Annotated in this window: 295 protein-coding genes, 1 tRNA gene, 12 pseudogenes, 1 riboswitch and 1 other annotated feature (1 of these 310 only partly in view); of the genes and pseudogenes, 116 read left to right on the top strand and 192 right to left on the bottom strand. The window is 40.0% G+C overall.

Annotated elements, in window-relative coordinates:
- Nucleotides 1-182: 182 nt before the first annotated feature.
- Entirely contained in the window at nucleotides 183-1,745 is a 1,563-nt protein-coding gene (gene guaA / locus ACT170_RS03770; RefSeq protein WP_002883901.1) for a glutamine-hydrolyzing GMP synthase, read from the bottom strand.
- Nucleotides 1,746-1,909: 164 nt separating this feature from the next.
- On the opposite strand from guaA, the gene ACT170_RS03765 reads away from it, so the two are divergent.
- From ACT170_RS03765 to trmFO, 15 genes are all read left to right on the top strand, one after another.
- Nucleotides 1,910-2,608 (top strand): GntR family transcriptional regulator, encoded by a 699-nt coding sequence (locus ACT170_RS03765; RefSeq protein WP_021144070.1) that lies wholly within the window; start codon nucleotides 1,910-1,912, stop codon nucleotides 2,606-2,608.
- Nucleotides 2,609-2,673: 65 nt separating this feature from the next.
- Nucleotides 2,674-3,006, top strand: coding sequence for a putative DNA-binding protein (locus ACT170_RS03760; protein WP_002883908.1), 333 nt, complete (start codon nucleotides 2,674-2,676; stop codon nucleotides 3,004-3,006).
- A gap of 32 nt (nucleotides 3,007-3,038) precedes the next feature.
- A complete protein-coding gene (ffh, locus tag ACT170_RS03755) occupies nucleotides 3,039-4,601 on the top strand; it encodes a signal recognition particle protein (protein WP_070577339.1) in 1,563 nt (520 codons plus the stop codon).
- Between the two features lie 110 nt (nucleotides 4,602-4,711).
- The gene (locus ACT170_RS03750; RefSeq protein WP_002883896.1) at nucleotides 4,712-5,239 is read left to right on the top strand and encodes an ECF transporter S component; all 528 of its coding nucleotides are present in this window, start codon (nucleotides 4,712-4,714) and stop codon (nucleotides 5,237-5,239) included.
- Nucleotides 5,240-5,261: 22 nt separating this feature from the next.
- On the top strand, nucleotides 5,262-5,774 hold the full coding sequence (locus ACT170_RS03745; RefSeq protein ID WP_070577338.1) for a transcription repressor NadR: 513 nt from the start codon (nucleotides 5,262-5,264) through the stop codon (nucleotides 5,772-5,774).
- A gap of 97 nt (nucleotides 5,775-5,871) precedes the next feature.
- Nucleotides 5,872-6,561: an XRE family transcriptional regulator gene (locus ACT170_RS03740; protein ID WP_049553740.1), complete on the top strand. Its 690-nt coding sequence runs from the start codon at nucleotides 5,872-5,874 to the stop codon at nucleotides 6,559-6,561.
- A 128-nt stretch (nucleotides 6,562-6,689) separates the two neighbouring features.
- Nucleotides 6,690-7,544: a ribosome biogenesis GTPase YlqF gene (gene ylqF / locus ACT170_RS03735; protein WP_014634567.1), complete on the top strand. Its 855-nt coding sequence runs from the start codon at nucleotides 6,690-6,692 to the stop codon at nucleotides 7,542-7,544.
- Nucleotides 7,531-8,301, top strand: coding sequence for a ribonuclease HII (locus ACT170_RS03730; RefSeq protein WP_444818047.1), 771 nt, complete (start codon nucleotides 7,531-7,533; stop codon nucleotides 8,299-8,301). Before ylqF ends, ACT170_RS03730 begins: the two co-directional genes overlap by 14 nt.
- Before the next feature lie 6 nt (nucleotides 8,302-8,307).
- Nucleotides 8,308-9,228: an ROK family protein gene (locus ACT170_RS03725; protein ID WP_021144076.1), complete on the top strand. Its 921-nt coding sequence runs from the start codon at nucleotides 8,308-8,310 to the stop codon at nucleotides 9,226-9,228.
- A gap of 66 nt (nucleotides 9,229-9,294) precedes the next feature.
- Nucleotides 9,295-10,134, top strand: coding sequence for a DNA-processing protein DprA (gene dprA, locus ACT170_RS03720; protein WP_444818046.1), 840 nt, complete (start codon nucleotides 9,295-9,297; stop codon nucleotides 10,132-10,134).
- A gap of 167 nt (nucleotides 10,135-10,301) precedes the next feature.
- Nucleotides 10,302-12,446: a type I DNA topoisomerase gene (topA, locus tag ACT170_RS03715; RefSeq protein WP_371481968.1), complete on the top strand. Its 2,145-nt coding sequence runs from the start codon at nucleotides 10,302-10,304 to the stop codon at nucleotides 12,444-12,446.
- A gap of 113 nt (nucleotides 12,447-12,559) precedes the next feature.
- Nucleotides 12,560-13,384, top strand: a complete 825-nt coding sequence (locus ACT170_RS03710; RefSeq protein WP_048790504.1) for a TraX family protein — start codon at nucleotides 12,560-12,562, stop codon at nucleotides 13,382-13,384.
- Nucleotides 13,385-13,419: 35 nt separating this feature from the next.
- Nucleotides 13,420-14,079, top strand: a complete 660-nt coding sequence (locus ACT170_RS03705) for a response regulator transcription factor (RefSeq protein ID WP_048790503.1) — start codon at nucleotides 13,420-13,422, stop codon at nucleotides 14,077-14,079.
- Nucleotides 14,070-15,446 carry a sensor histidine kinase gene (locus tag ACT170_RS03700; RefSeq protein ID WP_444818045.1) on the top strand — a complete coding sequence of 459 codons (1,377 nt, stop codon included), beginning with the start codon at nucleotides 14,070-14,072 and terminating at the stop codon, nucleotides 15,444-15,446. The genes ACT170_RS03705 and ACT170_RS03700 overlap by 10 nt, the downstream gene beginning before the upstream one ends.
- A 117-nt stretch (nucleotides 15,447-15,563) precedes the next feature.
- Nucleotides 15,564-16,907 carry a methylenetetrahydrofolate--tRNA-(uracil(54)-C(5))-methyltransferase (FADH(2)-oxidizing) TrmFO gene (gene trmFO / locus ACT170_RS03695; protein WP_048790501.1) on the top strand — a complete coding sequence of 448 codons (1,344 nt, stop codon included), beginning with the start codon at nucleotides 15,564-15,566 and terminating at the stop codon, nucleotides 16,905-16,907.
- 59 nt (nucleotides 16,908-16,966) lie between these two features.
- Here the strand turns inward: trmFO and ACT170_RS03690 are convergent, their stop codons facing one another.
- Nucleotides 16,967-18,112 carry a cobalamin-independent methionine synthase II family protein gene (locus tag ACT170_RS03690; protein ID WP_048790500.1) on the bottom strand — a complete coding sequence of 382 codons (1,146 nt, stop codon included), beginning with the start codon at nucleotides 18,110-18,112 and terminating at the stop codon, nucleotides 16,967-16,969.
- Between the two features lie 167 nt (nucleotides 18,113-18,279).
- Between ACT170_RS03690 and ndk the strand changes: the two genes are divergently transcribed.
- The 21 genes and pseudogenes from ndk to ACT170_RS03585 all read left to right on the top strand — a co-directional run bounded on the left by ndk (nucleotide 18,280) and on the right by ACT170_RS03585 (nucleotide 35,624).
- On the top strand, nucleotides 18,280-18,693 hold the full coding sequence (gene ndk / locus ACT170_RS03685) for a nucleoside-diphosphate kinase (protein ID WP_444818044.1): 414 nt from the start codon (nucleotides 18,280-18,282) through the stop codon (nucleotides 18,691-18,693).
- A 1-nt stretch (nucleotide 18,694) separates the two neighbouring features.
- Nucleotides 18,695-18,988 (top strand): rhodanese-like domain-containing protein, encoded by a 294-nt coding sequence (locus tag ACT170_RS03680; protein ID WP_444818043.1) that lies wholly within the window; start codon nucleotides 18,695-18,697, stop codon nucleotides 18,986-18,988.
- Between the two features lie 213 nt (nucleotides 18,989-19,201).
- Complete coding sequence (locus ACT170_RS03675; protein WP_002883902.1) at nucleotides 19,202-19,966, top strand: (S)-acetoin forming diacetyl reductase; 765 nt, start codon at nucleotides 19,202-19,204, stop codon at nucleotides 19,964-19,966.
- Nucleotides 19,967-20,212: 246 nt separating this feature from the next.
- Entirely contained in the window at nucleotides 20,213-20,710 is a 498-nt protein-coding gene (locus ACT170_RS03670) for an NUDIX hydrolase (RefSeq protein WP_444818042.1), read from the top strand.
- A complete protein-coding gene (locus ACT170_RS03665) occupies nucleotides 20,707-21,147 on the top strand; it encodes an ASCH domain-containing protein (protein WP_021151534.1) in 441 nt (146 codons plus the stop codon). The genes ACT170_RS03670 and ACT170_RS03665 overlap by 4 nt, the downstream gene beginning before the upstream one ends.
- A gap of 87 nt (nucleotides 21,148-21,234) precedes the next feature.
- Nucleotides 21,235-21,363 (top strand): annotated as a pseudogene (locus tag ACT170_RS03660) (IS30 family transposase); the annotation flags it as partial.
- A gap of 189 nt (nucleotides 21,364-21,552) precedes the next feature.
- Nucleotides 21,553-21,717 (top strand): hypothetical protein, encoded by a 165-nt coding sequence (locus ACT170_RS03655; protein WP_008534734.1) that lies wholly within the window; start codon nucleotides 21,553-21,555, stop codon nucleotides 21,715-21,717.
- A gap of 121 nt (nucleotides 21,718-21,838) precedes the next feature.
- Nucleotides 21,839-23,671, top strand: coding sequence for a translation elongation factor 4 (gene lepA / locus ACT170_RS03650; RefSeq protein WP_002891049.1), 1,833 nt, complete (start codon nucleotides 21,839-21,841; stop codon nucleotides 23,669-23,671).
- Nucleotides 23,672-23,719: 48 nt separating this feature from the next.
- Nucleotides 23,720-25,099, top strand: a complete 1,380-nt coding sequence (locus ACT170_RS03645; RefSeq protein WP_444818041.1) for a hypothetical protein — start codon at nucleotides 23,720-23,722, stop codon at nucleotides 25,097-25,099.
- Between the two features lie 98 nt (nucleotides 25,100-25,197).
- On the top strand, nucleotides 25,198-25,539 hold the full coding sequence (locus ACT170_RS03640) for a hypothetical protein (RefSeq protein WP_410537155.1): 342 nt from the start codon (nucleotides 25,198-25,200) through the stop codon (nucleotides 25,537-25,539).
- Between the two features lie 213 nt (nucleotides 25,540-25,752).
- Entirely contained in the window at nucleotides 25,753-27,429 is a 1,677-nt protein-coding gene (alsS, locus tag ACT170_RS03635; RefSeq protein WP_410537156.1) for an acetolactate synthase AlsS, read from the top strand.
- A 15-nt stretch (nucleotides 27,430-27,444) separates the two neighbouring features.
- On the top strand, nucleotides 27,445-28,164 hold the full coding sequence (gene budA / locus ACT170_RS03630) for an acetolactate decarboxylase (RefSeq protein ID WP_002883899.1): 720 nt from the start codon (nucleotides 27,445-27,447) through the stop codon (nucleotides 28,162-28,164).
- 179 nt (nucleotides 28,165-28,343) lie between these two features.
- Nucleotides 28,344-28,775: a pyridoxamine 5'-phosphate oxidase family protein gene (locus tag ACT170_RS03625; protein WP_214256668.1), complete on the top strand. Its 432-nt coding sequence runs from the start codon at nucleotides 28,344-28,346 to the stop codon at nucleotides 28,773-28,775.
- A gap of 4 nt (nucleotides 28,776-28,779) precedes the next feature.
- Nucleotides 28,780-29,613, top strand: coding sequence for an SIR2 family NAD-dependent protein deacylase (locus ACT170_RS03620; protein WP_270615136.1), 834 nt, complete (start codon nucleotides 28,780-28,782; stop codon nucleotides 29,611-29,613).
- Complete coding sequence (locus ACT170_RS03615) at nucleotides 29,598-30,383, top strand: protein-ADP-ribose hydrolase (RefSeq protein WP_270615137.1); 786 nt, start codon at nucleotides 29,598-29,600, stop codon at nucleotides 30,381-30,383. The genes ACT170_RS03620 and ACT170_RS03615 overlap by 16 nt, the downstream gene beginning before the upstream one ends.
- Before the next feature lie 63 nt (nucleotides 30,384-30,446).
- Nucleotides 30,447-30,896 (top strand): MarR family winged helix-turn-helix transcriptional regulator, encoded by a 450-nt coding sequence (locus tag ACT170_RS03610; protein WP_201036315.1) that lies wholly within the window; start codon nucleotides 30,447-30,449, stop codon nucleotides 30,894-30,896.
- An 18-nt stretch (nucleotides 30,897-30,914) separates the two neighbouring features.
- Complete coding sequence (locus tag ACT170_RS03605; RefSeq protein WP_410537160.1) at nucleotides 30,915-31,754, top strand: SDR family oxidoreductase; 840 nt, start codon at nucleotides 30,915-30,917, stop codon at nucleotides 31,752-31,754.
- A gap of 48 nt (nucleotides 31,755-31,802) precedes the next feature.
- Complete coding sequence (locus ACT170_RS03600; RefSeq protein WP_270615139.1) at nucleotides 31,803-32,762, top strand: zinc-binding dehydrogenase; 960 nt, start codon at nucleotides 31,803-31,805, stop codon at nucleotides 32,760-32,762.
- Entirely contained in the window at nucleotides 32,763-33,491 is a 729-nt protein-coding gene (locus ACT170_RS03595) for an ATP-binding cassette domain-containing protein (protein WP_444818040.1), read from the top strand.
- Nucleotides 33,484-35,004, top strand: coding sequence for an ABC transporter permease/substrate-binding protein (locus ACT170_RS03590; RefSeq protein WP_410537164.1), 1,521 nt, complete (start codon nucleotides 33,484-33,486; stop codon nucleotides 35,002-35,004). Before ACT170_RS03595 ends, ACT170_RS03590 begins: the two co-directional genes overlap by 8 nt.
- Nucleotides 35,001-35,624: an endonuclease III domain-containing protein gene (locus ACT170_RS03585; RefSeq protein ID WP_129852249.1), complete on the top strand. Its 624-nt coding sequence runs from the start codon at nucleotides 35,001-35,003 to the stop codon at nucleotides 35,622-35,624. Before ACT170_RS03590 ends, ACT170_RS03585 begins: the two co-directional genes overlap by 4 nt.
- A gap of 76 nt (nucleotides 35,625-35,700) precedes the next feature.
- On the opposite strand, the pseudogene ACT170_RS03580 reads toward ACT170_RS03585, so the two are convergent.
- From ACT170_RS03580 to ACT170_RS03570, 3 genes and pseudogenes are all read right to left on the bottom strand, one after another.
- Nucleotides 35,701-35,931: pseudogene (locus tag ACT170_RS03580) on the bottom strand (IS3 family transposase); the annotation flags it as partial.
- Between the two features lie 231 nt (nucleotides 35,932-36,162).
- Nucleotides 36,163-38,826, bottom strand: coding sequence for an FtsX-like permease family protein (locus ACT170_RS03575; protein WP_444818039.1), 2,664 nt, complete (start codon nucleotides 38,824-38,826; stop codon nucleotides 36,163-36,165).
- 12 nt (nucleotides 38,827-38,838) lie between these two features.
- Nucleotides 38,839-39,540 carry an ABC transporter ATP-binding protein gene (locus tag ACT170_RS03570; protein WP_038676094.1) on the bottom strand — a complete coding sequence of 234 codons (702 nt, stop codon included), beginning with the start codon at nucleotides 39,538-39,540 and terminating at the stop codon, nucleotides 38,839-38,841.
- A 229-nt stretch (nucleotides 39,541-39,769) separates the two neighbouring features.
- On the opposite strand from ACT170_RS03570, the gene ACT170_RS03565 reads away from it, so the two are divergent.
- From ACT170_RS03565 to ACT170_RS03540, 6 genes are all read left to right on the top strand, one after another.
- The gene (locus ACT170_RS03565) at nucleotides 39,770-40,315 is read left to right on the top strand and encodes a TetR/AcrR family transcriptional regulator (RefSeq protein WP_201036308.1); all 546 of its coding nucleotides are present in this window, start codon (nucleotides 39,770-39,772) and stop codon (nucleotides 40,313-40,315) included.
- A 105-nt stretch (nucleotides 40,316-40,420) separates the two neighbouring features.
- Nucleotides 40,421-41,215, top strand: coding sequence for a PhzF family phenazine biosynthesis protein (locus tag ACT170_RS03560; protein ID WP_201036307.1), 795 nt, complete (start codon nucleotides 40,421-40,423; stop codon nucleotides 41,213-41,215).
- 318 nt (nucleotides 41,216-41,533) lie between these two features.
- Nucleotides 41,534-42,136: a membrane protein gene (locus ACT170_RS03555; protein WP_002884905.1), complete on the top strand. Its 603-nt coding sequence runs from the start codon at nucleotides 41,534-41,536 to the stop codon at nucleotides 42,134-42,136.
- Nucleotides 42,136-42,927 (top strand): energy-coupling factor transporter transmembrane component T, encoded by a 792-nt coding sequence (locus ACT170_RS03550; RefSeq protein ID WP_173014509.1) that lies wholly within the window; start codon nucleotides 42,136-42,138, stop codon nucleotides 42,925-42,927. Before ACT170_RS03555 ends, ACT170_RS03550 begins: the two co-directional genes overlap by 1 nt.
- Nucleotides 42,903-43,739 (top strand): ABC transporter ATP-binding protein, encoded by an 837-nt coding sequence (locus ACT170_RS03545; RefSeq protein ID WP_022496220.1) that lies wholly within the window; start codon nucleotides 42,903-42,905, stop codon nucleotides 43,737-43,739. The genes ACT170_RS03550 and ACT170_RS03545 overlap by 25 nt, the downstream gene beginning before the upstream one ends.
- On the top strand, nucleotides 43,726-44,526 hold the full coding sequence (locus ACT170_RS03540) for an energy-coupling factor ABC transporter ATP-binding protein (RefSeq protein ID WP_247916075.1): 801 nt from the start codon (nucleotides 43,726-43,728) through the stop codon (nucleotides 44,524-44,526). The genes ACT170_RS03545 and ACT170_RS03540 overlap by 14 nt, the downstream gene beginning before the upstream one ends.
- Nucleotides 44,527-44,653: 127 nt before the next feature.
- Here ACT170_RS03540 and ACT170_RS03535 read toward each other — a convergent pair.
- The 5 genes and pseudogenes from ACT170_RS03535 to ACT170_RS03515 form a co-directional block, all read right to left on the bottom strand.
- Nucleotides 44,654-45,288, bottom strand: a pseudogene (locus ACT170_RS03535) (transposase); the annotation flags it as partial.
- A 75-nt stretch (nucleotides 45,289-45,363) separates the two neighbouring features.
- A complete protein-coding gene (locus tag ACT170_RS03530; protein WP_002884854.1) occupies nucleotides 45,364-46,398 on the bottom strand; it encodes a sensor histidine kinase in 1,035 nt (344 codons plus the stop codon).
- Nucleotides 46,395-47,093 carry a response regulator transcription factor gene (locus tag ACT170_RS03525; protein ID WP_444818038.1) on the bottom strand — a complete coding sequence of 233 codons (699 nt, stop codon included), beginning with the start codon at nucleotides 47,091-47,093 and terminating at the stop codon, nucleotides 46,395-46,397. The genes ACT170_RS03530 and ACT170_RS03525 overlap by 4 nt, the downstream gene beginning before the upstream one ends.
- 80 nt (nucleotides 47,094-47,173) lie before the next feature.
- Nucleotides 47,174-48,814 (bottom strand): SSURE domain-containing protein, encoded by a 1,641-nt coding sequence (locus ACT170_RS03520; protein WP_037611629.1) that lies wholly within the window; start codon nucleotides 48,812-48,814, stop codon nucleotides 47,174-47,176.
- A 225-nt stretch (nucleotides 48,815-49,039) separates the two neighbouring features.
- Nucleotides 49,040-49,600 (bottom strand): annotated as a pseudogene (locus tag ACT170_RS03515) (transposase family protein); the annotation flags it as partial.
- A 215-nt stretch (nucleotides 49,601-49,815) separates the two neighbouring features.
- On the opposite strand from ACT170_RS03515, the gene ACT170_RS03510 reads away from it, so the two are divergent.
- Together ACT170_RS03510 and ACT170_RS03505 are read left to right on the top strand one after the other, a co-directional pair.
- Entirely contained in the window at nucleotides 49,816-49,944 is a 129-nt protein-coding gene (locus tag ACT170_RS03510) for a hypothetical protein (RefSeq protein ID WP_002884994.1), read from the top strand.
- Nucleotides 49,945-50,050: 106 nt separating this feature from the next.
- Nucleotides 50,051-50,194 (top strand): annotated as a pseudogene (locus ACT170_RS03505) (Rrf2 family transcriptional regulator); the annotation flags it as partial.
- Nucleotides 50,195-50,336: 142 nt separating this feature from the next.
- Here the strand turns inward: ACT170_RS03505 and ACT170_RS03500 are convergent.
- Together ACT170_RS03500 and ACT170_RS03495 are read right to left on the bottom strand one after the other, a co-directional pair.
- Nucleotides 50,337-50,669 carry a glucuronide permease gene (locus tag ACT170_RS03500; protein WP_444818037.1) on the bottom strand — a complete coding sequence of 111 codons (333 nt, stop codon included), beginning with the start codon at nucleotides 50,667-50,669 and terminating at the stop codon, nucleotides 50,337-50,339.
- A 39-nt stretch (nucleotides 50,670-50,708) separates the two neighbouring features.
- Nucleotides 50,709-51,248, bottom strand: coding sequence for a TetR/AcrR family transcriptional regulator (locus ACT170_RS03495; RefSeq protein WP_444818036.1), 540 nt, complete (start codon nucleotides 51,246-51,248; stop codon nucleotides 50,709-50,711).
- A gap of 133 nt (nucleotides 51,249-51,381) precedes the next feature.
- Between ACT170_RS03495 and ACT170_RS03490 the strand changes: the two genes are divergently transcribed.
- From ACT170_RS03490 to ACT170_RS03465, 6 genes are all read left to right on the top strand, one after another.
- Nucleotides 51,382-52,284, top strand: coding sequence for a cation diffusion facilitator family transporter (locus ACT170_RS03490; protein ID WP_041826443.1), 903 nt, complete (start codon nucleotides 51,382-51,384; stop codon nucleotides 52,282-52,284).
- A 113-nt stretch (nucleotides 52,285-52,397) separates the two neighbouring features.
- Nucleotides 52,398-53,492 (top strand): ferrochelatase, encoded by a 1,095-nt coding sequence (gene hemH / locus ACT170_RS03485; RefSeq protein ID WP_414381587.1) that lies wholly within the window; start codon nucleotides 52,398-52,400, stop codon nucleotides 53,490-53,492.
- A 96-nt stretch (nucleotides 53,493-53,588) separates the two neighbouring features.
- Entirely contained in the window at nucleotides 53,589-54,626 is a 1,038-nt protein-coding gene (locus tag ACT170_RS03480; RefSeq protein WP_444818035.1) for a zinc-binding dehydrogenase, read from the top strand.
- A 354-nt stretch (nucleotides 54,627-54,980) separates the two neighbouring features.
- Nucleotides 54,981-55,697 carry an ABC transporter ATP-binding protein gene (locus ACT170_RS03475; protein ID WP_444818034.1) on the top strand — a complete coding sequence of 239 codons (717 nt, stop codon included), beginning with the start codon at nucleotides 54,981-54,983 and terminating at the stop codon, nucleotides 55,695-55,697.
- Nucleotide 55,698: 1 nt separating this feature from the next.
- The gene (locus ACT170_RS03470) at nucleotides 55,699-56,781 is read left to right on the top strand and encodes an ABC transporter permease (protein WP_080612008.1); all 1,083 of its coding nucleotides are present in this window, start codon (nucleotides 55,699-55,701) and stop codon (nucleotides 56,779-56,781) included.
- A 23-nt stretch (nucleotides 56,782-56,804) separates the two neighbouring features.
- Entirely contained in the window at nucleotides 56,805-57,428 is a 624-nt protein-coding gene (locus tag ACT170_RS03465; RefSeq protein ID WP_049483780.1) for a TetR/AcrR family transcriptional regulator, read from the top strand.
- Nucleotides 57,429-57,526: 98 nt separating this feature from the next.
- Here the strand turns inward: ACT170_RS03465 and ACT170_RS03460 are convergent, their stop codons facing one another.
- Nucleotides 57,527-58,570, bottom strand: a complete 1,044-nt coding sequence (locus tag ACT170_RS03460; protein WP_444818033.1) for a threonine aldolase family protein — start codon at nucleotides 58,568-58,570, stop codon at nucleotides 57,527-57,529.
- 117 nt (nucleotides 58,571-58,687) lie between these two features.
- On the opposite strand from ACT170_RS03460, the gene ACT170_RS03455 reads away from it, so the two are divergent.
- Together ACT170_RS03455 and ACT170_RS03450 are read left to right on the top strand one after the other, a co-directional pair.
- Nucleotides 58,688-59,569, top strand: a complete 882-nt coding sequence (locus ACT170_RS03455) for a LysR family transcriptional regulator (RefSeq protein WP_070656182.1) — start codon at nucleotides 58,688-58,690, stop codon at nucleotides 59,567-59,569.
- A 27-nt stretch (nucleotides 59,570-59,596) separates the two neighbouring features.
- A complete protein-coding gene (locus tag ACT170_RS03450) occupies nucleotides 59,597-60,361 on the top strand; it encodes a nucleoside phosphorylase (RefSeq protein WP_038676074.1) in 765 nt (254 codons plus the stop codon).
- Between the two features lie 60 nt (nucleotides 60,362-60,421).
- Here ACT170_RS03450 and ACT170_RS03445 read toward each other — a convergent pair whose 3' ends face one another.
- From ACT170_RS03445 to ACT170_RS03435, 3 genes are all read right to left on the bottom strand, one after another.
- A complete protein-coding gene (locus ACT170_RS03445) occupies nucleotides 60,422-61,057 on the bottom strand; it encodes an HAD hydrolase-like protein (RefSeq protein ID WP_270282564.1) in 636 nt (211 codons plus the stop codon).
- 72 nt (nucleotides 61,058-61,129) lie between these two features.
- Nucleotides 61,130-63,844: a DEAD/DEAH box helicase family protein gene (locus ACT170_RS03440; protein ID WP_444818032.1), complete on the bottom strand. Its 2,715-nt coding sequence runs from the start codon at nucleotides 63,842-63,844 to the stop codon at nucleotides 61,130-61,132.
- Nucleotides 63,845-64,032: 188 nt separating this feature from the next.
- A complete protein-coding gene (locus tag ACT170_RS03435) occupies nucleotides 64,033-65,424 on the bottom strand; it encodes a VWA domain-containing protein (protein ID WP_444818031.1) in 1,392 nt (463 codons plus the stop codon).
- 125 nt (nucleotides 65,425-65,549) lie between these two features.
- Between ACT170_RS03435 and ACT170_RS03430 the strand changes: the two genes are divergently transcribed.
- Nucleotides 65,550-66,518: an ABC transporter substrate-binding protein gene (locus ACT170_RS03430; protein WP_247916071.1), complete on the top strand. Its 969-nt coding sequence runs from the start codon at nucleotides 65,550-65,552 to the stop codon at nucleotides 66,516-66,518.
- Nucleotides 66,519-66,564: 46 nt separating this feature from the next.
- Here ACT170_RS03430 and ACT170_RS03425 read toward each other — a convergent pair whose 3' ends face one another.
- The 5 genes from ACT170_RS03425 to ACT170_RS03405 form a co-directional block, all read right to left on the bottom strand.
- Complete coding sequence (locus ACT170_RS03425) at nucleotides 66,565-67,905, bottom strand: MATE family efflux transporter (protein ID WP_444818030.1); 1,341 nt, start codon at nucleotides 67,903-67,905, stop codon at nucleotides 66,565-66,567.
- An 81-nt stretch (nucleotides 67,906-67,986) separates the two neighbouring features.
- Complete coding sequence (locus ACT170_RS03420) at nucleotides 67,987-68,685, bottom strand: ABC transporter permease (RefSeq protein WP_002891007.1); 699 nt, start codon at nucleotides 68,683-68,685, stop codon at nucleotides 67,987-67,989.
- Nucleotides 68,678-69,505 (bottom strand): ABC transporter ATP-binding protein, encoded by an 828-nt coding sequence (locus ACT170_RS03415; protein WP_410537186.1) that lies wholly within the window; start codon nucleotides 69,503-69,505, stop codon nucleotides 68,678-68,680. The genes ACT170_RS03420 and ACT170_RS03415 overlap by 8 nt, the downstream gene beginning before the upstream one ends.
- 291 nt (nucleotides 69,506-69,796) lie before the next feature.
- Nucleotides 69,797-71,341, bottom strand: a complete 1,545-nt coding sequence (locus ACT170_RS03410) for a hypothetical protein (protein ID WP_179968861.1) — start codon at nucleotides 71,339-71,341, stop codon at nucleotides 69,797-69,799.
- A 174-nt stretch (nucleotides 71,342-71,515) separates the two neighbouring features.
- The gene (locus tag ACT170_RS03405; RefSeq protein WP_444818029.1) at nucleotides 71,516-73,174 is read right to left on the bottom strand and encodes an Rqc2 family fibronectin-binding protein; all 1,659 of its coding nucleotides are present in this window, start codon (nucleotides 73,172-73,174) and stop codon (nucleotides 71,516-71,518) included.
- A gap of 516 nt (nucleotides 73,175-73,690) precedes the next feature.
- Here ACT170_RS03405 and ACT170_RS03400 point away from each other — a divergent pair.
- The 4 genes from ACT170_RS03400 to ACT170_RS03385 all read left to right on the top strand — a co-directional run bounded on the left by ACT170_RS03400 (nucleotide 73,691) and on the right by ACT170_RS03385 (nucleotide 77,252).
- Complete coding sequence (locus ACT170_RS03400) at nucleotides 73,691-74,491, top strand: TraX family protein (protein ID WP_444818028.1); 801 nt, start codon at nucleotides 73,691-73,693, stop codon at nucleotides 74,489-74,491.
- A 133-nt stretch (nucleotides 74,492-74,624) separates the two neighbouring features.
- Nucleotides 74,625-75,173 carry a DJ-1 family glyoxalase III gene (locus ACT170_RS03395; protein WP_037603244.1) on the top strand — a complete coding sequence of 183 codons (549 nt, stop codon included), beginning with the start codon at nucleotides 74,625-74,627 and terminating at the stop codon, nucleotides 75,171-75,173.
- Between the two features lie 339 nt (nucleotides 75,174-75,512).
- The gene (locus tag ACT170_RS03390; RefSeq protein ID WP_037603246.1) at nucleotides 75,513-76,286 is read left to right on the top strand and encodes a dihydroorotate dehydrogenase electron transfer subunit; all 774 of its coding nucleotides are present in this window, start codon (nucleotides 75,513-75,515) and stop codon (nucleotides 76,284-76,286) included.
- A 9-nt stretch (nucleotides 76,287-76,295) separates the two neighbouring features.
- On the top strand, nucleotides 76,296-77,252 hold the full coding sequence (locus ACT170_RS03385) for a dihydroorotate dehydrogenase (RefSeq protein ID WP_247915578.1): 957 nt from the start codon (nucleotides 76,296-76,298) through the stop codon (nucleotides 77,250-77,252).
- Nucleotides 77,253-77,306: 54 nt separating this feature from the next.
- Here ACT170_RS03385 and ACT170_RS03380 read toward each other — a convergent pair whose 3' ends face one another.
- Complete coding sequence (locus ACT170_RS03380) at nucleotides 77,307-78,077, bottom strand: helix-turn-helix domain-containing protein (RefSeq protein WP_070656204.1); 771 nt, start codon at nucleotides 78,075-78,077, stop codon at nucleotides 77,307-77,309.
- Nucleotides 78,078-78,233: 156 nt separating this feature from the next.
- Nucleotides 78,234-79,247 carry a hypothetical protein gene (locus ACT170_RS03375; protein ID WP_247915576.1) on the bottom strand — a complete coding sequence of 338 codons (1,014 nt, stop codon included), beginning with the start codon at nucleotides 79,245-79,247 and terminating at the stop codon, nucleotides 78,234-78,236.
- Between the two features lie 329 nt (nucleotides 79,248-79,576).
- Between ACT170_RS03375 and pyrF the strand changes: the two genes are divergently transcribed.
- The 6 genes from pyrF (at nucleotide 79,577) to nt5e (ending at nucleotide 86,545) form a co-directional block, all read left to right on the top strand.
- Complete coding sequence (gene pyrF, locus ACT170_RS03370) at nucleotides 79,577-80,272, top strand: orotidine-5'-phosphate decarboxylase (protein ID WP_444818027.1); 696 nt, start codon at nucleotides 79,577-79,579, stop codon at nucleotides 80,270-80,272.
- 87 nt (nucleotides 80,273-80,359) lie between these two features.
- Complete coding sequence (pyrE, locus tag ACT170_RS03365) at nucleotides 80,360-80,989, top strand: orotate phosphoribosyltransferase (protein WP_004182503.1); 630 nt, start codon at nucleotides 80,360-80,362, stop codon at nucleotides 80,987-80,989.
- An 83-nt stretch (nucleotides 80,990-81,072) separates the two neighbouring features.
- A complete protein-coding gene (locus tag ACT170_RS03360; protein WP_444818051.1) occupies nucleotides 81,073-82,524 on the top strand; it encodes an amidase in 1,452 nt (483 codons plus the stop codon).
- 104 nt (nucleotides 82,525-82,628) lie between these two features.
- Nucleotides 82,629-83,477, top strand: coding sequence for a transporter substrate-binding domain-containing protein (locus ACT170_RS03355; RefSeq protein WP_002884961.1), 849 nt, complete (start codon nucleotides 82,629-82,631; stop codon nucleotides 83,475-83,477).
- A 58-nt stretch (nucleotides 83,478-83,535) separates the two neighbouring features.
- Nucleotides 83,536-84,189, top strand: a complete 654-nt coding sequence (locus ACT170_RS03350; protein WP_021144153.1) for an amino acid ABC transporter permease — start codon at nucleotides 83,536-83,538, stop codon at nucleotides 84,187-84,189.
- Between the two features lie 109 nt (nucleotides 84,190-84,298).
- A complete protein-coding gene (nt5e, locus tag ACT170_RS03345; protein WP_444818026.1) occupies nucleotides 84,299-86,545 on the top strand; it encodes a cell surface ecto-5'-nucleotidase Nt5e in 2,247 nt (748 codons plus the stop codon).
- Nucleotides 86,546-86,580: 35 nt separating this feature from the next.
- On the opposite strand, the gene ACT170_RS03340 is transcribed toward nt5e, so the two are convergent.
- From ACT170_RS03340 to ACT170_RS03330, 3 genes are all read right to left on the bottom strand, one after another.
- Complete coding sequence (locus ACT170_RS03340; RefSeq protein ID WP_083306944.1) at nucleotides 86,581-87,522, bottom strand: AraC family transcriptional regulator; 942 nt, start codon at nucleotides 87,520-87,522, stop codon at nucleotides 86,581-86,583.
- A 142-nt stretch (nucleotides 87,523-87,664) separates the two neighbouring features.
- Nucleotides 87,665-89,035, bottom strand: a complete 1,371-nt coding sequence (gene mnmE / locus ACT170_RS03335) for a tRNA uridine-5-carboxymethylaminomethyl(34) synthesis GTPase MnmE (RefSeq protein WP_444818025.1) — start codon at nucleotides 89,033-89,035, stop codon at nucleotides 87,665-87,667.
- Nucleotides 89,036-89,161: 126 nt separating this feature from the next.
- Entirely contained in the window at nucleotides 89,162-90,505 is a 1,344-nt protein-coding gene (locus tag ACT170_RS03330; protein WP_021146861.1) for an alanine/glycine:cation symporter family protein, read from the bottom strand.
- 96 nt (nucleotides 90,506-90,601) lie between these two features.
- Nucleotides 90,602-90,708: riboswitch (glycine riboswitch) on the bottom strand.
- Nucleotides 90,709-91,012: 304 nt separating this feature from the next.
- Here ACT170_RS03330 and pcrA point away from each other — a divergent pair.
- The 20 genes and pseudogenes from pcrA to ACT170_RS03230 all read left to right on the top strand — a co-directional run bounded on the left by pcrA (nucleotide 91,013) and on the right by ACT170_RS03230 (nucleotide 111,062).
- The gene (gene pcrA, locus ACT170_RS03325) at nucleotides 91,013-93,322 is read left to right on the top strand and encodes a DNA helicase PcrA (RefSeq protein WP_444818024.1); all 2,310 of its coding nucleotides are present in this window, start codon (nucleotides 91,013-91,015) and stop codon (nucleotides 93,320-93,322) included.
- 120 nt (nucleotides 93,323-93,442) lie between these two features.
- Entirely contained in the window at nucleotides 93,443-94,723 is a 1,281-nt protein-coding gene (locus tag ACT170_RS03320) for an O-acetylhomoserine aminocarboxypropyltransferase/cysteine synthase family protein (RefSeq protein WP_004182513.1), read from the top strand.
- A 60-nt stretch (nucleotides 94,724-94,783) separates the two neighbouring features.
- Nucleotides 94,784-95,539, top strand: a pseudogene (locus ACT170_RS03315) (HAD hydrolase family protein).
- Nucleotides 95,540-95,602: 63 nt separating this feature from the next.
- Nucleotides 95,603-96,097, top strand: a complete 495-nt coding sequence (gene tpx, locus ACT170_RS03310) for a thiol peroxidase (RefSeq protein ID WP_410533037.1) — start codon at nucleotides 95,603-95,605, stop codon at nucleotides 96,095-96,097.
- A gap of 126 nt (nucleotides 96,098-96,223) precedes the next feature.
- Nucleotides 96,224-96,844 carry a restriction endonuclease subunit S gene (locus ACT170_RS03305; RefSeq protein ID WP_021144162.1) on the top strand — a complete coding sequence of 207 codons (621 nt, stop codon included), beginning with the start codon at nucleotides 96,224-96,226 and terminating at the stop codon, nucleotides 96,842-96,844.
- A gap of 88 nt (nucleotides 96,845-96,932) precedes the next feature.
- Entirely contained in the window at nucleotides 96,933-97,166 is a 234-nt protein-coding gene (locus tag ACT170_RS03300; RefSeq protein ID WP_004182516.1) for a DUF1858 domain-containing protein, read from the top strand.
- A gap of 1 nt (nucleotide 97,167) precedes the next feature.
- Complete coding sequence (locus tag ACT170_RS03295; protein ID WP_444818023.1) at nucleotides 97,168-98,514, top strand: DUF438 domain-containing protein; 1,347 nt, start codon at nucleotides 97,168-97,170, stop codon at nucleotides 98,512-98,514.
- Between the two features lie 120 nt (nucleotides 98,515-98,634).
- Complete coding sequence (gene truB, locus ACT170_RS03290; protein WP_002884911.1) at nucleotides 98,635-99,516, top strand: tRNA pseudouridine(55) synthase TruB; 882 nt, start codon at nucleotides 98,635-98,637, stop codon at nucleotides 99,514-99,516.
- Complete coding sequence (locus ACT170_RS03285; protein WP_444818022.1) at nucleotides 99,513-100,424, top strand: bifunctional riboflavin kinase/FAD synthetase; 912 nt, start codon at nucleotides 99,513-99,515, stop codon at nucleotides 100,422-100,424. The genes truB and ACT170_RS03285 overlap by 4 nt, the downstream gene beginning before the upstream one ends.
- A 69-nt stretch (nucleotides 100,425-100,493) precedes the next feature.
- A complete protein-coding gene (locus ACT170_RS03280) occupies nucleotides 100,494-100,907 on the top strand; it encodes a Spx/MgsR family RNA polymerase-binding regulatory protein (protein WP_002890965.1) in 414 nt (137 codons plus the stop codon).
- Nucleotides 100,900-101,181 (top strand): UPF0223 family protein, encoded by a 282-nt coding sequence (locus ACT170_RS03275; RefSeq protein WP_004182521.1) that lies wholly within the window; start codon nucleotides 100,900-100,902, stop codon nucleotides 101,179-101,181. The genes ACT170_RS03280 and ACT170_RS03275 overlap by 8 nt, the downstream gene beginning before the upstream one ends.
- On the top strand, nucleotides 101,171-101,938 hold the full coding sequence (locus tag ACT170_RS03270) for an inositol monophosphatase family protein (protein WP_048790298.1): 768 nt from the start codon (nucleotides 101,171-101,173) through the stop codon (nucleotides 101,936-101,938). The genes ACT170_RS03275 and ACT170_RS03270 overlap by 11 nt, the downstream gene beginning before the upstream one ends.
- An 80-nt stretch (nucleotides 101,939-102,018) precedes the next feature.
- Entirely contained in the window at nucleotides 102,019-103,329 is a 1,311-nt protein-coding gene (locus ACT170_RS03265; protein ID WP_070438551.1) for an RsmF rRNA methyltransferase first C-terminal domain-containing protein, read from the top strand.
- Between the two features lie 125 nt (nucleotides 103,330-103,454).
- Nucleotides 103,455-104,330, top strand: a complete 876-nt coding sequence (locus tag ACT170_RS03260) for a phosphate ABC transporter substrate-binding protein PstS family protein (protein WP_048790300.1) — start codon at nucleotides 103,455-103,457, stop codon at nucleotides 104,328-104,330.
- A gap of 2 nt (nucleotides 104,331-104,332) precedes the next feature.
- The gene (gene pstC / locus ACT170_RS03255; protein WP_002885101.1) at nucleotides 104,333-105,247 is read left to right on the top strand and encodes a phosphate ABC transporter permease subunit PstC; all 915 of its coding nucleotides are present in this window, start codon (nucleotides 104,333-104,335) and stop codon (nucleotides 105,245-105,247) included.
- Nucleotides 105,237-106,121, top strand: a complete 885-nt coding sequence (gene pstA / locus ACT170_RS03250) for a phosphate ABC transporter permease PstA (protein ID WP_002885007.1) — start codon at nucleotides 105,237-105,239, stop codon at nucleotides 106,119-106,121. Before pstC ends, pstA begins: the two co-directional genes overlap by 11 nt.
- 10 nt (nucleotides 106,122-106,131) lie before the next feature.
- Entirely contained in the window at nucleotides 106,132-106,935 is an 804-nt protein-coding gene (gene pstB, locus ACT170_RS03245; protein WP_175061263.1) for a phosphate ABC transporter ATP-binding protein PstB, read from the top strand.
- Between the two features lie 12 nt (nucleotides 106,936-106,947).
- Entirely contained in the window at nucleotides 106,948-107,706 is a 759-nt protein-coding gene (gene pstB, locus ACT170_RS03240; protein ID WP_002884992.1) for a phosphate ABC transporter ATP-binding protein PstB, read from the top strand.
- 28 nt (nucleotides 107,707-107,734) lie between these two features.
- The gene (phoU, locus tag ACT170_RS03235) at nucleotides 107,735-108,388 is read left to right on the top strand and encodes a phosphate signaling complex protein PhoU (RefSeq protein ID WP_021146873.1); all 654 of its coding nucleotides are present in this window, start codon (nucleotides 107,735-107,737) and stop codon (nucleotides 108,386-108,388) included.
- Between the two features lie 133 nt (nucleotides 108,389-108,521).
- Nucleotides 108,522-111,062 (top strand): M1 family metallopeptidase, encoded by a 2,541-nt coding sequence (locus ACT170_RS03230; RefSeq protein WP_048790302.1) that lies wholly within the window; start codon nucleotides 108,522-108,524, stop codon nucleotides 111,060-111,062.
- Nucleotides 111,063-111,224: 162 nt separating this feature from the next.
- Here the strand turns inward: ACT170_RS03230 and xerS are convergent, their stop codons facing one another.
- Both xerS and ACT170_RS03220 read right to left on the bottom strand, forming a co-directional pair.
- Nucleotides 111,225-112,295, bottom strand: a complete 1,071-nt coding sequence (xerS, locus tag ACT170_RS03225) for a tyrosine recombinase XerS (RefSeq protein WP_048790303.1) — start codon at nucleotides 112,293-112,295, stop codon at nucleotides 111,225-111,227.
- Between the two features lie 285 nt (nucleotides 112,296-112,580).
- Entirely contained in the window at nucleotides 112,581-113,570 is a 990-nt protein-coding gene (locus tag ACT170_RS03220) for a lipoate--protein ligase (RefSeq protein WP_048675812.1), read from the bottom strand.
- Between the two features lie 108 nt (nucleotides 113,571-113,678).
- On the opposite strand from ACT170_RS03220, the gene ACT170_RS03215 reads away from it, so the two are divergent.
- Nucleotides 113,679-114,818, top strand: coding sequence for a hypothetical protein (locus ACT170_RS03215; protein ID WP_229103920.1), 1,140 nt, complete (start codon nucleotides 113,679-113,681; stop codon nucleotides 114,816-114,818).
- Nucleotides 114,819-114,929: 111 nt separating this feature from the next.
- Here ACT170_RS03215 and glgP read toward each other — a convergent pair whose 3' ends face one another.
- The 3 genes from glgP to ACT170_RS03200 form a co-directional block, all read right to left on the bottom strand.
- Nucleotides 114,930-117,191 carry a glycogen/starch/alpha-glucan family phosphorylase gene (gene glgP, locus ACT170_RS03210; protein WP_022496654.1) on the bottom strand — a complete coding sequence of 754 codons (2,262 nt, stop codon included), beginning with the start codon at nucleotides 117,189-117,191 and terminating at the stop codon, nucleotides 114,930-114,932.
- 1 nt (nucleotide 117,192) lies between these two features.
- Nucleotides 117,193-118,692 (bottom strand): 4-alpha-glucanotransferase, encoded by a 1,500-nt coding sequence (gene malQ, locus ACT170_RS03205; protein WP_410533026.1) that lies wholly within the window; start codon nucleotides 118,690-118,692, stop codon nucleotides 117,193-117,195.
- 254 nt (nucleotides 118,693-118,946) lie between these two features.
- Nucleotides 118,947-119,951 (bottom strand): LacI family DNA-binding transcriptional regulator, encoded by a 1,005-nt coding sequence (locus ACT170_RS03200; RefSeq protein WP_002885097.1) that lies wholly within the window; start codon nucleotides 119,949-119,951, stop codon nucleotides 118,947-118,949.
- 180 nt (nucleotides 119,952-120,131) lie between these two features.
- On the opposite strand from ACT170_RS03200, the gene ACT170_RS03195 reads away from it, so the two are divergent.
- The 5 genes from ACT170_RS03195 (at nucleotide 120,132) to ACT170_RS03175 (ending at nucleotide 125,067) form a co-directional block, all read left to right on the top strand.
- Nucleotides 120,132-121,379 (top strand): extracellular solute-binding protein, encoded by a 1,248-nt coding sequence (locus tag ACT170_RS03195; RefSeq protein WP_002884898.1) that lies wholly within the window; start codon nucleotides 120,132-120,134, stop codon nucleotides 121,377-121,379.
- Between the two features lie 89 nt (nucleotides 121,380-121,468).
- Complete coding sequence (locus ACT170_RS03190) at nucleotides 121,469-122,827, top strand: carbohydrate ABC transporter permease (RefSeq protein WP_444818021.1); 1,359 nt, start codon at nucleotides 121,469-121,471, stop codon at nucleotides 122,825-122,827.
- The gene (locus tag ACT170_RS03185) at nucleotides 122,827-123,663 is read left to right on the top strand and encodes a sugar ABC transporter permease (RefSeq protein WP_004182537.1); all 837 of its coding nucleotides are present in this window, start codon (nucleotides 122,827-122,829) and stop codon (nucleotides 123,661-123,663) included. Before ACT170_RS03190 ends, ACT170_RS03185 begins: the two co-directional genes overlap by 1 nt.
- A gap of 15 nt (nucleotides 123,664-123,678) precedes the next feature.
- Nucleotides 123,679-124,815 (top strand): ABC transporter ATP-binding protein, encoded by a 1,137-nt coding sequence (locus ACT170_RS03180; protein ID WP_002884983.1) that lies wholly within the window; start codon nucleotides 123,679-123,681, stop codon nucleotides 124,813-124,815.
- A 159-nt stretch (nucleotides 124,816-124,974) separates the two neighbouring features.
- The gene (locus tag ACT170_RS03175) at nucleotides 124,975-125,067 is read left to right on the top strand and encodes a type I toxin-antitoxin system Fst family toxin (RefSeq protein ID WP_004182539.1); all 93 of its coding nucleotides are present in this window, start codon (nucleotides 124,975-124,977) and stop codon (nucleotides 125,065-125,067) included.
- 146 nt (nucleotides 125,068-125,213) lie between these two features.
- Here the strand turns inward: ACT170_RS03175 and ACT170_RS03170 are convergent, their stop codons facing one another.
- The 12 genes from ACT170_RS03170 to ACT170_RS03115 form a co-directional block, all read right to left on the bottom strand.
- Complete coding sequence (locus ACT170_RS03170; protein ID WP_002884867.1) at nucleotides 125,214-125,402, bottom strand: twin-arginine translocase TatA/TatE family subunit; 189 nt, start codon at nucleotides 125,400-125,402, stop codon at nucleotides 125,214-125,216.
- Between the two features lie 15 nt (nucleotides 125,403-125,417).
- A complete protein-coding gene (gene tatC, locus ACT170_RS03165) occupies nucleotides 125,418-126,143 on the bottom strand; it encodes a twin-arginine translocase subunit TatC (protein ID WP_444818020.1) in 726 nt (241 codons plus the stop codon).
- Entirely contained in the window at nucleotides 126,130-127,815 is a 1,686-nt protein-coding gene (locus tag ACT170_RS03160; RefSeq protein WP_444818019.1) for an FTR1 family iron permease, read from the bottom strand. Before ACT170_RS03160 ends, tatC begins: the two co-directional genes overlap by 14 nt.
- Nucleotides 127,793-128,998 carry an iron uptake transporter deferrochelatase/peroxidase subunit gene (gene efeB / locus ACT170_RS03155; protein WP_444818018.1) on the bottom strand — a complete coding sequence of 402 codons (1,206 nt, stop codon included), beginning with the start codon at nucleotides 128,996-128,998 and terminating at the stop codon, nucleotides 127,793-127,795. Before efeB ends, ACT170_RS03160 begins: the two co-directional genes overlap by 23 nt.
- Nucleotides 128,999-129,003: 5 nt before the next feature.
- Nucleotides 129,004-129,876, bottom strand: a complete 873-nt coding sequence (gene efeO, locus ACT170_RS03150) for an iron uptake system protein EfeO (RefSeq protein ID WP_064524466.1) — start codon at nucleotides 129,874-129,876, stop codon at nucleotides 129,004-129,006.
- 250 nt (nucleotides 129,877-130,126) lie between these two features.
- Nucleotides 130,127-133,840, bottom strand: coding sequence for a pullulanase (locus ACT170_RS03145; RefSeq protein ID WP_444818017.1), 3,714 nt, complete (start codon nucleotides 133,838-133,840; stop codon nucleotides 130,127-130,129).
- 119 nt (nucleotides 133,841-133,959) lie between these two features.
- Entirely contained in the window at nucleotides 133,960-136,890 is a 2,931-nt protein-coding gene (locus ACT170_RS03140; RefSeq protein WP_444818016.1) for a GBS Bsp-like repeat-containing protein, read from the bottom strand.
- Between the two features lie 294 nt (nucleotides 136,891-137,184).
- On the bottom strand, nucleotides 137,185-140,736 hold the full coding sequence (locus ACT170_RS03135; RefSeq protein ID WP_444818015.1) for a GBS Bsp-like repeat-containing protein: 3,552 nt from the start codon (nucleotides 140,734-140,736) through the stop codon (nucleotides 137,185-137,187).
- A gap of 273 nt (nucleotides 140,737-141,009) precedes the next feature.
- Nucleotides 141,010-142,767 (bottom strand): dihydrolipoyl dehydrogenase, encoded by a 1,758-nt coding sequence (lpdA, locus tag ACT170_RS03130; RefSeq protein WP_175061253.1) that lies wholly within the window; start codon nucleotides 142,765-142,767, stop codon nucleotides 141,010-141,012.
- Between the two features lie 171 nt (nucleotides 142,768-142,938).
- On the bottom strand, nucleotides 142,939-144,327 hold the full coding sequence (locus ACT170_RS03125) for a dihydrolipoamide acetyltransferase (protein WP_021146892.1): 1,389 nt from the start codon (nucleotides 144,325-144,327) through the stop codon (nucleotides 142,939-142,941).
- A 234-nt stretch (nucleotides 144,328-144,561) separates the two neighbouring features.
- On the bottom strand, nucleotides 144,562-145,560 hold the full coding sequence (locus tag ACT170_RS03120) for an alpha-ketoacid dehydrogenase subunit beta (RefSeq protein ID WP_084914543.1): 999 nt from the start codon (nucleotides 145,558-145,560) through the stop codon (nucleotides 144,562-144,564).
- Nucleotides 145,561-145,584: 24 nt separating this feature from the next.
- Entirely contained in the window at nucleotides 145,585-146,556 is a 972-nt protein-coding gene (locus tag ACT170_RS03115; protein WP_444818014.1) for a thiamine pyrophosphate-dependent dehydrogenase E1 component subunit alpha, read from the bottom strand.
- 180 nt (nucleotides 146,557-146,736) lie between these two features.
- Between ACT170_RS03115 and ACT170_RS03110 the strand changes: the two genes are divergently transcribed.
- Nucleotides 146,737-147,999, top strand: coding sequence for a hypothetical protein (locus ACT170_RS03110; protein WP_223297839.1), 1,263 nt, complete (start codon nucleotides 146,737-146,739; stop codon nucleotides 147,997-147,999).
- Complete coding sequence (locus ACT170_RS03105; protein WP_002884888.1) at nucleotides 147,989-149,278, top strand: hypothetical protein; 1,290 nt, start codon at nucleotides 147,989-147,991, stop codon at nucleotides 149,276-149,278. The genes ACT170_RS03110 and ACT170_RS03105 overlap by 11 nt, the downstream gene beginning before the upstream one ends.
- A 166-nt stretch (nucleotides 149,279-149,444) precedes the next feature.
- On the opposite strand, the gene ACT170_RS03100 is transcribed toward ACT170_RS03105, so the two are convergent.
- The 3 genes from ACT170_RS03100 to ACT170_RS03090 form a co-directional block, all read right to left on the bottom strand.
- Complete coding sequence (locus ACT170_RS03100) at nucleotides 149,445-151,382, bottom strand: DUF2207 domain-containing protein (RefSeq protein WP_037600619.1); 1,938 nt, start codon at nucleotides 151,380-151,382, stop codon at nucleotides 149,445-149,447.
- A gap of 75 nt (nucleotides 151,383-151,457) precedes the next feature.
- Nucleotides 151,458-152,726: a dihydroorotase gene (locus ACT170_RS03095; protein WP_070438512.1), complete on the bottom strand. Its 1,269-nt coding sequence runs from the start codon at nucleotides 152,724-152,726 to the stop codon at nucleotides 151,458-151,460.
- 19 nt (nucleotides 152,727-152,745) lie between these two features.
- Complete coding sequence (locus ACT170_RS03090) at nucleotides 152,746-153,399, bottom strand: uracil-DNA glycosylase (RefSeq protein WP_444818013.1); 654 nt, start codon at nucleotides 153,397-153,399, stop codon at nucleotides 152,746-152,748.
- 213 nt (nucleotides 153,400-153,612) lie between these two features.
- Here ACT170_RS03090 and ACT170_RS03085 point away from each other — a divergent pair, with 213 nt between their 5' ends.
- From ACT170_RS03085 to ACT170_RS03075, 3 genes are all read left to right on the top strand, one after another.
- On the top strand, nucleotides 153,613-154,809 hold the full coding sequence (locus tag ACT170_RS03085) for a cation diffusion facilitator family transporter (protein ID WP_048790921.1): 1,197 nt from the start codon (nucleotides 153,613-153,615) through the stop codon (nucleotides 154,807-154,809).
- A 230-nt stretch (nucleotides 154,810-155,039) separates the two neighbouring features.
- Nucleotides 155,040-156,386, top strand: a complete 1,347-nt coding sequence (locus ACT170_RS03080; protein WP_048790922.1) for a D-alanyl-D-alanine carboxypeptidase — start codon at nucleotides 155,040-155,042, stop codon at nucleotides 156,384-156,386.
- A gap of 188 nt (nucleotides 156,387-156,574) precedes the next feature.
- Nucleotides 156,575-157,915, top strand: coding sequence for a D-alanyl-D-alanine carboxypeptidase family protein (locus ACT170_RS03075; protein ID WP_048790923.1), 1,341 nt, complete (start codon nucleotides 156,575-156,577; stop codon nucleotides 157,913-157,915).
- A gap of 26 nt (nucleotides 157,916-157,941) precedes the next feature.
- On the opposite strand, the gene ACT170_RS03070 is transcribed toward ACT170_RS03075, so the two are convergent.
- The 10 genes from ACT170_RS03070 to ACT170_RS03025 all read right to left on the bottom strand — a co-directional run bounded on the left by ACT170_RS03070 (nucleotide 157,942) and on the right by ACT170_RS03025 (nucleotide 166,946).
- Nucleotides 157,942-158,793: a patatin-like phospholipase family protein gene (locus ACT170_RS03070; protein ID WP_444818012.1), complete on the bottom strand. Its 852-nt coding sequence runs from the start codon at nucleotides 158,791-158,793 to the stop codon at nucleotides 157,942-157,944.
- Entirely contained in the window at nucleotides 158,790-159,410 is a 621-nt protein-coding gene (locus tag ACT170_RS03065) for an SGNH/GDSL hydrolase family protein (protein ID WP_048790925.1), read from the bottom strand. Before ACT170_RS03065 ends, ACT170_RS03070 begins: the two co-directional genes overlap by 4 nt.
- A 3-nt stretch (nucleotides 159,411-159,413) precedes the next feature.
- Nucleotides 159,414-160,991, bottom strand: coding sequence for an ABC1 kinase family protein (locus ACT170_RS03060; RefSeq protein ID WP_048790926.1), 1,578 nt, complete (start codon nucleotides 160,989-160,991; stop codon nucleotides 159,414-159,416).
- Between the two features lie 17 nt (nucleotides 160,992-161,008).
- Nucleotides 161,009-161,287 (bottom strand): phasin family protein, encoded by a 279-nt coding sequence (locus tag ACT170_RS03055; protein ID WP_004182567.1) that lies wholly within the window; start codon nucleotides 161,285-161,287, stop codon nucleotides 161,009-161,011.
- 246 nt (nucleotides 161,288-161,533) lie between these two features.
- Nucleotides 161,534-162,970 carry a glycoside hydrolase family 1 protein gene (locus ACT170_RS03050; RefSeq protein ID WP_021144203.1) on the bottom strand — a complete coding sequence of 479 codons (1,437 nt, stop codon included), beginning with the start codon at nucleotides 162,968-162,970 and terminating at the stop codon, nucleotides 161,534-161,536.
- Nucleotides 162,971-163,093: 123 nt separating this feature from the next.
- Nucleotides 163,094-164,230 (bottom strand): AI-2E family transporter, encoded by a 1,137-nt coding sequence (locus ACT170_RS03045; RefSeq protein ID WP_444818011.1) that lies wholly within the window; start codon nucleotides 164,228-164,230, stop codon nucleotides 163,094-163,096.
- A 78-nt stretch (nucleotides 164,231-164,308) separates the two neighbouring features.
- Nucleotides 164,309-164,905: a histidine phosphatase family protein gene (locus ACT170_RS03040; RefSeq protein WP_343086485.1), complete on the bottom strand. Its 597-nt coding sequence runs from the start codon at nucleotides 164,903-164,905 to the stop codon at nucleotides 164,309-164,311.
- A complete protein-coding gene (locus tag ACT170_RS03035; protein WP_272159248.1) occupies nucleotides 164,902-165,510 on the bottom strand; it encodes a histidine phosphatase family protein in 609 nt (202 codons plus the stop codon). Before ACT170_RS03035 ends, ACT170_RS03040 begins: the two co-directional genes overlap by 4 nt.
- Complete coding sequence (locus tag ACT170_RS03030) at nucleotides 165,507-166,109, bottom strand: histidine phosphatase family protein (protein ID WP_343086486.1); 603 nt, start codon at nucleotides 166,107-166,109, stop codon at nucleotides 165,507-165,509. The genes ACT170_RS03035 and ACT170_RS03030 overlap by 4 nt, the downstream gene beginning before the upstream one ends.
- Before the next feature lie 18 nt (nucleotides 166,110-166,127).
- On the bottom strand, nucleotides 166,128-166,946 hold the full coding sequence (locus ACT170_RS03025) for a Cof-type HAD-IIB family hydrolase (protein ID WP_444818010.1): 819 nt from the start codon (nucleotides 166,944-166,946) through the stop codon (nucleotides 166,128-166,130).
- A 187-nt stretch (nucleotides 166,947-167,133) separates the two neighbouring features.
- Between ACT170_RS03025 and ACT170_RS03020 the strand changes: the two genes are divergently transcribed.
- A complete protein-coding gene (locus tag ACT170_RS03020) occupies nucleotides 167,134-168,111 on the top strand; it encodes a phosphodiester glycosidase family protein (protein ID WP_110981303.1) in 978 nt (325 codons plus the stop codon).
- Nucleotides 168,112-168,147: 36 nt separating this feature from the next.
- Here ACT170_RS03020 and ACT170_RS03015 read toward each other — a convergent pair whose 3' ends face one another.
- The 27 genes from ACT170_RS03015 to pepV form a co-directional block, all read right to left on the bottom strand.
- Nucleotides 168,148-169,200 carry a hypothetical protein gene (locus ACT170_RS03015; protein WP_064524750.1) on the bottom strand — a complete coding sequence of 351 codons (1,053 nt, stop codon included), beginning with the start codon at nucleotides 169,198-169,200 and terminating at the stop codon, nucleotides 168,148-168,150.
- 10 nt (nucleotides 169,201-169,210) lie between these two features.
- Nucleotides 169,211-170,203, bottom strand: a complete 993-nt coding sequence (locus tag ACT170_RS03010) for a stealth family protein (RefSeq protein WP_064524752.1) — start codon at nucleotides 170,201-170,203, stop codon at nucleotides 169,211-169,213.
- Nucleotides 170,200-171,300, bottom strand: a complete 1,101-nt coding sequence (glf, locus tag ACT170_RS03005) for a UDP-galactopyranose mutase (RefSeq protein ID WP_198463922.1) — start codon at nucleotides 171,298-171,300, stop codon at nucleotides 170,200-170,202. The genes ACT170_RS03010 and glf overlap by 4 nt, the downstream gene beginning before the upstream one ends.
- Before the next feature lie 10 nt (nucleotides 171,301-171,310).
- A complete protein-coding gene (locus ACT170_RS03000) occupies nucleotides 171,311-172,726 on the bottom strand; it encodes a flippase (protein WP_201042852.1) in 1,416 nt (471 codons plus the stop codon).
- A complete protein-coding gene (locus ACT170_RS02995; protein ID WP_080612042.1) occupies nucleotides 172,723-173,871 on the bottom strand; it encodes a polysaccharide polymerase in 1,149 nt (382 codons plus the stop codon). Before ACT170_RS02995 ends, ACT170_RS03000 begins: the two co-directional genes overlap by 4 nt.
- A 1-nt stretch (nucleotide 173,872) precedes the next feature.
- Nucleotides 173,873-174,865 (bottom strand): glycosyltransferase family 2 protein, encoded by a 993-nt coding sequence (locus tag ACT170_RS02990; protein ID WP_080612043.1) that lies wholly within the window; start codon nucleotides 174,863-174,865, stop codon nucleotides 173,873-173,875.
- Nucleotides 174,866-174,884: 19 nt separating this feature from the next.
- Nucleotides 174,885-175,859 carry a glycosyltransferase gene (locus ACT170_RS02985; protein ID WP_444818009.1) on the bottom strand — a complete coding sequence of 325 codons (975 nt, stop codon included), beginning with the start codon at nucleotides 175,857-175,859 and terminating at the stop codon, nucleotides 174,885-174,887.
- Between the two features lie 24 nt (nucleotides 175,860-175,883).
- On the bottom strand, nucleotides 175,884-176,522 hold the full coding sequence (locus tag ACT170_RS02980; protein WP_414327558.1) for a DUF1919 domain-containing protein: 639 nt from the start codon (nucleotides 176,520-176,522) through the stop codon (nucleotides 175,884-175,886).
- Between the two features lie 64 nt (nucleotides 176,523-176,586).
- Nucleotides 176,587-177,732 (bottom strand): glycosyltransferase family 4 protein, encoded by a 1,146-nt coding sequence (locus ACT170_RS02975; RefSeq protein WP_414327557.1) that lies wholly within the window; start codon nucleotides 177,730-177,732, stop codon nucleotides 176,587-176,589.
- A gap of 2 nt (nucleotides 177,733-177,734) precedes the next feature.
- Nucleotides 177,735-178,907 carry a beta 1-4 rhamnosyltransferase Cps2T gene (cps2T, locus tag ACT170_RS02970; RefSeq protein ID WP_444818008.1) on the bottom strand — a complete coding sequence of 391 codons (1,173 nt, stop codon included), beginning with the start codon at nucleotides 178,905-178,907 and terminating at the stop codon, nucleotides 177,735-177,737.
- A 32-nt stretch (nucleotides 178,908-178,939) separates the two neighbouring features.
- Nucleotides 178,940-180,307: a sugar transferase gene (locus tag ACT170_RS02965; protein ID WP_444818007.1), complete on the bottom strand. Its 1,368-nt coding sequence runs from the start codon at nucleotides 180,305-180,307 to the stop codon at nucleotides 178,940-178,942.
- Between the two features lie 56 nt (nucleotides 180,308-180,363).
- Nucleotides 180,364-181,104 carry a tyrosine-protein kinase gene (locus ACT170_RS02960; RefSeq protein WP_444818006.1) on the bottom strand — a complete coding sequence of 247 codons (741 nt, stop codon included), beginning with the start codon at nucleotides 181,102-181,104 and terminating at the stop codon, nucleotides 180,364-180,366.
- 9 nt (nucleotides 181,105-181,113) lie between these two features.
- Entirely contained in the window at nucleotides 181,114-181,806 is a 693-nt protein-coding gene (locus ACT170_RS02955; RefSeq protein ID WP_002884894.1) for a capsular polysaccharide biosynthesis protein, read from the bottom strand.
- An 8-nt stretch (nucleotides 181,807-181,814) separates the two neighbouring features.
- Entirely contained in the window at nucleotides 181,815-182,546 is a 732-nt protein-coding gene (gene cps4B / locus ACT170_RS02950) for a capsular polysaccharide biosynthesis protein Cps4B (RefSeq protein ID WP_048675937.1), read from the bottom strand.
- Nucleotides 182,547-184,007: an LCP family glycopolymer transferase CpsA gene (gene cpsA, locus ACT170_RS02945; RefSeq protein ID WP_444818005.1), complete on the bottom strand. Its 1,461-nt coding sequence runs from the start codon at nucleotides 184,005-184,007 to the stop codon at nucleotides 182,547-182,549.
- 340 nt (nucleotides 184,008-184,347) lie between these two features.
- The gene (gene deoD, locus ACT170_RS02940; RefSeq protein WP_014634439.1) at nucleotides 184,348-185,058 is read right to left on the bottom strand and encodes a purine-nucleoside phosphorylase; all 711 of its coding nucleotides are present in this window, start codon (nucleotides 185,056-185,058) and stop codon (nucleotides 184,348-184,350) included.
- A 398-nt stretch (nucleotides 185,059-185,456) separates the two neighbouring features.
- Nucleotides 185,457-186,170 (bottom strand): type 1 glutamine amidotransferase, encoded by a 714-nt coding sequence (locus ACT170_RS02935; RefSeq protein WP_037601325.1) that lies wholly within the window; start codon nucleotides 186,168-186,170, stop codon nucleotides 185,457-185,459.
- Nucleotides 186,167-187,414 carry a chloride channel protein gene (locus ACT170_RS02930; RefSeq protein ID WP_060972925.1) on the bottom strand — a complete coding sequence of 416 codons (1,248 nt, stop codon included), beginning with the start codon at nucleotides 187,412-187,414 and terminating at the stop codon, nucleotides 186,167-186,169. Before ACT170_RS02930 ends, ACT170_RS02935 begins: the two co-directional genes overlap by 4 nt.
- A 182-nt stretch (nucleotides 187,415-187,596) precedes the next feature.
- A complete protein-coding gene (locus tag ACT170_RS02925; RefSeq protein ID WP_049545878.1) occupies nucleotides 187,597-188,310 on the bottom strand; it encodes a LemA family protein in 714 nt (237 codons plus the stop codon).
- 13 nt (nucleotides 188,311-188,323) lie between these two features.
- Nucleotides 188,324-189,133: a purine-nucleoside phosphorylase gene (locus tag ACT170_RS02920; protein ID WP_037601228.1), complete on the bottom strand. Its 810-nt coding sequence runs from the start codon at nucleotides 189,131-189,133 to the stop codon at nucleotides 188,324-188,326.
- 18 nt (nucleotides 189,134-189,151) lie between these two features.
- Nucleotides 189,152-189,697, bottom strand: a complete 546-nt coding sequence (locus tag ACT170_RS02915; protein WP_444818004.1) for a DUF1697 domain-containing protein — start codon at nucleotides 189,695-189,697, stop codon at nucleotides 189,152-189,154.
- 1 nt (nucleotide 189,698) lies between these two features.
- Nucleotides 189,699-190,910 carry a phosphopentomutase gene (locus tag ACT170_RS02910; RefSeq protein ID WP_060972929.1) on the bottom strand — a complete coding sequence of 404 codons (1,212 nt, stop codon included), beginning with the start codon at nucleotides 190,908-190,910 and terminating at the stop codon, nucleotides 189,699-189,701.
- Between the two features lie 121 nt (nucleotides 190,911-191,031).
- Nucleotides 191,032-191,712 (bottom strand): ribose-5-phosphate isomerase RpiA, encoded by a 681-nt coding sequence (rpiA, locus tag ACT170_RS02905; protein WP_444818003.1) that lies wholly within the window; start codon nucleotides 191,710-191,712, stop codon nucleotides 191,032-191,034.
- A gap of 159 nt (nucleotides 191,713-191,871) precedes the next feature.
- Nucleotides 191,872-194,985 (bottom strand): GbpC/Spa domain-containing protein, encoded by a 3,114-nt coding sequence (locus tag ACT170_RS02900; RefSeq protein WP_444818002.1) that lies wholly within the window; start codon nucleotides 194,983-194,985, stop codon nucleotides 191,872-191,874.
- A gap of 463 nt (nucleotides 194,986-195,448) precedes the next feature.
- Entirely contained in the window at nucleotides 195,449-199,273 is a 3,825-nt protein-coding gene (locus ACT170_RS02895) for a GbpC/Spa domain-containing protein (RefSeq protein WP_444818001.1), read from the bottom strand.
- 373 nt (nucleotides 199,274-199,646) lie between these two features.
- Nucleotides 199,647-200,231 (bottom strand): uracil-DNA glycosylase family protein, encoded by a 585-nt coding sequence (locus ACT170_RS02890; protein ID WP_049545103.1) that lies wholly within the window; start codon nucleotides 200,229-200,231, stop codon nucleotides 199,647-199,649.
- Nucleotides 200,232-200,271: 40 nt separating this feature from the next.
- Nucleotides 200,272-201,678, bottom strand: a complete 1,407-nt coding sequence (gene pepV, locus ACT170_RS02885; RefSeq protein WP_022496340.1) for a dipeptidase PepV — start codon at nucleotides 201,676-201,678, stop codon at nucleotides 200,272-200,274.
- A gap of 349 nt (nucleotides 201,679-202,027) precedes the next feature.
- Between pepV and ACT170_RS02880 the strand changes: the two genes are divergently transcribed.
- On the top strand, nucleotides 202,028-202,213 hold the full coding sequence (locus ACT170_RS02880; protein WP_002885057.1) for a 4-oxalocrotonate tautomerase: 186 nt from the start codon (nucleotides 202,028-202,030) through the stop codon (nucleotides 202,211-202,213).
- A gap of 72 nt (nucleotides 202,214-202,285) precedes the next feature.
- On the opposite strand, the gene ACT170_RS02875 is transcribed toward ACT170_RS02880, so the two are convergent.
- The 7 genes from ACT170_RS02875 to ACT170_RS02845 all read right to left on the bottom strand — a co-directional run bounded on the left by ACT170_RS02875 (nucleotide 202,286) and on the right by ACT170_RS02845 (nucleotide 206,107).
- Nucleotides 202,286-202,807 (bottom strand): DUF2798 domain-containing protein, encoded by a 522-nt coding sequence (locus ACT170_RS02875; protein WP_444818000.1) that lies wholly within the window; start codon nucleotides 202,805-202,807, stop codon nucleotides 202,286-202,288.
- An 85-nt stretch (nucleotides 202,808-202,892) separates the two neighbouring features.
- Nucleotides 202,893-203,366: a GNAT family N-acetyltransferase gene (locus ACT170_RS02870; protein ID WP_037611239.1), complete on the bottom strand. Its 474-nt coding sequence runs from the start codon at nucleotides 203,364-203,366 to the stop codon at nucleotides 202,893-202,895.
- A gap of 43 nt (nucleotides 203,367-203,409) precedes the next feature.
- Nucleotides 203,410-203,769, bottom strand: coding sequence for a 50S ribosomal protein L20 (rplT, locus tag ACT170_RS02865; RefSeq protein WP_002885090.1), 360 nt, complete (start codon nucleotides 203,767-203,769; stop codon nucleotides 203,410-203,412).
- 56 nt (nucleotides 203,770-203,825) lie between these two features.
- Nucleotides 203,826-204,026, bottom strand: a complete 201-nt coding sequence (gene rpmI, locus ACT170_RS02860; RefSeq protein WP_002885093.1) for a 50S ribosomal protein L35 — start codon at nucleotides 204,024-204,026, stop codon at nucleotides 203,826-203,828.
- 38 nt (nucleotides 204,027-204,064) lie between these two features.
- The gene (gene infC / locus ACT170_RS02855) at nucleotides 204,065-204,595 is read right to left on the bottom strand and encodes a translation initiation factor IF-3 (RefSeq protein WP_002885108.1); all 531 of its coding nucleotides are present in this window, start codon (nucleotides 204,593-204,595) and stop codon (nucleotides 204,065-204,067) included.
- A 13-nt stretch (nucleotides 204,596-204,608) separates the two neighbouring features.
- Nucleotides 204,609-204,731: a sequence feature (ribosomal protein L20 leader region), on the bottom strand.
- Between the two features lie 23 nt (nucleotides 204,732-204,754).
- Nucleotides 204,755-205,435 (bottom strand): (d)CMP kinase, encoded by a 681-nt coding sequence (cmk, locus tag ACT170_RS02850; RefSeq protein WP_022496338.1) that lies wholly within the window; start codon nucleotides 205,433-205,435, stop codon nucleotides 204,755-204,757.
- A gap of 21 nt (nucleotides 205,436-205,456) precedes the next feature.
- Nucleotides 205,457-206,107, bottom strand: coding sequence for an SAG1386/EF1546 family surface-associated protein (locus tag ACT170_RS02845; protein WP_002885112.1), 651 nt, complete (start codon nucleotides 206,105-206,107; stop codon nucleotides 205,457-205,459).
- Nucleotides 206,108-206,152: 45 nt separating this feature from the next.
- Here ACT170_RS02845 and ACT170_RS02840 point away from each other — a divergent pair, with 45 nt between their 5' ends.
- Nucleotides 206,153-206,350 (top strand): ferredoxin, encoded by a 198-nt coding sequence (locus tag ACT170_RS02840; RefSeq protein WP_002884882.1) that lies wholly within the window; start codon nucleotides 206,153-206,155, stop codon nucleotides 206,348-206,350.
- Here the strand turns inward: ACT170_RS02840 and ACT170_RS02835 are convergent.
- The 11 genes from ACT170_RS02835 to queG all read right to left on the bottom strand — a co-directional run bounded on the left by ACT170_RS02835 (nucleotide 206,334) and on the right by queG (nucleotide 218,173).
- The gene (locus ACT170_RS02835) at nucleotides 206,334-206,834 is read right to left on the bottom strand and encodes an EbsA family protein (protein ID WP_002884906.1); all 501 of its coding nucleotides are present in this window, start codon (nucleotides 206,832-206,834) and stop codon (nucleotides 206,334-206,336) included. The two genes, ACT170_RS02840 and ACT170_RS02835, sit on opposite strands and share 17 nt — an antisense overlap.
- 56 nt (nucleotides 206,835-206,890) lie before the next feature.
- On the bottom strand, nucleotides 206,891-208,114 hold the full coding sequence (pepT, locus tag ACT170_RS02830) for a peptidase T (RefSeq protein ID WP_080610480.1): 1,224 nt from the start codon (nucleotides 208,112-208,114) through the stop codon (nucleotides 206,891-206,893).
- Between the two features lie 79 nt (nucleotides 208,115-208,193).
- The gene (locus ACT170_RS02825) at nucleotides 208,194-210,320 is read right to left on the bottom strand and encodes an N-acetylmuramoyl-L-alanine amidase (protein WP_410532964.1); all 2,127 of its coding nucleotides are present in this window, start codon (nucleotides 210,318-210,320) and stop codon (nucleotides 208,194-208,196) included.
- Between the two features lie 157 nt (nucleotides 210,321-210,477).
- The gene (gene lepB, locus ACT170_RS02820; RefSeq protein ID WP_037597744.1) at nucleotides 210,478-211,035 is read right to left on the bottom strand and encodes a signal peptidase I; all 558 of its coding nucleotides are present in this window, start codon (nucleotides 211,033-211,035) and stop codon (nucleotides 210,478-210,480) included.
- Between the two features lie 121 nt (nucleotides 211,036-211,156).
- Nucleotides 211,157-212,386, bottom strand: coding sequence for a tetratricopeptide repeat protein (locus ACT170_RS02815; protein ID WP_059749149.1), 1,230 nt, complete (start codon nucleotides 212,384-212,386; stop codon nucleotides 211,157-211,159).
- Nucleotides 212,376-213,554 carry an AI-2E family transporter gene (locus tag ACT170_RS02810; protein ID WP_021144247.1) on the bottom strand — a complete coding sequence of 393 codons (1,179 nt, stop codon included), beginning with the start codon at nucleotides 213,552-213,554 and terminating at the stop codon, nucleotides 212,376-212,378. The genes ACT170_RS02815 and ACT170_RS02810 overlap by 11 nt, the downstream gene beginning before the upstream one ends.
- A 9-nt stretch (nucleotides 213,555-213,563) precedes the next feature.
- Nucleotides 213,564-214,046, bottom strand: coding sequence for an NUDIX hydrolase (locus tag ACT170_RS02805; protein ID WP_021144248.1), 483 nt, complete (start codon nucleotides 214,044-214,046; stop codon nucleotides 213,564-213,566).
- 155 nt (nucleotides 214,047-214,201) lie between these two features.
- Nucleotides 214,202-215,131 (bottom strand): permease-like cell division protein FtsX, encoded by a 930-nt coding sequence (gene ftsX / locus ACT170_RS02800; RefSeq protein ID WP_003092823.1) that lies wholly within the window; start codon nucleotides 215,129-215,131, stop codon nucleotides 214,202-214,204.
- On the bottom strand, nucleotides 215,124-215,816 hold the full coding sequence (gene ftsE / locus ACT170_RS02795; RefSeq protein WP_002885005.1) for a cell division ATP-binding protein FtsE: 693 nt from the start codon (nucleotides 215,814-215,816) through the stop codon (nucleotides 215,124-215,126). The genes ftsX and ftsE overlap by 8 nt, the downstream gene beginning before the upstream one ends.
- Before the next feature lie 87 nt (nucleotides 215,817-215,903).
- Nucleotides 215,904-217,002, bottom strand: a protein-coding gene (gene prfB, locus ACT170_RS02790) for a peptide chain release factor 2 (RefSeq protein ID WP_096833329.1) whose coding sequence is annotated in 2 segments (ribosomal slippage) — nucleotides 215,904-216,929 and nucleotides 216,931-217,002 — 1,098 coding nt in all. Because the reading frame shifts where the segments join, the coding sequence is not laid out codon by codon here.
- Between the two features lie 52 nt (nucleotides 217,003-217,054).
- On the bottom strand, nucleotides 217,055-218,173 hold the full coding sequence (gene queG, locus ACT170_RS02785) for a tRNA epoxyqueuosine(34) reductase QueG (protein ID WP_002890851.1): 1,119 nt from the start codon (nucleotides 218,171-218,173) through the stop codon (nucleotides 217,055-217,057).
- Nucleotides 218,174-218,266: 93 nt separating this feature from the next.
- Here queG and ACT170_RS02780 point away from each other — a divergent pair, with 93 nt between their 5' ends.
- A complete protein-coding gene (locus tag ACT170_RS02780; protein ID WP_002890850.1) occupies nucleotides 218,267-219,124 on the top strand; it encodes a metallophosphoesterase in 858 nt (285 codons plus the stop codon).
- A gap of 25 nt (nucleotides 219,125-219,149) precedes the next feature.
- Here the strand turns inward: ACT170_RS02780 and ACT170_RS02775 are convergent, their stop codons facing one another.
- From ACT170_RS02775 to ACT170_RS02760, 4 genes are all read right to left on the bottom strand, one after another.
- Nucleotides 219,150-219,896 carry an NADPH-dependent oxidoreductase gene (locus ACT170_RS02775; protein WP_444817999.1) on the bottom strand — a complete coding sequence of 249 codons (747 nt, stop codon included), beginning with the start codon at nucleotides 219,894-219,896 and terminating at the stop codon, nucleotides 219,150-219,152.
- A gap of 109 nt (nucleotides 219,897-220,005) precedes the next feature.
- The gene (locus tag ACT170_RS02770) at nucleotides 220,006-222,690 is read right to left on the bottom strand and encodes a cation-translocating P-type ATPase (protein ID WP_270316858.1); all 2,685 of its coding nucleotides are present in this window, start codon (nucleotides 222,688-222,690) and stop codon (nucleotides 220,006-220,008) included.
- Between the two features lie 264 nt (nucleotides 222,691-222,954).
- Nucleotides 222,955-223,341, bottom strand: coding sequence for a DUF1934 domain-containing protein (locus ACT170_RS02765; RefSeq protein WP_048790817.1), 387 nt, complete (start codon nucleotides 223,339-223,341; stop codon nucleotides 222,955-222,957).
- 82 nt (nucleotides 223,342-223,423) lie between these two features.
- Nucleotides 223,424-224,290 (bottom strand): GNAT family N-acetyltransferase, encoded by an 867-nt coding sequence (locus ACT170_RS02760; protein ID WP_288587243.1) that lies wholly within the window; start codon nucleotides 224,288-224,290, stop codon nucleotides 223,424-223,426.
- A 177-nt stretch (nucleotides 224,291-224,467) separates the two neighbouring features.
- Between ACT170_RS02760 and yidA the strand changes: the two genes are divergently transcribed.
- Both yidA and ACT170_RS02750 read left to right on the top strand, forming a co-directional pair.
- Nucleotides 224,468-225,277: a sugar-phosphatase gene (gene yidA, locus ACT170_RS02755; protein ID WP_002890845.1), complete on the top strand. Its 810-nt coding sequence runs from the start codon at nucleotides 224,468-224,470 to the stop codon at nucleotides 225,275-225,277.
- 1 nt (nucleotide 225,278) lies between these two features.
- Nucleotides 225,279-226,493: an aminoacyltransferase gene (locus ACT170_RS02750; protein WP_444817998.1), complete on the top strand. Its 1,215-nt coding sequence runs from the start codon at nucleotides 225,279-225,281 to the stop codon at nucleotides 226,491-226,493.
- Nucleotides 226,494-226,544: 51 nt separating this feature from the next.
- Here the strand turns inward: ACT170_RS02750 and ACT170_RS02745 are convergent, their stop codons facing one another.
- The 4 genes from ACT170_RS02745 to yycF are packed head-to-tail and all read right to left on the bottom strand — an operon-like array spanning nucleotide 226,545 to nucleotide 229,821.
- Entirely contained in the window at nucleotides 226,545-226,904 is a 360-nt protein-coding gene (locus tag ACT170_RS02745) for a YbaN family protein (RefSeq protein WP_045769141.1), read from the bottom strand.
- Nucleotides 226,905-226,962: 58 nt separating this feature from the next.
- A complete protein-coding gene (locus ACT170_RS02740; RefSeq protein ID WP_048790820.1) occupies nucleotides 226,963-227,775 on the bottom strand; it encodes an MBL fold metallo-hydrolase in 813 nt (270 codons plus the stop codon).
- Between the two features lie 5 nt (nucleotides 227,776-227,780).
- On the bottom strand, nucleotides 227,781-229,121 hold the full coding sequence (gene vicK / locus ACT170_RS02735; protein WP_013990681.1) for a cell wall metabolism sensor histidine kinase VicK: 1,341 nt from the start codon (nucleotides 229,119-229,121) through the stop codon (nucleotides 227,781-227,783).
- Nucleotides 229,114-229,821 carry a response regulator YycF gene (gene yycF / locus ACT170_RS02730; RefSeq protein ID WP_037600497.1) on the bottom strand — a complete coding sequence of 236 codons (708 nt, stop codon included), beginning with the start codon at nucleotides 229,819-229,821 and terminating at the stop codon, nucleotides 229,114-229,116. Before yycF ends, vicK begins: the two co-directional genes overlap by 8 nt.
- 294 nt (nucleotides 229,822-230,115) lie before the next feature.
- Here yycF and ACT170_RS02725 point away from each other — a divergent pair, with 294 nt between their 5' ends.
- The 8 genes from ACT170_RS02725 (at nucleotide 230,116) to ACT170_RS02690 (ending at nucleotide 236,281) form a co-directional block, all read left to right on the top strand.
- Nucleotides 230,116-230,883 carry an amino acid ABC transporter ATP-binding protein gene (locus tag ACT170_RS02725; protein ID WP_002885036.1) on the top strand — a complete coding sequence of 256 codons (768 nt, stop codon included), beginning with the start codon at nucleotides 230,116-230,118 and terminating at the stop codon, nucleotides 230,881-230,883.
- Nucleotides 230,884-230,892: 9 nt separating this feature from the next.
- Entirely contained in the window at nucleotides 230,893-231,726 is an 834-nt protein-coding gene (locus ACT170_RS02720) for a transporter substrate-binding domain-containing protein (protein ID WP_444817997.1), read from the top strand.
- Nucleotides 231,727-231,743: 17 nt separating this feature from the next.
- Complete coding sequence (locus ACT170_RS02715) at nucleotides 231,744-232,442, top strand: amino acid ABC transporter permease (protein ID WP_175061769.1); 699 nt, start codon at nucleotides 231,744-231,746, stop codon at nucleotides 232,440-232,442.
- A gap of 11 nt (nucleotides 232,443-232,453) precedes the next feature.
- Nucleotides 232,454-233,104 carry an amino acid ABC transporter permease gene (locus ACT170_RS02710; RefSeq protein ID WP_444817996.1) on the top strand — a complete coding sequence of 217 codons (651 nt, stop codon included), beginning with the start codon at nucleotides 232,454-232,456 and terminating at the stop codon, nucleotides 233,102-233,104.
- 186 nt (nucleotides 233,105-233,290) lie between these two features.
- Nucleotides 233,291-234,058, top strand: a complete 768-nt coding sequence (locus tag ACT170_RS02705; protein ID WP_070476864.1) for an amino acid ABC transporter ATP-binding protein — start codon at nucleotides 233,291-233,293, stop codon at nucleotides 234,056-234,058.
- Nucleotides 234,059-234,069: 11 nt separating this feature from the next.
- Complete coding sequence (locus ACT170_RS02700) at nucleotides 234,070-234,903, top strand: transporter substrate-binding domain-containing protein (protein ID WP_410532944.1); 834 nt, start codon at nucleotides 234,070-234,072, stop codon at nucleotides 234,901-234,903.
- Nucleotides 234,904-234,920: 17 nt separating this feature from the next.
- Nucleotides 234,921-235,619, top strand: a complete 699-nt coding sequence (locus ACT170_RS02695) for an amino acid ABC transporter permease (protein WP_048790962.1) — start codon at nucleotides 234,921-234,923, stop codon at nucleotides 235,617-235,619.
- A gap of 11 nt (nucleotides 235,620-235,630) precedes the next feature.
- Nucleotides 235,631-236,281: an amino acid ABC transporter permease gene (locus tag ACT170_RS02690; RefSeq protein WP_037601175.1), complete on the top strand. Its 651-nt coding sequence runs from the start codon at nucleotides 235,631-235,633 to the stop codon at nucleotides 236,279-236,281.
- Nucleotides 236,282-236,356: 75 nt separating this feature from the next.
- On the opposite strand, the gene ACT170_RS02685 is transcribed toward ACT170_RS02690, so the two are convergent.
- The 15 genes from ACT170_RS02685 to metK all read right to left on the bottom strand — a co-directional run bounded on the left by ACT170_RS02685 (nucleotide 236,357) and on the right by metK (nucleotide 254,149).
- Nucleotides 236,357-237,238, bottom strand: a complete 882-nt coding sequence (locus ACT170_RS02685; protein WP_048790587.1) for a DNA/RNA non-specific endonuclease — start codon at nucleotides 237,236-237,238, stop codon at nucleotides 236,357-236,359.
- Nucleotides 237,239-237,299: 61 nt separating this feature from the next.
- Complete coding sequence (locus ACT170_RS02680) at nucleotides 237,300-237,488, bottom strand: DNA-directed RNA polymerase subunit beta (protein WP_003097027.1); 189 nt, start codon at nucleotides 237,486-237,488, stop codon at nucleotides 237,300-237,302.
- A gap of 1 nt (nucleotide 237,489) precedes the next feature.
- Complete coding sequence (murA, locus tag ACT170_RS02675) at nucleotides 237,490-238,761, bottom strand: UDP-N-acetylglucosamine 1-carboxyvinyltransferase (protein WP_048790586.1); 1,272 nt, start codon at nucleotides 238,759-238,761, stop codon at nucleotides 237,490-237,492.
- Nucleotides 238,762-238,828: 67 nt separating this feature from the next.
- The gene (locus ACT170_RS02670) at nucleotides 238,829-239,065 is read right to left on the bottom strand and encodes a DUF1146 family protein (RefSeq protein ID WP_002890830.1); all 237 of its coding nucleotides are present in this window, start codon (nucleotides 239,063-239,065) and stop codon (nucleotides 238,829-238,831) included.
- Between the two features lie 191 nt (nucleotides 239,066-239,256).
- Nucleotides 239,257-240,270: a UDP-glucose 4-epimerase GalE gene (gene galE, locus ACT170_RS02665; RefSeq protein ID WP_021144269.1), complete on the bottom strand. Its 1,014-nt coding sequence runs from the start codon at nucleotides 240,268-240,270 to the stop codon at nucleotides 239,257-239,259.
- 14 nt (nucleotides 240,271-240,284) lie between these two features.
- Nucleotides 240,285-241,706, bottom strand: coding sequence for a DUF4832 domain-containing protein (locus tag ACT170_RS02660; protein WP_175057564.1), 1,422 nt, complete (start codon nucleotides 241,704-241,706; stop codon nucleotides 240,285-240,287).
- Nucleotides 241,699-242,370, bottom strand: a complete 672-nt coding sequence (locus ACT170_RS02655) for a DUF4956 domain-containing protein (protein ID WP_002890827.1) — start codon at nucleotides 242,368-242,370, stop codon at nucleotides 241,699-241,701. The genes ACT170_RS02660 and ACT170_RS02655 overlap by 8 nt, the downstream gene beginning before the upstream one ends.
- A 48-nt stretch (nucleotides 242,371-242,418) precedes the next feature.
- Entirely contained in the window at nucleotides 242,419-243,147 is a 729-nt protein-coding gene (locus ACT170_RS02650) for a polyphosphate polymerase domain-containing protein (RefSeq protein ID WP_022496457.1), read from the bottom strand.
- Nucleotides 243,137-244,903 carry a CotH kinase family protein gene (locus ACT170_RS02645; protein WP_444817995.1) on the bottom strand — a complete coding sequence of 589 codons (1,767 nt, stop codon included), beginning with the start codon at nucleotides 244,901-244,903 and terminating at the stop codon, nucleotides 243,137-243,139. Before ACT170_RS02645 ends, ACT170_RS02650 begins: the two co-directional genes overlap by 11 nt.
- Nucleotides 244,900-246,351, bottom strand: coding sequence for an exopolysaccharide Pel transporter PelG (pelG, locus tag ACT170_RS02640; RefSeq protein WP_288587059.1), 1,452 nt, complete (start codon nucleotides 246,349-246,351; stop codon nucleotides 244,900-244,902). The genes ACT170_RS02645 and pelG overlap by 4 nt, the downstream gene beginning before the upstream one ends.
- Nucleotides 246,351-247,757: a GT4 family glycosyltransferase PelF gene (gene pelF, locus ACT170_RS02635; RefSeq protein ID WP_288587057.1), complete on the bottom strand. Its 1,407-nt coding sequence runs from the start codon at nucleotides 247,755-247,757 to the stop codon at nucleotides 246,351-246,353. Before pelF ends, pelG begins: the two co-directional genes overlap by 1 nt.
- A gap of 21 nt (nucleotides 247,758-247,778) precedes the next feature.
- Nucleotides 247,779-249,605 carry a DUF2194 domain-containing protein gene (locus ACT170_RS02630; protein ID WP_288587055.1) on the bottom strand — a complete coding sequence of 609 codons (1,827 nt, stop codon included), beginning with the start codon at nucleotides 249,603-249,605 and terminating at the stop codon, nucleotides 247,779-247,781.
- Nucleotides 249,602-250,519 carry a hypothetical protein gene (locus ACT170_RS02625; RefSeq protein WP_084869579.1) on the bottom strand — a complete coding sequence of 306 codons (918 nt, stop codon included), beginning with the start codon at nucleotides 250,517-250,519 and terminating at the stop codon, nucleotides 249,602-249,604. Before ACT170_RS02625 ends, ACT170_RS02630 begins: the two co-directional genes overlap by 4 nt.
- Nucleotides 250,516-252,288 carry a DUF4118 domain-containing protein gene (locus tag ACT170_RS02620; RefSeq protein ID WP_084869581.1) on the bottom strand — a complete coding sequence of 591 codons (1,773 nt, stop codon included), beginning with the start codon at nucleotides 252,286-252,288 and terminating at the stop codon, nucleotides 250,516-250,518. The genes ACT170_RS02625 and ACT170_RS02620 overlap by 4 nt, the downstream gene beginning before the upstream one ends.
- Nucleotides 252,289-252,955: 667 nt before the next feature.
- Nucleotides 252,956-254,149 carry a methionine adenosyltransferase gene (gene metK / locus ACT170_RS02615; protein ID WP_014634398.1) on the bottom strand — a complete coding sequence of 398 codons (1,194 nt, stop codon included), beginning with the start codon at nucleotides 254,147-254,149 and terminating at the stop codon, nucleotides 252,956-252,958.
- A gap of 279 nt (nucleotides 254,150-254,428) precedes the next feature.
- On the opposite strand from metK, the gene birA reads away from it, so the two are divergent.
- Complete coding sequence (gene birA, locus ACT170_RS02610) at nucleotides 254,429-255,367, top strand: bifunctional biotin--[acetyl-CoA-carboxylase] ligase/biotin operon repressor BirA (protein WP_288587050.1); 939 nt, start codon at nucleotides 254,429-254,431, stop codon at nucleotides 255,365-255,367.
- Here the strand turns inward: birA and ACT170_RS02605 are convergent.
- From ACT170_RS02605 to miaA, 4 genes are all read right to left on the bottom strand, one after another.
- Nucleotides 255,354-255,539 carry a DUF3272 family protein gene (locus tag ACT170_RS02605; RefSeq protein WP_155211906.1) on the bottom strand — a complete coding sequence of 62 codons (186 nt, stop codon included), beginning with the start codon at nucleotides 255,537-255,539 and terminating at the stop codon, nucleotides 255,354-255,356. The genes birA and ACT170_RS02605 overlap by 14 nt on opposite strands.
- A gap of 340 nt (nucleotides 255,540-255,879) precedes the next feature.
- The gene (dnaX, locus tag ACT170_RS02600) at nucleotides 255,880-257,532 is read right to left on the bottom strand and encodes a DNA polymerase III subunit gamma/tau (RefSeq protein WP_014634396.1); all 1,653 of its coding nucleotides are present in this window, start codon (nucleotides 257,530-257,532) and stop codon (nucleotides 255,880-255,882) included.
- Nucleotides 257,532-258,032, bottom strand: coding sequence for a GAF domain-containing protein (locus ACT170_RS02595; protein WP_288587044.1), 501 nt, complete (start codon nucleotides 258,030-258,032; stop codon nucleotides 257,532-257,534). The genes dnaX and ACT170_RS02595 overlap by 1 nt, the downstream gene beginning before the upstream one ends.
- A 33-nt stretch (nucleotides 258,033-258,065) precedes the next feature.
- Entirely contained in the window at nucleotides 258,066-258,977 is a 912-nt protein-coding gene (gene miaA / locus ACT170_RS02590; RefSeq protein WP_444817994.1) for a tRNA (adenosine(37)-N6)-dimethylallyltransferase MiaA, read from the bottom strand.
- Nucleotides 258,978-259,052: 75 nt separating this feature from the next.
- Here miaA and ACT170_RS02585 point away from each other — a divergent pair, with 75 nt between their 5' ends.
- Both ACT170_RS02585 and ACT170_RS02580 read left to right on the top strand, forming a co-directional pair.
- A complete protein-coding gene (locus ACT170_RS02585) occupies nucleotides 259,053-259,229 on the top strand; it encodes a DUF3042 family protein (RefSeq protein WP_002883513.1) in 177 nt (58 codons plus the stop codon).
- A 75-nt stretch (nucleotides 259,230-259,304) separates the two neighbouring features.
- Nucleotides 259,305-259,850, top strand: coding sequence for a hypothetical protein (locus tag ACT170_RS02580; RefSeq protein WP_270333768.1), 546 nt, complete (start codon nucleotides 259,305-259,307; stop codon nucleotides 259,848-259,850).
- A gap of 247 nt (nucleotides 259,851-260,097) precedes the next feature.
- On the opposite strand, the gene ACT170_RS02575 is transcribed toward ACT170_RS02580, so the two are convergent.
- The 24 genes from ACT170_RS02575 to ACT170_RS02460 all read right to left on the bottom strand — a co-directional run bounded on the left by ACT170_RS02575 (nucleotide 260,098) and on the right by ACT170_RS02460 (nucleotide 296,361).
- Nucleotides 260,098-260,169 (bottom strand) — tRNA-Arg (locus tag ACT170_RS02575).
- Nucleotides 260,170-260,219: 50 nt separating this feature from the next.
- A complete protein-coding gene (gene rplS / locus ACT170_RS02570; RefSeq protein ID WP_002883489.1) occupies nucleotides 260,220-260,567 on the bottom strand; it encodes a 50S ribosomal protein L19 in 348 nt (115 codons plus the stop codon).
- Nucleotides 260,568-260,694: 127 nt separating this feature from the next.
- On the bottom strand, nucleotides 260,695-261,921 hold the full coding sequence (locus tag ACT170_RS02565; protein WP_444817993.1) for a voltage-gated chloride channel family protein: 1,227 nt from the start codon (nucleotides 261,919-261,921) through the stop codon (nucleotides 260,695-260,697).
- 9 nt (nucleotides 261,922-261,930) lie between these two features.
- Entirely contained in the window at nucleotides 261,931-262,203 is a 273-nt protein-coding gene (locus tag ACT170_RS02560) for a chorismate mutase (protein ID WP_013990705.1), read from the bottom strand.
- A 73-nt stretch (nucleotides 262,204-262,276) separates the two neighbouring features.
- The gene (locus ACT170_RS02555; RefSeq protein WP_444817992.1) at nucleotides 262,277-263,812 is read right to left on the bottom strand and encodes a chloride channel protein; all 1,536 of its coding nucleotides are present in this window, start codon (nucleotides 263,810-263,812) and stop codon (nucleotides 262,277-262,279) included.
- 51 nt (nucleotides 263,813-263,863) lie between these two features.
- Nucleotides 263,864-264,307, bottom strand: a complete 444-nt coding sequence (locus ACT170_RS02550; RefSeq protein WP_002883520.1) for a flavodoxin — start codon at nucleotides 264,305-264,307, stop codon at nucleotides 263,864-263,866.
- Nucleotides 264,308-264,675: 368 nt separating this feature from the next.
- On the bottom strand, nucleotides 264,676-265,047 hold the full coding sequence (locus ACT170_RS02545) for a hypothetical protein (RefSeq protein ID WP_118189493.1): 372 nt from the start codon (nucleotides 265,045-265,047) through the stop codon (nucleotides 264,676-264,678).
- A gap of 11 nt (nucleotides 265,048-265,058) precedes the next feature.
- Nucleotides 265,059-265,778, bottom strand: coding sequence for a matrixin family metalloprotease (locus tag ACT170_RS02540; protein WP_004182633.1), 720 nt, complete (start codon nucleotides 265,776-265,778; stop codon nucleotides 265,059-265,061).
- Nucleotides 265,779-265,897: 119 nt separating this feature from the next.
- Nucleotides 265,898-266,680, bottom strand: coding sequence for an alpha/beta hydrolase (locus ACT170_RS02535; RefSeq protein ID WP_073687280.1), 783 nt, complete (start codon nucleotides 266,678-266,680; stop codon nucleotides 265,898-265,900).
- Between the two features lie 135 nt (nucleotides 266,681-266,815).
- Nucleotides 266,816-268,477, bottom strand: a complete 1,662-nt coding sequence (locus ACT170_RS02530) for a ribonuclease J (protein ID WP_045768839.1) — start codon at nucleotides 268,475-268,477, stop codon at nucleotides 266,816-266,818.
- 179 nt (nucleotides 268,478-268,656) lie between these two features.
- Nucleotides 268,657-269,415: an ABC transporter ATP-binding protein gene (locus ACT170_RS02525; RefSeq protein ID WP_002883503.1), complete on the bottom strand. Its 759-nt coding sequence runs from the start codon at nucleotides 269,413-269,415 to the stop codon at nucleotides 268,657-268,659.
- The gene (locus ACT170_RS02520; RefSeq protein WP_002883493.1) at nucleotides 269,412-270,281 is read right to left on the bottom strand and encodes an ABC transporter permease; all 870 of its coding nucleotides are present in this window, start codon (nucleotides 270,279-270,281) and stop codon (nucleotides 269,412-269,414) included. The genes ACT170_RS02525 and ACT170_RS02520 overlap by 4 nt, the downstream gene beginning before the upstream one ends.
- Nucleotides 270,282-270,290: 9 nt before the next feature.
- The gene (gene trpX, locus ACT170_RS02515; RefSeq protein ID WP_013990710.1) at nucleotides 270,291-271,292 is read right to left on the bottom strand and encodes a tryptophan ABC transporter substrate-binding protein; all 1,002 of its coding nucleotides are present in this window, start codon (nucleotides 271,290-271,292) and stop codon (nucleotides 270,291-270,293) included.
- A gap of 136 nt (nucleotides 271,293-271,428) precedes the next feature.
- Entirely contained in the window at nucleotides 271,429-271,650 is a 222-nt protein-coding gene (locus tag ACT170_RS02510) for a DUF4649 family protein (RefSeq protein WP_155211895.1), read from the bottom strand.
- Between the two features lie 183 nt (nucleotides 271,651-271,833).
- Nucleotides 271,834-283,650, bottom strand: a complete 11,817-nt coding sequence (locus tag ACT170_RS02505; protein ID WP_444817991.1) for a GEVED domain-containing protein — start codon at nucleotides 283,648-283,650, stop codon at nucleotides 271,834-271,836.
- A gap of 740 nt (nucleotides 283,651-284,390) precedes the next feature.
- A complete protein-coding gene (pyk, locus tag ACT170_RS02500) occupies nucleotides 284,391-285,893 on the bottom strand; it encodes a pyruvate kinase (protein WP_002884118.1) in 1,503 nt (500 codons plus the stop codon).
- 70 nt (nucleotides 285,894-285,963) lie between these two features.
- Nucleotides 285,964-286,983 (bottom strand): 6-phosphofructokinase, encoded by a 1,020-nt coding sequence (gene pfkA / locus ACT170_RS02495; RefSeq protein ID WP_002884051.1) that lies wholly within the window; start codon nucleotides 286,981-286,983, stop codon nucleotides 285,964-285,966.
- Nucleotides 286,984-287,074: 91 nt separating this feature from the next.
- Nucleotides 287,075-290,185, bottom strand: coding sequence for a DNA polymerase III subunit alpha (locus tag ACT170_RS02490; RefSeq protein ID WP_038675841.1), 3,111 nt, complete (start codon nucleotides 290,183-290,185; stop codon nucleotides 287,075-287,077).
- A 214-nt stretch (nucleotides 290,186-290,399) separates the two neighbouring features.
- Complete coding sequence (gene leuD, locus ACT170_RS02485) at nucleotides 290,400-290,990, bottom strand: 3-isopropylmalate dehydratase small subunit (protein WP_002884116.1); 591 nt, start codon at nucleotides 290,988-290,990, stop codon at nucleotides 290,400-290,402.
- 11 nt (nucleotides 290,991-291,001) lie between these two features.
- On the bottom strand, nucleotides 291,002-292,393 hold the full coding sequence (leuC, locus tag ACT170_RS02480; RefSeq protein WP_022496499.1) for a 3-isopropylmalate dehydratase large subunit: 1,392 nt from the start codon (nucleotides 292,391-292,393) through the stop codon (nucleotides 291,002-291,004).
- Nucleotides 292,394-292,423: 30 nt separating this feature from the next.
- Nucleotides 292,424-292,705 (bottom strand): DUF1294 domain-containing protein, encoded by a 282-nt coding sequence (locus tag ACT170_RS02475; protein WP_022496500.1) that lies wholly within the window; start codon nucleotides 292,703-292,705, stop codon nucleotides 292,424-292,426.
- Nucleotides 292,706-292,709: 4 nt separating this feature from the next.
- The gene (gene leuB / locus ACT170_RS02470; protein ID WP_037610968.1) at nucleotides 292,710-293,747 is read right to left on the bottom strand and encodes a 3-isopropylmalate dehydrogenase; all 1,038 of its coding nucleotides are present in this window, start codon (nucleotides 293,745-293,747) and stop codon (nucleotides 292,710-292,712) included.
- Nucleotides 293,748-293,765: 18 nt separating this feature from the next.
- The gene (locus ACT170_RS02465; RefSeq protein WP_004182645.1) at nucleotides 293,766-295,322 is read right to left on the bottom strand and encodes a 2-isopropylmalate synthase; all 1,557 of its coding nucleotides are present in this window, start codon (nucleotides 295,320-295,322) and stop codon (nucleotides 293,766-293,768) included.
- Between the two features lie 346 nt (nucleotides 295,323-295,668).
- Nucleotides 295,669-296,361 carry a phosphoglycerate mutase gene (locus ACT170_RS02460; protein WP_002884137.1) on the bottom strand — a complete coding sequence of 231 codons (693 nt, stop codon included), beginning with the start codon at nucleotides 296,359-296,361 and terminating at the stop codon, nucleotides 295,669-295,671.
- Nucleotides 296,362-296,616: 255 nt separating this feature from the next.
- Here ACT170_RS02460 and ACT170_RS02455 point away from each other — a divergent pair, with 255 nt between their 5' ends.
- Nucleotides 296,617-297,552, top strand: coding sequence for a dihydroorotate oxidase (locus ACT170_RS02455; protein WP_037601112.1), 936 nt, complete (start codon nucleotides 296,617-296,619; stop codon nucleotides 297,550-297,552).
- Between the two features lie 59 nt (nucleotides 297,553-297,611).
- On the opposite strand, the gene ACT170_RS02450 is transcribed toward ACT170_RS02455, so the two are convergent.
- From ACT170_RS02450 to ACT170_RS02320, 27 genes and pseudogenes are all read right to left on the bottom strand, one after another.
- Nucleotides 297,612-297,812 (bottom strand): hypothetical protein, encoded by a 201-nt coding sequence (locus tag ACT170_RS02450; protein WP_002883994.1) that lies wholly within the window; start codon nucleotides 297,810-297,812, stop codon nucleotides 297,612-297,614.
- 59 nt (nucleotides 297,813-297,871) lie between these two features.
- Nucleotides 297,872-298,147, bottom strand: a complete 276-nt coding sequence (locus ACT170_RS02445) for an HU family DNA-binding protein (protein ID WP_002884048.1) — start codon at nucleotides 298,145-298,147, stop codon at nucleotides 297,872-297,874.
- 136 nt (nucleotides 298,148-298,283) lie between these two features.
- A complete protein-coding gene (locus ACT170_RS02440; RefSeq protein WP_048674598.1) occupies nucleotides 298,284-298,856 on the bottom strand; it encodes a YpmS family protein in 573 nt (190 codons plus the stop codon).
- Nucleotides 298,849-299,724 (bottom strand): SGNH/GDSL hydrolase family protein, encoded by an 876-nt coding sequence (locus tag ACT170_RS02435; RefSeq protein ID WP_247922537.1) that lies wholly within the window; start codon nucleotides 299,722-299,724, stop codon nucleotides 298,849-298,851. Before ACT170_RS02435 ends, ACT170_RS02440 begins: the two co-directional genes overlap by 8 nt.
- Nucleotides 299,717-300,553 carry a DegV family protein gene (locus ACT170_RS02430; RefSeq protein ID WP_038675834.1) on the bottom strand — a complete coding sequence of 279 codons (837 nt, stop codon included), beginning with the start codon at nucleotides 300,551-300,553 and terminating at the stop codon, nucleotides 299,717-299,719. The genes ACT170_RS02435 and ACT170_RS02430 overlap by 8 nt, the downstream gene beginning before the upstream one ends.
- 69 nt (nucleotides 300,554-300,622) lie before the next feature.
- Nucleotides 300,623-302,293: a DNA repair protein RecN gene (gene recN / locus ACT170_RS02425; RefSeq protein ID WP_038675832.1), complete on the bottom strand. Its 1,671-nt coding sequence runs from the start codon at nucleotides 302,291-302,293 to the stop codon at nucleotides 300,623-300,625.
- A gap of 8 nt (nucleotides 302,294-302,301) precedes the next feature.
- Complete coding sequence (locus tag ACT170_RS02420) at nucleotides 302,302-302,748, bottom strand: arginine repressor (protein WP_048674586.1); 447 nt, start codon at nucleotides 302,746-302,748, stop codon at nucleotides 302,302-302,304.
- Entirely contained in the window at nucleotides 302,735-303,562 is an 828-nt protein-coding gene (locus ACT170_RS02415; protein ID WP_181671184.1) for a TlyA family RNA methyltransferase, read from the bottom strand. Before ACT170_RS02415 ends, ACT170_RS02420 begins: the two co-directional genes overlap by 14 nt.
- Nucleotides 303,555-304,427 (bottom strand): polyprenyl synthetase family protein, encoded by an 873-nt coding sequence (locus ACT170_RS02410; RefSeq protein WP_070476336.1) that lies wholly within the window; start codon nucleotides 304,425-304,427, stop codon nucleotides 303,555-303,557. Before ACT170_RS02410 ends, ACT170_RS02415 begins: the two co-directional genes overlap by 8 nt.
- Entirely contained in the window at nucleotides 304,427-304,642 is a 216-nt protein-coding gene (locus ACT170_RS02405; RefSeq protein WP_002884058.1) for an exodeoxyribonuclease VII small subunit, read from the bottom strand. Before ACT170_RS02405 ends, ACT170_RS02410 begins: the two co-directional genes overlap by 1 nt.
- Nucleotides 304,632-305,960 carry an exodeoxyribonuclease VII large subunit gene (gene xseA / locus ACT170_RS02400; protein WP_021144302.1) on the bottom strand — a complete coding sequence of 443 codons (1,329 nt, stop codon included), beginning with the start codon at nucleotides 305,958-305,960 and terminating at the stop codon, nucleotides 304,632-304,634. Before xseA ends, ACT170_RS02405 begins: the two co-directional genes overlap by 11 nt.
- A 186-nt stretch (nucleotides 305,961-306,146) precedes the next feature.
- The gene (locus ACT170_RS02395) at nucleotides 306,147-306,908 is read right to left on the bottom strand and encodes a hypothetical protein (protein WP_444817990.1); all 762 of its coding nucleotides are present in this window, start codon (nucleotides 306,906-306,908) and stop codon (nucleotides 306,147-306,149) included.
- A 127-nt stretch (nucleotides 306,909-307,035) separates the two neighbouring features.
- Nucleotides 307,036-307,680 (bottom strand): endonuclease III, encoded by a 645-nt coding sequence (gene nth / locus ACT170_RS02390; protein ID WP_247916048.1) that lies wholly within the window; start codon nucleotides 307,678-307,680, stop codon nucleotides 307,036-307,038.
- The gene (locus tag ACT170_RS02385) at nucleotides 307,680-308,378 is read right to left on the bottom strand and encodes a DnaD domain-containing protein (RefSeq protein ID WP_014634316.1); all 699 of its coding nucleotides are present in this window, start codon (nucleotides 308,376-308,378) and stop codon (nucleotides 307,680-307,682) included. The genes nth and ACT170_RS02385 overlap by 1 nt, the downstream gene beginning before the upstream one ends.
- A 72-nt stretch (nucleotides 308,379-308,450) precedes the next feature.
- Nucleotides 308,451-309,395, bottom strand: coding sequence for a homoserine O-acetyltransferase MetA (metA, locus tag ACT170_RS02380; protein WP_444817989.1), 945 nt, complete (start codon nucleotides 309,393-309,395; stop codon nucleotides 308,451-308,453).
- 172 nt (nucleotides 309,396-309,567) lie between these two features.
- On the bottom strand, nucleotides 309,568-310,086 hold the full coding sequence (locus ACT170_RS02375; RefSeq protein ID WP_048790968.1) for an adenine phosphoribosyltransferase: 519 nt from the start codon (nucleotides 310,084-310,086) through the stop codon (nucleotides 309,568-309,570).
- Between the two features lie 118 nt (nucleotides 310,087-310,204).
- Nucleotides 310,205-312,406 (bottom strand): single-stranded-DNA-specific exonuclease RecJ, encoded by a 2,202-nt coding sequence (recJ, locus tag ACT170_RS02370; protein WP_444817988.1) that lies wholly within the window; start codon nucleotides 312,404-312,406, stop codon nucleotides 310,205-310,207.
- Between the two features lie 310 nt (nucleotides 312,407-312,716).
- On the bottom strand, nucleotides 312,717-313,121 hold the full coding sequence (locus tag ACT170_RS02365; RefSeq protein WP_073690072.1) for a GNAT family N-acetyltransferase: 405 nt from the start codon (nucleotides 313,119-313,121) through the stop codon (nucleotides 312,717-312,719).
- A 34-nt stretch (nucleotides 313,122-313,155) separates the two neighbouring features.
- Nucleotides 313,156-313,380: pseudogene (locus ACT170_RS02360) on the bottom strand (class I SAM-dependent methyltransferase); the annotation flags it as partial.
- An 11-nt stretch (nucleotides 313,381-313,391) separates the two neighbouring features.
- On the bottom strand, nucleotides 313,392-314,159 hold the full coding sequence (locus ACT170_RS02355) for an SDR family NAD(P)-dependent oxidoreductase (RefSeq protein ID WP_060972381.1): 768 nt from the start codon (nucleotides 314,157-314,159) through the stop codon (nucleotides 313,392-313,394).
- Nucleotides 314,159-315,088 (bottom strand): ribonuclease Z, encoded by a 930-nt coding sequence (gene rnz / locus ACT170_RS02350; RefSeq protein ID WP_002884122.1) that lies wholly within the window; start codon nucleotides 315,086-315,088, stop codon nucleotides 314,159-314,161. Before rnz ends, ACT170_RS02355 begins: the two co-directional genes overlap by 1 nt.
- A 31-nt stretch (nucleotides 315,089-315,119) precedes the next feature.
- The gene (locus ACT170_RS02345) at nucleotides 315,120-315,761 is read right to left on the bottom strand and encodes a hypothetical protein (protein WP_021144310.1); all 642 of its coding nucleotides are present in this window, start codon (nucleotides 315,759-315,761) and stop codon (nucleotides 315,120-315,122) included.
- Nucleotides 315,754-316,992: a GTPase HflX gene (gene hflX, locus ACT170_RS02340; protein ID WP_145516161.1), complete on the bottom strand. Its 1,239-nt coding sequence runs from the start codon at nucleotides 316,990-316,992 to the stop codon at nucleotides 315,754-315,756. Before hflX ends, ACT170_RS02345 begins: the two co-directional genes overlap by 8 nt.
- A gap of 377 nt (nucleotides 316,993-317,369) precedes the next feature.
- A pseudogene (locus ACT170_RS02335) lies at nucleotides 317,370-318,539 on the bottom strand (FtsW/RodA/SpoVE family cell cycle protein); the annotation flags it as partial.
- Between the two features lie 142 nt (nucleotides 318,540-318,681).
- Nucleotides 318,682-323,481 (bottom strand): glycoside hydrolase family 70 protein, encoded by a 4,800-nt coding sequence (locus ACT170_RS02330; protein WP_444817987.1) that lies wholly within the window; start codon nucleotides 323,479-323,481, stop codon nucleotides 318,682-318,684.
- Between the two features lie 208 nt (nucleotides 323,482-323,689).
- Nucleotides 323,690-323,828 (bottom strand): annotated as a pseudogene (locus tag ACT170_RS02325) (IS256 family transposase); the annotation flags it as partial.
- A gap of 156 nt (nucleotides 323,829-323,984) precedes the next feature.
- A pseudogene (locus ACT170_RS02320) lies at nucleotides 323,985-324,969 on the bottom strand (IS256 family transposase); the annotation flags it as partial.
- A gap of 102 nt (nucleotides 324,970-325,071) precedes the next feature.
- On the opposite strand from ACT170_RS02320, the gene ACT170_RS02315 reads away from it, so the two are divergent.
- The gene (locus ACT170_RS02315) at nucleotides 325,072-325,611 is read left to right on the top strand and encodes a DNA-3-methyladenine glycosylase I (RefSeq protein WP_051148714.1); all 540 of its coding nucleotides are present in this window, start codon (nucleotides 325,072-325,074) and stop codon (nucleotides 325,609-325,611) included.
- A gap of 233 nt (nucleotides 325,612-325,844) precedes the next feature.
- On the opposite strand, the gene ACT170_RS02310 is transcribed toward ACT170_RS02315, so the two are convergent.
- Together ACT170_RS02310 and ACT170_RS02305 are read right to left on the bottom strand one after the other, a co-directional pair.
- Nucleotides 325,845-326,108: a SemiSWEET family transporter gene (locus ACT170_RS02310; RefSeq protein WP_021144317.1), complete on the bottom strand. Its 264-nt coding sequence runs from the start codon at nucleotides 326,106-326,108 to the stop codon at nucleotides 325,845-325,847.
- 241 nt (nucleotides 326,109-326,349) lie between these two features.
- Nucleotides 326,350-326,559, bottom strand: a pseudogene (locus tag ACT170_RS02305) (DUF1129 family protein); the annotation flags it as partial.
- Between the two features lie 91 nt (nucleotides 326,560-326,650).
- Between ACT170_RS02305 and ACT170_RS02300 the strand changes: the two are divergent.
- Nucleotides 326,651-326,871: pseudogene (locus ACT170_RS02300) on the top strand (transposase); the annotation flags it as partial.
- A gap of 80 nt (nucleotides 326,872-326,951) precedes the next feature.
- Here ACT170_RS02300 and ACT170_RS02295 read toward each other — a convergent pair.
- The 4 genes from ACT170_RS02295 to ACT170_RS02280 form a co-directional block, all read right to left on the bottom strand.
- Entirely contained in the window at nucleotides 326,952-331,508 is a 4,557-nt protein-coding gene (locus ACT170_RS02295) for a glycoside hydrolase family 70 protein (RefSeq protein WP_444817986.1), read from the bottom strand.
- A gap of 425 nt (nucleotides 331,509-331,933) precedes the next feature.
- A complete protein-coding gene (locus ACT170_RS02290) occupies nucleotides 331,934-336,415 on the bottom strand; it encodes a glycoside hydrolase family 70 protein (protein ID WP_444817985.1) in 4,482 nt (1,493 codons plus the stop codon).
- A 273-nt stretch (nucleotides 336,416-336,688) separates the two neighbouring features.
- Nucleotides 336,689-337,711, bottom strand: coding sequence for a glycosyltransferase (locus ACT170_RS02285; RefSeq protein WP_444817984.1), 1,023 nt, complete (start codon nucleotides 337,709-337,711; stop codon nucleotides 336,689-336,691).
- 33 nt (nucleotides 337,712-337,744) lie between these two features.
- Nucleotides 337,745-339,022: a carbohydrate-binding domain-containing protein gene (locus tag ACT170_RS02280; protein ID WP_444817983.1), complete on the bottom strand. Its 1,278-nt coding sequence runs from the start codon at nucleotides 339,020-339,022 to the stop codon at nucleotides 337,745-337,747.
- Between the two features lie 382 nt (nucleotides 339,023-339,404).
- Here ACT170_RS02280 and ACT170_RS02275 point away from each other — a divergent pair, with 382 nt between their 5' ends.
- Entirely contained in the window at nucleotides 339,405-340,184 is a 780-nt protein-coding gene (locus tag ACT170_RS02275; protein ID WP_201041563.1) for a polyphosphate polymerase domain-containing protein, read from the top strand.
- A complete protein-coding gene (locus ACT170_RS02270; protein WP_201041564.1) occupies nucleotides 340,177-340,860 on the top strand; it encodes a DUF4956 domain-containing protein in 684 nt (227 codons plus the stop codon). Before ACT170_RS02275 ends, ACT170_RS02270 begins: the two co-directional genes overlap by 8 nt.
- Nucleotides 340,861-340,962: 102 nt before the next feature.
- Here the strand turns inward: ACT170_RS02270 and ACT170_RS02265 are convergent, their stop codons facing one another.
- The 7 genes from ACT170_RS02265 to hisB form a co-directional block, all read right to left on the bottom strand.
- Nucleotides 340,963-341,952 carry a hypothetical protein gene (locus tag ACT170_RS02265; RefSeq protein ID WP_201041565.1) on the bottom strand — a complete coding sequence of 330 codons (990 nt, stop codon included), beginning with the start codon at nucleotides 341,950-341,952 and terminating at the stop codon, nucleotides 340,963-340,965.
- A 168-nt stretch (nucleotides 341,953-342,120) separates the two neighbouring features.
- Nucleotides 342,121-342,435 (bottom strand): phosphoribosyl-ATP diphosphatase, encoded by a 315-nt coding sequence (gene hisE, locus ACT170_RS02260; protein ID WP_002884043.1) that lies wholly within the window; start codon nucleotides 342,433-342,435, stop codon nucleotides 342,121-342,123.
- 8 nt (nucleotides 342,436-342,443) lie between these two features.
- A complete protein-coding gene (hisI, locus tag ACT170_RS02255) occupies nucleotides 342,444-342,782 on the bottom strand; it encodes a phosphoribosyl-AMP cyclohydrolase (protein ID WP_444817982.1) in 339 nt (112 codons plus the stop codon).
- A complete protein-coding gene (hisF, locus tag ACT170_RS02250; RefSeq protein WP_444817981.1) occupies nucleotides 342,779-343,537 on the bottom strand; it encodes an imidazole glycerol phosphate synthase subunit HisF in 759 nt (252 codons plus the stop codon). The genes hisI and hisF overlap by 4 nt, the downstream gene beginning before the upstream one ends.
- Nucleotide 343,538: 1 nt before the next feature.
- A complete protein-coding gene (gene hisA, locus ACT170_RS02245; protein WP_444817980.1) occupies nucleotides 343,539-344,258 on the bottom strand; it encodes a 1-(5-phosphoribosyl)-5-[(5-phosphoribosylamino)methylideneamino]imidazole-4-carboxamide isomerase in 720 nt (239 codons plus the stop codon).
- 47 nt (nucleotides 344,259-344,305) lie between these two features.
- Nucleotides 344,306-344,914, bottom strand: coding sequence for an imidazole glycerol phosphate synthase subunit HisH (gene hisH / locus ACT170_RS02240; protein ID WP_021144331.1), 609 nt, complete (start codon nucleotides 344,912-344,914; stop codon nucleotides 344,306-344,308).
- Nucleotides 344,911-344,924, bottom strand: the 3' portion of a protein-coding gene (gene hisB, locus ACT170_RS02235) for an imidazoleglycerol-phosphate dehydratase HisB (RefSeq protein WP_008534357.1). 571 nt of this gene lie beyond the right edge of the window; 14 of the gene's 585 nt are visible here — the last part of the coding sequence; its start codon lies beyond the right edge, outside the window — the gene reads right to left on this strand; the stop codon is at nucleotides 344,911-344,913. Before hisB ends, hisH begins: the two co-directional genes overlap by 4 nt.

The raw sequence follows: 344,924 nt of genomic DNA, 5'->3' as shown, positions 1-344,924 counted from the left end.
TCAGGGGTCCTCCTTTTGTATATTAGTTAGTGGTCGGGAAACCTTATCTAATATAACACTTTAGGGGGACTTTTTTGATACATCGCTAAAAGCTTTTCGGAACCACTAGCACAGCTAGTGGTTTTCGAGAGACAACAAAAAGCGCTGAACGTAATCGTTCAACGCTTTTGATGATTTTGGTTTTATTCCCACTCTACAGTTGCAGGTGGTTTACTTGTAATATCGTAGACGATACGGTTAACGTGGTCAACTTCGTTAACGATTCGAACAGAAATCTTTTGAAGAACTTCCCATGGAAGTTTCGCAAAATCAGCTGTCATACCGTCGATTGAGGTGATAGCACGGATAGCGATAGTGTAGTCGTAGGTACGTCCATCACCCATAACACCGACAGAACGAACGCCTGTGTTAACAGTGAAGTATTGCCATACGTCACGGTCAAGACCAGCCTTAGCAATTTCTTCACGAAGGATAGCATCAGACTCACGAACAGTTTCAAGTTTCTCTTCAGTGATTTCACCCATAACACGGATAGCAAGTCCAGGTCCTGGGAATGGTTGACGCCAAACGACTTCGTCAGGCATTCCCATTTCAGTACCAAGGGCACGTACTTCATCTTTAAAGAGGGTATTAAGTGGTTCAATCAATTCAAACTGCATGTCTTCTGGAAGACCACCAACGTTGTGGTGAGATTTGATTGTTTGAGCTGTCTCAGTACCTGATTCAATAATATCAGTGTAGAGTGTTCCTTGAGCTAGGAAATCAACGCCTTTAAGCTTACTTGCTTCGTCATCAAAGACATAAACAAATTCGTTACCGATAATTTTACGTTTTTTCTCAGGATCATCAACTCCAGCCAAGAGGTCTAGGAAGCGTTTAGAGGCATCAACACGGATAATGTTAAGGCCAAATTTTCCTCCGAGCATCTCCATAACTTGATCGCCTTCACCTTTACGGAGAAGACCGTGGTCAACGAAGATACATGTCAATTGATCTCCGATTGCTTTTTGCAAAAGGACACCAACAACAGATGAGTCAACCCCACCTGAGAGTCCAAGAAGGACTTTTCGGTCACCAACTGTTTCACGGATTTGTGCAATTTGCATATCTACGAAGTTAGCCATTGACCAGTCACCTTTGGCACCACAGATACCAAAAGCAAAGTTTTTCAAAATATCGTTACCATATACAGAGTGACGAACTTCTGGGTGGAATTGGATACCGTAGAAGTTTTTCTCAGTATTTTCCATTGCGGCGAATGGGCAATCTACTGAGTCACCAACAAGATGGAAACCTTCTGGAATTTCTGTAACAGCATCACCGTGGCTCATAAGAACGACTTGTTCTTCAGGAGTTCCTGCAAAGAGTTCTGATTGGGCACGAAGGCGAAGTGTTGATTGGCCATACTCACGGTTACCAGCTTCACCAGCAGGAACAACTTTACCACCAAGTTTGTGGGTCAACAGTTGCATTCCGTAACAGATACCAAGAATTGGAATACCAAGTTCAAAAATTTCTTCGTCAATACCAAATGCATCTTCGGCATAAACAGAGTTAGGACCACCTGAAAGTACGATACCGATAGGATCGATGGCACGGACTTCATCAGCGGTAATTTTATGGCTTTTCAATTCAGAGAAAACGCCGAATTCACGAATACGACGTGCAATCAGCTGATTGTATTGGCTACCATAGTCTAGAACAATGATTTTCTGCACATCATTCAAAGTAGAAATGTCAGTCATTATTACCCTTTCTTTTTACGTCACACATGGACTCTTATGCAATCATTGTATCACAATTTTAAGGACTTAGCACCTAGATTTATACGATAAACTGTAAGACTTGTCGTCACCTTTACAATTCTATTAGTTTTTTTGTAAAATAGGGGTAAAGAAGGGGGTATTAGATGCTACCAGCATATATTCGCATACATGATAAGATTAAGGCAGATGTTGATGACGGCACTTGGAAAATCGGGCAACGTCTCCCTAGCGAGCGGGATCTTTGCGAGACTTTTGATGTGAGTCGTATGACTGTGCGTCAGGCTATAACACTTTTAGTAGACGAGGGAATTTTAGAGCGTAAACCAGGTAGCGGTACTTTTGTGGCTAGCAGTCGAGTTAAGGAAAAGATGCGTGGAACCACGAGTTTCACAGAGATTGTTAAATCCCAAGGCAAGAAACCGTCTAGTGAGCTTATTTCATATAAACGTGTGCATCCCAATGAATTTGAAATCAAAAATTTAGGTGTCTTACCACAGTCCTATGTGATTCGTATGGAACGTGTTCGTTTTGCGGACGATCTTCCAGTTGCCTATGAGATTGCCAGTATCCCTGAGAAAATTATCCGAGGTTTTAAGGAGTCAGAAATTACGGAACATTTCTTCAAGACACTGACTGATAACGGTTATGAAATAGGGAAAAGTCAGCAGACCATATCAGCTAGTTTGGCCAATAGTAGTTTAGCCAAGCACCTCAAGGTTAAGACTGGTGATGCTCTCTTGAGTTTGACACAAATTTCCTTCCTCCAAGACGGTCAGGCTTTCGAATATGTACGAAGTTACTATGTTGGTGACCGTTTTGAATTTTATTTGGAGAATAACTAAAAGTCACTGCTTTTTTCTGCACAAGAATCGTGCTAACACCATGATTTTATGGTAAAATGGAGCTTATGGAAATTGAAAAAACCAATCGCATGAATGCCCTTTTTGAGTTCTATGCTGCACTTTTGACAGATAAGCAGATGAACTATATTGAGCTCTATTATGCGGATGATTACAGTTTGGCAGAAATTGCCGAGGAATTTGGTGTAAGTCGTCAGGCAGTATATGATAACATCAAGCGTACTGAGAAGATTTTAGAAGCTTACGAGATGAAATTACATATGTATTCAGATTACATCGTTCGTAGCCAAATTTTTGATGATATCATGGAAAAATATCCAGACGATAGCTATCTTCAGGAACAAATTGCTGTGCTCAGCAGCATTGATAATAGAGATTAGATTCAAGCAGAAAGTAAGAGAGGAAATGATATATGGCTTTTGAAAGCTTAACGGAACGCTTGCAAGGCGTTTTCAAAAATTTAAGACGTAAAGGAAAACTTTCAGAGAAAGAAGTTCAAGAAGTCACTAAAGAGATTCGTTTGGCACTTCTTGAAGCAGACGTAGCGCTACCAGTCGTTAAGACATTTATCAAACGTGTTCGTGAACGTGCTGTAGGTCACGAAATCATTGATACTCTTGATGCTTCACAACAAATTATCAAGATTGTTAATGAAGAATTGACAGAGATTCTTGGGTCTGAAACATCTGAAATTGAAAAATCTCCAAAGATTCCAACAATCATTATGATGGTTGGTCTCCAAGGGGCTGGTAAGACAACCTTTGCTGGTAAATTGGCTAATAAGTTGATAAAGGAACAAGAAGCCCGTCCAATGATGATTGCGGCGGACATCTATCGTCCAGCAGCCATTGATCAATTGAAAACTTTGGGGCAACAAATCAATGTTCCTGTTTTTGATATGGGAACAGAGACACCAGCAGTTGAGATTGTCAAAAATGGTTTGGAACAAGCGCGTGCCAATAAGAATGACTATGTCTTGATTGATACGGCTGGTCGTTTGCAGATTGACGAGACTCTCATGCAAGAATTGCATGATATTAAGGAGTTTGCTCATCCAAATGAAATTCTCTTGGTTGTGGATAGCATGATTGGTCAGGAAGCTGCTAACGTTGCCAAGGAGTTCAACGAACAGCTAGATATCACTGGTGTTGTTCTTACTAAAATTGATGGGGACACACGTGGTGGTGCAGCTCTTTCTATTCGTGAGATTACAGGCAAGCCAATCAAATTTACGGGTACTGGTGAGAAAATTACGGATATCGAGACTTTCCACCCAGACCGTATGTCAAGTCGTATTTTGGGTATGGGTGACCTTCTTACCCTTATCGAAAAAGCTTCTCAAGAGTACGATGAGAAAAAATCTCTTGAGTTGGCTGAAAAGATGCGTGAAAACACCTTTGATTTCAATGACTTCATCGACCAATTAGACCAAGTACAAAATATGGGTCCTATGGAGGATTTGCTTAAGATGTTGCCAGGTATGGCTAACAATCCAGCCTTGGCTAATGTTAAAGTAGATGAAAAGCAAATTGCGCGTAAGCGTGCCATCGTATCATCTATGACACCTGAAGAACGTGAAAATCCAGATCTTTTAACGCCAAGCCGTCGTCGCCGTATTGCCAATGGTTCAGGGAATACCTTCATCGAAGTAAACAAGTTTATTAAAGACTTCAACCAAGCCAAACAAATGATGCAAGGTGTTATGTCTGGCGATATGGAGCAAATGATGCGTCAAATGGGTCTTAACCCAAATAATCTGCCAAAAAACATGCCAAATATGCCTGATATGGGTAATATGGATATGTCTGCTCTCGAAGGCATGATGGGTGGCGCTGGTATGCCAGATTTTGGAAATTTAGATCTTAGCCAAATGCTTGGTGGTGGCCTTAAAGGTAAGGTTGGTTCATTTGCCATGAAACATGCGATGAAGCGTCAAGCTAATAAGATGAAAAAAGCTAAGAAAAAACGTAAATAAGAAACTTAGAACGCTAGACATTTTGCTCTAGTGTTTTTTTTGAAAAATATTGACTTATATAACTATACACTGTAATATACTAATGTATATACAATAAAAAGGAGTAGATTATGAAACCGAAAAAGAGAATTCAAGAAATGACCTTTGCAGCTTTATTAACTGCAATTGCTATCCTTATCCCAAGTATCATGCCAATTAAACTAATCATCCCACCGGCTTCGTATACTTTGGGGAGTCATGTTCCAATATTTCTAGCTATGTTTATATCTCCCTGGGTAACTGCTTTTGTTATCTTAGCTTCTAGTTTGGGATACTTTATGGCTGGCTATCCGATTGTGGTTGTTTTTAGAGCATTCTCTCATATTATATTTGGCTTTTTAGGCGCACTCTATTTGAAAAAATTTCCACAAACGATAGAAAACCATAAATCATCATTACTTTTCAACTTTGTTTTAGGACTTATCCATGCCATAGGTGAAGTTCTTGCTTGCGTGATTTTTTATTCCGTAACAGGAGAGGATTTCCAAAAACTGTTCTATGTTCTCTTTGTTTTAGTTGGTTTTGGCACTATTGTCCATAGTATGATAGACTATGTTATAGCATTAACGATTTTCAAAAGTATTCGAAAAATACGCTAATTGAAAGAGGTATGGTTGGTCTATGGCTTCAAATCGCAAACAAGAATTATTGGCACTCTTAAAGGGAGCTAAAGAGGCAATGAATGGACAGAGTTTGGCGGAGCATTTTGGTGTGACACGTCAAATCATTGTTCAAGATATTGCACTCTTGCGTGCAGATGGTGCCCAGATTATTTCAACTAATAGAGGATATATCTATAAAAGTAGCGATGACAATTCTTATGTACGTCGACTGTTTAAGGTGAATCATAAAGTGTCCGATATGGAGGATGAGCTTTTGGCTATTGTTGATAATGGAGGCCGTATTCAAAATATCATGATAGATCATCCAGTTTATGGAGAAATTCAGACTTTGTTGAAATTGACTTGTCGTCGAGATGTTAGGCATTTTTTAGACCAAGCCTCGTCAAATGACTTTCGCCCCTTATCTGATTTGACAAACGGTGTTCATTATCATCTTGTCGAAGCAGATAGTGAGCAAGATATAGATTATATTGAAGAGGCACTTAACCATCTAGGATTTTTAGTTAAATAATGAGATAAAAGAGAAATGTAAAAGTAGTTAGTTTCACTTGAAAACAACTGCTTTTTTTGATAAACTTATGTTAGTTTATTAACTTACGGAGGTAGCCATGTTTTCAGGACAAAGACTTAAGGAAATTCGAGAAGCACAAGGAATGAGCCAAGCATCAGTAGCTAAGCATCTAGGAATTTCACGCTCCTCTTATTTTAATTGGGAAAATGGTAAGACGAAACCCAATCAAAAGAACCTTTCGGTTTTGGCCGAACTTTTTGGTGTAGCTGAGACTTATTTTCTGTCTGAACATGAGATTGTAGAAGTCTACTTGGAACTAAATGAGGAAAATCGCCAAGAAGCTTTGCGACTCACTAAGGCTCTCCTAGAAGAGCAAGAAACAGAAAAGCAAAAAGCTCCTGTTATTCCCCTTTACTCATACAAAGTTTTCGAGCGTTTATCAGCCGGAACTGGTTACACTTACTTTGGTGATGGCAATTATGATGAAGTTTTCTATGATGAAGAATTGGATCATGATTTTGCATCATGGGTATTTGGAGACTCTATGGAACCTACCTACCTAAATGGTGAAGTAGTGCTAATCAAACAAACAGGTTTTGATTATGATGGAGCTGTTTATGCTGTAGACTGGGATGGTCAAACCTATATTAAAAAAGTTTATCGCGAGGAAGATGGGCTACGTTTAGTTTCTCTCAATAAACGTTATGGTGATAAGTTCGCACCCTATGACGAAGATCCTCGAATTATTGGTAAAATTGTCGGTAACTTTATGCCTGTTGAGGCTTAAGCAGCTTGTATCGATTAGGCATCTCAAACTAAATCTGTTATAATATAAGTAAAGTAAAGCCAATTTTTTGGCTTTTTTTAAAGAATTTAAATCATATTTTATTAAGAAAATAAAGAGGAGAGATATACATGGCTACTATTCAATGGTTTCCTGGTCACATGTCCAAAGCACGCCGACAGGTCCAGGAAAATCTTAAGCATGTTGATTTTGTAACGATTTTAGTGGATGCACGTTTGCCACTGTCAAGTCAAAATCCCATGCTGACTAAAATTGTTGGCGATAAACCAAAGCTTTTAATTCTCAATAAGGCTGACCTTGCTGATAGTAATCGTACAAAAGAGTGGCGTAGCTATTTTGAGAGTCAAGGAATTAAAACCTTGGCCATCAACTCCAAGGAACAATCTACAGTTAAATTGGTGACAGACGCTGCTAAGAGTCTTATGGCTGACAAGATTCAACGACTACGTGAACGCGGTATCCAGAAAGAGACCTTGCGAACCATGATTATTGGGATTCCAAATGCTGGGAAATCTACCTTGATGAATCGTTTGGCTGGTAAAAAAATTGCCGTTGTAGGAAATAAACCTGGTGTGACAAAAGGTCAACAGTGGTTGAAGTCTAATAAGGACTTGGAAATTCTGGATACTCCGGGGATTTTGTGGCCTAAGTTTGAAGATGAATTGGTCGGTTTGAAACTTGCTTTGACAGGTGCCATCAAGGACCAGCTATTGCCAATGGATGAGGTTACAATTTTTGGACTTAACTATTTTAAAACTTACTATCCTGAACGTTTAGAGGAACGCTTTAAAGGGATTGACCTTGAAGAAGAGGCACCAGAAATCATTATGGAAATGACTCGAAAACTTGGCTTCCGTGAAGATTATGACCGTTTCTATAATCTATTTGTCAAAGAAGTTCGTGATGGAAAACTAGGACGTTACACACTTGATATTGTTGGGGTCGATACTGATGGCGACAATTAAAGAAGTCAAAGAGCAATTGGCCACTTTAACAGACCTTGACGATCACCGATGGGCAAGTTTTGAGGAAGATAGTCGAGCTGGTATACAAACTGCCATTAAGCAACGCCGTAAAGCTATACAAGCTGAGATTGCTGAGGAAGAACGCTTAGAAAAGATGCTAAGTTACGAAAAAGCGCTTTATGCTCAGGGAGTTGAACTCATTGCAGGTGTTGATGAAGTTGGACGTGGTCCTTTGGCTGGGCCAGTGGTAGCTGCAGCGGTGATTTTACCAAAGCTTTGCAAAATAAAAGGTCTTAATGATAGTAAAAAAATACCAAAATCAAAACATGAAGCTATTTATAAGCAGGTCATGAAGGAAGCGGTAGCCGTCGGGATTGGTATAAAGGACAATCATGTGATTGACGATGTCAATATTTATGAAGCAACCAAGCTTGCTATGACTGAAGCTATTGAAAAACTTAGTCCCAAACCTGAACATTTGTTAATTGATGCTATGACTTTGGACCTACCAATAGGACAAACATCAATTATAAAAGGGGATGCTAATTCTTTATCAATTGCGGCAGCATCTATCGTAGCAAAGGTAACCCGGGATAAGATGATGGCTGATTATGATCAGGAGTTTCCTGGTTACGCATTTGCCAAAAATGCAGGCTATGGTACCAAGGATCATCTGTCTGGCATAGATAACTTTGGTGTTACTCCAATTCATAGAAGAAGCTTTGAACCCATAAAGTCAATAATAAAAAGTAGGTGAAGTGGCGTGATTTTAGCTATTGATATTGGAGGGACCTTTATCAAGTTTGGGTTAGTTGATGATGATTTTAAGATTAGCAATCAATCTAAAGTGTCAACACCACCAACGTTAGACGACTTTTGGTTGACTTTAGAGCATATTGTCTCGTCTCACAAGGATATCATTTCTGGGATTGCCATTGCGTGCCCAGGAGAAATAAATAGTAAACGTGGCTTCATTTTCAAGGGCGGTCTTATCCCTTATTTAACGGCTATTCCTCTTGGGTCACGATTGACTAAAACATTTCAACTGCCTGTAAAGGTTGTCAATGATGCTGATGCGGCAGCTTTGGCTGAAGCCAGATATGGAAGTCTACAAGACTTAGATTGTGGGGCAGCCTTGGTTTTAGGTACGGGTGTTGGTTTAGGACTTGTTTCACAGAAGGACTTGCTATCACCTCTGTCAGTCACCCAATATCTGAGAGCTCCAAGTCCCCAAAACATGAGTCAAACCTCTCTGCCCTTCCAGTGGGAATTATTTATGCATGGCTTAGTAAGCCTTGTCGATAATAAGGGGTCTGCAGTAGGCTTTGTTCATGAAGCCAGTCAATTACTTGGGTTAGATCAAGACGATGGTCCAGCCGTATTCTCAGCTATAGAGGGAAATCAATCGGAGGATCTAAATCTTTTATTTAAAGACTATTGTCATGAAATTGCTGTTCTTGTGCTAAATTTGCAGAGCTTCTTTAGGCTGGAAAAAGTTGTTATCGGTGGAGGTATCAGTAGGCAGGGTACTTTAATAGAAGGAATAAGTGATGCCTATGAGGAGTTATTTAAGGATAAGCCTGAATTAGGTTTTGAGCCCATAACTATTCAAGCCTGTCATTTCCATAACGATAGTAACTTACTAGGAGCCGCGTCTTATTTTGCTTCTGAAAATGATTTGTAATCACGGAAAGTTCCATAATGGAGCTTTTTTCTTTTCTGTTACGAATAGTGAAAAGGAGGTATCTATATGAATAATTTTGAACTTTTTAAACTTAAAGCCGCTGGGTTGACGAATTTGAATATCTTAAATATTTTGGACTATCAAAAGACTCAAGATAGAAAATTGAGTTTACGTGATATGGCAGTGGTATCCAAGTCTAAAAATGCCGTTCTTTTTATGGAAAAGTATAAGAGTTTAGATATTAAGCAACTCAAAGAACAATTCGACCGTTTTCCTACGTTATCGATTTTTGATAAAGAATATCCCATTGAGCTGAAGCATACCTATAATCCTCCTGTCCTCCTTTATTATCAGGGGAATCTTGATTTACTGAGTAAACCAAAGCTAGCTGTTGTTGGGGCAAGAAAGTGTTCTGAAACAGGCAAACAGTCTGTTCGAAAAATTGTTAGTGAACTTGGGAATCACTTTACTATTGTGAGTGGATTGGCGCGTGGGATTGATACTTGTGCGCATATGGAGGCCTTGAAAAATAGGGGGAACACCATTGCAGTTATCGGGACTGGACTTGATGTTTATTATCCTAAAGAAAATAAAGCCTTGCAGGACTATATGGCCAAAAATCATTTAGTTCTTACTGAATATGGATCGGGTGAACAGCCGCTTAAGTACCACTTTCCTGAACGCAACCGGATTATTTCTGGATTGTGTCAAGGAGTTATGGTCGTAGAAGCAAAACTTCGCTCGGGGAGTCTGATTACTTGTGAGCGTGCCATGGAAGAAGGTAGAGATGTTTTTGCTATTCCAGGAAATATTTTAGATGGCAAGTCAGATGGATGCCATCACCTAATTCAGGAGGGTGCAAAGTGCATCACGACAGGGTTTGACATTCTTTCAGAGTTTTCTTGAAAATCAAAGTTCTCCTATAGAGATAAAGTTTTTTATTGACAGTTAAAGAAAAGGACGGTATCATGTTAGTTGCTCGGTCCAAGATGTTTCATTTTTTAATGTCTTGTGACTAGAATTTAGACAAATTAGTGGCGCAGCCAGTTTATAACAATATAAGGAAATAGTCTATGGCGACAGCAACGACAACAAAAACGAAAACTAAAACAACAAAGAAAACGACAGCCAAAAAGGCGACTAAAAAGAGAGCGACACCAAAGAAAAATTTGGTCATCGTGGAGTCTCCTGCTAAAGCGAAAACGATTGAGAAGTATCTTGGCCGCAACTATAAAGTTGTAGCCTCTGTTGGGCATATCCGTGATTTGAAAAAATCAAGTATGTCTATTGATTTTGAAAACAACTACGAACCTCAGTACATTAATATTCGAGGTAAGGGACCTCTTATCAATGAATTGAAGAAAGAAGCTAAAAAAGCCAAGCAAGTCTTTCTCGCAAGTGACCCGGACCGTGAAGGGGAAGCCATTTCATGGCATTTGTCACATATTCTTGGATTAGAGCCAGATGATAAGAATCGTGTTGTTTTTAACGAAATTACTAAAGACGCAGTAAAAAATGCCTTTGTAGAACCACGCGCCATTGACATGGACTTGGTAGATGCCCAGCAAGCTCGTCGTGTCTTAGACCGTATTGTGGGTTACTCTATTTCACCGCTTCTATGGAAGAAGGTTAAGAAAGGTCTTTCGGCAGGTCGTGTACAATCAGTAGCGCTTAAGCTTATTATTGACCGTGAAAATGAAATTAAGGCCTTTAAACCAGAAGAATACTGGACTATTGATGGTGCTTTTAAGAAGGGTGCTAAGAAGTTTCAGGCTAGCTTCTATGGTTTGGATGGTAAAAAGCTTAAGCTCAACAATAATGACGATGTTCAAGCCGTTCTCTCTCGTATCACAAGTGATGACTTTAACGTAGATAAAGTAGAGAAAAAAGAACGCCGTCGTAATGCGCCATTGCCATATACAACATCATCTCTCCAACAGGATGCTGCCAATAAGATTAACTTCCGTACACGTAAGACCATGATGGTTGCCCAACAGTTGTATGAAGGAATTAATCTGGGTTCAGGCGCTCAAGGTTTGATTACTTATATGCGTACGGACTCAACACGTATCAGTCCAGTGGCACAAAACCAGGCTGCTGAATTTATTACGGAACGCTTTGGTTCTAAGTATTCAAAACATGGCAGCAAGGTGAAAAATAGTTCGGGAGCACAAGATGCCCATGAGGCTATCCGTCCTTCAAATGTTTTCCAAACGCCCGAAAGCATTGCTAAGTATTTGGATAAGGATCAGCTCAAGCTTTATACTCTTATCTGGAATCGTTTTGTGGCGAGTCAAATGACAGCTGCTGTATTTGATACGATGAAGGTGACCTTGTCTCAAAACGGAGTCATTTTCACTGCAAATGGTAGCCAAATCAAGTTCGATGGTTATATGGCCGTTTACAACGACTCTGATAAGAATAAAATGCTTCCTGATATGGCAGAAGGTGATACGGTTAAGAAGGTTGTGACAACGCCTGAACAACACTTCACGCAACCACCAGCCCGCTATTCTGAAGCGACTCTGATTAAGACGCTGGAAGAAAATGGTGTTGGTCGTCCGTCAACTTATGCACCGACACTTGATGTTATTCAACGTCGTTACTATGTCAAATTAGTAGCTAAACGTTTTGAACCAACAGAACTTGGTGAAATCGTTAATAGCTTAATCGTCGAATTCTTCCCAGACATCGTGGATGTTAAATTCACAGCTGAGATGGAAGGGAAACTCGATAAAGTTGAAATCGGTAAGGAACAGTGGCAAAAGGTTATTGATGAGTTCTTCAAACCTTTCCAAAAAGAATTGGAAAAAGCTGAAGAAGGTATTGAAAAAATCCAAATCAAGGATGAGCCTGCCGGTTTTGATTGTGACCTCTGTGGTCACCCAATGGTCATCAAACTTGGTCGATACGGTAAGTTCTACGCATGTAGCAACTTCCCAGATTGTCACAATACTAAGGCCATTACCAAAGAAATTGGCGTTACTTGTCCAACCTGTGGTAAAGGACAGGTTATTGAACGTAAGACCAAACGTAATCGTGTCTTCTATGGTTGTGATCGCTATCCTGACTGTGAATTTACATCGTGGGATATCCCTGTTGGCCGTAACTGTCCTAAATCAGGTGATTATCTCGTTGAGAAGAAAGTCCGTGGTGGCGGCAAGCAAGTTATCTGTAGTAACGAAGAATGTGACTACAAAGAATCTGTTGTTAAATAAAAAGAAAGCTATCTCAAGTTAAAACTTGGGATATTTTTTTTGCATTACATCAAAAACTGATACTTTCCTTAAATTTGTTTTTTATACTAAGGATGAAAGAAAGGAGAGTTACTATGAAACGTTTAAGTCTATCAGGTTTCCAACTCAAATATATAGCCCTAATTACTATGGTATTTGACCATATTCATTACTTTTTTGACTATACAGGGAAAATACCCATTTGGTTTACTATGATTGGGAGATTAGCGGCCCCCTTGTTCCTTTTTACTGTGATTGAAGGTTTCGTTCATACACATAATCGAAAAAAATACTTCCTAAAGATTTATGCTTTAGCAATTTTGATGGGATTGATTCAGTTTGGGTTTTATAATTTTTTACATCCTCTTGTGAGACCAGATGGTTTCTTTCCACAAAATATGATGTTGTCGTCATTTGCTATCTTGCTCGTTGCTCTTCAAGGTATCGCTTGGATTCAAGAAAAGAAATATCTAAAAGGAATCCCAACCTTACTTTTCCCATTATTGCTTCCATGGTTAATGGTACCTTTTTATCTGCTAAGTGTGAACAAACCTACGTTAGGTTTTCTACTAAATTTACTCAATTTTACAGTGCTGCCAGTTCATACATTCATCAGTGACGGAGGAACATGGTTACTTTTGACTGGTATCGCTATGTATCTTTGTCATAAGAATCTTAAGAAAGAAGTGCTTGCTTTTGTGAGTGTTAGTCTTGTTTGGGTACTAATGACGATTGTATTAGGTAGACTTTCTATTCACGACTTAATGTTTAAATACATTGAATGGATGGAAATATTTGCAGCTCCTTTGATGCTTTGCTATAACGGTGAGAGAGGGAAAGGGTCAAAATATTTGTTCTACATCTTTTATCCAAGTCATATTTATCTACTTTACGCCTTGTCAGTTATCTTCTATAGATGATATGATAAGGGTAACTGTGAACGAAAGGAAAGCTTATGGCTCAGATACTTGTTATTGATGATCAGGAAGATATTGTGAAATTGGTTGTAAAGGCCTTAGAGCTTCAAAACCATAAGGTGACAGGATTTACGAGTGTTTTGGACTTGGATAAGAACTCGTTGCCACGGTTTGACCTGATATTACTAGATATCATGATGCCTGATGTTGACGGTCTCCAGTTTTGTCATGAGATTCGTGATCAGGTGGATTGCCCCATACTTTTTATTACAGCCAGAACGCAAGAAGGGGATATCGTTCAGGGATTGAGCTATGGGGCGGATGATTATATTTGCAAACCATTTGGGGTAAAAGAACTCCAAGCGCGTGTTGCGGCTCACTTGAGACGTGAAAGTCGTGAACGTCACCATAAGCTTTCACTTGGTGATTTTCAGTTTGATTTGTCAGCTCAGGAGCTTTATGTTGAGAATCAGTTGTTAGATTTGACTAAGTCGGAGTACGGTATTTGTCAATTTTTGGCTGAAAATAAGGGCCAAGTCTTTTCAAAAGAACAAATCTACACGCATTTGTACGGCTATGAGGATAAAGGAAGTCCAACAGCAGTGGCTGAACATATTAAAAATATCCGTGCAAAGCTCAAAGATGTTGGGCAAAATCCTATTGAAACAGTCTGGGGGATTGGTTACAAGTGGCACTAATTAAAAAACGAGAACACTCTCTAAGAACAATCTTGTTATCTTATGTCGTCAGCCTGACGGTCCTCTCGGCAATCAGCAGTCTTCTTATTTTGTATTTGTTCAGCTTGTCTTATCGTTTTGGCGTTGTGATTCCAGCAAATCAGGTAGAAAGTGATTTGTCTGCTGTCAGGAATGATATTGAAACTTCTAAGGTTTTTAATCCAGATGTCTTGCCCGATGGTACTCGCTATGTCTTTTTGACTAGAGATTTTAAGCTTAAGAAGTCTAACATGCCAGTTAACTTGCAAGAAGAATCCTTACTAAATTACCAATTCAAGAATGCTCACGGTGGGATATACGGCTATTTTCAGTCTTTTGAACGGTCAGATGGCATAGTCATTGTCAACTATCAATTATCACCTAGGTATCATAATGCGTGGATGAATCAGCATTTTCCCAATGCTGATCTATTGATGATTGGCTCAATGATTGTATTCATTCTCCTCATATTTATTATTTTAACTTTTTACTATGCAAATAAATTAAGCCAGCAGCTTAAACCTATATTAAAAGTTACTGAAAAAATTTCCCAACAAGACTTGGATTTTCAAACCTCCCAGTCTACAATTAAGGAATTCAATCAGGTGTTAAGTGGCTTGGATGACATGAGGGGTGCGCTCCGTGAATCTTTGATGGGAAATTGGAAGGCAGAGCAAGATAAGCAAAATCAGATTTCAGCCTTGACACATGATTTAAAGACCCCACTGACAGTTGCTCGTGGGAATGCAGACCTCTTAGCCATGACGCCCTTAGATGTAGAACAGATGGACTTGTTAGAGCATTTTCAAAAGGGGATTACACAGGTTGATGCTTATGTTAAAGAGTTGTCCGAACTCAACAAAACGAGTTTGACGAAAACCTTGACGCTTGAAGATATTTCAGTTAGGGAATTTGTTGAAGACATTTACGATCAAAACTTGTCACTAGCTCAAATCAAACAAATCAATGTAGCAATTGATAAGAAGGATATTAAGAAAGCAATCATAGGCCATTGGGACAGGTCCTTGTTGAATCGAGCTTTTATGAATATTGTTTCAAATGCCGTAGAGCATACACCCAGTGGCAGTCAGTTGCTCCTGACCGCTAGGGTAGAAGAAGATGAATTCAAGTTTATCTGCCTTGATTCTGGCCCTGGATTTTCCCTTGAATCTCTTGAAAAGGCTACTCAGCTCTTTTATCAAGAGGATAAAAGCAGACAGAGCCGCAATCATAGTGGCCTTGGTCTAACTATTGCCAATGATATTATTCGCTTACACCATGGTAGTCTTGCTCTTTCGAATGACGATAGCACGGGTGGTGCTAAAGTGACTATCGTTTTACCACTTTAAATACAGATGACTCCTAGTCGCCAGATGAGGAGTTTTTTGCTATACTACTAAGAGTAAAAATGAAGAAAGATTTGTGGGGGCAGGATTTCATCTTGTTCTCGAAGAGGTATTAGTGTCATGTCTCAATCAAAAGCAGATTATATTAACGTGATTGGAGCTGGATTGGCCGGCTCTGAAGCAGCTTATCAGATTGCTAAACGTGGTATTCCGGTAAAACTATATGAAATGCGTGGGGTTAAAGCAACACCTCAGCATAAGACAACAAACTTTGCAGAATTGGTTTGCTCTAACTCTTTCCGTGGCGATAGCTTGACAAATGCTGTAGGGCTTCTTAAAGAAGAAATGCGTCGCTTGGACTCTATCATTATGCGTAATGGAGAAGCTCACCGTGTGCCAGCTGGTGGTGCCATGGCTGTTGACCGTGAAGGTTATGCAGAAGCAGTGACAGCTGAAATTGAGAACAATCCATTAATTGAAATCATCCGTGAAGAAATCACAGAAATTCCTGATGATGCCATTACAGTTATTGCTTCAGGTCCTTTGACTTCTGATGCTTTAGCTGAAAAAATTCACAAGCTTAACGGTGGAGATGGGTTCTATTTCTATGATGCCGCTGCACCGATTGTTGATAAAGCGACTATCGACATGAACAAAGTCTACCTTAAGTCACGCTATGACAAGGGTGAAGCAGCTTACCTAAACTGTCCAATGACCAAGGAGGAGTTCATGGCCTTCCACGAGGCCTTGACAACAGCTGAAGAAGCTCCTTTGAATTCTTTTGAAAAAGAAAAGTATTTCGAGGGCTGTATGCCTATCGAGGTTATGGCTAAACGTGGTATCAAGACAATGCTCTATGGTCCTATGAAACCAGTTGGTTTAGAGTATCCTGAAGATTATAAGGGTCCTCGTGATGGTGACTTTAAGACACCTTATGCGGTTGTTCAGCTTCGTCAGGACAATGCGGCTGGTAGCCTCTACAATATCGTTGGTTTCCAAACCCACCTCAAATGGGGAGAGCAAAAGCGTGTCTTCCAAATGATTCCAGGTCTTGAAAACGCTGAATTTGTGCGTTATGGGGTTATGCACCGCAACTCGTATATGGATTCACCAAACTTGCTTAAACAGACTTTCCAGTCAAAATCAAACCCTAACTTGTTCTTTGCAGGACAAATGACTGGTGTTGAAGGTTATGTTGAATCGGCTGCTTCAGGTTTGGTTGCTGGAATCAATGCTGCCCGTCTCTTTAAGGGTGAAGATGAGGTTATCTTCCCTCACACAACAGCTATCGGGAGTCTTCCATATTATGTGACCCACGCTGAAAGTAAACATTTTCAACCAATGAATGTTAACTTTGGTATTATCAAAGAGTTGGAAGGGCCACGTATTCGTGACAAGAAAGAGCGCTATGAAAAAATTGCTGAGCGAGCTCTTAAAGATTTACAACCTTTTATTCAAGCTTAGACAACATTAAAATCCCTTACCGAATACGGCAAGGGATTTTCAGATTTAAAAGTATTCAATTAACCAAAGAATTTCTTAGCGATTTCTTGACCTTGTTTGATTTTAGCCCATTGTTGAGGTGTTGCTAACTCATTACCTGAGTCACATGAGGCGAAACCACATTGGTGAGAGAGGAAGAGACGTTCTTTTGGGAGGATTTGACTCGCTTTTTCAAGCAAATCGAGGACACGTTCTTCGTCATCAAGGTCAGTAGTTTTAGAAGACAAAAGTCCTAGTACAACTTCAGCTTTGCTGTCTTTGAGGGCTTCGAGAGCTTTGATATCACCAGCGGTGTCGCTATCCCACTCAAGGAAGAAACGGTCATAGTGTTGCTCTGCCAAGAACTTCTTAGCGATGGCTTCGTAAGTTCCTTCGGCAGCAGAACGGCTTTCATAGTTACCACGACAGTTGTGCGTCCAAACCGTTAAACCAATTTCGTGAGCATAGTCTACAACCTCGTTATTGATAGCTACAAACTCATCAGCCAATTCTGCTAAATCAGAATTACCTTCCGCAAAGAAACTTGCAGGGTTTGATGGGTCAAAAAGTTCCCAGAGACAGTCGTCAAATTGAACGATTTTGCCACCGACAGCCTTGTATTCTTCCAAGAATTCTTTATAGGCATTAATCAAACCTTTTTTGAGGTCTTCATTTGTTTCATAGACTTGTCCAGGACCAGCCAAACGGTCAAAGATAGCAAGTTCAGTGTAGGCATGAGCAGGACCCCAGATAGTTTGTTTGGTATCTTCATCACCAGCTTCAGCCTTAACCAATTTATAGATATCTAGGTAATGGTGTTTTTTACCTGAGAGTGGTTCAGTAATACGAATACCAATATCTTTACGAGTCTCATATTGGCCACCATCATGGTCTTTAAAAGTGTAGCCATGCTCAGCAATGTAGCGTTCAATTCCTTTAAATCCCCAGACAAAGTCTAAATGCCACATAGAACGTCCAAACTCACCATCGGTAAGGATGTCAATACCATTAGCCTTTTGGTCAGCCACAATTTGCTTAATATCTGCAGTTTCAGTTTCTTGATAACCAGGAAGGGCATCATAGAAAGGATACTGGATGTCGTCACGGTGCTCGATTTCGTCCTTATATTTACGGAGATCTGCAGGACGAAGAAGAGAACCGACTAATTGGAATTTAGATTTTGTCATTGTATTTACCTCGAAATGTCTATTTATGTCTATAGTACTTCTTATCTAGACTAATGAAAAATAGTTAATTTTTTGCTGAGGTTATAGTTTTAGGCTATATATACTTTATCTCTGCAAAATGATACTTCCTATGGTAAAATGAAAAGAAAACAATGAAGGTTGGGAACATGCAAAAAACATTTTTTATTATTAAACCAGATGCTGTAAAACGACACTTGATGGGACAAGTGATTGATCGTATTGAACGTCGTAGCTTCATTATTGAACGAATGGAAATGTTGACACTTGACGAAGAACGTCTTAAAGAACATTATGCTCAATTGGTTGATAAACCTTTTTTCCCTAGCATTGCAGAATTTATGATGAGTGGTCCATCAGTGATTGGTATTATTTCTGGTCCAGGTGTTATCAAGTCATGGCGTGATATGATGGGAGCAACCAATCCAGGCGATGCTGCTCCTGGAACGATTCGTGGAGACTTTGCAACCGCACCAGATGGTGACATGATTCCAAATATCGTTCATGGCTCTGATTCAGAAGAATCTGCGGCTCGAGAAATTAAGATTTGGTTTGGTGAGTAGGATGGATTTAGCACAAATTCAGTCAGATCTAGCCAAGGGTGGACTGTTAATTGATGTCAGGAGTCCAGAAGAGTATGCAGAAGGACATGTTAAGGATGCCCTCTTAATACCTCATACCCAGTTTTTCTCTGCTGACATTCCAGCTGAAAAAGACGCTTCCATTTACCTCTATTGTAAAATGGGGCCTCGTGCAGAATTTGCTGCATCGGTCCTTAAAGAGAGAGGCTATACTAAGGTGACTAATCTAGGTGGTTTGGACGATATGGAAGCAATAGGTTTTGAATTTGAAGAATAATAGAAATAAGGTCACCTCAAGGTGGTCTTATTTGTTTTCAGAAAAGTTTGATAATTACTTGACAACGTTTTCATAAAGGGGTAGAATTTTAATTGAGTTAAGACAAAGCCTATGAAAAATGACTTTGCCAGAACTTGACTAACTTAGCGTATTCCAATTGAGATAAGGCTTCTTATTAAGCTAGTGACTCTAATTGGTAGAGGAGGATTTCGTATGTCAAAAGTTGCTATTGTTACAGGTGCAGGTCAAGGTATTGGTTTTGCGATTGCAAAACGTTTGGTTGAAGATGGTTTTAAAGTCGGAGTATTGGACTACAACGCTGAAACTGCAGAAAAAGCGGTTGCTGAATTGTCAGCAGATAAAGCATTTGCAGTTGTAGCTGATGTATCTAAACAAGCTGAAGTAGCAGCTGCTTTCCAAAAAGTTGTTGATCACTTTGGCGATTTGAATGTTGTTGTTAATAATGCCGGTGTGGCTCCAACAACACCTCTTGATACAATTACTGAAGAACAGTTCCAACGTACATTTAACATCAATGTCGGTGGTGTTATTTGGGGTGCTCAAGCTGCACAAGCACAATTTAAAGCACTCGGTCATGGTGGTAAAATCATCAATGCAACATCTCAGGCTGGTGTCGTTGGTAACCCTAACTTAACTGTATATGGTGGTACTAAATTCGCTGTGCGTGGTATTACTCAAACTTTGGCGCGTGATTTGGCTGATTCAGGCATCACTGTCAATGCTTATGCACCAGGTATCGTTAAGACTCCAATGATGTTTGACATTGCCCACGAAGTTGGTAAAAATGCTGGTAAAGATGATGAATGGGGTATGCAAACTTTTGCTAAAGATATTACCCTCAAACGTTTGTCTGAACCTGAAGACGTAGCAGCAGCAGTTAGCTTCCTTGCTGGACCTGACTCAAACTACATCACAGGTCAAACAATCATCGTTGATGGTGGTATGCAATTCCATTAAGATTAAAAGGGAGAGCGAAAGGCTCTCTTTTTTTGCTTGATAAATTGTAAAATATAGTTTAACAAAACTGCTTGTGAAACTTTTGTGGATGGATCGAGTAAGTGTTGCACTTATTCTTGAAATTTATCATGAAAGTCTGTTAAAATTAAATAGACGAAATGTCTTTAATAAAGAGTGCCCTCGACCCAAGGTTAATGTGTGATAATAGTTATGGTAAAAAATAAATTAAGCTAGGAAGTTAAGAATATGGAAATCAAAAATCACTTTGGGGTCTATGGCATTTGCTTTGAAAATGGGAAGTTACTCTGCATTGAGAAAACGAGAGGTCCATATCAACATCGCTATGATCTACCTGGTGGTAGCCAGGAAGTAGGTGAAGGGCTGACAGAAACTCTCAAGAGAGAAGTTCTGGAAGAGACGGGATATATGCTTAGCGATTATTCAAACCCTAGAATCTATGATGTAATGGTTCAAGAAAATGGGCAAGACTTTGCCGTACACCATATCATGGCCTTTTATGATATATTACTTGACTTGGAACACTCTCAAAAATCCCTTCCTCATGAAGTTCTTGATGGAAGCAATGATTCAGCAAATGCAATTTGGTTGAATTTGGAAGAAATTACTGCAGACAATGCTTCGCCTTTAGTATTGAAGGTGAAGGCAGAGTTGCGAGGATTTCCAGAATTAGAACTGACAAGCTATAATAATTGGAAAGTAAAAGAAATAAAGGAGAAGAAATGACACCTCAAGAAATGTGGAATGCCTACAAGCAAATTAACCCCTCAATCGGAGATGAAATCGATGCTTGGGCTTTTGGAGTAGAAGCCGATCTCTTGGCAGATTTGGTGTTAAAAGGTGAAAAGACGGCAACTGCATCAGCCTATGATCTTTATGCAGTTGATAACGACCCCCTGCCACAAGAAGGGACCTTTGATGTTGTTTTAGACAGTCAAGATCAAGCTGTCTGCATTGTCGAAGTCACAAAGGTTTCCGTTCAGCCTTTCCATCAAGTGTCAGCCGACCATGCCTACAAGGAAGGTGAGGGTGATAAATCTCTGGCCTATTGGCGTCAGGTTCATGAGGAGGTTTTCACCGAGTGGATGAGCGAGGCCGGACTGACTTTTACACCTGACAGCAAGGTTGTTTTAGAAGAATTTCGTAAGGTTTATCCATTATAGAACACACTCTCCTTCTTGGAGAGTTTTTTGATCTGGATCTTATTTTCCAAAAGGGTTAAAAAATGATGTAAGCGATATTATACAGAAGCACAGGAGCAGTACGACCGCAGGGCTAAACAAAAAGGTCGGAAGTCTCGTTTGACACCAAAGTTGAAAAAGGAAATTGAGAACGGTTTTAAATCCTCCTGGTCGCCCGAACAGATTTGTAGCCACTATCTCTGATGAGGCTTTGAACAAGGACTTATACGATATCAATCACCGACCACGAAAATGTTTAGATTACAGAAGCTCTAATGGATAAGTTAAAGTAATTGTTGCACTTATTCTTGCAATTTATCACTTGAAACAATATAATTTTTCTGATACTATAATTGTAATTAATTTTGGTTTTAAAGGTGGATTCCTATGTCAGACATTTTACACTATATTGCTGAGCACCCATTTTTCAGTCTTATTCTATTGGGAATTGTTGTACTAGCCTTTGGTTTGGCTCCATTTTCAAGTAGTTCAACAGAAAACAAGCGTTCAGCAATTATTAATAAGCATTACAACGATACTTTTAAGAAATAAGAAGGACTAAATGCAGTCAGAAAGCAGATATTAGAGATAGGCAAAAGCCTGTCTTTTTTGTATAATAGAAGGTAACGATTAGTTTTTTTATAATCACAAGTAAGAACTAGGAAAGATACAAATGCCAAATATTGAAGAATTAAAACAACGACAGGAGAAGATTCGTAACTTCTCTATTATTGCCCATATTGACCACGGTAAATCAACCCTTGCTGACCGTATTTTGGAAAAGACTGAGACAGTATCAAGTCGTGAGATGCAGGCGCAACTCCTTGATAGTATGGACCTCGAGCGTGAACGTGGTATCACTATCAAACTAAATGCCATTGAGCTTAACTATACAGCTAAAGATGGTGAAACATATATTTTCCATCTTATCGACACACCAGGACACGTGGACTTTACTTATGAAGTGTCACGTTCTCTTGCTGCCTGTGAGGGTGCAATTTTGGTAGTGGATGCTGCTCAAGGGATTGAAGCGCAAACACTTGCCAATGTTTACTTGGCCTTAGATAATGACTTGGAAATCTTACCAGTTATCAATAAAATCGACCTTCCAGCTGCAGATCCTGAACGTGTGCGTACAGAGGTTGAAGATGTTATCGGACTAGATGCTTCGGAAGCCGTGCTTGCATCAGCTAAAGCTGGTATCGGTATCGAGGAGATTCTCGAACAAATCGTTGAGAAAGTTCCTGCACCTCAAGGTGAAGTCGAGGCGCCTCTCCAAGCCCTTATCTTTGACTCTGTTTATGATGCCTACCGTGGGGTTATCCTCCAAGTGCGTGTGGTTAACGGAATGGTTAAACCAGGCGATAAGATTCAAATGATGTCTAATGGCAAGACCTTTGATGTTACTGAGGTTGGTATCTTCACGCCTAAAGCTGTTGGCCGTGACTACCTTGCTACAGGTGATGTTGGTTATATCGCGGCCTCAATCAAGACTGTTGCGGATACCCGTGTCGGTGATACAGTAACACTTGCGGATAATCCAGCAGCAGAGCCACTCCATGGCTATAAGCAAATGAATCCAATGGTCTTCGCCGGTCTTTATCCAATTGAGTCTAATAAATACAATGACTTGCGTGAGGCTCTTGAAAAGCTCCAGTTGAACGATGCCAGTCTTCAGTTTGAGCCTGAAACGTCTCAAGCCCTTGGTTTTGGTTTCCGTTGTGGTTTCTTGGGTCTTCTTCACATGGATGTTATCCAAGAACGTTTGGAACGTGAGTTTAACATCGACCTCATCATGACAGCGCCATCGGTAGTTTACCATGTTAATACTACTGACGGTGAGATGCTTGAAGTGTCTAACCCATCTGAGTTCCCAGATCCTACACGCATTGATGCCATCGAAGAGCCTTATGTTAAAGCTCAAATCATGGTTCCTCAAGAATATGTTGGTGCTGTTATGGAGTTGGCACAACGTAAACGTGGTGATTTTGAAACTATGGAATATATCGATGATAATCGTGTGAACGTTATCTATCAAATTCCACTTGCCGAAATCGTTTTTGATTTCTTTGATAAATTGAAATCATCAACACGTGGTTATGCAAGCTTTGACTATGAATTGTCAGAATACCGTCGTTCACAATTGGTGAAAATGGATATTCTCCTTAATGGTGACAAGGTCGATGCCCTTAGCTTCATCGTTCACAAGGAATTTGCCTACGAGCGTGGAAAACTTATCGTTGATAAGCTTAAGAAAATTATTCCACGTCAACAATTCGAAGTACCTATTCAAGCAGCTATCGGTCAAAAAATCGTTGCCCGTACAGATATCAAAGCCCTTCGTAAAAACGTCTTGGCTAAGTGTTACGGTGGTGACGTTTCACGTAAACGTAAACTTCTCGAAAAACAAAAAGCCGGTAAGAAACGTATGAAAGCCATCGGTTCGGTTGAAGTACCACAAGAAGCCTTCTTGTCAGTGCTTTCAATGGACGAAGATGAGAAATAAAAGTAATAGTCAGAATGTGATGTTCTGGCTATTTTTGTAAAAAAAGTTATGATAAAGAAGATTTTAAGATTTCCCTTTTCGAAGAGTGGAAGGATTTATACTGCGACTTTACTGACACTTTTCTTTTTAGGAAATGCTTATGTCAAACATAAATTTCATGAAAAAGCTGTAGAAGAATTACAGACTGCTTTAAAAACGGATAAGGTAACAGACAATGAGATTTTTGGTAGTCGCCATCAGTATATTGCCATTAGTCAGGAAGAACCCACTTACTATAATTCTGAAGATAACGTAGCTACTGAGATGATTGGTAGAAATCATTTTGTAAGGTATTACGATACCATGAGCAGTCTGCATCAAGCTCATTTAGTGGTTTATGATATTAACAAAGATTTCAAAAAGAAAATTATTAATTTGACTCCATATTTGAAGAAAGTCAAAGATTTTAAGGAAATCAAAGAATTGGCTGTGTCTTTAAGAACGATCGATGGTTATGATTATGTTTTCTTGAGGAATACTCGAAGCGACAAGCAATTCGCTTACAATTTGGATACGAATCAATTTTTAACTAGCAATTTACCAGATTATTCTTATAGTAAGGATGAACTGCTTTATTATGGTGATAAGAGTTCTGCTCGAAATCAGATGAATGATAGCACCATGTGGGGATATTTAAAGAGAGAAGGAAACTTGGATGAGCTTTTAAGGAAGTCACCAGCCCCAAAGGACAGCTATTTATCTGCTCAGCTAAACCTTATCATAGAAATTGATAAGGTAGACATTTCCAAAGATGAAAGTCAGATTAATCTATTTAATGACAATCCCGAAGTCAAACATATTTACGAAGAAGCTGTAAATCAGACACCGACAAATAGTAATACAATAAAGAAATTTAAAGTATTGACCCGTCAAGGTAAGGAAGGAGATTTTCCAGCTGGTCCAACTGAGCCAGTGAAAAGGAAAGGACCTGATAAACCAAGTGCACCAAAGAAAGTTTCAGAATTAAATGTTTTTTCTGATTCTATTTTTCCTGTTAAAACTTTAAGTTTTAGTGAGATTCTTAACAAAAAGGCTCAACAAGACTATCAGAAAGACTATCGAGCTTACGAAAAAGCACGTCAAAAAGTTCAAAAGGATTACGATAGGGAATATAATGCCTATAAAAAGCAATTAGCTCAATATGAGTCTTATAGAGATAGAGAGTACGAAACACAATCACAAATCTATTTTTCTCCTGAAGAGCAAACAAATGATATTTTACATTGGTTAGGAACAAATGGTGAAAATGCGATTGTGGTTTCTGTGGAGGACAGTGCTGGTATTAAGAAAGACATTCATTCATTTGCTGATATAAAGGATTGGGTGGATAAACATGATTATGATTCCAGTATTAAGTCAGACTTTAGAGACTTCAAAGGGGGCGACTAAGTATTCTTGAATGTCTATGTGGCTTCTACAAACCCTACACAAGCTTTTTTCTCGGCTTTAGGCTATAATAGATAAAAAGGAATGTTGGGAGGGCCACTATGGATATCACGAGTTTTATTCCTAGTCAGCGACAGACTATTCTGGAACGTTTTCAGCAAGTGGAGGCCTTAGGATTAGGCGCAGTTCGTATTGAGTTGAAGGTTGCGAATCCTGTTGGCATCATCTATGAGTGCTACATTATGGCAGGGGAAAATTATTTTTCTGATCACGCAGTGGTATCCTTCCGTATTCTTTACGAAAAGGACTTGGACCGCATTTCTTTGGATGTCGTTGATATCCCTGGTCGCTCAAGTTTGTCTAATTATCTTCAGTTACTAGAGATTTTTGAAGGCCTGCAAAATTATCTCAATCGAGAATTTGCTAAGGTAAAAAATGCATAAACATCTGATAGCAATCAGGTGTTTCTTTTTGTGCTGGAAGTTCAAAATTTCACAATCTTTTTTTCACAAGATTGTCAGAAAACTGTGCTATAATGATAACAGAATTGTGAAGTGACGAAAGTTTGTGAAAAAACGAGCAGACTTTGACACTTTGTGACTTATACTTGAAAGGAAAGTTGGCTCTATCATTTTAGGGCCAGAAGGACTGTGTTCATGTCAGAAGAAAAGCAATTGTATGGTGCGGATTTAGTGGTTGATAGTTTGATCAACCATGATGTTGATTATGTCTTTGGGATTCCAGGCGCAAAAATCGATAGGGTTTTTGATACCTTGGAAGATAAGGGACCTGAATTGATTGTTGCCCGTCATGAGCAAAATGCTGCTTTTATGGCTCAAGGTGTTGGACGTATTACAGGGAAACCTGGTGTAGTATTGGTAACATCTGGCCCAGGTGTCTCTAATTTGGCTACTGGTTTGGTAACAGCGACAGATGAAGGAGACCCTGTTCTTGCTATTGGTGGTCAGGTTAAGCGTGCAGATCTCTTGAAACGTGCCCACCAATCAATGAATAATGTTGCCATGCTTGAACCAATTACCAAGTATGCTGCTGAAGTACATGATGCTAACACCCTTTCTGAAACGGTAGCAAATGCCTATCGTCACGCTAAGTCAGGGAAACCAGGTGCAAGCTTTATTTCAATTCCTCAAGACGTGACCGATGCTCCAGTCAGTGTTAAGGCTATTAAGCCTATGACAGATCCAAAACTTGGTTCAGCATCTGTTTCTGATATTAACTATCTCGCACAAGCCATTAAAAATGCAGTGTTGCCAGTCTTTCTATTGGGGAATGGTGCCTCATCAGAAGCCGTCACTTACTCTATTCGCCAGATTTTGAAGTATGTCAAATTACCAGTTGTTGAAACTTTCCAAGGTGCTGGTATCGTGTCACGTGACCTTGAAGAAGATACTTTCTTTGGTCGTGTAGGTCTTTTCCGTAACCAACCGGGGGACATGTTGCTTAAGAAGTCTGACTTGATTATTGCCATTGGGTATGACCCAATCGAGTATGAAGCACGTAACTGGAATGCTGAAATTTCAGCCCGTATCATTGTAATTGACGTTGAACCTGCTGAGGTGGATACTTACTTCCAGCCAGAACGTGAATTGATTGGTAATGTTGAAGCAACTTTAGATTTGCTCTTGCCAGCTATTCAAGGTTATAAATTACCTGAAGGATCAGTTGAATACCTTAAAGGATTGAAGAATAACGTTGTTGAGGATGTTAAGTTTGATCGCCGACCTGAAGAAGGAAAGGTACATCCGCTAGATTTGATTGAAGTTTTGCAAGACCAAACCAAAGATGATATGACAGTCACCGTTGACGTTGGTAGTCACTATATTTGGATGGCTCGCTATTTCAAATCTTATGAACCACGTCATTTGCTTTTCTCAAATGGGATGCAAACTTTAGGGGTTGCTCTTCCGTGGGCCATCTCTGCAGCTTTGGTTCGTCCTAAGACAAAAGTCATTTCTGTTTCTGGTGACGGTGGTTTCCTCTTCTCAGCACAAGAATTGGAAACGGCGGTTCGTTTGAAATTGCCAATTGTTCATATTATCTGGAACGATGGCCATTACAATATGGTGGAATTCCAGGAAGAAATGAAGTACGGTCGTTCATCTGGGGTTGACTTTGGTCCTGTAGATTTTGTAAAATATGCTGAGAGCTTTGGAGCGAAAGGTTATCGTGCAACTAGTAAGGAAGAGTTTGCTAGCTTGCTTCAAGAAGCTTTGGCTCAAGCTGTAGATGGACCAGTCCTTATTGATGTTCCAATCGACTATAAAGATAATATTAAACTCGGCGAAACTATTTTGCCAGATGAATTTTACTAAAAAGAGGGTGTAGACATGTCTGAAGCCATAAAATTATTTCAATATAATACTTTGGGAGCCTTGATGGCTGGGCTTTATGGAGGTACTTTAACAGTTGGAGAATTGTTGGAGCATGGAGACTTGGGTCTCGGTACATTAGATTCTATCGATGGTGAATTGATTGTTCTTGACGGTAAAGCCTATCAAGCCAAAGGGTCTGAGGGTAAGGTCGAAGTGGTAGAAGTTTCTCCTGATGAAAAAGTACCTTATGCAGCAGTCGTACCTCACCAAGCTGAAGTTATTTTCCGTCAACGTTATGAAATGACTGATAAAGAGCTTGAGGATCGTATTGAATCTTATTATGATGGGGTTAATCTTTTCCGTTCTATCAAAATTAAGGGTCATTTTAAACATATGCACGTGCGCATGATTCCAAAATCAAATGCCGATATTAAGTTTGCGGATGTTGCCACACGCCAACCTGAGTACGAGGTTGATAATATTTCAGGTACTATCGTTGGTATTTGGACGCCAGAAATGTTCCACGGTGTGAGTGTTGCTGGGTATCATCTCCATTTTATTTCAGACGACTTGACATTTGGTGGTCACGTTATGGACTTTGTTATTGAAAATGGCATTATCGAGGTTGGTCCAGTTGACCAACTCGACCAACGTTTCCCAGTTCAAGACCGTCAGTATCTTTTTGCAAAATTCAATGTTGATGAGATGCGTGAAGATATTACCAAAGCTGAATAACATTTTTTAAGACATCAAAAATCATAGAAAGGACTTTCCTAGATAATTAGGGAAGTTTTTTTGTTTTTTTAAGGTACTTCTATATCGAAGTAGTTGACAGATGTAATTAAAGGTGTTACAATTCGTGCTATAAAGTTCGATATGGAACTAAAACTCAAAGAAAGACATGGTGTTTTATAATGGATTATTTGAAAGTGCTAGTCGAAGAGATTCATTCAGTTGTAGTGGCAACGGTTGATGAAACGGGACATCCGCATACAGCTGTTATGGACATGATGTGGGAGGACGGGAAAACAGTTTATTTTTTGACTGCCGATTTTAAACCCCTCTACAAACGGCTTAAGGAAGATGGACGTGTAGCAGTGACAGGGATGACTCAAGGTGCCGGAACTATGGATCGTAAATCTATTTCCCTAACCGGTCAGGTGGAATGGATTGGAAAAGAACATTTAGAAGAGTTGTTAAAAGCCAATCCATACATGTATGAGATTTATCCGACGGAGGAGGGACGTAGTCACCTACAAGTCTTTCGTTTTAAAAATGCAGTAGGCAATTTTTATGATTTGACGCAATTGCCTCCCTATCAAGCAAGATTTGAAATTGAGGGATGATAAGATGACAAAGATTCAAGATGCAAAGAAAATCATTGAAGAAGCAGATAAAATTGTGATCGGAGCGGGAGCTGGCTTATCTGCAGCGGCTGGTTTAACCTACTCAGGCTCACGTTTTGAGGTTTTCTTTAAAGATTATATTGTTCGTTATGGCATGCAGGATATGTATTCTGCAGCATTTTATCCTTTTGAGACCGCTGAGGAGCGCTGGGGTTATTGGGCTAAGCATATCTATCATAATCGTTACCAGCCAGAGGGACTTTTGCTTTATAGAGATCTTTTCGACTTGGTTAAGGACAAGGATTATTTTGTGATTACGACCAATGTAGATGGGCAGTTTATGAAGACAGGATTTTCTCAGGAGCGTTTCTTTGAAGTGCAGGGCAACTACGGAGAATGGCAGTGCTCCGTCCCTTGTCGTCAGAAAGTCTTTGATAATAGAGGAGCTGTCATGGAGATGCTAAAAGAAATCAAGGACTTGAAAATTCCAACTGACTTGATACCGTATTGTCCTCATTGTGGGGCGCCAATGACCATGCATTTACGTGTAGACCAGGCTTTTGTCCAAGATGAGACTTGGGAGGCTTCTTATGAAGCTTATCTAGGATTTTTAGAAGGGATGGAAAATCAAAAGGTTGTCTTCTTGGAATTGGGTGTCGGATACAATACGCCGTCCATCATTCGCTATCCTTTTGAGAAAATGACAGCAGTATTTCCAAAGGCCCATTTGATTCGCCTCAATCGTGATTATCTTGAATGTTTTGCTGCTTCAAAGGAAAAGACAATTTCTATAAACGATGATATGAGGGAGGTACTCCAACAATGGCTAGCAGACTAGAATATTTGATTGATGTTTTAAAAAGCGAGCAAGGATTGACAGAGCTAGAGATTCCTGAAAAGGTAGAGGAGCAAGAAGTGTTATATCGGGCTCTTCAAAATGTCCGCTATCCGGCACCAATGACAGCCGACTTTCTCTACCAACAAGACCGTTATTTACAAGAAAAACTAGTAGAAAAAGGAGTTGTAGACTTGAAAGACTTGACTCCCATTCTGCCCAATCTCTACCTGTGGCAAGGCGATATCACTCGCCTGGCAGTCGATGCCATTGTCAATGCGGCCAACAGCAAGCTTTTAGGCTGTTTTGTACCTAATCATTCTTGTATTGACAATGCCATTCACACAGCTGCGGGGGTTGAACTACGTTTAGCCTGTCAGGAGCTCATGCAGGAGCAAGGAGAGGATGAAACTACGGGTCAGGCAAAGATGACCAAGGCCTATAACCTACCTTCCCGCTATGTCCTTCACACAGTTGGGCCTATTATCTATGACGAAGTGACAGATTTGGAAAGACAACAGTTGGCCTCTTCGTACGAAGAGTGTTTGAACTTAGCTTATGAAAAAGGTCTGAGAAGCTTGGCCTTTTGTTGTATCTCAACAGGAGAATTTCGTTTTCCAAATGAAGAGGCAGCTAAGATTGCGATAGAGACGGTTCTACAGTTTCAGAAAAAACACCCTGATATGACAGTTGTATTCAATGTTTTTAAAAATTTTGATTATACGATTTATCAAACATTATTAAAAAAAATGTTTCTATATAGAAACAGTTGACGGATGTAACAAACAGTGATACAATAGCTTTAATATTTCGATATAGAACAAAAAGGAGACAAAATGGACAAGATGTTAGGGGGCTACCAAGCTCTACAGATACGCTTATTGAACGGGCGACTTTTTCAAAAACTCTTGAGCAAGGAACCAGATGCCAAATACCGTAGTGAACAAGGAAAAATCTTAACAGTGCTTTGGCAAAAAGAAGATGGTCGAGCAACTGCGACAGATATCGCCCTCGCTTCAGGATTAGCTAACAATACACTGACCAGTATGATTAAGAAATTAGTGGACCAGGGCTTGGTTACGATTAAACAGAGTGACCAAGACAAGCGCAAGAAGTTTGTCGTTTTGACCGATCTCGGTTGGGCGCAAAAAGAAATTGGAGACCGTGTTAGCAAAGAACTGGGAGAGATTTTCTACCAAGGCTTTTCTGATCAAGAAATCCGAGAATTTGAAGCCTATCAAGAGCGTATTATCACAAATTTAAAAGCTAAAGAAAATGATATGTAGGGAAAGGAAGTAACAGTTATGATTGGAATAACAGGTGTAACAGGGAAATTAGGCTCTTATGTGGCTGATCTTGTCGATCAGCAAGGAATTTCTTCTATCCATCTGGCAAGAAGCCCAGAGCGTGCAAAAGTCTACGCGTCAGCGGAAATTCGTAAGATGGTGTATGCCAATACTCCAGAGGTGGTTGAGGCCTTAAAGGGAATCGATGTCTTATTGATGGTCTCTGCTCGGGAAAATCCAGAGCGTGTTGAGGAACACAAGAGTTTTTTAGATGCCGCAAAGCTTGCTGGAGTGCAGTATATCGTCTATACCTCCTTTTACGGAGCAGATGAAAAAGCAACTTTTACCTTGTCTCGTGATCATGCCCAGACAGAAGCCTATATCAAGGAGTTAGGATTCACCTATACATTTTTGAGAGATAATTTTTACTTGGACTTCTTTATTGATATTGCTCTTGAAAATGGAGAAATTCGTGGTCCGGCTGGCAGGGGCCGTGTGTCAGCTGTTGCCCGTAAGGACACTTCTAGGGTCGCAGCAGAGATTCTCTTAAACCCTAAGGAATGGGAAAATCAAACCTTGAATCTAACAGGACCAGAGGATCTTTCTATGGAAGAAATCGTAGAGCTTCTCTCAAAAGAGACCGGTAATGCCATCACGTATGTAGACGAATCGGTAGAAGAGGCCTATGAGTCACGGAAAAAATGGCCACCACAAAACTGGGAGTACGATGCTTGGGTCAGTACCTATACAGCTATCAAAGTTGGGGAACAAGCTGGGGTTTCAACAGATGTCGAAAAAGTCTTAGGACGTCCAGCTATGAGTTTGGAAGAAGTTTTAAAATCTAGTTTATCGCAATAGAAATGTCGAAGAAGCATGACGTTCTGTGTATAGATTGAGGGGGTAGTAATGAAAGCAGTTGTTGTGAGCACTCCAGGTGGACCAGAGGTATTAGAAGTTGTCGAACGACCAAAACCAGTCCTGAAGGCAGGTTGGAACCTGGTTAAAATACAAGGATTCGGTATCAATCACAGTGAAATTTTTACCCGTAAGGGAGAGTCACCATCTGTGAAATTTCCTCGTGTGTTAGGGATTGAGTGTGTCGGTCTTGTGGAAGAAACGACACGACCAGATTTGAAGATTGGCCAGCAAATCATTTCCATTATGGGGGAGATGGAGCGAGCCTTTGATGGAGGCTATGCAGAGTATACCCTGCTCCCAAATGAGCAAATTTATCCAATCAAGACAGAACTTGATTTGGAAAGTTTGATCGCCCTTCCGGAAACCTATTACACTGCTTTTGGCTCTTTTCTTAACCTTAAGATTGAGGAGAACGATAGCGTGTTAGTTCGCGGGGCAACCAGTGGTGTAGGAATTGCCTTTGCTAAACTGCTGAAAGGGAAATTTCCTGAGATTCATCTGGCAGGAACTAGCCGAAATTTAGCTAAGGAAGAACGACTGAAAGCGGTCGGATTTGATCAGGTGATTTTGGAGAAGGATGGTGTCTTGCACACGAAAGAGCAGTTCGATAAGGTTTTGGATCTTGTTGGTCCAAGCGCTATTCTCGATACTTTTGCGCGGACAGCAGAAGGTGGGATTATCTGTTCTTGTGGGCTACTGGGTGGTCAGTGGACTGTTCCAGACTTTGATCCGATCGAGATGCTCTCTCGCAATCTCTACTTGACGACCTTTGCTTCTGGCAATGTGTCTCATGACAAGCTCCAGGCTTTGGTAGATTTTGTCGAGCAGTATCGTGTGGATGTACAGCCTGAAAAAGTTTATCAGATTGACCAAATTCAGGAAGCGCATGCTTATCTAGAAGGAAGCCATTCTTTTGGTAAAGTGATCGTAAAAAATGAGGAAGATTAAATGATTGATTACAAACATGTAGCCTTGCGCTACACGGAAAAGGACATTTTAAAAGATGTCAATCTCCGTATTGAAAATGGAGAATTTATGGTTCTTGTGGGACCTTCAGGATCTGGTAAGACCACCATGATTAAGATGATTAACCGTCTTTTGGAGCCGACAGATGGCAATATCTATATGGATGGGAAACGCATCAAGGACTATGATGAACGGGAGTTACGTCTCAACACCGGCTATGTCCTTCAAGCCATTGCCCTATTTCCTAACCTGACAGTTGCGGAAAATATTGCTCTCATTCCTGAGATGAAGGGCTGGAGCAAGGAGCAAATCGCTTCTAAAACAGAGGAACTCTTGAACAAGGTTGGCCTGCCTGCTGCAGAGTATGCAAATCGCATGCCTAGTGAATTATCTGGTGGAGAGCAACAACGGATTGGCATTGTGAGAGCTATCATTGGGGAACCAAAGATTCTATTGATGGACGAACCTTTTTCAGCCTTGGATGCCATCTCTCGCAAGCAGTTGCAAGAATTGACAAAGGCCTTACATAAAGAATTCGGCATGACGACCATCTTCGTAACACATGATACGGATGAGGCCTTAAAATTAGGGGATCGAATTGCAGTTTTGCAGGATGGAGAAATTCGTCAGGTCGCAGAACCTGAAACAATTTTAGAAGCGCCTGCGACAGACTTTGTAGCAAACTTGTTTGGAGGTAGCCTTCATGTCTAATTTGATTTCAACTTTTCAAGAACGTTTTGGGGACTGGTTAACGGCCCTCGGACAGCACTTACAATTGTCCCTTTTGACCTTAATTATTGCCATTTTCCTCTCAATTCCTTTGGCCATTTATCTTAGCACGCGCGAACGTGCCAGTAACTGGGTCTTGCAACTCGCTGGTGTCTTTCAAACCATCCCTTCCATGGCCCTTCTAGGACTCTTTATCCCTATTATGGGAATTGGAACGCTTCCTGCTTTAACAGCTCTAGTCATTTATGCGATATTCCCAATTTTGCAAAATACTATTACAGGATTGCGTGGGATTGACCCTAGTTTAGAAGAAGCTGGGATTGCCTTTGGGATGACCAAGTGGGAGCGCCTTAAGAAGTTTGAGATTCCACTGGCTATGCCTGTGGTGATGTCAGGGGTAAGAACATCTGCGGTAATGATTATAGGGACAGCGACCTTGGCAGCCTTGATTGGGGCTGGAGGACTTGGTTCCTTTATCCTTCTAGGTATTGATCGAAGAAATTATAGCTTGATTCTGATTGGGGCCATTTCTTCAGCGCTTCTTGCTATTTTATTCAATATTGTTCTAAAATGGATGGAAAAGGCCAAGTTACGCACGATTTTTGCAGCTTTCGCTATCATGGTGCTTGGTTTGGGAGCAAGTTACGCACAAAGCATGATGCCTCAGAAAGAGAAAGAAAATCTAGTCATAGCTGGTAAATTGGGACCTGAGCCAGAGATTCTCATGAATATGTACAAGCTTCTCATTGAGGAAAATAGTGACATGACGGTGACGGTTAAGCCTAACTTTGGGAAGACAGATTTCCTTTATCAAGCGCTTAAAAAGGGTGATATCGATATCTATCCAGAATTTACAGGGACCATTACAAGCTCTCTCTTGCAACCAGCTCCTAAAGTCAGTAACGACTCCAAAGAAGTTTTCGAGGTTGCGCGTGATGGTATAAAGAAACAAGATAATCTAGCTTTACTCAAACCGATGGCTTATCAAAACACCTATGCGATTGCTGTTCCGAAAAGTATTGCGAAAGAGTATAATCTGAAGACGATTTCTGATCTCAAGAAAGTTCAGGACAAGCTCAAAGCTGGTTTCACGTTGGAATTTAACGACCGTGAGGACGGAAACAAAGGACTTCAATCAGTTTATGGACTAAATCTTAATGTGGCTACCATGGAGCCGGCACTTCGCTATGAGGCAATCCAACAAGGCAATATTCAAATAACAGATGCCTATTCAACAGACCCAGAAATTGCTCAATATAATTTAGTTGTTCTAGAGGATGACCAACACCTCTTCCCACCTTACCAAGGAGCACCCCTCATGAAAGAAGCTCTTCTTAAGAAACATCCAGAATTGGAAGGCATTCTGAACAAGTTGACTGGTAAAATCACAGAGAGCCAAATGAGCCAAATGAACTACCAAGTGGGAGTAGAAGGAAAACCTGCTGCTCAAGTAGCGCGTGACTTTTTGGTCAAACAGGGATTATTGAAGAAATGATCAAGCAAGAAAAAATACAAGAAACTCTTCTGCGACTCTGTGAGCACTATGGAGAACAAAATTGGTGGCAATCGGATAATAAGATTGAAGACTTGGTATCGACCATTCTGATCCAGCGAACAACAGAGAAGAATGCTAAGTTGGCTTTAGCTGGTCTTATGGATGTCATGACAGTAGAGAAAATCCTGGCTTTACCGCTAGAAGAGTTACAGGAACGTATTCGACCTGCTGGATTTTTTAAGCAAAAATCTCAAACGATTAGGGGACTTCTGATCTGGTTAAGAGAAGTTGGTGGTTTTGAGGTTCTGTCCAAGATTGGAACAGAAGAGTTACGGAAGCAACTTTTGGAGTTAAAAGGGATTGGACCAGAGACTGCAGATGCACTTTTACTTTATCTTTTTGATCGTCCAGTTTTTATTTCTGATGAATATGCGAGAAGACTCTTTCGACGCTTAGGATTTGGAAACTTTGATACTTATAATGACATGCACGCTGTTTATGGTAACGTTTTGGAAGGCCTCACTCTTAAACAATGCCAAGAGATTCATGCTGTCATTGATGAACATGGGAAAGCTTTTGGCAAAAGTAAAGGCCAGTTAGACGAAAGTTGGTTACGATAAAAAGAGCCTAGGACAGTAGTCCTTTGACTCCACAAAAGAAACGGATTTTGTACTAACCTAAAGTTAGACAATTTATTTAAGCAAAGGATTTAGTTCTGTATTGCACAGGACTAAGTCCTTTTAGTTTTATCTTAATGCGTTTGTTGTTGTAATAATTAATATAGTCTACAATAGCTTGTTCCAAATGCTCAATTGACTTAAACGTCTTCTCATGACCATAAAACATCTCAGACTTCAGAATGCCAAAGAAGGATTCCATCATGCCGTTATCTGGACTATTGTATTTACATGACATAGATGACTGGAGTATAAGAGTCATCCAAAAGTATGTGCCTCCTTGTTAAATATCAAAAGATTGGTGAAATGAATAGCGAATATCCCTTTTTATTTTACTTAAAATCAGATTTTTGGATGGAAATACCAGATGATAAAGTAAATCATTTAAAAAATAAAAAAGACAAACGCCCAAAATGACGTTTGTCTAGAATAAGGAAGTTATCCTTGTACTTTAGCTCTACTTATTAGCTTAGATCGTATGTTACTCAACAGATTTTAGGGCTTCGAGCATATTGACTTTCTTAAGGTGTTGGTTCACAAAGATACCGAGACCTGTCAGAATGATAATGACAACAAGTGTTGGAATGGCATAGATGAGCCAGCTCAGACCTGGATTGAACATAATATTTTCAGGAGGGATAACCTCTACCATGTATTGATGCAATCCCCAACCAAGTCCGAATCCAACCAAGATACCAATGATAGAGAGATAAATGGTTTCTCGATAGATGTAGAGTGTCACTTCTCTATTAAAGAAGCCTAGAACCTTAATGGTTGATAACTCACGGATACGTTCTGCCACATTGATATTTGTCAAATTAAAGAGAACAACTAAAGCAAGAAGAACAGAAATCCCAATCAATACTGCCATAACACGGCTAAGGGAGTTGACGATGGTCTTGATTTGTGCCTTTAGAGTAGTATTTTGAACAACCCCTTTGACACCATCAAGCTCCATAAATTGACTGGCTGTTTGCTCAACGTTTTTGTCTGAGTGATTCTTCAGTGTTAGAATAGTAGCGTTTTGGCTCGCCTCTTTACCAAAAGCATTTCTGTAAGTAGTTTCATTCATAAAGATGAAGTGGCCCATATACATTTCAGAAATACCAGCAACTTTGAGTTTGATATCCTTGTCTTGACTATTTTGAACGGTTAACTCATCTCCTACAGAAACGCCAGCTAGGTCTGCCAATTTCTCAGAAATAATAATCCCTTTGTCGGTCAATTCGAGTTTTTGACCAGTTTCACGATTATTGAGCTTGATGTAATGTTGTAGAGTTTCTTGATCCTTGTCTTTGACCACAAGGGTTGTGATATCTTGATGATCGTTATTAGTTCCTGCCTCTTTTGAAAGCATTTCGTAATGAATAGAAAGATGTTCCTTGACCTTGCTATCGTTAATTAATTTTTGGATATTTTCCTTTTCCTGCTCATCCAGATGATCCTTGTTTGCGACAATCATATCATAGCGAATGATGTTAGGGAATTGGCGTGTGTTAAGGTCTCCAATAGAAGAACGAATACCGAGTCCAGCAAAGAGAAGTGCGATGGAACCGCAGACACCAAAAATAGTCATGAACATCCGTTGCTTGTAGCGGAAAATATTACGGGCAGTGACTTTTTGTGTAAAGTTCATCCGGTTCCAAAGTGGGGTGATGCGCTCCAGAAGAATCTTAGAACCAGATGTTGGAGGTTTTGGAAGAAGAAGTTGGGCTGGCTTTTCTCCTAATTCGCGCTTGGCTACCATGAAAGCAGGAAGAACTGTGGACAAAAGACCAAGTACAATAGCTAGAAGAGTCTTAAACGGATAAAAGTGTAACTCAATCGGTGCGAGGAGGATTCGCTCTTTATAACTATTGTATATGATAGTTGGAAGGAGAATGTGACCTGCAGCAACCCCAATAGCAGTACCAATCATACTTGTCACAAATCCATAAATAATAAATTTACGGATGATGTCCTTGTTTTGGTAACCGAGAGCTTTGAATGTCCCTGCCTTAATCCGTTCTTCTTCGACGAAGCGTCCCATTGTTACAAAGGTAACCAAGGCAGCAATAAAGTAGAGGATAACAGGGAAGATATTACTGAGGTTCTGAAAAACAGAAGCGTTGGTCTCATATGAAACGTACCCTTCTGACCAACGAGCTTCACGACGTGTGTAGACATCGTAGCTTGGTTCAGCAATGCTATCGAGTTTTTCTTGAGCTTCCTTTATTTGCTCCTTCTTTTCAGCGATTTCATCTTGTGCTTGTGTCAATTGTCCCTGGACAAGAGGATTCTTATCCTGACCGCTCGCTTTTGCTTGTTCTAGTTTCTTGTTAAGTTCAGTCTCTGCCGTTTGAAGTTGACTTGTTTGTTGGTCAATCTCAGCCTGTGGATCAGCTTTTAATTCTTTCAAACGGTTAGCAGGCTGATCTTTCACTAATTTTTCGAGCTCATCCTCGTGTTTGGAAACCTTGTCAGTGTAATCCTGGGTATAGGGGTTAACAGTACGGACGTCTTTGTAAGCTAAGCGTGCAATCATGTAGACATCGGAATCAAAACTAGATTCAGGAACAACCGCATAACCTTTGAGTTCCCCACTACCAGCTGTCGATGAACCGAGATCAACACTTGATAAGATTTCAGATGACTGAACAAAGCCAGTGATGGTAAAGGTGTGTTCTTTTAAGACATCCTTACCATTGTCACCTTCTTTTTCAGAAAACGAGATCTTGTCACCAATTTTATATTTGTCTTGATAGACTGAAGAAAGAGCAATTTCACCTTGCTTACTTGGAAGTTTTCCTTTTACAACCTCATAAGTTGAGATATCTTTTGGTTTTGAAAATAATCGAAAGGCATCAGTGGAATCTTTCAGAACTTCATCTTTAAAGTAACCGTACTCAATGTTTGCCTCTGATGAGACTTGATTTAAGAGGTCTTGATCTGACTGGTTCAGTCCATAGCTACCAGTAACTGTGAGGTCAGCTGTTTGGTGTTTAGTAAAATAGCTTGTTCCCGTGTGTTGCATATCAGGTGTCGTCACCTTTAGACCCACAAGAGCGAAAGAACCCAAGGCCATAAGTGAAGCAATAGAAACCACCCGTCCTTTAGAACTAGAGAAAGACTTTCTGACATCTTTCCAATAAGTTTTACGATTCATGAGACATCCTTTCTAGTACTCGAGGCTATCAATATCTTGTGGAGTTGCATTGAGTTCAATACTTTGAACACGCGCATCATGCATACGAATCACACGATCTGCAATCGGTGCAAGCGCCCCATTGTGAGTGACAATAATAACAGTAGCTCCTTCATTGCGAGCCTTATCTTGGAGAATCTTCAAGACCTGTTTTCCAGTATTGTAATCCAGGGCTCCTGTAGGTTCGTCACAGAGGAGAATTTTAGGATTTTTTGCGACGGCGCGAGCAATAGCTACTCGTTGTTGTTCACCACCAGACAATTGTGCAGGAAAGTTGTTGATGCGTTTTCCTAGACCAACATCAATCAAAGTTTGTTCCGCATCTTTAGCATCCGCGACAATTTCAGAAGCCAACTCTACATTTTCTTTGGCCGTTAAGTTTGAGACCAAGTTATAGAATTGAAAGACGAATCCGACATCGTTTCTGCGATAAGCTGTTAATTGTTTCGCATTATAATTGGAGATGTCTTTCCCATCGATAATGACTTTTCCTTCATCGTTGGTATCCATACCACCAAGAATATTGAGAACAGTTGATTTTCCTGCGCCTGAAGAACCGAGTATAATCACTAACTCCCCTTTTTCAATCTCGAATGTGATATCATTGTTTGCGATGATTTCCACATCACCTGTTTTATAACGTTTGTAACTATGTTTCATTTCAATATAAGCCATGTGTATTTGTCTCCTTTAAAAATTATCAGCTGCTAAAACGACAACCTGTTGAATAATTACGAAGGTTATTTTATGTTTTTTTTTATACGATTGCTACAACAAAAAACAACAATGTGTTGAAATAAGGATACGAAAATGGTATTAATAAATGAAAATCCTTGATGATGGTTGACAATTACAAAAATCAAGATATACTTTAATCAACAATATGTAGAAACAAGGGGTTTGTATGCAGCAGAGACAAACGACAACTAAGTCAGATATTAAAGAAGCCTTCATTCAGCTTTTGGCTACAACAAGTTTAGAGGATATTACGATTAGTCAGTTAACTAAAAAAGCGGGTGTTAACCGCTCGACATTTTATCTGCACTACCTAGATAAACAGGATTTTTTAGAGCAGTTAAAGGAAGAAACCTTGACGACGGTTCGTATGATTTTAAGGAAAGAAACCTTTCATCCCAAAGAAGCGTTGCAATCCATCTTGTCTCATTTTCAAGAGAACAGTGCTTTTTTTGTTGAAATTGCAAAAAATCCAAGCTTTCGTTTTGCAGACAACATTCGTTCTTTTATTTTGGGAATGATTGAGTCAACACCACGTTCTCGACCAGTCATTGTGGCAGCTTATCAAATGCCAGAGCGCTATGCTATTACCATGTATGTTTCTGGTTTGACAGGACTTATTGTCGACTGGATTATCAATGGGACTCAAGAAAGCCCACAACAATTGACCAAAATTATACTAGGTTCTCCAGGAATGGAGTGGTTTCAGGGGTAAGGTGTAGATGGACAAGAAATAATTTAATTTGATACTTTACTAAATTTTCTACACTCACTTGTAGTTTTAAAACAAGGTTAACAATTTAAGGAGCTGAACTTATCAATGAATCAATATACCATCCAACAATTTATCGTCGATGCTTTTACAGATACCGTTTTTAAAGGCAACCCGGCTGCTGTTTGCCTTTTGGATAAATGGCTGTCAGATGATACCTTACAGAATATCGCTAAAGAAAATAATCTTTCTGAGACAGCTTTTACGGTTAAAAATGATAATCACTACGAATTACGTTGGTTTACTCCCGGTGGAGAAATCGATTTGTGCGGTCATGCCACCTTGGCAACGGCTTTTGTTCTTTTTAGATTTTTTGAAAAGAATGCTGAAAGTCTAACTTTTGCTACACAGAGTGGGGAACTTTTAGTTACCCAAAAAGATGAGTACTATGAGATGAATTTTCCAGCATACTCCATGCACCAAGTTGCAGTCACAAGTGAGATGGAAGAAGCAATCGGGGTCCGTCCACTTGAAGCATGGCTTGGAAGAGATCTAGTTTGTATCTTGCCACATGAAAATGATGTCATCAATGCAAGTCCAGATTTTGATAAAGTAAAAGCTTTAGATGGGCTCCTCCTGAATATCACTGTAAAAGGAAGCGAGTATGATACTGTGACTCGAAGTTTTGCCCCAAAATTATCAGTCAAGGAAGATCCAGTCTGTGGCTCAGGACACTGTCATGTCATTCCTTTGTGGGCTAATAAGTTGGCACAAGCAGAATTTAGGGCTTACCAAGCCTCTGAAAGGAGTGGCATCCTCCTTTGTCGTATAGAGGGTGATAGGATTTACCTTGCAGGAAAGGCTGCCCTATATAGTCGAGGAGAAATTTATGTCATGGACTAAATTTCTGTCGATTACGAAAACGTAGAAGTATTAGTGACAGTAATGAAAACAAAATCCCAGTCGAAAGATGTCTAGCTCAGCTAGGCATTTTAAATTTCACAACATTTTTTAAAGAATTTTCAGAAAAGACTTGACAATTTTGAAAATAAGCGTATGATAAGATTATGAACTTTTAAAAATAGTAATTTTACTATATTAACTCATGTCGACTACGGATGGTATGGTAAAGTGACTATATGGTTCTAATAACTATTCTATAGAGCGTTGCGTCCGAAAGTCATTCCTGACACGGCTCTTTAAAAACAAAAGGAGAAGATTATGAAAACAGAACCGATTCATCGTACCAGTATGTGGAAATTTAAGTTAAGTGCTGCCACCATGACTTTGATTCCCGCTGCCGTGGGGATTAACTATGTTGCCAAAGCCTTGGCGGAGGGGTTAAAGTTGCCCGTTTGGCTGGGGTCTTTGGGAACCTTTCTTGCCAGCATGTTGGCTGGGCCGGTTGCCGGTGCCATCAGTGGTTTCATCAACAACGTGATCTATGGGCTGACCTTATCGCCAATTTCAACCGTGTATGCGATTACCAGCATCGGAATTGGGATTGCTGTCGGAGTTTTGCACGCCAATGGGTGGTTCTCGTCAGCGCGACGAGTATTTGTTTCTGCTATTATTATTGCCTTCGTTTCAGCTGTCATTTCAACGCCACTCAACGTCATCTTTTGGGGTGGTCAGACCGGTATCGCTTGGGGTGACTCATTGTTTGCGGTAATGGTCGCCAATCATGCACCAGTGTGGCTGGCCTCATTTACCGATGAGTTTGTCTTGGATATTTTGGATAAAGTCTGCGTGGCCTACCTCGCATTCTTCATCTATCGTCAGCTGCCGAAGCGGATGGTGCACTTCTTTAGCGGTGATAAATGATGACTGATCAAACATTGATTTCTGGAGCGCCACGGGTCAAGCTCAAGTGGTACCAGGTGATCGATCCGATTACTAAGCTCTTGTTCATCTTGGACATGACGTTGTTGAGCTTTACCAGTATGAATTTATTGCTTCAGGCCGGATTAATTCTTGTCGCAACACTGCTATTGTTATTTTCCAAATTGAGTTCTACCATCTTTAAGGCGCTGGGATTCAGCCTGTTTCTGATTTGCACCATGCTGATCATCCAAGGGTTATTTTACAGTCGGAATCAAACTGTGCTGTTTTCTGTGCTTGGTGTGTCGTTCTACAAAGAAGGCCTGATTTACGCCACCACTCTGGGTTGTCGAGTATTGGTGATTATTTTGACCAGTGGCTTTTTTATGGTGACCACGAGTATTTCAGAAAACGCGGCCTATTTGGAACTGTCCGGATTGTCTTATAAAACCGTCTACGTTCTGATGTCGGTGTGTTATATTTTACCGGAAATGATGCGCAATATGCGGAAAATCCAGCAGGCACAAAAAGTTCGCGGAACCAATCCGCAAAAAACGTTGATTCAGAAATTAAAGTCAGTCCTGCCGGTTCTAATTCCATTGGTGATTAAGACCTTGGATCAATCGATGGCGCGGTCGATTTCTCTCCAACTGAGAGGTTTTGATAATCTCAACCGGACTGTCAGAACCTCCCAACGCGTGTATCGCCTGTCGCGGACGCTGCACATTGGTCTGACTGGATTGGCAATTTTATTGATTGGGTGGAAGATATGGACGAAGATAAACGGATTGTAATTGAAAATTTGACTACCCGTTATCCGGGTACTGAGCAACCACAACTGCGTCAGATTAACGCGGAGGTTCATACCGGCCAGGTGGTTGGGATTATCGGGAATAGCCACTCCGGCAAATCGACTTTGTGCCATGTGCTAGCAGGGGTCATTCCCAAAATTATGTCTGCTGAGATTGAGGGCGACTGGCACATGTTTGGCCAGCGAGTGTCCGACAATTGGCCCGTTTATAATGCCATGAATGGAGTTGTACTGCAAAATCCAGCTGGCCAACTAAGCGGGTTGGCAGACACGGTTGCCGATGAAATCGCCTTTGACTTGATTAATCAGGGAATGGCTGAAGGACTGATTCAAAAACGGGTTGAAGAAGTTGCCACGCAAATGGGGCTGATTGAACAGCTGAATTTGCGTCCCGAGAGCCTTTCCGGTGGTCAGAGCCAGCGGTTGGCAATTGCCACGGCGATTGCGGCTAACCCGGCTGTTTTGATTATGGATGATCCGACCAGTCAGATGGATCCCCTTGGCCGCCGACAATTTTTCCAATGGCTGGCCCAAGTCAAAGAGACGACTGTCTTCATTGTCACCAGTGAAATTGACGATTTGTGCGAAGTCGCCGACGTTGTGTGGGTGCTGCACGAGGGTCAAATGGTAGCCCAGGGCAGGCCGGGTGAGGTGTTTAATCATTTGGCAGCTGACTGGCAGATTCCAGCCCCGACAATCCAGCAACTTGCTCAAAAAATGGATTGGCACTTGGCTGATGGCCGGTATCCGGTGAATTACGCTGATCTGAAGGAGGTTCGTTATGTCCACAATTGAACTGAACAACCTGACGTTCACTTATCCGGAACGGTCCTTTAGTTTGGATGTTGAAGACAAACACTTCGCCGATCCGATGGTGGCGATTGTCGGCCAAAATGGTGCCGGCAAATCAACGCTCTTCAAATTGTTGACGGGCTTGCTGACACCACAAACCGGTGTGATTAAGATCGATGGAGAAAATTTTAATGATCTTAAACCAGTTGAAAAGTTACTGAAGGTTGGGATTACTTTTCAGAATCCTGACGATCAGCTTTTCAACCCGACCGTTCAACGAGAGGTGGAGTGGAGTGTCGCGCAGGTCATGGATGACCACGACACGATTACGAGGCGGGCTTTAGCGGCTCTAAAAAGAGTTGGCTTGGATGATAAAACAGCTGAAAGTCCATATGACCTGTCATTGTCGGAACGCAAGCTGTTGAGCGTTGCCACAGTTTTGGCAGTGGATCCGGCGATTTATTTATTTGATGAGCCGATGATGTCGCTTGATTGGGAAAGCCGGCGCAAGTTGACCGAAATTTTCCATCAGTTGGCTGATTCGGGCCACCAAGTTGTGACCATCACCCATGACATGGATTGGGTCGCCGCCGAGTTTGAGTCGGTGTATGTTATGGAACACGGGAAGTTTGGCTTCGCCGGCAGTCCACGGGAATTGTTCAGCAATCACGAACTTGTCCAGCGAGTGGGATTACTACCACCGCGGATTATGGACATAGCGGAGTCGATGGGTGATTCACAGACATATTTATCGGTTGATGATTATTGCCAGAAAAATCGAGATGTATAGAAAAAGTCACCTCTGCGGGTTTTCCAGGTTGAAGGATTAACTTCAGCTTCTGGCAAGAACTCACATGGGTGACTTTTGTGTTTAATAGGCTCTATGTCAACTGTAGTGGGTGACGAAAAGCTAACATCTAGAGAGGACCAGATAGGTCTTCTCTTTTTTATGTTCAGAGTGATGAAGACACGCTTCCTAAAGTTAATAAAGTTTCTAAAACCGAAGCCCAAGCGTTTTATGTCTTTGATCAACTTATTAGTCGCTTCAAGTTTTGCGTTTGAATAGTGTGTTTCTAGTGAGTTTTTGATGTATTGTTTGTGTCTAAGAAAAGTCCTAAAGACAGTTTGAAAATAATGATTGACGACGTTTAAGTTTTCTTGAATGAGTTCAAAAAACTCATCTGCTCTTTTCTCCTGAAAGTGAAAAAGCAAAAGAGTCGGTTAGCTCTTCTGAAAAGTCTAGTGTCTTCTCAATGACTTCATGTGGACTAAAGGTTTGACGGAAAGTCTTTGAATAAAAAGAGTTGAGAGATAGTTTACGGCTGTCCTTTTGAAAGAGTCTCCAGTGATTTTTCAAGGCTCGATAGGGTAGTGACTTCTTATCAAACTGGTTCATAATCGCAATTCTTTTCTTTAAAAAGGCTCGACTAAGGTGCTGGATAATGTGGAAACGATCAAGAACGATTTTAGCGTTTGGAAAAAGCCTTTTGGCAAGTGGAATATAAGCCCCAGACATATCCATAGTGATAAACTGCACCTGTTGACGAGCTTCATGCTTTCCTGCTGCAATTTCACACAAAGGCTATTGCACCATGAAAAGCTAGATTTGTAAAGGGATTTTACGGTTTTATTTCAAACTAAGGCTGAATGTAAACTTGCTTCCTAAGCCATACTGACTTTCTACTGTAATTTCGCCACCAAGCTGATAGGCTAGTTCTCGTGCAATCGCAAGACCTAAGCCATGCCCACCTGTTTTCATATTACGCGAAGTTTCTACACGATAAAGTCGTTTAAAGATCTTTTCCAAATATTCAGGAAGGATCCCCTGACCCTCGTCTTTCACACTGATTGTCAGCTCTTGTTCTGTTAATTGGGCAAGAACCTCGATTCTGGTTCCTGGTTCTGAATATTTAAAGGCATTGTTTAACAAATTGACCAGAATGCGAGAAAGTTTGTCAGAATGGCTCTTGATTTTCGCCGACTCAGGTGACACTTGAATGTAAACATCTCGCTCTTCTTGTTCAATCTGGAGCTGGAATTCACTCATTGACTCAATCAACAGCTGATCTAAAAAGATCTCTTCGACTTCTTCATCAGCAGTATCTTGAGGTTGTGTATTAAGAGTCAAAACATCCAATTCCTCCACTAGCTTGTTTAGACGATCAGTTTGCCGACCAATCGTGGATAAGTAGTGGAGCCACTCCTCTTCCTTAATCACTCCATCTAGAATTCCCTCCACAGTAACCTGAATGGAGGTAATGGGAGTTTTAATATCGTGAGAGAGCTGCGCAATCATCATTCTCTTTTCTTGCTCGCTCTCATCAAGTGATTGAAAGGTAGCCTGCAATTTGTGGGACATGTCATTAAAAGCCTGGTCCAGCTCTTGAAATTCTAATGGGCCTTTGGTTTCAATTTCTGTGCTGAAATCCTTGCTTGCTATATTCTGAGCTTGTTTTTTCAAATGTTTCAGAGAGGAAAAAACAGGTGACAAAAGAAAGATGCTCACTGCAGCGCCAATGAAACTAGCAATCAAGGTCATTCCAACTAGAAAGTAAACTTCACTTTTATCAATCAACATTCGTTGGACTGCCCAGAAAACGACCAAAATAGTTAGTATAGTAGACACTAGATAACCCACTAAAATATAGTTTTTTAATTTCATTTTCTACCTTTTGGTTTTTCCATCTTATAGCCCAAACCCCAGACAGTTTTGATAGCAGGAGCATTTGAATTCGTATACTTGGTCAATTTTTGCCTCAAAGCATGAATATGAACATTGAGTGTATTGGTATCATCCACATAGTCCTCTTGCCATACCTTCTCGTAAAGTTCCGTCTTTGAAAAGACTCTCTCAGGATTGCTGGCCAATACCCATAGAAGTTCAAAGGATTTTACTGTCAATTCCAAAGGTTGCTCCCCAAGGCGGACCTCATGAGTCACATGGTTGATTACCAAGTCACCAAACTCGATCTGTTCTGTCTCTCCCCCACGGCTAAGGCGACGCAAGATATTATTCACTCTTAAAACTAATTCGCGTGGGCTAAAGGGTTTGACTATAAAATCATCTGCCCCCAAACTTAATCCATAAATCTTATCCTGTTCGCTTGTCTTAGCAGTTGTAAAGAGGAAGGGTTGATTCGGGGCGATATACTGAACTTCACTGATAAAATCATAACCGTCCATATTGGGCATCATGATATCTGTGATAATAAGGTCGATAGATTTTTTTCTAAAAAGCTCTAATCCCTCTTTACCATCATGGGCGACTAAACCGTCATAACCAGCCTGTATAAGATAGCGGTTTTGAATATCTAGAATATTTATCTCATCATCAACCAGCAAAATTGTCTTTTTCATTTGACACTCCTTCGATAAAAACAGTGTTACACTTGCTTTAGTATAACACTGTTTTCTCTAATGTTTAAGTGATTTGAATCTTAATCTTCTCGTTTGGTTGTCAAACCCAAAAGTCCAACAAGCCCTGCCAAGGTTAGACCAAAGATACCAAGGCCAGCTGTAGCTGTTTTAGCTTCCCCAGTATTTGGTAGCATCGCTTTATCATCTTTTTTCATCATATTAGCCATTGGGCTAGAAGCTGGTTGATCTACTTTCATATCTGACATATAATGATTTGTACCCATCATACCCTCAGTCGTACCTGTAGAGCCTGTTTCAGAAGGCTTCGTATTCATCTGACCTTGTTGAGATGGTATTGTCGCCATTTCTTTTCCACGAAGCTGAATCGTTACTTGACGAGTAGCAATCAGATTGGTCAAATCAGGTTTGCCGTCTTTAGCGCCATAGACTTTAACAGTAGCTAGATACGTATGGGTTCCGTTAGCTCGAACTTGCTCCAGCAAGGCCTGACCATCTTTGCCAACCGTATTGCCATTCAAATCCACTTCGTAGAAATATTGGCCTTTAGCCAAGCCTTCAAGTGGCAATAAAGCAGGATTTTTATCCATTCCATTGTCTGACCAAGGGGCCTTGTCAGATGATTTCAAGATAAGGCGAGTCAACATCCCATCTCCACCAAAAGCTTCGTATGGTATAACTTGGTTGACTCCGGCCAAGAAAGGTCCAGGAACCTTAGCCTTATCAAGGTAGCTAGCCGGAACATCAATCATGTCTTTGACATTGTTAACAATAGACTCTTTAATCTGAGTTGGAGTGGTTGAAGCGTTCAAATTAACAGTCAAATCTTTAGTCGCTACAAGATTTGTTAAGTCAGGTTTGCCATCTTTAGCTCCGTACACTTTAATAGTAGCTTTATAACTTTGAGTACCATTTTGTTTCAAGAGGTCAAGAAGCTCTTTATCTGATTTTCCTTGGGTATCTGCCAAGTCTACTTCATAGAAGTAGAGGCCTTTGCCCAATTTCTCTACTGGTGGAAGGACAGGATTTTTAGCCGAACCGTTGTCTGACCATGGAGCCTTGTCTGATGCTTTCAAGATAAGGCGAGTTAACATACCGTCACCAGCGAAGAATTCATATGGAATGACTTGGTTAACACCGGCTGTGAATGGACCAGGGAAATTGGCCTTGTCCAAGTATGTAGCTGGAACATCAACCGTATCTTTAGTGTTGTCGGCTACACCTTTTTGTACTTCAGCTGGGGTGGTTGCTGGTTGAGCTTCACTTGCATCACGGTCTTGTCCAGAGACGGCAGGCGCAGGATTTGTCGCAGGTTCAACCACATCTTCTGTTTCTTTCTTAGATTCTGATTTTGCTTGCACTTCTTCTTTTGGTGCTACTACTTGGTCTTCAGCAGTCACATCCGATTTTTCTGGAGAGCTTGTAGTATCCAAGCTTGCTTTAGGTGCTGAGTTTACCTGTTCTGAAGGAAGAGCTGTATCGACTGCTTCTTTGAGAAGTTCAGCTGGTAAGTCGCTCTTTTCACTCACCGAAGCAGCGTCTGGTACGACTTGAGCAGGGGTCGGATTGACGACATCGGCACTTGCATAACTTGGTTGCCCAACTAGGACAAAGAAACCACTAGCCACAACAACTGAGGCAACACCGACACTGAGACGGCGAATAGACCAACGAGTATATCTTTGATTTTGATTGAATTTCATAGGATTCTCCTTAGAGTTTTTCTTTATTTGATGGCTCTAGTATAATATCCTAAAATAAAAAAGGCTTAAGTAAAAGTTAAATTTTTCCTTAAATCCCTCTTAAAAATACTTATATTGATTCATTAATCATTGGGGAAGAAAGCAGCCCTTCCTCTCCAACTCACTCAGCTCTGTTAGAGTATCCAAATGTTAGTTATTAATCACCGCCATGATATAGGTATCTGCCTGTAAGAGGTCATAGTGCTTTCTAAGTTCTTGAGAGTATGAAAGCAGCTTTTCTAAAATCTCTTTATTGGTCAAGTGTGAGCGAAAAGTCGGGCGATAAAAACGTCTATCGCTGAGTTTACTACTATCCTGTTGAATGAGTTTCCAGTTACGAATGACTGTCGAAGTAGAGACAGATAGACTGTCTGCGATAGCCGTCATAGGGACTTTCTCGATTAATTTTTGAGTGATTTTCTGGTTGACGATGGTCGCGATTTGGTGATTCTTTTTGACTAAGGAAGTCTCTGAGACAGCCATTTTCCCGCAGACTTTACAACGGAAACGACGTTTTCTTAATCGAATGAGTATCTTATAGCCTGCACACTCTAGGTAGGGGATTTTAGATTCTTTTTGGAAGTCATATTTAGCCATTTGTCCTAAGCAGCGAGGGCACATAGGTGCAGGATAATCATCTAGCTTATCGATGACTTCTTTATGTGTTCCAGCATCAAAATAATCAAAAATCTTGATGTTCTTGTCTTTAATTACGAGTAAGTTTGTGATAAAATTTAATTGTTCCATAAGATTCTTTCTAATGATGGTTTGGTCACTTTTCATTATAGGTCTTATGGGACTTTTTTTCTACAACAAAATAGGCTCCATAATTCCTATGGTGGTTTTACCCACTACAGAAATTATAGAGCCTTTTATTGCAGTTTACAAAGACTTTTTAAGGATTTTAATTGCATTTTCTTCAGTCTTACTTGTATAATGAATAAAAAAGTAAAAATAGTATTATGAAAAAGAAATGGAAGGTAGAGGCCAATTTCTCCAGCAGTGCAACGATTTCTTATATGCATGGAAGAGAAGTTTTCTGGATTGCTAAAGACAACGCCTTGATACTTCGTCAGCTTTTGGTACAATAGTACAAATTTACAAGAGGTGATTTATGATTTAGCAACACACGATTCCCATTTTAGAGTTTGACAACAAGTCACATGGCCTGATCATTTAAAAAAAGTGAAGTAAGGAAGTCTTGCTTTACATATCCTAATGATGATTAGTAAGAGCAAGGAGTCATTGCGTTCTAAAGCACTAGCAACTAGCCTTGGCACCAATGCTAGTCACATTCGAAAGGTAATCGCTTTTTTGAAAAATGCAGTTTTGATTCGTTCCTAGCAAGAAAAAACAGTCCTCACTTTTAAAAAATAGAAAATAGGGGAGTTAAAAAGGATATAAACTGTAAAAGGTATAGCATTTTGGATGATGTATAGAATAATAAAAGAGCTCAAGTTTTTTCTGAAAACTTGAGCTTTTCTTATAACAAGGCTAACAAGATGGTAAGGACCAGAGCGATGCCCACCCGAATCAGGTGGTGGACTGGGTGGAAGTTTCCTTTGTGTTTCCCATTCCAATAGGCCCCGTAGCAAATCAAACCACAGCCGATCAGCCAAAGGACTAGAGCGACAATCGGTAAAAAGAAGTAGAGGATGAGAGATAAGGTCGCAAGGCTACTTCCGATGAGGAGAAATGTATTTCCTAGAGTGCGATTCCCTTTTTTAACTTCAGAAAGAGAAGCCAATAAGTGAAGAAGAGCAAAAGCAAGGGCAAAGAAGACTGTAAAAAAGCCGATAAGAATGTGGAAGAACATAGGGTTTCCTTTCTATGATGAATGATATGAAGTCGGTTCTTAGTTAGAACCCACTTTCAAAATCTCCAAATAAAACTGAATCACTTCTTGTTCGGTGTAGGACTTGCCTTTTTTCAACCACCAGCTGAGGGTTTCGATGAAATGGCTGACGACCAAGTGTTTGAGGTAAGAGTAAGGGAGAGTTGGATGGGCTTTGATGAGTTCGTCGGCTACCATTGGGTAGACATCATGTTCCAGCTCTTTTCGCAGTTGCCGGATAAAATAATCGTTTTTAGAGAGCAAGAGACTGGTCACATGGTCTTGATTTTTCTTGAAATGCTGAAAGATATGGGCCAGATAGTCTTGTGGGGATAGGTGTTCAGCACGCTCAAAGAGATGGTGAAAGAGCTTTTGACAGAGTTCATCTAGCAATAATTCCTTACTTTCGTAATGGCTATAAAAGGTTGATCGCCCCACATCGGCTAAGTCAATGATTTCTTGAACCGTGATGGCCTCGTAGTCTTTTTGGTTGAGTAATTGTAAAAAAGCTTGATAGATAGCTTTTCGAGTTTTGGTTATGCGACGATCCGGTGCTGTCATATGGACACTTTGAACAAACTGTTCAGTAACGGACAGCCTAAACAGTTTGCTTCTATCCTTTCCTTTTAGAGTTAGAGATAATACTAGTGAAAGGGATCATTCTACTACTATTATACCAAAGGAAGGTGGAAAAATGAGTACAAAACATGCGGTCTGGATAGCTTTTTTCTTGAATTTGAGTTATGCCATTGTTGAGTTTATTGCAGGAGGGATTTTTGGGTCCAGTGCAGTTCTTGCTGATTCCGTCCATGATTTGGGAGATGCGATCGCTATTGGGATTTCCGCCTTTCTGGAGAGTATTTCCAATCGTGAAGAAGACAGCCACTATACCTTGGGCTACAAGCGCTTTAGCCTTTTAGGGGCTATGGTAACAGCTGTGATTCTCATGACAGGGTCCGTTCTGGTTATTTTGGAAAATATAACGAAACTCTTTCACCCACAACCTGTCAATGATGAGGGCATCCTCTGGCTTGGAATCATAGCTGTCAGCATCAATGTGCTAGCGAGTCTTGTCATTCGCAAAGGGCAAACCAAGAACGAATCCATTCTCAGCCTGCATTTTCTTGAAGATACCTTAGGTTGGGTGGCTGTCATCTTAATGGCCATTGTTCTCCGATTTACCGACTGGTACATCCTAGATCCACTCTTATCTCTTGCTATTTCCATCTTTATTCTGTCCAAAGCCATTCCACGTTTTTGGAGCACGCTCAGGATTTTCCTGGATGCTGTGCCAGAAGGAGTGGATATCCAGCAAGTCAAGAGTGATTTGGAGCAGTTGGAGCATGTGGCTAGTATCAATCAGCTTAATCTCTGGACCATGGATGGTTTGGAAAAGAACGCCATTGTCCATGTTTGTCTAGAGCATGTCAACCACATGGAGGTCTGTAAAGAGTCTATTCGTACCTTGCTCAAAGATTGTGGCTTTCAAAACGTCACCATTGAGGTCGATGAAGACCTGGCAACCCACCGAGCCCATAAGCGCAATATCGAAGAGTTGGAAGTGAATCAAAGTCATGGACATATTCATCACCATTAAGAATAGTTATTTACACTCTTAGAGTTTATCTCTAGGAGTTTTTTTGATACTAAGCTCACCAAAGTAAGCCTTTTCATGGTAAAATAGTGAAAAGTATATAGTAAGGAGTAGTTATGAGTAAAAGAGCTGTGTTGATGATGACTTTTGGTTCGCCAGAAGAGATTACCTATGAAGGAGTGGCAGAATTTTTCACGAATATACGGCGTGGAGTTCGTCCTGAACCCCATGAAATTCAAACCTTATATGACCATTACGTCCGAATTGGTGGAACGCCGCTCCAAAGGATAACAAAGGAAGAAGTGAACTTGGTTGCCTCCGCTCTTGGAGATCAAGCATCGGTCTACTTTGCTAATAAATTTTCCCGTCCTTTCATCACTGATACGATTAAAGAGATGGAGAATGACGGAATTGAAGAGTGTTTGTGTTTGATTCTAGAGCCCCATTATTCCTACTATTCTGTCATGGGTTATGAAAAATTTTTAGAAAGTGGTCAGATAAAATTCCAAATTATCAAGGACTGGTACCGAGAACCTGACCTACTCCACTATTGGGCTGATGAGATCCAAAAGATTTTAGATCAGATTGGAGACGACAGTTATAAGGTGATTTTTTCAGCCCACAGTGTCCCAGTTTTGGCACTAGATTTTGGTGACCCTTATATCGATCAGATTTATGACAATAGTCGCTTGATTGCGGGGATTTTAGGGCTTGAAGAGGAGCAGTACACCAATACTTGGCAGAGTGAGAGTGATATTGGTATTCCTTGGATTAAGCCGGATGTCTTAGAATACCTTCGTAATGAGAGGGAGCATCCTGACCACTATATTTTTGTTCCGATTGCCTTTATTAGTGAGCATATTGAAGTTCTTTTTGACAATGATGTGGAATGTAAGGAGCTTTGCCAAGAGCTAGGTGTAGCCTATCACAGACCTCCTATGCCAAATAGCGATCCTCGTTTAATCAAGGCACTTCTTTCGACAATTCAGTCTCATATAGACGGTGACTATAGTGACTATCAACCTCAGCTGGAGACCTTTGATGAGTTGGAAGCTCCATCAAGCACGAGTCAGATTTTGGAAGAAGGGAATGATATCCAAATGCCAGATTTTGTGAAGAAGTTAATTGCCAAGAAAGGCCGCGAAAATGTCAAAATGCCCTATTTGATTAAGAAAATGCTAGAAAAGAAGTATGGGAAAAAATATGATTAATTGCTCTTGTTTGAAAATAATTTGGAATGCTTGATTTGAGCCAGAGCTTAATTAAAAGTGTATACTAACAGTAACTAAAGAAAAAGAGGTAAACATATGAAATCTGCAGTTTACACTAAAGCTGGTCAGGTTGGTCTGGCAGAAATTGACCGCCCACAAATTGAGGCTCAGGATGATGCCATTATTCGCATTGTCCGTACCTGCGTTTGTGGTTCCGACCTTTGGAGTTACCGTAATCCAGAAATCGAAGAAGGGCATAGTAATAGTGGTCATGAGGCTATCGGAATCGTCGAAGAAGTTGGCGATGACGTTACTACGGTAAAAGCTGGTGACTTTGTTATTGCACCTTTCACACACGGTTGTGGTCAGTGTGATGCTTGTCGAGCTGGTTTTGATGGTTCTTGTGACAATCACCCAGGTAACAACTGGTCTGGTGGCGTACAGGCTGAGTATATCCGTTTCCACTTTGCTAATTGGGCACTTGTCAAAATTCCTGGTCAACCTTCAGATTACAGCGAAGGCATGCTTAAGTCACTTTTGACTCTTGCTGATGTCATGCCGACTGGTTACCATGCAGCGCGTGTGGCTAATGTGCAAAAGGGTGACAAGGTAGTCGTTATCGGGGACGGTGCCGTGGGTCAATGTGCTGTCATTGCAGCTAAGATGCGTGGTGCATCGCAAATCGTCCTCATGAGTCGCCACGAAGACCGTCAACAGATGGCCTTGGAGTCAGGTGCGACAGCTGTTGTGGCTGAGCGTGGTGAAGAAGGCATTGCCAAGGTCCGTGAAATCCTTGGAGGAGGAGCGGATGCTGCTCTTGAATGTGTGGGTACTGAAGCAGCAGTTGATCAAGCTCTTGGTGTTCTTCACAATGGAGGCCGCATGGGATTTCTCGGTGTTCCTCATTACAATAACCGTGCTCTTGGTTCAACCTTTGCTCAAAATATCTCAGTGGCAGGTGGAGCAGCTTCAGTTACCACCTATGACAAACAAGTTTTGTTAAAAGCAGTTCTTGATGGCGATATCAATCCAGGTCGCGTCTTTACTAATAGCTACAGCTTGGATGAGATTAATCAGGCTTATAAAGACATGGATGAACGCAAGTCTATTAAGTCTATGATTATCATTGACTAAGAAAAAATTCTAGTAGAGGATGTCTACTAGAAATTTTTTTTAATACAAATCCCAATTCGGAGTTGAAAATTTCTTGGTTCGGGTCATATAAAAATGCGTAAAATGAACTTCCATTGCTAAGGTCATTACAGTTGCGATGGAGATGACAATGGTCGGATAGGCAGAAAAAAGAAGGGAAAGAACCGGTCCAATAAGGAAGATTCCTGCTTGGAGTCCGTAAAAAGTCTTGTTATAACGAAGGTAGCTCTTGTTTTTCTGAAAAAAATTTAATTTTCCACTTGACAAGTGAGTGAACACTCACTACAATATCACTTGTAATCGAAAGTGAGTAAATACTCACTAAGGAGGATGCATATGAAAACATTGCTACATTTACAAGATTTACAAAAATCTTTTGGTCAACAACTTGTGTTAAACCACGTAGGTTTTGAATTACAGTCTGGGGAAATCATTGGTCTAATCGGTCCTTCTGGTGCTGGTAAATCAACCATGATTAAAACCATGTTAGGGATGGAAAAGGCAGATAGCGGTAACGCTTTAGTCTTAGACCAGACCATGCCCAATCGTCATATTCTGGGAGATATAGGCTATATGGCCCAGTCAGATGCTTTATATGAAGCTTTGTCAGGACAAGAAAATTTGGAATTTTTCGGTCAGTTAAAAGGTCTTTCAAAAAAAGCTTTAAAGGATGAAATAGCTCATGTGGCTCAAATAGTAGATCTGACTGCCCACTTAAACAAGTCGGTATCTGGTTATTCAGGAGGGATGAAACGACGCTTGTCTCTGGCGATTGCACTTTTAGGAAATCCGCAACTTTTGATTTTGGACGAACCGACAGTTGGAATCGACCCCTCTCTTAGGAAGAAAATCTGGAAGGAATTAATCACGCTTAGAGACAATGGTGTAGGAATTCTGGTAACAACCCATGTCATGGATGAAGCAGAGCTGACAGATAAGGTCGGACTACTATTAGGTGGAAAAATCATTGCCTTTGATACACCATCCAAGCTAAAAGAATCTTATGGTGTTTCAAGTATTGAAGAAGTCTTTTTGAAAGCAGAAGGAGAATGAAATGAGAACAATTGCCATTGCAAAAAAAGTCGTCAAAGAATTGCTTCGTGACAAACGGACACTGGCCCTAATGTTTGTAGCACCAGTCTTTATCATGTGGTTGATGAACCTCATGTTTTCAGCAAGTACAACTGTAAATGTCAAGTTAGCGACACAAGATGTGCCAAGTAGTTTGGTAAGTAAGATGGACGACTTAGAACATGTCAGTGTCAAAACCTACAAAGACTTGGATCAAGCTAAAGAGGCTTTAAACGATGAAAAAGTAGATGCAGTTATCTCTTATAAGGATGGGGAATATCATGTAGCCTATGCCAATACAGATGCCTCTAAAACTTCGGTGACCCGACAAATATTACGCACCAGTATTGCCAGTGAAGGCACCAATCAATTATTAGCACGTGTGAAGCAATCCCTTCCACAATTACAACTAAAGGTAAAATCTCCTGAAATTAAGGAATCTTATGAATATGGTAACGAGGACACCGGCTTCTTTGCTAAAATGATTCCTGTTTTGCTTGGGTTCGTCGTTTTCTTCTTTGTCTTTTTGATTTCAGGGATGGCACTCTTGAAAGAACGTACTAGCGGAACCCTAGATCGTTTGTTGGCAACCCCAGTCAAACGTTCGGAAATTGTTTACGGCTATATGTTGTCTTACGGCCTTATTGCCATACTGCAGACAGGAGTAGTCGTTCTAGCAGCCATCTGGTTGTTGAACATTGAAGTTGTCGGAAGCCTGTTAAATGTTATAATAGTTAATGTGGTACTGGCTCTGGTGGCACTAGCCTTCGGAATTCTCTTGTCTACCTTGGCAAAATCAGAATTTCAGATGATGCAATTTATTCCTCTTGTGATTATGCCGCAACTCTTTTTCTCAGGAATCATTCCACTTGATTCAATGGGAGACTGGGCAAAAACTCTAGGGAAATTCTTGCCTTTGACCTACTCAGGTGATGCGATGAGTCAGATTATTCTTTACGGACGTGGACTTGGAGATATTTTACCAAATATTGGTGTTCTACTAGTCTTCCTTGTCGCTTTGACAGTTCTCAATATTGTCGGCTTGCGTCGTTACCGTAAAGTATAAAATATAAATATACGAGGATGAAAATGAGTGAGAGTGTTTTTGAGTCGTTTGAAGCTTATCTAAAGGGTGCAGACTATCCCAAGGGAAAGAAAAAAATCATGCAGGCGGCGGTCGATTTGATTTCTACTAAGAGTTACAATGGAACCTCCACCTTACAAATTGCCAAACATGCGGGACTTAGCCAAGCAACGCTCTTCAAGTATTTCAAGACCAAAGAAGATTTATTAACGGCTATTTTGCACCCTGTTGTTCCAGGACTTTTCGGTCGTTTTTTTGAAGAACTTTTAGCCTTAGAAACGACTGAAGAAAAGGTGCATTATCTGGTCCAAAATCGTATGGCCTATCTCAAAACGAATCGCGCTTTGATGAAAATTATTCTTCAGGAAATTTTTTCAAATAAGAAACTGAGAAAAGAACAACTTTATATTTGGAATACTCTTCAGGATAAATTATTAGTACTCCATAAGGAATTGATAGCAGATTCACGAGTGAATCCTGAAATCACGGTTCCTCAAATGGTTCGTATTTGTATAGGTCCCTTATTGGCCTACTTTGCCCAACTCTATATCGTTAGCGACAATGGTGACATAAGAGAAGAAGACTTAAATTTGTTGGAAAAACAGATTTTAGGTGGTTTGTGGAAATAAAACCTGACTGCAATCATATTTCTTAAAGTAGCATACAAAAAGACATGTTTCTATCTAAAGCAGATTCATGTCTTTTTTTGTTGGATTTATAATTTTAATTATAATCCTTCAATCACCTGACACAGTGCCTCCACATCTTCCTTTTGAGTGGACCATGAGGTCGCAAAGCGAATGACAGTCAGTTCGTCATCATACTTTTCCCAGAAGGAGTAGACCACTTTCTCAGAGAGTTTTTCCATCTGCTCTTTTGTCACCAAACAAAAGATCTGGTTGGTCGGATTTTCAAAATAGAGAGGAAGTCCTGCTCTTTTACAAGCTTGACGGATCTGATTAGCATAAGTAATCGCATCATGGCCGATAGTGTTATATAGATGGTTTTTGAACAATTCGTCAAATTGGATGCCTAACAGTCTGCCTTTGGCTAAGAGAGCGCCATGTTGCTTGATGATGGTGGTCATATGAGGAAGGAGACGAGGATTAGGAATGACCACCGCCTCTCCAAACATGGCCCCGCACTTGGTGCCACCGATGTAAAAAGCATCACAGAGCTGGGCGAGGTCAGCTAGAGTCACATCATTTTCAGGACAAGCCAGAGTATAGGCTAGACGTGCTCCATCGACAAAAAGCTTAACATCGTGCTTTCTGCAGACTTGAGCAATAGCTTCCAATTCTTCTCTTGAATAAAGTGTTCCAAGCTCAGTCGGTTGTGAGATGTAGACCATGCCTGGCATGACCATGTGTTCGTGATTGCCATCTGCCCAATAATCTTCAATAGTTTCTTTAATTTGTTGGGCGGTCAATTTACCGTCTGCTGTATCGAGTTCTAGAACCTTGTGGCTGCCAAACTCGATGGCCCCAGCCTCGTGCACACTGACATGCCCAGTTTTCGCTGCGATCACTCCTTGATAAGATTGAAGGAGGCTATCGATCATGATTTGATTGGATTGGGTCCCGCCCATAAGAAAGCGAACTTCTGCTTGGAGACAGTCACAGGCCTCTCGAATCTGTTCAATGGCACTCTTGGTAATCGGATCTGTCCCGTAACCTGTCATTTCCACTTGGTTGGTTTCCATCATACGTTTGAGAATGTTAGGGTGTGCTCCTTGTAAATAGTCATTGGCAAAATTCAGTTGTGTCTTCATTTGAATGTTTCTCTTTCTTTGTTGATGATATTAGTTTAAAATACTTATTGATATAACACAAACGGCAAAAACTCATCGCATCTATGATATAATGTAATGGATAGAGAGGAGCAGTTTATGGATGCCAGTAAATGTCAGGCTGTTTTAGTAGCTAGTGAGACCGGTTCTTTTTCAGCAGCAGCAGAACAGCTGAACTATACCCAGTCAGGGATTACGAGAATGATTTCAAGTTTAGAGGAAGAATTAGAATTCCCGATTTTCATACGCAACAAAAAGGGTGTTCGCTTAACGGAAAATGGCAAGTTGATGATTCCCTATTTCAGGGAGATTGTTGATGTCAATCAAGTAGCTACCCAAGTCAGTGAGGAAATTAAAGGGGTAGTCAGAGGTTCCATCACAATTGGTTGCTACTTTAGCGTGTCCTCCATGTGGATGCCTAGCCTCCTAAAGACTTTTTCCGAAACCTATCCATTGATTCAAATTACTCTGTTAGAAGGTGGCAATAAGGAGATTGCCAAGTGGCTAGCCGAAAAATCTGTCGATATTTGTCTGTGCGCTGAGCCTCAGGATAGTGGGGAGTACAGCTGGAAAGAATTGTATCGAGACCCCTTGGTGGCTTGGTTGCCTAAGAATCATCCCAAAGCCAAACAAAAGACTTACAAGATTAAGGATCTGGAAACAGAAGATTTTATCCATACCTTACCTGGTCAAGATACAGACCAGGACCGCTTAATCAAGCAAGAAGGCCTTAATCTGCAGACACGATTCACAACCAAGGACGGCTTTACGACCTATCAGATGGTCAAGGCTGGTCTAGGAGTCAGCTTCAACCAAGCTATGATTGCAAGAGACTGGAAAGAAGAAGTGGTGCAAGTTCCTCTTAGTCCGAAACATTTTGTTTCACTGGGAATTGCTCTTCCTAAAAAAGAAAAAACTTCCCCAGCTGTCCAACGATTTATGGATTGCCTTGATTCTTGGTTGAAAGATTTGTTGAAATAATCTGTTATTAGCATATTAGGAGAGAGTATGATACATAAACATGAAATCCCAATTTTAGAGTTTGATGACAATCCTCAGGCTGTGATTATGCCGACCCATGAGGATTTAGGTTTGGACTTGCCGCCTAGGTGTGTTTACGGCTTTTTAGAGGAAGAAGTCGATCGCTATGCGACTTCTGTTGGCGCTGAAAAAGTTGGTGAATTTGTCTCTGCAACCAAAACCTATCCTGTTTATGTCATGACTTACAACGGGGAGGAGATTTGCTTAGCTCAAGCTCCAGTTGGATCAGCTGCAGCTGCACAATTTCTTGATTGGCTAATTGGTTATGGCGTAAAGCAAATCATATCAACTGGAACTTGTGGCGTCTTGGTAGACATGCCAGAGAATGTTTTTTTGATTCCGACGAGAGCTTTGCGAGATGAAGGTGCAAGTTACCACTATGTTGCGCCATCTCGCTATATAGACATGAATGAAAAAGCTCTTGTAGCCATTGAGAAAACTTTAAAGCAAAAGAAAATCCCCTATGAAGAGGTCATGACCTGGTCGACAGATGGCTTTTATAGGGAGACATCGGACAAGATTTCCTATCGTATTGAAGAGGGCTGTAGTGTTGTAGAGATGGAATGTGCCGCACTAGCAGCAGTTGCTCAATTTCGTGGAGCTATTTGGGGCTTACTTCTCTTTACTGCAGATTCCCTTGCAGATATAGAGAATTACAATCAACGAGATTGGGGTTCAGAGGCTTTTGATAAGGCTTTAGAGCTTTGTCTGGATATCATTGTCCAGATGTAATCCTAATTCAATAGAAAAAGAGCATGACTATATAATCGTGCTCTTTTTAGATTTAAATTATTATTTCAAAATATCACAAAGTTCTTGGGTGGTATCAGCTATAAAATCAGGATTTTCTGCCAAAAGGGTTTCGTTTTTCCCAAATCCCCAGGTCACCGCTATTGTTTTGATGCCAACCGTTTTTCCACCAATCAAGTCGAACTTGGTATCACCAACAATGACCGACTGGTCTTTAGGTGCTTGATTTTCAGTAATGGCACGCTGCAAGACATCAGCCTTATGAAAGGCACTAGGAGTAGATCCATAAATGCCATCAAAATATTCAGTAATTCCAAGGTGTTGGCACATCTCCAGAGCGATAGGTTCATTTTTTGAAGTTGTAATAAAGATTCTCTTGCTAGAAGCTTGACTAAGTTGTTGAAGGATTTCTTTTATGCCATCATAGAGCTGAGCCTCCAATTGCCCTTTAGTCTCATAATAGTCACGATAAATTTTGACAGCTTGGTCAGCACCTTCTTCACTAATCTCTTCTTTAAAGGTTACTTCGAGAGGTGGTCCCATAAAGGTACGAATTTTCTGATCACTAGGAACGGGGAGGCCTAGTCTTTCAAAGGTTTGAACAAAACCATTGTGGATTCCCTCAGAACTATCAACGAGAGTCCCATCAAGGTCGAAAAAAATGTGTGTGAGTGTCATAGAATTCTCCAATATAGTGTCCTTGGTTTATTATATCATGATAAAAACGGTTTAAGTGGTTAGGTCTATTTATCATTCTAAAGTTGACATAACTTTTTTATGTGTAACGGTACGTTCTTGCTTATTTCCAAGTGCTTTGATACGAGCTTCCAGAAGAATAGGACGACCTTGAACACTTCGCGTATAAATGAGGTTATATTTTCCGACACTTTTTTGGATGTGTCGGAGGAAAGACTCTGCATCTGCCTTACGCTTTTCAAACATACTTGGAACGGCAAAAAATTCGGTTTGATCTTTCACCTTGTGACAAGACTTTAAGATATAGCGTTGATTTTCGATAGGAGCGAAAAACTCAGTCAAAGCCTGAGCAAAGATTTCTTTCTCCCTCATGCTAGCACCCTTGAGATAGATAGCGTTATAAATCGCCTGTTTACTATCTTTTACCACTCTAGGAGCAGACTCTTTAGTCTCAATCTGATCTGAATCAAGAAGGGCTTGGTGGATAGCTTTACCAAAAATTTCCAAACGTTTATAGGGACTCTTATAGATAAAATATCTTCCCCAAAAGACAGCCATTACTAGCAGTGCAAGTAGGAGTATCGGTAGACTTTGGGCAAATGGCTTCCCAACAATCAGATATCTTCCCAGATCAATAATAAAATAAGTGACAGCAAGGGCTTGGGAAATAAGTAAGGCCTTCATCCAATCATTAAGGTATGCCAAAGGTAGAAATTGTTTGTCGACCTCAACTTGGGTGACCACTTCCATTTCTTCGTATAACGGGAGAGCTTCTTGCCAACGGTCTTTAAGTTCCTCACGTTTTTGAGAAAGTGTAATGGCTTTTTGATTAAGTTTTTCTAGACCCTTTCGGCTAAAAGTTATTTGATTGAGGTCAAGGCGATCAATGCCAGATTCGATAGTGGGCTCTTGATAATGAAGACCTAAAAACTGTGTCATACGTCTATCTAACAACTCTAAGTCAGGACTAAGTGCATACAACTGTAGTTCTAATGTCTCGTCATATTTTTCTTCGGCATTTTGAATTTCAAACCATTTCTTTGGTGATAAATTAATAGAAACCAAATGCCAGATATTACTCGTTTTATTAGGATTGTCTGGCCAGACACGGATAGCGCGGCCTCGCATCTGATTACTTAGCATAAAGCTTCCAACAAAACTGGCTAATATAAGGGAGTTAACACAAGGTGCATCCCAACCTTCGCCCAATAAAGACTTTGTCCCAATAATCACTTGGATATACCCATCTTGGAAAAGTTGAGTAAGGGCTGTAACCAAATCATGATAGGAACCAGAAATACTTACCTTAAGATAGTCCTCTTGGCTCAACTGTCCAATAACATCATAGGATAAACGAGAATTAGGAATGAGTCGCTCTAGATGTTCTTTAGCTGAAGTTGGAATAACCACTAAACTTCCTGTCAATACAGCCACAGGCACCGTCCAAGACTGTTCAATCATTTCTCTACGAATAGATTCAAAGTAAGAGAGGACACCTAGTTGGGTAAATTGAGCATTTTTATCACCTAAATGAACTTGAAAATCCTTACGTATAAAGTCTGTCAAAACAAGTTGACGAAGATTATTTCCTAGAGACTGGTATTCTGCCTTAAAAATATCTCTAACGGCATTGAGTTTTCCCAATGATTGATTGAGCAGGACATCTTGTTTCTTATTCCGGATAAGTTTAACTTGATTTCTTTCGATAAGACCATTTGCTTTCAGATCACTTTTCAGTTGGTTAAAGGCCTCCTCAGTAAATCCAAACCAATTTGGAACCTGAAAAATAATGCCATTAAGCAAGGTTTCAAACCACTCAAGCGTAAAAGTTGGCAAGGCTTTTGCAGCGAGAAGTTCTTGAAAACGTTGAGGAAAAGGTAATTCTTTAGACCGTAAAAAAATCAGAATAGCAGAAAGATATTTAGGATTAGCCAATAGCTCATCATCGCTAATTTGGTTACTTAGTGCCGGACTAGACTGAATGGTGTTTGAGAAGTTTATATCTGTAGACAGTTTAGTTAGAAAGTTAAGTTTCTGCTTTTCAAACTGATCTAATTGTGTTCGTTCTTCCATAGTTGGAAAGGCGAAGTAGACATAGTCCTGGTGAGGACAGAGCGTCCCTTCCTTAACCAGTTCAGGCACTGTAATTTCTTCATCAATCTCACCACACATGCTGATGTAACGCTCCCAAAGAGCAGGTTCTCCTTCGTATGGAGGGGTCGCTGTCAAGGAAATCATCTTAATTTTAGGAAAGGATTTACGAAAAATCTCTAAACTCTTCCACCATTCATTTCTTAAATGATGGCACTCATCCAAACAAAGAGTCCCTAAATCTTTATCCTCAAATGTTTTTCGGATATCAAAATCTTGAAAATTAAAATGCTCTTGTTGAGCTGTATCATCTGTGTCTTCGATAAGACCATAACCAACGACTTGGTTCATGGCACTATGTAATGCCTGATAAGTCGCAACCGTAATCATTTTAGGCCTCTTTAAGTCTTGTGAAATGAGTTGTTCTGCTTGGTTAGCATCACTTAAAAAAGCTTGTTTGATCCGGTCCACCCATTGTTGGCGGATAGTAACTGTCGGAACTAGAATTAAAGTTGGATTACCAAAACGCCGTATGAATTCAATTCCTAAGGTCGTTTTTCCAGAGCCAGGAGCAGCGACCAAGTGAATCTTTCCATCATCCATAAAACTTTCTGATTTATCAAGAACACGTTGTTGATACTGTCGCCATTGTCCTTTAAATGAAAGCTGATCTAACATAATTTCCCTCCAATGTTACTAACTATTATATCATAGTGAAGATAAATAGAACTGGCCATATGGATGGTATGAAAAGTATAGTTTTTATGGTATACGTGTCACATACCAATCCAAAAACACCCCAAAATTAAGCTTTTGGGGTGTAAATCACGGGGTGTAATAATTAAGTGTTTAACTCAAACGAAGAGTTAGTTACGTTTTGGTTTGACTGCCATGCCTAGGCCGAGGGCCGCACTGATAGGACCAAGTGAAACTAGAGCAGCAGATTGGCTAGAACCTGTTTCTGGGAGTTCTTTATGTGTTGGTTGCAATGGCGTTGGTGCCTCGTAGACCGTACCCTCAACGTAGTATACATTTCCTGGTACAGTTGGAGTTGCTAGTTGCGCCGTTTCAGGCTGGCTAGTTGCTTTAGTAACCAAGTGAGTCGTAGCAATCACTTCGTAAGTATCTGTTTGAATACGATAAACACGTCCTTCTTGAACAGTTTCAATAACGTGGTTTGAGAATTGCTTGTTCAAAAGATCAGCGAAATCTTTATCGATATCGAGGTAAAGACCATTCGTTCCTTTTACCAATGGGTCAAAGTCTTTTTCATCATATTTCTTACCAACTACGGTCAAAGAAATCCCAGCATTTTGAAGGGCTTTTAATGTAGCATCTTTAGTTGGTGTTTTGAGAGTAAGGTCTATATCTTCGTCAGTGACCAATAAGGCGAAGCGACGATTGTTCTTACCAGTTCCCCAAGTATAATCAGGTGAAGTTGCGATATGTGATAATGCTGTTGTTGCTTCCTCGTCTGAACCAGTAGTACGAATGGCTTTTAATTTACCAATAAAAGCGTTCGTATCCGTGGTGAATTTAGAACCTCCGAAATCATGGTAAGTTGTGTTTTTGCTTGATTCATAGTCAACCAAACCAAGACGTGCTTGCACATTTTTAGATTCCAAATCCCGCACTAATTTTTCAATGTTATTAGCTACGTCAGTGATGTGGCTATCCATTGAACCAGATTTATCGACAATAAAGACGATGTCAGTAGTTCCTTTGACTTCTTGGCGATTCACCACATCATCCTCTTTAACAACTTCGACAACAGTCGAATTATTGACAGTTTTAGTCGTTGTTGCCACATATTCATCTGTTTCTTCAGTTGATGTTGCTGTCTCGCTTGATTTGACAGGCTCTGACTTACCAACAGGTGTATTCTTGTCAGCAAGCGTTGTTGTTTTAACGGTTGCTGTCGCAGATGCTGTTGCGATAGCCTCAGTTCCATCAGTGCTTTCTTTTGCTGTTACTGTTGGCTCTGTAGCATTAACATCGACGCCTACAACATCTCCCACTTTTGCATTTTCTACTGGGATTACTGGCGTATTGGCCTTAGCTTTAATCTCTTCAGTTGCTTTGGCAATAGGTGTTTGAGCTGTTGTTGATTGAGTTGCTGCCTCAGTCGTCGTAACAGGAGTTGCTGGCGTTGTTGTTGCTGTTTCATCGGCTGATACAGCAGTCCCTGCAAAGATAGTAGCAAGAGCTACAGAAGACAAGATAAGCGATTGCTTACGAAAACGAATCTGTTTTTCCATTAATACATCTTAGGAATCAAAAACACTCAATTCCTTCCAAAAAATCTTAGTCATAGATTGACATTAAAGAAGTTTTAAGATAACTTTAAAGTAACGATTTAATCCGATTTTATCGAGGAGTTGCCATGAAAAAAATAAATCTTCTTTATTTACTAGCCATTTTGGCCATCATTTCTGGTCTTTTACTGTATTACTTGCCAGACATGACGTCTGGACATAATGCAGAGTCAAATAAAACAAGTCAGACTTTTAAGGAGAAAACGATTGTCCATGATTTTGGTACGACAGAGTTGAAAAAAGCTCCTAAACGTATCGTTATCCTCGACAACCTCTATGGTGAAATCTTGGATCCTCTCGATATCACTCCTGTAGGTGCGACAACTGGTCGAGCTGATAGTCAAGAATTTTCAACCCTCTTTAAGAAACAATACAAGGATGCAAAAGTGGTTTCAGTTGGTTGGCAGGGAAATCCAGATTTGGATAAGATTGCTGAGTTAAAACCAGATTTAATCCTTATGACAGGCGAGCAGGAAGACCTCTACGAGGAGCTGTCTGAAATTGCACCAACTGTTGGCTACCAGATCAACACTGATGAAAACTGGGACTATCACGAAACCTCATTAAAGGTAGCAGAAATCTTCGACAAACGTGATGAGATGAAGAAGGACCTGGATAGAGTGGATGCTAGGGAGGCTGTTTTCGCAGAGAATGTCAAAGCTAAGTTTGGCAATCAAAAACTCATGTACCTGCGCGTGACAGACAATGACATCCGTTATTACGCTTATGGGCATTTTGGTTATCTGTATGATACTTATCATTTCAATCGTGCTGAAACCTTCAATCCAGATGATATGTTCCAAGTTATCGATCCAGATAAACTAAAAGACATTAATCCGGACCTCCTGATTGTTCAAGCAGATTCTCAAGAACTCCTAGATAACAAACTTAAAAATAACCCTGTCTGGAGTAGCTTAAAGGCAGTTCAAAATAACAAGGTAATTTATGCTGATTACTCAACCTACATGCTAGGCTTTGGGATTGTCTCCCAAGAGGCCATAATGAAACAGATATCTGATGAATGGGGATTAAATTAAACTAAAAACGACCTTGATGGTCGTTTTTTCTATGTTCAAAAGTAGTCTAACTGATAAACAAGCGTCGAATATGTTTCCTCAAGGCAAAATAGAGCTGAATGGTCATGGGAATCCAAATCAAGGGCTCGCATAGGATAACGCCAAGGTAGCCCATAGAAGGAATAACCAAAAGAACAAAGAGAATTTTTCCAAAAAGCTCAATGAAACTAGAGGTTAAAGGCGTCAGTTTCTTACCTAGACCTTGTAGGCAATTTCTAAAACTAAAGAGCATCCCCAAAATAGGATAGAAGAGAGAACTGATTCGGAGGTAGCGGCTGGCATTGTCAATAATCACAGCATCATCTGAACCAGAGATAAGACCAGCTAAGAAGGGGCTTGCTACATAGAGGAGGACACAAGCAATGACAGACCAAGTTATAGATACAAGACAAGTTTGCTTTAACCCAGCTACTATGCGCTTAAACTGTTTGGCACCGAAGTTCTGAGAGGTGAAGGTCGTCACCCCGGCAGCAAGTGAAGTCAAAGGGAGAACAGCAAAGGACATAATCCGTCTTGCCGCCACTTGAGCGCTAATGATGAGAGGACCAAAGCCGTTAATGGCATACTGTAAGGTTACAGTCCCAATAGAAACAATGGAATTCATGAGTCCCATGGCCATTCCTTGTCCAAAAAGGTCCAAATAAAGACTTGAATCAAGAACAAAATCTGACTTGCTTGGTAGAAGGAAGGTCACTTTTTTCTTAATATAGTAAAGACAGAGAATTGCGGAAATCCCTTGAGAAATAATAGTTGCTAAACCTGCTGATTGAACACCAAGATGGAGTTGAGTAATAAAGAAAAGGTCTAAAACGATATTGACCAGAGCTGAAAATATCAGAAAATAGAGGGCTGTCAGACTATCACCAACCGCTCTGAGGAGACCTGCACACAGATTATAACCCAAAGTAACCCCAACACAGGAGACAATCATAGAAATATACTGGTAGGACTGCCCAATGATAGAAGCAGGTGTTCCTAAAAATCTTAGTAAAGGATAGAGTCCGAAATGTCCTAGAATCATAACCAAGGCACTTAGGCCCAGACCGATGACAACTGTGGCCGCCACAGACTGACGAAGTTTCCTATAGTCTTGCGCACCATAATAACGTGCGATAACAACCCCCATACCATTTCCAACACCTAAGGCAAATCCGATAACCAAATCAAAAATAGCAGAAGAAGCTCCTACAGCAGCCAAGGCATCTGGACCTAGAAAGCGTCCTACAATCATGACATCCGCAGTATTATAGAGTTGCTGGAAAATATTGGATATCAGAATTGGTAGGGCAAAGATTAAAAGAGACCGCAAAATAGGGCCTCGTAAAAGATCAACTGACGAATTTTTCATAGAACTATTATAACAAGATTGTAATTGTGAAACAATGACAAAAAGCCATCCTAGGATGACTTTCGAAAGAAATGATATAAATCAATGCTCACGGGCATTCCATTTAAATGCAAAATTTGAAATAAAGATAAGTATAACTACCCAACAAATTAAAGCAAACACACTTGACTCAAATATTTGAAATTTTTCAAGTTTTATAAAATATTCTGTGTTAGCTCCTATAAAAGAAAATCTCGTGATGTAGCTCATAATTTTATTGCTCATATCAGATGAAAGCATAGGTAAAAAAGTAGCAATAATCAAGACAATCATACTAAATAATGTTGTGTGAGTTTGAGTCTTAGAAAACAATCCTATTGATAAATTCAACAGAATAAATGCTAACGTGGTCAATACTACTACAACAAAATACGTTAGCCAACTTGGAATAGCTATTCCAAATATTACAGGCATAAACAAAGCCGATAAAACAGAAAAAATAAAAGGAAATGAAATGACAGAAATTATATAATTATACTTTGTAACACCACTCAATATCAATGTTCTTAAATTCTTCTTCTCTTTTTCTTCAGAAATCATCATTGAAGTAAAGGTGCCAGCTGTCATACTATAAATCAAACTAAGTCCCATGTTTAAAAAATACATTTCGCCATGAATCATAGGGATAGCTTGTAAAATAGCAAAATCAACAAACGGTGTAACTACACATACAAACAACAAAACTTTATTACTGATTAAGTATTCCCAACGCAACCATAAAAGTGCCATCAATCTATGCATTTTTTGAATCCTCCGAAATCTTTATAAAAATATCCTCAAGCGTATTTTCTAAAGTATGCACACTAGCTACATCAGAACCACCTAAATATTTAGCCGCCTCTACTTGAGATACCATTATCGAATCTCCATTTTTAAAACGAATAATAGCCTTATCTTGCTGACTATATTTATCTATGATTTCTTGAGGAGAACCATATTCTAATATATGACCTGAATTCAATAATGATATACGGTCACAAATCTTAGTAGCTTCACTCATATCATGAGTTGTTAAAAATATTGTTGTTCCCTCATTTTTTAAATTCAACAGAATATCATGTACTTTATTTGATAAAGCAGGGTCCAACCCCGATGTAGGTTCATCTAAAAAAAGAATTTTAGGATGATGCAAAATTGACCGAATAAGAAGCATACGCTGTTTCATACCAGTTGATAGTTTTTCTGCCTTCTTATCTTTATCTTCAAATAATTCCAGTTCCTTCAACAAAACATCAAGTTCATCTAAACTCACATTGTGATACTTAGCAAAGAATTGCAAGTTCTTATAAACTGTCATCTTTCCATAGAATCCAACAGTATCACTCATTATACCAATATTTAAAAAATCCGAAGGAAGTAACTGATTGGACTCTTTATTTAAAATATAAGCTTTTCCGCTATCCTGTGATAACTGCCCCGTCAAAATATTTATAGTCGTCGTTTTACCAGCTCCAGAAGGACCTAAAAAACCAAAGATTTCTCCTTCCTTAATCTCAAACGAAATATTATCCAAAGCAACTTGATTCCCAAAACGCTTAGAAAGATTGTCGACTTTTATCATTATATTCCTCGTTTCTAATGTAAACACTTGTAATCATTATAAAAATGTTGAACTATACATATATTATAACTGCGAAGGTGAATGACATATTTGCTGCAGCTATCGCTTACAAGGTTACAAAAGTTATTATCATTGCTCATATTACTTGTCATGTGACCACTCACTAATAAAATAATGATATAACAATGAAGCTATACATTAGTTTTTCATTATATCACTTTTCTTATCATTATCTAATAAAGCACTGATATTTTATCATATTTCGAGAATATTTATAGTTAAAAAGCCATCCTAGGATGACTTTCGACTATTTTTTAGATAGCGGCTAAGTATTTGTGTCATATGGTTGTAGCCCGCCGCAATCATTGGAATTTGTAAGTAAATATAAGGTAAAGTGTACTGACTTTTAGTCTCTGAAATGAGGTGAAAGAGGATGCCACCAAAGAGATAGAGGAAGGCATAGAGGCCTAGTGTTGCTCCATCTCCCATTCGTTTATAAGTGAAAGCGTAGTAGAACACACCACCAAGATATAGGACTAGGAGATAGCCTTGCATATAGGTTACGAAAAAGAGATGCAAGGTCCCGTCGTGATAGATGGAAGTCGCAAACCTATTCCACAAAGGCTGAAACTTGTCTTTACTTGGGCCATTCCAGATGGACTGGAAGCTTCCCTCTGTCCAAGAACTGATAAACTTGGTGCTGAAAAACCAACTGGCTTCATCGGGATGTGCTAGGAGATATTGAACACGCTTATCAAAAAGGTGATTGGCACTTTTTTCAATCTTTTCGATATTGCCTTTTTTTTTGGCGTAAATGTCACGGACATAGCCGGTATACCATCCTGGCATGCGTTTAGAATCGGGTTTGTCCTGTAAGCCCATAGCCAGCCAAGCAATCTGAGGCGTTCCAGGAATTTTTTGATGAGTGGTAATCTCATAGTAACTGGTCGTCGCCTTATGCAAACTCATAGGAAAGGCAAAGAAAGCTAAGACTAAAAGCAAATAGCGATACCGTTTTTCTCTCAGAGTCAAGAGTATTAGAATACCAGATAGCGCAATAATGAGAATGATGTTATTGCTCCTTACCCAGTAGGCCAAAGATAGCATGACCACCGAAAGAATCGCATTCCTAGCCTTACCACGTCTTAAGTAACGTAGAAAGAAAAGAATGGCAAAACTAGAAAAGAACAAGCCATACATAAGCCCATAGGCAAACATAATGTTAAAGACTAAGGGCAAGAAACCAAAGCTCATGATGACAGCCAAACGACTAACTAAAGGCCTCGTAAACAATTCATCCGTGATTTTCCAAGTAGCATAGTTCATACCAATGACCATGCCAAGATTCAATACATAGAAAACAGAGATAACTGGTAATGGAATCAGATAGAGAACCAAGCGTTCAAAACTGAGCAACCCCAACTGATGCGGATAGCGGAAGAAGTAGGCTCCTGGTTTTATTAGGGAGAAGTCACCAGCATTAAACTGAACCGCCCCCTTAAAGACAGTACCTGCATCGTCTCGACCAGCAAAACTGGTCAGAAAAATCAACAGTAGGCCAAAACTCACAAAGCAAACGGAAAAAAAGATGAAAATCTGCTTTGTTGTCAGTTCCTTTAAGATCTTGGGCCAGAGAAGGGTCAAAAGCAGAATGGCCCCACCTGAAACATAAACATACCAAGGAACGCTACTAATCTCTGCCCACTCAAAGTATCCCGTCATCATGGTTGTGCGAATGAACAAAGCAGTCACAAATAATAGCCCAAAGACTAAGAGCCCCACATAGCGCCCTAACCATTCTAAAAAAGAACTCGTATATGACATAAGAGCCTTCATGCTGAAAGTCTCCTTTAATATAGGTAATTACCCTTATAGTTTAGCACAGTCGTCGGAAAAATGTAATGAAAACCAGAAGAAAATCCCATTCATCAACGAAAGAAATTGCTCTAATGAAGACATAGAAAAACTCTCTCGTTTCTAAAACAAGAGAGTTTGATTTTATAAAGCAGATTACTTCATCCGCATACTATCAATTTTTTCTTCAGTCGGTGTGACACGTAAGGTCTTTTGTCCCGTATAAGTTACGAATCCAGGTTTACCTGCCGTTGGTTTGTTGAGTTTCTTAACATCAATCATATCCACTTGAACCAAGTTTGATAGACGAGCCTTAGAATAGTAGGCTGCCAATTCAGCCGCATCGGTCTTGACCTCGTCAGTTGGGTTAAGATTGTCCTTGATAACTACGTGACTTCCTGGGATATCCTTGGCGTGGAACCAGAGCTCACCTTTTTTAGCCATCTTGAAGGTCAACTCCTCATTTTGCAGGTTGTTACGACCAACCATGATAATGGTCTTACCATCAGAAGCTAGATACTGTTCAGGTTTCTTACGCTTGTGGCGCTTGTCAGTTGAACGACGCTTCATAAAGCCAGCCTGAACAAGCTCCTCACGAATATCTTCGATTTCATCCATGTTGGCTTGAGAAAGACTGAATTCAACACTTTCCAAATAATCAATAGTTTGCTTGGTTTCCTCAATCAAACCAGTCAAGTGCTTAACAGCTTCCTTGAGTTTCTGGTATTTCTTGAAGTAACGCTGAGCATTTTGGTTAGGTGTTAGAGCTACATTTAGTGGAATTGTAATCTTTTCACCAGTGTAGTAGTTGTCTAGCTCGACACTATCCTTGTCGTTTGGCACCATGCTAAGGTAGGTTGTCAAAAGTTCACCTTTTTGACGGAACTCCTCGGCATTCTCAGTCGCTGCAAGCTCTTTTTCCTGTTTAACAAGTTTTTTCTTGTTTTTTTCCAGCTCATTTTGCACCCGGTGGATCAAATCACTAGCTTGTTGTGCCACACGATCACGCGCGGCCTTGTCCAAGTAGTAGTAGTCCAATAGGGCTGACAAGGTTTCAAACTCAGGTTGGTCCTGACTATCTGAGAATCTTACAGCTGAAAATGCCTTAGCCGTTAAGTTTGGCTCTACTTCACGATTGAAGAAGGCTCGGAAATTCTTGAGCTTATCAGTCTCAAGTAAGGCTGATAATTCATTGGCCGTGTCACGTCCCAAACCTTGGAAATGTTTTTGAAGGTTTCTAGCTGACAAATCCTCAGTCTGTAGGATTTCAAAGAGTTTTTCGTCTGGAATATCAAAAGGATTCTTGGCGTCGGTCTTCGGTGGGGCGATATAAGTTGACCCAGGCAGAATAGTACGGTAACTATTTTGTGAGAAACCAACATGCTTGATAGACTCAATGATTTTGCTCTCGTTCTTGTCAATCAGGATAATGTTGGAATGTTTCCCCATGATTTCCATAACAAGAGTAACCTTAACGCTGTCACCGATTTCGTTTTTGTTAGAGACAGAAATTTCAAGAACACGGTCGTTTTCCAGTTGCTGGATATCCTCGATAACCGCTCCCTGAAGGTATTTCCTCATAATCATGGTATAGGTGTTTGGATTCTGCGGATTTGGCAAGTCAGCCTTGGTCGTCTGAATACGCCCAAAAACAGGGTGAGCCGAAAGCAGAAGCTTGTAATTCTGACGATTGTTACGAATGGTTAGGACCAACTCACGCTCAAAAGGCTGATTAACCTTCTGGATACGCCCGTAGAGCACTTGCTCACGCAACTCAGCCGTCATATGATGAAGAAAAAAGCCGTCAAAAGACATGATGTACTTCCTTTCTTGTTAGTGATAATAATTGTTTTATTTTAAAAATAAAATTTTCTGTAAGACTTTCCTTAGGTGTTGGCGGACGTCAGCGAACTTTTACAAAGTTCCATGACTAATTTTTGAGCCTACCTAACGTCTCAAAAATTCCGAGCGCCTGAAACCTTTTAGTTTCAGGCGCTTTTAACACGGCGGAAAGTCTCGGTTAATTGCTCGCTCTGCTCGCAAAAAAAGATATTTCAAAAACTTGCAGAGTTTATGGGCTTTGTTAGTTTTTTTAATAATTGCATACGTTATAAACGTAAATATTGCCTAACTATTATAGCATAAAGCCTCTAGAAATGCTTGGGATGGGTAGTCGGAATTGAGTTTGTTATTCTTATGGACCATTCTTTATTACAAAAATTGTTCCGCTAAAATAGTTAAAAAGTTATGGCTTTTATTATCCCGAATACCTTTGAATTTACATCTGACTTGTGGTATCATTTAATATGCTGAAAATTAAAGGAGCATTAAATGAACGATATAAAAAAGATATGCAATGCGACTAATTTAAAATACCTAGCTGTTGCACTTATGTTTTTGGACCAAATCTATCAGATGTTCGGGAGTATGGGGGCACCTATATGGTTGACGATGTTGGGACGCCTGGCTTTCCCGATTTTCCTCTTTCTTGCTGCTGATAGTTTTCACTATACACACGATCGTATGGCTTTTCTCAGACGGTTGCTTTACATGAGTTGGTTTATGACCATTGGCAACGCCATCATTGGTAGTATTTTTCATAATGGTAGTATCGGTTTAACCAATAATGCCTTCTCAACCTTCTTTATTACAGGGATTTTTATATGTTCTTGGGATTTGTTGGCTAAGGGGCTTCGCGATAAATCGAACAAGGAGTTAATTCAAGGGATTGGTGTCTTTCTCCTGCCGATTCTTTCATCTATTCCGGTTGTAATCCTTTCAGGCATATTTGAAACGCCACATGCAAACCCAATCGTTGTGCAGATTGTAGCCTTTATCTTGTCACTTGTGCCAAGTATTATCATGGTTGAGGGTGGCTTTGTCATGGTTATTTTGGGGTTGTTATTCTATATTTTCCGTACCAATCGCATGGCTCAAATCATTGTCTTAGCTGTTATTTCAGTGATTGCCCATCTCTTTGATCCGACAGGAGTTCAGTGGATGATGGTTTTTGCTGCGATTCCTATGTATTTCTATAATGGTGAGCGTGGTAGTGGTAACAAGAATTTCTTCTATATTTTCTACCCAGCCCATATTTATCTCTTGTGGATCCTAGCAAGTTTGTTTAGATAAGATGACAAAGACAGTCCTTGTACTGTCTTTTTTTCGTGCTCAAGAGCCATTTTTATGGTTTGTTTCCTGCTTCTAAAACTGCTATAATTTAAGGCGTAATAGAATCTTGTGATAAGCAAATTGGAGGTATATCATGACAAAAGTAGCAGTAGTATTTGCGGAAGGATTTGAAGAAATCGAAGCCTTGAGCCCAGTGGATGTTTTCCGCCGAGCAGGGTTTGACTGTAACATGCTTGGACTTGAAAGTGCGTCAGTAACTGGCTCACATGGGATTCAAGTTGCTATGGATGGTGTATTTGATGGTAATTTTGCGGATTATGACTTGGTGGTCCTTCCTGGAGGTATGCCTGGCTCAACTAATCTACGCGACAACGAAACTTTGATTGCCTCTCTTCAAGAGGCTGCAAAAGCTGGAAAATATGTTGCTGCCATTTGTGCGGCACCAATTGTTCTCGAACGTGCTGGTCTTCTTGAAGGTCGCAAATTCACATGTTTCCCAGGTGTTGAGGAACAAATTGCTTCTGGCGAGCATCAAACTGACTTGGTGGTTGTTGATGGCAATATTGTCACTAGCCGTGGTGCCGGAACTGCATTAGCCTTTGCTTACGCCTTGGTTGATTTGTTGGGTGGCGATGGTCAACAGTTGGCTCATACTATGGTTTACGACAGATTGTTTAAATGATGTTATTTATGACCCTAGCTCAAAAATTCTAACACCTATTGTTAGGAATATTGACAATTTAAGTTACTCTATGAGATGATAGAGAACGTATCAAACAGACGGCCTAGTTATAGGCTGGAGTGACCTTAGCTTAATTTTATGAGCTTTGGTTTTTTCTTTTCTCCTTTGACATCCGTCTTGAAAACGGTTATAATAATCACAAAATAACCTTTAAATGAGTCCAGAGAGGCTTGAAAGGTCGGACAGGTGAAAAAACAGGGTTCTCCTGTGATTTTTTGTGCGACCTTGCCATGTGGCGAGGTTTTTTTGATGACATTTTGCAGTTTAGAAAGGGTTGTCATGATATTAGTTGAAGATTTAACCATTGTGAGTCAGCGTGAGATTGCACCTCGTATTTTCGAGATGGTGCTTAAGGGAGAGATGGTTGCGGATATGAAGGTTGGTCAGTTCGTTCATCTCAAGGTACCAGACCCAAGTAAGCTCCTTCGTCGTCCGATTTCCATTTCAGAGATTGACTATGACAAGAATGAGGCAACCATTGTTTATCGTGTGGAGCGTGAGGGTACAGCTATTCTATCTAAGATGGTAGCTGGTCAAACCATTGATACCATGGGCCCTCAAGGAAATGGTTTTGATATTTCTGTTATTGAGGCAGGGCAGAAAGCCCTCCTTGTTGGTGGTGGTATTGGTGTACCGCCTTTGGTTGAGACGGCCAAGCAGTTGAAGGCTAAGGGAGTTGAAGTTATATCAGTCATTGGTTTTGCCAATAAGGATGCCGTCATCTTGGAGGATAAACTCAGGGCTTGTGGTGATGTCTATGTGACGACCGATGACGGTTCATACGGTATCAAGGGTTACGTTTCGACAGTTATTGATGGTTTCGACTGGACACCAGATGCCGTTTACAGTTGCGGAGCTCCAGGCATGCTTAAATATGTCGATAGCAAGTTTGAAAATCACCCTCACGCCTATGTTTCTATGGAAGCCCGCATGGCTTGTGGTATGGGTGCTTGCTATGCCTGTGTGGTTCACGTTAAAGGAGAGTCGGACGCCAAAAATCTTCGTGTTTGCGAAGAAGGACCAGTCTTCCCTACCGGAAAAGTCATCGTCTAGGAGGTTACCATGTCAAAGATTAAATCAGAAAATCGTTTAGCTATTAGCCTTCCAGGGCTCGACTTGAAAAATCCTATTATCCCAGCCTCAGGTTGCTTTGGTTTTGGTCAAGAGTATGCCAAGTATTATGATTTGGACAAACTAGGGTCAATTATGATTAAGGCAACGACCGCCAACCCTCGTTTTGGTAATCCGACACCCCGTGTGGCTGAGACCCCATCAGGCATGCTTAATGCCATTGGCTTGCAAAACCCTGGTGTTGATGCTGTCTTGTCTGAAAAACTCCCTTGGTTGCAAGAGCATTATCCTGAGCTTCCAATCATTGCCAATGTAGCTGGATTTTCAAACGAAGAGTATGCGGAAGTCTCTCACAAGATTTCCAAAGCCAGCAATGTCAAGGCAATCGAGCTTAATATCTCATGTCCAAACGTGGACCATGGCAATAACGGCCTTCTCATCGGACAAGTCCCAGAGCTTGCCTATGCGGCAGTAAAAGCCAGTGTTTCTCACTCTGATGTGCCTGTCTATGTCAAACTGACACCAAGCGTGGCTGACATCACAAGTGTCGCCAAAGCAGTCGAAGATGCCGGTGCGACAGGTTTCACCATGATTAACACCTTGGTCGGAACACGCTATGACTTGGCTACTCGCAAACCTATCATTGCCAACGGTCAAGGTGGCATGTCGGGGCCAGCCGTATTTCCAGTAGCCCTTAAACTTATCCGACAAGTTGCTCTAGCTTCAGACCTTCCAATCATCGGTATGGGTGGCGTTGACAGTGCCGAAGCGGCTATCGAAATGTTCATCGCTGGTGCCTCAGCCATCGGTGTCGGAACAGCCAACTTCGCAGATCCATATGCCTGCCCTAAAATCATCGACCGACTCCCTGAAGTCATGGACAAGTACGGCATCACAACACTTGAAGACTTACGTGAGGAAGTTCGAACAGACTTGTTGGGGAAATAGAATAATTGATTTAAAAGTAAAAAGATGGAAACTAAAACTTCCATCTTTTTTTGATTATTTTCTTCTTCGAGCTCTGATTCCCTCAATTACAGTGGCAATTGCCTCTAATTCCCCATCTGTTAACTGTTCGCCATCTAGAACTAAGTTAAGTTGAGAGAGTTGTGAAATCTCAATTCCATTTGAATTCTCTTTCTTTATTTCTTCTTCAAGTCCAAATTTTGTAAGTGAATAATATATTTTCTCGTAAGACTTGGGTAACTCATCAAAAGAGTCCTCAATAAGTTTTTTTAGTTCATCTCTGTATTTCTCAAGCCAATACTGCGTAACTTCTGCGTCTATATCTAATGTTTCAATAAGATCAATTTTTTTATTAAGACGATTTGGTGTTGATTTTAATACATCAATATTCAGTTCCTGTTTCAAGTAACTATTTTGATAATCAGCAAAATCACTCCAACTATAACCTATGAAATATACATGCAAATCATAAGGTTCGATGTTCTTTAGATATAAACCTTTAGAATCCACACAAATTTTTCGACCACAGCTATAATATATAGTATCTTTTCCTTTATGTTCAATGGTAAGTTTACTTTTCCATTTCTCAAAACACTCAGTTGTTGTATAGCGATCCCGTAAAGTCTCGTCAAAACCACTAGCTTTAGCAAGAACTAAAAGATAACTCTCTAGGAATTTTTCTGAGGGAAGTCGTTTCCCAGTTTCAACTAGTGAGATAAGTGTTGATGATGTTTTTGTTTCCTGCTTGATATCTTGAGCAGTCAAAGATAGATTTTCACGTTTCTCTTTTAACCATTTTCCAATCATACAGCAACCTCTCTCGTAGTAATATCGATAATGTGTCCATCCGAAATAATGTCTTCACTTATAAACATTTCTATATTTTCTGGCCTCACGAAACTAGAAAATAAGACCTGTTGACCTTTATTTTGTAACCATTTTGTTAGTTTAATAAGTTCTTTTTTAGCCAATAAATTCAGTTTTGAGGGAGTCGACACCCTCAAAAACAAGAAAATCAATTCCTTCAAAAATTTCAGAAACGTTCTGAGAAATTCCATCATCTTTATTTGATGTAATAATATCTTCAAATTCGGAGGCATTGAAGTATTCAACATTTAGTTCTGGGTGTAATTCATTTATTTTCTCGTAAACCGAATTTAGTACTATTTTTGTTGTTTCTAGTTCGTTACAATATAGAATAAGAGGAATAGATTCTTCATCCAAATTAGTGATAACTTTTTCAATAGTTTTATCTAGTAACTTAGTAGATTCATTGTTGAAGTTTTCTTCAAAACTATCTGAATGTTGATTACTGTAATATTGTAGTGTGTCATATAGATTCTGAGCATCAAATCCTTCCCCTAGAAAAGTAACCTTATTTTGTTCACCTGTTGGGTAAGCTTTAATTAATTGGTTTAGTAGAACCCCTAGATCTATACCGTTTTTTAGAATTGCATCATAAATTTCTGAGTCGTTTTGATTTAATATATTTCCTTGATTTTCTATAAAATCAAGGAAACTAATGACAATTTTTTCTTCTTCTGGAGAAAAAATTTCAATAGGAGCCTTAAGTGTTGTTTGTAACTGAACTACAAATGTATCAATTACCTCATTCTTAAGTTTAATTTTCTTTTTCGTCTCATAGCGTTCTTTAATTATATCCCATATGTTATTCCTCTTATCTTCTGAAATACTCATAAAGAAACGATCCAAGTAATAAATTATAAAATCTCCCGAATCAAGTTTTTCGATATGAATATTATCTTTCCATTCCAAATAGTCAGTTTCATCGTCTGTCATATTATCACTTACTGAAAGATCTGCTAGCTTATCTAGTATATCATAAAGCATGGTAGCCGATGGCAAGTGCTTTTCGACTTGATAATTTTCTATCTGTTTCATTACCTTCTGATATTCATCAGAGTTACTGTTAACTCGAATTTTTTCAGCATGCATTTTCAATAGTTGTTCAAGCATGTTAACACCTCTTTCTTATTTTACAAGATTATTTTACAATGTAAAAATATAAAAAGCAATAAATTTTACATTAAATTTTTACAATGTAAAAATGGATATAATCAATAGAAGTAGAGGTTTAAGATTAGGTATTTAGAACAAAATCCCCCTTTGACATTCCCATATAAAAGCGCTATAATAGAACAAATTGAACCGAACCTTTAATCGAGTCCAGAGAGGCGAGAAAGGTGTACTGAGATGCTACGGCATCACTAAAGGGTAGGAACTGCCCTATTTTCGTGCAACCTTCGCTGACTGGCGGAGGTTTTTTGTGTGAAAGGATATAAGAAATGAGAGAAAATCGTCCTGTTATTGCCCTTGATTTCCCGACTTTTGAGGATGTGAAGGCTTTCCTTGCTAAGTTTCCTGCTGATGAAAAGCTCTATGTGAAGATTGGTATGGAGCTCTACTATGCTGCTGGGCCTGAGATTGTGCGCTACGTTAAAGACCTTGGCCATAGTGTTTTCCTTGACCTTAAGCTTCACGATATTCCAAATACTGTGAAATCAGCTATGCGTGTCTTGTCTAACCTTGGCGTTGATATGACTAATGTGCATGCGGCTGGTGGTGTGGAAATGATGAAGGCTGCGCGTGAGGGCTTGGGAGATGGTCCAATCTTGATTGCTGTAACACAGTTGACCTCTACCTCTGAAGAGCAGATGCGTGATTTCCAAAATACCCAAACCACACTTCAAGAATCAGTGGTTCATTATGCTAAGAAGACTGCTGAAGCAGGTCTTGATGGTGTTGTCTGCTCAGCACACGAAGTAGCAAAAATCAAAGAAGCGACAAATGAAGATTTCGTTTGTTTGACACCTGGTATCCGTCCAGCAGGAGCAGCAGTTGGTGACCAAAAACGTGTCATGACACCTGCCGATGCTCGTCAAATTGGTTCAGATTACATTGTTGTAGGTCGTCCAATTACACAAGCTGATGATCCAGTAGCAGCTTATCACGACATTAAGGTCCAATGGAACGGTCAATAAATTTTCAAAAAGACCTTATTTCATAGGAAAATAGATGGAATTAGGTTATAATAAAGAATAGAAAACGCTTTACGGAGGATAATAATTATGACATTAGCATCACAAATCGCATCTGACTTGCTCGATATCAAGGCTGTTTACCTTAAACCTGAAGAACCATTTACATGGGCATCAGGAATTAAATCACCAATCTACACAGACAACCGTATTACTTTGTCTTATCCAGAAACTCGTACACTTATTGAAAATGGTTTCGTGGAAAAGATTAAGGAAGAATTCCCAGAAGTAGAAGTGATTGCAGGTACTGCAACTGCTGGTATTCCTCACGGTGCGATCATCGCTGACAAGATGAATCTTCCATTTGCCTACATCCGTAGCAAACCAAAAGATCACGGTGCTGGTAATCAAATCGAAGGTCGTGTGGTTAAAGGCGAAAAAATGGTTGTTGTTGAAGACTTGATTTCAACTGGTGGTTCAGTACTTGATGCTGTAGCAGCTGCAGAGCGTGAAGGGGCTGATGTTATCGGTGTTGTTGCTATCTTCACTTACGAATTGCCAAAAGCTGAGAAAAACTTTGCGGATGCTGGTGTGAAATTGGTTACTCTTTCAAACTACACTGAGTTGATCAAAGTCGCTAAAGTTCAAGGCTACATCACAGCAGATGGACTTCAACTTTTGAAGAAATTCAAAGAAAATCAAGAGACTTGGCAAGACTAATTATCAAGATTTAAGGCGGAACGTTTTAGGCGTTTCGCTTTTTTTAGTATAATTTAGGAAAAGATAAGCAGGGAGAGTATATGATGACAATTAATGAGTGGTCAGATGCAACGGCAATGGCTCAAGCCGTGAAAAATAAGACGGTCAGTTCCCGAGAACTAGTGGAGGTTACCATTCGTGAAGCGGAGAGGACGAATCCTAAAATAAATGCTATCGTCAGTCAACGCTACGAGAAAGCATTGAAAGAAGCAGAAGCTAGAGACTTCTCAGAGAAACCTTTTGCTGGAGTCCCGATTTTTCTAAAAGATTTAGGTCAAGAGCAAGCTGGTGAGCCGTCAACCGCGGGTTCTCGTCTATTTACAAGTTATCATGCAACGGAAACAGATAATTATGTTAAGAAATTTGAGGAATTGGGCTTTATTATTTTAGGGCGTTCTAGCACTCCTGAGTTTGGCTTCAAAAATATCAGTGATGCTCAGATTCACGGTCCTGTTAATTTGCCTGACGATGTGACACGTAATGCTGGTGGCTCAAGTGGTGGTGCGGCAGCTCTTGTGAGTTCTGGCATTTCTCCCTTGGCACCAGCTAGTGACGGTGGAGGCTCTATCCGTATTCCAGCTTCCTTTAACGGCCTAATTGGTCTTAAGCCTACAAGAGGACGGATTCCTGTCGGTCCTAGTTCTTTCCGTGGCTGGCAGGGAGCCTCTGTCCAGTTTGCCTTGACTAAGACTGTACGAGATACAAAACGTTTACTCTATCACATGCAGACGTGTCAGATGGAAAGTCCCTTTATTATACCGAAGCTTAGCAAAGTGTCTTTAGAAGAACCAGTTAAACCTTTGAAGATTGCTTTTTCGACTCTCTCTCCTATTGGTGGTAAGGTGTCTGAATCTGCTATTGCAGCGACAAAAAAAGCTGCTAGAAAATTGGAAAGTCTAGGACATTATGTGCATGAAATCAGCGACCAGCCCTTGAATGGGGTTGAAGCCATGCAGTCTTACTACATCATGAATAGTGTCGAGACGGCTGCCATGTTTGATTCCATAGAGGCTGGTTTAGGACGGAAGATGACCTTTGAAGATATGGAGTTGATGACTTGGGCTATTTTCCAATCTGGGCAAAAGATTCCTGCTAAAATTTACTCTAAAATTCTAGCCCAGTGGGATCAGTATAGCCATCAGATGGCGAATTTTCATGAGACTTACGATATTCTTCTAACACCAACAGTTGCGGATGTGGCACCTAAGCATGGACAGTTTGCCCTTTCTGAAAACTTACAAAATCAACTCAAACATATGGCTGATTTTGACTGGCCAAAGCAGCAGGAACTTATTTGGGAAATGTTTGCGGACAGCTTAGACTGGACACCTTTCACGCAACAAGCTAACCTGACGGGACAACCATCGATTTCTTTACCTGTCTATCGGGACGAGCAGGGTCTCTCACTCGGTGTTCAACTGACAGCTGCCAAGGGAAGAGAGGACCTCCTCTTACACTTGACCCAACAGATGGAAGAATGTTCGGTTTTTAGCTAGACATTCTCATTTGCAGTTCAATATTTTGTGAAACCCTTTCAAATAGTGTAGGCTAAGATTATAAGTTTTTAACTTAACTTCATTTTTTAAGGAGACACACATAGATGAAAAAGAGATTTTTCGCCGTATTTAGCCTAATTTTGGCTGCGGTCTTTTTGGTTGCCTGCTCGTCACAGAGTACAGGTGAGAAGAACTGGGAAAAGATTGAGAAACGTGGGAGCATCAAGGTTGCGACTGCTGGAACTCTTTACCCACAAAGCTACCACGATGATAAGAACAATTTGACTGGTTATGACGTTGAGATTCTCAAAGAAGTTGGAAAACGTCTTAAGTTGAAAATTGACTTCACGGAGATGGGCGTGGATGGCATGCTTACCGCTGTAAATAGTGGTCAAGTAGATATCGCTAACTACTCACTCGAAGATGACAACAAGAACGTTAAAAAATTCTTGCGTTCTGAACCATACAAGTATTCATTTACATCCATGGTAGTCCGTGAATCAGATAATTCAGGAATTTCTTCATGGAAGGACCTCAAAGGCAAGAAAGCAGCCGGTGCTGCAAGTACCAAGTACATGAAGATTGCCAAAAAAATGGGTGCTGAACTTGTCGTATATGACAATGTTACCAATGACGTTTATATGCAAGACTTGGTAAATGGTCGTACAGACGTTATCGTCAATGATTACTATTTGCAAAAGATGGCAGTAGCCGCTATCAAAGACAAGTACCCTGTTAAGATCAACGATGGTATCTACAGTAACCCTTACTCAACAAGCTTTACTTTCTCATTGAAGAATAAAACTCTTCAAGAAAAAGTTAATAAAGCTATCAAAGACATGAAGAAAGATGGTACCCTTACCAAGATTTCAGAGAAGTTCTTTGCTGGTCAAGACGTTACAAAGAAAACGAAAGTTGACTACACTGAGATTGACATCTCTGATGTTGAATAATATGAGCGATCCAATTGGATCGCTTATTTGCTAAAGAATTGTTTAGAAAGATAGACTTATGATTATTGATTTTTCACTGATTCTAAAGAGCATTCCCTATGTTCTATCAGGTTTGCCCTATACTTTGGGGATTTCCCTTTTAAGCTTTATGGTGGGGAATGTATTTGCCATCATCCTTGCCTTTATGCGGATGTCGCAAAAACCTTGGTTGAAGTATCCTGCCCGTGTTTATATTTCCATCATGCGTGGGGTCCCTATGTTGGTCGTGCTCTTCATTCTTTATTTTGGTTTGCCTTACGTTGGTGTTCAGCTGCCCGCCCTTCTTTGTGCCTTTATTGGTTTCTCCTGTGTTAGTGCCGCTTATATGGCAGAGATTTTTCGTTCATCCATAGCTGCCGTAGATAAGGGGCAGTGGGAAGCCGCTCGCTCTCTTGGTCTTCCTAAGAAGTCTATTATCCGTCGAATTATCTTACCTCAGGCCATGCGTATAGCAGTAGCACCTCTTGGTAATGTCATCATTGACATGGTAAAGAGTTCCTCGTTGGCGGCTATGATTACAGTGCCTGACATTTTCCAAAATGCTAAGATTATCGGTGGGCGTGAGTATGACTACATGTCTATGTATATCCTAATCGCCCTTATTTACTGGACTTTGAGCTTTACTTTTGAACTGCTTCAAGGCTATCTTGAAAAACGTTTAGCTACCTATTGATTATTAAAAAATTGTTTTATTATCTAATAAAACATTGAAATTTATTTAATTCTAATCTTATAAATGTGGTATAATAAAAACGATTTAACAATCAGAAAGGTATTTTGGAATGAAGAAGAAAACAGTCGTTGCAACGACCCTATCAACCCTACTTGTCTCAACTGCCATCTTGGCCAATGCTGTCCAAGCAGACGAGGTAGAAACTCATGCAGCTGTAACAGCACCAAGCACTGAAGTAGTAGCTACAGAGGCAACTACCAATGCGACATCTACTGTAGCAACAACTGCATCTAGCGAGTCTGCAGCACTAGTAGCTAGTTCAACATCAGTTGTTACTGCTTCAACAGCTGAAACAAGCGAAACACCTGCTGCTACAGCAAGTGAAACAGCAACTGCAGCCGCAACTCCTACAACAGAAGTCGTGACAAATGCTAGCACAAGTGCCAGCAACGACACTGTAACTGTCCTTCACACCAACGATGTTCACGGTCGTATGGTTGAAGATGATCGTAACGGAGTTATTGGTGATGCCCTTTTGTCTGGTATCGTAAATGATTCTCGTTCAAAAGGAACAACCCTTGTCTTTGACTCCGGGGACTCATTCCAAGGACTTCCAATCTCAAACAGTTCTAAGGGTGAAGACATGGCAAGCGTCATGAATGCTGTTGGTTTTGATGCCATGACAGTGGGTAACCATGAGTTTGACTTTGGTCTTGACCAATTGCGTCGTTTGAGCAAACAAATCAATTTCCCAATCATCACATCTAACGTATATGTAGATGGCGTCCGTCTTTTCCAACCATCTACAATCGTTGACAAAACACCTGGTGTTGATGGAGATGAAGTAGTTGTTATTGGTGTCACTACACCTGAAACAGCTACTAAGACACACCCACGTAATATCCCTGGTGTCTCTTTCACTGATCCTATTACTGAAGTTAAGGCTGTTGTTGACCAAGTGGAATCAAATGCCCGTGCCGAAGGTAAGGAATACAAGACTTATGTTGTCCTTAGTCACTTGGGTATTGATACAACAACTCCAGTTGAATGGCGTGGATCAACATTGGCAGAAGCTCTTTCAAACTATGCACCTTTGAAAGGAAAACGTGTTCTTGTCCTTGATGGTCACTCACACACTCTTCACACAGCAACATACGGCGATAATGTCACTTACAACCAAACTGGTAGCTACCTTAACAATGTCGGCCGCGTCGTTTATAATTCTGACCGTATCTTGTCACATGGCGTAATCTCACACGACGAAGCTAAGAAGAATTATCAAGTTAACCCAACAGTTAAAGCTATGATTGATGATATCCAAGCTAAATACAAGGCAGATTCTTCGAAAGTCGTTATCGAAAATAGTCCAGTTAAACTTAGCGGTAACCGTATGGACGTTCGTGTTCGCGAAACTAACCTTGGTAATGTTGTCGCTGATTCTCTCTTAGATTATGGACAATCAGCCTTCACACACAAGTCTAACCTTGCCGTAACAAACGGTGGTGGTCTTCGTGAGACAATTGCCAAAGACAAACCAATCACTAAAGGTGATATCATTGCCGTTCTTCCATTTGGTAACTCAGTTGCTCAAATTCAAGTGACAGGTCAAAATATCCATGATATGTTTGTCAAATCTCTTGGTTCTATTCTCCAAGTTGACGAAAGTGGTAAAACTGTTCTAGATGAAAATGGTCAAGCTCTTCTTGAACCATCTGGCGGTTTCCTTCAAGTATCAGGAGCTCGTGTTTATTATGACACAACACTTCCAGCAGAAAAACGTATCTTGTCAATTGACATTTTTAATCCAGAAACTGGTACCTATAAACCACTCAACACTAATGAAACTTACTACCTTGTAACGAATGACTTCTTAGCTGCTGGTGGTGATGGCTACACAATGCTTGGTGGTCCTCGTGAAGAAGGTCCTTCAATGGATACCGTCTTTGCGGATTACTTGACACATGCAGACCTTTCTAAGTATGCCGTTATCAATCCAAATTCACGTACCATTTCAATTTCAAGTGCTGATTTTGCTGCCTTGAACAAAAAAGAAAATGCAGCAGACCCTACACTTAATCCTTTGGAACCTGTTACTCCATCAACTATTGCTAAAGATTTAGAAACTAGCAAACCAGTCGTATCTAAAGTAGTGACGACTCCTAATGGCAAAGTATTCTTCATTTCAACAAGAAGCGAAGCACTTAAAGAAACTGGAAAAGTGACAGAAGCTTCTGCTCAAACTGAAGTTCTTCCTACAACAGGTGACAAGGGCTCACACGCAGGTCTCCTCGGACTTGGCATGTTGCTAACTCTCTTTGGACTTAGTGGTAAACACAAAGGCAAAGAGAAAAACTAAGAAGTTTGCAGATAAAAAAAGAGTTAACCATTTGGCTAACTCTTTTTTGTTTTCTTCTTGTTGCTATGTGTTTTTCGATACTGGCTTGGAGTTTGGTCGTAATAGTGTTTAAATTGGCGGTTGAAATTGGATAGGTTATTAAAACCAACATTAGTAGCAATTTCCAAAACTGGTTTAACGGTATTACGAAGCTCCTCGCAAGCAGCATTGAGTCTTGCTTGAATGATAAATTCTGTACAAGAGGTACCTGTATGTTGCTTAAAAATCGTCATAAAGTGGGTCTTACTATACCCCATAAGCTCTGATAACTTTTCAATAGTGAGATTTTCGGCATAGTGTTGGTTAATGTAATCAATGATTTCCCGAATCTTTTCATTCTTACGATAATGATCATCTGAAGTTTTTCGCTCTACCAAACGATAGAAGTAGAGGAGGTAGATTAATTCTTCCAACTTTGACTTGAGAAGAAGTTCATAGTGACGATCTTTCTGACGAATCATCTTAAAAATCTCAAAGAGGAGAGCTTTGACTTCCCTATACCCCTCGTCTGACGGTCTCAGGCATTGTTTAAACTTGAAATTAGAATTCTGTAAAGGCTGTAGGTAGCGTAGACTAAGCGGGTCCACCAGCGACTGTCCCAGCATATCCAAATGAAAATGTAAGGTGTCCGTATGATGAGGCTGATTATCTACGGGGTGAATCGAATGAAGGCCATTCGGACGAATTAAAAAAATATCTCCAGCCTGACTGTCAAAATAGTCATAATCAATGTGATAACGAGCCGTCCCCTCATAAACGTACTGAATCTCAAGCTCTGGATGCCAATGAAAAAGAATATCAGGGCGTCCATTTTCAACCTTAGTTTCCGTCAATCGAAATGGAAGCAGATTATCGTCGAAGTCTATCAAATGTTTAAAATCTGTATCAGTAGCTGCTTGACTCATGGCAAACCTTTCAAAATCATAGGATAGTACCATAATAGCATTTTCTTTCTTAAAAAGCATGAGTAAATCGTCTTATGGTATTGATAGTTTTTAGTTTACATAACTTTATTTCTGTATTAGCTACAAGCAAAACAAAAAGATGACAGAGCATCTTTTTACATAAATTTAGTTATGTTTATTTCCCTAGACAGAACTGACTAAAGAGTTGCGTAATGAGTTCATCTGGGGCAGCGTCACCAGTAATTTCTCCCAAAATTTCCCAGGTACGTGTCATATCAACTTGTAAGAGGTCAACAGGCATGCCTAATTCAAGACCTTGATTGACTGCTTCAAGACTTTCGAGAGCTTTTTCAATGAGTGAAATGTGACGGGCATTTGAGAGATAAGTAGCATCTTTCTCCACTAGACCAGCATTATCAAAGAAGAGTTGATTGATGCGATCTTCAATTTTGTCGATGTTTTCATTCTTGAGGACTGAAATCGGAATGACATCTTCAGGAAGCTCTTCCATTTGGATTGCTTGTGGAAGGTCTGTCTTATTTAGGAGAAGAATTCGATTACTATTTTGGCTGATTTCGAGTAATGTACGGTCTTGCTCAGTTAACGGTTCAGAGCTATTGAGGACAAGAAGAACCAGGTCAGCCTCTTCGAGAGCTTTTTTAGAACGCTCTACACCAATTTTTTCAACAACATCGTCTGTGTCACGGATACCAGCGGTATCAATTAACTTAAGTGGAACGCCTTTGATATTAACGTATTCTTCAATGACATCACGTGTTGTACCCTCAATATCTGTGACGATAGCTTTCTCTTCACGTAGGAGATTGTTAAGAAGACTAGATTTTCCGACATTTGGACGACCAATGATTGCCGTTGAAAGACCTTCTCGTAGAATTTTTCCTCGTTTAGCAGTAGCCAAAAGATTTTCTAGAAGTGCTTGGAACTCTTGCGTTTTTTCACGGACTAGATTTGTAGTAACTTCTTCAACATCATCATACTCTGGGTAATCAATGTTCACTTCGACTTGAGCCAAAGTATTAAGGATTTCTTGGCGCGTGTTGTTAATGAGATCCTTGAGCGAACCATCAAGTTGAGAAACGGCAACGGCCATAGCCTTATCAGTCTTAGCACGAATCAAATCCATGACAGCTTCGGCCTGGGTCAAGTCCACACGACCATTCAAGAAGGCACGTTTGGTAAATTCTCCAGGTTCGGCCATACGAGCACCAGAACGGATAAGGAGTTGAAGGATTTCATTGGTTACAGCGACACCACCATGTGTGTTGATTTCAACAACATCCTCACGTGTAAAGGTCTTTGGTGCACGCATAACACTGACCATGACTTCATCAATGGTTTCATCATTTTCCACGATATGGCCGTAGTTGATAGTATGTGAAGCGACCGTTTCTAGATTTTTTCCTTTAAAAACCTTATTAGCAATAGCAACAGCATCGCTTCCAGATAGGCGAACAATACCGATAGCACCTTCACCTAAAGGCGTTGATATTGCAGTAATCGTATCAAATTCTTTGGTAATTGACATAGTTATTCCTTTGGATTTTTTCTGTATTAGTTGTAAAATGATTTAATTTCATTGTAACGCAAAAAAACAGTAGTAGCAAGAATTGGTGCTGATAAAGTCAAGAAAAAAGAGCCTAGGCTCTTTAGTTTATTTGTGACGTTCAAAGTATGATTTGGTTTCTTTGAAGATGATTGGTGAGAGGACAAGGAGAGCAATCAAGTTAGGCAATGCCATCAAACCGTTTACGATATCCGCAATTTTCCAAACAACATCAAGAGTGAGGTAACCACCAAGCGCAACCATGACTACAAAAATGAGGCGGTAGAGTGGAAGGAATTTCGTTGATTTGAAAATGAATTCGAAACAACGTTCACCGTAGTAAGACCAACCCAAGATTGTTGTAAAGGCAAAGAGAACCAAAGAAAGTGTTAAGGCAATTTCACCAAATGTACCAAAAACAGAAGAGAAGGCTGCTTGTGTCATTGGGGCACCTTCCAGGTTACCTGACCATTGACCCGTTACAAGGATAGCAAGACCAGTAAGCGTACAGATGATAATCGTATCAATGAAAGTACCTGTCATTGAAATCAAACCTTGTTCAACAGGTTCTTCAGTCTTAGCAGCAGCTGCAGCGATAGGAGCTGATCCAAGACCTGACTCATTAGAGAAGACACCACGCGCAATACCAAGACGCATAGCAACCATGACTGTTGCACCAGCAAAACCACCAACGGCTGCTTTACCAGTAAAGGCAGATTGGAAGACCATTTCAAGGACTGGAAGAAGTTGATTAAAGTTAGTAAAGATAACCACAAGAGCTGCTAGGATATAAAGTCCAGCCATAAATGGTACGACCTTTTCAGAAACTTTAGAGATAGATTGGATACCACCAAAAATGATAGCAGCAGTGATAAGAGCAAGAATGACACTTACGATTTTTGGTGACCAATCAAAGCTATTTTGAAGCGAAGCGGTGATTGAGTTAACTTGAGAGAAGGTACCAATCCCCAACCATGCAACTAGGACACCTGCAAAGGCAAAGAAGTAGGCCAAGGGTTTAGCAATTGTTTGCCATTTCCCAGAAAAACCGTGTGTGATGTAATACATTGGACCACCAGAGACATTACCTTGGTCGTCAAGTGTACGGAATTTAATAGCCAAAAGACCTTCAGAATATTTGGTTGCCATACCAAAGAAAGCAGCAATCCACATCCAGAAAAGGGCACCAGGTCCACCCGTTTTGATGGCAGTAGCTACACCGACAATGTTACCTGTACCAACAGTTGCTGCAAGAGCAGTCGCAAGGGCTGCAAAACTAGAAATATCACCTTCCCCTTTATCTTCAGCAAAGATAAGTTTAAAAGCTTTAGGAAGACGAAGAACTTGCAAAAGACCAAGACGAATTGTCAGGTAAACCCCAGTTCCTACAAGAAGGACTAGAAGGGGGGGACCCCAGACAAAATCATCAATGGTAGTAAAAAAGTCTAACATAAATTTACAATCTCCTTTAACCGAGACGTCAAAAAAGAGGTTTGGCTTAACCAGACCTCTGAGAATACAAAGCTATTTCTACAAGTTTAAAAACTTGCTATGCTTTCTGTCCTTTTACCTGAGAGTTTCGGTTGTTACCCCTTGCCCCTTCGGTGTCTTGTATACAGCTAAGGCTGCTTCAAGATCTCTCCAGAAGTCCGTCAATCACCAGTCATCCTGATGACATCACTCGGTTCTTATTTTATTGTGATTCTATCTTATCGAAAAAACCGAACAGTGTCAACACTAATTTTCATAAAAAGTATAAAAATCCGAATATTATTCTTTAGAATGTCTTCCTCTAAAGCTAGAAAAAGCTAGGAATATGGGCAATCTTAAGCAAAGTACTTCCAAAAAAAACAAACAATTATTTTCTAAAGTTATTTCATATGCATTATGAATAGAGTCTGCATTTTCATCCAAAAAATGATAAAATAGTAGAGCTTATTTTTGAGAATGGAGAATATGATGAACCCATTATTAACTGGTATGAATGACAAACAGGCCGAAGCCGTCCAAACGACTGAAGGGCCTTTATTGATTATGGCTGGTGCAGGATCTGGGAAGACACGTGTGCTTACCCACCGCATTGCCTACCTCATTGACGAGAAAATGATTAACCCCTGGAATATCCTAGCCATTACCTTTACCAATAAGGCAGCTCGTGAGATGCGTGAACGTGCTATGGCTTTAAATCCAGCAACTTCAGAAACCTTGATTGCGACCTTCCATAGTATGTGTGTGCGAATTCTTCGTCGTGAAGCGGACCATATTGGCTACAACCGAAACTTTACTATCGTAGATCCTGGAGAACAACGTACTTTGATGAAACGTATTCTCAAGAATCTGAACCTAGATCCTAAGAAGTGGAATGAACGTGCCATCTTAGGGACAATTTCCAACGCCAAAAACGACCTCTTGGATGAAGTGGCCTATGAGCACCAGGCCAGTGATATGTACACCCAAATCGTTGCTAAATGTTACAAGGCCTATCAGGAAGAGCTCCGTCGTAGTGAGGCCATGGATTTCGACGATTTAATTATGATGACTTTGCGTCTCTTTGACAAAAATCCTGATGTTCTCGCCTATTATCAGCAACGTTATCAGTACATTCACGTGGATGAGTACCAAGATACCAACCATGCTCAATATCAGTTGGTAAAACTCTTGGCTTCTCGCTTCAAGAATATTTGTGTCGTTGGTGATGCGGACCAATCAATCTACGGTTGGCGTGGGGCTGATATGCAGAACATCCTTGACTTTGAAAAGGACTATCCTGAAGCCAAGGTAGTTCTCTTGGAAGAAAACTACCGTTCAACCAAGAAAATTCTCCAGGCGGCCAACGAAGTTATCAAGAATAACCGCAACCGCCGTCCAAAGAAACTTTGGACTCAAAATGACGACGGTGAACAAATCGTTTATTACCGTGCTAATGACGAACGTGATGAAGCTGTTTTTGTTGCTTCAACTATTGATAACATTATTCGCGAAGAAGGTAAAAACTTCAAGGATTTCGCTGTACTTTACCGTACCAATGCTCAGTCTCGTACTATTGAAGAGGCCTTGCTCAAGTCTAATATTCCTTATACCATGGTTGGAGGTACTAAGTTCTATAGCCGTAAAGAAATCCGTGATGTCATTTCTTACTTGAACTTGATTGCCAATCCTGCGGATAATATTAGCTTTGAACGTGTGGTTAATGAACCTAAACGTGGAGTTGGACCTGGTACGCTCGAAAAGATTCGTACCTTTGCCTATGAGCAAAACATGAGTCTCCTAGATGCTTCAGCTAATATTATGTTGTCACCAATTAAGGGGAAAGCAGCTCAGGGCGTTTACGATTTTGCTAACATGATTCTGAATCTACGTGACCAGCTAGACGGGCTAAGTATTACTGAAGCGGTAGAGGCTGTTTTAGATAAGTCTGGTTATCTGGATGCTCTTTCTATGCAACAAACACTTGAAAGTCAAGCACGCATTGAAAATATCGAAGAATTCATGTCTGTTACCAAGAATTTTGATGAAACCAACACCGATGGTACGGAAGACGAGTCTGGTATCGACCGTCTAGGCCGTTTCTTGAATGATTTGGCTTTGATTGCTGATACAGACGATGGTGACATGGAAGCAGCAGAAGTAACCTTGATGACGCTTCATGCTGCTAAAGGACTTGAATTCCCAGTTGTCTTTCTTATCGGTATGGAAGAAGGAGTCTTCCCCTTGTCTCGTGCTTCAGAGGATCCAGAAGAACTCGAAGAAGAGCGTCGCTTAGCTTACGTAGGTATTACCCGTGCGGAAGAGATTCTTTTCCTAACCAACGCTAATACGCGGACGCTTTTTGGTAAGACTAACTATAATCGTCCTAGCCGTTTCCTACGAGAAATTTCAGACGATTTATTACAATATCAAGGCCTAGCTCGTCCAGCCAATTCATCATTTGGTGTTCGTTTTACCAAGGAAGAGCCTACACAATTTGGTCAAGGCATGAGCTTACAAGAAGCCCTTCAGGCCAGAAAAGCCAATGCACAACCTCAAAGACATTCAGGTGCTCAGTCATTTTCAAAAACTACTGGAGGAATACCATTTGGAAAAACTTCAGACTCTGGCAATTCAGCTACTGACTGGGAAATCGGAGATATTGCTCACCACAAGAAGTGGGGAGATGGGACCGTTCTAGAAGTAACTGGAAGTGGCAAGACACAAGAACTTAAGATAAAATTCCCAGAAGTGGGACTTAAAAAGGTTTTGGCAAGCGTAGCACCTATTGAGAAGAAATAGAAAGGGACCGAAAGGTCCTTTTTATAAGCCCTCCCTATCACATTGATAAAAAATTTCTATTAGACAGCTAGCTGTTCTGGGTGTAGAATGAAGGCAACTTTTGTTTTGGAGGACACCCATATGTCACGAGAATTTTCATTTGAAACCTTACAATTACACGCTGGACAAACACCTGACAAGGAAACAAAATCACGTGCTGTTCCAATTTACCAAACGACTTCATATGTTTTTGACGATGCTCAAGAAGGTGAAGATCTCTTTGCCCTTAGAAAACCGGGTAATATTTACACACGTATTACCAATCCAACAGTAGCAGTACTTGAAGAACGTATTGCAGCCCTCGAAGGTGGTGTTGGTGCCCTGGCTACGGCTTCAGGTATGGCTGCAATCACCTATGCAATCCTCGGCTTGGCACATGCTGGCGATCATGTTGTTGCTGCGACAACCCTCTACGGTGGAACATTTAATCTCTTAAAAGAAACTCTTCCACGCTATGGTGTCACAACAACTTTTGTAGATGTTGACAATCCTGAAGAAATTGAAGCTGCTATCAAAGATAATACCAAACTTGTCTTGATTGAGTCTTTGGGTAATCCGCTCATCAACATTCCTGATTTTGAAAAGATTGCTGAAATTGCTCACAGTCATAAAATTCCATTGGTTGCTGACAATACTTTTGGGACTCCATATCTCATCAATGTTATCTCCCATGGTGTAGATATCGTGGTTCATTCTGCGACTAAGTTTATCGGTGGACATGGAACAACTATTGGTGGCCTTATCGTCGATTCTGGTAAATTTGACTGGGAAGCTTCAGGAAAATTCCCACAGCTGGTTGACGAAGACCCATCTTACCACAATATCAGCTATACACGTGATGTTGGTCCAGCAGCATTTATCACTGCCCTTCGTACACAACTCTTGCGTGACACAGGGGCTGCTTTGGCACCTTTCAATGCTTTCTTGCTCTTACAAGGACTTGAAACACTTTCACTTCGTGTAGAACGTCACGTCGAAAATACGAAAAAAATCGTAGACTTTTTGGAAAATCATCCAAAAGTTGAAAAAGTGAACTATCCTGGATTGCCATCAAGTCCTTACTATGACTTGGCACAAAAATACTTCCCTAAAGGACCAGGTTCTATTTTCACTTTCCATGTTAAAGGTGGGCAAGATGAGGCGCGTACGGTAATTGATAACCTTGAGATTTTCTCTGACCTAGCTAATGTAGCTGACGCAAAATCTTTGGTAGTTCACCCTGCAACAACAACTCACCAACAATTGGCAGAAGCAGATTTGCTAGCTTGTGGTGTCACTCCAAATCAAATTCGTATCTCAGTTGGTTTAGAAAATGCAGATGATTTGATTGAAGATTTAAAACTAGCCCTTGATAAAATTTAAGTATTCTGATACTAAATATTTAAACCAGCTCTATAGCTGGTTTTTTGTTATACTATCCCTATGAAATTTGTTTTTGATTTGGATGGAACCCTATGTTTTGATGGTATGACTATGTCAAAAGAACTACAAGAGGTTCTTTTAACAGCACCTAAATTCGGTCATGAGATTATTTTTGCAACAGCACGCTCTTACAGAGACTGTCTTAGTATTTTGGAGGGAGAATTGAAAAAGCTGACAGTAGTTGGCTTAAACGGTGGTGAAGTCTTTCAAGATGAGTGTTTAGTATCGCAATACACAATACCTTCTCATGCTCTCAGAACGATTGTTAGCTACTGTGATACCTATAATCTCCCTTATTTTATTGATGATACCTTTAATTATGCTATTCAAAATCCTAAACAGATTCCTTTTCTCTCAAATGTTGACCCATTAAACAAAGCAAAGATTTTGCCTGTCCAAGAACTTAATAAGCCTATTAAAGCTGTTATTCCACTTGCAGAGCATGAGGATATCCGAGAAGACCTTATCTTTAATCTAAACAAATTGGAATGTTTAGACCTTACTTACCATGATATCTAAAGGTGTCTGTACATTAATCTAAAAGGAGTGACTAAGGCTAGTACTGTTTTAAACCACTTTGGTAGAGACTTTGTAGCTTTTGGAAATGACCAAAATGATATTTCTCTTTTCAAATATGCTATATATAGTGTGCAAGTTGGCGATTATCCCTATCTGAAAGACTTTGCGGATGAAGTCATTCCTGCAATTAATACAGTGATTGCTGAAAAAATTAAACTACTGTTTGAAAAGTTCTAAACAAATGCTTAGGCTTCTTGCTCTATTTGCAGTATAATAGTAAAAAAGTATTGGAGGGCTAACATGCCAACATTTATTGGAAAACCAGTTACAGTAGCAGAAGACAAACAACTTCAAGTTGGAGATACCTTGCGTGACTTTAACTTGACTGCAACAGATTTAACGAAAAAATCACTTTCAGAATTCGATGGAAAGAAAAAAGTTATCTCTATCGTTCCATCAATCGATACTGGTATTTGTTCAACTCAAACACGTACCTTTAACAAGGAATTGTCAGAACTAGATGATACTGTAGTTATTACTATTTCAGTGGACCTACCATTTGCGCAAGCTCGTTGGTGTGGTGCTGAAGGCCTTGAAAATGCCATCATGCTCTCTGACTACTATGATAATAGTTTCGGTAAAGACTATGGTGTCCTTATTGAAGAATGGCACTTGTTAGCGCGTGCCGTTTTAGTGGCAGACGCTGACAACAAGATTACTTATGTCGAATATTTGGACAATATCAATACTGATCCAAACTATGAAGCAGCAGTAGCAGCAACTAAAAGCTTATAAAAAGGGGCCCAGGTCTCTTTTTTATTTTGCCTTTCTTACAGTTTTTACTTGCAAAAGTATTAGCTTCTTGCTATTATTGTATAGCAATACTCAATGTGGATAGTGAAATATAAAAAAGGAGATTCAATGTCTGAAAAAGAAAGACCTCAACTGATTATCGATTACGAAGCTAACACAGACAAACTTGTTCGTTTAGGCGATGTTGTCGATCAATTTAAAGGAAAAGCTGTTCCAGCTAAGGCAGAACCCGGTGAATTTGCTGTCATTAATCTATCGGATATGACACCCAACGGCATTGCCTACGATGACCTAAAAACATTTTCTGAGGAACGCCGCAAACTTTTACGCTTTCTCTTAGAAGATGGAGATGTGCTTATTGCCTCTAAGGGAACTGTTCAAAAAGTTGCTGTTTTCGAAAATCAGGGCAAGCGTGAAGTTGTTGCCTCATCAAATATCACAGTATTACGACCTAAGGAAAAACTCCGTGGTTTCTACATCAAGTTCTTTCTTGAGACCGAAATTGGTCGTGCCTATTTGGACTATGCTGATAAGGGAAAGGCTGTCCTCAATTTATCGACAGCTGACCTCTTGGACATCAAAATTCCTGAGATACCGATTGTTAAGCAAGATTACCAAATTGCGGCCTACCTACGTGGGCGTGCCGATTTCCACCGTAAGATGGTTCGTGCAGAGCAAGAGTGGGAAAATATCCAGCATAATGTTACAGAAGCTCTATTTGGAAATTAATCAAAAGCCAGCAAACTTGGATTTGTTGGTCTTTTTTTATTATTCTCGTGTATAATGGTAGTAGTAAATATGTTATTAGGAGGTCATTATGACTACCAACACCATAGATTTATCACAACCAGTCGCAACAATCATAAAAGAGCATCCAGAGGTTAAGGATTTACTGATTGACCTTGGTTTTAAGCCCTTGTCTAACCCAGCTATGCTAAATACTGTCGGTAAGGTAACCAGTCTAAAAGCTGGTTCTAAGTTAGCTAATATTCCCCTAGATAAAATCAAGCAAACTTTACTGTTCAATGGTTATGATGTCATCGGAGACTAATATGGAAAACAATCGTATTCAAATACTCAAAGAAATTCTCCTAGATTTACATCATGGAGCTAGTCCCGAAAGTGTTCAAGAGCGCTTCAATCAACACTTCAGGGGAGTATCTGCCCTTGAAATCTCTATGATGGAGCATGAATTGATGTCTTCTGAAGATGGAGTTACCTTTGAAGATGTTATGAGCCTTTGTAATGTCCACGCTAACCTCTTTAAAGGAGCTATTGCAGATGTGGAAGTGGCGGACGCTGATCAAGAGGGCCACCCTGTCTATGTGTTTAAACAAGAGAATTTAGCCCTACGTTCAGCTATCCTACGTATTCGACGTATCATCGAAAACATTAGTAAGCCTGAAAATGAAGATTTCAAATCTGACCTAGTCAATGGGCTTAGACATCAGATGTCTTTATTGGGACAATTTCATAACCATTACACACGTAAAGAAAAGCTCTTCTTTCCAATAATGGAGCGTTATGGTCATGATTCTCCTCCAAAGGTTATGTGGGGTGTAGACGATGACATCCGAAAACTTTTTAGAGCGGCAGAAGCTAAACTAAAAGAACTTCCAGATGCTGATTTAGAAGAATTTTCAAAGTCCTTTGAAGCTTTTTCAGAAGAATTTGAAGCTATGATTTTCAAGGAAGAGGCTATCTTACTGATGATTCTGCTTGAAACCTTCACACAAGATGATTGGCTTTCGATTGCCGAGGAAAGTGATGCCTATGGCTATGCAATTATAAAACCTACAGCCGTCTGGAAACCTAAGCGTGAGCGTTTTGAGGAAGACAATACGGAAACATCACAAGAACAGTCTGGTCTGAGCACTGACGCACATACGGGCAATACCCGAATTATTGAAACCCCAGAAGGGCAATTCACCATCAGCTTCACCCCAAAACCAAAAACTGAAACTGTCGTAGATAGAGAAACAACGCAACCTTTTGGCAATGGTTATCTTTCTGTGGAGCAGGCCAATCTTATTCTAAATCATCTCCCTTTGGAAATTACTTTCGTCAATAAAGACGATATTTTCCAATACTATAATGATAATGTTCCTGCCAATGAAATGGTTTTTAAACGAACACCTAGCCAAATTGGACGAAACGTTGAACTTTGCCATCCGCCAAAAGTACTTGATAAGGTCAAGAAAATCTTTGAATTACTAAGAAGTGGAGAGCGTGACCAAGTTCCAATGTGGTTCAAATCTGAACGTTTAGGAAAATTCGTCTATGTTACCTATGCAGCTGTTAGAGATGACAAAGGAGACTTTCAAGGTGTCCTAGAGTATGTACAAGATATTAAACCTTTCTTTGAACTAGAAAGCGATCTTAAAAGAGACATTGATTAAAAAAGCTAGCAGTCTTGCGATTGCTTGTGATTATAATTCTCAAGAGGTTAGAGACTTTGCTCTCTGCCTCTTTATGTTTCTACCTAGCTCTTTAGGATTGCTTTTGATATAATTATAAGTATGATTTCAGGAATTATTAATCTAAAAAAAGAGGCTGGAATGACCAGCCATGATGCTGTATTTAAACTACGCAAAATATTACAAGAGAAAAAAATCGGACATGGTGGTACCCTTGATCCAGATGTTACTGGTGTCCTACCTATAGCAGTTGGAAAAGCGACTCGTGTCATTGAATACATGACTGAAGCAGGGAAAGTCTATGAGGGAGAAATTACCATCGGCTTTTCGACAACTACTGAGGATGCTAGTGGAGAAATCGTCCAAATAACTCCAGTCACAGAGCTTGATGAAGAAGCCGTTGACAAAGCAATGGCTAGTTTTGAGGGAGAAATCACACAAATTCCCCCTATGTACTCAGCAGTTAAGGTCAACGGAAAGAAACTTTATGAGTACGCACGCGCTGGAGAAGAAGTAGAACGTCCACAACGTCAAGTGACCATTACCGAATTTGTCCGTACCTCACCCATCGAGCTAGAAAACGACACTGCGAGATTCACCTTCCGTGTTGCTTGTAGCAAGGGAACTTATGTCCGTACCTTATCTGTTGATTTGGGTGCTAAACTCGGCTACGCGAGTCATATGTCTGCTCTTCGTCGAACAGCCTCAGCTGGTCTAACCTTAGATAAGGCACTAACTCTCTCTCAAATTTCAGAAATGGTAGAAGCAGGGAATACGTCCTTCCTCCTTCCTATCGAATTTGGTGTTCAGGATCTGCCAGCAGTACAAGTCACTGAAGATGATGCTAAAGAAATCTCATTTGGTCGCTTTATTGCTATTGATAGCCAAGAACCCTTGGTTGCGGCCTTTTTAGGAGACAAAGTTCTAGCCATCATGGAAAAGCGAAATCAAGTTTATAAACCTAGAAAAGTATTAAGTCAATGAAAATAACTTCTATTAACGATTATAAAGATATCCATCAGGAAAAGGGTACAGTCCTTGTCTTAGGCTATTTCGATGCTCTTCATCGTGGTCATAAGGTCCTTTTTGATAAGGCGCGCCAGATTGCTGATGACAAACAGCTTGAAGTAGCTGTTCTTACCTTTAATGAAAGTCCTCAACTGACTTTTCAACGATATACAGATGATCTCCTTCTGCATATTACAGCACCTCAAAGGCGTTGTGATCTTTTTGAAGCCTATGGAACAGATCAACTTTATTTAACAGATTTTAATAGTGATTTTGCTCGAACGAGTTCAGATGATTTCATTGCCCGCTATATTAAGCGTTTAAAAGCTCAAGAGGTTGTTGTGGGCTTTGATTACAAGTTTGGACACCATCGAACAGATACGGACTATCTATCCCGTAATTTTTCTGGTAATGTTCATGTTATTGAGGAACAACAAAGCGATGGTGAAAAGATTTCGTCAACACGTGTACGTCAATTGATACAAGAAGGTAAGGTTAAAGAAGCCAATAAACTACTTGGCCACGAATTCTCGACACGTGGCATCGTGGTACATGGTGATGCCCGCGGACGTACCATTGGTTTTCCAACTGCTAATTTAGCACCAATCGACAGAACTTTTCTCCCTGCTGATGGTGTCTATGTTGCCGATGTGGTAATTGATGGTAAACGTTATCGTTCCATGACCAGCCTAGGTAAAAATGTTACCTTTGGGGGAACAGAACTCCGTCTTGAAGCCAATATCTTTGATTTTGAAGGCGATATTTATGGAAAAACAATTGAAGTTTTTTGGCTAGATTATATCCGTGATATGATTAAGTTCAATAATATAGACGAACTATGCGCTCAACTGAAGACCGATAAAAAAATCGCGGAAAAATTTTAAGAAAGCGTAGCCAAAACTAATCAAATAATGTATAATGATTAGGAATGTTAAAGTGAAAGGGGTGTTTGCATGGTAACTTTATTTTTATCACCTAGCTGCACCAGCTGTAGGAAAGCACGAGCCTGGTTGACCAATCATGAAGTTGCTTTTGACGAACACAATATTATCACGAGCCCATTAACTCACGATGAGTTGATGAAGATTTTATCTTACACGGAAAATGGTACTGAAGATATCATTTCAACCCGTTCAAAAGTCTTTCAGAAGCTGAATATCGATGTGGATGATTTGACCATCAAGGAACTCATTCAATTGATTTCTGAATACCCAAATCTTCTTCGTCGACCTATCATTATGGACACCAAACGCATGCAAATTGGTTTCAACGAAGATGAAATTCGTGCCTTTTTGCCTCGTGATTATAGAAAGCAAGAATTGCGCCAAGCGACCATTCGAGCTGAAATTGAGGGTAACAATGACTAAAGGAAATTATTCCTACCCACTCGATCCATCATGGAGCACTGAGGAAATTACCACAGTGCTTCATTTTTTGAGTCAGGTAGAAAAAGCATACGAGAGCAAGGTTGACCGTGACCAACTCTTGCAAGCTTATAAGGCATTTAAAACCGTTGTTCCAGGCAAAGCGCCTGAAAAACAACTAGACAAGGCCTTTGAAGAAGCTAGCGGTTTTTCAACCTATCAAGCTGTCAAAGCTGCTAAAGCAAAAGATAAAGGATTTGTATCACTTGGAAAATAAACTGATTTTCGCCAAAGAAATCATCAAAGAAGCCGGTGCTTTTATTAAAGAAAGTTTAAGTAAAACTATCACGGTCGAAGAAAAGACGGCTTATGATGATTTAGTAACTAATATTGACAAACAAACACAAGATTTACTCGTGGCACGTATTAAATCCTCCTTCCCTTCAGACAATATTTTCGCTGAAGAAAATGGCTTGGTTCATAATATCAAAGATGGAAATGTCTGGGTCTTGGATCCTATTGATGGAACGGTCAATTTTATTGTCCAACAAGATAATTTTTGTGTTATGATTGCCTACTATGAAGAGGGGCAAGGAAAATTTGGCCTCATTTATAACGTCATGGCTGATCAACTTTTCTATGGTGGTGGCCAGTTTGATGTGTATTGTAATGACAAGTTGCTTCCAGCATATAAAAACCGACCTTTAGACCGTTGCCTAGTCGCTAGCAATGGAGCTATGTATGCTAAAAATTTTCACGGCTTAAAAGACCTTATTGATAAGACCTTGGGCGTTCGTGTCTACGGTGGTGCTGGTTTAAGCATGTCAAAAGTCCTATCTGGTCAAATTTTAGCTTACTTTTCAGTAATTTACCCATGGGACTATGCCGCAGCAAGTATTATGGGAGAAAAATTGGGTTATCACCTTGAGACCATTACTGGAGAACCACTGGATTATTCTAGTCGTCAAGCTGTGATGCTTGTCCCTAAAGACAGACTTGAAGAAATCAAGCATATTATGGGCTCAGAAAATTAATTTGAAACATAAAACCATACTGGACAAATCAGAACAGCAAGTTCTCTTGGTTAGTCCAGTTTTTTGATAGAAAGGAAACTATGCAATTTCCATCAGACTTTATAGAAAAATATAATAACCTCCTTAGAGATGAAGCTGAGGACTTCTTTGCATCTTTTGATCAAGAAGCCGTATCCGCCTACCGTACCAACCCTTTGAAAAAGCAACAGAAGGACTTTCCTGATGTTATCCCTGAAACACCTTGGGGCCATTACGGTAAAATTTCCGGAAAATCTGCCGATCATGCAACTGGTTTGGTATATTCTCAGGAACCAGCTGCTCAAATGGTTGCTCAAGTAGCAGCTCCTGCCAAGAGAAGTCGTGTCTTAGACTTGGCAGCTGCTCCAGGCGGAAAGTCTACTCATCTTCTTAGTTACCTAGATAATACAGGACTGTTGGTCAGCAATGAAATCAATCCAAAGCGTAGCAAAATTCTGGTTGAAAACATTGAGCGTTTTGGAGCGAGAAATGTTATTGTGACAAATACGTCAGCTGATAAACTAGCCAAAGTTTTCAAAAATTATTTTGATACGATTGTCTTTGATGGACCATGTTCTGGAGAAGGAATGTTTCGTAAGGATCCTGATGCAATCCAATATTGGCATAAGGAGTATCCTAGTGAACTGGCACAATTGCAGAAGGATATATTGTCAGACGGTTTGAAGATGCTCGCTCCTGGTGGACAATTGGTCTACTCAACTTGTACCTGGTCTCCTGAGGAAAACGAAGGGGTTGTCGCTTGGATTTTAGAAAATTACCCTGATCTTGAATTGGTGGAAATCCCTAAATGGAATGGCATGAGCGATGGGATTGATTTTCCAGAAACAGCTCGAATGTATCCGCATCATTTCAAAGGTGAAGGTCAGTTTGTGGCAAAATTCCAGGATAAGCGCATCCCTGAGCAGATTCGTATCAAAGAAGGAAAATCTAACCTAAACAAGGAGCAGAAGCAACTTTGGGAAGATTTTGCAAAGAAACACCTTAAGACTGATCTAGATGGTTTACTCCAAGTTTTTGGGGACAATCTCTATCTGCTTCCTAAGGGACTTCCAGATCTTTCTAAAGTTAAAATTGCTCGTAATGGTTTGCATCTTGGTGTCTTCAAGAAAAAACGTTTCGAACCAAGTTTTGCGCTTGGAATTGCGTTAACCTCTGATGAAGTTGTTTCAAGTATAGAGCTAACTCAAGACCAGTTTGCCCAATATGTTTCTGGTAATGTGGTCACTCTAGATCAAGCGCAACCAAACGGTTGGTATCAGCTTTTAGTGGATGGCAATGGATTTGGATTTGCCAAAATCGTTGGAAACACGGTTAAAAACTACTATCCTAAGGGATTAAGATTCCATATATAAGAGCCTGTAATCAAACTTTAATATGACTTAATTATCTTATACTTGGTATAATTAGATAGATGTCTTTTTACAGCATATATATGAGACACTATCTTACTTAAGTTACAAAATGTCGGAGGACAAAAATGAAAAAAACAAAAGTCCTTACAGTGATTATGTCACTGGCAATGGCCATGCTAGTCTTAACTGGCTGTGCTTCTTGGATTGACCGTGGCCAGTCCATTACAGCAGTTGGTTCTACGGCCCTTCAACCCTTAGTGGAGGCGGCAGCAGATGGGTTCGCTGAAAAGAACCCTGAGAATATCGTTAACGTCCAAGGTGGCGGTTCTGGTACTGGACTTTCTCAAGTACAATCCGGTGCCGTTCAAATTGGGAACAGTGACCTTTTTGCCGAGGAAAAATCTGGAATTGATGCCAGTAAGCTTGTTGACTATCAAGTTGCCGTTGCTGGAATTGCAGTGATTACAAATAAAGAAGTCTCTGTCGATAACCTGACAACCGAACAACTTCGCAAGATTTTCACTGGGGAAATCACAAACTGGAAACAGCTTGGTGGTAAAGACCTTGAGATCACTATTATTAACCGTGCAGCCAGCTCAGGATCACGCGCAACTTTCGATGCAGTGATTATGGACGGTAAATCACCAATCCGTACCCAAGAGCAAGATTCTAATGGTATGGTTAAGTCAATCGTTGCTCAGACACCAGGTGCTATTTCCTACCTATCATTTGCCTACCTTGATGATTCTGTTAAAACATTGAAGTTAAATGGATTTGAACCAAAAGCTGAAAATGTTGCAACTAACGATTGGCCGATTTGGTCTTACGAGCATATGTATACCAAGGGAAAACCGGATAGCTATACCAAACAATTCTTAGATTACATGATGAGTGACGAAGTCCAAGAAAACGTCGTCGCAAAAATGGGTTACATTTCCATCCATAGCATGAAAGTTACCAAGGATGCTGACGGTAACGTCTCAAAGAAGAGTGAGGAGTAAGCATGAAAAATGAAGAATTGGTGAAACAATTAACATCACCCTCTAAAAATTCACGCCTCGAGAAGTTTGGTAAAACAATCACTTTCCTTTGCCTAGCTTTGATTGTTTTTATCGTAGCCATGATTTTACTTTTCGTTGCTCAAAAAGGGCTGGCGACTTTCTTTGTTAATAAAGTTAGCTTGATCGAGTTTCTCTTTAGTGGCGATTGGTCGCCATCTGAAGGCAAGTTCGGAGCTCTTCCAATGATTTTGGGATCATTCGTAGTTACCTTGCTCTCAGCCTTGGTAGCAACGCCATTTGCCATAGGAGCAGCCATCTTTATGACTGAAATTTCTCCGAAAGGGGCTAAATTCTTACAACCAGCTATTGAACTTTTGGTCGGGATTCCATCTGTTGTTTATGGTTTCATTGGTCTCCAAGTGGTGGTCCCATTTGTTCGCTTAATTTTTGGTGGCACAGGGTTTGGTATTCTTTCAGGTACCTTTGTCTTGTTCGTCATGATTCTACCAACCGTAACCTTTATGACAACAGATACGCTTCGTGCAGTGCCTCGTCACTATCGTGAAGCCAGTCTTGCCATGGGAGCTACACGCTGGCAAACGATTTGGCGTGTGACACTTAACGCGGCAAAACCAGGTATTTTCACGGCCGTTATCTTTGGTATGGCCCGTGCCTTTGGTGAGGCTCTTGCCATCCAAATGGTTGTCGGAAATTCCGCAGTGATTCCAACTTCTTTAACAACACCAGCAGCAACATTGACATCTGTCTTGACTATGGGAATCGGAAATACAGTCATGGGTACTGTTTCAAACAATGTCCTTTGGTCTCTCGCCTTGGTTCTCTTATTAATGAGTCTTGGTTTCAATATGTTGGTGAAATTCATTACCCGTGAGAGAAAGAGAAATTATGAACGCTAAAAAAATTGATAAAATTGCCATCAGCACACTCTATGTGATTGCTGGCATTATTGTAACAATCCTGGCAGCCTTGATTCTCTATATCTTGGTTCGCGGGATACCACATATCAGCTGGTCATTCTTGACTAGTCGATCATCATCTTACAAAGCTGGTGGAGGAATTGGGGTTCAACTCTACAATTCATTCTTCCTTTTGGTTATTACCCTGATTATTTCTGTGCCTCTTTCTATGGGAGCTGGAATTTTCTTATCAGAATATGCAAAAAAAGGACGTCTTACCAACTTTGTTCGTACCTGTATTGAAATCCTTTCTTCACTGCCTTCAGTAGTGGTCGGACTCTTTGGTTATTTGATTTTTGTTGTCCAATTCCAGTATGGATTTTCAATTCTATCTGGTGCCTTGGCTTTAACGGTCTTTAACCTACCACAAATGACTCGTACGGTTGAAGATAGTTTGCGAACAGTCCACCATACCCAACGTGAAGCTGGGCTAGCTCTAGGCTTGTCTCGATGGGAAACGATCTTACACGTTGTTGTTCCAGAGGCATTGCCTGGTATTGTTACTGGGATCGTTCTTGCTTCTGGCCGTATTTTCGGGGAAGCAGCAGCGCTTATCTATACAGCAGGTCAGTCTGCTCCAGCACTAAACTGGAGCGACTGGAATCCGCTTAGTATCTCTAGTCCAATCTCGATTTTCCGCCAAGCAGAAACACTAGCTGTTCACATCTGGAAGGTCAACTCAGAAGGTACGACACCTGACGCCACTGCAGTATCTGCTGGTTCAGCAGCAGTACTCTTGATTTTCATTTTGATTTTCAACTTTGGTGCACGTCGTTTGGGAGCTTACCTCCACAAGAAATTAACATCCGCTTAAAGGAGTTATCATGACAAAATACAATTGGGACGAGCGTCATATTATCACCTTCCCAGAGAAGGAGCTCGCTCTTGAAACAAAGGACTTGCATGTCTATTATGGTCAAAAAGAAGCCATCAAAGGCATCGACATGCAATTCGAGAAAAATAAAATTACGGCTCTTATTGGGCCTTCAGGATGCGGGAAGTCAACCTTTCTTCGTAGCCTAAACCGTATGAATGATACGATTGATATTGCTAAGGTTACTGGACAAATCCTTTATCAAGGCGTCGATGTCAATGCAAGTAATATCAATGTTTATGAAATGCGTAAACATATTGGAATGGTTTTCCAACGTCCAAATCCGTTTGCCAAGTCTATCTACAGAAACATTACCCTTGCTCACGAACGTAAAGGTGTCAGAGATAAGCAAACTTTGGACGAGATTGTTGAGACATCGCTTAAGCAAGCAGGTCTTTGGGATCAGGTTAAAGATGATCTTCATAAATCTGCCTTTACCCTCTCAGGTGGTCAGCAGCAACGTCTTTGTATTGCTAGAGCTATTGCCGTGAAACCGCAGATTCTTCTCATGGATGAACCTGCAGCTTCTTTGGATCCTGTAGCTACTATGCAACTAGAAGAGACCATGTTCGAACTTAAGGAAGATTACTCTATTATCATCGTGACGCACAATATGCAGCAGGCAGCGCGTGCCAGTGATTATACAGCATTCTTCTACCTTGGTGATCTTATCGAATATGATGAGACCAAGAAAATCTTCCAAGATGCTGCCCTACAGTCAACTAATGACTATGTATCAGGACGCTTTGGATAGAAAGGAGCACTTATGACTGAACCTATCATTTCAATCAATGATTTATCGGTGTATTTCAATAAGAAAAAAGCCCTCAATAACGTGACAATGGATTTCTATCCAAATGAAATCACGGCCCTTATCGGACCTTCAGGATCGGGAAAATCAACCTTGCTCCGTTCTATCAACCGAATGGGAGATTTAAATCCCGAGTGGACACTTACTGGTGCTGTTTCCTACAATGGTCACAATGTCTACAGTCCTCGAACAGACACCGTTGAGCTCCGTAAAGAAATCGGAATGGTCTTCCAACAACCCAATCCTTTTCCTATGTCTATCTATGAAAACGTGGTTTATGGGCTTCGTATCAATGGTATCAAAGATAAGGCTGTCCTTGACAAAGCAGTAGAAGAGTCACTAAAAGGTGCTTCAATCTGGGAAGAAGTCAAAGACCGTCTCCATGACTCAGCACTTGGACTTTCAGGAGGGCAACAACAACGTGTCTGTATTGCACGGGTTCTTGCCACGTCTCCAAAGGTTATCCTTCTTGACGAACCAACGTCTGCCCTCGACCCTATCTCCGCTGGTAAGATTGAGGAAACCCTATATAACCTTAAGGACCAATATACCTTGTTGCTCGTCACACGTTCTATGCAACAGGCAAGCCGTATCTCACAACGAACAGCCTTTTTCCTCGATGGAGAACTCATTGAGTATTCATCAACGAAAGACATGTTCCTAAATCCACAACATAAAGAAACAGAAGATTATATTACCGGTAAATTCGGTTAAGAAAGGACAGATTACTAAAACAATTATGATGTTACGAACACCCTTCGAAGAAGAATTAGAAAAACTCCACAACCAATTTTACGCTATGGGTACAGAGGTTGCAGCTCAGCTTAAGAAAGCTGTACGTGCCTTTATCAGCCATGATCGTGATTTGGCTAAGGAAGTCATTGAAAATGACGAAATCGTCAATAACTACGAAACCAAACTTGAGAAAAAATCGCTTGAAATTATCGCTCTTCAGCAACCTGTATCAAGTGATTTGCGAACAGTTATCACAGCGCTCAAAGCATCTAGTGACGTTGAACGCATGGGTGACCATGCCGTTGCTATTGCTCAAGCAACTATCCGCATTAAAGGTGAGGAACGCCTAACTGAAATTGAAGCTGAAATCAAGAAAATGGGGAAAGCAGTTCGCCACATGGTCGAAGATGCTCTAGATGTTTACTTGAACAGTGACGAAAAACGCGCTTATGAAATCGCAGCTTCAGATGAAATCATTGATAACTATTTCCGTGATATTCAAGCCATGACAGTAGAAGGTGTCCGCAAGAATCCAGATGCCGCCTTCGCTGCCAAAGAGTATTTCCAAGTCCTTATGTATTTGGAACGTATTGGTGACTATGCCCGCAATCTCTGTGAGTGGGTTGTCTACCTCAAGTCTGGGAAAATCATAGAACTGTAGGCAAAGCTTCCAATCTATGTTATAATGGGTATGTATTGAATAATTCAGACCCTTTTCTTTTGCAAAAGAGTCTGATATCGAAACATATGTCAGTCTGTTTCGATACGAAAAGTTAGATTAGGAGTATATACGTATGACAGCATCTGTTGCTCGTTTTATCGAAAGTTTCATCCCTGAAAACTACAATCTTTTCTTGGACATTAATCGTTCTGAAAAGACCTTTACAGGGAATGTTGCCATCACAGGTGAAGCCCTTGATAACCATATCTCCCTTCACCAAAAAGACCTTACCATTAGTTCCGTTCTCTTGGATAATGAATCATTGAACTTCCAAATGGATGATGCTAACGAAGCCTTCCATATTGAACTTCCAGAGACCGGTGTTTTGACGCTTGTCATTGAATTCTCTGGTCGTATTACAGATAATATGACAGGGATTTACCCATCATATTACACCTACAATGGTGAGAAGAAAGAGATTATTTCAACGCAGTTTGAATCTCATTTTGCGCGTGAAGCCTTCCCATCTGTTGATGAACCAGAAGCCAAAGCTACTTTTGATTTCTCATTGAAATTTGATGCTGAAGAAGGCGATATCGCTTTGTCAAACATGCCTGAAATCAATAGCCATTTGCGTGAAGAAACTGGGGTTTGGACATTTGAGACAACCCCTCGTATGTCAACATACCTCCTTGCCTTTGGTTTTGGAGCTCTTCAAGGTAAGACAGCGAAAACGCAAAACGGAACTGAAGTTGGTGTCTTCGCTACAGTTGCACAAGCTGAAAACAGCGTTGACTTTGCCCTTGATATTGCCGTTCGTGTCATTGATTTCTACGAAGACTACTTCCAAGTCAAATATCCTATCCCATTGTCATACCATCTGGCTCTTCCTGACTTCTCAGCAGGTGCCATGGAAAACTGGGGACTTGTTACCTATCGTGAAGTTTACCTACTAGTAGACGAAAATAGCTCAGCTGCAAGTCGTCAACAAGTAGCTCTCGTGGTTGCCCACGAATTGGCTCACCAATGGTTCGGTAACCTTGTAACGATGAAATGGTGGGATGATCTCTGGCTTAACGAGAGCTTTGCCAATATGATGGAGTATGTTTCAGTAGATGCCATTGAACCTAGCTGGAACATCTTTGAAGATTTCCAAACAACTGGTGTGCCTCATGCCCTCCAGCGTGATGCTACAGATGGTGTTCAGTCAGTCCACATGGAAGTTAATCACCCAGATGAGATTAATACCCTCTTTGATAGTGCTATCGTTTATGCTAAGGGTAGCCGTCTCATGCATATGCTTCGCCGTTGGTTAGGCGATGAAGCCTTTGCCAAAGGACTTAAAGCTTACTTCGAAAAACACCAGTACAACAACACTATTGGACGTGACCTCTGGAATGCACTCTCTGATGCTTCTGGTAAAGATGTCTCTAGTTTCATGGATACTTGGTTGGAGCAACCAGGTTACCCTGTTGTTAGTGCAGAAGTTGTTGATGACACTCTTATTCTTAGTCAAAAACAATTCTTCATTGGTGAACATGAAGATAAAGGGCGTCTTTGGGAAATTCCATTGAACACAAATTGGAAAGGACTCCCAGACACACTCTCAGAAGAGCGTATTGAGATTCCAAATTATAGCCAGCTTGCTGCTGAAAATAAAGGAGCTCTTCGCCTTAATACAGCAAATACGGCACATTACATCACAGACTACCAAGGACAACTCTTGGACCAACTCTTAGAGGAATTTGCTAACCTTGATACGGTAAGTAAACTTCAAATCTTACAAGAACGTCGTCTTCTTGCTGAAAGTGGCCGTATCTCCTACGCAAGCCTAGTGGCTCTTCTTGATCTTGTCGAAAAAGAAGAAAGCTTCTTGATTGCACAAGCTAAGTCTCAAATTCTAGCTGGTTTGAAACGCTTTATTGATGAAGACACAGAAGCAGAAGTGCATTACAATGCCTTGGTACGCCGTCAATTCCAAAACGACTTTGAACGCCTTGGTTTCGATGCCAAAGATGGTGAGTCTGATGAAGATGAAATGGTTCGCCAAACAGCCCTCAGCTACTTGATCCAAGCAGACTATCAACCAGCGGTCCTAGCAGCTGTAAGTGTTTTCCAAGCTCATAAAGAAAACATCGAAAGCATCCCAGCAAGTGTCCGTGGACTCGTTCTCATTAATCAAATGAAACAAGAAAACAGTCTTACTCTTGTTGAAGATTATGTCAATGCTTACGTAGCAACAAACGATAGTAACTTCCGTCGTCAATTGACTCAAGCAGTTTCATATCTTAAAAACCAAGAAGGCCTCGACTACGTGCTAGGTCAGCTTAAAGACAAACATGTTGTTAAACCTCAAGACTTGTATCTCTGGTATATGAACTTCCTCAACAAATCATTTGCTCAAGAAAGCGTTTGGAACTGGGCAAAAGATAATTGGGATTGGATTAAGGCAGCTCTTGGTGGCGATATGAGCTTTGATAGCTTTGTTAATATCCCAGCAGGAATCTTTAAAACACAAGAACGTCTTGATCAATATATTGCATTCTTTGAGCCACAAACGAGTGATAAAGCCCTGGAACGTAATATCTTGATGGGAATTAAGACCATTGCTGCTCGAGTAAACTTGATTAAAAAAGAAAAAGCAGCTGTCGAATCTGCTCTTAAAGATTATTAATAAGAAAAAAACAAGCTTTCCATGAAGGAGAGTTTGTTTTTGTGTACGATATTTTACATAAATATAGTTATGTATTTAAAAGAATAAGAAAAGGTTTTGGCATAATTAAATTTATGTAAACTAAAAACAACCACTCCAAATAGGAATGGTTGGGATAGCCAATTATAAATTGTCTAGAGCATTTTTTTGTTCATCATTAACAATATGCGTATATAGATCAGTAACCTGAGTGGAAGCATGGCCAAGTTGATGACTCACTAAAACTTGAGACTTGGTAGCATCATAAAGTCGTGTTGCCAGAGTATGTCGAAGCTTGTGAGGAGTCACACGTATCTTGAAATCCTGAGAATATTTGGCAACCATCTTTTCGATACTCGAAGCATCAATACGGTTGGGAACCCCTCGATATTCCGTTAAAAAGAGAGCAACATCTTGCTTTTCAGCCTTATAGCGTTTATCACGTATACTGAGATAAGTTTCAAGATAAGGTTTTGCAAAACTTGCTACATTAACTGAGTCTCGTTTGCCACCTTTTCGAGTAACATCAATGACCATCATTTTTAGATTGATATCTTTAAGGTCTAAATTAACAGCCTCGGAAAGTCGAACACCTGAAGCCAGCAGCAGGGCAATGATAGCCAAATCACGTTCTTTATTCTTATAAAACGAAGATTTTGCGCGATTTGAGAGCTTGACTTCGTATTCATTTTCTACATAATCAAGAAATTCCATGGTTTCATCGCCAAGAAAGAGTTTCTGTTTGATATTCTCAGCACGTGCAGCCAAGGTTTCTTTCTTTTTCTTAGTCGAAACTTTTTTCATGACGTTTCGATAGAAATATGGCTCACCGTCAGGACCCTCGACCTCCTCGGTTAAATACTTATAGAGACTAGATAGAGCTGAAAGTGTACGATTAATGGTCGTTTGAGAGACACCCTGTTTCTTTGAATAGGTATTCAAAGATGGACGTTCACGTAGATAAAGCACAAATGACTCCATATCTTTTTTAGTTAGATTTTCCAAGGTTTTGATGTCAATTGAGGCAATATCATCAGCATCTGAAATACCTGAGTCAATCAACCAGTCAAAAAAGCGTTTATATTCCTTAAGGTATTCGTATAAGGTTGTAAAAGAATACGGTACCGAAAGTTTAGACTGATAATACTCCAAGACAAACCAGGGCATAAGAGCTTTGTATTCTTCAATTTTTTCGAGCAAGAGTTCACGTTTCATTTGTTTTTTCTCCAATGTTACTTAATAGAAGTATATCATACCCTTATTTTTCTTTCAAGAAAATTACAGTTTTTCGGAAAGATGTTATAAGCTGTTTTTCACTTAAAGGCTTTACAGGTTTAATGTCCGAATATATAAAAACCACACTAAATCAATCCTAAACCAACTTTTGAAAATATCTTTATCGTTCTTTGATTTTTAAAAATCTTTATAACGTATTATTTACTTATAGAATTTTTCCCAAGAAAAAACAACCTGGAGTTTTCCAGATTGTTCAAACAATGATTAAGCTACGATAGCTTTTGCAACCTCCTCAGTTGTCATACGTGAGAAATAATGTGTTGTGTCAATGGTTTTAAGTTTAGCCAAGACATCTTCGTACTCGTAAGGTACACCGACCAGCAACTCTTCAATATCAGATACATCCCCGATACCAAAGAAATCTCCGTAAATCTTAACAGATTTAATAATTGAATTCTCAACATTGGCGTAAGTTGAGATCTTACCAGCTGGGTAACGAACGTTACGCTCTACTGTGTATTCTGGTGATTGACCGTATGTCCAGTCCCAAGTATTGAATTGCTTCTCATAAGACTCTTGGATTTTAGCTAATTCATCCTCAGAAAGGACGTATTCAGTCATATCAGGGTAAAATTCCTTCATTTTTTCCAAGATCTTATCTGAGAATTCATTTACAGTGATTTTTTCTGGCAATTCGTCTACGATGTTTGTCACACGAGCACGTACAGATTTAACACCTTTTGATTCAATTTTGTCTTTGCTGACTTTGAGGGCTTGGCCAAGAACTGACATATCAACGTCAAAGAGCAAGCAACCATGGTGCATCATACGACCTTTATAGTATGCTTGAGCATTTCCACAGAACTTTTTACCATCGATTTCAAGGTCATTACGGCCAGTAAACTCAGCCTTAACTCCCAAATCAGCAAGTGTTGCGATTACAGGTTGAGAGAAAGTCTTAAAGTCAAATGCCCCTTCATCTGCCTTATTAGAGATGATAGTATAGTTGAGGTTATTCAAATCGTGATAAACAGCGCCACCACCAGACAAACGACGAACGACCTTAATACCATGAGCATCTGTATATTCTTTGTTAATCTCTTGAATGGTATTTTGGTGTTTACCAACAATGATAGCTGGACGGTTAATCCAAAGAATGAACAGTTCATCTTCATTCACCAATTCACGAAAGGCATAGGCTTCCAAAGCAATATTATAGGCAGGATCATTTGATGTGTTTACAATATATTTCATGAGGTCTCCTCTTGTAATGTGATACTTATATTATAAAGGAAAACGGTGACAAAGTACACGAAGACGCCTTAGGTATAAGGATTTTCATGATATAATAGTAAAAAATATATGGGGAGTTTTGGAATGATACAAAATCCTAGTAAATTAAGTCTCTTTTTCTCGAGGGTAACCAGTAAAATAAATAAAAAGGTCAAAATAGCATTTGCTCTGCTTCTTTTTGTTGCTCTTGGAATGTTTCTCTATAATGCCTACCAAAGAGCTTATAAGCCTTATCTCTACGATAAAAACAATTACTATTACAAAGCCTATAATTACAGCGTCAAGAAGATAATACCTCGAAGAAAAGTTGTCAAAGATATTGAGATTGAGGTCCTACACTTCGGAAAAGACGATTTCCCTGATAATCTGTCTACATATAAGGTCGGCCATTATATTGATAAAGGAATTGATCCCCGCAGACTTTTATTGCATATCACTTTTACTGATAAGACCAAAATCATTTTACCATTTGGACAGGTGACTTCTACTGAAAACTTTTTCGACCGTTATGAACGCTATTTTGACCGTAAAGTTTTTGAGGTTGGTCCGGGTTTTGATGAAGAATGGTTTTCGAATGCAGAGAATTACAGACAAATGATTCGACGTTTCCCTGGATTACATGATAAAACAATGGATGCCGACTTCGAGTTATATCTAAGGGACTTCCTGTTTATGATAGTTCCTGGCGATACCCTTTATCAAACTGGGGCTGTGAAAGATGGTGTCAGTGAATACCACTTTCAGTTGAAAAACCCTAAATCAGGAAAAATGCAAAGCTATATTATCTACGGAAATGAAGGAGACATCCCACTCTGGGATTGGCAGGCTCCCTTTGTTACCTTTGATAAGGATTTTGCTAACAAAGAAAGAATTCAGGAATTCTTCGATGACTACGAAATTAGAGAGTATGGAAATTATTGGAATGGCATCTACCATATACAATTCCCTCACTTAAATTCATTTAGAGGTGACAGGTACAACTTTTATAAAATGGCCTTTTACTCAGATGAATTTACAAATTTCCCGCTAAGCCTTGATCTAACAGGTAAGAGCGAGGATTTTAAGATTACCATTACAGATTCTTACTTACAAGAAGAATCCAGAAATGCAAAAAATGAAATCCATTATCTAAAATACTCAACATCTAAAACTTATGATTCATCAAATAAAGAAGCCTATATGAATGATATACTGAATTATCACTCATAGGTAACATAACATTATTTATGTAAATACAGCTAATTTATCTATTGGCTGTTTTTTTCATACAAAAAAACAAGACCATTTCTGATCTTGTTTTCCTTCTATGCAACTAGAATATTATTTTGTGTGCCAGATGTCTTTGTCATACTGTTCGATTGTACGGTCAGATGAGAAGAATCCTGCTTCAGCAATGTTGTAAACAACTTTTTTGTTCCATGCATCTTGATCTTCGTAAGCTGCGTATACTTCTTCTTTCTTGTCGATGTATTCAGCCAAGTCAATCAACGTCATGAACCAGTCTTTAGAGATAAGTTCTTTGTGGAGACGTTCCAAGCGTTCTTTATCTCCAACTTTAACGAGGTCTTCGCTTACGATAAAGTCAACAGCTGCTTTGATGTTAGCATCTTTTTCGTAGTAATCACGTGGTACATAACCTTCTTTTTCATAAAGGTCGATGATTGTATCAGAATCTTTACCAAATGTGAAGATGTTTTCTGGTCCTACCAATTCAGCAATCTCAACGTTGGCACCGTCCATTGTACCAAGTGTAAGGGCACCGTTAAGCATGAATTTCATGTTACCTGTACCTGAAGCTTCTTTAGAAGCCAATGAGATTTGTTCTGAGATATCTGTTGCTGGGATGAGGTGTTCAGCAACTGTTACGTTGTAGTTTTCAACCAAGTGAACGTTGAGGTATTTGCTTACTTCTGGATCATTGTTGATGAGTTCAGAAAGTGACAAGATCAAGTGGATGATGTCTTGAGCAATAACGTAGGCAGGAGCTGCTTTACCACCAAAGATGATAGTGATTTTACGTTTTGGAAGGTTTCCTTTTTTGATTTCCAAGTATTTGTGGATGACATACAAAGCGTTCATTTGTTGACGTTTGTATTCGTGGAAACGTTTGATTTGTGTATCAACGATTGAGTTTTCATCAAGCTCAATACCTTTGTTGGCTTTAAGATAACGTTTAAGTGACAACTTGTTATCATATTTGATTTCAGCCAAACGTTTGTGAACTGCTGGATCATCAGCAAAGGCAGCTAATTTTTCCAATTGAGTTGCATCAGTAAGGTAACCATCACCAATCAATTCTTTGATGTAGTCAGCAAGTTCTTGGTTTGAGAATTCCAACCAACGACGGAATGTAATACCGTTTGTTTTGTTGTTGAAGCGTTCTGGGTAAAGGTCGTAGAATGGTTTCAACTCAGAAGCTTTAAGGATTTCTGTGTGAAGTGCTGCTACACCGTTAACGCTTGTAGAGAAGTGGATGTCCATGTGAGCCATGTGAACACGGTTGTGTTCGTCAATGATTTGAACACGTGGATCTTCGTATTTTTCACGAATGATAGCATCCAATTTCTTGATGATAACAACAAGGTGTGGAACGACTTCTTCAAGGTAGTCAAGAGGCCATTTTTCAAGGGCTTCAGCCAAGATAGTGTGGTTTGTGTAACCAACCATTTTGCTTACGATAGCTACTGCTTCATCAAATTCAAATCCATGTTTTTCTGTCAAAAGACGGATCAATTCTGGAATTACCATTGATGGGTGAGTATCGTTGATTTGTACATAAGCGTAATCTGGAAGGTCGTGAAGGTTAGAACCACGTTCGATAGCTTCGTCAATCAAAAGTTGAGCAGCGTTTGATACCATGAAGTATTGTTGGTAAATACGCAAGAGCTCACCTTTACGAGTTGAGTCGTCTGGGTAAAGGAAAAGTGTCAAGTTCTTTTGGATTTCGTCTTGATCAAAAGTGATTCCTTTTTCAATCAAATCGTAATCCAAACCGTTGATATCGAAGAGGTTAAGGTAGTTCTTAGTTTCTTTCTTGTAACCCAAGATATCCAAGCGGTCCAAACGTGATTTCAATGTGAAGTTTTTGAATGGAACATCATAAGAGATATCAGTTGGTACCAACCATGATTGATCTTCAATCCAGTAGTTTGGTTCTGCATCTTGTTTGTTATCTTTGAAGACTTGTTTGAAAAGACCACAGTGGTAGTTAAGCCCAACACCTTCACCGTTGATGCCAAGTGTTGCCATAGAGTCGATGAAACATGAAGCCAAACGACCCAAACCACCGTTACCAAGAGATGGTTCTGGTTCAACGTCTTCAACTTCGCTGATTGATTTACCAGCAGCAGCCAATTCAGCTTTAACATCTTTGTAGATGCCAAGGTTGATCAAGTTGTTAGACAAAAGTTTACCAATCAAGAACTCAGCTGAGATGTAGTAAACTTTACGTTTGCTATCGTTTTTAGGTTTTGGAGCAGCTGCTTCTTTTACGAATTCCAACAAAAGATAGTAGATTTCTTCGTTTGAAAGGTCTTTAAGATTTTTGTTTTTTGCTTCAACATATTGTGTAAATGTAGCCATTTTATTTATTACCTCGATTATATCTTTCTGTAATGTCTGTCAAAAATTCTTTCTTGTCTACAGTGATTTCACCTGGGAGCATACGCCATTTCCAGTTTTCACCAACTGTGTTAGGGAAGTTTGTACGGCTATTTTCAGGTTTATCAAGGATATCCTGCATAGTCGCAATAGCTGTGTTGCTTACTGTAGCAAAGAGTGTGCGAAGAAGAGCACGTGTGATTGGTTCACCTTGACGACGGTTGATGTAAGCATCAGTGTAATCACGTTGCTCTTGCGTCAAGTTGTCGTACCAACCGTTGATGACTTCATTATCATGTGTACCTGTGTAAGCAACTGAATGTTGTGTGTATACGTGAGGAATGTCAATGCTGTTTCCAGTAGTATCGTAGAAACCAAATTGAACAATCTTCATTCCAGGGTAACCACAGTCTGCAAGAAGTTTACGTGTCTTATCATCAATGTTACCAAGATCTTCAGCAATGATGTTAAGGTCACCCAATTCTTCTTTAACAACTTTGAAAAGGTCATAACCAGGTCCAGGAACCCATTCACCATTTTCAGCTGTTTCATCTCCGCCAGGAATTTCCCAGAAATCAGAGAAACCTTTGAAATGGTCAATACGCAAGTAATCATAAAGTTTGAATGATTCTTGAATACGGAATACCCACCAAGAATAGTTTTCAGCTTTATGTTTATCCCAAGCGTAGATTGGGTTACCCCAAAGTTGACCAGTAGCTGAGAAGTTATCTGGTGGAACTCCGGCAATGTAACGTGGTTTACATTCGGCATCTAGTTTGAAGAGGTGTGGTTGAGTCCAAACTTCAACACTATCAGCTGAGATGTAAATTGGCATGTCACCAATGATTTGAATACCATTTTTGTTAGCATAGGCTTTAAGTTCTGCCCATTGGCTAAAGAAGAGGTATTGCACTACTTGGTGGTAAGTGATGACATCAGCAAGTTCTTTGCGAAGTTTTTCAAGAGTTGCCTCATCGCGTTTAACTGCTTTTTTGTCATCCCAATCTTGAAGTGCTTTGTTATCAAAGTGTTCTTTGATAGCCATGAAATCAGCATAATCTGCTAACCAGTTAGCATTTTCAGATTTGAAAGCTTCAAACTTCTTAGCTTCTTTTTTGTCAGCCAAGATTGCTTTTACAGCTTTTTCAAGGATTGGACGACGTGCTTCATAAACTTTAGCATAGTCGATAAACTCTGGATCTGATCCAAAGTCAGCGTCTTTAACATCAGCTTTAGTTAGAAACTTGTCACGAATAAGGAAATCCAAATCGATGAAGTGTGTGTTCCCCGCTACCGCAGAGAATGATTGATAAGGTGAGTCCCCATAACTTGTTGTAGTAAGTGGCAAGATCTGCCAGTATGTTTGTTTTGTTTCTTTCAAGAAATCAACAAAGTCATAGGCTGCTTGACCGAAAGATCCGATCCCGTAGTCACCTGGAAGTGATGTGATGTGCATCAATACACCGCTTGCTCGTTTGTTCATAAAGTTTACCTCAAATTATTTTTTACACTTATGATTATAATGCAAACGTTTGCACAAGTCAAGAATTTTTAGCAAAAAAATAGAAATTTTTTTTATTTTTTCTTGAATATTTGTTCGCAAAACAAACGCTTACAATTTGAGAGAGTGTTTTTAAGCCGAGGCTTCTAGTGAATTCCGGAAAATAGTCATCTTACATAAAATAAAAAAGTAGCCGGCTAATTTACTAACCAACTACTTAGATTCTCCTTAAGATATTATGAATGCGTTAAGACGCTTTCTCTTTCTATAAGTTTAAATGGAATGATGACTTTCTGTGACTTGTTCTTAGTTGACTTAAGGAGTCCCATAAGACTTTGTACACTTTCTTTAGCAAGTTCTTGGATATTAATATCAAAAGTGGTCAAGAACGGATGCATGATTTCTGCAAAAGTAGAATTATTGAAGGAAATGATAGCATAATCTTCAGGTACTCTAATCCCTTGATTGTTTAGCCATTGAATGAGACGAAGGGCGATAAGGTCATCCTTGACAATCAAAGCTGTCGGAGAAAATCTATCTAATTCCTTCTTTAGCTTATCGATTGTTTTAGATGAAAATACAAGTTCAGGTAAGATTTCTAATTCTAGTTCATCTGCTGCTTCTTTATAACCTCGATAACGTTCCTGTCCTACTTGACCAAAAAGGTCATCCGTAATAAAACCTATTTTTTTATGACCATGAGATGATAAATAAGTCACTGCTTCCTTACCTAAGGCCTTATTGTCATTATCGATGTAGGTAACCTTATCTTTTGTATCACCTGCAGCTCCAATGACGACAAAAGGAACTTTTTCTTTTAGGAGATAGGATTTAACAGGATCATTCTTCTCAGAGTAGAGAATAATGAAACCATCAGCTCGTTTTTGGCGATGCATGAGTTCGACTTGTTTAACCAATTCATCCAAACTAGCACCTGTGGCAATACTGACGACCTGAGAATTGCGACTTGCTTCTTCATTGATAGCCGTTAGAATTTCCATATAGAAGGGTTGACTGATATTTTCTCTATTCGCCAAAGGAGGAAGAATCACACCTAAACTATGAGTTAAGCCAGTTGCCAACATCTGAGCTGCAAGATTGGGGACATAACCTAATTCATCCATAGCCGCCCGCACCTTGTTTTTTGTTTCTTCAGAAATGGCTGGATTATCTTTTAAGGTCCTACTAACCGTTGAAGGACTTACTCCTGCTTTTTGGGCAACATCCTTAATTGTAGCCATTATTTTCCTCTCATTCTCATAAATATTTATAGTCGTAAAATACAAGAACAATTATAACCGAAACAATTTAGTTTTGCAATCGTTTGCACAAAGTTAAAAATTTTTTTATAAAATACTTGACAGATTGTGGAAACGGTTGCATAATGGTTATCGTAAACTAAATTTCTGGAGGAAATAGAAATGAAAAAATGGCAAAAGGTATTACTTGGTAGTGCTGGACTTCTCGTGGCTGGGTCGCTCTTGGTGGCTTGTGGGTCAAACTCAAGCAAGAGCTCAAGTTCAGATAGCAAGACTTTGAAACTTTGGGTACCAACTGGTGCTAAGAAATCTTACTCAGATACAGTAGCACAGTTTGAAAAGAAATCTGGTTACAAAGTTGATATGGTTGAAATGGAAGATCCAAATGCTCAAGAAAACTTGACTAAGGATGCTTCTACTGCTGCAGATGTCTTCTCACTTCCACATGACCAACTCGGTAAATTGGTAGACGCTGGAGCTATCCAAGAAATCCCAGAGCAATACTCAAAAGAAATTGCTGAGCAAGATACTGAACAAGCTGCTGTAGGTGCTCAATACAAAGGTAAAACTTACGCCTTCCCATACGGTATCGAAACTCAAGTTACATACTACAACAAATCTAAACTTAATGAAGAAGATGTAAAATCATATGAAACAATCACTTCTAAAGCTAAATTTGGTAGCAACTTGAAAGAAGTTAACGCTTATGTAACTGCTCCTCTCTTCCTTTCAGTTGGTGACACACTCTTTGGTCCTAACGGTGAAGATGTGAAAGGTACTAACTGGGGTAACGAAGCTGGTGTGAACGTTCTTAAATTCATCGCAGCTCAAAAAGACAATAAAGGATTTGTTAATGTCGATTCAGCTAACATGATGGCTAAATTCGAAGATGGTTCTGTTGATGCTTTCCAATCAGGACCATGGGACTACGCTGCAGCTGCTAAAGCTGTTGGTAAAGACAATCTTGGTGTTGCTGTTTACCCAACAGTTAATATCGGTGGTCAAGACGTTCAACAAAAAGCCTTCATGGGTGTTAAACTTTACGCAGTTAACCAAACACCATCTAAAGGTAACGCAGAACGTATCGCTGCTTCTTACCAATTGGCACAAGCTTTGACAAGCAAAGACAGTCAAAATAACCAATTCACTAATGAAGACCGTCACATCATCCCAGCTAACAAAGAAGTTCAAGCTTCTGAAGCTGTTCAAAAGGATGCACTTGCACAAGCTGTAATTACTATGGGTTCATCTGATCAGTACACAACTGTTATGCCTAAACTTAGTCAAATGTCAGTCTTCTGGACTGAAAGTGCTGCTCTTATGAGTGATGCATATAACGGTAAAATCAAGGAAGACCAATTCCTTACTAAATTACAACAATTTGATAAAGATTTGGCAGCAGCTAAATAAGAATCCTAACTATGAGAAGGTAAAGAGGCAGGTCAGGTTCCTAGCCTCTTTATCTATCACTAATTAAACATTTATCTGAGGAGATATCTATGTCACAAACAATCTACGACACAACTCCTATGCGCCAGGTCTTCAAAGAAGGTACATGGGATGTCAAATTATCCTTTCTGGTAATGGGATTTGCAAACTTGGTCAACAAACAGTTCACCAAGGGCTTGCTCTTCCTCCTTTCTGAGATTGCCTTCTTAGTAGCCTTCGTTATCCAAATCATCCCTGCACTTAAAGGGATGATTACCCTGGGGACTCAAGAACAGGGTGAAGCTATTAAAGAGGTTAATGGGGTTAAGCTTACTGTTCAGGTCGCTGGAGATAACTCTATGCTCTTGTTGATTTTTGGACTTGCATCATTAATCTTCTGTGCAGTTTTCGCTTATATTTACTGGTGTAATCTTAAGAGTGCTCGTCATCTCATGGCTCTCAAACAGTCTGGACGTAAAGTTCCCAACTTTGTCGAAGACTTCAAGACCTTGGCTGATGGTCGTTTCCACATGGGACTTATGACTGTACCATTGATTGGAGTTTTGCTCTTCACAATCTTGCCTTTGATCTACATGATCTGTTTGGCCTTTACTAACTTTGACCACAATCACCCAGCACCTAAATCACTCTTTGACTGGGTTGGTTTCTCAAGTTTTGGTGAAGTTTTACAAGGTCGTATGGCTGGTACTTTCTTCCCACTTTTGACATGGACCTTGATTTGGGCAGTTGCTGCAACAGCAACAACTTTCTTCTTCGGTATTGTCCTTGCTCTCCTGCTCAACACTAAAGGACTTAAATTCAAGAAAGTTTGGCGTACACTCTTTGTTATCACTATCGCCGTCCCTCAGTTCGTATCCCTTCTTTTGATGCGAAACTTCCTTAACGACCATGGTCCTTTGAATGGTTTGCTTCAAACCTTGCATCTCACTAATGGACCAATTCCATTCTTGACTGACCCTCTCTGGGCTAAGTTCTCTATTATCTTTGTTAATATGTGGATTGGTATTCCGTTCACAATGTTGGTTGCAACTGGTATCATCATGAACTTGCCAACTGAGCAGATTGAAGCAGCTGAAATTGATGGAGCAAGCAAATTCCAAATCTTCAAGAGCATCACTTTCCCACAAATTCTCTTGATCATGGCACCATCGTTGATTCAACAATTCATCGGTAATATCAATAACTTCAACGTTATCTACTTCCTTACTGGTGGTGGACCTACTAACTCTGAATACTATCAAGCGGGTTCAACTGACCTCTTGGTAACTTGGCTCTACAAACTGACTGTTAGCGCTAAAGACTACAACTTGGCATCTGTTATCGGTATCTTGATTTTCGCCATCTCTGCAACATTCAGTCTCTTGGCCTACACAAGATCATCTTCATTCAAGGAAGGGGCTGCTAAATAATGAAACGTAAGAAAAATCTTTACCTAACTGGTACTTATATTCTATTGACAGTTCTAGCTGTCATCTGGTTGATCCCTATTATTTGGATCTTCCTTACAAGTTTCCGTGGTGAAGGAGCTAATGCGGTGCCTTACTTCTTCCCTAAGACTTATACGTTTAATAACTACATTAAACTGTTTACCAGCGATGCTTATCCATTTGGAAAATGGTTCATCAATACCTTCATCGTTGCCACATGTACATGTATCCTCTCAACTTTGATTACCGTAGGGATGGCCTACTCACTTAGCCGTATTAAATTCAAACACAGAAATGGCTTCTTGAAATTGGCACTTGTACTTAACATGTTCCCTGGATTCATGTCAATGATTGCGGTCTACTACATTTTGAAGGCCCTCAATTTGACACAAACCTTGACATCTTTGGTCTTGGTATATTCTGCTGGGGCAGCTCTTGGTTTCTACATTGCGAAAGGTTTCTTTGATACTATACCTTACTCTTTGGATGAATCAGCAATGATTGATGGGGCAACTCGTCTTCAAATCTTCACTAAGATTACCTTGCCACTTTCTAAACCAATCATCGTCTACACTGCCCTCATGGCCTTCATGGGACCTTGGGTAGACTTCATCTTTGCATCTGTTATCCTCGGTGACGTTAAAGATAAATATACGGTTGCCCTTGGACTCTATCAAATGCTTAACCAAGACGCTATCAATGAATGGTTCCTTCCATTTACCGCAGGTGCTATTATCATCGCCATCCCAATCACCCTTCTCTTTATCTTCATGCAGAAATACTATGTTGAAGGTGTAACCGGCGGATCAGTTAAATAATAAAGGATAAATGATATGACAACTCTTAAACTGGATAAAATTTACAAAAAATACCCAAATGCAACTCACTATTCTGTCGAAGATTTCAGTATCGATATCAAAGACAAGGAATTCATCGTTTTCGTAGGTCCTTCAGGATGTGGTAAATCAACAACTCTCCGTATGGTTGCTGGTCTCGAAGAAATCACAGAAGGTAAACTCTATATCGATGGTGAAGTGGTTAATGACAAATCACCAAAAGATCGTGACATTGCCATGGTATTCCAAAACTATGCACTTTACCCTCACATGACTGTTTATGAAAATATGGCCTTTGGTCTTAAACTTCGTAAATATAAAAAAGACGATATCGACAAACGTGTGCGTGAAGCTGCTGCTAGCCTTGGTTTGACTGAGTTCTTAGATCGTAAGCCTGCAGACCTATCTGGTGGTCAACGTCAACGTGTAGCTATGGGACGTGCTATCGTTCGTGATGCTAAAGTCTTCCTTATGGATGAACCTCTCTCAAACTTGGATGCTAAGCTTCGTGTGACCATGCGTGCTGAAATTGCTAAAATTACTCGTAATATTGGTGCAACTACTATCTACGTTACCCACGACCAAACAGAAGCTATGACTCTTGCTGACCGTATCGTTATCATGAGTTCTACTAAAAACCCTGATGGTTCTGGCACTATCGGTCGTATCGAACAAATTGGTACCCCTCAAGAACTTTATAATGAGCCAGCCAATAAATTTGTTGCTGGATTCATCGGAAGTCCTGCTATGAACTTCTTCAATGTTAAGGTTGATGGTAACCGTATCACTAACTCTGAAGGTTTGGATATTGCAATCTCAGAGGGTCAAGCTAAAATCTTGAAAGAAACAGGTTACCAAGGCAAGGAAGTTATCTTTGGTATCCGTCCTGAGGATGTTTCAAGCCGTCCAATTGTTCAAGAAGTTTATCCAGATGCCAATGTAGATGCTGAAGTCGTCGTTTCAGAGCTTCTTGGTGCAGAAACAATGCTTTACCTAAAACTTGGAGAAACTGAGTTTGCTGCCCGTGTCGATGCGCGTGACTTCCATAATCCAGGTGAAAAAGTTAACCTTACTTTCAACGTTGCTAAAGGTCACTTCTTCGACGCTGAAACAGAAAAACGTATCAGTTTGTAAGATAAAAAAATCAGCTCAAAAGGCTGATTTTTTGTTTGGCATGATTAACCTACATTCTAACTAATACTTCCTATCACTCACTAAACATATCTCTTTCAATCTATGATATAATATCCTTTGGCACCTCGACACCGCCTACGAAGGGAGGTGAGTTTGCCTATGATGGATTTACTATTCAAAACTATCATCGGACCTATTGTGGTCGGTGTTATCCTTCGTCTGATCGACAAGTGGTTAAACAAGGATAGATAGTGCTAAAAAAGACCCCGAGCTTATGTGGAAGTTAGCTTGGGGTCTTTTCTTGCCTATGATATAGACTTACTATTCAATACAAGTGTATTATGTCATAAAAGCTTAGAATTGTCAAGAAACTTGAAGATAACCTTTAGATAGAGACCTTAGTCTTTAGTCTTGTCTTCTTCGTCTTTTTTATCATCATCAGTCTTATTTACCGCTGCTTTAAATTCGGCTAGCATTTTACCGATAGATTGACCGAGTTCTGGCAAGCGTTTAGGACCAAAGATGAGGAGGGCTCCTAGGACGATAATAATAAGTCCTGGAGCTCCGATATCACGTAGAATTCCCATGAGATCTCCTTTCTATTAATCTTTATATTTTCTTTGTTTACGTTTATAAATGAGCTTACTAAGAGTTACGCTAACTTCATAGAGTAAGATTAAGGGAGCAGTCATAGCCAAGTCGCTAATAAAGTCTGCTGGTGTCAAAACAACTGCTAAAACCAAGAGAATAAAATAAGCATAGCGTCTATAGCGTGTCAGAAACACTGGTGTTATTATGCCGATAGATGTCAAAAAACTCACAACTACGGGAAGTTCAAAGAGAACAGCCAAAGGCACTGTCGTATGCAGTAAAAAACTAAGGTAGTTTTGTGCTGTAATTTGTGTATCAAAGAGCCCTTCACCTAGTTTTAAAAGCACTTCTAAGATAGCTGGACTCACGAAATAATAACCAAAGGCAAGACCCAATACGAAACAGACAAAAGTTGCTGGAATATAGGCAAAAATGGCACGCGCTTCATTGTCCCTCAAACCAGGTTTCACAAACTGCCAAATCTGGTAGGTAGTAAAAGGCAAGGTGACCGTAAAAGCCATAAGGCTGGCTAAGTTAATGTAAATCCAGAGAATATCGTTAGGTCCTAGAACCAATAAGGGCTTATCAAATCCTCTAGTCAGATAAGCATAGAGCTCTCCGGCAAACAACAGAGTGATACAGAAAACTAGGAAAAAGCAAATCACTACTGCAATAAAACGTCTTCGAAATTCCACCAGATGCTCAACAATGGTCATCTCGTCCTTACTTCTTGCCATGCTGTTTCACCGTTACAAAGGCAATAATAGCAATAAAAATAAGTTGTGGAATTAGGACTTCCCAGCTTGGATAAATACCAGCCCAATCAATGGTTGGGAAACCACTAATCAAATGATTGGACATCATATTAGTCAACTGAAGAGCATGAATGCTGACACCGAGCATCTTGAAGGCCAAGGCATAAATCAACCAAGTCAAAATAAAGAAGATACGATGCGGTTTAATATGGTGACTAGCTTTAGTCATAGCCACAGCAATAATAACAAGAACTGCAATGGCTAAAGCAATACCAATCAAGAAATTAGCTGTCGTGATACGTGGGATAATACCAACATAGAAAAGAATGGTCTCGGCACCTTCACGGAAGACAGCCAAGAAACTAAGGGCAAACATGGATACAAAACTTCCAGTAGCCGTCACTGTCTTCATCTGACGGTCCATAAAGTCATTCCACTGTTTGACTGAAGACTTGCTATGAAGCCAAATACCAATCAAAATCATCATCGCAACTGCAAAGATACCAACGCCACCCTCAATAATTTCACGGTTAGCCCCTGAGGTCACAGCTGGAAAGACAACTTGTAAGATAACAGCTATAAGTGCGCTGGCAAGAACACCAGCAATGGCTCCACCATAAACCCATTTGAGACCCTTACGCATCTTGGCTGCCTTAAGAGTTGTCACAAGGGCCATAACAATGAGGAGGGCTTCGATCCCTTCACGCAAGAGAATCAACATGGCATCAAAGGCATTATAAGAAGCACTGGTATCGATAGCTGATAGGTCTGTAATCAAGGCTTGCAGTTTGTCCTGATAAGCTTTTTCTTTCCCCTTAACCATGATAACCGGTGTTTCACTCTCCACGCGCGTATAGAGGCTTGGGTTAGTCGTGCTCACGTCACCTTCAATGGTTGGCCAGATAGTGATGAACTTCTTCATAGTTGCCGCAGCCGTTTTTTCATCACCTGATTGGAATTGACCGAGAGCTTTTTCCAAGAGCTTAATACCATCTTTTAGGGTTAAACTTGAGCTTGTGCTATCAAGAGGGACGCCCTTGATAAAGTCATCAATCCCACCCTTGAGATCATCATAGGATGACTGGATGCTGGTGAAATCTGTAGGCTCCGTCTCAATGCTGCTGCGCAAAAGTGAAATGGCCGTCTCAATCTTGCCGTAGTAGGCAGTACTATGGTCACGGACAACAGCTTCATTTCGCGTCCAAGCATTATTCAATTCGCCGTAAGTTTTGCGGGTCGCAGTTAGGTCTTTAGCCGTAATGGCATCCTGTAAGTTCTTGAAATAAGGATTGAGACGGGTCTCAAGTTTTTCCTTTTCGGCATCCAAGTCAACAGGATTTTGCTCTTTCTCAAATTTAAGGAGGGCTGACGAGATAGAGGTTAGGTCCTCTTCTGTCACATCACCTTTAATATCAAGAGCCTTGCTGACTTTTTTACCAGCCTTGGAATCGTGATTTTCCTTTGTTTCGAAATCAGTCTTAATCTCACCGACTAATTCCTTAGCTTTTGCTTGATCCTTGTTTTGAACAGCAGTTGTTGCATCTGTGATTTTGATATAGAGATCACTATAGGATTCAGCAGCAACTGGATATGTCAAGAAAAGAGCTAGAAGTCCAAGCAAAACGAGGAGTTTATTCAAAGAGTGCTTGACCAAGGTAGCCTCCTTTCTCCACGCCAGCAAAGCAAGCAAAGAGCCCGCTTCCGATATGAGTGATGTACTCATTCATCTTGTCTACAGCACCAAGGTTGGTCTGTATTTTGACAAAACGGTCTGGATCCTTCTGGTAAGCAATGAAAATCAAGCCTGCATCAAACTGACCAGTTCTCTCATCAATGCCATCAGAATAAGAATAGGAACGACGCAAGATAGGAAGGTCTACTTCTTTAGCCAAACGCACATGCGAATCGACTGGTAGTTTTGAGAGATCTACTTCGTCAAACTCATCTTTCTTACCAAAGGGAGCACCTGATTCCTTATAGCGACCAAAGGTGTTTTCCTGTTCCTGCAAATTGGTACGATCCCAAGTCTCCAAGTGCATCTGTACCAGACGAAGAGCCATATAAGAACCACCCTTCATCCAATCCTTACTATCCGTCCAGACAACCTTGTCGAATTCCTTTTCCGTCGTAACATTGGCAGTACCGTCCTTGAAGCCAAAGAGATTTCGAGGCGTTTCCTTACGGTCTCCAATTGCTGCAAACCCTGATTTGCTCCACTTCATGGTGATTTTATTACGACCTTTACGAATCAGATTGCGGACAGCGTGGAAAGCTACTTGTTCATCGTCCGCACAGGCTTGAATCACGATATCACCACCCGTGTACTTGTCCTGCAACTGCTCCTTTGGAAATGGTGGCAAATCTCGGAAGAGCTTAGGACGTTTGGATTCCAAACCAAGCTTTTTAAGAAAATCAGCCGAAACCCCAAAAGTCAGACTCAGGCGATAGGGATTGAGTCCCACGGTTTCGCCAGTATCACTTGGTGGCAAGAGGGTATTAGAACCATCCTTTTTTACTAGCTCACCTTCTACTAATTTACTACTATAATCTGTCCAGTCTTTAAAAAGCTGGATGACTTCTTTTTTATCGGTTGTATGAAGATCTAGCACCACCAAGTAGCAAGCCTTCTGCATAGGAGTCGTAATCCCAGCCTGGTGCTTGCCAAAGAAGCTAATATCTTCATCACCATCATAAGCCTTTTTACTTGAACTATCCTGATTAGCGAAAAAAGCAGATGCACCAGAAAGACCAAGCGCAAGCCCAGCCCCTCCAATACCTGCTTTTTTAAGAAATTCACGACGGTCCATTTTTTGATCTAAAAATTTTTCGTCAGTCATTTTTCTTATTTCCCTTCTAGGATAACACCCATTTGTGATAATGGTTCACCAAGTTTAGTTACAGCTTCGGCCAATTCCTTAGTATCTGCCTCACTCAAATCTGTATAAGACTTATAGTTTTTCTCATCAGTCATGTGTTTGTCCAAAAGACCATTGACATTCTTGAATTCAGTTTCCAGAGTCTTAACAAGTTTAGCATCTTTCTTCTGAATCAACGGTTTGAAGAGTTCAAAGATTTTTTCCGCTCCCTCAATATTGGCACGGAAGTCGTAAAGATCAGTGTGTGAGAAGACCTCTTCTTCACCTGTAATCTTTTGAGTTGCTACTTCGTTCAGAAGGTCAACAGCACCTGTCAACATGATATCTGGGGTAACTTTAACAGTTGCAATTTTAGCTTTGAGTTCCTTAATATCGTTAACCAATTGATCTACATAGGCAGCTGTACCCTCTGTCGTGTTGTCTTGCCACATGATACGTTCGATACGGTGGAACCCTGACCAACCGTCTTCTGATTTATTTTCGTCCATGTAATCAACCAAACGGTAGTCGATTTTCACGTCAGACTCACCAAAGCTTTCTGCAATCGGCTCTGAACGCTCGTAAGCCATACGAACCAATGGGTATTGTTTCTTAGCTTCTTCAAGATTTCCTGACTTGAGGGTTTCACTGAATCCTTCAGTATCTTTCAAAAGCTGATCAATTTCGCCTTCTACGAAAGTCTTGTAATCACTTGTGGCCTGCTTCAATTGCTTTTGCTCACTGGCTGTGAGTTTTGAGCTAGTTGAACTTGAATGACTTGAATTACCAGATTTGGCACAAGCCGTCAATAAAAGTCCTGATGCCAAAAGAACAACACCAAGTTTGCTAAGTTTTTTCATGAATGTCTCCTATTTTCAAGATAGTGTTCGACATTTGTCGTTATATATGTGAATCGTCGTTTTATCATTAATAAAAAACGAACGATGATAAGTCAATAATGATCTCTCGTATGTAAGAGAACAATATCTAAACTAACAGAAGAAACCAGCACTGTCAACGGTTTTAGGCTATTTAAGAACTATTCTAAAGAGCAGATAAGAATGATTCTAAATAAAAGAAAAACAACAGGAAATAACCTGTTGCTACTTATTATTTTGTACGACGTTTTCGAAGGAATCCTAGACTAAGAATACTTAGCAGACCTGCTACAAAGAGTCCACGATTTGTCTTTTCACCAGTGGATGGCAGTTGTTTATCAGTCTGATGACTAGCTTCAGTCTTAGCCTGACCATTATCACGATTAACAAGTTCAGCATCTCCAACAAGGTCCTCTTTACCTGAAGCCTTGACATTTGTTTTAGTTGCCTCAGTATTTTTACCACCAAATGACCCGGTCTTTTCAGAAGGCTGATCTACTGCCTCAGTTGGTGTTTTAGCATTAGTCAAACGAATAATAGTCGCTGTTAGTGGATCCAAGGTCAAGATGTGATTGTTGATTGCAACACCTGATAACTCACTAATTCCGGATAAATTGACTTGACTGCCATCTGCCAAAACCAGATAGGATAGGCTATTTGTAATCTTGCTCAAATCAAACTGACGAGCCTTGCTATCAGCATTGACATAGACAAGGTAACGGTCTCCATTCGAAGCAATAGTTTGGTATCCCAATACCAAATCTTCTTGAGCGACATTGTCCTGACCAGGAACTGTCAATAGCGTTAGACGTGCATCTACATCTGCTTTTGATTTGAAATTGAAGGCATCTGTCGACTTACGTAAGGCGATCAACCCTTTGGTAAAGGCGCGAGTTTTCGTATTTTCTGGGAATGCCTGACTATCAGTTGCTTTAGTCCAATCAAAATGATTGACAGCATCACTAGAATCATAAGAATCATGGATAAAGTAAGGATAGTCAAATGGATTGCCCTTTTCATCCACTAAGAGATGTGACTTATTCGGCACCTTGTCCTCAGACACAGGATAACGGTAGGCAGGATCACGGAACTGTTTGGTGCGGCCGTATTCCTGACCAGAGTGAATAAATGGTGTTCCCTGAGCAGTCAATACCATGAGGTTTCCTAGACGCAAGCGACGATGAATTTCAGCATTATTCTCAGGCTTGCTTGGATCCTTCTTGATTGATTGGGCAATAATATCAAAAAGGGTCAAATTATCGTGAGCAGCAATATATTGAATCACATCACCTGGAGAATCAGCTTCGAAGTTAGTTGGTTGTGCCTTGATATTGTCAAAGACCTTATTAATATCACGTTTGCCACCTGTGATAAAGGCAGGTGTCCCCTCGTTTGGATAACCTGATTTGAGGGTGTTTCGAATATCGTCTGAAAATACAGCTACGGTATCTGTGTCTTTCATCCAAGACTGATCGGCAGGCTGAACAGGGCTATTTTCATCGCCAGTATAAGTCACCCAGCCCTCACCAAGCATAATGAGGTTTGGATTAAGGGCACGTGCAGCATGATAAGCTTGCTCGATACTTTCAGCATCATGGTCACCCATCATATCAAAACGGAAACCATCCACCTTGTATTCCTTAGTAAGATAAGCAATCGAATCAACCAAGACACGACGACTCATATAGTGAGTCGTGCCTAGACGCCCCCCTCCAAAACTCGAACGAGGAGTGCCATCAGCATCCATAAAGTGATAATAATTTGGCTCAAGGTCTTCAAAAATAGCTGTCTTAGCTGTATGATTATAGACCACATCCAAGATAACGCCCATACCGTGGGCATGAATAGCAGCAACTAAATTCTTGAATTCTTCGATACGTTTAGCTGGTTCACTTGGGTTTTCAGAATACATTCCCGTCAAAGAGAAATAGTTTTGTGGATCATAGCCCCAGTTGTAGTTACTATCGCTTGAAGCATAGGCATCCAAACGCTTGCCATTTTGCAATTCATTAACAAAATAGTAGCTCAATACTGGCAAAAGCTGAATATGGGTAACCCCAAGGTCTTTAAGATAATCCAAACGCTCCGCAAAGGCTGCAAAAGTACCAAACTGGTGCTTCAATTCAGCTGAGATAGCCTTGTCAGAGGTGAAATCACGGACATGAGCCTCATAAATGATAGCATCTTCACGAGACTTAAAGTTAGGAATCTTAGCGTAGTCAAGATCTTTTGGTCCATAATTAGCAGGATCTACAAAGGCAGCCTTGGCAATCTTGTGTTCAGGACCCTTGCTAGCATCGTCACTATTCCAAGCAGCCAGAGATTTCGCATAAGGATCAAGAACAATTACTGACTGATCTCCACGTTTAATGCGGTATTGATAGAAATAGCCTGTTAAGTTTTCAAGGCCAAAATCAGTCGCATGTAGGTCAGCTTGCCAAGTACCTCGAGGGCCTTTGCTTAGAGCGTGTTCAGCAAGTACCTTGTCTTGATTATTCTTATCATAGACAATGATGTCTACTTGATCAGCACTTGGTGACCAAAGTGTCACATGTGCCTTAGTACCATTTTCTTCTAGTCGAGCACCCAATTCGCCATCGTAACTGTAGAGGGCATCCTTTAATTGCCAGCTCTCAGATGTTTTAAAACTATCACTGCCTAAAGTGACCTTGTAAGGTAGATTTTCTGCAGCAAAATCACCTGTTAAAGTAGCTTTTTTAAGTTTAGCATCCAAGTCAAGCTGTTTAAGAGTGACACTGTTACCATCCTTATCCGTCACCTTAAGTTCTTTGAGAATATCTTCAGATGAGACCTCGTCTAAGTTGGTAAAGCTAAGTTCGATTTTGCTTGGACTAAGCTGCTGAGCCCCAGTCAAACGCACATCCTTGACAAAGTAAGGGTTGGTGTAGACTGTCGGATCAGTATCTCGTACGAAAAGCTGACGAGATTTTTTCAAGTCACTAAATTTATAATCATTTGCCTGAATTTTCACATCATCTCCTGTTTTGCTCTCATCTAAGAGTAAAAATCCTATCGATTTTGCGGCTTGTGTTAGTGGAATATCTAAGTAGGCACCATACTTACCATTCGGTTGGAAATTGACACCATCAGGCCAATTGCTTGGAGCATCCTTAACGTCACCCCAATACCAGACAGACTTATTGCTATAGTCACCATCCGTACGGAAATAATTGATACGAACGTGGTCTTGAGGGATAGGTTGATAGCTGTAAACTTGGAAATCCTTGTCAATCCAGGCCTCATTCATTTGAGGGCTAAGAATTTCGACTGCTTTATCCCCTGAAAGGTTCGTTCCAGCAGCATTATTAATCAAGAAGCTAAGTTTTTTAGGTGCTGAAGACAACTTCACATCTAAATAGACACCATAATCATCCTGTTTGGCTTCAGCAAATGAGGTTGCCCCTGTCGGCCAGGCCCCCTTCTGAGATGATGGTGTCTCAACATCATCCCAAGTCCAAAGACCAAGAGACGACTTGTCTTGACTTGGCAACTCTTGGAAATGCAAGCGAATAGTCCCCTCAGCAATAGGATCCTCAGATGCATTCGTAAGAGCTTGACTATTATTAGTACTTACTGTTTTTGGCGTGTTTTCGCTAGTTTCAGTTAGCTTGGTAGTCTCAGTAGGGCCAGTATTTCCTTCTGGAAGAGAAACTGGCTCATTTACCTTGGAAACAGAGGTATTCTCAGCTGTTACAGGAGCTGTTGGCGTTTCAGTTACTAGTCCACTGGTAGTAAGACTAGAATCAGCTGGTTCTACCTGTGTGCTTGATTCGGTCGTTGATACTGCTTCATCTGCCTTGACGACTTGAACAGCAGAAAAGCTCAAAAAAATAGCTCCAATGGTTACAGAAGCCAAACCTAACTTGTACTTGCGAAGGCTATAACGAAGGATTTTTCCATCATTAGCTTGAGTATTTCTTTTCATAGAAACTCCTTTTGTTAACGTTTTCATGTTTTTTAATATACCATTTAGCTTTCATTTATGCAAGCGTTTTCTCTCTTTAAAAATTAAAAAAGAGAGAACCATAAGATTCTCTCAATCTATTAATTATAAATAGAATAGTAACGCTTAATCCCTGCCACGATGGCATTAGCTAAAATCTCCTGATAAGCAGAGGTATTCAAACGAGCTGCTTCTTGTGGATTTGACAAGAAACCTAGTTCAAGGAGAACCGCCGGCGCTGTCGTTTCACGCAAGACCGCAAATGTTTGACGTTTCACGCCTTGGTTTTGAGCGCCAGTCGCATTAATCAGGCTAGACTGGATGGCATTAGCCAAGGTGTCACTCATGCTCAAACGAGTCGGATTAGCATGGTAGGTCGCATTAATACGTGATGGGTATTCTGCATAAGGTTGGTAATAATAAGTCTCGATTCCCTGTGCTGCTGAACTTCCTGAAGCATTGATGTGAATACTTACGAAGATATCTGATTCAGAGGCATTAGCTGCACGTGAACGGTCCGTCAAGTCGACATAGGTATCACTTGTACGTGTGGTTACAACTTGATACCCTTCTGCTTCTAATTTAGCTTTCACACGACTTTGGATAGCCAAGGTCAAGCTCTTTTCAGAGATACCAAAGTAAGAAGCACCTGGATCATAGCCACCATGCCCAGCATCGAGATAGACAACCTTATTTAAAACATCGTAGTTTCCTCTTGATGCCGAACCGATTTTCTTAGGGGCTACCACATCAGCTGAAGTTGCCCCAAAGCCGATATTCTTACCTGAAGCATCAACAATATAGCCATGAACGATGTACTTGCCTGAATTCCACTTGTGTTGGCTTGCTGAAATAGTCACTTTATAAGAACCATCATCCTGTTTTGTGGCATTATGCCAAACAAGATCATCCTGACCATTTTGTTCAGACCAGACTGGGATTACCACACCTGAAATACCACTTGGATTTGTCAGATTGGTGATAAGAACATCAAAGGTTCCACGATTTTTATCATTGTTAGCAATAGTTAAGGTTCCTTGAGTCTTAGTAATATCAAGTGTCACCTGTTTCCCACCTAGGCCAATGTATTTACCATCATTGTCAACCAAATAGACATGGGAATTATACAGACCACTATCACCCTTATGGTTGCTTGAACGAACGGTTACCTTATAGTCTCCATTAGCTTGCTTAGCTGCCTTGTACCAGATAATATCATCTTGGCCGTTCTTTTCTGACCAGGTTGGAACCAAGACTTCTTTAAAACCTCGTGGCGCAACCAAGTTTGAAATGACAAGATCATAGCTACCAGTAGCATTGTTGAGACCAATGATGGCAAGGTCGGCTTTGGGATCTGACAAAGTAACTTTTGTTTGTGTGCCCCCTACACCAATTCGTGAGCCATCATTTTGGATATAGTAAAGATGAACATTGTAAAGACCAGTTACGTTTTTGTGGTTGGCTACTTGAACAGTAACCTTGTAATTGCCATCTGTTTGACGTGTCGCTTCATACCAACGAATATCATCTTGACCATCAGCCTCAGACCAGACTGGGACTTGAACCGTTCGTACACCCTTAGGGCTATAGACATCGCTGATGACCACATCAAAAGTTCCAGCGCCATTGTTATTTAAGATAGAAATACTACCACTTGGCTTAGTTTCATTGACATCAACCACGGTCTCAGTTAAATACTGACGGTTGTCATCCTTATCGACGAGATAAACATCTGCTCTGTATTTACCAGTTGAATGTTTATGATCTGAAGCCTTAATCGTCACACGATAGCTTCCGTCTGCTTGCTTACTTGCCTTATGCCAAACCAAGTCATCCTGTCCATTAACAAGACTCCATGATGGGACCAAGATTTCCTTCAAGCCATACGGTGCAACAATATTACGAACCACAGCATCAAAAGTACCTGTAGTTGCATCATTATTTTCAATCGTTAGGCTTGCGCTTGGACGAGATTGGCTAACTTCCACCACTTTTTCAGTCAAATAGAAACGCTTGTTGAAATTATCTACGATATAGGCATCTGCACGGTATTTACCAGTTGAATTTTTGTGGTCACTTGCCTTAATGGTAGCTCGGTAAGAACCATCTGCTTGCTTCGTCGCCTTATGCCAAATCAAATCATCTTGACCACCAACGAGACTCCATGATGGGACTAAGATTTCTTTCACACCTGTAGGAGCAATGATATTTTTTACCACAGCGTCAAAAGTGCCTGTAGCTGCATTATTATTTTCAATCGTTAGGCTTGCACTTGGACGAGCGTAATTAACAGATACTACTTTCTCAGAAATATAATGTCTCTTATTTGTTCGATCAACAACATAGGCGTCTGCACGGTAATTGCCAGCCTCTCCCTTGTGATCAACCGCCTTAATGGTTACACGATAAGAGCCGTCCATTTGCTTGGCTGCCTTATGCCAAATCAAGTCATCTTGACCATTGGCTAGACTCCAAGATGGAACAAGAACCTCTTTAACACCCAAGGGTGCCACAATATCTCGAACCACAGCATCAAAGGTACCAGTGACCTTGTTGTTGTTCTCAATTGAGAAGCTTGCCTTAGGTTTTAGAACATCAGTATCATGAGAATGAGTCAACTTAGCAGGTTCAGCCACGGTATTGCTTGAAACCTCAGAAGCAGTCGGTACCGTCGCATTTTCTGAACTAGCTACTGTGTTCGCCTGAACTACCGATTCAGAGGCAATGACTCTTGATTCAGATGCTACAATCGTTGTTGAGCTTGCTTGACTGACGTGTGGAGTACTTGAGTTTGCCACCTCACTTGTTGCTGTAGATGCTGCCGCCACAGTTGAACTTGGTCTTGCTGATGGCGTTTCTTGCGTAAGGACTGCTCCACCACCAAAAATTTCTGCTGCGGTCGCAGGCTGATACTGGTTCCCTTCTGTAACCGTAGGCATTTGAGTAGCTACCTCATCAGCACTGGCTACCTGAGTGGTCATCGCCATGAGAACAGCTGCACTGGCATAGTAGATAAAATCTTTTGTTCGCATTTAACTTTCCTTTGACACTTTTTCATACGTCACCCATTTTACCATAGAAAATGTCTTACGAATAGAGCAAAAGTGATAATTATCTAAAAAAACTATAAAAATGATAAAAAAATAAGTAATTTCCATACTAAAAGTATCAACGTTATCCAAATAAAGAACCTAAAAACCTATAAACAAGAGATTACAAATGTATATATAATATTCTGAAAATAGATAAATACAAAATATGGCTATCAAAAATGAACACCAAAAAAGCCCTTAGAAGTTACCTTCCAAAGACCTTTCATTAATAGATTAAGCAAAGATTGAGAAGAATGGTGCACCAAGCTTAGTATCCATTGCATCTCGACTCTGAACACCATGAATGTAATCCAATGAATACCAACCATTGTTATTGGCATTAAATGGATCACGAACATAAGTTTTACCATTATCATAGCCATGAAGTACGATTTCATGCGTGTAAGGATAATTGATAAATTGGCTTGCTCCTACTGCTGCCAGAACATGTTGGCCTGACATCAAAGCTGAAGCAATGTTAGCAATGCTTGAAAGCACGTTGCTCTTGAGACCCCAATTTTTACTTGCTAATACAATACCATCCGCGTCTGTACCAGCAACTGATGTTTTATTGAACGAATTTGTATTGTAGTACAAATAATCCGCAACTGTCGTTGGTGCAATTACAGTTCCCAAGATATCTGTAAAGGTCATAGCAAGTGATGTTGGAACACAGCCTGACTGGTCCATATTGCTGACACCATACCACTTAGAAGCCCAACGAGGATCACGTTGAGAATAATAAGTCGTCTGAGGCTCAACACGACGATTACGTGGAGCAAGAGCTGTCTCACCAAGGTTGAATCCGTCTACAGTATTGTCTACATAGTCTACATAAACATGAGTCGTATAGTTACCAATGAGATTCTTATGATTAACAGTCGATACATTGATTTCAGTATGTGTTCCAGTAGGTGCCGTATTGTACCAAGAAAGGTTTCCTTGGTTGCTTTCTGACCATACAGCTACACGGATATTCTTAATCTGACGTCCTTGTGGCGCTTGATCAACTACAACTGTAAAACTACCTGCTTCTGAGTTAACATTAGTGATATAGGTTTGCGTTTTAGTCTTAGCATTACGGAATTCAAGAGTTGTCGTTGTCCCTCCTACACCAACTTGTGACCCATCATTTAAAATGTAGTACAAATGAATATTGTACAAGCCTGTTGAATTTTTGTGGTTAGTAGCTTGAACATTTACCGCATAAGTGCCATTAGCTTGACGTGTTGCTTCATACCAACGAATATCATCTTGACCATCTTTTTCAGACCAAATAGGTACTTGAACAGTACGAACACCTTTAGGACTATAAACATCACTGATAATGACATCAAAAGTACCAGTATCTTTATTGTTATTAACTACTGAAATGGTACCTACTGGTTTATTATGTTTCACATCCACAATTGTTTCAGTGACATAATGACGTTGGTTGGCATTATCTACGATATAAACGTCAGCACGGTAATTGCCTAGAGAATTCTTATGCTCACTAGCCTTAATAGTAACACGGTAGCTACCATCAGATTGGCGACTAGCTTTGTGCCAAACAAGATCATCTTGTCCGTTAACTAGACTCCATGATGGAACTAAGACTTCCTTAACCCCATTTGGTGCAACGATATTACGGATAACAGCGTCAAAAGTACCTAAATCAGCATTATTATTTTCAATAACGAGACTTGCACTAGGGCGAGTTTGAGTAACTTCTACCACTTTTTCAGTGAGATAGAAACGTTTGTTAGAGTCATCTACAATGTAGGCATCAGCACGGTATTTACCAGTTGAATTCTTATGATCCTTTGCCTTGATAGTCACTCGGTAAGAACCATCGGCTTGACGACTTGCCTTATGCCAGATAAGGTCATCTTGACCACCAGCTAAACTCCATGAAGGAACAAGAACCTCTTTCAAACCTGTAGGAGCAACGATATTACGAACAACGGCATCAAAAGTACCTGCTGCAGTATTATTGTTTTCAATTGTAAGGACACCACTTGGTCGAGCATAATCAACAGACACTACTTTTTCGGCAATATAATGACGATTGTTAGCGTTGTCCACGATGTAGGCATCAGCACGGTAATTCCCTTTATTGCCCTTATGCTCACTTGCCTTAATGGTGACACGATAGCTACCATCATTTTGCTTGGTTGCCTTATGCCAAATAAGGTCGTCTTGACCATTTTCAAGACTCCATGATGGGACTAAAACCTCTTTAACACCTAGTGGTGCTGAGATATTAGTGATAACGGCATCAAAAGTTCCTGCCTTAGCATTATTATTTTCAATAGCAAAACTTGCTTTAGGTTTCAACTGCTCTGGTGTCTTACCAATGAAGACCTGCGTAGTTGTTCCACCAACACCCGTCATTTGACCATCTTTTTGAATATAATAAAGATGAACATTGTAAAGGCCTGTTGAGTTTTTATGAGCTGAAGCCTTAACGTTTACTGTATAAGTTCCATTATTTTGACGGTTAGCCGTATACCAGATAATGTCATCTTGGCCATTAATTTCTGACCAAATTGGAACAGAGACAGTTTCAACACCGTTTGGTGCCTTAACATTAGAGATGACAACATCAAAGCTACCAAGAGTTGGATTGTTATTGACAATAGAAATGGTTCCACTCAAATCGCCTTGAGTGGCATCAACCTCAGCACTGGCATTAGCTGTGAAACGTCCTGTATAGTCCACGCTATGGTCAAAGACATGTTTACCTGGCAAGAGATTAGCCGTAGCTGAAAACTGCCATGCACCAGTTTTGGCATTATAGCGCATGTTCTTAGCACTTGTTGCTGTAAGAGTTGTTGATGGGTACTGGGCAACCCAGAAATTCTCAATCCCAAATTGAGAGGTTGAGACAGGTCCACGGTAGCCTAGATTGTTCTCATCCAACCAGCTGGCACTTGTATAGAACATCAAGTTGTTGTATCCATGCTTACGCATTTCGTTAACCCAAGCTTGGGTGTTACGGTTGATATTTGGAAGCATCTTAGAGTCTTCCAAATCATTAACCATAACAGTACTTTTTGGAAGGTTTAGTTTTTGTGCAGCTTGGATGTAGAAACGAGCTTCTGCACGTGCTTCTTCCTCAGTTGTGTATCGAGAAAAATGATAGGTTGATACTTGAAGACCAGCAATTTGAGCATTGCGAACTTGTGAGGGTGCTTTAGGGTTGTTGTACCAAGTGTCCTCAGTCAACTTTACAACGACACCACCCACACCTTGGCGTGCAAGTGCACGATAGTCATCTACACTGATCTCACCATTATGGCTGCTGACATCGATAAAAGTCTTTGGTTGCACCTTAAGCGTTGGCGAAGGAACATCCGTAGAATTCGTCAATTTAGCAGGTGTTGCTACAGCGCTGTTTGACGTTTCAGAATTTGTCGCACTTGTAGAAGCTGTTGCACTTTCTGAACTAACAACTGAAGATGTTACTGAAGTTGACGCTACAGCAACAGTAGAGTTAGCTACTGAAGTTGATGCCGCAGTTGTTACAGCCTCTGAACTTTGTGCTGCAAGTGACGAAGCTACCGCAGGAGCACTAGGTTTTGCCACCTCACTCGTAGCTACGGGTGCTGAAACAGTTGAACTAGGAGTTGCAGGCAAGACTGCTTCTCCACCAAAAATCTCAGCCGCTGTCGCAGGTTGATACTGATTTCCTTCAGTAACAGAAGGAGTTTGTGTCGCCACTTCATCTGCCTGAGCAACCTGAGTTGTCACAGCCAAGAGAACAGCCGCACTAGCATAGTAGATAAAATCTTTCGTTCGCATTTAACTTTCCTTTTGCATTTTTAATACGTCAACCATTTTACCATAGAAAAACTCTAATGGAAAGGTCATTACTTAAAGTTTTCTAAACAAAATAGAAAGATTATAAAACTCTAAAAACTTATAAACTTACTATTCGTTCAATATGAAAACCCTTTATCTATATATTCGGATTAGTTTTGGAAAAATAGTGACAAACTTAGCACATATCATTAAAGATGAAAATGTGTGACAAAAGAAAAATCCCCGAACATCCGTCCGAGAATTTTATTGGCATTATTTACGTTTTGGTGGGTTATGGATAGCTTCTCCAAGTACGTCAGCAAAGGCTTCATACATGTTTTCAGAGAAGGTTGGGTGACCGTGGATAGATTGCAAGAGTTCATCTACAGTCAATTCATTTTCCATAATTGTTGATGCTTCGTTAATCAATTCAGCTGCGGCTGGACCAATAATGTGAACACCAAGGATTTCATGGTACTTCGCATCTGCAACGACTTTAACAAAACCTTGAGCTTCATTTGAAGCAATGGCACGTCCGTTACCAGCAAAGCTTGATTTACCAATGAGAACATCACCGTATTTAGCGCGTGCATCTTCTTCAGTAAGACCACACATTGCGACTTCTGGGTGAGTGTAGACAGCTGCTGGTGTGTAGTCAAGGTGAGCCTTACGGACATTGCCACGCATAGCATTTTCAGCTGCAACTTCACCCATACGGAAAGCCGCGTGAGCAAGCATCTTAGTTCCGTTAACATCACCTGGTGCGTAAATTCCTGGGATTGATGTTTCTTGATAAGCATTAACTTTGATACGACCACGGTCAAGTTCAAGGTTAAGATTTTCAAGACCATCCAATTGAGGGACACGACCGATTGAAAGAAGGGCACGATCCGCTACAATCTCTTCACCATTATTAAGTTTAAGGGTCAATTGGTTGTTAGCTTCTACAATCTCAGAAACCCCAACAGATGTCATGATCTTCATACCCTTCTTAGTAAGAATTTTTTGAAGTTCAAGTGACACTTCTTTATCCATAGCAGGAATAATGCGGTCAGCCATCTCAACAACAGTCACTTCTACACCGTATGAGGCATAAACAAGACCAAGCTCGATACCAACGACACCACCACCCATAACAGCAAGTGATTTAGGCAATTCACGTAAATCAAGGATATCATCTGATGTCATCACAAGTTGTGACTCAATACCAGGAATATTGATACGAGATACTTTTGATCCAGTCGCAAGGATGATATTACGTCCCTTGATTGTTTCTGAACCAATAGTAACTGTCTTATCTGGATTAACTTGACCAAGACCGTTGAAAATAGTGACCTTGTTAGCCTTCAAAAGACCTTGAACACCACCAGTAAGGGTCTTAACGACAGAGTTCTTAAAGTCAACTGTCTTATCCATATCGATAGTGTAGTTTGTTGACGCTAGGTTGATACCACGACCTGCTGCAATCTTAAGTCCATCAAGGATTTCTGCATTTTTAAGGTAGGTCTTAGTTGGGATACATCCTTTATTCAAACATGTTCCACCAAATTCAGATTTTTCAACGATGGCAACCTTACCACCAAGTTGTGCACCACGAATGGCAGAATAGTAACCAGCAGGACCACCACCGACAACGATAATATCGTACTCATTGTCAGCAAGAGGTGCTTTTTCTGCAGCAGCTGTTGGAGCAGCTTGGACAGGAGCTTTAGGAACTTCAAGACCAGCTGATTCCAACTGAGCAGTTGCTTCTGCAACAGGTGCGCTAGCAGCGTTATCAGCCACAACTTCACCTTCTGCTCCAATATAACCAATAACCTCAGTAACTGGTACAGTTTCACCAGCCTGACGCGTAATCTTCAAAAGAACACCAGAATCTTCTGCTTCAAGTTCCATGTTCGTTTTATCTGACATGATTTCAAGAAGGATATCTCCCTCATTAACCACATCACCCTCTTGTTTTTTCCACTCGATGATTTCGCCTTCCTGCATGTCCACACCAAGCTTAGGCATAATAATCTCAAAAGCCATTTATAAGATACCAAGAGCGACCAGAAAGCGACTGAAAATTAGGCGTCTGACACGTCAGCCTGCTGACGTAGACAGACGGTCTATTTTCCAAGCTTTCCGCTCGGGTTCAGTTATACCCTCTGGTTCGCCCTCTCCTTTCTATTAAAACTTCAGTTTTCAGATATTTTTTTCTTAAATCAACAATTCCATAGGATTTTCAATCAAATGTTTCAAATCAACCATGAATTTGGCACCATTCATACCATCTACAATACGGTGGTCAATTGTCAAGCAGAGACCCATGATTGGACGCACAACAACTTCACCATCAACGACAACCGGTGTCTGAATAGTTGCTGAAACACCAAGGATAGCTGAGTTTGGTTGGTTAATGATTGGATTGAATGACTTGGTTCCAAACATTCCCAAGTTAGTAATAGAGAAGGTTGAACCTGACATTTCAGCAGCCTTCAACTTACCAGCTTGAGCTTTCTTGATGACATCTTTAGATGCCACAACAAACTCAGACAAACTCATCTTATCTGCACCATGTACAACTGGTACAATCAAGCCATCATCGAGACCAACGGCAATACCGAGATTAACAAATTTGTGTAATTCGATATTTTGTGCATCATCAATCAAGGATGCATTGAGGTAACGGTGTTCCTCTTTCATAAGGGTACGCACAACTGCTAAACCAATCAAATCAGTGAAGGTTACCTTCATGCCAGTCTTGTTCATGATTGGGTCAAGGACTTGCTTACGTAGGGCCATAAGGTTAGTCATGTCCACGTCATAGTTAAGGGTGAAGGTTGGTGCAGTCAAGTATGAGTGCGTCATTCCCTTAGAAATAGCCTTACGCATAGCAGACATTGGAATAACTTCCACACCTTCTGGCAAGACTTTTTCAGGTTTAGCTTCAACCACAGGTGCAGCTGCAGCTTCCTTAACTTGCGCTGGAGCACTGATTGCAAGGATATCTTCCTTAGTAATCTTACCACCAAAGCCTGTTCCAGACACGCTAGCTAAATCAATACCAAGGTCCGCAGCAATCTTACGTGCCAATGGTGTTGCCTTAGGTTGAGCACCCTTAAAGTTCTCAACGTCATCCGCGTGAACACGACCTTTTGCTCCAGTTCCTGGAACTTGAGTAAGGTCAATTCCCAACTCACGCGCCACCTTACGCGCCTTAGGCGTTGCACGTACCTTCCCACCTTCATGAACGACAGGGGCTTGTGTTTGCGCTGCTACTACAGGTGTTTCTACAGCGGCAACTTCTTCAACTTTTGGAGCAGCTTCAACTGCAGGTGCACTCGCAGCATTATCAGCCACAACTTCACCTTCTGCTCCAATATAACCGATAACCTCAGTAACTGGAACTGTTTCACCAGCCTGACGTGTAATCTTCAAAAGGACACCTGAATCCTCTGCTTCAAGTTCCATGTTTGTTTTATCAGACATGATTTCAAGAAGGATATCTCCCTCATTAACCACATCACCCTCTTGTTTTTTCCACTCGATGATTTCGCCTTCCTGCATATCAACACCAAGCTTAGGCATAATAATCTCAAAAGCCATATTTTATGATACTAAGAACGCTAAAATGCGACAGAATTTTAGGAGTTTTACGTTAGTGTTCTTGCACACAAGTAAAACTATCTAAATTCCGCAGCATTTCGTTCGAGTTCAAATCGACTCAAACGCTTTAACGCCCTCTCCTTTCTACTTTAAATTATAATTTCCGATACTCCCACAGTTAAAACAAGAAAAGATCTTACTAGCGAGAAATATCACTTAACCGTCGCTAGAAAGTTAGTTCCCTTTATTGGCCATCTTGATGATTTCAGCCTTAATCTTTTCAACATCTGGAAGAACTGCTTGTTCCAAGACACGTGCATAAGGTACTGGAACATCTTCACTCGCCAAACGTACAATTGGGTGGTCAAGGTAATCAAATGCTTCACTTTCAGTAACCATAGCAGCAATCTCTCCGATAAATCCGCCAGTCTTATAAGCGTCATTGACCAACATCAGTTTACCAGTCTTCTTAACTGACTCGAAAATCAATTCCTTATCAAGTGGGATAAGGGTACGTGGGTCAACTACCTCAACATTGATACCTTGTTCAGCCACTTCTTCAGCCGCTTTAAGAACACGTTCCAACATACGACCATAAGTAACGATAGTAAGGTCTGTTCCTTCACGCTTGATTTCACCTTTTCCAAGTGGAATGTAGAAATCAGGATCTTGTGTCACTTCTTCTTTCTTACCGTAAAGAGCTTTTGGTTCCATGAAGATAACAATGTTATTGTCTTGAATAGCAGATTTCAAAAGACCTTTAGCATCGTTAGCATTACCTGGAGCAACTACTTTAATCCCTGGAATGTGAGTCAACCATGACTCAAGAGATTGTGAGTGCTGTGCCGCAGAACCAATCCCTGAACCAGATGCCACACGGAAGGTTACAGGAGTCTTCAAACCACCACCAAACATGTAGTTATTTTTTGCGCCATTATTAACGATAGCGTCAAGGGCAATCGTGATGAAGTCCATGAAAGTCAAGTCAACGATTGGGCGAAGACCTGTGATAGCAGACCCAACAGCTGCACCAGCGATAGCCGCTTCTGAAATTGGCGTATCTTTAACACGTTTTTCACCAAACTCTGCCAACATACCAACTGATGTACCGAAGTCACCACCATAGATACCAACATCTTCACCCATAAGGAAGATGTTTTCGTCTTTACGCATTTCCTCGCTCATAGCAAGGTTTACTGCCTCACGCAAGGCCATCAATTTTGTTTCACTCATACTTGTATTCCTCAACCTTTCTCTTTAGTCTACCCATACATCTTCAAAGGCAACTGAAAGTTCTGGATCTGGGCTATTTTGGGCGAACTCATAAGCTGCATCAACCTCTGCCTTAACTTGGCTTTGGATAGCATCTAACTCTTCAGCGCTTGCGATATTTTCAGAAACGAGAAAGTCACGGTATTTAATGATTGGGTCGTTATTGTTCTTCCACTCGTCAACTTCTTCCTTAGTACGGTAAACACCTGCATCGGCAGTTGAATGACCGAACCAACGGTAAGACTCTACCTCAACGATAGCTGGTCCATTACCACCACGGACATGCTCAACAGCCTTGCCCATTGTTTCATATACAGCCAAAACATCGTTACCATCTTCACAGTAGAAGCCAGGAATACCATAAGCTTCTGCACGAGTATAAAGGTGAGGTGTGTTTGTAGCGTTATGGATATCCATAGAGATACCATAACGGTTGTTGATGATAAAGAAGATAACAGGTAATTTCCACGTAGCTGCCATATTGACTGACTCATGGAATGAACCTTCATTAGTTGCACCATCTCCTGAGAAGGCCACAACAATGTTTCCTGTTTCTTTGTACTGTTGAGTGAGGGCTGCACCTACGGCAAGAGCGTAACCACCACCAACAATACCGTTAGTTCCATAGTTACCTTTTTCAAAGTCAGCCAAGTGCATAGAACCACCACGGCCCTTAGAAACACCAGTAGCCTTACCGGCAAGTTCTGCCATCATTTTATTCAAATCCATGTCTTGGGCGATAGATTGTCCATGGCCACGGTGATTTGAAAAGAAGATATCGTCATAGCTCAAGTGTTGAACAGCACCAACGTTAGCTGCTTCCTCACCTACTGAAAAGTGAGTCATTCCTTGAACAAAGCCACGACGAACCAATTTATTAATACGTGAATCAAATTCACGAATACGTTCCATTTTAGTGAACATCTCAAGATGTGTCTCTTTAGAAAGTTTTACCATATCGATCTCCTCTATCGAAATTTTTCTATACATCTAGGATAGGTTAAAAAAACTTAATGAGCAAGAAATATGCTTGAAAAATGAAAAGCCTTACAACCTTATCACTTATAGGCAATTCGTATGCTCTTTTTTTAAGCGATATGGTATAATTGTATAGATTTTACCCGAATAGGAGAATATTTGATATTGAGTGACGTCATCGTTCACGGACTTACGGCATGTATAGCTTTTATTTTACAAATTGTTATCTTCAAGATGACCACCCAGAGGTCTCTTAGATACTGGATTCTTATTTTAGCAGGAATAGCAATTTTCGCCACTAGTTATTTTGGCATTTCCTTTCCAAAATCAGGCTTTATTGCCCTTGTACTTTTGCTAGCTACTAAATCCTACAAAAATCTAAGGCATACCATTTTGGAGACTTTCTTTATACCTTTCACCTTTGCTTTAATGGTGAGACTGGTCATTTTCCTGATTATTCCAATCTTTTTCCCTTCTGTCCTAGATTACTATTATGCTGGTCCATTCATACTCTTGCTTGCTTTCTTGCTGTGGTTTGCTCAAAGTGCCCTTCTTCAGGTGGACTACTCTCGAATGATGCAAATTGATAAGGCAAGACCTTGGTACAGATCAACATCTGTTGCCCTTTGTACCTTGGCTATTATTTACTTTGCTTCCGAACTCCTTTCGACAAGCATTCACTTTACCGTTGCTTTTCTTATTATTACAGCCTTGATTCTATCTGAGCAGGTTAATTTATATAGAAAAGACCTCAATGCTCAAACACAGGCGGCCCAAGAAGAACATTCTCACCTTCTACAAAAATCAAGCCAGAACATCAATACTTGGTACCAGAAAAAAACTAGTCAAGAGCTCTTTATCAAAGATGAAGCTGAAAATCTCTATGATATCATTCGTTTCCAACAAAACGAAGAGGCTCAGGAGTTAATTGATTACTTGCTGACTCCGAATCCACTAGACAAGAAGATTGATCATTTTTATCGAGATAAACTGGAAAATATTAAACTGCCTGATTTACAAGTACTCTTTGAAGCAAAATTTTTAAAGGCAAAAGAACTGAATGTTTGGGTTAGCATGGAGGTTCCAGAACCCATTACCATCTATCCTATTTATCCTCTAGACTGGGTATATGTCTTATCAACGATCTTGGATCACGTCATTGACCAAGCACAAGATAGTGAACAGAAATACCTTAGCTATGCTTATTTTAAAGACGAGGATAGTCAACACTTTGTCGTTGAAAGTTCAAGCACTAAAGAAGATTCAGCTATTACATCTGATTTCGCTGATCCTGAACTAAAACGTGTCAATAGTATCCTAGCTACTTATCCAAACGTTAACGTTGTTTCAAATACGCGTGCTGGGATCTATCGCTTACAAATTGAGATTGACATGACAAAAGGAGGTTACAATGATTACTAATATTATCAATCCTCTCTTACAAGCTGTTAGTTTCATTTCTATTTGGTACCTCTACCAGACCATGTCTAAAGTTAAGCCACTACGAGGACACATCTTACTTTTATTTCTATCCTATGTAGCTGCTGCATCTTACTTTAACTTAGTCAAAATCGTTATAGATCCACTTTTCTTCCTTGTTGCTGATTTGGCCCTTGTCAAAGAGCGTTCTTTCTATCATCGATTACTTTACGCTTTTTATCCAACTATCCTTTTTGATATGGCTACCCGACTACTTTCACTCGTCATTCTCCCTCACGTCTTCCATATCAAAGGTGATGTTACCCTCAATACTAACTTACATATCCTCACCTACATCTTAGCTCCGTTAATTATTTACCTAACGCTTAAGATCTTCGCAGTAGATCTCAATCAGATGAGTAGTCTTGACGAAGCTTGGGCTAGACGAAACTGGTTGCGAAGTACTGCCTTCCTAGCTATCTACTATGTCTTCTTTACTGTTATCCATGGTCTTAACAGTATCCTTCCAACAGCTAATGACCCTAAAAATTTATTTGAAATGGTTTTTAAGGTTAGTTCTAATAGTTCTGTGATTTTAGTTCTCTATATTGCCCTACTTCTATGGGATTTTTACAATTGGAACCAGGCTATTCACCAACAATCTATCGATAGACTTAACAAAGAACGTCATAAATTGTTGGGTACTATGACTAACTACAGCAAGTCCTTTATCCAGATTATCACCCAAAAGCAGAAATCCTTTGACCTATTCAAAAAAAATCTCAAGGATGTTTCACTGGCTTTGGAAGATGGAGATACTGCCAAAGCTACTAGTCTACTTGAGATTTATAAAACGGATAATGCTAGCATTGGTAATCCAGAGACGCAAGAAAACTTGGATAAGCTCAGCAATCCTATATTAGCTAGTTTTCTTTCAAATCGTATTTTGGAAATGAGAGCAGCACATGTCGACATTTCCATAAATATTAGTCCTCAGTTTGGTGAAGTTCCTTTATCTGATTTAGATTTGTATCAACTTCTCCAAGCTTCAGATAGAGCCATATTTAAACTCCTTCGTCCTGACATCAAGGTCAATAGTAGTTACCTGCAACTGGATCACTCACAACTCCTTGTTGTTGAATTACCTGTTTTGACTGACAAGGTTAGTAAGGATCAAGACCTTAATGAATTGGTAAAGAGCCTACCAAATGTTGACTATCGCATCGGTTTACATGCAGGTTATCTGACTCAAATTATTGAAGTCTTTGAGCCTGGTTATTAAGTGATAATGAAAAAGAGCCACTGGCTCTTTTTTTGTTGCTTTATATCTCTTCACAGTAAAACTTCCTAACATTTTTGAACGAAATAAATTCTTCGACATACAAAAAGACACCCAAAATCATATAGACTGAGTGTCTCTACAAATAGTAAACTCCGACTAGTGTGGATTAGAAGGCACCGCCTCCGCCACCTCCGCCACCACCAGAGAAGCCTCCGCCTCCAAAGCCGCCACTACCACTGTTCGAATTGATAGAGAAACTACTTACGCTATCTGAGGCAGAAACATAAGATTCTAGATAATTGACATTATTCATCATGATAAACGGTGCTGCTGAATAAGTAAACTCATCTAGAGATGGATTGCTGAGGTGGATGTTGTAACGTTTTAGGACATCACTTACTTTTTTCGCCTGTCCATAGAGTGTCGCATAAACCAAGATACGATTCCATAGGATGACAGATTCTAGCTCTGACTCTTTAAAGCTAGGAATACTCTTAATCATATTTTTAAAGCTATGCCACTGGTAATAGGTTGAAATTTGAGTTGCATCAAGACATCTCTGACGACGTCTTTTCACTAAGTACCAGAATAAAATCGTAACTCCTGCTATAGGTAGAAGACCAAGAATATAGTAAAAACCAAGTCCTGATCCAAAGGCAGCAAATAAGAACAAGGTTGAAAGAATACAAAGCACCATTGAAAGTACCAAAGCTGCTACTCCCAATAGGTTAAATGTCTTTTCTTTCGGACTAAAATCTCTATAAATGTTAGGAAGTCCAAGCGCAAATTCCTCTTTTTCTACGCCTTTTGCTACTTGATAGCCGTCATTAGTGAATTGATATTTGACACGTTTTCCTTGGGAACGTATTGCTTCACGCTCATAGCTTGTTCTAGCACTCTTAAATTGTTTTTCTAGAGCATCTTTATCAAGATAATAGCGCGAGAACATTTCCGTATCTCTAATTTCCATGCGACCATCAAACAACATATCCAAGAAAGACACTTCAAATGAAGAGAGACCTTCCTTTTCAATACGTGTCAGAATATTACTATCACCTTCTTGTCTATAGGTGAGATGACTTCTATCAATCAAATCAAGGATGGTTGCTTGCACCATATATTTGAACTTCAAAGGACCTGTTTCTTCTTTCAGTCCTGTTTTATCAAAAGACTGATTATAAACATTCTTAGCTAAGACCAAAGGTGCTAAATCTTGAGGGGCTTCATAAAGACGGGCATCTCGAGGGAAAGAAGGCGTTCTAGTGCTATAAAGAACAATGAGGTAACATAAAATACCAACAAGAACAAAGCTTAAGATTACAAGTGGCAAGGTGACATAAAATAGATGTCGAAACTTTTCTTTAGATTCCTTGATATCTCTTTCTTTTTTTAGAAAGTCTGCCTCATTCGTTTTATTTAATAAATAAGCCGGGTTATTTTCCCGTAAAGTACTGGTCATCGGCCAGTAGGCGTGTAATTCCAATTTACCTGAGGATGGTAAATTGTCTACATGAACCTGATAACCAGTAGAAGTACGCTTAACCTGTGGGTCTTTTCCGAAATAGCCGGTGTGGGCATAAAGCTCTCCCTGACTTGCATCTAGACCATCAACTGTGAAATCAACATGTCCAAATCCTTTATCCCAATCAGAGATAGGAAACCAATTTAAAACTGCAATATCTGAATATAGATTCAACAGGTGTTGGATTTGCCAAGTAACTTTGAGAACTACCCTGTCACCATCTGACCCTGAATTATAAACCTTGAGTTTCACCCCATCATTAGAGTCTGTTTTTTCTACGGTGATATCTGTCTTTTCTTTTCCATTTACGGTTGCCGAAACCTTAGGATCATCCATGATAGAATAGCCACCAATTTTCCCCAGAGTTACATACTGACCTTTATAATCACTATCAAAATCATAAGTCACTTCCTGAGTAAACGTCGCATTACCATCATCATGGATTGAAAGGTGACCTACATAGGAGGGCAGACTATACTCTACCTCATCAGCTCGGACATGTTGCAAAGACAGGGGCATAAAACAGGCTAACAAAAAAGTTAAAGCAAGGTATTTAACGAGACCTTTCAGTACTATTTTCATATTTTTGCTCCTTTTCAGATTAAAAAAGCAGGTGCACCACCAAATGACTCGATGTGCCCTGCTCTAATCTACTACTTAGGCTTGATAAACAATCTCACCGTCACAGATAGTGTATTTAACACTGCCCGTAAGCTCTTCGCCTACAAATGGTGAATTAGCTGCCTTAGACTTAAAGTCTGCTGTGACCTGACGTTTTTCTTTGTCTGCAAAGATTACGAGGTCAGCTGGTCCATTTTCAGCCAAATAACCAGCATCGAAGCCATATAAATCAGATGGGTTGCTAGTCATTACTTTCAAGAGTTCAGTCAAGCTTAAGTGACCTGCTTCAACCAAGTAGGTCAAACCAAGAGAGAGTGATGTTTCAAGACCAGTCATTCCTGATGGTGCTTTAGTCACATCAGCCACATTCTTTTCATCGGCATGGTGTGGCGCGTGGTCTGTGGCAATGACTGAGATGACTCCAGATTTCAACCCTTCGATAACGGCCTGACGGTCAGATTCCAAACGAAGTGGTGGGTTCATCTTGGCATTAGCACCTTTTGAGAGCAAGAGGTCTTCAGTCTTAGAGAAATGCTGTGGTGCCACTTCGGCAGTAACTTGCGCTCCAAGTTTTTGAGCAAATTCTACCACTTTTACAGATTCAGCCTTTGACAAGTGTTGAATATGAACGTGTGCTTGTGTATCATAAGCAATCATGACATCACGCGCAATCATACTGTACTCAGCTACACCAGTTGCCCCGCAAATATGGAATTCTTTTTTAGCAATATTTTCATTGAAACCGAGAATACCATTGAGGTCCGGATCCTCCTCGTGAAGGCTGATAAAGGTATTATTCTCTTTAGCTAGCTCCATGGCCTTTTTGACAATACCAGCATTGGTCAATGGAATACCATCATCTGAGAATCCGACAGCACCTGCTTCAAGTAAGCCCTTGAAATCAGTGATATTTTCACCATCAAAATTCTTTGTAATGGTCGCAACAGACTTAACATGGATATTTTCCTTAGCTGCTGAAGTCAAGACCTCCTCCAAGGTTTCCTTGTCTGAAATCGTTGGATTAGTATTAGCCATCATTACAACTGTTGTAAAACCACCTGCGGCAGCTGCCAAGGCACCAGTATGAATGTCTTCTTTATGGGTTTGACCTGGTTCACGGAAATGAACGTGAATGTCAACCAAACCAGGAGCTACCACAAGACCGGTCGCGTCGATGACTTGAGCATCATCAGCTTCGATATTTTCCGCAATCTTAACGACTTTTTTACCATCAACAAGAACGTCAGCTTGCTTATCCAAACCAGACTTAGGATCTACAACACGACCATTTTTAATTAGTAACATAATCTTCCAACTTTCTATTTTACTTCAACCAATCAATTGGAGATTGGCCTTGAGATTCAAGGTAGGCATTGGTTTTTGAAAAAGGCTTGCTGCCAAAAAAACCACGATAGGCCGACAAGGGACTCGGATGGGCACTCTCAATAATGGCATGCTTTGGATTGGTCACCAGTGCCTTCTTCTTACGAGCATAGCCACCCCAAAGTATAAAGACAACAGGAGTATCCTTTTGATTGAGGACCTTAATCACAGCATCTGTAAATGGTTCCCAAACCTGACCGGCGTGCCCATTTGCTTGACCAGCGGGAACCGTCAGACAGGCATTAAGCAAAAGCACCCCCTGCTCAGCCCATGAAGTTAAATCATGAAAGGGTCTAGGACCCAAATCTTCCTCTAACTCCTTAAGAATATTTTTCAAAGACGGGGGAGCAGGAAGGCTATCAGGTACTGAGAAGGATAGTCCCTGTGCTTGATGAGGCCCATGATAAGGGTCCTGACCAAGAATTACCACCCGCACTTCTTCAAATGGGGTCTCCAACAAGGCATTAAAAACCTTTTCACGTGGCGGATAAACAGTTCCCTGACTATAAACCTGATCCATAAACTGATTTATCTTTGAAAAATAATGATCTGGCAGTTCCTCTTTCAGAAGCTTGTGCCATGTCGAATGTTCCATAAAAACCTCTTTTTAGACTGTTTTACACCCTAAATTATACCATAATTTGTAGGGAATATTCGGAAAATACTGAAAAAACACCCTGATTACTAGGCATTTTCTATAAAGTTTTAAAAATGAATGAATCCACAAGTTTAAAGGGCTTACAACCTTTAACTCGTTATAGTTTTATGCTATAATTTAAACTTGTATTTTAACAGAAAAGGTAATCCTATGACTACGTATGAAAATTTAAGAGCAGCCAGACGAGGTCCTATTGTCAGCATTGCTGCCTACCTTCTTCTTACCATTGCAAAGCTTCTAGCTGGACACTTTTTAAACTCTAGCTCTTTGATCGCCGATGGTTTCAATAACTTGTCAGATATTTTAGGGAACGTGGCCCTACTCATTGGATTGCACCTAGCTAGTCAACCAGCTGATGCAGATCATAGGTTCGGTCATTGGAAGATTGAAGACTTATCAAGCCTAGTCACTTCCTTTATCATGTTCGTAGTAGGTTTCCAAGTCCTCATTCAAACAGTCCGAAAGATTTTTCTAAGAGAGGAAACAATGGTTGATCCACTTGGTGCCACTGTTGGTATCCTGTCTGCTATCGTCATGTGTGGCGTTTACTTTTACAATAAAAGACTTGCTAAAAAGCTAAAATCTAGTGCTTTGATTGCTGCTGCCAAGGACAATCTCTCCGATGCTGTAACTTCTATTGGTACCTCAATCGCTATCGTTGCAGCATCCTTCAACCTTACGATTATTGACTATATTACTGCTATTATCATTACCTTCTTCATCCTAAAGACAGCCTATGATATCTTCATGGAAGCAACCTTTAGTTTGTCAGACGGTTTCGACGAGAGAAATCTCAAGGCCTATGAAAAAGCCATTCTTGAGATTCCAAAAGTCACTAAGGTTAAAAAGCAACGTGGCCGTTCTTATGGTAGCAACGTCTATCTTGATATTGTGGTTGAGATGAATCCTGACCTCTCTGTTTACGAGAGTCATGCCATTACCGAACAAATCGAGGAGGTCCTCAGCAAGCGTTTCTCTGTCTATGACACTGATGTCCACGTAGAGCCCGCTGCTATTCCTGAAGACGAAATTTATGGCAATGTCCTTCACAAACTCTTTCGCAATGAAAAGATTATACTGTCAAAAATTCCTGACTATGAAAATCTCTTGGCACCTGACTTCTACCTAATTGATGAAAATGGTCATCATCACACACGTGAAGAAGTCATTGCTAATCAACAACCACTTCTCAATAACTTTGACAGCTTCAAGATGACATCTGTTAGTCAAAAAACGAAACTAATTAGTTATGAGTTGGGAGGAAATTTCCACACTAGTATCTGGCGTCGAAATGAAACCTGGTTTCTGATTTACCACCAAGTGACAACGATAAAAGATGAAAAGTAACGAGCAAGTAAGCTCGTTTTTTTCAGCTTTCAACTATATTTTGTGTAACATTCAAGCGATTCTAAAAATTACATTAAAATGCCGAATGTTAGGAAAACTCTAACTTTTATATGTTATAATGAAAGTGTTTGTCACTACTGAATTTAGGGTTTTGACAGGCAAATGTTATTAATAGATAGAAATAGGTTCTGCCAGATACAGAACCCCATAGATATTAAAGGAGACACATTGTGAAAAAGAAAATTGTTGCCGTCCTTTTAGCAGCTTGTCTAGCCCTAGCACCGAGTTTGTCTAGTGCAGACGAATTGATGGATATCACACGCGCTGCTGGTTATACTGAAGCCACTGAGGCCTATCGCCCCAAATCAACCCTCTTAATTGATGGCAATACCGGAGATGTCCTCTGGGAAGAAAATGCTGACGAGGTGCGTGACCCTGCTTCTATGTCTAAGGCCATGACACTTTATTTGGTCTTTGAAGCTATGTCTAAAGGAGAGATTTCTGAAGATACTGTTATCACAGCTACTCCAACCGACCAAGCTATTGCCGATATTTACGAAATTTCCAACAACAAGATTGTTGCGGGTGTTGATTATACGGTTTCAGAACTCATCACTATGACGGCGGTGCCTTCCTCTAACGTTACAACAGTGATGTTAGCCAACTACTTGACCAATAATGATCCTGATAAATGGCTTGACATGATGAATGAAAAGTCTAAAGAGCTAGGGATGACAAATACCAAATGGTTCAACGCTTCTGGTGCCGTTGCTGTTGCCTTCAAAGGTTACTACAGTCCTCAACGTTATGATAACAACCAAACCAACCAAACAACTGCGCGTGATTTGGCTATCATGACCTATAACTTCATCAAGAAATACCCAGAAATTCTCAAGTACACTAGCAAACCTGTTGTCACAGTTAAAAAGGGAACACCTTACGAGGAAACCTTCGAGACTTATAACTACTCTATTCCAGGTGCCAAATACGGAATTGATGGGGTTGATGGTTTGAAGACAGGATCAAGCCCAGAAGGTGCCTTCAACTATATTGATACTATCAAGCGTGGTGATCAACGTATGATTGCTGTCATCATGGGTTCTGGTGATTGGTCTGACCAAACAGGTGAAGAAATTCGTCATACCTTTGGTAATGCACTTGTAGAGAAAATGTATAAAGACTTCTCTTACAAGAAAGTTCTTAGCAAGGGTGAACAAGAAATCGACGGTAAAAAATACAATGTCGAAAAAGATGTCTACGCCACAGTCAAAAAAGGCAAAGACCCTAAAATCTCTGTTAAAGACGACCACATTGTTATTGATAATGGTCTGAAGACAGTATCACCTAAGATCAAGGCTACTTCTGTTAAAGCTACAAAAGTTAAGGGATGGTTCGATTTTGAAAGTAACCAAAAAGATACAAAGACTACTAAAGCAACAAATAATGGCCAACTTCCAGTTTATTTCTGGTTGCTATGCCTTATCCCAGTTGGTCTCCTCTACTTGATTTACCTTAATGAAAAAGGACGTCGTCAAAGAGTCAAAGAACGTCGTCAAGCAAGACAAATCAATAAATAAAAGAAAGCGTGTCCATGACACGTTTTTTTTATACTCTATTCAAGGAAGTCCCCCAAGAATACTGATAAAACCACCCAAAACTATGCTATAATAGACGAGTATGACTTTTTTTACAAACATATAACAAAAATAGATTAAAGGATGCCTTTTAAAAGAGTATCTAAACGTTGTTACTAAGGAGACTATTTGTGAAAAAGAAATTGTTAGGACTCTTCCTGGTAGCTAGTTTGGCTTTAGCTCCCAGTCTGTCGTCCGCTGACCAACTGGTAGATATAGCACAAAAAGCGGGTTACAAGGAAGCCACCGAGACCTATAGACCTAAATCATCACTTTTGATTGATGCAAATACTGGTGATATCCTTTGGCAAGATAACATTGATGAAGTACGTGACCCTGCTTCTATGAGTAAGGCCATGTCTCTCTACTTGGTTTTTGATGCTTTGTCAAAGGGAGAAATCAAAGAAGACACCGTGATTACAGCCAAGCCAACCGATGAGGCTATTGCTAATATCTACGAAATCTCAAACAACAAGATTGTTTCTGGAGTAAAATACACGGTTTCGGAACTTATCACTATGACCGCTGTTCCCTCTTCAAATGCAGCAACAGTCATGCTTGCCAACTATCTCAGTAATAATGATCCTGACAAGTGGATTGATCGCATGAACGAAAAGTCTAAAGAGCTCGGCATGACAAACACTAAATGGTATAATGCCTCTGGAGCTGGGGCGGCATCTTACAAAGGCTACTACACGCCTAAACGTTATGACAATAACCACTCTAACCAGACGACAGCTCGTGATTTGTCTATCATGGCTTATAACCTTATCAAACATCACCCTGAAATCCTTAAATACACTAGCCAACAGACAGTAACTGTCAAAAAAGGAACACCATACGAGGAAACCTTTGAAAATTACAACTACTCCTTGCCTGGTGCTGATTATGGCCTCAAAGGAGTCGATGGCCTAAAAACAGGCTCAAGTCCTCGTGGAGATTACAACTACATCTCCACATGTAAGCGTGGTAATCAGCGTGTCATTTCAGTTATCCTAGGCGTTGGAAATTGGGAAGACGAAAGTAGCGAAAAAATCCGCCATGCCTTCGGTAACTCCCTCATTGAGAAAATGTTTAAAGACTATTCCTACAAGAAAGTCCTAAGCAAGGGCAAACAAAAGATTGATGGTAAAAAATACGATGTCCAAAAAGATGTCTATGCCACAGTCAAAAAAGGACAAGAGCCTAAGATTAGTGTTAAAGATGATTATGTCCTTGTCGATAATGGTTTGAAAACAGTGTCACCTAAGATTAAAGCAAGTACTGTCAAGGCAACTAAAACTGGCTTCTTCCTCTTCTCTGGAGGTCAAAAAGAGAAACAAACAAGCAATAAGCATAACTTTATGAAACATTTTGCCTTGTTCTGCTTCCTCTTATTACCACTTTATGTCGTCTACTTGATTTTTATCAATGAGAAAAAACGTCGTCAAAAAGTCAACGAACGCCGTCAAGCTCGACAAATGAATAACTAAAAGAACGTGCTCAACAGAGCACGTTTTTAGTTGTCTCCAAGAAATGTTTTGAGATGAGACATCTCATTTCGCATTTGTTCCAATCCCTCTTGATAGATGGCCTCAAACTTTTCAGGATCCTTCTCCAATCGACCAACTTCAAGCGCATGCTTTGGACGAATGGCATAAAGATTTCCAGTTTTTTCCAAAGCCTCAATCTTTTCAATACTCTTATTGTAGTGGATATGGCGATTTGATGCCACATCAACGAATTCAGGATATTTGCGGTAAAAGAGCTTGTAGATTCGCTTACTCGTTTTAGATGGCTCTTTACGGTAGCCCTTAGGACGCGTCAGAACGACAATGAGTTTGTCAAAGCCCAAATTTTCCATAAAATCAATGGGAAGACTATCAGACAGGCCGCCATCCATATAGCGTTTACCCTTGTACTCGACAATTTCAGAAACCAAAGGCAGGGCGGAACTTGCACGAAGAGCTTCCATCTGCTCAAAGACATGATCAATCTTGATATAGTCTGGTTTTCCGGTCTCGATATCTGTAGTAACCACATAGAAGGGAACACCCGACTCCGCAAAAGCCTCCTGATCAAAAACGTTTAACTCCATAGGAACCTTATAATAAGAGAACTCCTTATTTACAAAGTTACCTGTTGTCAGCCATGACCAGAAACTCATGTAGCGACGGTCTCCCATGAATCGTTTGTTGTAGCGAAGGGCTCTTTTGGGCTGGTTAGAAAGGTAATTAACACCAAAAAGTGCTCCAGCTGATACTGATACAACGCCGTCTACTGTGATTCCAGCTTCTAAAAAAGCATCTAAAACACCAGCAGTGTATAAGCCACGCATGCCTCCGCCTTCAAGGACTAAGCCTACCTTCATTCTAAAATCTCCTTCTTGATTGGTTCTGCTAGGACTTGATAACCTTGTGGACTCAAGTGTAAACCATCCGTTGTGTAAGTGTCATTTAACTGTCCTTGGGCATCTGTCAGGTAATCATAAAGATCAACATAGGTCACACCAGGGAGAACAGCTAATTGTTGATTAAGTTCACGGACAGTCGCATTATTTCGAATCTTAACCTTAGAAGCATATTGTGATTTTTCACTAACCGGAAAGACACTCAGCAAATAGATTTCAGTAAAGAGGGATTCCTGACGAACTGTCATGACAATTTCGGAAATACGATTAACAATATCTCGAATGGGGTAGCCCCTTCCGATGTCGTTAATACCAATCAAGAGTACCATTTTACTGGGTTCCAAATCTAAGACCTGTTCTTTAAGGTGTTCTAAAAGCCAAACCGAGTCTGTTCCTGCAATCCCACGGTTTACCAAGGGGACCTCTCGACCCAAATATTTTTTCAATGCAAAAAACTCCGTGATGGAGTCCCCTGCAAAAACAATTTGACCTTTATCTAACTTATGATTTTCAGTCACAAATTTGGCTAAACGCTCTTCTTGATAGGCCACAAGCTCGGGCCTAGTTGTTTCAATCATACTTCATCCTTTTTTCTTAAATATTATACGCACTACCGTGATTAAAGCTAGAAAAGTTCCAAGTCCAAGAAATAGCCAGGCAAGATTTTCAAAACCTGATTTATTGGCCAAAAGGGCACCGGAAAGTAGAAATCCCAATGTCAACAAGGCTAAAACCAAATTATTTAAAACTTTCTCAAAGACTTTAATTCGACCTGAAAAGTTGATAAAATCATGGTTTACCACAATTCGTCCGTTTAAAATCTGCTCCAATAGCTGATGCAGGCGACGCGGAATATTTTTCCCATTGCGAATAAGATAAAAGAGTTCAATCAAGATACTCTCTTTATTCAGGGCCTGCTTAAGCATGTCAGGTCCCATATTTTCTAGGAAATAATCCTTGGCCAAAGTCATCAAATCCATATTTGGGGCCAACTCTCGGAAAATACCTTCGATTTGAAGCGAAGCCTTCTCCAAAATGGTAATTTGAGACGAGGCTTTAAGATGGTTCTTCTGGAAAATAGCCAGTAAATCCTCTAGTAAATCTGTCATGGACAGACTTCCCAAGTCAACACCAGAATAACGACCCAGCATCTGCTCGACATCCTGACTTAGAACCGCACGGTTTAGCCCATTATCAAACTGGGTAACTGACAAGATAGCCTTAGTCATGCCGTCAACATCCTGAGCAGTAAAACTATATAGGATATCATTTAAGGACGCACGCATCCCCACTTCCAACTCACCCATAATGCCAAAGTCAATGAAACAAATCTTGCCATCACGTACCAAGAGATTTCCAGGATGAGGATCACCATGAAAATAGCCATCTTTGAAAACCTGCTTGATAAATGACAGCATTAGTTTCTTGCCCACGTCTTCCAGGTCATAGCCAGCCTCAAGCAGTTGGCTGTAGTCATTAAGCGGAATCCCATCGATGTACTCTTCAACTATGAGGTGTGGCGTCGTGAAGGTATCATAAACCTTTGGGACACCTAGACAAGCAACAGCCCTGTTATTTGCCTTAAAACGCTTCATGGCCTCTGCTTCATTTCTGAAATCAAGTTCCTTAATTAGAGTTTCTCGCAGATTTTCCAAAACCTCCTGAACATCGACCATAGGTATAAAATGCTTTGGAATATGGCGTGCAAGCTTAATGAGAAGCTGAATATCTTCCTTAACGACCTCATCAATACCAGGTCGCTGAATTTTTACAATTACTTCCTGACCAGACAACAATCTAGCCCTATGGGTCTGAGCTACAGAACCAGAAGCCAAGGGCTCTTCCGAAAAATCAAGAAAACTGTCAGAAAGCCCACTGGGTAATTCTCGCCTAATGGCCGTCATGACTTCCTCTTTATTCAAGGGAGGAACTGAACTCTGGAGTTTTGATAATTCTCTGATATAGGCCTCTGGCAAAAGGTCAGAGCGCGTGGATAGGATTTGACCAATTTTAACAAAACTAGGTCCCAATTGCTCAAAGGCTTGGCGTAGCTTGACAGGTGTTGTCTGTTGGTCTTGAGGAAGGTGTTTTTCACGATAAGAAAGGAGACCAACTGACGAGAAAACCTTCAACACATGTCTCAATCGTTTACTTGCCATTTTAGTCTCCTTACAATTTATTTATTTTGACTGAGCAAAGCGTCAAGTTTTTCTTCAAGACGTTTCACGTCATCCTTAGTCGCATACTCAACTGAAGATTTCTTAGCATCAAGTTTATTCAAAAATTCTTGAGCTTCTTCCTTACTTTGACGTTTGAGCTCTTGTTCCAGTTCCTTACCTTCTTCAACAGTCAAACGCCCCTTTTCAACCAACTCTTTGACAAAACTATCAGCTTTATCTACTGTCATAGCAGTCAATCCGATTCCAGCCAAGAGAACTTTTTTCAAATCATTCATTATCGTTACCTCCATCTAAGTAGGAAAAGCAAATAAATAGACTAGCCACTTCTTCAGAAAATATAAGAACGTTTTCACACTTTTATTCTACCACTTTTTCAGAAAATATGTGGAATAACATAAACAAAGTTATTGTGTATTAAAATACTCTCTTTTTGCTCATGTCAACAGAAATCCAGATATATCAAAGTTGTACTTTAATACTAAAAAAGAATCTCGAATATTTTTGAGATTCTTAGTCATACTCTATTTGTAAAGGGCTTCACCATTACTTTCGATAACAGACTTATACCAAACAAATGATTTTTTCTTATAACGAGCCAAGCTACCACTACCATCATCATTGCGATCAACGTAGATAAAGCCATAACGTTTACTGAGTTCAGCCGTTGAAGCTGATACCAAATCAATTGGCCCCCATGTCGTATAGCCCCAAAGTTCTACACCGTCTTGAAGGGCTTCGCCAACTTGAATCAAGTGTTTTTGAAGGTAATCAATACGATAATCATCTTCAACTGTTGGACCATCTGGGCCATCAACGAGAACATCCTTGGCACCTAAACCATTTTCGACGATAAACAATGGCAACTGATATCGATCATAGAAGTCATTCAAAACTAATCGAAGACCGATTGGATCAATAGCCCAACCCCATTCAGATTTTTCAAGGTAGGGATTTTCGACACCACCTAAGATGTTGCCTTTTCCAACCTTATAGTCTTGCGGATTGTGTGCTGTTGCCACAGACATATAATATGAGAATGAAATAAAATCAACGGTATTCTTCAAGATTTCTTCATCACCTGGAGCAAATTGTATTTCAATACCATTCTCTTTGAAATAGCGTTTAATATAGTTTGGATATTTCCCACGCGCATGGATATCTGAGAAGAGATAGTTTTGATTTTCAAACTCGTGAACAGCCAACTGATCCAAAGGATTTGCTGTCATTCCATAAGCTGGCATGGCAAGAACCATACATCCAATCTTAAAGTCAGGGTTGATTTCATGACCGATCTTGGTTGCTGAAGCCGAAGCGACTAACTCATGGTGAACTGCTTGGTAAAGATCCTGTTTAGAGAGCTCTTCCATCGGAGTTGAAATCCCACCTGACATGAACGGTGCGTGTAAAACAGAGTTCACTTCATTAAAGGTCAACCAATATTTGACCTTATCTTTATAACGTGTGAAGACTGTACGAACATAATTCTCATAAAAACCAATTAATTTACGATTAGTCCATCCATTGTACCGACGCGCCAAGTTGAGTGGTGTTTCATAATGGGACAAGGTTACAAGCGGTTCGATGCCATATTTGGCCAATTCATCAAAAACCTTATCGTAGAAGGCTAGACCTGCTTCATTTGGCTCGGCATCATCACCATTTGGAAAGATACGAGTCCATGCAATTGACATGCGGAAGACCTTAAAGCCCATCTCTGCAAAAAGTGCTATGTCTTCTTTATAACGGTGATAGAAATCTATACCTTCTAGTTTTAGATTATCTGGTGTTGGTTGGTCAGTAATCAAAGGATTCAAGGCCCCGGGTTCAAAGGGAACACCGCCTTTTGGCGTTACATCCTGTACGGACAAGCCTTTGCCATCTAGGTTGTAAGCACCCTCAAACTGGTTGGCAGCTGTTGCACCACCCCAGAGAAATTCTTTCGGAAATGTATATGTCATCTTTTATCTCCTTGCATTGTTCAATTTACTAATAGTATAACACTTAGAAAACGATTACACTTATACTATCTTCTTGAAATCTGATACTATAGCACGAAAAAAACAGACCGAAGTCTGTTTTAATTAGTCATTACTTTCAAGAGCATTTGCTGCTTTGGCTTCTTCTCGCCTAACAACATTATCTTTAACAATCTGATATAGGGTTGCGGCTACTGGCACAGAAACCAACATACCTAAGATACCACCCAAGGCAGAACCTATGGTGATTGCGAAGATAACCCAAATACCAGGAAGTCCGGTAGATCCACCGACCACATAAGGATAGATGAGATTCCCTTCAAACTGCTGCAAAATAACCACGTAGGCAACAAACAAAAGCGCCAAGGTCACAGAATGTGTCATAATCAAGATGGTACCAATCGTCACACCAATATAAGCCCCCACAACTGGAATCATTGCTGAAAAACCAATCAGGATAGAGATAGTTGCAGCGTATGGGAAATTAAAGATAATCATCCCAATATAACACAAGGTCCCCAAAATACAAGCCTCAAGCGACTGATAGACGAAGAAATTACGAAATCGATTATTGAGAATAGCAACTACATAGTGGAAAGTCTTACCATAACGTCCTAAATAGACGTCTACCAAACGATTGACCTGATTCCCAAGTTTCTCTTTTCCAGCTAAGACATAACAAGAAAAGACAATACTGATAAAAAGATTAATCAAGGTTGATGGCAGACTCGTTAAAGAAGTCAAGAAACTGGTCAAACCATTCATGATTTGTTGAAGCAACTGAGCACTGTAGCTATTGATTAGCTCTCTAACCTGTGTCACACCACCAAAATCTTGAATAATTTTTTGCAAGGATTTGTTCTTAAGCAACCAATTAATCAAATTATTAATAGCTGAGCGGTCTTGACTAATTAAGGTGTTGATACTGTCAATCAAATCAGGAAGGACAGTGAATACTACCCAAGTAAAGACCAAGCCAATGGTTCCCAATGCCGAGAGCAGAGCAATAGGTCGCTTGATTTTAGCGATAAAACCAAATGGAATAAACTTGACCAGCAGCTTCTCATAAAAAGACATCAGGATATTGACCACAAAGGCAATCCCTGCTCCAACCAGGAAGGGCTGACTGGCAATGTAAATAGTGTTACAAATTGAAACAACGGTTTCCCAATATGTATAGATCAAGAAACAGCTGAAAAAGAGGACAGCCAACCAAATGAACTGATTTTTTGTAAATTTCATAGGCACTCCAAAATTTAAAATACCCTTCCATTATACACTAAGAAAGGGTTTCTTACCATCTTTGATTATAGAAAGCCGCTAAAATTCCACCAACTCTTGATTAGCTATAGGATCTATCAGCTTGACAAAGTGAAAGCTCGATCCATCGTAATCAAAAACTAAGATGGCACAATTGCCTGGACACGACTCAAAGGCCCGCTCTGGCTCCACGGCATGAAGAAAAGTCATCAAGGCTCCAGCGTGACTAACAGCTAAAATAGATTGGTCAGGATGCTTATCTACTATCTCCTTAGCACTCGCAACCACACGCGCAACGAACTGATCTTGACTTTCTCCACCAAACTGGGCATAGTGGTCGCCAAAATGCCCCACAACAGATGTCTTGGGATGAAGATACTCTGGTTGACCCTCAAAGATACCAAAATGCATTTCTTTAAGCCCTTTAACACGTTTATAATCAGTACGCCCAGTAGCCAACTCAAGCGTATCAGAAGCTCTTTCAGTAGTCGTGCAATAATACTGATCAAAAGTCAAACCATGTTTTTCAAAATAGGCACGCACCTGACGAGCTTGGTCCTGACCTTTTTCAGTCAAAGGGGAATCACACCAACCTTGAATTCGATTGAGTGTGTTAAAAAGTGTTTGTCCATGTCGCATTAAATAGAATCGTGTCATTCTTCGCCTCCATAGATATACTCTTCTTCTACAGGATTATATACTGAAACCAGTTCAAATTGCCCTTGATCATAAGTAAAGTGTAAGATACAACAATTTTTAAGACCACGAATATCTGGGTCGGGATTTAAAACACGTCTACAAAACTGCAAAATAGATGGTCCATGACTAACCAGCAAGGACTTAGAACCATCGGCAACACTCTCCATGATGGCCCTAATCGTCAACTCCATACGATCCCGAACCTGGGTCGTACTCTCGCCACCAAATTGAACAAAGTAATCACCAAAACCTTGTCCATCAGGTAAGGTTTTAGGAGTAAGATACTCTGGCTGGCCCTCAAAAGCTCCAAAATCCTGTCCCTTAAGACCTTTAAGTCTTTCATAGTCTGTTCGTCCAGTCACAATTTCTAGAGTATCACTGGCTCTCTCAGAGGTTGACGTAAAGACATGATCAAAAATTGGCTCCTGCCTGGCTAGATACTGACCAGCCTTTTTAGCCTGTTCAATCCCGACTTCCGTCAAAGGGGCATCGCAGACCCCCTGAAGTCTATGCTGAACATTAAATCGTGTTTGCCCATGTCTCATTAAATAAAATTCTTTCATAATGTTACCTCTAAACCAGAAATCGGATCAATCACCTGAAGAAGCTCCAATTGACCTTGGTTATAATCATAAACACAAACATTACAATTCCCAAAGCCCACTCCTTCAGGAAAGGCCAAGTCCATGAAAATGATTAATCCCCATAAAGCCGCCCCATGACTGACAAATAGGAGATTCTCAGCACCATCTTTAGTGTGTGCTTCTGCTTTCTCTAAGATAGTCTTTAAGACCCTCTGACCAACCTCGCGAATATCTTCACCTCCGTATGGAACCAAGAGATCTTCAAAGGAGCGTGAACCTGGTCGATGTTTAGGTAGGAGGTGCTCTGATTGAGCCTCAAAAGACCCAAAGTTCATTTCTTTAATTCCCTTTAGCTGAGTTACCGAATAGTCAGGAGCCACAATCTTTGCCGTATCAGTAGCCCTCTCTTGCGTAGAGGAGTAGACAGCATCAAAAGAAATACCTTTCTTTGCAAAGTACTGCTTGGCTTGTTCTGCCTGCAAAATCCCATTTTCAGTCAAGGGCGAGTCACACCAGCCCTGAACACGCTTTTGTGTATTAAATAGTGTCTCACCATGTCTCATTAAATATAACTTCATTACTCTACCACCCTATCTTTAAACCAATCCTAAATAATCTTCTAAGACAGTCAAAACCCCTTGGTCTTTGTGGTGGGGAGCAATCTGATCAGCCACTTGTAAAATAGCTGGACTGGCATTTTCCATAGCATAAGAGCGGCCAGCCATTTGCAAGAGCTCAAGATCATTGTCTCCATCACCGAAAGCCATGACATTATTTTCAGATAAGTCCCAGTGGTTAAGAAGCTGCTTGAGTCCCCAAGCCTTGTGCATGCCTTTTTGAATGAAGTCAATAGCACCAAAACCACTGGGAACAGCAACTAGATTGCCATCAAAATCACGATTAAAAGCCTGTGACACACGATTAGCCTCTTCAGGACTCAGCAACATGGTAATCTTGATGAAATCATCATCTAAATCCTCCAACCCATTCAAACGCTGAATGGCTGCTTCAAGGGCTTTTTGCTCTTCTTCTGTTATCATCTCAGCAAAATTGACCCTAGACCCTTTTAACATATAGGAGCCTTGAGCACCATTAAATATAGTTGGCCTATCCAACAAATCATAATTAAAATAGCTTAGCAAGTTTTCAACATCATTTGACGCCATAAACTCCTGACACAGAAGCTTGCCATAGCTAACCACCTGACCTCCATTTTCAGCTACAAAATGCAGTCGGTCAAAAGTCTCCGCAAGCATGGGTTTAAGGCGACTCATACTATTACCTGATGCAACGACAAAGTGCATATCACGCGCAGCCATGGCATCCAAAATCTGACTAAAACGCTCCTTATCATAGCTCCCTTTATCGTCTAAAAATGTTCCATCCATATCTGATGCAATCACCTTAATGGTCATAAAGCACCTCCTTGACTAACTTATCCCTATTATAACCCTTTTGGAAAACGCTTACCAGTACCATACTAGGAAAAACTGATACTATTCTTGGATATTTAATGGTCTTAGGATTGTTTTGTAAGCCTAGATTGTTTATAATTATAGTATGAAATTGAAGAATATTTTAAGAATACTATTTTCTCTTCTAATGATAGGTGCCATAGTTGGTGGACTGCTCTACCTCACCATCTATTTCAACAATCGAGATATTAAGAAGCTTTCCATGCCATCAAATAAGGATGGATTGAACTTTACCATAAAGAATAAAGAGCTCTTAGATCAGTCTGTCTTACTTGAAAAAGGCAATATTAAAAATGTAGACATGCAGATTCTCTCCTTCAAGAAGGACGGAAAGTATGTCCTACAAAAAGGAAGAACCGAAGATAATAATCCTGAACTCACAGAGCAAAGTATTAAGTACGAAGCTAAGCGACGAGAAGCTCTTGCTCTTATTAACTCTGGTTTTTGGTCTTACGAAGGGCTAGATCGTCCTTTCGCTCAAAAGGAAATCGAATTGGGCAAAACAGGCCTTCTATATGGAGATGATCAAAATAATATCACTGCCGGAACCTATCCAAATATCGACACAGCTAAAATGTTTACCCACATGGGAAGCAACGGTTGGGATACAGGTGCCTTTGGTATTCTCATTAAAGATAAAAAAGTAGATAAAACCTGGGAAAAAGGTGATCCTGACCAACCAAATGCTCGTTCCATTTACGTAGAGACCTATGATGGTATTATCCGTATTATCCAAACCTATGGCCACAACTCCCTTAATAAGGGCTTGAATCACGAAGGCGTCTATAAGCTTTTAAAAAATATAGGCTACTCGAATATTCGTCTTGCCTTCCTACTAGATGGTGGTGGAACGACTCGTATGTACACGCGATCTGATAATGGTAAGGAAAAGGTTGCTGGTGCCTTTGTCGACAATAGAACTTATATTGAGTACCTCTATCTCACCAAGCGAGATAGCAATGCTACTGATCCAAATATATGGCGAGATCCAGAGCTCGTAAAAGCTGGTAAGTCCAAGTCAATCACTTACGACGACTATATTCAAGCAATCTACTCAAATGGCAAAGTCCCAGGAACCCAATACCAGTTTGAAGTCTCCAAATAATGCAAAAAATCCTCACTAAAATGAGGATTTTTTATCTTATTTCAAATTATTTAATGCAGTAAGTAGGTAGTGACCATCACGAATACCTTTACCGACACGCTTGGTATTTTCAACCAAATCTTGGTAATCAGTATCTGAAAGATTGTCAATTGTCGCCTTCAATTCATGAAGTGACTCTACTGCAATTCCACAGCCGTTCTCAAGCACAAAATGAGATAAGGCTGACTGTTTCCAAACCACAAGCGGGAATCCTGAGGCCAAGTAAAGTGACGCCTTGTGAGAGTTATTATAGCGAAGGTACTCGCCGAAAACACCACTACATGTCTCAGCACTGTCGCCATCCCAGACAAGCCCAAAACCACCCTCAAGGGCTGCAGGAAGCTCATCAGGTAGGAAGGAACCAAAGTAGTTCTCATTCTCAAGAGCTCTGCTTTCGTCGAAGCCGACACCATAAAGGTTATAAGCAGGTTCTGCAGGAAGAGAGTAAAGGTAACCAGCTTTTTCTTGTGCCAAGTTACCAGCTACAATAATTGGCTGATTCTTCGTGAAACCTGATTTCTCTTGGAAATTTGGAATCAAATAGTCGAAAATGCCAAGGCTAACAATCTTATCTGCCGCAATCCCTTTATCTACCAATACAGATTTCATGATTGGATTGTGGGCAATAATGCCATCAGCTGCAGCAAGAAGACCTGATTCTTGAATTTGAACCCGAATCTTATGTTTCAAAGGTACTGTATCCAAATTGGCATAGCGTAAAACTTCCAAATCGTGGATAATAAAATGAACTTTTACGCCTTTTTTCTGTGCTTTCTTTACATGATGTGTTGTGAAAAAACTATGATGAAGCATTGGGAACTGGATAAGTAGCTCATCACCTTGCTTTAGTTGATTCAAGGCCTGTCCAAAAGCCTTCGATTTATGAAGTTGTGCTTTAAGTGTACTCATCTCGTACCAATTATCAACTGAAAGAACCAAGGCTTGATAACCTTCTCTCTTTACAATTTCTTCAACATCATTACGTGCCTTATTACCGGCATTTTTAACATTGTTATCGTGTAAAAATTCTTCTTTTAAATAGTATTTCATCTCTTATTTCTCATTTTTCAAAAGCCGATTTTTCAGGATAGCGTTCTTGTAAGATTTCCTTAAAACGAATGATATTCTCCTCTTTAAAGTCAACTTCATCATTCACACAAAGCAATTTTTTATGTTTATCTTTAAAGATACTCTCTAACCTATCTATTTGATGTAAATTTATCGTTTCACCAAAATTCTTTGATATAGGATAAAACTGATTACTTTCAATATGCCAATACTGACAGATGTATTGATTAACGTCTACTTCGTAGTTTCTAATTTTATTTCGTGACGTTCTATCTAAGGTTTCACCCTCAATTTTCCATAAATTCGCCAAGGTGCTTTTTTTCATTGGTGTAGCTAAATGGTTGTTCACATAGCCAGTTGGCCCCCATGGCAAAAGTAGCAAGTTTTTCAAAACTAAATATCCATAGCGATAATTAAAAAATTTCCAAGGCGAGGTCTTTAGGGCCTTCTTATTAGGAAAATGACGATAAATTAACTCAACATTTTTGTAATAAGTATTTGTATATGATGACCAAGGAACCAAAGCATCATATACCGCAAATAGCTTAGGTTGCCCATTCTTATAAAAATCCGATGGTTGACTATCTCTAATCAAGTACACATCATCATTGAAATAGAGATAGTTTTCCGACAAGCCTTCAATACGATGGAGATTAAGCTCAATGGCCGCAGAATTATAGGTAGGCAAGTACTCTTTAGGCATAAATTCCTTATGAGTAATCCATCTAAGTTTTGGATGATCCAAGTTCAACCATTCCGGTTTTTGACCATTGGTGACTAAGTAAACATTATTTACCCAAGGAGCATGCTTTTCAATCATTCGAAACCAGTAATTAAAAATTCCAAATTCACGGTATCTTAAATCTCCATCAACTAATTCATTAGAAACTGAGATTTGGCCTGTTACTTCTTGTTTCTCACGGATAAACTCTGGATCGCTACCATCAACCCAGAGAACAACGATATCAATCTTTTCTTGTGTCATCTAGTAAATTCTTTCTCAACGACTTCCAAGGCACGCTCAATAACCACGTGCATGTCGTAGTATTTATAGTCTGCAAGACGTCCACAGAAGATAACCTTGTCATTTTTCTCAGCTTCTTCTTGGTACTTAGCAAACATGGCATTGTTCTTTTCATCATTGATTGGGTAGTATGGTTCATCTCCACGTTTCCAATCAGCTGGGTATTCACGTGTGATAACTGTCTTAGGTTGTGTACCATACTCGAAGTGCTTATGCTCAATGATACGAGTATAAGGAATCTCACGCTCTGTGTAGTTGACCACGGCATTTCCTTGATGATTTTCTTCATCCAAGACTTCGTGTTCAAAACGAAGACTGCGATACTCCAACTCACCATGTTTATAATCAAAGTACTGGTCAATCATTCCTGTAAAGACAACTTTATCAGCTGAGCTTTCCAGCTCTTCACGATTGGCAAAGAAGTCAACCCCAAGTTCTACTTCTACATCACCAAGCATATTTTCAATGATGACATTGTAACCACCGATTGGAATCCCTTGGTAACGGTCATTAAAGTAGTTATTATCAAAAGTCAAACGAACCGGAAGACGTTTGATGATAAATGGTGGAAGGTCTGTTGCAGAACGTCCCCATTGTTTTTCAGTGTATCCTTTGATCAACTTTTCGTAGATATCTGGACCAATCAACTTGATTGCTTGTTCTTCCAAGTTTTTAGGCTCAACATCTTTCATATCAGCCGTTTGCTCAGCAATCTTGTCCTTAACTTCTTGAGGAGTCTTAGTGCCCCACATAGCATAAAATGTATTCATGTTAAATGGAAGGTTGTAAAGACTGCCCTTGTAGTTAGCAATTGGTGAGTTGATATAGTTATTAAACTCACCAAATTGGTTGACATAATCCCAAACTTTTTTATTTGAGGTATGGAAAATGTGAGCACCATACTTGTGAACGTTGATACCTTCAACATCTTCACAGTAGATATTGCCACCGATGTGATCACGCTTGTCAATCACTTTTACTTTTTTGCCACGTTTTGTAGCTTCATGTGCGAAGATTGCTCCAGACAAACCAGCACCAACGATAAGATAATCGTACATATTTTTCTCCTTAGTTTTTCATTAACTGTTGCTTCAAGTCTTTCATATCAACGACACGTAAGACAATAATCAAGACGATATAAATGATAGCACCGACAAGACCATCTACTGCTACATTTAGCATTGGTTTCAATTGAACAAACATCTTAAAGACAAAGAGTCCAAGGTACATGACAACTGATGCTAAGATAATTTTTGACATGGCTGGAAGGATTGACACATCTTTGATGAATCTCCTTGAAAAATTCAATTGAATAACCCATACCAAAGCCTCTGTTAAAACTGATACAATTGAGGCCCCGACAAAGCCAAATGGAGGAATTAACAAGAGATTAAGTCCAACACTGACAACAGCCGGAATAGTCGTAGAGAGCATAAACTCACGATGTTTATTGTGTGGAATCAAAATCTGGATTCCCATAATATTCGTCCAACCGATAAAGAACATCCTAAAGACCATAATAGCAATGGCAAGATAAGCCTCTTGGAAATCTTTCCCTAGGAAGAAACTCACAAAGTCCTTATTAACAATCAAGAGACCTGCTATTATCGGGAAAATCACAAGATTATAAATCAAGAAAGACAACTCATGCATCTTGTTAACGGCCTTATGATTTCCGCTAGATAAAAGACCAGATACCCTAGGAAGCATTACACTACCTAAAGACGTCACTAGTGTTAAGAGGATATTGATAATCTTCAATGCCTGATCATAAATACCGACGTCATTGGTAGATGACAAGGCACCCAACATGGTACGATCCAAAGTCACGTATAGTGAAATGGCAACCTGAGGGAGAAATAGCAAAATAACAGGTTTAAGATGTTTCTTAGCATAGGATAAATCAAATTGTGGTTCTCCAATGTAAGGTCTCGCTGGTAACCACATACTTAATTGCCCAAGCAATTCAAAGAAGGTCAATAGGAAAACATAGAGATACAAATCACCAGGTGTTTTCACAAATAGGAAGATAGAAATAACTCCTAAAACTTTTACCGTTGTATTCCTTGCGGTAATACGACGAAAATCCTCCAAACCTTGGAATAACCAAGAAATATCCATTCCTTTCGATATCAAGCTTAATCCTAAGATATAAGCCACCATATTTTGCATACCAGGAAAGAACAAACATAATGATGTATACAAGACAAGAGACAAAATAGTCGCAATCAATTGGAGGGTATAAATACCCCAGAAATTTTTACGAATATCCTTTCGATGTCCTGAAATCTCCTTAGTACCATAGTTAGCAACACCTAAAGTTGCCAAAAGAATAAAGTAGGTCACAATCGAATTAAAGTAACCATAAGTACCTAAATCCTTTGAACTAAAAATCCTAGTAACATAAGGTGTCGTAATGATTGGTAAAACAATGACCAGTAATTGATAGGAAAGATTGTAGGCGTAATTTTTTAAAACTTTCATTCTACTCTCCCATTTTTACTTGCAATTCCTAGTGTCGTAGATGCAAATAAAATGTAGAAAAAGATGTTGTACGATGGTCTAATCCAAAATGCTTCAATCATACAATTCCATGTAATCAAAGATAGTAAAGTTAAAATCAAGTAATTTCCTTGTCGATAGATAACCCAAGATCTTACTAAATATAATATAACCAGAAGAATTACTGCAACACTTCCATAATAGAACAACATCTGAATATATGAGGAATCTACATAGTTATAACTTAAGACTGATTCCGTCTTACCACCGTAACCGATAAATTTTACCTCTGGGTTACCAAACAAACGTACAGCATAAGTTTTTAAGGCATCGTTTCCTAGTCTCAACCGCATACTAACCAAATTATTAGCGGCAACATAGAATGGACTTGACCATGTAAAGTTTTTCGTTAAGTAATACATAATCCCAGATGACGCTAAAATTGATACTGGAAGTATGCCAAAAATCATACGATGTTTATTTTTATTGAAATAAAAGAAAGCAAATATAAGGATTGAAATTACAATAGACATTGCATTCAAACGAGCATCACAAAACTTAATAATAAATGCTGCAAGACCTAATCCTAAAATTGAACGGGTAATAAGGAAACGATTTCTATTTAGATAACATAAAGCAACATATAAATAAAAACAATGTGATGCAAAATCCGTTGGATAAATGAAGCCAAATGAGTTTCTGGTCACAACACCTGTATTTCTCATTTGTATGAACTGCAAGTTTGGAATAACATGAACTAATGATAATAGTACAGTTCCTAATATAAAGGGAATCACTACTGCACTATAGACTTTTAAAATAAAATCCATGTCCATATCATATAAAGAAACAAGCAAAATCATATAAGCAAGGAAACTATAATTCTTCATTTGTAAAGCAACAAGAAAGCCTACAATTAGAAGTAAAGGTGCAAAAATCAAGTAGTTTATAGAAAATTTCTTAATGTCTTTAAAACGAATTAACAAACATAAAGAAACAAGTACAGATATAGAACTCGGTATAGTTGGAACCAATCTACCTAACATAGTTGTACCTAACATATCTACAGCTACTATAAATGCTAATACAAAACCAACTAATAATTTTTCTGCTTCAATACGAAACATTTTAACTCCTTTTAATTAACGCCTGAACCTTTTTAAGAAACAGAACAGTACGGTACATTTTATGTTTTAGTAAATATTTTATGAAAGGTTTCAAATCGTTTTCTTCTGTATAAATAAATGATTTGATGACTTTATTTTCACAAATATCCTTTACATATTTTAACTTTATACTGACTTGAGTATTTTGTTTGGAGATATTATAAATATTACTCATTAAGATTCGTGACTTAATTGTTTTATCAAAACCTGAACTATCCAAATTCCAGTCAGAAAGTAGATCATCAACCATCTTCAATTCTTGAAGCTGATACTGAAGACGCTTGGGTTTATAGCCCGACATAGCAGAACCTTTTCTACCAATGACATAAACATAGTAGGAATCTTGAGAAAGATAAATCTTGTTGACTTCACGATAAACATCAAGATTAAAGCGGACATCTTCACCTAACTCATACTGCTCAAAAGAGAGGTTATTTTCAAGAAGAAATTCTCTGCGATATATCTTATTCCAAACTGTGTAAAGCATATCCGATAGGAATAGTTCTTTAAATATCTTGATAAAACCATCCTTGTCGTAATTCCCTTTAAATGGAAGTGACTTTTCAGTACGCTGCTTCTCAGTTAAATCTTCCTCAAAAGAATTGTAATAACTAAAAACAGCCAAATCCATATCTAACACTAGCTTATCAGCAAAATCAGCAAAGAGATTACCAACAAGATAATCATCACTATCAACGAAGTAGATAAACTCTCCCCTGGCTTTGGACAAGCCAAAATTACGTGCCGAACCAACACCGTGGTTCTCAATATGATAGACTGAGATATTTGAGTACTCGTTAGCATAAGTATCGCAAATACTGCCACTACTATCCGTAGACCCATTGTCTACCACTATAATTTCCAAGTCATCATAGTTCTGAGAAATAATACTTTTTAAACAACGGTCAATATATTTCTCAACATTATAAACTGGAATAATAACAGAATATTTCAAAATAGACTCCTAAATCATATCAGAAAATGTTTTGAATACTGAAAGCCAGTTTTAATACTTTAAGTCTAAACAGTATATATTTTAACTTATTTGGTTGATTTTTCATTTGAGAAAGAGAAACACTATTCTTAAGTAACTCTTGTTTCACTTGATTAGTAATGTCTATATATTTTTTATCTAATTCAGATTTATATAAACTTGCCAAGATATGAGTCAAGCCATTCACATAATATAGCTGTGAAGTTTGTAATTCTTCTTGATTTAATTGTGAACGAACAAAATCAGAATAGAAAATATCTTTATAAAATTCAAACATATCACTAAACTTCTGCTCATTCCAAGACTGTGTAATGGAATCAGGATTATCAATTAAATAGTGATAATACTTTTGATTGGTAGCAAAGACATTCTCAGCTGAAAGAAAAAGCTTGTAATTCGTTCCCAAGTCTTCATAATATTTTCCTTTTGGAAAAGAAATATTATTATCAATAAATAGAGACTTTTTATAAATTTTGTCGTTGGCAAAACCTGTGATATAACTATGCTTGAGCACTTGGACAAAAGCATCTTTACCTTCAAACACTTGAGTTACTAATGGATCTGAAACTATAGGATCTTCTTCACCCTTCACAAACTCACGGTTAAAAGAAACGATATCAAACTCTTGGGATTCCAACACCTCTGCTAATTCTTTAAATGTTTGTGGTTCAAGCCAGTCATCAGAATCAGGGAAATAAACATAATCACCCTTAGCATGTGAAATACCAGTATTGCGAGCTTCAGAAAGCCCTCCATTTTTTTTATGAATCACTGAGATAAAGTCATAAACTTTAGCATAATCATCACAGATTTGAGGAGAGCTATCAGTACTTCCGTCATCTACAAGTAAAATATCATAATTATGCCACCCTTGGACAAGTACGCTTTCTACGCAACGTTTTAAATACTTTTCGACATTATAAACTGGAATGACAACAGTTAAAAGTGGTTTCATGGATTCTTCACCTAAATTTTTATTTTATGTTAAATCTTCCCCACCCTTATTCAACCAGGTAACAGCATTAAAATAGCGGTGGTAAGTTTTCAAATCAATCCCAACATGCCCTTGCTTCTCTGCTGATTTAAAATGAACCAAGGAAGGTAGCTCACTGTAATTCTTCGAAGAGAAAATCACCTTACTCTTGTATGGAAGTTCTTCAAACTCTTTCATCAGCTCGTAAGTACAGGCATCATTATCATTGAACTTGAAATACAAATTATCCCAATGTATTCTTTCTAAACGACGATTCCATTTTTGAGTTGCTTCTTCTTCATCAGCATAATGCAGGAAATGAAGTTCAATATCATCAAGAAGTGCTAGAGGATAAGCATTATCAAAATCTTTGATGTATTTCGATTCCTGAACAAATGTCAAAGGGATATTACCACTCAAATAGTGTTTTAAATTCTTGAGCATCTTGATGTAATCAGGAGAAAAGACAAACATCCCTACAAATGGAGTTTGATAAGGCAAGCCCAATTCCTGATAGACTTTTCCAGCCCAACAATTATCACAAATGATCGTAAAATTTTTATTCTTAAGTCTTCGTCTAGGAATAAAATTAATAATTGGATAAACGATTGGTTTTAATTTATTTTTTAGTATTTCGCTGTTCATATTAGTACTTCTTAGTACTTCTTAGTACTTCTTAGTACTTCTTAGTACTTCTTAGTACTTCTTTTTATTTCTTATATAGTTCTGAGAAATTACGAATATAACTTTGTAATGAGAAGAGTTCTTTTTGGCGTTTAACAGAGGCCTTACCAAACTGCTCTCTCTTCTCGGTGTTATCAGCCAATTCTTGAATAGCTTTAGACAATTCTGCAGGCTGATTTGGTGTGGCAAGAAGGCCATTTTCACCTTCCTTAACCATTTCACAGACACCACCATGACGGTAGCCGACTACAGGTTTGCCACAAGCCATTGATTCGAGAACTACAGTTGGTAGAGGATCTGGATTGGTACTTGGCAAGACAAAGATATCAAACATATTATAGAGCTCTGTCGTCTTGCTATAATAATCGATACGTTTAATTTGCCCAGCTACAGGTGAGTCTGATATAGCCTTCTCCAAGTCATCAACTCGCCACTCTTCACCTTCAAAAGCACTCCCTGCCAGAAAGGCTACTGCTTTTGGATTAGCCTTTAAGATTGGAGTCACAGCTTCTAAGAAGTCGCCTTGACCTTTCCATGCATTCACTCGACCAACCATTCCGATAACCAAAGCATCCTGTGCAATACCAAACTGATCACGGACTGTACTAGCATCCATTTCATGATAGACGGCATTGTCAACACCATTATAGATGACTTGAACTTGGTCATCTTTTACAAAGCGAGACTGCTTGACGTGGTCGGCTACAGCATTTGAAACTGTCACAATCGTATCAGCATAACGCCCCATCAAAAAGTTGATGAAATCAGAGATTGCTTTTGGTTTAACGATAATTTCATGCACATGCCAAATCAAAGGTAATTTCAACTTACGTTTGAGATAAATCCCCTCAAGTACCGCAGTCGTATTGTTGTGAATAAGAGTAATGCCATTATCCTTAGCATATTTAGCAATTTGCTTTGAATAACGATTATAAGAGCCAAAATACTCAAGAATTCCCTTAGGATTAAAATATTTACGGCGCAAGATTGGATAATCGATAACTTTTACCTTAGCCCCAACCTTTTCCAATGCACTCACTAAGACACCATCGTTGGGCAAGATGACATGAGCCTCAAAGGCATCTTTATCCAAACCCTTAATAAGCTCCAACAAAACCTTGTCAGCACCATACATTTCGGCACCAGCGTGAAGATATAAAATTTTCTGCATTTCTATCCTTTAAATACTTTCTCGTAGTCTGTAACAATTTTTTCCCAAGTAAAGGCTTCAGCAATACGTTTACTTGATTTTTGATTGAGTTCTTCGATAGCTTGTTCATCCAATTGCTCAGCTTGATCAATGACACTTGCCAGTTGGTCTTTCTTCCAATAGAGAGCACCATCTTCACCGACTTCACGGTTAAAGCCTACATCCAACAAGAGGTTGAGCTTAGTAGACTCAAGAGCCTCAAGAAGGGATGGATTAGTACCACCTACTTCATGACCATGGAAGTAAGCAAAGGCATTCTCACGAATGTATTTGAGCAATTCTTGGTCATAGACAGTTCCGACAAACTTCACACGAGGATCCTTGTCAAAACCAGTTTCCTGACGCAACTTGTCGTAGAATTTGTTTTCTTCAACATTGGTAATGAGAACAAAGTCCTTGTCAGAGTTAGATGCCATAAAACCACGAATCATTGCTTCATAGTTATTCTCAGGCACGAAGCGTCCTACAACTAGGTAATAATTGTTTTCAATGACACCCTTTTCAAAATACCATGTGCGAACCTTATCATCAACCTTAGTCAATCGAGATTTAGTTGTATCTGTTCCATAGGCAATATAGGTTGTTTGAGGACGATACTTCGCATAATCATTTTGAATATAAGATTCAATGTTTTTACTATCACAAATCAAGAGATCTGCATGTTTAACCATGAGTTGCTCTGAAATTTTCCAATACTTACGAACAGGAAGACTCCACTTTGCACGAAGCCATTCATGACCATCCGGGTTAACCATAAGGGTACCACCGATAGCCTTGATTTTCTTTTTAATACCTGAGATAAATGGACCAATTCGGCAGGCCAAAACATAGAAGATTGGTGCTTGATCATTATTTTCCTTAGCAATCTCAATGGCCTTATTAAGAGCTGCGATATCATAAGCGATGGCACGTGCAGGCCCGATATTTGGGACGTCAATATTGTAGCATTTAGCACCGTTATGTTCGAAAGTATCTGCTGTAATTCCTGATTTAGCAGAATTTTCACGCATACAAGCTACATAATATTGGATATCTTTGTCTTGTTGGAACTCTGTCAACTTCTCAACAAAGGTCTCAAATCCACCATATTTTGCTGGAATTCCCTTAGAACCAACGATATAAACTGTTTTTGTCATTTAATCACCATTAAAAGAAATGGAGAAAGCCATCACTTTGCTCCATCCTTCATTACTACTACTTTAATTGTTTTCAATAATATTTTGATATCGCGCCAGATTGTCCATCCGTCCATATAAGCAACATCTAGTTTTACAACTTCATCAAAATCAGTAATTTCACTTCGACCGCTTACTTGCCAAAGACCAGTAATACCTGGTTTAAAGCTGAGGCGACGTTTTTGTTCCGGTGTATAAGATTCGTACTCATCCAATGTTGGTGGACGTGTTCCTACCAAGCTCATATCACCTTTTAGAACATTCCAAAATTGTGGAAGTTCATCAAGACTCGTTTTACGAATGAAATGTCCAATTTTGGTAATACGTGGATCATTGTCCATCTTAAACATACCACCAGACATTTGATTCTGTGCCATCAAATTCTTCTTGATTTCTTCTGCATCAACACGCATAGAACGGAATTTATAAAACTTGAAGATACGTCCATTTTCTCCCACACGATCTTGAGCAAAAATAGCTGGTCCTCCATCTTTACGAATAAGAGGATAAAGGAAGATTCCAACAATACCGCAGAGCACCAAACCAACTATAGCTCCAAAGATATCAAGGAAGCGTTTCGCCAAGATATCTCCATAGCTATAAAAATGCGTAGAAAACGTAACAACTTTGAAAGGACCTAATTGTTGGATACGTTTTTCACCCTGACTCATAAATTCAAGGGCATTCAAATTAATGGATACTGGGATTCCCATAAGTTCAAATGGTGACGCATAATCCCAAATCTTGTACTGCTCACTTGGCAGATTAATCAAAACTTGGTCTACTACTGAGTGTGTCGCATATTCAATCAAATTTTCAGGTTTAACACTCTTGATAAATGGATCAGTGAAATAAGGATTATCCAAGACACAAACTGCTGTAATCCTACCATCCATATTGTCTTTCATACGAGACAAAACATTTTCAAGACGTGCCTGATCAGAAATCAAGAGAATATTCTTGTTACTTTTACGACGTGTATAAATTGATGAGCGGAAATACTTAAGAACAGTATTTGTAACGTATAAGAGAACACCTGAAATCAGGGTGACGTAAAGAAGTCCGCGACGTGAGATTGAAAAACTTCCATCTGCAAAAAACGAGAGGAATGTTGCAATTAGAGCAAATATGAAACAATATTTGACAGTTGCAATGAGTTCATCCAAGTAGCCTCTATACTTAAGATTTTCATAATAACTACTGATATAGTAAGACACTACATGTACGACACCTAAAAGGACAATGCTTCCTTGGGTAATCTCTGTATATGGTATTTTACTAGCTACCATGGCCGCGAAAACAACCACAACCAACTGTATAATACCAATTTCAATGCGACGAATTTCTTGTTTTTCTTTCACTCTAAACCCCTTTTTAATCTGTTAAGGTATAAGGAGCCGCATCATCCCCATTAATGCTATCCTTTTCTACGACGATGTGCTCTTGAATGACCTTCTTTTTGGTCAGATTTTTTTCCATACTCGCCATATGATCCGTAAGAACCATATGAACCATACTTATCAACTGTCATATCAACTTTATTAAGGACGACACCTAAGAACTGAGAACCACTTTGTTCCAATTGTTCGACCGCCTTAGTTACGAAACGACGTTTAATTTTTCCAGCTGCTGTAACCAAAAGACTGGCATCAGCCTGATGGGCAATAATAACAGCATCAATGACCAAACCAATTGGTGGCGTATCAATGACGACATAATCATAACGACTACGAGCAACTTCCATCAAATGTCTAAAATTGTCATTTTGTAAAAGACTTGTTGGATTAGGTGGTACAGGACCAGATGCAATGACATCCAAACCTGAAATATCAGTTTGGCAAATAGTTTCATTCAGATCAGCATTTCCTGAAAGGAAATTTGAAAGACCTTTATAAGGCTCATTTGACTTAAATGTACCTGACAAAACAGAATTACGAGTATCAGCATCAATGAGAAGTGTTCGAAGCCCAACACTAGCAAATGAAATCGCCAAGTTAACAGATGTCGTTGATTTCCCTTCGCCAGCTTCAACAGAGCTAACCGCAATCACTTTCATCTGTGTACCAGAAAATTGAATATTTGTGCGAATGGCATTATAGTACTCTTCTGTTTGTTTGGCAAAGTTTGCTTTAGATTTTACTAAATTTAATTTAGGCATTTTTTCTCCTTAAATTTTATCTGTGTCAGGGACAATTCCAAGAAGTGTCATTCCAAGAGCATCTTCCACATCTTCTGGTCGGCGAATACGATCATCTAAGATCTCACGTACCAATACACCAACTACTGCAAGGAAACCTCCAAGTACAGCTCCAAGAAGCACGTTACGTTTGATATTGGGTGAAGATGGTGACTCTGGCAACTTAGCTTCTTCAAGCGTTGTAACATCTTCAACTTTTGTCACGTTTTTGATTTTTTCTGAAGCAACTTCACGAACCTTATTGGCAAGTGTTTGCGCATCTTGACCAGTTTTAGCATTAACAGAAATTGAGATAAGACGAGTATCAGTAGGAATATTAACTGAAATCATTTTAGCAAGTTCTGCTTCTGTCATATTCAATTTTTCATCTTTGATAACTTCTGACAAGACATCATTTGATGTAATAATTTCTTTGTAGTCTTTTGTCAAAAATGTACCGGCCTGCAAATCTTGAGCAGAAAGGTTTTTGCCATCATTCGCTTGGTTAACCACATAGATACGTGTCGATGACGTATATGTGGGTTGAATGAGGAAATAAGTTCCCAAGAAGGCAAAGACAGCGACATAAAAGGCTGTAAATAGAATAAATACCTTTTTAGTCCAAAGTTTGTGCAATAATGCAAGCACGTCGATTTCAACACGCTTCGTGTTTTCCTGAGTCATAGTTTCTCCTATATGTATTGATTTTCAAGTAGTGTTTGTGGATTTTCGATAAAAAGGTTACGAGCACGTCGCGTTCCGTAAGTCTTTTCGATAATAGCGTAGGCATCTTTCATAAATGGTGGTCTTGGACCAAGATTATGCATGTCACTAGCAACCATATGAACCAAATTTTTTTCCAAGAAATAACGAACACGTTTCTTTCTTACTTTATCTTTATCGCCAAAGAGCTTTGGTTTGAGGACATGTGAACTATTGACTTGAGTATAGCAGCCCATATTGATGATTTCTCGAACACGATCAGCATTTTCTTCGAGGGCATCATAGCGCTCAATGTGAGCAACAATTGGTGTCACCCCTGCGCGTAAAACATTGCTAAGCCCACTATGAATTTCTTTCCAAGATGTGCGAGCACTAAACTCAATCAAAGCAAATTGAGTGCTGTGCATGCGTGGAATGAGATTCTTTTCAAGCTTCTCCACAATGTCTGAGGTGTAATAAAGTTCACCACCATAACAAATAGTTAAGTCTGGATAAAGTGCTTCTGCTTCTTCTTTTACCTTAGAAAAGTTAGCAAAGATTTTATCCTCTGGGGTTTCAAACATTCCCTTACGACGATGGGATGTTGAAACAATCGTACGCACTCCTTGCGCATAGCTTTCGCCAATGAGGTCAAGACTTTCTTCTAAAGTTTTAGGACCATCATCAACATCAAAAACAATATGTGAGTGAACGTCAATCACTTATTTTTCCTCCATCAAATTTTTGATAGCTTGAGAGGCGCTTTCCACACTTGAATCATCCAGTTTCATCATGTAGAGACTAGAATTTGGCATAGCATAAGAGGTCAATTGTCCAGTTGAACCTGTACCTGTTACTGCTTGAGAAGTCACCGTAAATTTAGAACCTGAATCAAGTTGTGTATTGGCCAGAGCATTAATGGTATCTAAAGACATATTCGTTTGAACAGAGTCTTGAAGATTGTTAACAATTGAAGTAAAGTTTGATACAGAATTTAGTGAAGCTAACTTGTTTACAATCGCAGAAATCACTTTCTCTTGGTTCTTACCACGGTCATTGTCTCCTCCATCCAAACTATAACGCTCACGAACAAAGCCAAGGGCTTGTTCAGAATTCATTTGGATATCTCCAACTGGGAAATCAAACTTCCCGTGAAGACTCGTGAAGGCTTGATCATTATGAACTGTCACACCACCAAGTTGGTCAATCAACTTAAGGAAAGATGTGAAGTTAATACGTGCATAGTAATCAATCTTAATGCCATAAAGATTTTCCAGAGTTTTTTCAGATGTTTCAACGCCATAAATACCTGCGTGGGTTAATTTATCATACTGGTCTGCCCCTCCATCAGGAATCTTAACGTACGCATCACGTGGAGTGGTCGTCAAGAGAATCTTATGTGTGTTCATGTTAACGGTCATAACGATATTGACATCTGAACGTGACACTGTTGAAATTGAACCGTAGGTATCAATACCACTAATATAAATATTGAAGACTTTTGAATCTACTTGTTTTGCAGAATTGTTATTCTTCTTTTTAATTTTATAAGTATAGATTGTTTTTAGATTTGAAGCATAGTTACTATCGACAGACTCTAGTAGGCTAGCATAAGAGCCACTCAAGACCATAGCTTTAGATTTGCCAGACTTAAGATTGTCATATGCTTCTTGATATGAAGCAACATCATCAACTTTAACATCAACCTTTTTGTCTTTCTTTAGAGCAGACATCAAGGTGTCGATATTGTTCTTATCAACCTTAGTTGGTGCTTGTACGCTAGTAAGCTGACTCACATCTTTGATGTCACTATCCTTAGGAACTACTATGCTCATTTCTACTTCAGAAAATGCAGCCGTCTGATTCATACGGTTAGTGATATCAATCATTTGTTTAAAACCAAAAATACCAACCAGAGAAACTAGCGAGAAGATAACCAATACAACCGTTGTCACTAGTGGTGATTTCTTAGTCTTCTGAAGGAAGATGCTAATAGCAAGAACTACCAACAAACCAATGGTGATAATGATGTTCAAAAACCTAAATGATAGGAAATTATAATTGAACATTGTGAATAATAAGATCAATGCTAAAATAGCATACAGAATGGTCAACCCAACGTTGACCATCCCCCACGATCTATTACTCGTACGTTTTTGCTTACGATTCGTACGCGAACTCATATAAATTGCTCCTAAAAATTAAAATTAGACATTTCCCATTATCATTATAACATTACTATAACTTCATTTCAATTGTCATTCTTTTTAAAAAAGAAGAAACCGTTTTTCATTATGATATCAAGCATCTAATTTCTATCATTTTTCATAATATTGTAAACTATTTTTCACATTTTTGGTGGTTTAATCTTAAATTGTCGGATTTTTATCTATTTATTACAAGTCTTTTTCTTCCAAATATTTTTATTTTTTTCTAGTAGTTTGAAAAATTTTAACCCATTGTCACTTCGAATAGATATTAGCTACAACACAAAAGGACGACCAAATGGCGTCCTTTTACAAACTAGTCTGCAATTAATGTTTCAAGACCAACTTTCATCATATCAGTGAAAGTATTTTGACGTTCCTCAGCTGTTGTGTCCTCATCTGGATTAACCAAACTATCAGAAATAGTCATGATGGCAAGAGCATCTACTTGGTGTTGAGCTGCAAGGTAGTAAAGTGCTGCTGCTTCCATTTCTACAGCTTTCACACCCCATTTACCAAGCTCGATGTTCTTTTCACCATAGTTCGAATAGAAGACGTCAGAAGACAAGACATTACCAACATGTGTAGTCATACCAAGCTCTTTAGCAATGTGGTAAGCCTTATCTAAGAGATTGAAACTTGCAATTTGTGGGAAATCGTATTGTGGCCAATCGTTACGAATAATGTTAGAGTTTGTCGCTGCCGCTTGCGCTAGAACTAACTCACGAACGTGAACATCCTCATTCAATGAACCAGCAGTTCCCACACGAATCAATTTTTTAACCCCGTAGTCAACAATAAGCTCACGAGCATAGATAGAGATAGATGGCATCCCCATTCCAGTTCCCATTACTGAGACACGTTCACCTTTGTATGTTCCTGTGTAACCAAACATATTACGAACTTCATTGAAACATACAGCGTCTTCGAGGAAATTCTCGGCAATGAATTTCGCACGTAAAGGATCTCCAGGTAGGAGAATTTTATCAGCAATTTCACCTTGCTTAGCAGCAATATGGATAGACATAATATAAGATACCAAGGGCGTTAAAGAGGCAAAGTAAAAATAGGAAATCCGACAAAGATGCTTCGCATCTAGGAGGATTTATCTTTTTTACACAGCCTCTAGCCCGGGTTCAGTTTCAAACCCGAACTACCCTTCCTTTCATTTTTTATATACAGGAGAGGCGACAGAGAACAAAGTAATAATAGGAAACTGACGACGCCTTATAAATGCTAGACAGTTTATCTTTTTACTTCGTTCTCCGCCCGTATTCATTTTAGTGAATACAGTTAACCCGTCCTTTCTATTTTTTGATGGTAAAAGAGCAACCTGAACACACTATCTACCATTCTTAATTTTTATTTTTAAATAATTTATCCACTATTATATAGTTGATAAATTATTACTTTTTTAAAAGTGGATTAAGCTTGAGTCAATGAATCAAGAAAATCATATAACTTCTTGTTCATTTCTGAATAATCGTTGGTACGCAATTGTTCAGGTGTTTGAACAAAAGGTAACTCCTTATTTTGCTTACGCAAGTGTTCTTCGCCATCCGCAGCTATGAGCAAATCAATAGCTTGGGAATCAAACTCTAGGTGTGCTTGGAAGGCATAGTGTTTAGGACTAAAGCGAATAATTTGACGTGGACAACCTTGACTAGTAGCAAGAACAACTGCATTATCAGTCAATCCAGGCATATCACCATGCCAGTGGCCAGTATTGAGAGTTGTGCCAAAACCTTTGACATGCTCATCAGCTAATCCATCATCCGTAAGTGTTATTGGAAACACACCAATTTCGCGTTCTGGACTATGCTCATACTTACCACCATAGGCTACAGACAGAAGCTGAGCTCCCAAACATACACCAACAATATAGATATCAGCAGCAATTGCTTTTTGCATAAATGCAATCTCAGCATTTGGGTCATAATAAGGAAAGGTCTGACGATCCTCATCAGGTGACTGAGGACCACCCATCACAATTAGAAAATCAATACCTTCAACGGTTTCAGGAAGGACCTCTTCCTCATATACCTTGGTTGATGTGATATTATGCCCACGGTCTTGAGCCCATTTTAAATAGGCTCCTGGAACTTCAAACGTTTCGTGTAAGATAAAATGAATATTCATTGTTTTTTCTTCCATCTATTATTAATTATCCTTGATAGTAGACCCGCTAAGATTAGAGGAACTGCTACCAGCCCTCCTTGACCGGTAAAACCTAGAACTAAGGCTATTCCCGTCAGAGGAGCATCCAAAGTTGTTACTAAAAAAATGGTTGCGCCAAGTAACATTCCTAGATTAGGATTTAGGGACAAACCAAAAGTCTCAAGACACCTTGTTAATAAGAAACCCGATCCGACACCTAAAGTAAACGAAGGCGTCAGTGTCCCTCCATAAGTACCTGACCATAGCAACAAGCACACAATAAGCCCTTTGATTACCAGCAAAATCGGAAGGTATTCCGAAGTTCCTCCAGAGAACATCCATTGTGCTAGAACCTGACCATTTCCCATGATTATAGGATAGAAAGCTACAATACCACCTAATATTATAAAAGAGACGGGCATGGTCCAGAGAATATGTTTATCTGTTATACGACTTTTACTCGCCTTTTTAGCTAAAACTTTAAATATAAGAGCAAGCGGAGTTACAAACAGCGTCAAAACAAGAATCTGTATCAAACTAGTAGGATGTAAGCTTACTTTATCAACTAAATATATAGCTTTCCCACCAACAATTGGACGAGCACAATAAGCTGACAAATAGGTTGTCACAAGAATGATACCAATGTTTTTCAGTTTCCAAGCAACTCCCAAAGTTTCCAAAACAAACAGTATACTGGCAAAGGGAACTTGGTAAACCGCAGCTAAACCTGCTCCTGCACCACATGCAATCATGAGTTGTCTTTCAGGAATTTCTAAACCCAGTTTTTTTGATAAACTGCCAGCACATAAGGCACCTAATTCTCGTGGAGCTGCTTCCTTGCCTACTGAAGCACCTGCTCCAACGATTGCTACTTGCACCAAAGCATGTAGACTTTGGCCAAGAAAATTTGGACTCTTCTTGCCAACGAGTTGCTTAGCCTTTCTAATGGAAAGAAGGGAGACTCGACGCTGAAGGAAATACCAAAAGATGCTAGCTAAGACACCAGCTACCACTATAACTACGAAGCGTCGATAAGCACTTACAGAATTAAATTGTAACAAGAGATCTGTCGTATCATTGCCAAAAGTAAGAAATTTTATAAAATCTAAAAGATAATGGCAAAGAATACCAATCAAACCAGAAGCTATTCCGGTTGTCAAAACAGCTAAACTTAACCTAATCGACTTGGGGAGCCAAGTCAAACTCTTTCTCTCTTTACTACCCATATATTAGAGTATGGCTAAAATTGCTTTAACCAACTTTTCCTACTGTCTTTAGAGTAGGGTCAATCCCTTCTTTGTTTTTATTTCATAGTAAGGCAATCTCGTGCTGAATTAGAAAAACTAAAACTAGCTTTCATTCTTTGACCTTTTTAACTATATTCTAGTCTTAATGATTTTGTTCTATGTTATAAGTAGTTTATCTCTGAATGACCTAAAGTTGTTCTTAACAAAGCAAGTGGCAAACTGTAAATTGTTTTATTATATTGCGACACCATTTCATTGTAGTATAATTTTTGATTAGCAACAAGTACTTCTGACTCTTTAATCTCAGCAATCAAATCCTTTATACTTTGATCAGCTGTAATATTTGTATCTCTTTCGATTTTCTCTATAATTTTATTCTTCGTTTCCTCTAGTTTAGTAGAGTATTCATGTTTAGAAAAATTGCCAGACTCACCGTAAGACTTCCGCTTAGATTCTGAATGATTAGCTTTGTTTTCATCGTTAGTCAAATTGTTGACAGACTTTTTTTCCTCTAACAATTCTGAAACATTTTTTCTAACAGACATTTTTAACTCATGGTCTACAATCTTATCAGTCAGTTCTCGCAGTTGTACAATCAATTTTTCCACATACTGTTCTTTAATTTCAATTGCACTGTATGATGATTTAATTGACTCTTTTAAGTTAACAACTTTATGGTATTGAAATAGGAACACTATTATGATATAGCTTAAAACTGCAAATACGATAGATGCTCCTTGAAATGGTTCATAGTCTATCTCACTACCACTTGTATCTATAGCAGAAAATATAACCAACCAAACCATGGTCAGGAAAGCAATTATAAAAACTCCACGAATGATACGAAATAATGGATTATTCATTAAGTTTGACATCAATTATTCCTTTTTAAAGTTCAGCCAAAATAGCTTTCAGCAAGCCTTTGAAATCCCCTTTAACACGTTCTGTCACTTCCACAACTTCTTCGTGATTGAGTTCTTCTTGGAAACCAGCCGCAAAGTTGGTAATACATGAAATACCAAGAACTTTCAAACCAGAATGTGCTGCAACAATGACTTCAGGGACAGTTGACATCCCAACAGCATCTGCACCAAGAGTCTTATAAGCACGAATTTCAGCTGGAGTTTCGTAAGTTGGACCAGTCACACCGATATAGACACCATCATCTAATTTAATGCCCAATTTGTCAGCAACTCGATGTGCAGTCTCACGGTATTCTGGAGTATACGATTTAGACATATCAGGGAAACGAGGACCAAAATCATCCAAGTTTTCACCAATCAATGGGTTTTGACCAGTCATGTTGATGTGGTCAGTGATGGCCATCAAAGTGCCTGGACCAAAGCCGATACCACCTGCTGCATTGGTTACAACAACTCCTTCGCATCCAAGAGCTTTCATAACACGTACAGGGAAAGTAACTACTTCAAGCGGATTTCCTTCATAAAAATGGAAACGTCCTTGAAGAGCTAAAACCTTACGTCCAGACAAAGTTCCATAAACAAGTTTTCCAGCATGACCGACAACCGTTGATTGTCCCCAGTTTGGAATATCCGCATAGTCAATGACAACTGCGTCTTCAACTTCTTCAGCCAACTCACCAAGTCCAGAACCCAAAATTAAACCAAACTCAGGTTTTTCAATTCCTTTACTTTCCAAAAATGCTTGAGTAACTCTAATTTTTTCAAGTAGCGACATGTTAATTCTCCCTTAATTTTATTTCATTCTTAAAAAGTGACCAATTTTTGAAAAAGTTCTTGCATTTCGAATGGTTATAGAAGGATAAAAAGGTGCTTTCAATAGCTTCTTATGATAAGCCGTTTGGTTATAGCTTGATTTATCAAATTTACCCCAGTAGATCCCAAGTTGACCAAGATGAATAATTTCATCTCCTAACTCTAAAGACTCAATAACATTCCTCATTTCGTTCTTATCAAGTCTTTCAGTATATAAGAGGACATCTTTTCTATAGAAATCATTTTCCCACCACTTAGGTAAAGATGCCACTTCATTTTGGTAATCTTCTAGAGTAAAAAGAGAAAACACCTTAATAAATGGATAAGTCTTATTAAGAAATCTCTCTAAAACTAAGAGGAGTTCCACTTTCATCAAGGATGAATCGAAGAAAAAATTTCCACTATTTATATAGGAAGAAACATTTGACATCCCAAGTTCTTTTAACTCATGACAAAATTCTTCCATGACTACCTTGTGACGACCACCAACGTTTATTCCACGAACCAAAAATGCATAGCGCTTCATTTTAGACAAGTTTATCCAAGAAGCTTTCACCAATCATGGCTTTATCTACACCAAAGTTTTCAGCGACAGTTGCTGAGATGTCAGAGAAATGACCTACTGGAATAAGTCCATTTCCTTTGAATGATGGGCTATAAGCCAAGAAAGGAATATATTCACGAGTATGGTCTGTACCTGCATAAGTTGGATCATTTCCGTGGTCTGCTGTAATCATCAAGAGATCATCTTCACGCATGGCAGCAATGATTTCAGGCAAACGTTGGTCAAATTCGTGCAAACAATCACGATATCCATGTGGGTCACGACGGTGTCCATAAAGGGCATCGAAGTCTACCAAGTTTGTGAATGAGAAACCATGTTTGAAATCTTCAGAAGTCATAGCTTTAATCAAATTATCAATACCATGGCTATTTGATTTGTTGTGACCCATATCGTGGTTAATACCAGCTCCGTTGAAAATATCATTGATTTTACCAACGGCATAAGTATCAATACCAGCTTCATTCAATTTATCCAAAACAGTGGGTGCAAATGGTGAAACAGCCAAATCTCGACGATTAGATGTGCGAGTGAAGTTTCCAGGCTCACCAACGTAAGGACGAGCAATGATACGCCCTAGAAGAGCTGGACGCTCAAGGGTAATTGAACGCGCATATTCACAAATACGATACAACTCATCCAATGGAATAATATCTTCGTGTGCAGCAATTTGAAGAACTGGGTCAGCTGAAGTATAAATAATCAATTCACCAGTTTCCATTTGACGAGGTCCAAAGTCTTCAATAACAGCTGTACCTGAGTATGGTTTATTAGCTTCACGAATGACTTTACGACCTGAGAATTCCTCAATTTTAGTGAGAATTTCTTCTGGGAATCCGTTCCAGAAGGTATCAAAAGGTTCAGTAATATTGAGACCCATGATTTCCCAGTGACCAGTCATCGTATCCTTACCAAGAGAAACTTCCTGCAATTTTGTTGCATAACCAGTTGGGTTACTTTCTGCTGATACTGTTTTCAAAGGTGTTTCACGAGGAATATTTCCTAGACCAAGCTTAGCCATATTTGGCACATTCAATCCTACTGATTTAGAGATATGACCAAGGGTATCTGAAGCACCATCTGGCACACCTGCATTGACAAAGTCATTGGCATCTGGAGCAGCACCAATTCCTACTGAATCAAGAACGACTAAATGCATTCGGTTAAATTTGGACATAATAACACCACAAAGAGATAAAATCTTTTCGAAATTACCTCTTGCCTTTCTATATTATTTAATAGTTTGACAAAAATTAATTAGTTTTCCTCATTAAAAGTGAGGGGAAATCAAAATTGGACTAGGCCTTGACTTCAACGACCTTAACACCGTCTTTTCCTGCAACGATGACTTTGTTAACCATACCATTGAACAATCCATGATCGACAACACCTGTCATAGCTTTTAGTTCTTCACCAAGAGCTACTGGATTTTCAATCTTACCTAAATCAAGATCGATGATATAGTTCTTCATATCTGTAACAAAGCGGTCACCTTGTTCCGTAAGTCGGAATGATGGCTTATAGCCCTTAGACTCAAAGAAACGATACAGACGGTCAGCACCATATTGAACCACTTCAACTGGTAGCTTGAAAGCACCTAATTGATCAACCATTTTAGACTCATCAACCACCCAGATATATTCTTTTGTAGGTGTAGCGACGATTTTTTCCATCAAAAGGGCACCACCGCCACCTTTAATCCCGTTGAGTTGAGGGTCTACTTCGTCGGCTCCATCAACAGTAACATCAATACTGTCAATGTCATCCACTGCCTTCAAAGGAATGCCTAAGCCCTCAGCTTGTTTAGTGGTTTGACTTGATGTCGTTACACCAACAACACTAAGACCTTCTTCCTTAATACGACGGCCAATTTCCTCTACGAAGAAGTAAGCTGTTGACCCTGTACCGAGTCCAACAACCATTCCATCTTCAACATATTTAGCAGCGGTTACACCAGCGATTTTCTTAAGTTCTTCCATGCTCGTCTCCTTGCATCTTTCTATAATAGTCATTCAAAACAATTATAACATGTTTCACCAGTAAATAGAAATGATATGAGGGAGGAAAACCGAGCAAAAATAAAAACTAGATCCTAAATAGAATCTAGTTTTGATGGGGAACTAATTTAATAGCACCACTTAATCTTCTTTACGACGTTTGAAGAATCCTACAAAGGCTGCAAAAATCATTGAAAGAAGTCCAATAAATCCAGCATTGCTAGTGTGCTCACCAGTTTGTGGCAACTCAGCTTGAGGCACTACAGGAACTTCAGTATCTGGAGTTGGTGTAGTTGGTGGTGTCACTGGAGTTGGAGGAGTAACAGGTGTTGGTGGTGTTTGAGGAGTAGTCGGTGGTGTTGGTGGTACCACGTGAGACTCTCTCTCAACGACATAGTTCTTGTGCCATACAACACTTGGTTTTTCAGGAGTTTTAGGTTCTACTGGTTTAGCAGGAACTTCAACTACTTTTGGTGTTGGTGGCGTTGGTGCCGTTGGACCTGTTGGTGGTGTTGGTGCAACCGGTTTTTCTGGAACTTCAACCACTTTTGGTGTTGGTGGCGTTGGTGCCGTTGGACCTGTTGGTGGTGTTGGTTCTTGTGGTTTACCAGGAACTTCAACTACCTCTGGAGTTGGTGGCGTTGGTGCCACTGGCTCTTTTGGAGGTGTTGGTGGTGTTGGTTCTTGTGGATTGATACCAACTGTTTTAACGACTGGTTTAACCGGTGCTGTTGGTGGTGTTGGTGCCTTAGGTTCTTCAGGTTTTTCACCTGGATTCTTAGGCAAACCAAGGTTAGAGTTGATTGCGAACCAGTAAACTGTTGGTGCGCCATCAGCATTTGCACCTTCAGCAGTAAATACCAAGTGACCATTAGTCATCTTGATACCTGCACCTCCATAGTAGAGGTAAGGTGAATCAGCGTTATCCCAACCTGTCAATTCTGATGTTGTCTCACCATTAAAGACTGCACCATGGTCAATGTATTGGTTATCATTGACTGATGTTACTTCTTTAGTAGCAGCATCATAAGTAACTGATGATTTTGGAATAGCGATGAATTGGTTATCACCAATATTTACATATTCTTGGTGGCGTGTTGATTGGTATTTTTTCTTAGGTGTGAATGTAATCAAACCAGTTTCAGCAGAAACGCTGTATGAACCAATAACATCATCTTTATCACCAAACGTATAATCTTGGTTACCAAGAGCGTGTCCATTACCGCTACCTGAAGCATTAAGAGTTGTTACATCAGATGGAATTTCATGTGAGACAACCCATTCTGAACCATTCCAGTCAGTGATAGGAACCACTACCTTAAGTGGGTTCTCATCTGAAATGTTAACTGTAGCTCCACCAAAATCTGCGTAACCAGATTTTGTAACAACTTCACCGTTTTGGATTGCCAAAGTAGAACCATCTGCGTAAGGATTGTAAGTACCGCGAACAGTATTACCATTAACGTCTTTCGCTTCTACTGTAAGTGGACGTGGGCGCTCAGATGTTTCAACATAAGCTGCACCGTTCCAGTGGTTAAGTGAGTTAAGTGCTACGATAGCATTACGCTCACTAAGGTTGAACATTTTACCATCTTTATCGTAAAACTCAACATCTACAGCTACTTTAACCGGTTTATCTTGATCAGTTGACGCTCCAACTGTCATAGTTACTGTTGGATCCTTACTGATTTTCGCGATACCTTTTCCGTCGTTTGATGGAAGGCTAACGATTTCGTAACGGTAAACAACACGTTTGATTGCTGATGCTTCATTCTCAACAAGCATGCTTGATTGGTTCAAACCATCATAAGTAACAACAAATTTGTCACCTTCTTTAACTTGAATCCACTCGTCTTCAGTATTTGTCCAAGGGCTATTTGAAACAATGTCAGATGCTTGTAACTTGTTAGAGTCATATTGGAAAACATTACTTGTGTTAAGACGCTCTTGTGCTTCTTTTGTCAAGTAGTTGCTTACACCTTCAACTTTGTGTGTCGCATCGTTTTCACGTTGGAAAGTCAATTCTTGAACAACTTCAGCATCTTTAAGGTTACGATATACAGGATCATTCATGTATTTATCGTAAGCTGTTTTAGCATCTTGGTATTGTTTAAGTGCTGTTTGGTAAACAGCTAATTTGTTTTGATACTCAAGGTACTCTTGGTCATATTTAGCTTTTTGCTCATTGTAGACAACCAAGGCTGCTTCGTATTTAGCTTTAGCATCTGCATTGTATTTTTCAATAGCTTGTTTTGTTTCAAGATCTGCTTCATAAGCTGTTTTCTTAGCATTATAAAGTTCAAGATTCTTGTCATACGCTGCTTTTTCTACATCATATTTAGCTTTTGCTTCATTGTATGCTGCTAGCTCAGTTTGATATTTAGCTTCAGCTTCGGCGTTACGTTTTTCAGTAACAACTTTTTCAGCTACTTTATTATCATAGTTAGCTTTTTCAGCATTGTATTTGGCTTTATCGCTATTGTACTGAGCAAGAGCTGCTTCATAATCAGCTTTTGCTTGGTTATATGTTGCCAATTCTGCTTGGTATTTAGCTGCAGAAAGCGCATTTTCTTTATCAGCGGCTTCTTTTTCTGCTACCTTAGCATCATAAGTAACTTTCTTAGTCTTGTACTCTGAAAGAGCTGAGTCATAAGCTTGCTTAGCAATTTGGTATTGCTCTGAAGCTTTATCATAAGCTGTTTTTTCAGTATCATATTTAGCCTGAGCTTCAGCATTTGTTTTATCAGCAAGTGCTTTCTCAGCTAATTTGGCATCATAGTTTGCTTTTGCTTTATCATAGTCAGCTTTATCTGACTTGTATTGTTCTTTAGCCGCTTTATAATCAGAAACGACTGTATTGATTTTCTCTGCTTGTGCTTTATTATCTGCAGCAGCTGCTTCAACAGTTTCTTTGGTTTGAGCAGGTTCTTCCTTAACCTCAACCCCTTCGTTAGTTGCAGCTGTTTTTGCAGCTTCTAAGCTTGTATTTGTTACTTCACTCGTTGTAACAGTTGTGTTGCCTTCTTCAGTAACGTTAACAACTTTCTTTTCAGTTGAATCTGCTACGGCTGAAGTGTTTTCTTCAACAGCATCTGTTGCTTCAACTGCTGGTGTTGCTGAATCTGTAGTTGTTGCTACCTCATCAGCGCTTGCATTTGAAGCTCCTACTGCAAGAACTGCAGTCCCCAAAAGAACAGAAGCCGCACCAAGGCTAGACTTTCTGAGTGAATAACGTTGTAATTCCTTTTTCCCCATTTAAATTACGTCCTTCTATATTTAGTTATGTTCATATTCTAACAAAAGAAAGAACCATGTCAATTTGAGATATCTCATAAAAACGCCCATTCCTTTAAATTCGATTAGATTCTTAAATTCAAATACTTTTTAATATCAAAATATTTGATAGACAAAATCCTATTATTAATAGTGTTTACGATACAAATAGGCGGTTTAATTTTATAATATCTAGTCCAATTCGCTTTAATGTTTTTTTATTGAAAAGATTATGAAAAACAATCAACTATAAGCTTTCATTTTACTTTTCATAGTAATATTTAGCTTTTGGATAGCTATTTCACCTAAATCATGTCCTCTCGTTTGCCCTATTAGTTTTAACATTCAAACTTATTTATGCCGATAATATGCAAAGAATAAGTAACAAAAAAAAAGACTAGACTGTCTTGCATAGCAAAACAACCTAATCTTTCATTTTATCTTATTAATGTTTACGTTTGCGAGCTGACCATAGACCTGAAAGGGCCATTGAAAGCAGGCCTAGACCTGTTACAGATGCTAATTTTTGGTTAGAGTCACCTGTTTCTGGCAATACGGCGCTATTAGTTCTTTCTGTTTCTTGCTTAGCAACTATAGAAGAAGTTGGTGTAACGCTTGGTCCTGTAGGTGTTCCAGGAGTTTTTGGTTTTTGAGGAGTTGGTGGCGTCGTTGGTACTGGACGTGTTACGCGCTCAACAAGATAATTTTTATGCCATTTTACCTTAGGAGCTACAAGTTCTTTAGGTGAAACAGGTTTATTAGGAACATTAACTGTGACCATAGTTGGTGGTGTTGGAGCTGTTGGCTCTGTTGGTGGAGTTGGTGGTGTTGGAGCTGTTGGCTCTGTTGGTGGAGTTGGTTTTGTTGGCTCACCAGGTACCTCTACAACTACAGGTGTAGGTGGAGTCGGAGCCTTAGGTTCTACTGGAGCCGTAATCTTACGTGGCTCTACTGGCACTTCAACTAAAGCTGGAGTTGGTGGCGTTGGTGCTTTTGGTTCTGTTGGAGCCTTAGGTTCCTCTGCATCAACTGTAACCACAGTGTAGTTAGGTTCTGTCGGTGGTGTTGGAGCTTTAGGTTCTTCTGGTTTGCTTGGTTCCGCAGGAACTTCAACAACTGTCGGAGTTGGTGGCGTTGGTGCTTTTGGTTCTGTTGGTGCCTTAGGTTGCTCTGAATCAACTGTAACAACTGTATAGTTAGGTTCTGTTGGTGCCGTAGGAGCTGTTGGTGGCGTTGGTTCTATTGGTTCAGCTGGAAGTTTATCCAAAGTAATCGTTGGTGGCGTTGGCGCCTTTGGTTCTTCTGGAGCTGTTGGCTCTTTTGGTGCTTCACCAGGATTTTTTGGAATACCAACATTTGAGTTAATCGCAAACCAATATACTGTTGGTTGACCAGCAGCATTAGCTCCATTGGCCGTAAATACCAAGTGACCATCAGCCATCTTTAAGCCTGCTCCACCATAATAGAGATATGGAGAAGATGGATTATCCCAACCTTCAAGAGTCGTTGAAGATTCACCATTAAAGATAGACCCATGTTCAATGTATTGGTTATCTTTAAACGACGTTACTTCTTTAGTAGCGGCATCATAAGAAACACTAGAATTTGGAATTGGAATATATCTATTATTGCCAATATTTACAGACTCTTGGTGCTCTACATTTTCAAATTTCTTCTTAGGAGTAAAGATGATACGTCCTGAAGTTGGATCAATAGTGTAAGAACCAATCACATCATCTTTACCGTCTAATGTGAACTCATCTGTTCCGATAGAGTGACCATTCCCAGCACCTGAAACATTGACTGAAGTTGCGTCAATAACAGTTTCTTCACTAACTGTAAATTCACTACCATTCCACGTTGCTTTTTGTGCCACAATTTTAATTGGATTTTCAGCAGAGATAGTGACGTCAGCAGTACCAAAGTCAGCTGTTCCATTTTTAACAACAACTGCATTGTTTTCAATGCTCATTGATGAACCATCTGCATATGGATTCCAAGTTCCTCGAACAGTCTTACCATCTTTATCCTTGGCTTCTACTGTAAGTGCACGAGGTTTATCTCCACTATCCACATAAGAAGCACCTGTCCAGTGGTTAAGGGAATTAAGCGCAACAATAGCGTTATGCTGTGTCAAATCAAACTTATTGCCATTACCATCATAAAATTCAATATCTACAGCCACCTTAACGGGTTTATTTTGGTCTGTTGAAGCACCGACTGTTAGTGTTACAGTTGGGTCTGAGCTAACGGCTGCAATTCCTTTACCGTCATTTGATGGAAGAGTAAGAATTTCATAACGGTAAATCACGCGCTTGATAGGATGCATATCAGTATTTTCACGCATGCTTGACTGATTCAAATTGTCATAGGTTACAACAAATTTGTCACCTTCCTTAATTTGAATAAATTCAGTTTCATTATTGGCCCAAGGACTAGTTGCTACAATATCTGAAGCTTCCAATTTATTGGAATCATACTGATGTACATTGCTTGTATTCAAACGAGCTTGAGCATCACGAGTGAGATAAGCACTGATGCCATCGATGGTATGAATGGCTCCACCTTCACGTTGGAAGGTCAAATCTTGAACAGTTTCTACATCTTTTAGATCTTGGAAACCATTATCATTCATGTACTTATCATAAGCTGCTTTAGCATCTTTGTACTGTGCCAAAGCTGTTTGATATTCAGCAAGTTTTGTTTGGTAGGTAGCAAAGTCTTTGCCGTATTGTTCTAGGTCTACATTGTATTTTGCAAGCTCAACTTCATACTTAGCTTTTGCAGCATCTTCTTCTGCTTTAATAGCAACAAGTTGATCATAGGCTGCTTTATCTTTATCGTATTGCGCTTTCTTAGCTTGGTATTCTTGTAAATCTTTATCGTATTGTGCTTTAGCTGTATTATAAACAGCCATTTCTGCATCATATTTCGCTTTAGCTTCCGCATTAGCTGCATCAGCTGCTGCTTTTTCGACTACTTTGGCATCGTAGGCTGCTTTAGCAGTCTTGTAGGTAGCTAAATCAGTTTGATATTTTTCGTAAGCCGTATTGTAAGCAGCAAGATCTTTCTCATATTGCTCTTGAGCAGCCTTATCAGTAATTTCCGCTTGTGTTTTCTCAGCTACTTTAGCATCATAGGCTGTTTTTTTCGTATTGTATTCAGCTAGAGCGGCATCATACAAAGCCTTATTTGTCTTATATTCAGACAAGGCTGCTTCGTAAGTGACCATTTCTGCATCATACTTGGCTTTAGCTTCTGCATTAGCTGCATCAGCTGCTGCTTTTTCGGCTACTTTAGCATCGTAGGCTACTTTGGCAGTCTTGTAGGCAGCTAAATCGGTTTGATATTTTTCATAAGCGGCATTATACGTAGCTAAATCTTTCTCATACTGCTCTTGAGCAGCCTTGTTTTCGATTTCTGTACGAACTTTTTCAGCTACTTTAGCATCATAAGCTTCCTTCTCAGCATCATATTTTGCCTTGTCTTTGCTATACTGAGCCATAGCAGCTTCATAGTTCTTCTTAGCAGTTTCATAAACAGCCAACTGTACCTTGTAATCGGCCTCTGACTTAGCATTAGCTGCATCGGCAGCTGCTTTTTCGGCTACTTTAGAATCATAAGTTAATTTTTGAGTATTATACTCTTCCAATGCTGCATCATAGGCTTTTTTATCAGCTTGGTATTTAGCTAACCCTTTTTCATAAGCAGCTTGATCAGTATCATACTGTGCTTTAGAAGCAGCGTTTGCTTTATCAGCTGCTGCTTTTTCGGCCACTTTAGCATCGTACTCAGCCTTAGCTTTATCATACTCAGCTACATCTTTTTTGTGGTTTTCTTTTGCCTTCTGATAATCCGAAACAACCGTATTAATCTCTTTTGATTGAGCTTGATTGTCAGCAATAGCACCCTCTAGGGATGTATGTGTTTGCGGTGCAGTTTCTTCGACTTCTACCCCTTCTTTTACCGCAGAAGTTTTAGCATCCTCAAGACTATCAGTTGTAACAACACTTGTTGTTACAGTGGTATTTCCTTCTTCTTTGACAGAAACAACTTGCTTCTCCGAATGATCAACAGTTGTTGCCGGATCAGCAGCAGTATCTGTTAGTACAGAAGCACTAAGTGGTGTATCAGTAGCAGCTGAAGTTGAAACCTCATCTGCATGTACACCAGTTGCCCCCATCGCAAGAATGGTTGTACCCAAAAGAACAGAAGCAGCTCCAAAGCTATACTTCCTGATTGAAAAACGTTGTGAATCTTTTCTTCCCATATCACAAATATCCTTCTAAATTTTCTTAACACCTAAAGTCTATCACTTTTAAACTTTCTGTCAATAGAATTATCTTAATATTTTTAAAAATTTACACTCATTTTCAATTTGTAAGTATTATTTAATTGATTCTTTAGTTTAAAAGGATAGCTACCTTAATTTTATATGTTACTTCTTCTGAAAATTAGAGTTAAATTGCACTGTATAAGCTAAGTATTAGAATTTTGTTAATTATTTTTGCAACTGTTTTTGTTAAAGTATCAAAAAGAGCCCCAAGGGGCTCAAATCTTTATATCATTTGAACATGTTCTAAATGTTGCTTCATTAATTTGATAACAATACCTAATGACAATACAAGTTCATATATCAGAAATCATTGACTTAAGATTTTTTTGACCAAAGCCTTCAACTCTGGAACTACTTCTTCCATAAACCATGGATTTTTGGCTTGCCAAATATTATTTCGAGGAGAGGGATGAACGAGAGGGAAAAACTCTGGAAGGTAATCTTTGTAATGCTTAACTGTATCCGTTAATTTTGCCGACGATTTTTGATGTAAATAGTAACGCTGTGCATAGTTACCTACTAAAATCGTCAATTGAATATCAGGAGCTAAAGCAAGAACTTTCTCATGCCACTTGTCTGCAAATCCTTTGCGAGGAGGTAAATCACCTGATTTACCATGACCTGGGAAATAAAAATCCATTGGCACAATAGCAAACATGCCAGATTCATAAAATTCTTCGCGTGAAACACCCATCCAATCCCTGAGATTATCACCGCTAGGATCATTCCAGTAAAGGCCGGACTCTTGGGCACGAATACCAGGAGCTTGTCCTACGATATTAATTCGTGCCGTTTTTGGAATGGTAAACAAGGGTTTTATACCTTGTTCCGTAAAAGCTTTATTTTGTTCATCGGACATGATTGCTTGCGTTAATTCTTCAAGTGTTTCCATATTTTCCTCCTCAAAAAAGAGACAAAACTGTCTCTCTTTTTTATTTGATTAACTCATAGATAGCTTCTGCATAAATGGCAGCTGCACGGTACAAGTCTTCGACCTCAGTAAACTCATTTGCTTGGTGCATCGTGTTAACATAACCAGGGAACATAGCTCCATAGGCAACACCACGTTTGAGGAGACGTCCAAATGTTCCGCCACCAATAATTTGTTCATGACCTTTAAGCCCTGTTTGTTTCTCATAGACTGAAAGAAGAGTCTCTACCATAGGATCATCAACTGGTACATAGTGTGGCACATGACCGTGTTCTGAGAGACTAACCGCCTTAGGACCTTCGAGTTTTTCAAGATCAGACTTAATAGCATCCGTATCAACCCCTTGAGGATAGCGGAAATTCAGAGCAATCGTATTATCTTCTGATTCCTTAGCGAAGTTAAATACACCTGCATTCATGGTCAATTCACCCATCTTAGGATCTGTAAATGCAAGACCTGTCTTTTCAGCAAAGAAATCCTTATGAAGTGTTTCAGCAATTAAATCCAAATACGTTTTAGCATTGCCTTGGAAATCAAATTGGCTAAGGAAGAGTGCCAAGTAGGTTGCCCCATTAATACCATTTTGAGGCATCATACCATGAGCTGATTTCCCATGAATAGTCACATGGAAAACACCAGCTTCTTCGGTCACTTGACCAGTTACTTCTTGTTCCACAACAAAGTCTGCTAATTTGGCCTCGAGTTCTTTCAAAGTGATAGGTCCAGTAAAATCTGCACTTGCTGATTCAGGAACCATATTTTCACGCAAACCACCATTAAAGGACACAAGACTAAAGTCCCCATCATTTTGACCTTCAAAATGGAGATAGGCTGTAATATTACCTTTTTCACCATTGATAATTGGGAATTCTGCATCAGGTGAAAAACCAAAATCAGGATCTTTTAATCCATTATGAGCGAAGTAATATTCCATATCGCCCCAACCAGATTCTTCATCAGTACCAACAATGAAGCGCACACGCTTAGATACTGGAAGCTCGAGTTCTTTAATAATTTTCAAGGCATAGTAACAAGCCATTGTTGGGCCTTTATCATCTGATGACCCACGGGCATAAAGTTTGCCATCTTTGATTACAGGTTCATAAGGATCTGTATCCCAACCGCTACCAGCTGGAACCACATCCAAGTGTGCAAAGATACCCAAAACTTCATCACCTTGACCAAATTCAAAGTCACCAGCATAATTATCGATATTACGAGTTTTATAGCCGTCACGTTCTGCTAAAGCAAGAAAATGTTCCAAAGCTTTTACTGGTCCAGGACCAAATGGGTGCTTATCATCAACCTTACTGTCATCACGTTCTGAGTTAATACGCAAAAGACCAAAAAGGTCCTCCATCAAAGCATCTTTACGCTTATCAACTTCGGCACGAAAATCAATTGTCATAATTTACTCCTTACTGTCTCTAGTTAGCATTATTTTACCATTTTTAGTAAGAGTTTTCATCCTTTATAAAGAAAATACAATCACTTACCTATCATTACAAGACGCCTTACCATTTTTATAGCATGTGAGACGTTCCCAAAATCAGGAATGATCGAATCAAAAGTAATACTATTACTTTCAACTAGGAATGCTTTCTCTTAGCTAGCGGCCTCTTTTTACTTTAAGCCTTACTATTGAAATCACTCGCATTGTAGCATTGCAATATTATCATTTCAAGAATTTCCAAAAACTTTAGAATATTCTCTTAATTAATGCTATAATAGGACTATCAAAACTAAGGAGATGCATTATGCCATTTGTAAAAATTGATCTCTTTGAAGGTCGTACTGAAGAACAAAAAATCGAACTTGCTCGCGAAGTTACTGAGGTTGTATCACGTGTTGCGAAAGCACCTAAAGAAGCTATTCATGTTTTCATTAACGATATGCCAGAGGGAACTTACTACCCACATGGTGAAATGAAAAAGAAAAACTAATCATCATTAAGCAGTCACATCCGTGGCTGCTTTTAAAATTAAAAGAACTGGAGAGAAACTCCAGTTCTTTACTTAGATTATAGTTGGTAATTCGTCATCGTCTTCAAAATTCTCTACAACTTCTTCACCAGGCAATGGTTTTTGCAGTTTTCCCAAGATAAAGCGTGAGATGGGACCAACTACTAGAAAATTAAGTGGTAAGGCCATGATAACATTTGTCAACCAAGCACGACCATAGGATGAAAGCGTCACCGACTGACCGTTGTACACTAATCCATAGAGCGACATAAAGGTTACCATGAATAGCGCAATGGTTCCAGAAATCACTAAAATCTTCGCCCATCGTTTATCATGGGCTTTTACTTTATGTAAAATTGCAAATGCAATTGTCTTGGCTAGTGGTCCCACCAAAAGCATATCCAGTAAGAAAGCAACCACAAATCCAGGAAGATAGCCTTGGAAAAAGTGACCCCAAGCAAAGGGAACTACTCCAGTCCAATCAAGGATGAGAAGATTCCACAGACTCATCCCACAGACCATCATTCCACACATTAAAAACGTAAAAAGCAAAGCTTCTTTAAAATTACGAGGCATTAAAATTCTCCATTTCTAAAAGTTCTCTTTCAGCATATCAAAATTTTTTATTCCTCATAAGTTAAATTTCTCTCATGAAAACGTATTATTTTAGGATGGTTTCCATTTCTGTATATCTCGGTTTCATACCTAAACGTTCGTAAAAACGTACAGCACCCGCATTATCATTCCATACGTGAAGTGTCAGATTATAACAACCTAACTCCTTAGCATAGTCCAAGGCAAATTGATAAAGCTTCTCCCCTAATTTTTGACCTCGAGCCTCCTTATCAACGCATAAATCATCAATAAAAAGAGTCTTAACAGCCTTTAGTGGACCATTATTATCAGATACTTCTTTAATCATTAAGAATAGATGACCTAAGATACGGCCTTCTTCATCCTCATATACAAAAATAGGTTTATTTGGATCATTAATCACTGCTTCTAAGTCTGCATCTGTAAATTTACTGCCTTCTGACTTAAAAACATCAGGGCGTGCATGATGATGCACTATAAGAATCTGCCCCAATAGCTCCTGTAATCTTGGAATATCTTCTGCTCTTGCTAAACGAATCATAATTACCTCCATAAAAAAAGATGGGTAAGCCCCATCTTAATTTTTATTTACCAAGTTTTGCTTTAGCTGCATCTGCAAGAGCTGTGAAAGCTGCTGCATCGTTAACTGCCAAATCAGCAAGCATTTTACGGTTAACTTCGATTTCAGCCAATTTCAAACCGTGCATCAATTGTGAGTATGACAAACCGTTCAAACGAGCTGCCGCATTGATACGTGTGATCCAAAGTTTACGGAAATCACGTTTCTTTTGACGACGGTCACGGTATGCATAGTAGTAAGAGTTCATTACTTGTTCTTTTGCAGTACGGAACAAGATGTGTTTTGCACCATAGTAACCTTTAGCAAGTTTCAATACACGTTTACGACGTTTGCGTGATACAACGCCACCTTTAACACGAGCCATTTATATATTCCTCCGAATTATTTCTAGTTTAGTTAATTTGTAATGCTTTTAGCGGATTAACGCATTTGTGAAAGCATTGATTTGATACGTTTAAAGTCACCTGAATGTACCATTGATGCTTTACGAAGGTGACGACGTTGTTTTTTAGTTTTACCGTGGAAACGGTGAGATGTGAAGGCACGGAAGCGTTTCAATCCACCTGAACCTGTACGTTTGAAACGTTTAGCTGATGCGCGGTGTGTTTTTTGTTTTGGCATTTTAAAATTCTCCTCTTAAAATAGTGTTAGTTTGACAATTATTTTTTGTCAGGAATTGGTGCAAGTTGCATGAACATTTGACGTCCATCCATCTTCGCTCTTTGCTCAATAATCGCAATATCTTGCGTTTTTTCAGCAAATTCCGCCAAGACCTTAGCTCCGATTTCTTTGTGAGTAATCATACGACCTTTGAATCGGATAGAAACTTTAACCTTGTTTCCTTTTTCAAGGAACTTACGGCCGTTACGAAGTTTAGTTTCAAAGTCACCTTTATCAATAACTGGACTCAAACGAACTTCCTTAACAGTAACAACGCTTTGTTTCTTACGTTGTTCTTTTTGTTTCTTTTGATACTCAAATTTGAACTTACCATAGTCCATAATCTTCGCAACAGGTGGCGTAGCTTGTGGTTGGATGAGAACCAAGTCAACATTTGCATCATCTGCAATAGCTTGCGCTTCTGACAATGGTTTAATTCCCAATTGTTCACCATCAAGACCAACAAGACGAACTTCGCGAACGCGAATTTCATCGTTAATGAATAGATCTTTCTTAGCTATGATCTTCACCTCTTTATTTTTTTAGAGAAAAACAAAGCGGACTTGATATACAAGCCCGCACACATAATATCCCTATAGGGATTTGACATGTTGGGCCAGACAACCTAAGTCGCAAGGCGAGAAGTTCTCACTTCTGCTTTTCTCATTGTTAATAGTATAACAAGTGAGTCATCCTTTGTCAATAATTTTTTTTGCTTTTTCTTGAATAAATTCCACAACACCATCAATAGATACACCTGTAGTGTCAAAAGTGATGGCATCTTCCGCTGGTTTAAGAGGTGAAACTTTACGATGACTATCTTTATAGTCACGTTCAGCAATTTCTTTTTTTAGAGTCTCAAGGTCAGCAGGAATACCTTTTTCGATATTTTCCTTATAACGGCGTTCCGCACGTTCATCAACTGAAGCAATCAAGAAAATCTTAAGTTCTGCATCAGGCAAAACCACGGTCCCAATATCACGTCCATCCATGATAATAGCACCATCTTGAGCAATACGTTGTTGTTGGGCAACAAGTTCTTGGCGCACTTCAGGAATGGCTGCTACCCAAGAAACATTATTTGTGACTTGGTTATCACGAATGGGGTGTGTAATATCAACATCACCAACATAAACTTGCTGACTACCATCTGCTGCTTTTCCAAATGAAATCGGATGTAGAGATAGTTGCTCCAAAATTTCTGGTACATTTTCCTCAGTCAAACCATTCTGCAAGGCCAAATAAGTTGCAGATCGGTACATAGCACCTGTGTCAAGATAAGTATAGCCAAGATTTTTTGCAATAATCTTGGCTACTGTACTTTTTCCACTTGACGCAGGACCATCAATAGCAATTCTAATATCTTTCATGATGTTCCTTTGCTTTTAAAATTATTGAACGTTAACGACGTCACCTGGGTTAGCATACCAGTAACCACTTGTCATGTGATCAGGGTTAAGACGTTCCAACTCATCTACAGAGATACCTGCACGTGCAGCGATAGAACCAGCACCTTCACCAGATTGAACAACAATTGATGAACCATCTGCTGCTGCCGTAGCACTTGATGGTGCTGTCTCAGCTGACTCAGTTGCATCTTCTTTTTCTACATGTTTAGAAGAGCTTGATGCTTTAGTTGAAGATGATTTCTCTTTTGAAGATTTTTCTGTAGTAGATTTCTCACTTTCCTCATCTTTGTTTGAGTCTTTCTTGCTAGATGAAGATTTAACAACTTTGCTAGTTGAAGATGAGTAGAATCCAGATGATTCCTTAGATTCCGCAGTTTTGTTTCCACCAACATTTGAAGTATAGAAAACAAAGAACAAAATACATACAACAATAACAAAGAATAATCCAAGCAAGACTGTCAAGAATGATGAATTAATGAATCCGCCACCTTTTTCGCGTTTTTCATCTGAAGGAGTGACATCCTCTTCTTCTTCATAATCCTCAAACTCATCTTCATCATCTAGAAAATCAGCGTCAACTACTTCTTCCAACTCTTCGTCAGAAACCTTATCTTCCCATGGTTTTTTACTCATGATATTCTCCTTGTAAAAACAATAAATCTATTTTAAAATAATACTATGAAAGTATCATTAATTCCAGAAAAATGTATCGCTTGTGGTTTGTGCCAAACCTACTCTCCCGTCTTTGATTATGATGACGAAGGTATTGTTAGGTTCAGAGACAGCGACCAACTCAATCAAATTATTGAAAATAGCCCTGAGACTTTGACTGCCGTCAAATCTTGTCCCACTAAAGCCCTTATTTGCGAAGTTTAAGCTTCAGGGCTTTTTTTGATTCCTCATAAAAGGCAAAGTAATCAAAGTTTGTCATATGATCCAATAACTCTACCTCACCTTTGAAATCAGGGTGAAGGGCTAATGCATCTAAGAAATATTTCTTAGGCCACTTTCTCATATAAAACTGACGTTTTTTACCATTTTTAAAAATAAGGCACAAGCCAGTTTTAATCACTTCGACTTTTTCAATATCACTAATTTTCACTTTGCGTGGTCTAAAAATATTGAAAGAAACAATACGCAGAATCCCATGATCTTCAATAATAAAGTATCGATGGAAACCTAAACCAAATAAGGCAACGAAAATAGTGAAGAGCATCAAAATATGTGAGGGCACCGAGTACAACTCGAATAGAAGGGCCGCCGCAATAAAGATTGGCGTAATGGCTAAAGACCAGTAGATAATCAGCCAAGATAATTCGGGTTGCCAATGGTAACGATACTTGCCGAAAATTTTAATCATCTCAGCACCTCCATTACTTCTAATTTTACCATAAAATCAGTATTTAGCAAGCTCAATTAAGGTTTACTGACAATTCCAAGAATAACATCTACGGCTTTTTCCATTGTCTGTAAGGAAACGAACTCATATCGACCGTGCATATTTTCGCCACCAGCAAAAAGGTTTGGAGTTGGAATACCCATAAATGAAATCTTTGAACCATCTGTTCCACCACGAATAGGTTCAATAACTGGCGTAATATTCAATTCTTCCATAACGCCCTTAGCCAGCTCAACAGGCGTCATATCTTTTTCAATAACCTGACGCATGTTATAGTATTGATCTTTAAGTACCAAATCAACTCGTGTCTGACCATAAGCTTTATTCATTTCATCGGCAATCTTTTGGAAGACTGCTTTACGATTTTCAAAAGACTCTGTTTCAAAATCACGGATGATATAAGAAGATTTTGCTTCTTCAACAGTACCTGTCATGGTTTGAAGATGGTTGAAACCTTGATAGCCATCTGTCAACTCAGGGCGTTCTTCTGCTGGTAACTGATTATGAAAATCAATTGCCAACTGCAGGGCATTGACCATTTGGTCTTTTGCTGTTCCAGGGTGGACATTGCGTCCGTGGAAGGTAAGTTCTGCTCCTGCTGCAGAGAAGGTTTCATACTGTAATTCACCCAAAGGTCCACCGTCAACTGTGTAGGCAAAATCGACATCAAAATCATCGACATCAAATTTATCTGCACCAATCCCAATTTCTTCATCAGGACCAAAAACTACACGAATCTCACAATGTTTGATTTCAGGATGTGCCTTCAAATAAGCCAAGGCTGTCATAATCTCAGCAATACCTGACTTATCATCAGCCCCAAGAAGAGTAGTCCCATCTGTCGTAATAAGCGTCTGACCGACATAATTCTTAAGATTTGGAAAATCAGCTGGGTCTAGGTTATAACCTGAATTTCCAAGGGGAATGATACCTCCATCATAAGAGTCAATGACTTGTGGTGACACTCCCTCTGCATTAAAATCAGCAGTATCCATATGAGAGATGAAACCAATCTTACGTGTTAACTTGTCATCGTTGGCCGGAAGGGTTGCCACTAGGTAACCATTACTTTCCAAATAATGAATGTTACTTAAACCCAGTTCTTCTAATTCTGGTTTTAAAACCTTCAAGGCAAAATCCACCTGGCTTTGTGTTGTTGGCGTTCTTGTTGCATTTTCATCACTACGTGTATTGATTTTGACGTAACGTAAAAAACGCTCTAAGAGTAAATCGTAAGCCATAAGCACTCCTTTTGTTGTATTTAGTATTCACCTCAATTATAGCATAAAAACCCATCATAATGATGGGTTAACATATAACTTAAACTTTAGATTCTTTTTCGTAGTAAGACTTAATCCCTGCTACAATTGCGTTAGCTAAAGTCTCCTGATAAGCAGAGGTATTCAATCGAGCTGCTTCTTGAGGATTTGACAAGAAACCAAGTTCAAGAAGGACTGCCGGAGCTGTCGTCTCACGCAAGACCGCAAAGGTTTGACGCTTCACGCCCTGATTCTGTGCTCCAGTCGCATTAATCAGGCTAGACTGGATGGCATTGGCTAAGGTATCACTCATGCTCAAACGAGTCGGATTAGCATGATAGGTCGCATTAATACGTGATGGATATTCTGCATAAGGTTGGTAATAATAAGTCTCAATACCCTGTGCTGCAGAACTTCCTGAAGCATTGATGTGGATACTTACGAAGATATCAGATTCAGAAGCATTAGCTGCACGTGAACGGTCCGTCAAGTCGACATAGGTATCACTTGTGCGTGTGGTCACAACTTGATAACCTTCTGCTTCTAGTTTAGCTTTCACGCGGCTTTGGATAGCCAAGGTCAAGCTCTTTTCAGAAATACCAAAGTAAGAAGCTCCTGGATCATAGCCACCATGCCCAGCATCCAGATAGACAACCTTATTTAAAACATCATAGTTTCCTCTTGATGCCGAACCGATTTTCTTAGGGGCTACCACATCGGCAGAGGTAGCGCCAAAGCCGATATTCTTACCAGAAGCATCAACAATATAGCCATGAACGATATACTTGCCTGAATTCCACTTGTGCTGACTAGCTGAAATAGTCACCTTGTATGAACCATCATCCTGTTTTGTGGCATTATGCCAAATAAGATCATCCTGACCATTTTGTTCAGACCAAACAGGTATTACCACACCTGAAATACCGCTTGGATTCGTCAGATTGGTGATAAGAACATCAAAAGTTCCACGATTTTTATCATTATTGGTAATAGTCAATGTTCCTTGAGTTTTAGTGATATCAAGTGTCACTTGTTTGCCACCTAAGCCAATGAATTTACCATCATTGTCAACCAAATAGACATGAGAATTATAAAGGTCGCTATCACCTTTATGGACGCTTGAACGAACAGTTACCTTATAGTCTCCATTAGCTTGCTTAGCTGCCTTGTACCAAATGATATCATCTTGACCATTCTTTTCTGACCAGGTTGGAACTAGGACTTCTTTGAAACCTCGTGGCGCAATCAAGTTTGAGATAACAAGATCATAGCTACCAGTAGCATTGTTGAGACCAGTGATAGCAAGGTCAGCTTTAGGATATTGACTCTCTACTCCTTCATTTTCTACGGTAGAAATGGAATTATTACACATTGCATCCCATTCATAAAGTTTATAAGCTTCGATCAAACGGATAAGTTTTCCGGGATAACTTGGATCTGTCGCATATCCTGCATTCTTCAGTTCTTGAGCCGCAATGCGATAATCTGTTTCATTCACAACTTTTCGGTAATTGTCTTTTCGCCACTCGGTACTCGTGAAAAATTTTGCATGGTCTACTACGCTATCATTCCATGAGGCATATTTTCGAAAAGCAGCATTGACTGTGATATAGTCACCATTAAGATATTCCTGTGTAGGTACAGTTACTATTTCTCCATGCCAATCCTCTGAATCTTTAATGCCAAAAAGATTATTGTTGGGAACCTTAGCAAGTTCAGAGCGTCCCCAACCACTTTCTAGAATAGCTTGCGCTGCCGTGATAGATGGAAGGATTCCTTCCTTGGCTCCATCCATAGCTCCTTGCTTAATGGCACTAAGAAAATGACGTTGATTCTGGTCAATTTCGCTAAGATCATCTGCCTCTTGATAAGAGCTTGTGGTCACAGAACTATTGGTTAAGACAGCTATTTTTGAAGAATCTTCCAGACTTGTTTGCTTCTCCTCTAATACCTCTTCACTTTGTAGATTCATTTGACTCGTTGAATCATCGTGTACTCCTACTTCAGAATAGCTTGCCGCTTGATTATCAGTACTTTCTTTCAAAGATGAAGATGTATCAGTTGGCGACAACATTTCATCTGCTTTCGCCGAATGACCAGACATTCCCAAAAATAAGATTGTCAGCATGACACCGCACAATCCATAAGCTTTACTTTTCTTAAATCCAAAATGAAATCCTAATTGCATCTTAATTTCCTTCTCTACTTACAATTTCTGCTAATTCATTTTAAAACGATGAAACAATCAGTATCATAACGTCATAATATGAACCATCACCAATTTATTCGCAAAAAAAGCTAGAAACTTATCAAAAGTTCCTAGCTTTTTTAGTAGTATTGAAATATTAATCGACATCAACGAAACCAAAACGTGATAGAGGATACAATCTGAAAGAGATAACACCTTTAATTTGATCTTTGTCAATGAGACCAAACTTACGACTATCATCTGTATTACGACGATTATCGTTCAGTACAAGGTACTGCCCCTTTTCAATCTTAGTTTGTTTATTATCTGTCAATGTTGCAATGGAAAAATCATCAGTGAAGAAATTCCCAGGTGAAACTGTCGCTAAATAAGCTGATTTACCCTTACTAATATAGGCTTCGTCAACTGACTTATCATTAACATAAAGGAAATCATCCATAGCTGTCACGCTCTTACCCTCATCAGCAATAACACGCCCAATGTATTCTTTACCATTAACTGTATAAAGAATAAAATCTTTTTTCTGAGGCTCAACATTTTTATTGAAAGTAACATAGTCACCAGCATGAATATAGTCATTAGCCTGACCTTCAGTCACACGGTGTGTTGAGAAGACAAAAGCTCTCAACAACAAAATCACTACAATGGCAAGAACTGCTATGATAATATTTCGAATTAAATCTCTCTTAACCATACTCACTCCTTATGGGTTCTAATAAAATCATAACATAAATAGAGAAATAAAAAAAGAGGGAGTGAGCAAGCTCAATGTATCTCTCCCTCTCTTAAAACCAATGATTAAAACGTTTCACAGCTTAATAGTCCTCAAAAAATGTTTGCATATTGACATCATCTGGAACTAAAGCAAGGTATTTTTCAGCCGTTGCACGCGCCTGATCCCTGTAACCAAATTCACGCAAAATATATGCATAATCATGGAGGAATTCAGGATTTTCAGATAAATCTTTAGCCAAATCTTGATAGATTTGAAAAGCTTCTTCTTCATCATCAAGTGCTTGGTAGGCCTTGGCAATGTTCCAACGAGCCAAAACAGAATCAACTTCATAATCGGCTAAAGCCACTAGATCCTCGTAACGTTCTTCTTCCAAATAGAGCGTACTTAAACGTAAGATAATCTCATCTTGGTCCTCAGCCAATGGCAAGGCTTGCTTCAAATAAGATTCAGCAGATTGAGTGTCATGCAACTCGTAGGATAACTGTGACGCTAGCAAAAGTAATTGAACATCAAAGGCATTTTTAGAAATCCCTTGTTGTGCCATTCGTAAAGCCTCTTCAGTTTTATGTTCTGCATGTAACGACAAGGCGTAAATATACTCATAACCTTCGAAGTCAGCAGACATGGTTTCTATCTGCTTAAAGTAAAAATTAGCTTTTTGATACTCTTCTTGATCATAGAGCAAAGTGGCTAACTCAAAAGCAACGGTATCGTCGTACTCAATTTCAATAGCTTTTTCCAAAAATTCACGAGCAGCTTCAAACTTTCCAAGACTGGCATAAGCCTTACCAATGCGTTCATAAGTAGAAACGCCAGTCATCGCAAGAAGGTCACGATTATCTAATTTAGCATAGTAATGAATAGCTTGTTCAAAATTTCCAAGTTCAAACTCCATCTCAGCCAAACCAAAAATAATCAATGAGTCATCTGATAATTGACTTGCCTCCAACAACTTATCACGTGCCACATCAGTTAATCCCTCCATTTGGTAGAGGTCAGCCTTTACAATTAAAGCAGACAAATAGTCGTCAGAGTCTTCAGGTATGGCATCCAAATAAAGAAAAGCCTCTTCAATATCACCATCTTCGGCAGCAATTTGTGCTAGATTGACATTAACCTCTGGAAAATCAAAGCGAACTTTTTCATAAATTTCCTGTGCCTGTGGTAAAAAACCAATAGACTCTAGGTATTGGGCCAACTCTACAAGAACCTCTGTAGGATCCTCTCGTAAAGCTTTTTTAAAATATTTGTCTGCGTGGTCTAAATCTTGGTTTCCAATAGAGGCAACCATTTTTTCACTATTTAACATCGTCTTTTTGTCCTTCATTTTCTAAATCATCTTGATAAAGATTACTTACAGAACGGTACCAATCAAAAATCTCTCTAACAACAACCTTGACAGAGGCATAAATTGGAATCCCTAATAAGACGCCCCAAACACCATAAAGAGAACCCGCTGTCAAGAGAATGAACATAATGGTAATCGGGTGAATACTTAGTTTATTCCCCAAAACGAGTGGAGAAACAAAACGTCCCTCAATAGTTTGCTCAATGAAGAAAATGATGAGGACCTTGATCAACATAGCGGGTCCTTGCACCAGTCCCATGATTATAACTGGTACCATAGCAAGAAAGCTTCCCAGATAAGGAACCATGTTTAGAAAACCTGCCATAATACCGAAAGTCATACCATATCGAAGACCTACAATCTTAAACATAATACAGAACATGATGGCAACAACAATAGCGACTGTAACCTGGCCTTGAACATACCCTTCGAGCTGACTATTAATATCTGAAAGCATACGAACAGTAGTTTCACGAAAGCGAGTTGGTAAGGCTGAGACAAAGCTATGTTTCATCTTTTGGCTATCTCTTAAAAGGTAGAAGAGAATGAAAGGTGCCAAAATGATAGCTACTGTCACCCTTGCTACTGTGCTCGCAAAAGTTCCAACCCATGTCAAAGCCGATGAAGAAAAGTTCTCAGCATAATTGACCATTCTCGCTGAGAAATCACTAAGCATGGACTCTAAATCACCATGGAAGTTAGAAAGAATAGGGAGATTAATCCAACGTTCCGTTTCACTATTGGCACGTGCAATATATGATGGTGCATTTCGTATCAAGATCAAAATTTGATTTTGTAAGCTTGGAATGGCTGTTGAAATCCCCCAAACCAAGAGCAAACCAAGGATAGCGTAGATGACTAAGATAGAGATGGTTCGGTTTAGTCCAGTTCTTTCTACAAGTAGTACCAAAGGTTTTATTAAATAATAAAGGAGCATGGAAATAACCAATGGCAACATAATAATGGTCATAAACTGGATGACGGGTGAAAAAATAGGACTAATCTTGGTGAAAATCAAAACCGTCAAACCAATCAAAAGTAAGATGAAAAAGGCTACAACAGCCTGATTATTCAATATCCACTTAAAAAACCATGTTTCTGAAAAATGTTCTGTTTTTTTACGCTTCATAGTTCCTCCCTATTTATCATAAAAGGTTACAGTCTTGTCTACTAAGTTTTGGTTATGATCATAGACAAATTTTGCAGAGAAGAAAGGCTTATCTTCAAGAATCCACTTGAAAATCTCGTAGTCACCTTCCCAAGTTGGTTTAGATAAGACCTCATCATATGGTACCCATTCAAGCGTTCCTTCACGAGACTCCTCATCTGAGATGAGTTCTCCTTCAAAACCAGTTACCTTAAAGACATAGGTATACCAATCATGACCGGGGGTAAATTCTGGAAAGGTAATCATCCCTTTAAAATCCATCTCAGTCACTGTAAAATGGGTTTCCTCGAGAATTTCACGACGAGCACATTCGTCAGGCGTTTCTCCCGCTTCTAGTTTTCCCCCAACAGAAATCCACTTTCCTTCATGAACATCATTAGGCTTTTTATTACGATGTAGGAGCAAAAGCTCCTTTCCATTGTCAATATAACAAATGGTAGCTAACTTTGTCATAATGCATCTCTTTTCCAATGTTTTTTAATATTATACCAAATATGGGTTTGGATTTGGGCTTTGAGCAAACGATTTTGAGATATAGTTGAAAATCTGCTTTTCTGAATCTCCGGACAAAACAAAAAGAGAACCAAATTGGTTCTCCTTTAATCTCTTTAGTATTTCAAATAACGGCGCATTGCCATACGTGACCCAATCGAACCGATAATGATACCGACTGCAAAGAGGGTTCCGATAACCGCATAAACAAACCACTCTGGATCATACATCGAAATACCACCTTTGACAAAATCAGGGTTCAAAGATGAGTAAACCATGTGATACAAAAGATAAATGAGGCCTGAAGGAATGATAGCACCAAGTGCACCAATCCAAGCGCCTTCCATCAAGTAGGGACGACGAATATATGAATTCTTGGCACCTACCAAACGCATGATTTGAATTTCAGTCGCACGTGACATAATGGTAATACGGATGGTATTTGAAATCAATAGGACAGCCACAATCGTTAAAAGAGCTGTGGCAATAATTCCCCAAAATTGAACACGTTTCATAGTAGACATCAGAATTTCAGTATCTGACCCACCAAAGTTAGCATTATCAACGCCCTGAATGGCTTTAGCTTCCTTGGCAACTCGACTGACATCATCTGGTGATTTCGTTTGAACGATGTAAACATCAGATAGTGGGTTAGCATCCCCTGTCGCTGTTTCGAAACTTGACCCCATTGTTTCAATGAGCTGTTTCTTTTGTTCTTCTTTGCTAGAGAAAGTAACCTTATCTACACCTTTGATTTTGGTCAAAGCATCATAAATCTTATGGTAGTCTTTATTAGCAACAATCTGTCCAGAAAGTTCCTTGACTGTTTTCGAGGCATCTGATGAATCTGGATCCAAGTAGACATTGACCTGAATATTCTTTTCAATATCTGAAGCCAATTTCTGTGTATTTAAGATAACAGAGCCAAAGACACCTAAAAGTGAAAGAACGATCATTACCGAAAATACTGCCGTAAGTGTCGACAACAAATTACGTTTGAGATTCTTGATTGATTCTCCTAAATGGCGGAAAAAGCGTCTAATCATGGTAACCGTACTCTCCTTCCTCTTCATCACGAACAATACGTCCTTCTTCAATCGCTACGACACGATGACGAAGGTTATTAACGATAGTTGAGTTATGGGTTGCCATTATAATGGTAGTCCCTTGCAAGTTAATACGTTCAAGGACCTGCATAATTTCCCAAGAAATCTCTGGGTCCAAGTTTCCTGTTGGTTCATCCGCAATCAACACTTTTGGATTATTTACAATAGCACGCGCAATAGCGACACGCTGTTGCTCACCACCAGACAATTGATTTGGAAACGAACGCATCTTGTGTTTAAGACCAACCAACTCGAGTACTTCTGCCACTCGTTTCTTGATATGACGAGGTTTCTCACCAATAACTTCCATGGCATAAGCAACATTTTCAAAAGCTGTTTTCTTTGGAAGGAGTTTATAATCCTGGAAAACAACTCCAATGGAACGTCTCAAGAGTGGAACGTCTTTCTTACGAAGTCGAGTTAAATCAAACTCTCCAACCTTCATAGAACCACTCGTTAATTTTTCTTCTTGGTAGAACAAGCGAATTAAACTTGATTTACCAGCACCAGAAGGGCCGACTAAGTAAACAAACTCCCCAGAGTTAACAGACAAATCAATGTGTCTAAGGGCTGTTGTTGACTTATCATACTTCTTAGTAACATCTTTTAATTCAATAAGAGCCATAATGTCAGTTTTCAACTACTACAGTAGCTGAACGCCTTCCTTTCATTGAGATAGAGTATCTTAATACTTAAAATAAGTATGTTATTACTATTCTTCCATGCGCCACTTGAGGTAGGCATCGATGAAGCCTTCAATATCTCCATCCATTACCTTATCAACCTGGGCAACTTCGTAGCCTGTACGGTGATCTTTAACCATGGTATATGGCGTGAAAACGTATGAGCGAATTTGACTTCCCCAAGTGATTTCTTTCTTATCACCTTTCAAAGCATTCACTTCTTCTGCTTTCTTTTCTTGCTCCATTTGATAGAGCTTAGCTTGAAGCATCTTCATCGCACGGTCGCGGTTTCCGTATTGTGTACGGTCAACCGTTGAAGCTACAACAATACCCGTTGGAATGTGGGTCAAACGCACACCTGTAGAAACCTTGTTGACGTTCTGACCACCAGCACCACCTGAACGGAATGTATCCATCTTGATATCATCATCACGAATCTCAACTTCAATGGTATCATCCAATTCTGGCATGACTTCCACAGATGTAAATGAGGTATGACGACGTTTAGCAGAGTCAAATGGCGAAATACGAACCAAACGGTGAACACCCATTTCTGACTTGAGGAATCCATAAGCATTAGGTCCTTCAAAAGCAAGAGTTACAGATTTGATTCCAGCCTCATCACCAGCCTGGTAATCCAAAGTCTCAACCTTGAAACCTTTAGCATTTCCATAACGTTGATACATACGAAGTAACATATCAGCCCAGTCCTGAGCTTCTGTACCACCAGATCCTGGGTGAATTTCCAGAATGGCATTGTTATGGTCATATGGTTCAGACAAGAGCAGTGTCATCTCGTAACTTGTCATAATCTTATCAAGTTTTTCGAGCGTTTCTTCCAGCTCTTCTTGAACACTATCATCTTCTTCCAACATTTCTAAATAAAGCTCTGTCTCGTCAGAGAGTTCTTGCATATTGTTGAAAGTTTCGTATTTCATTTTGAGCTCATTTAACTCTTGTGAAGTCTTTTGAGCTGCAATATTATCATTCCAAAAATCTGGCTCAGTCATTCGGTTTTCAAGGAGCGCAATGTCCTCTTCCAAACGATCTAAGTCAAAGAGACCTCCCGAAGCTCACGAGCTTCTCTTGATTTTCAGAGATTTTTTGGCGAATTTCTGCCACTTCCATGGATAGGTTTCCTCCATTTTATAGTATTATGCTTAATTCTAGCATAAATCACTTAAATTTGCCATTTTGCACACACAAGCTCCCATTCGGCTTGGGATTCTTCATCCTTAGGTGACAGTTCCCTCATATAGTCTAACATGGCCTCATCGGGCTTCTTAACAATCTCACCGAGAGCCCAAATGGCAGTCGCCGTGTGAATGGGATTATTATTCTTATCGATAATCTCCATCAGTTTGACAATAGCATTGCGATCATGTAAGTTGGCCAAGGCAATAATGGCATTACGTTGAAGAATATTCTTCCCTCGCCAAGATCCGGCAATCATCCCAAATTTCTCCTTAAAGGATTTGTTGGTTAGCTCTAGAAATGGGAGTAATTCAGGCATAGCAAGCTCAGGATCAATGTCTGAAGCCAGTGGATTGTCGATCCCTTTGTTATATGGACAGGAAATCTGACAAATGTCGCAACCATAGATAACAGTCTTTATCTTCTTTCGAAACTCCATATCCATCATGCCCTTATCTTGGGTTTGGAAGGATAGGCAACGACGGGCATTCATAGTCCCATCACCGATAAGACAAGATGTCGGACAGGCATCCAGACAACGACGACAATCCCCACATCCATAGTCTACTTCATGATCAGGTTCTATCTCTAGATTAGTAATAAGCTCGCCGAGATACATGTAGGAGCCGTATTCTTTTGAAATCACTAGTCCATTCTTTCCGATAAAGCCAATACCAGCTCGCTTGGCAACTGCTGTATCGACCAAGGCCCCAGTGTCCACCATACCTTTATATTCGAAGTTTTCCGTCAGTTTTTCAATACCTTCTGCCAGGCGTTTTAGTTTGTCCTGCAAAACATAGTGATAATCTAGCCCCCACGAATTTGGAGTGATTTTGCCCCGCTTAAATTCTGTTTTTTGGGGCTGTTGCGGCAACTTATGCGGATAAGCTACTGCAATGGAAATGATGGTTTTAGCTGATTCTAAGGTCAACTTAGGATAAATACGCTCTTCAATATTTTTATGTTCAAACCCTGTTGTCCGCCCTTCTTCGACTCCAAGTCGAAGGGATTTCTCCAGATAGGCAAAATCATCAGCGGTTGTAAAACCAATTTTTGAGATGCCAATTTCCTTGGCCATCTTTTGTATTTCTAACTTGATATCCATATTCTTATCATAATGAAAATGTAGTCCAAGGGCAAGTATTTTCCATCATCTTCATTTAGAGACAAGCCTTAACCTTTTTGTTACAATGTTTTTATGACAAGACTTGCAGTAATGAGTGATTTACATATTGATTTGAATCACTTTGAAACATATGAAATCGATACTCTAATAAAGTGCCTAAAAGATCAAGAAGTTAGCCATCTCCATATCGCTGGTGATATTTCTAACCATTATTATGCTGACACAAAACCTTTCCTACGAAAACTGTCCAAGGCGGTCAAGGTTACCTATAATTTAGGCAATCATGATATGCTTGATTTAGATGATGAGCTTATTGATAATCTTGATTTTCAGGTGATTGATTTAGGAAGTAAGACATTATTGGCTTTTCACGGGTGGTATGATTATTCCTATTCTAATGAAAAATTGGATAAGATTCTTAAACGTAAGAAACAACTTTGGTTCGACCGTCGACTTAAGCGTTTAGATACTGATCCGGAAATCTGTCAAAGGAGTCTCAAGAAGCTAGAAAATATCTTAAGTGAATTAGACACTAGTAACCTTATAGTTGCCATGCACTTCGTTCCTCACAGTCGTTTCACCATGACGCACGAACGTTTTAAACCTTTTAACGCTTATTTAGGATCTGAACAATTCCATCAGATTTTCGTCAAACATGGTGTTAAAGATGTTGTTTTTGGTCATGCCCACCGCAGTTATGGGACGGTAACTATTGACGGTGTAACCTATCACTCGCGTCCTCTTGGATACCGACGAGAATGGGACTTAACCATTGACTTTGTTTCCAATCACCCTGAACTCAATCCTACTGGAACATGGAACCTCTCTAAACGGTACAACCTAGTCAAGAAACGGCCGGAGTTTTTAGAATATGAAAAAAAGGAACTAGCAAATGAGTTCCTTTCATCCATGACACTATTTGATTTGTAGAACGACTCTTATGGGAGTCGTTTTTTTAGTCAATGAAAAATCCCTGCTTTTGAAGATCCTTCAAGGTATTAGCACGTTTGGCAACGGATTTATCCATGGTCTTAGCAATCTGAGTCGTAAATTCATCAACTCTGTTATTGAGATCTCGAAGGTCATAATATTCATGAACTTCAGCATCGTAGTCTTTTAGTTCTTCCAGAGGATTTTCCAAATCCTGATAATAATTTTCCATATGGATGACGTGACGTGGCAAACGGGGTTTAAGCTGCGGTTCTTGGTCTGGCCAACCAACTCCAAGGCCTACTGCTGGATAGACATACTTTGGAAGTTTGAGAAGCTCCGAAAGCTTGGCATTATCATTCAAGATACTCCCCAAGTAAACTGTTCCCATACCTAAACTCTCAGCAGCTACTACCACATTTTGAGCAGCAATCATTGCATCCGAAAAGGCTGAGATAAAGCGTTCGGGACTACCTTGCACAAAGGCATCAGCACCCTTTGCCTCTGCAATCAAAGTATTACGTCTTTGGTCTACAACAAATACAAAAAGATGCCCAGCATTTGGAATATAAGGCTGATTCGCAATTTCAGCAATTTCTTCCTTCAATTTTTGATCAGTAATACTGATAATCGAATAGGATTGCCTAAAATTACTAGTTGCCGTATGTCTGGCAACATCAACCAGAAGGTCAACTTCTTCCTGTGTCAAAGCTAGAGGTTTAAATTGACGGATGCTGCGGTGATTGAGTTGTGTCTTAATGGTCTCGTTCATGGCCTTCTCCTTAACTTATGATCATTTCTCTTCAATTATAAACAAGACTCCTCCTGAATTCAAGATGTGATAAGAAAAAGCCAGAGACCATTATCTCTGACTTTATGTCTTAAATAGCGTTTTTATCCTTACCAAGGGCACGTTGAATAGCTTTGACTAATTCAACCAATACCACAATCAAGAAGGAACCTACAATAACCGCAAGCCATTGTGTCAGACTCAGGTGTGACACATGGAAAAGGTTATTAAATCCAGGAACTACGATAGTTGCCATCAAAAGAACGAAGGCCACTGGAATTGCCCAGTTGAAAGTTTTATTTCTAAAGAGACCAACTTTAAAGACTGATTGATAAACAGATTTAACGTTAAAGGCATGGAGCAACTGGATTAGTCCAAGTGTTGCAAAGGCCATTGTAAGGGCATCTGCGTGAATTTCTGATTGCGTATGATGCTCTGGGAAGACAAGGCCCCAACCATATACCGCAAGAACAAGGATAGTTTGGAAGACACCTTGATACATAATCGCTCCGAAGACACCACCATCAAAGAAGTTTGATTGGCGACCACGAGGTTTGTGAGTCATAATACCTGGTTCAGCTGGCTCAACCCCAAGTGCGATAGCTGGAAGGGTATCAGTGACTAGGTTAATCCAGAGAAGGTGTACTGGTTGAAGCACATCCCAACCAAACAGTGTGGCAAAGAAGATAATGAAGACTTCGGCCATGTTGGCTGACAAGAGGTATTGGATTGATTTTTGAATATTTGAGAAGACCTTACGTCCCTCTTCTACGGCAACGATAATTGTCGCAAAGTTATCATCGGCAAGAACCATATCTGAAGCTCCCTTAGAAACCTCTGTACCTGTGATTCCCATACCGATACCGATATCAGCTGTCTTAAGTGAAGGCGCATCATTAACCCCATCACCTGTCATAGCAACAACCTTGCCATCATTTTGCCAAGCCTTAACGATACGAACCTTGTGTTCAGGAGACACACGCGCATAGACAGAGTACTGTTTGAAGACTTTTTGGAATTCTTCATCAGAAAGCTCATTAAGCTCAGCGCCAGTAAAGACATGATCTTCCGTATCATTTGGATCGATGATACCAAGACGCTTAGCGATTGCTTCTGCTGTATCTTGGTGGTCACCTGTGATCATAATTGGACGGATTCCCGCTTCTTTAGCGACACGGACAGCCTCTGCTGCTTCTGGACGTTCTGGGTCAATCATACCTACCAAACCTGAGAAAATCAAATCAGACTCAACAACTGCAGATTCCAAGGTAGGAATGTCATTCGTTGTCTTATAAGCCATCATCAAGACACGAAGGGCTTGTTTTGCCAAGTCCTTATTAGTTGCAAGGATAGCTTGTTTATCTTCATCTGTGATAGGACGGACCTCACCATTGATTTCAATACGAGTCACACGTTTGAGCAATTGGTCAGGCGCACCTTTAACGGCTACAAAGTATGTACCATCCGCTTCTTTGTGGATAGTAGACATGAGCTTACGGTCAGAGTCAAATGGCAATTCTGCCACACGAGGCTCTGATTTTAAGACGTCACGCACATCAAAATTGTGGTCCAAACCAAATTGAACAAGAGCTGTTTCTGTTGGATCCCCGATCAATTTACCATCAGGGTCCACCTTTGTATCATTGGCAAAGTTCATAATACGAAGGGTTGTATTGTCAGCACCAAGTTCCGTAGAAGCGTTTTGCAATTGACCGTTTGTATAGATTTTTTCAACAGTCATTTGGTTCATGGTTAAGGTACCAGTCTTATCAGATGCGATAATTTCTGTTGAACCAAGGGTTTCAACAGCTGGCAATTTACGAACAATCGAATTGCGTTTAGCAAGGGTCGTTGTCCCAAGTGACAAAAGAATGGTTACAATGGCAGGCAAACCTTCAGGAATGGCTGCAACCGCAAGAGCAACGGCAACCATCAAGCCTTCAAGGGGCTGTTCGCCACGAATGAAGACACTAACCAAGAATGTCACCAAAGCAATAGCGACAATCAGATAGGTCAAGGTCTTAGACAATTGCTCCAAGCTTTGTTTCAATGGCGTTTGTGATTCGTCCGCATTAGCCAGCATATCGGCAATCTTACCGACCTCAGTATACATACCAGTATTGGTTACAACTCCAGTACCACGACCATAAGTAACGTTAGAGTTTTGGTAACCCATATTCACACGGTCACCGATACCCGCCTCTGCTTCAACTGTCTCGGTAACGTCCTTTTCAACTGGAACGGATTCACCGGTAAGGGCTGCTTCTTCAATCTTAAGTGAGGCAGCTTCGAGCAAGCGCATATCCGCAGGAACAACATCACCTGCTTCAAGCAAGACGATATCTCCAGGAACCAATTCGCGTGAATCAATTTCAACGACATGGCCATCACGGCGCACACGAGCCATAGGGCTAGACATGTTTTTGAGGGCTTCAATAGCCGCTTCTGCTTGTCCTTCTTGATAAACACCAAAGGCTGCATTCAAAACAACAACGGCTAAAATAATGCAGGCATCCGTCAAACCATGCATACCTTCTGTAATAACAGAAAGGGCGGCAGCGACAAGCAAGATGATAATCATCAAATCTTTAAACTGATCGATGAATTTTGACAAGAGGCTGCGTTTTTCACCTTCATCCAACTCGTTATAGCCATAGGCATCTAAACGTTCCTTGGCTTGTGCAGTAGACAAACCATCAACAGAAGTGTCCAAGTTTTTTAGGACTTCTTCCTCTCCTTGTGTGTAAAACAAGGCTTTATTTTGTTCTTTAGACAAAATAATCTCCTCCTTCTATATAGGGAAAAATGGCTAACAAGACTCTTTTCATATAAAAAATCATACAAAAAGAGACTTGTTTAATAAAAAACAAGTCTCGCTGTTTAAGAATATGCCGGAAATGTAAAATTTCGTAATGACGACATAATCGCAACTGTTAATCAAATCTCATGATTACAGTCACCTGCTACTCCCTTATTTATACTAAACATTTTATCATAAATTATTCTTTATTCAAGCAAAATGATTCTATTTTTTCAAAAATTAAAACCAAGAAACTTCTAATTCATAATCAGCAAAAACGTCTTCTGTTTCTGGATGTTTCAATTGATAATGAATATCAACTGTCTGTCCATTTGGGTCATGGGCAAATAAACTAGTGTCTGTCAGAAAAGGCTGGGTACCAAGCGGTGTCGGAATGTGGACCAAGGCAGGTACTTTAGCAGAAAAACGCATAATGGATTTAGGATTAGAAAAGCGTGTCATCACTAGCTCATCCTGATTCAACTTAATAACCACTTTTTCTTTCTCCGAATTATGGTGAACAAGATAGGTATAATCTCCTTTTTCCATAACCTCACAAGTGTGGATTTCTTCGATAATTTCCGTTTGATCGCCTACTTTAATTTTGTTTTTGATTTTAATTTCCATTGATTACTCCTTTCTGTTCTATAACTACTTTTTACTTAAGACGATAGCAACTCTAACCTCAAAGAGAGTTTCAACATTGCGTTTACCCTTTCTGCTTCAAGTAAACCACCTGGGTTTGTTTGACAAAGCCAATCTTTTCATACAAGCGTTTGGCACCTACATTGCTATCTTCCACTGCAATTTGAAAGGACTTGTCATTTTGCGCAATAAGTTGGTTGACGACTGATTTTGCTAAATAGCTTCCATAGCCTTGGCCACGATAGGCTTCTGCTACGGCAAGTCCATAAAGGTAGTTGCTATTCCCAGATAAATCAACCGTACAAACTCCAATCACTTGACCTTCTTTGAGTAGGATGTAAAGCAGGCTATCGGAATCCTCCAAGGCCTCTGTAATGTATCTGTGACTTACTTCAAGTGTTTCCTCTGCATCAGAAAAGGGTTGGTGGTGGAGTTGGGCAATTTCATCTAGGTAAGAAGGTTCAGCTAAGAGCACCTTGATATCTGAACGGGAATCCAGAGCATATGATGTTCTATCTCGCCCTAGCCAGGTTTCCGTCTCTTCATCCTCAACCAAACCCCAATGACTTGCCAAATCAGGATGATGATCGAGAAAAACACGCTCCGTCTGAAAGGTCACTGAGCGAATAGGGTAAGATGCCAATTCTTTTTCAAAGCTTCTATACATCGCACGCGCAATACCCTGACGACGATGACTAGGTTCCACTAGGATACTCACTTCAACGTTCTCATCATCCGCATAAACCGTTAATAAGCCAAGCAACTCTCCCTCTTGATAATAAAGGAAAAAGGCCGGCATATTGGGATTAAAATTAAGCATATTGGAGAGATAGGGTTCTCGAAAGGTCTGATCATGGGCTTGGCAGCTAGCAATCAATGCTTTTGCTGACTTCCGTTCCTGCTCCGTCAATTGGTTGGTTGCTCGAATCACTTTATCTCTCCTTTATTTGTCTGACCTTATTTTACCAATTAAAAAGCATTTGGGCAATTCTTACCTAATCTACTTCTTTAAAGAGACAATAATACTTTTCTCAGGAAGAACTATGACAAAGCGCCTAAATTTTAGTAAAATAGAAGGGAAACTAACTAAACGAAACAGGTAATTATTATGTCTATTAAACTTATTGCTGTTGATATTGATGGAACGCTTTTAAATAGCCAACGTCAAGTTACACCGGAGGTCTTTCAAGCGATTCAAGATGCTAAAGCTGCTGGTGTAAAGGTTGTTATTGCGACTGGTCGCCCTATTCCAGGAGTGCTTCCACTTCTTGAAGAGCTTAACCTCAACCAAGACGGAGATTATGTTATCACATTCAATGGTGGGCTTGTCCAAGAAACTTCTACTGGTAATGAATTAATTCGTGAGACACTCTCATACGAAGACTACCTTGATATTGAGGTTTTGGCTAACAAGCTTGGTGTTCATTCTCACGCCATTACTAAAGATGGTATCTACACAAGTAATCGCAATATTGGCCGCTACACGGTTCATGAGTCTACACTTGTTCATATGCCGATTTACTATCGTACACCTGAAGAGGTAGCTGACAAGGAATTTGTTAAGGCCATGTATATCGATGAGCCTGAAATTCTTGATGCAGCCATTGCCAAACTTCCACAGGAATTTTATGACCGCTTTACCATTGTAAAATCAACACCATTTTACCTAGAAATTCTTAAGAAAACAGCCAACAAAGGGATTGCTGTAACCCATCTTGCTGAAAAACTCGGTCTTTCTAAAGAAGAAACAATGGCTATCGGTGATGAAGAAAATGACCGTGCTATGCTTGAAGTCGTTGGCTCTCCTGTTGTTATGGAAAATGGTAATCCAGAAATGAAGAAAATTGCGAAACACATCACAAAATCAAATGATGAATCTGGTGTCGCTTACGCTATTAGAAAGTGGGTTCTAGAATAATATGTATACCTATAAAACTGGACTCAGTACTTCTGAGCATGACCGTTTTGTTATAGATAGTCCTCAAACGAATTTATTACAGAGTAGTTCATGGGCTAAAATCAAGGACAGCTGGGGAAATGACCGCCTAGGTTTCTATCAAGATGGTAATATCGTTGCTGTCGCTAGTGTCCTTATTCAGCCGCTCCCTCTTGGCTTTTCTATGATTTATATCCCTCGTGGACCTATTATGGACTATCAAGATAAAGAGTTGCTCGCCTTTGTTATGGCTTCGCTTAAAAAATATGCTAAAACAAAGCGTGCCCTCTTTGTTAAATTTGATCCAAGCCTCTTTGTGACTAAAAACTTGATTTCACAAGAAGCTGAAATTCGTGAAGAAACACTAGCTATTGCTAAAAATATCCAGTCCCTTGGCGTTGAATGGACTGGCCTCACTGAAGATATGGCTGAAAATATTCAACCACGCTTCCAGGCTAATATCCATAAGGAAGATTTCACTGAGGAACAACTCTCTAAGAGTACCAAGCAGGCTGTTCGTACTGCTCGAAATAAGGGGATTTCAGTCCAATTTGGTGGCACTGAGCTTCTTGAACAATTCGCATCTTTGATGAAGAAGACTGAGGCCCGTAAGAACATCCACCTTCGTGGCATTGATTATTATGAAAAGTTGTTGACTACCTACCCAGAATCTTCTTACATTACACTCTCAACTCTTGATTTACCAGCTCGTCTCAAAGACCTCAATAAGCAACTCGAAAAGAACCTTGCTGATGCAGCTAAGTTCACTGAAAAAACTAAACCAGGAAAAATCGAGAACAATAAACAAGAGCACAAGAGACTTAAAGAGGAAATTGACTTTCTTCAAGAAAAAGTTGATGCTGGAAATAAGACGGTCCCACTCTCTGGTACACTCGTTCTCGAATTTGGCAAGACGTCTGAGAATATCTATGCAGGAATGGATGAAGATTACCGCCGTTATCAACCGGCTATCCTGACATGGTATGAAACAGCTAATCACGCTTTTGAGCGTGGTGCTGAGTGGCAAAACATGGGAGGAATAGAAAATTCACTAGATGGTGGCTTGTATAATTTCAAGTCCAAATTTAACCCACGTATTGAACAATTCATTGGGGAATTTAACCTTCCAGTTAGCCCTCTTTACGGAATAGCCAATCTTGCCTATAAACTCCGTAAGAAATTACGTAGCAAACATTAATAATATATAAAATGAGACTCCATCTTGGAAGTCTCATTTTTTGATGATAGATTAATCTTTATCAGGAATAACCTTAAAGAGATAATAAGTGATAAAGACCGTCAAGCAAAAGAGCCCGATTTTCACCCAAAGGATAGGTGCAAAAAAGATTGAAATCCCCATCAAAACATAGATTTGGATGATAATCTTTTTCTTTCGTTCTTTGGCAATTGATTTGGTTTCTCGAAAATCGGCTACATAACTTTGATACAGCTTAGTATGATATAACCATTTCTCAAAACGTTTGGAACTTCTAGCAAAGCAAGCAATGGCTAAAAGTAGAAAAGGTGTTGTGGGTAAGATAGGGAGGGGAATCCCAAGAATTCCCAAACCGAGCGAGACAAACCCTAACGAGAGATAAATTACTTTCATAAATACATTCCTTTTAAAAAGCTACACTAAACGCATTAGTGCAGCTCTTCTGCTATTTTTAAATATCTGTCAGTGGAGTCGCTGTGTCTGGTGAGGTATCATAAACTTTAAAGTCAGTTCCAACACCAAAGTCAGCACGTGCCAACTGATTTTCCATCGTCATGTGGGCCAACTCCTTGATATTATTTTCTTTGGAAAGGTGACCCAAGTAGATCTTTTTAGTTTTATTACCAATGGTACGAATCATAGCATCCGCTCCATCTTCATTACACAAGTGACCTTGATCAGAGAGGATACGTTGCTTGGTTGACCAAGGATATGAACCTGCTCTAAGGATTTCAACATCATGATTGGACTCAATCAGATAGCCGTCGGCATTCTCAATAATACCTGCCATACGATCAGAAACATAACCCGTATCCGTCAACATAACGAAACTCTTTCCATCTTTCATAAAGCGATAGAACTGTGGATCAATAGCATCGTGGCTAACTCCAAAAGACTCAATATCAAGGTCTCCAAAGGTCAGAAGCTTATCACGAGAAAAAATATGTTTCTGGCTATTATCAATCTTGCCTAGCATATTTTTACTATCCATAATCTGCCAAGTTTTCTCATTTGCGTAGATATCCATGCCATATTTACGAGCTAAAACGCCTACACCATGGATATGATCCTTGTGTTCATGCGTTACTAAGATTGCATCCAAATCACTCGGATCACGATCAATCTCAGCTAGCAAACTTGTGATTTTCTTACCAGACAAACCAGCATCTACAAGAATCTTCTTCTCTGGAGTTTCCAAGTAAAAGGAATTACCAGTTGACCCTGAAGCCAAAATACTATATTTAAACCCTAAATCTGAGGTCATTTTTACTACATCTCCCATTCATCAACCATCATGGCATCCTTGTCATATGGAAGCACAATTGTAAAAGTTGAACCCTTACCATACTCACTCTTAGCCCAAATAAAGCCCTTATGTTGTTTAATAATTTCTTTTGCAATAGACAAGCCTAGACCAGTTCCACCTTGGGCACGACTTCTGGCCTTATCAACACGGTAAAAACGGTCGAAAATCAACGGCAAATCTTTCTTAGGAATACCCAAACCTTGGTCAGAAATAGAAACAATCAACTGTGAATCAGTTGTCTTCATAGACACTGTAATCTTACCACCATCAGGCGAATACTTGATAGCATTATTAAGAATATTATCCACAACCTGGGTCATCTTATCTGTATCAATCTCCACCCAAATTGAGTTTACCGGATAATCGCGAATGATTTCGTAAGTTTTACCTGTATTGGTTTCTTGACTTTTAATCTGATCAAAACGATTCAAGATATAGGTCATGAAGGCCGTGAAATTGGTCATCTCAACGTCAAGTTGGGTACTCTTATTGTCAATACGTGATAGTGCCAAGAGGTCAGAAATCATTCGCATCATACGATTGGTCTCATCCAAAGAAACTTTGATAAAGTTAGGAGCAATCTCTTCGTCGAGAGCACCATCATCAAGTGCCTCCAGATAGGATTTTACAGAAGTCAAAGGTGTACGCAACTCATGACTAACGTTTGAGACGAAGAGTCGACGTTCACGCTCTTCTTTTTCTTGCTCAGTGGCATCGTGAAGAACGGCAACCAGACCTGAGATAAAACCTGATTCTTTACGAATAAGGGCAAAATTAACACGTAAGGTCACAAACTCATCGTTGGCATCTCGACGTGATAAATGAATTTCAGGAGTCTTAGAGAGCAATTCACTATAAGTATAGGGATTTTCACCATCTAATAAATCTAAAATGGACATCTGAGTCGCTGTTTCAAAATCTAGATTCAACAAACGCTGAGCTGTGCTATTAATCATGGTAATTTGACCACGACGATTTGTCGCAATGACTCCATCACTCATGTAAGAGAGGACTGATGATAAGCGGTTTTTTTCCTGGGCTAGATTTTCATGCGTCAAACGAAAGACATCCGATAAATCATTCAAGCTGTCAGCTAGCTCTAAAAGCTCTGGATCACCCTTTAAGCGTAACTCCTCGTTATAGTTACCTGCCATTAAGGACTTGACCCTCTTGGTCAACTTTCGAATATTTTTGACTCGTCGATAATCACGATATGCAAGAAAAATAAAGTAGAAAGCCACAAAGAGGAGCGTAAAGAGTAAGGCTAGTTCAAAGCTTGTGATGTTTAAGCCAATACTAGTCATAATTCTTCATATAATAACCAACACCACGACGCGTCAAAATATATTCAGGACGACTAGGTGTATCTTCAATTTTTTCACGGAGACGACGAATGGTTACGTCAACCGTACGAACATCACCAAAATAGTCATAACCCCAAACAGTTTCAAGTAAATGCTCACGCGTCATCACTTGTCCCATGTGAGTTGCCAGATGGAAAAGCAACTCAAATTCACGGTGTGTGAGCTCGACTTCATTTCCACGTTTTTTAGCAACAAATGCATCTGGAACAATAATCAACTCACCAATTGAAATTTCCTGCTTGCCTGAGTTAGAGCTTTCTTCTGCTGCTGTTTCAATAGTCTCTGTACGACGCAAGTGAGCTTTGATACGTGCCAACAATTCACGATTAGAAAATGGTTTCGTCACATAGTCATCTGCCCCAATTTCTAGCCCGATAACCTTATCAAACTCGCTATCCTTAGCTGAAAGCATGATAATTGGTGTATGATTTGTCTTTCGAATTTCCTTAGCAACTTCTAAACCATCTAGTTCAGGCAGCATCAAGTCCAGGATGACCAAGTCTGGTTTTTCAGCTTCAAACTGCTCCAATGCTTCACGACCATCAAAGGCCGTAACAACTTCATAACCCTCTTTAGTTAGATTAAACTTGATGATATCCGAAATCGGTCTTTCATCATCAACAACTAGAATTTTTTTCATATAAACACCTCATCGGTTTTCTTAAGTCATTCAATTTGTAAAGTAGAAAACTTTACGTATCAAACATATTATACCAAAAAATAGGTTAAGGACCAAGTTTCTACTATAGATATTGAGCTGATATACAAGCTTTCCTTCTTTTTTGAGATAGCATTGCTATGTGTAATCGGTTAAAAGGCGAACATTATGATTGAATTTTCAAACATTTTTGACATTTTCCTATATCTTCCTATATCTATAGTAAAATACACTCTTGTTGTTACATATATTAATGTAAAATTTTAGGAGGCTCTTATGGCACTTATCGAATTTAAAAATGTCAATAAATACTACGGAGATTATCATGCACTTCGTGACATCAATCTAGAAATTGAAAAAGGACAAGTTGTGGTTCTCTTGGGACCTTCTGGGTCTGGGAAATCTACCCTTATCCGTACAATCAACGCCTTGGAATCAATTGATAACGGTACACTTATCGTTAACGGACATAATGTGACGGAAGCTTCTGCCAAAGACTTGGTTGAGCTTCGTAAGGAAGCAGGGATGGTATTCCAACACTTCAACCTCTACCCCCACAAAACTGTTCTTGAAAATGTCACTTTGGCACCCATCAAGGTTCTTGGAATCAGTAAGGCAGAAGCTGAAAAGACTGCTGAAAAATTCCTTCGCTACGTTAACATGTGGGACAAGAAAGATTCATACCCTGGTATGCTTTCTGGTGGACAAAAACAGCGTATCGCTATCGCCCGTGGTCTTGCCATGAATCCTGAGCTCTTGCTCTTTGACGAACCAACGTCAGCCCTTGACCCAGAGACTATTGGTGATGTGCTTGCGGTTATGCAGAACCTTGCCAAAGGTGGCATGAACATGGTAGTTGTTACCCATGAAATGGGCTTTGCCCGCAGTGTGGCAGACCGTATCATTTTCATGGCTGAAGGTCAGGTTCTTGTGGATACTACGGATGTGGATGGTTTCTTTGACAATCCAACTGAACCTCGTGCTGTTCAATTCCTTTCTAAGATTATCGACCACAACTCTGATCGTGTCCAAGTGGATGCCTAAGGAGGACTTATGTTAATCAAAAGACTTAGTCGCATTTTAGCAATCTCTGCTTTAGCATTTGTAGCAGTTCTCCTCTGGAACACTAAAAGTAGTCAAGCTGATGAAAGCAGTAAACTACTCAATAATGCTACAATTCAAAAAATTGTCAAAAAAGGGACTCTAAATGTTGGTGTCAAACAGGATGTCCCAAACTTTGGTTACTACTCAGCCAAAACCAATACCTATCAAGGTATGGAAATCGACCTCGCTAAGAAGATTGCCAAAGAACTTAAGGTTAAGGTGAATTTTACAGCAGTTACCCCTCAAACTCGTGAGGCCCTTATGGATAATGGGACTATTGACATGCTTATCGCTACTTATACCATTACAGATGACCGTAAAGCTTCATATGCCATGTCAAATCCTTACTACTATGACCAAATTGGTTTCCTCGTTCAAACCAAATCTGGCTATAAGAAACTTTCTGACCTTAACGGTAAAACTATTGGAGTGTCTCAAGGGTCATCTGCCAAAGCCGCTGTTGAAGAGTATGCTTCAGCTAATAACCTTAAGTTCAATTATGTCCAACTCGAATCTTATCCTGAGTTAGCCGTATCACTCTATGCATACCGTATTGACGCCTTTGCTGGTGATAAATCAATCCTATCAGGTTACGAAAGTGATAAAACCAAAATTCTTGATGAAGGTTTCAAAACACAAGAATACGGTATTGCTTCAAGCAAGTCTAACCAAGAGTTGATTGATTATACCAACGATTTGTTGGCTAAATGGCAAAAAGATGGTAGCCTTCAAAAGCTCTACGATAAGTATCACTTGAAACCAGCTAGAGCTGAAGATAAATAGAAAGGAGTCCTGAATTTATGTATCTTTTAACTGAAACGGCTAGTCCTTTCGCTCTTGAAAGTTGGGCTGCTTTCTTCGCTAACTTTGGACAATTTGCCAAAGGTTTCTTCTATACCCTTGGCATTTCGATTGGTGCCTTGATTGTTGCCCTTCTTCTTGGGCTCATCTTTGGGGCTATGAGCTCTACTCACAACAAGGTTCTTCGTGGCATCTCACGTGTTTATGTCGAAATCTTCCAGAACACACCCTTGCTTGTCCAATTCGTGGTTGTCTTCTATGGGATTTCAATCTTAACTGATGGCCATGTCATGATTCCAATTTCATTGACAGCCATCCTTTGTGTGGGGGTCTACACAGGAGCCTATATCTCTGAAATTATTCGTACAGGTATTGAGGCGGTTCCTAAAGGTCAAACCGAAGCGGCTTTGTCTCAAGGATTTACCTACGCTGATACCATGCGTATCATCATCTTGCCTCAAGCAGTGCGTACTATCTTGCCGCCATTGACCAACCAAGTGGTTAACTTGATTAAGAATACTTCTACAGTTGCCATTATCTCTGGGGCAGATATCATGTTCACTGCTAAGGCTTGGGCTTATGATACCACTAACTATGTGCCGGCCTTTGCTGGGGCTGCCTTCCTCTACTTTATCATGTGTTTCCCTCTAGCTACTTGGGCACGTCGTAAAGAAGAAGAGAATAAGAAAGCTTACTAAGGAGGTCCACTATGTCAGAAGTTTTATCAGCTACTAACCTTAAATTCTTGGCACAAGGGATGTGGACGACTCTTTACTTGTCTTTCTTCATCATCGTGCTATCTACCCTGTTCGGAACTATTCTGGCGGTGATGCGTAACGGAAAGAATCCTATTCTGCGTTGGATTGCTTCTATCTACGTTGAGTTCGTCCGTAATGATCCTAACTTGCTTTGGATTTTCATTATCTTCCTGGTCTTCCAACTCAAGTCAACCGCTGCAGGGATTACCTCTTTCACGGTCTTTACTTCAGCTGCCTTGGCGGAAATCATTCGTGGGGGACTAAACTCTATTGACCATGGCCAAACGGAAGCCGGCTTGTCTCAAGGATTTAACAACAAACAAATCTTTATTTACATCATCTTCCCACAATCTATTCGTAAGATGTTGCCATCTATCATTTCTCAATTCGTAACAGTTATCAAGGATACTTCTTTCCTTTACTCTGTTATCGCCTTACAAGAGTTGTTTGGTAAGAGTCAAATTTTGATGGGTGGTTACTACGAACCTAGTCAAATCTTTACTTTATACGGTATTGTGGCTCTAGCTTATTTCGTGGTTAACTTTGCTATTTCTAGCTACTCTCGCTACCTCTCTAAACAATGGGAGCAAGCTAGTGAATAAAATAAAAACTCACCTACGGGTGGGTTTTTGTTTTTCTCATATTTATATCAAAAAATGATTAATTATTTAGTAAAAACCGAACGTTTTGAAAGAATATTCGGAATTTTTTGACTTTCGACTTTACTTATGCTAAAATTCAATATATGTTAGAAAAGCTAACAAGTAAATCCATTATAGGAGGCTCTTATGGCACTTATTGAATTTAAAAATGTTAATAAATATTACGGAGACTATCATGCACTTCGTGATATCAATCTAGAAATTGAAAAAGGACAAGTTGTGGTTCTCTTGGGACCTTCTGGGTCTGGGAAATCTACCCTTATCCGTACAATCAATGCCTTGGAATCAATCGATAACGGTACCCTAATCGTTAACGGACATAATGTGACGGAAGCTTCTGCCAAAGATTTGGTTGAACTTCGTAAGGAAGCAGGGATGGTATTCCAGCACTTTAACCTCTACCCTCACAAAACCGTTCTTGAAAATGTAACATTGGCACCTATCAAGGTTCTTGGCATTAGTAAAGCAGAGGCTGAAAAGACTGCTGAGAAATTCCTTCGCTACGTTAACATGTGGGACAAGAAAGACTCTTACCCTGGCATGCTTTCTGGTGGGCAAAAACAACGTATCGCTATTGCCCGTGGTCTTGCCATGAACCCTGAACTCTTGCTCTTTGACGAACCAACGTCAGCCCTTGACCCAGAGACTATCGGTGACGTGCTTGCCGTTATGCAAAACCTTGCCAAAGGTGGCATGAACATGGTGGTCGTTACCCACGAAATGGGCTTTGCCCGTAGTGTGGCTGACCGTATCATTTTCATGGCTGAAGGTCAGATTCTTGTTGACACAACAGATGTGGATGGTTTCTTTGACAATCCTACTGAACCGCGTGCAGTACAATTCCTTTCTAAGATTATCGACCATAACTCTGATCGTGTTCACGTCGATGCTTAAGGAGGTTGCCTATGACTTTCAAAAAAATCTTACGCTATCTAACAGTCGTCACCTTGGCTATCACAGCTGTTTTTCTATTCTCTAGTCACAAAACTGAGGCAGAAGATTCTAGCAAACTCCTAAATAGTAAGGCAGTCCAAAAGATTGTTAAGCGAGGGACACTTAATGTTGGAGTGAAGCAAGACGTTCCTAACTTTGGTTACTATTCTGCTAAGACTAATACCTACGAAGGTATGGAAGTTGATCTTGCTAAGAAGATTGCTGATGAGTTAAAAGTTAAAGTGAATTATATCCCAGTAACGACGCAAACTCGTGAACCACTTATGGATAACGGTACTATCGACTTGCTTATCGCTACCTATACCATTAATGATGAACGTAAGGCTTCTTACGCTATCTCAACTCCTTACTACTATGACCAAATCGGTTTCTTGGTTCTTAAGGATTCAGGTATTAACAAAATCTCAGATTTGAATGGTAAGACTATCGGTGTTTCTCAAGGTGCCTCAACTAAGGCTGCCTTGCAAGAGTACGCTTCAGCTAATAACCTTAAGTTCAACTATGTTCAACTCGGATCTTTCCCAGAATTGGCTGTTTCTCTTTACGCTCACCGTGTAGATGCTTTCTCAGTTGATAAATCTATCCTCTCTGGATATGAAAGTAAGAAAACTAAAACCTTAAAAGAAGGTTTCAAAACGCAAGAATACGGTATCGCTTCAAGCAAGTCTAACCAAGAGTTGATTGATTATACCAACGATTTGTTGGCTAAATGGCAAAAAGATGGTAGCCTTCAAAAGCTCTACGATAAGTATCACTTGAAACCAGCTAGAGCTGAAGATAAATAGAAAGGAGTCCTGAATTTATGTATCTTTTAACTGAAACGGCTAGTCCTTTCGCTCTTGAACGTTGGGCTGCTTTCTTCGCTAACTTTGGACAATTCGCCAAAGGTTTCTTCTATACCCTTGGCATTTCAATCGGTGCCTTGATTGTTGCCCTTCTTCTTGGGCTCATCTTTGGAGCTATGAGTTCGACTCATAACAAGGTCCTCCGTGGCATCTCACGTGTGTATGTTGAAATTTTCCAGAACACACCCTTGCTCGTCCAATTCGTGGTTGTCTTCTATGGAATTTCCATCTTGACTGATGGTCATGTCATGATTCCAATTTCATTGACAGCTATCCTCTGTGTGGGTATCTACACTGGAGCCTATATCTCTGAAATTATCCGTACAGGTATCGAGGCGGTTCCTAAGGGTCAAACCGAAGCGGCTTTGTCTCAAGGATTCACCTACGCTGATACCATGCGTATCATCATCTTGCCTCAAGCAGTCCGTACTATCTTGCCACCGTTGACCAACCAAGTGGTTAACTTGATTAAGAACACTTCTACAGTTGCCATTATTTCTGGGGCTGATATCATGTTCACTGCTAAGTCTTGGGCTTATGATACCACTAACTATGTGCCGGCCTTCGCTGGGGCTGCCTTCCTCTACTTTATCATGTGTTTCCCTCTAGCTACTTGGGCACGTCGTAAAGAAGAAGAGAATAAGAAAGCTTACTAAGGAGGTCCACTATGTCAGAAGTTTTATCAGCTACTAACCTTAAATTCTTGGCACAAGGGATGTGGACAACCCTTTACTTGTCTTTCTTCATCATTGTGCTGTCTACCTTGTTCGGAACTATTCTGGCGGTTATGCGTAACGGAAAGAATCCTATTCTTCGTTGGATGGCTTCTATCTACGTTGAGTTCGTTCGTAACGTTCCTAACTTGCTTTGGATTTTCATTATCTTCTTGGTCTTCCAGCTTAAGTCTACAGCGGCAGGAATTACCTCTTTCACGGTCTTCACTTCAGCGGCCTTGGCGGAAATCATTCGTGGGGGACTGAACTCTATCGACCATGGCCAAACGGAAGCCGGCTTGTCTCAAGGGTTTAACAACAGACAAATCTTTATTTACATCATCTTCCCACAAGCTATTCGTAAGATGTTACCATCTATCATTTCTCAATTCGTAACGGTTATCAAGGATACTTCTTTCCTTTACTCTGTTATTGCCTTACAGGAATTATTTGGTAAGAGTCAAATTTTGATGGGTGGTTACTACGAACCAAGCCAAATCTTTACCTTATACGGTATCGTGGCTTTAGCCTATTTCGTGGTCAACTTTGCCATCTCTAGCTACTCTCGCTACCTCTCTAAACAATGGGAGCAAGCTAGTGAATAAAACAAAAACTCACCTGAGGGTGGGTTTTTGTTTTCTGGATACTAAAAACGACTCCAATCAGAGTCGTTCGTTGCTTTAATTCACCGTTACTTTTCCTGAATAATAATCTAGGGTAATTCCTTCTTGTACATTTGGAACAAAGACATTGAACTCAAGTGAGCCATCAGCTGACTTGGCTTCAAGATGTGAGCCTGATGGAATGAGATTATCCCCTTCATAAATAAGGGTAACGCGATAACGGACACGTTTGTTTTTATCCTGAGCTTTTCGTACCAGGCTTTCATAATAGTTTTGTCCCGTAGAACTTTCGCTATTAGCTTGGTTAGCCCAAGCAGTTTGAACGGCAATATTTTCTGGATTTGAAGTCGAGGCATCAAATCCTTTGAGACCACCTACAAGTGCATAGCCCAACAAATGACCTCTATCTACGGCATGGCTATACTCTCCTGAAAGATTGTGAACTTGATGCCATCCCGCAGGTGTCCAAGAGGTTGAGCCATTCCCTGTTTCTTGACGATTTTTGTACTGTCTGGTTGCCTTACTTAATAAGGCATTCGCAACTGTAGGAACCGTTTGTCCTTGAACCGTTTTGACTTGGTTATTGGCATAGGGTTGGCTAGAAACCTTAGCATTTAGATTAGTCTTATTACCATTAACAATATAAGCCCCTGCCCCATTCCATTCTAAGGAGTTTCCTAGTTGACTCTTGACGGAGGTAGTCATCACTGACTCAGCAAGCTGCTCTTGTGGCGTAGCCTTTCCATTTGTTGAACCGTTTGATTTAACGGAGTTATTGGATTTTCCCGAGACTAGACTAGCTACCTGCTTGATTGGATTATTAGGCGATAGCTTATTGCTCGTCCCAATGTAACCTAAAACTGCAATCAAGACCGCTATTAGTAACGAGACTAGCTGACGTTTCTGTTTATTTGTTAAAGATGTCTTTCTTTTTGCCATTGTTCTCTTTCTTTTATATGAATGTCATGACTAAAGGAGCGGGATTACTTCCCACTCCCTTTTATTTTCCTGTAAATTTAGCAACAATTGCCTGCCAGGTTTCTGGTTTTAAGATGCTTATAGGATCCTTGCCCTCTCCTAAAACAGCATAGCCAATCATCAATCCGATTGCTAGAAAAGCAAGGCCAATCACACACACACTCAAAACAAGTAATAATTGACGAAAAACATAGCCTTTACCAGTTTCCATACTAAGCCTCACTTACACGTGAAATATTTGCTCCTAGTTTAGCTAGTTTCTCATGGAATTGATAGTAACCACGATCCAAGTGTGTCAATTTACCAACAGTAGTTGTTCCTTCAGCCACCATCCCTGTAAGAATTAGTGCTGCCGAAGCTCGAAGGTCAGTAGACATAACTTGAGCACCTTGAAGTGGCAAACCACCGTGAATCATAGCCGTATCACGAAGGATTTCTGAATGAAGTCCCATACGACGCATTTCTTCTAAGTGTTGGAAGCGATTCTCAAAGACTGTCTCAATCATGGTTGATTCCCCGCTTACCACTGCCATAAGTGCTGTAAATTGAGCTTGCATGTCAGTTGGGAAACCTGGGTGAGGTAGAGTTTTAACGGTTACTGGTTTCAATTGTGAAACATCAGATTTAACACGAATACCGCCGTCTTCTTCCTTAACATAAACACCCATTTCCAATAATTTTGAAATCAAAGGACGGTTATGTTCCCAAATAGCATCTTTGATGAGGACATCACCAGAAGTCATAGCTGCTGCTACCATAAAGGTACCTGCTTCAATACGGTCCTGAACAACCGCATGTTTAGTACCATGGAGAGCTTTAACACCTTTAATCACGAGTGTTTCAGTTCCAGCACCTTTGACATCTGCTCCCATCTCGTTAAGAAGAAGGGCCAAGTCAACGATTTCTGGTTCACGCGCAGCATTTTCAATGGTTGTAACTCCATCAGCCAAAGTCGCTGCCATCATAAGGTTTTGAGTGGCACCGACAGATGGAAAGTCCATATAAATAGTTGCACCTTTTAGTTTTTCTGCTGTCGCAGTGATGTCACCACCAACTTGGGTAATTTTAGCACCCATTGCTTCTAAACCTTTGAGGTGGAGGTCAATCGGACGGCTACCAATCGTACAACCACCAGGCATTGAAACCTTCGCGTGGCCATTGCGGGCAAGAATTGGTCCAAGTACTACGATAGACGCACGCATCTTGCTCACATACTCATAGGGCGCCTGATCGAGAATTTCTCCACTAGCATCAACGACAACAGTATTGTTTTCCTCGTCAAAGTCTACAGCAATATCTAAACCACGAACAACATTATTCATCGTATAAACATCTGACAAGATTGGAACATTAGTTAAGGTTGTTTGACCTTCCGAGGCCAAGATAGTCGCTGCCAACAAGGGGAGGACAGCGTTTTTCGCACCTTCAATGACAACCTCACCACTTAATCGAGTGTTGCCACCCTGCACAATAATTTTATCCATAAGGATTCCTTTCAAGGGTCATTTTCATCTTTTTGTATTATATCAAAAGTCTTTTAAAATCACTAATTTAAGAAATCGAGCTAGCCATATTCTGTCCAAAAGCTAAAACCGACAGAATAAAGGAACTGATAAGATAGCCTAAGGCAATACTAATAAAGAGCAAAAAGAGTTTCAATTTACCAGTATTTTCAATCGGATTTTTGATGATTTTTGCCCAATCAAAGAGGCTAATCAGCATATGGTAGCTCAATCCTATAAATACAAGGTGACTCGCCAAAGTGACGAATTGATTAATAATAGTCATGACTCCATTATACCATAGAAAGCTAAGCTAAAACATAAAAAGAGGGTGAGACAGTTCTAAATCTGTAATCATTTAGTGACTGCTTCCACTCCTCTTCTCTTTATTTTTGAAGCTACTAGATTAGGGATACTTTAAAATAATCTAGTGCTTAGCTTACACTCTCTAGGGACTTATAATTTGAGTTATGCAACTTAGTCTTCATAACCGTTAGGGTTAGTCGTTTGCCAACGCCAAGAATCTCTAACCATTTCTTTCAAGGTCTTCTTAGCTTCCCAGCCAAGAACTTCTTTGGCCTTTTCAGGAGAGGCATAGCAAGTAGCAATATCACCAGCACGACGTCCTTGAATACGGTATGGAATAGCAACCTTGTTTTCAGCTTCGAAAGTCTTAACGAGATCCAATACGCTATAACCATGTCCAGTACCCAAGTTGAAAATCTCAGCACCTTTATGACTCAAATTATATTTGACAGCAGCCAAGTGACCTGAGGCCAAGTCAAGGACGTGAATGTAGTCACGCACACCTGTACCATCTGGAGTTGGATAGTCATCCCCAAAGACGTTAAGCTCAGGAAGTTTACCAATAGCTACCTGTGTAATATATGGCATCAAGTTGTTTGGAATACCGTTTGGCAATTCCCCAATCAAACCACTTTCATGAGCACCGATAGGATTGAAATAACGAAGATTTGTGACTGACCATGACGGATCTGAAGCAGCTACGTCTGTAAGAATTTGTTCCATCATCAACTTAGTATAACCGTATGGGTTAATAGCTGACGTTGGCATATCTTCCGTCATTGGAGAAGGATTATTAGTACCGTAAACTGTTGCACTTGAACTGAAGACGATGTTTTTAACATCATATTCTTTCATTTTTTCAAGAAGAGTAATGGTACCACTGATATTGTTTTTATAATATTTCAAAGGTTTTTGAACAGATTCTCCCACTGCCTTGAAGGCCGCGAAGTGAATAACTAACTCAATATCTTCATTTGTAAAAACCTTATCCAAAAAATCAGTATCTAAAATGGAACCTTGATAAAATGGAAATTTTTTACCAGTAATCTTTTCCAAACGTTCAAGAACTGCTGGCGAACTATTTGAAAAGTCGTCAACTAAGACTACATCGAAACCTGCATTAAGGAGTTCAACGGTTGTGTGGCTACCGATATAGCCAGCTCCTCCTGTAATTAAAATAGACATATATTTTTCCTTTCTTACTTGTCAGTGCCTTTTTGATCCTTTTGAATCGTTGCTAATTTAGGCATGACTTCTCCTTCAAAACCTTTCATGGCAAAATGAACCGAAGGCTCTTGTGTCATTGGAGATAGAATTCCTAGCTTCACCTGATAATTCTGATCTTTGGAATAGGCGAAACTTGCCTTAAGTTCAGTTGTTTGATCTGGAAGCAATTCTGACAAACGACAATCAAGTTGTTGGGCTTGAAGAACCTTACCATTAGCATTACACAAGTATAATACCACAGGCCAATCCCCATATAAAGGGGCAACCCCAGAATTTTCCAAATTAAGGGTAATTTCAACCTTGCTCTCTCCTTTGGAAATTGTCAAACCTGATACCCAGAGACGGTAGCCCATGTTCTTCAAGAGTTCCTTATAAGCAGCTTGCCCGTCACCAATATCTTCAGCAACCTTTGGACCCAAGAAGGTCAAATGAGCTGCTTTGGCTTCATCTGTAAGCTCGTCTAAGTTATTACCAAGCAAAGTAGACATAGACTGCGAACTTGTTAATTCACCACCGATTGGTGCTTTCTCCCAGGCCTTAGGCATGGCTTTCAAGGCAGCTTGCTCTTGGGTTTGATCATATGATCCACCATTTTGAATCCAATTTAACCAGGTTTTAGTTGCTGATTTGTCTCCAAAGACATCATTGTAGATTCCAAAATCACCTTCCAAACCTGTATCAAAAGGTCTTCTCATAAGAATCTTTGCTTTAGGAAAGGCTGGTTGAAACGGAGCAATGTAGTCCTTACGAACTTCTTTTCGTGGCAATTGGCGAATGCCCGCATCTGAGTGAACATGCCACTCACCCCAGTGGCCTAGGCCACCAAGCTCGATGTAGGCGATAAAATCATCATTGCCCCAACGCTGTCCCATAGCAGTAACAGCATCTTTATAGTATTTTCTAAGCCGTTTATTTTGGTAATTTGGTGAAAATCCCTTACCGTAGGATGTGCTATAAGCATCCCCAAGGTCAGAAATTTCATTTCCCAACCAGTTAGGGATATCCTTATGACTTGATTTGCCAGGGTAATCTAGCAAGAAACGTAAGACGACCTGCTTGCCTTCTTTCTTCCATCGTTTAAACTGGTTACTTTCTTCAATTGTTTCCCAGTTATAGTGGCCCTTTTTAGGTTCCAATTCTTTCCATGTAATATCAACATAGACTAGGTGAATGTCTTCAGAAACTGTTTTTTCTTCAGCTGAAGGGACATAACCCATGAGCGGATTCCCAAAACTCTTGTCTGAAAGCGTATATTCAAACTTGGTACCTGTGTTTCTGGTATTTAAATACACAAAAATGGCATAAAGACCACTCGTAATGATGATTAGACAGATGACGAGCCAAAGTTTCTTCTTTCGACTACTCCAACTTTTCTTCTCACGTCTTCTAGCCATGGTATTCGCCGTTGTATTGGATCAGCGTAAGGTCTTTGACACCTTCGATAGATTTAATGTTTTCAACGAAGGTAAGGTCGTTATTTTTCACAAAGACTTCAATAGCCATCTCAACACTGTCTTTTCGCATAGTTTCAGACTTGATAAAGTGCTTGATGCGACCAAGTTCTTGAATAACTTTGTCACCTGTGTGCTCACCATCAAAGTGAACCACAGCGATATACACCTTACCAGTCTCTTGCAAGCGGCTAAAGACAATAAGCATTAAAAGGATAACGATAGACGTTACAACGGCTAGGACATACATACCTGCCCCTACCGTAATCCCTGAGGTAATTGCCCAGAACAAGTAGAGCAAGTCCATAGGATCCTTAACAGCGGTACGGTAACGGACGATAGAGAGGGCACCGACCATACCAAGTGAGATAACGATGTTTGAACTGATTGCCAGTGTTACCATTGACGTGAGCAAGGTCATACCGACCAAGGTCATGGCAAAACTGCGTGAATAGATAACGCCTGTAAAGAAATGCTGGTAAACCTTATAGATAAAGGCTCCAATCAACAAGGCAAGTAGCAGGACGATAACAATACGAAACGGTGATTGCGTCGCATAGTTATCAGACTGCAAAATAGATTTTTTTATAAAGTCTTGAACACTCATAAACTCCCCTTTTTATACTAAGTTCTTCCAAACTTAGCCTCTTCCTATTTATATATTCCCATCTTCCCAGTATTCAAAACCATTTAGATACTGAGATTTTTCATAAGCCAATACGTACTTAGAGACAGCCATCATGTCTGCTTTCCCTGGCAAGACACTCTGGACAATCTTTGGCAGATACTCTGTGTATTTAACTTCGAAAACCATCTTTTCTGGATCAATGACTGGAATTGTTGGTAAGTCTGGATCAAAAATATCAAAACTTCCAACCGCTACTCTAACATTTTGGTCAAAGGTTAAGCGAACTGTTCCAAAGTCATAGACCCACGGCTCTCGCTCATAGTCAACGATGGTCCGTGGACGCATCATGTTACTAACGCATTCATAGTAAAATTCCTGACAGAGAGGATATGGACTTTTTAAGAGAAAGTCATAGTCCCCATCAATAATTTTATAAACTTCTTCAACGGTTAGAGGTGCATCCTCTTTCAAAATGTAGGTATCTACCTTTTTCTTACGCTCTAGTTTGATACTATTGGTACCGAAATTATAGATACGAATCCTATATTTTTTTCGAACCAGAATACCTGCATCTTTTTCAGCATAGGCACTATTCCAATAGTCGTCAAAATAAAGACTCCGAATGGTATAACCACCATTTGTCGCATGCTTATCCAATTGAATCAAAGGTTTAAAACGCTCAGTCAGCAGAGCCTTTTCTGGTTCACCAATGACATATTTCAACTCATGGCGAAAGGGCTTCTCTTTAGTCTTCATAACCATCTACCCCAATTTTTCCATCTTCAAGGACAAAGAAGCTCATGATACCAAATTGTTTAGAGTTATCACTATTGACATAGTAGTCAAAGGCACGTTGTGATTGTCCTGCTTCATTCGTTGCAGTCACACGTACAAAATATTGTCCCTTAGGCAAGGTATCTGTTTCAGCACTGAGAGTTTTGAGACCAGATTTTTCAAAGACCTTGTCTTTAAATTCATAGTCCTTAGCTAACTCTACAGTGTAAGTCAACTTGCTGTTATTAAAGTCGTAAGAGGCACCCCAACTTAATTTCAATTTGTTATTGGCCACTTCCGGCTTATTGATAAAGAATGGTTGTGGTTTTTCAAGACTTGTTTTGTAAATCTTGTAGTTGTTCTCCAACTCATTTGGCAAATCTGCCAAAATCTTGTCGTAATTATCAGGTGTTGTCTTAGCATGCATTTGGTCAGGCATCTTAGCTAGGTAAGGTTTAATGACTGCTGCGTATTCATTACTCATTGAAGAAATCTTGTCACCAGTAATTGTCTTACGTAGCTCATCCATCTTCTCATCTAGTCCCTTGCGGAACTCTTTTGATTTGAGCAAACGTTGGAAAAGTTGGTTACCCCAATAGTTGCTGACACCGACTTCCCAGCTATTAGCTTGGTCACTGTCCTTACTTACCAAACGACGTTCATTCTTCATCAAGATACTATCGTTATCCCAAGGAATGATGTACCATTTGGTTGAGTTTTGTGGGCTATAGAGATACATGTTACGACTCTGTGTATCATCATTACCAAGCAACATCTGGAAGGCCATCCAATATTGGATATTCTCAGGATCTACATACTTGTCCATGATAGTTTCAATCTTCACTGATGGATCATTGAGCTTGGTTAGAAAATCAATAAGTTTGGTGTGATCATGGCTACCTTTGATTTCCAAAAGTTTCTCGAATTTATCCTTATCGAATTTAGGATCATCTTCTTTAACAATCGTATCTTCATAGCGGAAGAATTCGAAGAAGTTTGGTTTATAAAGGTTGGCATTTTCATCCAGACCATGATCTTTTAGATAGTTTTTATTAATCTGTTCGACTTGCGTGTAGAGACCATAATCTTCAAATTTACCTGAAGGATTGTCAGAGGTTTCATCTTTAACGTAGAGGTGAACAAAACTAGTTCTAGCACCCATGAGTTGTGCAATCTCTTCCATTAGATCATAGGACAACTTATTTCTAAAGCGAAGGGCTTCAGTCTGGTGTTTGTTAAGGTTGATTGTACGTTGACCGTTCCACTCACCCTTGTTCTTTTTAATCTTGATTTTGTAGTTCTTTTGGGCGTTCTTACTTGAACTTTCCCCACGAATCTGAACACTAGCATTTGGCACGTCTTGGTCATAACCTAACTCACCAGAGACGGGACCGTCCTCGTTACCAACTTGAAGGAGCCCTGCTACTTGATATCGTTTAACATGCATTTTCTGATAATCTTCAACGGAATATTGGTTGACCTCAGACCATGAGTGATTTTGATTTTCTGTAGCATCTCCACGACGTACAGTCAGGTACATGGTCGTTACCTTTGTATGATCCTTATCATAGAGACTCTTTTTGTCTCTTAAGTGTACATTAGAGATATCAGTGGCCGCTTGTTTATCTACTTTTTTAGTTGTCACACCGTTTTTTGTTTGCTCCTTGGTCCCGCATGCTGTAAAACCAAAGACCGTACAGAGCAACAAAACTGCTGCTAAACTCTTTTTCCTATTCATTTCCCCCACCTCTTTTGTACGTTTTCTAAACGCTCAGTCCATTTTTCAAAATAGCCCACGTCTTTCTTAGATACCATGGCTTGGCTTCCTAAGAAATGATACTGAAGATCACTTGTGTATTTATCGATTTCCTGACCACTTTTAATGAAAAGAACTAAAGAAGAAATCAAGAAGGCATAGCCTAGGAAGGCTGAGTCCAAGAACTGAGAACCAAAACTCAAAACTACTGTCAAAATAGCAAAGTGTTTGGCAAGTTTCTTGGCCCCCTTATAATCTGCAAAATACATCAATAGCAAGATATTTACATTACCAACAGCATAGAGGCCATAAGCCAGACATAGCGTTAAAAAGTACCCATGCATTTGATTGTTAAAACCTATTGGTAAGTAAGTCAAGGCCACGCTTCCGAAGAACATGATGAAAATTGTCGCTAGCAATTGTTTCCAAAAAACATATTTGAGCTCGTTACTCATGACATCCAGCATTTGAGTTTCAGCTTCCTGGATATCCGAAAGACTTCCCTCTTCATTGTAGAGGTTAAAATAACGTCGGAAATGCGGATAGAAGGAAACCTCGACAGACATAACGAAATTAAGTGTTGATACCAAAGTCGTTAAGTAGGCTAGCATGGCTGGCACATCGTAGACTGGAGCTGTACGGAAGAAGCCGTCAAAACTCTTACTAATTGGCCCAAACCAGTTAATAATAATATGAGCAAAGAGTGCTACCAACATGTATAGCCCTGTCTTGGCAAGATCAGAAAATTGATCAAACCATTTCAAAAACTCAAAGGACATTTTAAGATTAGATGGGAAATAGTCATGGATGAGACGAACCATCCAAAACATCATTCCACCGTATCCCAAACAAACACTTAGGAAGATACCATACTTTTGATGTAGGAAAATACTAAGTAACCCAGAGACAACCGTCACACCAATCGCTAAAAAGAAACCTTTGATAATTTCTTTATAGGATTTAATCGCTGTCAAGTAGGTAATAACATTCCAAACGAGACAGAGCTCACCAAAGAGCAAAACTCCCATAGCCACTTCTGCTAAGCTTCGACTAGCCAAGGCTAGATAAATCGCATACAGCGGTGTCCCAATTATAAGCATCAAGGCACTCGACGCATAAAATGAAGGGATAATAGTCTCAAATTTCTTCTCGTAGAGCATGTCCGCAACAAAGCGAGTTACCACCAGAGAAAAGAGACTGGTAATCACGAGTGAAAAGATAATAGCGTAAGTTAAGTTTGAAAGAATATAATCACGCTCATTTTCACTGATTCCCGCGACCATTGTTAGAACAACGACACCAGCTGTAAGCAAAATCCCCAAAAGCATAGGACCGGTATAAACAATTCCAGCATAAGCGTAGGCCTTTTGTTTTGAAAAAAGGCTATCCTCGTTGTAAATTTTACGTAATTCAAATCCAATACCGGCCATTAAACAGCCACCTCCTCATATAAGCGTCGGTACTGACCGATCATTTGCGGATATTGATATATCGCCTCAACTCGCTTACGCGCAATTTCACCCATTTCAAGACGTCTAGCATCATTAATCGCCATCTTCTTCATAGCTTCTGCAAGAGGCCCTGTACAAGTAGGTGGCGCACAAAATCCTGCAATCCCTAAATTGTCATCCTCACGACCTTCAAGTAATTCTCGACAACATCCGACATCTGTCGTCACACAAGGACGGCTAGCCGCCATTGATTCCAAAACAGAAAGTGGCAAACCTTCAGAAAGGCTACTCAAAAGCGTAAAATCAATTTTCTTCATATATTCTCGAATATTAACACGACCAGTGAATAGGAGACGATCTCCCAAATCCATCTTATCGGCCAAGCTAAAACACTCATCCGCATATTCTTGGTCATCTATGCCACCCATGATATGCAAACGAACATTTGGCACTTGCTGAGCTAGTTCGTAGAAAGAATACAACATGGTTTTGATGTCCTTAATTGGAGCCAAACGAACCACGGCTCCGATATCAATCCAACCATCTGGTTCTTTCAAAGGAATTTGTGAAAAAGCATCGTAGTCAATCCCGTTTGAAATAACCTGACATTTCTCTGGATCACAACCCATCTCAATCTGAATTTCCTTGGCCTTAGTAAAGAGGCTGGTAATTTTTTCAGCATTTTGATAAATCGCATCAGACAACATATAGAAGAATCTTACCCACTGTTGGCGCATTGTAGGTAAAACCCACTTGGCACGAAGCAATTCTTCCTCACGTTCACGTGTATAAATCCCGTGTTCAGTTAAGAACAGAGGTTTGTCATAGGTCAAACTGCCCAAAGTTGCAAGAATACCACCATAACCTGTAGAGATTGAGTGGTAAACATCTGCTTCAGGAGGTGGACAAGATAAAATATTTAAAAGTGGAAACAGCATAGAACGGATTGTGTGAAAAACATCTGAAAAAGATAGTTGCGTGTAGCGTTCACTACAGAGATCCTTCAAGACCTGAAAAAAGGCCTCACTACTCAAGAGATCGTTAGGAACGACCTTACCATCCTGTAAAAGTTTAAACAAGACCTTCCAATCAGGTTGTTGACAAAAAACCATATCTTTAAGCGCTTGTTTTTCCTCATCTGTAAACTGATGTGGCTCTATGTCTTCTTCTTTATCTGGCACAACATAGTCCAAAAAGACTTCGTGTACTTCTACGACATTTTCAGGAAGTTCATAAACAAACTTTCCCTTTTGCTCATGTGTTGCCCCCACAACCCAGAGAACAAATTCATGCTCTTTCATTTCTGTAATATATTGATGCATCCAAGTAGAGACACCACCGTGAACATACGGATAGGACCCTTCAAGAATTAAACATATCTTCATCGGCATTTCCCCTATTTTGCCTTATTTTAATGTGATGGTGACTGACTTATTCGTAGCCTCCAATAGGTAAAGATCACCCGTTAAATGCGTAACCTTACCATTTTTTACCTTCTTAACCTCGTTTTGATTTAAACGAACCATAAGGTAAGCATGATCATGAAAATTCTCAAGATCAATTTTTAGGGCGTCTTTGGTATATTTTTGAGAAACTTTCAAAATACCGTAACGCTGAACAGCACCTGCTAATTCTGAACCTGTTAGATTCCTGAGCGAAGGTGACATATTGTGGACCCAACTAACTTCCTTGTCCAAGGCCTTATACATCTTTGCCCAACCCAATTCTGCACCACGATCGACATCAAGAACGTCATCAGGGTGAAGGAAATGGTTATTGACATAGTGCATATTCATTTCAGAAAAGACCGTCATCTGTGAGAAATCGTCCCAAACCGCACCAGAAACTGTACGTGGCTCTTCAATCATTCCATCAGGTGACACTTCAAACTCTTGCGAATAAGTGAAATCTCCTGGGAAATAGTTACTTGAGATAGCCTTGATTTCTGGGAAATCATTAACGATTACCTCTCGCCCTTCTTTTGAAAGGATATTTGATGGTGGAACGTAGACTGATTTTTGCGTTTTAGGAAAGAGTTGGTTGACAAAACGAATCAACTCAGACAGACTGGCCTTCATAGCAGCCTTATCCTTCCAAGTCTTGTAGCTGGCATACTTTTCACCATAATTAACAGATGAAGGACTCAAAGGTTGGTGGTTGTAACCATGATAACCAAGTTCACCGCCATTAGCCAAAAGCGAATTTCCAAAATACTTGAAACGATCTAAATCATTTTGTTGAACAATTTTACCATCTGTCTGGGCCTCATAGTTTTCAATGACCACACCTGTATGAACAATACCATACTTTTCGTGCAGCTTAAGAAGGTCTGGCCACCAAACATTGGTATAAAATTCAGACACAGACATGTCGTAGTCACGTTTAACGAAACGACCATCTCCAGCTGGAACAGGTGATGGGAAATCATCTATATAATAGGTAGAACCATTGATTACCGGATAAACTGTCGCTTCAGATAAAAGACTATAGGAAGCGGCATAAATACCACGGACATTACGCTCATAAATTCCAAGGTTATCAACAACAAACTTCCCTTTGCCGTATGATTTTTCCCAAATCAACGGTGTATGAGAATCATCTGTTGTTTTAGCATGTACCTTAACATCACTTTCAAGTGAGACTTTTCTAGCTGACTCAAAAGGTTCTTCAATTTTATAATTGCGTCCCCCACCAATCATAAAGTCAGGATCCACGTAGATTTCCTTGACCTCATCCATCTCAAAATTGGAATAACTCACGCCGAGATTGTGATCAATGGCATCCAGATTACTTTCTTTCCCCATGGTTACTGCAAAAAGTGTTTGACCACCTTTTTCAGTCCAGTCCATTAGTGGCTGAACCTGGTCCTCCATTCGAGAAAGGTCAGTGACAAGAAGGACTACTTTTTTATAGTCTGAAAGTGAATAGGACTCGTGTTTAGCCACATCGACTAACTTAGCTCCCATACGCATATCTTTTAGAATTTGCTCGAACTGTTTCCAAGCCCTTTGACTCGTATCGTTTTCACTATCATAAAGAACCAGCGTATCTTTATCTAAATCTTTGACCACTGAGGCCGTAGATGGTACTTTTCCGGTAAGATAGGCTTCCTTACCTTGAGTTGGGTACCATTCCCCCTTCTTTTGTACAAAGAGTCCAATGGCCAGACACAAAATAAGGCCAACCCCTAGCAAGGTTTCTTTGCGGATAACATTCTTTTTACCTAATTTCATGCCATCACCTCTTTTCCTTGCCAGAAGTTCAAGAGATCTTGCTTGTCCTTAGAAAGAACAACCTGTTTGCCTTGCATCTCACGAATCATGTTCTTAAATTCATCAAACTGACCAGTTTGATAGTAATATTCCAAATACAAATAATACACATCATCCGCATTTGATTTAATTGAAAGCTGCGTCAAATGCTTTTGAGCCAAATCATACAAACCAAGAGCTAGTTCATTATGGATAACTCTCACTAAGTCTTTAGCAGTCGTTCCGTGACTAAGTTTTTGCAAGAGACGTTCCTCGTACTCCTTACGAAGCAAACCTTCCATTTGTTTACTTAGAAGTTCTTTAGAGAGGTAATCTTCCATAAAATCACAATACTCGGTTAAGAGGTCAAAGTCTGCTTCACCCTTTTCAAAACGTTTCTCAAAGGCACTCAACTTCTCATCGTATTGACTTGAAATTTCAGAAATAAAGGTTGTCGCATAGTGAACAATTTCACTGTCCTCATTTAAGCGAGCCAAGTAGAGCAAATCCATAAAATGAGATGGATCATTATTAGCCAATTCCATCAATTGCTGACGAGCTTCCTTAGCCTTATTCAAATAGAGAGATTCTTCAAGAGGAACGATGTCTTCTTCAACCAATTCCTTAGGACGTTGAAAATCATCGATATTTCCAAAATCAATGGTCAAATCTTTAATTTTGCCACCAACTGCTGCTTCTTGACCACGACGGTGTCTACCAGGATTTGGCTTAGAAATCATATGAATCAGACCGGCACCAAAGAAAGGTAAAGCAATTGGGAAAATCAAGTAAAAAATGGTTAAATCAGATCTGCCACTGACAATAGCCTTATAGACAAGTGCTATAGATAGGAAGTAACAAACCGTTAAAATACTAGTAATTAGGACTGGAATCATTGTGCAACCCTCCCTTGATAACTAGCTTGTTCAAGAAGTTCTGCCTTTTCAATGAAAGAACGACTCATTTTTGAAAGAACCTCAAGCTCGTTTAACACTTTAGTAGACATAGCTTCAAAAGGAACAGCCTCTACCCAAATGATAAAGGTACCCTCTGCCTTGGTCTTAACTTCCATGGCATAAGCTGGACGATTCTCAAGCAATGATTTATTAGCCCAGACACGTCCATGACCGAATGCATCTCCAACTTCTTTAAAATCTGTCAAAGATACTTGCTTCTTATCGTTATCTCCCAAAAGGAGCTCATATTGGAAAGGACCACCACCATAAAGTGAAACAGGAGCATTCAAAATCTCTGAAACCAAATCAATCGTCTGTCTAAGAACCTTCTCAACACTAGCATGATCTAAGGTCACAAAGTAAGAATAGGCTTTTCCAAGACCATCTTGACTTGCCAACAAGGCATTTTTCAGGTCTTTATTTTCATTGAGTAATGTATGGTAGGATTGATTAAGGATAAGATAGTCTTCCTTAACTGTTTCCAATTGTTTGTCTAGTTGTAGCTTGTCATCTTTTTTCTTCATTTCCACAAAACCACAAACAACAGCGATAAAGATATAGGCAATAAAAGCAACCCAACGATCCGTATTATATAGAAGTAATTGCCAGCTAGTTCCAGACAAAATTTGACTAATTGTCAAACCAATAATTGCAAGGACTGCTGAGAACAAGCCATAACCCATGCCCAAAACTGTACTAATCAAGACAACAAAGAGCAAACGTAGGTCAATCAATTGAAACTGTAACTGACCTTGAGTCATATATCGAAAGGCTTCAAAGACTAAGAAGGTCGCGACAACCGCAGCAAGTTTCTTATTTCTCTTTTGCTTAACGATATTATCTACGATATTGCGGAACTTAGAAACACGTAAAGAACCTTTTCGCTGCTTTTGATAGTCTTCGTAAATATCTGGCAAGTCACGCACCAAGGCATAACGCATAAACCAAGCGAATCGATCACGCAAATCATGGTGCTTTTCAGGATCGTTATCATATTTCCTAATTCTTCTTTCCTCTAAGAAATGAACCTGCTTGTTAGGGAAATATTTATCCAAAGCTTGCAAGAGCTCACCAAAAGTCAGTTGGAAGGGATCCGGAATAATAATACTTTCATAGATGTCATTCCATCGCTCACATAATTTGTGAAGCAAATCTCCCAAGTCAGATAGACTGATAAAAGTCGCCTGACTTTGTGATGACTCCTTCAACTCCACCTGCTCATGATCGTCTAAACGTACAAACAGTTTATATAGATAATCTTCTTTATTAATGACTGAATAAAGAAAGGGACTATGCAGAACTTTAAGGTTGACCCCAAATTCTCGAGTCCAAGATAATAAGGTATCCTTAGTTGTCGTCTGTAAGCTTCGTTTCCCATCCTCAAGGACAGGACCTGTAATGTAAAGTAAACGTTTGTTTTTTCTATCTTTAAGACACTCTAACAATCTGATGAGATTTTCAATCTCCCCTGAACTTTCATGTCCATAATTGAGATATTCCGAAAAATAGATGATTTGATCATAATCATGAAAATCAAAAACATCTTCTAATTGATTGTTCTCATAATGTTTGGTATATACGGTGATTTTATTCTTACGAGAGTTCTTTACACCTGTATGACCAAAAATAAAAACTGCTTGATTAGGAAACGTTTTCAAAATGAAATCGTTTGTTAATCCAGCAGTATTACCAAGTATCAAAATATTCATAAACTTCTCCCCACTTTTAAGAGTGTCCCCTTAACTACACTCTCTACCCATTCTAATCATTAGTCTCAAGTATTTCCCAATAATCTCAAGACCACCATGTAATGCCTTTCTTAAGAAAGCTCTTTGAAAGTTATGGCCTCCTCCCCAATGAGTGAGCACGTAACTCTCATCTGAATCTCTTTCGAAGATTCTTAAAGATTTTAAAAATATAAGAAAGAACAAGATCATTCTAAATAAACATTAACGTAAATTAATATTATTAAAGAATAGATTAAATTAACTGACTAAATATCTTGTTATGTTGATTAGCTTCCCCAAGAAATCACAAACTAACCAGATCACTTTAGATTATCTAACACCTGTTAAACCTTATTTAAAGGTATTTCTTCTTACTCTATCAATCTAAAATGACTCTAGTTTTATATTTACATCGTCACTCTTATTATAGCAATTTATTCTTATTTTTCAACTCCTTTCAAAGGTTTTCACCAAAAGAATTTATCTATAGCTATTAGTTTTTATCCTTAAATCACTCAATTCATAGGCTTTACAAGTGTTTGAAGTCAGAAAATTCATATTATTTATTTTCAAAACAAAAAAACAGAATTCAAAAAAATTAAATTCTGTTACTTTGATATTATTAAATTGAAAGTAATATTAAATCTTTTTAAGCTTCTACAGCCGCTTTGAGGGCATCTACCTTGTCCAATTTTTCCCATGGAAGATCGATGTCCGTACGTCCCATGTGACCATAGGCCGCTGTTTGACGATAGATAGGACGTTTAAGATCCAGCATTTGAATGATACCTGCCGGACGCAAGTCAAAGAGATCGCGGACAGCAGCTTCAAGTTTACTTTCAGCAACTGTAGCCGTTCCGAAGGTATCAACACGGACAGACACAGGGTTGGCAACACCGATAGCATAAGCCAATTGTACTTCTGCTTTCTTAGCAAGACCAGCAGCTACGATATTTTTGGCAATGTAGCGAGCTGCATATGAAGCTGAACGGTCAACCTTAGTGGCATCTTTGCCAGAGAAAGCACCACCACCGTGTCTTGAGTATCCACCATAAGTATCCACAATGATCTTACGACCAGTCAAACCAGAGTCCCCTTGAGGTCCTCCGATAACAAAACGACCTGTTGGGTTGATAAAGAATTTAGTCTCATCATCCAAGTATTCGGCAGGAATAACTGCCTTAATGACTTTTTCAATGACATCTTGACGAATTTGGTCGTTAGTCGCTTCAGGATCGTGTTGCGTTGAGATAACGACTGTATCAACACGTACTGGTTGGTCGTTCTCATCATACTCAACGGTAACCTGAGATTTAGCATCTGGACGAAGGTATGAAATCTCACCAGATTTACGCAAATCTGCCAATTTTTTAACCAATTTATGTGAGAGGCTAACTGGAAGTGGCATAAACTCTGGAGTTTCGTCAATAGCAAAACCAAACATCAAACCTTGGTCGCCAGCTCCGATAAGATCAAGTGGATCTTGATCACCAGTTCCACGAACTTCAAGTGCTTCATTAACACCTTGAGCAATATCTGGAGATTGTTCAATCAATGATGGGTGAACCCCAACAGATTCTGCCGCAAAGCCGTACTCTGCATTGTTATAACCAATTTCAGCGATAGTATCACGAACCACACGGTTAATGTCCACATAAGCTGTTGTAGAAACCTCACCGAAAACATGGACAGAACCAGTGTAGACAGCAGTTTCTGCTGCAACGTGTGCATCTGGATCCTCTGCTAAAATCGCATCAAGAATGGCATCTGAAATTTGGTCTGCAATTTTATCTGGATGCCCCTCAGATACTGATTCAGACGTGAAAAGTTTACGTTCTGACATATAAAATGTCCCCCTTTTAATATGAAAAATAGTATTAGATAGCACGGATTTAACCGTCTCCTAATAGGTAAAACGCTATACTCCTAATGGAGCTAGACGCCGTTAAAAAGTTACAAAGAACCAACAGCCAACTCTAGGATGACTGTTGCCTTATCGGGACTTAATAACTACTGTCCATTATATCATGTTTTTTCAGTCTAGTCATATAGTTATTTATTATCAAGACTTATCAATAAGTTATAGTGAGCATTTTGCCATCATTTGTATTATACTTAGGATATGAAAACTTATGAACACGTTTATGACATCTTATCGAAGAGTCCTGACTTTGTAACGGGAGAGAGCTTGGCTAAAAGCCTTGGTGTCTCACGGACAGCCATTTGGAAGGCAATTCAAACACTTCAAGAACAAGGAATTGACATTACAAGTGTCCGCAAGAAAGGCTACTATTTAGAAAAGGGAGATATTCTTCTTCCTCAAGACATCTCTAAGCAACTCAACATTCCAGTCCACTTTAATCCAGATTCTAACTCTACCCAACTAGATGCTAAACATGGCATGGAAAAGAATAATCCGACGCCTGCACTTTACCTGGCATCAAGTCAAAAGGCAGCCAAAGGACGATTTGAACGTCACTTCTTTGCCAGTCCACAAGGTGGTATCTACATGAGTATCCACTTAAAGCCCAACTGTCATTTTGAGGAGTTACCTCCTTATACGATGATGGTGGCCGCTGCTATTGTCAAAGCTATCCAGCGTCTAACTGGCATCAATACAGAAATCAAATGGGTTAATGACATCTACCTCAACAACAAAAAAATGGCTGGTATCCTTACCGAAGCCATTAGTTCTATCGAATCTGGTCGCATCACAGATGTCATTATCGGGGTTGGGCTTAACTTCTCAATCAGTGATTTTCCTGAAGAGTTAGCTAATAAAGCTACTAGTCTTTTTACTTCTGGAAAACCAAGCATCACTCGAAACCAGCTCATTTCAGAAATTTGGAGACTCTTTTTAACCATTCCTACAAGCGATTTGGTCAAAGTTTATAAAGAAAAGTCCCTCGTTTTAGACAAACAAGTGACCTTTGAACAAGCTGGAAAGACTTATACTGGTATTGCCAAGGAAATTGGCGATAAGGGCCAACTTCTCGTTCTTACTAATGATGGTCAGGAAAAATGGTTGACCGCTGGCGAAGTGAGTCTCACTTCTTGGTAGATTTGTCGGCTGCACGCGCAATGCGTGAAACAACGTAGGTTGTCCAAAGACGACGAAATAGTAAATAACCAAAAAAGGCTGTAAAAAAGTAATAGCCGTGCTGTAAACTGTAATTAAAACAAATCGTTTCAAAAATAGTTTCAAGCGTAATAAACAAAATTTGTTGAATCATAAGATTATTATATCAATAGATAGAGCCTAGGACAAGCAGTCTAGGCTCTTTTCATTTTACACGGATGGGCCTTCCAATTATCAGCTCCAGAAATCAAACAAATCCCACTCTAGGCTCGGACCAAAAAAGGTCAACTGGACAGCCTCGCTTTTCTATTTCCGGGATCGGACCTAAAAAGGTCAACTGGACATCCTCGCTTTTGCATTTCTTGGCTCGGACCTAAAAAGGTCAACTGGACAGCCTCGCTTTTGTGTTTCTTGGCTCGGACCAAAAAAGGTCAACTGGACAGCCTCGCTTTTGTGTTTCTTGGCTCGGACCTAAAAAGGTCCACTGGACCTTTTTAGTCCTCTATTTCTACTACATCAGAGAGAAATTCAAGTTCTTGCGGGATATATTCTTCACGATCTTCTTTTTCCAATTCTTCTTTGGATTTGAGACTGCGTGCAAATTCTGTACGGAGTTTTTCAAATTCTGCTTTTGGAACAGCCATAATATTAGGTGAGAAACCGGCAGCTGAACTCATGATATTACCAAACATATCATTGAGATCACTGCGTTTCATGACCTGCTCAGCATTAAAGGCAGCATTAAATGCCAGGATAGCATTTTCTTGATTGGCTAATACAGGCTCGGAACCATTCAAAAGTGCCCTATTTTGTGGGCTGATAGAATCCAAGATTTCAGGCCAAGTTGCCTTTAGGGCATCCAGACACTGGCGTGATTTCTGAGGATTTTCCATGGTTTCACGCATAATCGTGAGAATCTTTTCACGATCCACCTTGTACTGATAAGCAGGTTTGACTTTTCGAGTTGGTGCTACTTCTCCTTGGACTTTGCCCTCTTTAAGAGCTTTACGTAGACCTTCTACCTCGCGACGAAGACTATCTAACTCTTCTTGTAAATTCCCTGGGATTTCTTGTGAAACCTGAGTATGAGTCTCTGACAATTTTATAGTCAGCATTTCCGCATAGATTTTAGGATGTGTTCCAGTTTTAATTTCTGGCAAGGCACTTGTAACCAAGTCAATCAATTGGAAAAGTCGGTCTTGCTCCAAAGAAAGATTCTCTTCAAAAAGGGGACTATGGTGACTGTTCTCTCCGCCCGCTTTGACAATCAAAAGATCACGGAAATACTCCAAGAGATCCGTCGCAAAACGGCTCATAGACTTACCATTATCAAAAAGAGTTTCGAGATTTGATAAAGCTTGCGTAGTCTCTTGATTGCGAACGTTAGCGACAAAACTGTCTAGGGCTGTTAAACCGATAGAACCAGTGATTTCTTCAGCTACGGCTTGGCTGACATGATTGTCAGGAGACAGACTCAGTGCTTGGTCTAAGATTGACAAAGCATCACGCATACCACCTTCCGCACGACGAGCAATAATGGTCAAAGCCTCATCATCAAAGGTTAATCCTTCTTTTTCCAGAATTGAAGCCAAATGCTCTTTAATAGCTCCCTGCTTAATCGATTTAAACTCAAAACGTTGAACGCGAGAGAGGATGGTTGCAGGAATCTTATGTAATTCAGTGGTCGCTAGAATAAAGACAACATTTTCGGTTGGTTCTTCCAAGGTTTTCAAAAGAGCATTGAAGGCACCTGTCGAAAGCATGTGAACCTCGTCGATAATATAGACCTTGTAAGTCGCACGACTTGGGGCATAGGTTGACTTATCACGGATTTCACGAATCTCATCTACACCATTGTTTGATGCGGCATCAATTTCAATCACGTCTTCAAGACTTCCGTTAGTAATATCGCGACAAATATCGCAGTGATTACAAGGCTCACCATCAACTTGATTAGGACAGTTCATAGCCTTGGCAAAGATTTTCGCCGCACTGGTTTTACCGGTACCACGTGGCCCTGAAAAGAGATAGGCATGGCTGATTTTCCCTGACTCTACCGCCTGTCTGAGCGTGGTTGATATCACTTTTTGACCAACCATTTCGCCAAAGGTTTGACTACGGTATTTACGATATAAGGCTTGATACATTAGTTTACCTCAAACATTCCAAATGTAAGCTCGGTTTTCTCAAGTAAAATTTTGACAAATGCTTCAAGATAATCTTGGTCTACTTGGTTATAGTCTCCTACTTGGTGAGAATCCAAATCGAGAACACCAACTAATTTGCCATCTTTTACCATTGGTACAACAATTTCACTTCGAGCAGCGGAATCACAAGCGATGTAATTGTCGTGTTTGGTGACATCTTCGACAATTAGGGTTCTATTTTCTGCTGCAGACTGGCCACAAACACCCTTACCTAGGGCAATTCGAACACAAGAAACATTACCTTGGAAAGGACCAAGGATTAACTCATTCTTGTCATTATCCATCAGGTAGAAGCCTGTGAACACAGAATTTGGCAGGGTTGTATTCAAGAGAGCTGAGGCATTAGAAAAGTTGGCCAAAGCATTGTCTTCATTGGCAAAAAGCACTTTAGCCTGTGCTAGCATTAATTCATAGGCTGATTTTTTTTCTTCGTTAGTCATAACTACCATTATAGCAAAGATTGGTTCTTAAAACTAAGATTGACCTACCTTTTCTCCTTCCCTTTCATTTAAAAATAATTCAAGATCTTGAACAACATTTTCAGGATATTCTGGACTAGAAATCTGATAGAACTTAACAGTCATTCGATTTCTGAACCAGGTTAATTGCCGTTTAGCAAATCGACGCGTATTTTGCTTGAGTTTTTCCAAGGCTTCGTCCAAACTCTGGTTCCCAGCAAAATAAGGAAACAACTCCTTGTAGCCTATACCACGAGCTGACTGGGCATCAGGATAATTATCGTACAGCCACTTGGCCTCTTCCAAGAGACCATGTTCAACCATCTTATCTACTCGTGTATTGATGCGGTCATAGATCAAGGAACGTTCATCATCTAATCCGATAAGATAGGGATCATAAGTCGTCTCAGTATTTTCAAGATTCTCCGAAAAACGATAAAGCTCAAGTGCTCTAATAGCACGCCGACGGTTAATCTCTTTAATCTCAAGACCTAAGTTATCAATTTTTTCAAAAAGTTCCTGATCAGATAATTGCTCTAATTCCGTGCGATAGGCTAAGACCTGCTCCTGATCCACCTGTCCCCCTAGGTGATACCCTTCTAGAAGACTTTGTAAATAGAGACCTGTTCCTCCTACTACAATAGGCAGTTTACCACGACTAACGATATCAGTAATGGCAGCCTCTGCCTCTGTCACAAAATCATAAGCTGAATAGGTCTCATCAACATCGCGAACATCAATCAGATGATGTACTGCTGCTGCCTGCTCTTCAGGAGTGGCCTTGGCGGTTCCTATATTCAATTGTCGGTAAACCTGCTGGCTATCTCCTGAAATAATTTCGCCATTAAAACGCTTGGCCAATTCAATTCCAAGCGCTGTTTTTCCCACAGCAGTAGGACCAGCTACTACAATAAGTTTGGTTTTCATAATGTTTTCACTTGCTATTCTAGATATTTTTTTAGATAATATAAGCATATTATAACATATACGGAGGATAGTCTCATGGCTAAAAAACATTCATTCGCTAAAGGTGTCGCTACTGGCGTTATCGGAACTGCTGCTACTGTAGCAGGTGCTGTCTTCGCAGTTAAGAAAACCATTATCGAACCAGAAGAAAAGAAATTGGCTTTCATCGAAGAAAACCGTAAAAAAGCAGCTCGCCGTCGTGTAAGCCGCTAATAATGAGAACCAGGGAAACCTGGTTTTTTTCTGTTATTTTTAACTCTTCATCTATGACTAGGAACGGAGCCAAATTTGAAAAGAAAAAAATATAATATCATCACCTTCTCTTTGCTAGCTTTCTTCTTTCTCTTCGGTTTTTTATCAAAACATTTAAAAGAACCTGTAAAGCCAACAGCAAAAACGCATCACATCTCTCACAGCCTTTCATCAAAAAGCAGCTCATCTCATAAAAAAGAGAATACTAAATCATCAACAGCTACTTCGACGGAAGATCATAAGACAGATGCTAAAGACGAAAATAAGGACCAAGCATCTCCTTCAGTTCAAGGAACAAATCAGAAAACAAACAACCAAACAACTCATCAAGAGGGAAATCAAGAAAAGCCAAAATCTGCTGAAGGTGGTCGAGGTTGGGGCGGACCAGAAGACGGCTCTTATGCCATTAGTGGAGGCGGTGGTGGAGGTCACGATGCAGCCTTCACTCCAGGTGCTGGCGGAGGAAGTAATCGCTCAAGCTCAACTGATCAGAGCAATGAATGGATTAACGATGTTGATAACAATCCTTACGAGTACCCACAAGCTTCATCAAGCACAGACACAACTGCCAATTCCAATTAATGAGATAACAGAATACTAAACATCACCAGTATTCTATTTTGAACCCTAGTTAGGACTAATCCTGACTAGGGTTTTTGCTTATCAAAAAAACACCTATAATTCAATAGGTGTCAAATACATTTAGCTTAAATTTTGGGCAAACTAGCTTAAAACCTTTTCGTTAAAAGCCCATAAAGAACATAACGATAAAAAGATAAAACAAATGTGGACAAATCGCTTTAAAACCGCATGCTTAAAGGCTTAAAAATGTCCCCTGCCGGAATCGAACCAGCAACGACTCCTTAGGAGGGAGTTGTTATATCCATTTAACTAAGAGGACTTATGAAAAAATCTGCCACGAGGACAGATTTTTTATGTGAAATCTGTAAATTATTTACGGATTTCTTTGATACGTGCAGCTTTACCTTGCAAAGCACGCAAGTAGTAAAGTTTAGCACGGCGGACTTTACCGTAGCGTACAACTTCAATCTTTTCAACACGTGGAGTGTGGATTGGGAAAGTACGTTCTACACCGATACCGCTTGAAATTTTACGAACTGTGTACATTTCTGAGATCCCTTGACCTTTGCGTGAAATAACTACACCTTCAAAGATCTGGATACGTTCGCGAGTTCCTTCGACAACTTTCGCGTGAACGCGAACTGTGTCACCAGGACGGAATGATGGGATGTCAGTACGAAGTTGACCTTCTGTCAAACTTTGGATCAATGGATTCATTTTTATATACTCCTATCTTACTAATCTTAAGAGCAACCTCTGTGTCTCAGCGGATTAGCCGTTATTTTTGTGTGTCCATTACACACTCTTAGTATCTTATCAAAAAATTATCAGGATGTCTAGTATCTTATTGCATTTCTAGCATTTTTTGTTGTCCATAAATGCTCGTCTTATGATTTATGAGATAAGCAAAAGCCATGACAATCGCGTAAGGGACTGCATTAGCGGGACCAAAGACTTCAACGCCAATGAAAATAGGGGCTAAAAGGGTATTGGTACTGCTACCAAAGACAGACAGATAGCCTAGACCTGCTACAAGTGGAATTGGAAGTCCCAGAACTGGTGCTAGAACAGCACCAAGACTTGCACCGATAGCAAACAAAGGGGTTACTTCTCCTCCTTGGAAACCAAGAGATAGGGTAAAGACGGTCAAGAGCAATTTCAAGAGCCAATCCAATGGATAAATGGTCCCACCACCAACACTTAAAGCAATCAAATTCGTTCCAAGACCTGTATAGCGTCCCTTCCACAAAATCAAAAGAAGACAGGTTAAGACGACACTTCCTAAGAGAACACGATAATAAGGATTTGGGAGCAGACTTGCTACTTTCTTTTTAGCTAGTGACAAGAGATAAGCAAAGAGATTTCCCGCTAGACCAAAGGCCAGACCTAAAAGAGCTAATTTGACGAATGTCTCAAGGTCAATAGTCAAACTTTCAGATACAAAGTGGCTAAATTTTTCAAGACCTAAGAGATGGCTTGTCGTACTAGCCACAAAAGATGCAATAAGAGTCGGTACCAAGATTGGCAGACTTAACTGTCCTAGAGTCAATACCTCAAGCGCAAAGAAGGTCGCGGCGATTGGTGTTTGGAAGAGACCTCCAAAACCAGCGGCCATCCCCATGGTCAAGAAAATACGTGAAGCATTCGGGAGCTTAAAATAGCGACTAAAAGCATGAGAAACTGTGGCCCCCAGTTGTACAGCAACTCCCTCACGACCTGCAGAACCCCCGAAAAGGTGGGTCAGCCATGTAGTTACAGTCACCAGTGGAATTAACCTTAGGGGGACTTGATCCTCCTCATTATGTCCAACCTTGAAAATCAAGCCCATTCCTTGTGCTGCCTTACCCGCAAACTTTTGGTAAAGGTAAACTATCAAAAGACCTGCTAAAGGAAGTGCCGGGACTAGATAAAAGAGATGGTGGTCACGAAATTCCGAGAGTCCTATCAGCACGCGCCCAAAAACAGCATCAATCAGTCCAACAAGCACCCCCAACAAGATTGCATAAAGACTTAACATTACTAAATGTAAGTAAGAAAGACCTTGACTATCACTTAATTGTCTTACTTTCATCCTAGTTGCCTACTTTTCTTCTAACTTACTTGCTTGATAAGTACGTGAATGCTTCATAATATCCGCAAAACTTGCGACGATAGCTTCTTTATATTCGGGATTAAGAACACTAGCGCCTACTTTGTCTAGCAAGGCTTGCTCTCGTTCGGGATCATAAATCGCCTTTCCAGTGCGTTGTTTATAAGCACTTACTCGAGTTACCAATTTCATACGTTCTTCCAACAAAGCCACAATCTCATTATCAACGGTATCAATCTGTTGGCGAATCTCATTTAAGTCCATACTGACCTCCTTTTTTCTCTCCATTATAACAAAAATGACCTGAGGACAAAAGAGCCTCAAGCCATTGAATTGCTTATAAAAAGAGTTTTCTTACCTGACTGATATTACTTTCATTAACAACCAGATACAGGGTTGCTCCTGCTTTTAGACGTGTGTCTCCATGAACAACCTCAGACTGGTCTTGAAAAATCTGAGTGGAAATCAAAACCCCATCAGGTAAGGTTAAATCCTTAACCAATCGACCAGCTAGACTATCTGTAACCGGTAAGTCAATCATCGTCGGTATATTATCAACTTGCGCTGGTTTGTGAGCTATTAGATTGTGAAGCATGGCTTCATAGACAGGTTCTCCTCCCATGAAATCCATAACTAGATAGGCAATCAGGGTTACGACTCCAATTGTCATCAATTGGTGAAGGTCACCCACCATCTCAGTCACTAAAATCATAGCAGTTAGCGGTGCCTTAGATACCGCACCGAAATAACCAGCCATACCAAGAATGATAAAAATAGGGAACTGAGTTACCTGTAAGAATCCTAGATTTTCAAAAGCTGCCGCAAATACGCTACCAGAAAGAGCACCTAGAGTCAAAATCGGCAAGAAAATCCCACCAGGAAAACCTGAACCAAAGGACAACATACTCCAAATAAAGCGAATAGCCAAATAGAGGATAGCCACAGTTAGAGCAGGATGTAAACCATTTAGGGCAAGAATCAATTCATTCCCACCACCTAAAAGATGTGGAAAATAAAGACCAATAGGAATGATAAACAGAACTGCCAAGAGGCCATGAAAATGAGATGGCAAGTGGAAGATTTTCCCTAACCCTTGGTAGACCTTACCAATACGTAAGACAACCCACTCATAACCGTATCCAAGCACACCTAGAAAAATCCCCAAAACAATAAGAATCCAATAATCTTTCAAAGGAAATACGGGTAATTTTTCTGTCATAGCAAGGACTGGTACCTGGCCAAAGATGCGTAGGGAAACAGCATTGGCTACTAAAGATGCCGTTAAAGCTGTCACCCAAACATGACGAGAGAAATGATGATAGACTTCTTCGACGACAAACAAAAGACCAGCAATTGGGGCATTGAAGGCAGCCGATAACCCTGCTGCTGCTCCTGCAGCAATCAAGACACGCTTCTCACGTGCAGAGAGCTTAAGTCCCTTGGCTAATCCCTTAGCAGTCATGGCACCTAGTTGAATACTAGGTCCCTCACGTCCCAACATCAGTCCCATTGAAATCCCAAGGACTCCACCTAGGAATTTACGCCATAAAACTGACCACCAGGACGGATGTAGAAGCCCCATCAGTTCCCCTTCAACGTGAGGAATCCCTGAGCCCTTGATGTCTTTTTCCTGTTTAATAAGGTAACCAATAAAAAGGGCAATCAAAAGATTAACAAGTACAATTCCCAGAATCAGAAGTGGATTATGAAGGGCGTCTTCGTAAATAGCTACAGAAAATGCAGACCCTTTTGCAATTAACCAACGAAAAAGACTGACCACTGCTCCTGCTGTCACCCCCACTAATAGCCCTCGCCAAACGGACCAAAGGAGATGTTGAGATTGCGTCCTAAAATCTCTTTCTATTTCATTCATAAAAACTCCATTTTTGACTACAATAAAAGCAGACTTTACTCTGCTTTTTTCTTATGCTAATGCTTCTGAAACTTTTTCAGCGAAAGCTTCGAGGTTTTCGATATCTTCATCTTCAGCAGAAAGGTCAACCTTGACACTATCAGCACCCTTAGTCGCCCCTGTGAATGTGAATTGATTTTCAAACTCATCCACTGAATGACAGAAATAATCGTAGAAGGTATCTCCTGAACCTACAACACCAAAGATTTTACCTGACAAGTCGAGGTCAGCCAAATCTTCGTAAAAGTCAACGATTTCATCTGGCAACTCACCATCACCATAAGTGTAAGTCGCTACGATACAGATGTCCGCATCTTCAAAATCAGCGGCATCAACCGTTGTACACTCGTCTACATCTACAGTGTGACCTAATTCTTCCAATTTTTTGGCAACGATATCTGCGATTTCTTCCGTGTTACCGGTCATACTGGCATAAACGATTTTTGCTAAAGCCATAATGTCCTCCAAAATAATAAATTAGCTATATTATATCATATTTCTTCAGAAAATAAATGACCTAACAACTCAAAAAAACTGCCCATCAGGACAGTTTTAGATTCTTTTTACAAGTGACTTGGCTATCTAAACATATAGAACTTTCTGTAGATGAAATGAGATAGTCCCTTTAATAATTTCAGAGCGAGCTGTAGCCAAGACTTTTCGCTGTGAGAAAAGTGCCTAAAGTTTAATAGCTTTAGGCACTCGGAAGTTTTGAGACACTAGGCTCAAAACTTAGCTATGGAATTCCGAAGGAAGTCGCTAGCGTCCGTACTCACCTAAGAAAAGTCTAAAAAGAAGAATTCATTTCAATTTAAAACTGCCCATTAGGACAGTTTTAGATTTTGTAAGAGTTCAAAGTGTCGATAGACTAGCCATAAGCCAAGACCAACTATCAGAATGAGAATCACTGCTCTCATGAGACCTCTAAGAAAAGTCAAGAGCCAAGTGAGAAGCATAGAGGTGATTAGCCAACTCCAACCAGAGGCCCCGTATAGGGTTTGAATACTCTGTATGGAATGACTGGTCAGCATTTTTACCCAATTGGGAATATAAATCCAAATACCATCACCTGATAGGCCCAAACGATTGGCAATCATGGTTCCTGTTGTTTGCAACCAAGTAAAGACCCCAGCATTGAAAAGAAAAAGGAAGGTTTGCATGGGGTAACGTCTAGCAAGGCGTTTTAAATAGCGCATGACTCCCCTCCTTAATTTGCATAGAGAGCATGGACCGTATCAATATCCACCTGTTGAATCCCGTAATAAGATCCAGCTGATTGCATAACGGATGTCTTAGAGTCATCATGGTCTAAGCCAATGGCATGTCCCAATTCGTGTTCAGCCGTATTCACAATACGCTTGTGAGTATAACCAAAATCACTATTCAAGAGGAAATAACGGTTCAACTTCACATCAACATGAGTGATGCGGTTGGTCAAAACATTGGTTTGAGTGTCTGCTAAACCTGCTGCCTGTGAATTCGCATCGGAATAGTCAGTCGCAACAATGTCAGCCGTTGAGGCATCATCAGTTAATGTAAAGATGAAAGCACCCGTGTTATTCCAGTTAGTAATAGCTTCCTTATAAGCTGCTACCAAGGTTTCATCTGTAGATTGTATATAGATGCTAGCTGTATTTTGCGCCCATCTAGCTCCATTAGACTCTGGAATGGTATCTGTTGTTGATAGGTTAGAGACAACTTTCTCAACGTCACTAGTACTGGTACCACTAAAACCTAGTTCTACTTGATGAAAGGCTTGATTAATGTTTGTGGCTAAGGTACTTGAAGAGTTATTGGCATAGTAGACGAGTCCATAACCAATAAGGGCTAGGACTAGGGCAAGTTTAAATATAGCCCAAATAAGATTCCAAATAAATTGTAAAAGAAGTTTGGGAATATAGAAGATTACTCTGAATAATTTTTTCATTATTGAGCCTCCTTTTCGAAACTTCCCCTAGTATATCAAGCTCTAATAGTTCTGACAAGCAAAAAATACCACTTTAAGCTTTTATCATCTCTTTGATAAGATGTTACAAAATTGACCTATTAAGACAAGCGTTCTTCTTTAACGTAATCAATAGGTAACCATTCTAAGTAGGCTTCTAGTTGTTTTTCCCAATAGTACCACTCATGTCTTCCATGGTCTGTGCTGTAGTCAATGTCTAAACCAAGGGCCTTCAAATCAGCTACTGCCTTATCTTGAGAATCAAAAAGGAAATCCTCAAGGCCACACCAGGCAAAGAATTTGGTTTTCTTGTCATGTTGTTTGGCTAGGTTAACCAATTTGTGCTGCTCAATGTCTTTTCCTTCCAAATCGCCAAAGACACCTTGCCAGTATTCCTTAGACTCACTCGTTTCATCTGTAATCATCTCTACTGATAATCCAAGGGCACCAGAGAAGGAACCCGCACAAGCAAAGTTATTTGTCGTTAAGGCTAGTTTGAAAGAACCATAGCCACCCATAGAAAGTCCAGCGATAAAGGTCTTTTCACGCTTCTTAGTCATACTAGGGAAGAAACGTTGCATGACTTGAGGAAGCTCCTTAGCAATGGCATCGTAATACTTAACCCCGTAATTGGTATTTGTATACCAGCCATTTTCAGAGTTAGGCATAATAACAATGAGATTAGTCTTACGAAGGAGACGCTGAATATTGGTACGGAAGGCCCAAGAATTATGATTGCCCCCCATGCCATGAAGGAGATAGAGAACTGGGATATCCGTATCACTTTCCCTTTCAGCAATCTGATCGCGATCTGGATAGATGACATCCACTTGGCGGTATTGTCCTAGAACATCTGATGAGTATTCAATTTGAAAAAAAGCCATTTGTATTTTCCTTTCTTAATGTTAGAAAAGCTGGGACGCCCCAGCTTCTGCTTTAAGAAGAAAATCTTGTCGAGATTTACCTCTATTTCGATGAATGCAAGCAAGACGCTCACACCCTTATTGTAACATCAATGATTAACGTACTTCCATGACTACCGGAAGAATCGCTGGGCGACGTTTAGTTTGGTCAAAGAGGAACTTAGCTACATCGTCTCGGACAGCCCCTTTAAGTTCACCCCAATCGAAGCTGTCTCCTGCCAAGTAATTTTCAACGGTAGCATTGACAATGTCAGCAGCCTCACGTAGAATGTCACGGCTCTTCTTAACATAGACGAATCCACGTGTGTTCACACGCGCCTTAGAAACAATCTTGCGCTCCTTCTTGTTAACCGTGATGGCTACGATAAAGATACCATCTTCAGACAAGACCTTACGGTCACGAAGGACGATATTCCCAACATCACCAATGGCATTACCGTCGATCATCACATCACCAGCTGGAACAGCGCCTTCATGAAGGAAACCTTGATCTTCAGACAAGTGCATGATATCACCGCGTTTAACGATATAAATATTTTCTGGAAGAATACCAACTTCCAAGGCTAACTCTGCATGTGCTTGAAGGTCACGGTACTCCCCTTGAATAGGGAAGAGATACTGTGGACGAAGGAGGTTAATCATCAATTGAAGTTCGCGAGCATTGGCATGTCCAGAAACACGAAGGCTCTGAGTAATCATCTTAACAGTTCCACCAGCTTTATAGATAGCGTTGTTGACACGTGCCACTACGGCTTCCTTAGCAATGCTTGGAGTTGTTACGATATAAACCAAATCTCCATCCTTGATTTGAACGTAACGGTGACGACCAACAGCCATCTTTTGAAGGCCATCGATTGGTTCACCCATACGACCATTTTCGAGGATAATTAACTCGTGGTCTTCGAACTTGTTCATGTCTTTTGGTTTGACAATAAGTTTCTCATGCTCCACAGTCAATTTTTTGAGACGAATGGCTGTGCGGACAATATTTTCTACGTCAAAACCAGTAAGAACAACACGACGTCCGTGATCAGCAGCTGAATCGAAGACTTGTTGAATACGTACCAAGTTTGAGGCAACTGCAGCAACAATAACACGTCCTTCTGCATCAGCAATAACTTGGTCAATTTCTTGGCCAACTTCTGCTTCAGAAGCTGTTTGTTCAGTACTTGTCGCATTTGCTGAGTCTGACAAGAGGGCCAAAACACCTTCACGTCCGATTTCAGCCAAACGACCTAAATCAGTTTTGTAGTAAGGACGGGCAGCTTGGTCAAACTTGAAGTCCCCAGTATAGACAATATTGCCTTGGTCAGTGCCAAGAACAATCCCCATTGATTCTGGAATAGAGTGCGTTGTCTTGAAGAATGAGACTTCAGCATCCTCAAATTCAATTTCAGTTTCTGCGTCAATAACATGGAAATTATTGAATTTCTTAACGCCAGCATTCTTGACAAAAAGTTTAGCTAACTCGATTGTGAGGGATGATCCAAAGACTGGTGCTTTGACTTCTTGCAAGATATAAGGTAGGGCGCCAATGGCATCGGCGTGTCCGTGAGTTAAGAAAATCCCTTGGATACGATCTCTATTTTCAATCAAGTAATCTAAGTTAGGGATGACAAAGTCAACACCAAGTTGTTCATTTTCAGGATACTTTAGACCAGCATCCAAGATAAAGATAGAGTCGTTAATCTCAACAATATAGAGGTTCTTTGCATTTTCACGTACTCCACCTAGGGCAATAATTTTAATATCGCTCATGCTTGTTTTTCTCCTTTTTAGTTTGACTCTCTTCTAGAGCCTATTTTTACAGACGGTCCAAGAAGCTGAACGTTCGTGCGAACAGTCTCCTTGTCGATTTACAGGCCACAACAAAAAGTTGCATACCCTTTAAGTATACAACTTTTTGGCTTATTTTACAATTTAGAGTCAGACTAGGCTTACTCAAACATAGCGTAGTAGTCTGTGATATCCAATTGACCTTTTTCTTCCTTGGTAAGATCTTTAATGATTTGACCATCCTTCATAACAATCAGACGATTGCCATATTTTAGGGCATCTTCCATGTGGTGGGTAATCATCAAGGCTGTTAGATGGTCACCTGTTACAAACTCATCAGTCAACTCCATGAGGGCTACACTGGTCTTGGGATCCAGGGCTGCGGTGTGCTCATCTAAGAGCAAGAGCTCAGGACGTTTAAGTGTCGCCATCAACAGACTGAGAGCCTGACGCTGACCACCTGAAAGGAGACCTGCTGGTGTATCTAAGTGTTTTTCTAAACCATTACTGATACGTTCGATCAGACCTTGAAATTCCTCTGTGTAGAGATGAATTTGGCGTGATTTAAGCCCTCGTTTTTCACCACGGTATTTGGCAATCAAGAGGTTTTCTGCAACAGTCATACGAGGAGCTGTCCCCATTTTAGGATCTTGGAAGACTCGTGAGAGGTACTTAGCACGCTTCTCAGCAGGGAGAGCCGTAACATCTTCACCCATGATGAAAATCTGACCACTGGTCAACATGAGTGTCCCTGCAATGACGTTGAAGAGGGTTGATTTTCCGGCACCATTTCCACCGAGAATGGTAATAAAGTCACCTTCTCTAATGGTAAGATTAACATGGTCCAGGATTGTTTTTTCGGTGTCAAAACCGTTATTGACCTTAACAGTCGCATCTTTGAGTTCTACAATAGCTGTCATCGTGATAAGGTCACCCCCTTAAAGAATTTTCGACGTAGGACAGGCGAAATCAAGCAAATAGCCAGAACAATCGCACTAAAGAGTTTGAGGTAGTTCGTGTTAAAGCCAAGAGCGATAACTGCTGTCAAAAGGAACTGATAGAGGATTGAACCAATACAGATGGCAATCAAACGTTCCAACAGAGTCAAGTTAGTCGCATAGAGGACCTCACCAATGATGATGCTGGCAAGACCGATGACGATAACCCCAATCCCTTTAGAAACGTCGGCATAACCGTCCTGTTGGCTAATCAAGGCTCCAGAGAGGGCAATAATACCGTTTGAGATAACAAGACCCATCACTTCCATATTGTCTGTGTTGATACCAAAAGATTTGGCCATGTCTCTATTATCACCTGTGGCAATATAAGCTTGACCTAGGCGCGTGTTAAGAAAGGCAATCAAGGCAGTGATAACAATGGTCACAGCAATGAGACCAACAATCAAGAGGTTGTAGTCCTTGCTGAAAGGAAGCAAATCTTGGATAGTCTTAATATCAAGAAGTCCTAGGTTGGCCCTTCCCATAATCATAAGCATGACTGAGTTAAGAGAGGTCATGACCAAAATCCCTGCCAAAATAGTAGGAATCTCTCCCTTAGTATAGAGGAGACCAGTCACAAGTCCAGCACCACAGCCGGCCAAGACAGCAACCAAGGTTGCTAAAATTGGGTTCCAACCAAAGTTCATAAGGGTTACTGCTACTGCCCCACCAAGAGGGAAGGAACCTTCTGTTGTCAAATCAGGAAAATCCAAGATACGGAAAGTCATGTAAATCCCAAGACCTAGGATTCCGTATAGAAGCCCCTGATAAATAGATGAAATAATCATAAGTCCTCCTTATTTATCAGCCTTAACAGCGATATCTGACTGTTTAAGCACATCGTCAGGGATGGTGATGTTGAGGTCTTGAGCAACTTTAAGGTTAAGCGTTGGAGTGCCATCATCGATAACATCTACAGGAACATCCTTAACTTTCTTACCTTTAAGAACCTTAACGGCACTACGAGCTGTAGCCTTTCCAAGTTCATATTGGCTTTGAGCAACTGAAGCCAAACCGCCTTCTTTCACCATCGTATCAACTGTCGTATAAACTGGAATCTTAGCTTGGTTGGCTGATGAGATTACTGTTGAAAAGGCTGAAGCAATCGTATTATCTTGAGGCGTCCAGATGGCATCTACCTTACCAGTCATGACTGACATGGTTGTATTGATTTCATTGGTTGATGGTACAGCGTACTCGACCACATTCAGGCCATCTTTTTCAGCGTATTTCTTAAAGCTTTCAACCTGTGATTTGGAATTATCCTCACTTGAAGCATAGAGAATACCAATCGTTTTGGCATTTGGTGTCAGTGATTTGACCAATTCTACTGTCTGCTTGATTGGCACTTGGTTAGAGGTACCAGTGACATTGCCTTCCGGATGCTTGAGATCCTTAACCAATTTGGCTCCAACAGGGTCTGAGATAGCCCCCATGATGACTGGAATATCCTTGGTAGCTGCCGCTAGCCCCTGTGCTGCTGGTGTGGCAATACCGATAACAACATCGTTCTTGTCATTAACCAATTGTTTAGACATGGTTTGAATTTTAGACTGGTCTCCTTCGGCATTTAGGAGGGTGATTTTAACCTTGTCCCCCTTATAACCAGCTTCCTTAAGGCCATCCTCAATTCCCTTCTCGATTTGATCCAGGGCGTCGTGAGTCACGAACTGGAGGATCCCTACTTTGACGACCTTATTGGCATCTTGGTGTTCTTTTTTGAAAAGATCTGTACCAATAGAACCGAGCGTCAAGATAGCTAAGAAAACCAAAGTCCAAATTAAACGCTTGTTTTTCATATGTTTCTCCTTCTATAAATTCTTCCTTTCTATTGTAAGTCATTTTCAGTCAATTAGCAATATTCTTAATTTATAAAAATTACACTGCTCAAAGAAAAAGAACCAGAACAAGATCTCTGATTCTTTTCCCTTATTATTACTGATATTGTGTCAAGTCTAGCTTCATAATATAAAAGTAAAGGTCACCATATTGTCCTTTGTAGCCAATATCATGTCCGTTTATTGTCACCTTAGTGACTGGCGTTGAATCTGCTAAGGCAATCCAACAAGCTTGCTGGGCTCTGACAAATTCATTGTAATCTTCAAAGGAAGTGTGTTTTTCTTGCTTGGCAGTATTTAAATAAGTTACTTCAATCATCGAGGGACCTCCTTATAATCCTTTACCTAAGGTCTAGATTACGCTTCCTAGAGAGCAAAGTCAATCATGACGACTTAAAAAATCACAGTCTGGGCCATACAAATAGACCCCATGGCAAATACCATGAGGTCTATTTTAATTGGAATCTGGATTCTTAAGGTCCTATACGACCGTTAAATCATTTTACTGTTTACGTCGTTTTCCGGCAAAGAGTCCAAATCCTGCTAGAAGACTCGCCAAACCGACGATTGCAAGGTCTGAATCCTCGCTACCAGTTTCTGGAAGTTGAGCTGTCTTATCAGTTGGATTGATAAAGCGTGCTTCTTCTTTCGTTTCTGGAAGGACCGGAGCCTTAGGCTCTTCTGTTTGTGGAGCTGGCTGTGGCTCTGGTGTCGGAGTTGTATCCGGCACAGGTGTTGGAGTCACAATTTGTTTGTAGATGTGTTGAGTATTACCATTTTCATCTACAACTGTCTTCACAAATTCATAACCTGGGATGTCTTTCTTAGGTTGTTGGCCATCTTCGGTTGGATAACCAGGGATTGGAGTACCATTTTCATCTACATATGATGTTGTTACTTGCTCATAGACATGCTCGATATCACCATTAGGTAATTTCTTAGTTTCTACGAAGCGGTAACCTGGGATCTCAACTTTTGGCTGTTCACCATCAACTGTAGGATATCCTGGGATTTCCTTACCTTCTTTATCGACAAACTTAGTGATTGGAAGAACAGTTGGTGTGTAGGTAGCTGAAGCCTTAGTTCCGTTAACATCTTCACGAACAACGGTTACTGCTGGGGCAGTTCCTGTAAATTCAGGTTCTGGTGTGAAGGTTACAGTTCCATCTGCAGCTACTGTGTAAGTACCAACACCTGAAATCGTCTTGGTAGTTGAACCATCTTCAAAGGTAGCTGGAACTTGGTTATTCATTGGTACACGGCTATCGCCTTCAGTGAAGCTTGGCTTACCTGTTTGCGTTTGACCCTTATTACCAATTGAAGTAACTGATTCTGCAGTTGGTGTTACTGGTGTAACGGTTGGTGTGTAGGTTGCTGTAATAGCTGTACCATTCTTATCAACACGTTTCACTGTTACGCCTGTACCTGTTCCTGTGAATGCTTTTTCTGGAACAAAGGTTACTGTTCCGTCTGGAGAAACGGTGTAAGTTCCTTCACCTGGAATAACTTTAGTTGTTGAACCATCGTCAAATGTAGCTGGTACATCATCATCCATTGGCACACTTGGGTTACCAGACATGAAGCTTGGTTTACCTGTTTGCGTTTGACCTTGGATGTCTGTTGATGTTGCTGGGGCAGCAGTTGGAGTTACTGGTGTCACAGTTGGTGTGTACTTAGCTGTGATCTCAGTACCGTTCTTATCAACACGTTTAACCGTTACGCCTGAAGCAGTTCCAGTGAATGATTTTTCTGGAACGAAAGTTACGGTTCCATCTGGAGAAACAGTGTATGTTCCTTCACCATCTACTGTCTTAGTCGTTGAGCCATCTTCGAAAGTAGCTGGAGTATCTTCATCGATTGGAACATTTGGATTTCCTTCGGTGAAGCTTGGTTTACCTGTTTGTGTTGCACCTTGGATATCTGTTGATGTCGCATCTTCAGATGTTGGAGCGACTGGAGTAATCTTAGGTGTGTATGTTGTTTCTACTGTTGTTCCATTTGTATCATCTGCTTGAACTTTAACTGGGACAACATCACCTGAATAAGATTTATCCGTTGGTGTGAAGGTTACGACACCTGTGTCTTTATCAACGGTGAAGGTACCAATAATATTGCCCGCTGGTGATTTCGCAAACACCGCCACTGCTGGTTGGCCATTTTCATCAAGAAGGGTAATAGTATCTTTGTCAATTGGAGCAACTGAATCACCCTCAGTAAAGGTTACAGTTCCCGTCTGAACTACTCCTTGAGGTCCTGTTGATTCTGCCGGTGTTGCAGTCGGTGTGACTGAAGTTACGGTTGGTGTGTAAGTCGCTGAAGCCTTAGTACCATTTACATCTTCACGAACAACAGTCACTGCTGGTGCAGTTCCGACGAATGATTTTTCTGGAACAAAGGTTACAGTTCCGTCCGCTGCTACTGTGTATGTACCGACACCGTCAACTGTCTTAGTCGTTGTGCCATCTTCGAAGGTTGCTGGAACATCATCGTTCATTGGTACACGGCTGTCACCTTCAGTAAATTCAGGCTTACCTGTTTGAGTTTGACCTTGTTTACCTGTTGATGTTGTTGGTTCAGCAGTTGGTGTAACTGGAGTTACAGTTGGTGTGTATGTTGCAGTAACTGGAGTACCGTTCTTATCAACACGTTTCACGGTTACACCTGTACCTGTTCCTGTGAATGATTTTTCTGGTACGAAGGTTACTGTTCCGTCTGGAGCAACTGTGTAAGTTCCTTCGCCTGGAATGGTCTTCGTAGTTGTTCCATCTTCAAAGGTTGCTGGAACATCATCATCCATTGGGATTGCAGGGTTACCAGGTTTGAAGCTTGGTGTACCTGTTTGAGTTTTACCTTGGATATCTGTAGATGTTGCAGGGTCAGCAGTTGGTACAACCGGAGTAATCTTAGGTGTGTAGGTTGTTTCAGCAACAGTTCCGTTTGTGTCTTTGGCTTGAACTTTAACTGGAACGACTTCACCTGAGTATGATTTATCAGTTGGTGTGAAGGTTACAACACCAGTTTCTTTATCAACTGTGAAGGTACCGATCACATCACCTGTTGGTGATTTCGCATCTACTGATGCTGCTGGTTGGCCATTTTCATCAAGAAGAGTAATGGTATCTTTGTCGATTGGCGCAACTGGATCACCTTCTGTGAAGGTTACAGTTCCAGTTTGAACCACACCTTGAGGGGCTTCTGATTCAGCTGGAGTTGCTGTAGGAGTTACTGGAGTTACAGTTGGTGTGTACTTAGCTGTAACTGGTGTACCATTCTTATCAACACGTTTCACAGTTACGCCTGTACCTGTTCCTGTGAATGATTTTTCTGGAACAAATGTTACGGTTCCGTCTGGAGCAACAGTGTAAGTTCCTTCACCTGGAATGTTCTTGGTTGTTGAGCCATCTTCAAATGTTGCAGGTGTATCATCATCCATTGGAACATTTGGATTACCTGGTGTGAAGGTTGGTGTACCTGTTTGCGTTTGACCTTGTTTGTCAGTAGATGTTGTATCTTCTGCAGTTGGTGTTACCGGTGTTACAGTTGGTGTGTAGGTTGCAGAAGCTTTTGTTCCGTTCTTATCTTCGCGGACAACTGTCACTGCTGGTGCAGTTCCGACGAATGATTTCTCAGGAACGAAAGTAACTGTTCCGTCTGAAGCTACTGTGTAAGTACCAACTCCCTCAACTGTCTTAGTTGTTGAACCATCATCGAAGGTTGCAGGAACATCATCGTTCATTGGTACACGGCTATCGCCTGCAGTAAATTCAGGTTTACCAGTTTGAGTTGCACCTTGGATATCAGTTGTTTCAGCTGGTGCAGTTGTCGGAGTTACTGGTGTCACAGTTGGTGTGTACTTAGCTGTGATTTCAGTACCGTTCTTATCAACACGTTTAACCGTTACGCCTGAAGCAGTTCCAGTGAATGATTTTTCTGGAACGAAGGTTACGGTTCCATCTGGAGAAACAGTGTAAGTTCCTTCGCCATCTACTGTCTTAGTGGTTGAACCATCTTCGAAGGTAGCTGGAGTATCTTCATCGATTGGAACATTTGGATTTCCTTCGGTGAAGGTTGGTTTACCAGATTGTGTTTGACCTTGAATATCTGTCGATGTAGCATCTTCAGAAGTTGGGACAACCGGAGTAATCTTCGGTGTATAAGTTGTTTCAACTGTAGTTCCATTTGTATCAGCTGCTTGAACCTTAACCGGAACAACATCACCTGAGTATGATTTATCCGTTGGTGTGAAGGTAACAACACCTGTTTCTTTGTCAACTGTGAAGGTACCGATTACATCACCAGCTGGTGATTTCGCCTCTACTGAAGCAGCTGGTTGACCAGATTCATCAAGAAGAGTAATAGAATCCTTGTTAATTGGAGCTACTTCATCACCTTCAGTGAAGGTTACTGTTCCAGTTTGCACCAAACCTTGAGGACCAGTTGATTCTGCTGGTGTTGCAGTTGGAATTACTGGTGTTACAGTTGGTGTGTACTTAGCTGAAGCCTTAGTGCCATTCATATCTTCACGGACAACTGTCACGGCTGGTGCTTCGCCAGTGAATGATTTCTCAGGAACAAAGGTTACTGTTCCGTCTGCGGCTACTGTGTAAGTACCAACGCCATCTACTGTCTTGGTTGTTGAACCATCATCAAAAGTAGCTGGAACGTCATCATTCATTGGCACACGGCTGTTGCCTTCAGTAAATTTAGGCTTACCTGTTTGGGTTTGTCCTTGTTTACCTGTTGATGTTGAATCTTCCGCAGTCGGAGTTACTGGTGTCACAGTTGGTGTGTATTTAGCTGTGATTTCAGTACCGTTCTTATCAACACGTTTAACCGTTACGCCTGAACCAGTTCCAGTGAATGATTTTTCTGGGACGAAGGTTACGGTTCCATCTGGAGAAACAGTGTATGTTCCTTCACCATCTACTGTCTTAGTCGTTGAGCCATCTTCGAAAGTAGCAGGTGTATCTTCGTCGATTGGAACATTTGGATTACCTTCTGTGAAGGTTGGTTTACCTGTTTGAGTGGCACCTTGGATATCAGTCGATGTTGCATCTTCGGAAGTTGGAACAACCGGAGTAATCTTCGGTGTGTATGTTGTTTCAACTGTAGTTCCATTTGCATCAGCTGCTTGAACCTTAACCGGAACAACATCACCTGAGTAAGATTTATCCGTTGGTGTGAAGGTCACAACACCAGTTTCTTTATCAACTGTGAAGGTACCGATCACATCACCTGCTGGTGATTTCGCTTCTACTGATGCTGCAGGTTGACCATTTTCATCAAGAAGAGTAATGGTATCCTTGTCGATTGATGCAACTGGGTCACCTTCAGTAAAGGTTACAGTTCCAGTTTGAACCAAACCTTGAGGTCCAGTAGATTCAGCTGGTGTTGCAGTTGGTGTAACAGGAGTTACAGTTGGTGTGTAAGCTGCAGAGGCTTTGGTTCCATTCTTATCTTCACGAACAACCGTTACGGCTGGTGCTTTACCTGTGAATGATTTCTCAGGAACAAAGGTTACTGTTCCGTCTGCGGCTACTGTGTAGGTACCAACGCCATCTACTGTCTTAGTTGTTGAGCCATCGTCGAAAGTAGCTGGAACGTCATCGTTCATTGGCACACGGCTGTCGCCTTCAGTAAATACAGGCTTACCTGTTTGGGTTTGACCTTGCTTACCTGTTGTTTCAACCGGTGTTGCAGTTGGTGTGACTGGTGTAACAGTTGGTGTGTAGGTTGCAGAAGCCTTAGTGCCATTCTTATCTTCACGGACAACTGTCACGGCTGGTGCTTCACCAGTGAATGATTTTTCAGGGACAAAAGTTACAGTTCCATCAGCTGCTACTGTGTAAGTACCAACGCCGTCAACTGTCTTAGTTGTTGAGCCATCGTCAAATGTGGCTGGAACATCATCGTTCATTGGCACACGGCTATCGCCTTCAGTGAATACAGGTTTGCCAGTTTGAGTTGCACCTTGGATATCAGTTGTTTCAGCTGGTGCAGCTGTCGGAGTTACTGGTGTCACAGTTGGTGTGTACTTAGCTGTAATTTCAGTACCATTCTTATCAACACGTTTAACCGTTACGCCTGAAGCAGTTCCAGTGAATGATTTTTCAGGGACGAAGGTTACGGTTCCATCTGGAGAAACAGTGTAAGTTCCTTCGCCATCTACTGTCTTAGTGGTTGAACCATCGTCAAAGGTAGCTGGAGTATCTTCATCGATTGGTACATTTGGATCACCTTCAGTAAAGGTTGGTTTACCAGATTGTGTTTGACCTTGGATATCAGTCGATGTAGCATCTTCAGAAGTTGGAACAACTGGAGTAATCTTCGGTGTATAAGTTGTTTCAACTGTTGTTCCATTTGTATCAGCTGCTTGAACCTTAACTGGGACAACATCACCTGAATAAGATTTATCTGTTGGTGTGAAAGTCACAACACCTGTTTCTTTATCAACAGTGAAGGTACCAATCACATCACCTGCTGGTGATTTCGCTTCTACTGATGCTGCAGGTTGACCATTTTCATCAAGAAGTGTAATCGAATCCTTGTTAATTGGAGCTACTTCATCACCTTCAGTGAAAGTTACAGTTCCAGTTTGAACTAGACCTTGAGGTCCAGTAGATTCAGCTGGTGTTGCTGTCGGTGTGACAGGAGTTACAGTTGGTGTGTAAGTTGCAGAAGCTTTGGTTCCATTCTTATCTTCACGAACAACTGTTACAGCTGGTGCAGTTCCAGTAAATGATTTCTCAGGAACAAAGGTTACAGTTCCGTCCGCTGCTACTGTGTAAGTACCAACGCCATCTACTGTCTTAGTAGTTGAACCATCATCGAAGGTTGCTGGAACGTCATCGTTCATTGGCACACGGCTGTTGCCTTCAGTAAATTCAGGCTTACCTGTTTGAGTTTGACCTTGTTTACCAGTAGATGTTGTATCTTCCGCAGTCGGTGTTACTGGTGTCACAGTTGGTGTGTAAGTCGCTGAAGCTTTGGTTCCGTTCTTATCTTCACGAACAACAGTTACAGCTGGTGCTGTTCCAGTAAATGATTTCTCTGGGACGAAAGTTACGGTTCCGTCTGCTGCTACTGTGTATGTACCAACGCCATCAACTGTCTTGGTAGTCGAGCCATCATCAAATGTTGCTGGAACATCTTCATTGATTTCTACTGTTTTCTCAACGCCATCAACTGTTACTGTTCCACCCTTGAATTCAGGTTTACCTGTTTGAGTAGCACCTTGAATATCAGTTGTTTCAGCTGGTGTAGCTGTTGGGGTTACTGGAACAATTTCAGGTGTGTAGGTTGTATCCACCTTGATGCCGTTTGAGCTTTCAGCTTGAACCTTAACAGGCGTTACTTTACCTGTGTAAGATTTGTCAGTTGGTGTGAAGGTCACTTGTCCAGTTGCTGGATCAATTGAGTACGTACCGATTTCAGTTGTACCATCTTCAGCAAAGGCTGGCGTAGTCGCCACTTCATTACCATCTTTGTCCAAAAGTGTGTAGCTATTATCTTTGATTGTAATAGCTTTATCTTGACCATTTACTTGAACAGTTGCACCTTCAAAGGTTGGTGTTCCAGTTTGTGTCGCACCTTGGATATCTTTAGATGTAGCTGGTTTAGCTGTTGGAACAGCTGCTACAACAGTTGGTGTATAAGTTGCATCAGATGTGATGGTTGCAGTCTTACCGTCAGCATTGGTAATAGTCGCAGTTGCCTGAACTGTTACACCTGTTGCAGTACCTACAAAGTCTTTTTCAGGTGTGAAGGTAACCGCTCCAGTCGTTGGATCAATCGTATATGTTCCTTCACCTGCTACTGTTACAGTAGTTTCATCAGTCGGTTGACCAGTTGCTGGATCCACCAATTTCTTGCTTGTGATTTCAGCAGTCTTATCGTTACTCAAATCAAAGGTCGGTGTTTGTGTTTGAGGAACATTTTGAACATCCTCAGATACCTTGTCTGTAGGAGTAATTGTAATTGGTGTTACTGATGGTGTGTAAGTCGCTGAAGCTTTAGTACCATTCATGTCTTCACGAACGACTGTAACTGCTGGGGCTGTTCCTGTAAAGCTTGGTTCTGGAACAAATGTCACAGTTCCGTCTGCTGCTACTGTGTAGGTACCGACACCATCAACTGTCTTAGTTGTTGAGCCATCGTCAAATGTTGCGGCAACATCATCATTCATCGGCACACGGCTGTTACCCTCAGTAAATACAGGCTTACCTGTTTGAGTGGCACCTTGAACATCTGTTGATTCAGCTGGAGCTGCAGTTGGCGTTACCGGAGTCACAGTTGGTGTGTAAGTCGCTGAAGCTTTAGTACCGTTCATGTCTTCACGAACGACTGTGACTGCTGGTGCTGTGCCTGTAAATGATTTCTCAGGAACAAATGTCACAGTTCCGTCTGCTGCTACTGTGTAAGTACCAACGCCGTCAACTGTCTTAGTTGTTGAACCATCGTCGAAGGTTGCTGGAACAGCTTCATTGATAGCCACTGTTTTCTCAACACCATCAACAGTTACTGTTCCACCCTTGAATTCAGGTTTACCTGTTTGAGTGGCACCTTGGATATCTGTTGTTTCAGCTGGTGTTGCTGTCGGCGTTACCGGTACGATTTCAGGCGTGTAGGTTGTATCTACCTTAATACCGTTTGAACTTTCAGCTTGAACCTTGGCTGGTGTTACCACACCTGTGTATGATTTATCTGTCGGTGTGAAAGTGACTCGACCTGTAGCTGAATCGATTGAATATGTACCAATTTCAGTTGTACCATCAGCAGCATAAGCTGGTGTGCTTGTCACTTCATTGCCATCATTATCCAAAAGTGTGTAGCTATTATCTTTAATGGTAATAGCTTTATCTTCACCATTTACTTGAACAGTTGTTCCTGCAAAGGTTGGTGTACCTGTTTGAGTCGCACCTTGGATATCTTTTGAAGTTGCAGGGCTTGCTGTTGGAACAGCTGCTACAACAGTTGGTGTATAAGTTGCATCAGATGTGATAGTTGCAGTCTTACCGTTCGCATTTGTAATTGTAGCAGTTGCCTGCACAGTTACTCCTGCTGCAGTACCAACAAAGTCTTTCTCAGGTGTGAACGTAACTGCTCCAGTCGTTGGATCAATTGTATATGTTCCTTCACCTGCTACTGTCACAGTAGTTTCATCAGTCGGTTGACCAGTCGCTGGATCGACCAGTTTTTTACTTGTAATTTTTGCAGTCTTGTCACTACTCAAATCAAAGGTTGGTGTTTGGGTTTGAGGAACGTTTTGAACATCCGCAGAAACCTTGTCTGTAGGAGTCACTGTGATAGGTGTTACAGTTGGTGTGTACTTAGCTGTTGCTGTCTTAACAGCATCAGCTGACACATCTCCATCTTTATCGTAACCAACCCCTGCAGTAAGTGAAACAGTTACACCAGTAGCTGTTCCAGTAAAGCTTGGTTCTGGAGTGAAAGTCACTTGACCAGTTGTAGGATTGATTGTATATGTTCCTTCACCTGCTACTGTTACAGATGAATCATCAGTCACTTGACCAGTAGCTGGATCCACTAATTTTGCAGGGTAAGTAAGACTAGGTGTGATAGAAATCTTTTCACCATTCGAGTTCGTAACTGTTGTATTAAAGGTAGGAGTTTCAGTTTGAGTTGCTCCTTGAACATCCGTTGATGTTTTATCAACCCCTTCAATATTACTTGGTGTAACAGTTGGAATATAGAGACCATCCATGGTATTTAAAACAGTATCTACGTTAGCTTCGTCAGCTGGGAATTTTGTTGACCAGCCAGTATCATAGCCATTGCTGTCTGTACGACGGATAGAGATGCCATCAGCTGTTCCAAGGAAGTGATCTTCTGGAATGAATTCCACATCCACGTCTGTACCATTACCAGTAATCTTGTATTTACCTTGACCAGGGACTACATAATAACCTTCAGAATCTAAAGTAGCTTTGTTACCATTTGAATCAACGATGTATGGTTCTACTGTTTCATCAATTTTAGCTGACTCAGTTCGGCTATATTTTTGCAAACCACGAGCAGTAAAGGCTACAGTAGCGGTTTGCTTAGCACCTTGAACCCCAGTGGTTTCTTTAAACTCCCCTTTTGGTGGATGGGTGATTTGAGTCTTGAAGTCCTCCACTTCCCCAGATAAGGCCATACCAGTTGGGCTTTCGATTTCTTTTGCATTCTTAGCAATACGGATTCGAACTCCTAATTCATTAACACTTGGGTCAATGTAGGTTTTGCTATTAGCAAATGTTAATTGAACCGTACCATCTTTGGTAATGGTTGCTAGATTCGAACGCTCATCTTCATCAAAGGTTCCATTTTGGTTAAAGTCTATCCAACCGTAGATATAAGCTTCTGAAGCTCCATCTGTATGGGCTTCTATTGACAGCTTGTAGTTACCTGGGCGTGTACGATCCATCTTGATCATCTCATTGGTTGTACCTTTAAGCTCATCTGGAAGCAATTGGTCAATTCCTTCATCGGCCGTAGTTGCCTTATCATCACCGAACCAGTCAAGAACGGTATTCTCATCCATATCTGGGCTCACATTACCAATATATGGTTGATTTACTTTAGCACCAGTTACACCATCTACAGTTGCAATGGTATGCATAGCTTTTCCGTATGACTCAGGAGCGTCCCCTTCATCAATTGGGAAGAATCCTAGCATTGCTGACTGTTTACCACCTGAAGCGACATAAAGCCCCACTTCAGAGGCACCACGCGTCATAACGATTGGAACAGTATAATTACCTTCAGAAATGTTTGGTCCAAAGATACCGGTTCCTAGACCACCTGTAACTTGGTCTGGATTTCCAAAATACTTCCAAGCTACTGGTTTCTTTTCTGGCCCAACTTGAGTAGATCTACGAAGTTGGTTTAAGTTGGTATTATTAAATTTAGGATTAGGTCCAAAAAGATTTTCAGTATCTTGTGGTGAATATGTTACAGAAGTAGTTGGTCTGGTAAACTTTTTCCATTCTCCAATATGCTGCCAACCTTCTCCATTGGTAGTAAACATAACTAATTCACCTGGGTTAGCAGACTCCCCATCAGCCATAACAATAGCTGGCTTAACTGTCTTACCACGGAAGGTTGCAGAGATTTCAAACTGAACTCCAATATTTCCACCATTCAAAGCTGAACTTATGGTAGTCTTCTTGGTTTTCGTATCAATATTCTCAAATCTGATTTCAGTCCAATTATTTTGGGCATCAGCAACGATTTTGGCCTCTTCACCATTGTTAAAAGCTTGCCTAGCAGCATTTGAAGTGACTCCACTTACATAACCATTTTTTGCATTTGGATCATAGGTTGCTTTTTCAGCTTCTGTAGCCCCTTGATTTTCCATCCGTTTCTTATAGATTTCAGTCGCTTGGAAAGGTTTCAAGGATTTGACTTTTACAGTAACTACATAACCAGGCATAATTTCCTTGGTATAGGTAGACCCAACTTGAAGAGCCAATTTTTCTTCTAAGTTCTCAGTTGGTTTAACTTCACTTTTAGGAACTAGTACTGTAGTAGTTCCTGTCCAGTTAGCTACATCTCCAAAGTCCAACCATGAGATTTGGCTAGCCATAGATTTGGCATCAACATTTGTTGTAAAGCCTGGTTTTTCAACTTTTGGAGTTGAAGTTGCATCTTCAACATCATCCCCAATCAAGCTTTCGTCATTAGGATCACCTAATGCACGACGTGTACGACGTCGACCAGAAGTTTCTGCTGTTACAACAGGTTGCTCTACAGCAGACGCTTCGGCTCCACTTGAAAGAGCATTCGTTGTAGAAGCTTCTGCTTGAACGTCCACACCTTGTGCTTCAGATGCTGTTTCTGAAGCAGGTGTCTCAGATGATGCTGATGTAACAGAGGCTGTCGTTGAAACTCCCGTAGTATTGCCTACACTTGTAGAGCCAGCAACACTAGTGGTAGATGCTGCAGTAGTTGCTGACGTTGACGAAGCTGCTTGAGATGTTGTCTCACTAGAAGCTTGTGTTGTAGACGTTTCAGAAGTAGCTGCGCTAGCATTTGAAACGGTTTGAGACTGACTATTAGTCTCAGAACTTGATAAGAAATTTGCGACTTCCGTCGAAGCTTGAGCAGCAACAGCATTCTGAGAAGATGTCTCATCACTCACTGTAGAAGTAGTGCTAGCTACATCTCCTGCTTGGACTTGGTTAGCTGTTTCATCGGCAGATACTTGACTAGCAGTACCAACCATAACCAGAGTTCCAAGAAGAACGGAGCAAACCCCTACATTCAGCTTACGAATCGAAAATCGACTTATACGATCATTAAATAAATCTTTACCCACTTTGGTAATCCTCCACACTTATACTATTAAGTATCTCACCCCTCAATGAGATTAAAAGTATTTAAAAATACTAATCGTTAAATATTTTAACAAAATTCCTAATATTTGTGAAAAGAAATGCTCTTATTTTCAATTTTTTTATAAGGTTCACTTAAAAATAATCATGTAATCAGTAGAATGATTATAAATATCACTATTTTTATAAACGTTTTAATTAATAATTTTATAATTATTTATTTTTAGAATTGTCAGTAAAAAGAAACTTATGATTTTATTTTTTTCAAAAATCGATTTTCAAAATTAATAATTCATTAGAACTTTTAAATTAGTAAGTCATTATTGAAATTAAAATGGTTTGTTATCAACTCAGTCCTTCTAAAAATTATAGCTTATAACCATCTTAACTATAGTTTAGAAGCCTATTTAACGACATTTTTTATCCTGTTGTTTTCAAGAAAAGCAAAATTTCTTTGAAAAGATAATTTCCCTCTTCTCTTAATACCTTCTAAGCCATATGACACTTAGAACTAAATCTGTTGAAAATACAAACCAAATCAGCCATCTTGCTTTAAACCATTTGGAATAAATATGATTTTCTTCTCTTGTTATTATTATCCAATTGATTTACCTACCTACGAAAAAAGCTCTATAATCTCTTCAATAGTTTAACCTACTAAATCGATTATAGAGCCAAAAAAAGAAGATCCAAAGACCTTCTTTCTATTTAAGTACTACTTAAATTATTTTACTGTGCGGATACGCATAGTGTTTGTACCACCTGTACCTACTGGAACACCAGCAACGATAACAATGTTGTCACCAGATTCTACAAGACCTGATTCCAATGCAACTTTTTCAGCAACATCAAACATATCATCAGTTGAGCTTGGTTTTTCAGTAACTACTGGAATAACACCCCAGTTAAGCATCAATGATTTTTGAGTAATTTCATCGAATGTTACAGCCAAGATATCAGCTTCTGGACGGTATTTAGAAATCAAACGAGCAGTGTTACCTGATTCAGTAAGAGCAACAATAAGTTTGATATCCATTGAGTTAGTAGCATCTTTAACTGCAGATGCAACTACTTCAGTCTTAGTTGAACGGTCAAATGTTGATGAATCAAGACGACCATACTCTTTAAGAAGAGTTTGAGCGTTTTTATCAATTGTAGCCATTGTACGAACTGATTCAACTGGGTATTTACCATTTGCAGACTCACCAGAAAGCATTGTAGCATCTGTACCATCGATAACTGCGTTAAATACGTCAGATACTTCAGAACGAGTTGCACGTGGTTTTTCTGTCATTGTTTCAAGCATGTTAGTAGCTGTAACAACAACTTTACCAGCAGCGTTTACTTTAGTGATGATCATTTTTTGGTAAACTGGAACCATTTCGAATGGTACTTCGATACCCATGTCACCACGAGCAATCATGATACCGTCAGCAGCTTCGATGATTTCATCGATGTTATCGATACCTTGTTGGTTTTCGATTTTAGCCAACAATTGAACATGACCGTTACCAGTTTCTTCACAGATAGCACGAACTTCTTGTACGTCTTTTGCAGTACGTACGAATGAGATAGCGATAAAGTTAAGACCTTGTTCAAGACCAAAACGGATATCAGCGTTATCACGTTCAGCAAGTGCTGGGAAAGGAATTTTAGTGTAAGGGATGTTTACACCTTTTTGTTTAGCGATGATACCATCATTTTCAACTTCAACGATGAATTCACGTTTTTCAGCATCTTTGTCTACAACACGAAGACCAAGTTTACCATCATCGATAAGAACTTGTTTACCTACTTCTACATCGTCAAAAACGTCAAGTGCACCTGCAACGTTCAAAGCGATAACGTCGCGAGTTGATTTGATACCTTGTTTAGTAGCAACACGAATTTGTTCACCAGTTTTGTATGCATACTCTTTAGCATCACCTTCGAACAATTCAGTACGCATTTCAGGTCCTTTTGTATCAAGAAGGAAACCTACTTTTTGACCAGCAAGGTCTTCTGCCATACGAACGACATCCATACGTTCACCTTGTTCAGCGTGGTCACCATGTGAGAAGTTGAAACGGAAAACGTTGGCACCTTCCTTGATCAATTGAGCAATGTTTTTAGCAGATGCTTCACGGTCAAGTTTTTCACCCCAGTAACCATCTTCACCAAATTTTTTGCCGCCACGGATTTCAACCGCAGGACCAAGTGTTGCAACGATTTTTACGCGTTTATTCATGATAAATAAAAACTCCCTTATATTTTTTGTCGCCCTAGCGACGGATTAACAATAATTTAAATAACCGAGATTAGCTCAAGTTAGCCAATGAACGGTTAAGGTCTGCAAAGTCAAGACGAGCTTTGTGTGGATTGTTAACGATAATTTTACCGTCTTCAGTAAGACTGAACAAAGCGCCTTCTTCTGCTGTACCAAGGATTGGGCTTTCAACAAGCTCTTCATTGTGGATACCAACAGCTACACCACCAATACCTTGTTTAAGGAGGTCAACCGCATGAGCACCCATCCATGAAGCAAGAACACGGTCACGCGGAGTTGGCGAACCACCACGAACCACGTGTCCAATGTTTGTTGCACGAAGATCTGAAGTATCTCCAGCTTCTTTCATTTTAGCTGCAAATTCTTCAGCACCCATAACACCTTCAGCAAGTACGATTACGTGGTGAGTTTTAACACCTGATTCGTAACCTTCTTTAACTTTACGGACAACTTCGTTGATGTCGTACTCTTCTTCAGGTACGATAATTTGGTCTGCACCAGAAGCGATACCAGCCCAAAGAGCGATATCACCAGCGTGACGTCCCATAACTTCAACGACAAAAGTACGTCCGTGACTGAAAGCAGTGTCTTGAATTTTATCGATAGCTTCTGTTGCAGTTGCAACAGCAGTATCAAAACCAATTGTATAGTCTGTACCAACGATATCGTTATCGATAGTTCCTGGAAGACCAACAGCTGGGAAACCATGTTCAGTCAAACGCATAGCACCATGGTAAGAACCATCTCCACCAATAACTACTACACCTTCGATTCCATGTTTTTTAAGTTGCTCAATACCTTTAAGTTGACCCTCAAGTTGGGCAAACTCAGGATAGCGAGCAGACTGAAGGAAAGTACCACCACGGCTGAGGATGTTGTCTACGCCTTTGGCATCAAGTTGGAAGATATCTCCTTCAACCATACCAGCGTATCCACGGTTAATGCCGAATACTTCAATTCCTTCAGAAATTGCTTTGAGAACAACTGCGCGAGCGGCAGCGTTCATACCAGGGGCATCTCCACCACTAGTCAAAACAGCAATACGTTTCATTATTCCTGATACTCCTTTTATATATTTAACATTTTCATTATAACATAAAGAATTCTAAATGGCTTTAAATTTGAAAAGATTTATTGTTTTTTTATCGTAAAACCGTTTTCAACACATAAGGTGCTAATTCCTGATTAAGTTCCTCGTTCTTGGATACTCTATATCTTTGACTAACGATGGTTTCCTTACTTCCTTGATAACGAATAATGACAGGGATGTTTCCAGGATACTTAGCTAAGATTTGAGAAACGTCTAAGTCCTGATCATGATTCTCAAGTAAAATCCAGAAACGCTCCGTACTAGCTTCCTCCATGTTGGACAAAATTAACTGAATGCGTCCATCACGCTCCTGGGTCCGCCCATCAAGATAAAAGAGACCACCTTCACTTAATTTATCCTTATGATAGAAATAAGTTTCTGGGAATAGAGTAACATCAAGTTTATTGATCCCATCAGTTACGTTCAGAAAGGCCATCTGATCACCTTTTTTAGTTCTGATAATTCGAACGGACTCTAGCTGAACCAAAACCGTCGCCTTAGTATTAACCGTCAAATCAGAAATTGGTTGATAGGGACGAGAGGCCATTTTTTGAGCTAGGTGTAAAGGATGAGGACTAAGCCCAACTCCTAGTAACTCCTGTTCTAAATTATAACGATCCGTCTGGCTATAGTCTTCATAATCAACCCAAGAATAAGAGGACTCTGCAAACAAACTTCCTAACTCATTGACAAAAGTAAAGAGGTTGTTTAAATTGCCAATGATTTTCTGACGGTTTGGTTCAAAAATATCAAACAAACCAATTTGAATAAGAGGTGTCAAAATATCGACTTTCTGATATTTACTAGGAATACGTGTCAAAAAGTCTTCTATAGAAATGTATTTGCCATTTTGTTTGCGATCCTCAATAATCCAAAGGGAAAAATCTCTTGGCAAGCCTTTGATAGTCTTAAGGCCTAATACGATCTTGCCATCTGAAATCTTGTCCAGATAGGGAATCCTATTAATATCGAGTCTAGCTAGGGAGAAGCCATTTTCAATTGCATCCTTAATGTAATCACTAGACGAATAATTCAACATAACGTCATAGAATATCTGTGGGTAGTGCGTTTTGAAATAGGCTAACTGAAAGGCCAAAGCTGAGTAGGCATAGGCATGACTTCTATTAAAGCCATAACCCGCAAACTTAGCCATCATACTAAAGAGTCTTTCAGCAATCTGTGGGTCACGTCCTAACTGACGACTTCCTTCCATGAATTGTTCGGACATCTTGGACATTTCATTGGCATCTTTTTTAGACATCGCTCGACGAAGCAAATCGGCTTTTCCAAGTGTAAAGCCCGCAAATACTTGGGCAATCTGCATAACCTGCTCCTGATAGAGCATGATGCCATAAGTAGGCTCAAGGATTGGTGCAACTACTGGATCAATCAGATCTACTTTTTCCTTACCATACTTACGAGCAATGAAATTATCTGTATAATCGCTGGCTCCAGGACGGTTAAGAGAGGTTGTCGCTACGACTTCTTCGAACTTAGCAGGTTTAATTCGTTTAAGGAGGTTTATGGCACCCGCCTGCTCAAACTGAAAAATCCCCTTTGTCTTACCACTGGCAAAAAGTGCTAGGGTCTGTGGATCTTCCAAGTCAATGGATTTGATATCAATAGTGATGCCCTGCTCTTCTTCAAGCTTCTCCTTCATTTTTTGAACAAAGGTCAAATTACGGAGACCCAAGAAATCCATCTTAAGCAAGCCATTGGCCTCAACTGCGGAGGCATCGTACTGAGTAACCATCATATCCTCACCAGCTTTTAGAGGAATATGATTAGTCAGGTCATCATCACTCATCACTATACCGGCAGCATGAATTGAGGTTTGTCTTGGCTGGCCTTCAATAGCCTTAGCAATTTCAAATGCCCTCTGAAATTCCTGTCTCTGATTAATCAGCTGTCTGAATGACATATTCTTCTCATAGACAGAGGTCAAGTTATCACGAAAAGAAATCTTTTTACTTAGTTGGGACAGTTCAAATTCCTTAGCACCAAAACGTTTAAAAACATCTCGAATAGCCTGCTTGGCTCCAAAGGTTGAAAAGGTAACAATCTGAGCAGAGTGCTTACTACCATAACGGTCCCTAACATAATGAAGAAACTCGCTTCGATAGATATCAGGCAAGTCGATATCAATATCAGGCATGCTATAACGCTCTTCATTTAGGAAACGCTCGAAAAGCAAGTCATTTTTAACGGGATCAATTCCAGTAATGTCAAGAACATAGGCCACCAAGCTTCCTGCAGCAGATCCACGTCCCATTCCCATATAATAACCACGGCTACGCCCAAAGCGTAACAAGTCCCAGACAATCAAGAAATAATCATCAAAGCCCATCTGATGAATGATAGACAATTCTTTGTCTAAACGTTCCTGATAAACTGGTGATGTTAACTTTTTAGACTCCAATCCAGATTGAGCTAATTGACGTAATTGGTCAACAGCAGGCATATCTCGATTAAAACGTGGAAGCTTCAAATCTGTATCAAATTGATAAGTAATGTCTGAAACAAGTTGCTCCAAATTGTTCAAAGCCTCTGGAATATCGCTATAGGCACTTTCCATTTCTTGAGGCGAGAAAAGTAGCTGATTCATAGGACAAATAGAGGCCTCTGACAAGGAAACATTTTGTGAGATGGCATGCAACATCTGAATCGTCGAGCGGTCTGAATTCTCAAAGTAACGCACTGTATGTAAGGGAACCACAGGATAATCAAACTCTTTGCCAGCATCTTCTGGCCTTACCCCAATGAAAACCTCTGAACCAAGTGTCATCCCTGACTCCCAGTCTTCACTCGGAAGGATGAGGGCAATAGCATTCAGATAGTCCGAAAAAGCTGTAAGTTCACGTTGTCCTGAGGAAAGCTCTGTTGCCAACTTCATCAAATTTTTATAGCCCTGATTATTTTTTGCTAATAGACGAAAAGGAATTTTTCTTCCCTCGTAAAATAGATTAGCTTCCATACCAATCAAAGGACGTAAACCGTTTCTACTTGCAAGCTGGGCAAAATGATAAGCAGCATAGAGATTGTCACGATCCATCAAACCAAGGGCTTGATAGCCAAGCTCTTTGGCACGCGCAACGTAGCTGTTCAAATCTACGACACTATCCATGAAACTATAGACGGATTTTGTATCCAATTGTGCAAACATGAAGGCCTCCTTTCTATCTTTCTATTATAGCATACGCTACTAGTAAAAACGCCTCTACCATATTAACTGTTTCAAACAAAAAGAATGAGATAGAACAACATTTTAGACATTGTCCTTATCCCATTCTTTTAAGTGATCATTATTTTTTTACTAACACATCATTGCTTCTGATAGCAAGATTGAATATCAAAGTTTAGAAAAACAACTTAGTCCCTTATTGCCAATATGATGGGCGTTGTTTTTCATAGGCAGCAATCAAATCTTCATATTGAAGAGTGATTCCAATATCGTCAAGCCCTTCAACCAATTTACGTTTCCACTCATGATCGATATCAAATGGAAACTCTCCTGCTGAAGATTTAATGACTTGGTTTGGAAGGTCAATCGTGATTTCCTCACCTGCAGGAAGAGCAGCCAATTTTTGACGTACTTCCAGGGGTTGAACGATTGGCAACATACCATTCTTCAATTCGTTGTTATAGTGGATATCTGAAAATGATCCAGCGATAACACAGCGGAAACCATAGTCTTCCAATGCCCACGCAGCGTGTTCACGAGATGATCCTGAACCAAAGTTATCACCAGTAACCAAAATAGTCGCATCGCGATACTCAGGTTTATTGAAGACGAAATCAGGATTTTCTTCGTAGTCATCATTAAGATAACGCCATTCAAACATCAAATTCTTACCGAAGCCTTTTTTATCAACAGCTTTCAAGAATTGTTTGGGAATGAGTTGGTCCGTATCGATGTTATCATTCATCAAAGGTACTGATTTCCCTGTATAGACGGTAAATTTTTCCATTATCTTCTCCCTTATGCTTGAACTTCTGGCATATAGCGTACATCTACAAATTTACCAGCGATTGCCGCAGCTGCTGCCATTGCTGGACTACAAAGGTGAGTACGAGCTCCATATCCTTGACGTCCCTCAAAGTTACGGTTACTTGTAGATGCACAGTGAACGCCTTCTGGAACATGGTCTGGGTTCATACCAAGACACATTGAGCAACCTGGATCACGCCATTCAAATCCTGCATCCAAGAAAATTTTATCCAAACCAAGACGTTCAGCTTCTTTCTTAACTGGACGTGAACCTGGAACAACAATAGCTGTCAATGTTGGTGCGATATGTTTTCCTTTAACGAATTTAGCAGCTAACTCAAGGTCGCTAAGACGTGCGTTAGTACAAGAACCAATAAAGACATAGCCAAGATCGATATCTTTAGCATATTCGCCAGGCTTAACATCCATATACTCGTAAGCACGTTCATCATTAAAGTCTTTGATTTCTGGGAATGGTTGATCAAACTCAACACCCATTTCAGGGTTAGTTCCCCATGTAACCATAGGTGCCAATTCTGAAACATCAATAGTGATTACTTTATCGTATTCAGCATCTGGATCTGAGACCAAGGTTTTCCAGTCAGCTACTGCTTCTTCAAACTTCTCACCCTTAGGTGCGCAAGGACGCCCTTCAACATAATCATAAGTTTTTTGGTCTGGATTCATAAGACCCATCTTAGCACCAAATTCAATAGACATGTTACAGATAGTCATGCGTTCATCCATTGAAAGGGCATCAATAGCTTCACCACAATATTCAACCGCGTATCCTACACCAGCATCAACGCCATAGCGTGCAATAAGTGCAAGAATAAAGTCTTTTGAATAAACACCTGGCTGTGGTTTACCAACAAATTCAACCTTCATTTTCTTAGGTTTTACTTGCCACAAACATTGTGTCGCAAAGACATGTTCCACCTCAGATGTACCAATACCAAAGGCAATGGCACCAAAGGCACCGTGCGTAGCCGTATGACTATCCCCACAAACTACAAATTTTCCGGGTTGACTACGACCTGTTTCAGGACCAACCATATGGACAATCCCCTGACGAGCAGTACCGTGGGTAGCCGCATCAATACCAAATTCTTCGACGTTTTTCGCCAAAGTATCAATTTGGTTTTTAGAAATAAGGTCACGAATGTTAAAAATATCAACTGTAGGAACGTTGTGGTCTGTCGTACCAAAAGTTAGATCTGGGCGACGAACTTTACGTCCAGCATCACGAAGTCCTTGAAAGGCCTGTGGACTTGTAACCTCGTGAATATAATGCTGATCCACATACATCAATTGTGGTTCGCCCTCGTTTCCAGTAACGACGTGGCGTTCCCAAAGTTTATCAAAAATTGATTTTCCGCTCATAAAATACTCCAAATATAATCTAAGGATTAGCTAATCCGAAAGTCTTGTTAGAATAAGGTATAAAATAACGACATCAATAACAATTCCCATAAGCCAACATAGCTTAAAATACCATTTGTTAATTTTATGTCTAAAAAGTTTTCCACCTAGAAAAGCACCAATACCACCGAAAATCAGAGTCTGCAATAATAATGCCTTCTCAGAAATCCGTCTCTTATGTCGAATAGCCTTGCTTTTATCAAGTCCATAAGCACATAAAACAAGGAGATTCCATACCAACAAAACACTGAGTAACACTAGTTTTAGTGTCATGAGTTTAGAGATTGCTAATAATAGCTGCTGTCATTTCAGCAGTCGAAGCCTGACCACCCAAATCACGTGTCAAGATGCCTTGGTTCAAGGTCTTATCAACAGCATTTTCAATCAATTCAGCCCCTTCAGTTTCATTGAAACTTTCACGCAACATCATAGCTACTGATAAAATCATTGAAATTGGGTTGGCAATACCTTGACCGGCAATGTCTGGTGCTGAACCATGGATAGGTTCATAAAGACTAGGACCATTTTCAGAATGACTGGCAGATGGCATAACGCCTAAAGTTCCTGGAAGGACACTTGATTCATCAGACAAGATATCTCCAAAAAGATTTTCTGTCACAACCACATCAAAACGAGCTGGGTTGGTAATCATAATCATTGCGGCACTATCAACGAGTTGGTGTTCAAGAGTTACATCTGGAAACTCCAAAGAAACTTCATCAGCAATCTTACGCCACAATTTAGAAGTTGCCAAAACATTTTGTTTATCAATGCTAGTGACCTTTTTGCCACGACCTTGGGCAATCTTGAAAGCACGACGCATGATACGACGAATCTCATCTGCTGAATAATCATTGATATCACGAGCCTTATCTTCTTCGATAATATGCTCACCAAAGTAAATCCCACCTGTAAGCTCACGAACAACGACAAAATCTACGCCCTCGATACGCTCTGGTTTAAGAGGTGACAAGTGTTTCAAAGCATCAAAGATGCGGACAGGACGGATATTAGCAAAGAGATTTAGCTCTTTACGAATGGCCAAAAGTCCTTGTTCAGGACGAACTGGCGCATTGTCATATTTTGGTCCACCAATTGCAGCCAAGAGGATAGCATCTGCTGATTTAGCAGCATCCAAAGTTGACTTAGGAAGTGGATGACCTTCAGCATCAATACCAGCACCACCAAATGGTTTGGCATCGATGTCATAATCAAATCCAATTTTTGAAGCTACTTTTTCAAGAACTTCAAGACCCGCTGCCATAATCTCAGGTCCAATTCCATCACCTGAAAGTGTTACGATTTTCTTTGTCATGTTTAACTCCTCTTTGGCTTATGGAAGGTCACGATAAGAAACCTTACGTGCCATCTCACCGGCATTTTCTTTTTGAACCAATGTATTAGCATTGATATAGGCAATTGCTGATGCTTTCAAGACATCAAAGTCCAAACCAGATGCATTGAAAATAGTATCTGTATCTACATTTTCAACAGTTACAAGTACACGCGCTTGCGCATCAATACCATCAGTTACAGCGTCAATATTATAAGAAGTCAAGCGAACTGTTTGGTTGAAGAATTTGTCAATAGCATTGAAGATAGCTTCAACTGACCCTTGACCATTGGCCAAAAATTCTACAGATTCACCGTCTTCATTAGCCAAGCTTACTGTAGCAGTGATTGTTTCATCAGCATTAGTAGTCAAGCGAAGATCTTCGAAGTGGAAACCTTCTGGATTATCTACACTAGTACCAGCAACAAGTGCACGAATGTCTGCATCTGTGATATCATGTTTTTTCCCAGCCAAGACTTTAAATTTGGCAAAGAGTGGTTTGATATCTTCTTCAACAAAGTCAAGCTCAAGTTCTTTCAATTTTTCAACAAAGGCATGACGTCCTGACAATTTACCAAGAGGAAGACTGTTACTCTTCACACCTACCAATTCTGGTGTGAAGATTTCATAAGTTTGTGGGTTCTTAAGAACACCATCTTGGTGGATACCTGATTCATGAGAGAAGGCATTTCCACCAACAACAGCTTTATTTTTAGGAACAGGAATTCCAGAGAAGCGAGAAACAAGCTCTGAAGTATTCATTGTTTCATTAAGAACAATATCACTTGTTGCTTGGAAGAAGTCTTCACGAATTTTCAAAGCAACAGCTACTTCTTCAAGAGCAACATTACCCGCACGCTCACCAATACCATTGACTGTTCCCTGAACACGTCCAGCACCATGTTTAATTGCTGTCAAAGTATTTGCAGTTGCCATACCAAGGTCATCGTGGCAGTGAACACCAAAGACAACTTTATGATCTGATTTAATATTTTCAGTCAAGTGATCAAAAATACGTGCAAACTCTTCTGGAGTCGTAAAGCCAACTGTATCAGGAATATTAATATATGAGGCACCAGCATCAACTGCTGTTTGAACAACTTCAGTCAAGAAATCAAGCTCAGTACGAGTAGCATCTTCAGGAGAAAACTCAACAACTTCAAATTTTGAACGTGCATATGACACATGTTCTTTTACAGCTTCAAGAATTTCTTCTTTTGATTTCTTCAATTTAAACTCACGATGAATCGGACTTGTTGCGATAAAGACATGAATTTGTGGATACTTAGCATCTTTCAAAGCTTCATAACAAGCATCAATATCAGATTTTACTGAACGAGCCAAACCAGTAACAGAAGTTGTTGTCATAGCTTCTGCAATTTGTTTTACTGCCTCAAATGAATCTGGACTAGCTGCAGGGAAACCTGCTTCGATTACAGAAATTCCCCATTTTTCAAGTTGCTTAGCAATGGCAACTTTTTCTTTGATTGAGAAGTTAACTCCAGGTGTTTGTTCCCCATCACGAAGACTTGTATCAAAAAATTCAACTTTACGCATAGACAATCCTCTTTCTAAAAGTAAAAACGATAGTAGTAAAAAAACATCTCACTCGGAAACCCAAGCGAGATGTTTTTACCTCCCGCTTGGTAAGCCAAACAGGACTAATGCTTTTGCACTAGCCCTCATTACGCAATAGCAAAACAGTTGTAGTTGCGAATGTCATTTGACTCATTTCCTTTCGATGTATCTTGGTTAATATGATACATCTTTCCAACTTGAAAGTCAAGGAAAAATTACTGAATTGACTGACTTTTCTGACCACTATTTACATTTATTTTCAAGAAAAGAAAAAAGCTGACCGAAGTCAACTTTTTATTTATTAATGATAACTACTTATCTAAGCTTATTTTCCGAGGTAGTATTCGTTAACAACGTTCAATTTTTCGTCAAATTCGAATACCAATGGTGGAAAGTTTGGAATTTCAACATCCATGATTTCGTCGTCTGACAATTGTTTGATGTGTTTTACAAGGGCACGGATTGAGTTACCGTGTGCACCTACGAATACGTTTTTACCATCTTTAAGAGCTGGAGCGATTTTATCTTCCCAGAATGGAAGGGCACGTTCCAAAGTAACTTTCAAGTTTTCAGCATCTGGAATTACTGAATCGTCAAGTGAAGCGTAACGACGGTCAGTGTGTGCTGAGTGCTCATCATCACGATCCATTGCTGGAGGCAATACATCGTATGAACGACGCCAAATGTGAACTTGCTCATCACCAAATTGTTCAGCAGCTTCTGCTTTGTTTTTACCAGTCAAACCACCGTAGTGACGTTCGTTCAAGCGCCATGATTTTTCAACTGGAACCCAAAGTTGGTCAGATGCTTCAAGAGCCAAGTTAGTTGTTTTGATCGCACGTTTCAATACTGAAGTGTATGCTTGGTCAAATTCGATACCAGCTTCTTTGATCAATTTACCAGCGTCGATAGCTTGTTGAGTACCTTTTTCAGAAAGATCTACGTCAGCCCAACCTGTGAAAAGGTTAGCTTTGTTCCATTCAGACTCACCGTGGCGAGCGAAAACCAATTTTACCATTAGTTATGTCTCCTTTTTATTTTGGGTTATACCCATTTACTCTATCTATTCTACCCAAAAAACCTTGAAAAAGCTAGCAAAATCCAAAAAATTCTGTAAAATTCTATCGCTTCTTGCCTTGACTAAAAGAGACGGTATCAGAATTTTGTTTTAGATACTTTTAGCTGTCCAACATTTCCTTGTTTTAGGCCTCTTTTCATGCTAAAATGAGATGAAATAGTAACATTTTACTTTGTGATCTTTAAGGAGGATCTTATGGTTTCTACTGCTACAAAAGTTGGTCAGTTTACATTTGCTAACTGTCTTATGAATGCCGCTGGTGTTCATTGTATGACTAAGGAAGAATTGGCAGAGGTTGAGGCTTCAGCTGCAGGGTCATTTGTCACAAAAACAGGGACACTTGAGGCCCGTCCTGGTAATCCTGAACCACGTTATGTGAATGTCCCTCTTGGGTCAATCAACTCAATGGGATTGCCAAATAACGGTTTTGAATACTACCTTGACTATGTCATTGAATTGCAAAAGCAACCCAATACAAAAAATCATTTTCTTTCACTTGTTGGTCTCTCACCTGAGGAAACGCACACTATTCTTAAAAAAGTTCAAGAAAGTGACTACGAAGGGCTCGTTGAACTCAACCTTTCATGTCCTAACGTTCCGGGTAAACCTCAAATCGCTTACGATTTTGAAACAACAACCGAGATCCTAACTGAAGTCTTTTCTTACTTTACGAAACCTCTTGGTGTGAAATTACCACCATACTTTGATATTGTGCACTTTGACCAAGCTGCTGCCGTTTTCAACCAATTCCCACTTGTCTTTGTTAACTGTGTGAACTCAATTGGTAATGGCCTTTACATTGAAGATGAGTCTGTTGTCATCAAACCTAAGAATGGTTTTGGTGGTATAGGTGGTGACTACATCAAACCTACTGCCTTGGCAAACGTTCATGCTTTCTACCAACGTTTGAAACCTGAAATCCAAATTATTGGTACTGGTGGTGTCAAATCTGGTCGTGATGCTTTTGAACACATCCTTTGTGGTGCAAGTATGGTACAAGTTGGTACTGCCCTTCAAAAAGAAGGTGTCGCTATTTTTGACCGTATTACTAAAGAACTTAAAGAAATCATGGAAGAAAAAGGTTACGAAACTCTTGAAGACTTCCGAGGAAAACTTCACTACATTGACTAGTCTACAAAAAAAGTTTGGAAGGTCTTCCAAACTTTTTATTATTGATGAGGATTCTCTTATTAGACAAGACCATCATCGTCACGTTCATCCCAGTCTTCAAAAGGATCCTTGCCCTCTTTTTCAGCTTGAAGACGTTTCTGACGAGCTTCTTCGATTTGTTTTTCACTTGGCTTCATCAGTTTGCTAATAGCAACAATACCTGATAGTTTAATAACAGTAAAAACCAAAAGAAAAATCAATACCACTGTTATGGTTTTCATAGATTTCCTTAACTTATTTCGTATAAATCAAAACCCCTAAAATCTTAGGGGTTTTTACATTATTTAACTGCGTCTTTAAGAGCTTTACCAGCTTTAAATGCAGGAACTTTAGAAGCTGCGATTGAGATAGCTTCACCAGTTTGTGGGTTACGACCTTGACGAGCAGCGCGTTCGCGTACTTCAAAGTTACCGAAACCGATCAATTGTACTTTTTCACCTGCAGCAAGGAATTCTTCGATAGAAGCGAAAACTGCATCTACAGCTGCTGCTGAATCTTTTTTAGTAAGCTCAGTTGCTTCTGCAACTTTAGCGATCAAATCTTGTTTGTTAGCCATTGTAACAATCCTCCAATTTATTTCTAAGCGAATAGTTTTTTTAGCGCTTGAACAAGTATTATCTTATCCTAAAAGGCCTATGAGGTCAAGTAATAAACGCTAATTTAATCGCTTTTTTGCAAAAAGTAAAGGCTTTTTAATTTATTGTCTTATAGATGTCAAATTCGATACGGTCATTAACCAAATCAAGGCTTTGAGCACGTGCTGTTATCCCCTTCTCATTCTTCATAGACTGAATATTTAGGGTAACTTTTCCCTTCTTACTATCGATGGCGATGTAATCAGGAAGGTTAGTTGAACGTTTAATCATCTTAAGGACATCCGAAACAGGCAGTTTCAAGGTTCCAGCTGAAAGCTCAGAAACATGAAGTACAATTGCTCCTGATTCACTAACAACTGGCGTAAAGTAGACATAAAGAGGAACAGGATGACCTAAAACCTTATAGCTACTTTCGAAAACAATTTTAGAATTGGTAACCTTGACCTTGAAAAGCATCTTATCGGTCGAATAATCTTGGGCAAAGCCTGTAAGAGCAGCGTCAAGCTCCTCCCTAGTCATACTATACTTACCAATTTTAGTTGCTCCCTTAGGTAGGGATACAGAACTCGTCGTCTCCACTGGAGTCATGATTCTATAGGCCACAACACTAACTAAGGCTAGATTTAAGGCCAAGAGTCCTAAAAATAACCACTTCCATATCTTACTCACCTGACCACTCCTTCTTTGTTTGGTTAATACGTTTCAAAATGGCATCTGACATAATTTGATAACCTGTATTATTTGGATGAAAATGATCATCCTCAAAAAGAGCATCATTCAGGCTATCTTGAGAAGATTTACTAGACTGAGACGAATCATCAGAGCTTGTAACACCGCCCTTACCGTCAATTCCCTTATAAAGCAAATCATTTACAGGAACAAAATAGACATTATCGTACTTCTTGCACACTTCTTCAGTAGATTGGTTCCAATTATCCACGATAGTTTGCATTTCTGTCATCTCTGGAAAATTAAGATAAAAAGGATTGTAAATACCAACAATATAAATTGGCAATGTTTTATTATTCTTACGAGCAAGCTCAATAATCTGTCCCAATCTCTTTTGATAGGCCTGAGCTGGCTTAGTGAAGGTGTCTACATTAAGATTAGTGATATTGTCCTTAATGACATGGATCACATCATTACCACCAACTGTCAGAGTCATCACTTTAGCCTTCTTGAGATCTCTTTGAATATCCTTTTTTTCTTGCATTCTCTTGAGAATTTGATTGCTCGTATTCCCTGCGATACCATAGTTGCGAGAGGTCACTTGCCAGTCAAAATCTGACTCTAAGGCCTGAGACAAAACAGGAACGAAGCCCCCTTGATTACTACTATCACCTACACCTTGCGTAAGGGAATCACCGATAGCAACATAGGTGACCTTTTCATTTTTAATAGATTTGATTTTTTCTGCAATTTTTGATGACTGATGCGTACTAGGAACTACAAAAATGAAGAGACCGACAAATAAAAGAAAAAGCAAGAAGAAGCCTAGGAGGCTTCTAACTAATTCTGATTCTTTCCACTTATTCATAACGAACCATTACGGCAAAGGCGCCTTCACCAGTGTGCGTTTGAATGATGGAACCAGTCTCAAGGATTGAAATTGGAGCGCCCAAAACCCCAAGTTTTTCAGCCATTTCATGTGCAAAATCAGGTGTCCCTGCATAAGAAATACCAATCTCTGCCACTTTGCGGTCCTTGATACCATTAATATAAGAATCTAACCATTTTGTGAATGTCTTAGCACCACGACCCTTAGCAATGGTATTTAACTGATAGTCTTTCAACTCCATAATGACACGGATATTGAGCAATGAAGATAGTAGACCTGTTACACGTCCAATACGGCCACCCTTGACAAGGTTCTCAAGGGTAGACACACCGATATGAAGTTCAGATTTACTTTTCACTTCTTCCACACGTGCTACAATCTCATCAAGACTAGCTCCTGCTTCGGCTAGTTTAGCTGCTTCAACAACCTGAAACTTTAGACACTGATCTGTAAAGCCTGAATCGATGACGGTTACATCTGCTCCTGAAAGGCTAGCGCCTTGACGTGAGGCTTCACATGTCCCAGAGAGGGTGTGCATGATGTGGATAGCCACAATCTGTTCTGCACCTTCTTTGACAAGCTTTTCATATGTCTCAGCAAACAAACCTACTGGTGGTTGGCTTGTCTTTGGTAACTCTTTACTATGCTTCATCATATCCAAGAAACGACCTTCTTCTCGAAGATCACTATCTGAATAGATGACACCGTCCACCATAACCGACAATGGAACAACAGTGATATTATATTTTTCAACCAATTCTGGTTCAATCGTAATTGACGAATCGGTTACAATTCTGATTTTACTCATATTTTTCTCGCTTAACACAAATTTTTATTCTATTATAGCATGACTGGAAAGCTTTTCCCAAGTCTTTTTCTAAAGAGAGTCATCCACCTTTAACAAGGCTCTTGCCTGGCTCAAGGCAGCCTCCGTCACATTATCACCTGCTAACATCTTAGCGATTTCTTGCACCCTTTCCTCAGGTGTCAAGAGACGAACACGAGAGACAGTTGTCTCATTATCACTTTCCTTAGAAATAAAGAACTGATAATCAGCAATGGCAATAACTTGTGGAAGGTGACTGATGGCCAAAACCTGACCATGACTCCCAATCTTATGAATTTTCTGAGCGATGGCTTGGGCAACACGACCTGAAACGCCAGTATCAACCTCATCAAAGACAATACTTGTTTTGTCTTCTTTGCGGGCAAAGGCTGACTTAATCGCTAACATGAGTCGAGATAATTCTCCTCCTGAAGCAACCTTAACAAGCGGTTTAAAGCCTTCACCTGGATTGGTTGAAATGTAAAACTCAACCTGCTCATTGCCATCACGGTTAAATTTCCCTTTAGTAAAGGTAACTTTAAAATCAGCCTTATCCATGTAAAGGTCGCATAACTCGTTCTTAATTTCAGCTTCAAGAGCCTTAGCTATTTGATGGCGTGCCGTTTGTAGTGTCTCTGCAGACGCTAGCAGATCTTTTTCAAGTTGCTTAAGCTCTTGTTCCATGGCATCTGACGAACTGGAATTGCCAGTCAGAAGATTGTACTCTTTACTTGAATTTTCCAGATAATCCAAGACGTCATCAACAGTTCCACCATATTTACGAGTAATTGCATTAATCGTATCTAAGCGGTGTTCAATCTCTTGCAAACGCCCAGCATCAAAGTCCAAATTATCCAAAAGGTCACCTAGTTGCTTAGTGACATCTTCTAAAACATAATAGGCTTCTGATAGATTTCCAGAAAGTTCTTTGTAATCAGAGTCATATTCTTCAAGAGATTGGAGGTCGTTCATGGCAGAACGGACATTTGAAAGGCTTGAAAAATCTTCATTATCCAGCATGACATAGGCATTGGTTAAGGTATCAGCAATCTGCTTATGGTTAAGAAGCTTGTCTCGTTCCTTCATCAAAGCCAAATCTTCTCCTGATTTTAGAGAGACTGCTTCAATTTCTGCAATCTGAAAAGCTAGCATTTCAATTCGTGCCTTATGCTCCTGCTCATTTTTCTGCTTTTCAAGAACAGCTTTTCTTAACTCACGATAGCGGTCAAAATACTCTTGGTATTCTTTCTTTGTTTGGAAAAATTCCTTATCCCCAAAGGCATCAAGCATGGTAATATGCAGAGCAGGTTTCATAAGTTCTTCCTGGTCATGCTGTCCATGGATATCTACCAAGAAGTGCCCAACAGCTTTAAGCGTCGTTAAATTGACCATCTGTCCATTGATGCGACTAACACTTCTACCATTTTGGAAGATTTCACGACGGATAATCAATTCATCCTCGACAGGAATCCCATTATCTTCCAAGATACTAACCAAGGCAGGATTTTGTTCGATTGAAAAGAAGCCCTGAATTTCAGCCTTAGATGCTGAATGACGGACGACTTCGCTTGAGGCACGTGCGCCCAACATAAGATTCATGGCATCTATAATAATGGACTTACCAGCACCTGTTTCACCAGTAAGGACGGTCATACCATTCTCAAAGTTTAGAGAAATCTCTTCAATAATTGCGAAATTCTTTATCGTAATTTCGAGAAGCATAGGCCCTCCTATTCTTCAACCCACTTAATGATTTGCCCCTGTAGTTCGATAGCTGCTAACTCTGACTGAGCCACTAAAAAGAGGGTATCATCGTCAGCAATGACACTAAAAATCAAATGCTTGTACTCATCCAAAAGAATCTTCTTGATGAGGCGGCTTGTCCCAGGTTGAACAACGATATTCATAAAGGCATGTTGACGATCAACACGCAACAAGCGACGGGGCGCAACAGATGTTCCACCTACTCGTCTAGGAACAGTTGAGAGCCCATAGATGTAAGAACCGTCTTCAGTTGGCACCTTGGTAATACCAATTTCATTGATATCACGCGATACAGTCGCTTGAGTAGCCTTTAATCCCTCATTTTGAAGTAATTTTACCAATTCTCCCTGGGTCGTAATTTTATTTTCTTGGACAATCTTTCGGATTAACTCCAAACGATCATTCTTCTTCATTCTTTTTAAACTCCTTATGTGCTTGTGCTACAACTTCCTTAATAGAGGTTTGAGCATCATTTTGAGGAGAATTTGTCTTCTCCAAGTGTGCGAGAAACTCAATGTTACCATGACCACCTTGGATAGGTGAAAAGTTCAGTTCTTTAACTGAAAAGCCATAGTCAACCGCAAAAGCTGTCACTGTTTCTAACACTTTTTCATGGACACTGCTCTCACGGACAATCCCGTTTTTCCCAATTTGTTCACGGCCAGCCTCAAATTGGGGTTTCACAAGAGCAACAACTTGCCCTCCATCAACCAATATCTTAGCCAAGGCCGGTAGAATCAGATTAAGAGAGATGAAGCTGACATCAATTGATGCAAAAGACGGTAACCCTTCCGTAAAATCGACAGGTTCAGCATAACGGAAATTATATTGCTCCATGGAACGAACACGCTCATCTTGACGCAATTTCCAAACCAACTGATTGGTACCGACATCCACGGCATAAACCAGTTTGGCCCCATTTTGAAGCATAACATCAGTAAACCCACCTGTTGAGGCTCCGATATCAATGGTCGTCATACCTTCAACTGACAGATTGAAAACTTCCAAAGCTTTTTCAAGTTTGAGTCCTCCACGACTCACATACTTAAGCTTCTCACCTTTTAGTTTTAACTCAGTCCCGTCATCGATTTTTTCACCAGGTTTATCGTAACGCTCACCATTGATAACATTAACAACTAAACCTGCCATTACGCCACGTTTTGCTTGTTCTCGTGTTTCAAAAAGGCCTTGTTTATAAGCCAAGACGTCTACTCTTTCCTTAGGCATGGAGTCGTAACCTTTCTATGATTTCTATAATACTGTCTTTCTTGAAACCTTGAGTCTCAGCTAGATTTTGGAAAATAGCCTCAGCTTTACTAAGTGATTCTTCGAGGATAGCATGTGATTTTTCCAGACCAAGAAGAGCTGGATAGGTTGATTTTCCCGCTACTACATCTTTTCCAGGTGTCTTTCCAAGTTCTTCGAAATCAGCAGTCACATCCAAAATATCATCACGGACTTGAAAGGCAAGACCAATCAGGCGACCAGCTTCTTTCAGATTTTCCAAAACCTCTAGATTTTTTTGAGCAACAATACCAGCCGCCACAAAAGGAAAGGTTAAAAGCATACCTGTCTTATGCTCATGAATTTTAGCTAGTTGCGATAAATCTAGTTCCTGACCTTCCCCCTTCATATCCAACATCTGGCCACCAACCATACCGAAGGTGCCTGAGGAATGAGACAATGCTTGAATCAATTGAACTCGAATTTCTGCTGATAGCTCTGTTTGGGCCAGGAGATCAAAGGGATCCAAAAAGAGAGAATCGCCAGCCAATATCGCCGTTGCTTCATCAAATTTCTTATGGTTGGTTAAACGTCCTCGACGGTAATCATCATCATCCATAGCCGGCAGATCATCGTGAATCAGACTTCCAGTATGAATCATTTCAAGACTCGCTGCAACATCGAAATGACTAGGAGTTAGCTCTAAACCAAATCCTTCAAGTAAATCTAAGAAAATCAGTGGACGAATACGCTTACCGCCACTATCAACTGAATAAAGAATAGCAGTGATTAAATCACTTGATACAGGAAGATTCTTTTTTTGGTAGTAATCACGGATAGCCGCATCAATTTTATTTAGCTTGCTCATTAGGCATCCATTTCCGTTTCTGTACCATCTGCTTGCATAACCTTAACTAGTGTTTTTTCAGCATCTTCCAAGGTCTTCTGCAAATCCTTAGACAAGGCCATACCTTTTTGGAACTCAGCAATAGCATCCTCAAGAGCAACATCACCTGTTTCGAGCTTAGTGACAATGGCTTCTAAGTCCTGTAAATTTTCCTCAAATGTTTTTTTAGTTGACATTTTTCACCTCTACTTCTAGTTCTCCATCTCTCATTTGGACGGTTAATTGATCACCTTCGGTAATATTCTTGGTACTGGTTAAAGGTTTATCATCTTTTTTGACAATGGCATAGCCCCTTGCAACAATACGGCTAGTATCTAGAGACAATAAAGCATCCTGTGCCTTTTCTAATCTCACACGGTTACCATTAATGGTGTTCTTAGTTGTGGTCACCAATAAACGTTGCAAAGACTCTCGACGGTCTTGATAGTTCTGAACACTGATCAGAAGATTTAAGCCTTGTAACCGTTGTTTCAAAAGTTCCGCTTTTTTTTGCTTTCGATCGAAATCTTGACTCACGAAGGTTTCAAGCCTTGTTGTTAGTCGATCCAACTTTTGTAAATAACCATCATATAGGCGCTCAGGTTGCCTAAAGACAACAGATTGTGACAGTTTAGCCAAACGTTCTTGATTGTACTGTATACGTCTCAAACAGGCTTGATAAGCTCTATTTTGTCTTTCACGAATCCAAACCAAGATATCGGCCTTTGATACTGGAGTAGCAAGTTCTGCCGCTGCTGTAGGTGTAGCAGCCCTACGATCTGCAACAAAGTCAGCCAAGGTCGTATCTGTTTCGTGACCAACACTTGAAATCACAGGTAGACGACTCTCAAAAATGGACTGAACAACAATTTCCTCGTTAAAAGCCCAGAGGTCTTCAATAGAACCTCCACCACGACCAACGATAAGTAAATCTAGGTCATCCCTTTGATTGGCTTTTTGGATATTTTCAGCAATTTCCTGTGCAGCTCCTTCACCTTGAACCTTGGTAGGGAAAAGTAAGATTTCTACCCCTGAAAAACGACGACTAACGGTCGTAATAATATCTCGAATAACCGCACCACTAGGACTTGTGACAACCCCGATTTTTTTGACAAAATTAGGCAGCGCTTGCTTATGACGATCATCAAAGTAGCCTTCTGCAGTCAATTTTTTACGAAGCTGTTCAAACTGGATAGCCAAAGCTCCAATACCATCCGGCTCAGCCTTCTCGATAATAATGGAATAAGAGCCACTAGGCTCATAAATCTGGACACGACCTACGACATTGATTTTCATCCCTTCTTCGAGTTCAAAACCAAGTTTTTTGAAAACTCCAGCCCAAATCGTCGCCTGAATAACAGCTCCTTCATCCTTAAGCGAAAAATATTGATGACTCGGGCGGCGACGAAAATTGGAAACCTGTCCCGTCAAATATACCCTCTCTAAATAAGGATCACGGTCAAATTTCATTTTCAAATATTTGGTTAAGGATGTGACCGATAAATAGTCTGACACGACAACTCTCCTTTATTTAACCTATCCTCGAAAACCTGAAGACATTAAAAAAGTTCTGTAGAACCATCATCCCCAAATCTTCTCAGTCAGCTTTTTAATTGTATACACGATTACCTTAAATTATACCAAAAAAGACTGTCAAAAGACAGTCTCAACCACCATAGTCAGGTGTTTTATATAGTTTCATTAATCGGTTGTATAAGTTTTTGAAACGACGTCCCAAGAATCGCTTGAACCGTCAATACCACCATAAGCTTCGAGTTGTCCCTTCTTATCTACACGGAAAAGAAGAACATCATTACCATAGGCATCATAAAGTTGAGCATAAACTAGGTTATCATCATCATCCGTCCATGAATAAACATTCCAACCTAGATTTTTATAATTTTCTCCAGTTGAACCTTGTTCTTTAGCATAGGTAGAAACAACCCAGTCTTCTAACTGTTGGTCAGACAAAGATGAGGTATCAACTTGAGAGGATTGGTTATCAGATGATGCTGCAGCTGCTTCCTTGCTTTTAGCCAACTGACCGTTTTTCCATGGATTTGTTACACTCTCTTTTTGGTTATTACTATACCACATCAAGGTAACCACAGGAATAACCACTGCAAGTACTGCAACAACTCCAATTACCCATCTAATGATATTAGGATCTTTGAGTTTATCAAAACTCGTAACTTTTCTTCCCTTTGTAGTTTCATTTTTACGACGTCTAAATTCGCTCACAGCTTTTTCCTCTTTTTCTTGAAAGTAGTCCCTTTTTTTCTTTTCCTCTTGTTCCAAGAGTTTTTGCACTTCCCTACGACCCTGCGGATCACTCGTTTGAGCCAATGAAATCTGCAACTGAAAAATACGATTATCCAAAGCTTGCTCATATTCTTTGGCTGCTTCTCTATCACCATTATCAGCTAAGGCTCTCAGATACTCTTCATTACTGAATTCAGCCATTCACTATATCGCTCCTGCTTCTAAATCGTTTCTTCTATTTTCTTAAAGCCTGAGACTTTTGTCAAGTTACTAGTTTGTAACAAATTCTTACAGCTGTAAAAAGCCGAAGAAAGTCACATTCTCCAGCTTATTTCTTAGTTGTTTCTTTATAGTACTTACAATAACTTTGAAGAGGACATGTCTGACACTTAGGATTCTTAGCCAAACAATGATAACGTCCAAAGAAAATCATACGGTGATGACTGATAATCCAATCCCTCTTTGGGATTTTCTTCATCAGTTCCGCTTCGATTTCTTCTACACCAGCATCCTCTGGCACGATATTTAGCCTTTTAGATACACGCGAGACATGCGTATCTACAGCAATAGAAGGAATACCATAGACTTCAGCCAATACTACATTAGCCGTTTTTCGTCCCACACCAGGCAGACTTTCCAATTCCTTATGCGTTTTCGGAACCTGTCCATCAAAATTCATTAAAACAGCTCTAGCAGTCTTGATGATGTTCTTTGCCTTATTCTTATAAAGACCGATTGTTCGCAAACACATCTCAACATCATCAAGATTAGCAGAAGCTAAATCCTCAATTTCTGGATAACGCGCCCACAAGCCTGGTGTAATTTTGTTAACAGCCTTATCAGTTGTCTGTGCCGATAAAATAACAGCAACTAACAGCTGGAAAGGAGTTTCCCACTCCAACTCTCCATGAGCATTGGGAAACATCTCTCCCATGAGAGCTAGAGCCTCATTAACACGTTTTCTTCCTAACATTATTGGCCACCCCATAATTGACGGGCTGCATCCATACCTGTTTTGAAGTCGTCCGAAACTTGGTGATGTTGCTTCTTACCTTGATGCTCCAAACGACGCTCTTCAACTTGAATTTTCGTCGTAATACCACTCAATTTCCAGTTACGCAGAACCCCTTTGATGTAATTCCAATTTGTCTTGCGGTTAAATACTGCTTCTTTCAAAGCCTCACGGATAAGTTCGGGATCAGTATGTTCTTCTTGGATTTCCTTGTTTAAATCTTCGATAACCATAGGATTCAAGATTCCCAAAGCTTGTTCTAACTCATCTGTTAATTGCTTGATGAGTTGTGTATTGGTTGGCTGACCAACTACAGGCCCGGTCGTTGTCTTTTCATTGCTCACTAACTTATCCAAAACTGCCAAGGCAGGTGAAGCATCTACAACCATTTCAATTTCATTATTAACCTTAATAGTCGTGAAATCAAGGAGTCCAGCCTCAGTCAGTGTCGTAATACTTTTATTAACCTCAGTTGGTGTCTTTCCAGTTGCTTGCGCTATCTGACTAGAAGCTACTTCTCCAATCTGAGTTGTCGTTTGTAGATAGAGAAATTGCCAAACCAGAAAGTCATCCGCAGATGGAAAAATATCCTTAAAGTGGAAAAATAAAGCATTAGGAAGGACCAGATTGCCTGATCGATACTGTTCAAAAAAACTCATATTTACCTTTCAGAGTAGATAGACACCCCAAAAAGTCTTTATGCGCTCACATAAATCTTTTGAGACTGTCTACTACAAATAACCGTAGAATGAAAAATCGTCTTCCAACTCTTCTAAACGATAAGGTGTTTCTTGATATACCGCATAATTAATCCAATTGCTAAAGAAAGCAGATGCCGCAAGATTCCAACGAAGTTTAGGCTCCTGACTTGGATCATCCTCTGGGAAATAGTTTGCCGGTACGTCTGGATTAATCCCTGCATCCAAATCTCTTCGGTATTCTCTGGCTAGAGTATCACGGTCATATTCAAAATGACCGAAACTATATACTTCACGAAGATTCTTACTTGCTAAGATGGATAAACCGACCTCTGGTCCTGACACAACAATATCTAAATCCGTCTTGTTTTTAATATCCTCGAGCGTAACCTCAGTATAGCGAGAATGTGGTGACACAAAGCTGTCATCAAAGCCATTCATAAGGAAGTTTTCAGGCATGTCAACCGTTTGTTTATAGATACCAGATAGTTTCTCTGACAATGGGACCTTGTCGACTCCATGCTTATAATAGAGACCTGCTTGAGCTCCCCAACACAGATGAAGGGTTGAATAGACATGCTTTTTAGACCAGTCAAAAACCTGTGTCAATTCTTGCCAATAATCAACTTCTTCAAAAGGTATTTGCTCAACAGGAGCACCTGTTACGATGAGACCATCATAATACTTATGCTTAATTTCATCAAAAGTCTTATAAAAGGTTTCCATATGTTCTGCATGGGTATTTTTTGACTTATGACTAGTCATATAAAGGAACTCGACGTTAATTTGAAGTGGCGTATTGGCCAAAAGACGTAGTAATTGAGTTTCCGTAACTTCTTTAGTAGGCATAAGGTTAAGGATTAAGACCTCCATTGGTCGAATATCCTGGCTACTAGCTCTGTTCTCATCCATGATGAAGACATTTTCCGAACGCAATACATCAAGAGCTGGTAACTTATTATCAAGTTTTATAGGCATAACAATATCTCCATCCTTATTTATTCTATATTCATATTATAAACCGGGGAGGTATTGTTATCAAATATATATTTTCTCTAGTTAGCTATAGCTTTAAACTATATTTAGAGGCCACCTTTGTTTTAAAAGAGTTAAAAAGGCCCTAAGGCCTTTTGTTAGTTCATAGATAGATTTATCCTGGGAAGTTCATCAATACTTTAGTATCGTAACCTTCGATAGCATCACGTCCATTAAGACCATCAAGCTCAATCAAGAAGGCACAACCAGCAACGACACCACCTAGGCGCTCAATCATTTCAATTGTAGCTTTAACGGTACCACCAGTTGCCAAAAGGTCATCTACGATAAGTACACGTTGGCCTGGCTTGATTGCATCGGCATGCATACAAAGTGTATCGACACCATACTCTTTTTCGTAATCTGCTGAAATCACTTCACGTGGCAATTTACCAGGTTTACGAACTGGAGCAAAACCAATACCAAGTTCAAAAGCAACTGGACAACCAACGATGAAACCACGTGCTTCAGGACCAACAATCATGTCAATCTTCTTATCAGTCGCATACTGAACGATTTCACGGATAGCATAGCTATAAGCATTTCCATCAGCCATCAAAGGACTAATATCACGGAAAGTAACCCCTTCTTTTGGGTAGTTTTCAATAGATGCAATATAATCTTCTAATTTCATTTGTTCTTCCTATAGGCTTTTCGCCAAAAAAATATTTACATACCATTATAGCATGAAATGTTAAATTTAGAAAATGCTAACCCTCATTTCGAGACGAATCCTTTGGATTCAGACTCCCCTACTTATAAAGCCAGTCATAAATTTCCTGTGGTGTTCCCAGAGCCATGAGTTCTTGGAACTTAACTAGTCGTTTCAGATCTTGGAAAATTTGACTGTCCTCAATCTCACGTTTCTCAGCTTCTTTATTGACTGTCATAACACCATTATCAATAGTCACAAAATCCAATTCATCAAAGATTTGAATCATCTTAATCAGGAGAATCTTGTCGATTTTAAGGTAATGACTGAGTTCATCCAATTTATAACGGACATCGAACTCTGGGAATTGGTAAATGGTTTTATAGAGCCTTGCAAATTGCTCTCTTGTTCCATAACCTGTCAGATAATAGGCTTCCTTAATGCTATTTTTAAAATAGATAGCCTGGAAATCTTTACCTTCAAACCACTCTTTTAATTCTGTCGCTGATTCAGGTAGGGTGTTGAGGACAACCGCAGGCTCTGTGTCTGCTGCTTCTTCTACCGTTGGTACGCCTTCAGGCAGTGCCATATTTTTTGAGCGAAAATCAAATAATTGAACACCATCTACACGCGCATCTTCTAGCATGATCTGTAGCGTTGTCTGACCATTCCAAACATTAACAGACAAGGTCACTGCCAATTCCAAACCTTGAGCTTGTTGAAATTCTTGAAGCAAATGACCTTTATTAAAAGCGACAACGTCAAAGCTATCCTTGCCTTGTTTAACCTTAAACTTAAGATGGGCCCCATTTTGTCCCATTGTCCTAGCTTGAGTAACGGTAATATCATGTAGCCAAAAGACTGGCTTTTTATTATCCATACCAAAAGGTGCTAGTTTTTCTAGGCTCTTAATGGTATCCAAGCTAAGCTCACTGAGTTGGAGCTCCTCGTCTAAATTTAACGTATTTTTGGCACTCGTATCAATGTCATTATCGTAGACATAATGACACAAAATCTCTGATAGTCGTCCAAGATTTTCTTCTGGAAGGGTCATACCCGCCGCTCCAGCATGTCCTCCAAAAGCAGTAAAGATGTCTCGGTGGTCATCAAGGGCATGGAAGATATTGATAGATTCCAAACTACGAGCGGAACCCTTAGCCAAGCCATCTTCAATATTCAAAACCACTACTGTCTGACTGACTTGTTCCATGATACGCCCCGCCACAATACCTAGAACGCCAGGATGCCAGCCTTCCTTGGCCAGAACCTGAACAGGTTTGTCCGGGTCTACCATGGTTATGGCTTCATCAAAGATGTTTTGAACAACTTCCTTACGTTCTTCATTTTTAGCATTGATTTCCAGAGCAATGGCTTGGGCTTCTTCATCATCAAATCCGGTCAGCAGTTCAATGGCTGGATTTGGATCATCTAAGCGTCCCAAGGCATTGAGTTGAGGAGCCAGTTTGAAACCGACCGTTTCTTCAGAAATCGTTGTTGGGTCTACATCTGAAATGCGGAGCAATTCTTGAAGCCCAATACGCTCAGTAGTCTTTAGAATTTCCAGGCCGACCTTGACCATAATACGATTTTCATCCGTTAGGCTAACCATATCGGCAATGGTACCAATGGCTACCAAGTCCAACATCTCAGTAGGAATAGTTTCAAGGAGGGCAGTTGCCAATTTGAAAGCTACACCACAACCTGCCAAATACTTAAAAGGATAATCGGCATCTGGATGCTCTGGATGGACAATGGCATAGGCATCTGGAAGTTGTGCCGGCATACTGTGATGGTCTGTAACGATAACGTCCACACCTTGCTCTTGCGCATAAGCGATAGCATCATTCCCCGCTACCCCATTATCCACTGTAACAATGAGTGAAATGCCTTCCTGTTCAATGAAGTACTTGTAGACACTTTCGTTTGGCCCATAACCATCTGTAAACCGGTTAGGCAAATAGACTCGAGCTTCAGCGCCCATCATTTCAAGAGCTTCCTTAACAATCGATGCTGATGTCATACCATCTGCATCATAGTCTCCATAGACTAAGATTTGTTCATAATTTTCAATAGCCTGACGAATTCTAGCCACTGCCTTATCCATATCATGAAGAAGATAAGGATCATGAAGGTGTGATAAATCAGCCTTTAGAAAGTCTTCAAGAGCATCTTCTGTCGTAATGCCACGTTCATAGGCAATCTTGGCTGCTGTTTCTGCCAGTCCATGTTCTTTAGCAAGTTTAAAAAAGCCAGCATCTGGCTCTTTTGTGTTTATTTTCCAATCATACGTTGATGTAATCATGTTTTTATATTTACTCCCTGTCATCTAGTCTATCTATTATAACATGAAAAAATTTATCATAGTGGATAGAAAGCTAAGTTTCCTAAAAAGAGAATGTCAAACATCGTAAGTTGCTTAGACTTGTGGTACATTTCCAATCAAGACCTGCTTTTCTAGACAAAATAATAGTCTAGGTATCGCTCCTCATTTGACTTGTGTTTTCTCAGATATCCCCTTTTCCTCTTTACGTTAACTAACTCTATTCTACTATCATTTTCAAGTAATATTAGGAAAAACAAGAAAAAGATTCCCTATTCGGAAATCCTCTACATCAATATTTATAAATCATCCCTGTACAAGCTTGCTCTGAAAGTTCGACAAATCCCAGGGATTGGTAAAAGGCTAAATTTTTCTCGCTGCAATCAGTGGCAAGGAGCCGTTGATAGACATTGGGGAAAGTCGCTAAAGCCTCTTCTAAGAGTTTCGTGCCAATGCCTTGGCGCTGGTGATCTGGTCGCACCAAGAGGTCCTGTACAAAAATGACAGAGTAGCCATCTCCTACTAAGCGAATGTAGGCTACTAACTCTTCCTTATCATAGACCGCCAACTGCCATAGACTGGCTTTGACAGCTTCTTCCAACATGGTTGGATTGTTAGTATAATTGGTCCAGCCGACTGAGCTATAGAGTGCAACTAGGTCTGTCATCGCTGGAATCTCTTTTTTATAATTTAACATCTTAACTCCTCTCCAAACTCCCGACTAGTTGCTAATAGGGGTTGTCCTGAGCCCGTAAACCTATCATTTCCTCATTGGGTTTCACAGCTAGGACTCTATTTTCTTACGCTAGGTGGTTGGACACAAGGCCAAAGCCACTGCCAAAATCAAGCACTCGCTTTCCCTTGATGTCCTGTAATTGGTCAAAAAGAATATCATAATAGATTTGACCCCAGGGTTGCTGGAGATTTTCTAAATACGCTTGGATATTTGCGGCCATCTAGTATCCTCCTATTTGTAGTTAAACACATTGGTAGCTAGTTTGTCCGAGATTCGTGGAAATAGCGTGTAGCCTTTGTGGGCAACTGCTAAGAGTCGTGGTAGATTAACTTCACGTTTGTTTTTACACAGAATACGGACAATCTTTTTAGCCACGTATTTAGGACTGAGGACAAACTTTTTAACACTCTCAAGATAGGCTCCAGAGGGATCAGCTTGATTGAAGAAAGATGTCTCAATTGGACCTGGATTGACCGTAGTCACATAGACTCCCTTATCAGCCAACTCTAAACGCAGGGCATCTGAAAAGCCAATTACCGCAAACTTTGTCGCTGCATAGACACTTGAGTTGGCTGTCGCAATTTTCCCCGCCATACTGGCGATGTTGATGATATGGCCATGGCCTTGTTCCACCATTTTCTCAGCCATCAGACGTGAAAAGCTCATCGTCGCAAAGGTATTGATATCAAACATATCACGTACCTCTTGGCTAGTGTAATTATCATAAGACTTGAATTCACCAAAACCAGCATTATTGATAAAAACATCAATACGTCCAAATCGTTGATAGAGATAATCGACCATTTTTTTAATGGCATTGTCGTCTCTAAGGTCAATGGCAAGGCAGGTTTTATTTTCCACATGGCGATAACATTTCTCAAGTTTATCCTTGTCTCTTCCTAAGAGGATAATGCCATCACTGGGTGAGAGCTGCTTGACAATTTCTTGTGCAAGCCCTCCTGAGGCACCAGTAATAGCGATAATACGTTGTTTAGCCATTAAATCTCTACCTCTTCTAGGTCACGAACGATGTGGGTGTTTTCGAAAATTGTTTTAGCATCTGCTGCCATCTTACCGATATCACGCCCTAAGAAACGTGCTGATACGTGATTTAGAAGAAGACGTTTAGCTGACGCATCTTTAGCGACCTGTGCTGCTTGCATGTTGGTTGAATGCCCATGGCTCTTGGCAATTTTTTCGTCACCTTTACCATAAGTAGACTCGTGCACCAAGACATCTGCTCCCAAGCCAAGACGAACACTGGCATTCGTCTTACGAGTGTCACCTAAGATAGTGATAACCTTACCTTTCTTAGGTGCGGAAATAAAGTCCTTGGCAATGATTTTTGTTCCATCTTCAAGGACCACATCTTGCCCATTCTTAATTTGACCAAAAAGCGGACCAAATGGTACACCTGCTGCTTTAAGGGCCTCAGCATCCAAGGTTCCTTCAAGATCCTTTTGAACCACACGGTAACCAATACAAAAAATGGTATGATCCAACTTATCTGCATAAACAGCGAACTTGTCATTTTCCATAACCAAGCCAAGCTTATGCTCATCAATTTCCTTAAAATGCACATGGTAAGGGAGGCGTGTTCCAGAGGTACGAAGACTAGTCATAACATATTGTTTAATGCCGACTGGACCATAAACCTCTAAATCTGTTTGTTCTTCACTCGATTGGAAAGAACGGCTAGCCAAGAAACCAGGTAGGCCAAAGATATGGTCTCCATGCATATGTGTGATAAAGATTTTTTTAACTTTACGAGGTTTGATTGTTGTTTCTAAAATCTGACGTTGGGTACCTTCTCCACAGTCAAACATCCAGACCTCATTGATTTCATCGAGTAACTTCAGAACCAGACTCGACACGTTACGGGCCTTGGAGGGCTGCCCGGCACCCGTCCCTAAAAATTGTAATTCCATGACTTCCTATACTTTCTATCTATCGTTCTTCTTATTTCTGGACAATATAAGCCAGGCATTCACGCTGAGCAAAGCCATAATAAACAGTTTGCCCTTTATATTGAGACAAAAGTTCCACTAATTCGTCTTGATTGAAGCTAGCCAACTTAATGACATTTCCCTTCAATTTAGTTACACGACTAAGTAACTGTGTCTCAGGTGTTAACTCTTCCAATACTTCTTCATCAAAATCAACCTTGGTCATCTTAATTTGAGTGCCTTCAAGATAAACCTTATACTGCGGGAAAACTTGAGCAAGCTCAAACAAAATGCTAGCCGTTGGAACCTCTAAATGCTCGGCAAAGACTAAGGCCACCTCATCAGCATTTTCATAGCAAAATCCATAAGATTTTCCTGACAGATTGAGACGAATAAAAGGCTTGTGCTCATCAAAAGATGGTTCAGGGTTAAAGAGGTTCAACTCCTTTGAAAGGTCCAAATAGTATTCCGTCGCTGCTTCAGGAGATTGTTTTTGGTAAATCTCTGCAAAATAAGCATTAATCACGCTTGGTGGTGGCGTAATGAAAGCCAATTTTTGACTGTCAGAAAGGTCTGACAAGGTATTTTCTAAATAGACCTTATCTAAACTTGTAAAACCACCATATTTTAAAGCTAAATCCATATAATCAGTCATAAAATTCTTCCAATTTCCATTTATTTTTCGGTGAAATATAACCTGTAATTTCTTCCACTTCTGTCTCAAAAGTGTAGCTATCTAGCAAGGCTAATTGACTCAATTGATAAAGTTTATAAGCTTGATCCTGATGGACCTTAATACTAAAGGGTTCAAAAATCTGTTGAATTTCGTCAATCAAGAGTCTTCTGAGGGCCTCACGACTTCCCTTGTCACGTGCTGAGAGGCGAACATTAGGAAAGACTGTTGCTACTAGATTATCAGCTACATCCATCTTATTGTAAATTGCTAGGCGAGGGATATCAGTCATGTCTAAATCTTTGAGAATGTCTAAGACCACCTTTTCATGCTCTTCGTGATTAAAATCACTCGCATCAATGACATGCAAAAGAAGGTCCACATTACGACTTTCTTCAAGTGTTGACTTAAAGGCAGCAACCAGTTCTGTTGGCAAGTCCTGGATAAAACCAACCGTATCTGTCAAGGTCACTTGAAACTGATCCTTTAAGTAAATTTTCTTAGTCGTTGCATCCAAGGTCGCAAAAAGTTTATTAGCCTCATATTGCTTATCATCCGTCATAAGGTTCATGATCGTTGATTTCCCAGCATTGGTATAACCAATCAAACCAATTTTAAAGGTAGTTGAATCAACACGCTTTTCGCGAATGGTTTCTCGGTTCTTCTCAACAACCTTTAACTGGCGTTCAATATCAGCAATCTGGTTACGAATCGAACGACGATTGAGCTCCAACTGACTTTCACCAGGTCCACGGCTACCAATGCCCCCTGCTTGACGACTGAGCATAATCCCTTGACCAGCTAAACGGGGCAACATGTATTTTAGTTGAGCTAGGTGAACCTGAAGTTTCCCTTCATGGCTTCTAGCCCTCATGGCAAAGATATCCAAAATTAATTGCATACGATCAATAACTTTTACGCCAAATGCTGCTTCAAGATTGGTATTTTGACGAGGTGTTAAACGGTTATTGACAATGACCGTAGTAATCTCATCCGCATCCACCATGGCCTTGATTTCTTCTAATTTTCCTGAACCTACGAAAGACTTACTATCATAGCGTTCACGTTTTTGGGTATAGCTAGCTACAACCTCTGCTCCTGCAGTTTTGGCAAGACTGGCAAGTTCCTCCATTGACATGTCAAAATGCTCTGTTTCTTGCAATTCAACACCTACTAAAATAGCACGTTCTTGCTGTTTGGCTGTCTCTATCATAGCAAACCCCTTTTCGAAATAGTCGACTTCTATTATACCACAGGCAGGGGCAAAGAAAAGGTCACAGGCCTTAATTTTTTTCAAAGAAAAACAAGTTGGATTAACCAACTTGCTTTCTCTTAATGTTTACGTGTCGGTTTCTTTTTCGAACCCTTACGACGCTTGCCTTGATGAATGCTTGGCGTATTTTGAGAAATGGTTTGACGCATTTTCTCAGTGGCCTTATCAACCTTATCTTTAGCCTTGCCCAATTCTTGAGTGGCCATAGTAACACTCTTCGAAGGCTTGTTTTTCTTAGACTTACTCTTAGAAATAGGTTTCACTTGACTAGTTCCAGACGTACGCATACGGCGAGACATAGCCAAGAGAATTTTATTTTCCTCGTTGAGGTTAGTCTGATAAGCCATTGAAAGCACCAAACCAACACCAATCAAGTTAGAGATTAGCGATGATCCCCCTTGAGAAATAAAGGGCAAAGGAATACCTGTCAAAGGAAGAATCCCAACTGCTGCCCCAATATTTTCAAAAATATGGAAGACAATCATCATGATAAAGCCTGTCGAAATAAAAGTATAGAAACGGTTGTTAGATTTGAACGTCACTCGCAGCATGCGGTAAATGAGGAAGAGATAGGTTAGAAGAACCAATCCACCACCTACCAAACCAAAATCTTCCGCAATGACTGTGAAAATCATATCACTCTCACGAACCGGTACGTTTAACTCCAGATGATTAAACCCTTTACCATAGATTCCTCCGGTACCAATCGAAATCATACCTTGTGTCTGTTGAAAGGCGATACCGTCTGCATAAGTGAAGGGATCCAACCAAGCTGAGATACGGTTAATCTGGTAGGTTTGCACCCCCATCTTGAGCATGGCTTCCTTACCCCAATCTGTGGTAAATACCATTACAAACAAGGCTAATCCTGTTGCAAAAGCTAGAACTACCGGCAAGATAATACGCCAGGATATCCCCGAAACCACTACTATACCGGCTAAGATAGCCAGAAAGACTAAGGCAGTCCCCATATCTCCTTGAAGAACCAGTAAACCTAACACAGGGAGTGTGACTGCAACATATTGGAAGAGCAATAACCAGTCATCCTGAAGGTTGGTCACTTCCTTACCTTGCTTAGCCCAAACACCTATTCTCGATAGAAAAAGGATGTAGGATATCTTCATGAATTCAGATGGTTGAAAAAGGGTGACTGATCCAATGCTTACCCAGTTTTTAGCTCCCGTCGAGGCTACCAAAGCAGGGGAATAGAAAACGAGAGGTAGAACCATAAGCCCCAGACCGAAAATATAGAGCCAGGGGGTTACCTTCCAAAGAAACTCTGTATTAAATAACATGACAACAAAAGCAAGTACTGAACCTAGAAAAATCCATAGTACTTGCTGAGACATGACTTGCACAAGATTCTTTGGGTAATCAAAATTTGTCGCGATAAATATCGAAACCAGGCCAACCAGTAGCAATATGAGAACTGGCAGGAGAATCGAGTAATCTATCCGACTTTCAATAGTATTTTTTGACTTAGCCATGTGTACTCCAAAATAAAGATTTAGCAAGAGTTATTATACCACTTTTTTGGCCAGACAAATGACCTGAATGTATAAAAAAGAGACAATTTTTTTAACGAAAAAAGCAACCACAAAAGTGATTGACTTCTTTCATTCATTAATCTTAATTTGACACGTAGCCTTTTCCTTGAGCGTTGAAGTATACCCATTGCCCTGAAGGAATTTTAACCCAACGATTAATAGCCTTTTCCCCTGTATGAACATCATAGTAAGAGATTGAACCATCAGGATTCACAGCTGTTGCACCTTTCACTTGTTTACCAGTTTGGTCAAAGTAAAGGTTTTGGCCGTTGATTGTCTGTTCGCCAACAACAACTTCACCCTTGGCATCAGCATAATACCAGATGTTGTCTCCAGTAGTGAAGAAGGTTGAGACTAGCTTATTACCAGTAGCTCCATGGTAGTATGAACGGCTGCCATTCGCATTTGTTGCAAAGTCACCTTTAACCTGTTTACCATCAGTACCAAAGAAGAGTTGTTGACCGTTGATCAATTGAGCTCCTGTAACGACATTTCCCTTATCATCAGCATAATACCATCTATCATGACCGGTAGTGAAGAAGGTTGATACCAATTTATCACCAGTATTCCAATGGTAGAATGAACGACTACCGTCAGTGTTCGTTACGAAGCCACCCTTAACTTGACGACCATTTGTATCAAAGTAGAGATGTTGGCCATTGATGACCTGAGCACCTGTGACATTACGTCCATGTGAATCTGCATAGAACCAGTTGTTGTCCCCAGTAGTATAGAAGCCTGGTGTATGTGCCTTAGTCACAACACCCTTAGCATCGATATTAAAGGTTTGACCATTAACTACTAGTGATGTATCCACAAGTTTCACACCTGTAATGGCATCGTAGTATGAAGTCGTACCATCAGGATTGTTCACAAACTCACCTTTAACTTGTTTACCTGACTCATCAAAGTAGAGCTCGTCACCATTGATGGTTTGCGCACCACGAAGAACATCACCTTCGTTATTTGCATAGTAAGTGGCATCACCAACTTGGAAGAAGCGGTTCTTAACTTGAACACCTTTTTCATTGAAGTAAAGGTTTTGTTTACCTACCTTAGTAAATCCAGTGGCAACATAGCCCTTATCATTAGCGTAGTACCAGTTACCATCTTGTTCAAAGAAGCCTGAGTACTTACGTTCACCTGAATCGCCACAGAAGAACATCAAGTGGCCGTCTTTTGTAGGAATGAAGATGCCTTTAGCTTGGTAACCATTGTCATAGAAGTATTTTTCCTTACCTTCTACTTCAGTCAAACCAGTAGCTATGATGCCACCTTTGAAGAAGTATTGGTAGAATTTCTCTTCCTTACCACTATCATCTTTAACAGTAACTTCTTTCCAACCAGTTTGAGTCGTCAATTTACCTGACTTACCATAAACCAATGATTGACCTTTGGCATTTTTAATAACACCATCAGTAAACATAACACCATTTGGCAAGAAGAAATAGTTTGAACCGTCGATAGCTTGTTCACCAGTTACAAGGTAACCCTTATCGTTAAAGTAGTACTGTTTGCCATTATATGTCACAAATTGACTCTTAGCTTGAGTACCAGATGTTGTGTAATAAGTTACCCCTGTACCATCATAAGCAAATCCAGTTTTAGCTTTTGTATCACCAGTCAAGGCTGCTGGAAGGAAGGTACCTTTATCGTTAACGGTGAAGTACAATTTACCATCGCTGAGAACGTAGTCAGAACCACGTTTTTGGATATTTGTACCGTTAAAGTACTTAGCTTCCCATTGTTTAATCTTCACAGATGGATCAATTGTCTTACCTGACGCTTCCATAACTTCTTTGAAGATTTCTGGATAAAGTTTTTGAAGTTTGTCGAGGAAGGCACCACCATACTGTGCTTGGAAATCATTTCCTGATGACTTAGTATTTGTCACATAGAGTTTATTAACCAAGCTAGTATCATCAAGCACCTTACCATGCGTATCTGTACGAGTAGCTGTCACTACTTCTTTACCTGGGAGAGTATACAATTGGTCTGGAACCCAGTCAGCAATGACTTGAATACCTTGTTTGTGAAGAGCCTTGAGGGCATCACGAAGATCTTCTTTTGATCCGTATTTATTATTTTTGCTCATGGCAAAGTCATAACGGTCTGTGAAGGCATAACCATTTTCAATAATAGAATCAAGGAAAGTTCCATCCTTAGATGAGACATATTGAGGTGCAATTTCAAATGAAGTAATGCCCCATGACTTGAAGAGGTCTGCATTAGCTGCAATCAATTTATTAGTGTATTGGCTATCTTCTTTAACAAAGTCTTGGAAGTTTGAGAAACCTTCGTAAATCACTTGTGCTTCAAGGGCTGCAGAAGAGCTATAAACCTTATCCCCTTCTTTGAAGGCTTTTGTTGATGGTTTAGCAAGAACGTTTTGATCGTCAGTCGCACCTACTGGTACCCAAACTGAAAGGTAACCACTCATATCAACAGTCTTAAAGCCTTTGATTTCATCAGCTGTGAAGACAAGATTTCCTTGTGCATCTGTATATTTAACAATCTTAGTATCTGAATCATTCAATGATGACACGATACCTTTATCCGTACCAAGCAAGAGTGGACGGTAGGCTTGGTTCTTGTGGGCTGCACCCATATTTACAGTAATCGTTTCACCATCTGCTAATTTCAAATCTGGGTTATTAGCAATAAGGGTCAACATACCAGAATTGCGGCCGTATTTTCCACCTTCTGTATCAGTCTTAGACATCAAATCTTGACCATAACGGACAGAAACCAAAACTTCTTTATTGTCTTTAGCAGACGATACGCCATCTCCAGCAAGATTGTGGATATAAGATGTTTGTCCACCAGCTACATATTTAGGACGCGCTTTAAGAAGAGTTGTGATTTGATCAAAGTATGGTGATTTCTTAGCCATGTACTGACCATTATCAGTATACAAGTCTCCATAATAAACACGTGTTGCTGCACCCATTGTTTGAAGCATCAAAGCATAAGCTCCAGGAATATTTGAATGCGTATATTCCTTATCCACTTTCAACATATCAGCATTATAAATGTCAAAAGCTTGTTTCAATTGATCTAATGTAAAAGTAAATCCATCTGTTGTAGGATCAATTTTTTTGCTGATAATGTCTGCGATAACCGTTTGAACTTCTGAGTCGTGTGCACGAACAAAGAGATAGGTTGCAAAACCAAGTTGATCATATGATGTAACTTCCGCACGGTTTGAAAGACCGAAATAACCACCGTTAATAAGGTCCTTCATTGATGCATTACGAGCACCTGTACCTTTATTAGTTACTGGACGAGTCAATCCATGAACAATAGACAAACGGAGACCATTATCCATAGAAAGGGCAGCTGTATTATGTTCGTCCACATAATATGGGTCGTTTTGAGACCAAGCTTCAAGAATTGAGATATTAGCAAGGGCACGTGCTTCAGACTCATTGACCTTGTAAGCAGCCTTCATGTATGAAGACACTAATTGAAGCATATCGATGCTGACATTGTCCACAGCATCAACACGGATACCATCAAAGTGAGCATCTTTGTCCTTGTCACCAAAGACGATTTGTCCCCAGTTCATGAAGTAATACAATTGGTTAAGCATTTCAGCTTGCACAATTGGGTTTGAGTTGTCGATATCGCTTGATAGCAAGAACTCATAACCAGCATCACTACCACTCTTGATCTTATCGTTTGCCAAACGACTTGTTGCCGTTTGGTCAAGTTTACGGTAGTCTGAGTTAGCCCACTTCGTTAAATCACTATTAACAAAGAGGAGAGCCCCTTTTTGGAAGTGTTCTTTACCTGGAGATTCAGAGTTAATGTCCCATTTATCTTGGTCTTTAACAAAGGCCTCGATTGACTGACGCAACCAGTCTGTTGACTTATTAGCAGCAATCTTAACCTCAATCTTACGTTGAATGATTTGAGCAGCGGCATTCAAGCTAGCTTGAGAATTTTCAATCGTAAAGACATCTTTTGTTTCTTCACCATTGCTAAGAGCCTTAGTCATGTAGTTCAAGTAAGCTACTTGAGTATCCTTATCAGGCCACCAAGACATCAAAAGTGGGCGAAAATCTTTTTCAGTTGACGCTTTCCAAGTTGTTCCTGCTTCAAGGATTTCTTTTGGACGGTACCAACTATCAGCTGTCAAATAACCATCAACAAGTTCAAAGCTTGCTTTTGTTGAATCGTAAGCAGCATTGTTTTTAGTAAAATCAGTGACAAGATTTGTTGTTTCTTGTGTGAATGAATAAGTTGATGTGCTTGAAAGGACACCATTCTCATCAAAATAAAGGACCTGACCATTTACAGTAATGGCAAAGTTTTTCTTATGTGATCCATCTTCTAAAAGATAGTAATATTTACCATCTTTTTCTTTTTTAATATTATCGAGTGAGACTGCAGCTTTAATTTCAGCTTCAGAAAGCTCTTTAGACTTCTCAGTCGTTGGAGCGGCTACTCCAGCATTTGCAGCTACTTCAGATGTTGTAGCTGTTTCTGGTTTAGCGGCTACTTCTGGCTTAGCAGTCGTTTCAGGTTTGGCTTCAACCTCTACTGCTGCAGCTCTATCACTAGTTGCTCCTGAATTTGGTTGAACTGTCGTTTCAGCTGGTTTATCAGCAGTAACTGCTGCTCGGTCTGTTGTTGTGGCATTTGAAGTATTTGCCACCTCTGTTGTTGTGCCTACCTCTTTTTCAACCACAGGATTTGTATTTTCCCCGACTGTAGTTGTTGAAGGTGATCCATTAGTATTATTTATTTCTTCTGCCGAAACAAGTGAAGACGTGGTAACACTAGCACCAACAATGGTAGCCAAGGCTACTGAAGCAACCGCTAAAGTAACCCATTGCTTCTTCACTTTGTGCAGTTTATAGCGTACTTTATTTTCCATATTCAATTTTTCCCCAATATATTTTTTGTCTAAAAATCTACACCTTAAAGACTCATTCATTATATCATTTTTTAGCGCCAAAAAAACTTGATAAATCTTATTTTAACGAGTTTTTTACTATCTTAATGAAAGATTAAATAATTGTCATGTAATCGAATTGGATACTGTCAATAATTTTGTGTAAACACTCAAGTAGAGTTGAAGAATGTTAATCAAATAAGCTTTCAAGTGTGTCAGCACATTGGCCAAACCCTTTGTGGATACGTTGACTTTGCTTGAAATTATAATTTTCAAACAAAGTAACTAAATAACGTTCCAGAGCCTCCTCGTTAGGAGAGTGGGACAGAAATCGGTAATTCGTTAGAAGTCGATTTCGTCGTCACACCTCCGCACAGTTGAGTAGGGCTGTAAAAACTGATGAAATCAGCGTAGTAGAGCCCACTCAACCACTGCGTCTTGCTCGACAATCCAAAGACAATTAAGAGGCTAGGACTATTGTCCCAGCCTCGTTTGACGTTTGATTTCTTTGTTAAGAGACTCAATGAGGTTTGTCGAATAAATGCTGTGCCAAATCTGGTAGGGAAACTGATAAAAAGTTAAAAGATTATCCGTATTCTCCAGACTTTCCATGACTTTCCTATACTTTGGTTTCCATTCAGCGATAAAGTCCTCCAAAGCTAGGACTGCTATTTCTAAATTTTCAGTACGATAAATCGTTTTAAATTGCTTCAAAATAACCGCTCTATCTGCTCGTTTCACTTTACTAGCTAGATTTCGACTAATATGAATTAAGCAACGTTGTTGTTTAGCTAATGGGTAAGCCTGACTGATCATCTGCTCAAGCCCCTTGAAGCAATCGGTCGCTACATGAGAAACCTGTTGAATGCCTTGTTTTTGAAGCTTATCTAACAGGGTGGACCATGAATCATTGTTTTCATTTGGGGCGATTTCATATCCAAGAACAACCTTCTGTCCTTCTGGTGTAATGCCAAGTGCGATATGAATACATTCTTTATTAACGGCTCCACGTCTTAATGGAAGATAGGTTCCATCAAGAAATAAAACAGAGTAATTGGCTTCTAAGCTTCTCTCATGAAAAGCAGAGACATTCTCCTGAGTTGTTTTTGAGATATTAGAAATTGTGGCAGGACTATAGTGATGACCATCCATTCGCTCGATGATGTCACTAATTTCTCAAGTCGTTACACCGGTTTGATAGAGTTTGATAACCATCTCTTCCAAGTAGACATCTCGACGTCCATAAGAGGGGATCAAAGCTGGGGTAAAGTTTTCATTACGATTTCTTGGAATAGTTAACTGAACAGTCCCATATTTGGTTTCAAATTTCCGTGAATACGTTCCATTACGACTATTACCAGAATTATGGCCTACTTTTTCGTAAGGCTCATACCCTAAAAAGGCTGACAATTCTGCTTGAAGCAGATCATTCATAGCCGTTTCAAGAGAAGTACGGAAAAATTCATCAATATCTTGCTTTTGGGCTAGGAAGTTAAGTAGTTCTGTGCTAAACTGAGTCATAGGAATAAATCTCTTTCTAGTAATGTGTTGCAACTCTACCATAACGGATTTATTCCTTTTTGTGTTCACACAACTTATTTTACACTACCAGAGTGGGGCCAACCCCTTCATGATGACCGTGCTCTTTTTGAGTTACTTTGTTTGGAAACTTACCAGTCGGGTCTGTCTTGGGAAACGGTTCTCAACAAGCGCCAAGCTTTCAGAGAATCATTTTACAACTACCAAGTCCAAGGTGTTGCGGAGATGATGGATGCAGAGTTGGAGGACTTGTTAGACAATCCAACCATCATTCGAAATCGAGCCAAGATTTTTGCTACGCGTGCCAATGCTCAAGCATTTCTACAAGTCCAGAAAACCTACGGTCCCTTTGATGCCTACCTCTGGTCTTTTGTGGATGAGAAAACCATCATCAATGATGTTCCTGACCACAGCCAGGCACCTGCTAAAACACCTTTGTCTGAAAAGTTATCTCAAGATCTCAAAAAACGAGGCTTCAAGTTTACAGGTCCAGTCGCAGTTTTAGCTTTCCTACAGGCGGCAGGTCTGGTTGATGACCATGAGAATGATTGTGAAGGGAAATGCGGAAGTTAGTGAGTGCAGCGTTTAATTATCTGAGAATAGAGAAAAGAGGCTGGGACAAAAGTCCTAGCCTCTTCTTGTTTTTGGATTGTCGAGCAAGACATAGTGGTTGAGTGGGCTCTACTACGCTGATTTCATCAGCTTTTACAGCCCTACTCAACTGTGCGGAGGTGGGACGACGAAATCGAATTCTAACAAATTACCGATTTCTGTCCGACTCTCTTTTATACATATTATTAGATTTGTTAAAGTGAGGTCAAAAAAGTGAGTCCACCCAAAATAACACCAGCTGAATTTGGAATGATTAGTACCCAATCCTTTTTAGGTTCTTTTGTCCATCCATAAATAACCCAGATTAAGCAAGATATAGCAGCTGATAAAGGTTGAAATGGTTGAGCTTTATTTCCCTCTAAATTGGCGATAATTTGAGGAATGTAGGCAATAAATACTATAATTCCAATAAAGGCACCAATGGAACCTACAATTCGATTAATTTTTTGTTTTGTCATATTCACCTCCAACTATAGAGTATCAAAATGTTTGTAAATAGGCAAGGAATATGCTAATTTGTTGTTATTTTCTGTACAAAATAGAATAAAATGTTTATATTTATATTTTGCAGAGGATAAATCTACAAAGTTTTGGATATACTTAAATATTTTTTCATGATTGTTTAAAGATTAAATGAATAGTAAAGGGTAAAAAATCCCGGTTCTTGTGATGTTGAACCAGGATACGTTTCTATTCTTCTTAATAACGTGATGGGCCTGCACTTGCGCTTCGGATATTGAAGCGTTTCTTGAGATAGAAGCGAAGGGCGAGGAAGGCTGCTCCTAGAATGACCAAAGGCGGTGGAGCAAGGATTGGATTGAGAACTGCTGGTAGGGAGCTTGTTGCGAAGAAGACAGCCAACCAGAGAACCATAGCAGCTAGGATGACGAGGATTGATTTCCATAAAGGGTTTGACCAATGTTCTGACACACTTGAAAGCTTATTTGATTAACAATCCATAACTCTACTTGAGTGTTTACACAATATTATTGACAGTATCCATTACTTCAAAACAGTCTTTAGGACTTTTCTTAAACATAAACAATACATCAAAAATGCACTAAAAACACATTACTCAAATGTAAAATTGGAGGGGACCAATAAGCTTATCAAAGATATTAAACGTCTGGGCTTCGGTTTTAGAAATTTTATCAACTTTAGGAAGCGTATTTTCATCATTCTGAACATACAAAAAGAGAAGACCTACCAGGTCCTCTCTAGATGTTAACTTTTCGTCACCCACTACAGTTGACAAAGAGCCTAAAAAAGAGAACCGAAGTTCTCCTTTTTATTTTATTCTATTAGTTTAACACTCTAGGTGGGTAAGCAATACCAGTCTTATCAAAGTAAACGTAGATTCCTGGTTGGATTTCTATCCATGTGCTGATGGCTTTCTTACCACTATCACCATAGTAATAGCTAATACGACCATTACCAGCAGTTACCGTTTGTCCTTTTACTTGTTTACCATCTTTAGCGAAGTAATACGTATCAGCACCGATTTTAACTTCACCAGTTACTGTCTTACCATTAGAACCAATGTAATACCAATTGTTATCACCTGTTGTGAAGAATTCATTAGTCAAACGTTCACCTGTTGCAGCATCGTACTTGCTATAGGTACCATCTGCATTCTTAACAACGCCACCTTTAACTTGACTTCCATCTTCTTTAAAGTAGAGGTGTTGTCCATTGATAACTTGAGCACCTGTAACAGTCTTACCGTCAGCGCCTGCATAGTACCATACATTTCCATCAGTTGTGAAGAATTCGTTAGTAACTAATTCTCCAGAACCTTCTTTGTACTTACTATAAGTACCATCTGCATTCTTAACAACGCCACCTTTAACTTGACTTCCATCTTCTTTAAAGTAAAGTTTTTGACCATTGATAACTTGAGCACCTGTAGCGGCAACACCATTTTCATCGAAGTGGTACCATTTACCATCGATGTTCCTCCAAGTGTTCTTGATAGCATTACCAGTATGAGCTTCGAAGTAATAAGTCTTACCTTTATAGGTTGCTAACTTATCTTTAGTTTGGAAACCATCTTCACCAAAGTATTGTGTGGAACCATCGATAACAGTAAGACCTTTAGCCATGACACCTTCATTAGTGAAGTAACGGAATTTCACAACCTTAGATTCATTACCATCTTTATCAGTTTCAGTTACATCAAATTTAGTGTAACCACCCTTGTACATTTGACCTTTATAGTTATAAAGGTAAGTATTACCGTTAGCATCAACATAGAAGGCATTGCTCAACATGATACCATTTGGCAAGAAACGATAAACATCTTTACCATTTGGTGAGTATTCACCATTTGTAACCATGTGACCACGTGCATCAAAGTAATAGGTATTTCCATTGAAAGTAACAAAGGCAGATTTAGCTTGATTACCACTTGTACCGAAGTAAGTGATTCCCTTACCATCATTTGAGAACCCAGTAACAGCCTTTTCATTTCCTGTCAATTGAAGAGGAATGAAGTTACCTTCTTTAGTGACAGTGAAATATTTACCAGTTGCTTCATCGCTAAGTACATAGCCAACACCGCGGTCAAGAACGTTTGTTCCGTTGAAGTATTTAGCCTTCCATTGTTTCAATTTAACAGAATCATCAATTGGTTTACCAGTTGAGATCATGTTTTCCGTGAACATTTTAGGGTACTTAGCTTTAAGTTCAGCTAAGAATTCGCCACCATATTGAGCTTGGTAATCCCTACCTGATGACTTAGAGTTAGCTACATAAAGTGAGTGATCAATGATAGCATCTGCAATCTTACGTCCTGCACCGTCAGTACGAGTCGCTGTTACGACTTCTTTACCTGGCAATTGGTAAATTTGGTCTGGAACCCAGTCAGCGATTGCTTGGATACCCGCTTTGTGAAGGGCTTTAAGAGCATCACGAAGATCTTCTTTAGAACCATATTTATTGTTCTTACTCATGGCAAGATCATAACGATCTGCAAAGGCATAACCATTTTGGATAACTGAGTCAAGGAAGGTACCGTCATCGGCAGATACAAATTGTGGTGCCATTTCAAATGATGTTACGCCCCATGATTTGAACAAATCAACATTTTCAGCAATCTTACGGTTAGTATAGACTGAAGGATCTGAACCATCCGGGATAGTTTGGAAGTTTGAGAATCCTTCGTAGATCAATTGTGAATCATAAGCCTCAGTCGCTTTAAGGGTCAATTCGCCTTCTTTTTTAGCTTCTGTTGAAGGTGCTACACGGATATCTTGATCATCTGAAGCTCCGACTGGAACCCAAACTGCTACGAAACCTGACATATCAAATGTTTCATAACCCTTGATGTCATTAGCGCCGAAAGTCAAGACACCATTGCTGTCTGTTTCTTTCACGTAACCTGCTGCGATTGCCTCTGCATCAGATGTAAAGTTCTTGATACCATCAGCTGTACCAACAATCAAAGCACGGTATTTCTGGTTGGCATGGATTTTACCCATTTCAACATTAAGTTTAGCTGACTCATGCAAAGTCAATTTTGGATTATTCACTACAAGAGTTACCTGACCAGAGGTACGGCTGTATTTAGAACCTTCTGTATCGTCAGCTGTCATGATGTCTTTACCATAACGTACTGAAGTGTAGACTTCACTTGTGCGGTAAAGTTCAACATCTGAATTGTCCATCTTACCATCAGTTGGCAACCAGTAAGAACGTTGCGCTTGTCCACCAGATACATACTTGATACGGTTCTTCATCAAGTTAACGATGGTGTCGTGATATGGTGATTTAGTTTCCATATAGTGACCGTCATCTGTATAAAGGTCTCCATAGTAGACACGAGTGATCGTTTCCATGTTCTGCAACATTACAGCATAAGCTGCAGGGATGTTATTCAAGGTATATTTCTTATTGCTGCTGAGCATGTCTTTGTTGTAAATTTCAAATGCTTGCTTCATTTCAGAATCAGAGATAGTGAAACCATCTGATTTTTTATTGATTTCTTTCTTAATGATTTCAGCAATAATATCTTGAACGTTGTTATCATGGGCACGGATAAAGACGTAGTTTCCTGACGCGTCTCCGTATTTCTCATTGTATTTACCAATTGTAGACTGTTTAGCTGTACCGTCTTCGTTGTAGGCAGTGCTTCCATCTTTGTTAATCCAGTCAGTCTTAAAATCGCGTTGAGTCGTATTGAAAGTATTGTTATACAAAGGACTTACAGCTGGTGTACGATCCTTAATTGGTTTAGCCAATGAGAAAAGGATGGCCAAACGTTGTTTATTTTCCATGGCAAGCGCAGCACCATCAGTCTTGTCATTGTAATGGTTGTCGTTAAGACTCCACGCTTCAAGAACTGAGATATGAGCAAGAGCTTGCGCCTCAGATTTATTTACACCATAGTACTCACGGAAATAGTTTGTGTAGAGTTGAAGCATGTCAGCATTGACATTATCTACCGCATCGACACGGATACCATCGAAGTTAGCATCCTTGTCACCCATAACAATTGAACCCCAGTTCATAAGGTAGTGAATTTGGTTCAATTGTTCCGCTTGAACAACTGGGTTAGATAAGTCTACGTCATTAGCAAGCAAGAAGTCGAAGCCACCCATGTGGTTTGGGTCAGACTGCTCATCAAGAACTGACTTATTAATCGTACCAGTCTGGTTAGTAGCCGTACGGTTCAAAAGACGATAGTTAGAATTTGCCCATGGTGTACGTGAGTCATTCACATAAAGAAGGGCTCCACCTTGAAGGTGATCCTCTCCTCCACCTTTTGAATAGTTTTCAGTTTCTTTGTTCCACTGTGGTTGTGTCTTAACAAAGGCAGAGATAGTTTCACGCAACCATTGTGTTGATTTTTCAGCCTGAATCTTTTGTTCAATCTTAACTTGGATATCCTTAGCAGCACGATTTAAGTCTGCTTGCTTATCTGTGCTTGTGTACTTAGCCTCCAAGTTGAAGACTTTAGACATGTAGTTCAAGTAATTAACTTGCGTATCTACATTTGGCCACCAAGCCATCAAAAGTGGACGGAAATCTTCTGCAGTTGATGCTTGCCAAGTCACACCATCTTTGATGATAGAAACTGGACGGTACCAGCTGTCAGCAGTCAAATAACCATTAATCAATTCAAAACTTGCTTCAGATGAATCGTAGGCACGGTTATTGATTGAGAAACCATCAACAATATTTGTTGTTCCAGGTGTGAAAGAGTGTGTTGATGAACTTGTAAGGGCGCCATCTTTGCCGAAGTAAAGCAATTGACCATTTACAGTAATGGCAAAGTTTTCTTTGTGTGAACCATCTTCATTAACATAGTAATATTTACCATCAGTGTATTTGATGTTTTTCAAAGAAAGTGCTGCTTCCACTTCTGAATCTTTCAAAGCAGCTTGAGGAGCTTTAACTTCTGTATTGACGACTTCAGCCTTGACGGTAGCTGGCTGTTCTTCTGCTTTTTCAGTTGTAACAGCTGGTGCATCTGTTGTCACAACTGCTTCTTTATTTGGAACAGCTGCCACTGCTACATCAGCAGTTGTTGCTGTTGTAGCTGCTTCAGCTGTTGCTTGTGTGTTCGTTGTAGTTGCTGTTTCGGCAGCATTTGTTTCTTTAGCAGGCGTTAAAACATCTGCTTCTTTTGTATTTGTACGTTTATCGACTTCTTTGGTTGCTTCTGTAGAAGTAACTAAGTCGGCTGTTGTATCTGAATTTGGTTGAGTTACTGTCTTATCTTGAGTTTCATCCGCTGAAACTGAAGATGTTGTTGCAGACAATCCTCCTACGACAGTAGCAAGTGCTGCAGAGGCAACTGCAATTGTAACCCATTGCTTCTTAACTTTATGAAGCTTATAGTGTATCTTATTTTCCATTATAATTTTCCCCGTGATTTTATTTGTCAAAATCAGACTGAAATCTATCCGATTTCAAACAATTACATTATATCATTATTTTCTAACTATTTCTCGAATTAATTATTTTTTTATAAAATATATGTTACATAACATTAATATTAGAAAAACTTTGTAACACACCTATTTCATAGGTTTTCAATTCTCATTTTTATATCATTTGATAACTGAAACTATTTTTTAGAAAATGTCTAGAACACTTGATTTAATAACATTTGTAGCCTTTCTTACTCAAAATTGATATTTGTCAGATTTTTTTCTTTAAGGAGCAAAAAAAGGTGAAATTTCTTTAAACGATTCTCGTTTTCAAGAAATTTCACCTATAAATTCATGTCAAATCATATCGTTTTTCCCTTAATCTCTCAGATTAAGATTAGATTGATTGATTATTTATCGAAATCAGCATAACCATTTTCATCGAAGAAGACAGTCTTACCGTCTTGGAAAGTGATCCATGTGTTTGTCACACGTTCGCCAAGAACTGATTCGTAGTATTCTACTCCTTTTGGTGTGCTGATTGGGCTACCTTTAACTTGGCGTCCCAATTTATCAAAGTAATATTCTTTACCATCGATATTTTGGCGTCCTGTTACAGCCTTACCGTCTTTGAAGTAGTACCAAACATTGTTACCAGTTGTCAAGAAACGGTTATTGAGACGCTCACCTGAATCTTTATCATAGTAAGAGAGTGATCCGTCAGCATTCTTAACGAAGTCACCTTTGACTTGACTACCATCTTCCTTGAAGTAATAGTTTTTACCACCAACACTATAGGCACCTGTCACGATTTCACCATTATCTTTGGCATAGTACCATGTCTTACCACCATCAAGAGTGAAGAAATCAGATTTAACTTGGCTACCATCAGCATTGAAGTAATAGTTAAGGTGGTCAATCGTTTGACGACCTGTGGCGAGGTTACCATCCTTATCAGCATGGTACCATTTACCGTTCACTTCGAAGAACTTGTCTTTTACTTTATAACCGTTATCTACAGTGTAGTAGCTGATCTTACCGTTTTCAGTAACAAAATCACCTTTAACTTGGGCACCATTTGCACGGAAGTAGTATTCGTGACCGTCCAAAGTAAGGGCACCTGTCACATTCTTACCAGCTGCATCACGGTAGAACCATGTTGAGCCATCCGTTGTGTAGAATTCACCCTTCTTAGCTTGTGCATAGCCTTGATCGTTGAATTCATACCAGATACCATCGATTTCTGCCCAACGATTTGTATAGGCATTACCTGAATTTTTATCGAAGAAGTAGAGTTTCCCATCTGGAGTCACATACTTAGTGCCTTTAGCTTGGAAGCCATTTTCATCAAAGTATTGTAATCCTCCACCAGCATAAGTCAAGCCAACTGCCATTTCTCCAGTTGATGAGAAATAACGGAATTTAGCTTCTGTTTCTGAAGTACCTTCTTTCGGTACATCGAATACAAAGTAACCATCTTTGTACTGCTCACCAAAGCTACCAAAGTAATAATATTTACCATCTTGCTGATAAATAGAATCGCGAAGCTGGATACCATTTGGTAAGAAGAAATAAGTCTTACCATCGATGTCTTGACGACCAGTTAACATATAACCTTCTTTATCGAAGTAATAGTAATTTCCAGCATATTTAATGAAGGCATTCTTAGCTTGGAAACCACTATTATCAAAGTAGGCCATACCCTTACCATCATAGTAGAAACCTGTCTTACCACCTTGGTCTGTCAAAGGTTTTGGCAAGAAGATGCCATTATCAGTAACTTGATAATAGCGACCAGTAGCATCGTTGCTGAGAACATAACGATTACCACGACCAAGGATATTAGTACCATTCATGTACTTAGCAGACCATTGCTTGATTTTAACAGATGGATCAATCTTCTTACCAGTTGATATCATCACATCTTCAAACAACTGTGGATATTTCTTTTGGAGCTCATCAAGGAACTCACCACCATATTGAGCTTGGAAGTCCTTACCTGATGATTTAGAATTTGCAACATATAAAGTGTTATTGATATAAGCATTGGCCTTTGGAGTACCATAACTATTAGCACGTGTTGCTGTTACAACTTCTTGTCCTGGCAATTGGTAAAGTTGATCTGGAACCCAGTCAGCAATTGCTTGAATACCTTGCTTGTGAAGCGCCTTAAGGGCATCACGAAGATCTTCTTTAGAACCGTATTTGTTATTCTTACTCATGGCAAGGTCATAACGGTCAGTAAAGGCATAGCCATTTTGGATAACAGAATCAAGGAAGGTACGGTCATCAGCCGATACAAATTGAGGAGCCATCTCGAATGATGTGATTCCCCATGACTTGAAGAGTTCTGCATTTTCTGCAATCAATTTATTAGTATATTGGCTATCTTTTTCAACAAAATCTTGGAAGTTTGAGAAACCTTCATAGATAACTTGTGAGTCCAGTGCTTCAGTAGCAGAAAATGTCTTGTCAAGTTTCTTATCTGAACCTTTAACACGGATATCTTGGTTATCAGGCGCACCTACTGGTACCCAAACACCAAGATAACCTCTCATATCAACAGTTCGATACCCCTTGATTTCATCTCCACTGAAAGACAAGTTTCCTTCAGCATCGGTGTATTTAATTTTTCCAGCTGCTGCTGCATCATTTTCGTAAGTGACAATTCCCTTATCAGTACCAAGAAGTAATGGACGGTAGGCTTGGTTAGCATGAAGTTTACCCATGTTAACTTTCAAAGTACCATCACCCAATGAGAAATCCTGGTTATTGGCAATAAGGGTCAACATCCCAGAATGTTTACTTGTTTCTGCTACACCCGTAGTTTGGTCAGCAGTCATAATATCTTTACCGTAACGAACAGATGACAAGATTTCTTTTCCATTGAACGTGTCGACTTTCATCGATTGTCCACCTGAAACATATTTCATACGGTTCTTCAAGAGCGTTGTGATAGCATCGTAGTAAGGAGACTTGTTAGCCATATATTGGCCGTTATCCGTATAAAGATCTCCATAATAAACACGAGTTACCTGCTCCATATTTTGAAGAATCAAAGCATAGGCAGCTGGAATATTGTTAATAGTATAACGTTTTTCTGCCTTCTTAATATCTTCATTATAGATTTCAAAGGCACGTTTCAATTCAGCATCAGTCATGGTATAACCATCTGATTTTGGATTGATTTCTTTTTGAACAATATCACGAATGATATCTTGAACAAGGTTATCATGAGCACGCGCAAAGATATAGTTAGCTTGTGTATCTCCGTACTTACTATTATTTGTACGGTCTGTCAAACTGCTAGTAATCAAATCTTTCAAAGAAGATCCAGACCCATAAAGTGCACCCATAATTGCATAACGAAGGTTATTATCCATGGCAAGGGCTGCACCATCATGTTTTTGATTATAAGCATTATCATTTAAATCCCAAGCTTCAAGGATAGAAATGTGAGCGAGTGCATTGGCTTCAGATTTATCCACACCAAAGGCTGCTCGGAAGTAGTTTGTATAAACTTGGAGAAGGTCTGCATCAACATTATCAACTGCATCAACACGGATACCATCAAAGTTAGCATCCTTATCACCCATAACAATTGATCCCCAGTTCACAAGATAGTGAATTTGGTTCAACTGCTCAGCTTGCACAACTGGATTTGAGTTATCAACGTCATTGGCAAGTAGGAATTCATAACCACCCAAATATCTTCCTGTACCATTTAGAGAACCATCTTGGTTACTTGGTGTACGGTTAAGCAAACGGTAATCAGAATTTGCCCAAGGTGTCTTGTCATTATTGACATAAAGAAGAGCTCCCCCTTGAAGGTGGTCAGCAAGGGTATAGTTTTCAGTTGTAGTATTCCACTGGTCTTGTTCTTTTACAAAAGACTCAATTGCTTGACGAAGCCATTCAGTTGATTTTTTAGCTGAAATTTCTTGTTCAATCTTAATTTGAATTGTCTTAGCAGCTGCATTCAATTCAGATTGACTTTGGCTGGTTGAATAAGTTGCGTTAAGGTTAAAGTGTTTAGAGAAAGTATTGAGGTAGGCAACTTGTGTATCTACATCAGGCCACCATGCCATCAAAAGTGGACGAAAGTCTTTCTCAGTTGATACACGCCATTTTTCACCATTTTCCAAAATGGTGACTGGACGGTACCAGCTGTTTGGTGTCAAGTATCCATCTACCAACTCGAAGCTTTCTTTCTTAGAATCGTAAGCACGATTATGTGAAGAGAAAGCATCAACTAGATTAGTTGTACCTGGTGTGAACGAGTGTGTTGATGTGCTTGTCAAAGCACCATCTTTACCAAAGTAAAGCAACTGGCCATTAACTGAAACAGCAAAGTTTGTTTTGTATGAACCATCTTCTTTGACATAATAGTATTTACCATCAACTTGTTTGATGTTGTCCAAAGAGAGTGCTGCTGTTTCTTCTTTTTCAGTAACGCCAGATTTTGGTTTTTCAGCTACTGTAAGCGTTGTATCTGTCGCAGTCGCAGTTGTAGCTGGTGCTTCTGTTGTTGCATCATTTACTACTGCTGCACGATCAGTTGCTGCTGGTGCTGCCGTATTAGTAGTGGTGTCTGCTGCAGTGGTTACTGCCGCAGGAGTTTCGACTGTTGTAGTATCAGCAGCCTTGTCAGTTGTTACTGCTGTCGCATCTGTCGTAGCAGTTGCTGCAGGAGCGGCTACTTCATGCGTTTCTACCACAACATCGCTTTCAGCTGTCGTAGAGGCAACTGGTTTCGTTGTTTCATCGGCTGAAACCTTTTGATTAGCTACTGTAGCACCACCTACGATAGAGGCAAGTGCTGCCGAAGTGACGGCAATCGTCACCCACTGCTTCTTAACTTTGTGAAGCTTATAATGTACCTTTTTTCCCATTTTCGGTCCTCATTTCATTTTCCTCGTTTGAATAAAAATCTACATAATTCAAACAATTTCATTATAGCATATTTTTTTTAAGCATTTGGAAACTTTATCAGCCCTTTTAACTTTTTAATCATAATGTAAATTGAACAACATTTCGATAAATATTAAAAACTACCGAATGTCGAAAACGGTAGTTTTTTCTATTTTTTAGGAAAATTTTTAGAAGTAATCGAGAGGTGAATAAGCTATCTCTATTCAATCACTTAGCGATTTTCAAGTCAGCTATTAAGCAAAAACGACGTTATGTTGGACCCTATAGCTGACTAAAAAGAGCAAGGTTTCTGTGACCAATTTTGCCACAACTAGTCCTAAACCAATAGCAACTAGACTACTAAGTAAGAAATAGTTACAAGCCAAGAGGACCAGGACTAACATAAAGTAGCGAACACTTGACCTAAAGAGGGAGCTTGTCGGATTAAAGACCACATTAGCGTTCAGAAAACACTGGCTGGAAGCCGAAATCACACGAGCTAGCACGACCGAAAGGAGGAGATTTTTCGTTAAGGCAAAGAGCACAAATAAGGCGGTTGCATCAATGACTGAGGCCAAGACAGCCGTGCCAGAGAACTTTAAAAAAGGGCTGTAAATACGGATGGAATCACGAATGGGCCGAAAGTGCGAGCTTTTATTCTCCTCCAGATAAACGGTCTCGATTGGGACTTCAGAGATTTGGTGACCTGACTTTTTGGCTTCAAGCAACATGTTAAACTCGTACTCAAAACGATTGCCATCTAGATTAAGCAACCATGGAATCAGGTCCGTTGACATGCCTCTAAGCCCCGTCTGGGTATCCGTTACCTTCTGACCTGTTACTAGACGGAAAAGCCCCGCAGTCACTTTATTTCCAAAGCGACTTCGTGCTGGCACTTTACCAACAAAGGCACGCGCACCCAAGATAAGATGACTTGGATTTTCCTCGGTCGCCTTGGCTACACGGACAATATCCTTAATCAGATGCTGACCATCGCTGTCAACTGTTACTATAGGTTGAGCAGACAGATGTTGGCTGACCACTTCTTCTTGGATATAAGCGAAAGCAGTCTTTAGAGCGGCTCCTTTTCCTTTATTAATCGGGTGTTTAAGGACCGTAGCTCCAAAAAGGGCTGTTTCGTCGTAATAGTCGTTATAGCGTGGTCCACTCCCATCATTGACAACAATAATGCGTGATTTAGGGAGTTTTAAAGTAATATCTTGAACCACCTGAATCAGGCGAGTGTCTGGTTCATAAGCTGGAATAATAATATACATAGGCACTTCCTTTCTGTTTCATCCTATGATTCTTTAGTGACCTCCGCTAAAGCCACCTGGTTGCCCACCACCTTGGGGACCACCACCTTGAGGGCCACCCCCACCAGGCATTGAGTTTTCAATCTTAGTTTGTTTTTCACCATTGATAGTAATGTCACCACCGGTATAGGTCGCTGAACCGTCAAAGTCAAAGCCAGATTGACCGGTTAAGTTAATCGTTCCACCCGTAACGGTAATATCACCATTTGAATCAATTGGGTCTGTGTCACCTTGACCAACCTCGACATTAAGAGTTCCACCTGTCATCTTGAAGAAAATCTCACTTTGACTGGCATTACTATTAGCAGCATTGATACCGTCATCTGTCGCATAGACATCGATATTTCCGCCATTAATAGTCACAGATTTACCTTCAATACCTTCGGTTGATTTTTCGACTTTGTAAGTACCGCTATCAATAATCAGGTCACCAGAGGCATGAATACCATCGTCACCAGCCTTGATAGTCATGGTATTGTCAGAAAGATACATGGTACCTACTGAGGTGTCTTCATCGTTGTCGACCTTAACGGCATCTTCTTCGGCCTCAATGGTCATGGTTGTTCCTGTGATATTAAGTTCATCATTGACATTGAAGGCATCACCGACTGAAGTAATCTTGTAGGTACCGCTTGTTATATGAAGACTGTCGTTTGCTTTAATACCATTGTTTTTCTTGGCATCAATGTTTAAAGTACCTGACCCATTAATGGTCAAATCTCCCTTAGAGAAAATCACGGCATCCGCATCTTCATCACTATTAGAACTTGAATCAGAGAGGGTGCTAGTGGTTCCATCTTTAAGCGTTAAGTAGACATGCCCGGCTTTTGTAGCGTTGATTGGTGCCTTTGTATTTGTCATGGTAGCACCATCTAGAACAATATGGACATCATCTGAATCCCCAGCATCCACCTTGATTTGCACACCATCAGATTTTCCAGAAATGACGTAAGTCCCAGCTTTGGAGATGGTTACGGTTGAATCTGATACCGTTACGCCATCACCTGAAACATCCACAGATGAACCTGATAACTTAATCTTAGAGGCAGAACTTTCATCATAAGTTGTGTCTGAATCTTTTGAAGTAAAATAGTTGCTGTTGTTATTAGTCGTTTTCTTACTAGTTGTTGCGGTTACAGCACTTGTTTTTGATGTCGTGCTTGACGTCGTCCCCGTTGCTTGACTGTTTGATTGGCTACAAGCTGTCATGACTGTTAGGGCTGTCGCACAGGTTACTAAAGTCGTCCATTTTTTTAGTTTTTTTGATTTCATTTATTTTTCCTCTCGGATTCGTTTTGATGATTACAGTTTACGGAACTTCCCTAAAACATTTCTGAAGGTTAACTAAAACTTTTCTTAAGTTAAGTTTGGTGAAAGTTTGGCTTAGGCCTTCTTTCAGAAAAGTCCCATAGACTAATAGGCGAGCAAGTAAGTGCTATATAAAATAGTATATTTGCCCTCAACTTAATTTTCTACTACAAAAATAAAAGCCAAATCTTAAAGTGAAGGCTTTGTACCTTATCTAATTGAACTCGCCTACAACCCGGGGGAAAAGATAAGCCCTGCTTGGAGATAAACTCCTGCGACTGGTCCCCCCTATTTTCCTGAGAGTTGTTTTACGGCTTTGTATCTTATCTATAAAAGGAGTTTTTTCATGGTTAAACAATTGGAAACACGTTTTAAACGGATTGAAACAAAATATGTGGTCTCAAAGGAAAATCTTGAAGACCTGCTCACTGATCTTAAGGAGTATTTGGTAGAGGATGATTATCCGACATCTACCATTTCAAATATTTACTTTGATACGGATAATTTTGACGTCATCCAAGATGCCTTAGATGGTAATCACCGTCAAGAGAAAATCCGCATGCGTACCTACCTAGCCAATCCCAAAATTGATAGTAAGGTCTTTTTAGAGGTCAAAGCTAAAGATGAGGAGGGAATCGGTCATAAGTTTCGTCTCGTTTCAACACCCCTTGCCATCACTAACTTGATGACAGACGGTAAGAATCATAGCCAAATCACCGATCGTCAGCTGTTACAGGATATTCACCACTTACGTCAGCGTTATGATGAAGGTCTCAAACCTCGTATGTATATCTACTACGACCGTTTTTCAATGAAAGAAAAAGAGACTATCCAAGGCTATGCCTACAATAAAGTTCGTGTTACCCTTGACCAAAATCTAACTTACCGTGATGAAGACGTCAGTCTCTTCAAGGGAAATCATGGGTTTCCCCTTCTTGATGAAGATACGATTATCATGGAAATCAAGGCACCTGGCAAAAAGCCAGAATGGCTTCAAGCTATCTTAGACAAACATGGTTTGGAAGAGCAGAAATTCTCAAAATATAGCTGTGCCTATCATAAGTCTCAAGGTCTAGACTACGGGCCACATCCTGTTCAAGAAAAAGGAGGTGCTGCCTATGTCTAATCTCTTCAATTCTATCTTTAATGATGCAACCGCAACTGCAAGTCCCCTTCAACTCATGCTGGCCTTACTGGTCAGCCTTGTTTTAGGCTTAGCCTTGACCTGGACTTATAAATACCGGACCCTCTACACCAGAGAATTTGTCATTAGTTTGACCCTACTGCCATGCTTGATGACCCTAGTTATCTTCCTTGTCAATGGTAGTTTGGGGACCTCTATCGCCGTGGCGGGGACCTTTAGTCTCATTCGTTTTCGTTCTGCTACCAGCGGTTCCAGAGAGCTAATCGCCGTCTTTATGGCCATGATTATCGGTCTGGCATCTGGCACAGGCTATTTGCTACTGGCCGTCCTCTTCACCACCTTTCTATTAGCTGTTTGGCTCCTTTTGGAAAATCGTCAAAGTCGTACCGACAACCAACGTCGTAGACTCCTGACCATTAACGTCTCCTACCAAGGCTCGATTGATCAAAAAATCACTAAAACCTTGCTCAATTTCACCAGCGAATGTGACTTGATTTCCCTTAACACCACGGGTGGGGGCGAGACCATGCAGCTGGTCTACGAAGTGGACTTGAATCCCCAAGTAGATGACTTCCAATTGACTAACCACCTTATCTCAAGTATTGAAAATTGTGACCTTGCCCTAACCAAAAAAGCTAAAAAGAAAAAGAATTTGTAAGACAAAATCTCCTAGAAACAAGCTCTGATATGAGCTTGTTTTCTTTTTTATCAAAATCAAGCAAACAAAAAAAGCCATCCACTCTCTTGGACGACTCTAATATTACTCAGTAGGTTGTGATTCTTTCCATGCCTCTAATTCAGAGTAACTTTTAATGGGATAATCTGTCTTTTTCCCATCTTTAACCGCATAAACCGTCAAATCTTCACCACCTGCTGGAGCTAACCAATGAAGTGTTGCATTAAGCCACTCCTTCGCACTGACAGACTCCGGACGAGGATAGATACTGTAAGGCACATCTCCATATATTTTATTCCAAAAATCAGGATAATCCGTAAAAAGATTTAATGCTTTTGCATTATCATCATTTCCTTTTTCCCCATCAGACTCAAGATGAGTTATACTATCTGAAACAAACAAATTATAAGATTCTGCGATATTGTTTAAAGAAGCAGATCTAATAACATTAGAATAATACCCATCATTATATGCACTAAGCTTGCTATCAGATTGATTATAGAAAGTTTTCAATTCTTCTGGTAAAGCTTCAACTTTCCCATTTGATAAATCAACTCCAACATACTCATCAATTGTGTAATGAACATCATCCTTAACCAAGGCAATAATGGCTAGGTCCTTCCCTTCATAGGTTAAATAATCAAAGACTTTCCAGATTTTAGCATCTTTTTTATAAGCCTCTGTTGCCTTATAAAGGTCATATTCCTTACGCTTAAAGTTATCATTGAGGTCAAGGGTGACTAAGATATATTCAGAGCCATCAGTCTTTTGAACCGTAACATCTTTTCCCTTATAGGATACAAATCTGAGATCAACGATATAATTTTGAGTAACATGTGCCTTTGAAGGGGCCAGGACAAATTGATTTTTATCTCCAAAAACTACAGGTTTACTATCTTTTAACGAATCTTCAGTTATATCATACGCAACCTTTGAAGAATGCTCCTTTGAGTGATTAGCTTTTGATTGATGAGAGCTAATATAATAAGTCAGGAAGCAAGCCACAGTTAATAAAATCGTACTAATCGCTATCAACTTTCCCTTACCTTTTCGCCTAAGAATAAACTTCCCCATAACTACCTTTACCTCTTTTTTCCTACATACAGATATAATACCCATTATAACACGACTGTGACTCCTTCTTTTGAATATGAGAGGGACAAAATCATTAAATTTCCTCTAGCAAAAAAGCCTAAATCACTTCAGGCTTTTCGTTTTAGTCTCAATCGGTTGAGATAATCCTCAATAATCTGTTACTTCCTTTCGGTCATGGACATTGCTTTGTTTTCCTTGACGGGCTTTAAGTACGGCTTCAACGTCCTCGGGGCTAACCCCTGTTTCAACGAGCATGACTGCTAGGTGATAGAGGACGTCTGCTGTCTCGTTGGCAATTTCTTCTTTATCAGCATTTTTGGCCCCAATCACAACTTCTGTCGCTTCTTCGCCAACCTTTTTAAGAATCTTGTCTAGTCCCTTGTCAAACAGGTAATTGGTATAAGACCCTTCTTTGGGATTCTTTTTACGATCTAAGGCTTCCTTATAAAGTGTTTCTAACATAGCTACTCCTATCTGTCTTGTCTGTCATCATATATATCCGTAAAGAAACAGCTGTAGGCTCCCGTATGACAGGCTGCTCCTTCTTGTTCCACGGCGATAAGCAGGGTGTCCTGATCGCAATCTGTTTTGATGCTCTTGACATGTTGGAAATGACCAGATGTGGCTCCCTTATGCCAAAGCTCATTTCTAGAACGGCTCCAGTAATGCATTTGTTTGGTCTCTAGGGTCAACTGATAGGACTCCTCATTCATATAGGCCAACATGAGCACCTGCCCCGTCTTGTAGTCTGTCACAATGACTGGTATCAGTCCTCCTTGTTTGTCAAAATCAAGTTTAACCTCTGTCATCGTCTCACCTCAATTCCTGCATTTGCCAAGACTTGTTTGGTTTCGCCTATATTCACCTCACCAAAGTGGAAAATAGAGGCTGCCAGAGCACCAGTCGCAGTTGTCTTTTCAAAGACTTCTACAATATCCTCGATATTTCCCGCGCCACCAGAGGCGATGATTGGAACATCAACGACTTCTGCCACACGATTGAGCATCTCCAAATCAAAACCAGATTTAGTGCCATCCTTGTCCATGCTGGTTAAGAGAATTTCTCCAGCCCCCAAGGTGACGACTTCTCGAGCCCATTGGATGAGGTCCCTACCTGTATCCTTACGGCCTCCCGCCACAAAAACATGCCAGCTCCCATCAGCCATCTTTTTGGCATCAATCGCAGCGACTACACACTGGTTGCCAAATTTTTGAGCACATTCAGCGATTAGTTGAGGGTTGGCAAGGGCTGAGGAATTAACAGCAACCTTGTCAGCACCAGCTTTGAGCATCTTGTTCATGTCTTCGACTGAACGAATACCACCACCAACCGTGAAAGGGATAAAAACTTGGTCTGCGACACGACGTACCATGTCAACCGTTGTTTCACGATTGTCTGAAGTCGCTGTGATATCCAAGAAAACAAGTTCGTCACAACCAGCTTCATAATAGGCACGCGCAGAATCAACAGGGTCTCCAACGTCTGTCAAATTCACAAAATTAACTCCCTTGACAACACGACCATCCTTGACATCCAAACAAGGAATAATACGTTTTTTAAGCATCTTAACCTCCGAAAGACTTGAGTTGGTCTAATGTGATATTGCCGTTATAGTAGGCTTTACCGACAATGGTTCCTGACACACCAATCTCTTCTAGGTGATCTAAGTCGGCTACTTCTGCAAACCCACCGGAAGCGATGACTTTGGCGGTTGTGAGTTCAGATACCAAACGTTTGTAGTGATCAAGATTGGGTCCTGTCAGTGTGCCATCTCGATCAACATCAGTATAGACAAAGAGGGTTACGCCCATCTTTTCCATTTCCTTGGCCAAGGTAATATAGTCCACATTGCTGGTTTCCAACCAGCCTTCAGTAGCGACAAACCCTGCCTTGGCATCAATACCTACGACAATTTTATCAGCACCAAATTCCTCTAAAGCTGCTCTAACGAAGTCAGGATTTTTAACGGCCATTGAACCGATAATGATACGGTCGATGCCAACTGCCAAATAATCACGAATCTGCTCCAAGGTACGGATACCACCACCAACTTCGATGCCAAGTCCAGAAACCTTCTTGACCTCTGCAATCAAGTCACGGTTAGTGGCACGACCATCAAGGGCACCATCCAAGTCGACAACGTGAATAAATTGAATGCCCGCATTCTTAAAGGTCTTTGCCTGCTCAATAACATCTGGATTAACAACGGTTTGTTGGTTGAAGTCTCCTTTAAAGAGGCGAACAGCCTGTCCATCCTTAATATCAATTGCTGGTAGAATTTGCATCTCCCCTACCATCCTTTCTAAGTGAAAAACTTTGCTCTCAAGAGCTTTTAGGCTTTGCATAAACCTACAAATTGTTCAATAATACCTAAACCAATATCACCTGATTTTTCGGGATGAAATTGAGCTCCATAAACATTGTCTTTATGAATCATGGCTGGCACCTCGATACTATAATCTGCGGTAACATCAATATATTGGCTAGGAACATCCGTGAAATAACTGTGAACGAAGTAGACAGCTTGGCCGTCTAAACCATCTGTCAAAGGGCTGGCTTGCTTAACAGCCAAATCATTCCACCCCATATGTGGGACAGGTTGCTCCTTGCTGGCTGGAATAGCACGGCAAACACCTGGAATAAAGCCGAGACCATTTGTTTCCTCATGTTCCAGTCCTTTTTCCGTTAAAATTTGCATGCCTAAGCAGATTCCTAAAAGTGGAACTCCCTTTGCTACGGCCTCTTTGATAACAGCTACCAAGCCTCTTCGCTCAAGCTCTGCCATGGCTGTTGGATAAGCACCCACACCAGGTAAAATCAAACCATCTGCAGCTAGGATTTTTTCTTTATCAGCAGACAATTCTGCAGTCACACCAATCTTTTCAAGGGCACGCAAAACATTGGCGGTATTCCCCGCATCGTAATCAATGACGATAATCATAGCATCCCCT

It is taken from the genome of Streptococcus sp. cx1, from assembly GCF_052384325.1.
Taxonomy (GTDB): Bacteria; Bacillota; Bacilli; order Lactobacillales; family Streptococcaceae; genus Streptococcus; species Streptococcus salivarius_G.
The sequence above is the reverse complement of the archived record's forward strand: the minus strand, read 5'-3'. Positions and strand labels throughout refer to the sequence as shown.

Coding starts and splice junctions, on each gene's coding strand:
- guaA (WP_002883901.1), bottom strand. CDS start 1,745: ATGACTGACATTTCTACTTTGAATGATGTGCAGAAAATCATTGTTCTA.
- ACT170_RS03765 (WP_021144070.1), top strand. CDS start 1,910: ATGCTACCAGCATATATTCGCATACATGATAAGATTAAGGCAGATGTT.
- ACT170_RS03760 (WP_002883908.1), top strand. CDS start 2,674: ATGGAAATTGAAAAAACCAATCGCATGAATGCCCTTTTTGAGTTCTAT.
- ffh (WP_070577339.1), top strand. CDS start 3,039: ATGGCTTTTGAAAGCTTAACGGAACGCTTGCAAGGCGTTTTCAAAAAT.
- ACT170_RS03750 (WP_002883896.1), top strand. CDS start 4,712: ATGAAACCGAAAAAGAGAATTCAAGAAATGACCTTTGCAGCTTTATTA.
- ACT170_RS03745 (WP_070577338.1), top strand. CDS start 5,262: ATGGCTTCAAATCGCAAACAAGAATTATTGGCACTCTTAAAGGGAGCT.
- ACT170_RS03740 (WP_049553740.1), top strand. CDS start 5,872: ATGTTTTCAGGACAAAGACTTAAGGAAATTCGAGAAGCACAAGGAATG.
- ylqF (WP_014634567.1), top strand. CDS start 6,690: ATGGCTACTATTCAATGGTTTCCTGGTCACATGTCCAAAGCACGCCGA.
- ACT170_RS03730 (WP_444818047.1), top strand. CDS start 7,531: ATGGCGACAATTAAAGAAGTCAAAGAGCAATTGGCCACTTTAACAGAC.
- dprA (WP_444818046.1), top strand. CDS start 9,295: ATGAATAATTTTGAACTTTTTAAACTTAAAGCCGCTGGGTTGACGAAT.
- topA (WP_371481968.1), top strand. CDS start 10,302: ATGGCGACAGCAACGACAACAAAAACGAAAACTAAAACAACAAAGAAA.
- ACT170_RS03710 (WP_048790504.1), top strand. CDS start 12,560: ATGAAACGTTTAAGTCTATCAGGTTTCCAACTCAAATATATAGCCCTA.
- ACT170_RS03705 (WP_048790503.1), top strand. CDS start 13,420: ATGGCTCAGATACTTGTTATTGATGATCAGGAAGATATTGTGAAATTG.
- trmFO (WP_048790501.1), top strand. CDS start 15,564: ATGTCTCAATCAAAAGCAGATTATATTAACGTGATTGGAGCTGGATTG.
- ACT170_RS03690 (WP_048790500.1), bottom strand. CDS start 18,112: ATGACAAAATCTAAATTCCAATTAGTCGGTTCTCTTCTTCGTCCTGCA.
- ndk (WP_444818044.1), top strand. CDS start 18,280: ATGCAAAAAACATTTTTTATTATTAAACCAGATGCTGTAAAACGACAC.
- ACT170_RS03680 (WP_444818043.1), top strand. CDS start 18,695: ATGGATTTAGCACAAATTCAGTCAGATCTAGCCAAGGGTGGACTGTTA.
- ACT170_RS03675 (WP_002883902.1), top strand. CDS start 19,202: ATGTCAAAAGTTGCTATTGTTACAGGTGCAGGTCAAGGTATTGGTTTT.
- ACT170_RS03670 (WP_444818042.1), top strand. CDS start 20,213: ATGGAAATCAAAAATCACTTTGGGGTCTATGGCATTTGCTTTGAAAAT.
- ACT170_RS03665 (WP_021151534.1), top strand. CDS start 20,707: ATGACACCTCAAGAAATGTGGAATGCCTACAAGCAAATTAACCCCTCA.
- ACT170_RS03655 (WP_008534734.1), top strand. CDS start 21,553: ATGTCAGACATTTTACACTATATTGCTGAGCACCCATTTTTCAGTCTT.
- lepA (WP_002891049.1), top strand. CDS start 21,839: ATGCCAAATATTGAAGAATTAAAACAACGACAGGAGAAGATTCGTAAC.
- ACT170_RS03645 (WP_444818041.1), top strand. CDS start 23,720: ATGATAAAGAAGATTTTAAGATTTCCCTTTTCGAAGAGTGGAAGGATT.
- ACT170_RS03640 (WP_410537155.1), top strand. CDS start 25,198: ATGGATATCACGAGTTTTATTCCTAGTCAGCGACAGACTATTCTGGAA.
- alsS (WP_410537156.1), top strand. CDS start 25,753: ATGTCAGAAGAAAAGCAATTGTATGGTGCGGATTTAGTGGTTGATAGT.
- budA (WP_002883899.1), top strand. CDS start 27,445: ATGTCTGAAGCCATAAAATTATTTCAATATAATACTTTGGGAGCCTTG.
- ACT170_RS03625 (WP_214256668.1), top strand. CDS start 28,344: ATGGATTATTTGAAAGTGCTAGTCGAAGAGATTCATTCAGTTGTAGTG.
- ACT170_RS03620 (WP_270615136.1), top strand. CDS start 28,780: ATGACAAAGATTCAAGATGCAAAGAAAATCATTGAAGAAGCAGATAAA.
- ACT170_RS03615 (WP_270615137.1), top strand. CDS start 29,598: ATGGCTAGCAGACTAGAATATTTGATTGATGTTTTAAAAAGCGAGCAA.
- ACT170_RS03610 (WP_201036315.1), top strand. CDS start 30,447: ATGGACAAGATGTTAGGGGGCTACCAAGCTCTACAGATACGCTTATTG.
- ACT170_RS03605 (WP_410537160.1), top strand. CDS start 30,915: ATGATTGGAATAACAGGTGTAACAGGGAAATTAGGCTCTTATGTGGCT.
- ACT170_RS03600 (WP_270615139.1), top strand. CDS start 31,803: ATGAAAGCAGTTGTTGTGAGCACTCCAGGTGGACCAGAGGTATTAGAA.
- ACT170_RS03595 (WP_444818040.1), top strand. CDS start 32,763: ATGATTGATTACAAACATGTAGCCTTGCGCTACACGGAAAAGGACATT.
- ACT170_RS03590 (WP_410537164.1), top strand. CDS start 33,484: ATGTCTAATTTGATTTCAACTTTTCAAGAACGTTTTGGGGACTGGTTA.
- ACT170_RS03585 (WP_129852249.1), top strand. CDS start 35,001: ATGATCAAGCAAGAAAAAATACAAGAAACTCTTCTGCGACTCTGTGAG.
- ACT170_RS03575 (WP_444818039.1), bottom strand. CDS start 38,826: ATGAATCGTAAAACTTATTGGAAAGATGTCAGAAAGTCTTTCTCTAGT.
- ACT170_RS03570 (WP_038676094.1), bottom strand. CDS start 39,540: ATGGCTTATATTGAAATGAAACATAGTTACAAACGTTATAAAACAGGT.
- ACT170_RS03565 (WP_201036308.1), top strand. CDS start 39,770: ATGCAGCAGAGACAAACGACAACTAAGTCAGATATTAAAGAAGCCTTC.
- ACT170_RS03560 (WP_201036307.1), top strand. CDS start 40,421: ATGAATCAATATACCATCCAACAATTTATCGTCGATGCTTTTACAGAT.
- ACT170_RS03555 (WP_002884905.1), top strand. CDS start 41,534: ATGAAAACAGAACCGATTCATCGTACCAGTATGTGGAAATTTAAGTTA.
- ACT170_RS03550 (WP_173014509.1), top strand. CDS start 42,136: ATGACTGATCAAACATTGATTTCTGGAGCGCCACGGGTCAAGCTCAAG.
- ACT170_RS03545 (WP_022496220.1), top strand. CDS start 42,903: ATGGACGAAGATAAACGGATTGTAATTGAAAATTTGACTACCCGTTAT.
- ACT170_RS03540 (WP_247916075.1), top strand. CDS start 43,726: ATGTCCACAATTGAACTGAACAACCTGACGTTCACTTATCCGGAACGG.
- ACT170_RS03530 (WP_002884854.1), bottom strand. CDS start 46,398: ATGAAATTAAAAAACTATATTTTAGTGGGTTATCTAGTGTCTACTATA.
- ACT170_RS03525 (WP_444818038.1), bottom strand. CDS start 47,093: ATGAAAAAGACAATTTTGCTGGTTGATGATGAGATAAATATTCTAGAT.
- ACT170_RS03520 (WP_037611629.1), bottom strand. CDS start 48,814: ATGAAATTCAATCAAAATCAAAGATATACTCGTTGGTCTATTCGCCGT.
- ACT170_RS03510 (WP_002884994.1), top strand. CDS start 49,816: ATGAAAAAGAAATGGAAGGTAGAGGCCAATTTCTCCAGCAGTGCAACG.
- ACT170_RS03500 (WP_444818037.1), bottom strand. CDS start 50,669: ATGTTCTTCCACATTCTTATCGGCTTTTTTACAGTCTTCTTTGCCCTT.
- ACT170_RS03495 (WP_444818036.1), bottom strand. CDS start 51,248: ATGACAGCACCGGATCGTCGCATAACCAAAACTCGAAAAGCTATCTAT.
- ACT170_RS03490 (WP_041826443.1), top strand. CDS start 51,382: ATGAGTACAAAACATGCGGTCTGGATAGCTTTTTTCTTGAATTTGAGT.
- hemH (WP_414381587.1), top strand. CDS start 52,398: ATGAGTAAAAGAGCTGTGTTGATGATGACTTTTGGTTCGCCAGAAGAG.
- ACT170_RS03480 (WP_444818035.1), top strand. CDS start 53,589: ATGAAATCTGCAGTTTACACTAAAGCTGGTCAGGTTGGTCTGGCAGAA.
- ACT170_RS03475 (WP_444818034.1), top strand. CDS start 54,981: ATGAAAACATTGCTACATTTACAAGATTTACAAAAATCTTTTGGTCAA.
- ACT170_RS03470 (WP_080612008.1), top strand. CDS start 55,699: ATGAGAACAATTGCCATTGCAAAAAAAGTCGTCAAAGAATTGCTTCGT.
- ACT170_RS03465 (WP_049483780.1), top strand. CDS start 56,805: ATGAGTGAGAGTGTTTTTGAGTCGTTTGAAGCTTATCTAAAGGGTGCA.
- ACT170_RS03460 (WP_444818033.1), bottom strand. CDS start 58,570: ATGAAGACACAACTGAATTTTGCCAATGACTATTTACAAGGAGCACAC.
- ACT170_RS03455 (WP_070656182.1), top strand. CDS start 58,688: ATGGATGCCAGTAAATGTCAGGCTGTTTTAGTAGCTAGTGAGACCGGT.
- ACT170_RS03450 (WP_038676074.1), top strand. CDS start 59,597: ATGATACATAAACATGAAATCCCAATTTTAGAGTTTGATGACAATCCT.
- ACT170_RS03445 (WP_270282564.1), bottom strand. CDS start 61,057: ATGACACTCACACACATTTTTTTCGACCTTGATGGGACTCTCGTTGAT.
- ACT170_RS03440 (WP_444818032.1), bottom strand. CDS start 63,844: ATGTTAGATCAGCTTTCATTTAAAGGACAATGGCGACAGTATCAACAA.
- ACT170_RS03435 (WP_444818031.1), bottom strand. CDS start 65,424: ATGGAAAAACAGATTCGTTTTCGTAAGCAATCGCTTATCTTGTCTTCT.
- ACT170_RS03430 (WP_247916071.1), top strand. CDS start 65,550: ATGAAAAAAATAAATCTTCTTTATTTACTAGCCATTTTGGCCATCATT.
- ACT170_RS03425 (WP_444818030.1), bottom strand. CDS start 67,905: ATGAAAAATTCGTCAGTTGATCTTTTACGAGGCCCTATTTTGCGGTCT.
- ACT170_RS03420 (WP_002891007.1), bottom strand. CDS start 68,685: ATGCATAGATTGATGGCACTTTTATGGTTGCGTTGGGAATACTTAATC.
- ACT170_RS03415 (WP_410537186.1), bottom strand. CDS start 69,505: ATGATAAAAGTCGACAATCTTTCTAAGCGTTTTGGGAATCAAGTTGCT.
- ACT170_RS03410 (WP_179968861.1), bottom strand. CDS start 71,341: ATGAAGGCTCTTATGTCATATACGAGTTCTTTTTTAGAATGGTTAGGG.
- ACT170_RS03405 (WP_444818029.1), bottom strand. CDS start 73,174: ATGTCTTTTGACGGCTTTTTTCTTCATCATATGACGGCTGAGTTGCGT.
- ACT170_RS03400 (WP_444818028.1), top strand. CDS start 73,691: ATGAACGATATAAAAAAGATATGCAATGCGACTAATTTAAAATACCTA.
- ACT170_RS03395 (WP_037603244.1), top strand. CDS start 74,625: ATGACAAAAGTAGCAGTAGTATTTGCGGAAGGATTTGAAGAAATCGAA.
- ACT170_RS03390 (WP_037603246.1), top strand. CDS start 75,513: ATGATATTAGTTGAAGATTTAACCATTGTGAGTCAGCGTGAGATTGCA.
- ACT170_RS03385 (WP_247915578.1), top strand. CDS start 76,296: ATGTCAAAGATTAAATCAGAAAATCGTTTAGCTATTAGCCTTCCAGGG.
- ACT170_RS03380 (WP_070656204.1), bottom strand. CDS start 78,077: ATGATTGGAAAATGGTTAAAAGAGAAACGTGAAAATCTATCTTTGACT.
- ACT170_RS03375 (WP_247915576.1), bottom strand. CDS start 79,247: ATGCTTGAACAACTATTGAAAATGCATGCTGAAAAAATTCGAGTTAAC.
- pyrF (WP_444818027.1), top strand. CDS start 79,577: ATGAGAGAAAATCGTCCTGTTATTGCCCTTGATTTCCCGACTTTTGAG.
- pyrE (WP_004182503.1), top strand. CDS start 80,360: ATGACATTAGCATCACAAATCGCATCTGACTTGCTCGATATCAAGGCT.
- ACT170_RS03360 (WP_444818051.1), top strand. CDS start 81,073: ATGACAATTAATGAGTGGTCAGATGCAACGGCAATGGCTCAAGCCGTG.
- ACT170_RS03355 (WP_002884961.1), top strand. CDS start 82,629: ATGAAAAAGAGATTTTTCGCCGTATTTAGCCTAATTTTGGCTGCGGTC.
- ACT170_RS03350 (WP_021144153.1), top strand. CDS start 83,536: ATGATTATTGATTTTTCACTGATTCTAAAGAGCATTCCCTATGTTCTA.
- nt5e (WP_444818026.1), top strand. CDS start 84,299: ATGAAGAAGAAAACAGTCGTTGCAACGACCCTATCAACCCTACTTGTC.
- ACT170_RS03340 (WP_083306944.1), bottom strand. CDS start 87,522: ATGGTACTATCCTATGATTTTGAAAGGTTTGCCATGAGTCAAGCAGCT.
- mnmE (WP_444818025.1), bottom strand. CDS start 89,035: ATGTCAATTACCAAAGAATTTGATACGATTACTGCAATATCAACGCCT.
- ACT170_RS03330 (WP_021146861.1), bottom strand. CDS start 90,505: ATGTTAGACTTTTTTACTACCATTGATGATTTTGTCTGGGGTCCCCCC.
- pcrA (WP_444818024.1), top strand. CDS start 91,013: ATGAACCCATTATTAACTGGTATGAATGACAAACAGGCCGAAGCCGTC.
- ACT170_RS03320 (WP_004182513.1), top strand. CDS start 93,443: ATGTCACGAGAATTTTCATTTGAAACCTTACAATTACACGCTGGACAA.
- tpx (WP_410533037.1), top strand. CDS start 95,603: ATGCCAACATTTATTGGAAAACCAGTTACAGTAGCAGAAGACAAACAA.
- ACT170_RS03305 (WP_021144162.1), top strand. CDS start 96,224: ATGTCTGAAAAAGAAAGACCTCAACTGATTATCGATTACGAAGCTAAC.
- ACT170_RS03300 (WP_004182516.1), top strand. CDS start 96,933: ATGACTACCAACACCATAGATTTATCACAACCAGTCGCAACAATCATA.
- ACT170_RS03295 (WP_444818023.1), top strand. CDS start 97,168: ATGGAAAACAATCGTATTCAAATACTCAAAGAAATTCTCCTAGATTTA.
- truB (WP_002884911.1), top strand. CDS start 98,635: ATGATTTCAGGAATTATTAATCTAAAAAAAGAGGCTGGAATGACCAGC.
- ACT170_RS03285 (WP_444818022.1), top strand. CDS start 99,513: ATGAAAATAACTTCTATTAACGATTATAAAGATATCCATCAGGAAAAG.
- ACT170_RS03280 (WP_002890965.1), top strand. CDS start 100,494: ATGGTAACTTTATTTTTATCACCTAGCTGCACCAGCTGTAGGAAAGCA.
- ACT170_RS03275 (WP_004182521.1), top strand. CDS start 100,900: ATGACTAAAGGAAATTATTCCTACCCACTCGATCCATCATGGAGCACT.
- ACT170_RS03265 (WP_070438551.1), top strand. CDS start 102,019: ATGCAATTTCCATCAGACTTTATAGAAAAATATAATAACCTCCTTAGA.
- ACT170_RS03260 (WP_048790300.1), top strand. CDS start 103,455: ATGAAAAAAACAAAAGTCCTTACAGTGATTATGTCACTGGCAATGGCC.
- pstC (WP_002885101.1), top strand. CDS start 104,333: ATGAAAAATGAAGAATTGGTGAAACAATTAACATCACCCTCTAAAAAT.
- pstA (WP_002885007.1), top strand. CDS start 105,237: ATGAACGCTAAAAAAATTGATAAAATTGCCATCAGCACACTCTATGTG.
- pstB (WP_175061263.1), top strand. CDS start 106,132: ATGACAAAATACAATTGGGACGAGCGTCATATTATCACCTTCCCAGAG.
- pstB (WP_002884992.1), top strand. CDS start 106,948: ATGACTGAACCTATCATTTCAATCAATGATTTATCGGTGTATTTCAAT.
- phoU (WP_021146873.1), top strand. CDS start 107,735: ATGTTACGAACACCCTTCGAAGAAGAATTAGAAAAACTCCACAACCAA.
- ACT170_RS03230 (WP_048790302.1), top strand. CDS start 108,522: ATGACAGCATCTGTTGCTCGTTTTATCGAAAGTTTCATCCCTGAAAAC.
- xerS (WP_048790303.1), bottom strand. CDS start 112,295: ATGAAACGTGAACTCTTGCTCGAAAAAATTGAAGAATACAAAGCTCTT.
- ACT170_RS03220 (WP_048675812.1), bottom strand. CDS start 113,570: ATGAAATATATTGTAAACACATCAAATGATCCTGCCTATAATATTGCT.
- ACT170_RS03215 (WP_229103920.1), top strand. CDS start 113,679: ATGGGGAGTTTTGGAATGATACAAAATCCTAGTAAATTAAGTCTCTTT.
- glgP (WP_022496654.1), bottom strand. CDS start 117,191: ATGGCTACATTTACACAATATGTTGAAGCAAAAAACAAAAATCTTAAA.
- malQ (WP_410533026.1), bottom strand. CDS start 118,692: ATGAACAAACGAGCAAGCGGTGTATTGATGCACATCACATCACTTCCA.
- ACT170_RS03200 (WP_002885097.1), bottom strand. CDS start 119,951: ATGGCTACAATTAAGGATGTTGCCCAAAAAGCAGGAGTAAGTCCTTCA.
- ACT170_RS03195 (WP_002884898.1), top strand. CDS start 120,132: ATGAAAAAATGGCAAAAGGTATTACTTGGTAGTGCTGGACTTCTCGTG.
- ACT170_RS03190 (WP_444818021.1), top strand. CDS start 121,469: ATGTCACAAACAATCTACGACACAACTCCTATGCGCCAGGTCTTCAAA.
- ACT170_RS03185 (WP_004182537.1), top strand. CDS start 122,827: ATGAAACGTAAGAAAAATCTTTACCTAACTGGTACTTATATTCTATTG.
- ACT170_RS03180 (WP_002884983.1), top strand. CDS start 123,679: ATGACAACTCTTAAACTGGATAAAATTTACAAAAAATACCCAAATGCA.
- ACT170_RS03175 (WP_004182539.1), top strand. CDS start 124,975: ATGATGGATTTACTATTCAAAACTATCATCGGACCTATTGTGGTCGGT.
- ACT170_RS03170 (WP_002884867.1), bottom strand. CDS start 125,402: ATGGGAATTCTACGTGATATCGGAGCTCCAGGACTTATTATTATCGTC.
- tatC (WP_444818020.1), bottom strand. CDS start 126,143: ATGGCAAGAAGTAAGGACGAGATGACCATTGTTGAGCATCTGGTGGAA.
- efeB (WP_444818018.1), bottom strand. CDS start 128,998: ATGACTGACGAAAAATTTTTAGATCAAAAAATGGACCGTCGTGAATTT.
- efeO (WP_064524466.1), bottom strand. CDS start 129,876: ATGAAAAAACTTAGCAAACTTGGTGTTGTTCTTTTGGCATCAGGACTT.
- ACT170_RS03145 (WP_444818017.1), bottom strand. CDS start 133,840: ATGAAAAGAAATACTCAAGCTAATGATGGAAAAATCCTTCGTTATAGC.
- ACT170_RS03140 (WP_444818016.1), bottom strand. CDS start 136,890: ATGCGAACAAAAGATTTTATCTACTATGCCAGTGCAGCTGTTCTCATG.
- ACT170_RS03135 (WP_444818015.1), bottom strand. CDS start 140,736: ATGCGAACGAAAGATTTTATCTACTATGCTAGTGCGGCTGTTCTCTTG.
- lpdA (WP_175061253.1), bottom strand. CDS start 142,767: ATGGCTTTTGAGATTATTATGCCTAAGCTTGGTGTGGACATGCAGGAA.
- ACT170_RS03125 (WP_021146892.1), bottom strand. CDS start 144,327: ATGGCTTTTGAGATTATTATGCCTAAGCTTGGTGTTGATATGCAGGAA.
- ACT170_RS03120 (WP_084914543.1), bottom strand. CDS start 145,560: ATGAGTGAAACAAAATTGATGGCCTTGCGTGAGGCAGTAAACCTTGCT.
- ACT170_RS03115 (WP_444818014.1), bottom strand. CDS start 146,556: ATGGTAAAACTTTCTAAAGAGACACATCTTGAGATGTTCACTAAAATG.
- ACT170_RS03105 (WP_002884888.1), top strand. CDS start 147,989: ATGATTACTAATATTATCAATCCTCTCTTACAAGCTGTTAGTTTCATT.
- ACT170_RS03100 (WP_037600619.1), bottom strand. CDS start 151,382: ATGAAAATAGTACTGAAAGGTCTCGTTAAATACCTTGCTTTAACTTTT.
- ACT170_RS03095 (WP_070438512.1), bottom strand. CDS start 152,726: ATGTTACTAATTAAAAATGGTCGTGTTGTAGATCCTAAGTCTGGTTTG.
- ACT170_RS03090 (WP_444818013.1), bottom strand. CDS start 153,399: ATGGAACATTCGACATGGCACAAGCTTCTGAAAGAGGAACTGCCAGAT.
- ACT170_RS03085 (WP_048790921.1), top strand. CDS start 153,613: ATGACTACGTATGAAAATTTAAGAGCAGCCAGACGAGGTCCTATTGTC.
- ACT170_RS03070 (WP_444818012.1), bottom strand. CDS start 158,793: ATGAAGGTAGGCTTAGTCCTTGAAGGCGGAGGCATGCGTGGCTTATAC.
- ACT170_RS03065 (WP_048790925.1), bottom strand. CDS start 159,410: ATGATTGAAACAACTAGGCCCGAGCTTGTGGCCTATCAAGAAGAGCGT.
- ACT170_RS03060 (WP_048790926.1), bottom strand. CDS start 160,991: ATGGCAAGTAAACGATTGAGACATGTGTTGAAGGTTTTCTCGTCAGTT.
- ACT170_RS03055 (WP_004182567.1), bottom strand. CDS start 161,287: ATGAATGATTTGAAAAAAGTTCTCTTGGCTGGAATCGGATTGACTGCT.
- ACT170_RS03050 (WP_021144203.1), bottom strand. CDS start 162,970: ATGACATATACATTTCCGAAAGAATTTCTCTGGGGTGGTGCAACAGCT.
- ACT170_RS03045 (WP_444818011.1), bottom strand. CDS start 164,230: ATGAAATTTACAAAAAATCAGTTCATTTGGTTGGCTGTCCTCTTTTTC.
- ACT170_RS03040 (WP_343086485.1), bottom strand. CDS start 164,905: ATGACACGATTCTATTTAATGCGACATGGACAAACACTTTTTAACACA.
- ACT170_RS03035 (WP_272159248.1), bottom strand. CDS start 165,510: ATGAAAGAATTTTATTTAATGAGACATGGGCAAACACGATTTAATGTT.
- ACT170_RS03030 (WP_343086486.1), bottom strand. CDS start 166,109: ATGAAGTTATATTTAATGAGACATGGTGAGACACTATTTAATACACAA.
- ACT170_RS03025 (WP_444818010.1), bottom strand. CDS start 166,946: ATGACCATTAAGGTGATTGCATCAGATATGGATGGAACATTTTTAGAC.
- ACT170_RS03020 (WP_110981303.1), top strand. CDS start 167,134: ATGATAGGTGCCATAGTTGGTGGACTGCTCTACCTCACCATCTATTTC.
- ACT170_RS03015 (WP_064524750.1), bottom strand. CDS start 169,200: ATGAAATACTATTTAAAAGAAGAATTTTTACACGATAACAATGTTAAA.
- ACT170_RS03010 (WP_064524752.1), bottom strand. CDS start 170,203: ATGACACAAGAAAAGATTGATATCGTTGTTCTCTGGGTTGATGGTAGC.
- glf (WP_198463922.1), bottom strand. CDS start 171,300: ATGTACGATTATCTTATCGTTGGTGCTGGTTTGTCTGGAGCAATCTTC.
- ACT170_RS03000 (WP_201042852.1), bottom strand. CDS start 172,726: ATGAAAGTTTTAAAAAATTACGCCTACAATCTTTCCTATCAATTACTG.
- ACT170_RS02995 (WP_080612042.1), bottom strand. CDS start 173,871: ATGTTTCGTATTGAAGCAGAAAAATTATTAGTTGGTTTTGTATTAGCA.
- ACT170_RS02985 (WP_444818009.1), bottom strand. CDS start 175,859: ATGAAACCACTTTTAACTGTTGTCATTCCAGTTTATAATGTCGAAAAG.
- ACT170_RS02980 (WP_414327558.1), bottom strand. CDS start 176,522: ATGAACAGCGAAATACTAAAAAATAAATTAAAACCAATCGTTTATCCA.
- ACT170_RS02975 (WP_414327557.1), bottom strand. CDS start 177,732: ATGCAGAAAATTTTATATCTTCACGCTGGTGCCGAAATGTATGGTGCT.
- cps2T (WP_444818008.1), bottom strand. CDS start 178,907: ATGACAAAAACAGTTTATATCGTTGGTTCTAAGGGAATTCCAGCAAAA.
- ACT170_RS02960 (WP_444818006.1), bottom strand. CDS start 181,104: ATGCCTAAATTAAATTTAGTAAAATCTAAAGCAAACTTTGCCAAACAA.
- ACT170_RS02955 (WP_002884894.1), bottom strand. CDS start 181,806: ATGACTCAGGAAAACACGAAGCGTGTTGAAATCGACGTGCTTGCATTA.
- cpsA (WP_444818005.1), bottom strand. CDS start 184,007: ATGAGTTCGCGTACGAATCGTAAGCAAAAACGTACGAGTAATAGATCG.
- deoD (WP_014634439.1), bottom strand. CDS start 185,058: ATGTCTATCCATATTGCTGCTAAGCAAGGTGAAATTGCTGATAAAATT.
- ACT170_RS02935 (WP_037601325.1), bottom strand. CDS start 186,170: ATGAATATTCATTTTATCTTACACGAAACGTTTGAAGTTCCAGGAGCC.
- ACT170_RS02930 (WP_060972925.1), bottom strand. CDS start 187,414: ATGGGTAGTAAAGAGAGAAAGAGTTTGACTTGGCTCCCCAAGTCGATT.
- ACT170_RS02925 (WP_049545878.1), bottom strand. CDS start 188,310: ATGTCAAACTTAATGAATAATCCATTATTTCGTATCATTCGTGGAGTT.
- ACT170_RS02920 (WP_037601228.1), bottom strand. CDS start 189,133: ATGTCGCTACTTGAAAAAATTAGAGTTACTCAAGCATTTTTGGAAAGT.
- ACT170_RS02915 (WP_444818004.1), bottom strand. CDS start 189,697: ATGAAGCGCTATGCATTTTTGGTTCGTGGAATAAACGTTGGTGGTCGT.
- ACT170_RS02910 (WP_060972929.1), bottom strand. CDS start 190,910: ATGTCCAAATTTAACCGAATGCATTTAGTCGTTCTTGATTCAGTAGGA.
- rpiA (WP_444818003.1), bottom strand. CDS start 191,712: ATGGAAGAACTTAAGAAAATCGCTGGTGTAACCGCTGCTAAATATGTT.
- ACT170_RS02900 (WP_444818002.1), bottom strand. CDS start 194,985: ATGGGGAAAAAGGAATTACAACGTTATTCACTCAGAAAGTCTAGCCTT.
- ACT170_RS02895 (WP_444818001.1), bottom strand. CDS start 199,273: ATGGGAAGAAAAGATTCACAACGTTTTTCAATCAGGAAGTATAGCTTT.
- ACT170_RS02890 (WP_049545103.1), bottom strand. CDS start 200,231: ATGGAAACACTTGAAGAATTAACGCAAGCAATCATGTCCGATGAACAA.
- pepV (WP_022496340.1), bottom strand. CDS start 201,678: ATGACAATTGATTTTCGTGCCGAAGTTGATAAGCGTAAAGATGCTTTG.
- ACT170_RS02880 (WP_002885057.1), top strand. CDS start 202,028: ATGCCATTTGTAAAAATTGATCTCTTTGAAGGTCGTACTGAAGAACAA.
- ACT170_RS02875 (WP_444818000.1), bottom strand. CDS start 202,807: ATGCCTCGTAATTTTAAAGAAGCTTTGCTTTTTACGTTTTTAATGTGT.
- ACT170_RS02870 (WP_037611239.1), bottom strand. CDS start 203,366: ATGATTCGTTTAGCAAGAGCAGAAGATATTCCAAGATTACAGGAGCTA.
- rplT (WP_002885090.1), bottom strand. CDS start 203,769: ATGGCTCGTGTTAAAGGTGGCGTTGTATCACGCAAACGTCGTAAACGT.
- rpmI (WP_002885093.1), bottom strand. CDS start 204,026: ATGCCAAAACAAAAAACACACCGCGCATCAGCTAAACGTTTCAAACGT.
- cmk (WP_022496338.1), bottom strand. CDS start 205,435: ATGAAAGATATTAGAATTGCTATTGATGGTCCTGCGTCAAGTGGAAAA.
- ACT170_RS02845 (WP_002885112.1), bottom strand. CDS start 206,107: ATGAGTAAAAAACCATGGGAAGATAAGGTTTCTGACGAAGAGTTGGAA.
- ACT170_RS02840 (WP_002884882.1), top strand. CDS start 206,153: ATGAAAGTATCATTAATTCCAGAAAAATGTATCGCTTGTGGTTTGTGC.
- ACT170_RS02835 (WP_002884906.1), bottom strand. CDS start 206,834: ATGATTAAAATTTTCGGCAAGTATCGTTACCATTGGCAACCCGAATTA.
- pepT (WP_080610480.1), bottom strand. CDS start 208,114: ATGGCTTACGATTTACTCTTAGAGCGTTTTTTACGTTACGTCAAAATC.
- ACT170_RS02825 (WP_410532964.1), bottom strand. CDS start 210,320: ATGCAATTAGGATTTCATTTTGGATTTAAGAAAAGTAAAGCTTATGGA.
- lepB (WP_037597744.1), bottom strand. CDS start 211,035: ATGGTTAAGAGAGATTTAATTCGAAATATTATCATAGCAGTTCTTGCC.
- ACT170_RS02815 (WP_059749149.1), bottom strand. CDS start 212,386: ATGTTAAATAGTGAAAAAATGGTTGCCTCTATTGGAAACCAAGATTTA.
- ACT170_RS02810 (WP_021144247.1), bottom strand. CDS start 213,554: ATGAAGCGTAAAAAAACAGAACATTTTTCAGAAACATGGTTTTTTAAG.
- ACT170_RS02805 (WP_021144248.1), bottom strand. CDS start 214,046: ATGACAAAGTTAGCTACCATTTGTTATATTGACAATGGAAAGGAGCTT.
- ftsX (WP_003092823.1), bottom strand. CDS start 215,131: ATGATTAGACGCTTTTTCCGCCATTTAGGAGAATCAATCAAGAATCTC.
- ftsE (WP_002885005.1), bottom strand. CDS start 215,816: ATGGCTCTTATTGAATTAAAAGATGTTACTAAGAAGTATGATAAGTCA.
- queG (WP_002890851.1), bottom strand. CDS start 218,173: ATGGATATCAAGTTAGAAATACAAAAGATGGCCAAGGAAATTGGCATC.
- ACT170_RS02780 (WP_002890850.1), top strand. CDS start 218,267: ATGACAAGACTTGCAGTAATGAGTGATTTACATATTGATTTGAATCAC.
- ACT170_RS02775 (WP_444817999.1), bottom strand. CDS start 219,896: ATGAACGAGACCATTAAGACACAACTCAATCACCGCAGCATCCGTCAA.
- ACT170_RS02765 (WP_048790817.1), bottom strand. CDS start 223,341: ATGGAAATTAAAATCAAAAACAAAATTAAAGTAGGCGATCAAACGGAA.
- yidA (WP_002890845.1), top strand. CDS start 224,468: ATGTCTATTAAACTTATTGCTGTTGATATTGATGGAACGCTTTTAAAT.
- ACT170_RS02750 (WP_444817998.1), top strand. CDS start 225,279: ATGTATACCTATAAAACTGGACTCAGTACTTCTGAGCATGACCGTTTT.
- ACT170_RS02745 (WP_045769141.1), bottom strand. CDS start 226,904: ATGAAAGTAATTTATCTCTCGTTAGGGTTTGTCTCGCTCGGTTTGGGA.
- ACT170_RS02740 (WP_048790820.1), bottom strand. CDS start 227,775: ATGACCTCAGATTTAGGGTTTAAATATAGTATTTTGGCTTCAGGGTCA.
- vicK (WP_013990681.1), bottom strand. CDS start 229,121: ATGACTAGTATTGGCTTAAACATCACAAGCTTTGAACTAGCCTTACTC.
- yycF (WP_037600497.1), bottom strand. CDS start 229,821: ATGAAAAAAATTCTAGTTGTTGATGATGAAAGACCGATTTCGGATATC.
- ACT170_RS02725 (WP_002885036.1), top strand. CDS start 230,116: ATGGCACTTATCGAATTTAAAAATGTCAATAAATACTACGGAGATTAT.
- ACT170_RS02720 (WP_444817997.1), top strand. CDS start 230,893: ATGTTAATCAAAAGACTTAGTCGCATTTTAGCAATCTCTGCTTTAGCA.
- ACT170_RS02715 (WP_175061769.1), top strand. CDS start 231,744: ATGTATCTTTTAACTGAAACGGCTAGTCCTTTCGCTCTTGAAAGTTGG.
- ACT170_RS02710 (WP_444817996.1), top strand. CDS start 232,454: ATGTCAGAAGTTTTATCAGCTACTAACCTTAAATTCTTGGCACAAGGG.
- ACT170_RS02705 (WP_070476864.1), top strand. CDS start 233,291: ATGGCACTTATTGAATTTAAAAATGTTAATAAATATTACGGAGACTAT.
- ACT170_RS02700 (WP_410532944.1), top strand. CDS start 234,070: ATGACTTTCAAAAAAATCTTACGCTATCTAACAGTCGTCACCTTGGCT.
- ACT170_RS02695 (WP_048790962.1), top strand. CDS start 234,921: ATGTATCTTTTAACTGAAACGGCTAGTCCTTTCGCTCTTGAACGTTGG.
- ACT170_RS02690 (WP_037601175.1), top strand. CDS start 235,631: ATGTCAGAAGTTTTATCAGCTACTAACCTTAAATTCTTGGCACAAGGG.
- ACT170_RS02685 (WP_048790587.1), bottom strand. CDS start 237,238: ATGGCAAAAAGAAAGACATCTTTAACAAATAAACAGAAACGTCAGCTA.
- ACT170_RS02680 (WP_003097027.1), bottom strand. CDS start 237,488: ATGGAAACTGGTAAAGGCTATGTTTTTCGTCAATTATTACTTGTTTTG.
- murA (WP_048790586.1), bottom strand. CDS start 238,761: ATGGATAAAATTATTGTGCAGGGTGGCAACACTCGATTAAGTGGTGAG.
- ACT170_RS02670 (WP_002890830.1), bottom strand. CDS start 239,065: ATGACTATTATTAATCAATTCGTCACTTTGGCGAGTCACCTTGTATTT.
- galE (WP_021144269.1), bottom strand. CDS start 240,270: ATGTCTATTTTAATTACAGGAGGAGCTGGCTATATCGGTAGCCACACA.
- ACT170_RS02660 (WP_175057564.1), bottom strand. CDS start 241,706: ATGGCTAGAAGACGTGAGAAGAAAAGTTGGAGTAGTCGAAAGAAGAAA.
- ACT170_RS02655 (WP_002890827.1), bottom strand. CDS start 242,370: ATGAGTGTTCAAGACTTTATAAAAAAATCTATTTTGCAGTCTGATAAC.
- ACT170_RS02650 (WP_022496457.1), bottom strand. CDS start 243,147: ATGAAGACTAAAGAGAAGCCCTTTCGCCATGAGTTGAAATATGTCATT.
- ACT170_RS02645 (WP_444817995.1), bottom strand. CDS start 244,903: ATGAATAGGAAAAAGAGTTTAGCAGCAGTTTTGTTGCTCTGTACGGTC.
- pelG (WP_288587059.1), bottom strand. CDS start 246,351: ATGGCCGGTATTGGATTTGAATTACGTAAAATTTACAACGAGGATAGC.
- pelF (WP_288587057.1), bottom strand. CDS start 247,757: ATGAAGATATGTTTAATTCTTGAAGGGTCCTATCCGTATGTTCACGGT.
- ACT170_RS02630 (WP_288587055.1), bottom strand. CDS start 249,605: ATGAAATTAGGTAAAAAGAATGTTATCCGCAAAGAAACCTTGCTAGGG.
- ACT170_RS02625 (WP_084869579.1), bottom strand. CDS start 250,519: ATGATTCCAGTCCTAATTACTAGTATTTTAACGGTTTGTTACTTCCTA.
- ACT170_RS02620 (WP_084869581.1), bottom strand. CDS start 252,288: ATGAATATTTTGATACTTGGTAATACTGCTGGATTAACAAACGATTTC.
- metK (WP_014634398.1), bottom strand. CDS start 254,149: ATGTCAGAACGTAAACTTTTCACGTCTGAATCAGTATCTGAGGGGCAT.
- birA (WP_288587050.1), top strand. CDS start 254,429: ATGAAAACTTATGAACACGTTTATGACATCTTATCGAAGAGTCCTGAC.
- ACT170_RS02605 (WP_155211906.1), bottom strand. CDS start 255,539: ATGATTCAACAAATTTTGTTTATTACGCTTGAAACTATTTTTGAAACG.
- dnaX (WP_014634396.1), bottom strand. CDS start 257,532: ATGTATCAAGCCTTATATCGTAAATACCGTAGTCAAACCTTTGGCGAA.
- ACT170_RS02595 (WP_288587044.1), bottom strand. CDS start 258,032: ATGACTAACGAAGAAAAAAAATCAGCCTATGAATTAATGCTAGCACAG.
- miaA (WP_444817994.1), bottom strand. CDS start 258,977: ATGAAAACCAAACTTATTGTAGTAGCTGGTCCTACTGCTGTGGGAAAA.
- ACT170_RS02585 (WP_002883513.1), top strand. CDS start 259,053: ATGGCTAAAAAACATTCATTCGCTAAAGGTGTCGCTACTGGCGTTATC.
- rplS (WP_002883489.1), bottom strand. CDS start 260,567: ATGAATCCATTGATCCAAAGTTTGACAGAAGGTCAACTTCGTACTGAC.
- ACT170_RS02565 (WP_444817993.1), bottom strand. CDS start 261,921: ATGAAAGTAAGACAATTAAGTGATAGTCAAGGTCTTTCTTACTTACAT.
- ACT170_RS02560 (WP_013990705.1), bottom strand. CDS start 262,203: ATGGACTTAAATGAGATTCGCCAACAGATTGATACCGTTGATAATGAG.
- ACT170_RS02555 (WP_444817992.1), bottom strand. CDS start 263,812: ATGAATGAAATAGAAAGAGATTTTAGGACGCAATCTCAACATCTCCTT.
- ACT170_RS02550 (WP_002883520.1), bottom strand. CDS start 264,307: ATGGCTTTAGCAAAAATCGTTTATGCCAGTATGACCGGTAACACGGAA.
- ACT170_RS02545 (WP_118189493.1), bottom strand. CDS start 265,047: ATGCGCTATTTAAAACGCCTTGCTAGACGTTACCCCATGCAAACCTTC.
- ACT170_RS02540 (WP_004182633.1), bottom strand. CDS start 265,778: ATGAAAAAATTATTCAGAGTAATCTTCTATATTCCCAAACTTCTTTTA.
- ACT170_RS02535 (WP_073687280.1), bottom strand. CDS start 266,680: ATGGCTTTTTTTCAAATTGAATACTCATCAGATGTTCTAGGACAATAC.
- ACT170_RS02530 (WP_045768839.1), bottom strand. CDS start 268,477: ATGAGCGATATTAAAATTATTGCCCTAGGTGGAGTACGTGAAAATGCA.
- ACT170_RS02525 (WP_002883503.1), bottom strand. CDS start 269,415: ATGACAGCTATTGTAGAACTCAAAGATGCGACTGTTAAGGTCAATAAC.
- ACT170_RS02520 (WP_002883493.1), bottom strand. CDS start 270,281: ATGATTATTTCATCTATTTATCAGGGGCTTCTATACGGAATCCTAGGT.
- trpX (WP_013990710.1), bottom strand. CDS start 271,292: ATGAAAAACAAGCGTTTAATTTGGACTTTGGTTTTCTTAGCTATCTTG.
- ACT170_RS02510 (WP_155211895.1), bottom strand. CDS start 271,650: ATGATTGAAGTAACTTATTTAAATACTGCCAAGCAAGAAAAACACACT.
- pyk (WP_002884118.1), bottom strand. CDS start 285,893: ATGAATAAACGCGTAAAAATCGTTGCAACACTTGGTCCTGCGGTTGAA.
- pfkA (WP_002884051.1), bottom strand. CDS start 286,983: ATGAAACGTATTGCTGTTTTGACTAGTGGTGGAGATGCCCCTGGTATG.
- ACT170_RS02490 (WP_038675841.1), bottom strand. CDS start 290,185: ATGTTTGCACAATTGGATACAAAATCCGTCTATAGTTTCATGGATAGT.
- leuD (WP_002884116.1), bottom strand. CDS start 290,990: ATGGAAAAATTTACCGTCTATACAGGGAAATCAGTACCTTTGATGAAT.
- leuC (WP_022496499.1), bottom strand. CDS start 292,393: ATGAGCGGAAAATCAATTTTTGATAAACTTTGGGAACGCCACGTCGTT.
- ACT170_RS02475 (WP_022496500.1), bottom strand. CDS start 292,705: ATGACACTAAAACTAGTGTTACTCAGTGTTTTGTTGGTATGGAATCTC.
- leuB (WP_037610968.1), bottom strand. CDS start 293,747: ATGACAAAGAAAATCGTAACACTTTCAGGTGATGGAATTGGACCTGAG.
- ACT170_RS02465 (WP_004182645.1), bottom strand. CDS start 295,322: ATGCGTAAAGTTGAATTTTTTGATACAAGTCTTCGTGATGGGGAACAA.
- ACT170_RS02460 (WP_002884137.1), bottom strand. CDS start 296,361: ATGGTAAAATTGGTTTTCGCTCGCCACGGTGAGTCTGAATGGAACAAA.
- ACT170_RS02455 (WP_037601112.1), top strand. CDS start 296,617: ATGGTTTCTACTGCTACAAAAGTTGGTCAGTTTACATTTGCTAACTGT.
- ACT170_RS02450 (WP_002883994.1), bottom strand. CDS start 297,812: ATGAAAACCATAACAGTGGTATTGATTTTTCTTTTGGTTTTTACTGTT.
- ACT170_RS02445 (WP_002884048.1), bottom strand. CDS start 298,147: ATGGCTAACAAACAAGATTTGATCGCTAAAGTTGCAGAAGCAACTGAG.
- ACT170_RS02435 (WP_247922537.1), bottom strand. CDS start 299,724: ATGAATAAGTGGAAAGAATCAGAATTAGTTAGAAGCCTCCTAGGCTTC.
- ACT170_RS02430 (WP_038675834.1), bottom strand. CDS start 300,553: ATGAGTAAAATCAGAATTGTAACCGATTCGTCAATTACGATTGAACCA.
- recN (WP_038675832.1), bottom strand. CDS start 302,293: ATGCTTCTCGAAATTACGATAAAGAATTTCGCAATTATTGAAGAGATT.
- ACT170_RS02420 (WP_048674586.1), bottom strand. CDS start 302,748: ATGAAGAAGAATGATCGTTTGGAGTTAATCCGAAAGATTGTCCAAGAA.
- ACT170_RS02415 (WP_181671184.1), bottom strand. CDS start 303,562: ATGCCTAAGGAAAGAGTAGACGTCTTGGCTTATAAACAAGGCCTTTTT.
- ACT170_RS02410 (WP_070476336.1), bottom strand. CDS start 304,427: ATGAGCAAGCTAAATAAAATTGATGCGGCTATCCGTGATTACTACCAA.
- ACT170_RS02405 (WP_002884058.1), bottom strand. CDS start 304,642: ATGTCAACTAAAAAAACATTTGAGGAAAATTTACAGGACTTAGAAGCC.
- ACT170_RS02395 (WP_444817990.1), bottom strand. CDS start 306,908: ATGGCTGAATTCAGTAATGAAGAGTATCTGAGAGCCTTAGCTGATAAT.
- nth (WP_247916048.1), bottom strand. CDS start 307,680: ATGTTAGGAAGAAAACGTGTTAATGAGGCTCTAGCTCTCATGGGAGAG.
- ACT170_RS02385 (WP_014634316.1), bottom strand. CDS start 308,378: ATGAGTTTTTTTGAACAGTATCGATCAGGCAATCTGGTCCTTCCTAAT.
- metA (WP_444817989.1), bottom strand. CDS start 309,395: ATGCCTATAAAACTTGATAATAAGTTACCAGCTCTTGATGTATTGCGT.
- ACT170_RS02375 (WP_048790968.1), bottom strand. CDS start 310,086: ATGAAATTAGAAGATTATATTGCATCTATTGAAAACTACCCAAAAGAA.
- recJ (WP_444817988.1), bottom strand. CDS start 312,406: ATGATTACATCAACGTATGATTGGAAAATAAACACAAAAGAGCCAGAT.
- ACT170_RS02365 (WP_073690072.1), bottom strand. CDS start 313,121: ATGTTAAATTATAAAAAAGAGATTCCAGCGATGACAGACCTAGTTGCA.
- ACT170_RS02355 (WP_060972381.1), bottom strand. CDS start 314,159: ATGGCTAAACAACGTATTATCGCTATTACTGGTGCCTCAGGAGGGCTT.
- rnz (WP_002884122.1), bottom strand. CDS start 315,088: ATGGAATTACAATTTTTAGGGACGGGTGCCGGGCAGCCCTCCAAGGCC.
- ACT170_RS02345 (WP_021144310.1), bottom strand. CDS start 315,761: ATGACTGATTATATGGATTTAGCTTTAAAATATGGTGGTTTTACAAGT.
- hflX (WP_145516161.1), bottom strand. CDS start 316,992: ATGATAGAGACAGCCAAACAGCAAGAACGTGCTATTTTAGTAGGTGTT.
- ACT170_RS02330 (WP_444817987.1), bottom strand. CDS start 323,481: ATGGAAAATAAAGTACGCTATAAACTGCACAAAGTGAAGAAGCAATGG.
- ACT170_RS02310 (WP_021144317.1), bottom strand. CDS start 326,108: ATGACAAAACAAAAAATTAATCGAATTGTAGGTTCCATTGGTGCCTTT.
- ACT170_RS02295 (WP_444817986.1), bottom strand. CDS start 331,508: ATGGAAAATAAGATACACTATAAGCTTCATAAAGTTAAGAAGCAATGG.
- ACT170_RS02290 (WP_444817985.1), bottom strand. CDS start 336,415: ATGGGAAAAAAGGTACATTATAAGCTTCACAAAGTTAAGAAGCAGTGG.
- ACT170_RS02285 (WP_444817984.1), bottom strand. CDS start 337,711: ATGTATATTATTATTCCAGCTTATGAACCAGACACTCGCCTGATTCAG.
- ACT170_RS02280 (WP_444817983.1), bottom strand. CDS start 339,022: ATGAAATCAAAAAAACTAAAAAAATGGACGACTTTAGTAACCTGTGCG.
- ACT170_RS02275 (WP_201041563.1), top strand. CDS start 339,405: ATGGTTAAACAATTGGAAACACGTTTTAAACGGATTGAAACAAAATAT.
- ACT170_RS02270 (WP_201041564.1), top strand. CDS start 340,177: ATGTCTAATCTCTTCAATTCTATCTTTAATGATGCAACCGCAACTGCA.
- ACT170_RS02265 (WP_201041565.1), bottom strand. CDS start 341,952: ATGGGGAAGTTTATTCTTAGGCGAAAAGGTAAGGGAAAGTTGATAGCG.
- hisE (WP_002884043.1), bottom strand. CDS start 342,435: ATGTTAGAAACACTTTATAAGGAAGCCTTAGATCGTAAAAAGAATCCC.
- hisI (WP_444817982.1), bottom strand. CDS start 342,782: ATGACAGAGGTTAAACTTGATTTTGACAAACAAGGAGGACTGATACCA.
- hisF (WP_444817981.1), bottom strand. CDS start 343,537: ATGCTTAAAAAACGTATTATTCCTTGTTTGGATGTCAAGGATGGTCGT.
- hisA (WP_444817980.1), bottom strand. CDS start 344,258: ATGCAAATTCTACCAGCAATTGATATTAAGGATGGACAGGCTGTTCGC.
- hisH (WP_021144331.1), bottom strand. CDS start 344,914: ATGATTATCGTCATTGATTACGATGCGGGGAATACCGCCAATGTTTTG.